A 379,829-nucleotide genomic window follows, 5' to 3' on the forward strand; every position below is an offset into this window, starting at 1 on the left:
AAGGAATAGTCAATTCCCCTTGTTCATCTAATTGAACAATTTTTTCTTTTGTTTTTTGTAAATCATTTTTACCTTTTTTCATTTTTTCAGTAATAGCAATTGCTACTTTAGTATTGCGTTCAATAAATTCTCTACTCATAATTCATACATTCCTTTCAACTAAACTCATATCTATTTAAAATAACGAATCAAGTGTATCCATATCCCCCTTAATCTTTAAAATGGATATGCTTCCTCTAAATCAAATTCTTGTTGCATGTACGAACGAACACTATTATTTTGATTAGTAGTAAACAATAAATCTTTAGCATCAACACACACCATTTCAATTATTTCTTCATGTTTATCTTTTAATTCTGCTAAATCAATACGCTCCATCAATTCATTTGTTCCTAACAGATTATCAATTTCTTTAATCATCTTTAATGAAGGAGCTAAATAATTTGATAACCATCGAAGTGTTTTCTCAATAGACGGTTTTTCACCTTGAACAGACAATTTTAAACCTTCCAATTTATCAACAACATCATACCAAGCTTTGCAATAAACTTTCGTACCATCTTCAATGTCAAAAACTGTCAAAGATTGATTAATAATTTCTTTCACTAGCCAATCCAACGATTCACCACTTGATAGAAAATATTCCACAAATAAAAACGCCTTTTCATCAGAAAGGCGGATTTCATATCTATTTTTAATTTCATGCTTTTCTCTTGCTTCCTCAACACTTATACTTTCTTTTCGTGCTAATTCATAATCTTTTTGGTAAAAATTAAAATACAATGGCGATTGACGACTGCCAAAATAAAGAGACAAACCTTTATTTACCATTTTTTTATTTTCATAAGCAAAGCCCCCACTAAAATCAAAATTCTTAAAAGTGGTATCCACAAGCCCTAGTTCCATTTTTTCTTTCAAAACATATAAATCAAAATTTTCTTGTCCTTTCACAATCAATTCATCAAGAGCAATATCAATTCGTGTAATTTTTGTATCTACTAAAATACCTTGACCGAAAATATCATCATCATAGAGGGAGCGAAAAAACTCTGTCCACGATCTATTGTTATCCTCTTCAAAAATTTCTTCTAGTTGCCGACAACCTTCACCAGACAAGTCCAACATAATTCCCATATTGACGTTTTCAGGATTCCGAAAAATCCGAATTGCACTATAAGAAAACGTTTCGGTATAATGATAAAACCCTCTCGATTCATGAGTAAACCAGTTCATATCCATGTGCAACAACTTTTCAATAACTGTCCGAACATCTAATGTCTTAAATCGTATTCTCAAAAAGTCAATTTTTGCTTCTACCGAAGCATGACCACCATCAATATGCAATACTTCCACTATTTTTTTCTCCATCTCTTGTGTAATCGGTCGTTTTCCAGATTCTAAATTAGAATAAAAACCTTTAGTGATAGACAACAATTCACACATTTCTATTTGTTTCAATTTTAATTCTTTTCTATATCTCTTTAAATCAACGCCCCTCACTATTTAACCCTACTTCCAAAAAAGTTTCCAAATATCTACTAAAAAGTTTCCAAAAACAAAATCGTTCAATCCCTTGCGAGACATAGTGTTTAAGCAACTTTTTTATATGATATGTTAATTTCTACCCCCATGTTATAAAACGGGGGTAGAAACTTTCGAGGTGGGACAAGCCCACCTCACGACTAGAAGTATTTGGGATATACGTTGCTACTTTTGTTAACGATAGAATAGGGGCGGGCGCCTTGGGGCGCCGCCCCTATTCTATCTACAAAGCACGCAACAATCCCTAGCAACTTCTAGTCTACTCTCCTACCATTCCTTGCTTCATTTCTAAAACTTTCAAGCGTTTTTTTATCTCTGCATTATCTGATAGTACATCCTTTACTAAATCGATTAGTTCTTTCACTGTTGCTTGATTTTCTCGAAACTCTGCTTTTGTCATTGAAATAGTTTCATTCTTCTTTTTCTCTTCTTCTGACATAAAAACATCTGAAATAGCTATATCTAAAGGAACATTTTTACTTCTTAGATCAATTAATTTAAAAAAAGATTCAACATCATTAGAACTGAAAACTTTAAACGAATAGGTATAACCTTTAGAATTTTTCGTATATTTCCTTTCAAATTTTTTATCTGTTAATCTCTCTATTTTATTCGCCCAGCTTTTTAATGTTTTTAGTGCAATCTTATTTTCAAGTTGTAAAATCACTTCCTCAAACGAAAACATACTTCACACCTACTTACCAAACATTTCTTTCCAAGCAGAATTCATATACTCCTTAAATCTTGTTTCTAAATACTTATCAACTTCTTGTGATGTTGGGAATTTCTTTTCCTCAACTGGTCTATCTTCATCATAAACCGCTTCTGCTTCTAAAATAGAAGTCACTAAAGACTTATAATCAAGTAATCTATTATCATCTGAAACTCCTTCTTTTTCTGCTCTTCGCTCAACTTCTTTAATTATTTTTTGTTCCTTCTCTTTTACATAACTTAGCATTTGTCCTTGCGATTTAAATTTCACTTTCTTTTTCCTCCTTTTTATTCAAAGCAAAGATTACTTCTTTAACAATTTTAGCCCCTCTATTTTCCATAAATTTTTCAAACTCAACAGGGTTAGCTAATTTTTTTATTCGCTTTCCATTAGAAAACCTCACTAATTTTACATAGCTTTCTGATTGTTCATAGAGAATGTCACGAATACGTGTATCTAAATCAGGCTTTTTATATCGTTTCTTGACTTCAACATATACTCGTTCTCTAACGTGTTTGATTATTTCATTAGAATCCAATAAAAAGCTCCTTTCTTATTATCCAAATTTTTCACTTAACTTAGCTAACTTTGCTTGCCCTGCTTCTAACTCTTCATCAATTTCAGCAAGGGCTTCTTTATCCACATGTTTTGATATTTTTTGAGATACTTCTTCTTGAACTTCTTTTGAAATATCTTCATATCCTAGTTCTTTAGAAATCTTGATAAATTCCTGAATGAAGTCAAAATCTTGTGGTACTTGCGGGCTATAAAATTCTCTTGCTACTGAACCTCCTTTTGCAACATAACCACGACCATAGACTTTTTGACCGTCAACTTTTTCAACATATTTAAAGTTTTTATTTTTATTTTCATCACCAAAAATCATCAAAATACCTGTTTCTGAAAGACGGCCAACTGACATTCGAAACATAAAATTATCACGTAAAGCCGTTTTGATAAATTCACCATCTGGACGTTGCATTGCAACGATAAAGAAAATCCCTGCTTGACGAGCTTTTAAAATAAGTTGGGTTAAATATTCATCTACATCGCCATCAAGCGCATAGTCATTCGCTAATTCTGCTTTAAATGCTGCAAATTCATCAATCACAATAAACTTAGGCTTTAAACCATAGTACGCATAATTTTTACCCATTTTGTAATCAGGGCTATTATTCATCATTTCAAAACGTGCATTCATTAATTCAACTGCATTTTTCAAGCAATTAACAATATCTATTTTTCCTGTATGCACTTTTCCTGCAAACATTGGTAACTTACCTAGTGCCATCAAGTCAGAATTTTTTGGATCACAAATTTCCATTTCACCCACACGGCAAAGTGCATAAATTAGAGATAAAATGGTAAAAGTTTTACCTCCGCCAGTTCCACCACCTAATAATAAATGTGGGTCTTTATCAAAGTACCAATACAACCCTTTCATTAATTGAACCTTTCCTTTATCAGCTTGCATATCCTTTATCCAAATACGCTTATTGTAAACATCAGAAGCTAGTTCATAGGTAATAAAGCCTTTTTCATCAATTTTATTTAAATTGTCCGCATGAAACGCTGTTTCCAAAAAACCACCAATGGTTTCAAATTTTTCCTGAAATTTATTACCTGCTGTTTCAAATGAAACGAAAATACTATTTTTTGCAGACTTATAATAAATTTTTGGGAACTTTATTTTTTCTTTTGTTTTACCATCACTACCTTTAACTTGCTTCTTCGTATAATAGCCATTGTCGATAATCATACGAGCTAACACTTGACGTTGTTCTACTTTAGAAAAATAGCCCGAATTGATAATTGAAGCCTTAACAAGCAATGTAATTAACACGATTGAGCCTATCGAGACACCTATAATGATTAACGCTGGTACAATATATATTTTCCAATCAGCTGGATTTGAAAGATATAAAGGATACATCCATTTATAGCCCACAAAATAGCCTAAACAAGCAAAAATTGGCATAAAAAATAACACTCTATAGAGTGCCAACAAATTTCTTGAAGAATAACGAATTCTTCTACCTCTATATCTAAATAATTTTTTTACCATTTACCTACCTTCTTTTTTTAACCGTGCTAATTCTTGTCTACAAAATTCTTTATACACTGGAATATATTCTGTAGCCATTCGAAAAATCTGACGTTCATTCATTGTGCTATACGAATGTGCAAACATATTCCTCATATTCCTAAGTCTTTTCCAATCAACTTTACCACTATTTTTCTCTTTAAATTCTTCTGAAAAGCCACTGTTCCCAACAGTATATTCACCAATTTGCATTAAACACATACTGATTGCATTAAAAAACACTCTATCATGATAGAAGGTTTCATAATCCCTTCCAAAACGATTGAGTGTCTGTTCTATATCTTCAATGTAGATCAGCGTTCCTCTTAACAAACGTAAATCCTTTGCTGTACTATCTCTCAAATACCTTTACACCTTCCTTTAAAATGGTAGCTAACAATTCTCTTCTTTCAGGTTTATCTTGTGTATCAACAAGAGTTTCTAGCTCCACTAAATCAATATCATGCGCTACAGCTTCTTTTAATTCTTCAAAGAAATCTCCATACAAATTCCAATAGGCTTCTTCCGATTGTCCTGTAATATCTACAGCAAAATCAATATCACTGGTTTCTTTCGCTTCATTACGTGCATAAGAACCAAAGACATAAACGACTGGTACATTGTGTTTTTCTGCTACAGGTTTCACACGCTCTTTAATTTCATTCATTGTCATCACCATTTTTCTCACCTCTTCTAACGTCTATTCTAAAGCCATTATAAAGCATTCAAATTTTACAATCAATTCACTTTACTTGTGTATTCCTCAAAGAAAACACCCTTATCAAAATCTTCATGCAGTTTATTATTATATGCTTTAACTAATTGTTCTAAAAAATTATCTAACAAGTTTAAAACAGCTTCATCACATTCAAAAAATAAATCATCTAACAATAAAAACTGGATAAGATACTCACTAGTTTCGTTATAAAGTTTTAAATACAATGTACTATAATAACTAAAACTTTGCCACATACGATAGACTCTAATTTTTCTCTCTAAAAACCTCCTATATTTTTCTTGTTTTACACCCATTCTTTCCGCCAAGTCTAACACTACTTCTCCGCCACCCCCTTTCAATAATAAATTTCCTTCAAATTACCACTTTCTTTATGAAGAAAAATCACACTACTCTTCAACCGTCTTTCTACTAACCAATTTGTTGGATTCAATCGGCAACTTTTCAACAACTCTTTTTCTTTCCTAACTAGGCGTTTCCCTTGTTTCATTTAACCTCTCCTTTTCTTTATTATTAATGTCTATTAACAAATCTTGTTAACACAAATTAATAGTAAAAAGGGCACTCGTTAGAATGCCCTTTTTAGCTGTTAAACGGTGCTACCGATTCCTCTGAATATGATATTTACTTTCGTTTCAATTCCCACATCCAATTAATTTTTTCAGAAATTTCTGGTTCAGTGGTAAAATATTAACAAAAGGAGGTGTCCTATAATAATGCTAAAAACAATTGAAAAAGCATGTGAAATAGACATGCAATCCGTAACAATTATTCTTGCCAACAACCAAAGACTCAAAATTGAAAAATTCCAATCAATTATTGATGATAAAATTTTAGAATTTATCAGCTCCAATATTCAATACTACATTCCTGAAAAAAGTATTCTCTATTTTACAACGTCTTAAGAGACACCATTGTTCGTTGCATTTCATGATCTAATTTAATCGAAAGATAATTTAGCGTTACTTTTGCTTGTTCAAAGGTAACGTTGTTTTGTGCCAAAACTTTATATAACTCATCACCTATTTTTTTTAATTCTTCCCTTTTACTCATTAAATCTACCTCAATCTAATATTTATTTTTGCTCATTTGCTTGATTCTTATTTTCTTTTTGTAGTGTAGGTTGCGCTGGTTTAACAGCTCCTACTTTTTTAATACCCACTGCACGGACTTTAAACGCTTGTTCTGTTTGTACATTGTCATTAAAACCTTTGTAAGCATTAAGCCATCCACGAGCTGTTACATTTCCAGTCAACTCGATTTCATCATCATAATTGATATCACTAACGTCATAGCCTGGATCAATCGCAATTTCTACTTGGTCATTTAATTTGCTAGAATAAACCGTTACTCGTTGTTCACGAACATCGTCAGTCACATTTCCTTCACCATCACGTTCATTAATTGCAACTACTTCTAAGAAATTCATCGTACCAAATGTTCCTACTACATCAAAATTTTCAATCGTGTTATTTTCAAATGATAATCCCATTATTTATTACCTCCAACTACTTCTAAACGTTTTGCATAAACTACCATGTCAATTGAGCGACTATTTCCAATGTTATTCCGTTTTACATTGATTCGTGCTACTGGATCAATTAATTTTACTTCTTCACGGCCATTCAACATTTGTGAATTTCGTAAATGAGGAACAAAAATCTCAAAATCACGTTGCTTTTCGCTTGAAGCGGTGAACACACGACCACGAACAGGTGCTCCATTTACATAAATATCACGTTCTGTTTTATAAACAGCTTTAATTTTACTTCCTAAATTTTTATCACTTAATGCAATTTCTTGAATTCTATTTGCCAAAATAATTTCCTTCTTTCACTAATTTTTATACAAAAATAAACAGTCAACCATTGACTGCCTTTCTCTCTTTATGCAATTCTTCTTATTAACTAAAAAACACAACTTGACATGGTTTATGATAACCTGTCATTTTATATGTTCGTTGTAAAATCTGATTTTTTAATAATCGACTTTCAATTGTTAAGCGTTCCATGTTTGTTAACTTAACCGCACTCTTACCTAACTTCTTACGTTCTAAGTTATAGCTCTTTTCTATATCCGAAATAGAAAAAGTTTTTTTCTGTCGTTTCATACGTTCAACAAACTTCTCAACAAAAAGTAATAGCTCTTCTTTCATTTTTATCCTCCTTATTCACTTAATAACAAATTCTGTTCTTTCATTTAAAATAAAAAAGTACAACTAAAATAATACAGTTGTGCTTACTAAAGTTAATATTGAATATTCTTTTAGAAAAAATCTTTTCCACGCTTAAAAATAACAACTTTAATTGTATTTCAATTTTAGATTCTTACGTTCATCACAATACATAGAATCATCTTCAATGGCTAGTGACTCTTACATTACATCACATCACGGCACATTAGATAGTACTGTAATATACGGTGTACAGCTCTCCTCCTTTTATTGAGCTTGCATAGATTTTTTTATTCAATCTAGTTCAGCAACTATTTCCAACGTGTCTCACGACATGGTTATTGAAAATAATCTGACAGCTCTGCATTAATCTGTCATCAATATGGCTCTAGTTAAAGATACTACTGCCACCTTGCGTCCCATTCAACGGCTGGTACGCACCACCTCAACAAGACTTACAACATTTAATGAAAACTTCACCCTTGTTTTATCTCGACAACTACCGTACAATAAAAGTGTCTAAGTTTTATTTCACGGCGTTTACGAAATGGAGATTCATTTTCTTCTCGTGAACGCTTTTTTGTTTATTCAACTGAAAAGTTAAACATTTTGTTTAACTTGTGTTAAGAATATACCTTTTAAAATAAATTGTCAACACTTTTTGTTTAACTTTCTCAATTTTGTACACAAAAAGTTTATAATGTACTTATAGAGGAGGTAAAACCAGTGCAACCATTAGCAAAAAGACTACAGCTTTTAAGAGAAGAAAAAGAATGGACAAAAACATATGTTGCAAAACAACTAGGTTTAAATAACTTAGGAACCTATGCAAACTGGGAATATGGAACACGTGAACCGGATTCGGAAATGCTATCAAAAATAGCTTCCCTATATGATGTATCTACCGATTTTTTACTAGGTAGAACAGAGGAAAGAATACATCTAAACGACAAGGAAAAAATTGGAAAAAATATCATTTCTCATTTTCGTTTAAATACTTCTGATATGAACATAGAAGATATAGAAGAATTAGAAGAAGAATTAATCGATTTTCAAGATTTTCTTATAAAAAAAGCAAAAGAAAAAAAGAAACGTAACAAAAAAGATTGATTGGACTGTTGTTGGTGGATTTTATTAGTAAAAAACTCTATTTTGAAGCATTTAATTTTTCAAACGAATTAATAAAAGAAGTATCTTACTATTCTTCCAAAAATATTGAACAAGTTAAATGCTTTGATATTGAAAAATATGTAAAAGAAGTTGAAGATGTTGAATTTGTTGAATACACGTTTCAAAAACAACTTAAAAGACGGATGCTTGGTTCAATCTCTAAAGTAGACGATGAAGTCATTATAACAACAAACAAAGAATTAATGTTAGAACGAAAAAATTTCACTAAAATGCATGAGGTTATGCATTACTACATAGATATACCTAAAATTAATAATGCAACTCATACTTTTTCTGATATTCTTTTGAAAAATGGTTACTTGATGGAAGATTTTCCAAAAGAATATCGTGCTAATGTCGGTGCTAGTATGTTAATGGCAAATGATCAAGCATTGTTTTACGCATTAAAAAAATTTTATTCATTCGAAGAAATTGCACAATACTTTTTTATGAGCAAATCTGCATTAAGAAATAGACTCATCGAGCATCTTATGTATGTAAATAATTGTACTTTTGCACACGCTAATACACTTTTTAACAATTATTACTTTCATAAAGAAACTGATATCTACAGATTTATTTTCAATTAGTTTTTATTTTTAATGAATCATAAAAGGAGTGTTATATAATGGATAAAAACGTGGAAAAAAAATGCCCTGTAGAGGCTTTATCTAATATACTTGGAAAAAAGTGGGTTCCCCAAATAATAGAATCCCTAAACGGAGGATCTATGCGCTTTGGAGAAGTTTGCCGATTGCTTCCGAATAGTTCTCCAAAAATGATCAAACAACAACTAAAACTTTTGGAAGACAATGAGATTGTTAAGAATGAAAAAGAAGTTTTCAATAATACTACTTCGTCTACTTATTATTTGTCTGAAAAGGGAAAAGATTTAGCAACTATTGTTTTACAAATGAAACTATGGGGTCAAAGAGAATTAGATTGTACAAATCTAAAAAATTGAAGTTCATTTCTATGGTTATGAAATGAACTTCAATTTTTTATTTTAGTAAATCATTTAAAGATTCCGACATAGTAGGATGGGTATACACTCTATCACGTAATACTTTATAGTCCATATTAAAATCCATTGCCAACGAAATAAGATTTATTAATTCATGAGATTCTGCACCATATAAAGAAGCTCCCAAAATCTTTTCAGTTTCTGCATCTATTATTACTTTAAAAATTCCTACTGTCTGATCAATAATATGGGCTTTAGGTATAGCTTTTACAGGTAAACTAAAAACTTTATAGTTTACTTTGCTTTTTTCTAGCTCTTTTTCTTTTATTCCAACACTTGAAAAAGGTGGTGTTATAAATACACTGTACGGTATATTACCTCTATTCATAGTATTTCTCTTTTTGTCACCATAAAGATAATCCACTATTATTCTATAATCATCTAAAGAAATATAGGTAAATTGTAGGCCCCCTTTTACATCGCCTATTGCCCAAATATTTTCCACAGATGTTTTTAAAAATTCATCTACAACAATAGCCCCATGACTATCCGTTTTTATATTTGTGTTTTCTAATCCTAAGGCATCTGTATTAGGTTTTCTACCTGTAGCTACAAGCAATTTAGACACTTCTACTTTCTTTATTTTACCAGCTTGAGTATATATTACTTCAGTATAATTATCCTTATCTATGATATGGTTTATAGATACGCCTAACTGAATATCAATTCCCTTATCTAAAAAATCTTTATATATTAATGTTGAGATATCTTCATCTTCTCTAGGTAAAAATTCAGAGCTAGCATCTAAAATACTAACTTTGCTTCCATAAGAATTAAACATTGATGCAAATTCTAACCCAATATAACCAGCACCTATAATAACTATTTTTTCTGGTGCTATTACTTGTTCCATAGCAGTTGTAGAATCTAAAACATTTTTACTTTTATTTAACCCATCTATAGGTAATTTGATAGCTTTTGAGCCCGTATTAATAAAAATACGTTCACCTTCAACTTGGATTTTCGTATTATCTGTCTTAGTGATTTGTATGATTTTATCTGATAAAAATTTAGCTTTTCCATTTAAAATAGTTATATTCTCTTCTTCAAAAAGGTTATTGTAATTTTTTTCTCTCAACTTACTTGTCAAACTATTTTTATTGAATGCGCCGTTGACATATCTACATGTTTTTCTCCATTAATTATTAAAGATTTTGATGGTATACATCCTACATTAATACATGTCCCTCCATACATTAGTTCAGATTCTTCAATCATCAATACCTCTTCACCACGCATAGCAATTTCTTTTGCTAGTGTTTTCCCTCCCTTTCCAAAACCAATAATTATATTTTTATATTTGTTCATAACAATCACTTCCTTTCTAAAATAATTTTATAAGGTTTTATTATAGCTAGCAATTAGTTACTTTAAAGTAACCATACAGACCTATCTTTTTTAACTCCTTTAATCCACATTAATTTCAGTGTCTAGCATTCTATTCATAAACCATTCCACTTGCTGTGGTGCGTCATGATCAAAGAAAGCAGATTCTTTCATGTCTAAATTCGCTATCTTTTCAATGTCTTCTTTTGAAAGCTCAAAATCAAAAATATCAATGTTTTCAGCCATTCGTTCGGGATGGACTGATTTTGCTAAAGCAACAATCCCTCTTTGAATTAACCAACGTAATACAACTTGTCCTACTGTCTTTCCGTATTGTTTACCGATTTCTGTTAATACAGGATTAGTAAATAGTTCGTGACGACCTTCTGCAAATGGTGCCCAAGCTTCAACTTGTACGCCATATTTTTCATGCCATTCCTGATCTTCAATTCGTTGATTCCAAGGATTCACTTCGATTTGATTGATTTGAGGTTTCACCTCATTCAACCCAATAAATTCAATCATTTTAGCTGATTTGAAATTTGAAATTCCTATTGCACGCAATTTCCCTGCTTTTTGAGCGGCAACCATTGACCGCCATGCACCATAAATATCTCCATATGGTTGATGAATAAGATAAAGATCAAGATAATCCAATCCCATTACTTTAAGAGAATGTTCAATCGTTTCCTTAGCTTTGTCCTCTGATGCTTGAAGAATAAACAATTTAGAGGTAATAAAAAGTTCATCTCTAGTGACCAGATCTTCATTGATGGCACGTTTGATTCCCTCACCTGTTTCTTTTTCATTTCCGTAAATAGAAGCTGTATCGATCAGACGGTATCCTGCTTTAATGGCTTGATAGACTGCTTCAGCTGTTTCTTCTAATGGAATTTGATACACACCGAATCCCAATTGAGGCATTTCTACATCATTATTCAAAGTAATTGTTTGCATATTGTTTTCCTCCTCTAATTTCTTTACATGTTCTATCCTAAACCTTAGAGTTAAATACATAAAAAGAAAAAAGTTTTATTTTTTTCGTTCCCATAGTTTTTCGACTTTATCAGGATCCAATTCACCAGCTTTAAATTTTGCAATATGATCCTCGTATGTTTCTATCTTGTACACAAGTAATTCTCTTGTTTGTTGCATTTCCCCTAGCTTTTTATCTAATTCTACTAACTGTTCTTTTAAAATATGCTTTTGCGCATCTTCTACATTTTGTTTATCTCTAAGTTGTGCTAAAGTTGAAAATTCAATCAAAGATTCTATAGATAATCCTGCATTACGAAGATTTTTTACTAAATAAACCCAATTTAAATCTTTAGTTTTATAGTCTCTATATCCGCTACTGTTTCTTGATACAGGAGGTATTATTCCCACTCGTTCATAATATCTTAACGTATCTACTGTTAAATTAAACATTTCTGCTGCCTGTTTTATATTCATTATTGTCTTTACCTCCTTACTCTAAATGTGAAAAATCATGATTAATAATCTCTTCTAAGTAAAACTGATCATTCTCAAAACAAAATTTCATAATACTACAGTTACCAATAGGAGCTTGCGGTGTAATATCACTTAAATGCGCCCACTCTCTTATAAATTGTCTACAAGCTGCTCCATGTGAGACTACTAAAATAGTTTTACCTTGTTCTTTCTGCATAATATTTACTAAGCATTTTGTTACTCTTTTTCTAAACTCTATTTCTTCTTCACCACCATATTGTACAAAAAAATCTCTATAAGGTAATGGTGGATTTAAATATTCATGCTCCGCTTCTAATCTGCCAAAATTCCATTCTTTTAATCCTTTATGCCTCTCATAGTTTATTTCTGTAATTAATTCTAATGTATCTGAAGCTCGTTCAAGAGTAGAAGTGTGTGCACCATCAAATACAATACCGTTTTTTTCAAAAAATTCTTTAGCTATCTTAGCTTGTTCAATTCCTTGTTTTGTTAAAGGAGAATCGCACCATCCTTGAATTTTTTTTTGTTGATTGAACAATGTTTGACCATGTCTCATTAAATAAAGTGTCTTTTTCATCTATCTAACTCCCTACTATCTATTTTTCATCATTATAAACCTTGAAGTTAACTTCAAGGCAACTGATTATGTTTTAAAATATATATCTATAATTTTTCACACAATATTGGCTAAAATAGAAAGTCTATTAATAAAATTTTATTAGATATTTTCGTTGAAATTATCTATAAATTTAATTTATACTATAGATAAATTAAAAATTCTATTCGGAGAACAAAATTATGAAAAAAAATCCACAATTACCTATTTGTGATGTAGAAACAACAGTTAAACTAGTTAATAGTAAATGGAAGGTCTTGATTATCCGGGATTTAATGACTGGTTCCAAAAGAAATAGTGAGTTAAAAAGATCATTGAGTGGAATTTCACAAAAAGTTTTAACAGCTAGTTTAAAGTCAATGATTAAAGATGGCCTTGTTGAACGTATTGATTTTAAAAAAAATCCACCCCATGTCGAATATAAATTAACTAAACTAGGAAATACATTATTACCTGTAATTGAATCTATGAGAGAGTGGGGAGAATTCTACAAAACACAAGTTAACATATAGTTACATTTTTGTACCTACTTCTCATTCTAAAAAAAATAAGCTATCCTTATATTATAGAAAATTAGGGAGCGTGAAAACATGGATATAGAAATGTTTGATTTTGAGCAAGTAAATGTAAATGCCAAACTTACTACTTTAAAAAAAGATATTGTTTTAAGAGTTGTAAAATCAAATAAAATAATGGAGTTTGATGAAAACACCTACGCCAAAGTAACTAATTTTTCTTTTCATAATGGTATAATTGAAGTAAAAATGTTAAGTAGGTTATTGTCGAATGCTCCAAACTTTGCTCGAGGTTTTATCGGTATTGCATTCAGGATAAATGATGGTGATTCTAAATTTGAATCTTTTTATATACGCCCTACCAATGGTCATAGCGAAGATCCTATAAGAAAGAATAGAGCAGTACAATATTTTTCATACCCTAACTATACCTTTGAATATTTTAGAAATCTTAATATAGCGGATTATGAAGGTCCAGCTGATATTCAGCTTAACGAATGGATTACTTTAAAAGCCATAATTCAAGAATCTAGAGGTGAATTTTATCTAAACAATAATGAAACTCCTTCTTTGGTTGTAGAGAACATGAAACTCGGGGAGGCTGCTTCTGGTAGTATAGGATTGTTCGTTGATATCGGTACAGAAGCGTTTTTTAAAGATTTAAAAATTATAAAATTCGATTAAATAATAACAATTGCATGCAATAAAAAAGTCTGAAAAGCATTAACAATAATGTTCTCAGACTTTTTTTATAAGCAGTTCAAAATATTCATTACATTGATTATTAACACTTAAATTACTTTAATGTTCTTACATTTTATGCTCTCTTTCAGGATTTTTTACTAAGTTAGCCCCTAATAATCCAAATAGGGAAGTAATAATTAAGCCAACGACCATTGCAATAAATCCCCAAATAGATGCTTTAGCTGTCGTGTTTGACGCATCCTCTGCCGCTTTTCTTGCTTCATCGATTGATTCTTTCAAATCATCTTTAGCTTTATCTAAATTAGTACGCGCAGTGTCAATTTGTTTTTGCGCTTCATCACTAGCTGTTTTTAATTCATTGTAAATATTATCTGTTGCTTGTTGTGCTTCTTCTTGAGATAAGTCGCTATTTTTCGCTACAGCATTCGCAATCGCGTTTTTATCTACGGAATCGCCAATTTTTTTCGCTTGGTCTTGTAAAGAATCCGCTGTAGAATCAAAAACCTTATCTGCATTTTCAGGATTTTTTATAATTTCTTTACCAGCATCTTTGATTTTATCAGTCGCTTCACTCATTTGATCTTTTAAATAATCTGGTTGAAGTTCTGGAACATCCGTATCTTTTAAATATTTATTTACATTGTTTTGTAGTTCTCGTGTATTGACCGTGCCAATTTCATCAGTTACTTTATCAAAACCTTTTGAAATCGCATCGCCAGCAGTAGAAGCAACTGCCCCAACACTATCCCCTACACCAGAAGCAACATTTCCTAAAAGGGAACCGATTGCTGAAAATGTACTAACTGCTGTATAACTCACTAAAAGCATTACTACAATCATACTTGTTGCCCATGTTAAGAAACCGTGCAATAAACCAATTCTTTTAGCCGCTACACCAGATACAAATCCTGCAGCCATCAGAGATAACACAATAGTAATAATCGTCCAAATAATGAGTCCAGTCCCAACTCCATCTAAAGGGTTACTTGATGTCGGTTTTAAAGTACCGAACCCAATCGCTGATCCAATAAGTCCAAGAGTCATAAAAATAGATAGAAATGTAATTACTCCAGCAAAAACTGATCCCCAATAAATGTTTGTCCCCGCTTCATCGTCTGTAAAATAAGTTCTGAATCTTGTATTGCTTTTTTTCATTTTATATATCCTCCTAATTTTTATTTACAATAAAATTTTATAGGATGTTATTTATTTATACAAATATTTTGATTTCCTATAATTGTAAACTATTATTTAAAAACATTTATTCAATTTGTTTTATGTGATAAATAACCTGTTATAATTTAATAATCTAATTACGCAAAAAAATTATCCAGTATAACTACTAGTTAATACTAGTTTGCATAAAGTTTTTTAGATTTTAATAATTCATTAATAGTAACTATTTATCATTCATGCTTAGATCCATATAATTTGTCATATCCAATCACAATTGTTTCATTTTTTTCTTTATGACCTTTGATGCTGTCCAATTCTATAATTGCTGAATTGGTCAATAAATCTTTTATCTTACCACTTCTTATTTCTTTTCTATACATAAAAGACACATGTTGATTTTCAGAAAATTGTTTACTACTTTCAGAAGGCACACTTGGTTTCCATCCATTAAATCCCATATAATTTCCTCTTTTCTGTAATTTCAAATTCTTTCATACAATAAATATTAAAAAATAACGGATCAAAAATTGATCCGTTATTACTCGTAATTAAGCTTTTGCGATATTAGTGGCTTGTGGCCCACGCGGACCTTCTTCAGTATCAAACGTTACGGTTTGTCCTTCATCTAAAGTTTTAAATCCATCTGTTTGGATAGCTGAAAAATGGGCAAATACATCATTGCCATCTTCACCTGTAATAAATCCAAAACCTTTGTCTGCGTTAAACCATTTTACTGTACCATTGTTCATGAATATTTCCTCCTAGTGCACTAAATCATGCAAATTATTGCAAAAAATGTTGAGTGGTAAAAGGAGAAGTATAGTTTTTAGATGTATAACTCAAATTACTTATCAAAATTGATTACTTGTTCACTATAACACATTAATAAGGAATAAACAAAACTAAGTCTTCTTGAAATAATTTAGATAGTACTTAATTCGAATTTATTAAGATTCAATTACATTTAGAAATAAAAGTAACTAATATGAAAATTAATGTTAGAATTTACTTGTATCAGAAAGTAGGTGTTCATATGAATACTAATTTTTTTCCAATAAAAGTTTACTCTTTAAACTACAATCTATATTCTTCACGTTCAAAAGCTTTTTTAACAAAAAAAATAAACAATAATCAAACAGTTGATCCTTTCTATGCCGTTTTAAATTTAAGGGAGATAAAAAATATTGAATTACGTTTATCCATATTAGATATTGATATTGATAAATATAAGAGCCTTGATCACGCAATTAATCGTTGCAAGGAACTCATGTATATGTATAAGTAGTAAAAAAAATTTTATTCACTAATCGAATAGATTTTGCTCTAAAAACACTATTATTTGCCAATAGTGCTTTTATTTTAGACTTCACTTATATTAATGGAATTAACTTTATTCAAATTATAAACAACTAAAATAAAAAGAAGACCAAAAATCGTAAAAAGATTTTCAGTCTTCTTTTTTATGATTTTTAACCCTTATGTCCTAATCTCTTTTATTCACTTAGTCGTAAAGCGTCCTAAGTAATCCACGTTGAAATCAAAGTTAATTCCAGGAACAAAATCAAAAGAGCCTTGACTACTCCATTGCCAAGCAGCTGTATCTGTGTGTAGTAAGTTATTAGCACTTGGGTTCGCCGGCCATTCTGCTACCCAACTATTTTCTTTACCTAAAACGTCATATTCCATCCAATTATTATTGAACCAACTAGCGCTAGAATAATGGACAACATTTTTGAAGCCACGTTTTGCTAATTGATCTCTAAAGTAGACAGAAACTTTTGTGGCATCTGCGTTAATCATTGGCGTGGTTTCTGCATCATTAACCATGACGCTATTTGGGGATAGCCCTAATTCTTCTGCGTAATCCGCATAGTAATTGGCTTGATCAATTGCTTCTTGTTGATTTTCAAACCAAGAAAAATGATACGTTGAAACAGTTAGACCTGCTTTTTTAGCATTGGTAATTTGACAAGGGGCTAACGGGTTTTTGTAGGTTGTTCCTTCAGTTAATTTGACTACTACGCCTTTAATTCCCATGTTTTTCATCTTTTGAAATTGTTCTACAGAAATCTCTCCATTGTGAGAGGAAATATCGATAAAATCCACTCTCGGAGGTGTTTCACTGAGACTACGTTTACTTCTTAGCAAGGGTTGATTGACAGGGTCATTTTGAGCAAAACTTCCTAATTCATAGTTACTCGTCACGATATTTTTTGCTTCTGCTGGAACACTCGTTATAAGACCTCCAAAAGTTAGTCCTATTCCTAAAATAAATAACTTAGCTGAACTTTTCATTTAACCATTCCCTTCCTTTTTGTTGCATGTTACATAATTTATAACACTTATAAATTATTTTGCACTTAATAGAACTCTTTCAGAGCCTGTGTTTGTCTTAACATTGATATCATAAACTAATGTTCCGTCTTTTTTTTCTAATCGCCAATCCAATACTCGTGGAGAAATCCCTCCTACCTTGTTTTTAGCTTCTTCTAGAACTTTTTTTGTAGATTTAGTCCCTTCAAGCTCTTTTGCATTAAATGGTTCTTTATTATTCTCTCCACCGCTAGTAATGCTTTCTTTTTTTACTTTTTCGTTTTGTGGATTTATATATATTTTTTCAGTCTTGTTAACAAACATATACTCATATTCTTTAGAGCTTTCACCAATGTCAAAGTTAATAGACAGAATTTCTGAATTATTCGTATTTTTTTGGTAAATATTTGCTGCGTCTTCAACAGTTACCTTATAGTTTGTGTTTGTTACCTCATCCTTACCCAATCCACAGCCAGTAAAAACAACGATCCCTCCTAACATTGCTACGACAAAAAAGATTCTTTTTAAATTCAATACAGTCAGCTCCTAACCTATATTTATCATGATATTATATCTAAAAATGGTAATTAGTTTTATTAAAGTTTGATACTTTATAATTTGTAGTAATTTCTCAAACTATAATTGTCAATCATCATTGTAACTTCTTCTTTTGTCTTAGGATTCACTTCTTTTAATTCTTTAGCTAATTCCTCGAAATTTTTTATAGTTCTATAAGACATATTAGTGAATATAAGGAATGGATCTATCTCTTGTTTTACACGATTCCGATATTTGGATGCTGTAGTAGTAGATATTCGTCCATTAGACATTTTTTCAATAGAATAAGACGAGATCATTGGATTCCTGAGTAATTCAATAATATCTTTTTTCATACACATACTTTTTTAGTCCTTTCTTTGATAATCTAATTGGAAGTTTATATAAAATAAATTTTATTTATCTATTTTAAATATTTTCCATTTACTGGTGCCTGATAGACAAGATCACATACATCCAGAAGAGAAAATAAATTTCATATTTTTATAATCACTTATTATTTAAGTTACTAATAATCAATACTCATTTTCAAAAATAGTCATCATGATTTTCGCAATGTGCCTTAATCCCGATGAAAATAATTGCTATCATCGAAACAAATTTTAATGATAGTATGAATAACAACCTAAGTTCTCCTTTATCTATTTATCTTTCAACATGTTTTATATCAACTTTCCTTAATTTCAAAGTACTTAATCTTATTAAAATATATTCAAGGTGCACTTGTCTATTGAACAATATGACATTCTGCTAACAAAAATGAAAGATTGACTCTAAGTCCATACTAATAGTTTTGCTACAATATTTTGAAATGAACTATTCCTTGATACTATAATTTCAGTAGAAAGCGGAAATACATGAAGTACATCTTTTATTGTTTTTCTCAAAAGTATTACCAATTTAGTTTAAGAATAATAACATATAAAATTCAGGAATTAACGACTACAGACACTAACTCATAGATTTCTTTATATGAGTTAACAAATTTTAATTCTGAACTGTTCCTATTGGCGAAGTAGAAAAGAAAGAATGGCAAATAAGATAATATGTGCAGGGTAAAAATAATAGAAGAAACTTTTTAACCCCTTTCCTTTTTCTCCGTTATATAAAATAATAGGAATTGCTGAGAAGAACATCATCCATTGATAGTTACTAGAAAATAAATCTGAAAAACCGTTTGCTGCTGCTGAAATAAAAGACACAATTCCTAATGATAAAACCTGAAAGTGTTTTTTTCCACGAAATATATAGAACAATACTCCTAATATTACCATCAAAAACCCACCTTCTGTAACAAATAAAGATGGTAAAAATAAGGTGTATAGTTGTAAACTAATCATCTTTATCGTACTCATTTCACCTATTGTAAATATAAATGAAATTAATCCTATTAAGATAGGAATGATGAACCAAAAGAAACTTGCAACAAATTTTCTTTCTTTAAGATATGCAATAGATTGCATATAAACTGTTCCTAAAAATAATGTACTAAAAACATTATTTGCTATAATTTCTCCATTAACCACAAAGTATTGATTCAATACTAGATTTATTAAATTCATTATCCAAAAGCCTACGAGTAATCGCAACATATATTTTTTTCGATTACTCGTATGAACAAAACCTTCAGAACTTTCAAATAAAAAAATAGGGGCGGTAATTCTTCCAACCCAATGGAACCATAATGGAATTCCTAAAAAATTGAAAAATTCTGCTAAGTGATCAATTACCATTGTAATCAATCCGATAATCTTTAATTGAAATCCTGTTAAATATTTCCTCATATTTACAAGCCTCACTATCAGTTTCTCAAGTCTATCAAGAAGTTGAAATTCTAACTTCTTGATAGCTTCTTTACTTACATTTATTTCAAAAATATATCTTTGTTCTTGATCATAAATATTATTCGTTTAAATGATCTTTGTTTCTAAGCCAAGTCGCCATTAACACTTTATCCTGGTACATCTAGTAGTGTCCAATGCAATGTTGATTCATAGCTGCCTTTTTTATTTTCTGGCGGAATGGACAAAGTTATTTCTTTTGTTGCCAATTTATTTTTCCAACGACCTTTACCTTTTGTTTTCGTTCCCTGCATTAAAATACTCGCTTTTCCATTTGCTTCTAATTGACAGTCATATTGAATAGGTTCCTCTGTTTCTAAATCAGATTCTAGTTTCCCCATTGGAATAAATAAGCTCACTCCTTTCAAAATACTTTTACTATTCTTTTTATCTAGAAACGGAGATAGTTCAACTTGTAATTGCCAATCTTTTGCTATAATTGAAGGGGTTTCTAATTCAATTATAGGATTTTCTTTGTTATTAGTTACTAATCTATTTATTGATGTCAACTCTTTTTCACCAAAATCAAAATCAGATACATGTTTTAGTGTGAAAGGTTCTTCTTTTACTGTTACTGCAACAGTCTTACTTAATACCCACTCGTTATTTGCCTTCAATATAGCGATCCTTACAGAATGGTTACCTGGTTTACTGGTATCTATTTCTCTTTTCTTATTTCCATCTATCCAAACATCGTTTACTTCTTCTGGTTTTATTGGGTTTCCATCTTTATCTACTACATTCTTAAAGACACTTCCTAAGTCCCATTTCTGGCCTACGTATAACTCTGTATCTTTTAATTCTACTTTTGTTTTGTCCTCTTTTACTGTTACTGCAACGGTCTTACTTAATACCCACTCGTTATTTGCCTTCAATATAGCGATCCTTACAGAATGGTTACCTGGTTTACTGGTATCTATTTCTCTTTTCTTATTTCCATCTATCCAAACATCGTTTACTTCTTCTGGTTTTATTGGGTTTCCATCTTTATCTACTACATTCTTAAAGACACTTCCTAAGTCCCATTTCTGGCCTACGTATAACTCTGTATCTTTTAATTCTGCTTTTGTTTTGTCTTCTTTTACTGTAACCGTAGATTCAGATTTTACTTGTTTGAATTTTCCATCAAAAATATATGTTACTTTATAAACAGCTGGTTTTATTGGTTCAACGTCTGTTGCACCTTCCATTCGAATACGTTTATCTTGAAATGGAACGTTTTGGCCCACTTCGTCTGTTGCACTGACAAAGTTATCGATTTTACTCCATCCTTGCCCAGCGTATATTGTACTATTTTTTGTTTTAATGCTTGTTTTATCTTCTACAGTTACCGTAACTTCATTACTATATACCAAATCCCCCTTCGCATTCTCTACAGCAATTTTTACAGTATGCTTACCCGGTTTACTGGTATCTATTTCTCTTGTCTTATTTCCATCTATCCAAACATCGTTTACTTCTTCTGGTTTTATTGGGTTTCCATCTTTATCTACTACATTCTTAAAGACACTTCTTAAGTCCCATTTCTGGCCTACGTATAACTCTGTATCTTTTAATTCTACTTTTGTTTGGTCTTCTTTCACCGTTACTGTAAATGAAGAGGACACTTCTTTATTTTGTCCTTTCAAAGTATATATTTTATAGTAGGTACCGGGACTGTTTGTATTAACGGATGCATCATTAGTCTTAATTCGATCATCAGACCAATAAACAGGATTTGAACCTTCATCATATGCTTTCACAAAGTTATCCTGTGGATTCCATATTTCTCCTTGGTATAATGTACTATTTTTTGTTTCAAGGACTAAATCATATGCAACTATAATATTTGAAATATAAAATGTTTCATGCTTGTCCTTTATCCAAAAAAATTTAGCATATGCACTATTGCCCTCTTGGCTTGTATCAAGGGCGTTATCCAGCCACTTATATCGAATTTCAGAAAGAGGAATGTCTTTATCATTTTCATCCGTTGCTTTAAAAACAACCTTTCTGGGGTCAAGAAAACCTCCTTTTTCGATATAATACGGATTTAGTAGTTCCATTGATTTAAGTCCTTTGTCATAAGGTTCTATTATTTCTGCTTTAGTAGATACGGTCTCCATTTCCGAAAAAACCACCTCTTCTTGTTTAATAGAAAAAATCAGTACAAATAGAAGTAATATAAATTTTTTTCTCATACGAGTAGTTCTGCCTCACTTTCTCTTGATTATTTTTAACAGTAAATAGATAATAATCCCTACAGTAAAAAAAAGCATGAGTGCTAAAACATACACTATATAATTATTTTTATTAGTTGAATCTTTTATATTGACTGCATCTTCGTTATATTTTTTTACATTATTTTTTATCTCAAACTCTTTATTAAATGACCACTTGTGGCCTGTTTTATCAATTACATTTAATTTCAATCTATATTTACCTGGTTGGAATGCTTGATTGTCCCATGAAATTGGAAAGTTATAGTTTGAGTTTGGAGCCATTGATTGATTGTTTTTGACCGTTTTATGAAGGACTTCTGTACCATTTTCTTTATAGACTTCAGCGGTAACAGTCATATCTGTAATCATTGTCGCAGCCGTATTTTGAAGATTAGCAAACAATGTCGTTCGATAATTATTTAAGCCAGGCTCAACTGTGTTTAGTTTTAATTCTGGTGTTACTTTTTTCTCTGTTTCTGTCACTTGCAACCCAATGACATAAGAATAGTCATTTTTAATTTGAAATTTTTGATTCGTAGCAGCTTCTTTGTCCTTCTTATGAATATGGAACCCCCCTAAAAGAATTCCTTCAAATTTTTGTTCAGGCATTGTGATAGTATAGGGTACTTCTTTTTTTTCGTTACCATTCAACTTTACGATTTGGTCACCTGTGATAAGCTCTTTTAAATCGTACGCTAAACTGCTATCTTTTCTTTCTTTTGTTCCTTTATAATCAATGACACCATTATCATTCGTTTGTGCTGCATGATAATTCACTTCTAATTCAATTGGGTCTTTTGAATGATTTTCAAAGGTAATGCTGATTGCTTGCTTTTGTTTAGGCTGCATGAATAAATCAAAATACGTATGTTCATTGTTTCGCTGATTTTCTGGCAAGTTTGCTTTGACACTATATGCCATATCCGCTGCAGAGACTCCGTTGGCCGGTAATATGGCGATAAAACAAATGATACAGAGCGAATAGATGATTTTTCTCATAAGTTATTCCTCCTATGTTTTCTTCTCATTGATAGAATAGTAACACTTAGAAAAAATGCTAACATACCCAATATGAATAATACCCCACTCATTTTTGACCCTGTACTAGGCAAAAATGTTTTTGAACTTCTATCGAAAGTCATCTTCTGAGAATCTTTGCTTTCCGCCCGTTCTTGCTTCTCTGAGCTTTCTACAAATGTAATTGTAACTTGACTCTCAGCATTTGATTTTTGTTGTGTATTAGAAGCGTATCCATCCTCTTTGATTAAAAATCCACTTAATATAACTAAGAGTACTACTAGCTTTTTCATATTTATTCACCTCTAACTAATCTATATGATGTATGTAATTTACTCTCTAAAGCTAATAACTAGTTATTAGCTTTAGAGAATCTATTTTATTAAGCTGGTGCATCGGTTAATTCCCAACGGATAACGCTTGAATAGTTTTGTTTAGCTTTCGCTGAACCAGCTGGTACTTTTAATTGTACATTCGCATTATCATCTTTTGTTCCAGAAAATACATCTAGCCAGGTCCCCATGCCTTGATCTGTTCCCGCTTGCATAATTACTTGCATGTCTTTGTTCAAGTTGACATCATATCCTAGAGGTTTTTCAGACACATTTCCACTTATTGATTTAATGCTACCGTTTTTTAAAGAGAGTTCTGCTCCTTTTAATATTTTTGTCTTATCTTCATTGCTAAATTCATCAATAGATGCTTTTAGTGTCCAACCAGCTCCAGTGCCTCGCCGGTCAGTTACCTGTACATAAGGATGTTCTGTCTTCGCATTATAAATAGCTTCTTTCTCTTTAATTTCCTGTTCTCCGAAATCAATGCTAGAAACATGATCAATTGTAAGAGGTCCAGTATTTCCTGTACCAGGTACTTCTGGGTCTGGATTTGGTTTTTCCGGATCAGTGGGATCTACTGGGGGTATCGGTTCAGTAGTTTCACCTGCAACTGTCTTTACTGTACTTTTTGATTCCGCATCACTTTTCATTTCCGCATGTGTAGTTTGAACGCCAACGAAAAGTGAAGTAATAAGTAAACTGGTTCCTAAAAATAGTTTTTTCATACGTATATTTCTCCTCCTGTTTTGTTTGTCTTTTAAAAGTGCTAAATGGTTTTCACTCTTTCTTTGTATGGACAAGAATTATCCTCAAAATAACTTGTCTGTCATAGCATAGTTGTTCGCTACACATAATGACTTTTTCGTGTGTAATTTATTTTATTCCTCCTTTACTTTAATAAGATAACCAAACACATATGTCAGTTTGTACTTGCTTCAAAAATAAAAATAGGGGGAATTTTCTTATACATCTACTATGGATAGAGTAATATTTTGTGCTTACACACTGGACATATATGTTTGGTATACACCTATTTATCCTTATGAGATACAGTATTTAATGATAGTAACTGCCTAAAATCATAGTGTTGACTTATTATTTACTTGGTATATGAATCTTTATCCTTTATCAAACAGTTGCCTAAATAAATAGATGATTATGTGTATACTGATACCTCACAAAAAAAATAGCATCTTTTTCCGCCAAAGTCTTATCTTGTTTTTTTTAGTTTTGTTACTTTTTGGATAAAAACCTGTCTGATAGTCTAAGTCGAAAGACTAGTCTTCTGTGATAACTAGTAAGGTGCAGCTGTATATTGATACACAAAAAAACCTCAAATTTATTAATTGAGGTTTCGCTTAAATTTATTTAGTATTTAAAATACTGTTAACATATTCAACGATGGAAGAACACCAAGTATGTGGATCTAAAGCATGACGAATTAAAAAATAAGTTTTTTCTTTAAAAGAGATCGAAGGGGTATCAGAAATAATAATATCTGCCAATTCATAACTTTCCACTATTTCTAAAATTTTTGTACTATATCTGTGTTTTAATGCATTTACAACAATCATTCTGTCTTCTGAATGATGTTGGAATTCAACGTATATTTTTAGAGGCTGTTCCACAGCTAACTTCACATAACTAGTGACTAAAGGAATTAGGCTATATTTTAATTTTGCGTATGACCTTTCATTTTGATAACCATAAAAATATTTATCAAATAATACTTCAACACGCCTATCAACAACACCTTTAAATTCTACAGTATGTCTCTCAAACATAAACTGGTGCAACCCTAAATGATGAACAACAACTAACCTTTTACATAACGTATATAGCAGTTCATAGTAACAATCTTGAGATATCGAAAAGTTTTGTTTTATATCCTCTAGAAAATACATACACGTTTGTATGATTTCATTTTTTTCAAGTGTCGTATAATTCTTTCCAACTAGAATTTTCTGATTTCTATCACGTAATTCTTGTATGAAATAATGAACCATGAATAAGAAATGAAGGTTTCGATTATCATTTAATACGTCGACAGTTTGATTTATATAAAATGGAAATTCACCATCGTTATCCATCAGTTCACCTATTTCAATAATATTTTTAGATAGGCAAAATAAGGGGTCCTTAACGTGAGAGGTTATTTTATAGATTGCTAAAAGATTCAAAATTTTATCTCTATTACAGTCGCTGAGTAACTCTAAGCTATCTAAAATTTTTGTGGGCTGGTAAGACAACACCACTTCTTTTTCACTGTCTTGAAATACCCAATCATTTTCATGGGAAACCAACATGACTAATAAATAGTGGAAAATTATTTTAGAAGATTCCCTCCCCTCAAGATAGAGATCAGATTTATTAACTTTCACTAATTTTAAATCTGTTTCTAAGTAATAGAAAAAATTTTTCAATCTTTTTATTATTTTATAAGTATAAGAATCACTATAGAACAAGTGATCAGCTAATTCTTGCAAACAAAAATAGCGTTGCTCTAATACGAATAGCAATGCTTTGTAAACACTTGAAGAAAGTAAATATTTTTTTCTTAACTGCATAAGCAACATTGTATAAGTTGCCTCATTTATTTCAGAATTAAATGAAACAAACTTATCTTTAACTACTATTATATTGTTAACCTTATCAAAGAAGTGAAGGCTTTTGACTTCTTCATCCAATACTTTTAGGACTCTCTTTAATTCATTTTTAGAAACTTGGCAGAGGTTTTCCAGCTCATTCATTTGTTTGCCTCTAGGATACAGATTATAAACTACAACCAAGCTCTTTAATTGCGTTTGGCTTAATACAAGATTTTTTAATTTATCTAGTTTCATATAAATTCTCCTTCTTATCAGCTATATTTTGAGTTGTATATACCAAAAATAAGATTCCAATAAAGATAGGATTCAAATACGAAGTACTAAATCAACAAAATTTTAGAACATCAACCACTATACTTGATGTGTAGTCCTAATACAATAGATAAAAAGATTTAAACATATATCAATTTTGTAAGTTATTTAAATGAGACCTAATATTATTCATACTAAAATACACGATTGAACAAACATTAAGAGTGTATGTTTGTTCAATCGTGTACGGATGATTTATAGTTAATCTTCTTTTGAAAAAAGGAAAATATTTACATCCAAAAATTATACATAAAAAAACATTTAAACTAAATTAGAGAAATCATGATTTATCGCTTGTAAAAATACAAAACTATTATTTTTATACCCAAACTCTAAAATACAACAATTTGAAAATTTTATCTTCGAAACTTTTTCATACGCTAGCCATTTTTGAATAAATAGATACATAGCTCCCCCATGGCTAACTGCCAAAACGTTCTGATTGTTTTCTTGTTCCATAATTTTAGTAAGTCCTTCGTTTATTCTTTCCTGCACCACTTTTGAAGACTCTCCGCCATAAGGCACAAAAGAATCACCATATGAAGTTTCCCCAATAGGTCTTTTAGGGTTTAAATATTCTCTTTCTCCTTCAAATATACCAAAATTCCATTCTTTTAGTTCCTTCATTCGCTTATATTTTTTATTTCCTATAATTATCTCTAGTGTATCTGATGCACGCTCTTGTGTAGAGGAATAATAAGCATCTAATTTAATATTACGATTTTGGAAGTACTCTTTTGCAATTCTTGCTTGTTTTATTCCTACTTCAGTCAAAGGTGAGTCACTTGCTCCTTGAATTTTCCCTAATTTATTAAATAGCGTTTCACCATGTCGCATAAGATAAAGTTTCTTCATATTATCAGTCTCATCTGCTTTTGACTTTGTTGTTTTATCAATCATTACCATCCTCTTCCTTATCTATTAATTTTAGCACACGAGCGGGAACGCCACCTACTACAGTGTAGGGTGGAACATCTTTTGTGACGACCGCACCTGCTGCAACTACTGACCACTCACCAATCGTTACACCTGAAGTAATCGTAGCATTTGAACCAATCCATACGTTATTTTTTAACACAATTGGCGCATAATGATTTTTACGTTTATTCTTTGGAAATAGGTCGTGATTAATTGTAGCAAGTACTACATTATGTCCTATAAATACACCATCACCAATCACAATCCCACCTTGGTCTTGGAAATGCGTCCCTGAGTTTATAAAGACATTTTTGCCAAGTGTAATGTTTTTACCAAAGTCCGTATAAAAAGGTGGAAATATACGAAAAGTTTCATCTACTTTTTTTCCAATCAAGTAACTCATAATTTCTCGTAATTCCTCTTCTGAATGATACTTGGTATTCATTTCTATTCCAATTTTTATCGCTTCTTGATAAAGCTCCTCAGCATACGCATCTCGCTCTAAATCAACAGGAGCATCACTTCTGTACCCATTAATAACATCTTCAATACTTACTTTCATTATTAACACTCCTTTAGATTATCATAAAATTCATTTTTAACAGGCTCTAGCCATTCGTTTGATGTTTCTACCCCAGGCACTTCAATCGCTAAGTGGCTAAACCACCGATCTTTCTTTGCACCGTGCCAATGCTTTACATTGGCAGGTATTGTAATGGTATCCCCTGGCTTCAGGCTTTGTGCTTCTTTTCCTTCTTCTTGATACCAACCTTCACCATCTACGCATATCAAGATTTGGCCTCCTCCTGATTTCGCATGATGAATATGCCAATTATTACGGCAAGCTGGTTCAAACGTGACATTGGCAATAAACACTGTTTCTTTTGGATCAGTCAATGGTTTCAAATAACTTTGACCAATAAAGTATTCTGAATAAGCTGTGTTTAATTCCCCTTGACCAAACAATCCCCCATGTTCTTCTTTGTTATGGTCCTCCACATACACTTCTTTCGCCAATCGAAACGCTGCCCAAGCATTCGGCCATCCTGCATAAAATGAAAGATGTGTTAATAATTCAGCCATTTCTGTCTTAGTTACACCATTTTTCCGAGCAGTTTCCAGATGATAGTTCAAAGATGAATCGATAACTCCCTTTGAAATGAGCGCCGTTATTGTCACAATAGAACGCATTTTCAAAGAAAGTTTATCTTCTCTTGCCCATACTTGACCAAACAACACATCATCATTCAGCTCAGCAAATTTGGGTGCAAATTCACCTAAAACATCTCTTCCAGCAGTTTGTTTCTCAATCATTTACAAATTCCTCCTATCTTACTTCCAAATTTTGATAAAAAAATTCGGTCATTTTATCAAATGGAATGATGTCTATTTTGTCGTAGAGATCAGTGTGTGTTGCTTTAGGAATAATTAGCAACTCCTTGTTATCTCCTTGCAACTTCTTAAAAGCGTCTTCTGCGAAATATCGAGAATGAGCTTTTTCACCATGAATAATTAACACCGCACTAAAAATCTCATCACTATAAGACAGAAATTTAGTATTTAACAATGAAAGAGCAGACGTCATATTCCAACCTTCATTTGAGTTCAACGATCGCTTATGATAGCCGCGGTCTGTTTTGTAATAATCGAAATAATCTTTAATATAATAAGGCGCACTTTCTGACAAACTATCTGGAACACCACCCGAACGAGCATAATCCCCATTTTTGAAATCTTCAATACGTTGTGCATTGAGTTGTTGACGCATTTCATATCGACCATCTACATCAATAGAATCAAAATAACCATTAGCTGTTACACGAGACATATCATACATAGTCGAAACAACGGTTGCTTTTACTCTTGTATCAATTGCAGCTGCATTTAGTGCCATGCCGCCCCAACCGCAAATACCAATAATTCCAATTTTATCCTGAGCAACATTTTTTTGGACCGACAAGAAATCAACAGCCGCTTGGAAATCCTCAGTGTTAATATCGCCAGAAGCAACATTACGTGGGATCCCTCCACTTTCTCCAGTAAATGACGGATCAAAAGCTATCGTCAAAAAGCCCCGTTCTGCCATTGTTTGAGCATAAAGTCCTGATGATTGTTCTTTAACTGCCCCGAACGGACCGCACACAGCAATTGCAGGAAACTCTTCCGCTTGTCTTTTTGGTTCATATAAATCAGCAACTAGAGCTATTCCAAATCGATTAGTAAAAGTCACTTTACGATGATTAACCTTATCGCTTTTTTGGAATACCTTATCCCATTTTTGAATCATTGTAGTATCTTCTAGCATCCTTGCTTTCCCTCCTATAGTTGACATTTAATTTTTTTAATAATACAATCTTACTACCTAAACTTAACTTTAGGTCAAGTCTGATTATAAAAATTTTTCAGGAGGAGCTATGACAGCATATTCAATCGGCGAAATATCAAAAATGTTTAACATTCCAGTTTCAACTCTCCGCTATTATGATAAAGAAGGATTATTTCCTGAAATAACGCGTGTTTCCGGTATTCGAAAATTTTCTAATAACGAAATTGAAGCTTTAAGAGTGATTGAGTGTTTGAAGAAATCTGGATTAGAAATTAAAGATATTAAACAATTTATGAAATGGACAAAATTAGGGTCAGAAACTTTCAAAATTCGAAAAGAACTATTTGAACGACAAAAAGTAAGCGTAGAAAAAGAATTGCGACAAATGGAAAAAGTTCTTGATATGATTAAATTTAAATGCTGGTACTACGATGAAGTCCTTAAGCAAGGGAACGAGGTGGCTGTTAAATCAAAAATTCCAAATAACTTACCAAAAGAGGTAAAACTTTATTACGAAAACTCTCATTAATTTGAAACGATTGTACATTTAATGAGTTAATCTAAACAAAAAACAAACGTTATTTAAATTAGTAGAGTAGATTTGTCACTAGCACTTTAATTTTCATAGACTACACTATTTAAATAAGTTCAAAAAGCAACAACTGCTAGCAGCAGAGCTAACAATCGTTGCTTTTTGAACTTATTTACTATACAAACAAAAACATTAAAAACCAGTATTATCTATACTTTCCAAAAAAACTACTATACAAAAACATAATTATTTTATATTTACTATAATTTAAACTACAGTCTGAGCTTATTATAATTCATTCTTTTATCGTACAACATTAAATATTCTAAAATGATGACACTACTTCTTACAGTTATATTTCAAAAACCTTGCTAACTGATTTTAATACTACTTCATCTTCTTCATGAGTAGTTAAAATAATACCCTTATCTTCTGATATCTTAATATCTATAATCTTATATAACATTTTTTTTTCTTTTCTTATCTACAAAAGCAAACGGTTCATCTAAAATATACCATTCTCTTTCTAAAGACATCAAAATAAGAGCATAAAGGAACTTTTTTTCCCCTCCTGAAAGCATTCCCCATTGTTTTTTAAGCAACTTATCAATATCTTCACGCTTAAGAATTTTATCGCTTAATTGATAAAAAGATTGAATACTTTTTTTTCCGTCCAAACCATAACTAAATTTCAGAAAGTCCATTCCTGATAAACGATCAGAAAAATATATGTTTTGATTAATATATATGATACTTTCATTCCCCTTAATTACAGTTCTTTTTGCCTTTTTTACTCCTGAAATGTAATCTAATAGTAAGGTTTTTCCGTTACCATTATCACCAGTAAATAAATTATACTCTTTTAAAATATTCATACTTATTTTTTTATCTACATAAGGAATATTTAAATCCTTTATTTCGATCATAGCTTTACCTTCTTTCATTTGAAATCGGTTCAAATTTAACTATAGAATACATACTAATAAAAACTAAAAATATTGAAAAAGTAACATATTTGAAGACATCCATATTTTTATGTTCAATTAAAACATTAGATAAAATTGACAGAGGGTTATATTTATTTAACTCTATATTCGTATTTAACAATATAAATAAACCAAAAATTAGCATTGTAAATATTGAATTTATAGTATTAGCATGCACTTTTTTTATTAGAGTTAAATTGTAACTAAAAAATGCAACTGGTAAACACGCTATAATAGTAATAAAGCTATATAAAAAAAGACGGAGAAACGATAATGGTAGTAAAATAACCACAATTAAATTAAGTAAGTTTACACTGATAAAGCTAAACATAATTTGCGTCAATAGATTGCCTAAAAAAAATGCCCAAGGTGAATTATTTATTGAAAAAATTGTTTTTAAGCTTCCATATTCCTTTAATTGTAATGCGTAAACTCCTACTCCATAAACATAGGAACAAACAACAATATATACCCACCAATATGCCAATTCCCATTCATTTGTTACACTTCTATAATTCATAAAAAAAGTAATTACAGGTAAGGCTATTGACCACAATAAAGGAATTTTATCTTTCAGTAACATTTTAATATTAAACAATGCATATGATTTAACTGAGATAAACATTTTCACTCCTCCTTACGGAAATGGTAACAGTTCTGAAAAATTTTTTTTTTTAATTTTAATATATTCTCTACATTTAATATTATTTCTTTCGAAAAATTTCTTGGTGCCATGTTGGGGAACCACTTTGGGTCAAATACCTTCACTACTTTCACATTCTTAGCATGATTATTTTCAAACATTGTAATATACGGATACATATTAAGAGAATTACTTATATTTTTGATAGTAAATGTATGACTAACTTTTTCTATTTTCTCTTCATTATTCAGAATAATAAATTCACTACCTTCAAGATATGCATATAAATCTTTAACTTCTTTCGAGCTCAATCTATCAAAATAGTCATGATAAATGTCCTTATTGTCAATTACTAATCCAGAGCCTTGACTAACTTTTCCTTCTTTATATTTTGAATGCGATGTAGCAAAATATTGTAATATTTCTTTTTGTGATTTTATTACTGCTTTTCTTGCTGATTGACTAGTTCCCAAACCCACTGCTTTGTATTTTTCACCATACCCAACGGCAAGTACCACGTAAAGGTTCTTACTTAAAGATATATTATAATATTTGACATTGTCTAAATAATTAGTCAAATATCTGTCTATTTTTTTTATTTCTTCTATCTTATCTATATTTAATTGCTGAGCCTTAGTATGAAACAAGAAGTTAGTAATATAGCTCTGTCTTTCAAAGAATTCTTTATACGCTGTCCATATTAATGGCTTTGATTTTTTATGCGAGGCCATACCAGAAGAATCAACAAAACTATTCTTAAACAAAATCATATCAAGATTAACTTGTTTAATGCTTCCATCAATTAAATTCGTAGCAATAACCGTATGCTCTTTTGGTGAATTTTCGTTGATGAGTGTTTCTCGCTCCAAATACTCTCCTAAAGTTGAAAGAATATGCTGCCTTTTATTCTTTAAATCAACCTCATAGGCTTTGATAGGTCTTTTAGAATATTTTTCTATATATACGTTATAGTGATGTGACATAAATAAATCCTCATTTAAAACAAAATTCACCTTATTTCTTAAAAAACCTTTCAAAAGTATTCTCCTTTCTATCATTGGATAGGACAATCAATAGAATAATCAATTAAATATCTCTTAATAATCTCTTTATCTTTTTGTCTTTCAATGTTTATCTTAATTGGTACAGAATTTAGTAACTGTTTGGATATACATTTTATTGTTTTAACTCCTCTATTTATGTCATCTCCAATTACGGATATCTCAACATGGTTAATCCAATCAGCAGTTTCAATGTATTTCGTAGCTTGTATAGAATCTTTTGTAATAACTTTGTATGTTTCATCCATAAACTTTACTTTTTTTAAAATTTTTTTATGCAATTTATCAGAAAATTTATTTGCTTTTGCTAAGGGATTATTAAAAGTTTGCCACTCTATTCCCTTAGCTTCTTTCAAGGCCAAAATTAGAGATTGTTCCATAGTAATACTACAACATACACCTGAGGTTAGTAATTTCCCTTCTAAAAACCCCATCACGATCACTGTTGAATAATTACTAAGTTCACGAACTACATAAATTTTAAACATATTTGAAATAAAATTATAATCATTAATTAAGTCATGAATTTCTTTATCTTGTTTTAACTTTTCCCCTTTCAAACCATACCAAAAACAAAATACTTCATTTTTCTCAATCAATTCTGTTAGTGCCTTTTGGATTATTACTTCTGAAAGTTTTCCAGATGAAGTTCCTGTCGTATCATTAAATCCAAACTCATGATTTCCATATCCAAATTCTGAATATTTTCTGCTACTTACAATATTTTTTTCTAAATTTACAGAAGAAATAGTTTTATTTGTACTTAATGGTATCCCTAAGAAAAGTCTTTCTAAATATTCATTATAACTTTTAATAAGTGATAACTGTTTATTTTCGTCAACTGAGAAAGCACTACCTGCTGTCGTTCCTTGCTTAATCTTGACACGTGAAAAATTCACATATCCAATATTTATATTTGATAAAAACATATCACTTTTCACACCGTAGGAACTTTTATTCGTGAATATCATTAGTTAACACCTCTAAAATTAAAGCTTCCATTAACAAACATTTTCTCAAGTTTATACCTAATCCATTTGTCAGTTGTTGCTCTGGTACTAGCATTTCGTTTATTATTATGTTTTTTTCTTTACTAATCGCTAATTGACTGCTTTTAGAAACATAACCAATTTCTTTTATACCATTTGTGTACGCCTTTTTTTTATATAAACAAATTGCATCCTCTATGTTTAAAAAAAAGCTAATACCAGTTTATCATTTACTATTTCTCTAATCTTAGTTACATCAGTTTCATATAGAATCAAAAAATTATTTTTAAAATCAAAAGAATAACAACCAGTATTTACATTCCCTATTTTTTTTGTTATGGCTAGTATTGGCATACTAACTTTATATATAAAGGAAGCATAATTTTTTTGTAAATCACTAACTAACGTTTTTATAAAGACAGGTAACTCATCAAAAGGATATACCGCTAACCTAATATCCGAGTATTTCACATTATAAAGACCTAAAACATCGCTCAATTCATCTAAATTATTCTCTTCTACTTGTTTATTCACTACCCTTTGTTGATATTTTAACGTATCAATTAAATATGCTTCATCTAATAGTACATTCTTATATTCATTCCAATAATAATCACTCATAGCAATCACAATACCCCCAATGATAAGCAATATCTTTTGTAACTAAATGATTATTTAAATCAATAGATAAAACTTCATCTAAGTCACATTTCATTAAATCGCTATCCAAATTCCTCATTATGGTATAAACTATCGTAAAATAATCATCCTTTTGCAACGGGTATTCTATAGCAAAATTTTGTGATTTTGTATAAAGTAAATCTATAATTGTCTGAAAATTAGCTGTATCAGAAGTTATTTCTCCTCTTAATTGGCTTTCTAGTTCAGAAAAAAAACATATTGGACATGGATTGTACCATTCCCTTTTATAGAAATTCGAAAAATAAATATGATGATTATAGCTAAAAATTATTTTAATGACTACATTCTTTTCCTTGGCTATATTTACAATATTTTCATATTCTTTAAAATTGAAAGCCTTTAAAAATACTATAAGCAATTTACCATCCATATTTTTAGATTCTAAGTGGGAAATACTGCTCTGATGACTAATTGTAAATTTTTCGGAAAACACGTAATCGAATAATTCAGAAAATTCAGAATCATCAGTATATACCAAAACCTCATTAACCTTATTATTTTCTATATCTAGCTTTTTAATTAATTTATTTTCTTCTAAAAAGACCAGTACATTATTAATCATGTTGCTCCTAAAATAATTGGATAATAGAGATTCCTCAAAATTTATTACTTCATTTTTTTCTAAATCTTTTAACATTCTAACTAAATTTTTATTAGTAATAATTATCGAAGATAGTTTTGTTTGAAAGAATGTTTCTTTTTCACTAAGATCATGCCATATAAAAGGGTTTACTTTATACATTTTTTCACTCCTTTTTACTTGAGTATGTAAAGAGGTAAGTGCGTCCACTTACCTTATGAAGTTTCTATTCTTCTAATCCTGTGGCACCCCCACAACAACAGCAGCAACAACAACAACAGCCACCGCCGCCGCCTCCACCACCGCCTCCACCTTTAGAGACAGTAATGTTCTCAACGACAGAACCATACCCAAACCCATATAATTCAGTCTCTTCATTAATTGCATTTGGGGTTTTTTGCGACACTAAAACTTCTTCAACATTCATTTTAATACACCTCCGTTATAATTTTATCAATATTGATGAAATTATTTTACCACTATCCAATCATTTTTCAAGCAAAAACTCATCTTATTCTAATTAAAAAACGTATTTTTATACTGAAAAATCTAAAAGTCTTTGATTAGACAACAAAAACAAAAAAATTAATAACAAAACAACTATCATTAATTTTTCTATTTTTATATCAATGAAAATTCTAACAAAAATTATTTTTTAAAATATTTATTTTATCACATTAAAATTATAATATACAATGCATATTCGCATATTTTCGGATTTTACCTCTTTAATAACAATTGTGAATACCTAGTTTTATGAATTGATACTTACTATAAGGAAAGCATATTGTTTAATAACAAAACATATTTAAGTATTTAAAAAGCAACAACCGCTAACACAAGAGCTAACAATCATTGCTTTTTGAACTTATTTACTGTACGAAAAAAGACATTAAAAACCAGTATTCTCAATACATTTCAACAGAAACTACTACCTGAAATCATAATTTCTGTATACTTCACTCAATTAATTCCTCTCTGTTCCTGTATCTTCACAGGTCAATGTCTTTGCAAATTATACATCAAATAAGGGGCGTTTTTCTAGTGCTTATGATTAAAAAACTTTTTATTCCTTTAAAACTAATCAAATTTACTCTGCGGATGAAAGTCTCTTTTACCGTCCACAATCCGATAAGTTTTCTAAATAGGCTACCTCTTATCTTATACCACTTTTACATACTAATTATTAAATAATCTCTTTTATCTCTTCCTATTTTTTTCTAATGTTAGCTAATCTGCTACTTAATCTTTTTAAACAAGCAACGAAACTAGGTACCCTTATTTTTTATTGATTGATGTAGGAGTCAAGAATCCTATCTCAGCTTGTCGCTTATACACTTTTTATACCTCTCTGAGGGCTTTCCTGAACCTCGGTACAACCTAAGATTTTCAAGCCAAACAAAAAACGAGTAATACTTTCTCAGCATTACCCGTAGATACTTATTTTAATACTTTCTGACTTTAAATAAGTTTAACTTTATGTCATCAAACATATTTCCCTTAGCACTATGTTTATTTTTGTTAACAGCAAAAATAATATTCCAGTTGTTAACACCTCTTAGTTGTGCCTAGTTTACAACAAGATACTAACCCTTCATTTTTTTAAATTAGCTAAATAACTACAGTAGCTTTTTTACTTTTTAACTAATCTAATTTGAATTGCTTCCATTTGTCTATTTTGTCCTGTAGTTCCCGAGGTAGCACCATTCGAAACCCAACTTGTCCAACCCTTATTTTGAAGATGTGTTCTATACTGAATATTATAAGCACTCGACAACTCACCTGTTAATTTAATCTGAATTGCCTCCATTTGTCTCTTCTGACCTGTAGTTCCTGAGACGGTGCCATTCGAAACCCAATTCAGCCATCCTTTGTCTTTAACATGCGTTCTGTATTGAATTGAACCTGCAAATTTAGAATCATTGATATTAATTTTTATTGCTTCCATACGTCTGTTTTGTCCTGTAGTTCCTGAAGTACCTCCATTAGCGACATTGACAAGCCACCCTAATTCAGCAACATGGCTATTATAATTTACACCAGTAGTGTTTGTTGGGGCTACTGGATTTAAAGTAATCCACGATTTTACCACATTAAGCTTATCTGTATTTATTCTTGTACCATAATTTCCATAATTTGATCCATAAGCATGGACTGCTAGAATTTGTTTGTTATTATTATATACCCCGCTACCGCTAGAACCACCTGTTGAATCTAATTGATAGTAAACATTGTTAGTTGTAAGTCTCGAAATATTTCCTGTTTCTGTCCCCATTTTTCGATTTAAATCTCCATGATACCCAGATAGTGTAATTGGAGATGTTGGATTCGTTGTCAATCCAAACCAACCAACCTTACTTCCAATAGGTCTGTCTAATTTTATAGCACCGATATCATGCTGTGGGCTAGATGAATCCACCCATGCTCTAACTGTCATTAATTTCTTTGAATAGGCGACACCAAAAGGAGCGTAATTGCCGTTATACCCTGGATATACCGCAATAGATTTTGCAAATCCCCCCATATCCTTATCATAAAGACAATGACCTGCCGTCAATACTGTATCTGAAGAGACTAGATTACCGCTACCAATAAATTTTTTTCCATTCGGATAAGTAATTAATAAAAACGCTATTTTTTTATATGGATCTATAGTTGTATTACTAACTATTTTTCTATTATCAGTTCCTAAAATTTTTTCTGCACTAGGTTCAGACGTTATAGCTTCTTCTCTATCTGAAATGTATGTAGCATTGGCAGGAATTTCAGGAATAAATCCTTGTTCTGATACTGAATTAACATCAACTGCTTCTGTATCAACTACTTCTGATAGTGTTTCTTGAATAGAAAATTCAGATAGTGTTCCATCATCATAAACTGTATCTAACGCGTCTTGTGCATGAACCTTAACACTGCTAAAACTAATAAAACACAATAATATCCCAAAAACTAAATTACTCTTTTTCATAAAAAAACTCCTTTATTTTTTTTATAACCTATTTGATTAAAAAACCTTAATCATATTGTAACTAATAAAAAGTTTTTATATAATATATTGTAAACTTATTTCACATATAAATTTCATAAAAAAAGGGGGCTGCTTCTTTGTTTGGAAAATATTTTCGACAAATAAGAAGTAACAAAAACTTTACTCAAGTATATGTTTGCCAAGAAATAATATCTCGAACTGCTCTATCTAAATTTGAAAATGAAAAAAACTCTGTTACACTTCATACAGCTATATGCTTATTAAACAAAATAGATATGAGTTTTGATGAATTTCTTTATGTTTGTAATAATTTTAAGTTTCAGGAAAAACAGCTAATATTAGCTAAATATTTTTCTATCGTTGATGATTTATCTACTAATCAAGTAATTAAAATCATCCATTTAGGAGAATTGTATTTAAAGAAACAATATGACCAATTAATTTTTGATATAACGGTTATTCTAAAAAATTCATTAAAATTTCAAACGATTGTTCCAGATAATGATTCAGATAATTCTGAAATTCTAATTATTTGGAAGCGCTTGGCAGAAATGGAGCAATGGTATTTAATTGAATTAAAATTGATTAACAGTATTCTTTTTGTACTCCCTAGAGAGATTGCTTACAACGCAGGTCTTAGAATACTAAAAGAAATAACTAAGTACAATGATTTTCATTACTGTACAGATTTAAATCTGTCAATTTTAAAAAATTTATCAACTTTATTTTTATATTATAATAACTATGAAAAGTGTTGCTATATTTCTAGTAAACTAGTAGATTTAGCTCTAGAAAAAAAACGATACGATTTTTTAGCAGTTGGATTAGTAAGAACAGGCTTCTGCGAAAATGATCAAACCAAAATTGATAAAGGTATGGAAATATTAAAAATTACAGAAGACAAAATAATGTTTTCCTATCTTTCCTCAGAATTAAAAAAGTTCAAAAATTAATTAATTTTCTAACATGCCAACCATCTAAGTATTCTCAAATATTTACATTAGCAATTAAATACTTAAAAAAAGTACTGTCTAATCATATATCAGCATTACTGTTTTTTTATTTGCAGACTACGTTAAAATGACCTTCAAATTTTTTATAATGAGAATTACTTTATCAAAGCTTGTATCATTACAGAGAAATCACACTAACAGACACGGAGTAAAAAATGGAAAAAGCGAATTAGACACTACCAAATCAGTAGAGTCTTCATTATCTCCTTGTACTAATTCACTCCAATCTATAATCTTCGCAATACAACAAGCCTAGTCAATCATAACAAGTCCTACCATTACTCTTTGTTAATAACAGAGACAATTCCAGCTTTTTTCGAGTACTTTCATATAATGAGAAAATGTTGGCTGTATAAATTCAAAATGTGTCAACACATTGCAAAAACACAAAGTACCATAAGAAAATAAAGCTACAATCTCCAAGCGATTTGGTTCCGACGATACTTGTAAAAAATTACTGGTTTCTTTGTAATTCATTTTTCTCCTTCTTTATATCGATATCCCTCTATGTAAAAATATAAATGAGTATCTATATGTACTAATTGACTACAAAAAAGCCCACTGAATCAAACGATTCAGCAGACCAATAGTTATTTAAACATTCAGGATCCACATGAATCCGACAAAAACAAAGAACAAGCCATACATAATTGGCGAAACTTCTTTCCCGCGTTTTGCCGCAATCATTGTAATTGGATAGAAGATAAAGCCTAAGGCAATCCCATCTGAAATGCTGTATGTCAATGGCATTCCTAACAAGATTAAGAAGGAAGGAATCGCAATTTCCATCTCGTTCCATTTAATTTTGCTTAAGGATTGTGCCATCAAAACACCAACAATAATCAACGCTGGTGCTGTAACTTGCGAAGTGACAACTGCTAACAAAGGAGAAAATAGCAAACTGAAAATAAATAAAATCCCGGTTGTAATAGCTGTGATTCCTGAACGACCACCCACAGCAATCCCCGCAGATGATTCGACATATGCACCAACTGGCGATGTCCCTAATAGAGAACCAGCTAACATCGCTGTTGAATCAGCGGCTAAAGCTTTCCCCACACGCGGCATTTTATTGTCCTTCATAAAACCTGCTTGATTGGCTAAGCCCACCAACGTACCAGCCGTATCAAAGAATGTTACTAATAGGAACGTTAAAACCACGACCCACATTTGAATCGTATTAATATCTTTCACATGTCCTAACGCCACTAAAAATGTTGGTTCTAAACTTGGCGCGCTTGAAATAATCTTATCAGGCATTTGAATAACGCCTGTCGCTAAACCAACAATCGTTGAAATCGCCATCCCAATAAAAATACCACCCGGTACTCGACGAACTAACAAAATTGCAGTTACGACTAAGCCGACAATGGTAACCCACGTTGAACCAACATTCAAAGGTCCTAAGCCAACGAGTGTCGCATCATTAGCCACAATTAAGCCACCTTGGCTTAAACCAAGAAAAGCAATAAACAACCCGATCCCACCTGAAATGGCAAATTTCAAGTCTGCAGGAATTGCATCAATAATTAGCTCGCGTAATTTAAAAATTGTAATTAAAATAAATATCAATGAAGCCACAAAAACGCCTGCTAATGTCGTTTGCCAAGGAATCCCCATACCAACAGAGACTGAATAAGCAAAGAATGCATTAATTCCTAAAGCTGGTGCTGTCGCAATCGGATATTTCGCCAACACACCCATTAAAATACAACCTAAGGCACTCGCTAAAGCGGTGGCAGTAAAAACAGCGCCTTCGTCCATGCCAGAAGCACCAAGTACGGTTGGATTAACGAACAAAATATACGCCATTGAGATAAATGTGGTGAAACCAGCTAACATTTCTCGTTTCATATTCGTATTCAATTGTTCAAGTTCAAAATATGAACTTATTTTTTCTTTCATGTTCCGTCCTCCTAAAATCTAAACATTTTACAATGTTCGTAAAATATTCAATTTATTAATGAAACAACGTGTTTAATCATATAATAAACCAACAAATAAGTAAATATCAAATTCTAAATTCTGTAAAAAACGAACAATCACGATTAAAAAAAGTATTCCTTTCTAGGAATACTTTTTAAATTAAATCGTTTGTGTGGTCGGGCGAACAACCATTTCACTGATTGACATACGATCTGGCGTGTCTATGGCAAAGACCACTGCTTGCGCAATGTCTTCCGCCTTTAAGCCCCAACTTAACTGTTCTAGATGTAACGTTTCAGCTACTACTCGATTAGAAATTGTTTGATAAAGTTCTGTTTGTACAGCACCTGGTGAAATAATTGTTGATTTAATGTTATTCTCTCTTTGTTCTTGTCGCAATCCTTCCATAATTGCTCGAACAGCAAACTTTGTTCCACAGTAGACAGCCGAATCTGGATAAACGACATGTCCTGCCACAGAATCAGTAGCAATAATCTGCCCTGATTTTTGTTCAACCATAATTGGAAGAACTGCCGCAATGCCATTTAAAACACCCATAATATTAATATCTAGCATTTGACGCCATTCTCCTTTTGGTGCTTCAATAAGAGGCGCCGTTGGCATAACTCCTGCATTGTTAAAAAGAACATCAATTCGTCCATATTTTTCCATTGTAAGCTTGATTACACGCTGAACTTCCTCTTCTTTCGTTACATCTGCTTGTTGCACGAGAATCGTTGCTTCAGGAAGTTCTTTTTTTATAGCAATTAAACGTTCTTGTCGACGTGCTGCAATGACTAACTTCGCTCCTTTTCTGGCAAGTAAACGGGTTGTTGCCTCACCGATGCCACTGGAAGCGCCCATGATAACAATAACTTTTTCTGATAATGATTTCATTATATTTCCTCCTTATCTTCCTGAATCCAACGAATAATTTTAGCTGGTGTTCCTGCAACAATAGCGTTAGCTGGCACATCTTTAGTTACAGTCGCATTAGCTGCTACGATAGCATTTTCACCAATCGTAATACCTGGTAAAACAGTGACACCCGCGCCTAACCACGCAAATTTTTTAATGGTAATTGGTGCTAGCAATACGCCTCGCCGTTTCATTGGCAGTTCCGGATGATTGACACTTAAGAGATTAACGCGCGGACCAATTAAAACATTGTCTTCAATTATAATGCCCCCTAAATCAACAAACATAGCTGCCCGATTAATAAAAATATTTTTACCAAAATGTATATTGCGTCCAAAATCTGTATAAAAAGGCAATAAAATCGTAACGGTTTCGTCAATTTTGTCTTGGATAATCGTGGCAAGAAGATTCCTTACTTCATTATGTGTATAGGCTTGTTGATTTAATTCTATTAAATAGCGACTATTTTCCTCTTGAATCTGATGAATAAGTTGAAATAGTGGTTCATCTTTATCAATGCTGCCTGTTGCAATTAGTTCTTGGAGATTTTTTGTAAGCATTCCTAATCGCCTCCTTTTGCTAAATTTATCGTAATACGTGACAACTCCTCTGTCTAATACTTATAATAAATAGATAAGTATGCGTTTTAGTTATAGGAGGGAAAGTAATGGAATTACGAGTGATTCACTATTTCTTAGCAGTGGTCCAAGAAAAAACGATTAGTGGCGCAGCCAAACAATTGCATGTATCACAACCAACATTATCTAAGCAATTAAAAGAATTAGAGGAAGAATTAGGCGTGACATTATTTATACGAGGAAATCGACAAATACAATTAACACCTGAAGGAGAATATTTAGCTAAACAAGGGCAAGATATTTTAAGCTTAGCGAATAAAACAGTCACCAACTTGTCGCAAAATGAATTCATTAATGGCGAAATCACGATTGGTGGCGGCGAAACAAAAGCTATGTCTTTTTTAGCGAATGCACTACAACAAATAACAAGCCAGCACTCAGCTGATATTCACCTTCATTTATACAGTGGGAATGCAGATGATGTAATAGAACGGCTAGACAAAGGATTATTAGATTTTGGTTTAATTATTGAGCCTGCACCTAAACAAAAATATAGCTATTTAACATTACCAATTGTAGATACATGGGGCTTAATTACTGTAAAGGACCATCCCTTAGCCACTAAAAATGTTATTACTGCAGCCGATTTAAAAGAAGAACCTTTATTTATTTCTCGACAAGCACAAGTTCCGAGCCAACTCTCTGATTGGCTCGAAGCAAGTCTAGATCAGTTCCGAATCGTTGGGACCTACAACTTACTTTACAACGCTTCACTGATGGTAGAAGCTGGGCTAGGTAGCGCCCTAAGCATTGATGGTATTCTAGAAACAAAGCAAACAAATTTACGTTTTATCCCGCTATATCCTGCTTTAACAGCCAAAATTAGTTTAATTTGGCGCAAAAATACGGTTCTTTCCACAGCTGCTGCATTATTTTTAGAACAAATAAAAAAAAGTATTCAACGCCCTGAATAATAGGTCGTTGAATACTTTTTTAAATCATCACTGTGATCGTAGCTGCTGCCAAAATCAAAACTAAGCCGATAATCGTTACGGTCATTTCCTTGGCTGTTTTCTTTTGACCTAAGAACCAAATACCTGTCAACGTTGCAAGCACAACTGATGTTTGGGATAGAATAAAGCCAGTTGCCAAGCCGTTCATATCTGGCTGCGCTGAAATTAAATAAGTTAACGCTGCAAAGGCGAAGAAAAAGCCTGAAAAAATTTGTTTGTAAGAAACAGCTTCTATAAATGGGGATGTTTCCCCACCCTTAATAGTGACAACTGCTGAGTAAATAACTGCCACAATTACCATGCCTATTGCTTGTGGTAAAAAGGCATGCATGCCATCAATTGCCGTCGCTTGTGGTGCTGCAGAGTACGCCCAATAGCCGATTTCACCAACGGCTAATAGAAGAACTGCTTTTTTCATAATCCCAGCACTCTCAGCGGACTCCGTTTCCGACCAGACCGTCATTTTGGCACCAATCATGATTAGCACTAAGGCAAATGCGCCTAACAATTTAGCTGTCGCACCTGGCCAGTTTCCTAAGAAAAAGACACCCCAGAGAGAAGCACCTAAAAGTTGGAACGCGGTCGTTACTGGCATGGCACGTGATGAACCAATCATCGTGAAGCATTTAAACGTAATGATTTGCGCACAGGCCCAACCGACACCAGATAAAATTGAAAAGAATAAATCCATGCCCGCTGGAAAAGCCAAACCATTAATCATTGAAAAAATAGCGGCAAAAATTAATGTTCCTAAACTGGTACCAAGAATTTGATTCACTGGACGACCACCAATTTTGGAAGCGATTGTTGGGAAAAGCCCCCAACCTAAAAGCGGTCCTAAACCGATTAATAATGCAGTCGCATTCATCTTTATTTCCCCTCTCTCGTTTAAAAGACAACGTTACTTTCTAATAAAATATTTGCGTAAGGAGTCATTTCCCCCGTCCGAATAAATGCATGGCAGTTGTTTAATTCTTGTTTCATTTCTGTATGAGGAATAAAACTGATGGGAGTTTCTGGTAAACGAGTTTTAATTGCTGTCAACATGTCAGGATTTTCTGTTTTAATTTCTTCTGCTAAATAAATTCGTTGAACTGCCAATTCCTCAAGGACATTGTTTAAAACTTCCATAAAACTAGGGACGCCATTGGTAACTGCTAAATCAATTTTTTCTGTAGTCCGAGGCACTGGCATGCCTGCATCACCAATACTTAATTTATCAAAATGACCCATTTGTGCGATGACGCGGGAAATATCTGAATTAATAACTTTTGTTTTTTTCATGTCGCTCGCTCCTTTTTATTTGTCTACCAATTCGTGTTGATAAGGAATCGAAGGTTGGGCTCCAAAACGTTGAACAGTCAACGAGGACGCCTTGTTTCCATAACGAATAGCTTCTTCCAAATTGCTAAAATCTTTTTCTAATATACTACTTAATGCGCCAATAAAAGTATCGCCAGCAGCCGTTGTATCAACCGCTTTCACTTTAAAAGCAGGCACAATACCACTTCGTCCATTGACGTCATAAAAGGCGCCTTTACTACCTACTGTAATAATTACTGCTTCAATCCCTAATTGATGAAGTGCTTCTGCGGCTTTACGCATACTCGCTTCATCTGTGATTTTAATGCCTGTTAAAATTTCAGTTTCTGTTTCATTTGGTACAATCATATCTGTCACGTTTAGTAATTCTTCAGGAACTTGCTCTAACGCAGGTGCGGGATTTAAAATCGTTTTGACACCTGCTTTTTTAGCAATTTTAAACGCTGCAATCGTACTATCAATCGCACTTTCAAATTGGGCAATCACAAAATCACTTTTTTCAATAATTTCTTGATGTTCCTGTACTTGTTTTGGCGTAAAGGCGTTATTGGCTCCCGCGTAAATCATAATGCTATTTTCACCAGCGTTATCTACCATAATAAAGGCTTGGCCAGTAGCTGTTTTCTCTAAAGTGGTGACCCCAGTTAAATTAATTTCATCTTGACTCATTAAATCAGTCATCATAGCTCCAGCGCCATCATTTCCCACAGCACCAATAAAATATGTTTCTGCGCCTGAACGTTTCGCTGCAACTGCTTGGTTTGCTCCTTTACCACCACCTGCTGTAAAATGTTCAATGGCGTGAATTGTTTCGCCTGGTTTTGGCATTTCTTTGACTCTTAATGTTGTGTCTAAATTGATACTTCCGATAATTGTAACCGCGTTCATTTTCATCCACCTCAATAAAATTTATTTTTTCATTCTAATTAAAACGTTTTAGTAAAACGTTTTAATTCCACAACAAAAATATAGCACACCTTGAAAGCTATTTCAAGGGTGCTGTCGAAAATCGTTCAATCAGTTGGACCGGCAAGGTTTGCTCCTCCCAATCTTTTGCAGGCTGATGGATTCTTTCCAATAATAAAGTCGCCGTAGTTTGCCCCAATTGAAAAACAGGTTGAGCAATTGTTGTTAGCGGCGGCGAAACATACTCGCACATATCAACATTGTCATAACCAATAATACTATAATCCTCAGGAATTTTTTTGCCCGCTTCTGCTAATCCTCGATATAAACCAAAAGCAATTTCATCATTGATAGCAAAAATTCCGGTGCTCTCTGTTTTTAAAATTTCGGGGACAGCTTGGTAGCCGCCAGTTTTTGATAATTCTGTTTCGATTAACTGGACCTTTTCCGTATAAACAGAACAAAAACCTTTTAAACGTTGCTGAATATTGACTGGCGCATGTGGCGGCATTACCACGATGACTTGTTCATGTCGTTGCTCTTGTAAATGCTTTGCTGCTAGTTGCCCACCTCTATAATCGTCTGTCAAAACAGCGTCGCTAAAGCCTTCTGCTTTTTTTTGGTCAAGTACAATAAACGGAATCTTTTTCGCACGTAGCGTTTCATTAATCGTTTGATTGGAAATTTCAGAACTTGCAATCACAAAACCATCGACACTGCGACGAATCAACTCTGTTAAATATTCATGTTCTCTTGTAACATCTTGGTCCGCATTGCATAACATCAGTATAAAATTTTCTTTGTATAAAACACTCTCAATTCCTCGAATCAATTGCGCGAAAAATGGATTGGTAATGTCAGGTACGATTACGCCAATCGTCTTACTTTTTTTCATCACCATACGTTGCGCAAAATAGTCGGGCTGATAGTTTAATCGCTCTTTTGCAGCCAATACTTTTTCGACCGTTTTCCCACTAAACCGTGCCCCATTCCCGTTTAAAATTTGTGAAACGGTAGTAATGGAGACACCTGAGTCATTGGCAACATCTTTAATTGTAACCTTTTTATTTGTCATCCTACTTCTCTCCTTGCCGTGAACGCGCCCATTCACCGGACCTCTTAATCTCATTTAATTTACTACAATCATTTACTTTACGCAACCACAAATAAATACGTACATTCGTTTAAACCGTCCTTTCATCCCTTCAACAAATTTCGTTGTTCTACTTTTAAAATGTTATACTGTAGAAAAAATGATTTACTTTTTGCTGAATGGAGGGCCTTAATTGAAAAAGAAATCGATTGGTTTGTTGTTAGCTAGCGCATATTTGTTTCACGCACGTTCTCGTCAAAAATCCTTAAAAGCCTGTCTTTTTGAAGATTCTTTACGTCTTTCCCAAATTGCTCGTCTTGAACGAAATCCGAAAGTCACCAAGGCTTTTTATCATTGGCAACGATCATTAAATGAACAAGTAACTTTGCCAAAACATTTACGTCATCTTTTTCCTCTTCAAGAAACGACTCAATTTCCTACGATGTATCGCATGTCAAACTCCGTTATTGCGCCTACCAAGAAAGCTGTACTGTACCTGCATGGTGGGGGCTTTACATTGAATCTCGCCTATAGCCAATTAGACTTTAGTTATAAACTAATTGAAGATCTCTCTTTTGCAACAGATTATTTTATCCCTGTATATCCATTAGCACCAAATAAGTCTTTTGCTGATATTTATAATCATTGCTATGCTGCTTATCAAGAAATTTTACAGCATTATGATCCCGAAGATGTTATTTTATTAGGTGATTCTGCTGGTGGCACATTGGTTTTAAACGTATTGCAGAATTTAGCCACCGATTTCCCTGAACGCTTACCCAAAGCTGCTGTTTTAATTTCTCCTTGGTTAGATGGACATTTAGACATTCCTGTTGCCAAAAGTTATCAAAAAAAGGACAAAATGATTGGCATGAACTATTTACAATTAATTGCCCAAGAGATTGACGACACGGCCAATCACGCCACACTTTCTTTAAATTGCTTGTCCTTTGATTATCAAAAATTTCCGCCACTTTTTTTCGTGGGCGGCACACATGAAGTTTTTTGCCCTTCCTATCACCAATTTTTAAAACAATTAGGGCCACGACCACAAGATACTTGCCGATTGGTGCCTGGCATGCAACACGTTTTCGCAATGAAACAATACTTGCCAGAAGGACGACAAGCGCGGAAACAAATTGCACAGTTTATCCAAGAACAATGGTAAAAGGCAAATGGGACAGAAGTCAAAACGACTTCTGTCCCACTTGCCTTTTTTTAGAACAAAACACTTAGTTTTCTTCGGCGACTTTTTTCTCCCGCATAGTCAAAACAGCGCTAGCCAAAAGAACAACCACTACAAAAGCAATGATTCCTCCTACTAAAAGACTCGGACCTGCCTCACCTAATTTGCCTAAAAATAGGCCTGGGATTAAATAATCTGTATCCGCAAACGTTGAGGATGCTAACTGTAAATCACCCAAGACTGGTAAAATAAATAACGGTAACCAACTAATTAATAAGCCATTAAACGCAGCCCCTAAAATCGCTCCCCGACGTCCCCCTGTGGAATTTCCAAAAACACCTGCCGCGGCACCACAGAAAAAGTGCCCGACAACGCCTGGTATAATCACGGTGGTATTCAGACCAACCATCGCTAACATTGAAATAGTTCCCACAATAAAGCTCACAAAGAACCCAATCAAGACAGCATTTGGCGCATAAGGAAAGATAATGGGAACATCAAGTGCTGGTTTAGAATTAGGCACTAATTTTTTAGCAATTCCTTGGAAAGCTGGCACAATTTCTCCTAAAACCATCCGCACACCCTGTAAAACCACTACGAAACCAGCCGTAAAGGTTCCTGCTTGAATTAATGAAAAGATAATCGCATTTTCGCCATTGCTTAACTCATGCTCGACATAGCCTGTCCCAGCCAGCAAAGCCAAAATCACATAGACAATCGACATCAAAATCATAATTGAGATGGTTGAGTCTCTTAAAAAACCAAAACTTTTAGGAATTTTAATATCTTCCGTTGACTTTTCTTTATTCCCAAAGACTTTTCCAATAAAGCCACTTGCCGCATAACCAATATTCCCTGTATGCCCCATTGCTACTTTATCATTTCCAGTAATTTGTTTCATAAAGGGCTGACAAAGAGCAGGTGTCACTGTTAATAAAGTTCCTTCAAATAAACCACCTAAAAGAATCATTGGCAAACTAACGCTAAAACCGGCCCCCACTAAAATAACGGCTGTCAAACACGAAACGTACATCATCGCTTGACCTGTCAAAAAGATATATTTAAAACGTGTAAAACGCGCCAACAGAATATTAACAACCATGCCCACCAACATAATCAGAGCAGTTGGTGTCCCATATTGTTGCAAGGCAATCGCTACAACCGCTTCATTACTAGGCACCACGCCTTGTGTATTTAACGCGGTTTGGAACATCTCCGCAAAGGGCGTTAACGAGTTCGCTAATAGCCCTGCGCCACCAATTAAAACTAAAAAGCCGACGAATGTTTTCAACGTTCCTTGAACAACATCAGAAAATTTCTTTTTCTGTAAAACTAATCCCAACAAAGCAATTAATGAAACCAGAATCGCTGGCTGGCTAACAATTGAAACAAATAAATTCAATAAAGTTTCCATGTTTTTCCTCCTTCTTATTGATGTGCAATGCCATTGTCATCTAAAACTTTCAAGACTTTCTCCTTCGTTTCATCGTAATCAATAATCGCATTTAAAGGAATGATTTTTTCAGCAGGAATTGACCCTAAAGCATCTTGCAATGTTTTTTCGACAAAGAAGTAATCAGCCATATCGCCACTGGCACTCCCGACATCTGTGTGATCAATTTGAAAATTATCTGTATCAACACCGACTTCCTCTAAAATTTGTTGGATATTCATTTGCACCATAAAACTTGTTCCTAAACCACTTTGACAAACTGTAAAAATCTTCATCTTATTTCTCTCCTTCTTGGATAATTGATAGTATTTCTGGGACGGTTTCAGCCGCCACTAAGCGATGTAATGATTCTTTTTTTGATAGAATTTTTGTCAGACTAGATAAGGCCCGTAAATGTGTTTCGTTATCTGAAGCAGCTAAACAAATAAAAAGGTGAATTTCATGCTTAGGATCTTCTAATAAATCGACACTTTTTTGGATTTTTAGTAATGACATGCCTAACTGATTAACGCCATCTTCTGGTCGCGCATGAGGCAATGCTACGTCTGGACAGATATGGATAAATGGCCCAAACGATTCGACTTTTTGAATCATCGCATCAATGTACTTTTCCGTAATACTGCCATTTTTTAATAACGGCTTGGCAGCTTCTGTAATTCCCGCTCGCCAGTCTGCAACTTCAGGCAGGACTTGGACTGTTTCTGTTGTTAATAATTCCGATAACATTGGACGCAGATCCTCCTCTTTTTCTAAAATTTTGTTCATTTTACGATGCAAGACACGATATAACTGCGCTTCGGTGACTCCTTTTTTTAAGGAAATGTAAGGTTTTAACGCATCTAAAATATCTTTAACATCTGGCATGGAAATACCTGGCAATAGCCAATCTGATTGAACTTGGTGCATCAATTGATTTTTCTCCAAAGAGCTCATAATGGGCTTGGTAAGATAAACCTTTTTGGCTGTTTCAATAGGGACCGTTGAGAAAATGATGTCATAGCTTTTTTCAGATACATTCTCTATTTCCCTCACCGCATTCGTTTCTTTAAATTCAATCATTGGAAATAGCCGACGCAATTCCGATTGCAAAATCAACGAAGAACTGATACCACTGGGACAAACAATTAGCGCTTTTAGCTTTTCTTGCCGCTGTTCATTTTTTTGCCCGAAAATTTCTCCACCAAATAATATGGTAAAAAAACCGATTTCCTCTGACGGGATTGACCGTTTCGTTAATTTTTCTAAAGGAGCTAACGCTTGTTCACAAAGATGATAAAGCGACCGATACGATTGTCGAATATCCTTGATTAAAACATTCGGCAAGTAAAAGCCATAGCTAATCCGAAAATAGGCAGGAACCAGATGATAATACACATTCATGAGCAATTCACGAGGCTGTTCAAATTGAACAACGGCCAACAATTCCATTTTCCGAATAATTTCACCAGAAATATCTAATAAAAACTCTAACTTCGTATCTCGCAATTCTCCTTGCAAGGCTGTCATTAAACAAATCGTGAAAAAAAGACTCTCAGTTTCTACATTCGCCACTGGCCCAACTAAATCACTTAAAATACGATGACTGACGGGATAAGCGCGTAAGGACTGAATTAACTGGTTCTCAGGCCAGACGACTGTTCCATATTTGCCTAATCTTTTTTGAGAAAAAGCAAGAAAGTAACTAATTTCATCCAATCTGCTGGGTACCAGTTGAAGCTGTGCTTCTTGGACGGCTAATTGAATGCCGTCACGTATTTTTGCGTATTGGCTCATTTGATGCTGACTGAGCCAGCAAAATAAAGCGAAGGTGCCCGACTTTTGTTGTAAGAGGCGGGCAAGCCAATTTTTTCCGAAACGACGAATCCGAAATTCATCTCCTTCTAGGTAAAACCCTCGTTTTCGTTCGTAGGATAAAGCAATGTTTTCAGTTGCTAGTTGGTGTCGTACTTTTTTGATATCCGCTAAAATAGTGCCTTTCGAAACGTCTAAAAAATTTTGGTAATGATACACCGATAGTTCTTCGATTTCTGAATAAGTGAGCAAAAAAATAAGTGCTTGTCTTTCTGTTTCGCTATAAATCACTTGATGTTGTTGAAAAAGTTGTTTTCCCCATTCATTTGCGGAAAGGTTTGGAATGCTGACGGTATTCTGTTGAACTTCTCCGCCTATTGTCGAAAGTTGTGTCACTAATTCTCGTTGCGAAAGATCGGTTATTTGTTGAGCCAAAGAGAGCGCAATTTTTTGCCCTGCATACTCGTCAAGGAGATAACTTATTTTATAATTCACAGCTGTGTCCTCCTCCTGTAATCATCATATAATGATAGCGCTTTATTTTCTATCTAAGTTGGGTACAAATGTCTACTGTACTTTTTTGATAAATTGTACCGTTCTTTATTTTAAAGTTAACAAAAACCCGTTGCAAGTTTCTTAAAAACTTACAACGGGTTTTCTTTATGTTAATTGTGTTTGTAATGCGATATTCAGCAAGATAGCCACCGCTACCCAGCCGCCACACATCACCAGAAGCAGCCAACTAAACATTGATTGTTTTACTAAAGACTGCTTAGGCTTTGCCAGATGTACAAAATTCATGCTATTTACTAAGAACAGTAAAAATAAAGCAAAACAAAGGACGGCCAAGCCAGCACAAATCCAAATCCACATCGTAATCTCCATCTATATTCCTCCTTCTACATTAACTCTATTTATAAAAACAGCACATTATTTTTCCTTTTTCCTTTTTTTATTCAAATAATAGAAACTTGTTAGTACTACGAGTAAACATGCAATACCAAGGCTGTAAAGCCACGTGCTATTTCGTTCACCTGTCCTTGGTAATGACGTCTGTGCATTAGTCGGATTCGTTTTAGCAGTGGTTTTTCTGCTCACTTTGTCTTGTTGTTGTGACGTTTTTTTATCTTTATCAGTGACTGGTTGCTCTATTGGCTTAATGACACCTTCCGTTTTTAGTGGCTCTTTCCCTCCATAGAACGTTACACCGATATTCGTTTGCCCTACTTCTTCTGCAAAACTCTCAGAAGAAACAATTAGACTCGCAATGCCAACGGTTAAAAGTATTCCCAACGTCACCAGAAGTGACCCTTTACTTTTCATTGTCATCATAGCGTACTCCTTGTCTATTTTTCAAGGCTGCCTGTTTTTCTTGTTGTAAATAGGCTTGTTGTTTCAGTGTTGCTTTCTGTTGCGTAAAACGCCAAATAGCTAGAATTAGACTCACAATTGTTGCAACTAACAAGCCATAAAAAGCTTGATTCCACCAAGTCGGTAGGACCAATTTCACTACTGCTTCTTTATTTAATTTTTTGGCTTCTTGACTACTGATGGTAAATTCTTGCTTAAACGGCCACACTTGTTGTTCATCTTCTTTCAAGACCGCTTTTCCTTCAAAAATATAGGTTCCTGGACGAACATCTTCTTTCCCGAAATCTAAATGGAAGTTCATCGTCGAATTTGGCGCAAAACGAACACTTGGTAAAATCCGTTTGGCATATTCTTTCGTTTCGCCTTTTTTCGTTACTTTTCCTTCTAAACGTACTTCAGGAAAAATAGCGGATGTCGGATTCTGAATAACCGCTTGGACCGATTTATTTCCTAAAGCAATGGTCGGAACTAATTTAACTAATTGAAGAGTCTCTGCTAGATACATCGGTGTATCTTCTGACATTCGTAAAGCAATTGCTACATTAAATCCATATCGACTGGTTAAACCCGTTGATTTTCCTTTTTCTTCCTTTTCATCTTCTGCAAGCGAAGCATAAACACCACCCAAAACTAATCCTTGGAAACCATTCGCTGGAATTTCGACAGTCATTTTGGCTGTTACGGTTTTCTTAGCGGGAACTTTTACATGTTCCTCAGGTAATTTAATTAATGTTGTCAAGGGTACTTTTAAACTTGAATCTGGTTTTTTCTCGAAATCATTGTACACAATTAAACCATTGTCATTCGTCACAGCATTCGCCAAATTTAAATCAATCGTCAATTCTTCATCTGTTTTATTAATTAAAGATAATTCGACTTCTTGTTTCTGTCCTGGTTTTACAATGAGATCGTAGTAGGATTGCGTATTTTTCGCTTGATTCTCAGGAATATTGGGTTTAACTGTAAATTTTGTATTCATGTTGTCATCCGCTTCTTCTGCTTGTACAGCAGAAGGGATGCTTAATGCCATCACACAAATAAAAACTGTGACGATTAGCCAGCGCATTGTCTTCATTATTTGTTCCTCCTATGTATCGAAAAGGAGCCGTGCACCACTGCGCAGCTCCTTTTCTAGTAATGCAGTATTCTCGTTAGTAACTTTTTATGGCGCAGCCACTAATGTCCAAGTTACGTTACCTGTATACGCACCATTTGTAATTTGTGAACTAGGTGTTGTAATGTTTAATTTTACATTTGATAATTCAGAATCCCATGTACCTTGACCTTTACCAACTGCTGCTGTAGCAATTGATACAGCTGCTCCACCTACTGGAATAGTTGTTCCAGCAAATTCAGGACTTCCTGGATCTGCTGCAAAGGCAGCTACATCACGTGAGTATGTTTTTGCTGTTTCATCGTATTTCGCTACTGCTCCTGTTTGTGCAAAGGTAATTGAGCCTTCTAAAGTAGCAGTGCCATTTTTCATTTCAGCAACGCCGGCAGTAACTGACCAACCCGCTTGTGTTCCACGAACATCCCCAACGGCATAACGTTTTGTTTGGGTACCTGTCGCATCTAACGAAATCGCTGATAAATCAGAACTAACTTCTGTCGAAGCAAATTTGAATTCTGTTGGAACATATAACAAATCAAAATTTGTATTCGAGCCTGGTTCTGGTTCTTGTGTGCTTCCGTCATCTCCATCACCCGTACCGCCTGGTAATGAACCACTTGTCATCTCTACGTTTGCTGGTGTTGTACCAGTCGTTGTTGCATGTGCTGCTGCAGGAGCGATGCTTGCCCCTAAAATTGCCGTTCCTGCAAATAAAGTTACCAATGTTTTTTTCTTCATTTTACTCTCTCCTTTATATCTTGGTTAATTAATGAATAAAAAAGTGAAAAACTTTTCTATCTCAGTAGAACGTAAACTAAGTATAGCGAAAAAAAGACTGCTTGTGATTTCAAATTTTAAACACCTCATGCAAAAAAAATGAATTTACTATAACAGCAAGGTTCCAACGACTTTTTGTGTCTTTGAAAACGTAATTTTCAAAAAAGATATTGTTTTTTTTCACATATAAAGTAGTAATTTTATAAAAAAACAGCGAGAAAACGTCAAAACATTAGTAACAAACACTAACATTTTGACGTTTTCTCGCATTTATTAAATCGAAATTTCCTCAATATTTTTAAAAAAAATAGTGAAAACTAAAATTATATCGTTTTCATAGACAAAACGTACATTTTTTCTTACGAAAATTGATAATCACTCGCTGACTATTCTCTAATCAAAGCTTGCGTTGTACAGCGGAAGGAACCACCTAACATTCTAGAAACATGGTAATCAATTGCCTCAACTTTGATACCTTTTGCTTCTATTTGAGGAATTAAAGTTGTAAACGATTGGTCCGTTATATACGTTTCTTCGTTAAGCGGTAGACCATTTGTCACTAAATACGCTGCTTCTTGCAAAGTAACGTGAATTTTTTCCCAGTTTGCTAATTGCGCAGGAAGTCCATCCAAAAAGGCCTCTTCACAAACAATCATCAAGCCTTCTCTCAACAAGCTCAACGCACAATCTAAGTGGAGAATATGCGGATGTAACCGAACCGGCACCACTTCATAACCAAAATGACCAATCATATTGGCTAACCACTGAATTCCTGCTAGGTTACTTGCCAAGCCAGAGTAGCCCACAAAAATTGTTTTTCCTAGAACTAAAACATCGCCGCCTTCAATAAAGGGACCTGCTTCACTTAAAGCCCCTTCAGAAATGTCAGGTTGTGGCGCAGCAAAATAATAGCCTTCTGCTTCTTGTGTCCACTGCTGAATAATCGGACGAATTGGTAAAATTTCTTGTCGACGGTGTTGAAATCTTAAGTTTCCTTCTATTAAGAGATTGCCAATTGTAAAAAAAGGGTCTCGTGAAAAGAAGTTACTATATCCTACGCCCAATTCCTTGCCATGTTCTTTTTCATAGGTTGTCAATAAACGTGGACGAAATACTTCTACGCCATAAGATTCTAATACTCCTTGCATGATTTCTTTTTCTTTTTCCCAACGCACTTGTTGTTCTGGTGCAAAGTCTGCTAAATCACGCCCTTCATTATTCTGTGTTAAACGGGCATTTTCCTCTGTTAAAAAAGTCGTATCCGCTTCATCAAATTTATCTGGTAAACAAAATTGCGATTGTGCTAAAACAACTGAACGCAACGGTGCAAATTCACTTTCAACATGCATTTTTTTCATTATTTGACCTCACTTTTATCTGGTTACCTTCATTATAACAGAGATAAAATTTTTATGCCTTCAATGAAGAAAAAGCAGAACTTCTATACGTTCTGCTTTTTCTTCATTTTGTTATTTACCAATACCTTTATCTTTAATCTCAGCTTTTTGCCCGGTGCCATCTACTAAGCCAAAAATAATCTTCGCTTGGTCTGTATTATCAATTTGTCCTGAAAAAGCTTCTGCTTGTGGGCCATAAGCATAGACATTTACATCTTCTCCTGTGTGTCCGCCAGTAGTCCAACCAGTATTCGAACGTTCATCAAAAATCTTTCTTAATGCCTGAGCGATTTTTTCAACATCTTTTGACTCCGCCGCTGTTTTCACTGCTTTCAATTCAGCCTCACTTAATTGAAAATCAATATACTCAGTCACTGTTTTTTCCACATTACCATTTTTAATAATTTCTTCTGCCATGAAATCAGGCGTGCGTTTTGCCGCATGTAAAGGCTCCGTCAACCAGTTGTATTGATCCCCTTTGCCTAAAGACAAGCCCCCTGTTGAATGATCTGCAGTTGTAACCACCAATGTTTCACCATCTTTTTTGGCAAAATCGATGGCCTTTTCAAACGCCGCTTCGAAGTCTTGCATTTCGCTCATCGCGCCAACAATATCATTGCTATGCCCGGCCCAATCAATTTGACTACCTTCAACCATTAAAAAGAAACCTTTTTCATTTTTATCTAACCGTTGAAGAGCCGCTTCTGTCATATCAGCTAATGAAGGGACTTCTTCCGTTCGGTCAATCATTTTAGGTAGCCCGCCTGGTGCAAACAAGCCTAAAATTTTGTCGTCTTGGTTCTCATTTAACGACTTTTTGTCTGTGACATGACCATAACCCGCTTGGGAAAATTCTTTGACTAAATCACGATCTTTCCGCGCAAATAATTCGGAGCCGCCGCCAAGTAACACATCGACTTTGTGTTGTCCGTCGATTTGATCATCAAAATAGTCATCGGCGATTTCTGCCATATTTTTGCGTGAAACATTATGTGCGCCATATGCAGCAGGGGTTGCATGTGTTATTTCAGATGTTGCTACAAGACCCGTTGATTTCCCCACTTTTTTCGCACGTTCCAGCACTGTTTCTGTTTTGGACTTGTCATTATCGAGTGCAATAGCATTATTATAGGTTTTTACTCCGGCAGCCATCGCTGTCGCTGCGGAAGCTGAATCGGTGACATTCTCTTCTTCATCTTCTGGATAAGTGGCTTGCTGTCCGACCAAATAGGTATCAAAAGCTGTTTGGGGAACACGCTTGTCTGAGTGATTGGCTTTGAAATAGCGATAGCCCGTTGTATACGGATTCCCCATGCCATCTCCAATCATAAAAATAACATTTTTTACTGGTGCTTTTTCAGATTCAGTTGCCTTCGCTTCAGCAACCTCTGTTTGTTTTTCGCCGCTTTTTTGTTCAGATAAATTTGTACAACCCGCTAATGTTGTGAATGTTAATAAGGTAACCCCTAGCAAAGCTCTTTTCTTCATTTCCTTGTTTCCTCCTTCATATCTACCCATACATTGACTATAACAAGTCTTAGTTGATTTCTGATAAATAACAAGTAAACAAAGTGTTAAGTTGTTGTATTGCTTCTGTTAAGTTCCTTATTTGTCGCGTCTTGCTGCTCTTTTTTCGGCCTCTTTGCGTAATTGTTTCTGCGCTTTTTTTGAGCCGCGTTCAATATCTTTGAGTTTCTTTCGTTCATGGAAATCTGTAAATAAACTTTCTAAATCATAGTCTTGCGGATATAGATCTTGTGCTTTCGCTTGTAATTTCAACCGTCTTCGTGGTACATTTTCAATTTTATCATTCACAAATACTTGGATTTCTTGTTCACCCTCATCTGTAAAAACCAACCCAATTTGTTGTGTTTCTGTCAATAGGACACGATCACCTTTTTGATAACGGTCTGTTTCTTCTACAAACGTGGCAAAGGTCGTTTCTTTTGCTTTCAGGGGTTTAAATAGACTTCGATTAGTAGGGTATTCTTTCCGCTGAATATAATGAGCCGCCTTTTCAATGAGCTGTGGCTCCATCTTCATTTTACGTGCAATCCAAAGCGCCTGACTATCGCCAACTTCACCAATTTTCAATTGATATTTGGGCGTTAATGTTTCACGATCGAAGGCCATTGCGGCGGGCACAAAATCATCATGTTCTTGGGCAAAACGTTTAATTTCACCATAATGGGTCGTCGCAACTACCAAGGCACCCTTTTGATACATCGTTTCCATGATCGCAATCGCTAAGCCAGCTCCTTCGTTCGGCTCGGTACCACTGCCAATTTCATCTAATAAAACAAGCGTGTGTCGCTTAACATTACGCAACATTTCCGCAATATTTTTCATGTGCCCAGAAAAAGTGCTTAACGCATTTTCCAGATTTTGCTGATCACCAATATCGACAAAAATTTCATCTAATACTGGAATCTCTGTGCCCGCTTGTGCTGGAATTTGCAACCCAAATTGTGCCATGACAGTCAATAAGCCAACTGTTTTCAAGACAACCGTTTTACCACCAGCATTGGCACCTGTAATGACAAGTCCTCGATACTCTGCTCCTAAAGAAAACGTCAATGGTACTGCGTGTTCTAATAAAAGAGGGTGTTTTCCTTGAACAATGCGCAAGCGTTCTTCTTTGTTTACTTTTGGCGTAATCCCACCAATTTCGCGACTATACTTTCCTCGTGCAAAAATAATATCTAAGGTGGTCATTGTATCGACGGCTTGATCGACAAGTCGTTCTTGCTCATTAATTAACCCAGTTAGTTCCGCCAAAATTTGATATTCTTCCGCTGTTTCTTCCGCTTTTAAGAGTGTCAATTGTTCATTTAATTTACTAATTGCTACAGGTTCAATAAAGACCGTTTGTCCTTTATTGGATTGCTCAATGATTGTGCCTGAAACCTTATTTTTATAGCTAGCTTTGATTGGTACCGTGTAATGTTCCCCTTTTTTCACCATCATATTTTCTTGAATATACAGTTGATTATTTTTATTACGTAAAAATTTGGTGACTTTTGTTTCAATTTCTTGTTGGCATTCATTGATTTGACGCCGGATTTTCCGAAGTTGTCGAGAAGCATCGGTGGCAACTTTTTGATTATGGATTTTCGTATAAATTTGTTCTTCAATTGCTCTGAAATCAGCTAAGTGCTGACTGTAACTAAATAGGCGTGGTGTTTGGTATTGATTTTTTTCAAAAAACTTCTGGATTCGCTGACTACTTCTTAAAAAGTCAGCGACCTCAATCAATTCGTTTGGTGTAAGGATTAAGCCTTTTTTCACTTGTTGAAGCAAGCGGGTAATTTGGCTCAAGCCCATGAAAGGGACGTGTTGTCCGCTATCAATAATTAAGCGGGCCTCGGTTGTTTCCGTTAAGCGGGACTGCACTGTTTCTAAACGTGTTGCAGGGACCATTTTCGCCAACCGTTCTTTACTATACTCGCCAATCGCACGTGTTTGAACTTCTTTAAGAATTGTTGTAAATTGTAATTTTTGAATGGTTTCATGATTCATTTGTTTTTTCTTCCTTTCTATCACGAAAAGAATACCTGGCGCCTTTAAATAAAAACCAGTTTCTACAGAAAAAAGAGGACAGCGTTCTACCGCTGTCCTCTTTATCATTGGATAAAGGTTACTAAAGAAACCTCTTTTAAAGGAGGTATTTAGTAATTGAGATGACTGACAGGTATCACTTTCTAAGCACACCAAATAAACCTTGCTTGGTTCACTGGTTATTCAACTTATCAATTAGATACCTACGACACTCACCAAAATACCCCACATTCATTTGTTGGTTTTTATTTATTCTCCACTTGAGAGTAGCAAATCTGGCGAAGAAAGTCAACTAAAGATTGGCCCTTTACTTATTCAATGTGTTTTTCATCATGGTTAGTAACGTTTTCACGTCTTCTGTTCTAGTGTCCCCTGTTTCTTGATCAATAATTGAGCTGTAGACATGAGGAATGATTTTTTTAACGCCGGCATCCACCGCAATTTGAACAATTTCTTCAAAGTTTTCTAAATTAATGCCCCCTGTTGGCTCTAAATAAAAGTCATACTTGGCACAAGCTGCTGCTACTGCTTGGTATTCTTCTTTGTGAGCCAAGCCTTTCATCGGGAAATATTTAATGGAACTGCCTCCCATGTCTTTCAACAATTTGATGGCGGTTTCGATAGGTACTTCCGCCGCTGGCGCACCCGAGCTTAACGGACCTGTCGCAATGTTAACATAGCCAACTTTGCCTGTGGGTGAAACCAAGCCATTAATCACTGTTTCGTCTTGACGAAGTAAGGCCCGCGAAGCGCCGACACCTGTGAAGACTTGGTTCACGTGTTGCGGTTGTAGAACTTCTGATAAGCGAGCCACCATTTGACTTTGATTAGGATCGCCAGCCCCTAAGCCGACAGATAAAGCGTTGTTGGTTGCTGCTTGGTATTTTTTCATATCGTCAATGGCTGCTTCATCGGTTTCATAGTTTTTTGAAAGGATGCCTAACACAACATGCCCTTCTGCTGCTTCATAACAGGCTTGGGCATTTTCTACTGAATTGGCTAAGACGTTTAAACAAATGCGTTCTTCTAAATAATTAGGTTTTAATGACATGGCTTATTTCTCCTTTGTGTCCATAATTTCTTGTAATCGTTGCACGATTTTGTTCATTTCTTCTTGATTGACAGAACGAATGTCAAATTCAATGATGCCATTGTTGGCTTGATATTCTCGCGTATAAATGGCTGGACTTTCTGCTTTTAATGCTTGGATGACTTCCTTAGCGGTTTTTCTGCCGTCCACTTTGACACTGGCGCGATAAATGTCTCGGCCAGCGCCATCTTGGACGATTTTGGCGGTTAAATCTGACAAGTTGTTGATAGCTTCAACAAACGGTTTTAAACGCTCTTGCATCGAAGCCCCTGATTCACTGCCATGCGCCAAATATTCTTCCACTGCTTGCGTAAAGCCCAAGATATTGTCTTTGCCAATTTTCATTGCTCGACCAATGCCTTTACCTTGTAGGCGCACCCAGTCAATGTATTCTTTTTTCCCGACCACTAAACCGGCACTTGGCCCTTCAATGGCTTTGGCGCCGCTGTAAATCACCAAATCAGCGCCTGCTTCGGTGTATTTAAAAAGATCTTCTTCTGCTGCCGCGTCAACAATTAGCGGCACCTTGTGGCGTTGCGCCACTTTGGCCGCTTCGGCCACCGTCAGCATACTTTTTTGCACGGTATGATGGCTTTTGATGTATAGAATGGCCGCTGTTTTTTCAGAAATCATCATTTCCACGTGTTCTGGACTGCACATGTTGGCGTAGCCAGCTTCCACCACTTGGCCGCCGCCTTGCGCTACCATAACTTCTACAGGCGTGCCGTAGTCCACGTTGTGCCCTTTAGGTAAAACAATCTCTCGCTGTTCAATTTTTTCTGTATAAGGATGATACGCGTGGTACAAGCTGCCTTTTCCAATCAAGGCAGCCACCGATTGGGCAATCCCCGCCGAAGCCGAGGAAACGATTTGGGCATCTTCTGCCTTCAACAAGTTGGCTAAAAAGGCCCCTGTTTGCACACTAAGTTCACTCATTTCAAAGAAATGTTCGCCGCCGAATCGTTGAGCCGCGAGGACTGCCTCCGAAACTTTGGAGACACCTAGAATGGTCATTTTGCCAGAAGCATTAATGACTTCTTTTAAGTGGAATTTTTCGTAACTATTCATTATTTTCTCCTTTATAACAAACCAAAGAATGAAGTGACCAAACTAACTAAGACAATCGTGCCGATAATGATACCGTAACGTGGGCCTTTTTTTACCATGAAGAAATAAATAGCCATGACTGCTGCTAAAGGAAGTAACCCTTTCATAATTTGATCTAGAATATCTTGTAAAACAATCGTGGCACCGCCAGTAACTTTAAACGTCATCGGGCTAGCAATTTTAACATAACTCGCACTTAAAGCGCCCATCATCATCATTCCTAAAACATTTGCTGAATAAATGACTTGCTTAATTTTGCCGTCTTTTAACAAACTTAAGATTGAATTACGCCCTAATGTATAGGACTTATTCACTAACGTCCAACTGATGTATAATGTAATGGCTGTGTACAGAACCAACGGACCGATACTTCCAATCACGTTACCTCCTTTAGCCATTGGAATAAAAATGGAAATGATTAACGGCATTAATGCTGCCCAAATAATCGAATCACCAATCCCAGCCAGCGGACCCATCAGCCCAGTTTTAATCGATGTGATCGCCGTATCAGAGATCGCTGCGCCATTGGATTTTTCTTCCTCCATAGCAATTGCAATCCCTTGAATGGAAGCCCCTACTGTTCCTTCAGTATTAAAAAAATTCAAATGACGTTTCAGAGCTTCTCTTTGTTGTTCTTCATCGTCTGCGTAAAGTTTTTTAATTGCAGGAATCATCGATGCACAAAAAACTAAACTTTGAAGACGTTCATAAGAATTTGATAATTCACAGCCTAGTTGATAAATCCAAAAGGCTTTGGATAATTCTTTTTTAGTAATTTTTTTCTGTTCCAATTGTTGTTCATTTGCTTGTGTCATTTGTTCCATTATGCTGCCTCCTCACTCAATGCCTTGTTTCTAACTAAAAAGGCAATACAGATTCCTAAAATAGCGACGGCCATAACTTCTGCGCCAAAATATACTACTGCAACAAAACCGATTAAAAAATAAGGAATCAAATTTTTCTTGCCAATTACCATAATTGTTAAGGCGAATCCTAACGCTGGTAAAATACCACCCATTACTTCAAAGCCGTGCATCAACCATGCTGGGATAACTTCTAAGACTTTATTCACCACAGATTGACCAAAAAAGTTCGCCGCAAAAACCAACGGAAAGCGAATTAAAAATCCCGCTAAAGCTGGATAAACAAACGCAGCTCGGTAAATCCCCCCATAATTTAACTCTTCCGCATATTTATCAGCCATATGCACCCAAGTCGCATTGATGGTCCGCCGTAATTGATCCATAAAGACGCCTAACACACCAAAAGGAACAGCTAGTGCAACAGCCGCCTCGGCATTCATTCCCACACCTAAAGCAATCGGAATCGCGATTGCTGAAGCTAAAGCCGGATCACTAGGCACATTGCCACCCGGTGTGGAGGTGACTCCGAGATAAACAAGTTGAATCCCCGCCCCCACAACCATTGCTTCACTAAGTTTTCCTGTTGCTAAACCAGCCACCAACGCTGCGCCTAATGGCTGAGACAGCATGCCTGAAAATGTGTACCCAAAACGCAAACGTGCAAACCAATAATAAAGTCCCATAATAATTGAAACACCTAAAACGCCCATATGATTCTCTCCTTTTTCTCTGATTATAGTGATTGATATTTTTCAATTAATTTTTGAATTGGTAGGGGATTTTCTTCGGGAATCGCTTGGAAGAAAACATGAATGCCCTTCGTTAAAAGTTCAGTCAAAATTGCAACATCTTCTTCAGATAAATTGATATTTTTTAAAACATTTTTCCGATTTGGTCCGCCACCTAAGCCACCAACTTGAATCTCCTCTTTAATAATTTCTTGGTCCACCATCGCTTTTAAGGTCGTTAAATCTGGCACTAAAAATAACACCTTTTTCTCTTCCTTTTCTTGCGATTCCCAATATTCTTTGGCATTTTCAATCCCTTTAATTACTACAGAAACCCCTGGAGGCGCCGCCATTAAATAAATACTTTGTAAAAATTCATCTTGCTCTAGTTCATCACTCACTACCAAAATTTCATTTGCACCTGATTGTTGTAACCATTTAGTCACTACTTGTCCATGGATTAAACGACTATCGACTCTTGTTAATACGATTTTTGACATTCTGTTCACCTGTACTTTCTTATTTTGGAATTTCTAAAATTTGACAACTGTCTACTGCTGCTTGTTGAATCATCTCTGCATCTTGTAAACGAAATCCATGACCACTTTGTTTCATGACGGATTCTAATAATAACGATGTGCATAATCCTGACACAATCAGGAGGTCATAATCTTTTGATAAACGCAATGCAACATTACTAGGTGTGCCACCTTTAACATCTGTTAAAATTAGCAACTGGTTGTGCCACGTTAATTGGTCAATTTTTTCTGTGACTCGTTCTAAATAATCCCCCAGTGAATCCTCTGCTTGTAATGCTACTTCATGTACATTTGTGACTTCTCCTACAATCATCTGGACGCTTTTGACTAATTCCAAGCCCCAACCATTGTGTGTTAAAAGTAAAATTGGTTCATTTTCCATAAACAAACTCCTTTGCTAATTAATCATTTTATTAAAAGCAATAAGTGTGCCAACTTTCATTTCCGTTTGAATTAAGCCTTTTCAAAGAGCAATTCATAAATATAGCGCACTTCCAAAGGTGGAATCAACAGATTATAGGACACTTCAAGCGGTCGAAACGCCATTTTTATGACAGATACAGCTTCTGGCAACTCTCGATATGACACTTCATAAGCTGTCGGGTCATATTCTGGATTCAACAATTGCCGTTCTAACATACAAGCACAATGAATGATAAAACGAAGTAAAATCTTTTCGTCACTTTTTATTTTAGTTTGCAAGCAAATGTCTGAATAAATCTTAGCTAATTCGATTGAAATGGTTGTAGGATTCAAAACCGTTAGTAAGTCTGTAATAGCTTCGATTGATAATCCTTGAATATATTTAGCTGAAACTTTTTTTAGTAACTCTTGGTTTTGTTTTTCTTCTAAATGATGGCCTAATAATTCGAAAACTAGCTGAATGCCCCGCTTCGATAGTAAATCTTGTAAAGAAATAAACGGAATATCTGGCACTTCTGTCTTTACGGTGCCAATGATACCAACGATTTTCTCTTCTTTCCGAACAAAAGAATGCAAGCGATCAATGTCTTCCACTTCTCTTTTCTCTAAAGTAATGATGCGTACATTCGTTAGTAATTCATTGGGAAAAGTTTTTAGTAACAACTGTTCAATTTTAATAGCAGTCCCCATGCCAGTTAGACAGGAAATAATGAGAACTTTTGCCTCGTTGAAGCGACCTTTACTGCAAATCAAGGCGCGATGATTTTTTTCTTTTAAGACTGGTAATAGATACTCAAACGCCGTCGATTCATAAATGACTTCTCGGGCCACTTCTAGCAATGTTAAGAGATTGATATTGCTAATTAGCAGCACTTCCATTTGAAACGTTTGACTGATAGCATTACCAAAGTAAACCAGGGAACCGATGTCCACCATTAAAATAATTTTTTTATACTGATTTTGCTTTACAATTGCACGGACTTTTTCTAATGTTTCTTCCACTGATTGATTAATCGGCATATCAACTGCACGCATGACCGTTGTTGAGAACAGAAGGTTGGTGTACTCAACCATGCTGCTGGCCGTCGCGGCACCATGTGCAACGACGATAACGCCACAGTTTTCTTCAACTGAGTGCGCTCTTTTTTTAGCTGTGACTTTACGAATAAATAGATCGAAAAAGAGAATTTCCGTATCAGCAAAAGAAATCCCAAACAATGTTTGTAGAAAGTCCACCATGGTCTTAGCAGCTTGATACTGGGTGACTTTGCCAGAATAGATATTTTTGGTATCTGAATAAAATGTTTCATTCATTTGTGCAGAATAAAAAACAGCAGAATAAAGGTGGACAATTAAAATATTCTGGAAATCCTCTGTCAATTTTTCTTGGATTAATTGTTCAAAAAAGACAATGGCTTCTTGAATTTTTGGCTGCAATGTTTCGTCAATGGCCTCTATGGCTAGCGGTTCTTGAGCAAAAATATCCATATCATAAAGTTGCTCGACTTTGTTTTGCATGATTGCTAGCGCATCCTCTGTCGAAAGAGTTAATTTTTTCAAATCCGCATATTCTTTCAATAGAAAATTATAAAAACGATCATTTTTCAGACTTTCCGATTTGAGTAACTCTTGACTGCTTAAATAAAAATGGTTGTATTGAATCGTGAGGCCATCGTTAGGTATCCACTCATTAAAAGCCAGCAGACTTTCTACATCAGGTTGCTCTTTGACTGTCCCCTCGTTTGCTTCAATGCAAATAGTTTCCGTTAATTGATCGAATACTTCTAAATAGGCTTGTGCGCTCATAAATTGAATCGCCGCTTTCAATTCGCCAACGTTGGCTTCAAAATGAGTAAACGTTAATTGTTTCAACGCCTCATAACGAATATGGATATTCTTTTGAATCCGTTGACTTTCTTCTAAGAAAAAGGACAAAATCAATTGAATTTTTTCTTTCAAAGAGCGCTCGGCTAAAGCTGGAATGGCTAATGTCACAGGGATCCTTCTTAAAAACGTTTTCAAAAAATGTTGATTGACGGCTTCGGTTGTTGCAAAAATAAATTTTATCGATACATTTCTTTGTTTTTCGGCTTCACCCATCCGTGTAAAATACCCTTTATCCAAAACTGTAAACAATTTTTCTTGGCCTTCGCTCGTTAATCGATGGACTTCATCTAAAAATAAAAAACCGCCATCTGCCAACTCCACTAAACCTTTTTGGTCATTGACGGCACCAGTGAAACTGCCTTTTTTATAGCCAAACAGATGCGAAGTTAATAATTCTGGATTGTTGAAATATTCTGCACAATTAAAATAAATAAACGGAACTTCTTGGTTCATTTTAACTTGATAAAATTGGTGTAATTGTTCTGCAATTAAGGTTTTCCCCACCCCAGATTCTCCAGTAAGTAAAATATTCAAGCCATTAGGCGGATATAAAATAGCGGCTTTCAACTTCTTGATGGCGTCTGCTAAGCTCCCATCAAAACCAATTACGTTCGCAAATGGATTCATTTTCAGTAGCTGCTTTTTCTTATGTATCTGTTCTGTCTGTTGATAAATGTCCTCTTGCAGCGAAGCGAGGGAATCGTAGCACGTGCTACTTTTAAAAAAAGGAAACTGTTCCTCTAAGTAGTCTTTATCAAAAAATAACACTGGTCTAGATTTAACTTTAACGACTTGGTCTTTTCTTACTAATTCTGAAAGCTCTTCACTAACAGCGGTTCGGGTATAGCCAGAGGTCTGACTTAATTGCGAAGCCGTTGCGGGCAACAAGATTTCTTTGCTACTTGGATTTTGTACGTGAAACTGTTTTAACGCTTGATGAATATTATCAATTCTCATAGTCTTTTCCCCATTTCTTTTTTGATCCAAAAGTTAATTTATTATACATTAAAACGGAAGCGGTTTCTTATTTACCATAAAAAAATCAAGTCTTTAACCAAAAGATTAAAGACTTGATTTTTATTCTCCGTATTGTACAAGTTGTGTATTTTCACAATGAAAGTCCAAGAAATCTTGGATTTTTTTGCCATTGAAGTAGTTATCAATGACTCGCATGACCGCATTGTGGCAAACAAATAGGTAAGTTTCCTCTGAAGCCAAGGCTTCCTCAATCAGGGGATAAATTCGACCCGCAACATCTAGGACCGATTCCCCTTCTGGAAATGGCAAGGAAATCTCAGAACGATTTTCTTGGAAAGCCGTTGTTTCAATTGGTTCACCATCATAAATGCCAAAATTCATCTCAATTAAACGAGGTTCTGTTTCAATCGTCAATTGATTTCGTTCCGCAATTTTACGTGCTGTTTCTTGCGCCCGTTTTAAAGGCGACGCCAGTAAACGGTCGATTTGAATTCCTTGTTTGGCAATTTTTTCAGCTACCAATTCCGCTTGTTGATAGCCTTTTTCGGTCAATTGCGCTTCCGCATGACCACAAATTCTACGGGCCACATTATAATCTGTTTCACCATGTCTCACTACGTACAGCATTTTTCCACCTCAGTTTTTTGTCTTGTGTCTATTTTATCTGAAATTTGGTCACAATAACACCCTATTTAGCGGTAACTTTCTGGTAATTTAAATTTTCCTTCTTGCTCAAACTGTTCGCCTACTTGGAATAAGAGATCTTCACGTCCACGTGCAGCCAGCAATTGAATGCCTAAGGGTAACCCCGTTGCCGTAACATGTGTGGGCAAGCTGATAGCTGGTTGTCCTGTCAAGTTCGCTAGTTGAGTATACGGTGTTAGCTGTAAACTTTTATCAAAATAATCATAGATTAATTCAGCTAGCTCTGCTTCTGTTAATTCTGCTGCTTGCTCCATTCGTTGACGAATGTGCTCACTTTGCAAATCTTCGTTAATTTTTGGTGCTGAAAAAGCCGTTGTTGGTGATAAAAACAGATCAAATTTTTGAAAAAGTTCTTCCATCGTTACTGCTGCTTGATCCCACAACTGTAATGAATGAACATAGGTGGCTGCTGGAATCTTTTGGCCGAATTGATGCATGGTCCATGAAAAAGGTTCGATTTCTTCTTTACGAATTGGGCGCCCGAGCCCCTGTTGAATGCTATTCATCATCGCTGTAGTTTCTGCGCCGTTCATTTGATAATAGGAGCGAATCAGCGCTGCACCATCGACTGGATAAGGAATCTCAATGATTTCATGGCCAGCGGCTGCCAGAAAATCAGCCGCTTGTTTCGCCGCTTGTGTTGCTTCTGGCGAAATCATTGAGCCGATAGGCGAAGCGGTACACAGAGCAATTTTTAGCCGTTGTTTTTTAGTGTGTGTTTGCCATTCTGCCAAGGGCGCTTGGTAGGGGGCGCCACTGTGGCTACCACGTAGGCCATAAAATAACGCTTTGGTGTCTCTCATAGAAATAGTCAACGCAAAGTCAATCGAGGCACCTTGCCAGCCTCGCCAGCCTTCTGGGCCGACAGGCATGGAGCCACGGCTAGGTTTTAAGCCAATTAAGCCACTAAAAGAGGCGGGAATTCGGATGGAGCCACCGCCATCGCTAGCGCCGGCTATAGGAACAATCCCGCTAGCGACAACTGCGGCAGCGCCGCCACTGGAACCGCCTGGCGAATGTTCCAGGTTCCAAGGATTGCGGGCTGGCCCGTAAAGCGCAGGGTCCGTAATATTTTTAAAGCCAAACTCTGGAGCGTTGGTTTGTCCTAAAGGCATCAAGCCAATCGTTTCTGCTTGTTTGACAAAGTTAGAGGTCGTTGTTGCAGTACTATTTTTAAAAAGTTGCGAGCCGGCCGTTGCTGACCACCCCGCTTTTTCTTGGCCTAACATTTTCAATGGAAATGGCAAACCAGCAAATAGTGTGTCCTGCTGTTTATTTTTTTGATAAGTTGCTTCTGCTTCTTGGCTATCAAAGGTTACAAAGCCATTGATCTTTGGATTTAACTTTTGGACTTTTTTCTCAATATCCTTTAAGAGTTCTATGCGACTTACTTTCTGTTCTTTTAATTGTTGTACCCAATATAGTCCGTCTTTCATACAGACCCACCTCCTATACTATTCCGTATTAGTATAGCATGGTTTTTAGAGGTCATCCTGTGATGGTGATTTTCATTCGTCAAGTGCTTCTCTAATTTAAGTAAATAATTCGCCAATGTAAGGAAGCAACTGCGGATGCAGTTTGTAGCCTTTATACCGTGTATTTTGGATACCTTGTTTTTTAAAGCCCCCTACTTGAATTTTTTTATTTAATTTTGTCAGCTGTTTGGTCATTTTTTTTCGATTATTGGCTGTTTCTTCTGTGTCATATATTAATTTACACAGGCGCTCCATTGGTAAGTGTTCTTTTGGCGTACTATACAAGACAGCCAGTAGTGCACGTTCTGCGGCTGTTAGCTTTATTCCCTCTACATCTAACTTTTCATCTTCTCGTTGGATGGGTTTATTTAATTCTGCCAAAAGGAGATTTTCTCTTAACGTATCCAAAGTCGCATCCAATCGTAACCAATTGAGAATGCCATATTGATAGCTAATGCTCAATTCTTCCGAGGTAGGAATGTCTTCCGAGCGAAGAAACAACGGCGTTTTAACTCTGGCTAATTCCTTTAGATATAAATATTGTTCTTTGCGAGGAATCGTTTCGCTGAGAATGATGGCATCAAATTTTCGATAAAACAAATGACTTTCCTTAATTTCACCAATCAGACACGTCGTACAAAAAACTTGGTGATCTAAATGCTGTAAGCGGTTTTGAAAAGCAGTTTCTGATAAAATATTTTTTGTGATGACCATTATTTTCATTCTTGATTCCTCCTTAATTCTTTTTTAGTTCAAAATTTTCTCAATTTTCGTGTTTTGTTTTGATATATTTAGTATACTGGAAATTTTTCGAATTAAAATTTAAAAATTTACAAGCAAATCAGTCATTAACAGTCATTCCTGTAATCCCCGATTTATAAAGGATTTCCAATAGTCTTATTTAAAAAATGTTTGTTATTTAATCCTCAACGTGCTATTTTTTTAATTTTTTTCTTTTTTATTTAACTGACAAACGTCAAAAGGTTGGTAGCTAATATCAACCTTTTGACGTTTGTTAGCTACTTTCTCTTGAAATCTTTGGATTTTTTTCTACTTTCACTAAAAAAAACAGCCAAAAATGGCTGTTTCTTTGCTATTTATATTTATTTCATAATATCGATTAAGTCTTTTTTTGAAGCGGCCGAGGCAGGGAAATAGCTAAATACAACCCCGATAAAGACAGAAATACCGATGGCTAATGAAACCGTCATTAAGTCTGGACGAACAGAAAACGGTAGTGCCATTGAGGCTAAGTAGGCAATAATCATTCCTAAAAGATAACCAGTAATTCCGCCGATTAAGGTCAAGGCAATCCCTTCTGTTAAGAATTGCTTTTTAATATCACTGGCTGTCCCGCCCAATGCACGTCGGATACCAATTTCCTTAATCCGTTCTGAGACCGAAATGTACATCATATTCATAACGCCGACCCCAGCAATTACCAGTGAAATGGCCGCAATTGCGGAAATAAACAAGGTTAAATTATTTAATAAAGAGCCCATTTCTTTGATGGTATCTTTAACATTATATTCTTGATACGTCCCGCTGTTTTTCATGGTTCCTTGTTGAGAGAGAGTTTTTATTGTTTCTTTCAATACTTGATCTGGTTGATAGCCAGGTGCTACTGTTAGCTTCAACGTAGATGTATCTTTTAGCTTGCCGAAATAATGTTCATAGGTCTTTTTGGGAAAATAAAGCAATGAGTCATCATTACCTGGACCAATGGCACCGCTGGTATTGGTTGTCACGCCAACAATGGTAAAAAGTTGCTCTTTATATGGAAAAGTTCGATTAACTGCTGCAGTTGGGTCTTGGTAGAGTTCTTTGGCAACCAGTTCATCCACCACCACTGTTTTATCCAGTTTTGCATTGTCTCCATCATTCAGTTGGCGTCCCGCCAACAATTCTTTGGTGGTTTTGTCGGCAAGTTCATAGGTTACAGAAAGATTTTTCGGTCCTGCTTGAAAATTCAGTGTACCTTTTTGGGCGCCATCAACTTCTCTTTGATCAAAATCAATTTTTTCTACGCCAGGAACCATGCGCACGACCCCTAAATCATTGTCGGTAAACATCGCTTGATCACTAAACATATCCGAAGTGTTGTAGGCCGAAAAAGAAATCTTTTTCACATTTTCTTTTTGTTTTTCAGCAGATAATTTATCGACCATGTCTTCTTTAAAGCCGTTACCGATAGCCACGATGGTAATCACCGAAGCGATCCCGATGACAATCCCTAGCATCGTTAACAAGCTGCGTCGCTTATTTTTCAAAATGGAACGGAAGGCGGTTTTCCAAATAATTGAACGTTTCATGTCAGCACCTCCTCTAAAATCTTTCCATCACGAACTTTAATCAAACGATTGCAGTATTCAATTGTTTCTTCATCATGTGTCACTAAAATAATGGTGACACCTTCATTGTTTAATTGCTGAAAGAGCGTTAAAATTTCTTCCGATGTTTTACTATCTAAAGCCCCAGTTGGTTCATCTGCAATAATAAAACTTGGCCGATTGACAATCGCACGCGCAATGGCCACACGTTGTTGTTGTCCGCCCGAAAGTTGTTTTGGATGCTTCTTGCCTTTATCTGGCAAGCCGACTTTTGTCAGAACTTCGTGGACACGATCTTTGGCTTCTTTTGGGGTTAACCCACTATATAAAAGAGGTAATTCAATGTTTTCTTCAACTGTTAGTGTTTCAATTAAACTAAAATTCTGAAAGACAAAGCCGACTGCTTCATTTCTAATTCGGGATAGTTCCTTATCAGAAAAGTCGCCAATTTCACGGTCTTCAAATAAATATGTTCCTTCAAACTTTTTATCAATAAAGCCTAGCAAATTAATCAAAGTCGATTTCCCAGAACCAGAAGGACCCATAATCGCTAAAAATTCTCCAGCGTCTACTTGGAGGTTAATATCATCTAACACATGCAGTGTTTCTTCTTCGGAATAATAATATTTATGAATATGGGCTAGCTTAATCATTGGCAGCTACCTGAACATCTTGATTATCTTTTAATTCTTTATTGGGATTGGCAATCACTTGGTCTTTCCAATTCAAGCCACTTTTGACAACTTTACGACCTAAATTTGTTTCTGTTTCAATCGGTGTTTTTTTCGCTTTGCCCGCTTTGTAAACATAGACAAATTCTTTTTCGCCTTCTTTTTGGATTGCTGCTGTCGGTATAATCATTTGCTTTTGCGGCACAGCGATGCTAGTAGACAAGCCTTCTGCCCAAGGAAAATCACCTTCTACTGTAAATTGATAACTCACTACTGGATTGCCTTCATTTTTAGCTATTGGGGTTTGCGCAATGGAAACAATTTTGCCTGGCGCTGATTTGCCTGAACCAACGGTCGTCACTGTTACTTCTTCCCCTGTCTGTAATTTATCGTAATCATATTCGGTTACTTTTCCTTGAATATTTTTCTTTTGTGTTGCAATTTTAATGACTGGTTTGTCGGTACTACTCATAGCACTAGCATCGACAGTGACTTGGCCATCAATTGGTGCTGTAACGACTGTGTTGACTTTGCCACGTGTTTGTTCAAGCGTGTTTGCTGCTCCGACGGCATCACTGTTGGCTAATTGAAGGGCTTGGTTAGCTTGGGCGACTTCACTATTCGCAGCACTAACAGCTTCATTCAATTGCTGAATTTCCGCATTTAGTGTTTCTTTCTCTTCAGCCTCTTTTGCGGTGTTTAATTTTTGCTTGGCTGCAGCAACTTTGTTTAAGGCTTCATTGTATTTTTGAGTTGCTAAGTTAACGTTCTCTTGTGCTTGTTGGACTTGAAGATTGTTTCGATTAACAGCATTCGCTTGTTCTGTTTCTGTGGCTTGGATGTCTGAGTTATTGTACGTTAACAATGGACTATCTTTCTTGACTTCTTTACCATTTTCAACATTTATTTCGGCAATTTTTCCTAAAGAAGGATCAAAGAAAATATCCCGAGTATCTAAAAAACTCACTTGACCATCTAATTTTAATGAGGCCATTTCTGTAATGGTATACGTTGTGTATTCAGGTTCAACTTCTTTTGAAGAAAAAACTGTTTTTGCTCCGATAAATCCGACGACGACCACTGCGGCACCAATACCGAACCACACTTTTTTATTTCGCTTCTTCTGGCCTGACTTTTTCATTTATTTGTTCCTCCTTGATTTCTGTTGACGAGTTTGTCATTTTATTTAGTATATAATGAATAAAAAAACTGGTCCCTTCATCTTCCTATCATTCCTCTTACAGTTTTGACACATCTTTATCTAACAAAAAAACGTTTATCCTGTGTAAAAGGATAAACGTTTTTTGTTATTTTATTGTTCTAATTGACCCAACCAGCCAGATGTACCACCTAGAACATTGGTTACTTGATACCCTTGTTGACTGAGAAACGCACACGCTTGTGCGGAGCGCGATCCCATTTGACAAATCAGATAATAGGGTTGGTTTTTATCTAATTGCTGATAATTTTCGGTTAAAGTACTTAAAGGTAAGTTGATGGCCTGAGGGACATGCCCCAGTTGGTATTCCATTTCTTCTCGTACATCAATAATCGGTAATTTTTTTCGTTTTGCTTCCTGATAAAATTCAGGCATGCCAATCGTGTTATACATTTTCTAGTTCCTCCGGTTTTACCATTCGATATAGCGCAAAAGCACCATCTAAATTTTTGGCTGAGATGCCTGCTTGTTTTAGCATCCGTTCTGCAATATAACTACGCAAACCGCTGTGACAACTAACAATGTACTTCGTTGACTTGTCTAATTCCTCCAAACGTTCTCTTAACTCATTTAAAGGAATAGACACAGCATTTTTAAATTGACCATTGGCTTGTTCAGCGGGATTACGGACATCTAATAAAACAGCCCCATTAGCTAATTCGTTGGATAACTCATACCATTGAACGTTTTCACTCAATCCTTCTGCAAGGTTCATCGCTGCATAGCCTAACATGTTCACAGGATCTTTCGCTGAACCAAACGGCGGCGCATAGGTAAACTCTAATTCAGGCAAATCAAAAATAGTTAACTGTCCTTTAATAGCGGTCGCAAGAATATCAATCCGCTTATCTACGCCCTTTGCCCCAATTCCTTGTGCGCCATAAATTTCCCCTGTCGTAGGATGAAAAACTAATTTTAACTGAAGATCTGTTGCGCCAGGATAATACCCCGCATGGTCTTTTCCACTGATATGCACAACAGCTGTTGTTAGTCCAGCAGCTTTAGCAGCCCGTTCGCTTAAACCAGTTGAAGCAGCGGTTAAATCAAAGACTCGCACAATGGCAGTCCCAATGCTTCCTTGATTTTTTCTCTCTAACCCAGCAATCACATCCGCTACTTGACGTCCTTGGCGATTGGCAGGAGAAGCTAAAGAAATCAGCGCATCTTCTTGAGTGATTTGTTGTTTCACTACAACAGCATCCCCAACCGCATAAATATCGGGTTGATTCGTTTGATAGTGTTCATCAACAACAATACCGCCACGTAAACCAGTTGCTACACCTGCTTCAACTGCTAAGGTATTTTCTGGTTGGACACCCACCGACAAAATGGTTAAATCAGAAGCTAATGTTTGACCGTCTTCTAAGCGAATCACTTGCCCTTCTTCTTCAAAAGCAACCGCAGATTGTCCCGTAATTACTTGAACATTGTTTTTGCTTAATTCAGCTTTGACAAAAGCGGCCATTTCTTCGTCTAATGGCGGTAAAACATGAGGCGCTTTTTCCACGAGAGTGACTTCTAATCCGCGTTTTTGCAAGTTTTCTGCCATTTCCAAGCCAATGAAGCCTGCGCCAATCACGACGGCTCGTTTTGTTTCTGGTGTCAAGGCTGTCATAATTTGATCTAAATCAGGAACATTTCTTAATGAAAAAACATTTTTGGCTTCTGCCAATCCTGTAATTGGTGGCACAAAAGGTTTCGCCCCTGGTGATAAAATTAATTTGTCATAGTGTTCTGTTAAAATTTCTGTTTCATGTTTCACTGTGATCACTTTTTCTATTGGATCAATCGCCACGACTTCATGGTGAGGACGAACATCTAAATTAAACCGTGCCTTTAACGCTTCGGGTGTTTGAACAAGCAGTTGCTCTCTTTCTGCGATTTCGCCAGAAACGTAGTAAGGCAAACCACAGTTTGCAAATGAAACAAAAGGGCCTTTTTCCATGACAACAATTTCAGCATCTTCCATTAAGCGACGTAAACGTGTCGCTGCTGACATACCACCAGCCACGCCTCCGATAATTACAATTTTCATTTATTTTCCTCCTTTAATTTGACCAGACCATTGGGACATCCCGCCACGAACGTTAATCACGTGATAGTTTTTTCTCGCTAAAATTTTGGCCGCATTTTTGCTGCGCATGCCGGACTGGCAAATCACATAGACTTCGTTAGCGGATTTGTTGTAGGCGGGAATTTTGTTAAGTGGGACATTAATCGCTTGTGGAATATGCCCTGCGCGGTATTCGCTAGGTGTCCGGACATCTAATAACGTTATCTCTTTAGATAAACGTGACTGCAATTCCTTTGTTGAAATACTTGGCGTTTTTTTAAACAATTGAAATAACATTTTGTTCTCCTTTTCTTATATACCTTATGGGGTATATTTAACATGAAAAAGTTAGACTTGTCAACTGAAGAGATTTCTGCCATTTTTAGATTCAAAGAAAAGATAGTTGACAAAAATACCTCGTGTAGGTATATTTTAAACCAATCACTACTCTTAAGGAGGGGCAAAATGACTGAAGAAAAAAAGAAAGTGCTGAATCGTTTACGCCGCACAGAAGGTCAAATTCGCGGGATTCAAAAAATGATTGATGAAGAAAAAGAATGTATCGATGTTATCACTCAGTTGAGTGCGGTCCGTTCTAGTATTGATCGCGTAATGGGAATGATAGTTGCGGAGAATTTAAAGCATTGCTTTGAAAATCCTGAAAAAGATCCTAAAGAACAAGAAGAGCGATTAGCACAAGCGATTAATATGATTGTCAAAAAGTAAAACAACGCAAACTTATTCAATGAAAGATAAGTTTGCGTTGTTTTTTTATTTATTAGACGAATCTGCCCTGCGTTTTTTTAAATTGACAAGCATAAAAAGAATCGTGCCAATTAGTAAAATCACGACGGCAATATAAAAGCCCATGACTTTCGAACCCGTTGTGTCTGAAATTTTCCCAGTTAAAGCTGGGGCAATCACAGATGACATCATACCGAAAAAGTTAAACACGCCCAAAGTAGTGCCAATTCCAATTTTTGGTGCATTTTCACCTAGCCAAGAAATAATAATCGGTTCTACAGCTAATTTTCCTAAGAACCCATACATAATTAAAGCAATTAATAACAACGTTGCATTACTTACTTGTACAGTTAACAAGAGCATAGCTGTTGCTAAAAATTCTAAAACAACGATGAATTGAACTTTTTTATGCATGTACTTATCCGCCAACCGACTAAAAAATAACGCTCCTGGAATAGAGGCAAATGCGACCAGCGAAGAGGACAATCCAATTGCCGCTCCTTGGAAACCGCGTTCGGTACTTAAAAAATTAGGTAACCAAGTCACAATCATATAATATGCATAACAAGTGCCAAAATATAAAATATACGCAAATAGCATATGTGGCGCAAACAGTTTTTTAAAGGGCACTTTTTCTTTTACCGCTCCGTTATCTTTTTCATCAACAACGGTTGGCTGAATCAAGGCCATGTCTTCTTTATGATTGCGAATAATCACTTGAAAAGCCACTAACATACAAATAATCATAAAGGCGGAAATGTACATCATCACTTGCCAAGGTAATCCTTTTTGGGCAACTAAATAACTAGATAAAATCATCCCTAAACCTGAACCAACTGCTGAACCACTGTTGACAATAGCTGTTGCAAAACTTTTTTTGGCTTGAGGAATGTTTTGCGACGTCAACGAGTAAGCCGAGCCATAGAAAGAACCACATCCTAAGCCTGCCAATAAGCTACCTAAGTAAATTGTTCCAATCGTTTGGGCTTGGGCAATCAGTAATGCTGCCAGCGCAAACAAGATAAAGCCTGGAATTAATACACGTTTTTTCCCAATTTTGTCTACCAAGAAGCCTGCAGGAATCTGCATGACTACGTAACCGAGAAAATAAAAGCTAGAAATGGACCCTAGGGCCGTATCGGAAGCGTTACCATTTAGAGACGCACGAATTTGTGGATAAACAGGAGAAAGCGCGGAACGATAAATCCAGATTGTTACCCAGCCCATACATAGTAAAATAACGATTTTTTTCCAATAAGCCAACGAACTTTTTGTCTTGTCTGTCATTTTCTTTTCCTCCACCAATCATTTTTTTGGTTAACGTTTCACAAGGAACAAAAGCACTACGCTTTTTTACGTAGTGACCTTTGTCCTACCTTCTTTTTTAGTTTAAATACTCAGCCAATGCATGAGTACTACCGCTACCGCCTTCAAATTGATAGCCTTGGTGTTTCAATACAGTCTCAAAAGCACTTAAAAAATGCAGCACATTGTCTTCCCGACTGCTGTAACCCATATTACCGACCCGCCAAATTTTTCCTTTTAAATCACCGAAGGAAGAGGCAATTTCAACTTTAAAATGATCCAGTAATAAGCTCCGCACTTTTTCACCATCAATTCCTTCTGGAATGACCACAGGAATGACTGTTGGTGTTTTTGTGTCTAACTTCCCGAAAATTTCTAAGCCCATTTTTTGCAGACTTTCAACTAAAATACGATCGTTTTTCCGATGGCGTGCGTAGACATTTTCCATGCCTTCTTGAAGTAACAAGCGCAGCCCTTCATGTAGCCCATAAATCATTGTAGTCGCTTCTGTATGGTGATTTAAGCGCTCTGGTCCCCAATATTTTTCTAATTGCGATAAATCCAAGTAGTTACTTTGAATGAACCGTTCATTCCGCGCATCCGCGCCAAGCCCTAACTCTTTTTGGTAACGGCCCGCCAGATAATCGGCTACACGTTGGTTGTAGGTAATTAAAGAAAGGCCTGAAGGTACGCTGACACATTTTTGAGTGCCTGCTACCGCAATATCAATCTTCCAATCATCGACCTTTGTTTCAACACCGCCGTAAGTCGCCACCATATCTACTACGAAGAAAATTTCATTTTCCCGACAAAAGGCGCCAATTTGATCCAGTGGTTGCATTTGTGCATTCGCCGTTTCGCCGTGGACCATCGCAACAATTTTTGGTTGATGTTCTTTAATCGCTTCAATCACCGTTGTTTGTTCAAACGGTGCGAGCCAGTCCTTTTCTAAATAAATGACTTCGGCCCGGGCGCGTTCGCAAATTTCACCTAATAAATAAGCAAACCGGCCATACGCAGGCACAAGCACTTTGTCGCCTGGCTCAATCAACGCAAATAACCCCGCTTCCAAGCCTGAACGTGACGTGCCATCAATGGCAAAGGCTTGTTGATTCTTTGTGGCAAAAGGTACTTTAATCATTTCCCGAACTTCGTCCATAATCTGTAGAAATTCTGGATCAAATTGCCCTAAAATTGGTTGACCCATTTGACGAAGTACCGATGGATGGGCTTCGACTGGTCCCGGCGTCATGATTGTTCGCCGTACAAAATTTGGTTGTTGATACATAGTAATCCCTCACTTCATTTTTAATTCTTCTCTTTTATTATCTTTGGAAAAACCCAGAAATTCATTGTTCAATTTGCACTATTTTGACTTTGTTTTTTAGACATATTCAATAACTATCTTTTGTACTCCTTTTTATTCTTCGCTATACTATAAAAAAAGGAGGTTGTTGTGATGAAAATATTAGCTGAGGTCTTGGCTTTACCAAGATTTTCTGACTTACAATTATTATCGTCTCACTCAAACTTAACACAGCCCTTGGAAAGTGTAGAAATCACGGAAACACCTGATGTGGCTGATTTTATCCCTAAAAATGTCATGATTTTAACAACGGCAATGATTTATAAAGATGATCAAGAAAAATTGAAACCTTTTATTGACTCGCTAAAACAAGCAGAGTGTACGGCTTTAGGAATCAAAGTTGGGCGGTTCCTTGACGAAATTTCACCAGAAATTGTTGCCTATGCCAGTGCCGTTGATTTGCCCCTGATTAAAATTCCTAGCACACAGCCACTAGGCGGGTTGTTGCATGAAATTGTAGGCTATCTTCGTGATAGCAAAACCGAACAGATGTCTGTAGCATTTGACATACAAAAGCGTTTTTCAACATTATTAATGCAAGATGTTGATGCTACGCGCTTCATCGCTGAATTTGCGAAAATTTTAAATGCGCCAATTATTTTATTAAGTCCTTGGCAACAGGTGATTGCCCACTCGAATTATTTTTATGGCAATCAAAAATCGGCGGAGTTTTTCATCGAACAATTATCAAAAGACCACTTTCAACAATTGGCACAAGAAAAGAAAATCTTTCGTTTACAGGATGAGCGACAAGAAAACATTCAAGTAGCTGGCTTTCCAATTCGTGTGAACGATTATTTTCCCTATTATCTATTGGTCTTATCTCCTGAACAGATTCCTTATCCTATTTCTGAATTTGCCATTGATCAGGCCATTTTAGTTTTGACTTTTATGTTATTTAAAAACCAGAAAATTGCTGAATCTTTTGAGCATCTCAAAACAGACTTTTTGGACCGCTTGCTTGATACACATCAAGAAGCGCTGAGTAAACATCAAAATTGGTTGGAACTTTGGAAAAATTATCGTTTAATCAACAGTGATTATTATCAATTAGCGATTGTCTACGGCGTGACTAAACCAGAAAATGAAACCCATATTCGTTATCAGCAAGCGGAAGGGCAACTAATTTTCCAATGGCTCAAAGAACAATTGCCGGAAATCCTGCCAGATGTCGCCTTGTTTAAATTAAAAAATCAAAATAAAAGTATCTTGATTTTTCAATCTAAAAAAAATGACCATTTGATGATTTTGCAAAACCTCGCTGAACGTTTGCAACAGGCTTTGCCTATTACCATTCGCTTTGCTTTAGGCAATGCTTATGAAAACCTAGAAGATTTGCCTAATTCTTATATTGAAGCTTCCTCGACATTAGAGGCTTCTTTACACGCTCAAAAACCAGCGACTGTGCAATTGTTCCATCCCAAAGGCCTAGCTGGACTTTTTGAAAAGATTGGCACTGAAGATGTTGAATACTTTTGCCAGCAACAATTGAAAGAGTTGGCCTATCCGACGGAACCGACGTTACAAGAATTACGAAAAACCTTGAAAGTTTTTTTAGATTTCAATTGCGAAATTACTAAAACGGCCAACGCTCTTTACCTTCACAGAAACACCATTAAATATCGCATGAATCAATGTGAAAAATTATTAGGAACCTCTATTCAAGAGCCTGAGACGAGTTTACTCTTACGGGTAGCGTTGGAACTTTCAGAAAAATAATTAACAGGAAAATAGCCGAATAAAAGTAACGTCTACCAAGAAAAAGGACTCTACCGTTCACCACTGCGTGTTCAAATCCTATTGTTCCGAGGTCATTACTTTACATTCGGCTTTTCTTTATAATTCTGGTTCACGATTGGCATCTTTGGAGTAAACATACATTAGCGGTTCTTCACGGCCAACCGCATAGGCTGCTTGTGGCACATAGGCACTCATGAAAATATAGTCCCCTTTTTCCACTGGATACCATTCATTGTCCAAATTGTACATCCCTTGGCCACTAATTAAATACGCACCATGCTCTTGGACATGCGTTTCAATGTAGGCATGACTAGCGCCTGGTTCAAAAGATAAGATATGCATATTCATATCAAAGTCAAACTCTTTCGGCAATAAACTCCAAAGTAAAACGTCTGTCATTCCTTCATATTCTTCTGGTTGTTGGTCATGAATTGACCCAACCACTTTATAAGGTTGATGGCCCGCCAACGGCTGATAGCGTTTTTTATATAAGAAAACTTCTGTGTCCGCTTCCTGTGCGTTCGCTAAATACATTTTCATTTCAGGCGTAAAGTAGGCATAGCCCCCGGCTTCAAGCTCATGGGTTTCTTGACCATCTGAAACGCGCAAACGACCGTCAATGACATAAACCAACGTTTGAATCCCGTCGCCACCAAAACCAGTTGTTTGTTGACCATTTTTATGAAACGTAGCAATGTAATCCACAAATGTCGCACCTAATTTAGGCGATCCCAAAATGGAAATATCGACATTTTCAAAACCAAGTACTGCATTTTGCACCAAACCATCATGGGGAATAATGGCGTAATTGTCTTTTTTTATCACAGCTCTTGATGTTAACAATTCTTTTTGGTAACCAACTCGATTATTTTTATAACCCATCACAATTCTTCCTTTTCTATCTTATTTATATGCTAATTCATATAAGGTATCTGCTAAAAGCTTGACGCCTTCAACCAAATCTGGAAATGCCGTTGCTTCTGCAGGATTATGACTAATCCCACCAATACTTGGCACAAATATCATCGCTGTCGGGTAATGAGGCGCAATAATTTGCGAATCATGCCCAGCACCACTATGCATCATACGATACTGATACTTGCCTTCTTTGGCTTTTTGTTCAATAACTTCTACAATTGCTTGATTCATCGGTACAGGGGCTTCATCCATCCAGCGGTCAATCGCAATCGTTAAGCCTAATTCTTGAGCAATTGTCTTCATCCGTTCTTCTAATTCACCGGTAAAATGTCGTAAAAAAGCAGCGTCGGTATGACGGCAGTCAATTGTAAATTCCACTTCTCCAGGCACCACGTTGACTGTATTGGGTTTCGGAATGACTTTGCCGAATGTTAAAACTAACGGATCCCCAATTTCGTTCGCACGATCAATGGCTTCTGCACAAATTTTAGCAAAGCCGTACACCGCATCATGACGGTAACTCATTGGCGTAGTGCCTGCATGATTGGCTTGCCCTTTTAAATTAACCGTGTAGCGACGTTGCCCTACAATACTATGAACAACACCGACTTGGAGCTTTTCGTTCTCTAAAATATTGCCTTGTTCAATATGAATTTCGACAAATGCTTCAATGTCCTCACGTCTAGTTTGCTCCTGCCGAAAATCAAAGCCTTGGCGATGCATCTCATCAACAAACTTTTTGCCTTCGTTGTCAGAGATATCGACTACTTCTTCACGTTTGGCTTCACCAACGACATTTTTGCTTCCCCAGAAAACCGTTGGAAAACGACTCCCTTCTTCTTCAGCCATGGAAAGCACTTCTAAAGAACGCCGTGGTTTCCCATATTTGTCTAATAAATATTGAACAGCTGTCATGGAAGCAATAACACCATATTGACCATCTAAGGTCCCACCATTAACTACTGTGTCGATATGTGACCCAGTTAAAATCGTTTCCTGAGGAAATTCCGTTCCTGCCACTCGACAAAACAGATTCCCGACTTCGTCAAATTGCGTTCCCAGTCCAAACGCCTCAGTTTGGCTTTGCACATACTTTTGTGCTGCCAACCACGAATCTGTATAAAGTAAGCGTGTCATCCCTCCAGCAGGATCACTCCCAATTGCTGACAACTCTTCGATTCTTTGTTTTAAAACTTTTTCCAAGTCCATCACAAAACCTCCTGACTGATTACACTCTGATTGTAAACGTTTCCCTAGTCATCTTCATTGTACTTATCAAACAAAATTAAGCCTTTTTTTGTGCAAAACAACCAATTTATAACCCGTAACTCGTGGACAGAGGCGCTAATTCAATTACGCTTCTGTCCCTTTTCATTTCTAAAATAGGTGTTTAATTTTTGATAAATACGCCGTTAAACGCCTCGGTTACCCCAGTTTCTTGTGCGTAAATTGTTTTGCCTCTTAAAATTGTTTGAATCACTTGGGCCCCAATTTCACGACCAATGTAAGGACTAATTTTATTTCGATATTCTAAATCTTCTGCTTTTAAGATATACGGCGCATTAGGTTTAATTAGTACAAAATCGGCATCCTTACCAATACTGATGCGGCCCTTTTGCGCTAAGTGATAACGGTCAGCTGGGTTTGCTGCAATCATATCCGCGAATTGTTTCAAGGATAAACCACGTTTTTGGACGGCTTCATCAAATAACACGTCGACGTTATTTTGAACACCAGAAATGCCGCCCCAAGCTTCAAAAGCATTGGTTGTATCTTTTAAGTCTGGCGTACAAGGAGAATGGTCAGAGGTTACAAACGCGATTCCGCCTGTTTGCACGTGGTTCCATAAGGCGGCTTGTTGGTCCGCGTCACGAATCGGCGGCGAACATTTGACAACTGGACCAATGGCATCAAGTTCATCCGTGGTAAAATATAAATAATGCGTACATGTTTCACAAGTCACATCTACCCCTTCTGCTTGGGCTTTTAAAACTTCTTCCACGCCTTCTTGGCAAGCCACATGACAAATATGAATCCGACAACCTGTTTCTTTGGCAAATAAAATGGCTTTTTGAATCGCTTCAACTTCGGTAAACACAGGACGTGTAGCTACATATGCCGCTAAAGTCGTTTCACCATTTTGATAAGCTAACGCGCCTAATTTATCCGTAATTGGCGCATTTTCTGCATGGATTGCTAGCACTTTGCCAGTCTTAGCAACTTGTTTCATTCCTTCATATAGTGAATAATCGTCGACATTTTGAAAATCTCCTTCAATTGAACGATCGCCGCACGTTCCTAAAAAGCATTTATAGCCGGAAACGCCTCCTTCATCAAGTTCCTGAATCCCGCCAGCCAAGTTGGTCGGGACCACGCCGCCAAATGACCCTACATCTACTTTTAGTTTATTTTCTCCTGCCTTGTATTTGATCTCAAGAGAGGTCTTATCCACGGTTGCTGGAATCTGATTTAAAGGCATTTCCATAAAGGTCGTCACGCCCCCTTTGGCACAAGCGGCCGTTCCTGTGACATACCCTTCCCATTCATCGCGGTAACCACCACCAGGATCGGTAATATGAACATGAGCATCCACCATCCCAGGACTAACGACCAAACCCGTCGCATCAATCACACGTTCTCCCGACAAGTCTTGCCCGATCGCTACGATTTTTCCTCCTTGAACGGCGACATCCGTAATGACTTCTCCAGTTTCTAAAATAACTAACCCGTTTTTAATCACTAACTCTGCTTGCATTTATTTTCCCTCCTGATAAGCTGTTTCTTTCACTTTTTTTGAATCCCAAGTCCATTTTTTTAACACTAAGTACAGCACAAAACCTGTGGCAAAGCCCACAAACCACGAAATATCAGCAATGATTTTAACCTGTGGAATAAATTGACCACTTAAGGAAAGAACCAACGCCAGAATAGTAGCGACATACGCCGGCTTGTTTAATCCGTAAAAAGGATTGGCTTCCTCTTTTTTGTGTTTATCTACGTATAAAGCATTTAAATTAATTTGTTGCTTTTGAACAAAATAATAATTCGCAATCATCACACCAGCGACTGGTCCTAAAACAGCCCCAATTGCGTTCAGAAAAATAAAAATACTATCGGCGTTTTCCATCAGTTTCCAAGGCATAATAAGAAAGCTGATAACACTGGCAATCATGACGCCTTTTTTATACGTCATTTTTTTAGGAAACAGCGCCGCCAATTGATAACCTGCCGGAATGATGTTCCCCGTTGCATTCGTTGAAATAGTCGTTAATAAGAAAACCGACATGGCTAAGATCACCACTGCCACATTATCTAAACGATCAATAATGTTTAAAATATTCCATTCTTGAATCCCAAAATACAGCGAACCACCTAACAGAATAACCACACTGGAAAAAGCGAAAATCCCATAACCAACAACTAAACCTGCTGTTTGCCCCACAATCTGAGCACGTGTCGAGCGCGCATTCTTAGTAAAATCCGCCACACTCGCACCAGGCGCTGACCAAACGGCCACAACCGAGTTAAAAATAATCAGATACGCCACCAGTGGATTGACTGAACGAATCGCACCAGAAACTTGATAGGACAAAATTGGTGTTAAACCGCCCCCAGCTCGAATGGCCCAAATCGTTAATCCAATAATAACGACATAAATCAACGGACTTAAAATGGCGGTAAAACGGTTCAAAATTTTGCTACCACCGAAACCTATTGCCACATTTAAGAGCCAGAAAAGAGTAAACGCCATTAATTCAGGTAGCCTGAGACCAAAAAACTGGAATGATCCACCAATTTCTAAAAAGTTCGGCCAAAATTTCCCGAGAATAATTAATAAAGCCAGCGATCCTGTAAATGTTTGCAGACCAAACCAAGCAATCGCGGCCACACAACCTCTTAAGAACCCTGGCAGTTTTGCCCCGAGACTGCCGTAAGTAGACTGTAAGTGCATCGCAAAAGGAATGCCATATTTAGAGCCAGCCACGCCATTCAAATTCATGAAAGTTGCTACAATGAATGAGCTTAACACAACTGCCAGCATAACTTGCAGCGGCGATAAACCTAAGAAAATAAAGCCGCCCACTGCTGCATAATTCGGGATATTATGAATCGAACCCATCCATAATGTAAAAAAATTGCGCGCGCCCATTGTCCGTTGTTTCGGGCTACTTGGCAACAAATCCTCATTGTAGCCACGTGCTTTCATCGCTGTTTCTTCTTGAGCTGTTACTTGAGACACATTTTTCTCCACGACAAACTCTCCTTTTTATTAAAAATTTTTTTCTATTAAAACACCCTGCCTTCTCTTTTTTGTCACTTTTGCACAAACATGCGTACTACTCTCATCACACAAATTGTAAGCGCTTTTTATAACAAGAATCATTAGTTACCCCAACTAAATAACAAACGATTCTTTGTTCACTTTGAACGAAAAAATAGCAACCTTTTTTATATCGTCCTCTCACTCTAGAAAGTAAGAAACAAATCTTTTTATTCACATATTATGTACAACTTCTCTTTTTCAATGCTAAAATACGCTTATTATTAAAAATGACATAAATAAATTATACAGTTAAATGAAATCCAGCACAACGTTTTTTAATCAAAAACACACAAAATAGATAAACTGAAGTGGATTTTCAGGAAGAGACCCATCCTGAAAAAAGACACTGACAAAAGAGTTTTCTCACAAGATCGACAACTTTTCACAGATTCAAAATCTTCTTTTTCAATTTTTACGTTTTTAAAAATAACATTTTGAAAATAAAAAATGCTTAATTTTAATCAAAAAAATAAACAAAGATTTCTGATTTTATCAGAAATCTTTGTTTCTAAATTTTCTTGCTATAATTCCTTTAACAAAATAAAATCCGTCTGTTCATCGTCTCCCATAAAAAATGAATGTTGACTGTAATAGCGGTAGCCAATCGTTTTATAAAATGCCCGCGCCGCATCATTGTGTTCCCAGACACCTAGCCACAGTGCGTTTTTACCAAATTCACGAGCTTTCTCTTCCGCCAGTTCTAACAATTGTGTCCCCAGCTTCTTTCCTTTAAACGCAGGCAAAATATACAATCGCTCAACCTCGAGCTTTTCTGGCCCCATCGGTTCCGTTTGTGCCCTCTCACGATTTAATTTCATGTAGCCAGCTAATTGATTATCGACAAAGATAAAATAAAAGTCAGAGTGGGGATTAGCCAATTCCTTTTGTAATTTTTCTAAATTGTAGGCTTCTACTAAATAGGCTTGCATATTTTCTGGGGTATTATATGGTCCGAAAGTATCTGTATAAGTTTCAATGCTGATTTCTTGTAACGCTGGTGCATCTTCTATTGTTAATTGTTTTATTTCTCCCATCAATCAGTCGTCCTTTCCTTAATAATTTCGAGTGTTCCCTTTTTTGACAAATTCCCAATCTTCGCTGACATTTTTACGCATCCGGACTAAGTAATCTGCCAATTGTGAAATTTCCACTTCTGACAAGCCTTGCAAAGCAACTTGATTCGAGTGTTGATTTTCGCGCACAATGATTGGATAAACGTTTTTCCCTTTTTCTGTGGCATAAATCCGCTTAATTTTTTTGTTGCTTGCATCTTCTTGACGATAAATAAAGCCTTGTTCTTCCAAACGCTTAATCGCCCGCGCTGCTGTGGTTCGATCAACTTTAATCAGTTCGGCGATCTTTTCTTGGATAATTCCAGGATTTTCACAGACCCTGACCAAATAAAGATATTGTCCTCGTGTTAAAGATAATTCCTTAAATTCAATATTACTGATTGAATCTAAGGCCCGCGCAATCATGCCAATTTCTCTTAAAATATCTGTCACTAGGACACTTCCTTTCGCTAATATTTTATGATTGTCATTACTTTAACTTATTTTTGTTGCAAATGCAACAAAAATAAGTATAAAAACTACAGATTTAAACAATTTGAGCATTTGTGAAAATAAAATAATTATTCCTTTTGTTATATTAACAAGTAAGATAAAATTAGTTATAGCGTCTATAGGAGGAATAGTATGAAAAAATTATTTTGTGTTATTTTAGTTATTTTTTTAACAGGTTGTAGTTCTCAAAAAGCGAATGAACCTAAAAAACAAGAAAATTCTACCAATCATACAACATCAATGAAAAGCAGTACTAATCATTACAGTTCTAGCACAGAAACAAGCTCTAATAATAAACTAAAAAAAACTTCAGAAAGTGCCAGTACCGCTCAGGCTTCGTCAAAGTCTAAAAATGAAGTATCCACAAATGTCGAAGAAACAAATTCTTTAGAAGCAACACCTTATGCTGTCGATCTTAGTAGTTTAAACAATCCACTCGTATTTAATTTTAAAGGAATGAATGTGCCAACTTCAATTACGTTAGAAAACTTAAATTCAACACCAACTGCTACCTTCCGAACTAAATTGTTTGGGGCTGAAAATGGTCAAGTGAAAGAAGCCATTAATAAATATGAGCTATCTATAAATACAATTCCTACAAAAGAGATTAGAATATTTTCAGCGGCCGATAACAGTATTCGCACCGTTAAAGTAAATACAGAATTAATTTTAGGAACTAATATTTCTTCAAACGATGAACAAAATAGATCGGGCACTTTATACTTATTCAACAATAAAAATGGTTCGAAATCTTTAATCACTCCTAACTACGCAGGCAATGTTACGGATGATCAAAAAGACGTTATGTTAGAAGTAATTCAATAAATAACCTAAAAAATAATAAAGAGAAAACTTCATACTTAGAAGTTTTCTCTTTATTATTTTTTAGGAACTCCTCTAGAAACTCGTTTTAGTCCCCACTTATTTTTCTTATTTCTTCACCCATTAAGCCCGCGATAGAAAATAGAACATTTCATTTAAAAATGAATTATTGTTCTGCAACATGCACCGTTTGTAAAAATTCTGCGACTGAGAAATGGTATTCTTTCTCTTGATTTCCTTGAATGGTTCGAATCATTTTCTCAACTTCTGGTTGCAGAGCGGCAAACTGAACTTGTTGTCCGCGACCTTCTGCTGCGAGACAAAATTCTTCTAAAATATCTAACGCCGTACTATCAATGCTAGGAACTCCTCGCATTGAAAATACTACACCACTTTTTGTTTCCAATTGCAGTAACGTTTGTTTCAATCGTTCAGAAGACATGAAAAATAACGGGCCACTCAAATAAACCACCACCCAATTTTCCGTACAATCGGTCGGTACTAGCCCCATTCTTGACCAATCAACTTCCTCGACATTAATCGTAATCACGGCACTTTTCGCAATGAAAAACAGGCAACCCGCTAAGACCCCTAAAACAATCGCTAAACTCAAGTCAAAAATAACGGTCGCTACCATCGTTAAAAAGAATAAACATAAGGCTGTGTGGAAACGTTTCTGGAAGAATTCTTTAATCACCGACCATTCATTCATTCGCCACGCTGTCACCACTAAAACACCAGCTAACGCAGGCATGGGAATTTTAGACATGACTGGCGATAAAAGCAACATCGATAACAATAAAAAGACCGCATGAAAAATACCCGCTAAACGTGTTTGCGCACCAGATTTAATCACTACGCTCGTCCGGGCAATCGCTGCCGTCGCAGGCACGCCACCGAAAAATGGCAAAATTAAGTTGCCAATTCCTTGTGCCACTAGTTCCTGATTACTGTCTAATGGTTTCCCTGTCATGCGACCAGCCGAAGCGCCACAAAGCAAACTTTCAATCATACCTAACATAGCAATGCTAATCGAAGGCACCAAAATATCCTGAAACGCACTTAATTGAAGCGAACCAAGTTCCAAACGTGTATCACTAAAAATACTTGTCGGAATTTTCCCTACAGTGGCCACTGGCAGTTGAAAAACCACTGTTGCTAACGTAGCTAAAATAATCATCACCAATGAAGCTGGTATCATCGCATTCCACTTTTTCGGAAAGAATACTAATCCAAGCACCACTAAAATCGACATAACCGTCGTTGGTATACTTAAATCAAAGCCCAATGAACGATAACTGCTGATTTTCTCAATTAAATTGTGTCCTTCTGAACGAACCCCAAAGAAATTATCAAGCTGCCCCAACGCAATAATAATAGCAATTCCTGAAGTAAACCCGGTAATGACCGGTGACGGAATAAAAGAAGTCAAGCTCCCTAAACGCAAAATCCCTGCCAAAAGCAAGAAAATTCCCGCCAAAAAGGTGGCCAACAAAATCCCTTGCATGCCATGCACTGCCGCAATTGACATTAAAATAGCTGCCATCGCACCTGTTGGTCCTGAAATTTGATAAAACCCACCCGAAAGGCTCCCAATCACAATTCCAGCGATAATCGCCGTGATCATGCCAGCTGCTGCAGTGGCGCCGCTAGAGACCCCAAACGCTAACGCTAACGGCAACGCGACGGCTGCGACAGTCAAACCTGCCAAGAAATCTTTTTTCAATTTTTTTTGATTATACCCTTTAAATTCATCCCTTATCATTTGTGTGTACTTTTTAAACATTCGCATCCTCTTTTCATGAAATTTCCATTCTAAAGATATCATATTTTCGGAAAGATAATAAGGTGTTTTGTGAAGGAAATCGCTAAAAAATTTTTTTCACCTCATTTAGACAAAATTGTCTAATATTTTAAGAATTTAGCCACCGCTGTTTCCTAGAGTATGATATGCTTAACTAGTAAACAGGCTTCACAAACTTACATTAATTGGGGGAAACTATTATGTGTACAGGCATCAAGATTATTTCCAAAACAAATGATATTTTTTATGGACGTACGATGGATTTTACGTTTGACTTTTTTGGCAACGAAGATCCAATTGCACCAAAAATCCCTACTCTAATTGCTCAATTTCCAAAAGGTACAGTTCTAAATAGCCAACTAAATCCTTGGACGGCAAAATATTCCTTTATGGGACTAGCAATGTCAGGCACAGATCAACCAGCGAACGATAGTAAAACCGTCAGCCTTGCTATCACAGATGGTATCAATGAAGCCGGCTTATCTGGTGATATTCAATATTTAATGGAATCTTCAACAGCACCTGCTGAAAGTTTAGCAGATCGTGGTTTAACACCTCATATTGCAGAAGAAGTTCTCGCTTATATTTTGAGTAATTTTGAAAGCGTTGACGAAGTAAAAGTAGCTTTTGAAAAAATCGGCCTGTTAGATCAAAAATTCCAACTTGATTCATTGGGGGAAGTTCATTTTACCTTACACTGGACCATTAATGATAAAAATAATAATAGTATTGTTTTGCAACCAACAGATAACGGAGCGTTCGTCATTTATGATTCGATTGGCGTAGTCACAAACAGCCCAGAATACAATTATCATTTAACCAATGCACGAAACTATATCGGAATGCGCAACTACGCTATTAAAGAACCTTACACTTTAAAATCAGGCGCAATACTTGACCCAATTGAAGGTGGGACTTCTTACGGACTATTAGGAATCCCAGGAGACTTCACTTCGCCGTCACGCTTCATTCGTGCGTTATACTATTCTGACAATCTCCAAGAATTTGATAGCTCTGAAGGGATTATGCAACTCTATCGCGCCTTCCAAACAGTGATGATTCCTCGGGGAATTGGCCATTTAGGTCAAAGTAATTCTCTGTCTGATTTCACACATTATTGGTCAGGATATGATGTGACTAATCTAACCATGTATGTCCAACCAGAAAGTACTACCTCATTTACAAAATACACTTTGGATCCAGCTTTAACAGAAGTTACTACTTTTGCTGTTTCTAACGAGCTACTACTAACAGATTTAAATCAATAAAAACACAAACAACGTCTCTGACCAGGTAATTGGTCAGAGACGTTGTTTGTTCATTTTTCAGATAATGCGTTATACAACGGCGCTAATTCTTGAAGCGCCTGACAACTTTTTTCTTCAATCGTTTCAAGCTTTTCCGTCGCAAACCACAACTTACCGATCTGAAATGAGCGATTGCCTATCCGCTCTTCTAGAATTTTCCGTTGTTTTTCATCTGCTAAATAATCTTTTAAAGGCAAATGGTCCACTAGTTCATGCTCCTCCTGCGGCCAAATATAATAGCCTTCGCAGTCGATGGTTTGACTCCAAGCTTCTAAACGATTAAGCAATTGATTGTAAGCGACGACTGAGCCTGCCCGCTCCTCACTTTTGTAATGTTGAAACATCAAATATACTTGAAATTGCTTTTTATTTAATAACAATGCCAGACAAGCATTTTCCGCTTGACGTTGCTCACTGCGATACGCAACCCAGAAATGACTGCGTAAATTCCAGCCGTTGGTCCAGCTTTCGATTTTCGGCTTAGTGATGCCGAGTTCAGCTGGTAAACCTTGAGCGATTGCGAGGTTTAAGGCTTTCCACTTTTCCCAATGTTGCTTGTAGTTTTGCTTTAAAGCATCGATTTCTGCTGGTGTTTGTTGCTCTTTGAGTTGTTTAAATGTGAAGATTTCTCGGTTGAACAGATTGAAGTCTTGATGGGTTAGGTTCATTTTATTCCCTCTTTTTAGTATCTTCTAGTTACTCTTAATAATTTTATTTTTCAATAGCCATTGTAAAAATAACACAAGGACTACAACTGGCCAAAGCGTGATTGGGAAAAAGAGCCCCACAAAAATGCCTGGTACAAGAATCGTTCCTAAGATTTGGGTTGTTAAACTCGTAGCAAAAATTGCGACAACAAAAAGCGAGTCAATTGTTGGGAAAAATTGTGCGACCGCAAACCCGATTAAAATAGCTGAAAAAACGACGGGAAAAATATCGCCACCTATCCAACCTGTCTGTAAACAAACTTGTAAAAATACTAGTTTCATTATCGCAGCGACCACCAAGATATACCAGGCTTGTTGACTACCAAAACTAGGAACTAAATGCATAAAAGATTGTCCTGAAAATAGTAATCTTGGCATTAAAATAACAAAAAGAAAAATACAGGCTGCACCAAAGCTTACCAGTATGCTTTGCTTTTCTTCAAAAGGTTGGCATAGTTTAGCCAGAGCAGCTTTCAACCATTGATAGGCGTTACCAATCACAAAAGCAGTTAATAAAGCGGGTAAAATCAGCCATAACGAAGCCATTTCAATTTTTCCAGTTCCTAACTTCGTAATAAACGATGGGTGTCCCACCAATTTCATTAAAAAGGTAAACACCACCAACCCGTTCACAATAAATAACCCGTTCATCACTTGTTTCAGTTTCTTTTTATCTACAGGAGCGAGCATCGTATCGTAGCGCTGAACAAACTGTTGCGGATGCAGCAAGCGCTGAATTTTTGTCCAAAATACTTGCTGTTCTTGCTCGTCATAATGAAAATAAAGGTATCGTAACTTATCAGATTGCCAGACTGACAACGAAATAATTGCTCCCAACAATGCAGCTTCAGGACCGACACCAGCCCCGAAAATTAAAATTACCAAGGCGGCCAATAAATTTCTAAACACACCTGAATAATCGACCGATTGTTTCGCCTTCAATTCTGTCAGAGCCTCATGCGCCGTTTGTGGTATTTGCCCGAAGCGTTTCTTCAGATAACTCAATACCAACGCTCCTAGCACACACAAGACAAAATAATAGAGAATTGGCCATTTCATTTGCGCTGGCAACACTTCCCAGAGCAGAGTCGTTAGCTCTCCTTCAATGATTAAAAATGCTCCTGAAATTCCCGCGATGATACTACTTAAAAATAACCCACTGACGATAATTGTCCACATTTTTCTGTTACGCATACTTCCTCCAAATGATAGTTGTTTCTTTTATAGTAGCAGATAGTTAGTGGTTTGTGTTTGAAGATTTTGGGAAGGATTATTTGAGATATTAATTTTCTAAATAATCAACAGGTCGCATATACTACTTTCAAACATATTTATGATTTAATTGGAATCCTATCCAATATTATATATATCAAAACGGAGAGAAGAACTTCTCTCCGCTAAAACTTAAACTTCTCTAATATTTCTTATTTCCTTTGATTTTTGATTATTATTTTACATATTAATTGTAGAAAGCACATCAATAAAAAATTTCTTTAACTACTATTAAGTAAATTATTCAACTCCAAGTGCTTTAAAGACAGCATCTTCTGGTGAATTATAGAAAACAATATTAAAAGTCGACATTAGCTCTGGAGGGACTGTAGCTAAGTCAGCTGCATTAGCCATCGGAACCAGCGCTTTCTTAGCACCCGCATCACGAGCCACTTGCATCATATCTGCTAAGTTGGTAACTCTAACTAAAGTGCCACCAATCGTTATATCACCAAATACGGCTATACTGGAGATTACTGGCTTGTTCAACGCCACTGAACAAAGTGCAATCATTGTTGGTAAAGTCAGAGACTCTGGATTTCCGACACCATTCAGATCTTGGGTATTGAATACAAAGTCATGACTGGCAATGGATATGGATGCACTAATCGAAGCAGCATTAGCACTAAGATATTTATAAGCTGAATAAGTTTTTTCTTTGGCTGCAGAATCACTACCTAATCCAGTCGCTTTAAATTTACCATTTCCAGAAATCATTTGAGTTTCAAATTTAAATACGCCCACTCGTCCACTAGCCCCACCTGAAACAGCATGTACATGTCCTGGTTTCCCAATACCTTCAGGAATTAGTGTGCCACTTCCTTGTTCTGGGACAGAAACATATTCTTCTCTATTTTCTTCTAAATCAATATAAGATAAGTTAACATCAAAGAATTCCATTCCACCAATTTTTTTAAGCTGTTCTTTCACTCTTCGTCTCATTTCAATAGAAAATTTAAGTACTTTTTCTACCTCTTCTTTTCCAAATTCCCCATGAGGATATACTAGTTTGATAAGTCCAGAAAACATCTTTTTAACAGCAATAGTATCACGTTGATTTAGTTGTGAACCTAGCTTAAAATAGTTATCGATTGCATCACTATAAGTTGTCTTACGTAATTCTCGCATCACTTCTGAATAGTAATCTGTTATAAAACCATAATCATTCGTAAAAAAATCTGGCCGGTATTTAGGAATTTCCCATCCTGGTAAGTAACAATGCATACGATCTAAAAATGCTGAATCAGATCGCATTTTTTCTGGGAAAGGTTCAAATAAATTTGAAGTTTTTAAGATAACATCTACACTTTGATTGATATTTCCTACAAATACCATCGATGCAGATGCATTTTTTTCTTCTTTACCACGAGCAAATGAGCCTGAAGCCATGTAATCCTTCATTATTTGAACTAAATCTCCATCTTTCACGTTAATACCTGCTACCTCGTCAAAAGCCACCGTATCCCACATACCAACTAATCCCATAGATCTTTGAGCCATATTATAAAATAAATTCGCAACAGTAGTTTGTCCACCAGAAACTAAAATAGAGTTAGGCGAGATTTCTTTATAAACATGCGATTTTCCTGTACCGCGTGGCCCTAATTCACATAAGTTAAAATTATTTTCTATCAACGGGACAAGGCGAGCCAAATGTAACCATTTTACACGTTCAGTAAATTGTGTAGGCTCCATTCCAACCGATCGAAGAACAACATCAATCCATTCCTTCTCTGTAAATGCAGCACGACCACGCCTAACTTCTTCAATATCCAAACCAGGCATTTGAATAGGATCAACTTTTTTTGCAATAAATGGTGAATTTCTTTGATCCGTTTCATCATACCAATATTCCATCTGAACGATGCACCAAATCCCACCACCAAGAAGTCGATCATATTTTTTGGGATATTCATCACCAATACGTACGCCAGAAAGTCCTAAATTAGAAAATTCAGCTTCATACTGATCTCGCCGTTCATTTAATGATACCGATACTTTATCAATGACTGTATAGCCACCATTCTCTCGAATTTTTGCTTTTACTTTTTCGGCTTCATCTGGACGAACATAATTTCGAACCAAAATATTTTTTACATTTTCAACACCTTTTATAACTAAATTTTCATCTAAAGAAGATGCATACATACCAAGCAAATATTCAAGCACATATACTGGAACATTTGCTCCTTCTTTTATTTTTTTAGTTAAATCTTTACGGACAATCTTTCCAGGAAAGTTTGCCACCAATTTATCTAATATAACTTGATCCACTAACTTTCCTCCTAAATATCAAAACCAAAACCGCCAGCAAATGGATTATCAATTACAAAGTCAATTCTTTCCACTTGAATCTTCGTCTCTGTATTTTTCACTACTAAATAAATTTTTTCATTTGTATCATAATTACGATTTATAAAGTCAAAAGTGAAATTTGTAAATCTTTCACTAGCTTGCTCTGAGGTAGAATCGGCATAATAGGTATGTTGATTCGTAATTAAGTTTCCCTTACTATCTTCAAAATATAACGTATATTTTGCTTTAGTGATTGAGTCACTTAACGCTTCCGTTTGATAAAACTCTAAAGATATAGAAAGTCCTATAACTTTTCTTTTTGCTGTCATTAACTGAACGCTCACTGGTTCTTTTTGAGACGATCCTCGAGAAACGTTTACTTCTAAAACAGGGACAAGCATTTCTTGTGGAGAAGAACCACCATGTACATAACTTTGACCCCCACCTACTTTTTTAAAAATAGCAGATGTTTCAGGATAATGTACATAGCGTTTGTCATCATTGCGCAATATTTCTCCTAATTTCATTGAAGTAATTCCAATTTCATCATAATGATTTTCACTAATTATAAACCGACGTTCTACTCTATCTTCAGAAAATTCAGATGGATTTTCAATCTTTTCATGTTCTTCAACTTTGGATCTTGTATAGATAAAGCCATGGTCACTGGTGATCAAAAATCGATAAACATTCGCTCCGTTTGAAATAAATGGTATTAAAGCTTTGATTTCATCAACTGTTTTTTGTGCAGCATCAAAAACTTGTGATTCCTGACCATGATCCCCTGTCCTATCAATTTGATCATGATAAAGATAAATCACTTCTTTGCCATTAAATATCTCACGAAGTTCTTTTGCATTCGTTTTAGTCATCACTTCTTCATACGTAATAGCCAAAGAGTTGGAATTTTTTGCTTTTAATATTTTATCTCGTGCAGGAGTCCCCTGTGTTTTCATTCCATTTACCCGAATATCGGTTCCTTCAACATATTCATACGTTTCGTGTCCACTTCTTAACAAAGCCGCTTTTCCAAATTCCGTTACTGATGGAAGAACAGAAAAAAGTGTATTCATCTTTGTTGTAAATTTCTTTTCATACTGCAGTACTTCTTGAATTTCTTTCCCAATTTCATAACGAAGTGCATCAGAAATAATCACAACTGTTTTTGTTTTATTATTTGCAAAGTCGTCATAAAAATCAAGGAGTGACGAACGTTCTTCTAAAGACAATAGATCATTCCACAAACGGGCACTCTCATTTAAAAATATTTTGTATTGTTTTTCTATGCGTAATTTAAGTTCTGTAAATAAATCTGGAGATAAAACTTTATCAAAATGCCAAATAAATTTACGATAAGATTGATCAATATTAAACGAGATATTTTCATAATTTTTAACAACTTCTGAAAATTGGTTAATATTAGAAGAAAAAGTATTATTCAACAATTTTTGTGCATTCAATATTACTTCATATTCATGAATATACTTTGCACCAAAGTGCGCTCGCTGCTTCAATGTAATAACTTCAGAAAGTGTCATCCCATTAATTATCGGTGTTAAATCCCCACTCAATAGCTGGCCAATATAATACTTGATTATGTTATTATGAACAGATTCAAAAATATCAGCTGCAATAAGTTCCTCAATGGGCACCAGTGAAATCAACTTCTCTCCGCTAATTAACCGATATGTATTTCCACTCAATTTATCGAAAGCTTGCGTATAGCGAGAGTCATTCATTACCCCATCCATAAAGGAAATAATTGCTGTAGTTTGTTCTAAAACTTCGTACTCTTTTAACTGTATAGGTAATTCTTGATGTCCTAATTGCCCATAAAAAGCATTAACAAAAAAAGAAACTGTCAACTTTTGGATAGTTGGTGTCTCTGAAATAAAGCCATAATAAAGAGATACATATTTCCAAAAAGCATTCTGTAAATCAAAAGTCACTAATTGTTCATACAGGCTACTTGATTCATACGCATATTCGACCAGTAAAGATTGAATGATACTATAAAATTGGGCAGTGTTAGCTTTGGTTAGGACGGCCATCATTGCTATTTCAAGTTCTTGCTTTGATTTAATTTCAGTAGTTATTAGTTTGTTAAAAGCAGTAATTCGTGATCTTGCACCAAAGAATTTAGCATAATGTACCATAGCATCATGTAACTCATTTGGAATATTTAATTGTGTCATCACCAATGAAATACGATCTGCACTAAACTCGCTAGAATATTTCAAAATACTTAGTAAATGATTATCCTGGTCGTCATCACTTATCTTTTCAAATGGTGCATAGATTAAATAGTTATTATCAGTATCTTCAATTTCAAAGAAACGTTTTGTCATAAATTGAGTATTTGGTTCAAGGATAAAAACTTTCGCATCTTTTAATTCAATTTTCCCATTAATAATATCCTCTTCAAATTCTTTTTTTGGATCGAACCAAAAAATAAGTTTACGCTCTCCATATGTTACAAAAAGTTCATTTAGTCTGTTCTGAATCTGATTTAAATTCAAATCTGACATAATCACATCTCCTTAAGGTTCTTTAACACCTTTGGTTAAAATCAAGAATTTTTCACCTGTATCTGGATCACGTTGTAACTTATCATAATTTACAATCACTCCATCATCTAAATCAAGAGAAACTTTCTTTAGCGCTAAATGCCCTAATTTTTCATCAAACTCTTGAAGTTCTTTTAACTGTTTCTTGATTTTTTGAATTTCTTTTTCATAACGAGTGACTTCTCCAGCATTCGTAGTCGACATCTTTTGACTTTCACGTAGTTCAATACGAGAATTATAAGCTTGACTTAATTTTGTAACATATTCTGTGCGAAGCTGTCCTAATAAATTTTCATCAAACCGATGTAAATACATTAGCGCTTTAAAACCATTCGCTTTTCCTGAATCAAATTGCCAATAAATCGGGCGCTTTTTATAAGTTGCCATATGATCTGTAAAAAATTTTGACATAAAGTATTTACGTATCTTATCTCGACTTTTTCCACTTCCTGGCAACACATCGGCAATATAATCAAGATTTTCTTCAAGTGTTTCTTTTCCATAAACAACCGTAATAAACTCTACAAATCTTGTCATAATGTCGCTTTCATCAGATTGAAAATATTCATTATCTGTAATCAGTAGAATATTATCTTCATCAGGTTTAAATTTTTTATAACGTGACATATCAAATTCTCCACCTGCAAATATCAATCCTTCTTCATCCAATGAATAGCGTCCGAACATACAGCCAACTGCATAGCTAATAAGTGACTTGATATCGCGTTCTCTATCTGCTAAGGATACTGAAACTTCTTTATCATCAACGTGGTAATCTAGTTCATCTTGTAATCCATAAAGTTCAATAAAAATTTTATTTAATTCTTCTTCATTTGCTTTCAACTGATCAAAACGATCCTGGGCTTCCTTTTGCCAAGCTTCAAATTTATCTTTAATTAATATAGCCAAGTTGCAACCCTCCAGTGTACTTTTAAGCTATATTATACCGTTTTTTCTCAATATTTGCATTACTAATCAAAATTCTTTCCTTTAATAAAGTAATATAAGTAGTAAGTACAAAAAATAGAAAATATGAAAGGAAAGAATTTATGACTACAACTTTAACACTGGCTGATTACTTTCAACAATGGATGGAAACCTTTAAAAAACCTGCTGTTACTTCAGTCACTTATGTGAAATATAGAAATTCACATAAACATATCTACACATATTTTGGAAATATTAAACTTAAAGAGATAACTCGCCATCGGTATCAAAAAGGGTTAAATGATTTTGCTAAAAATCATGCCAAAAGAACAACTTCAGGATTCCATAAACAAATTCGAGCAGCTATTTTAGATGCTGTGGAAGAAGGAATTATTGACACTGATTTCACAAGAAAAGCAATTATAACAGGACGTGAAAAAAAGAAAGCAAAAGTAATGTATCACTCCTACTCTGAATGGCAAAAATTAATTCACTACACCAGAAGTCAACCACTGAATCCAAATAACTTTATTATTTATTTATCAGCGATGACTGGATTGCGTTTTGCTAAAGTTTTGGGGATCACTGTTGCAGATATTGATTTCAAACATAAGTTGATCTCTGTTAACAAAACTTGGGACTACAAATATCGTACAGGATTTAAAGAAACAAAGAATGCTAGTTCCGTACGAACTGTGGATGTTGATACAAAAACTTTAAAGGTGATTAAAAAAGTTATCCGCTTTAGAAGGTTTAGAGGAGATGACAAAATTTGTGCAGATGATAATGAGAAGTTACCTGTCAGTGCTACTATCAATAGACACCTTGAAAAAGCATGTCAAAAACTTAAACTTTCTTCTATTTCTTTTCATGGATTAAGACATACCCATGCATCGATTCTCCTTTTTAAAGGTGTTAATATCCTAAGTGTAAGTCGACGACTTGGACACAAAGATGTGACAACCACACAAAGTGTATACTTACATGTCATTAAAGAAATGGAAGAAAGAGAAACAAGGTTAATCATGAAAATTATGAATCAGGCACTTAGTATCTAGTTTCGCTCTACAAGAGATAAAACTTTTAGACAACGCTATGGGTTCGGGCCACGTATTAGTTTATGCTTTTGATGTGTTTATGCAGTTATATGTTGCAGAAGGATTCCGTGAACGTGATGCAGCAGAGAGTATTTTAATTAATAACTTATTCGGACTTGAAATCGATAAGCGTTCATATCAGTTAGCTTACTTTGCCATTATGATGAAAGGGCGCGAATATAGTCGTCGTATTTTAACTAAGAATGTAAAATTACATTTACATCAATTTATTGATTCAGATGATATTCCTAACGAATACTTTGAGCGATTAGAAGAAATTTCAAGCCTTCCTAGTGATGAGTTTATTGAAAAAAGTAATCTCTTAAAATTAGTTTTAGATATGTTTTTACATGCAACTGAATTAGGTTCTGTCTTAAACATTCAGAATATAAGCCAATCTGAAATCGATGAACTTAGACAACTTACTGGTGCATTTGAAGACTTTTCAAATATGGATATTCTTTATCAGCTTCCAGAAGCACATGAAAAAGTAAATCATATTTTAAATATTGTAGAAGTTCTTTCTTTTAGATATACAGCGGTTGTAACTAACCCTCCATATTTGAATAAAATGAGCGCCGTTCTTAGTAAATATGTTAAAGATAATTATCCTGAAGTAAAAACAGACTTGTTCTCAGTCTTCATAAAGATGAATAGTCAAATGCTTACGGATGGTGGCTATGCTGGATTTATGACCCCATTTGTCTGGATGTTTATAAAGTCTTATGAAGAACTGCGTGACTTCTTAATTGCTAATAAAAATATTTCTAGTTTAGTGCAAATGGAATACTCTGCATTCGAAGAGGCAACCGTTCCAGTTTGTTGTTTTACTATCAAAAATGCAAAATCAGAACCTATAGGAAACTACTTCAAGCTATCTGATTTTCGAGGTGGTATGAATGTACAAAAAGAAAAAGTTCTTGAAGGTATCAGAAATCCAAATGTAAATTATTTATTTCAAACAAACCAAAATAATTTCACCAAAATCCCTGGTAGTCCTATATCGTTTTGGGTAAGCGAAAATATATTTTCTGTTTTTTTAAAGGACAGCCACTTGGTGAGTTACTGGATATTAAAAGAGGTATGACCACTTCGAATAACAACAGATTTCTTCGTTATTGGGCAGAAGTAAATCAAATTGATATTGTTTATAACGCAAAAAATCAAAAAGAAGCTTCGGAATCTAAAGCAAAGTGGTTTCCTTACAGTAAAGGTGGAGGTTATAGAAAGTGGTATGGGTTTAATGAGTATTTAATTGATTGGGAAAATGGAGGTGAAAACGTTATAAATTTTGCTAAAACTATTAATAAATCGTATACTCGTACTATTGTAAATATCCCTTACTATTTCAAACCGTCTATTGGATTCTCTTACATTACATCAGGACCATTCAGCATGAGGTGGATACCTAGAGGTTATATTTATGACTCTGGGGGACCAGGGATGTTTGGGGATGAAGAATTTAGAAAAGAAATTATCGGTTTGATGAATAGCAAGCCTGCACAAAAAATTCTTAAAATTCTTAGTCCAACAATTAACCTACAAATTGCCGATATTGTTAGAATGCCTTATCTAACAGATAATTTAAGAATGTCTAAAATTAAAAATTTAGTTGAATCAAACATATCTATGTGTGCCGAAGACTGGGATTCTTCAGAAACATCATGGGATTTTAAAAAACATTCATTAATTTAACTGAAAATGGTAGCTTAAGTGGTTTTTAAATCGACAAAATATAATTTTTTTATGAAATAATAGGATTTGATTAAAAATATATTAGGAATTGCAAAATTCTAATGAAATACTTTGGCTTTACTTTTCATTACTCAACATGGATACAAGTAATGATATAATTTTTAAAGTTAACCACTCGATTCATTCGGAGAATTTATAATCATATTCAGATAAATATTTTTATAATCTAAACTAAAAATGCAGGCCAATAATTAAAATCTTTATAGAGTATTTCCCCGCCCTAATTTTTCACTTTTGGTGAACATATATTTCGGAATTTTTGAAAAGAAGGATACTATCAAGGTTAGACATAGAAACGACTCCTGTATAACGATTTGTTGAAATTACACATGGATACCATTTTTATCGTTTCCACTCATTTTTGGCACACTTAATATCTTCTACCTCACTTCTCAGAGCATATATATATCTAGTCTTTTATAAAAAAATAAACTAGAAAATTTCAATCTATTTAAATTGAAACACCTATCAATTTTCTAGTTTATTTATTCTCTATATTAATGGATGTTCTTTAAAGTCCCAGTTTGTTTCATATTTTTCATATGAAGAGTGAGTTAAATCGATACAATTTTGTACACTAAGAGTGATTGTATCTTTTTTTTTGTTTGTATTCAGTTCTGGAATTAAAATAATATCTCCAACTTTAAAATCAAGCGTGGGTGAAAATAGCTTCAGATATGCAGCAGCCACTACAGAATTTAGCAGACCTAATGTAGTATGGATTTCGGAACCATCTTTTTTAAAGCCCATTGCGCCCTTCGAATCAAACATATATCCAATTGGTGAATAACGTGCTGAAAAGTTACCTGATGTTAAAGAACTCCATGTTAATCCTGACTTTAAGGCAAATTCTCCATTATAATTATGTGAACGAACTCGTCCTGTTTTTTTGTCTACATTATTTTTTATTTCTTCACCATCATTTTCCCAATTTACAACCAATTCTTGTCTAGCATCCCATTTCCTATAAGATCCTCCCTTGTTATATGGATACCATTTATATTCTTGAGTAAATTCTTTTTGAAGAATTCCAATTTTATCAAAGTTGATTTCAGACCAATATCTTAAGAAAGATAGATTATCAGCTGTGGCCATCCCTTCTCGTGTAATTAATGTATTGAACAATAAATTATAATTAAAAGTTTTAACAAGATTTTCGCTTGCCCAATACGAAATTGGTTGACCCGGGATTTTAGCAAAATTATCTTGAACGGTTTGGTAAAGATAATCAACGTTTCTCTTTTCGATTGCTTCGAGCGACTTTGTTTCTTTTAGTTCATGATTAACAAAATCGACAAGTCTTAAATAACTTCCAACATGTCCTTTATGTTCAAGAGGGGACATTATAAATGCAGTAGTCTGAACAACTTCACCACCAATTTCTTCAAATGCACGCGTTCCCAAATGAATCATGTTGATAATGGTTTGTTGATTAATTTTATGACGTAATTTTTCAAAACTTGATAAGAACATCCAAGCATGTTGCGTAATCATAGAATAGTACCCAGAGGATTTTATCATTTTTTTAAGTCGCTCAATAAATACACCAAAAAGGTCACTCTTGCTATCAGGGTAAGCTTTTTTTATAAAATTAGACAAATTTTTGTTCATTCCAGAACTACCCATATAAGGTGGGTTTGTAATTCCAACGTCATATTTCTGTTGCAATAATTCTCCGACATGTATCATTTCATTAATCATTTGGTCAAAGAACGTTATAGAACCGTTACCAAATCCCACTTTCAAGTTTTCGAAATCGATATCCTTAAATTCTATCAATGAACCTAAATCTGCACCGTTTTTGAAGCTATTAATTAACTGTAATAAATCTTCTTGGGCTTTTTGTTCGTTTGGAAAATCTATGTGTAAAAGTTGTAATTCTGCTTCGCTAATTTCTAAGTTGTTTGGGATTGCATAAACATTAGGCTTAATACCTTTAGACAAAATACGCCGAGAATATTGACGACCCTTCATAATTAAAGCAAAGTAGGTTAATTGAAAGGCTCTCTTATCTATATCTAACCCATACAGGTTATTCGTTAAAATTGACACAGCCGCATCTCGTTCTCGAAACCCTTCTGCTACATAAAGCTGAATCAGCACATCAAAGGCATAAACAAGTATATGTCCGCTTCCCATTGATGGATCAATAAGTTTTATCTCTTGTAGAGCGATAACATTTTTATCTTTACGTTCATCTTGAATTTGTAATTGTACATTCTCGGGTTGTTCTGCTGTTGGTAAATAGTATTTCCAACCAAATTCATCTGCAATTTCTTTTTCTGTACGTGTTTCAGTAGGAATTGCTAGTTTTTGATCAATATAATAACGTCCAAGTGAATTTTCAACCATATATCTCACAATCCAATCGGGCGTAAACAATTGAGTTAGCGCAGGAATTTCATCTGCACGGCTTTTCCGTTTCTTCTGCGCTTTCATTGCCTCAGCTTTCGGCTCAGTATTGTAGTATTGATACATCCAACCAATAATTTCGACTTGTCCTTCTTTACTGACGTCAAAGTCTTCTTCTGGGATTGATAGTAAGCTTGCAATGACACCATTTTCATCAATATAAGAAATTGTAAACAAAAGCTCAGTATAGTCGTCAATTTTTTCAAAAAGGTCTGGCAGTAACTGATTCAAACTATTGCATTGTTTAATAAATACTAATTGATAAAGTTCGTCTACAGCAGCTGCTGAGTTATCTGACATTAAATCCACTACTCGACTTTTTGTAGCAGGATCCATTTCTGCATATAAGTTTGAACTTAAAAGATTCGTAATGATATCTGGTTCACGAATGCCAGATTCGCTTGATAAGATACGTTGTCGTTCTGGCAAATAATTGTTGACTTCCATGAAACGAATTGCAATTAAACGGTTAAACCACGTATACGCTACCTCTTCAACCAAATTATCAAACGCAATCGCTTTACTTTTCTTTTCGCCTAAGTCAAGTTGTTTCTCTCTTGCCTTTAATGCTTCTACTAACTTTGTACGATTTATTACATCTTTTCCTGTGTAACGTTGTTTACTTGAAGAGATTGTAATTGTGTCATTCCCTAATTCTGTGACAGGTTCGATATTACTTTCAGTTATGCCTAGCTTAGTCAGCTTATTGATAACTCCCTCACGAAGTTTTACACGAGATTCCATGGCGAATTTTTTAATTGCTTTTTTGTCCATTTATAAGGCTCCTATCGCTTACAATAAAATGTCTAGTTCATTATCATCATTTAATTTTGCTAATAATTCTTGTTTTAGTTTATTCACGAAGAGATCAATGTCTTCTTCCGATTTAATCCGTTGACGAGAACTGATTAATTCTTTTACATAAACATTTTCAACTTTCTTAACCGGTGTTACAGCTATTACGTCAGGTATTTTATCTGCCATAGAGTTGGTATCCTCATCACAGTTATTGCTGATGGCTATACTGATTTTTTTGGCCTCTTCTTCACGACGATAATTTTCCTCAGTTGTAAATTTAGCTGTGAATTTTCGCTGTAAAGGTTCAGCTTGCGCTTGAATTAATATGATCTCATCAAACGTTTTTGCAGTTGACAATTCATCATTTAATTTATCAAATTCTTTGATTACGTCATTTCTAAAGTCATCTCCAAAATTACGACGGAGCAAATCTTCTAATACTGATTCTTTAATGACATTTATCTGACTAGTCGCCTTATCAGACTTAGCTTCCATAAATTTCATGTACTCTATTTCAAATTTACTATTCAGTTCACTTAATCTCGGAATATCTTTATAGGGTGCCGCTTGTTTTCTAATAGATTTCATCTCAGAAATAATTGTATTCATTTCTTCTGTAGATTCTTTGATTTTACTATCTTCTATGCGACCGATGTAATCTCTCGTTTTATCCCAGATGCTTTTCTGAGAACTTGTATGAAAACTATGGATGTCTTCGTAATCCTCAGCCCAGTCCAATAACTCCTCTTCTCTATTTTGTAATACTTCAAAAAATGATTTTGTATCTCTTGCATTTATTACCTGATCCAATACTTTAATGGCTTCCACAATTTCGTCAGATTGAGGATAATGATGCCCTGAAGTATCTTTAAAACGTTGTAACTCACGAACCATGTATTGTGCTTTTTCATTAAAGCGTATACGTGTTGTATCATCATTTGTTTCATCAACAATATTCCGACTATTAAACAGTTCTTCTCCCAAATTGCGCACCATTTTTTTCTGGAGATCATTTGATTTCGGACGTAGTTCAACACGAATTTTTTCTGGAGATTTACGATCAAATATTGCTTTTGAAATCTCATTTATATCAGAGTTAGTATCTAATGGAATGCCATTTTTAAATAAACTAATACTTCCTTCTTTAAACAATCTGGCAATAGCCCATTCTAAATCTTCATTTATGAAACCATATGGTTCACGATTAACATAATTATCTCGCAACGTTTTCATTGTAACTGTGAGATTTTGGTTGTGTTGTAATTGAATGAATCGTTTTACATCATCGACAACATTTTGATTTTCTGTATATGCTACAAGAGTCGTACCATTATCTTTCAACAAACTATTAATGTCTGATTCGGAAACAGCAGCATCCACCAAATCATTTTTATGATAGACTAGCTTTGCCATTTGCTGCAACGCATCATTCAGTCTCACTTTGAAATCGGATCCAGAAACCTCTAACTTACTGTTATTAAAATAGAAGGTCGCTTGTTTCAAAAAATCGTTTAATTGAGAATTAATTGATTCCACTAGTTCTTGATTTTCAGCTGTTTTTTCGGCTTTTACCGCCGCGAAATTCTTAATTGCACTTGAAACATTCGCCGTTGTAATATATTTTTCTACCTTAAGATAAGTTTGAACATGATTCATAAATTCTGTATCTACTGGAAGATTTATCAGCATTTGATTCTTCGTACTTGTTAAAATTAATTGTGGCTCATTATTCCACAATTCATTATAATATGGTGTGATAATTTTTACTTCTAAATTCGGATTATTATTTTTGCGATAAGCATAATCATCAACGTAAAAGTTATACATAAAATTATAGCGATTTTCAAATGCACGTCCTGAAGCATTTGCATTTTTATAAGAAAATGAATTACGACCAACTTTATCATCTAAAATATCTCGAGCTAACCTATCCTCAACGTCTGTAGCACTTAAATCAATATGATTGATTAACCGTGTTACCTCTTGCTCTTCATCTGTTTGAAATACATAATTTTGTAAATTTTGACGAATTAAATTTTCTTTTATCAATATTTTCAAGGCTAATTCTACTCTCTTGCGAAGAGCTAATTTATCTTCGTTTACACGTCGAACCATTAAGTTTGTAATGTTATTCAATGTTGGTTTAATATTTTGATCTACGTATTTAATCATAAATAACACTTTTAGTACTTCTACATTAAATAAGTCTTTTCCGTCTGAGACAATGTTTGTATTTTCTTCTGCTTGTTTAATAACTTTAGCATTTTCTGTTTCATTTAGCCATTTTTCTAAAGAAGGATAAAATTGATCTAAAGATACTAACACACCGCTGTCATTATCCGCATTTCGCTCCGCTGTTTCTTTAAAGAACGCAAGTAGTGATCTTTCCCCACGAGATAGATTAGCTCCTTGAATTGAATGTTTTGAAACCTGTGTCAGGATATTCGCTAACAAATTGAATTGATATGGAACAAATGGATAAACATCTGCATAATTTTTAGCAGAGTTGTATAATTTTAGTTCAGGACTATCTTCAAATATTAGCATCGATTTGATGTTACTTTCGTGATTAGGATAATCTGCTTCTAAGTATTGTTGTCCTGAAATATTTTTTGCGAGAATACGTTTTTGGATCACTTCATCGGCATTAGCAGAAGATAATGATAAGGTTGTTTCGAAACGACCTTTAATTTTTGAAAAATCTAAAGCTGCTGAGCCAGCAATGTCTGTAATTGCATCAATAGCTTGTTGACTTGTTACAATCACCCATGCCTTACCACGTGATTTATTGCCCAACTCTTCAACTATTGTTTGCAATTGCAATGTTAAATCACTGTTTCCACCTATATACTGCCCAATTTCATCAACTAAAAAAACAATATGCTCATTGTTCCCTTTTGATTGTAAGTACTCCTCAATCATCACTGCAAATTCTTCGATACTAATAATATATTCAGATTCTAGCTTATTAAACCATGTTTTTGCTGCATCTTCAGTCATATAACCGATACTTGACAGAGCATTCACCATAGAATCTTGGATAAAGTCCACTTCATGACGTTCATTAATCCAATCAAGTCCATGTTCAGCTTTAAAAGCTTCTTTAAATTCATTATATTTTCCATCTTTATCTAAACGACGTTCCAAATCAGCAACTTTTGGATTAGTGGAATAACCTAGACTATTATTAAAAACTTTCAAGAATACATTTACTAGACTATTTTTTCCCTCTATCCCTGTTTGATGCTTAGATTCAACGTTGAAAAGTATAACGTTTGTTGGCGTTTTAACCGCTAGTTCCATATCGGCAATTGTCATTGGATCTTTAATCTTGCGAGTTAATTCGTCCCCCTCTGTAAAAAAATCAAATGCTGTTTTCCCATTTATTTCTTTATTTTCAAGAATATAAGAAAGAATTTTTAAGAAGTGTGATTTACCTGAACCAAAAAAACCTTGTATCCAAACACCCATTTTACTAGTATGACCATTAATGCCTTGTTTATAGGCATCAAAAAACGTTCTAAACTGACCTTGTAACTCTTTAGTAACTACATACTCATCCAACTCTTGATAAACTTGCTCTTCACTAGCTTGTGAAGCTGTGATAACTCCTTCAATATTTCGATGGATATCTTTTTGGAACATATCATTAATTTTCATCTTCAACTCTCCTAATCAATTCTGAAAGCTCTATAATAATTAGCATCACGATTTGTATCTAGTATTGTTAAGCGTAATCGATCATACTCGCCAGGGTACATCATGATAACTGGACGTTTTGTATAAACAAGGTGCATTTTGTTTAAAACAGAATGGGCCCTTACTAGTGGATAAATTTCACCAATTCCAGTTAAAATAACTACTGAATTATCTTTCACTCGTTGTCTAATATAATCAGTAAAATACATTTCAGCATCATCAAATTCTTCCATTTTCAATAGACGGTTAATACGTGTTGCTACAAACATAATTCCATGTTTTTTCTCCCATTGAGCGATAATATCGATATATCTTTTCGATTCCAGTAATTCCATCATAATTTCATAGAGATTGAATACTTGAAGTGTGTAGCCATCATTCGCTGGATAATTTTTTGCTTCTAAATGATTAATATATTCTCGAACTAGTAACTCATTTTTGGGGCTATAATCGAAAATGTAGTAGCCAATCTCGTTACCTAGGCCTCTGTTAGCTAGGAAATCATCCGACTTTAGCAACCGCTCCAGGACATCAAAGCGCTCTTCTATTGTTTTCTTTTTCATTTGTCAAATTCCTCCCGTTATCGCTTTAGCAATATCTAATCGATTGATAGCTTTTAACCACGATAACACTCTTGAATCCACCATTTTTGGCGTAATAATTTCTATCCCTTTATCTTCACGAATTAATCCTGATTCAAGAAGATAGTTCCTATAAGCACTACCTAAACGACTATACGTATAAGGTTGCCAACTAGCAACTATTTCATTCGTTCTTTGCTTCTCCGAGAAAAACTGTTTATAATCCGTTGTTGTTAATTTTAAGATGCCTTTTTGTATTTGAGCTTGATAAACTTCTAACATAAATTCCAGAATCAAATCATTCAATAATAAAACTGAAATTAGTACAACAATCTTTTGGTTATCTATATTTAAATTAGGAAATAATTCTTGCATTTCTTTTCCTAATACATTTATACGTCGCTTAGCAGCATTGTATGTTTCGTTTGATCGACTGCTACTAGCAGCGCCAAAAATATTGATTTCTTCACTTAATTTTTTTATTTCTTGATGTGTTTTACCTTCATTGAGCATTTCTATATATTCTTTAGTCTCATAAAACCAGAATCGCTGTGAGACTAATCCTGCACTATATATTTTTTTCGACATCTTGTTCTACTCCTTTAGTAACGTTTACAGATATCTCTATTGTCTGAGATTATCTGTAGAGCTAAATATCTTTACTTCACTTCTGATTTCAAGATGTTGTCCTCTTTCAAAACTAACTATTACTTTTATGGAGTCTAACTCCCAAAGATAGAAATTTTGAACTTACACAGTACCTCAGTGTAAGTGTAATGAATTACCCCAACTTTTTCAATAAAAAATGGAATCTTTATTGAAAAGATTCCATTTTTTATTGATTAAATTATCCTTCTTGTATAATCGTTTCTTTTAGCTTTATATATTCGGCTTCTGTCAAAATCTTTTTCTCAAATAAGGCATGTGCTCTCTCTAGTTTACTAAAAATATCGTCCGCATGTTTGGCTGTTTCTGTTTCAGGTTGTTCTGAAATAACTTCAAAATCGGCTTCTAAAATTTCTAGATCTTTTTCTGCATCTTCTTGAGTATAGCCTATGTTTTTACTTAATTCATCTTTTAACCTCATAGCCATTGGTTTCATAGAGGCATAATTAATGCCACCAGAAACAACGCCGCCTAAAACGGGAATTGCTTTAGAAACACCTTTCGCAAAAGTTGATTTTGTTAATTTTGCCCCAAAAATAGCTAATATTTTTTTCAATATTGGATAATAGAAAGTTTTCATTAGCGCCTTCTGTGGGATTTTCTTTACAGCTTGGATAGATAAACGTTTAGACAAAATCCGAACGACCGAACCAGCTGACGTTACCCCTAACATGATTCCTAAGTATAAAATCAGTGTATTTTTGGCTTCTTCTGTCAATTCATCTTGATTGTTCCATAAATCATGGTAGCCATAAATATAAGAAATTTCTTGCGCTAATTTCAAAGAATAGCCATAGAATTGCGCAATATCTGCGGGAATGGTAGCTGCCATAGCCAGACCACCTGGAATTCCTGTCGCAAATGAAATTGCGCTCGACTGCATAACTGCTTGGTTAATACATTTTTGGGCAGCTCGGTCTAGTTCTTTTTTTGATAAGACTTTTTCTGGTCCGTCATCAAATAATTCTTGTACATTGTCCACTTTATCTTGAAACATTTTTGTCAAAAAAGCATTTCGATTCACTTTGACACCAGGTAATTTTAACGACTCATTCACTACTTTCAACGCTAATACTTCTTCTTCCAACTGTAGGCCTCCTATTTTTACGCATAAATTCTCTTACAGTGTACTCCTTTTATCTTTCAAAAACAACGCCACTTCCAGCGCCAACAAGTCCACTTCCTTATCAAAATCCAACAGCACTAGCTGTTCAATTTTCTCCAATCGCTGTAATAAAGTATTACGATGAATAAAGAGTTTTTTGGCTGTTTGAGACAAGTTTCGTTTTGATTGAAAATAGACATTCAGTGTATGGACAAAGTCGGTATGTTGCTGTTGATCACTTTTCTGCAATGGTTGAAGATATTTTTTTCTGAGAGTTGCTTGTCCTTCTTCTAAAAAATAACGCTGTAGTGTCTGTCTAAAATGAAAATTCGCGTAGGAAGCAATCCTCATTTCAGGTTTTTCTGCAACGAATTGGCGTTGAAAGGCTAAAACGTCAATCGCTTGTTGATACGATTCATGAATCTGGGTCAGACCTTGAATCTTAGGTCCTATTGTTAGGAAAAGTTCCACATCTTCTTGTACTTTCATTAACTGATTTATGCTACTTTGTGCTAGGCGTTGCATCATTTTCAGATAATCGCCTTCTTTTTCAGGTGGATTTTCAACTAATAAGACAAAGGAACTGTCAATTTCAATACAAACAATTTTTTGTTTGTCCCCTAAAATAACTTGGTTTAACTGGTTACCTAAAATAGACATTCTTTCTTGCCTTTGGCGTTCATTTAAGGTTAATGAAATTAGCAAAATCGCATAGGGCTTATCTATTGCCAAGCGATAATATTGTTGAAATTGTTGGAAAACAGCTTGGTCCCTCTTTTCATGCGCAATCAGCTTAAAAAATAATTCGTTTCGTTGTTGGTATTCTTCAAATTTCCGTGAGTATTCCAATTGCAATTGTAAAAGTAAGTAATGAGCTGTGATTTTAAAATGAGCCACGTCGACTGGTCGTAATGGGGCCAAGGTGTTCCAGACGAGTAAATAATATAAAATAACATTTTTCTTTTTAATTGGATAAATTTCAATTGGCACCACTTGGTTCTGGAGTTTCAACTGTAAATGAATCGGTTCTTGATAAAAGCGTAATAATGGATGACTTTGTTCCAGTAATTGTTTTTGGAACTCTGAGGTTTCTTGTCTATCTTCTAAAATGCTAGAAATACGAATTGGATTTTTAGGCAAGTCAAAAAAATTAACTCCTTCAAAGTGGTCATTCAATAACAAGACAGGATTTTGAATGGTTTCTGCTAGATCCTGCAGCAAATGAAAACTGCTACTTCCCGTTTCTAAGATTTGGTAAATTTTATTATGCAATGCGGTTTCTTGCGCATTCATGTCAAATTGTTCTAACGTGACACGACTTTTCAACACGTCAGCAATTTGCGAAAAGGTGTAATTGTAAGGAATTGCTAAAATAGGAACGTTCATTTCATCTGCTAATTTGATTAGGTCTGGTGGAACTTCTTCAAAATAACGTTGGGTTTTAAATCCTAAGGCAGCACAATGGTGTTTAGCTAGTTCTTTCAAAAAATTTTTCTGTAATTTCCGATCATCTTTAAATATGTACCCTGTCGTTAACAGCAGCTCACCTGCTGTTAGCCAATCTAAAATATCAGGATTTTCTAAAATATTGACTTTTAAAATCGGTTGGTCCTGATTTTTATGTCCTGCCACTAAGGTAATGCCAGGTAATTCTTCTAACGTTAATAAATCACTCACTTTTAACATCATTTATCCTCCCAATGTACAAATTGTCCATTCAAACTTGTAAATCAATGTCATTTTTAGCAATTGTTTAGCGTGCTGGATTCTTTTATTATGAAATCGTGAAAGCGCTATTAAAAAGGAGGTCGTTGGAATGACAAAAATTTTAGCTTATGACCAAACGATTTTATCGAAACTCCCTCATCAAACATTGACTAGTTTGCAATGTTTTACGCACGCTATTAATTATGGTCATGTAGACACCCAAGAAATTCTCTTGACCATTTCAACGCATCCCGAACATATAGCACCTAACACGATTATACTCGATGAAAAAAAACTTAGCCATTTCGCTGATTTACCTGTCCAAATTGAGCCCCTGTTTATCCGGTTAGGCCGACGACAATTAACCCTAGCCGATGCCCAAATTTGGCAACCAACGCCACTTTATTTAACACCCAGTAAAACAAAGATAGCTATTTTTTTAACGTATATTCAGCAAACTCGTTTCAATCCTTGGCAAGCGCTTTTTCCTGCTTCGCCGTCAACCTTTCTTTTTGATTCTTATAGTCGGACCCAGATTCAAAAAGAAATGATTCATTTTCAACAGGCTTGGGAGCAAAAATCTTTTAAAATAGCTCTTGCTTGTTTAACGAAGATTTTGGGATTGGGGATTGGTTTAACCCCCACTGGCGATGATTTTATCACAGGATTACTTGCTAGTTTTTCTGCTTTACAGCAGCTTCCCTCGAATTTCCAACAGCTGGCTGTGCTAGCCAAGGAACGAACGAATGCGGTCAGTTATGCGGAAATCCATGAAGCAGTGAACGAACGGTTTTCTCAGCTAGTTCAGCGTGTTTTTTTATCAATTGAAAGTGGAAATACAAACGAAATGGCTCAAGCGGTTTCAGCTTTAGAGGAGGTGGGCTCAACTTCAGGAAGCGACATACTTTGCGGCATTATTTTTGGTTTAAAACTATTTTGTGAGGAGAATAATCATGACAATTCAAACAGTAATTAAAGAGAACGCCTATTTTGATTCAGTTACTTTAATGACCATTTCAACACGAGCCAATGAACTGGCTGGAGTTAAAACCGCAATGATTGGGATGGGAACCGACATGAATCTTGAAGTGATTCGGAATGTTGGTTTATATACACCCGCCTTGGATCATGTTACAACGGGCGATTTATTAATTGTTTTAGATCTTGATGACCAAGCGAACTCAGAAGAAATTTTACAGCAAGTCGACGAGTTATTTACGAAGAAAAAGAAAACCGCTTCTTCTGAAGTAACCTATAAGACGTTAGATTCAGCCCTTCATGAAGAGCCTGATGCCAACTTAGTTGTAATTTCTGTCAATGGAAAATTTGCTGCACGAGAAGCGCATAAAGCTTTAGATCAGCAAAAACACGTCATGCTCTTTAGTGATAACGTGACGGTTGACGAGGAATTAGCGTTAAAACAAAAAGCACACGAAAAAGAACTGTTTGTGATGGGCCCTGATTGTGGAACAGCGATTATTAATGGCGTCGGGTTATGTTTTGCTAACGAGGTACGTTCAGGAGATATTGGAATTGTCGGCGCTTCTGGTACAGGCAGCCAAGAAGTTAGTGTTCAAATCCATAAATATGGTTATGGGATTTCACAATTAATTGGTACTGGTGGCCGTGATTTGTCTGCTGAAATTGGTGGGCTGATGATGCTTGACGGGCTGGATGCTTTAATGGCTGACGAACAAACTAAGGCAATTTTGCTTATTTCTAAACCGCCTGCTCCAGAAGTAACAGAAAAAATTTTAAAAAAATTAGCTGTTTCAACTAAACCAGTTGTTATTTATTTTATCGGCAGTGAACAAACGGAACGAAAAATAGACAACGTCACTTTTGCTACTTCTTCTCTGGATGCAGTTCAAAAAGTGATTCAATTTAGTCAAACACAGGAAGCGGAAACCAGCCTCTATCAAAATCCGACAGGCGCAACGTTAACAGCCATCCAACAGCAACAAGCCCCTTCTCAAAAATTTGTTCGTGGGTTGTTCTGTGGTGGCACTCTTTGTGATGAACTTTTATATGCTTTAACAGAAGTCTCTGATGATGTTTATAGTAATATTCATAAAATTCCTGAACGACAATTAGCAAATCCTGACCACAGCCAAGCACATACATTGATTGATTTTGGTGATGATCGTTTCACAGAAGGCCGCCCACATCCAATGATCGATCCGACTTCTCGGATTACTCGCATTCTTCAAGAAGCCAAAGATCCTGAAGTGGCAGTTTTAGCGTTAGATTTTGAATTAGGTTATGGTTCTCACGAAAATCCTGTTGGCGTGTTAGCAGAGGCGTTAAAAGAAGCCAAAGCAATAGCGAAAGCAGATGGTCGTGAGTTAGCCATTATTGGCTATGTTTTAGGGACCGAAGAAGATCCACAAGATATTCATGAACAGCGGAAAATTTTAGAAGATTTAGAGATTCTCGTTGTCGACAGCAGTCATCAACTTTGCGAAGCCACCAAAACTTTTGTAAAAGGAGCGAACGAACATGAGCAGAAATGATCTTTTTAAACAGCCTTTAGATACGATCAATGTAGGCATTGACTTTATTCATGAAGATATGAAAAAACAAGGGATTCCTTCACATCAAGTAAATTGGGCACCGCCAGCCAATGGTGACCCAGAGCTATTAAAATTATTGGATCAGTTAAAAAATCCAACACTTTATGAAAAAATCCAACAAGCCAACGAAGAAGCGGTTACCCGCATTATTCAATCAAAACCTATTTTAGTAGGATTTGATAAAGCAATTAATGTCATGCCCGATATGACTGAAACGACCATTTTACATGCTGGGCCACCCATTACTTATGAAAATATGTGCGGACCGATGAAAGGTGCCGTTCAAGGAGCGCTTGTTTTTGAAGGATTAGCAAAAGATCTAGCTGATGCCGATCGGGTTGCTCGTTCTGGCGCAATTACGTTTTCTCCTTGTCATGAACATGATGCCGTTGGTTCTATGGCTGGCGTGACTTCTCCGAATATGTACGTTCATATTATCAAAAATGAAACGTACGGCAACACGGCTTTTACTAATTTAAGTGAACAATTGGCGAAAGTTTTACGATTTGGTGCAAATGATCAATCCGTCGTGAATCGTCTGATTTGGATGCGCGATGTTTTAGGTCCATTACTTCATGATGCCATGACTTTTTGTCCAGAAGGCATTGATTTACGCTTAATGCTTTCGCAAGCCTTGCATATGGGCGATGAGTGTCATAATCGCAATGTAGCTGGAAGTACGTTGTTAGTCCAAGCATTAACACCTTACATGGTTCAAACTGATTTTTCTCGTGAACAATTAAAAGAAGTATTTGAATTTCTTGGCAGTTCTGACTATTTTTCTGGTCCGACTTGGATGGGCGCCGCTAAATGTGCGTTAGATGCTGGGCATAATGTGGAGAATAGTACAATTGTCACCACCATGTGTCGCAACGGGGTCGAATTTGGGATTCGTGTCAGTGGGATTGGTGGAAATCACTGGTTTAAGGGGCCTGCCCAACGGGTGATTGGTCCGATGTTTGCTGGTTACACACAAGAAGATGCTGGTTTGGATATGGGCGATAGTGCTATTACAGAAACGTATGGTGTTGGCGGATTTGCCATGGCAGCTGCACCAGCAATTGTCCCATTAGTTGGCGGAACAGTGGCAGAAGCATTGAATTATTCAAAAGAAATGCTGGAAATTACTACGAAAGAAAATCCCAATGTCACGATTCCTGTTTTAGATTTTATGGGGATTCCTTCAGGCATCGATGTCTTAAAAGTCTTAGAAACAGGGATGCTGCCTGTCATTAATACTGCTATTGCTCATAAAGAACCGGGGATTGGTATGATTGGCGCTGGATTGACTAATCCGCCAGCAAATGTCTTTAACGAGGCACTAAAAGCTTTAGTAGCTAAAATAAACTAATTTCAAAAACTTAGTAAAATGTCATTTTTTTGGAGCGATCATATGAAAAATAAATCGATCAATTACGAAGCCGTTTTAGCTCTTGTTGTAAAAATTTTTTTGGGAATGTTCCTGTATTGGATCATGAATGGCTTTCGACATGTGTCTAACTTTTTTCCTTACAATGACGTAGTTACCAAAGTGAATCAGCAGGGATTTTACAAATTTATCTATTTTGTTATGAACTTCACGGAAGGGGAATTTTACGGTGGACTTTTTACAACGCTTTTCTTACTAATCGGCGGTCTGATTGCTTGGCAACTTTATCGGAAAAATTCAAAATGGCAGGGATTTGCAATTGCTGGTGGTTCTGGTGCTTGGCCTTGGGTACTTGCTTCTCAGCTACTTTCCCTCTTTTTAACTATTTATGTTTTTGATTTTACACGCTTTTTTACAAAAGAAGTGTTGTGGTTACCAACGTTTATTGTGGTGGTCGGCACGCCGCCAGCTTTAACGCTCGTTTATGGTCCTGGCTGGAAAAAATTAGGAACGATTTCTCTGTTGAGTGCGCTTTTCACCTTTCCGTTTGCCAATTGGCTGAATGCGCAATTGATGCCCCTTTTAAATGTACCTGGGACAGTTTCCAACGTTACCACAATGGCTTTTGTTGGCTGGATTGTTTCAGCCATCTGTCATCAACTTCCTTGGATGGTTCCTTCTGTTGCACCAATCGCTCAGAAGCGGCAAAAACAACCTAAAATTGAAAATACGCAAACCTTTCAATGGTCAATACGACGCACTTTTGCTGACTTCTCCGAAGCTTGGTTTTATGGAAATGAGTTAGTTGGAGGTTTGGTAATTCTAGGCGTTTTAACAGATTGGTTTGTCAATATTAATCATATTACAAATGGTTCTGGCTTGGTTCCTGACATTTTAATGGGACAAATGATTGCTTCGGCTGTTGGTGTTTTTCTTTATCGAAAACATTTCGCTGAAGAAGGTTGGTATCCAACGTTTATGCCACTGGTCAGCATTGTTCCTGGTGTGATTTTAATGATGGGTGGTGGCTTTTGGCTTTCCCTGACCATCGCCGTTTTAGCAGGAATTAGTGCGGCCCCTGTCGGTAGCTATATTGCTAAACGATTACCTCCGTTTGTTCCTGGTGCTGTCGGCTTTGTATCAGGAATGGCTGTTGTAACCATTTTATTGTCAGCCGTTTTGCATACATTTGATATTTTTGTATAGTGAATAAAAAGAAGCGAATGACGATTCGCTTCTTTTTTTAATTGACCAATCCCCTTTTTATCCGTATTCTTAAGCAAAAGGAGGTTTTGCCATGTACTCCATGTTAAAACGTGTGATAACGGAAAAAGATTTGCTTCGGCAAATTCGTTTGTTGGAACAGTTGTTAAATGTTCCTCAGCTGACAGCCAAGCGTTTAGCCACGCAAATCCAGACGACAGAGCGAACCGTTTTTTCGGATTTACAGTATATTCGCAGTCAATTACCCGCCGACTGGTCCATTGAAACCGATAGCAGTGGTATTCGGTTACGTAATCAGGGGAATGCGCAAACCAATGAGCTTTGGTCATTATTTTTACCTCAATCCATTAGTATTCAGCTATTAAAAGAGCTACTATTTACGAAAGAGTTAGTGACAACTTCTTTTTTGAGCACTAGTGGTGTTTCTTATGAAACTTTGAAGCGACATATCAAAAAAATGAATCTGGCCTTACGTGATTTTCATTTAACGATTCAGCTAACCACGACGACCATTCAGCTAATCGGGGCAGAAAGCAATATTCGGATTTTTTATCACCGTTTGTTGGTGCCTTTTACTCATAATAATTATTTTTTTGACGATTATTCTATTCATGAGGAGCATTATTTTCAATTTTTGAAACAAGTTTACAATAGTGAGTTGACGGTGGAAACGGAAGAAATTTTTGGCGCTTGTTGGTTTTTTATTAACACGATTCGCAACAAAGCCAATTGCCGAGTGAGTCAATTTTCTTTTGACTCAAAAGATGTCTTGTTTCAACTTTATCAACCGTCCTTGGCAAAACTTTATGCTTCTGAAGGCATCTATTTGCAAGGAGAAGAAAGTTTTTTCGCCTTCTTTTGTTTCTTAGAAAGTTGGAATTACGATAATGTCTATGGCGAAACGTTGGCTTCTGCGCTCCACACTCATTACAGTCAGCTGCGAAAGTCGTTACAACAGTTTGTCACTAATTTGTCCACTGAAGAAGCCCGGCCTGATTTAATCCAAACAAATTTATTGGATAATCTGTTATTGTTATTCATTAAATATACCGAGTCCCCAACACTTTCTGAGCAATTTCAATTGGAATATCAAGAATTAATGACCGAACAAGCCGCAGAGGACCTTGCGTTATCAAAGAGCAACCAAGAACTTTTGGAGATTTTATCTCTCTACACCACGATTGAAGAACCGACTTATTTTCTTAGTTTGGCTTCTTTGTTAGAAAAACAAGCCAGTTATTCCATTCAGGCGCAAACGATGACTGCCTATTTCCTCTTTCAAGGGGAACCTGCTTGGAAAGCTTTTTTGCAACAAGAATTAGCTGCTTATTTAGGTACTCGTGTGAAATTACAAGCTATTGAATATGTGGAACTAAGCCAGTTGACGTTAAATGAAGCCGACATAATTATTTCCAATTTCCCCTTGGATCATCTTGATCTTCCTGTCTTTTATCTCTCTTTAATTCCAACAAAAAATGAACTCCGCCGACTAGCAGAGCTCACTCTTCATTCTTATTTTTAAAGAAACTAGCGAGGACATTCGCTAGTTTTTTGGCTTTCTTTCGTCATGAATCGTTTGGTTATATATTTTTCCCCTTCAACAAGGAAAAACAGACTCACAACATGGACGAAAATCATTGCTAATTGAAGGCCATTTAAAGAAGTTGTGCCAATTAATTGCTGCGCTACTGGCCAGTAAACTACTAGCGCTTGTAGTAAAAAGAGGATTCCTAATGAAGCAAACAACACTTTATTTTGGAAAAAGCCTGTGCTTAACGATGGATCAACCAACTTACGACAGTTGATCATATACGCTGCTTGCGCTAAGACGATACTTTGTAAGAGGAACGTTTGCTGTAATGCTTGTCCCTCAAATTGTAATGCCATAAGGTAACCTGGTATCATAATGAGTACCGACACATAGACGATTCTAAAAATACTGTACTTTGTTAAAATGCCTTCGTTGACATCTCTTGGTGGTCGTTTCATGGTATCAGCACTCGCTTTTTCAAAACCTAATGCATAAGACAAAGTAATCGTAGTTACCATGTTTACCCATAATATCTGGACAGGTGTCAACGGTAGAGGATGATTCATTAAAAGCGCCCAGACAATAATTAAACCTTGTGCTAAAGAAGTTGGCAAGAAGAAAGTAATCGTCTTTTTCAAGTTATCAAAAATGCGGCGTCCTTCTTTCACGGCTTTAGCAATCGTATGGAAATTATCATCTGCCAAAACCATATCTGCGGCTTGTTTGGTTACTTCACTTCCTTTAATTCCCATGGCAATTCCGACATCGGCTTTCTTTAGTGCTGGCGCATCGTTCACGCCATCGCCGGTCATTCCGACAATTTCGCCATTGTTTTGTAAAGCCGTGACAATTCGTAATTTATGTTCTGGCGTCGTTCGTGCAAATACATCGACTTTTTGAACGTGCTGAGCTAATTCTTCATCTGACATAGCATCAATTTCTAATCCTTCAAGGACTTTTTTCGTATGCTTTAAACCAACCTGCTCGCCAATGGCTTGCGCTGTATCTTTATGGTCTCCGGTAATCATTTTGACGGAAATACCTGCTTCTTGAGATTCTTTGACGGCTTGAATGGCACTTTCTTTTGGCGGATCGATGATGCCTGCCAGTCCAGCAAACGTCAATCCTGACAATGTTTCATGTGTCAGTTCCTGTTGTGACGTAACTGTCTTATAAGCGAAACCTAATACCCGTTGTCCTTTTTGCGCTAATTGCGCAGCTTGTGCTTGCCAAGCATCTTTTTGATTATCAGATAACGTAGAAAGTTGTAACAATACTTCTGGCGCACCTTTGACATAAATAATTGAACCTTCTGCTTGCGGATGGCGAGTGGCCATGTATTTGTAACTTGAACTAAACGGAATTTTCTTTTCTACAGGGCGTAAAGACAGTTGATCCTGATCAACATATTGTAGTAAAGCTAACTCGGTAGGATTCCCCTGCAAGTCGGCGATTTTTTGTTGGTCTTGTAATTTCAATTCTTGACAGTTGGCCATAATCTCTTTGACAATGGTCATTTCTTCAGTCACTACATCCATTACCGTCATTTCGTTTTTAGTTAGCGTTCCTGTTTTGTCTGAACAGATAACTGTCATTGAGCCTAATGTTTCAACGGAAGGCATGCCTTTAATAATCGCATTTTCTCTAGCCATCTCATGAACACCCATCGATAAAATCATCGTTAACACAGCAGGTAAGCCTTCTGGGATCATTGCTACAATTAATGCAATCATCGCAGAAAATAAGAGGCTCCATTCCATGCCATGACGAAAAGTGGTAAAGAAAATCAGAAACACGATCAAGACCATAATCCCTTGGAAAATTTGCTTGTTTAATTGGTGCATTTTCCGTACGAGCGGCGTTGTTTTTTGATCTACTGACTGCAACGCGTGATTAATTTTTCCAACTTCAGTGGAATCTCCTGTTTCTACTACAACGCCCAAGGCTGAGCCCGCTTGGACAAGAGTTCCTGAAAAAGCCAAATTCTTTTGATCGCCTGTTGGCAATTCTTCATTCAAGGAACCGGTAATTTTCTCCACGGCTTCTGATTCGCCTGTCAAAATTGATTCTTCAATCATCAGATTATGAACATCAAATAAGCGCAAATCTGCTGGGACTACATCGCCAGCTTGTAACGTGACTACATCTCCCAGAACCAATGTTTCAGAAGAAACGGTTGTTTTTTGTCCATCAATTAGAACGACTGCCTCTTGGCCCATCATCTGTTTCAGGCCGTCTAATGATTCTTCTGCTTTACGCTCTTGCCAATAACCGACAAAGCCATTGACAAGTACCACTAGAAAAATGATACTTCCTTCGACCACTTCGCCTGTGGCAAATTTTAGAATTGCGGCAGCGAGTAAGACCACCATTAGTAAATCTGTAAAATGTTTGGCTAGCTTTTGCCACGTTTTCAGTTGTTGTTTTTCTTCAATTTTATTTGGACCATTCGTTTGTAAACGTTGCTGACGTTCTTCGCTAGAAAGACCCGTTTGCTTCGTCTTAGTCTGCTCGATTACTTTTGTTGAGGAAAGTTGATACCATTTCATTTCGTGTACCTCCTATTTACTTGATACCTTTATTATAGAGAGGATTTTCTTCACAAAATGGTCGATAATTTCAGTGGCCCCTGAAAAAAATGGGGCCGAGATTATTAAAGAAAGGAACAACCCGCATTTTAGCGGGTTGTTCCTTTCTTTTAAATATTTTCTTGTTCGACCACCAATTGACTTTTGCCAATTAACGCTTTGACATCAATAATTTCACCATTTTTACGTCGGTCTGCTAACTCAACTGAGGTGGTAAACAACAAGTCACTAGAAGAGTTCAACGCTGTTTCAATGGAATCTTGGACTACGCCGACGATAAAGCCAACGCCGACGACTTGCATGGCAATATCATTGGAAATGCCAAACAAACTACATGCAAGCGGAATTAACAACAAGGAACCACCAGCAATTCCTGAAGCCCCACAAGCAGAAACAGCGGCGATGATACTCAACAATAATGCTAAATAGATTGGCACGGACATGCCTAATGTGTGGACTGCCGCCAATGTCATAATGGTAATCGTAATGGCTGCGCCGCCCATATTAATCGTTGCGCCCAGCGGAATAGAGACCGCATAAGATTCTTCATTTAAATCCATTGCTTTCGCCAATTCCATATTAATGGGAATATTGGCCGCAGAACTGCGTGTAAAGAATGCGGGAATCGCACTTTCCTTTAATACAAAAAAGACTAACGGATACGGATTTTGCCGAATATTCCAAAAAACAATCGCTGGATAAACGACTAAAGCAACCACGGCCATCGTACCAATTAACAATAATAGTAACTGACCATACTTGGCTAACCCTGCAATGCCTGTTGTTGCCACCGAATGAAACACCAAACCTAGAATTCCAATTGGCGCAATGCCGATAATCATTTGAACGACCGTGGTAATCCCTGTTGAAAGATTGGCAATCACATCCTTGGTAGCGACCGAACTTTGACGTAGCCCAATACCGATTAATGAGGACCAAAATAAAACAGATAAATAATTGCCTTCAATCATCGCTTGAATCGGATTTTGGACAACGCTTGTTAACACATTGCTTAAAACATCACTAAGTTGCGTTGGGGCTGCTTGCGCTTCCTGCGCCGCCTCCAAGACAATCTTAACGGGAAACAGATAGCTTGCCGTCACGGCAACAACAGCTGCCAAAAATGTCGCTAACAGATACACAACTAAAATTGATCCAACATATGTTTTCGCCCCAGCCTTTTGTTGGGCTAGCGACGCAATAATTAAGACAAAAACTAAAATCGGCGCAATTGCTTTTAAGGCGCCCACAAACAATTCACCAAGAACGCTGATGAAGGTCCATTCTGGCACCAAGAAACCCAAGGTGGTTCCAATCACAATCCCTATCATGATTTTTTGAATTAACGATAATTTCCGAATCGCTTTGACCATTCACTTCACGCTCCTTTAAAATAAAATACAGTTTGGGACATACTACCATAATTATTAAGATAAAAAAAGAGTGTTTCTCAAAAAACTTTCATTTTTCGAGAAACACTTGGTCAACTCATCAATTTCGTCTATTTTTCTGAAGACTTTTCCGCTGAATGTTCTTTGTTTTTATGGTGATGGTGGTGATGACTTTGTTTAGAATACAAGTAGGATTTTGCTACGACCGAAATAAACATAGCCATAATCCCCAAGCCTACTGTAGCATAAACCATGGTGAAAATTTTTCCCAAGTCAGTAACTGGATGCACATCTCCATAACCAATCGTGGTTAACGTCATGAAACTTAAATATAACGAATCTAATGGCGACAATTTTTCCACTGTTGAATAAAAAATAGTCCCACTCAACAACGTGGTTGCCAGTAAAAAGAACAAGGCACGAGTGTCTTCTTTTTTTAAGATACCTAAAAAAGATGAAAATAGTTTTTTGACAGAAATAAGTAAAGATAGCAAAAAAATGACCTCTTTCTATTGTTAATCTCTTCTTAACGTTAGCACTTTTTAGATGAAGTTCAACTTTTTAATTGGTGTGGTTAAAGAAAATTTATTTTTTTGTTATTTATAATACACTTCATCTAAAAATAACCCTTGTGCAGGAGCCGTTTCACCTGCGCCTTCTCGGACTTTTGTTGCGAACAATTCATCAATTATCGCTAATTCTTTGGTGCCTGCACCAATTTCTAAAAGTGTCCCAACGAGGATGCGGACCATTTTATGCAAGAACCCATTGCCCACAAAAGTGAACTGTAACATTTCGCCGTTTCTTTCAATCGTAATCTTTTCAATCGTTCGAGTAGTCGATTTTTTGTTTTTTTTCAATGCTGAAAAGCCAATAAAATCATGGGTCCCTATTAATTTTTGGCAAGCTTGTTCCATTTTTTCTTGATCCAACGCTTTGGGAAAGTGAAAACTATGATACCGTTCAAAGGCATTAGGAATTGGGCTATTCCAAACATAGTAGCTGTATTGTTTGCCTGTGGCATTATACCGTGCATGAAAACGTTCAGGCATTTCTGTAACTTCTTTAACAACAATATCGCCAGGTAAATATCGATTTAAAAAGGATAACATTTCGGTTGTTGTTAGTGAACTAGTCGTTTTAAAATTCGCTACTTGACCACGTGCATGTGTGCCGGCATCCGTTCTGCCTGAGCCAATAATTTCAATCGGTTCACCCGTCATTTGTGTTAAAATACTTTCAATTTTCCCTTGAATCGTTTTCTCTGAATTGCCTAGTCGTTGCCAACCTGAGTATCTTTTACCATCGTATTCAATGGTTAATTTTATGTTGCGCATGGGCGAAGCTCCTTCGTATTCTTTTTCTCTCTTATCATAGCAGAAATAAGTGGATTTTTCTTCTTTTCCAAGAATAAAACACCTCTTTTCTATAGAAAAGAGGTGTTTTATTTAGTTTAATCCTGCAATTTTCAATTCTTCAACATTCGCTGCTTTAGCATTTTCAGTCACTACGGCTTTAAATGTCACTTGGTCGCCCTCTTTTAAGAATAGCGCCAGCGGACTGTTATTAGTTGTTACGCTAAAAATGGTTTTTTCATCTTCTAGTAAAAATGAAACTACCGTTTGCGCTTCCCCAGCTACTACTGAGACACGAGCTACTTTACCTTGCATCGTTTTCAAGTTGGCTTTGTCTGTATTTTCATTGTTACTTCCTTTGGTTACTAACTCAATTCGATAAGCGTCTAATGCGCCTTGTGCCGTGTCTGCATCAATCACAATATCATTATCTACGGCGTTTATATAGACATATTTTTTGAAAATCCCTTTACTGTCCATTAACGAAACAATCCACGTTGGCACGCCATCAATGTTATAAAGGACTGGCATACTAGCTTTCCATTTCTTTTCTGGATAAATTTTTGAAGCGATAGAAATGGCGCCATCACTATCCATAATGCCGACTTTAGTATCACGATAATACGTAACTTGGCCTGTTCGGGCATTGATTAAGGAATAACCTAAAGCGGAATCTTGGTCTTTTTCACTACTTGTAAAGTCCGTAAAATAAAGCAACTGGTTCCCTTCCTTGTTCATCATCGGCGTAATTTGTCCTGATGCATAAATACCATTTTCAGTTGGAATTTTAACATCTTTTTTGGCACCAAACATTGTCTGGTTCCACCAGCCTTGACTGTAACGACCAAAGAATTCATTTAAGCTATTCGCCGCTGAACTAGTAATCGGCGCATCAACGAAACTTGGGGCTTTTTGACTGTCATAAACGTTAACTTCTCCTGTTGTAGCATTTAATACCGCCGTTTTAAATTCATTATAGTGCATGCGACCAGAAACCCCATACTCTTTGTAAAGCGTTTGAATATAGTAAGGATTTCCTTGGTCGTCCAACTCTAAATTGATTGTGCCAGTTGCTGCATAACCTGGATAAGCGGAATAAATTTTTCGTGCAGCATCTTTGCCAAAGTAAGCTGAAGGAGTATAAACAATTGGTTTTTCTACAAATTCTGGCTGTGCGTTGATATCTGTCGCACTAATGATGAAATAGCCAGGTACTTCCCCCAGTTTTAGCCATTTAAAGAAGCCATTAAATTCGACTGTTGCTACATAAACATACTCGCCATTGACAACTTGTGCCGTTATACCATCCAAAGTAAACATATTGGAATTGGGAATGACAGAAAATTTTTGTAACATTTTTCGTTTCGCCGTTTGTGGTGCAATCGCAATGGGTGTTTCTTTCGCCGAAGTTAAAACTTCAGCTTTTTCTTCCGTTTTTAAAGGAATCGTTTGATAAATTTCATCAATAGAAGAGATTCTGGTAATACTACTGACAACAGTCAACAAAATCATTGCCAAAACGGCAACACCCAAAATTTTGCCAGACCAGTCTTTGTTAGCCGTTTTGTTGGTATTCTTCCCTACTTCTTTGCGGCCCTTTTGGATACCAGGAACTTCGACTTTACTAGCTAAGCGTGTACTTAATAACACCCCACTAGCAATCACTGCGCCAATCAGATTAATCCATAACACGGTTGAAAGATTTTTACTTGGCAAAGTCACAAATAAAAAGATACCTAACAAGAGCAATTCCATCACCATTAATAGAATGGTCCCCTTACTCTTTTTCCCTTTATTCGCTACAATTTTGGCGCCATTCGCAACTAAGATCCCGATACCAAAAAATAACGTTAACCCAATAAAATTAAAAAACATTCACTTGCCCTCCTCATAGATAAGTAAAAAAGTGCTCCCACGCATTGTAGAAGCACTTCCTGTGATCCATTCTATTATAACGTTTTCTATTTTTACTGACAATATCGTTGAAGCAAAATCAGTCGGAAGGCTTAGAGTTTTGAAGAACGTTTATTTCTCTGGCTGAATATAAGGAACGATAGGTGCGGTCACGCCAATTGAAGCCCCACGAACAAAAGGTTCATTTTGTAAGGCTTTGAAATTTTTGGTTTGTCCGGTGAGCATGACTCCCCAAATAGGTAATTTTTCGACTTTTTTATTTTTATTTTGTTGGATAAACTTTTGGCCTTCTTGGTTGTCAGCAAACATGGGGGATTTTTCTAAGGTTTCAAAAAAGTGTTGCTTGTCGTTTTCAGGATCAAATATTTCGTTTTGATCGTCCATGCTTAATTGAAAACCATAAGGCAGCGTACCAGAAGGACCCTCTTTTTCATTAACCGTTTCGGAGTAAACATAGAGCCAAACTAAGTTGACATTGCTCGGTAACATTTTGCGGACTTCTTCATATGGATAAGGTTTATCAAAAGAAATCGCCACTTCCGCTACTTGGTTTTCCATTTTATCTAATTCACTTAATTCGTTTTTGATACCACCATAGTAATTGGTAATCGCTGGGTTATAAAAAGATGCTACTTTCTGCTTGGTTTGTCGGTTGTATTCATAAAAATTCTTAGAAGAATAATAGCTACCAGGATAGACTTCATTCCAGTCAATCGAATTTCTGAAAAAGCTATATCTGCTACGTAAATTACTCCACTCCACCGTGTAACCATCAATATTTTTTGAACGATTAGTTACAACTTCGCCCCCAAAAGGCGAACTATTAGCAATTACTTGGGAATCTAATTGAGTGTTTGGTGAAGCAATCATTTCTTGATCATTAATTACTTCTAGTAGGGTATGATAGTTTTTCGTCGAAAGTTTATCCATTCCCACAAAAAAACCGACAAACAATACGGCAAAACTAACAACGGTTATGGCACCAATCACGATAAATTGTTTTCTTTTCGCTTTACGAATACTTTTTTTTAAATCCACTTCTATTCCTCCAGTTCTTTTTTTAATTTTTGACGTGTGCGATACAATTTTTTGCGAACATTTTCAACAGATAATTCTAAAATCAACGCAATCTCGGCATACGATAATTGATAATAATATTTCAAAAGTACTAGTTCTTGTTCCTCATCTTTTAAGGAATCGATCAATAATAATAACTCTTGCCCTTCCATTTTTTCTATTGATTGCACAGGATGGCTGTTTGCCACAAAAGTGCGTTCTCGTTTCTTTTTTCGATACATCGTAATGTAGTAATTAAATGTTACTCGGAAAAACCACGGGCGTAGATTTTCTGATGTAATTTCAGGTAATATTGAAAAAATCGTTGTATACGTTTGCGACACTGCATCTTGTGCATCTTCAAGACTTGCTCCTCGGTGAATCAAGACTTGGATGACTTCTTGCCCCAAAGAAAATAGTACTTCGTCAAAATTTGCCTCCTTTTTCATCTGATTTCTCCTTTCACTTATACAACGTTTCAACTAGGGAAAAAGTGGACAGTCCTTCGTTCATTATTTTTATGTATTTTTCTCTCAATAAAAAATGCTCCTGCTTAAGCAGAAGCATTTTTGTTTTTGCTTATTTATCATTTTCCAATGACTAATCTTCGTGTATAAACGGCTTGCCCAGAATGCATCACTGCATCATCAATCGCTGAAACTAAACGGACTTGTCTAGTCACCGGCGGGGTCCAATTTTTATCAATCACGTCTGACAATTGTTCTTCTTTGATTTGGTCTAAATAGCTTTTGGTAAGTGCCACACTAGCAGCCAAATAGTCACTAAGCAATTGCTTTTCTGCCACCACGACTTTCGCCGCTTCTTCTGGTGTGTGATGCCAGTCTTCTGTCTCATCTGGCAAATCCAAGGCAAATTTTTCTGTCCAGTGTTGGCTAAGCCATAACGGTTCACTATGATTAAGTGCGGAAATTTGTAGGTCTAATTCTCTGGCTGTGTGCCACATTAGCCAAGTAACAGACTTAATTAATGGTGCGGGCATCGTGTTTGCTTCGGCAACGGTCATTTGCGCAAGGGTTTCTTCAAAACGTTCGTGCGCTCGGTCAAGGGTTTCACTAGAAAGTTGAGTGACTTTCATAAAAATACCTCCTTTGTGTTGGTGCCTGTTCTTTCGTTTCTATTTTCTATTATACTGCAAAAGAATCCGTTGTAGTTCTTTTTTGGCTGCGGTATCTGCGGAAAGGGTAAAGATCACTTTCTTTCTTCAAAAATAACACCCCCCTAAGTAAAAAAGAATTGACAATTCTCGTAGTTTCCCTTAGTATGTGGAAAAGTACCTTTAAGATAGTCCGAGAGGCTAACAAGGCAAAGTTCTGTAAAATTCTGTATTTTTGTATAGTGAATGATACGAGATGTCTTGCCCTTTTTTTGTGTGCAAGGCTTTTTTTGCGCGGTGCTTAATCAATTTATTTGGGAGGCAACAAAGTGGAAAAGAAAAAACGTGAAGTGAAAGGTATCTCATTTACCAAAAAAATGGTGATTTCATTGGTGGGAGGTTTAATCGTTGGGCTCGGCTTTTTATTTTTAAGAGAGCACCTTATTCGCAGCAATCAAGGCGCTGTGTGGCAGACAATCAATCAGATTCTTTTCCAAGATATTTCAGATCCTGAAAAAGGACAATCTGCGATTGGGCTTTTCTATATTATTGGTCAACTATTTATCAACGGCCTACAATTAGTGATTGTGCCGATGGTCTTTACTTCAATTACTTTAGCCATTTGTCATATTACCGATACGCAAAAATTAGGACGAATTTCTTATAAAACAATTTTTGGCTTTTTATCGATGTCACTGATTGCTCTATTAACGGCAGGAATTGTGGGCTATAGCGTATATTTAACTGGCGCTTTTAATGTGTCGTTATCTGAAACGCTAGCTCCTGTCGAAGTAAGTACAAGCGGCAACCCATTAATGGTGATAGTCAATGCTGTCACGAAAAATATCGGTTCTGCGTTTAGCGACAATGGTGCGATTTTAGCTGTTGTTGTGTTGGCAGTGATTACTGGTTTATGTATTAATGCATTAGGGGATAAAATTCGTGTTTTCAAAAAATTAATTGAAGAAGTCAATGCGATGGTCACGTTATTTTTAACCTTTGTAATTACTAAATTTGCTCCTATCGCCGTCTTTATGTTGTTAGTTCGGACGTTTGCTTCTTACGGGATTGATTATTTAAAACCAGCGTTAGTCTACGTCGTAACAACGACAGCGACGCTCTTAGCCTTTTTGATGATCGGTTACCCATTATTTATCTTATTTGCGACAAAATTAAATCCTATTCCTTTTATTAAAAAGATTATGAAAGTTGTGGTCTTTGGATTTTCTACTTCTTCTTCGGCAGCCACTTTACCGTTAAATACAAAAACAACGGTTGAAGAGTTAGGTGTCGACAGCGATGTTGCCGCCTTTGTCTTGCCGTTAGGAATGACTATTAATATGAACGGCACAGCGATTATGCAAGTAATTGCGGCTATTTTTGTGGCGGGCGTAGCTGGTTATGAAGTGACACCAGCTAATATTGCCTTGATTGCCATTTTAGCTTTAATGTCATCTATTGGTACACCGGCGGCACCTGGCGCTGGCGGAATTATCCTTTTCACTATTTTAACTGGTTTAAACTATAACAATGAGATTGCGATTGCGACGTATTCATTGATTTTAGCCATTAATCGTCCAATCGAAATGCTCGTTACTAGCCTAAACGTGGTTGGTGATAGCGCCACTGCGATTTATGTCGCACATTCGGAAGATTTGTTGGATGAAGTCACTTATCTGACTGATGTCGCTGACTTGCAAAATGCGGAAGCGGAGTGATTAATGAAAAAGCAGACTTCTTGTATGGAAGTCTGCTTTTTTATTATGTTTTTAGTGAATCCGTAATTTTTTACTTCTTCGATTTACTTTTACGAAAAACTAAAAGACACCCACTGGCGATAACTAGAAGACCAATAATCACAAGCGCGATCGATTTCTTTTCTCCTGTGCTCGGTAAAAATTGGCTAGCTTTTCTGAAACCACCTTGGCTTGATGGCTTAACTTGTTTCGTACCAGTTTGATCAACTCCTGTACTAGTATTTAAGTGTCCATTATTCCCCCCATTTTTTTGCTCCTTTTTATTTTCCCCACTATTTTTCAATGTTAATTGCTTCACTGCCAAGCGTAGCTCTGCTTCTGCTTGGTCTACTTCTGCTTGTGTCGCTGTTGTTTGATCTGCCACAGTTTGCGCTTGTTTCAGTGCTTCGCTGTAGGCTTTCCAGCTACTTGCGGTGTAGTCTTTTTCTTGGTTTTTCTCGTTTTCTTTGATGATTTTCAACAAGTTGGTTTTATCTACTTCTTTAGTTGGCACTTTTGCCAATTGCTTCACTGCCGAACGTAGTTCTGCTTCTGCTTGGTCTACTTCTGCTTGCGTTGCTGTTGTTTGATCTGCCACAGTTTGTGCTTGCTTCAATGCTTCGCTGTAGGCTTTCCAGCTACTTGCGGTGTAGTCTTTTTCTTGGTGTTTCTCGTTTTCTTTGATGATTTTCAACAAGTTGGTTTTATCTACTTCTTTAGTTGGCACTTTTACCAATTGCTTCACCGCCGAACGTAGTTTTGCTTCTGCTTGGTCTACTTCTGCTTGTGTCGCTGTTGTTTGATCTGCCACAGTTTGTGCTTGTTTCAATGCTTCGCTGTAGACTTTCCAGCTGCTTGCGGTGTAGTCTTTTTCTTGGTGTTTCTCGTTTTCTTTGATGATTTTCAACAAGTTGGTTTTATCTACTTCTTTAGTTGGCACTTTTACCAATTGCTTCACTGCCGAACGTAACTCTGTTTCTGCTTGGTCTACTTCTGCTTGTGTCGCTGTTGTTTGATCTGCCACAGTTTGCGCTTGTTTCAGTGCTTCGCTGTAGGCTTTCCAGCTACTTGCGGTGTAGTCTTTTTCTTGGTGTTTCTCGTTTTCTTTGATGATTTTCAACAAGTTGGTTTTATCTACTTCTTTGGTTGGTACTTTTACCAATTGCTTCACTGCCGAGCGTAGTTTTGCTTCTGCTTGGTCTACTTCTGCTTGCGTTGCTGTTGCTTGATCTACCACAGTTTGTGCTTGTTTCAATGCTTCGCTGTAGACTTTCCAGCTGCTTGCGGTGTAATCTTTTTCTTGGTGTTCTTTTTGTTCCTGAATTAATTTTTCTAACGCTTCTTTCGTTACTTCAGGAGTTGTTTTAACTGTGATTGAACGCGAGCTGCCATTTAACCCCGCACTATTTAAAGTGATAATATTTTGGTCAACAGAAATTTCTGGGTCCGCTGCGACTACTTCAAGAATGCCCTTATCAAATTCAATAGAAACGGATGCATTATTTTGTAAAGGATTCGCAAGAGTTAAGCGATAAACACCGTTATCAATTTTTTCTGAAATAACCGACATTGAATCATACGCATACAGTCCTGCAATTTCTTGGTCATTATTCCATGTATTCATCATGACATAATTACCTGCTTCAATGGCTTGTAAGTTTGCTGTATTTTCTAGAACAGTATAGCCTTTGTTTTTAGAAAGAGCTGCGATTTCTTCATTCGTTTTCCCAACCACTGTTAAATATTCGTAAGTACCATTTTCAACAGTCTTACCATAATTTTTACTAATTTTAGCAAATGTATTTGTATAGGTTTTATCATTAACAAAGTATTCGTTAATATCTCCGTAGCGACCAGAGCGTTCTTCTATTTGAACATCAAGCGTATTCATTGAATTAGGAAAAACATAGCCAATGTTATTCAATGGATTCGCTGCGCTTAAACTAATCCAAGAATTATCTTTGTCTGAACCTTGGTTAAGCTTCACTTCCTGTGGATGAATCATCCGATTATCGAGGATTGTTTCAATCGAAGCATCTGTCGTACCAGTAATGCCACTTCCCAAATTAATGATTTGACCATTTAATAAGAACCAAGATTTTTTAGCAACTAAGTTCATTCCTTCATTACTTTTATCTAAAAACATTCCTATAGAGGCAACCTGTCCATTATTTGAGCCACCTACCCATGACTGGGGACTGCGTTTCCCTGTATAAGCACCATTTACCAATTCTCTTGTGTCAACTGTCGTTCCTGGTAATCGATATGGATCGATCGTTGCCCAGTATCCTTCATCAAACTGAGCAAAGTCTTGATTGTATAAATAAAGCATGCCGTCTGCTGTATGCCAGCCTTTTTTATTTTCCGTATTCCCAAATTCATAGTTTCCGACACGTTGTGAATACATACTGATACCCACCGCATATTCGTTATTTTTCTGTAGGACTCGATCCATCGAACCATATACATTTAAAGATTGCATTGGTGTCGCTTGGGCAGGTGACGCACTATTCACCACATTTTTCAAGTCAATTAACGCTTCAAAATCTCTTGGTTTTTTAAAGAAATGATAGTATGACCCACTTTGTTGAAGCCACGTTTGGATAGATGTATAAATGTCATTTCTTAAATTTTCTGGTGCAAATTTTGCAATTAAGGTTAAATTAGCTATTGTTTCTTTACCCGATTCAAACTCTGTAGTAAAAGGATTCGTTTCTGGCGCTCTGGAAATACTTCTACCAGAAACCATCGATGGCATTTTTCCATTTACCATCAATTGTAAGTAACCTTTATCAACAACATTAAATAAATTACTAATGTTAGGGTCATTCATCTCCCAGTCGGAACCTTGTAAAATAGTCTGAATTCGTCCAAACCCTTTTAGCAACTCATTCCCGTAACTGCCGTTGTACGGAAAATAACCATGTTGAATCAAGGAACCATCAGGATATAAGCCATCACCAGAGGAAACACTTTTTAAAACGGACGGAACAGCTTCTTGTACTTGTACTAGGCGTTGATTATCTTCTAACAAAAGTCCAGTACCTAAAACGGTGATTGAAATATCTGTTAAGTTAGCCCCTGTTGCACGATAAATTGGCCATTGTATGTTGGGATCTTTTGCATACAGCATCAGCGGAGCAGTAAATTTATTTAATTTTTCTGAATCTGTATTCAATAGGTCATCATGTAATAAAATCAATGTATCTGTTAGCGGCTGCGCGGAACCAATTTGCCAATCCCACCAGTTACCTGTGTAATACGTTCCATTGTATTTTTTTGTATCAATCATAAATTCAATGCCTTTAACAATCGCATCATAAACTTCCGGTTTTTCAAAAAGCTCACTTGATGGTTCATAGTAGCCTAACGCTAATTTTTTAATATTGGTAAATTGAGTCGTGTAATCAGCAGACACTGTATCCGATGGTTTTCGTTCCCACAGATACCCACGATCTGCTGCTTGATTAAGCGTTTGCCACAATGCTAAACTCTCCGTAGCAATCTGGGCACGATACTGTTGCACATCTGCATCGTTATCATACTGCGTTGTACCTAACAATCGCATTTTCCATTTTGCTCGCATTTCCGCATATTGTTTATTTTCTGCTACAACAGTCACAGGAATTGTATCACTAATTTCTGTTCCTTTAATTTTGACTGTTACTTTCGCTTCACCACTCTTAACTGCTGTTAAATTACCCGTTTGGTCAACCGTCACAATAGTAGGATCACTACTTGACCACTCAATCTGATCCTCTGTGATATCTACTCCAGCTGGTGACACTTCAAAGGCTAGCTGTTGCTTTCTTTTTTCACTAATAGTCAGTTTCTCTGTTAAAAGTTTAATCGCTTCTGGCAGTCGTTTTTTTTCATATGCTTCAAACGAAATAATACTTGAACTGTAAAATTGCTTATTTGTGTGTTGCCACATTTTCATCTGCTGATATTTTACAAAACGTGCTTGTACATTATTGCCATCAATATATTTTTTAGTAGGTTGGCCACCTTTCCCATTCTCTTCTTTAAAGATAGATTGATAGCTTTCACCATCTGTTGAAACTAAGATTTCATACACAGGACTTTCTGCATGCAACTGTAAAACGAGTTCGCCAATGTTTTTTACTTCACCCAAATCAACAATTAACCATTGTTCATCTTGCTTATCAGCGGACCAGCGTGTTGTTTCATCGCCATCGACAGCTTTTTCGCCAACAAATTGAGGGTATTTCCAATTCTCTCCAATTTTTCCTCCTTCCACACCAGAATATGTCACTTCTTTTTGTAAAAATAAATCAGTTATTTCTTCTGCAGATGCACTCATCGCAGTTAGCGAGAAGCCTGTAAGCATGAAAGCAACAACGACTATTATTTTTTTTATCATATTTTTCCCCATATCTTTCTATTTTTAAGCAACCAATCCGACTTTTCCAAACACTTTTTTCTGATAATTTAATCAACTTCCTCCTCTACTAAGTATTCTATATAAAAATTAGGCATGAAAAGACAACCTAAAGTAATTACTTCAGACAGACTTTTCATGCCTAGTTTTCCCTAGTCACATGAAATATTATACATGTTTACGCTTTCACTTTAAGGTAATTTTTGGTTACTGTCAATAGCGTTTTCTTCATTAAAGAGCTTATTCAACTTTTCACGTTAAAAATATTGATTTTTATGATAATCCCTTAATTTTTTCTCATTTTAAAATAATAATTATGGGTGCTGAACCTGTTTCTGAGGCACAACAATTGGACAATTTTTTTGAAAAAACGAGAGGAATGAGCATTGTTTTTTGCCATTCCTCTCATTTTTATTTATTGTTTGAACGGTAACGTTGCTCTCAAACCAGTTTGATTGAATTTTTTTATTTTCTATCAGACAAACAGACTAAAGATATTTTACTTCATATATTTTTCAAGCAATGACTTGATTCATAGAAATTACTGAGCAACCAGCCTACTTCCTATTTATGATACGGTTCCCCTTTCATAATCCGAAAACCGCGATAAATTTGTTCCACTAATACCAAACGCATTAACTGATGTGGATAAGTCAAGCGGCCAAAAGAAATTTGTTGGTTACTTCGCTGAAGGACTGAATCACTGAGACCTAAAGAACCACCAATGACAAACGTTAGGTTACTTTTGCCACTAATCCCTAATTGTTCAATTTCTTTTGAAAATTCTTCACTAGATAATTGTTTGCCATTAATGGCTAAAACAAAGACGTATTCGTTGTCATTAATTTTCCCCAAAATACGTTGGCCTTCTTTTTCTTTGACTTGAAGCATTTCAGCGTCACTGAGTTTTTCCGGGGCTTTTTCATCTGGTACTTCAATGATTTCCATCTTGGCATAGCTATTTAAACGTTTCAGATATTCATTAATGCCTTGAATCAAGTATTTTTCTTTCAGTTTTCCGACTGTTACTAGTTTAATTTTCACCTATTCCACTACTTTCTCGTTTTCTCTTCTTTCTTATTTTAGCACGAAGTTTGGCTACTTTCCACAACGTTTCCACATACTTATACACATATACACAGAGTTATCCACAGAACAAACTAAAAAATTACTTTATTTAACAGCTTTTTCAATACAAACACATATTCGCCACTGATTTGTCCACATTATCCACATTCTGTGGATAACTTTCTTAAAAACTGTACACAGAGTTATTCCCGATTTGTTCACATTTTTCTGTGTATAACTTTTTCATTCGTATTTTTTCTGTAATTTTTCCCTAAGTTGTTCATAAAAAATTCAAAGCTATTCGATAGACTAAAGGAGTAGGAAACAGATATACTTAATATAGAAAATTCAGATGCACTTATTGGGAGGTTATTTTATGCAACGAAAAGATGTTACACCTAATTCAGATAAAAAAAGTTTATTGCAAAAATTTGGGATTGGTTTAGCTGGCGGCTTACTTGGTGGCGCCCTTATTCTAGGAGGCGCTTATTCTGGGATTATTCCCACACCCAACGGCGGAAATAATGCGGCGACGACGACGTCCACTAATCACGGCGACACAAAAGTCAGCAATGTGAGTTACAATGTGTCTAGCGATGTCACAAAAGCCGTGAAAAAAGTTCAAAATTCTGTGGTTTCTGTCATTAATATGCAAAGTGCTAGCAACAATTCTTCGGCAGATGATCCTTTTGGGGGATTGTTCGGTGGGAATGAAGGTACTCAAGACTCTTCCGGCAACAATGGTAACGATTTAGAAGCAGCCAGTGAAGGTAGTGGGGTTATTTATAAGAAAGATGGTAAAACGGCTTATGTCGTGACAAATAACCACGTCGTAGATAAAGCGCAAGGATTGGAAGTTGTTTTATCTGATGGTACCAAAGTGAAAGGCGAATTAGTCGGAACCGATGCTTACACGGATTTAGCCGTGATTAAAATTTCTTCCGACAAAGTTGATCAAGTCGCTGAGTTTGGGAATTCTAGTAAAATCACAGTCGGTGAGCCTGCTATTGCGATTGGTTCCCCTCTAGGCTCTGATTATGCTAACTCTGTCACACAAGGAATCATCTCTTCTGTGAATAGAAATATTACCAATAAAAACGAGTCTGGTGAAACCATCAATATTAATGCCATTCAAACCGATGCTGCCATCAATCCAGGAAACTCTGGTGGTCCACTAATCAATATTGAAGGACAAGTCATTGGAATTAACTCAGTAAAAATTGTGCAATCAACTAGTCAAGTGAGCGTTGAAGGGATGGGCTTTGCCATTCCAAGTAATGACGTAGTCAACATTATCAACCAATTAGAAAAAGATGGTAAAGTGACGCGGCCAGCTCTCGGGATTACGATGTCTGATTTAACAGGTATCTCTTCACAACAACAAGAACAAATTTTAAAAATTCCAGCTTCTGTAAAAACTGGCGTAGTGGTTCGTGGTGTTGAAGCAGCGACCCCTGCTGAAAAGGCTGGATTGGAAAAATACGATGTTATCACGAAAGTTGACGGCCAAGACGTAAGCTCTACTACAGATTTACAAAGCGCGCTTTACAAGAAAAAAGTTGGCGACAAAATGGAAGTGACTTATTATCGTGGTTCTAAAGAAATGAAAGCAACTATCGATTTAACCATTGATAAATCAGCTTTAACACAACAAAATAATCGCAGCAATCAATAAAAGAAAGAAACGACCTGTTGTTCAAACAACAGGTCGTTTCTTTCTTTTATTCTCCTACCGCAAATGCAGAACCAACTTCTGCATCAAAAGGCAATTCTAAGATTCCTTTTTTAGCTGGTGCATTTGGTAAACGTAATTCTTTTGCTGAACAAATCATTCCAAAACTTTCTTCACCACGTAAAACCCCTGGCCAAATCATTAAACCATCAGGCATCATTGCGCCTGGTTTGGCCACAACTACTTTTTGTCCTGCTTTGATGTTCGGTGCGCCACAAACAATTTGTAAGATTTCGCCGTTGTCTACTTCTGTTTGTGTGATAGATAAATGATCTGAATCTGGGTGTTTTTTACATGATTTGACAAAGCCAACCACAATTTTAGGGGTGTCGTCTTTTTCAAGGGTTTCTGAAAATCCCGCATCTTTAATCGCTGTATTGACTTTTTCGATTTGTTCGTCTGTTAAAGTCACTTGGCCGGTGCCATTAATGTCACCTAGAAGCGCTGAAGCATTGAAAATATTCCAAGCTACCACTGTTTCTGGCGCCTCAACTAAACTTACACGTGCCACATCGCCGACACGTTTTACTTGGTTTTCCGCACCTTGATCGTCCGCAACGATGACAAGTAAGACATCGCCAACGTGTTCTTTGTTATATGCAAAAATCATTTCTGTTCCTCCTCTGTCGTTTTCCTGTCTTATCTTATCAAAAATTGACCCCTTGTGCATACTTTTTTGTCGAAAAACTAAAAGACTTGGAAAATATGTCGCTACGACTTATTCTCCAAGTCCTCAATTTTGAGTGACAAGCCGCTGATCCTTTGAAAAAACAAAAGAAACGTAGGGTCAACTCTCTATTCAATCAATAACTTTTTTTGCTTATTTTTCTTCAGAGTGAACAATTAAGACATCGCAAGGGGCTTGACGAATAATGTAGCTACTGACGCTTCCCATGACCACACGTTCGACTGCGTTTAATCCTGATTGTCCCACCATAATTAAATCAACATTGTATTTTTCAGGTAATTCATGACTCATGACTTCTTTGGGTGAACCAAACATGGTAACTGTTTCAACATTATGAAAATCAACGCTTTCAGCATACTTTTTACAATCGGCCATTAATTCTTCCGCAGCGGCTGTTTCTTGATCAATTAATTGATCATTTAACGTCGAATACCCCATCATTGTATACACTTGATTTTCTAAAATATTTGCAACAATGACTCGGCTTCCGTTTCGACGAGCAACCTCAATTGCACGTTCATAAGCTAAATTGGCTTGATCACTACCGTCTACGCCGACAAGAATATTTTTATACATTTGTTCTTCCATTTTCGTCACCTTCCCGATGGAGGCTGATCTAAAAGGCTTCTTTGACTAAGAATCTAGAGTCAAAAATGAATTTAGGACCCTTGCGCAGAACGCCCTTTTGTCCAGCTGATTCTCTCTTAATTTAATGGTTCCTCTGGTTCATGAAAATTAGCCTAAGCTAGTTAAAAATGCACTGATTTCTTCTTTTGTTTTTCGGTCTTTGTTTACTAAGCGTCCTAACTCTTGACCGTTTTCAATTACGACAAAACTCGGAATACCAAAAATATTCCACTCGGCAGCCACGTCAATAAACTGATCACGGTCGACTTCGATAAATTGAAACGCTGGAAATGCTTCTTCAATTTCAGGCATGACTGGTTTAATGAAACGACAGTCTCCGCACCAATCAGCCGTAAAGAAGAAAACATTTTTACCTTTTTCAACATAAGTTGCTAGTTCTTCTAATGAATTGGGATAAATCATTTAAACATCCTCTACTTTCCGTAAACAATTGTATTAACTGTTGATTTATCCAAGCCACGTAATGCTTGTAACAACATTTCCCGCGCTGCTTCATAATCCGCAATACTAAACATTGTTTGATGCGTATGGATGTAACGACCACAAACGCCGATGACTGTACTTGGTACACCGTTATTAGTTGTGTGCGCTGCCCCAGCATCCGTTCCGCCTTTAGAAACAAAATATTGATACGGAATATTGTGTGTCGCAGCTGTATCTAATAAATATTCACGTAAGCGAGGCAATGTGATCAAACCTGGATCGAAAATCCGTAATAACGTTCCTTCACCTAAATGACCATACGTCCCTTTTTTCGTGTGAATATCATCTGCCGCTGAACAATCCACCGCAAAGAAGATATCTGGATTAAATTTATGAACAGATGGTTTAGAACCACGTAAACCGACTTCTTCTTGTACGTTTGCTCCAGCAATTAATGTGTGGCCTAATTCTTCATTTTGTAACGTTTCCAATGCATCTAATACCAACGTACAACCATAGCGGTTATCCCATGATTTACTGATAATATTTTTGCCATTGGCTGTTTTAATCGTTTCTGTTTGTGGAACAATGGAATCCCCTGGACGAACACCAAAGCTTTCAGCTTCTTCTTTTGAAGAGAATCCTGCATCAAATAACACATCAGAGACTTCCAATTGTTTTTGACCACTCGTACCACGCAACAAGTGTGGCGGAATAGATGAAGAAATACATGGATAGTTCCCTTTACTTGTTTTTAACGTAAAACGTTGTGCTGAAACAACATAGGGATTCCAGCCACCTAAAGGAACCACTTGGAATAAACCATTATCGTTAATTTGAGTTAACATGAAGCCAACTTCGTCCATGTGAGCTGCTACCATTACGCGTGGCGCTGCTTCCACTTTTGAACGTTTAATCCCAAAAATACCACCTAAACCATCATATTGGACATCGTCCACTAATGGGGTGATATGTTCTTTCATGTACGCGCGAATGTCGTCTTCAAATCCGCTGGTTCCTTGTAATTCAGTTAATTCCTTGATTCGTTGAAATGTTTTTTCTTCCATAGATGTATGTCCTATTGCTTTTGATTTGTTGGAAATTACGCCAACCAAGCGTCACTTTTTCTCTAAAAAGTCACTTTATCCTGTCGATAAAAATAGGTACTCCTTTCATATGATTTCACTCTTATTATAACGCAAATACTAGAAAATGCACATCGCTTTCTCTTTTTAAACGTGACAATGAGAATGCCCTAAAAGAATGATTGAAAAACTTTTTTTATTTCTCAGCGGCCCCTTCTCTATGGTAAAATAAGAGTGATACTGACAAAAGTAATAGTAAGCAGAAACCGACCAAGGGAGGTCATACAAATGAACGAAGAAAATGAGTTGACATACTTTAAAGGCGGCTTAGCGCTAGGTGTTGGTCTTGGTTTAGTAGGCGGCATTGCCTCAACCTTGTTCTACCATAAGAAAAAAACAATCTCCGCTGATCTCGTCTTAGAAAATGTAAAAGCTGCTTTTTTAAAAGAAGGACCGATTGAAGGTTCGTGGATTGAGTTTGAGAAAAAGCCCTTGCGGAAATTCGCCATCCACTCCAAAACGTATACTGGAGGAATTTGCCGCATTGAAGACGACGGCATTGTTCAATACGAATTCACTGCAGATGCCTACACAGGAACTGTCATTGACATCCAACGATTAAAAGATTAAAAAGATTGTTACAAAAGCACTTATTTGCTTTTGTAACAATCTTTTTTTCTTCTCATTTGTTTTTTGTAAAAGGGATGTTTATTTTATGTCAAAAAAATCAAATCAATGATGAATAAATACTCAAAAATTGAATGTTTTCTGCATGGAAATCAGCTTAAATCTTTACTTATCAACGTTTGTCCACTTTTTTCATAAAAAAGATTAGACATTTTTTAAAAATTGATAAAAGAATAATCATTTCTAACGATTTTTTAATTTCTCCTTTTCATTTTTACATTATACTGAGAGTATTGCTAAAAATGAAAAGGAGCGTGTCAAATGAAGAAATCTGTTTTATTTACTTCATTACTTGTATTATCAAGCTTAGCTTTAGCGGCCTGCGGCGGTGGCAGTGACGATAAAGGAGCAAGCAACGGCGGCAGCGACAACCAAGTATACACAATGGTTGAATCCCAAGAAATGCCTAGTGCCGATCCGTCCCTTGCGACAGATGAAGTGAGTTTTACCACTTTAAATAATGTCTACGAAGGAATCTATCGTTTAGATAAAGACAACAAACCCGCGCCTGCTGGTGCAGCCGAAAAAGCGACTGTTTCAGAAGACGGTTTAGTTTACAAAGTTAAATTACGTGAAGAATCAAAATGGTCTGATGGCAAACCAGTTACTGCTGCAGATTACGTTTACGGTTGGCAACGAACAGTGGACCCTGCCACTGCTTCAGAATATGCCTACATGTTTGAACCAGTAAAAAATGCTGAAAAAATTTCTAAAGGGGAACTACCTAAAGAAGAATTGGGCATTAAAGCAATCAATGATCATGAATTAGAAATCACTCTAGAAACAGCAACACCATATTTTGACGATTTATTGGCTTTCCCTTCTTTCTTGCCGCAACGTCAAGATATCGTTGAACGTTTTGGTAAAGATTATACAAAGAGTAGCGATAAAGCAGTCTACAATGGTCCGTTTACGCTAACTGAGTTTGATGGTCCCGGAACAGATACTAAATGGTCTCTAACTAAAAATGAAGAATATTGGGACAAAGAGACTGTCAAGTTAGATAAAGTCGCTATCAACGTGGTGAAAGAAGCCCCAACTGCCTTAAATCTTTATGAAACTGGTGAAGTGGATGATACGTATTTATCTGGCGAACTGGCCCAACAAATGCAAAACTCGCCTGACTTGGTCCAATTAAAAGCCGCTTCTTCTTTCTATTTAGAAATGAATCAAGCAGATGAAAAATCACCATTGACTAATGCAAACTTACGTCGTGCTATGTCTTATGCCATCGATCGCGATTCATTAGCTAAAAATATTTTAGCTAATGGCTCTCTTCCTTCACAAGGCTTCGTTCCTGTGGATGTCGCGAAATCACCAAAAACGGGTGAAGACTTTGTTAAAGAAGCCGGCAGCGACAAATTAGTCAAATACGACAAGAAAAAAGCTGTGGAATACTGGAACAAAGCGAAACAAGAACTTGGTGTTTCCAACTTAACGGTTGATTTAATGGTAGACGACTCTGAAGGCGCTAAAAAAATGGGCGAATATCTTCAAGGATCACTATCTGATACTTTGGAAGGCTTAAAAGTAACTGTGACGCCTGTCCCTATGGCTGTTCGCTTAGATCGTACCTTAAAAGGGGATTTCCAAATCGCTGTTCGTGGTTGGAGTGCCGACTATTCAGACCCAATTAACTTCTTAGATTTATTAGAAAGCTCAACTTCTAATAACCGTGGACGTTACAGCAATCCTGAATACGATAAATTCATTGCTGCGTCCAAAACCACAGATGTTAACGATCCTGAAAAACGCTGGGAAGATCTAATCAACGCTGAAAAAACAGTAATTGCTGATATGGGTGTTGTGCCAATTTACCAAAAAGCAGAATCACACTTACGTGCACCAAACGTGAAAGAAATTATTTATCATCCAACAGGTGCTAAATACGACTTCAAGTGGGCGTATAAAGAATAATCACTCGATTAAATTTAGAAAAAGATTTGGAACAATAGCGATTTTGGCTATTGTTCCAAATCTTTTTTATATAATCCCGATTAAAGAACCTAACAACCCAAAAATCACAGTAAAAATAATTAAAGCAATCGGCGTGCGTCCTTTTTTCAACATAATAAAACAAAACAGCGTAAACACTAAAGGTAATAAATTGGGCATGATTGTATCAAACAATTGTGTTTGAAGGTCTAACTTAGTGTCTTTCAAGCGAAAAACAAAAGTTGTCGTTAATTGTACACTCTTCGGAATCAACGCGCCCACCACGGAAATTCCTACAATTGTTGCTGAACGAGATAATTTTTTAGTACTTTCGCTTAAAACTGAAATTGCTTTGACACCCATTTTATAACCTAGATTAATTAACCCAATTTTGGCAGCCATATACGGAATATTAAATAACAACAAGAAAACAATTGGTCCTAAGATATTGCCTTCTAATGATAGTTGTGAACCAATCGCTGCTGCAATCGGCAAAACGGTTAAATAAAATAGCGCATCCCCAATTCCGCCTAACGGGCCCATCAACGCTGTTTTAATCGCTTGAATGGATTTTGGTGATTCTTTTGACTCTTCCATTGCAATAATCACACCATGCATGAACGTCACTAATTGTGGATTCGTGTTCATAAATTGTAAATGATTTTCCAAAGAAAGAGCTAAGTCTTCTTTATCACGATGAATCTTTTTCAATCCTGGAATTAATGAGTAGGTCCAGCCGCCTGCTTGCATTCTTTCATAATTAAATGAAGATTGTAGCAGATACGAACGGAACATTATTTTTTTTAACTCTTTTTTTGTTATTACTTTTTCGGATATCGTATCATTATATGTTTCTTCAGATGCCATCTTCTTCAAACCCTCCATTATTATTTGATGCAGTGACTGTATTATTTCTTTGTGCGTAAAATTCATATAAAGCAATTGCGACAGCTAAACCTGCAACCGCTAATGTATCTAATCCTAAATAGGCAGCCATAACAAACCCAAAAATAAAGAACGGCGCGTAGGATGTTTCCCACATCGTTTTTAATAACATGGCGAAACCTACTGCTGGCATCATACCACCTGCAACGCTCAAGCCATGAATACTCCATTCGGGTAGAATAGAAATGAAACTAGATGCTTTATCAGCACCAAAGAAAATACATAAAAATACTACAAAAAAATAACAAATGAATAAAACGATTGGTAAAAAACTAGACATTCTTTCGATGCCTCTTGTATCTGCTTTTTTTGCATAAGCATCAAATTTATGCATAATTGGTGACATCGCTGTATATAACAAGGTAATTAACGCTTGCGCTGCAACTGCGAAAGGAACAGCCAAACCTACGGTCACTTGTGGGTCAGATTTTGTGATAATTGCTAACGCTGTTCCAATAACTCCCCCAATTACTACGTTGGGTGGTTGCGCACCGCCGATTGCTACTGCACCAATCCAAACTAACTCTAGCGTTGCTCCAGTGATTAACCCTGTGTTAACATCTCCCAATATTAAACCAACAATCAGCCCTGTAACAATCGGACGATGAATATGTGTCTGTAAGACAAGCTTATCAACCCCTGCTATCCCAGCCCAAATTCCTACCAAAATTGCCTGTACTAACATTTTTTTCCTCCTATTAGACTTCGTCTACTTTTTATAAACTGTTTCACCATTTACTAAGGTTTCTAGCACTTCGTATTTCTCATCAATAATTGTAAAATTACCTAAAAGCCCTAGTTTGATTTCTCCCATAGATTCGTTCACATTCAACAAACGAGCTGGATTTTTCGTGACTGAATTAATAGCAATCACTTCTGGAAGTAATGCTTTTTCAACAAGGTTGCGAACCATATTATTTAAATGGTTCGTACTTCCAGCTAACTTGCCATTGGCTAAACGGACCACATTTTGTTCATCAATAACCATTTCGATCCCTTTTTCTGGTTTTGGATAAACGCCTGGTTGACACCCTTTGGCCCAGATAGAATCTGTCACAGCAATTAAATAGTCCTTGCCTTTTAGTTTGGATAACACACGTACTAATGAATAATCAACATGTACCCCATCAGCAATAATTTCAGCAAACGTTTCCTCACTATCCAAAGCAGCAACTACTGCGGTTGGTTTCCGGTGACTGATATCTTCCATTCCATTAAACGTATGGGTAAAACTTTTTGCACCTGCTTCGACAGCTGCCATTGCTTGTTCATAGGTTGCAGCCGTATGGCCAATTGAAATGACTACATCATGTTCATGACAATATGTAGTCAAGGCATTCTCTACATCATTTTCTGGTGCCAACGTCATTAATTTTATGTGCCCTTTTGCCAACTCTTGCCATTTTTTAAATGTCTCAACGGATGGTTTTACTAATAACTCTGGATTATGAGAGCCACGAAATTCTTCAGAAATCATTGGTCCTTCCGCATGAATCCCTAAGATTTGTGCTCCGTTGGTTCCTTGGTCTTCCTCAATAAATGAACCAATCACTTCAAATGAATGTTCCAAGTCTTTTGGAAATGTTGTTGACGTTGTTGGTAAAAAAGCTGTAATCCCTTCTTCTGGAAGGTAAGCTTGCCACTCTTTGATAAATTCATGATTGGCATGATTGGCATCCCCACCATGCCAACCATGATCATGAATATCAATAAATCCTGGAAGAATGCGCTTTTCTCCGTATTCTTTGTCGACAGCTTTTTCATTGTACGGTAGAATTGCAACAATTCGTTGTTCTGATACTTCAACTTGAGCTGGTTGAAATTGTTCGTTAATCCATACGTTTTTACTTTGAATAATCATTCTTCCCACTTCTTCTCTTCAAAATTATTGTCCAACATTACTTTTTTATGAAAATAATGCATCTAAACTTTCTTCTGGCGTTGACGGTACACGTTGAATCGAAAGTTTAACACCTAATTCTTGTAGCTTTTTAAAGGCGTCTACATCTGTTTTATTAACGGCAACAGCGGTAGCTACTTGTTTTTTGCCTTCTTCCATATGCATATTACCAATGTTTAATTTTTCAATTGGCACACCACCCTCTACCAAGCGCAATGCATCAACAGGATTATCAACTAACAGAAAAATCTTTTGTCTTTCTGAGGCTTTATGAATGACCTCAATCGTTTTCTTAATGGAGAAAAAACGGGTCTGTACTTCTGCAGGAGCCGCCATGTTTAACAATTGTTGGCGCATTGTATCCTCAGAAATTGCATCATTTGCGACTAAAATTAAGTTGGCGCCTAAAGAACCGTTCCATTGTGTTGCGACTTGACCATGAATCAAGCGATTATCAATTCTTGTTAATAAAATATTCGGCATAGTGCTTCCTCCTCTTTTCTAATTGGTTAGATTCCGTCTGCTTCTTCTTGAGTATTTGCTTGTGGTTGTTCTAGTTTTTTATGAACAATCCCATCTCTGGCTGAATCTGTGACCATTGAAACAAAATCTTCTACGTTCGTGCTGATTGTGCGTAATGCAAGCCCTTCAAGAACCATCGGTAAATTTGTTCCTGCTAACACTTCAACATTTTGATAATTACTTGCGACAGTCATTGAAATTCTAAACGGTGTACCCCCTAAAAGATCAGTTAAAATGACCACTGCTGGACACGTCTCCAGCATAGAGTCAACGGCTTTACGAATGTTTGACTCTAATACATCAAGCCCTGTATCATTGAAAAAAGGGACCGCCTGAACATTTGCTTGCTCTCCTGCAATCATACTAACTGATTGATGCATTCCAGTTGAAAATACCCCATGTCCCGTTAAAATAAGACCTATCATTTATTCTTTCTCCCCTAACTATTTACTGAGCTTACTATTTAATTGGATAAGCAGAACTTATTCCTCAAAGAGTGTAACAATTCTTGTAACAATTGAGTATGCTTTCCCATGATTTTGGACGATGATTTCTATTTAAGAACATGTCCCTATACAGATACAAGGCGTCCCAACTTAAAGATGCTTTTGAAAAAATGCTCGATTACAACCGTTAACCCAAATGAGCCAACAAATGTACCCATATACAACACAAGAATAACCAAGCTGACTGGTTGATTGGTTAAAAACGGGTGGACCAGTTTCAAGACCACTTGAAAAATAAAAACATTCGCTAAATAACTGCGATACGCATAAGTGGCTATCCATTTAACCATTGGTAAAAGACGAATCTTTTTGGCTATTCCTTGCGTTCCCAAATAAAAAACCAACCCGATAATCAGTAAACTATAGGCACTTTGAAGAAGATCCAAATAAGGTAGATCGTTCGGTGTCATCTGTGTTCCATCAAATAAATTCCCTTGGACTGCCTGAAAAAAAATAAAAAGAAATAACAAAAATAGCGCCGCTCTCGTCTTTTTCAAGAAAGTAAAAATTCCCCCCTGATACTTCGCTGCGATGACCCCGAAAATACCATAAATGAGATAACTAAGCCCTGAACGATCTATTAAGTACCAAAGAGAAGTTTCTGCATATGGAAAAATCATTTTCTGGTACCAGAAGCACCAAAGGATATGCGCACCGATTGTAAAAAAGACAATTGGTAAAATCACTTTTTTGTTTTTTGTAATTCTGGTTGCCAACCAAATAAAATACGGCATAAATAATTGGAATTGCAACATCATTACGGCATACCATAGATGTGCCGCGCCATCACCACTGAGAACTTTTCCTAGAAATCCTAGGGGCGTTTCATAGGGCATTCGTTGTTGTAAACTAGGAAAAGCGTATAGATAGAGACTGGACCAGACCACGTAAGGAAGCACCAATTCATAAAATTTTTCCTTTAAAAATTCAAGATACGATTCAGCTTGACTCTTTAACACCATGTTGTAAATAATTGCAAAAATAAACATGGGTGCCGAATATTTAGACATTCGGTAAAAACTACCGATTGAATTCATTGCTTCCGTTTGCGGAGAATGTGTCAACACATATGATAAAACCGTTTGTAAAATAACTGATGCTACAGCGAAAACTTTTAAAAAATCGCTGATATTCAGATTTATTGGTTGTTCTTTACTCATGTACGTCCTCTTTCTTTCAATAATTTAGCGTGTAAGTAAGCGCTCGGATTAAGAACTTACTCACACGCTATTCACGCTTCTTTGATTTACATTGCTAGCGATTCATAATTGGCTAACAAGATGCCGCGTTCTTCAATCGCTTCTTTGACTTCTTGGGACGTTAATATTTCCACTTCACGAATTCGAGGCATACAATACCCTGATTGCTTTTGTAAAATAGTATCGATAAACGCAGGATGACAATTGATTTCAAAGACCTCTCCTTCACTACAAACAACCATATCAAGCAATTGCAAGATGGTTTCAGTTGAAATCGCCTTGTCATAAAATTGGTACAACATTTCATCTGGCGTGCGAACATCCTGATATAACTCTAAATAGTCTTTTGTTTCAATACTTCTTGAAGCGTTACGTAAAGGTAATTGATATTTGCGAGCAAGTGCCAAAGCCACACCTAATAACTTTTCATTTTTTCCATGAACGTTATGATGAGAATCAATATGATCAGGGCATCTACCACTTTTCATAAATGAAATAATTTGAGCATCCCATTCGTTATAAACCTCTTCTAAATTGACTTTTTCTTCAAAAATCGATTGATGCCAAAAATAACCAGCTTCATCTACTAAGGAAGGAACCATTTCTCGAGGTAAAATAGGTTTTGCTTGGTTCAATGTCAATGTTAAATGGACACCGATAGCTAAAGTCGGTGCACTGATTCGAGCACTCTCCATGGCCTCTAAAAAATAAGGAGAAGTTGGTAATGCGGTTGTTGAAGTAACCACGCCACGTTTGTGTGCTTCAATGATTCCTTGCGTTACCGCTGGCGTGTAACCAAAATCATCAGCGTTGATAATTAATTTTTTATTGCTCATTTTTCCCCACTCTCTCTTCTGTTTCATGAATTTTTAGTTGTTTCTCTAATTGATTGTAGCTAAGTGACGCCTTTTTTTATAGCTAGTTTTCTGATTGAGTGCTATAATCTACAAATAAGACCATGTCCCTAAAAAAGGACATTACGTTCACAAACGACAGGAGGGATCAGCATGCTGTTTTTAACCTACGATCCACAATTAAATCCAACAGAATTAGAGATTTACAAGTATATTAGCCACAATATTGAAAAAGTTCCTTATATGACAATTCGAGAATTAGCAGATGAAATTCATTTCAGTAAAACGGCAATCTGGCGTTTTTGTCAAAAATTCGAGTGTGAAGGCTATACAGATTTTAAATTTAAATTGAAGAATTATCTAAGCGAACGAAAAAAAACAGCCCAACCAAAATCTTTAGATGAAACAATGCTGATTCATTTTTTGCAACGCTCATCAGAAGAATTATTAGAAGGACGGATTGTTCAAGCTGCGGAATTGCTGGCAAAAAAAGAATTTGTTCTTTTTATTGGCGAAGGAACGTCCAAAGTCCTAGCTGAATTTGGTGAAATTTATTTTTCCAGTATCTACAATTTATCTGCTTCTGTATCCCACCTTTTTTCCCATCCCGTTAGCAAATTATCCGAAGAAACGGCTAAAAAAGTGGGTGTTATCGCCTTATCAGTTTCGGGTGAAACACAAAAAGTTCGGCAAAATATTGATTATTTTATCGAAATGGGGATTGATGTAATTGCTATTACAAATAGTGAAAAAAGCACGATTGCTCAACTTTCAACAGTCACGATCCCCTACTATATAACAACCGAGAAAAGTTCCATTGCAGACGTAACGTCCCAACTACCTGCACTATTCTTAATAGAAAAGTTGGCGAAAACTGTTTCAACGATGTTAAATGAGTGTCCATAATCACTGCAAAAAAAGGAAGGAACTAGCCATTCGTTTTGCTAGTTCCTTCCTTTTTAATTCTTCTATACTTATTTATACTGACACGTTTCTAAATGATCATTCACCAATCCCGCCGCCTGTAAAAAGGAATAGACTGTCGTGGCACCTAAAAATTTAAATCCTCGTTTTTTTAACGCTCGACTAATCTGTTGCGATAATTCCGTGGAGGCTGGAACCTCTTCTGGGTGCTGCCAGTGATTAACGATTGGTTGCTGATCAACAAAGTTCCAGAGATAGCGATCAAAGGAGCCAAATTCTGCCTGAACTTCTTGAAAAACTTGCGCATTCGTAATGGTCGCTTGAATTTTTAAACGATGACGAATCACACCAGGATTTGCTAGTAAAGCTAAAATTTTTTTCTCATCATATTGCGCAATTTTCCGATAATCAAACGCATCATAAGCTGCTCTGAGCGTTTCTCGTTTATTCAAAATAATCGCCCAGCTTAAGCCCGCTTGCATACTTTCCAAGGTCAATAACTCAAATAACTGTTGCTCTTCATGAACTGGACGTCCCCATTCATCATCATGATAGGCTTGCATCTCTTCAGTTGTATTCGTTGCCCAAGTACATCGCTCCATTGTCCTGCCTCCTTTTATTTGCTAAAAAAGATGCGAACAAAGGGTACTGCCTGTTGTTCCACACCTTTTCTTATTCCTAATAAAATGCCCAGAAGTTTAACGCTTCATTCATCACTTCTTCGGCTGTAAATGTCCGTTTTGAATGGCCCTTTTCTTCTGAATCGTTTGGATCATTAATCCAGAAATCGCCTTTTTCATCCACACCACTCATCACCATAATGTGACCAGTTGTAGTGAAATAGCCCGGTTTTACAGAAATAATGACTGGATGACCTTCCTTCAAGAAAGCTGCCACTGTTTCAATATCCCCAATTTCTTGACAGTTATAGCCTTTCATTTCAGCATATGCACTAAAAATAGACCACGCCGTCCCTTGTCCTTCCATAAAGAAGTCATTTTTTGCCCAAGCTAACACATCCAGAGGGGTAACTTCTTGGTGATCCATGTATGAACCAACCATTGCAAGCGACACAATCGCACAGCCATTAATTTCGATTGTATTCGGCTTATCCACATTGCCAAATCCGTATGCGGTGTCTTTCCATTTAGCATCTGTCTGCAATTCTAACGGCAAATCCAGATGTCCATTATATTGCTTCTTTTCAATTTCTTGATTGACCTGTTGTCCATAGCTTAAAGGTTTGACTTTTTTCTCAATTTTAACTGGTGCTGGTTCTTTTGTTTTACTTGATTCAGCACTAGCTTTGACATATGAATCATCAAACCAACTTGAAAACCCACCTGATTTCATCGGCGAAAACTGCGCTAACAACCCGCCAAAGCCAAACGATACCAACAACACCGTGAGAACTTTTTTTTGGTAACCTGATGGTTTTTTTGACATACTATTCATCCTTTTCTATCTATTGACTACATCCGATAATCTTATGTATTTCTTATATGCTCACACATTATACTACTTTCTTTTTCGAAAAACAGAAACGTTGGTAAATTCTCATAATTATTGAAGGCGAACATATTTTCTTGAATTTTATCACAAAATTAGGTAAAATACAGGTAATTAGTCATTTGAGTTTTATTCTATTTTATTCGTAAAGGAGGCAGAAGAATGGATCAACATAAAGCTACCATCAAGAGCATTTCTAAACTGATTACGCTCTCTTCCCAACATTTCTTTTCGGCATTTTTAGAAGATTCTCAAGATCAAAAGAATAAAGAAAAGGAACGCAGTGCGCTTTTACAAGAGCTCCAAGTCGCTGCCGCCCAAAAATCCTTAGTGGTCTTACAATTGAAAGAAGTCCCTACAGCGCATAAATTCGAAACGGTGATCGGCTGGATTGTCTCAAAAAATATTTCGGACAATATCGTTGTTCGTTTACAAACGGATGAACAACAGTTGCGCATGATTCCTGTTGCTTCTGTCATGAAAGTCAGCACGTTAGCCAATCGTCACCAACGTCAAATTCACTAGAATATTGAAGTCTTTATAAAATAAATGGAAACCACCAACCCTGGCGATTGCAGGTTGGTGGTTTCTTTTATTTATGACTTTAGTCAAAATCCCATGAAACTTCTGACTTAGGACTCAACTTATTTCTTAGGAACAAATAATTGCGGTGCTACTTTTGCCAATAAGCCTAGAACTAGACTTACATACAAACAATTGACGACGGTACTTGTACCGTTTAGAACAAAGGAATAGAGATATGGGCTCATTCCTTCTGGTGCATACATGCCCCAAACCAATACACCCGCCCAAAAATGCCAAAACCAGCGGGCGAAGACTGCGACAACACTTCCTAAAATAATCGTACGAATGGCTGATTTTAAACGATTCGCTTGAAAATACAGTTGAATTTTTCTAGCGAATACGCCACCCATTCCTCCAAACGCAAAAGCAAAGGGATATTCAAAAATAATCTGTGGAACGGACAAGAAATTTTTCATGGCTGTACCGAGAATAATATTTAACATGCCCCAAACAAAGCCTGCTGCAACTCCAGGAAGCAACCCACGACGAAACGAATAAAGAACTAATGGGACCATTCCCAACGATAGGTCCAAGCCACTATTGGCAAATTCAATCGGTAAAAAAGAGAGGGCCATTGCCATTGCTGCGACGACTGTTCCTTCTACCCAAATACGTAAATCCATTTTTCTAGCCAAACAAATTTCCTCCTATGTTCTGACGCTCTCAACCACTAATACATCGTTATTTTACCATAGGGACTTTAGAAAAACACGTTTGTCGAACAAGCAAAAAAATAGCTGATCAGCATTTAAGGGAATCAACTCCTACTCAAACGCATGCCAGCTACTTTTTATCCATTAATCGTCCCGCTCAGTTGTCAAAATTTTACCAGAATGAGCATCGATTTTTACCTCTATTTTTTGTTGGCCCTCTTTCACTTTCACTTCCCAATAGGTGATTCCTAATTCTTTCTCTAACTTCCAATCTGTTGCCTGGCCGACTTTCGCTTCTTTTTCAGCCAAGGTTGTGGCTTGTTCTCTGGAAATGATATTTGTTAAATCAAGTGCCTCTTCTTGCATTTTAACGCCATTTTGTTCATCGGCATCCAAGGTTTCGACTTTTTCTTTTGTGAATTCGCCTGTTTCTGCGTTCACTTCAACTTGATATTCTTTTTGCTGATCCACGCCTTCTATTTCATAAAAATAACGGCCAAAATCTGTATCTAACTGCAGACTTGTTATTTTAGCTTCTGGATATTTTTTCTCAAATGCTGTCGTTACTTTTTCTAAAGAGACAGCTACCGCACTTGTCTTCTCTGATGTCGTCGTTGCTTCTTGTTGTACGGATGAACTTGTTTCAGTAGTTGATATTACTGTTTCTTTTTGTTCATTTGTTGATGAAACAGCTGTGGGTGTTTTGGATGTACAGCCAGCTACCAAAAAGAGTGCCAAGCCAGTCATAGAGCCATAGAGTATTTTTTTCATTAAACAACCTTCTTTCCTTTTTATCATTTTATTATACTTGATTTCTCATCCAAATCATAGCTACAAAAAAAGCCCTACTTTAGTTGATAAAGTTAGAGCTCTCTCAGCCTTCATGGGCCAACATAAAAATTTCACCGAAATCATTCTCTTGTTCAATGTGCCAAATGCGTTTTTCACTATTATAGACAAGCGTTGCCAAAATTTCTTCTTTTTGGTAAGAGGTATTTTTCATCTTGCTAAGTGAATCTTCCACCAAGTAAATAGGAATCCGATATTCTTCTTTATCCACTTCCGTTTGTTGGAAGCAAAAAATAACACCTTCTTGCAAGATACCTTTCATATTTTTAAGTAATTCAGGACTTAATTTTTCGACAGGCGTATTTCGTTTAAAGAAGGCCTTTTTCTGGTTCACTTTCTCTAAAACAACACGTGTAATTTTATCAGCAAAGATTCGATAAAATTCATCAATATAACGATAATAGACACGCGTCATCTGATCTGCAAATTCAAAAAAGACAAAATCATTTTGTAGCTTATAAAAGAAAGGCGAATGCAAACTATTCTTCATGTGTCCAAAATAAAGAAGTTCCGAAATTTCTAATGGCGTTAGCTCTTTTAGCATCGTCACATCGGAAAAGTCAATCCATTTAATCTCTTCAGTCATCCAACGACGTTGTAGCGATTGAAAATAGCGATTGACGCTTTCTTCTCCGCGAATAATTTTCAAGCCTGAATGCATATCGTATTCGCCAGCTTCGGCAGAAGGATCTAATAATAGTAAGTTCTGTGGATGATGCACAATTGAACGAACAAAATCGGAATGGGTAATTCCTTTAGATAAAACCGCGTTGCTGGTTACATCTATATGTACATAAATTAAATCAAGCAAATTCCCATCTCCCCTCTACTAGCCTCCTTACCATTTTACAATATTTTCAAAAGAAAAGCTTGTTTCTTTTACTTTAAAATTCCATTACAAAATGAGGATTTTTTTGAAAAATCAATCGATTCAGTTGTTTTTTATTAAATTAAGGTCCGGCCAGCTTACCTATTCCCCAAAGAAAATAAATAGGTTTTTCAAATAAATTGTGGTAAACTTGATACATTAAAAGGAGGGAGAATATGCGCCCAAAAGAGAAAAAAAGAGGAAAAAATTGGTTAATCAACAGTTTATTAGTTTTACTATTTATCATTGGCTTGGCCTTAATTTTTAACAATCAGATACGCAGTTGGGTGGTTCAACAAAATAGCCGCTCGTACGCCGTTAGCAAGTTGAAACCAGCCGATGTGAAGAAAAATATGGCTCGTGAAACAACGTTTGACTTTGATTCAGTTGAGTCCTTGAGCACAGAAGCGGTGATGAAAGCCCAATTTGAAAACAAAAACTTACCTGTGATTGGTGCCATTGCGATACCAAGTGTCGAAATTAATTTGCCCATTTTTAAAGGATTGTCAAATGTCGCTTTATTAACTGGTGCCGGGACCATGAAAGAAGATCAAGTCATGGGGAAAAACAATTATGCCTTGGCTAGTCATCGAACGGAAGATGGCGTTTCCTTATTTTCACCTTTAGAAAGAACAAAAAAAGACGAACTCATTTATATCACTGATTTATCTACTGTTTATACATACAAAATAACTTCTGTAGAAAAAATCGAACCAACCCGTGTTGAGTTAATTGATGACGTTCCTGGTCAAAATATGATTACCTTAATTACCTGTGGCGATTTACAAGCAACGACGCGAATTGCTGTTCAAGGAACATTAGCAGCAACGACGCCTATTAAAGACGCCAACGACGATATGTTGAAGGCTTTCCAATTGGAGCAAAAAACCTTAGCCGATTGGGTGGCTTAATAAAAAAATCCTTGAAAAGTGTCAAAACTTTTCAAGGATTTTTTGCTTTATTTCATCGCTTGGCGTTCTTGCTGTTTCAAACGAGCAAAACCATAACGAATACCTGCAAATAATAAAACTAACGGAGATAAGAAAACAGAGATCATTAACCATTCACTTGTATACATACTACTAAAAGATAAATGATACGTGACAGCATACACTAGCGGCAGACTCATTATCAACAATAAATAATACAAACTCAATTCAAAAACATAGGATAAATAACTACTGTTCATCTTACTTCCCTCCTGTCTCTTTTTCCCTGAACAATTTGTTAACACTATTGTACCAAGGGGAAACAGAAAGTACTATCGGACTATAGTCCTAATCTTTCAGCTGTGCTTTTATTTTTTTCAACCATTCTGAGGTACCTGCTTCCACTAAGCGGTAAGTTTCCTCAAAATCACCAGTATAATAAGGATCAGGTACGTCCATGGTTTCTTTACCAGCCACAACTTCCATAAATAAATGAATCCTCCGTTGCTCTTCTTGAGGAGCTAATGCTTTTAAATCTGCCACATTATTCGCATCCATCCCAATGATATAATCATATTTTTTAAAATCACTTGGCTGGATTTGTGTTGCCCGCATTCCTTGATAGGAAATTCCTTGTTGCTCCAAAATTTTTCTGGTTCCCTTATGTGGCTGGCTGCCAACTTCCCAGTGACTAGTAGCTGCTGAAAATACTTGAATAGTCGATTCTAAACCGGCTTGTTGGACTTTCTGACGAAAAATCGCTTCTGCCATTGGCGAGCGACAAATATTGCCTAAACAAACAAATAACACAGTTACCACAACGTTTCACTCCTTCATAAAACTTTTTATCCTTCACACATTACTCATTGGCTTCTTGTTCATACAAATGATAAGCCATAAATTCTGTATCTTTCGCTAAACGGAATAATTGCGTCGCCATTTCCAAAGGAGTCTGAGGATATTCCTCAAGAATCCATTTCGTTAAGACGCCGCTACATCCATAGGAAAAGAAATTCGCATAAAATTGTTTGTCTTTATCTGTTAAATGGTTCTCAACATCGACTTGTTCAAATAATGAAATAAATAAGCGATTGGTCGAAGCGGAAAAAACATTAAGAAGAACTTCTGAATCTGAGGTCACCGTTGTATAGTAGAAATGGCTCTTCTCTTTAATCGCTTTTAATAACTTCAGGGCTTGTTCCTCCCAGTTTTCCAAACAAATATCTGTTTCTAAGTAAATCAATGCATCGTGACGATAAATCCAACGTAATAAATCATATTTATCTGTAAAGTGATAATAAAATGTTTGACGATTCAAGCCCACTTTTTTGGTAATATCTTGGACACTTATTTTACGAAAATCCTTTTGTTCACATAATTCTATTAAAGCTGAAGCGATTGCTTGTTTTGTATCGTGCGTTCCGCTCATGCTGATTCCTCCGCTCCTAATATGTATATACCTCTATAATTGCAAAAAAACGGCCAGATTACAATATTTTCAGATACATTTTATGCATATATTTAAAATTAAATGAATAAAAAAAGCGGCAACTAACGATTTTTGTTAGTTACCACTCCTTGTTATCAATTATTAATAGATGACTATTTAGCCTGGAAAACGCCATACAACAGCGCGGAATCCAGCTGGTGGTGCTGGTGACCAGTTAGAGTTAGAAGAAACATAACCAGATCCTCCTGGGTTGTTTGCTTCAACGATTTGGACACTTCCACCACTTACACCTGTAACTAAGACAGTATGCACGCCACCAATCCAGCTATCTGGACTATAGGCACTTTCATATTGAACAACATCGCCTGGTTGCACGTTACTCCAGCTAACTTGTGTTGCGCCAGAAGCAACATAGCCACTGTTTGGACCACCATAACCGAAGTTAATACCGCCTGCCGCTAACCAGCGACGAACAGATACTAAACATTCACCTGGTTGATTCCAACCTGTTGCATAAGAATTACCAACATCTGCTAAAGCTGCATTAATTGCGGCTTGTTTTCCTGAAGTCACGCCACCATTCCCTGGTTTTGCTTCATTACCTTTTTCAGGAGTCGTTGGGTTAGTTACAGGAACTTCTTTTTCTTTTTCAGGTGCTGCTGCAGGTGTTGTTACAACACTTTCTGTTTCAGTACTTGAAGTTGTTGTTTCTTGCGTTGTGGTACTTTCAGTAGTTGTTGATGATTCTACTACTGGTGTTGCGGCTTTTTCTTCAGCGGCTGATGCTGCTGCCTCATTGGCTGCTTTTGTTGCTTGCGCTTGCTCTGCTGCCGCTTTTTGTGCTGCGGCTTGTGCTTGCGCTGCCGCTTGTTCTTCTGCTTTTTTAGCAGCTGCACGTTGGCGTGCTTGTTCTTCTGCTAAACGTTTTTCCGCTTCTTTTTTCTGTTTAATGAAGCCGTCTTTTTTCCCTTGTTCTTCAGAACGTTGCGCTTCTAAATCATTTTTAGCCACTTCTTGTTGAATCTTCAATGTTTTTAATGATTCTGTTTTGTCATTTAATTCTTTTGTTGCTGCTTCTAATTCAGCAATTTGTTTTTCAACATTCTTTGTTTTCTTTTCAACAGTCGCTTTGTCTTCTTTTTGTTGTTCTAGTAATTCATTGTTGGCGCTCATCATTGTTGAGACCGCTTGAACGCGACCAATTGCATCTGCTACTGAATCTGCATCTAAGACAGCATCAATAATTGAATCACTTTGACCATTCACTTGGACATCGCGTGCTTGTTTTGTCATTTGTACTTCACGTTTTTGAATACGGACATTCAAATCAGAAATTTCACTATATAATTTAGATACTTCTGATGATAGCTTGTTCTTTTTAGCTGTTAATGTATCGATTTGTTTGGCCGTTTCAACCATATCATTTTCAATCGCGGCAACTTTTGCTTCTGCATCTGACATTTGGCTAGTTAACGCATTAATTTTTTGATCTTGTTGTTGAATCTTTGTATCGTATTCATCTGCAAATGCTGCGGATGGTAACGCTACGCTTGTTAAGGTAATGGAACATACCATTAGAGCCGATAATACACTTTTCTTCAATCTGTTGTCCTCCGAAAATCCTTTTTTGTTAAGCTTTTTTATTATTTATTAAAATTTGAATAAATTTCTCTTTTTCAACGATAGAGCAATTGTAGCATAGCTGTATGTCACTGAGATAATATGGATGTTACAGTAATATTTCAATTTTCTTCTTGTAAATGACAAAAAAAAGCTTCCCTTTTTTCACAACTTTCTTCAAGGCTCCAGGGTAAGCTTCTCATCGTTTTGTTATTTAAATAAAATAAAAAAAGCGAAAAATGCTAACAAATGAGCATTTTTCGCAAACGAACAAAATTTTCAATTTTTATTTTACGGAAAACAGTTTTTTCAGTGGATAAGATAAAATAACATACCACACCATGTTCAATAGCAATGTAGGGCCCAACACACGTGTAATAAATAAAATTGGGCTGACATCCGCTAAATGAAAGGCCACTTGAATCAGTACCGCAATCAGTTCATACAACGTGGTAAAAATGACGATCCCAAAAAAACCAGTTAGTAAATTTGTTTGAATTACTTCTTTAAATGTATACATCAACATAACCGAAATCGTCAGTGCAACTGTATAAATCCCGATAATGCCAATGTAGTAGCTATCGCAAATAAAGCCTAAAATTAACGAAGTAATTAATAAATAACGTTTAGAAAAATTAGGAACGGCAAACATAAACGCAAGTAATAGCAGATGAGAACTGGCGAAGTAAACATTACTTGTCCACGTTTCAAAAGACTTTGTTAAATGAGCATCAATTAACATTAAGAAAAACAAGAGAATAGGTGTGACGTATTTTAAATACTCTTTCCGAATCATTCGCTTTCCCCTGCCGATCTTTTCACAACCGTCACAACGGAGATACCATAGACATCCGCATAAGGTTTCACATACACTTCACGATCTAAACCAAAACTATCTGGTTTCACTTTAATAACTGTCCCTACCGCTAAATCGGCTGGGGAATTACCACCTAAGCCAGAAGTCTGAACGACATCGCCTTCTTTCAGAGTAGCATCGCCAGTTAATTGTGACACAATTAATGCATTTGTCTTATTGTCGTAATTTTTAAGTAAACCAAACGATTCGCCATTTGCGGAAGTTACTCGCACAGGGAAATGGTTCGAGTTAACATTTTTAGACGTTAGTAGTTCCACTTTTGCAGTCGTTGCATTGACTTCAATAACACGCCCCACTAACCCTTTTTGCGCCATGACCGCCATGCCCGCTTCAATGCCGTCATTGGTTCCTTTATCGATAATTAATAAGTCTTGCCAAGTATCAGGCGAACGCGTAATGACATTCGCAGTTACTTTTTCATAGTTGGCCAACGTTTCGTTCAGATTCAATTCTTGTTTTAAACTATCAATTTCGCGTTTATAGTTATTGTTTTGGACAGCTAATTCATTATAGCTATCAATTTTTTCTTTTAGACGTTCGTTTTCTTTAAACGTGTTAATTAAATTGCCCATTGAAGACAAGCCATTTTCCACCACACGAGCTGGAAAAGAAATCACACGGTCCACCATACTAACGCTATTATTGACGCCACCTTGAACGACATTGGTTTTGCCTTTTTCAGAACGTTGCGCAGCAGTTAAACTAATAATGGTTACTAAAATAATGACTAAAATTAAGGTAATGATTATATTTTTATTTGGATTAAATTTTTTCACAAAGACACCCCAGATATTCTTCAGACTGATAGTATTAATTTTACCACTAATTGACTATAAACAAAAGAGTTGGCGATCGTCTTTAGCTTTTTTTATCATTTCTTTTTTAGGGCTTGTTTTCAACGAAAAAACCAACGAAAAGAAAGGAAGCTTCCTTGGTTTTCGTTGGTTTAAAAAGAAATTATTTTTCTTTGTTTTCTTCGTTTAATAATGCTTTTCTTGACACGTTGACACGGCCTTGTTTGTCAATTTCAGTTACTTTGACAAGGACTTCGTCGCCTAATTTCACGACATCTTCAACGTTGTTCACACGTTCGTTTGCTAATTGAGAAATATGGATCAAGCCATCTTTGCCTTTAATTAGGTTAACAAACGCACCAAATTTTTCAATGCGGACAACTTTTGCTAAGTAAACTTGGCCGACTTCGACTTCTTTGGTTAATTCTTCAATAATCTTGATGGCTTTTTTAATCATTTCAGCATCTGATGAAGCAATACTTACGTTACCGTCTTGATCGATATCAATCTTAACGCCGGTTTCATCAATAATGCTGTTGATTGTTTCGCCACCTTTACCAATGACATCTTTAATTTTCGCTGGTTTAATTTGAATCATTTCAATTTTCGGTGCATATTGACTTAATTCTTCACGAGGAGCAGCAATCGTTGTTGTTAATTCTTCTAGAATTTCCATCCGTGCTTTCTTCGCTTGGTCTAATGCTTCCGTTAAAATTTGTTCTGTAATTCCTTGGATTTTGATGTCCATTTGTAAAGCAGTGATTCCGTCTTTCGTTCCTGCTACTTTAAAGTCCATATCGCCAAGGTGGTCTTCTAAACCTTGAATATCTGTTAAGATTGTATAGTTTTCGCCATCACTAACAAGACCCATTGCAATACCTGCAACTGGCGCTTTAATTGGCACACCCGCATCCATTAATGCTAATGTTCCCGCGCAAATACTTGCTTGTGAAGAAGAACCATTTGATTCTAACACTTCTGCTACTAAGCGGATTGTGTAAGGGAAGTCTTCTTCTGATGGAATAATTTGTGCTAAGGCACGTTCACCTAACGCACCGTGACCGATTTCACGACGACCCGGTGAGCCCGCGCGTCCTGTTGAACCAACAGAGAATTGCGGGAAGTTATAATGATGGATGAAACGTTTGCTATCTTGGACACCCAACCCATCGATAATTTGATGTTCTCCTAAAGGCGCTAATGTACAAACGGATAAAGCTTGTGTTTGACCCCGAGTAAATAAGCCAGAACCATGCACACGTGGTAAAATACTTACTTCTGATGATAAATGACGAATTTCGTCTAATTTACGGCCATCCGGGCGAATCTTATCGATCGTGATTAACTCACGTACGACATCTTTTTCAAGATCTTCCGCAATTTGTTTCACTTCTTTTAGTAATTGCGCTTCTTCTTCGTGTTCCGCAAATTTTTCAGCGTAAACTTCTTTGACTGTATCTTTTACTTTGTCAATTTCAACTTCACGTGCTAATTTTTCTTCCGTCATTACGGCTGTTTTCATTGTATTGTAGTATGCATCAAAAATTTCTTTTTTAAGATCAGCGTCCACTTGTAATAAGTCCACGTCCATTTTTGGTTTACCTACAGCGGCAACAATTTCTTCTTGGAACGCCACTAGTTCTTTAATGGCATCAAAACCGAAAAGTAAGGCACCTAACATATCTTCTTCTGATACTTCTTTGGCACCACTTTCAACCATATTGATGGCTTCTTTTGTTCCAGCAACAGTTAATTCAATATCTGTTTGTTCTGCTTGTTCTACCGTTGGATTTAAAACATATTCGCCATTAATACGGCCAACGTCAACACCAGCAATTGGTCCATCAAACGGAATATCTGAAATTGCTAACGCTAAGGAAGACCCAAACATTGCAGCCATTTCTGGTGTACAGTCTTGCTCCACACTCATAACGATGTTCGTGATTTGGACTTCGTTACGGAAGCCTTCTGAGAACATTGGACGAATAGGACGGTCGATTAAACGAGCGGTTAATGTCGCACGTTCACTTGGACGACCTTCACGTTTAATGAAGCCGCCAGGAATTTTTCCTACCGCATACATTTTTTCTTCATAGTTTACAGTTAATGGGAAAAAGTCTACATCTTTTGCTTCTTTAGAGGCAACAGCAGCACTTAAAACGACCGTATCGCCGTAACGTACTAAGACAGCTCCATTGGCTTGTTTGGCTAATTGGCCGATTTCTACTTCTAGTGGGCGGCCGCCCCAAGTTGTTTTAAAGACTTGTTTTTCTGTCATAATTCTTCTCCTTTACTCTTGCTCTTTGGAAAAGTCAGACGGCTACTAAACAAATGAAAAAGTAACAAGTCGTTGCTGCTCTTTCATTTGGTTAGTAGTTCCTAAAAACTTTCCAAAGAGGACCTTCAATAGTGACAATAAGATAAAAAGCGAGATTCTGATTGAACCTCGCTTTATACGTAATGATTAACGACGTAATCCTAAACGTTGGATCAATTCGCGGTAACGTTGGATGTCAGTTTTACGTAAGTAAGCTAACAAGTTACGACGGTGACCGATTTTTTTCATTAAACCACGGTAAGAATGGTGATCTTTTTTGTGTGTACGCGCATGTTCGTTCAATTGGTTAATGTCTTCAGTTAAGACAGCAATTTGTACTTCTGGAGAACCAGTATCTCCTTCATGACGTGCGTATTCTTTAATGATTTCGTTTTTTCTTTCTTGTGAAATTGCCATTTGTTCCACCTCTTTCTCTATTATTCGTCTGATCACTGAGTGAAGCGTTGGTGACTCGCTAAACCAAGTGATAGATGGTGTGTTTCCACACAAGCTTACTTTACAGGAAACACCGCTAAAATGCAAGCTTAATCTCTATTATTCGATAGTTTTTTTAAACAATCTAGCCCCTTTTTTGGTGATTTTGTGATACACTAAATGGTGGTAAACAACTGATTATTTCAGCGCATGAATAAATAAAAGAAGAATTTTTTTATGTTTCAAAGGAGGAACCATTGAATGATTACAATGAAAGATATTATTCGTGAAGGGAATCCCACACTTCGTGCTGTGGCAGAAGAAGTGCCTGTCCCTATCACTGAGGAAGACCGACAATTAGGCGAAGACATGTTGACTTTCTTAAAAAATAGTCAAGATCCAGTCAAAGCCGAAGAATTACAATTACGTGGTGGCGTTGGTTTAGCTGCACCACAATTAGATATTTCTAAACGAATTATTGCTGTCCATGTTCCTAGTAACGACCCAGAAAACGAAACGCCTTCATTAAGTACGGTGATGTACAACCCTAAAATTTTGAGCCATTCTGTGCAAGATGTATGTTTAGGTGAAGGGGAAGGCTGTTTATCTGTCGATCGGGATGTGCCTGGGTATGTCGTTCGCCATAACAAAATTACCGTCAGTTATTTTGACATGGCTGGCGAAAAACACAAAGTTCGTTTAAAAAACTACGAAGCGATTGTGGTTCAACATGAAATTGATCATATTAATGGCATCATGTTCTACGATCATATTAACAAAGAAAATCCATTTGCTTTAAAAGAGGGCGTTTTAGTCATCGAATAAAGAAAAAAAAACTGGGCCGTTTGTTTTCAGACAAACGGCCCAGTTTTTTTAAATGGCCTTCATTTCTTTTAAGGCTTTCCAAATCCCATCATTATCATTTGTATCTGTGACCATTGTGGCCACTTTTTGAATGGAAGGACTCGCGTTGCCCATTGCGACGCCAATCCCTGCATGGCTTAACATTTCTCGGTCATTTTCGCCGTCCCCAAAGGCAATGATATTTTTTGCATCAATGCCCACACGTTTAGCTAAATACGTTAACGTAGCTGATTTTGAGCCATCTTTAGGCACAACATCTACGCTATGTTGATGCCAGCGAATAAAGCGAAATTCTGGGTATTCTTCTTCAAACGTACACTGATCTTCTGCGTCATAAAAAGCCAGCGCTTGGTAAATATCATTTTGACGATAAAAGTGTTCATCATAAGCAGGTGAATGAAAATGAAAAGAGTTCATCGCAATTTCCATTTTTTCAGCACGGTGCTGGTTGCTCTTCTTAATATCATCTAAGCCCACACAAGCAAATCCTAAGCCGCGTTGATCACTGTCTTGTGCCAAACGTTCCAACGCTTCAGCGTGCAATAAATTTTGATAATATTGCTCATGATCCACAAAAGCCGCGGCGCCATTACATAATACGTAATTAGTAAAATCTAAATCCCAAATCACCTCTTGCGCCATATAACGACTTCTGCCAGTTGCCAGCGTAACTAAGTGTCCTTGCTCCCGCAATTTTGCTAGCGCTTCTCTCGTGCTATCCAATGCTTTCTTCTCCGAATTTAACAACGTCCCATCAATATCAAATGCAAAAAGTTTTCTTTCCATCATTTCTCCTTATTCGCTCGCTTTCGCTAAATATTTACTGCCTTCTCGTTGTGCTAAAGGACTCAACACTAATTCTTTCATCAATTCCTCGACCCATTGCGGATTCGTTTTACTATATTGGCGTAATGACCAGCCAATCGCTTTTTGAATGAAGAACTCCTCTGTAGTTCTATCATAAATAATCGCCTTTTTCAACAGGTCCTGATTGGTCTTTTCTTTCAACATCAACTGTAAATTCAGCGCAACACGCCGATTCCAGAAATTTTCAGCGCCATAAAAAAGGGCAAAAATCGTTGGCAATTCAGTCAGATGCAACGCCACCCACGACCCAAAAAATTTTCGCCAAGCATCCACACTGTCCCACCACGCTTTTTGTGGAACATAGGCTTTAAACGCTACGACCTCTTCTAATGAAAATCTCCGAACATTTTGAAGGGCTAAATCAATAGCGACATACTGATATTCTCGTTCTGTTTTTTGATAATAAGCCTCAATCTCTTGGCATAATTTTTCCTTTGGCCACGTATGACTTTCTTTTAAAAGTTGTTTACTTAACGCTTGACGTTCTGGGGCGGGGATGCCTGCAAAAACAAATTGGTGTTTCATATAAGCAGACATTTTTGCTGCTTTTTCTGGGTTCTTCTGAAATTGAAGTGTGTCCATTCCTTCGCTCCTTATAATAAAAAAACTATACTAAAACAGTGTACCATGTTTTAGTATAGTTGGTTGGTCAATTAATCAAAATACGTTAAGTTTTTGTTGTCTTTATCTAACCAGGCATAGCCGAGACCCATAATTAAGCCACCACCGATAAAGTTACCGATAAAGGCCCAGAACAGATTATGAACAACATTACCAGCTGTGAAAGCTTCAATTGCGCCGTTCGAAGCAAAGTAAGCTAAACTGAAGGCTGGGAAGTTGGCAATCACGTGTTCAAAACCAAGGAACGCAAAGATAAAGATAATGAAAATAATGGCCGCGACTTTGCCGGCGTCATCTTTCATTCGCATACTCACTAATACGGCTGTATTAACTACAATATTGGCGAACATAGCTTCAACTAAAATCTGTAGGGTGGTTTTTTCTAATTTTCCAGCAATCGATGTAAAGAAGAAACTATCTTTTGGCAAATCTTGGAACGGCACCGTAAGTGATACCAAGAAACCAAACAAGACGCCACCAATTAAATTGAATAAGATACAGGTAAATAAAATTTTTGCAGCTAAGGAAAAGTTGACTTTTTTACGATAGACCCCAACAGTCATGTACAACATATTCGAGGTACCAAGTTCGGCATTCATATATAAAATCATCACAAGTGACCAACTGAACATGAAGGCGTAAAGCATTTTCCCTAAACCATGAGAAATTCCTTCTCCTTTAATTGCGATTGCAAAAGCAACGGCTGTTCCCAACGTTAAAAATAGACAAGCAAGCATTGCACGAACAGCGTAGCGGGAAAAGCTGTTTGAGAATAAATTCACTTTCTTGTCGATGGATTTATCAATTTGTTCAAACAATGGTGAACCAGACTTCATTGTAAACTCCCTTTCATTCCGTTTTCAACTTATATTTTCAAAACATCTCCCCTTATTCTAATGAGGAAAAGTGTTTTTGTCTACCTTTTTTTCATATTTCACTTTAAAACCTTGACGTTTCCTATCCTATTAAGTATACTAGATTTTGTGTAAAATAATTGCAGCAGAAGAATAATAACTCGTCAACAGTTCATTGCCAAACTTGGTTCAACTGCGTAACCGCGGCTGCAAAGGCGAAGGTTGAAGAATGAACTGAACGAATATGAATTTTTCATCTAATTATTTTACTCCAAAAAAACATTTATTTATTGGAGGAATTTTTAATGTCTCGTTATACTGGACCATCATGGAAAGTATCTCGTCGTCTAGGTATCTCTTTATCAGGTACTGGTAAAGAACTAGCTCGTCGCCCTTACAAACCAGGACAACACGGACCTAACAGCCGTGGTAAAGTTTCTGAATACGGAATGCAATTAACTGAAAAACAAAAATTACGTCATATGTATGGCATGAACGAACGTCAATTCCGTACGTTGTTCATTAAAGCAAGCAAAATCAAAGAAGGTAAACACGGTGTTAACTTCATGGTTTTACTAGAACAACGCTTAGATAACGTTGTTTACCGTTTAGGTCTTGCAACTACTCGTCGTCAAGCACGTCAATTAGTTAACCATGGTCACATCACTGTAGACGGCAAACGTGTTGATATTCCATCATACCACGTTGAAGTTGGTCAAGTGATCGGTGTTCGTGAAAAATCTCAAAACATCTCAACAATTAAAGAAGCGGTTGAAGCAACTGTTGGACGTCCAGCATTTGTAAGCTTTGACACTGAAAAATTAGAAGGTAGCTTCACTCGTTTACCAGAACGTGATGAACTTTACCCAGAAATCGACGAAGCACTTGTCGTTGAATACTACAACCAAAAACTTTAAGATTTCAAAAGGTCGAACTACGGTTCTTACCTTCTTTCAAAACCTTGCCTTTCTTGGCAAGGTTTTTTTCTTTGCCCTCTTTACAAAATTGTTTACTTCCGCTAAACTATTGTTAACCAAATAAAAATAATTGGTTAACAATAGAAAGTGAGGCTTCTTATGAATAAAGCATCGTTACGCTCTTTAATTTTAGCAGCAGAATTCGCTGTGATTATTGCTGTACTTTCACAATTTACAATTCCATTGGGGATTGTCCCCTTAACTGGACAAACATTTGCCATCGGCTTAACCGCTACCGTTTTGGGCAAGCGAACGGGGACCTACGCTATTTTAATTTACTTCTTATTAGGATTAATTGGTTTACCCGTTTACGCTGGGATGTCTAGTGGGTTCGGTGTACTCTTTGGACCAACTGGCGGCTATTTAATCGGCTTTATCTTTAACGGCTTATTAACTGGTTATATTTTAGAAAAAACAACCTTTAACTATACTTGGGCCATTATCGCAAATATTGCTGGCGCCTTAGTTACCTTAGTTTTCGGTATGATTTGGTTGAAATATTCCGCAAATCTGCCGTGGCCAAACGCTTTCGCTGGCGGGTTTGCTCCGTTTATTATTCCTGGTATCATCAAGGCTGTCGCAGCTGCTTATGTTGGTATTTTAATTCGCCAACGCTTTATGAAACGTTTTTTAGCACACCTTTCTTAAGGGGAAAACTTTTTTCTTTTCCTTGTCTGTAGTACACTAAAAGGACAAAGGAGTGAAGTCCATGTCCTCATTATTAAAACGATTGGTTCAGTTGGTTTTGTTAGTCGTCGCTGTCTTGCTGATTCGACACTATGTTTTCTCCCCTGCTGCAGTGAATGGCTCTTCAATGGAACCAACACTTCATAACAACGACCGTTTATGGGTGACCTCGATTAAAAAGCCTCAGCGCTTTGATATTATCGCTTTCCCTAGTCCTCGCAACGGCCAACGAGTAGCCAAACGTTTAATTGGTTTACCTGGCGAAACAGTCGAGTATCGCGATGATACCCTTTATATTAATGGTGTATCACTCAGTGAAGATTACTTAGCAAGTGCTAAACGAAATGTCTCTAAAAATGAAAATTATACCCAAGATTTTACGCTAGAGACCTTAGAAGCCACCCAATCCCTGACCGTTCCAGAAGGCATGTATTTTGTCTTGGGGGATAATCGCCCGCGCTCAGATGACAGTCGTTACTTTGGCTTTGTTAAACAAGCGAGTGTGGAAGGTGTTTTGACTTTTCGTTATTATCCATTAGATAAAATTGGATTTCCATAAAATAGTAAACCGCCCTCAAAAAGTCTAACTTTTTGGGGGCGGTTTACTATTTTTTTAAGGTCCAGTGACTAAGTTCCACGTCACCGTTCCTTGATATTTCTCATTTATTTTCCCTTGATTGGCAGGGACTTCTAATTTCACATTGGCAAAATCAAAATCTAATTGATAGACATCATTACCTGTAAATTGGTTATTAAGAATTACTGGTGTAGATGTACCGTCACTCGTCAAAGTTAAGGCTTTCGTAACCCCAACTTTATTTGTTAACTCTGTGACTTGATTATAGTTTTCGATTGCTATAACATCCGCACTTCCTAATAATAAACGCGTACTAGTTGGCAAACTATCAGCTGATGCTGTTAACTGTGACAATTGTGCTGTTAACTGCCAATTAGGTTGGCTTGTCTTTATTCGTAGATATGGATTACGTGTGCCGTTGCCATAGTAATCAGCTGCTTTTTTCAGTCCGTACTGCTTAGTGCTACTGTTAATCGTAATTTTCCCAAAATCAAACGTTGGTGTACTAATGAAACCTTCTTCTACTGGTGTTGGCGTAATCGTTTGATCTTCTCCTTGAATACGTACAAAGTTACTAGCTGTCACTGCAGAAAAGTTTCCACTAGCTGTCATTTCTGCGGTTAAAAGTTGTCTTGGTTCTCCCGTAATTTTCGCTGTGTTCACTGTCACTAAGGCTTCGCCGTTCACAGGAATCTCTATATCTAAGTTAACTCCTGCTTGCCATTGTTCTGCCGTCACTGGAATAATTTTATTTGGTGTATTACCAATGCGAACAGCTAATTGTGTTGGTGGTGAAATACCTGCCGCCCATTTGGCCGTTGGTGCTAGTTTAACGTTGGTCAATGGAACTTCACTGGTATTTTTTAGTTTAACTATCCACATCATAGAAGCTTCATTCGGGATCACTTCTAGTAACCGACTAACCGTCATTTCTGCTGTTGGTTGGACTTCCTCATAGACCGCTGTCATGTCATCTTTATCGTCGTAAGTCACGGCGTAACTTGGTGTTTTAGTCGTTGTCAAGGTGCCTGGTTTGGTTTTACCTTTGTACCAGCCTTTGAACTTATAGGATTTATCTCCTGTTGTATAAGTGTCTGGTAAGGCTTTCGTACTAGCGTAAGTGAAATTATCACTGTCAATCACCGTTTGTTTTCCTTGCGTGAAGCCTGTTGGCGGTGTAATTTTAGCGCCGCTTGGATCCACAAAGTTTTCAGTGACACGACGGTTTTCTAAATAATAGTAGATTGTTCCCTCTGGAGAAGCTAAGTTATAGTTTTTTCCGACTGTCCCTGAATAAATTCCCATAGCATACAACGTGTTATTCGGGTCCCATGTCCAAAAAGCTCGTCTGGTTCTAAAAAAAGTTCCAGCGTTAGTTAATTTGAAGGCTTCTACTCCGTCAGCTTGAGAAACAACCGTATATGGCGCTTCTATATTTTTCCGGATCTCTTTGGTCATAGGATACTTTGTTTTATCTCCCGTATAAGTAGCTAGCGGTGTAATCGACATTGTCTTATATTGTTTAGGAATTGTATGATTAACAGACCTTGCACCGTATGTCTTAAGCTTATCTATCGGGAAATCATATGACTTGCCAGGAATCGATAATTTTTTTAATTTACTCATCACTTCATCAGTTCCTTGAATTTTCCCTAATACTGTTGATTCAGTTTCGTCACTTTCACCTAATTCGGCTTCTACAGAAAAGCCTGCTGTATTCAATAGGTTACCTGCCTCATCAACATAACCAAAGTAAACATCTTTGGCTGGTAAATTATACGTTTTCATCACGACTTCTTCATAGACTACCGTCAAATCATCATCATCATTATAAGTGACTGGATAACTGGGAGCTTTGGTCGTCGTCAAGGTGTCTGGTTTGTTTTTACCTTTGTACCAGCCTTTGAACTGATAGGTTTTCGTGCCGACTTTATAGGTATCTGGCAAATCTCCGCTTTGCTTAAAGGTGTACGAATCACTAGTAATTACTGTTTTTTTCCCTTGGGCGAAACCTGACGGTGCGGTGATTTTAGTACCATTGGTATCTACGAAGTTTTCCGTAACACGACGATTTTCTAGGTAAAGATACATACGTGCATTTTCATCTAGTGTATAGACACTCGGTTCTACTCCTTTACCAGTAATAGTCGCACTTAATAGTGTTGCAAGTCTAACATTTGTAGGCATTGATGACCAGTATATACCGCTCATCGTAAACTTTTGTGGATCTGTTGTCGGGTCAAGACCAATTCGCCATCCAGTTGTATCGATGTCACTTTTGACACCACTTCTTAAACTAAGACGATACGTTTCTGGAATAGAGTAGGCTGTACCTGTATAATTTGGGCCAGGTTGATACGTTACGGTTTTATACATTTTGGGCAACGTAAAGGTTGCATTGCGAACTCCATATTGCAACGGCGTAGGTCTTTCTGTATCGAAAACTCGACCTGGTATAGTGATTTCTTTTACTGCGCTATTATTGTTAGTCGGGACTGGGCCAATTGGCGTCACTTTGCCATCCGCAACTTCAACTAATTCTCCAGTAAAGCCATAACGATCAGCAAATGTCAGCCCCCCTGTTTCATTGATAAATAGGACACGATACATGCGATCAGGCAAAGTCACTGGATTCTGAATCGCCTTATTCATCACCTGAACAGATGACATTCCTTTTCCTTCTTGAATCGCCTCATACACCACCGTCAAATCGTCATTCCCATCATAGGTCACCGCATAGCTTGGCGCTTTGGTCGTGGTCAAGGTATTTGGCTTGGTTTTGCCTTTGTACCAGCCTTTGAATTTGTAGGTTTTGCCGTCTGCTTGATAGGTGTCTGGCAAAGTACTGCTTTGTTTGAATGTGAAGTCATTGCTGGTCATTGGTGTTTTCTTGTTTTGGGTAAAACCTGTTGGCGGTGTAATGGCTACGCCGTTAGCATCTACGAACTTTTCGGTGACTTGTTTACGGGTGACTACGTAATTAAGTGTTTCTCGGTACGTTGCAGTGCCATCAAATCCGTATAATACTGGTTCTACTGGAGTGCCAATGGGGGCGACACTCAGGATTCTTAAAAATTCATTACCATCCGTGTTTAGAGAGAAAACATTTTCACTGCTTTTAGAAAATATGCTATCTCTTGTGCGTAATACAAAAGGAGTCATATGATTCCCAAACTGCGGTAACTCAGTTGTTTGTTGTGCACTATATCTGGTCATCCTCAGTGTAGAATTGGGCACAGCAACAATACTGTCGACATACTTTAGCGTGTTATCAATCTTTAATTGTTCAACCGCGTATATATTCATCCTATAATTTGCTGGTAAATCTGTAAAAAAATCGTATGGTAAAGGAACCGTTGCATTGACAGCTACTCGATATTGACCACCACCTGCATTAGAAGAAGTAATTGGATAATTAACCGCATATGGTCGCCATAAACTAGTTGCGTCTTCATATCCAAATTTAGTATACGTCCCTGATAACGTTAAGTTTTCATCAGCAAAAGCTTGCCCTGATTCATTAGTGAAAGCCAAGGTTATTCTCGGATAAATCACTTGATTATTCGGCACCCAACGTGGCGAAATACTCTTTTGTCGGTCATTTTCACTACTATTTTCTGCAGGTTGTTCTGTTGTGTTTGTTTTTATCTCTGGTGTTTCCAGTGGCGCTTTTGTCTCTGCTTGTTTCGCTGTTTCCTGTGTTACTTCTTCCTGACTCGTTTCAGTCGTTTTTTGACTGCTTTCCGTACTTTCTTGCCTTGCGCTACTTGCTGGTGTTGCTTCCTTAATACTATTTGCCACTGTCGGGCTACTTTCACTCGTGACTGTTTCCGCAATGGCTGTTACGCCAGAAAAGGCGTTAATCACTAAAGAACTACACAAGCCAATGGTTGCTAAGCGTTGCCAGTTAATTCTCTTCATGTCGTCCCTTCTTTCTATGTACCATTCCCGCCAAGCCGATTAAGGCTAAGCTGGGAATGCTAAAATTTGCTTGCCCCTTGTCCCTTCGTACAGGGCGCAAGGGTCAGTCGTGATAGCTTGTGCTGAACCACCTCTTAGGTGAGTTCCTTGTTGGAAGTAACTTTTGCCATTTTTGATTCATGCTATTCTCCTTTTTATGTATTGATTTATTGTTCATTGGTATATGTACAGCTTTTAATTTTCTCCATTCTATCAAAAAAAGGCGGACTTGAAATTTCAAATTTTGCTACAGCTAAGCTACTTTTCTGATGATTCCTATTATACCAAGGCGGAAGAGCACTTTTTCACTGGAAAAACACTCGAAAATTAAGAGAATCTGCCATTTTGCTACTGATTTTCAGCCAAATTCCTTAATTTCCATAAACAAAAGCTCAAAATGTTAGTATCAAACACTAACATTTTGAGCTTTCCTCATGATAACTTAACTATTTTAAGGACCTGTAACTAGGTTCCACGTAACTGCGGCTTGGTATTGTTGCCCCTTGACCCCTTGGTTGGCTGGCACTTCAAGTTTGACATTGTTGAAGGTGAAGTCCAACTGATAGATATTACTCCCAGTGAATTGTTGATTGGCAATAATCCTAGTGGCCGTGTTGTTGGCATTCAAACTAATGGTACTCGTAGTACCGACCGCATTTTTCAACTCGGTAGGTTGGTTGTAATTTGAGAAACTCGAAACAGGAGCCGCCCCTAATAATAAGCGGGTCGTTGTCGGCAAGCTGTCTGTCGCTGATTTTGGTTGCGACAGTTGCGCTGTTAAGCTCCAATTCGGTTGGGTTTTCTTGATCCGCAGATAGGGATTGCGTGTGCCGTTGCCATAGTAATCAGCGGCTTTTTTCAAGCTGTGCTGTTGCGTGCTTCCCGCTACCCCAACCTGACCAAAATTGAAGGTTGGAACACTGATGAAGCCTTCAGCCGTTGGTGTCACAATTGCTTGATCATTGTCTTTCACACGTACGGTGGCCGAAGCAGAGACACCACTGTAATTCCCACTGGTGGTAATCCCAGCGCGCAAGACTTGCCCCGCTGTCCCTGTCGCTTTCGTAGTGAACTGAACCGTGGCAGATTTTCCTACGGGAATGTCAGTGCCTAAGCTAACACCATTGGTCCACGTAGTCGCTGTGACGGGAACTGTTTTCGCGGTTCCGCCAGCTGGCGTGACAATCATGGCGGTTGGTGCTGCTAAGCCAGTTGTCCAAGCGGTTGATTTCTTGATGGTCGCCGTGGTTAGTGGCGCTTGGCTTGTATTGGTAATTGTGGCACGCCAGGTGACATTGCCGCCGCTAGTCACGGTTTCAGCGGTAGTACGAGTTAAAGCGACACTTGCTTTGGGCACTTCTTCCTTATACATCGCCGTCATGTCGTCATTGCCATCAAAAGTTGTATTGTATGTTGGCGTAGTGCTGGTTGTTAAAGTATTAGGCTTGGTTTTACCTTTGTACCAGCCTTGGAAAATGTAAGTTTTACCGCCTGTTGTATAACTAGCTGGTAAGACTTTTGCGCTCGTATACTTGAAGGTGTTGCTCGTCATGGGAATCTGGTTCCCTTGCGTAAAGCCTGTTGGTGGCGTGATTTTAGTGCCGTTGGTGTCTACGAAATTTTCGGTGACTTTACGATTGGTTAGATAGTAATAGACTGGTTTATCAATTGTAAGATAGGTTGCTACCCCCGATCCCAAATTAGGATTGTGGACAACCTTTCGCAAATAACTGGGTACCTGAATATCTATCGGAGCAGCCGTGGTTGTTCGATTAAAGATAAACGATTGACTCCCGTTATTCTTTAACTCAAAGTTTCTAGAAAGTAGCTTATTCTCACCTTCGACAAATGGCTCTGAATAATTATTACCTTGAATATTAGGAAACGGGTAAGCTATATCAAAAGTACCACTCTTGTTATAAACACTTATTTTTTCATAGTAATTGGGTAGTGTAAAGGTTAAATTAGCCGCACTATGTTGTGTACTTCGATCACTCAGTATTTCAAGTGATTGCGCAGGATAAGCAATTTCCTTCAAATTGTTTTTGGTTGGTGCAACTTGACCTTTTTCAAGACTGACTGTTTTCCAGTAATCAGGTTTATTTGAATCAGCTGAATTGGTTGCTAATCCTTCTCCATGCCAATTGTCATAGGTTAGTTTAATCGTTGAAGCATCTACTCGTTTGCCAGACTCGTCTACGAACCCGAATTGATAGGTCAGCGCTGGAAAATCAAAAACCTTAATCTCCTCATACACCACATTCAAATCATCATTATCATCATAAGTCACCGCATAGCTTGGCGCTTTGGTGGTGGTCAAGGTATTTGGCTTGGTTTTGCCTTTGTACCAGCCTTTGAACTTGTAGGTCTTACCACCTGTTGTGTAAGTGTCTGGCAAGGTGCCACTTTGTTTAAAGGTGTATGGGTCACTGTTAATTACTGTTTGTTTCCCTTGCGTGAAGCCTGTTGGTGGCGTGATTTTAGTGCCGTTGGCGTCCACGAAGTTTTCGGTGACACGGCGGTTGGTTAGATAGTAATAGATTGGACCTTGAATCGTATAGTACATTGCTTTCCCCGTAAGAAAACTCGATACATATCTTAAATAAAATGGAAGCTGAACATTTTCGGGAGCGGCGGCTGTTGTTCTATTGAACACAAACTCCTGTCCTCCATTATTCTTTAATTCAAAATATTGAGGAGTATTATTTATTTCCGCACCTGATGGGTTTAGTATACTTGGATAAGGATATGCGGCATCAAAACCACCTTGTTGATTTTGTATACTGATGGATTTATAAATTCTTGGAAGCTGATATCTTAAGTTTACTGCACTAAATTGAAATGAATCATTACTATTCGTTTCAAGATATTGAACTGGGTATATGATTTCTTTAAGATTATTTTTTGTATTTGCCTTAATCCCTGTTTCTATTTTAGTAGTTGCCCATGCTGATGGGATATTGTTGGGTGGCTCAGTACCAATACCGTACCAATTATCATATGTCAAATCAATCGTGGAGGCATCTACTCGCTTACCTGATTCATCAACAAACCCAAATTGATATGTACGACTAGGAAATTCCAAAACCTTAATCTCCTCATACACCACATTCAAATCATCATTATCATCATAAGTCACCGCATAGCTTGGTGCTTTAGTCGCGGTCAAGGTGTTTGGCTTGGTTTTACCTTTGTACCAGCCTTTGAACTTATAGGTTTTGCCGTCTGCTTGATAGGTATCTGGCAAGGTGCCACTTTGTTTAAAAGTGTACGCTTCACTATTAATAACCGTTCGCTTTCCTTGTGTGAATCCTGATGGTGGTGTAATTTTTTGTCCGTTACTATTAACAAAATTCTCATAAAGCTTTTTGTAATAAATATAATAATTAATAGTAGCACCAGAATTCCCTTTATTGAACTGTCCTGTTGTTCCTACAAGATTGTCACTAAACATAATATTGGTGCTTACTCCGCTATTAGAACTACGATTCGTTATACGCCATGTCTTACCAGTCGCTTTAGTAAAGTTATATGTTGAAATATCATAGTTACTTCTCGTATAAGTTGTTGATGTGTACGCTCTGGAAGTCATCACACCTGTTCGGCTGTCTGGAAGTGTTGCTTTAGGTGGTGCTAACACAATTTTATCAATTCTATTGGTGGTAGCTGTAGCAAAATTAATCACAATATCGTTACTAAAGAAAAACCACGAACCCCCGTTACTAGTACCTATATTTTTTAGTCCTGTATCAAACCTATAAAGCCCACTACCAGCATTTGTCATAGTTAAAGGATATCTTAACAGCGTCCCTTCTACTCTCGAATTGGTTGATTTAAATAATACTGGGTTTATGGAAAGACTCATTTGTTCCTTACTAGCCACTCCATCCTCATCGTAAAATTTTAAATTCCCTTTCAAACCTAAGTTACCAGAAAATCTATCCACATACGTCATTTCATTTCGTCTATTCACTGCGCCAAATCCATTAAATCGAATCGTGGAATCGATATATTTTTTTTCGTTGTGTGTACCCGAAGTAATTCTTGTCTGAAAATACAATGTTTTGATATACCCAGTATTTCCAGAAGTTCGCCCGTGTAGACGATTGATAAATGCAGTGACCGTCCTAGTCGACTCTGTCCAAACAAAATATTCGCCACCACTATTGGCATTATGAGAGCCTTCTCCTATAACTACATTTTGTTCCTCGGGGCCAACTTTGATAATAACTGACGTTGGTCTAGTCATTCCAGCTGCCAATTTTGATTCAATTCGAATCGGACCAACAATATCTGAATTTGTATCATCTGTTGTAATATTTTCCAGTTTCATTCGATAATCAACTACATCGTTAAGACGAACCGTGGTTCTATTCGTGGTTCCTGTAGCTGCCCAGACAAATGCTCTAGGCATAATTTTCGCTTGAATACCAGATGGTTCCAGCAGATTTTCTTCTTGAGCTATTTCCGTTGTATCTTCTTGTTCCACTGTTTCCTGTGTCACTTCTTCCCGACTCGTTTCAGTCGTTTCTTGACTGCTTTCCGTACTTTCTGGCGTTGCGCTACTTGCTGATGTTGCTTCCTTAGCGCTACTTGCTACTGTCGGACTACTTTCAATCGTGATTGTTTCCGCAACTGCGGTCACGCCAGAAAAAGCGTTAATCACTAAAGAACTACACAAGCCAATGGTTGCTAATCGTTGCCACTTAGTTTGCTTCATGTCGTCCCTTCTTTCTCTGGACCATTCCGACAAGACCAATCAAGACAAGACCAAGAATGCTAAGATTTGCCTGACTCTTGCTCCCTGTACGAGGGAGCTGCGAGCCAGTTGTGGTGGTCTGTGTCGAACCACCACTTCGTTGATCTCCTTGCGGAGGACCAGCTGGTTCCTTGGGATCAGCAGCTGGCGCATCTGTTTTCGGTGGGGGATCTTTTGGAGCGGGTGTTGTCGGATTTTGGTAAAATTCAATCCCCACCGAACTAGAACCACCCTCAGACGCTTCAACATTTATAAAAAAGCTAGGGGAAAATAGTAGACACGCAATCATTAAATAACGCTTTTTTTTCATTTAAAAACCTCCTTTTAACTCATTCACATTCTTCTATATAAAGAATGCGTAAACAACCTTTTTCATACCTTTATAATAGCAAAGAACTCTTTGTTCAAAACATCATTTTTTTTCATTTGACAACATCTATTCGCGAAAATCCCTTATTAAGCAAGGGTTGCTACTCTTGTTATTTAAGCAAAAAAGGCTATCAAAACGTACTTTTCCATAGAAATCAGCCAGTCATCCCTTAATTTTTTTCAAAAAAACTACAGAAAAGCTCACAATGTTAGTAATTAAAACTAACATTGTGAGCTTTTCTCATTTTTGACGATTGGATAATTCGATAAAATAACACTAAAACACAAAATAACTGTCTGTTTCTCTTATTGGGCAACAGCTAATTGATACAATGGCAGGAGTTGTTGATAGGTTGCCAACATATAAGCGCGTGCTTTTTCAGGGTTTTGCCACAAGTCACTATCTTTGGGAATGATGCGCCCAATTTCAAACTCACCTTTTTTTACATCTCTAAAACGAGTTAAGGCTTTTTCTAAATCCGTTTCTGGCAGCGGAGTAATTTGAGGAACCGTATGATCCAAGGAAACATACGTATCTTCTGGTAATGCTTGGAATAATTGCTGATTCTCTAAAAAGGCTTGCGCAATCTGCTTTTCATTTTTAGGATTATCAATGAATGACAACCACATAAACACATAGTCGCCCCAAATGCCTAATTGAAAATGCGGCTGCATTTTATACCCGCGCTTATTCGGACTAAGTGCTGACCAAGTATTTTCTGGCGGATACACGGTGCGACGGCGATGTTGCGCAATATGGACAAACAACTCCGTTCCTAGTTCAGGCGCTAGTTGTTCGGCAAAATACGTGTCTAATTCTTGAAAAATAGGTTGAATTTGCGCACGGATAACCGCCATTCGTTCATCTAATCCAGCAACTTCAAAGGCTGCGAATTCTTTTTCTGTAAACATCAACATTTCTCTAATTCCTCTCTTAACTTGTCTTCCGCTTCTATTTTTGTCGATTTTGCCATGTTTCCAGTGTCATCCCACGATAAACATCTGTGACAATTTTCCCTTTACTAATTCGAGCATTGGGTAGTGTTCCTTCGTAGGTAAAACCAATTTTCTCCATGACACGACCAGAAGCTGGATTGTCTTGATCATGTAAAGCAAAGATTCTCATGAGTTTCATTTTTGCAAAACCCAGTTCAACTAACGCCGTCGCGGCTTCAGGCATGTAGCCATTGCCCCAAAAGGCACGGTTCAAGACATAGCCTAATTCTCCAATATTATTGGTTTCATTGACCCGCAAATCAATCGTGCCAATCATTTTGCCCGTTTCTTTCACTTCAATCCCATATTTTCCTAAAGGTTCCCCCATAAAAAATTTAGCAATGTTTTGTCTTGTTTCAGCGATTGTTTGATTTTTCAAAAACACATAGCGGACCGTTTCCTCATCTGAAGCATATTCGTACATATCCTCTGCATCGGCTAATGTGACGGGCCTTAAAATCAAGCGTTCGGTTTCGATTCGTTGGTTTTCTGCAAAAATCAATGGATAATTCATGAGCAAAACTCCCTACTTTTCTACATACTTTACCGAAAAACAGCGAAACACGCAAGGAAAATCGGCATTTCCCTTGCGTGTTTCTTTAATTAGCGTTTAAGCGAATGATGGCAATGATCGTCTGAACAGCTTTGGCCATTGATTCAACGGTAATGAATTCATATTGCCCATGAAAATTCTCGCCACCTGTAAATAGATTAGGCGTGGGAATGCCCATGAAAGAAATCTTAGAACCATCTGTCCCGCCACGAAATGGTGTGATGATTGGTTCAATGTCACAACTTTCCATTGCTTGGACGGCCAATTCTACAGGAGTCCAATCTTTTTCGATGATTTCCTTCATATTATAGTATTGGTCTTGGAAAGTAATTGTTAGTCTGGGTTTATCCGCCAGCGCATTTAAACGTTGGACTTGTTTTTCCAAAAATTGCTTTCTCGCTTGAAAGTTTTCTTGATCATGATCCCGAATGATATAGACAAGTTCTGCTTTTTCAATACTTCCTGTAAATTTATTGAGTAAATAAAATCCTTCATTTCCACGTGTTTGTTCTGGCACTTCCTTTTGCGGTAGTGATTGATCAAGTTGTTCGCCTAATTTAATGGCATTTACTAACGAACCATAGGCCGTTCCCGGATGGACACTGGTTCCCTCAATTGTTATCACAGCTTGAGCAGCGTTAAACGTTTCATACTCGAAATGCCCCACGCGGCCACTGTCGATTGTATACGCAAAAGCGACTGGGAAGTTCGGCGCATCAAATTGATCGGCCCCGCGTCCAATTTCTTCATCTGGACCGAAGGCGAGCCAAACATCGCCCCGCGCTACTTCTGGATGTGCCAAAAAATACTCAACAGCAGCTAAAATCTCGACAATTCCCGCTTTGTCATCTGCTCCTAAAAGTGTGGTTCCGTCTGTAGTAATCAACGTTTCCCCTTGATACTCTTTTAAATTGGGAAATTCAGCAACTGATAAAACGATGCCTTGTTCTTGATTCAAGAGGACATCTTGACCATCATAATTAGTGATGACTTGGGGACGGATGTTTTCTGCTGAAAAATCCGCCGTATCCAGATGTGCAATCAACCCAATACTCTTCGCTGCAGGTTGGTTACCAGGCAACCGTGCCGTTAAAAAGCCGTTTTGTTCGTTATAATGCACATCGGCCAAACCTAATTCATGAAGTTCTGTTTCAATCATTTTGGCTAAAACCACTTGACCGACCGTCGTCGGTGTGGTTTGACTGTTGGCATCTGAACGGGTGTTAACTTTCACGTAAGTTAAAAATCGTTCGACTAATTTTTCCATTTTTTACTCCTTCTTCCTGAATCATTCTGTTAAATAGGCATTGCGCAAGTGGAAATAATCCCCATACAAGTGATAACTAATGCCTTTCACTTTAGGATTGATTAGATAATTTGAGGCACTTTGATACAGCGGTACTTGGGCAGCATCTTGGTTCAACAAGATGTCTTCCGCTTCTTTGTATTCTGCAAATTGTTTCTCTGGATTATTGGCATTAATCGTTCGCGCATCTTCTACCAGTTGGTCGTATTTGGCATTATGATAATTGCCATAATTGTAACTTGATTCTCCCGCATATAAGTTAAAGTAAGAGTCTAATTCACTACTGCCGGCAATCCATCCTGAAAGAGACAACTCATAATTTTTTTCACGTCGCGATTGGTTCACATTATTACTTGGTTGCGATGAAATGGTAATTTCTAAACCTGGCAGATTTTCTTGCAACTGACTTTGAACATATTCAGCAATTCGTTTTCCTTGATCTGTATCTGCCGCCAGCAAGGAAAGTTTCACTTTTTTACCGACATCCGCTTGGGCTTTCGTCCATTCAGCTTGGGCTTTTTTGACGTCATTTTTCAAATATTCGCCACTGTATGCTCGGAAATCTTCATCTGTTTCTGGATTCGCATAAAGTTTACTTGGAATCAATCCGTTGAGGGGTTTTGACCCATCGTTTAAGACACTTTGTGTTAAGGCTTCTTTATCAATTGCTTGGCCAATCGCTTTTCGTAAATGAACATTCGCTAATGGCGTTCCTTCTTTTTTGTTGAAATCTAAGAAGTAGTTGGCCACATCTGGATGACTGACATAGCCTGGATCATCTTGATATTGTTGAACATATTGTCCGTTAATGCGAACTAAGTCTAGTTCATTCGCTTGATATAAGTTAATCCCAGTATTATCTTCTTTGATTGTACTAACCGCAACTTCTTCCAGTTTCACTTGATCCGCATCATAGTATTCTGGATTTTTTTTCAATGTCCAAGTATCTGAAGTCGCATCCCAATTGGCTAGCGTAAATGGCCCGCTATAAAGTAAATGTTCACTATCCAAGGCGTAATCTTTGCCTTGCGCTTCGACAAATTTTTGATTTTGTGGCGCTAACCAAGCAATCGAAACGACTGCTAAGAAGGAAGGTTGGGCCTGTTTTAATTCAACAATGAATTCTTTGTCATTAGGGGCTGAAATCCCTAATTCATCGACTGACTTTTCACCGTTGCGTATTTCAAAACTATTTTTAACACTGTCTAGTAAATAGGCATTCGGTCCAATCGTCGCTGGTGTCACCAGTTTTTTCCAAGAATAAACAAAATCTTGGGCCGTAATTGGCTCGCCGTTGCTCCACTTAATCCCCTCCCGCAAGGTAAAGTGGTACTTGCGCCCATCGTCACTAATCTTGACATCTTTAGCTAGAGCTGGCACCGTGGCACTATCATCATCAAACCGATAAAGGCCTTCAAATAAATGTTGTGCCATTGTAAAGGTATTTTTATCTGTTGTTTGTGTTGTATCCAATGTTGAGATTGGTGCAGGTGAACTAATACTGATTTTTTGTTCAGCTGCTAAATTTCCCGAATCTACTTTCTCTGCCGCTTCTTTGGTTCCGCCACATGCGGCTAAAAGAAACCCTGTTGCAATCAAACCTACTACTTTTTTCCCCAATTTCATGTTGTTGCCCCCTCATATTTTTTAAACAAATAAAAAAAGCATTCGTCCTAAAAAGGACGAATGCTTATGCAATCGCGGTACCACCTTTGTTGATCTCTTCGCTAAAAAAGATCCGCTCGTTTCCAGTACAATCATACTGTAGCGCTATAACAGGCGCACCTGAATTGGTTTAAGCGAACGGCTTCAACCAACCTGTTCAAAGGCCATTTTCCCCTTTAACGTCACTACCTCTTCTCACCAAACGAGGCTCTCTGCAAGCTATTTTAAAAAGTACTTTCCTTCTCATCACATTTTGTTCTTTTATTTGTTTCATCAATCATACTGATTTACGGATAGTTTAGCAAACATTTTCGAGGTCGTCAACCACATTTTTAATTTAAAACTTTTTTGTTTTTCATCAAGAAGGTCGGGACAGAAGTGTTTAGCTCCGAGAAATAAGAAGAAATTTCCGAAAATTGTTCTTTAATTTTTGGAGAATTTCAGCTTATTTCCGAAGGAGTTGCTTTTGTTCCCGCCGTTTATCAGCTTTTAAGCCTAGGACAAAAATCCAAAGTGATTTTTGTCCTAGGCTTTTTTTTACTCTAATCCTTTTTTAACATCTTCTATCATCAAATGCATTGATTCTAATCCACCACCGCTTAGATACCAAACATCTGGTTGAAGCATAATGACTTTATCATTTTTACCAGCATCGGTTTTTTGAATCAATTCGTTTGCAGCGACGTTATCTTTTGAATCGTCGCCACCAATTGCTTTGGTGCGATCTACCACAAAGAGAATCCCAGGATTTTTTTCTAAAACATATTCGTAAGAAACACTTTGCCCATGAGTGGAAGCTTCAATCTTATCGTCTGCTGCTTTGAAGCCAAATGTATCATGAATTAAACCGAAACGAGAGCCTTTTCCGTAAGCGGAAAGTTGTCCTTCGTTAACTAACACAACAAGCGCATTATTCGCGCTAGCTTCTGCTTGTTTTTTCACGTCAGCAATTTCTTTTTCTAAGCCAGTTATTTTTTCTTTAGCTACCTCTTCTTTATCAAAAATAGTGCCTAACGTTTCGATATTTTGTTTCGTTGATGCCCAAGGATTTTTGGCATCTACAGCTAAGTAAATGGTTGGCGCAATGGCTTTTAATTGTTCTTGATAATCTTGTTGACGACCAGAAATAATAATTAAGTCTGGTTTTAGTTGATTGATTTTTTCTAAATCTGGTTCTTTAATGCCGCCTGCTGATTCAACTTTTTGGTATTTTTTCAAATACGCAGGGATATTTTTAGTTGGCGCACCTACCACGCGGTCACCGACACCTAGTGCATCCATTGTATCCAAGGAACCATTATCAAAAACAACGACTTTCTTAGGATTTTTGGGAACGGTTAATTGACCATTGGTGTCTTTGACTGTGACTTCCGTTTTAGCTGTTGTTTCTGTTGTTGCAGAATCTGCTGTTTTTTTATTTGTTTGACAAGCACTTAACATTAACAGTCCCATCATTGAAACTGTCATCATTGCTAAAAATTTCTTTTTCATTCTTTTCCTCCAAAAATGTTATTTTTAAATTGCCCGATTTAGTGATAAAGACAAAAGCGTTTTCCTTCAATTTCACAAATCCGGATATTCATTTCATAAAGATCATTTAAAATACTTGTTTGAATAACTTCTTCTGTTGCGCCATGCGCATAGAGCTTTCCGCCTTTCATGGCGACAATTTCATCTGCATAGCTTGCGGCAAAATTAATATCATGTAGAACAATCAGAATCGTTTTTCCTAGTTCATCCACTAAGCGTTTAAGAATCTGCATCATTTGAACCGCATAATTCATGTCGAGGTTATTTAAGGGCTCATCTAATAAAATATAATCGGTATCTTGGGCTAAAATCATGGCAATATACGCCCTTTGTAATTGGCCCCCAGAAAGGGTATCAATGTATTCTTCTGCCATTTCAGTTAAGCCCAATTGTTCCAGTGCTTCTGTTACTTTTTCGTGGTCAGCGCTTTTTAAGCGACCTTTGGAATAAGGAAAACGACCAAAATTGACCAGTTCTCGCACAGTTAATTTAAGTTGTACACCGTTGGCTTGTTTTAAAAGGGCAATTTTTTGTGAAAAAGCTGATTGCTTCCAGGTTTTTACTTCTTGCTTGTCCAGATAAATTTCCCCGGTATCTTTGGGAATTAAGCGACTCATCATGGCTAGCAGCGTGCTTTTCCCAGCACCATTTGGTCCAATAAAGGCCGTTAATTTGCCTTCAGAAATAGGTAAATCAATGTCTGAAACGACAAATTTATCGCCATATTTTTTTGATACATCACTCATCTGGATCATGTGCGTTGCTTCCTTTCTGCAATAATTTTCCATATAAAATAAACGCCCCCAACAAATTGAATCACCACACTTAGCGGGGTATTCAAATGAAAGACCTGTTCAACCATCAATTGACCGAACACCAGTAAAAAGACTGCTATTAAACTTCCTGCCACAAACAGTTCTCGGTGGCGATAGGTTTTCATAAATTGATAACTCATATTGGCCACGATAAAACCTAAAAATGTAATCGGTCCCACTAATGCTGTTGATAAGCCGACCAGACTACTGATCAAACACAACAACACTAATTGAAACTGATTCACAGCAATCCCCAAATTCTGGGCTTGATGGTTCCCTAAATGTAAAACGTCTAAACGGTAACTTTCCCGCCAAAGTATCCCACAAATTATGAGTACCGCCACACCAACGAAAACGAGATACTGACTATTGACGTTACCGAAACTGGCAAACAACTTTCCTTGGAGTAAGTCGTATTCGTTAGGATCCATAATCACTTGTAAAAACGTACTAATACTACTGAAAAAAGTACCTAAAATCATGCCAATCATCAATAATAAAAATAAATCGGATTGATTTTTGCGTAATAGAAAATACGATAAACTAGTACTTAAAAACACCATTAAAAAGACGTTCATCAAAAACGACCCAAGACTTACTTGGCCTAACGCTTGTGCGCCTCCTAAAAGAAAAAATAACACCGTCTGCACAAAGACATACAAGGAATCCATCCCTAAAATGTTTGGCGTTAGGAAATGATTTTGCGTGACTGTTTGAAAACTAATAGTTGAAAAAGCCGCAGCGATTCCAACAAAAATAAAAGCCAATAACTTTTTGCCTCGTAACGCCAAAGCAAAGGACCAATTGCCATACGTGTTATAAGTTAAATAACAAAGGCTCACAATTACTACGGCAGCTAAAAGCAAAAGTAATGAAAGCCATTTTTTTAAAGGCCGTTTCATTGTTTGCGCCCCCTTAGTAATAATAAAATGAACAAAATGCTCCCTAATGTTCCGACAACCACGCTGACAGGAATTTCATAGGGGGCAATCAATACTCGTGCTAAAATATCACAGATTAACAAGAACAAACTCCCGCAAATCCCAGTTAACCACAAGGTATTTTTCATATGATCGCCATAACGTAAAGACACGAGATTAGGAATCACAACCCCTAAAAACGGAATATTCCCCACCATCAATAAAACGATGGCACTTGCTAAAGCAACCAGCGTCAAACCTAAAAACTGAATTCGCTGGTAATGGACGCCAAGACTATTTGCAAATGCTTCACCCATACCAACGACAGTGAAATGATAAGCAAATAAATAAATAACAAACCACAAAGGAATCATTAAGAATAACCATTCATAATTCCCTTTCATAACTGTGGAAAAATTTCCTTGTAACCAAGCAGACATATTTTGAACCAATTGGTATTGATAGGCAAAAAATGTGGCAATTGAGCCTAGAATGTTACCAAACATCACGCCCACCAAAGGGACCATCACTTGATTCTTACTTGGTAATAATCGAATGAGCGCTAAGAATAATAAGGTCCCGCTTAGCGCAAAAATAAAAGCAATTGCCGTTCGATAGAGAAACGGAGCTGTTGGGAAAAATAACATTGCGACTAAAATACCCAACCTTGCACTATCGGTTGTTCCAGCGACACTAGGAGCGACAAATTTATTTTGTGTGAGTTGCTGCATAATCAATCCAGAAATACTCATCGTACTACCAGCAATGATTAAACTCAACGTGCGGGGAACACGGGTGGTAAATAAAACAAATTGTTGCTGCGCATCTAATTGAAACAATTGAGAAAGTGCAATGTCCTTCACCCCTATCACTAATGACAATAAACTGAAAAGTAATAGTAGAACAAACAAACCAATCTTTTTCATGAGAAAACTCCATTTTTATTTAATTGAGAATGATTCTCATTCTTAGTTACAGTGTATGAGAAAACCATCACAAATGCAACCACTTTTTTTCCTTTATTAAAAACTTCTTCTCAAGCCGACTGACCAACGACTTATCTAAGATATGCTATAATGGAGGGAAACGTTAGGAAAGGAGTGTTACTGAATGGCGAATGATGACTTACAACAACGTCTGGATAAAGGAATGTACGGTACGCCCCTCGTTAATCCTGAAGAACAACACAAATACATGGGCACATTTCGTGAACGCTGCCGTCTCTCCATGACCGTCGCTGAAATGAAAGATGCACAGAACCAAAAACATTTATTAGAAGAATTAGCGAAGCATCCTGAAGTTACAGTACTTTTAAATGGCGAAATCTCTTCTGACCTGCAAAGTACCTATATTAAATTATTAAATCAGCATGGCGCAACCTTTAAGATTGTTAACAATTTTGTGGAGAACAACCCTGACTCTCTCGGCTTACTGTTAGCTGAAAAACATGCAGTAGATGAACCTGTGATTGACGTTACAGAAAAATATCCTCAAGCAACCGAAACGCCAAAAGAAGAGCCAACAGCTAAAAAAGGCTTTTGGCAAAAACTATTTCACTCATAAAAAGCTCAAGGAAAGTTATGAGCGCTTCCATTTATAATAGAATTATGCTATTATAAAGATGAAAAAGAGAGGTATGCGGGTACATACCTCTCCTTTTATACCAACACCAGTTATAAGAACTGGTGGCTTACTGAGTTAAGTTTTGAATCTTAACCGTTCGGCCTACGAAGCTTGTGAACGGTTATTTTTTATTGTTTTTCGTTGCTTCAAGGATACCGAAAATCAGTAGTGCAACAAACGCTGCAAAACTAATCATCAATTCCAATGCCGCTTCGATTGACAAAAAAATGCTCCTTTCGTTAAAGTGCATCGGATACACATAGGCATCACCTGCCTCTCTAACTCAGAGCCACCGTCATACAACTTTCATTGGTAATAGCTTTAGTATAACCTATTGGGTGCACCAAGAAAACGTTTTTATAGGAATTTTCTATAAAATGATATAAGTTATGAGCGCTTCCATTTTAAATAGAATTATGCTATTATGAAAATGAAAAGAGAGATATGCTACTACATACCTCTCCTTTATACCAACACCAGTTATAAGAACTGGTGGCTTACTGAGTTAAGTTTTTGTTGTTCTTTAACCGTTCGGCCGTCTAAGCTTATGAACGGTTATTTTTTATCGTTTTTCGTTGCTTCAAGGATACCGAAAATCAGTAACGCAACAAGGGTTGCAAAACTAATCATCAATTCCAATGTCGCTTCGATTGACAAAAAAAATGCTCCTTTCGTTAAAGTGCATCGGATACACATAGGCATCACCTGCCTCTCTAACTCAGAGCCACCGTCATACAACTTTCATTGGTAATAGTTTTAGTATAACCTATTGGGTTCACCAAGAAAACGTTTTTATAAAGAATACCGCCAAAAAATCTATTATGAATTTTTTGGCGGTATTCTTTTTTATTGAACCACTTCTGGGTATAAAAGTTTTAAAACGTCCATTGTTAAACGGCGTCCTTTTCCAGCGTAAGGATACACATGCATGTGCATGGCTGGATTAAAGTTTGCTTCGATAATCCCGTACGTTAAGCTATCACGTGTGCCTTTTACGTCTTTGTCAGGAATGATTAAATCAATGCCACAAATTTTGGCTCCTAAAGCAGCTACGGCCTCAATGGCGATTTGTTTATAACTATCATCAATGACATCGGTCATATCAATCGAATCCCCGCCCGTGCTAACATTAGAATTTTCTCGCAAGTACACGATTTGCTCTTTTTCTGGCACAGAATAGATAGTTAAACCTTGTTCTTTCAACATTAGTTTTTCTAAATCATTTAACTGGATTAACTCTAGTGGTGCACGGTGATTGGTCCCCCGCAATGGATCACTATTTTTAGCGGCCACCAATTCTTCTACAGTGTGTTTGCCATCTCCGGTAACATTGGCTGGCACGCGCAACATGATGGCTTTTACATCATTATCTAACACAAAGAACCGATATTCTGTTCCAGGTAAAAACTCTTCAATTAAAACCGCTGTGTCCTCTTTAAAAGCAATCCGTAACGCTTCCGTAAAGTCTTCCAACGAAGCTCCTTCTTTAAAAATGGTAATTCCTAAACCGTAATTCGTTGATTTTGGTTTCACGACAAACGCTTTATTGGCATAGCGCAAATGTGCTTCTTGTGCCTCAATAAAAGATGAAAATTCTTCACCGCCAGGCACATGGAAACCTGCTGCAGACAAAATTTTCTTTGTCACGGTTTTGTTTTCCATAATCAATGGTACCACGTAGTTATCTTTGCTAGTCATGTTGGCATTTTTGACGTATTCAATGTGCTCGCCATGTTGCAGTTTCAAAAATTGCTCTTGTTCATCTAAAATTTCGATTTCCAAACCTTTTTGAATCGCATCAAATAAGAAAATTTGTGTGGATAATTCCATCTCACGGAAACCAGCTAATTGATAAGGGCGTTCAAAGGCCATACTTTGATATTGGTTTCCAAAAATATTTCCCAGTTCACTGTTGGAGTTTTCTTGAATAATCGTCCACATTTTGCCAGAAACGGTGTCTTGTGGATTCCGCAGTTGTTGATAATACTTACCGACAACTTCTTTGCCTTTGCGAATGCCTAGAGCATCTAACATATCAATCATTTCTGAAAAAATCCGATCGCCTTCTGCAATTAACTTAATCGTTTCATGAGGATGACCAAGAGCCACTTGTTCATTAAAAATATCCCCAGTTTTCACCCATTCATCCGCTTCTTCTTTTTCATCTGTCCACAATAAATACAACATGAAATAATGTAAGAAATCCACGGTATCTTCCACAATGCCTAAACGCGAAAAAGGATTTAAGTCTAAATTACGCAACTCGATATAGCGAATACCTGTTTTAGGCAGATCAGACATTTGTTTCCCACCACGTAAACGCACAGGCGCATAAAATTCTTTTTCTTCAGAAAGTAAACCATTTTCCACCATGCGATGAATATCTTCTAAATAGCGTTCCAATGAGGCATACGATACTTTCACATTGTCATGATTTCTGTAGCCATACGTACTATTCCGAATACTGCGAATAGGTTCTTGCGGTTGGTCGTCGTAGACCCTAAAGTAGCCGTCTTCACTAACTGGTGAAGCCCCAAAAAGATACGTAATTAACCAGCGATAACGTAAAAAGTTACGGGCAACTTTCATGTACACTTTCGTTTTAAATTGTTTACAATCTGTCACTTCGGATTGTTCATCATATAATTGCTGAATCAGGGCTTGGTCATATTCAAAATTAAAATGAATTCCGCTGACCATTTGTTTTCGTTTGCCATACTCTTTTGCCAAATAACGACGATATAACACCGCATCATATTGATCTAATTTAGCGATTTTAATCTCTTCATCTTTTGTTGGTAATTGTGGCGGCATACTTAATGGCCACAGCATTTCATCTTCTGGAATCGAACGACGAGCCACATCGTGAATGGCATCTAAAAAACGAAGCATTTCTGTGCCGCTATTTGCTACAGGCGTGATTAGTTCTAATTGTGTTTCACTAAAATCTGTTTGAATATATGGATGATAAGAACGGTTACCAAAAACCGTGGGATGATCAGTTGTCGCTAAAAGCCCTTCTCGTGTACTACGTTGGTTTTCTTTTTCTAAACCAAAACGAGCCATCAATACGTAAGGACGAACATTTTTCTTTTGCATTAATTCTCTATAATTCATCTTGTCGCCTTTCTTTCTACAAACTATCTGTTTCTCTTACTATTATATAGGAAAACGAGTAAATATGCTGTTTTTTTGAACGTTCACTTGGGAATTTTCGAGACACTTTTAGAGAGCGCCTTTTTCCGTTATACTGAAAACAACTAGTTTATAGAAAGTGGGGATTGCTCATGAAAAATCGTGCATTACTTTTAATTGACTTTCAAAAAGGCATCGAAAGTCCGTCGCAGCAATTGTACCGTCTGCCAGCAGTGTTGGAAAAGGTCAATCAGCGTATTGCTGTCTACCGCCAACACCATGCGCCCATTATTTTTGTTCAACATGAAGAAACCGAATTACCTTTTGACTCAGACTCTTGGCAACTTTTTGAAAAGCTGGATGCACAGCCCACAGATTTTTTCATCCGCAAAACGCATGCGAATGCCTTTTACCAAACAAATTTAAATGATTTATTGACGGAACAAGCCGTTCAAACGTTAGAAATTGCTGGTGTCCAAACCGAGTTTTGTGTGGACACTACAATTCGGATGGCTCATGGTTTAGGCTATACGTGTTTGATGACACCGAAAACCACTTCCACCTTGGATAATGGACATTTAACCGCAGCACAAATTATCCAACATCATGAAGCTATTTGGGCTGGCCGCTTTTTGACTTTTTTGAGCCTGTGACAAAAATCACTTTGGATTTTTGTTCCGGGCTCAAAACCTGATAAACGGCGGGAACAGAACCAACACTACGCGTTGCTTCGATCTCAACAACTTCTAAGATGTTTTCTCGACATGCGTCTCGTCACAGTACAGCCTTCAAAAGAGCTAAAGCTCTAAGAGTTGCGATGTTTCACTGTGAAGCATGAACAGATGAAATCATCGTACCTACTTGGTGAAGGTCCTTCGGAACTTACAAGGATAAAACTGTGACGTGCCTTTGGCGAGAAAACAATAAGCCGAAATTGACTTTCTCACACAAGTGTTCGGCGTATCTTAATCCTTCCAAGTGTTGAGAATCACGAAGAACGTAGTGATTCGATGATGAACAATACCTACTTGGTCTCCAAAAATTAAAGAACACCGGGTAGGTATCATGCAACATCAACTCGTACCTCGTTGTGTTTTATGACAATTTTCGGAAATTTCTTCTTATTGCTGAGAAACACTATTTGCAAAGCAAATAGATGTTAATCAGTACCTACTTGGTTCTCGGAGCTAAACGGTTCTGTCCCGACCTCTTTTCCAAAAAATTGTTTGTTCACTATGTTTTCTTGTCGTATTTCATGTTAGTATAAGGAAAAAGTGTTCAGTTGATTAGTTGAAGATTTAGAGTGTGGGACATAAGTCGATTAGGCTTGTCTCTCATGTTCTGTCTTTTTTTATGTCATCATTCACTAAACTAATAAATAATTGGAGGTATTTTATGAACAAATTTTTTACAGCCCAACGTTTAAAAGACACCGCCTATGTAACAGTCGGTGCATTCATTTTGGCCATTTCAATCAATGCGGTCTTATTGCCAAATAAACTTGTCGCAGGCGGAGCCAATGGCATTAGTATTGTTATTAATTATGTTTTCGGGATTAGTCCCGCCATTGTTCTTTACGCCATCAATATTCCTCTTTTAGTGCTTTGTTTCTTACTTCTTGGGAAAGAGGTCGGTGTCAAAACCATTTATGGCAGTCTTATTTATCCATTTTTTGTAGGAATTACTTCGGGGATGCCTGTTTTAACACATAATATTTTTCTAGCAGCATTATTTGGCGGTATTATTACAGGTGCTGGCCTAGGCTTGGTTTTCCGTGGCAATGCTTCAACTGGTGGGACAGCAATCATTTCACAAATTGTCAATAAATACTTCAAAGTTTCCTTAGGTATTGCTATTTTATTCGTCGATGGTTTAGTCATTTTATCAGCAATGTATGCTTTTAATGCAGATATTGTGTTATTCTCTTTAATTTGTTTATTTACAATTGGTCGTGTCGTTGACATGATTCAAGTTGGTCTGGTTCGCTCGAAGAATGTGATGATTATTTCACCAAAATATGTCGCTATTCAAGAACGCTTATTACGTGAACTAGATAAAGGTGTGACCTTGGTGCCAATCGAAGGCGGTTATCGAAGCGCGAAAGGCATGCTCTTAATGACCGTCATTCGTGAAAAAGATTTTCCCCGCTTAAAAGAAGCCATTCTTGAGATTGATGAAGAAGCTTTTTTGATTTCAATGAGTGCGAGTGAAGTCTACGGAAAAGGATTTAGCTTGAAAAAAGTAGCTGATTCTTATGGCGTTGAAGCTACTAATGCCAATAATTTACAATAGTTTTTTGTAGGAGAAGAGCCGCAAAATCTGTAGAGATTTTGCGGCTCTTTTTACATCTTCATCCAGACAGGTTCTAAGCTATTGCCATCCAAATCTTGCACCTCTAAGCCATACATTTGCTCTTCTGGTATTCCCATATCAACTCGGTAACAGTTGCCTCCGTTAGCTTTGGCGGTTTCGCCAAACTGTTTTACGGCTTCGGCACTCTCTAAACTAAAGGAAATTAATGCTCCACTGGTTGTTTGCGCATCAATAATTTGCTTTTCTTGGATAAATTTTCCATAAAAGTCATGGTTCAACAACATAATCCAAAATTGATCATCCCACATCATCGAACTAGCTTCCTCTGTTGAAAATTCCTCGTTCTTTTTGAATCCAAGTTTTTCATAAAAGGCTGTAGAACGTTGGACATCCGCTACTGGGAAGTTAACAAAAACCATTGTGCCCATGTGATTCATCCCTTTCTTTTAATCATCTACGACAGCTAACTGTGCGTTGCGACAAAATCAACAAGCTTGTTTGATTTATACTAGCATATTCATAAAAGAAATGTTACTAAAACGTTTTCTTAAGGTAATTCTCGATAAGCCAAGTGCTGAATGATTTCACTATGTTGTGGATAATCGTTTAACAATTCCGCTTGAGTAAATAACTCGAAGTCTTCAAACTCAAAGCCTGGTGTAACTACACAACTGACTAACGCAAATCCTGTCGCTACTGTAGAGCCAAAGATTGTGCCGGCAGGAACTGAGAACGAAAGCTGTTGTCCTTGAACTAAGTCTTTCCCTAACTGAACAGCTTGATACGTTCCATCAGGAAAAATACAGTGAACGGTTAATGGCTGACCATCGTGAAAAAACCATAATTCATCCGCTTTTAAACGATGAAAATGTGACGGACTTTCTGTATTTAATAGAAACAAAATCGCTGTATGCAACGCCCGTTCGCCTCGTTTGGTTGGAATCAATTGTTCACTTTTATTGGTTTGTTTAAAATAACCGCCCTCAGGATGCGCTTCTAATCCTAACTTCTCAATCCACATTTGTTCTGTCATCTTCTCCCTCACTCCTTCATTTTTTCAGAAACGATTTAGGAAGAACTTAGAACATCCGTCCCAATCCTAAAATAAACGGCGGGACAGGAGTAGCTTCTTCATTCTTGAAGCTAAATACTCCTGTCCCACGTTCTTCCCAAACCTGTTATTTTCTACAACTAAACATCTTTTAATAAGCCTTTAAATAAGCCCATTGCGAAATCGTTGGCATTGAATGGTTCTAAATCGTTAATGCCTTCACCTAGACCAACTAATTTCACTGGCAAGTGTAATTCATTCCGAATAGCAATGACAATACCACCTTTGGCTGTTCCGTCTAGTTTGGTTAAAACTAAGCCAGTGACATCGGTTGTTTCTTTGAACTGTTTGGCTTGTGTCATCGCATTTTGCCCAGTAGTTGCGTCCACGACTAAGAGAACTTCGTGAGGCGCATCTGGAATTTCTCGTTGGATGACTCGTTTGATTTTTTCTAATTCTTTCATTAAGTTGACTTTATTTTGTAACCGACCTGCTGTATCCACTAGCAAAACATCGGCCTGCTCTGCTTTGGCACGTTCCACTGCATCGAAAACGACCGCTGCTGGGTCGCCGCCAGCATTCCCACGTACAACTTCAACGCCAGCCCGTTCACCCCAAACAACTAATTGATCGATGGCGCCCGCTCGGAACGTATCGGCAGCGGCCATTAAAACTTTCTTTCCTTCCAACTTGTATTGATGGGCTAATTTACCAATGCTGGTTGTTTTCCCCACTCCATTAACACCGACAAATAAAATCACGGTTAAGCCATTTGGCTGTAAGTTAATCGCATTATTTTCATTAATTCCTGCTTCTTCATACAAATCAACCATTTTTTCAATGATGGTATTTTGAACTTGAGCTGGTTTTTTCACGTTTCGCAGTTTCACTTCTTGTCGCAAGGCTTCTGTAATTTTTAAGGATGTATCAAAGCCTACGTCTGCACCAATTAACGTTTCTTCTAATTCTTCAAAGAAATCTTCATCAACGCTCCGGAAATTAGCAAACAATTCGTTCAACCGTTGACCAAATGTTTTACGCGTTTTTTCCAAGCCTTTTTCATATTTTTCTTGGACCTGCTCTTCTTTTGACTCTTCAATTTCTTCTGAAACCTGCGTGTCTGTTGGTTCTGCCAACGGAGTTACGACACTACTTTCTTCCTCAGGCGCTTCCACAACAACTTCTTGTGTTTCCTCTGTCAGGATTTCTTCTGGCTCTTCTTCTAATGCTTCTTCTACGCCAGCTAATTTTTCCATTTCAGCGTTATCTGTTAAATCGGCTGTTTCTGTGACTTCTTCCGCTGTCGTTTCTGGCATTGTTTGCGCCTCTTCTGCTGCGGTTTCTTTTGATTCAGCAGGCGCTGATTCATCACTAGGTGTTTCGTCTACTGTTTCTTCAACGATCTCTTGTTTTTCTTCTTCCTTTTTTTCAGCGGAAAAAGCTTTTTTAATTTTATCAAAAAATCCCATTCTTATTGGCCTCCTTCCAACGGCGTTAAAATATATTTTTCGACCGCTTTGGCAACGCCATCTTGGTCATTCGTGTCTGTGACGACATCTGCGGCTTCTTTAACTAATGGAATCGCATTTGCCATGGCGACACCTAAGCCAGCGTATTCAATCATCGGTAAATCATTTTCTTCGTCCCCTAGGGTCATGATTTCTTCTGCACGGATTCCTAAATCTTTGGCTAACAAGGAAATACCATAGGCTTTCGTAATCCCTTTTGGCATAAATTCTAATAAGTTATTTCGCGTTTTAATAATTTCAAAGCGCTCATAAAAAGAGGCCGGAATTTCCTTGATGCGTTCATTTAAATACGCTTCATCAATCGCAACAACAACTTTGTTATAAATTCGATTCGGGGTTAACTCTTCTAATTTGTAGGACTCAAAGGTTAATAATTTGTTTAGAGAACTATAAATTGAAGGATAATTAGGTGCAGAAGGCAATTGCATCACGACCTCATCGGATAAGACATCAAACGGCATGTTGAGTGTGGTTGCTAATTGGTACAGCTCATGAATCGCTTCCAAGGGCATCAATGTTTTCTCAATAATGGCCCCTGTATCATTTTTTTGAACCAATCCGCCGTTAAAAGTAATGCTATAATCGCCTTCCTCTTGTAAACCTAATTCTTCTAAGTAAGGACCAATAGCTGCCAAAGGTCGACCTGTGCAGATAACAACTTTCACGCCTGCTTGTTTCGCAGCCATCAGTGCTTGTTTATTCCGTAAAGAAATCTCTTTTTGGCTATTTAATAATGTTCCATCTAAATCAATAGCAACTAATTTTATCAAACGTTCGCTCCTCCTTGCTTCTGGCTAATTGCTTTTTTCAATTGCGCCACCTTCTTTGACCTCTTCCAAGCGAACTGAAACGATTTTTGAAACCCCAGATTCTTGCATAGTCACGCCATATAAAACATCTGCGGCTTCCATTGTCCCTTTACGATGCGTCACCACGATAAACTGTGTACCATCTTCAAATTCGCTTAAATAATGGCCAAAACGAGCAACGTTGGCTTCATCTAAAGCTGCTTCTACTTCATCTAAAATACAGAAGGGAACTGGTCGAACACGAATAATTGAAAAGAGTAACGCAATCGCCGTTAATGCCCGTTCGCCTCCAGACAACAAGCTTAAATGTTGTAATTTTTTCCCTGGTGGTTGCGCCTCAATCTCAATCCCTGTATTCAAGAGATCCTCTGGGTTAGTTAGCACCAGTTCTGCCCGTCCGCCACCAAACATATTAGGGAATACCACTTTGAACTGGCCACGAATTGCTTCAAAGACTTCTTTAAACCGTTCTTTCACTTCTTGGTCCATTTCATCCATGGTTTCAAATAATTGTTCTTTCGCATTTAATAAATCATCACGTTGACTGACTAAAAATTGATGGCGTTCATCGACTTGTTCAAATTGCTCGATGGCACTTAAGTTAACAGGTCCTAACCGCTCAATTTCTTGTTTTAGGCGTTTCACTGTTTGCTGTGCTTGCGCTAAATCATCGATTGGGAAATACGCTTCATAGGCAGCTTCAAAGGTTAAGCTGTATTCTTCCTGTAAGTAACTTAATGAGCTATCTAATTGCATTTCTGCACGATTTTTTAGGACTTCAATTTGTGTTTTATCTGCTAAATACTGTTGTTGGCGTTTGTTTTCTTCCGCTAATTTTGTATCTAACTCGTCTACTTCTTCTTGCAACGCTTGTCGTTGACTACGTGCCGTTTGTAAAGAGGTTTGCAACGCTGTTTGTTTCTCCGCTAATTGAGCGACTTGTGCCGCTAAGCCTTCTTCGGTTAACTGGTGATCGCTAGAATGGCTACTTAATTGTTGTAGCTGTTGACGGATGGCCGTTTCTCGAATCAACAATTCGTCCAATTGTTCTTGTTTGTCTTGCTTTTGACGAGCAAAATGGGCACATTGTTCCGCCGCTACTGCTTGTTCTGCTTGAACTGTCGTCAAGCGTTCTTGCGCTTGGGCTTTAAAGGTTTCCATTTGGCTAGCTTCTTGTTCCACTTGTTTCATTTCAGCATCTAAACGTTCTTTCGTTGCCGTTAAGTTTGCTTGTTGCTCTGTCAATGTGGCTTTTTTCGTTTGATATTCGGTTAAGAATTGATGCAATTCCCGTGATTCATATTCAAACAGACGTTTTTCTTTTGTTAAACGAGTAATCGTTTCTGTTTGATTGGCTAATTTATTGTCAATTTCTTGTTGTTTTAAGCGATTTTGTTCACCAGCAGAGCGCAACATTTCTGCACGTTCCGTGGCTGTTTTCACTTCTTGCGAGAGCGCTTGGACTTCTTGTTCCACACTTCTTAGTTGTGTTTCTAATTGAGTCATTTGTTCAGTAATTGTTTGAAGTTCTTGCGCTTGTGAAAATAGGCTTCCTTGGTTGCCACGTTTATTGGCTCCCCCAGTCATCGAACCGCCAGGATTCATCACATCGCCTTCCAATGAGACAACGCGATATTGGTAATTGACTAATTTTGCTAACTGGTTGGCACTCGTTAAATCTGCCGCTAAAATCGTGACGCCTAAGAGATTTTGAATAACGGTTTGTACTTGTTCTGGATAACGAACTAATTCACTGGCAATCCCCACGAAACCCGGTGCACCAGCCAAACGATTCTGAACCATCGCCGATACAGAGCGCGGCTTAATGGTGGTCAATGGTAAAAAGGTTGCTCGGCCACTGTGTTGTTGTTTTAAGAAGGTGATGCCTGCTCGACCATCTTTCTCATTTTCCACAACAATATGTTGCGCCGCACCACCTAAGGCCGTTTCAATCGCCAACGTATATTCTTTAGGCACTTCAATTAACTCAGCCACTGCGCCAACAATCCCAGTTAGTTGGTTTTTGTGACGCAATACAGCTTTCACGCCTTGATAGAAGCCAGCGTAATTTTCTTGAATTTCTTGCAAACTTTTTTGGCGTGCCTTCGCTTGTTGCACTTGATTCATCGCTTGGTACATATCGTTTTGACGCTGTGCTAATCGTTCACGTTTGGCTTCAAGCGTTGCTTTCAACGCAGTGTATTCTTCCAGCTGTTCTTGTAAGCCTTGTTTTGCGACTTTTTGCTCTTTTTCTAGCGTTTCTTTCATTGCAAGAGCTTCAACCATCTGTTCTTCTAGCGCTTCGTGTTTTGCTAGCGATTGTTGATTTTTAGCTGTTTCTTGTTGATATTGTCGTTCTAAATATTTTAAGTCATTGGCTGTATTGGCTTGTTCTTGCATGACTTCCACATACTGACTGCGCAATTCTTCCATTAATTCTTTAGAAGACTTACTATATTTTTCCACATCTTTCGTTGCCAAAGCCAATGCTTCTTTTAACGTCTGACGTTGTGCCGTTTTTTCTGCGATTGCTGTTTCCAGCGTCTGCAATTCTTCTCGATAACGAACAATTTTTTCGGCCGTTTTTGCCAACGTCTCTTCGTATTCGCTTGCCGTTTGGGAGGTGTGTTTGGAACGTTCAATTAAAACATTTTTTTGTCCTTCTGCTTGTTTCAACGCTTCTGTCACTTGTAATAATTGTTGTTGTTCCGTTTCAATTTGTTCATCTAAACGATTGCGCTTGCTTCGTAAACGTACCAATTTGCCTTCTAGGTCATGGACTTGTTTACTTGCGCCAGCTAACTTTTCTTCAATGGCTGTTAATTCTTGCGTTTTCGTTTCCCAAATAGCTTTTGCTTCTTGAATTTCGGTCACAGTTAAATTGACATCAATTTCGGTAAGTTCTTCTTTCAAAGCTAAATACTTTTTGGCCGCATCTGCTTGGGCGGCTAGAGGAACTAATTGGTCTTCCAACTCGTAAATGATATCTTGGACACGGCTTAAGTTGTCCTCGGTTTCGAAAAGCTTTTGTTCAGCTTTTTTCTTTCGTTGTTTGTATTTTAAAACGCCCGCTGCTTCTTCAAAAATCCCTCGACGGTCTTCAGGTTTACTATTAAAAATCGCTTCAACTTTCCCTTGCGAAATAATTGAAAAAGATTCTTTGCCTAACCCTGAATCCATAAATAAATCTTGAATATCTTTTAAACGGCACGCTTGTTTATTAATAAAAAAGTCACTTTCGCCCGTTCGTTTTAAACGACGGGTGACACTAATCTCACTATAATCCAATGCTAAATAATGGTCGCTGTTGTCTAACGTCACGGTAACTTCCGCAATATTTAGCGGCTTACGACCTTCCGAACCGGCAAAGATAATGTCGTTCATTTTGCCACCGCGAAGGTTTTTCGCAGATTGTTCACCTAATACCCAGCGAACGGCTTCCGTGATATTACTTTTCCCACTTCCATTCGGACCAACCACTGCTGTCACATCATCTTCAAATTCAATAATGGTTTTATCTGCAAATGATTTAAATCCTGTAATTTCAATTCGTTTTAAATACACGAATATTGCTCCTTCCAGCCTTACTGAGGAATACTTTTCAGTGCCCGCTCAGCGGCATCCTGTTCAGCTAACTTCTTCGATTTTCCTTGGCCTAACCCAATGAGTTCACCATTCATGTAAACTTCAGTGAAAAAGGTGCGGTCATGAGCAGGGCCTTCTTCTTTAATTAAGCGATATTCAATTGAAACATCGCCTTTGCGTTGTAAAACTTCTTGTAATTGTGTTTTGTGATCCATCTCATGTGAAAAAGCACCGGCATCAATTTTCGGAAAAATAACGTCTTCAATAAATTTCTTGGCTGCGCCAACTTTTTGGTCTAAGTAGAGGGCACCTAAAAAGGCTTCAAATAAGTCACATAATAATGATGCACGTGTTCGTCCGCCCGATGCTTCTTCTCCTTTACCTAATAAAATGTAGTTGTCGAAGTGACATTCTTTCGCAAATTTGGCTAAACTATCTTCCCGAACGATGGCTGCGCGCATCTTCGTTAATTTTCCTTCTGGAAGTTCTGGGAATTTTAAATACAAATATTGTGAAACAATTAATTCTAAAACTGCATCTCCTAAAAATTCAAGACGTTCATTATCGGATAATTTTAAATAGCGATGCTCATTCACATAGGATGAATGAGTAAAAGCTTGCTCTAATAGATTGACATCATGGAAAACAATGCCGTAACGTTCTTTTAACTCTGTTGTTAACTGATTGTCCATTCTCCACATTCCTTTACATTTATTTACACCTTGTTTCATTATACTTTTTTTTTCACTTTTTTTAAATGGTTCTATTCAGAAAAAGCCTGTTATTCACTGTGTTCTCATTATTTTTTAGAAAAAAATAAATAAATAGAGCTATGGCTGAGATGAAAGCGTTTGTTTACGTAAGAGATAGAAAGAGCGTGGGACAAAAATCACTTTGGATTTTTGCGCCACGCTCAAAAACTGATAAACGGCGGGAACAGAAGCAACTCCTTCTTATTTCTCGGAGTTAAACACTTCTGTCCCGACCTCGTTCTATCTCTATTAAATCAGCGGAACGTTGTTTAACGTTTTTCCGCAGTGACACCCACTGTTGCCCATGGATTATCTTTCGTATCAACTGCCCAAGTAAAGTCAACTACACGGTCGTTGACAGGCAAGACTTCATTTCTGTAAAGCGTTGGGATTACAAACGCTTCATCAATGGCATACTCTTGCCAATCGTAGAAGGCTTTTTTACGTTTTTCTTCATCAAATGATGCTTTTGAATCAATCGCATCAAGTAATTTAGTATTTTCTTCTGACTCAAAACGTGTATAGTTAAAGGCTGAGTTTGGACCATATAAGCCGGTTGGTGAAGGATCTGAACCTGTGCCCCACGCGCCTTGATAGATATCTACTTCTGGGTCATCATTTTTCAATTTATCATAGAATGCTTGGAAATCAATTAAGCGTCCTGTTGTATACGTTACGTTTAAGCCAATTTCTTTCCATTGTTGGACATAGTAATCAGCAAGTGGTTGTGCAGTTTCGCCGCCTGACATTGAAGCAAACTTGATTTCTAGTGGTTTGCCTTCTTTGTCTTCGCGAATGCCATCGCCGTCTACGTCTTTATAACCAGCATCGTCTAATAATTTTTTCGCTTTGTCTAAATCAAGCGCATAGCCTTTCGCTTCGCTATCATGCAAGCTCTTGAAGACTGGTGGGATTAACGTTGTTGCCCCTGTTCGTAAGCCGTTGTAGAATTTTTGGCCGACTGCATCATTGTCAATTGCATAGCCCATGGCTTGACGTAAGCTTTTATCTGCCATTTTAGCTTTTGGATTGTATTTCACTGTATTGGTTTCTTTGTCAAACGTACCCATTTTAAAGCCAATATACGTGTAGGCTTGTTCGGGACGTCCTAAGATTTGATACCCTTCAGTATCTTTGTATGTTGGATACGTATCTGTTGGCATTGATAATGCAATATCGTATTGTTTCGCTTTCATCGCTTCTACAATGCTCGCAGAAGGAACAGATTTGAACACTAATTTATCTAATTTAGGTTTGCCACCGTAGTAATGCTCATTTGGTAGGTATTCAACAGATTCACCTGTCACAATATTACTCATGTAGTATGGTCCAATAGTCACAGGGTTTTTACGAACTGCATCGCTTGATTCCATGTCTTTAACAGCAATTCCTTCAAAGGCATGTTTTGGTAAAACTGAACCCCAAACACCGCCACCTAATTGTTGCATTCCTGGGTGAACTTCTTTATAAGTGATTTTAACTTCTTTATCATTGACTTTTTCTATGCCAGAAATGGTTGGCGATTTACCATCATGGTAGTCTTCCATGCCAACAATATTCGTAAAGTTATCATCATAACGAATCCCTGTATAGTCTTTATGACCAATGACTTCATAAGAGAAAATCACGTCATCTGCCGTCACATCTTTACCGTCAGACCATTTCAAATTGTCACGTAATTTAATGGTTGCTGTATTGGCATCTTCATCTAATTTCAGATCCGCAGGACCCCCATCGACAATCTTAAAGTCTGCATCATTGTTAAATAATGGCTGTACCGTTGGAAGCATGTATTGTGCATCATAGTTGTCTTGATAAAATTCTTGCTGGAAAAGTCCTTGGAATTGTGTATCCATAACTACAGCGACATCTAATGTCCCGCCATCAATTGCTTTTTTATCATTTTTAACAGCGATTGGCATTTTTGAAATGTCTTCTGTTTCCGTTGCTTTGTTGCCCCCGCCTTTATTGCCGCCACCACATGCAGCTAACCCGAATACTAACACAGAAGCTAACGTGATTGCACCTAAAATCCGTTTCTTGTTCATCTCTTTTCCTCCCTCATTTTTTGGCTAATTAGCCTAATCGTTGTCGTGCATCTGCTGAGCGCTTAAATGCTTGTCCAACATAGTTTATACTTAACATCAAGACTAAAATTAGAATTGATGCAGGTAACCAAACCCATTGTTTATTGACTAATACATCCCCACTGCTGGCGTAGCCAATTAAGGTTCCTAAACTTGGGACACTTTGTGGTAACCCGAAGCCTAAGAAAGTTAACGTTGTTTCGATCCCGATATTGGCCGCGAAATTAATCGTTAAGTTCGTAATAATTAATGAACTTAAATTCGGCATAATTTCTCGAAACATAATTTTAAAATCGCTTGTTCCCATTGTCTTAGAGGCACTAACGTAATCTCGGCGCCCTTCAGATAACGTTTTACTGCGGAACAACCGCGCTTTTCCAACCCAATAAAACGCACACATAATCCAAATAAAGGACCAGATACTATATTTAGGAATCACGGAAACGAACACAATAATAATTAACATAATTGGCAAAATCATAATAAAATCCACGATACGCATCAAAATATTATCAATCATACCTCCATAATAACCGGAAATAATCCCTAAACCGACCCCGATAATAGACGTAATAATCGTAATGGCAAAACCGATTAAAATCGAGTTCCTAGCCCCGATAATCAATTGTCCTAAAACATCACGACCACCTTCATCGGCACCTAAAATGAACTTGGTGCCATTCATTGTAACGGTACCTGGTTCCGCATATTTATCTAAAATACTTACATGCATAACGGCACTTTGGTCTAACACTAACGAACCGATAAAAACGGCTAATAAGATAATGACCAAAAGGATTAAAGAAAACATCGCCATTTTTTCTTTGACGAATTCTCGCGCAATCATCCGAAAGCCCATTGGTGGAATACTTTCTTGTAAGACTTCTTCTCTTTTTTCTTCTGTCAATTCCATTTTTATCACCCTTTCTTCGTGTTTTTTCTACTGAATTCGAATTCTTGGATCAACAATACTCATTACAATATCAGAAATTAAGGTTCCGATAAGGGTTGCCAATCCCAAAATCAACACGAGAGCGGTAATAACGGAATAGTCACGTTGAATGATACTATCAATAAATAATTTTCCAATTCCTGGGAAAGCAAAAATCTTTTCAATAACGACTGATCCGGCAATCAAAGCAGTAATTTCATAACCTAATTGAGAGGCAATTGGTAATGCTGCATTTCTAAAAATGTGTCGATTAAAAATTTTATTCGTTGGCACTCCTTTTGAACGAGCAGTACGAACAAAGTCCATGTTTTTAACATCAATCACTTCACTGCGCAAATATTGAATAGTGACCGCTGTCCCTAGCAACGCTTGAGTGACCCCTGGTAAAATTAAATGCTTCAGTTTATCTAAATAATACGGCCACGTTCCCTCAGCCAAACCAACAGTCACGGTTCCACTCGTTGGGAACCAGTCTAAGCGATACCCAAAAATAAAGAGCATAATCAAGGCAAAGATGAATAATGGCACGGCAAAACTGAAGAAGTTATAGATAACCACCATTTTGTCAAACCATGAATTTTGGTAACGGCCAGCAATTAAACCGAAAGGAATGGCGATTAAATACGTGATTATAACTGATACAGCGGCCAATGCAATCGTATTCCCCACCCGACCAGCAATGAGCGTGGACACAGGTAATTTAAAGATAAAACTATGACCAAAATCTCCATGTAAGGCATTGCCAATCCAACGGAAATATTGTTCGTACCAAGGATCATTTAACCCGGCAGCTTCGCGCATGGCTTCAATCACTTTCGGGTCTTGGTTCGGATTAATCAATCCTGTAAACGGATCACCTGGCATCATTTTAGCCAATAGGAAAATCAAGACACTTAAAATAATCACTTGCGGAATCATCAATAACAAACGGCGTAAAATTGTTTTCCACATTATTCAGCACCTCCATTTTTTAACGCTACTTGGTGGGTTGGACTAATCGCATGTAAGTTATAAACCCGCCCATTTTCATCATAATAGTCTTTATGATTTTCCCGATACTCTTGCTCAACTCTTCTTCGTTCTTCTTTGTGAGCTTCTCGGTTCGCTACGTCAATTTTAGGAATTGCTGAAAGTAAGCGTTTGGTATAAATGTGTTGTGGATTAGTGTAAATATCTTGGCGTGTACCGATTTCTACAAAACGGCCTTTGTACATAATGGCAATGTTGTCACACATATGTTTAACTACGCCCAAATCATGGGAAATAAATAAGTAACTTAACCCATATTCCTGTTGAATGTTCTTCATAAAATTCAATACCTGTGCTTGCACAGATAAGTCCAGTGCTGAAACAGGTTCATCTGCAATAATTAATTTGGGGCTGGTAGCCACCGCTCGGGCGACGCCTAAACGTTGGCGTTGCCCACCAGAAAATTCATGAGGATATTTGTACAACGCATCTTCTGGCATCCCCACAATGTCCAACAAACTTTTGACTTTTTTCTTTTCTTCTTGGTCACTTAACCGTTCAAAATTTCGAATTGGTTCGGCGATAATATCTAGTACTCGTTTTTTAGGGTTTAAACTTGACATCGAATCTTGGAAAATCATTTGGACATCTTTGTTGTATCCGATCGCTTTTCGACTTCGCGGCTTGGTTACATCTTGTCCTTGATAAATAATTTCACCATTTGTAATTTTTTCTAAACCAATAATTGCTTTTCCTGTCGTTGATTTTCCAGAACCCGACTCACCAACTAACCCATACGTTTTACCTTGTTCAATCATGAAATCCACACCATCAACCGCCAAAACATGATCAGTGATTCGATTGAAGAAGCCGCTGCGAATTGGATAATGAACTTTTAAATCTTTAATTTGAATAATTTCTGTCATTACGCTTCCCCTTCCCCGTCTCTAAAATGAAAATGTTTATAACATGTACAACGAACATAATGATTCGGTGCAACTTCATGTAATGTTGGATTTTCTTCATGTTCCGATGCATCAATCCAAGGAATTCGTGGGGCAAACCGACAACCTTTTCTAGGTAATTTGGTTAACGAAGGAACAATCCCTTCAATCACATGAAGTTCTTCTTCATCGGAATTCTCTTGGGGAATGGACTGAAGTAAGGAACGTGTATATGGATGTTTTGGATGACTAAACAATTCTTCAGCAGTGGCTACTTCTACAAACTGACCCGCATACATAACCGCTACACGATCAGCCATTTCCGCAACTACACCTAAGTCATGGGTAATTAAAATAATGCCGCTCCCTGTTTCTTCTTGTAAATCTTTTAACAAATCGAGAATTTGTGCCTGAATGGTAACGTCTAAGGCCGTTGTGGGTTCATCTGCAATTAAAATCGGTGGTTTACACGCGATTGCAATGGCAATAATCACCCGTTGGCGCATGCCGCCAGACAATTCATGAGGATACTGTTTCCCGACACGCTCTGGGTTGGGAATCCCCACTTGATCTAACAGTTCAATGGCCCGTGCTTGTTTTTGTTGTGCGGTCATTTTGGTATGATACGTGAGACTTTCTTTAATTTGGTCTTCAATTCGCATGAGCGGATTCAGTGCAGACAACGGATCTTGGAAAATCATCCCAATATCGTTTCCTCTGACTTTGTTGTACAATGTTTCATTAAACGTAGTTAAGTTTAAATTGTTGTATAAAATTTCCCCAGTAATTTTGGTATGATTGGGATCATGTAAGCCCATAATCGTTGTTGCTAAGGTACTTTTTCCACAACCAGATTCTCCGACGATTGCCAGAATCTCATTTTTCTTCAATTCAAATGAAACATCATCGACGGCATTATAATAATCATCTTTGATTCTAAATGCTGTTTCTAATCCTGAAACCTCTAGTAATTGTTCATTTCCTTGCATCCATACGCACCCCTTACGTCCTTTCAAAAACATTATATAAATTAACTAATATTTAATGATAGCACTTTCTAATTTTTATCAATGTTAATTTACAGCTCATTGTTTTTTCATAATTTTATAGAATTATTCCATAAAAAGCAAGATAAAATAACTTTTTTCGCAGTTATTTTTTTACATGTATGATTTTTTTTACAAAAATATGTGTAAAAATAGCCTTATTGCTTAATAAAATAACCATTATGTACGCAAAAAAAGTCGATTAACAGGAATGTTAATCGACTTTGTCTTATTATTTTTTATGAATTACTCACAATATAATCTACAGCGGCACCAACTGTTTCAATTTTTTCTGCATCTTCATCTGAAATCTCTGTTCCAAATTCATCTTCAAGTTCTAAAACAAACTCCATTACGCTAATTGAGTCAGCGTTCAAATCATCTTTAATGTTTAATTGATCTGTTACTTGATCCGCTTCAATATCAAAGTGGTTTGAGATAATCTTCGCTACTTTTTGAAGTACTTCTTCACGAGTCAACTGTATTCACCTCCACTGCTTTTGAAAAAAGGTTCTTTCTTTTACTAAAACGCTAAGATACATTGTACTCACAATTTGGGTATTTGTCCATCTTTTTTTCATTTGAGTAACAAACTGATGTCAAGACAATTGCAAATTACTCTGCTTTGCCTTCATAATATTCCACTAATTGTGGGACAACTTGGGTTTCTAACATTGTATGAATTTGACGAATGGTGTAGCGGACGGCATCAGGACCCGTGGCCCCATGCGTTTTAATGACTGGCGCTTTTAAGCCAAATAAAACCGCTCCCCCATGTTTTGAGTAGTCCATTTCGTCTTTCATGCCACGCAACGCATTCTTTAATAATAAGGCACCCATTTTTCCTTTGACACCTTCAGAAAGAATCGCTGTTTTCAGCAAGCTCATCATGTTCATAGCTGTGCCTTCGATGGATTTTAAAACGGCATTTCCTGTGAAGCCATCTGTCACCACCACGTCAGCTACGCCATTTAATAATTCTCGTGCTTCAACGTTTCCGACAAAATTAATCGTTTCATCTGCTGCTAACAATTCGAAGGCTTTTTTCGTTAATTCACTGCCCTTTGTTTCCTCAGTTCCGTTATTTAATAGACCGACACGAGGATTCTGAACGTTCCGAACTTTTTCAGCATAGAATGAACCTAAAACGGCATACTGAACCAAATGTTCTGGTTTATTGTCTGCATTGGCTCCTAAATCTAACATGTCAAACCCTTTGTCTGGTTCTCCCATGACAGGTAAAGTTGACATCAAACCGGGACGTTCCACATTTTTGATGCGGCCGACAATGAACAGACCCGCTGCTAATAGCGCTCCGGTGTTGCCTGCAGAAAAAATCGCATCGGCTTCCCCATTTTTAACTGCTTGCGCTGCTAAAACCATGGAAGCAGTTTTCTTACGACGGATTGCTTTAACTGGCTCATCGTCACTAGCGATTTTTTCATCGGTATGAATAATCGTAATATTTTTTTCATCGGTGATGTATTTTTTTATTTCGGCTTCTTTTCCATATAATTGAAATTCAATGTCTGGGAAGTCTTGTTTGGCTAGCATAACCCCTTCAACAATTGCTTGTGGGGCGTTATCTCCACCCATTGCATCTACAGCAATTTTCATGAGTGATTCCCTCCTACTTTTTTGTTTCCTAACAAGTATAACATATTTTTTTCAAAGAAATACGCATTGGCTTTTACTTTCTGGCTTCAAAAATTACCTCTTCTAATCGAAAAATTGGGCCGCCTCATCTTGGGGTTTCACTCGATTGGCTAAGCCTTGATAAGCAGGATATTGCCACCACTCTTTCACTTGCCATAGGGCACTTGCTTCTTGGCGCGCAACTTCTAAAATGTTAAAGTCCGTCACGATATCTCCTACCGCAAATTGAGGCACCCCTGATTGCCGTGCACCGAACACTTCCCCAGGTCCGCGAAGTTCCAAATCACGCTCACTCAAGACAAAACCATTGGTGGTTTCTGTCATGATTTTCATACGCTCAACGCCCATTTCATTTTTCGGATTGGCCACTAAAATACAATAAGATGCACTGGAGCCACGCCCCACACGTCCCCGTAACTGATGTAATTGTGCTAACCCAAACCGGTCCGCATCCATAATTAACATCACTGTGGCATTTGGTACATTCACGCCAACTTCAATAACGGTGGTAGAAACCAATAATTGCAGCTGATTGTCTTTGAACTCCTGCATAATGTCATCTTTTTCTTGGTTTTTCATTTTACCATGTAGTAATCCCACTTGATATCTTGGGGAATAAAAGCTTTGCATATGTTCAAAAATTTCTGTTGCGTTTTTCACATCTAAGGCTTCTGATTCTTCAATCAAGGGACAAATAATATAGGCTTGATGTCCTCGAGCCAGTTCTTTTTCCATCCATTCTAAAACAGTATCTAACTGCGGCGGCCGAATCCAACGTGTTTCGATTGGAATCCGTCCAGCTGGCATTTCATCGATGATTGATACATCCATTTCGCCATAGGCTGTAATGGCCAGCGTTCGAGGAATCGGCGTGGCCGTCATAAATAGAACATCTGGTTTTAAGCCTTTTTCTCTTAATATTTTTCTCTGATTCACACCAAAACGATGTTGCTCATCGGTGATTACCAAACCTAATTGATGGAAACTGACATCTTGTTGTATCAAAGCATGGGTCCCTACCACAATGTCAATCTCGCCATTGGCCAGTTCTTCGAGAATTAGACGACGTTCTTTCGTTTTGGTGGAACCTGTTAATAAGGCCGTCCGAACTTCTAATGGATCAAACAACTGCTGTAAGCTTTCCATGTGCTGTTGCGCTAAAATTTCAGTCGGAACCATCAACGCTCCTTGAAAGCCAGCGGTCATGGTGGCGTATAGCGCAATCGCAGCCACTACCGTTTTCCCACTCCCCACGTCACCTTGAAGCAATCGTTGCATATGCTTCGGACTTCGCAAGTCTCGACAAATTTCATTGGTCACTTTTTTTTGGGCGCCTGTCAATTCAAACGGCAGTCCTTGGGTGAACGTTTTTAAGCGATCCACATCATATTGAATGGCTAAGCCATTTTTTTCCGCTTTTTCTTGTTTCTTCAATCCTTGCATTTTAAGTTGGAAAAGGAAAAACTCTTCAAAGACTACTCGCCGTTTGGCTTGATGGCTTTCTTCTGGATTACTGGGAAAATGCATCGCCCACATTGCTTCTTTTCTAGGCATCAATCGGTACTTTTCTAATAAATCATTCGGTAAAATCTCTTCAACCAGTGAACCATACTCTTCAAAAGCAGTGCGGATTAACTGAACCAACGTGCTTTGGCGGACTTTTTTATTCACATGATAAATGGGGGCGAAATCTTCATTGTCTCCTTTAGAAGCTAAGATTTTCATGCCATTTAATGATTTTCTCTTGGCGTCCCATTTGCCATAAACAGCAATTTCTTCGGAAAGAACTACTTTGTCTTTTAAAAAAGGTTGATTGAAGAAGGAAACATTAATGACCGCATGTTCTTGCATCATTCGAAACGTTAACCGGCTCTTCTTATAACCGTACCGACTAACGACTGCTTCCGAAACCACTAGCCCTTTTAGCGTAACTTTTTCCTGATCCTGAATCTCGCTTAAATCCTTTTCTTGGATATCATCGTAGCGGAAGGGATAATACGTCAATAAGTCTTCAATTGTAGCAATCCCCAGTTCTTGTAAATTTTCAGCACGTTTTGGGCCAACACCGGGCAATACGCTGACTAAATCTGTGATGTCCATAAAATCCCCTCCTCATTAATATACGCAAAAAAATGGATCATTCATTAAATAGGCTGGTTCATTAGCCCTAACTAATGAACCAGCCTATTCGTTTTTATTTTTTCATCACGAAAACCTATTCTGCTGAGAATAAGTATGGATACACAGGTTGTCCACCTTCATGAAGTTCTGTTTCTAGTTCATCGTTTTCAGAAACTAAAATAGCGATTAGCTTTTCAGCTTCTTCAACCGAACCATCTTCGCCGACAATAATTGTCACGATTTCAGTGTCTTCATCAATCATGCGGTTCAACGTGTCTAATGATGCATTAAAACGATCTGCTTCAGAAACGACGATTTTACCATCAATCATTCCTAAGAAGTCATCTTTTTTAATTTCAACGTCATCAATGGTTGTGTCACGAACAGCTGTGGTTACTTGACCACTCACAACGCTGTCTAACATTTCCGTCATACTTGCTTTGTTTTCTTCTAATGATTGTTGATCATTGAAAGCTAACATTGCTGTCATTCCTTGAGAAATGGTTTTAGATGGAACAACCGCTACTGGTACATCGGCAACTTCTGCTGCTTGATCAGCTGCCATAAAGATGTTTTTGTTATTTGGTAAGATAATGACTTGCTCTGCATTCACTTCTTTGACTGCTTTTAAAATATCTTCCGTACTTGGGTTCATTGTTTGGCCACCACTAATAATGTAGCTTGCACCTAAACTTCGGAATAATTCTTGAACGCCTTCACCGGCTGCAATAGCAATCACAGCAAACGGTACGCGAACTTTTTCAGTCAACGCTTCTTGCTGAGCATCGCGTTCAACTAACGTTTCATGTTGTAAACGCATATTGTCTACTTTTATTTTTACTAACGAACCAAATTTTTGGCCGTAGTTCATCACTTCACCTGGATGCTCAGTGTGTACGTGAACTTTGATAATTTCGTCATCGTTAACGACTAATAGAGAATCGCCTAGTTCATTTAAGTAGTTTCTGAATGTTTCATAATCAAAAGCGCTGTCCACGGTTGGGCCTTCGCCGATACGAACCATAATTTCTGTACAATAGCCAAATTTAATGTCTTCTGTCGCAACGTGACCACTAACACCACGGTGATGTTCAGCATTAACCATTTCGTCCATTTCGGCAGGACTTGGTTCATACGTTTCAGTTGGTAAAAATTCACCACTAAGCGCTTCTAAAAATCCTTCATAGATAAATAGTAGTCCTTGACCCCCACTATCTACAACGCCGACTTCTTTTAGGACAGGTAATAAATCAGGTGTTTTCGCTAAGGCACGTTTAGCACCTGCTACAACAGCTGTCATAACTTCGATACAGTCATCTGTTTCTTTCGCTTTACGTTCACCAGAACGCGCCGCTTCACGAGAAACAGTTAAGATTGTTCCTTCAACGGGTTTCATCACTGCTTTATACGCTGTTTCTACACCATGTGTAAAGGCAGCGGCCAAGTCTTTGGCATTTAATGTTGTAACCTCAGGAATTTGTTTTGAGAAGCCACGGAATAATTGAGATAAAATAACCCCAGAGTTTCCACGAGCACCCATTAATAACCCTTTGGATAACGCACCTGCTAATTCTCCTACTTTTTCAGAGCGAGAATCGGCCACAGCCTTTGCACCACTGGTCATTGATAAGTTCATATTTGTTCCTGTATCACCATCGGGTACAGGGAAAACGTTTAATGAGTTGACATATTCTGCATTTGTGTGCAGACGAGTCGCACCTGCCTGGACCATTTCCTGGAACTGACCTGCGCTGATTTCTGTTACATTCACCTAAAAAATCCTCCTTCAGATTTACCGCTAACGGCAACACACGACTTCCTTGTGCAATTGCATCGTTGACAGTACACTACCTCTAATCCGGTAATACACGAACTCCTTGAACAAAAACGTTAACTGAATTCGCAGTGACACCTAATAATGTTTCAAGATTATATTTTACTTTTTCTTGGACGTTACGAGAAACTTCAGAAATTTTTGTACCATAACTAACAATCGTGTAGACATCCACTGCGATTCCGTTGTCTTCTTGACGAACAACGACACCACGTGAGTAATTCTCACGACGTAAAATATCGTTTAAGTTATCTTTAATTTGATTTTTGCTTGCCATTCCGACAATTCCGTAAATATCTGTCGCAGCTCCGCCAACTACTGTAGCGATCACATCATTGGTAATCTCAATGGTACCTGCGGGTGTTTGAATTTTTACAGCCATTGATGAAAGCCTCCTTATAAGAGCACATTCGCCCTATTTTCTTCCATAACATTTTATCATATCCAGCCTTTAATTAAAAGGAAGTTCGTCAGATATTTTCATTCTTCCACTTCTAAGTGAACATTCTAGCAAGATTTCAATTTACTCTTTTTGATTGCTAAAGTCAAATCATAGAAAAAAATCTTCTTGCAAATCAGTGCCTAATATGATAAATTAAGTTAGTATGAGCTGAATATTATCGCTCCAAGATCAAGGCAAAGGAGGAAACTTAAAATGGCAAAAGTATGTTACTTCACTGGTCGTAAGACTTCAAGTGGTAATAACCGTTCACATGCGATGAACTCAACAAAACGCACTGTGAAACCTAACTTACAAAAAGTTCGCGTATTAATCGATGGTAAACCTAAAAAAGTTTGGGTGTCAACTCGTGCTTTGAAATCTGGTAAAATCGAACGTGTTTAATAAACTTAAATAAGCAAAGCTGGACGTTCGTTGTTCGGCTTTTTTTATTGCATAAAAAAAGAAGTTGGACCTTCATCACTTTGATGAAGGCCCAACCTCTTTTTACTTATCTTTACTTTGAATAACCGCAATCATCCCTGCATCGAAGGAAAAAGCAGCGGCTTCTTCGATAAATTCATTACTTGCATACGATGTTGGGTAAGGAACATCTTGATTGGTTAATAAATATTTACTGCGTCGTAGCGTCAAGTTTTCTACAGGCGTCAAACAGCAGTAGGCCAGATATTCTTTATCTGGCTCTTTTGGTACGATATACGAACCAGGGGCGTAATACTGGATGCTATTTTGACGATCGCATAGACGGATTTGACGAAGTACGCCTTGAAATCGTGGTTCAAAGGGTAACCAAAGATTGGCTAACAGGTGGTCAATTCTGCCCCCTGTCGCACCGATAATCGTCATCTCTGCTTGTGGAAATCGTTGTAAAGCTTCTTGAAGCGCTAATTGTGTATCTGTATCATCTTTTTCAGCAGGTGCTTGAATGAGTGTTTCGGCAGTTTCTTGGACAAAATGGTATTCTTCTCGTGATAATGAATCAAAATCGCCTACCGCTAATTGTAACGGTAAATCGGCCTCTAATAAATGGAGACAGCCGCGATCAATACCTACGAAATAATCATACGTAGCTGGTTCAATGGTTGGCCAATCACTTGGATTGCCGCCAGCTACCAGTAAGACACGACTCATTTGTCTAGCACTGCTCTCAGTGCATCGATTCGTTCTTGAGGATTTTCAGCATTATAAATGTAGGAGCCTGCAACGAACACTTCCGCACCGGCTTCTTTACAACGTGCGGCAGTTTCAGGAACAATCCCGCCATCGACTTCAATTTCATAGGTGTATCCTTTTGTTTCTTTCCATTCTTTTAATTGAGCAATTTTTTCTAGTGAGTTTTCAATAAATGATTGTCCGCCAAAGCCTGGATTGACAGTCATTACCAAGACTTGATCTGCCAAGTCTAATACATTTTCGATCATCGAAAGTGGTGTCCCAGGATTGATGGTTACGCCAGCTTTCACACCCGCATTTTTAATCATTTGTAAGGCACGATGAATATGGGGTGTTGCTTCTTGATGGACGGTAATAATATCCGCACCGGCTTCCGCAAAGGCATTGATATAGTTTTCAGGTTGTACAATCATCAAATGAACATCCAATGGTAGTTTTGTCACTGGACGAATCGCTGAAACGATATTCGGTCCTAAGGTAATGTTGGGTACAAATTGACCGTCCATGACATCAACATGAATATAATCTGCTCCTAATTCTTCTACTAAACGGATATCTCTTTCTAAATTGGCAAAATCGGCACTTAAAATGGATGGTGCTAGTTTCATTTGGCTCTCTCCCTTTATATTTGCTATGATTTTTTCTTATAAACAGGTCGTCGATTCTCGATTTCCATTAAAAACTGTAAATAATTTTCGTAACGACTCGTCGCAATGGTTCCCGCTTCCACTTGACGTTTCACTTCACAACCAGGTTCTTTGTGGTGCATACATTCACGAAACTTACAGTGAGAGGCCGCGGCAACAAATTCAGGAAATTGCTTTGGTAATTCCACTGCTTCCATCTCCAAGAAATCGATGGCACTAAATCCTGGTGTATCAGCAACCAAACCGTCGTATAATGGAATCAATTCCACGTGACGGGTCGTATGTTTGCCCCGTCCTAAAGATTGGGAAATTTCCGCAGTTGCTAGTTGTAATTCTGGTGAAATTTGATTCAACAATGTTGATTTTCCAGCGCCTGATTGTCCCATAAAAACAGTCAACCGTTCTGGGAAAAAGCGTTCTAATTCTTTGGTGGCTTCTACGTCTTCCGAAGCGATTACCGCATAACCTAACGCTTCATAAATCTGTTTAATTTCAGTGACTTCTTGACGTTGCGGCTCATCTAATAGATCAACTTTCGTTAAATAAATAACTGGTTCTATATCCTTATACTCTAAGCTGACTAAGAAACGATCCAACAAATTAAACGAAAAATTTGGCGAAACCATACTCATGACAACCACACCTAGATCCACATTTGCAACAGGCGGGCGCACTAATTCATTTCGTCTTGGTAAAATTTCCAACACATAACCATCTGTTAAATTATCGCTTTCAAAAAGTACTTCATCTCCCACGAGTGGCGTAATTTTTCGATTACGAAAATTCCCTCGCGCTCTTGTTTGATATGTTTCTCCATCTGCGTATACATAATAAAAACCGCTTAACGCTTTTCTGATTTGACCTTTCAGATAAACCACTCCTAACTACTTTCGAATATACAGGATAGTGGCAGAGAAATCAAGGGAGCCTCTCGATTCTATTAATTAAAAAGAGCCTAGGACATAAGTCGAAATGACTTACCTTCCTAGACTTAAATCTTAAGATAAACGGCGGGACAGGAGCAGCTTCTTCTTATTGCTGAGAAACACTATTTGAAAAGCAAATAGATGTTAAACAGTACCTACTTGGTTCTTGAAGCTAAACCCTCCTGTCCCAACCTCTTGTCTTAATTACTCGTACTACTTTCACTAGTGGTGCTTTTTGAATCATTTGCTTTTGAATAATAAACTGTAACAGAGTCGCCTTTTTTGACTTTGCTGCCAGCGGATGGGCTAGTTCGTTCAACGACTTGGCCATCGCCAGAGCCAGATAATCCTTGTTCATTGATTTTAAGGCCAGCGTTATTGATGCTGTCTTCTGCAGCTTTTGGCGAATAACCTGAAATATCAGGAACTGTTACTGAGTCACTGCCTTTGCTGACATGTAAAGTAATCGTGTCATTTTTCGGATCAACAGCGGTACCAGAAGCTGGTTCTTGACTAATCACGGTATCTTTTTCAACTTTGTCGCTTTCTTCGTCCACTCGTTTAATTTGAGATTCTGGGATACCTAAAGCAATTAAGCGACTTACCGCATTATCGTAAGAAATTCCGCTATAATCAGAAAGTGTCACTTTGTCGCTACCTTTACTTACATATAACGTCACTTGGCCATTTTTAGGTGTCACGGTGCCACCTGGTGCGGGGTCTTGCGTAATGACTAAACCTGGTTCTACCGTATCGCTTGCTTGGTCGACACGCGTAATTTGAGATTCAGAAATACCTAATTGTGCCAGTGCATTTACTGCATTTGTGTAAGAATAACCGGCGTAACTAGGCAAAGTAACCGCTTCTGGTCCTTCACTGACCGTTAAAGTGACGTTGTCTTTTTTCGGATCAACTTTTTTACCTGCAGCTGGTTTTTGTTTAATAATGTTATCTGTAGACACAGAATCACTGTATTCTTTTTTCGTTGTAATTTGGTCTTCTGAAAACCCTAGTTTTTTCAAGGCTTCGACAGCAGATTCATACGATTCGTTTGTATAATCGGCCATCTCAATTTTTTCTGTTCCAGAGCTGATATATAAAGTAACAGATCGGCCTTTTTTCACAGATGATTTTGCTTCGGGGTCTGTTTTGACCACCTTGCCTTCTTCAATCTTATCGTCGGGAATTTTTTTGGTTTCACTATCGACTTTCAGCCCGGCACTTTGTAGCGCTTGTGAAGCGTCCGCTTTCGTTTCATTTGTAACATCAGGAACTTCAACGTCTTTACCACCCGACATTGCAAAGGCTAAGCCACCTATTGCTAAAGCAATTAATGCCGCAATTGCTAAGCCAATCCACAATTTTTTACGGTTTTTCTTCGGTGGTTGTTCAGCTAAAATGTCATCTGCGATATCTTCTGGGACTTCGACAGGCGTTGTCTCTTCCGGTTCAGCGATGTCTTCGGGAATCGGAGTTAATACTTTCGTTTCTCCTAATAAAGCCGTTGGTTCCCACGCAGGTTCGTTTAAACGACTGGCTGACAAGGACGTGTATAAGTCTTCTGCCATCTCATTCGCTGTTTTGTAGCGATCGCTTGGGTCTTTTGCGGTTGCATGACGAACCACATTTTCCAATGATTGAGGAATCCCTGGATCAAACATTTTGACAGAGGGAATTTCTTCTTGAAAATGTTTTAAGGCAATCGTTACGGCTGATTCACCATCAAAAGGTACATTCCCTGTTAGCATTTCATAGAGAATAATTCCCACAGCGTAAATATCTGATTGGTTGGTCGCCATGCTTCCGCGCGCTTGTTCTGGCGATAAGTAATGCACCGAACCTAACATTGTGTTCGTTTGCGTAATTGACGTTTCTGACAAGGCAATCGCAATCCCAAAGTCAGTAATTTTGACTGTGCCGTGTTCGTCAATCAGAATGTTTTGCGGTTTTAAATCCCGGTGAATAATTCTATGTTCATGTGCCATTGCGACAGCAGATAAAATTTGTTGCGTAATGTCCACAACTGTGGAATAAGGAATTGGGAAATGCGTTTGGATGTAACGTTTTAAGTCCATTCCTTTCACATATTCCATGACTAAATATTGTAGTCCATCTTCTTCGCCTACATCGTACACACTGACGATATTCGGGTGAACCAGCTCAGTTGCGGCTAGTGCTTCACGCTGAAAACGTCGGATGGCGGCTTGATCGTTTTGGAAGTCAAAGCGCAAGACTTTTACTGCAACGTCTCGGTCTAAAATTAAATCGTGTGCTAAATAGACGTTGGCCATGCCGCCGCTTCCGATGCTGCCAATAATGTGATATCGACCATTCAGCTTCTTGCCGATTTCTATCATTGGTTTTCCTCCTTCTGTTCGTCAAAGTGTATCACTAACACGGTAATGTTATCTAAACCACCCGCTTCATTTGCTTGGGCAACGAGTTGGCTTAATTTGGATTCTAAGGGATCTGACGTCTCTAAAATTTCTAAAATTTTTGTCTCAGGAACCATATTGGTTAAGCCGTCCGAACATAACAGTAAATAGTCATTAGGCAGCCATTCATGATTGGTTACATCGACTTCGACAGTGCCAGGCATTCCCAAAGAACGTGTTAGGACATTTTTTCGTGGATGATTTGCAGCCATCTCACGAGTAATCTCCCCTGATTTTACTAGTTCATTCACTAAAGAATGATCTTCTGTTAATTGTAACATGTGTTGGTCACGAACTAAATAAGCACGACTGTCCCCCACATTTGCTAAGACAAATGAATCCGGTAAAAGGATGGCACCAACCACGGTTGTCCCCATTCCTAAATACTCTGGTTTCGATTGTCCGCGTTCATAAATTTTTTCATTTTCCTTTTGAATTGCTTGAATTAACCACTGTGCAGATTTTTCAGCTGAGTCGACAGACGCATTGGACCAACTCTCACCTAAATTATTGACTGCCATTTGGCTAGCGACATCACCTGCTTGGTGACCACCCATGCCATCTGCTAAAACAGCAAAGGTTATGTGTTGTTGGTTCTCAAAAACGTTGGCATAATCTTGGTTCGTATTTCTTTTGCGACCGACATCTGATTGAACGTTGATTTCCAAATTATTTCACCTCATTTGAACTAACTTTCCGCATACAGCAAATAAAGAAGCCATCTGTCATGTATTGATGGGGATACAGAACCAGTTCTTGCTCTTTTACTACTGCTTGGACATTTTCATTTGCAACAATTTCAATTTTTTCAAATTCAGGGTGTTTGGCTAAAAAGGCTGCCACTACTTCCTGATTTTCTTCTGGCGTAATAGTACAAGTGCTATAGACCATTATACCCCATTGTTTTAGTGTTGGGGCAACACTTTCTAAGATTTCTAACTGAATTTTAGGTAAATTTTGAAAATCATTGGCCGTTTTATGGTATTTAATGTCTGGTTTACGGCGCATTAGCCCTAAGCCTGAACATGGTGCATCAACTAAAATCCGATCAAAGGTTTCTGCGGGAAATTCTTCGGCCACTTGTCGCGCATCAAGCTTTTCTGCTTGGACGACATCCGCCACATGGAGGCGTTGCGCATTTTCATTAATTAGCTTAATTTTGTGCGCATGAATATCTAAAGAAGTCACACGACCACCTGCTTCAGCCTCTAAAAAAGTTGCGATATGAGTCGTTTTGCCACCAGGAGCCGCACAAGCATCCAAGACACGATGATGCGGTTCAATTTGCATCGCTGGAGCCACGAGCATAGAGCTTTCATCTTGAATGGTTAAACAACCGTTAATAAACAGTTCACTGCCAGCTAAGTAGCCTTTTTCAGCGACAACACCATAAGGGGAAAGTTGACTTTCCTTCGCGGCAATCCCTGTTTCTTGTAATTCTTCCAGCGCTTCTTCTCGTGAAATAAACCGTGTGTTTACTCGACCACTCGCATGGCTTTTTTCAAATAATGACAAACCTAACTGCCGTGTTTCTTCTTCGCCTAATTGGGCAAGTAATTTTTCTGTTAACCAACGTGGCATGCTAATTTCCGTGGCTAAACGATCAACTGGATCGCTAATTGCGGCCAAACTAGGTGCTCCATTTCGTTGGAACGCCCGCAGCACGCCATTCACGAATTTACCAATCCCAGGATTGCCACGACGTTTGCCAATTTCAACCGCTTCATTAATGACTGCATGATCAGGCACTTTATCTAAATAAAGTAATTGATATAACGATAAAATCAATAAATTTTTCACCCAATTATCGACTTTTTGCGGTTTCTTAACAAATGGTGTTAAGTAGTATTCCAACAATAATTTGCGACTAATTGTGCCGTAGACAAGTTCTGTAAACAAGCGGCCATCTTTCTCGCTTAGTTCTGATTTTGTCATCATTTCATTAAGTAAAAGATTGGAGTACGCCCCACCTTTATCCACACGTTCGATGGTTTCTAAAGCAACGTATCGAACAGAACGTTTTAATTTCTTGGGGATTTTTTCAGCCATTTTTGTTAGTCCACCTTATCTTTTTCTGCGACATTTTGACCGACGCCATTTAAAAATTCTTGAATCGTTAATTGACCTTTACCTGCTGGTTGCAGGCGATCAATTTGAAGGACTGTCCCTTCACCACAAGCAATCCATAGCGCTTTTTTACTACGTTGGATAATCGTTCCTGGGGCGCTGGTTGTTGTTTCAGTCAGTGGTGTCACTGCCCAAATTTTCCAGTTGGTCCCTTGATAGGTTGTGAACGCTGTTGGCCAAGGACGCATACCACGCACTTGGTTATCAATTGCCTCAGCAGTTTTTTGCCAGTCAATTCGTTCTTGTTCCCGGGTAATATTTGGTGAAAAAGTAGCCTCTTCTTCCACTTGTGGAATAGGCGTGATTTCGCCAGCAATTAGCTTAGGTAACGTCTCTAATAAAAGTTCTTTTCCTAGAATGCTTAATTTTTCAAACATGGTGCCTACATCGTCTTGTTTCGTAATCGGAATTGCACGTTGCGATAAAATCGCGCCAGCATCCATTTTTTTCACCATTTCCATAATCGTGACGCCTGTTTCTTTTTCTCCTTCAATAATCGAGTAATGTACAGGTGCGCCGCCACGATATTTTGGTAAAAGTGAGGCATGGACATTAATCGCACCTAGTTTAGGCGCTTTTAAAATTTTCTCTGGTAAAAATTGTCCAAAGGCTGCTGTCACAATTAAATCTGGTGCTAAGTCAATCACTTTTTCCATTTCAGGAGAACCTGAAATTTTCTCTGGTTGTAAGACTAATAAGTTATGTTTTAAAGCTGCTTCTTTGACAGGCGTTGGGGTAATCACTTTTTTTCGGCCAACTGGTCGATCTGGTTGCGTGACAACCGCTTGAACGTCATAGCCTGCCTCGATTAAACTTTCTAAAATCGGAACAGAAAAGGCTGGTGTGCCCATAAATACAATTTTAGTCATCAAAATGTTCCTCCATATACGCTTCTAAATCTTCTGGTGCAATTTTCTCAATCATTTTGTCGATAAATAACTCGCCATTCAAATGATCAATTTCGTGTTGAAAAGCTCGAGCTAAATAGCCGTAAGCCGTAACTTCCATTTCTTCACCTTCACGGTCAAAATAACGGACAGTCACTTCATCTGCTCGTTCAACGGTTCCATATGTTTCTGGAATACTTAAACAGCCTTCCACATCAATACTGGTTCCCTTTTTTTCAATAATCACTGGATTAATTAGTTCAAAACGACCAGATTCTTCATCAATTTCAATTACTGCCATTTGCAAATTTTTGCCAATTTGCGGGGCTGCTAAGCCAATCCCATCATGGGCCAGCATTGTTTCATACATATCCTCTAGTAACTGCACAATTTCATCGGTAATAATCGTCACAGGTTGAGCCTTCATTTTTAAGTGTTCGTTCGGGTGAATCACAACTGGATAGCGCATAAATGCTCCTTTCAAAGCTGTATTTTTTAAATAAAATTCATGGGTTCTGCATCAATGGAAAGCTTTAAACCACGAGCCGTTGCTCGTTGTGTATCGGTTAAAATTTCTTTCAATAATGGTTGAAGCATTGGTTCTTGTTTATACTTGATAATCACTTGATAAAAGTATCGATTATTGACACGCATAATTGCGTTAGGCGTTGGTCCCAACAAAATAGCTTGCGGCGATAAGCCTTGTTTTAATTTCGTCGCAATTTGAAACATTTGTTTCGCTGCTTCATTTTCTTCAGGATGGCTAGCCGTAATTTGGACCGTAAAATAGTACGGCGGATAATCCCCACGATGACGAATATACATTTCTTTTGTATAAAAATCTTCATAATCTTGGGCTTTTGCCAATTGTATCGCATAATGCTCGGGGTTAAAAGATTGAATGATGACTTCCCCCGGTTTTTCAGCGCGACCAGCTCGGCCACTGACCTGTGTCAATAACTGGAAGGTCCGTTCACTGGAACGAAAATCGGGTAAATTCAAGGCGGTATCAGCATTTAAGACACCGACTAACGTCACATTTGGAAAGTCCAGTCCTTTGGCAATCATTTGTGTGCCTAATAAGATATCCGCTTGTCCTTCACCAAATGTTCGCAAAATTTTTTCATGCGCACCTTTGCGACGGGTCGTATCAACATCCATTCGGAGAATACGACTGTCTGGTAATAACGTTTGTAATTCTTCTTCTACTTTTTGTGTGCCTGTTCCGTAGTAGCGAATTTTATCTTGGCCACAGTTAGGACAGCGATAAGGAATCCGTTCTTCATGTCCACAATAATGACATTTCATTGTTTTACTATCCATATGCAAAGTCAAGGAAATATCACAATTCGGACACGGCAACACATAGCCACAATCGCGACACATCACAAATGACGAATAGCCACGGCGATTAAGTAGGAGAACACTTTGTTCGTTTTTCTCTAAGCGTTCTTGGAGTTTTTCTTGCAACGACATGGAAAAAGAAGAGACATTGCCATTTTCTACTTCTTGCCGCATATCCACTACATCAATCGTAGGCAAGGTTGCCGCTTGATTGGCACGCTGTGTTAATCGTAACCGCTGATAAACATTTTTTTGTGCGCGAGCGCGTGATTCCAAGGACGGCGTGGCACTACCTAAAACAACAGGGCAATGATGGTACTCCGAACGCCAAATCGCTAAATCTCTCGCGTGGTAGCGCGGGGTTTCTTCTTGTTTATAACTTGCCTCGTGTTCTTCATCAATAATGATCACACCGATGTTTTCGATTGGCGCAAAAATGGCAGAACGCGCGCCAACCACAACTTCCGCTTCTCCTCGTTCAATCTTCCGCCACTCATCGTATTTTTCACCTTGCGATAAGCCACTGTGCATTACAGCAACATGTTCGCCAAAGCGACTTTTAAAGCGTTGCACCATTTGCGGAGTTAAAGAAATTTCAGGGACAAGCATAATGGCTGTTTTGCCTTGGTTAAGAACTTCTGCAATGACCTGTAGATAAACTTCTGTTTTCCCACTTCCTGTAATACCTTCCAATAAGTAGGTTTGGCTTTGCTGTTCTTGGACCGATTGTAAAATTGTTTCCACAGCCACCTGTTGTTCTGCGTTCAAAGATAACGCAGTCGTTTTTTCAAACGTCTGATTAGCAAACGGATCACGATACGCTTCTTTTTCAATGAACGTTAACCAGCCGTTTTTGGCCGCTTCATTTAAAAGTGCGGTACTGAAACCTAATTCTTTCATTTCCTTCACAGCGGTGACTTTTTCAGTGCCCAAGCGTTGTAAATAGTAAAGAAGTTGCTCTTTCTTCTTAGCTCCCTTGCGTAAACCCAAACGAATTTCCTCTAGTTGTTCAAATTCCTTAGCGGCTTGAATGAAGCGGACCATTTTGACTTTATTTCTCGTCGTAACTTCGTAGCGAATATCGACTTTTTGCTGTTTACGCAACGCCATTAGTTGAGGCAAAATCCCACGTTCTTGCGCTTGGTCCCACGAAATTTCCTCTAAACCATAAAATAACTGATCTTGTAATTCTTCAGAAAGCTCATCCGTTAAATAAATATATTTTTGGTAATCGGCACGCATTACGCTAGGCAACATGGTTTGCAAACAAGTGATTTTAAAAGCAAACGTTTTTTCCTTCATATAATCAGCTAAAGCCAACATTTCTGTATTTAAGACAGGTTTTAAATCCAACACCGCCACTAGTTCTTTCAACTGAACATTGGTTTCGTCAAGAACCGTTGCAGCCATTGATTCAATGGCTAAAACAAACCCTTGAACATGCCGATTACCGTTACCAAAAGGCACTTCTACACGCATGCCGACAGCCAATTGCTCATTTAAATTTTCAGGAACTAAATAAGTGAATGGTTGATCGGTTTGCATCGTTGGTACATCCACAATAACTTTGGCTACTTTTTGCATGGTGCGTCCTCCTTTTTATGTAAATTCTCTTTGCCTATTGTACTAAAGATTGACTGATTTGTCTTGTGTGTCTCGTTGGCACCTTTCAGAATAAACGAAGAGAAAGCCTCTGAAATAGACAGACGGCTTTCTCCATTCGTTGACAATCATTCAATTAATTTTTTTCGTCACGTAAACGGTTTTCTAATTCTTTTTGTTCTTGTTCACGTTGGCGTTTGCGTTCTTCACGTTCAATGCGTAGACGTTCGCGTTTTTCTTCAGGATTTGGATCACTGATCACTGTTCCTGCTTCGATTTCTTCTAACGCACGACCCACACTTTTTACAGAATCAAAGGATTCAACGGTTGGTTGAACGCCTTCATCTAATTCATGCGCACGTTTGCTTGCTAAAATAACCAAAGAATATTTTGAAGGGACTTCTTTTAATAATGAGTCAATTGACGGTTTTAACATCATAAGGCTACATCTCCTCTAACATTTTAATATATTTTCCAATTACACGGTCAACACGGAAGTGCTCACTCGCGATAATGTCTTTAATTCGTTGCACGGCTAAAGGAACTTCATCATTCACTACCGCATAATCATACAGCGCCATCATTTCGATTTCTTCTCTGGCCACAGCCATTCGTTCTTCAATCACAGACATTTCGTCTGTTCCGCGGCCAATAATTCTTGATTTTAATTCCGCTAAATCGGGGGGTGTCAAAAAGATAAATACGCCATCAGGCACTTTGTCTTTGACTTGTTTAGCCCCTTGGACTTCGATTTCTAAAAAGACGTCTTTGCCTTCATCTAGCGTCTGGTTAACATACGTTAATGGTGTCCCATAATAGTTACCAACATATTCCGCATATTCCAACATTTCTCCAGCTTCAATCATCGCTTCAAATTCTTCTCTTGAACGGAAATAGTAATCTACTCCATCCACTTCGCCTTCTCGCTGTTTCCGAGTGGTCATTGAGATTGAATATTGAAAATCATTTTCTTCACTGTCGAAAATAGCCTTTCTTACAGTCCCTTTCCCCACTCCTGAAGGACCTGACAATACGATTAATAACCCGCGCTCTGACATAACGACTTCCTTTCAAAACATAATTTCACAGTATTAGTTCTATTTTGCACTTTTTTTCTGCAATTTTCAAGACTTTCTTGGAGATTCACTGAAAAAATAACATTTCTTCTTTAATTTGGCTTTCATAACTTGTTCTTTTTTTAAACAAATTACCTAGAATTCCTATACAGGCGGCCATTTTTTAAGTAAAATGAAGTGATGACTCCTTTAGGATGAAAAAACGTGAATAAGAAAGGACTGAGAAACATCGCACGAATTAAACCATTTACATTGTTTCTGCTAGGCTTAGTTGTCAGTTGTGGGGCCTTTTTTGCCCAACCTACTGTGACTCACGCAGAAGAAGATATTACCGCAATTGCGAAAAAAATGGGGACAACCCTGAAAGCGGATGGCATTCCCAAAGCAGCCATCGTTGTTGATGCTGATTCTGGAGAAATTCTCTGGTCGCAGCAACCAGATTTAGCGTGGAATCCTGCCAGTATTGCCAAAGTGATGACCATGTACTTGGCCTTTGAAGCAATGGAGCAAGGAAAATTTACAATGGATACGACTGTGACTGCTACGCAAAAAGATGTCGATATTTCTAAAATATATGCCATTAGTAATAACAAAATTACGTTAGGTGTTGCTTATCCAGTCCGTGAACTGTTAAAAATGATTGCTGTCCCCTCTTCTAATGTGGCGACTCTCATGTTGGCAAACTTAATTTCAGGGAACCAGCCTACTGACTTTGTTCATTTAATGAACCAAAAAGCGGCTGAATTAGGGATGACAAATACTACCTATTACAACTGCAGTGGGGCGCAAGCAAGTGCCTTTAACGGCCTGTATCAAATGCAAGGAATTGACCCAAATGGCGATAACGTCTCTACAGCTAGAGATTTAGCTTCACTAACCTATCATTTTCTGAAAAATTATCCAGAAATTTTAGAAATCACCAATAAACCAGTGGTGAAAACAATGGTCGGCACGCCTTACGAGGAAACGTTTGAAGCGTACAATTATTCTTTACCAGGCGCTAAGTATGGTTATCAAGGCGTGGATGGTTTAAAAACAGGCTCTAGTCCAACAGGCGGTTTTAACTATATTGCGACTGTCAAACAAGGAGATTTCCGTTTAATTGAAGTCATTTTAGGCGTTGGTAATTGGCAAAACCAAGATGGTGAATACGAACGGCATGTGGCTGGGAATGCTTTGCTGGACTATGCCTATACGACATACGAACGCAAAAAACTTTTAGACAAAGGACCACAAACCATTGATCACAAAAAAGTCACTTTGGCTAACGATTTATACGGTGTCATTCCCAAAGGCAGTCAGCCTACTTTTAAATTAGTAGCAGGGCAGGTGCAAGTCGACACGCCTTTGACATTGTTAAATAGTACTGTTCAAGCGCCTAAAGTGGCTTACCAAGAAGTTAAGCCAAAACAAACAACAGCTGAAGCTGCGGAAGAATCAAACGAACATTCTGGGGATACCACCGTTGCAGAACCGAATCATTTTATTCCCAAATCGATTGCCACAAGTGTTTTAGTCCTTTTCGGGCTAATCTTCTCAGTAATTACCCGTCAGCTTCAAAAACGTTTAGAACGTCAGAAAAAACACGGCAAAGAAAGCAGTAAAACTGCATCCATGCGGACAATCTTTTTAAGTGCCGCAGTTCTTTCTTTCCTATGCGCCGTTGGCTTGTTTCTTTTATTCTAATTAAAAAAAATACCACCAAGCGTGAAATGCTTGGTGGCATTTTTTATAAGCCCATATTAGAAAGCGTATTGACCACGTTCATCAATTCATCGCGACGACGAACTTGTTTGTCGACAGGGCCGTCAACTTCTTTCACGTCAATGCGAACAACAAAGTGACGATTCAAAGTAACAAACGTGTCTTCGTTAATTTGGATATTTAATTCTGTTTCAGAATAGCTTGCACAAGCATCTTGCCAGACGTCAAATGGTTCTCTGTCTGAAGCGACTTCTGTTTTTACCACAGAACGACCACTTAATTCTTGAAAGGTTACATCATAAAATTTAGTCATTGCTTTCACCTCTGTCATTTATTCGTTACTTCTATATTATAGCGTTTTCTGGAAAAACACGAAACCATTTTCTCTATTCGACATTTTGAATTTGTTCACGAATCTTTTCTAAGGTTGTTTTCATTTGAACGACACTATTTTTTATTTCAATTGGACTTGATTTCGAACCAATCGTATTGACTTCACGGTTCATTTCTTGAATTAAGAAATCTAGTTCTCGGCCCACTGGTTCTGTTTCGTCAAGCAACTGATGCAACTTATCAATATGGATATCCAAACGATCCAATTCTTCATGAATATCGCCTTTTTCCAATAAAATGGCCATTTCTGTTAATAAGCGTGTTTCATCCACTTGGCTACCTAACCATTCGTTTAATTTCGCTTCAAAACGTTGACGGTATTCTTGTTCAAAAACGCCCACAAACGCTTGCAGCTCTTGAATTGATTGGGTCAACACTGCTACATAGTCAAGCAGGACTTGTTTAATTTGCGTTCCTTCTTGCACACGGCTTTGGTCAAGACTAGCGATGGCTGCTTCAAATGCTTGAACAAGAAATGGTTCAAATGTCTGATCAACGATTTCTGCTTCCACTATTTCGACAAAATCATTTTGCTTTAATAAATGGTTGACCGTGTCCCCTGCATCAAACGTTGCTTCCGGATAGTTTTCCTTTAAATGTTGATCTACCGAAGTTAATAATTGATCAATTAAGTCCCACTGCACGCGCACTTCTTTTTGATTGTTGCCGATTTTTTGGAGATTTACATAGACTTCCACACGTCCACGTTTTAACGTGCGTTTGATTACTTGCCGAATCACCAGTTCATAGGCACTCAGTTCCTTTGGCATACGCAACTGAATATCTAAAAACCGCTGGTTGACACTTTTGACTTCGATATCCAATTGATAATTTTCATTTTGAATGGTCTTTTTTCCAAATCCAGTCATACTTTTCATTGACAGGGTGCTCCTTTTACATGGATTTAATTGTTTTGCTTAATTCAGCAAATTCTTCGTTAGTTAAGGTGATGCCTTTACCCATTTTTTCGTGATCAGGGGCCCACTCACGCAAATCAAATTTTGGTGGACGACCATTCCAACTAATTAAATTCAATTCTTTACGCCAGCCACGAGCATTCTCAGATAACACAGCGACTTCTTCTAAAATTTCATATGAAAATTCTTCTTTCATAACATTCACTCCTTGTTAGTATTCCTTAGGTTATTGTACCATCTTTTCCTCGACACTTAAAATACACATCTCTTTTCTATCACCCTGTCTATATAAACATACGCAACTTTTTCAAAAAATCAGTAAAAAAAAAGCGGCGACTGCTCGTTTCAATCGTGTCAGTCACCACTTCTCTGTCTATTCTTTTTCTGTATAAAGATCCACCACTTCAAAACTTTGGCAAACTAACAACATGTCGGGATAAAATTGTAGCTGATAGGGGGCCAGTTCTTCTTTAAAGAACCGCGCATGCTCTTCATACCAATAATCCAACGTCAAATCTCCTTCACCTTCCGCTTGCGCAAAAGATTCTGAGACCTTGTTCATGGGCATAATTTCAACTTTGGTTGTTCGAATAATAGCCAGCGGTTGAGACTGACCATCTAAAATTATGTCGTATTGACCAGCTTTAGGGAGTTGTTCTTCTTCCATCTTATAAATATCTAAAGAAGAACATGTCGCTGTCTTACGACCAGAAACAACCAATTGACCCAAACGATTACCCATCTCAGAAGAGCCATCACCAAACATCCACACATCGGGCATCAACATATCTAATTCATGTTTATCTAAAAAGTTTTGCCAGAACACTTCTACATTTTTTAACATCCTTTGCTCTCCTTTTTATTTTTACTTCACGCAACCTTCTTTCACTAATTATACATAACTGATTGCTTTTCTCCTATACTATTTTTACAAAATGAAAACTAAAATAATGACAGTAGTATTTGGACAGAAAAAAAAGAGAGCGTGGGACAAAAATCACTTTGGATTTTTGCTCCACGCTCAAAAACTTATAAACGGCGGGAACAGAAGCAACTCCTTCGGAAATAAGCCGAAATTCTCCAAAAATTACAGAACAATTTTCGGAAATTCCTTCTTATTTCTCGGAGTTAAACGCTTCTGTCCCGACCTCATCTTTTTATTTTGCTTGTCGTTCTTTGATTTTCGTGAGTAAAGATTGAACATGCTGGCGTGCCGAAGCTTCATCTTCTTGAAGCATCTTTTCCGATAAAATAAAGGATCCGCCCACTGCTAATACTTCTTTTGCTTCCACATACTCTATAAAGTTTGTTTCATCAATCCCACCAGTTGGTAAAAATTGAACATCATAAAACGGACCGCTTAAACTTTTAATGGCTTTTAACCCGCCATAAATATCGGCTGGGAAAAATTTAACCACTCGTAAGCCATACGCCAGCGCTCGCTGAATCTCCCCAGGCGTAGCTGTTCCTGGAAAAATAGGCACCTCATTTGCCAGACAAAAATCAATGACTTCTGGAACAATCGCTGGGGAAACAATGAACTGTGCACCGTTCGCTACTGCCTCTTTGGCTTCTTTCAAGGTTCGAACAGTTCCTGCGCCTACTATTAAATTCCCTGAAGCAGCAAGTTGTTTGATGGCAGGCAAGGCCAGCTGACTCCGAAAAGTAACTTCAATAAACGGTAATTCGTTTTCTACTAAGACTGATTCTACTTGTGGCAAATAGCGTAAATCTGTTGCAGTGTATAGTGGTAAAAGTTTACATGTCGCTAATTGTTGATACAGTTGATTTTTTTCAACTTTTGTTTCCATTCTGTCACTTCCTATTTTGTTTGGCTTTGGTTGCTTCGTACAGTCCTTGAATATAGGTCAACCCCATTGCTCGATCATATAAACCATAACCAGGCATCGCTTTTTCATCCCAAATTGCCCGCCCATGGTCAGGACGAATAACGCCTTCATACCCTACGTCTACCAGTGCTTGCATTAATTCCGCCATATCTAACGAACCAGCGACACTCGGATGCGCCGTTTCTTCAAAACGATGCTCACCTAAATACTTCACATTGCGGAAATGAACAAAATTAATTCTGTGACCTATTTCACGAATCATAGTAGGCAAATCATTCGTCGGGTCCGCACCGAGGGAACCTGTACAAAATGTAATCCCATTTGCTGGTGAGTCCACCAAGGAAAGGATCCGTTTTAAATCCGCTAAATTTTTAGTGATTCTTGGCAAACCAAAAATTTCCCAAGGTGGATCATCGGGGTGAATCCCCATTTTGATATTTTCTTCTTCACAGACAGGAATCACACGTTCTAAAAAGTAGCGCAAATTTTCGACCAAATCTTCTTCCGTTACGCCGGCATACATGGCTTTCAATTCTTGAAATTGTTGCAAACGCTCCTCTTCCCAACCTGGTAACCGGAATCCTTTTGACTGACTGTGAATTAATTGATACATGTCTTCTGGCTGCATGTTCTCTACCACAGCTTGATCAAATAACAATGATAAACTGCCATCTTCATTCTCATACGCCAAGTCCGTTTTAGCCCAACCAAAAATAGGCTTGAAACTGTAGCACACTAAGGAAATTCCGCATTTCCCCAAGTTACGCAACGTCTGGCGATAATTATCAATATAGTGGTCTCGTTGATCCGTCCCCGCTTTAATGGCATCATGAATAGCGACACTTTCAATTCCTAAAAGTGCTAATCCTTCTTGTTCCACCGATTGTTTAAGTGCCTGAATTTCGGCTACTGTCCAAACATCACCTGGTAGTTTATTTAACAAGGTACCGACAACGCCAGTAATTCCTGGAATCTGTCGAATATGTTTTAACGGAATGGCATCGCCTGCCGCTCCGTACCATCTAAATCCCCATTTCATTGCTTTCACCCTTTACTACATTCTTAAAAATCATCGTCCTCATCCTCTTCATCCTCAAATGAAGTCATAGAAATATCCCATGCTTGCACACTTTCTTTGCCTTGCGCAACAATCGCTTGCGCCGCTTCAGCAATCGGTGTGCCCAATAATTGATGGTTTATCGCTTCTAAGACCATTGGTAGGTTGGTACCACTCACCACAAAGATTTTCTTTTGTAGAGCTGGTTCGAGTTCGTTAATCACCAAAACTGCCTGGTTGTAAGGACTCGCACTTAATAAGTCAACCATGACCAACACGCCATCCCCTTGTTGGACGTTCTCAATCGCTGTTTTAATTTGTCCGCCAAGTGCTTGGACATCGTCTCCACTATTTAGATTAACGGTTTCGATATTTTCGGTTGCGCCCATAATTACGGTAGCTGCGTCTTTCGCACCGTCACTTAGTGCACCGTGTGTAGCAATCACAATCCCTAACATAAAAGTTCCTCCTTCAGTTCAGTGGCTTGAGTCATTACTTCAAACAGTCATGCAATGACTCAAGCGACTGGCCTTTTTTATAAATTAAATTTGCCTAAAACCTCTTTTAAACTAGTTTTTGGTGCAGAAGGCGTTGCTTGGAAATAAATATCTTCTACGCCATACACCTCATGTAGTTCTTTTAATTTTTCAGCATCTTCTTTGTTTAAATAAACTGATTTGGTTACTAATAAATCTTTTTCTGGATTCTTCTGTGCAATACCGCCGATATTTAACTCCTTCATAGGGACTCCGTGTTTTACTAAGTCATAAATTACAGAGACGGTTTTAGCGATTAAAATACAGTTGTACTCTTTGAATTGGTATTCATCCCAATAAAATTTAGCTTTTTCCGGCGTAATGACAATGGTTTTTTGTCCTGTCCGACTGCCTGCACTTTTGTATAAATCACGCATAAATTTATCCTTTGCCACCACTTCATCGACAACGAAAATGGAATTAACGCCACTTTTTTGGGACAAGGTCACCATCACTTGTCCATGAATTAATCGTTCATCTACTCTTGCTAAATTTACTACGCCCATCTGATTCACGTCCTTTTCTTTTTATAAAATACCGACTGTTGCTAAGACAATTAAGATACCTGTTAACCACAATAATGCTTGCGTAACTTTCAAGCCTTTTTTCGTATAGAACCAATACACGCCCATTACAACAGCTAGCGGTAAGAGTCCTGGGACAATCTGATCAAGGATATCTTGAACCACAAACTCACGGCCAGAAAGTTTAAATTGAAGGGTTGAAGAAACTTTGACATAATTACCAGCTAAAATCCCCATCATGAACAACCCTAAAACAGATAACATTTCAATGGCTTTTTGAATCCCCGCACTTTGCATTAAGCCTGTGGCATTCCGCCCCATTTTGAAGGATTGTCTCGCAAAGAACACACCTAACAGTACTTGATAAAGGGCAAACGCCACAAATGGGAAAATCGCACCTAATGCGCTACCTTGTTGCGCCCACGGCACCGCAATCGCAATAAAAATATATTGAACCGTGCCTGAGTCAATCGCATCACCAATCCCAGCTAACGCGCCCATCAAGCCAGCTTTGGTGTTATACATTAAATCATCTTGCATCATGATTTCGCGGCCTTCATGTTCTTCTTTGGCCCGCTCTTGTTCCATAGAAGCCATCAACCCAGTAATGACCCCGCCGCCCCAACTTAATTGCGTATTGAAAAACAGCAGTTGACGCATATAAGCGGCTTTTAATTGTTCATCGTCTTTATACAATTTCTTTAAAAGTGGCATCATTGCGTACAATAACGAAGGCGCCAAGTAACGTTCAAAGGAATGGGGAATTTCATTGGCAAAATGCCAACGGAGATAGGCTTTTGTAACATCTTTATTGGTAATTTCTTCTGGTGCTAAATTCGTTGTTTTCGGCACGACTTTTTCTGTTGTTTCCGTCATTTCAGTTCCTCCTTTTTCTTTTAAAACCCGTCATCGTAATCGTCATCATCATCAAAATCAGTGGTGGCACTGGCGGAACCAGCACTTTCTGCTACAGGTTTGCCTTTTTGGACTTGCACAAAAATTAACGCAATAATTACGCCAAAGATGGCATACGTTACCATGGTAATTTCCAATGACTTAAAGACGATACTCATGAAGTATGCAAGGAAAAAGAAAACCAAGAAATCTTTTCGACCAATGACATAGACCGTTGTCGCAATCCCAATTGCGGCTAAACCACCACCGACTACTTCTAACACGTGAATCACAACGGTTCCTTCTAATGCTTTAATAATATCGGCAATGACTGGTGCCCCTAAATAAAGAGCAAAAAAGACTAATGGAACGAATAAAATAAATGAGGCAATCGTTGGATACCAGATAATTGAGCGGGCAATTTTTTTAGAATTTAGTTCAGCCACCGCACGATCGGTATACTTCCCTAAAAACGTGTTAATAAAGAAACGGAATTGATATAAATAACTTCCTAAAAGACCGACAGGAACCGCTACGGCGATAGCCGCTTCCGGCTTCAAATTCCCTAGCAACGCAACTGGCACAGCAATCGCTGCCGCAATTGATGGTTCTGCTGGCATAGAGCCACCTGGTGAAAAAACACCCATGTAAATCATTTGTAATGCTGCGGTGACAATCATCGCTTTCGGGACATCGCCCATCACTAAACCTGCTACTAACCCTGTCATTAAGGGCGAGAAACGCAACGTTAACGTTGCTCCTCCTCCAAGCCATCTGGACATAATTGCTGCCACCCAAAGCGCCATTATCAAACTTTGTAAAACACTTAACGTTTCCATAGTTCCTCCTTCTTATCCTTGGTTTTGGATATACTTTTCTAGCTCTTCAATCCCTTGACGTAAACGTTCTTCCGAAATCTCAATAGGAATTAAATGAACCTTTTCTTTTGAATCAATAAATCGAACCATTGCATCGAGTACTGCTTCTTCTTCTGGGTAAAGGCCCATTTGTCGTAACGACATGGGCAAGTTTAGCTCTTGATAAAAGGGGATTAATGCGTCTATGATGGCCCACCTTTTTTCCAATGCTAATTGATAGAAGATGCCGTAAGCTACTTTTTCGCCATGTAAATAGTCATGACTTTTGGGTAAAAATTTACTCATAGCATCATGCATGGCGTGTGCTGCTGCATTGCGGGCGTATTTGTCGCCGAAGCCGCCGACTAATCCGGAAACGGCGAAAACAATTTCTGAAAGATGGACAAATTCAGGCGTGAGTTTGCCCTCATCCATCGCTGCTAAGGCTGCTTTTGAGTCCCGCATAATCGCTTCTTGCGAAAGCTTGGCGGTCGCTCCCGCTAATTGTAAAAAGGGTTCCCCTTGCAAATGGGCTTGGCGTAAAATGGTCTCTGATTCATACCATTTCGCTAACGTATCAGCTAAACCAGCGACAAAATAATCACGGGGCGCATCAAGAAGCAACTTAGGATCAGTGATTAAAAACGCAGCTTGGCGAAAGAAATGTTCCGTTTTGCCTTCGGCCGCGCCATTTTCTTGATACATCACAGCTAACGGTGTCCACGGCGCACAGTTACTAGCCAAAGTAGGGACCAAGCCAAAATTCAGATTGTTTAAATGGGCGCTGTAGCCCACTAAATCGGCTAACTTACCGCCGCCGACTCCCAGAAGAAAGTCAATCTGGTGTTCCTTTATTTGCTGTGAAATTTGTTCGGCGCCAAAATAACTACATTCTCCTGTGTAAGTGTGATAGAAGAATTGATACTCTGAATCTGCCAAGAATGGTAAAAATGGCTGAGCTTTTTCAAAGGATACGGTGCCATGCACCACCAAAATTCGTTGGGCGTGATATTCCTTGAAAAGTGACGGCACCGAAGCTAAGGCACCTTCGTGGTAACGATAAAATTGCGGTCCAACTTTCACTTTTAAATCAGTTAACATGCTCCTCCTCCTTCTTAACTAACGTAACGACTGACTTCTTGCACTGCCCGTTGAGGTAAAATACCTTGCACCACGTCTTCCACATCTTGCACGCATTTTTCTCCCATCGCTTGCAGGCATTCCCTGGTATAAGCGGAGGTGTGCGGCGTCATTACTACATTTTCAAACGCAAGATAAGGATGATTTTTCCGACCTGGTTCCTCTTCTAAAACATCTGTCCCAAGCCCAGCAATTTTGCCCGATTCTAAGCCGGCAATCATGGCTTCTTCATCAATCAAGGCGCCTCGTGCGCTATTGGAAAGATAGACGCCGTCTTTCATCTTGGCAATTTCCGCCGAGCCAATCATGTGATAACTTTCTTCAGTTAAATTGGCACATAAACAAATGATGTCAGCTGAAGCTAGCAACGTATCTAAGTCTACTTTTTTGGCTCCATAACTTTGCAGATAAGTAGCGGATTTATAGGGATCATACGCTAACACGTCACAGCGAAATCCGTTTCGTAACGTCTCAACGACACAACTTCCTGTGTTCCCAACACCAATGACACCCACAGTTTTGTTAAATAACGTCCGACCGACAAAATTCGCTCGTTTTTCCCATTGATCTGCTTTAACGCTGGCATCTGCAGCCACGGTTTGCCGTAAAACAGCTAGTAAATTTGTGACATTGTTTTCCGCCACGGCATCTCGTTCTACTAAAGCTGGGATGATGGAAACAATTGTGTCGTGCTGTTTTGCAGCGTCTAAATCGATGTTGTTATACCCAATACCATGGCGAGAAATCAGCAATAATTCATCTTTATGTTCAAAAAATTCTTTCGTGAAAAATGGCGTCACGCTAGCAATAATAATCGTATATCCTTGTAAACGTTCCGCTAACTCTTTGCCACCAATTTCACTGTCGACTGTAAAATGCTTCACGGTGCCTATTTTTTCTAAGCGCGTCAAGTGTTCAGGAAAAATTTGACCAAAACTACTGGAATTCACTATGGCAATTTTTTGTTTTTTTAACATGACTAAACTCCTTTACTGACTTTTTACGACTTCATGCCCGCCAAATCCTTGTCGCAAAGAAGCGACCACTTTGTTTGAAAAATGATTTGCTAGCATACTTTCATTTCGAGTAAATAAGGACAACGCCGTAGTTGGGACGGGCATCTCCAAACGCAATGCTTCTTCAATCATCCATTTGGCTTCGCCATTTGCTGCCACTTTCCCTTCTAGATTGGCTAACGTAGGATTTTCCGCAAAAACCTCTTTCGCTAAGCCCATCAAGCGAGCTTCAATAATCGAGCCGTGATTCCACACATCGGCTACTTTCTCCAACGCAAAATCATATTCGGCAGCTTCTAATAAATTGAATCCTTCGCCCATGGCTTGCATCATGACGTACTCAATCCCGTTATGCACCATTTTCAAATAGTGACCAGCTCCTGATTTCCCAGCATAAAGATACCCTTGTTCACAAGCTAAATCTTCAAAAAATGGGGTTAACACCTTGACGGCTTCAGGCGCACCGCCAACCATTAAACACGCTCCTTCCCGCGCTCCTTTGATGCCACCAGAAGTACCACAATCAATAAAATAAATTCCTTTTTCCTTAGCAAATTGAGCATTCGCAACACTATCATGAAAATTTGAATTGCCACTATCCACAATGATATCCTCTGGTGCTAATTGCTCTACCAATTCTGCCACTAATTGATTGGTAATCTGACCAGCGGGGGTACTTAAAAAAATCACCCTCCTTTTGTTAAGCGCTTTCAATAGTTCCGGCAACGAATCTACAACGGAAAGCCCCTGCTCTCTAGCAGTCGCTCTTGCTTCCTTTGTCACATCAAAGCCAATAATGGGCCAGCCTTGTTCGTGAACATTTAATGCCATGTTCAAACCCATTTTCCCAAGTCCAATAAAGCCAATGTCCATTTTTCTTTCACCTGCCTCTTTTGATACTTCAATCATAAAGGATAAAAAAAATAATGTAAACGATTACACTAATTAAAAAATATTTTTTATTTTTTAGCAAAAATCTTGCCTGCTCAAAAGGTAAAACGTTTTTATTTTTAAGGAGCTTTCATACAAAAAACACAAGTAAATCTCTTGGTATCACGTTCTTTTTACTGGCTACTTTCTTTAGTTGAGAGAAGTCTTTTCAAGACCCCTTCATTTTTCAGAAAAAAGATTATTTATTTTTTTTGGGCTTTTTTTAAAGAATTTCTTTTTTGTGGAGAAAAAGAGAAATTGTATTTGTCCTCTTTTTCCACTATAATCAGTCTATACCAACAATGAAAAGGCATTCATTTTATTTTTAAAAAAATAAGATTGGAGGAACGTGTTAATGAAAAACCACTATTTGGATCAACGGATTCGGATCAAAAAACCGAATTTGAGCCTCACAGAAAAGAAAATTTCCGATTACTTTGTTCATTCTGAATCATTATTGACACAAATGACGTTAGAAAGTCTGGCCAACGAAATTGGCGTCTCCCAATCTTCCGTGTATCAATTTGTAAAAAAGATTGGCTATTCTGGGTTCCAAGAATTTAAAATTGATATCGCCAGGAATTCTAATTATCAGCCGACTTTTCAAAACGTCAATAGCGTGAATGGCGCCGATGATATTTCACCAGATGATGATAGTATTACGATTGCTAAAAAAGTCTTACAAGCCAATATTTATTCCCTCAGTAACGCCACACAGTTCTTAACAAAGGAGCTGTTAGATAACGTGTTGGCTTTGATGTACTCTGCCAAAACGCTTCACTTTTTTGGGCAAGGTGGCTCCTCGATTGTGGCTTTTGATAGTTTCCATAAATTCATTCGGACCAACTATCGGTGCAACTACATTTTTGATTACCACATGCAGTTAAGTTTTGTCACAAAATTAACCAGTGAAGATTGTGTGTTTATTTTTTCCCATTCAGGCAAAACCAAAGAATCAATCAACCTAGCACGACAAGTTAAAAAAACCAACGCAAAAATGATTACGTTAACCGGTAACAGCGGTTCAGAGTTGGCAGGCTTGTCCGACGAAGCAATTATTGTCGTCACCGAAGAAGGCTTGTTTCGTGCGGAATCCTTGGCTTCACGGATCAGTTACTTAACGGTAATGGATATTTTATATACAAATACGATGTATCACAATTTTGATCAAAATGCCGATTCCTTGAAAAAAATCCGTGATAACATTAGCACGACTAAGACAGATCCGCATTATTTGTCGTAAAGATCTGAATGGTGCTTATTTTTGTAATATCGGTCCTCGCGAATTGGCTTTATACCGTGACTCTACATTTTATGAAGTAAGTGAACTACCATGGAGGTATTTAAAGAGGTCGGGACAGAAGTGTTTAACTCCGAGAAATAAGAAGGAATTTCCGAAAATTGTTCTTTAATTTTTGGAGAATTTCGGCTTATTTCCGAAGGAGTTGCTTCTGTTCCCGCCGTTTATTAGTTTTTGAGCGTAGAGCAAAAATCCAAAGTGATTTTTGTCCCACGCTTTTTATCTTGTGGGTAAAAATAAGTTAGAAAAAAGAACTTGGGGGTTATGTCCAAGTTCTTTCTAAATCTTAAGACAATTAGTTAAATGCATGTGTTGTCTTAGCTTCATTTTAAGTTTGCTTATTTCGTTCATTCCGTTACTTTAAATTGTTCGGATACATATTTAGCGTAAGTTTTATGTTTACTTACTAGCTCATCATGTTTTCCTGAACCAGTTACTTTCCCTTTTTCAACAAAGTAAATGCTATCCGCATCAACAATTGTCGACAATCTATGGGCAATAACCAATGTCGTTCGGCCCTTCATTAAATTAGACAATGCCTCTTGGACCTTCATCTCAGATTCTGAATCTAGGCTAGCAGTAGCTTCATCTAACATTAAAATCTTGGGATTCCGCAAGAATGCACGAGCAATTGCAATACGCTGTCTTTGTCCTCCAGAAATTTTAACGCCACGTTCACCGACTTCCGTATTCAATTTATCTGGCATTTCTTCTACAAATTTTCGCGCATATGCTAGTTCCAAGACATCCCATAGTTGTTCATCTGAGAAGTTTTCTGCTAAGCCATACGTTAGATTATCTCTGATTGTCCCTGCCATAATCGCAGAATCCTGTGATACAAAGCCGATTTGACGACGATAATCTGATAATTTGATATCTTTTATGTCAATATCTCCAAATTTAATTTGTCCTTCTGTAGGTTCATAAAACCTTTCAATTAAACTAAAAATCGTCGATTTCCCGCCACCTGATGGGCCAGCAAAAGCAATTACTTGGTTTGGCTGAGCAGTAAAAGAAATGTCTGTTAAGATAGGTTCCTCTGGTGCATCTTCATAAGAAAATTTTACATTTTTAACTGATAAAGTCTTTTCCGATAAATCAATATCTTGTCCACTTTCAAAGTCTTCAGGTTCTCTAGATAACAATTCTTGCACTCGTCGCGTTGATCCTGCTGCTTTAGCTACTTCAGAAAATAACGTCGCAATGATTGGCATGGCACCAATAAGATTAAATAGATACATTAAGAAACTCATCAATGTTCCGATTGTCATCACACCAATGGCAATTCGATGCATCCCATATGCTAATAGCCCAAATACCATGCTCATAAAGACCATCATCATAATTGGTTGCATAGATGCATCAAATATTGCTTCTTTTTTCCCTACATTAAATAACCGATCCACTTCATTTGCAGCACGAACCTGCGCCTGAGATTCAGCATTAGAAGTTTTGACTAAACGAATTTCACTCAACGTTTCAGTAGCAAGTCCGTTAAATTGACTCATAGCATCTTGGCGAATGTGACTAACTTTTGAACCAAATGCCATTACTGGAATCATACAAAGGATTACAACAGGAACAGCAATTACCATAGCAAGCGACATATGCCAATCCATTTTAATCATCATATATACCGTACCAATAACTGTAATCACACTGGCAACTGTTTGAGGAAAAGTAACGGCTAACAATTGCTTAACTTGATTAGTATCATTTACGACCCGGCTGGATATTTCACCCGCTTTAACAGAGTCAAAATAAGAAACTTTTAGAATAGTTAATTTATTCCATAAGCGTTTACGCATATTTTGGATGACATTTTCACCAAAAATACCTAAAATTGTCCCTCCTAATGCAGAAACGAGTGCTGAAAATATAAATAATCCAACAACTTTACCTAATAAACTATAATCTACTCCCTTTTGAAAATTATTGACTAAACTTGAAGCAAGTTTTGGAACGTACACTTGGATACTAGAAGAAATCACAAGAAATATCATCCCAATGCCAAGCAGTAAATAGTTAGGCTCTGTCATCTTGATTAAGCCTAAAAATTCTTTAAACGAAAATTTTGTTTTATCTGCTCGGATAGAATCATGACTATTTTTGCCGCCTCCACCTACTGCCATTATCTTCTCCGACCTCTCTTCCATCCTTCAAAGCCACCGTATTCACCATTGAATTCACCAAATCTACCAAAGCCATCATGTCCCATCATCTGTTCTCTAGCTCTACCATATCTAGCTGATATTTTTCTGAAATGTTCCCAATTTTTATCGTCGCCAAAAATTGTTTCAATTTTATCTAAAAATTCTTCACTAGAAATATTCTTTTCTATACGTTCTAAATAATTATTTAAAGACTCTAGTTCCTCCTCTGAAAAGCCCTTAAACATTTCTTCATTAAATCCATTGGAAATATTTCCTTGAGTACTTAAACTTTCTCGTCCCTTATCGGTCAATACAACGAATGTGACCCGAGCATCTGATTCATTTTTGACTCGTTTAACTGCTTTAACAGACTCTAATTTTTTTATGATTTGTGTCACACTAGAAGGTTTTATATCTAAATATTCAGCGATTCTTCCAGCTGTTACATTTTCTTCAGAAGCAAGCAATTTTAACGTTTCAAAAGTGTTATCTGGTTTCTCCTCTATGCTAGAAGCAAAGATTAAGTAAGGTTGTTGAGCAATTTTTAATAGTTTATTTAAAATATCTGTTTTTTTCATAATTTCCTCCAAAAAATTTATTTAGTTTATATATAAGCTAACGAACTAAATAGTAATCTATTTAGTTTACTTTGTCAACAACAAACTAATTATTTGTATGTAGATATAACCAAAATGAAAAATAGCATACAGAAACTGCCGATTTGTTTTATCGATTCATCTGTTCCTCTACTTAAAAATCTATTTGCCTATTCATCATGAATACTAAAAAACGCTTGGCACAAGCCAAGCGTTTTGATTCTCTCTTTACATCGAACCTTTAAAAACATCTTTATTCTTAGCAAAATAATCAACACCAGAGTAAATGGTGAAAATCAAGCAGGCATATAGCATGATTTGATCTAGTGGTAGATGAAGTGCTGAAAATGGAATGTTGTTAATGAACAGTAAAATAATTGCAACCATTTGGGTAGCTGTTTTTACTTTTCCTGGCCAAGCTGCTGCCATTACTTCGCCATGTTCGACTAATAACAACCGTAAACCAGTTACTGCCAATTCACGACAAACAATAATTGCTACAATCCAAGCAGGTACTTTGCCTTGACCAACTAAGACGATAAAAGCGGTCATCACTAGCATTTTGTCCGCTAATGGGTCCGCAAATTTTCCGAAGTTCGTCACCAAGCCTTGTGCACGGGCAATTTTGCCATCCAACCAGTCTGTAAAACTAGCAACTGCAAAAATAATCGCGCCCACTAATTGGGTAACGGCTAACGTTGTGTCGCCAAAACTAATCGTTCCCCAGTCCATCGGCACCGACACAATAATAATAAAAATCGGAATCATAAATATTCTTAAAACTGTTAATTTATTTGGTAAATTCACTTCAATTGCCCCTTCCTTCTCCTGTTCTATTTTACGTTATCTTGCTGGCAGTGTCACGAAAAAAAGAAAAGAATCTGGAATAATTGCCGTTTGACAGTTTATCCAGATTCTTCTTACACCATTTCTAACGATACGTAATCCCTAATGTAACATCCTTACGAATTAAAACTGGCGTTTTTTCCAGTGTTAAATCGGCGCCATCGACTTGGATGGCGACGTTATTTGAGGCGCCTAGAATCAGTGTCGCATTGGCGGCATTCGCAGGTAAAGCTGTTGTTTGGGTCTCTCCTGCTTGCAGGGTGTGTTGGTACGTATAGTTGCCATCGACCATCACGCCAATCCAGCAAGAGCCTTCAGTGCCTTTAAAGGTAATGTTGATTGGACTATTCGCATCTTTAACCGTTGCAGTCACTTGATTGTTGGCATCGCTCACCACAGCCACAGCTGTTTTCTTCTCTGGTTCGCTTGAAGAAGACGGCGGTGTACTACTTTGTGTGCTACTTTCTGGGGTTTGACTTGATTCTTTGGGTTTTTCCACACTGGCACTAGTTGCCGGTGTTTGAATAATCGGTTCGGCTTTTTGATCTTGCCACATAATGTACAGCACCACGACCGCAATGGCTAAACCAATTAACGAAAAGGCAATGGCTGGTAAGTTCCGCAGTAACCAGCTGGATTGCTTTTCTTCGTCATGCAATTGCTTACGTGATCCTTCAAGCTCTTCATACACTGGCTTGGGTTCTTCGACAATTTCAGGCTCTTTGCCATCATAGATATCTACCAATTGATTGCCATCTAAGCCGACCGCACTTGCATATTGGCGGATAAACGCCCGCACATAAAAGGTGCCTGGTAAGGACTCAAAATCGTTTTGTTCAATAATTTCTAAATATCTTTTTTGAATTTTTGTCATTTGTTGCAGTTCATCAATTGAGATGTTCTTCTGCAATCTTGCTTCTTTTAGTGTTTCTCCAATATTTACGCTGGCCACTCGTCCATCTTCTCCAGTCTATTTTGTTAATTTATCGATTGTCTCATCAGTCTTTTTCAATTGCCAAGGAAAACATTCCCGTCCTTTAAGAATACCACAAAAGAAGCCAACTGAGGATAACAAAATTGAAAGATTTCAAAGATTTTTCTTTTTCTTAAACAGTTGGTTTATTGCTCGGTTTCTCCTTTAGGATACATGTAGAAACGGCTCAATCCTTCTTCACGAATAAAGGTCTCTGCTACTTGGCGGACGTCGGCTAATTGAATGCTTTCAATGACTTCAATCTTATCAAACAGCGTGGTTTCCCCAAACAATGATTGTGAAAATTGGTTGGCGATATACTCTAAAGAGTTTAAGGATTGGAAATATTTACCAATCATTTTTTTCTTCAATAAGGACAAATTTTCTTCCGTTAATTCTGGACTTGTTGTGGCAGATAATAAAATAGCTTCAATTCGTTCTGCTAAGACTTCTGGTTGCTCACTATCGCCGCCAATATCCGCAAAATGGAAACTGCGATCTAAATTAAAGTCATAACTAAAACTATCATCTAACAAGCCTTCATCATAAAGAGCCAAATAGTTTTGAGAGGTATTACCAAACAATAATTGTAACAACAAGTTCACGGTGACTTGATATTTCATTAAATCACGACCCGTTGTTGGCACTTCATCTAAGCCTTTCAAGCCAACAAGCACTTTTGCCCGTGTGACCGCCATTTCAATGGCGCTCTCTTTGACAATGTCGGCAGCTGTTTCTTCAGGAAAATGCCGACGAATAGGTTGGGCGGCAGGAAACTCTTTCGCCGCTTGGTTTTCACGAATGAACGCCATTAACGCTTCGGGGTCCATTTTCCCTACCACGAACAAGGTCATATTACTTGGATGATAAAACGTATTGTAACATGTATACAAATCCTCTGCGGTAATCTCCGCAATACTTGCCACTGTGCCGGCTATATCAATATGCAATGGATGTTTCGGATAAAGGTTACCTAAAATACCAAAGAACAAGCGCCAGTTAGGATCATCTAAATACATTTGAATTTCTTGTCCGATGATGCCTTTTTCTTTTTCGACCGTTTCCTTCGTGAAATACGGCGATTGCACAAAATCAAGCAACGTTTCTAGATTTTGTGTCACTTGATCCGTCGTTGAAAACAAATAACTCGTTTTCGTAAAACTGGTAAAGGCATTCGCTGAAGCCCCTTGTTGCCCAAATTTTTGGAAGACATCGCCATCTTCTTTTTCAAACATTTTATGTTCTAAAAAGTGGGCGATTCCGTCAGGTACTTCAATCATTTCCTCTTGACCAATTGGCACGAACGTATTGTCAATGGAACCATAATCGGTCGTAAACAAGCCATACGTTTTTTGGAAATCATTTTTCGGTAATAGGTAAACCTTTAAACCATTTTCCAGTGTTTCTGTATACAATGTTTCTTTAATTTGTGCATAGTCTTTTTTAATCATTTTCCGTTTCTCCTTCCAAAAAGAAGATCGCTTGAAGTTCCAAGCGTTTGGCTACTTCTTGGATTTCTGGAATAGTCACGGCATTAATCCGCGCAATCCATTCCTCCGCCGTCAGTATTGTCTGCGGCATTAATTCGTTCAAGTATTCTTTTTCCAGCCACGCGCCTGCATTATCTAACGCTAAGATATACTGATTTTTTAACATTGCTTTCGTTTGTTCAATTTCTAATTCGCTAATCTTACCTAAGCGAATATTTTCCAATTCTGTCGAAATCAAACGCAAGACCTGATTTCGATTTTTGCCATCGATTCCTGTTTGAACCGTCATGAAGCCACGGAAGGTGTCGATACTACTAGAAGCATAATACGCTAAATGCTCTTTCTCACGGACATTCATAAATAATTTAGAATGCGGGAAACCGCCAAAAATCCCATTAAACACTTGCAACGCAAAATAATAGCTATCGCCATAATAAATATCTGTGTTGTAAGCCAAGTTTAATTTCGATTGGGCTAACACCTCACGCTCGGTCCGCTCTTCAATCACATTGCGAATTGGTTGATTGTAGAAAATCGCGGCTTTGCCTTCTTCACGAGGCGTAAACGGTAATTGCTTGAATAGTGGCACTAAATCCGCCTCATTGACATCGCCTAAGACAAAAATATCCACTTGATCTTCCGCCAGCATTTTTTGATAATACGCTGCTAATGACGCCGCTGTTTCCTCAGCTAACGCCGCAACAGTCCCGAAACTAGGGATTTTTTGATCCTCCGATTGATTAAAATAGACACTTTGAAGCGCCAAAGAGGCATAGGTTTGCTTATCCTCCACAATACTTTCCAAGTACGCTTTCAAGTTCTCTTTTTCCCGTTGGAAGGTTTCCGCCTCGAATTGGCCCGCTTGAATATTGGGGGCAAAAATAATTTCCTTCAAAAAGTCCACCGCTTCGGCGAGAACCTGACTATCCTGTAAATAATGATCATTGACAATGTTCATAGAAATATTAAACCAATGTTGATTGCCTTTTTTGGAAACGCCGATCCCAAAGCTGGCGCCGTAAAGCTCCGCCAAACGCTCACTTAACTTGACTTGATTCGGGTAATTCAAGCTGTTGGTTTCCATCAAACTGGACAACAGCGTTCTTTTTGTAATGGTTTCATGATTTAATCGTGTATTAAAGCGGACTAAAAGACGCACCGTTTTATATTTTTCTGTAGGAATGACGTGTAAATTCACGCCTTTAACTAATTGAACAGACATTGCCGCATCGCTCCTTCATTTGCTTCATCTTACCTAAAGAATGCTGTGAAATATATGTATCGCGTAAATTCTAAAGCATTTTTTAATGTTTTTTCCAATAGCTCCATTATAACACAGCTTCAGGTGCTTTCTGAATGATAAGAGTTTTTCAGTTCAAATTTTCAAGAAGATTCGGTATACTGTTTTTAAAGTGAGGAGGGAAAAAAGAATGATTAAAGAATTTAAAGAGTTTATCATGCGCGGGAGTGTCTTAGACCTAGCCGTTGGTGTTGTCATTGGTAGTGCGTTTACAGCGATTGTGACACAAGTGGTGGAAGGCTTGATTACCCCGTTGATTAGTCTGATTTTTGTCTTGACGACTGGGAAAAAGAGTGCCGACGATGCATTGGGTGCCCTTGTTTATAAAGTCGAAGGCGTTGAATTCAATATTGGTAGCGTGATTAGTGCACTTATTACATTTTTAATTACGGCCTTCGTCCTCTTCTTGATTGTCAAAGCGGCCAACAAAATGAAAAACCGCGGCAAAAAAGAAGAAGCGGCAGAAGAAGAAGTGGTACCAACGAGCGAAGATTACTTAAAAGAAATTCGCGACTTGCTAGCGGCGCAAACACCGCCTGCTGAAACTGTCAAAACAGACAGCACTTTCACAGAGAAATAAGCAAAAAGTCATCCTGAAGGGATGACTTTTTTGTTTTGTCCTAGATAGATGGTCCTGCGACGAGGTTCCAGGTGATGTTGCCTGTGTAGGCGCCTTTTTTCAGTTGTTGATAAGGGGTTGTTATATTTAAAGTTGGGACTCTAAAGTCACCTGACCACATTCCTTGACCTTTACCTACTCCTGCTGTAATTAATGTGGTTGCTCCTCCACCCATCTTCATGCTGGTTCCGATAAAATCAGGAGCAGTAGGATCATCTGCAATATTAACACCATTTAAAATCGATGTTGATATAAATGCTCCTGGAGTTGGACCAGTAGTCTTATATTCAGTATAATATCCGTTAAATTCAAAGTTAAGAGAGCCATCCAAAATATCTGTTCCATTTTTCATTTGCCCCAGTTCGCCAGTTAGATGCCAACCTTCTTTGGTTCCACGTAAATCACCAACAGAGACTTCTTTTATTGGTGATGTAGCTATCTTAATGCTTGATAAATCTTCACCAATCTTAGTTTTAGAAAAATCAAATCTTTTAGGAATAGTTAAAATATCAAAATCGCCATTTGATGTTGTTAGGTCTGGATCTGTATTAGGACCATCATTATTATCTTGGTCTGGCAACACACCCCCACCAAACTCCACCTGCACCGGCGTATTCCCTGTCGTCACAGCCTGTGCTGAAAGTGGTGCCAAACTTGCGCCAACTACGGCACTACCAACCAATAAACTTGCCATTATTTTCTTTTTCATATGTACATCTCCTTTAACATTCTGAATTTCCAGTGCGCCCTAGTTGTTTCTTTGGCGCTGCTGAAGCTATGGCTTTATTATACAAGATTCCCCCTTATCTGTGATTTTAAATATTGAACAGTTCTTGCAAAAAAACAACATTTCCTTTAAAAGCAACGTTTCCCCTTGGTTTAAAGGCTTTTTTTCAACACTTATTGATATTTTTGGCTGTTATTTAATGTTTTTTTCGAGAAAATACTTTAATAAACAACGAGAAAACGTCACAAAGTAGAGGTCAAACTCTAACTTTGTGACGTTTTCTTCTAAAATCTTATACATTTATTCGCAGATGCAGCGAAAAAACCGTAATTTTTTATTTAATGACAGCCGTTTTTATATTTGTTCGTCACTAAGACTTACAATTTACGGCGACGGGCGAATTCCACAAACTTAAATTTGTTTAAGCGGTGACGAGATTCCGTATAGCCAAAACAGCGGGTATCTTCCAAGTTCATGATACTACGGACCACGACAACATGATTGCCTTCCACTTCACCAATCAGCTGCTTGTCCATCTCTGTGAGCGGTTCCACGGTAATTTCTTTCTGGGCGTAACTAATCGCCAAGCCAAGATCGTTTTCCAGATAATCGAAAATCGAATCTTCGGCACGGTGCTTCGGCAGTTCTGGGACAATCTCTTTAATCAAGTAATCAATATCTAAAATATCGACTTCCCCTTCAATCTCCCGTTGCCGAACTAAGCGCCACACAGGGGCCCCTTCCGTCCAACCAGTCAACTGAGCCAAGTTGCGCTCCACAGGAATTTCTTCTAAGGAAACCACATGCGTATGACTTTCAATATGTTGCGTTTGTTGTAACTCCTTGTAACTGGTCACCCCTGATATAGGAAAATTAAACTTTTTAAAGTTGAGCACAATCGAGCCTTTGCCTTGTTTTTTCTGAATGTAGCCAGCGTTAATTAGTAAATTCAAGGCTTTCCGAATTGTTTCACGGGAAACATTGTAGGTTTCCACTAATTGATTTTCACTAGGTAATAAATCGCCTGGCTGATAGTCGCCTTGGACAATTTGTTGTTCTAATTCTAAAAATATGTCATGAAACTTGTTCATGCCGATCCTCCTCTACCAACAATTTCTTTTCTAAAAGCATAGCATATTCCCTCCGAAAAACCTAGAGCTGGTCAGAAAAATCCACCGCACTTTCTGCCTTACTTACGCCACAAACTCCCCCAGCCAAACCACTACTTGACCGCCTTTTTTTCGGACCCAGCGCAGTCGGTTGCTGCCCCCTTCTGGAAAAGTTTTCCCAAGAATCTAGGGAAAATCCTTGTAATTCTGATTCGTTCATACTATACTGTAGTCAAACGAAACATGTCTATACAAGTTCACAAGGAGGCGCCAAACATGACTATTTTAGAATTAACATTCGCAACGAACCAACTAACGACGACTTTTTTTAACCATAAATTGGAACCGCTTCACCAAAAAACGTTCCCTTTTGAAGCTTTGACTATCGAAGAAACAGTTCCTGAACTGTGCCAATTGATTGTGGCAGAGGCTGCGCCGATTCTGGGGGGGATTGTGGCTGATTTCCCAGAGGACTTCTTTTCGCCAGAGGAAACGTTGGCGCTGGTTCCGCAAGCGGTGATTCAAGCATTCGCGGAACAGTTGAACACGCCACTTTTAACGGCAGCCGAACAAGCGGCGGCACCGAATCTGCTGGCAGCATTTGAAGAAAAACGGCAGTATCTGGCTTGGCATTTAGATTATTATGGCTACGTACCTGGGAAAAATGAATATGCGGTGGAGTCCCTATTAACTGTCGGCAATGGCTTTTTAGGCTTGCGCGGCACGACACCTGAGATGACGATTTCTGATGATCATTATCCAGCGACCTACATTGCGGGGCTTTATAATACAGCGGCTTCGGAAGTTGCGGGTCAAGTAGTGGAAAATGAAGATTTCGTCAATGCTCCTGACAACCAACACATCGCTTTAAAAATTGGCGATGCCACTGACTGGTTAACGATTTCCCCAGACACGCTACAACAATTACACCGTCAATTGAACTTGAAAACGGGATTGTTTGTCGCAGAAATGATTTTGAAAGATGCGGACAATCAGCAAATTAAATTAACGACGAAAAAAATCGCCAATATGGCACAGCCGAATGACTATCATCTGCAATATACGTTTGAGCCGTTAAACTTTTCGGCCCCGATTACTTTGAAAACCGTCACGGATGGCAGTGTCTACAACTATAACGTGGCGCGGTATCGCAACTTAACAGCCAAACATTTTCAGGTGACAGCATTAAGCGCGCAGGAAAACAAAACCGTGATTGAGGTTTGTACCAATCAATCCAACTTGAGCGTCCGAGAAACGGCCTTGATAACTGGTGATTTTTTTGAAAAAGAAGCGATTACGATTCAAGAAGAAGCGGAAAAAATCGCCCAAGTGGTGACCGTGATGGCGCACCAAGGAACACGCTATACGCTAGAAAAACAAGTCTTTGTGCAAGCCAGCCACGCCGAACAAAGTTGGCAGGTACCGTTTACGCCGAGGGACTCTTTTGCGGCCGCCGCTCAGGAAAGCGCCCGCGCTTGGCAAACCCTTTGGCAACAAGCCAACATTACCGTGACAGGCGATTTGATGTCTCAAAAACTTTTACGGATTCACAGTTATCACTTGCTGGCTTCGGCTTCGCCTTTTAGTAACCAAGCGCAAGCATTGGACGTCTCGATTACCGCCCGAGGCTTGCATGGTGAAGCGTATCGTGGACATATTTTCTGGGATGAAATTTTTATTTTACCTTTTTATATTCAACATTATCCTGACACAGCGAAACAATTGTTGCTGTATCGCTACCACCGATTAGAGAAAGCGAAGGAAAATGCGGCGGCCAGCCAGTATCGTGGCGCAATGTATCCGTGGCAATCAGGACGTGATGGGCGTGAAACCACGCAAAAACTTCACTTAAATCCGTTGAATGGACATTGGGGCGAGGATCATAGTATTCTGCAACGACATGTGTCCTTGGCGATTGCTTACAATGCTTGGTTGTATTGGCATAGTACACAGGATCATGAATTTATGAAACAATATGGCGGCGAAATGTTGTTAGAAATCGCTCAATTTTGGAACAGCGCTGCGACGTTAGATGACGCAACAGGACGGTTCTTTATTGATAAAGTGATGGGACCTGATGAGTTTCACGAGGGCTATCCAGACCAAACGGAAAGCGGCTTGAAAAACAACGCCTATACGAATTTGATGGTGGTTTGGCTATTCGAAGAATTAACCAACATTTTGGCACTTTTCTCTGAGGAAGAACAGGCACAACTTTTTGCCAAAACGCAGACCACTTCTGCTGATCTAGCCCGCATGCAGCAAATTCAAAATTCACTGGAAATTGAAGTTAATTCTGACGGTATTATTGCGCAATATGAAGGGTATTTCGACTTAAAAGAGATTGACTGGGCGGCGATGAAAGAGAAATACGGCAATATTTACCGCATGGATCGAATTTTAAAAGCCGAAGGGAAATCTCCCGATGATTACAAAGTGGCGAAACAAGCCGACACGTTAATGTTGTTCTACAACTTAGACAAAACTCGGGTGGATCAAATTTTAGAAGATTTAGGGTATCAATTGCCTGCGGATTATTTAGAAAAAAATCTTTTGTATTATCTAAAACGGACGTCTCATGGTTCGACTTTGTCACGAATTGTTCATGCCCAATTGGCAGAAATGGCGCAATTCCATGAGCTATCTTGGCAACTTTATCAAGAAGCGTTGTATTCCGATTATCGTGACATTCAAGGTGGTACGACCGCTGAAGGGATTCATACAGGGGTCATGGCTGCGACGATCCACGTTACTTTAGCGACGTATGCAGGCGTTGACACGCGCCAGAACGAGTTATCAATTTGTCCAAACTTACCTGAACATTGGCAAGCGCTGGCCTTCCAGTTTATTCATCAAGGCGTGACGTATCAATTTTCATTAACACAAACCAGTGTCACGATTACAGCAGATAAAGACACACAATTATTGGTTCAGGGCGCGTTGATTCCGTTAACCGCCGAACGACCAAAAGAAGTACATTATCAATAAAGGAGCGAACCACAATGACGATTGGATTTATTTTTGATTTGGATGGTGTCATTACTGACACCGCCAAATTTCATTATCAAGCTTGGAAAGCGTTGGCCGATTCGCTAGGCATTTCCATTGACGAAACCTTCAACGAAACATTAAAAGGCATTAGTCGGATGGATTCCTTGGACCGCATTTTAGCCCATGGCCACCGTGAAAATGCGTTTACTCCAGCAGAAAAAGAAGCCTTAGCTCAGCAAAAAAATGACCACTACGTTCAATTATTAGAACATTTAACGACAGAAGATGTTTTACCTGGTGTCGTGCCATTGCTACAGCAAGCCCAAGCACGTCACATTCCCTGTGCCGTGGCTTCGGCTTCAAAAAACGCGCCCCTGATTTTGGAAAAATTAGGCGTGCGCGCGTACTTCGCCACAATTGTCGATCCCGACTCATTAAGCAAAGGCAAACCTGATCCTGAAATCTTTTTAGCCGCCGCTGACAGTATTGGCGTGCTACCGCAAAACGCCATTGGCTTTGAAGATGCACAATCAGGCATTGACGGCTTGAAAGCCGCGGGCATCTATGCCGTCGGCTTGTCGGCCAGCCAACCCTTAATCGGAGCCGACATGCAAGTCTCTGAAATGACTGAACTAAGCGTTGATGCACTGCTCAATCGCTAAAGAAGGACAAGAACCTTTAGCAACAGGCACCTCTTTTCATCTACATTGTATCTATGCTAGAATGTAGATGAAAAGAGAGAGATGCGTCAACATACCTCTCTAGTGTAGAGCCGTTTGAGACGGTGACCATGTTAATTATTTAAAAATAACCGTGCTTGGTCAAAGTAAACGGTTATTTTTTATTGTCATTTTTAACAGCTTTTATAATTTCACGGATTAACGCTAAATTTATTCGTACTTTTCGGGAAAATGTGCTATAATGAAAACGAAAAGAGAGATATGCGTCAACATACCTCTCTGATGTAGAGCCGTTTAAGACGGTGACCGATTTTGTTACAAAAAATAACCGTACTCGATCAAAGTAAACGGTTATTTTTTATTGTCATTTTTAAGCAATTTCACAATCAGCGCAATCAAAGCAATGGTAAACATACCAAACCCTAGGATCGTCTGAATTGTTTCATATGCTGACAACAGGCCTCTCCTTTCTGTAAATTTTGGAAGTACGCTCATACGCACCACCTCACTTTCAGATTAGATAGCCACCGTGTTAACTTCTCTACACTTAGATTATACCATGCAAAACTAAAAAATAATTAGTTTCAAATATATTTTTTTAGGGAAATGTGCTATAATGAAAACGAAAAGAGAGATATGCTTCAACATACCTCTCTGATGTAGAGCCGTTTAAGACGGTGACCGATTGTATTATTTAAAAATAACCGTACTGGTCAAAGTAGACGGTTATTTTTTATTGTCATTTTTAAGCAATTTCACAATCAGTGCAATCAAAACAATGGTAAACATACCAAACCCTAGGATCGTCTGAATTGTTTCATATGCTGACAAAAGGCCTCTCCTTTCCGTAAATTTTGGAAGTACGCTCATACGCACCACCTCACCGAAAGAGGAAAGTCTCTGCTCATACGCTTCTCACTTTGTTGCGATGCTCGTCGCAAAGCGCATGTTCCTTTGCGCTTGCCTCCGCCTTAACTACTCTACACTTATCGTATATCATGAATGCCTAATAAATATTCAGGTTACAATATATTTTTAGATAAAATGATTTAGAGAAAAACCCGCCCACATCAGAAAAATGATGTGGGCGGGTTTTATAATTATTTATTTTTTGTTTCAAATAACGGACTAACTGGTTTGTTTTCGTGGATACGTTTAATCGCATCTCCGATTAATTCACCAACGCTGACTTCGTCAATTTTAGCAATTTTACGATCATCAGATAGGTAAATAGAGTCTGTTACAACTAAGCGTTCAATTGCTGAATCTTCAATACGTTGTAAGGCTGGTCCTGATAAAACGGGATGTGTACAAGAAGCGTAAACGTCTTTTGCTCCGGCTTCTTTCAATGCGTTTGCAGCAAGAGAAATTGTCCCCGCTGTGTCAATCATGTCATCAATTAAGACACATGTTTTGCCTTCCACATGACCAATGATATTCATTACTTCTGCTACGTTCGCTTTTGGACGACGTTTGTCAATGATCGCAATTGGTGCTTTTAAGAATTCTGCCAATTTACGCGCACGCGTTACACCACCATGGTCAGGGGAAACAACAACGACGTCATCGCCTTGAATGCCGTGTTCGATGAAGTAATCGGCAATTAATGGTGCACCCATCAAATGATCCACTGGAATATCAAAGAATCCTTGAATTTGGACCGCATGTAAGTCCAATGTCAACATTCTTGTTGCACCAGCTTTTTCAATCATGTTTGCAACAAGTTTAGCAGTGATTGGTTCCCGGGCACGTGCTTTACGGTCTTGACGTGCATACCCATAATAAGGCATAACCACGTTAATTGTTTTAGCACTCGCACGTTTTAACGCATCAATCATGATTAATAGTTCCATTAAGTTATCGTTAACAGGGCTACTTGTTGATTGAATGACGTAAACATGTGCACCACGAATACTTTCTTCAATATTCACTTGAATTTCGCCATCACTAAATTGTGTTACAGAGCACTTTCCTAGCTCCACACCCACAGCATCCGCAATTTTTTCTGCTAAGGGACGATTAGAGTTCAAAGAAAAGATTTTCAATCTTGGATCAAAATAATGTTTCGACATTAGAACCTCCACTTTCTATTTCAGCCAATTCGTTAAAACTGAACAATACTTTCCTTCTAAAATAATAGTAGTCCTAGCCAAATAAATCAAGAGATTTTCTGTATTTCATACAAGATATTCATCAAAAGTCGCTTTCTTCTAACTATTTTATCGTATTTGTCTAAAAAATGAGGATTATTTGAATAAAGAAAGGTACTCGCCATAGCCTTCTTTTTCTAAATCTGCCACTGGCACAAATCTCAAAGCTGCCGCATTAATGCAATAACGTAAGCCGCCTTCTTGGAGTGGGCCATCAGTGAAAACATGCCCTAAATGTGAATCCGCTTCTTGACTACGAACTTCTACTCGGTGCATGCCGTGACTAAAATCAGCTTTTTCTTTGACGCCACGTTTTTCAATTGGTTTGGTAAAGGATGGCCAGCCGCAACCAGCATCGTATTTGTCCAGGGAGCTAAACAACGGTTCGCCACTAACAATATCTACATAGATTCCGTCTTGGTAAAAGTCATCATATTCTCCTGAAAAAGGGCGTTCTGTTGCGTTTTCTTGTGTGACGGCATATTGAAGATCCGTCAAGGTTTGTTTTAATTCTTCTTCTGTTGGTTTTGTCATTCTGTCCACTCCTTTTCTTCTGTTCAATTTATTGGGTTCAATGATACCACGTTTGCCAAACAGGCACCTAATAGTTTGCATAGTAAAAGACAGTCCTTTCTCTTTTTGACGAATGAAAAGGACTGTCTTTTATTAGTTGAATTCTTTTAGTAGTCGGGCTACTTTGGCAATTGGTAAACCCATAATGGCGTAATAATCGCCAGCGATTGCTTCAATTAGTAATGCTCCTTGTCCTTGGATACCATAAGCGCCTGCTTTGTCGGCATATTCTGCGGTATCTAAGTAAGCATGGATTTCCGTGTCTGTCAGTGGATAAAACGTCACGGTTGAATGAACTGTCGCGGAGCGTTCTTTTTCCCCTTGTTTCAACGTCACACTTGTATACACGTCATGTGTTTTGCCACTTAGGAGGCGCAACATGCGATAACCGTCTTCCCGAGAAGTGGGTTTGCCGAGGATCTCTCCCGCCAATGCCACAATTGTATCGCAGCCAATGACTAGTGCTTCGGGGGATTGCTCTGCTATAGCCGCTGCTTTTTGGGCAGCCATTTGCGCCACATATTCTGCTGGTAAGCCGTCTTTGCCAACAGTTTCATCGATATCGGCTGGTGCAATCGTAAAAGTTGGGACCACACGCTTTAATAACTCCTGACGGCGAGGAGATTGGGATGCTAAAATAATTTGCATAAATTGATGACGCCTCGTTTCTTTTTAATGGGGGTCTTGAATGCGTTTAAACATTCGTTCCATATCTGAATTCGTAAAATGAATCAGCACCGGACGTCCATGCGGACAATTAAACGGATTTTCGCACAAGGCTAAATCTTTTAATAGCACGCGTGCTTGTTGCTCATTGAGGTAATGATTGGCTTTGATGGATCGCTTACAGCTCATCATAATGGCAGTTGCTTCACGGAATTTTTTCACGCTGACCGAGCCAGTTGTTAGCAACATGTCAATCATCTCGCGAACAATGCTTTCCTCTTCGCCTGCAGGATACCAAGTTGGGTGCGCCCGCACAATGAAACTATTTTGTCCAAAGTCTTCCAAATGGATGCCGACTTCCGCAAGGGTTTCTTTCTGCTCTTTAATTTTCAAGGCATCGCTATTTGGATAATCAATAACGATTGGTACCAATAGTTCTTGTAAATCATCACTGACTTCGCCAATTTTTTCACGGAAGTACTCGTATTTAATTCGTTCTTGGGCAGCGTGTTGGTCGATAATAAACAGGCCATCTTTGCTTTGTGCGAATAAATAAGTTCCGTGCATTTGACCGAAGTATTCTAGCTCAGGAAAACGCTCTGTCGGTCGTTCTTCTTCCAACTTGTTCAGGGCTTGTTTCAGTTCTCTTTGACTCGCAGCGCTATTGGCATCGAATTCTGGGTGAAGTTTCATTTCTTCTTGGAAAACCTCGTCAGCAGCCTCTGATGAACGCAGAGAAGGTTCTGAATCAGGCACTTCAGTTATTTTCGTTTCTTCGGCTATTACCTGTTGCTCATTACTAGCTGTTTCCCAATGATTTGCGGAATCAGCAGCTGCCGAAGAGGTTTCGTAAGCTGACGTTTCTTCCGCTACACTCGTTGATTCTGGCACTGGCGGCGCAAATGGATCGTCCATTGGGTCCACTGCTCTTTCTGTCTGGTTGACAGATTCAGGGGCGCTTGAGGCTGGTGTTTTGTCTGTCGCATGTTCCGCATAGAAGCGGCCTGTTGCGGGATTATAGCTTAAGCTGCCCGGTCGTTGTTTTACCGCAGGTTGTTCAGTCGATAAAGGAATTTCCATTTGTTCGGCTTTAGGTTCTGGCGGTAGTTTCTTTTTAAAACGCAAATTGTCTGCCGCATTGGGAATCAACTGTTCTTGGCTCAACACTTCTTGAATCGCCTGTTCAATTAATGCCATTAAATCTTTTTCTTTACTTAAACGAACTTCTTGCTTAGTAGGATGGACATTGACATCGACTAACAGCGGATCCATTTCAATTTCTAACACAGCAATTGGAAAACGCCCCACCATTAGTTTCGAACCATAGCCGGCTACAATTGCTTTATTTAACGCGAAATTTTTAATATAACGACCATTGATAATCGTTGATAAATAGTTGCGGCTGGCCCGTGTGACTTCTGGCAATGAAACATACCCTGTCAAAGTAAAATCAAGGTCTTTTCCTTCAATTTTCAACATTTTCTTTGCGGTACTAATGCCATAAATCCCGGCAATCGTTTGTTTTAAATCACCATTGCCTGTTGTACTCATCATTTTGTGGCCGTCATGAACTAAGCGAAAAGCGACTTTAGGGTGGCTTAACGCCAGACGATTGACAATGTCACCGATATTGGCCAATTCCGTTTGGATCGTTTTGACGTATTTCAAACGAGCAGGCGTATTATAAAATAAATTAGAAACGGTCATTTTTGTGCCTTTACGGAGGGCTGCTGGTCGGTTTTCTTCGACCTTGCCCCCTTTTAGAATCACATAGCTGCCTTCTTCTTCCTCAGCTGTGGCAGTTTCGACAATCATTTCAGAAACTGAGGCAATACTTGGTAAGGCTTCGCCTCGGAACCCCAAGCTGCGAATTCGGAACAAATCATCTCTTGTATGAATTTTGCTTGTGGCATGGCGTTTGAAGGCATTCAGTACATCTTCTTTGGCAATTCCTTCACCATTATCAATAATTTGAATGGTTTTCAAGCCAGCTTCTTCAATAAAAATATCAATTTGGGTGCTTCCTGCATCCAGTGCATTTTCCACCAATTCTTTGACGACAGAAGCGGGACGTTCAACAACTTCACCAGCAGCAATCTGGTTGGCTAGTTGTTCGGATAGTTCTTGAATTTTCCCCATTTCACGACCTCCTAACCGGTTCGGTTCCTAATTAGATACGTTTTTGCAATTGATGAAGCATGTTTAACGCATCTAGTGGTGTCATTTCTAATAGATTCATTTTCTTCAATGTGTCAATGACACTTAATTCTTCTGTTGAAACTTCTTTAAATAATGAAAGTTGCTCGGTTTCTTCATGGACTTCTGAAACTTCTTCATGATGAACTGAACTTGGAATCGTTGTTTCTTCCGCTTCTAAAGCGGATAAAATGGTGGCTGCTCGTTCTAAAAGCGGGCTTGGTAAACCAGCGATTTTAGCAACATGTATCCCATAGCTCTTATCAGCAGGTCCTTCCATCATTTTATGAAGAAAGACCACTTCGCCATCTTTTTCGACAGCGCCCACGTGAATATTCTTCAAGCCTTTTAAGGTTTCATCTAGAACAGTTAGTTCATGATAATGTGTAGAAAATAGCGTTTTGGCTTGTACTTCACGATGGATATATTCAATGATGGCTTGCGCTAGCGCCATTCCATCATAGGTTGCCGTGCCGCGTCCTAATTCATCAAATAAAATTAGGCTGTTAGGCGTGGCGTGCCGCAGTGCTTGGTTGGCTTCCATCATTTCTACCATAAAGGTACTTTGCCCTGCAATTAGATCATCAGAGGCCCCAATCCGTGTAAAAATTTGATCGAAAATTGGCATTTCAGCACTTTCCGCTGGTACAAAACAGCCAATTTGCGCCATGACCACCGTCAAAGCCAATTGACGCATGTAGGTACTTTTCCCTGACATGTTTGGTCCAGTAATCAAGAGAATATCTGTTTCTGGGTTCATGCGGATACTGTTTGGAATGTATTCTTGATGCCCTAAAACTTTTTCCACGACTGGGTGTCGTCCTTCGACAATCGCCAAATTTTTCGTGTTACTTCTTAACGTTGGTCGAACGTATTGATACCGTTCACTAATTGTTGCAAAAGATTGTAAAACATCAACCGCACTAATGGTTTTAGCCAGTGTTTGCAACCGATCAATGTTCGTTTTCACTTGTTCTCTCACGGCCAAGAACAATTGATATTCTAGTTCAACTGATTTTTCTTCGGCTTCTAAGATTAAACGTTCTAGTTCTTTTAGTTCTGGCGTAATAAAGCGCTCCGCATTAGCTAATGTTTGCTTCCGCTCGTATTTTCCTTCTTCTAAATTCGCTAAATTTGACTTAGTGATTTCAATGAAATAACCAAAGACACGATTGTAGCCAATCTTCAAGTTTTTAATCCCTGTTTCTTGGCGTTCTTTCGCTTCTAACTCCGCTAACCATTGCTTACCATTGCGCATGGCATCACGGTATTCATCTAATTGGTCGTTATAGCCGTCCTTAATAACGTTTCCTTCAGTAATTTGTAAAGGGGCTTCTTCATTAATCGCCGTCGCAATCAATGCCACTAAATCTTCAACAGGGTTTAAGTCGACTAACAAATCATCCCATTCCCCTTGATTGATCCCGACAATTAACTGTCGAATAGTTGGTACTTGTTCTAAAGAGGTCCGTAATTGAATTAAATCACGCCCATTCACACTGCCGAATGCCACGCGTCCTGCTAACCGCTCTAAATCATAAACGTTCGTCAATGCTGCTTGCAAATCTAAGCGTTCAAAATAGGCATTTAATAAGGATTGCACCATTTCTTGACGCGCCTTAATTTGACGTTCCTGAATCAGTGGACGATCCAACCATTGTTTCAACAAACGGCCACCCATAGCTGTTTTCGTTTCATCTAATAGCCACAATAGAGTCCCTTTTTTCTGTCCTGTTCGAATCGACTGACTCAATTCTAAATTGAATTTAGAATAATGATCCATTTTCAAGAAATGATCTGGCTGATATTCCACAGCTTTCTGAATATGGGACAAGCTCCGCTTTTGGGTAACGGATAAATAAGATAATAATTTGCCTGTAATTTCAATTTCTAATGGATTAATCAGTTCATTGGTTAAAAAACTAAACTCGGCATTTTCTTCCACCGTTTCTTGTGTCGAAAAGATGATATTTAAACGTAAACTTAAGTTCTCTTTTAACGATTCAGGGATCCCTGAACCTAGGACCATTTCTTTTGTTTGCAACGCAGAAGCTTCGTTTAAAACGCCCTCTTCATCAGCCAAAACTGCTGTTTTTAATTCGCCTGTACTCAAGTCTACATAGGCAAAACCGAACTGATTACCATCTGTTAGCACAGCGGTTAAGTAATTATTGTCTTTGGCTTCCAAGCCTTTACTATTCATCACCGTCCCTGGCGTTACCAACTGCACCACTTCTCGTTTGACCATGCCCTTGGTAGTCTTTGGATCTTCCACTTGCTCACAAATCGCTACTTTATAGCCTTGCTCAATCAACGTATCAATATAGCCTTGCGCGGCATGATAAGGAACGCCACACATAGGAATCGGATCATCCGCATTGCGGTTACGACTGGTTAACGTCAATTCTAAGATTTGCGCTGCATTGATAGCATCTTCATAAAATAACTCATAAAAATCACCTAAGCGATAAAATAAAAACGCATCCTTGTATTGGGCCTTAATGGATAAATATTGTTCCATCATGGGTGTATTTTTTGTCTTTTGTGGCATTTAATTCCCTTCCTTCTCTAGCTCTTCGTTCACGCGGTATTGAATGAGCGCCGTGACATGTTGGACTAAGTCATTGGCTTCGATCAGTTGTTCGCGGTAGGCTACAACGAGTGGGTGCTCATCAAACTCTTTTGTTTTCGCATCAGCTCGTTGAATGGCTTCTTTTTCAGCAGTTGGTTTGCCATAGTGAGCAAATTGAACCGCATCTTTTTGCGCAGCTTTAATTTCTTCCACTAATTCTGTCAGCTTTTTGTTTTTCTTTACCTTTTCTTCAATCGCTTGGTAGCGCTGAATGACTTCATCTTGTCCAATTAAATGTAACAATTTTTCTAATTCTTTATTACTTTGTGCATCTAAATTCAACGGCTCCATTTTTTTCACCTTCATCTTTCACCGGCACTTTTTCTATAAGAGCAGAAAAAGTTAACCTCTTAATGATCCGAGATTAACTTTTCTTCTATTATTCTTGAAACGGGCGATCTTCGCTAATCTGAATCGGCTCAATCATCTTCGCTTGGCCCGTTTGGTCATCAATCTCTAAAATACAGGCAGATAAAATCGTCCGCCCTGTTTCGACTACCTCAAAGCGCTTCGGCAATGCTGTCATAAACTTCTCAATAATCGGTTCACGCTTCATTCCTAGAATCCCATCATAAGGACCGGTCATACCGACATCACTTAAGAAGGCTGTCCCTTTCGGTAAAATCCGAGCGTCATTTGTTTGAACATGCGTATGTGTTCCAACAACGGCTGAAACTTGGCCATCTAAAAACCAGCTCATGGCTTGTTTTTCACTCGTCGTTTCGCCATGAAAATCCACAAAAATGAGCGGTGTCCGTTTGCGAGCGATAGCCACTAGCTCGGCGGCTTTCTTGAAAGGATCTTCCAATGGCACCATAAATGTGCGGGCCTGTAAATTAATCACCGCTAGTTCCAATTGATTGACTTTCACAAAAACCATTCCTTGACCAGGCACATCTTCTGGAAAGTTCGCTGGACGAACCATTTTCTTCGCATCATCAATGAATTCAAAGATATCCTTGTTGTCCCACGTGTGGTTACCCATCGTAACAACATCGACACCATCTTGCAAAAATTTCTTATAAATCTTGCCAGTAATCCCCCGACCAGATGCCGCATTTTCACCATTGGCAATGGTCACTTGTGGACGATATTTCTTCTTTAATTTAGGGACATACGTTGCTAGGGCTTCTCTTCCTAAAGAACCGACAACATCTCCTATAAATAATATACGCAAAAAGGTTCCTCTTCTCTTTTTAACATCTCTTGTTTATTATAGTTGTTTTCGCTTTGAAAAGAAAGTTTTGGTTTTAAAAGATTAAAAAAAGTGTCTCAACGAACAATCCTTGCAATTGTTCGTTGAGACACTACACGCGATACTTATTCGCTTTTTATTTTATTTCGCATAGTCTACGGCACGTGTTTCACGGATAACCGTTACTTTGATATGTCCTGGATAATCCAAGTCATCTTCAATTTTCTTCCGAATGTCTCGAACTAAACGAACAGATTCTAAATCAGAAATTTCTTCTGGTTTCACCATGACACGAACTTCACGTCCTGCTTGAACAGCAAAACTTGAATCAACGCCTTCAAAACTATTAGAAATATTTTCTAAGTTTTCTAAGCGGCGAATGTAGTTTTCTAACGATTCACTACGTGCACCTGGACGGGCTGCAGATAACGCATCTGCGGCTGCCACTAAAACAGAAATAACTGAGGTTGCTTCCACATCACCATGATGCGAGGCAATGGCATTAATAACTACTGAATTTTCTTTATATTTCGCAGCTAATTCTGCGCCAATCTCAACGTGAGAACCTTCAATTTCATGATCCAATGCTTTCCCAATATCATGTAGTAAACCTGCACGTTTGGCTAATTGAACATCTTCGCCTAATTCGGCGGCTAAAACGCCAGCTAGTTTTGCTACTTCGATTGAATGGTTCAAGACATTTTGACCATAACTTGTTCTGAAACGTAAACGGCCTAAAATTTTAATTAAATCAGGATGTAACGTATGAGCACCTACTTCAAAGGCTGCTTGTTCTCCGTATTCACGAATCCGTTCATCCATTTCTTTACGTGATTTTTCTACCATTTCTTCGATACGAGCGGGATGAATCCGACCATCTTGGATTAATTTTTCCAAGGTCATTCGAGCAATTTCTCGTCTGATTGGATCAAATCCGGATAACACAACCGCTTCTGGCGTATCATCAATGATTAAGTCAATCCCTGTTAATGTTTCCAATGTACGAATATTACGTCCTTCACGACCAATAATGCGACCTTTCATCTCATCATTTGGTAAAGTGACCACGGAAACAGTTGTTTCAGAAACAGAATCGGCGGCGCAACGTTGAATTGCTAGGGAAAGCAAGTTCTTCGCTTTGCGATCAGATTCTTCTTTGGCACGTTGTTCTGACTCCTTGACCATCAAGGTTAGTTCATGATTCAACTCTTCTTCTGTTGACTTCATAATAATCGATTTTGCTTCTTCTTTTGAAAGGGAAGCAATTCGTTCTAATTCTTGATGTTGCTGATTAATTAAGTTTTCTACTTCTTTTTCTCGCTCATCAATTAATTGCTGTCTAGCACCAAGTTTCTCTTCTTTTTCTTCCAGTGAGCCTTCACGTTTTTCAAGAGAGTCATCTTTACGATCCAACGTTTGTTCCCGTTGAATTAAACGATTTTCTTGAGATTTAAGTTCTAATCTGCTTTCTTTCAACTCACTTTCAATTTCTGAACGATACTTCTGGTTCTCTTCCTTAGCTTCTAGCAATGCTTCTTTTTTCAGTGTTTCTGATTCTTTCCGAGCGTTCTCGAGAATACTCGACGCTGAAATTTTTGCACCATTTATTGCTTTATCATGACGTGACTTTGCAATAACAAATCCTAAACCAAGACCGACAATCAAACCGACGATAGCGAGGAGAATATTTAAAACCATATTTCCACCTCCATACTATCTTTTTGTTAATTCATATCTTGTAGTTTTTTGATAAACTAAAATCAATTATCAATATGCCTACTTGCATATTTGTGCATACACACAATTTTATTCTAATGTTTGTCGCGAAAGGTGTCAACTTAAAAAAGCCCTTTCTTTTGGAAAGGGCAGCAAATATTAGACAACGTCACATTTTTAGGTTTCCGCCGTCACAAATTGTTTAAATTTTAGAACAAACGCCGCATAGTCTGCTGTTTGACTAAGCTGCTTGATGTGGATGGGTTCGGACATGGACAACAGTCTATTTAACAATTTAGTTCTAAACAAAGAAAGACAACACCTGTCCTGTTCAGTAAGTGTTGTCTTTCTTCTTAACGAGTCGTATTCACTCGTTATTTATTCATCTAAGGGTAATTCTTCTTGACCTTCTGCTTCTTCTGTAATGGTTGAACCGTCACCGATGCCATATGCATCACGGACCAATTTAGACACTTCTGCCATCATTTCAGGATGATCCGCCATGTATTGTTTGGCATTTTCACGGCCTTGGCCAATTCGTTCTTCTTTGTAGCCATACCAAGCACCACTTTTGCTGATAAGGTCTTTTTCCACAGCCATATCTAGTAATTCGCCTTCTTGGGAAATCCCTTGGCCATACATGATATCAACTTCTGCCACTTTAAATGGTGGCGCCACTTTGTTTTTAACGACTTTAATTTTTGTGCGGTTACCGACGATGTCTGTTCCTTGTTTTAACTGTTCTGCACGACGGACTTCTAGACGAACCGTTGCGTAGAATTTCAATGCACGTCCACCAGGAGTTGTTTCAGGATTTCCGAACATCACGCCAACTTTTTCACGAATTTGGTTAATGAAAATAGCAATTGTTTTTGTCTTATTAATTGAGCCTGATAATTTACGTAGTGCTTGAGACATTAGTCGAGCTTGTAAGCCGACATGGCTCGCTCCCATCTCACCATCAATCTCTGCACGAGGAACTAACGCAGCAACCGAGTCGATGACAACGATGTCAATCGCACCACTTGAAACTAAGGCATCGGCAATCTCTAAGCCTTGCTCGCCCGTATCTGGTTGAGATAAAAGTAATTCATCAATGTTAACGCCTAGTTTCTCCGCATATTGAGGATCCAATGCATGCTCAGCATCGATAAAAGCGGCTGTTCCACCATTTCGTTGCACTTCTGCAATTGCGTGTAAAGAAACAGTTGTTTTACCTGAACTCTCAGGACCATATACTTCAATAATTCGGCCACGTGGATACCCACCTACGCCCAATGCAACATCTAACGCTAAAGAACCACTAGGGATAGTTGAAATTTTTTGATCAGCTTTTTCGCCTAATTTCATAATAGAACCTTTCCCAAAGTTCTTTTCAATTTTTTTCAGTGCGGCATCTAAAGCCACTTTACGATCATCTGCCAATGGATAATCCTCCTTTAATTTATATAAACTTATTTTTCATTTCCTGTTAGTAGGTCTATCATATCTCTTTTGTACCAAAAAAGCAAGAAAAAACCGAACAAACATTCGCATATTTATTTTTTATTAATGATTCGGCGCCGCAAAAGATCTAACCCTCGCATAACCGCACTCTGTCTAATATAATTTCGGTCACGGTTAAAATGGAAACATTCTGCAATGGTTGGTTGGCCTTCTTCCGCCAGCCCAATCCAAACAGTGCCTGTCGGTTGACCTTCGATTGGGTCACCAGCGACCCCAGTAAATGATAAACCATAGTTAGATTTAGCTAACTGACGCGCTTTCTCTGCCATTTCTTTGGCACACGCTTCACTTACCGTGCCATGTTCTTCTAAAAGTTCATGAGAAATTCCTAAAAAGTTCTCTTTTGTTTCTTGCGAATACGTCACGAAGCCTCCCTTAAAAATCTTCGAAGCACCCGCAATTTCCCCCAGTGTACTTTGGAATAGGCCAGCGGTGAGGCTCTCAGCAGCCGTGACGGTTTGTCCGTTTTGTAATAACAAATCCACTGTTACCTTGGCTAAACTATTGTCATCCCCATACCCATAAAAATAGTCTCCCACTTTAGCTAAAACCTTTTCTTCCGTCGCTGTTAATAATTCTTCGCCAGCTACTAAGTCTTTTGTTTTAACTGTTAAACGAAGTGTCACTTCATTAGGCTTAGCATAAGGCGCAATGGTTGGATTCGTTTGGTGCGCAATCAACGATTGAATCTCGGTCACCAGCTGTGATTCACCAATGCCATAAAAACGCAAGACTCTTGAAATCAATTGTTCTTCTTGTGGAAACGCATTAATCAATAAAGGTCGTGCCGCTTGTTGGAACATCGGAATTAATTCATTGGGCGGCCCTGGTAAGAGCAAATAGCTTGTTGTGCCTTCTGTTACGAAAGAACCAACCGCTAATCCTGTCGGGTTTTGAAGAACTTGTCCACCTTCAATGGCTAACACTTGTCGTAGATTATTTTCCGTCATTGGCCGCTTAGACTGTTGGAAAAACTGGTGTAAGCGGTTCAATCCTTCTTGATCTTCTACTAATGATTTATGGAGATGTTGTGCGACAACTTGCTTGGTTAAATCGTCTTCTGTAGGTCCTAGCCCTCCACAAAGGACAATTAAATCACTTCTTTGTTCTGCTTCTGTTAGTAGCGTTTCTAAGCGGCCGCCGTTATCGCCAACAACGGTCTGATAGTAAACATCGATGCCTAGCGCAGCTAACTCTTCTGATAAAAAGGTGGCGTTGGTATTCACTACTTGTCCCAGTAATAACTCTGTTCCGACTGCAATGATTTCTGCTTTCATTGATTTCCCCTTCTCTAATAACATACGTAGTTAAACTCACTTTCCATTTTAGCACAACAAAATTTTTACAAAAGAATTTGAGCTTCAGGAAATAATTTTTTTATCAGGAAATTTATTAATTATTACGAAAAAAATGTTCATTTCCTCACAATACATTGTATAATAACGTTATATCGAAAGGAGAGAAATGAATGAGTGTAGTATTAGTACTTTTGGGTCTATTAGGGTTACTTGTCAGCGGGGGACTGACTATCAAAGCATTAATTAAGAAACAACCGAAAAAACAATATGGCTATGCCGCATTAGCAAGTGCCGCTCTATTTATTGGTGGGGTTGCCACGACAGATTCTTCCCCGACACTTTCACTTGATGCAGAGAGTGTTGAAACCGATGCCAATGGCTCAGCCACCATCAAAGGCGAATACGACGGCAACAGCAAACTAACGGCCAATGGCAAGGAAGTAAAAACGAAAGACAAAACGTTTGCTTACAAAGTAAAACTGTCCGATGAAAAAACGCAAAAAATCACTTTTGTTGCTGAGAAGAAAGATACCAAAGTTGAAAAATCAGTCGAAGTCACACCGTCAAAAGAATTTATTGCGAGCATCACAGATTCCGAGCAAGAATTGGCCAAAACAGAAAAAGCCTTAGCTCACGCTGAAAAACAACCTTCTCAGAAAAACTATGATGAAGCCGCAACCTTAGTATCTTCATTAAGTCAAGAATACGAGGAATACAATGATCGCCTTGAAAAAATCAAAGAAGCAGTACCTGTTGATGAAGCAGTTACAACTGCTGAAAAATCTAAAAGTAAAAGCGATTATCAAGCAGCTGAAAAATTAGTAGCTGCTGCCCCAGTTGGCAAAGAAGGATTTCAACAACGATTAACGACTGTTCAAACCGCTATCGCTGAAAAAGAAAAAAATGAACAATTAGTCGCCAGTGCAACTGCCGCTGTTGAAAAAGCTGAACAAGAACCAACTAATGAAGCTTACTATAATGAAGCGATCAAACAAATTGACGCTTTAAACTCCCCAAATCAAGCTTTAACAAAACGGGTAGCCGTTGTTAAAACTCAATTAGATGCCCACAAAGAAAAACAACGAAAAGAAGCAGAAGCTCAGAAACTAGCCGCTGAAAAAGCGCAAAAAGAACAAGCCGAAGCGGCAGCAAAAGCGCAAGCTGAAGCAGAGGCGCAACAAGCCGCACAGGCGCCGGCGGAAGTCGAGACTGCTGCTGCAAATGCTGGTCCAGAAACAAGCGCAACTGTTCTTGTGACACCAACTGGCAGTAAATACCATGCACGCAAATGTGGAAATGGAACCTATACGGCAACTACGTTGGCAGATGCCCAAGCAAGAGGCTTAACACCTTGTTCTAAATGTTATTAATTTTTGTGTAAATAAAGAAAGAAGCGAGAGATAAAACATTTTATCTCTCACTTCTTTCTTTATTTATGATTTTTTTCTTTTATTGATACACACTAATTCGTTGATTTGGGTGTGCATTACTTTCCACTTCATCTAACATGGCAACGGCGTAGTCTGCGTAACTAATGTAGCTGTCACCTTGACTATTGGTTGTTAATTCTTCGCCAGCGACTTCATAATGGCCTGTCGCAGGACCTTCAGCATCAAACATGGCTGCAGGACTAATATAGGTCCAGTGGATGTTTTGAGCTTCTTTCAATAAGTTTAGAGCTTCGCCCATCGCCGAAGCTAATGGCTGAATTTCTGCTGGGAATGATGGTGTATCTTTTAATTGAGTTGTGTGTTCTGGGTCCACATACAAGGTTCCAGCGCCCCCAACGACAAACAAGCGCGTTTTTTGATTGGTTAAAATCTCAATCAAATGCTGGGTAGATTTGGGGAAATCTTGCACATCAGGGAATCCTAAGGCACTAATTAATACATCAAACGCTTGAATATCTTCTGTTGTTAATTGATAAACATCTTTTTCAATGGTCGGTGTGCCATCTGTTATTTTTGAGGCATTACGAACGATGGCTGTCACGTCCATCCCGCGACGTTTAGCTTCTGCTAAAAGTAATTGTCCTTCTTTTCCTGTTGCTCCTAATACTGCTACTTTCATGTAAATCATCCTTTCATTTTTAAATAGAACTAAAATAGTTACATTTAATACTTTAAAAGTAGAGAGATTACTTATCTCTCTTAACTTCTATTTCATGAATCACATCTGCTAAGGTGATGCTTTTCAATTCTTCTTCCATTTTTTGTTGCACTTTAGTAAATTCAGTTTCTAGTACCGATTGGATATTTGCCCCAACGGAACAGTTTGGATTAGGATTTTGATGAATATTGAAAATCTCTCGTTCCAATTCAACCGCTGTATAAATTTCATACAGTGAGATCTCTTCTGGTTTCTTTAATAAGGTATTTTTATTGGCTCCACGCATGGAATGAATCAAGCCGGCTTTTTTTAACTGGCTCATTAGTCGTCGAACAACGACTGGATTCGTATTCACGCTCGAAGCAATGTATTCAGAAGTCACTTGTTCTTGAGGACCTGTTTCAATCAAACTTAAAATATGAATCGCAACACTTAATTTCGTTGACATGGCCATGTCTAATCACTCCAAACTAAATGTAACGTTATTTGTTACATTTACAGAATACGCTGTTTCGTTTTATTTGTCAATGAGAAACCTCTGACTATTCAAAATAAAAATCAGTTGTTGAAACAACACGGGCCCCAAACGGCATTAACGCTAATTTCGCCAATTTAAAGGACTGTTGCCCAAACGGAATACCGATGATTGTCAGACAAAGCAACAAGCCACTAATACAATGCCCAATTGCTAATGGTAGTCCACTGATAATCAGCCAAATAATATTTACCACCAAAGATACGCCGCTATCACTATACACGACTCGCTTTTTAAACGGCCAAAAGCTCAACCCCGCTAATTTAAAACATTGTAAACCAATCGGAATACCGATAATTGTAATACACCAAATCACGCCTGCGAATAGCCAAGATAAGCCACCAAAAAAGCCGCCAAAGATGAACCATAAAATATTGCCAAGTGTTTTCATTCTTGTTCCTCTACTTTCCTCATTAAAAATTATGTATGTGAGTAAGTATACCACGAAAGCTTCTTTTTGTTTCAAACAATATTGTAAGGTTGCTGACTCGTTAAAAGACGAAGACGCTGTTTCATGATACAATGAAGAAACTAACGATAAAGGAGCAGACTTCATGGACTTACATTTAACCGTTGATCTAAAAAAAACAAAGACACTCATTGACTTAGCCGATCAGGCCCACTTAATCATTGAACAAACAACTAAATTACCGAAAAAAGAGGCAGCGATTCTTTTCTTGCTAAGAGATAACCAACTAGTTGCTTTAGGACTTGCTGAAGAAAAAGCTACATATAAAGAAGTTTCTTTTGATCACTCGATTTTATTGAAACCGACTTGGGACACAGAACTTGCCTATTTAGCGCAAGCTTTCCTAGATGATGCGAAAGAAAGTGGTTTAACATTGGAAGCAACCCCAGCGACAGTCAAAATTCCGAAAAGTGCGGTAGCGACAGTGACTAACTATAAAGAAACAGTCACCTTTATCTTGGAACGTTTTGGCTACTCTCTGTTTAAAAAACCGGCGCCGAAGAAAGCCAGACCAGCCAAAGCACGCCACAAATGGACAAAAGAAGTCAGCCAAATTCCTTTTTATATTGATACTCGACAAAGCAAAGCAACTGTTTTTTGGCAAAAGCGCAATGAAATGCTTATTAAAGCTGGCGCGACAATGATGCCAGAAGCCCCTTTAAATAAAGACGGGTCTGTCGGTTTCTCCGCTAGATTTGGTGAAAAACTTCGTGATGAACGCAAGGGCCAATTTAAAGACTTTGTCACAACGGAAGATATCGTCTTAAAAAGCGTTAATGAAGTCGGCTTGTTTCTCTATTTTGCTGGAACAAACAGCTGGTTAGAGCTAGTTGATGAGAACGGCAAAACCTTAAATGAATGGACTGTGGTGGAATAAACCTTATAAAAAATGTCACGCCTGAACTTTACGATTCAGGCGCGACATTTTTTTAATTTAAATAACTTTTTGCTATCGCTTGATACTTATCAATCATATCTAAATAATTATCAATTTCGACATATTCGTCGACTTGGTGTGCAGTAGTGGTCACACCTGGTCCAAAGACAACGCAATCAAATGTATTGTCTGATTTAGTAAATTCAGCTAAGTCTGTGGTCCCAGCGCTTGTCACTAATGGTAATGGTTGATCAAATTGGGCTTGAATGGCTTGAATTAACGCAGAATCTTTCTCAGCTTTTACAGGAATTTTATTGTAATCAATCGTTAATTCTAACTGATGTTTTTCTTTTTTGTTCAATTCATCGACAATTTTTTGTAATAATGCAATGACTTGATCGTTGCTGAATTCTGGAATTGAACGGATATTCCCTTGCAAGGCTGCTTGACCTGGAATACTGTTCACTTGTGTGCCACCTTTAATGACGGTTACATTGTGAATCGTTCGACCTAATTCAGGATTTTCATAGTTTGCTGTGACTTCCGCCATTTGTTGGTTTGCTTCTGTAATAAATTCGTTCAAATTATTAATCGCGTTAATGCCTTCTTCTGGCATCGAACTGTGGGCTTCTTTTCCGTGTGACACAACAGAATAGTTAATTGAGCCCATGTGCGCATACATCAAGTTATAATTGGTTGGTTCTCCAATGACTAAGGCACTTAAATCATCCGCATAGCCTTTTTCAGTTAATTGGCCAGCACCTAGCTCACCGACTTCTTCACCAACTGTACCTAAAAATTTAACCGCTCCATTTAATGGAACTTCCTTTTCTTTTAATTCAATCATTGCTAAAACCATTGCGACTAAGCCGCTTTTCATGTCCGTTGCGCCACGGCCATACAATTTATTTCCTTCAATATGGGCCGCAAATGGTGGGAAAGTCCATTGACTTTCGTCCCCTTCAGAAACCACGTCCATGTGGCCACTAAACCCTAAGACTTTTTCTCGGTTTTCACCTAAATAAGCAACCAAACTACTACGATTTGGTGCATAAGAAACAAGTTCAGAAGGGATCTCATATTTCTTCAAAAGATTTTGTAAATAGATTGCCACTTCTTCTTCGTTTCCATTTACAGATTTAATTTTAACCACATCTTGTAAAATACTAATTTTTTCTGATTTTTCCATTGCCATTCGCCCTTTCTTGTTATGCTTAATTCTAGTGTACGCTTCTCTCAGTAAAACCGCAACTGACTTGGTTAGGTCAGTAAAAAACACGCGACATTTCTTAAAACTGTCGCGTGTTTTTTACTGAGTTTATTTTAAATAATTAGGCGCTGCCAATTCATTCTCAATGACTTGATTAGGAATCACAAATTCAGGGGTGCCCATATAGTAAGGCGCAATCTCTCCTTGAGGAAACACAATCACTAATTGGTGTTTTTCATTGATATAGAAAGGTTGGTCCTTTTTAATTTTTTTGAAGGGTTGAACATCACTGGGGGCATCCTCTTTTTCGGACCAGTATATTTTATTGCTATCGTTCTTCATTTGGTCTGATATTTGTTGTTTAATTTCACTACTAATAACATCAATGTAAAAATCATTTTTAAAAATTAAGGGGAGTGAAACGACAACATTGGCTCGTTTGTCGATGGTGTCATATTTCGTTGTCGTCGCAGAGCTGCCTTTAATTTCTGTGAAGGTTCGTTTGACCACTAGGAAGCGACGGTCGTCCACAACTTTTTCATAATCTCCAGTGACTGAAACACGAGAACCATCAAACAATTGCCCTTTGACTTGTTGAAATTCTGTTTGGGCTTCTTTCAAGTATTTTTTATTGAGCGTGTCGGCTACTGAAGATTCTTGGGATGTTTGGATTTTAGGGACATCGATGTTTACTTCACTTTCCTGTTTTTTCGCTGTCAACGTTTTGATGGTGACTAATTGAACAATTTTATCTAACACAGGAATGTTGCGGGCTGCTTCACTAAAACCTGGAAACAAATTGACTGATAAGACAAAGCCACAAGCCACCACTAAACTACTTTGCAGTGAGCGGTTTCTAAAACGAAGCCAGGTGTACCGCTTTTTCTCTTTATGAAAACGCGCTTTGACTTCCGCTTGTAGATCCGTTGGCAACGGTTGTTGGCGGTATTCTTTTGAAAAGTTTTTAACAACACTTTTTACAAAATCTTCCATTATTTTTTCGCTTCCTTTCTTTTACTAATTCAATAGACTTCGGAGTTCATTCAAACTGCGGTACATCTTCGTTTTAATCGTGTTTTCGTTAATATCCAGGATCAAGGCGATTTCTTTTAGCGTAAATCCTTCAAAAAATTTTAATAGAATAATTTCACGATTGGGACTATCTAATTGATTAATAATTTCTTCAATTTCTAAAAAACTGCGTTGGGGATTATTTAAAAGGGCTAACACATGTTCATCTTTTTCAATATGAACAGCTTCTCGTTTCTTTTTACGCCAATAATCTGTCGCTACAGAAAGCAGAATTCGAAAGAACCACGCTTCAAAATCCTTAATATCGGGTCCTTTTTGGATGGCCTTCAGTGCCTTTTCAAAGCTTTCTTGAATCACATCCAAGGCATCTTCTTTCGAATGTGTATAGTTAAAGGCAATGCGATACATTTTTTCATATTTGGTATCCACAAGCGTTTCTAACGCGCGAATTTGTTTTTTTCTTTTCCAACCATCGAAAACCATCGATTTCTGGAACCTCCTTTCCTGTACACTTATATAGACGAATCACAAGCATAAAAAGTTTCAACTTTTTTATTATTTTTAATTTTTATATTCTAAAAGAAAAAGCGTGGTACAAAAATCACTTTGGATTTTTGCTTCACGCTCAAAATCTGATAAACGGCGGGAACAGAACCAGCTCCTTCGGAAATAAGCCGAAATTGTTGAGAATCACGAAGAACGTAGTGATTCGATGATGAACAATACCTACTTGGTCTCCAAAAATTAAAGAACAATTTCCGGAAATTTCTTCTTATTTCTCGGAGCTAAGCGGTGCTGTCCCGACCTTGTTTTCTTCTCCCGAGTGCGGTCTTAGTGCACTCAGCGTTTTAATAAAATGCGACCAATCAACAGGACGTGGTGGCGCTAGCCAAATAATTTGAGTAATCTCAGGCCAATCGACAAAATGAATATCCGATAAAATTAATTGTACACTTTCATCTACATGTGCTTTGAAAATGATATTCCATTCCGTAATTTTTTCAATATTTTTTTGTATCATACGATTATAGGCTTCACCAAAGGAAAAGTCGACACACAATGTAATCGGAGCCAAAACTTTTTTCAATGGTAACGCATCCACCATTAACAACAGATACCGATAAAATAAAAACTGTCTGGCATCCCAAACAGCGGGATTCGTTTTTTGTTCTTGAATAAATTGTCGACTAGCAGAAAAATACTCTGTATACGTTTCTGCAAAGTAGGTTATATCCATTTTGCGATAACTATAGTTTGCTTCTATTGGAAAATGGAACAATTTAAAATGTACGATTGTTACTTTTTGTTCAAAACCTTGCAGGACTTCCTCGGAAAGCTGAAATTGTATTTTTAAATAGCTTAACAAGTCACGATTCAATTGTTGAATTTCTGCAAATCTTTGGCAAAGTGCTGCTGAAGCTACTTGAAGCCACTCTTCAGCAATTAAAAATAAGAGTAAATAATTGCCTTCGTTTGTTCGTTGTGGTTCTGGGATTTGAAGACTCTCTAACCAATTGAAAACATTCTGCTGATTGTCACCGGCTAATTGTTTTAACACTTGCGAATCTACTTTTTTCTCTACATAAAACTGTTGCTGCGTTCGTACTAAAGAAACCGCCAAAAAATGAAAACATTTAGCTTGTGCATAGCCCGCACGCTGATTAAGATGTACCTTCTCAGAAAAAAATAGCTCAAAGTTCCGAATCTGCTCTAAAACTTTTTTACCGTACAATGAAAAATCACGTTGGTATAATTGTAAAAAAACCAGTGTTGTTACTTCGCGTAAATTGGTTTCATTTCCTACCAAGTGAAATTCTTTATTAATTGTAATTTGATAATTTTCCAGCATTTTCTTTAATTCCTTGAACTCCTTATAAGCCAATGTGTGACTAACAAAGTGTTCTAACGCAAACTCATTCACAGAATCAAAACGCTGAAAAAAGAAATCTTGAAACATAGCAAAACGTAACGACTCTTTAATATAGCAATCAATCAAGGTAGCGGAAGTTTCCGTTCCTGATTCATTAAGCGTTAAGAAAATACCATCGCTCACAATTTGAAAATCCTCTGATAAACCAAATTCAATAAAATCGGCATTTAATTCAGCGACCGTTTTGTTCACGATAAATTCAGATAATTCTAACTCCTGCATTACAGTTTCTTTTGACTCTGTTAACATCGGTGCATTTTCCAGTAACTGAAATAAGGCGATTTTTCTTTTATCAACTTTATTTAAAAACATCATCAATATCATAGACTTCTCTCACATCCATTTTTTTCCCATACAATCCATTTCCTGAAAGAAAGTACCCAACCGCTGCTAAATAGCTTTCAGATTCTTCATCGCCGCCTGCACCAAGTCCGTTAGGAAAGACAAAATCTTTATTTACTTGTAAGGGATGAGCCGTTGTTTCTTTTGTTTGTTTCTTTTTTTCTTTTGACATTGCCGGTTTCTCCACAGGTTTGTCTTTTTTCTTGGGTGAAGGCTTTTTTTCTTCAGAAGGAACCGTAGTTTTTTGATCTTCCGGAGGGGTCGGCGCAGGTTGTTCCGGTTCTGACTTTTCCTGAGGGGTGATTGATTCTGGTTTTGGTTGAATTTCTTCCGTTGGTTCTAAGGGATTATAAATAGGTGTCGCCAATGTTTGAATTGGTTCTATTTCGACAGCCGTAAAAATTAGCAAAGAACTAAATAAAAAAAGATACTTTTTTCTCATGGCTTCTCACTCTCTCTACCTCTACTTTATGGGAAGCAATTCCTTGTAAAAGTACCTTTACTTTTACAAGGAAAACCCTTTTTGTCAATAGATAGCCCTTTTTATTGCTCAGATTGTTGTTCTTCCTCTTTTTTCTTTTTACGATACAAGAAAAAAATCAATAAGAGTAGCGCTAGAATGATTAATGCAATCAGTAGATACAACCACCAATTGGTTCCTTTAATGGTTACGTCTTTTTCATTTAATTCTTTAGCGACGTCCCCAGAAATAGTAAATTCTTTTGTAAATTCCCATTTGTACAGGTACCGTTCTTCACCATTGGCACCTTTGACTTGATAGGTGCCCTTTTCATCTTTTACACCATAGGCCGTTGATTTCAAGACATATTTCCCTGGCGTTAATCGTTCCCCTTTTAAAGAAATTGGGTAACTAAAGTTAGAGTTTGGCGCCACTTGCATATCCTCAGTATCGGATTGGTAAAGCGTTTCGCCTCCTTTTGAAACAGTGTTGATTAAATGTAATTGGTTTAAATAGGCCGCTTGTGGGTTTTGTAAAGAAACATTGATGACGTTTCGCGCGTTGACTTGGCCTGGTTTAACCCCCAGTAATTTTAAATCTGGTTGAACCTTTGTCTCATTTTGCTGAAGAATAATGGCCACAACATAGGAGTATTCATTATTAATAGCTAACCCTTTTGATTGATCCGCAGAAGTCGTGGTTTCTTTCTTTTTCTCTTTGAGTGTTATACCGCCAGCCATCACGCCATCAAAAGAATCTTTAGGCATCGTGATGGTTAAAGGTAATGTCTTTTGGGAATGCTTCGGCAAGATGATTTCTTTCGGTGCTTCCACATAATCTTTTAAGTTAAAGCGTAAAGTTTTGTCAGGTTTGATCCCGTTTTGGCCATATTCTACTACGCCATTTAAATTTGTTGTCGCTGAGTTCACCGTATTTTCAATGGTAATGTCTTCATCTGTATCATTGCGTAACTGAATTTCTACGGTTTGTTTGGCACCAGGCGCCATTTTTAAGTCAAAGTAAGTTTTTGATTTATCCACTTGATTTTCGGGAATTGTTGGTGTGACCGCAAAATTAAATTCAGAAGCGTGCGCCTCCACGCCAATCCAGCCAAATAACATACAAGCGATTACCGTTGCATATACTTTCCATCTGTTCATATTCATTCTCCTATGTCTGTCATTCTTTGTTGTATTATAAGCACCAAAAGACCGAAAGATAAGCCAAAAATTTTTGACTTATATCCCGATCTTGCGTGTATGCTGTCGTTCTTAGTTTCCTGTGTTAGCAGGTGTATCTGTCAAAGTCCAAGTAAAAGTTGTCGTGTATTTTTTCGCATATTTTGTGGTTGAACCAGGTACTTCTAATGAAATACTTGTTTTAGCGGCATCTACACTATCGCCCCAGCTCATTAAGTACGTACCCGCACCTTCTTTATCGCCAGCAGCCATGACCACTGATTCAGCCCCAGTTGGGTTTAATTCAATCGTAGCTGGCGCTGTCGTTGGTTTTGCAGATTGTGAAGCTGAAACCACGCGTCCGTTGCTTAAAGTTACTTTGGCCGCTGTTAGTTCTTGGTTGGCTTCAGTTTTGAATTGACCATTTTGTTTTACTTTTAGCGTCCAACCTGTTTCAGTCCCACGATTATCTGAGACTTGAACAAAGTTCGGGCCTTCTTGGTCGGCACCAGCATTATCTTTGTATTTTTGTGTTTCTGCATAGTAGGTCATATTTTTTGAGGTAATCGTTTGTTCCCCAAAAGATAAGCTAGATGCATAGTCAATGGATAACGGACCTGCTGTCCCTGGCTTAGGCCCTGTTGGATCAGTTGGATCAACTGGCGTAATTGGTTTATCCGGATCTGGATTCGTCGGATCAACTGGATTCGTTGGGTTCGTATTTGGTGCAAATTGAATCGCTCCGTTTGTTTGGTATTCACCACCGTCGACTGCTAATGCACTCATTGGTACAAGTGCCAATGCGCCTAAAGTTGTGGTTGCCATCAATGTCATTACTTTTGTCTTTTTCATTTATTTCCCTCCATTATTTACTGGTACATCTGAAAGTAGCCAAGTCAATGTTGTTTTATATTGTACTGCATCCTTAGGGGTTTTCCCGGGAACAGTTAGTGAGATTGCCCGTGTGATTGTGGCATTTACTTGCTGTCCTTGTTGATTTTTTTCGGTCACTTTTTCTGCTTGCCCCCACAGCGTGATCCACGTTCCGGCACCGGTCTTTTCTGGGGCTTGCATGACAACAGTTTCTGCGCCCGCAGCATCTAATTGAATGTTTGCGGTAGCTGTTGGCGGCAATACGTCCGTCGCATTTGAGCGAACACTGGGCTCAGTAAAGGCGACGGTGGCGCCTGTTAATTCTTTGTGTAATGTTTCTGCATTACGAAATTGACCATTTTGTTTCACTTTTAAAACCCAGCCAGCATTGGTTCCCCGTAAATCACTTACTTGTACATAATTAGCAGTTGCCAATTCACTTGCTGAACCATCTGGGTTTTTATAGGTTTGCGCTCTGGCAAAATACGTTTGATCCTTATTCGATATCTCATTACTCCCAAAATCCAAACTTGAGGCATAATCGATGGAAAGTGGCCCAGGTGTGCCTGGATTAGGTCCATCAGGATTCGTTGGATCGACTGGTCGAACTGGTTTTTCTGGATCGGGATTTTCTGGATTCACTGGATCTGTTCCATCTGTGCTTGGGGTAAAAACAATCGACTGTTCGCTATCAAATACGACCGTCGCCGCTTCAGCAGGAACAGTGGCGCCAAGCAACATTGTTCCGAATAACAAGGAGTAGACGACTGTTTTTTTCATTTACTTAGCCTCCAACATTCGTTGGTACAGATTTCAATGTCCATGTTAAGGTCGTACGATATTCTTTTGCTAATTTAATCGCTTTACCTGGGACATTTAATTTCACGGCAGTAGCACCTTCTGTCGCATCTTTCCCAAAACGATAGACCCAAGTCCCCATTCCTTTGCCATCTTCTGCTTTGACTAATTCTACTTCTGTTCCAGGAACAAAGGTATGTGCTGCTGTTGGTGTTGGCGCGTATGCGGCATCAACAATCGATGTCACACCTGCATTGGCAATCGATAAAGCGGCCCCAACTAATTCTTCATTTTGGGCTGTTTTGAATTGCGCATTTTGTACAGCGCTTAACGTCCAGCCTTCTTGTGTCCCACGTTTATCCGTTACCTGAACATAGTTGGGACCTGTTGTTCCATCTTTAAATGTTTGAATTTGTGCGTAATAATCTTTCGTATCGGAAGTGATTTTTTGGGCGCCAAATTGAAAGCTTGAAGCATAGTCAATTGATAAGGGGCCTGCAGTCCCTGGTTTTGGTCCAGTTGGGTCAGTTGGATCTTCTGGTTCAACTTTTTCATCTGGATTGGTTGGGTTAACTGGCTTCGTTGGATCTGTATCTGGTTCAAATGTAATGGCGCCATTACTTGTATAGTTCACGTTAATATCTTCCGCAAATGCTTGTTGTGTCGCTAGGACACCGCTAAATCCTACAATCCCTACTACTGCTAATACTGTTTTTTTCATCTTCTCTTCTCCTTTTAATAAATAATATGCCTATAGTGATAAGGCTGATTCCCAAATAAATAAATGGTGCTTGATTGGTGGTACCTGTCGCTGGTAATCTTCCTTGTCGCGACCCATATACGCCAGAAGAAAGGACGGATGAAGCGCCTCCGTCAGCTGGCTTGGTGGGTTCGGTCGTTGTGGAAGAATTACTAGTCGCTGTTGTCGACTCTTCTGTGGGATATTCATACGTTCCATAAAAGGAGACAACACCACTATTTTCATAAGCTGCTTCCCCAAACGCAGTGTCTGAATGACAGAAGCTGAAAAGACCTAAAAAACAACTAAGCAAAAGGTATTTTTTCATCTCACTTCTCTCCTCCTTGTTATGGTGCCATGACTAATGACCATGACAATGTCCCTTTGAATTCGCCAACTTTTTGTTTCTCGACTGGCACAGATAGTTTAAGTCCCCGTTGGTTTGCCGCACCCCAACCTTGGTTAATTGTATAACTACCTGAACCGGAGCCTTCATTTTCTGTAACAACCGTATCTCCTTTATTGAGTAAAAATTCTCCTTTGTCTGTAACCAATGACAAATCTTCCAATTGATCTGTGCCGTTCGTTAAGGGATTCGTTACCTGAACATTCAGTTTCCAAGGCGTACTTTCTGTCCCGCGTGTGTCTTGAACGACTAAATCATCTGAAAGAGTTGGCCAGTAAACTTCTGGCTTGGCAGAAATTTTTTGTTTGCCAAAATCAATTGTTTTAGGTACTTTTTCTAACGTTAATTCACCTGAAATAGACACATTGACTTTTTTATTTAACGTTTCACCAGCTTCTGTAAATTGATAATTGGCTGGCACCGTTTTGGCTAATTCTTCTGGTTTCGCTTGTTGAATGGCTTGGAAGGTTGCGGCATCAAGACTTGGTGTTTGATTGGCCCGACCATCTGCGAAAATCACCGTTGCTTGTGTCCATTGTGCCAACTCGTCTGAATTCGTTAAGCCATTTGCTTCTTTTAACTTCAAATGCGCACTTGTCGCATACAAGGCAAACGAACGATCTTTGGCAAGGACACTTTCATTTTTCACAACAACTAAATGAACCGTTTTGTTTTGCAAATTATCTCCTGACGTCCCTGCTTCTAATTGAATATCATGTGTCCGCGATACATTTTTTTCTGCTAACGGCGCTTGAATTTGTGGTAAATCCGTCTCTTTTAATGAGGTCTTGAAAAACGGCCGACCTTTTGCGCCAAGCATTTCTATTACTTTATCGACAGTCGTTAGTTGCGCTGCCTCATCTTCTGTGACAATCACCGATTGCCCCGAAAGTTCCACTTTATTTGAAAATTGAACTTTCACCTGATAACTGTAGTTCATATTCGTCGCTTTCCATGAAAGCGGGGTGGTATCTTTTTGCTCTGGAATTTGCTCTATCGTGCTCCCAACTTCACTAGATTTAACCGTTCCTTGGTGCAACCAAGAACCTGTTACTTCGTCAGGAAGGAAGCTTAGGGTTGGTGTTAAAGCACTTGAGGTCGGAATCATCAAACGTCCTTTTTGAACTTTTTGTCCAGCTACTTCGGTGCCCCACGCTTGTAAGGTTAACGGCGCATTGCCGGCTTTGACCTCTTTTACATCATGAGAAATAGTACCTGCACCTGCCACAATTCCAGGCGTTTCCACTTCGTAATCGATGATGGAGCCAGGAATTGCTATCCCATAGCCATTGGCACCCTTGGTCACATCGTTATCGCCAATAAATGTTTTTCCAGTCGCTTTTTCAATCCCATGAAACGTTGTTGGCGTAAGTTTTGTAGCATTATTGACCGTTGGATTAATCGTCAAGACCTGATAGGCTTTGACATTTCCAAACCAAGTCCCTGTGCTATCCACCAAAGCAGTTGTATCTGTCGTTGGTTTAATCCATAAAAGTTCATCTTTTGTTGGATCGACAGCTTCAAAATCCGCAATGTTTACCTTACCCGTACCAGGAATTGTTTCTAATGTTGCATGATCCTGAACCGTTAGTTTGCTAGCTGAAATTAAATTGGCTGTGTTAGTGATCCCAATTCCAGCGTTTTTAGATAGATGAATTGATCCGAATTCATTGTAAGTCGTACTATGGTTCGCGGCAGTAGCAGAAACGCCATTTTTGATGTTCCCACCATTAGCCATTAATTTAATGCCATTGGTGACATTTAATTCCGTAAAGTTGACAACGCCTAAGCCTGTCGCATTTAGTGGTTCTGTTTGATAGTTATTGGTGCCGTCAACGTTAGTCCCAAAGTTAAAGGCCACTTTATTTGAACTAGCATTCACAATTGCATTAGTGAAATTATCTGTTGATGAACCACCGGATAAACCGTTAATACTAACTGCACCTTGAACATTTGCGGTAACATCACGTAAGATTTTTCCGCCACTGATATTGGAATACTGTGTCGCATATAAATTTCCAATACTAGAACCCGCTGCTTGAATATTCATTGTAATCTTGCCGTTCTTGGTATACGCAGCATTGGTTCCACCATCACCGTAAATGCTGGCCCCATTTAGAGATTCCACACCTGTTTTAGTGAAAATATTTAAAGTAATTGTGTTTGATTCATCCGTTCCTAGTGTCGTATTTTGACCATAGGGCCGACCACCAGTAATGTAGGTATTACCAGGCAACTTAAACTCTCCGTTGTAATTTCTTAAATCAATTAAGAGTTTGGCATTTCCAAGAAGTGAGCCCGCATTGGTAATCCCACCTGAAAAACCGTTCGCGCCTGTCCGAGGAGTTCCTGAGAAATTTCCTCCGTAGATGCGGTTGTCTGAATTACCAGTAATTGTATGGCCACCGCTTGCTCCATAAGAAGCGCCCATCGAAGCATTAATTACTCCTTCATAAACCGTTACACCGACATTCCCAACATTTTTGGCATCATTCCAGCCACCGCCTGAAAGAAACCAATCGACTTGACCATTATTAACGATTGTTTGACCGTTTCCATAAACTCGAGCTGCTTGATAGCCTGTTCCTTCTAATGTGTCAGCAATCCCGCCATTCAATGTGTTAGAAGTATTGCCTTCAACGACACCTGAAAAAGAGCCACCATATGTCCAGCGAGCAATGGTATTATTTAAAACAGTCTTAGTATCTCCTTTTATATAGATATCCCAAGTATCATTACTAGCAGGATAGCCGCCGCCACCAACAATATCCCAACCTGAACTATACCCACGACTTTTATCGGTCGTTGAATAATCTAAACTCGTCGGTTTTGCGCCTGAATAAGCCATACCATCGCCACCTAAGGACCCATCACCATTCGCTGTTCCCACTTCAATTGTTGTATTTCCTTCGATATAACCGCCGCGGCCAGCTGCAGTTGAGTAAATTGCACCATTATTAAACGAACCGCTGACTAATTTAGAAGAAATATTTCCAAAAACTTTAAAAGCTGCTGCTGATTTGGCTAATTCTGCTCTTTGTTGTGGTGTATAAGCATCATACGTTGCTTCATTTGAGGCCCCAATTTGACTCTTGTTAAATTTCGAAACATTGTTACCAGCACCGCCGTTAAAATCATTAATACCACCAGCGGAATTCGTTCCTGCTGTAACCACATTCGTAATATCTCCGATGATCGTTCCAGAATATTGGTTGCCTCCTTCAAAATCTGCACGACCCGCACTATACAACTGTGTATTTAAATTTGTAGTAATTCCATCAGTCGCACGATTCGTTCCTATATCGCCGCGGGAAGAGCCACCAATAAAACGTTGACCCGCTGTATACCAACGGCCATATCCAGAAATATCGTTTGTTACTTTTCCACCAATATTTCCGTATTGAACACCGCCATAATACGTACTTAATTGGAAACCTGTAGCAGCATTCGTAATCGCAACCTTTGTTGAGACGTTACCAGTAACATTCGCTGTGTTGGTTGCGTTGGTCCCATAACCACCCCCATAAATTGAAGCAATTCTGCCACCAGAATCATTGACAACCAATGAAGTATTCCCAGTCACTGTCCCAATATTGGCGCCCCCACTTAATGTATTTAGTCCGCTCCGTGTATTGTTAATAACAATCGTAGGATTTCCAGCTAAATTACCACCATTTTGGTTTCCGCCATAGAAATTCCATGTCCCTGTACCTGTACTATTTACTGTTAAAGTTGGGTTTCCTGAAACATCTCCTGTATCCGTTCCACCGTATACGGTCAGACCGTTTCCACTAGAACCGCCATTCAAGTTCAAACTGTAACCATTTAAATACATATTCGTACCTGTATAGTTTAGATTTCTCAAAGTGATGTTTGAGCCAAAAAAGATATTTTGATTAAATCCTAACGTCTTAGAACCCGTTGGCGCCGTTTGATCCATACTAATCGGATCCGCGCTGTTTCCAGTAATCACTAAATGATTGACCTTGCCTTGCAAGGCGTAAAAGGTCATATTACTTGCCGTAACGGTGTCAGGAATCACTTTAGCGGTGGTCGCCGCACTCGTCGTAATATTGTTTCCTATATAAAGAGTGAAATCGCCATTGTTCCCCTGTTGATACAAATCAAACAAGGCTTCTTTCAAGCCAGCCTCTGTCGATGCATATTCTTTGTACGCTGCTCCATCTCCTGCAGGACTTGGCACAACAATCACTTTTGTTTTATCTGCAGGAGCAATTGTGTCCGCAATGGACTGATCAATTGAAACAGCTCTGGCCATGCGTGTCAGTTTCTGTTTAAAGACAGCCGTAAGTTGTGTATCTTCTGAAAACTCTAATTGAAGAAGTTCTTCATTTGTATATGTTTTTCCTTGGTAAGACCAGCCAACGAAAGTCGCATTTTCCTCACTATTCGCCCATTTTGGTAATTCTTCTGTCCGAAGTAGCTGATTTTTTTCTTTTACCACTTGATAACTTTTGGCATCATTTAGAAACAAAGCTTGATCCGTTGTTTCAAAGGTCAACGTGATTTGCTTCTGCTCTTCGCTTGGTTTTGTTTCTGTGGAAGAGGTGGTTACTTTTTCTGTGATAGCACTAGATTCCGTCATTGATGACTGTTCTATAGAATGTGCGCTGCTTTCTTTTGTTGCTTCACTTGTACTGGTTTCTGCTGTTTTTGGCTGTGTCTGCGTACGTTCTGTTTGTTGCTCCCCTTCAATCGCCCACGCTGAAACAGATAAAAATGGTTGTACAAGTAAACAAGTTGCCAATAAAACAGCGATTTTCTTTTTCATTAACTTCATCACTCCTCCCTCGAAGTAAACTTTCCACAACCAACCTATGGCTCAAGTATACGAAGTTTTCTTCTGATTTTTTTAAAGATATTTTCTTAATTTCAAAAAAAAAATTTATTTTTTAATTTTCTTTTTGTTAACTAAACGAATTTTTTGCTGTTTTTGTAAGATAAAAATGTTAATTTGTTCACAAAAATAACAAAAACGTTGTTTTTAACATTAAAATTAACAAACGAGTTCGTAGTATAGCACGGATTTTTTCTCATGTAAACATCATTAAATAAACATTTTTGTTTAATTTATACATATTTCCCAGCTAAAAAAATGACAAAAACAAATAAACAGAGGCCTTAGAAATATTTCTAAGGCCTCTGTTTATTTATACGTATTCACAAACTGGACTGTTTCTTGGTAACATTGTTTAGCTTCTTTTGTTTGATAGTCGAATTGATATTCATGTGTGATCGTTGCTTTCTTATCTTTGAAAAAGAGAGCTGAAACTGGAACATTTAAAGTTTTTAACCGCTGAACCAAGGCTAGTCCTTGCTCTTGGAATGAAAAGCTATTGCCGTCTGTTAGATACGTCGGGGGAAATTCTTTGGTGACTTTATCCACTAAACTCACTTCTTGCAGTTCTGCACTCGTCTGCCAGTCTTTAGTGCCGAGCAAGGACCAAGCCACTGTTTTAACGAAAAATTTCATAAAACGATTATCACTTTGTTGGTTGGCCATTTGTTTCAAATCCACCGGACCACAATACGAGAGTGTGCCTTTTAAATGGCTAGCCGGCAATGCTGCAGTCATCCCTAGTTCTTTGGCATAGTTGGCATTGGTTTGAACTGTTGCATATTGTAGAGCAATCTGTGCACCCGCACTGTCCCCGCCAATAAAAAGCTTAGATAAATCTAACATGGGATACGCTTGTTTCTTTTCTAATAAAAATTGAACAAGTTCATTGACCTGCTGGAGCTGGCTTGGATAAGGTGCGTCTGGTGCTAATTCATAATTCATTGAAATAAAGGCAACTGAGGAATCAGCCACTAAACGTGTCGCAAACTCTTTCATCCCAGACTTATCTCCTCCCACATAGCCACCACCATGGACCCATAAAACGACTGGTACCGCTTGTTTTGACGTTTGGGGATAATACAAATCAAAGGTATTCTTTTTTCTTGAAGAAGGGTATGTTTGATTTTCTTGAAATTGGACATTGGGTAATGCTTTATCATAGGAAGCTGAATCTTTTATTTCAACTTCGCCTGCGAATAACTGGTTGATGACCCAAGCGCCTGGCTTAGGGGATAATTGAAAGGCGAGAAACACGCCTAAGCAAATAACCACAATGATTCCTAACAACCAAAGGATAAAACGTACGATTTTTCTTTTCACTCTATTCACCTGCTTTAATTTGTAGCAAAATTATAGCATGTTTTTTAGCCAAAGCGTTTATTTTGAAACAGCTTTTTTAGAATTTGATGTACTTTTATCATTTGAAATGCTTTCTTAAAAGCTGTAAAATGAACAAAATGACTTTAACCTTTAGGAGGTTGCCAAATGAAAGCTCTGATTTCCATTGATTATACGAATGATTTTGTCGCCACAGACGGAAAACTAACCACTGGTGCCGCTGGACAAGCTATTGAAACGGCCCTTGTTCAACAAACAAAGCACTATTTTGACAATGGCGATTTTGTGGTTTTTGCCATTGATGGGCATGACCCCCTAGATCGCTATCATCCTGAAAATAAACTTTTCCCGCCCCACAATGTCTTAGGAACTGACGGGCGTAATCTGTTTGGCTCGCTAGCTGATTTTTATCAAGCTCACAAAAATGAGGCAAGCGTTTATTGGATGGACAAACGGCACTATTCTGCTTTTAGTGGCACGGATTTGGACATTCGGTTACGAGAACGAGGAATTACAGAGCTTTGTTTAACTGGTGTTTGTACAGATATTTGCGTGTTGCATACGGCTGTTGATGCCTATAATTTAGGCTATCAATTAATGATTCCTGAACGCGCCGTTGCTAGTTTTGATGAACAAGGACACGAATGGGCGTTACGCCACTTTAAACAAACTTTAGGAGCAACCATTCTATAAAAAGACTGGTCAATCCTTCCACGCGCCCTATCTATACTCAAAAAATCGTGTAAACAACACAAAAGAGCCTGGGACAAAAATCACTTTGGATTTTTGTCCCAGGCTTAAAAATTGATAAACGGCGGGAACAGAATAAGCAGAGACTGCTAGCTGATAGAAATTAGCTACTCATAAAAGAGTGGGGAAGCCCACTTTTTTATAGACCAATGACCGTTGCAAAGAAAGGAACTACTAAAACAGTAACTACACCAACCACTACGACAGAAATACTAGCCATAGCAGCCTCTGTTTCGCCCATTTCTATGCCAACTGCCACACCTAGGGCATGTCCGGCCGCACCTAAAGCTAAACCTTTGGCGATTGGATTGTTAATTTTAAACCATTTCAATGCAATTCGGCCCAAGGCATAGGTTAGTACACCATTGAAGATTACAGTAAACGCCGTAATGGAAGCAATGCCGCCAACAGTTTGAGAAATAGGTACGGCAATCGCTGTTGTAGCTGCTTGTGGTAAGATTGAGGCCACTAAATGATTATCCATGCCAATCACTTTTCCTGCAAAATAAACAGCCACTAGCGAACCAAAAGAACCAATTGTTAACGCCGTTAAAATTTCTAACCAATATTTTTTCAACACGTCTCTCTTTTTATATAAAGGAATCGCAAACGCTACTGTCGCAGGCTCTAGAAAGAAGCTGATATATTTGCCACCTTCATTGTATTGCTCGTAACTAATTCCTGTTACTTTTAAAACGACAACGCCTAAAATCATCGCAACGAATAATGGCGTAAATAAGAAGAAACCTTTACTTTTTTTAAACAACCAAGTACCTATGCCAAATACAGCTAATGAAATAATAATGCCAACATACGGATTCATGCGCGAACCTCTCCTTTCGCTTTCTTCGTTGCTGCGGGTTCTTTTTCTTTTCGAGCATCTTTCATATGCAATAAAAAGGCGCCCGTCCAACCAGTCGTTGCTAGTAACGCTAGTGTCGCTACTAAAATAACAAAAACAATTTGAACGCCAAATTGTTGCATAATCCCTAAAGAATTAACTAAGGAAATCCCTGAAGGAACAAATAAAAATGTAATAACCGTTGATAAGCTATTACCTAGCCCTTCCACTTGCTCCAATTTAACAACTTTTGTACATAAACCAATGAACAATAACACCATGCCAATTACTGAAGCAGGCATTGGTATTGGAGAAATGAACGCCAAGCCGTTGGCGATTAACATAATAATGGCAAAAACTGCTGCTTGTTGTAAAAATGAATATACTTTCTTTTCCATTCTTCTTCGCTCCCTTTTGTCTGTTTTCTATGGGTTAAGTATATAAAGAAAACGTTTTTTTAAGGGCTTTTTTTCATGAAATGCCAGAATTTCTTCACCAAATGCAAAAATCACCACTTGAAATGCATTCGACATTTCAAGTGGTGATTTTTTAACTTAAGCCAAGTTTTTCTTTAAATTCTTTGACGTATGAACGGCTAACAGGTACTTTTGAGCCGTTGGTTAAAATTACTTGCAACGTGTTATTAAACCACGGCTGGATTTCTTGAATTTTTGTTCGATTCAAGATGAAACTTCGGTGCGTTTTAATAAAGAGCGTGGCAGGTAATTTTTGTTCGATACTGTTGAGGGTCCCTGTCATCTTGTAGACCTGTTGATCCACAAAAATGCTCAGTTGCCGTTCTTCGACAGAAACGAGGTAAATATCTTCTGGCGCCACAAGATAAATGCGGTCTTCCCCTTGAATAGGTATTGCTTCAGATTTTGGTCCTTTTTCGGCAGTGTTTTCTGGGACAGCTTGAGCCATTTCTTTCGATGCTTTTTCAATGACTTGTGTTATTTTTTCTTCTTCAAAAGGTTTCAAAATATAATCTTTTGCATTCACTTGAAAGGCCTTTAACGCATATTGATCATAGGCGGTTGCAAAGACCAAGTAGGGCGCTTTTTTAAGATGGGTTAATTTTTCCGCTAAATCAAACCCGCTTTCATCGGTCAAATGAATATCTAAAAATAACAAATCTGGCTTTTGATCCATCATCTCTTCCATTGCCTCCGCCACAGAATCCGCTTCTGCAACGCTCATCACTTGCGGATGTTGGGAAACAAGATAGCTCAATTCTTCTCGTGCTAAGGGCTCATCATCAACGATTAATACGTGCATCTAATTCCTCCTGTTCCATCGGGATTTCTAAATGAACATGGCTCCCGCCTGTCTCTAAATTTTCAATTAAAAAACAACCTTCTGATCCATAAAGGTTCGCCATTCTGCGGGACAAGTTTTCCAGTGCCGTGCCGGTGCCTTTTTCCGAAGTCACTGTCGTCTTTCCTAATAGCAAGCGGCGTTCTTCAGGAATCCCTTGCCCATTGTCATACACATCCACATGTAATTTGTGTTGTTTTGCTTTGACCACTACCCGGACTTGATTGTTCTCTTTACGGCTGCCAAATGCATGCTTGATGGTATTTTCCACTAACACCTGAATCGCATACGGCGGTACTTTTTCTGAAGCAACCGCTTCTTCCACGTCAAATGTTACTTGATAACGATTCGGAAACCGTGCTTGTTCTAATGACAAATAGGCTTTTACTTGTTCTAGTTCTTGTGAAACTGGGATTGTAGTTTGCACGGCTCCCTGCAAGTTGCCTCGAAAGTATTTACTTAATTGAAGCAATAGTTTCCGCGCTTTTTCACTGTCTTTCCGCATTAATGCGGAAATAGTATTGATGGCATTAAAGAAGAAATGCGGGTTCACTTGCGCTTGCAAGGATTTAATTTCAGCTTCTTTAAGTAATTTTGATTGTACTTCCGCTTCACCTAATTCAATTTGTGAAGAAAAAATTGTCCCAAGACCTTCTGCTAACTGCTCCTCGACATGCGTTAACTGCGCTGGATCCGTAAAATACATTTTTAAGGTGCCAACAATTTGCTGATGGGAAAATAACGGAATCACAATCGCCGCTTGCAACGGACAATTAGGGTCTGAACAACCGACTTCTTCTTTGGCATGTGCGATGGTCATTCGGCCCGTCCGTAACACTTCCCGAGAAAGCTCTGTAATGACTTCTAGCTCTGGAATATGATGATCGCTTCCTGCGCCAACATGAGCTAAAATTTGATGACTGTTTGTCATGCTAATCGCACTGACTTTTGTATAATGCTTAATAATCTCCGCAACTTTTTTGCTGGAATTTTTATTGAGGCCTTCTCGAAAATATGGCAGTGTTTCCGCTGCTAATTCCAAAACATCGTGCGTCTGAACCGCTTTGGCCTGCTCTTCTTGTTTCAATGTCGTCGTTAGAATCGACATAAAAATGAACGTTCCTACGCTATTTAACAAAATCATCGGCAGCGCAATAAAACGAACCAACGTGGCCCCATCCGCTAGATCACCGCTGAAAAAGAAAATAAAAATCATCTGAATCATTTCCATGCACGCTCCGACAATGGCAGAAAAGCCGGCAGACGGAAAAACGGTTTGCTTTGCCATGCGGCTCCCTAAAAAACCGGCAATTAAGCCAACAATTAAAGAAGCAGGCACATAAAAGAAACTATGCCCCCCGCCTTGAATAACCCGATGAAAGCCAGCAATTAAACCAACCGTACTGCCGACAATCGGACCACCCACTAATCCAGAAACGCCAATTACTAACGTACGCGTATTCGCAATGGAAGCATTGCTGCTTAAATAGGTTAGTAAATTATTGGGAACAATCTGATTCTTAGCGATTTCGATACCTGTAAAATTAGAAATAATAGCAAATAAACCAAAAATCAAAATCAATTGAACTTTTGAAGACATTTTTTCACGACTTAATAAAACACGCTTAAAATAAGGCACATTCACTAAAAGAAAGGCCAGTAAAATAATTAAGCCTACCCGTTCCATCATTAAAATAAATAATTCGACCACACCGGCACCTCCTTCCTATTAACTATACTATAAATCAAGGAAAAGAAAAAAATGAAGCTTCTCAAAAAAGAAGCTTCATTTTTTCTATTCATTAAAACGCAGGAATATTGGCACCTTTAGAATTTTTCTTGATGTATTCAGCAACTTCTTTTGTTGTCATCGCTTCTTTTAAAACCTTGATTTTTTCGCTATCTTTTTCGCCTTTACGTGTCACAACTTGCAATGCGTAATGTTTACTTGCTTCTTCATCTTCTAACAAAATCGCATCTTTCGTTGTTAAACCAGCAGGTTCTAAGTAGGCTGGGTAGCAGAACACCATAGCGATGTCTTTTTCATCATAGGCTTTAGCTAAATTCAGTAAATCAATGCTTTCAAAAGTGATGTTTTTAGGATTTTCTACGACATCTGCCACCGTGCCGTTAAAGCCGACACCTTCTTTTAATTTAATCACGCCGTTTGCATTTAAAATTGCTAAAGCACGACCTTCATTGGTTGGATCGCTAGGAATCCCCACTTTGGCATTTTCAGGTAAATCTTTCGCATCTTGGTATTCTTTTGAATAGAAACCACCAGCAAAATAATAAATCGGTTGCACAGCCACTAAATCAGCTTTTTTCTCTTTGTTAAACATTTCCATGAAGGGTTGATGTTGCGCAAAATTAGCATCCGCTTCGTCATGTTGCACGGCATCGTTGTAGGCAACATTGTCGCTCACTTCCATAATGTTAATTTTGTACCCTTTTTTCTCAGCTTCTTTCTTGGCAATCTCCAAGATATCTTTTGAAGATTCCAATTGCACGGCAACGGTAATCTCCTTGTCTTCTTTCTGGTCTGCTTGTTTATTTCCCCCACAGGCAGCTAAAATAACTGTTGCAATAACAGCGAATGTTGCTAAATAAAACTTCTTCATTCTTTTGTCCTCCTACTTTCTTTTGTCTAGTTTTTGGGCAATGAAGTTCCCAAGCATTTGTAAAATGAAGACCAGTGCAATCATAATCACAATGGCAACATACATAATACCGTATTCATACCGTTGATACCCGACACGAACTGCAAAATCGCCAATCCCGCCGCCACCAACAACACCCATCACCGTGGAATATGAAACCATACTCACTGTCGTGGTTGTGTAAGCAAGAACCAATCCGCTACGTGCTTCCACCAATAAAAAGTGCCAAATGTATTGGACTTTCGAGGTACCTAACGAATTAGCTAAAAAATAAATTTCTTCTGGAACATCCAACAGCACTTGTTCAACCAAGCGAGCAAAAATCGCGATCGCAACAATACTCAATGGCACAGATGAAGGAATTGGGCCAAACGCCTTTCCTAAAACAGAACGAGTGACTGGAATCAACGCAATCACAAATAATAAATAAGGAAACGAGCGAATAACAGTTACAATGAAATTTAAAACCCAATACAGCCAAGGTTGATGCCCTTTGACTTTCGGATTAGCCAAAAATAGTCCTAAGCCTAAAGGCAAGCCGACAAGCAAACAGATAGCCATCGAAATCGACATCATAATCCCTGTTTCTTTTAAACCAATCAGCATAGATGGCCAATATTCGGCAAAGGTTTCTGAAAAAGTCATGGGCGCAAACTCCTTTCCACTTTTTCTAAATAGGAAAGCGGTTCTTCCTCATATTGCTGAGGATTATTCAGAAATTCGCCAATTAACTGACCTTTTTCCATCACTAAGATACGATTACATAAGCGCTTCACGGTTTCTAATTCGTGACTAACAAAGAAAATAGTCGGTCGGAATTCCTGATGCGTCTTATGTAATAGTCGAACGACACTTTCTGTATTTTCTTCATCTAATGAACTCGTTGCCTCGTCACATAATAACCATTTTGGATTACGGCTCAACGCTCGAGCAATAGAGACACGCTGTTTTTCCCCACCAGAAAGCTGAGCAGGATACGCTTCTGCCTTATGGGCCATATCAACAAACGTTAATAAACGCTCAATTTTTTCAGGCTGTTTCTCTTTTAAAAGTTTCAAAGGCAACGCAACATTATCATAAATTTTCAAATTTTCTAACAAATTGTAATGCTGAAACACCATCCCCATTTGTTGTTGCTGCTGGCGAACTTCTTTTTTAGAGAAGGTTTGAACATTTCTGCCATCAATACGAATCTCCCCTTCACTCGGTTGTTCCATTAAATTCAACAAACGTAACAACGTGGACTTGCCAGAGCCACTTTTCCCAACAATCCCAACGATTTCTCCTGGTTGGACAGAAAAGTGAATATTTTTTAACGCGTGTGTCTCTTGATAGACTTTCGACACATTCACTAACTCAATCATGATTACCTCCTAAAGGCCGACAAACAAACTATAACAACTAAAAAAACTGTATAACAATTAAAGTAATTCTGTGAAACGATTTAAAAAAACTATTACGAATTAAAAAATAACACACGTTTCGAAAAACAGCGTTATATCAGAGATGTAACTACTTACATCATCTACTAAAACAGAAAAAAAAGCAACCTTTTTATTTGTGAAAAAAACACTATCTGTTTTTTGTCTGTATTATTTTGTACAAATGAATTAAAAATTTCCTGTTTCTACAGCTATTTCCCTACGCTCCTCTAAAAAAAGACATTCTCAGAAACGAGGCATCCAAAAAGGGAAAAGCGCTCGTAACGATAATGTCTCTAATGGTTTACTTTTTAAATACAACTGTTTCTTCGACAGTAATTCTTTCAGCCAATGATTGAATCACTGGACAGTTTGGGGAGACAAGCTTCAAACACCGTGTCGCCCGTTCTTGAAAGGCTTCTGGAACAGTCACATAAAAGAGAATTGTCACCTGTTTTAATGGTTGTGCTCGTCTCTCTACTTCTCTTGAATACGTGACTTCTATTTTTTCAAACTCAAAGGGAATGTGCGAATTTTCCAAAACGGATTGATACACGTATCCCCCACAAGCGCCAATTGCCGAAACGAGCATTTGAACTGGCGAATATCCCTCTTCTTTTGCTAACACCCAGCGCGCTGTTTTCGTTTGTAATTCAAATTTTTCCACACCACGAATAATCGTCAAACGTTCTACCATTGCCATCTTCACTCCTTTTTACTCTTTCTTAAAAGATACTACAAAACAGCGCTAAAACAAACATTTCTAACTTCTCAACTTAGCAAGTCCTAAAAAAACAAAATTCTCACTTGACAAACAACGCAACACCTGATAATATACTTCCGTTCAAATCGTAACCATTACGATTTAGATTTTATAAATCCAAAAAGAAAGGAAGTGCCTTATGGCTAAAAAATCAAAAATTGCTAAAGCAAAAAAACAACAAGCAATGATTGCAAAATATGCGCCTATTCGCCAAGCCTTAAAAGAAGCTGGCGATTATGAAGGTCTTAGCAAATTGCCAAAAGATGCTCATCCAAGTCGCTTAAAACTCCGCGATCAAACAGATGGGCGCCCACGTGGCTACATGCGTAAATTTGGCATGTCTCGGATTCGTTTCCGTGAATTGGCTCACCAAGGCTTGATTCCTGGCGTCAAAAAAGCAAGCTGGTAACTCATTATTTCGATAAAGACAACTAGCGAGGACAGTCGCATTTGGGCTGACCTCGCAGCCCCCTTTATCTTTTATACGCAATTAAAAAAATCAAATTGGAGGACGGCACTATGCGCCAAACCATTACGTTAGCTTGCGCTGAAACTGGCGAGCGCCTTTACTTAACAAGTAAAAACAAACGAAATACACCAGAAAAATTACAGCTGAAAAAATATTCACCAAAATTACGGCGCCGCGCACTTTTCACTGAAGTCAAATAACAGGAGGAAAACTTGATGGGCATTCCAATCACCATTGTTTCTGGCTTTTTAGGCGCAGGAAAAACAACCTTAATTAACCATGCGCTTGCGCAGTCACCGTTCCCTAAAGAAGAAATTATTATTATTGAAAATGAATTTGGTCAAACAGGCGTTGACCACGCATTACTTTTACAAACCACGGAACGAATTATTCAATTAAATAACGGTTGCATGTGCTGCAGCTTACGAGGAGATCTTCTTGCCTCTTTATCAGCAATCTTAGAAGTGTACCAAGAAGAACAACAACCCATTGCCCAAGTCATTTTAGAAACAACGGGCATTGCTGATCCGCAACCAATCATTCAAACAATTTTAACGACCCCGCACATCAAAAATCATTTCTATATAGACAGTCTCTTAACGGTCGTTGATGGGCATCATTGGCAACAGCAACTTCAAGAAGCCGAAGCCATCAAACAACTGGCCTTAGCAGATCGCCTCTTTTTTTCTGTCAAGGAACCAGCAGACAGCACTCAGCTACCAACGTTCCAAGAAACCCTTCGTACCATTAATCCTTTTGCTGATATTTTATCCTTTCAAGCCAACGAGCCTCTTTTGGCTAGTGACTTTTTTCAATTAAATAAGTTTACAGCAACACTTACAGAACACGAAATGACTCATTCCCCGCATGAGCACGCCCACGAGCATCATCACCATACCTTTCACTCCCTTACGTTAACGGCGTCCTCAGCCCTCAACGAACCTCTTTTCACTCGTTGGCTTGATTGGTTAATGTATACACATCAGGAAAAGTTATACCGTTTCAAAGGGATTCTCGCCTTACAGGAGCATGACTTGGCCATTGCCATGCAAGGCGTCAACCAGCAAGTGGCCTTTCAAATGACGAATCAACCCCCTCAAGAAACGACAATTGTTCTGATTGGCAAAGAATTAGAGACAAAAAAAATTCAAGAAACCTTTCAAACCCTCAACAAAATAGCTACTCCGTAAATTATTTTTTACGAAATGGAGGTCCTATATATAATGGAAAAAACTGACTTATCTAGCGCTTATCGTCGACTGAAAAGTCCCAACATCAAAACACGAAAACGCGCACTTAAAATCATTAAAGAACATAAGCGCAATAAACAAAAGAAAATTGCGTAATTCACTAAAGGAGCACACCTATGAAAAAATTTACTCTTCCCCTGTTAGCCGCCTTATCGCTAATCCTTTTCGGCGCTTGCGGCAAAACAAACACCTCTGATAAAACCGCTGACGGTAAAGAAAAACTATCCATTGTCACGACTTTTTATCCTATGTACGATTTCACTAAAAATATTGTAGGCGATGAAGGAGACGTCAAATTGTTAATCCCTGCTGGTTCTGAACCTCACGATTATGAACCATCCGCCAAAGATATGGCTACCATCCATGATGCGGATGTTTTCGTTTACCACAATGAAAATATGGAATCTTGGGTACCAAAAGCTGCTAAAGGCTGGAAAAAAGGAGCCCCGAACGTCATTAAAGGTACCGAAAACATGGTCTTACTTCCTGGCAGTGACGAAGACGGACACGACCATGACCACGAACATGGCGAAGAAGGACACCACCATGAATTAGACCCGCATACTTGGGTTTCGCCCCATCGTGCCATCCAAGAAGTCACAAACATCAAAGAACAATTAGTCAAACTTTACCCTAAAAAAGCCAAAACATTTGAAACAAACGCAGAAAAATACTTAACAAAATTAACAGCCTTAGACAAAGAGTTCCAAACAGCTTTGAAAGACGCTAAGCAAAAAAGTTTTGTTACCCAACATGCTGCATTTGGTTATCTTGCCTTAGATTACGGCTTAAAACAAGTGCCAATAGCTGGTTTAACACCTGAACAAGAGCCAACTGCAGGGCGCTTGGCAGAGTTGAAAAAATATGTTACAGACAATCAAATTCGCTATATTTATTTTGAAAAAAATGCCAACGATAAAATTGCTAAAACGTTAGCTGACGAAGCAAATGTTCAATTGGAGGTCCTAAACCCGCTAGAAAGTTTGACACAAAAACAAATGGACAATGGCGAAGATTATCTTTCTGTAATGAAAGAAAACTTAACTGCTTTGAAAAAAACAACAGATACAGCTGGGAAAGAGGTTCAGCCAGAAACCTCTGAAAAAACAGAAAAAACCGTGGCTAACGGCTATTTCAAAGACAGTGAGGTGGCTGAGAGAACACTGACAGATTACGCTGGAAATTGGCAATCCGTCTATCCTTTATTAAAAGATGGCACATTAGACCAAGTCTTCGATTACAAAGCGAAACTGAAAAAAGATAAAACACCAGCCGAATACAAAACCTACTATGATGCCGGCTATCAAACCGATGTCGACCACATCAACATCACTGATTCCACCATTGAATTTCTGGTCAATGGCAAACCACAAAAATTCACCTATAAAGCAGCCGGTTATAAAATTTTAAACTATGCAAAAGGCAACCGTGGCGTCCGTTTCCTTTTTGAAACAGACGATGCCAATGCTGGGCGGTTTAAATACGTCCAATTTAGCGACCACAACATCGCACCAACGAAAGCCGCTCATTTCCACATCTTCTTCGGCGGCGATAGCCAAGAAAGTCTGTTCAATGAAATGGACAACTGGCCAACGTATTATCCAAACGACTTAAGCAAACAAGAAATTGCCCAAGAAATGATTGCGCATTAAGCATTCAAAAGAGAGGAGGTCGGGACAGAAGTGTTTAACTCCGAGAAATAAGAAGAAATTTCCGAAAATTGTTCTTTAATTTTTGGAGAATTTCGGCTTATTTCCGAAGGAGTTGCTTCTGTTCCCGCCGTTTATCAGTTTTTGAGCGTGGAGCAAAAATCCAAAGTGATTTTTGTCCCACGCTCCTCTCTTTTTTTATTTAGTCAAGCACACCATGTTCTGCTTCAAACGTCGCTAACAACTGGCGCACTTCATCCGTTGATTTTGTATTCATTAATTGTGCTCTTAAATCACTGGCACCTGGAAAGCCTTTGACATAAATTTTAAAGAAGCGATGCAACCCAACGATGGAACGAGGCACCAATTCTGCATATTTGTCTTGCAAATCCAATTGTAAACGTAGCAAGCCCAGCAATTCTTGTGGCGTATGTGTTTTGGGTTCTTTTTCAAAGGCATAAGGATTTTTAAAAATCCCCCGGCCAATCATGATGCCATCTACACCATATTGTTCTGCTAATTCTAGGCCCTTTTGACGATCGGGAATATCCCCATTAATCGTAATTGTCGTTTGCGGTGCGACACGGTCCCGAATAGCCATAATTTGCGGAATGACCTCCCAATGGGCATCCACTTTACTCATCTCTTTTCGTGTTCGCAAATGAATGGATAGATTCGCAATGTCTTGCTCTAATAAATGCGTGATCCACGCCTCCATTTCCGCCATTTCAGTAAACCCAATGCGTGTTTTGACACTAACAGGTAAGCCACCTGCTTTGGCGGCGTCAATCAATTCAGCCGCGACTTCTGGGCGCAAAATCAGCCCGCTGCCTTTTCCACGCTCAGCCACGTTGGGCACAGGACAGCCCATATTTATATCTAATCCTTGAAAGCCCATCTCCGCTACGCCGATACTCATTTCACGGAAAAATTCCGGTTTATCCCCCCATATATGTGCCACCATCGGCTGTTCATCTTCTGTAAAAACGAGGCGCCCGCGCACACTGTCTTTCCCTTCAGGATGACAATAACTATCTGAATTAGTAAACTCTGTAAAAAACACATCTGGTGCCCCAGCTTCTTTCACGACATGACGAAAGACCACATCAGTGACATCTTCCATCGGTGCTAAAACAAAAAAGGGCTTTGGCAATGTTGCCCAAAAATTCTTGCTCATCTTCATATACTCCGTTTCTGATTTTTTCTTTATTTTCAACGACAATTGTCGACATATTCTGGTGCGAAACATTGCTATTATACAGGGAAATGCACGAAGAATCAAAAAAGCATACTTAGAAACAAGAAAACTGTCTGAATCTGCTCGCTAGAATGAGTGATTCAGACAGTTTAATCTTTTTACGGCTTAACTACGTAAACCACGCCCTGTTTCTACAAGGTACCAACAAATGCCATATAAAACGACAATAAATAAGATTAAAATGGTCATAGAAATACCAATTGGCACATCTTGAACCCCTAGGAAACCGTAGCGGAACCCAGAAATCATGTAAACAATCGGATTAACTTTTGAGACAGCTTGCCAAAATGGCGGCAACATGGAAATGGCATAGAAAACCCCACCCAAATAGGTTAAAGGCTGTAACACAAAGGTCGGCACAATCGATACATCATCATAGGATTGCGCAAAAATACCATTTAACAAACCAGCTAAAGAAAAAAGAATCGCTGTCATCAATAAAGTCATGATGACCATCAGCCAAGAAACAACGTGCAATGGCACAAAAAATAGAGAAATGATGGTGACTAACGCACCGACCAAAATACTACGACCAACGCCACCAATCACAAATCCCCAAATAATCACATGAGTTGGAACTGGCGCCACGAGAATTTCTTCGATATTTTTCTGGAATTTTTGTGAGAAAAAGGAAGATGAAACATTGGCGTACGAGCTTGTAATGGCTGACATCATAATTAAACCTGGCACGATAAATTCCATATAAGAAAAACCGCCCATATCGCCAATTCGCCCGCCAATCATTTTCCCAAAAATCACAAAATATAAGGACGTCGTAATTACTGGCGGTACCAGTGTTTGGACCCAAATTCGTAAATAACGGTTGGTTTCCTTCACAGCTAAACTTTTTAAAGCAGTAAAATACAGACTAAACATGTTGATCCTCCCTTTGGTACGTATCCTCGGTAATCTTCAAGAAGAGCTCTTCCAAACGGTTGGACTTATTCCGCATTGACAATACTTTGATTCCTTGTTGACTTAGCTGTTCAAACAAGTGATTGACTCCTTGGTTTCGTTCCACTTCCACCGCTAACGTTAACTCGTCCTCAAATACGCTTTGATAGCCTTCAATAACTGGCGCCTGCGTATAAGGTGCTAAATCAAAAATAAACGTTTCAAATTGTAATTTTGCTAACAAGTGCTTCATGCTGGTGTTTTCAATCAATTCACCAGACTGAATAATCCCAATGTTGCGACACAACATCTCAGCTTCTTCTAAGTAATGGGTCGTCAAAATAATCGTGGTTCCCTGCGCATTTAACTCTTGTAAAAAGGCCCACATTTCACGGCGCAATTCAATATCGACACCTGCAGTTGGTTCATCTAAAATCAATAACTTCGGCTCATGCATCAGCGCGCGAGCAATCATCAAGCGACGTTTCATTCCGCCAGAAAGCATTCGCGCCCGTTCGTTCCGTTTTTCCCATAAATTGGATTGTTTTAAATACTTTTCACTCCGTTTCATGGCTTCTTTACGAGACACCCCATAATAGCCCGCTTGATTGACCACAATCTGCTGGACCGTTTCAAACGGATTGAAGTTAAACTCCTGCGGCACTAACCCAATCTGTTGCTTCGCCCGCACCATTTCCGTATCTAAATCATACCCAAAAATTTTGACTTTCCCCGAAGTCTTATTAACTAACGAGGTCACAATCCCAATCGTCGTTGATTTTCCTGCGCCATTCGGTCCCAAAAGAGCATAAAAATCGCCTTCTTCGACTGTTAAATCAATCCCCCGCAACGCTTCAACACCTGAAGCGTACACTTTGCGTAAATCTTGTATCACAAGAGCATCAGTCATTCGTAACTCTCCTTAATGTATAAATATTCATGAATATTATTGTAACACTTCTCGATAAAAACGGGGGTTATTTTGATTAAATTTCACAGTTTTGCTTAGCTATTTTTCAACAACAAACTAGCCAACGATTAACGTGTTTATTTTGACTTGAAACTGTTTAAACAGTTTCAAGAGCGTTAAAACCCTTTCAAATCAAGGATTTAGAGTTCTCTTTTTTTGGCACAGAACTTGCTTTATATAAAAGTGAGGTGAAAAGAATGAAAAGAAAATTTTTAATTGCTAGTCACGGAAACTTAGCGAAAGGCTTCCAAAGTTCCTTGGATATTCTCGCAGACAAAGGAAAAGAGCTGGCGGTCATCAATGCCTATGTGACTCCTGAGGACTACACGCCAATTATTCAAACGTTTCTTCAGTCCCTTGGCGCAGAAGAACAAGCTATTATTTTAACAGATTTATATGGTGGTAGTGTCAATCAAAAAATTGTTCAAGAAGTCATGACGACAAAACCAGACAATGTTTTTATCATTTCCAATGCCAACTTAGCCATTGCCTTGTCGCTGATTTTCTTAAAAGAAGGCGAAAAGCTAACCAAAGAAGATATTCAAGCAGCAATTGCTGAAGCACAAATTCAATTCGTTGAATTAAACCCATCAAATGAAGAAGAAAACTTTTTTTAGGAGGAAATTAAAATGATTACACAAGTACGAGTAGACGACAGATTAATTCACGGCCAAGTAGCCGTAGTTTGGACCAAAGAATTGAATGCCCCCTTATTAGTTGTAGCGAATGATGAAGCAGCCAAAAACGAAGTAATGCAAATGACGTTAAAAATGGCTGTCCCTAATGGCATGAAACTATTAATTCGCTCAGTCGATGATGCGATTGATGTCTTCAATGATCCTCGTGGCAAAGACAAACGAATTTTTGTAATTGTGAACAGTGTAGCGGATGCTACTAAAATTGCGAAAAACGTGACAGATATTGAAAGTGTGAATGTTGCCAATGCTGGCCGCTTTGATAAATCAGATCCAGCCACCAAAACAATGGTTTTCCCAAGTGTCCAATTAAACCCTGAAGAGTTAGAAGCTGCCAAAGAATTAGCCAGTTTGACTCACGTGGAAAGCTATAACCAAGTACTGCCAACCAACTCAAAATTAAGTCTAAAACAAGCCGTCAATTAAAAGGAGGAAATGAACAATGCTTATGCATGCAACAATGGCAGCCTTAGCTGTATTTATCTGTTTTGCTGGGAATTATTTAACTGGTCAAAGTATGATGGAACGTCCCTTAGTCGTTGGATTAGTCACAGGAATTTTAATGGGCGACATGAAAACAGGGGTCTTAATGGGGGCCTCTTTAGAAGCAATTTTCTTAGGAAATGTTAATATCGGTGGTGTTATCGCAGCGGAACCTGTAACTGCGACTACTTTAGCTACAACGTTTGCAATTATTTCAAATGTCGAACAAAAAGCCGCCATGACGTTAGCCGTACCAATTGGGATGTTAGCCGCTTTCGTGGTGATGTTTTTAAAAAATGTCTTTATGAATATCTTTGCTCCTTCTCTTGACAAAGCAGCACGTGAAGGCAACCAAAAAATGGTTGTGACACTGCATTACGGAACGTGGATTATTTATTATTTAATCATCGCTTCGATTTCATTTATCGGAATTTTAGCAGGAAGCGGGCCAGTAAATCTGTTTGTTGAAAGTATTCCACAAAATTTGATGAACGGCTTAAGCGCAGCTGGCGGACTTTTACCTGCCGTTGGGTTTGCTATGTTAATGAAACTGTTATGGGATAATAAATTAGCCGTCTTTTACATTTTAGGCTTTGTTTTAACCGCGTACCTACAATTACCAGCCGTTGCGGTAGCAGTCATCGGGACAGTAATTTGTGTCGTGAGTGCCCAACGGGATGTAGAATTTCGCGACATTCTAAAAAGAAAACCTGCGGCGTCTTCTGCGGTTGAAGGCAGCGCGAAAGAAATCGAAGAGGAGGACTTTTTCGCATGAAGTTAAAAGAGAATTTATCTAAAGAAGAGAAAAAAATGATGCGCTCTGTTTTCTGGCGTTCTTGGACGATGAACGCTAGCCGGACAGGAGCTACACAATACCACGCAGTGGGTGTCATGTACACTTTACTCCCAGTTATCAATCGTTTTTATAAAACCAAGGAAGAACGGGCCGAGGCATTGGTGCGTCACACCACTTGGTTCAATGCAACCATGCATATCAATAACTTCATCATGGGGCTCGTTGCTTCGATGGAAAAACAAAACAGTGAAGACGAAAATTTTGATGCTAGCTCTATTACAGCAGTTAAAGCCTCACTAATGGGGCCACTTTCAGGCATCGGTGATTCCTTCTTCTGGGGCATCTTGCGTGTCATTGCTGCCGGTATTGGGATTTCATTAGCCAGCACCGGTTCGCCATTAGGGGCGATTGTCTTCTTACTTTTATACAACGTTCCTGCGTTCCTGATTCACTATTATGCGTTGTATAGCGGCTATTCAATCGGTGAAAGTTTTATCCAAAAAATGTACGAATCAGGCGGAATGAAGATACTCACAAAAGTATCAAGTATGCTAGGCTTAATGATGATGGGCAGTATGACTGCTTCAAATGTAAAATTCAAAACGATTCTTGAAGTTTCCGTTAAAGGAAGCGAAGACGTAGTTAAAATCCAAGACTATTTGGATCAACTATTCGTCGGTATCGTACCATTAGCCGTGACATTACTTGCTTTCTGGCTATTACGCAAAAAAGTCAATGTTAACGTGGTGATGTTTGGCATCATGTTCTTAGGCATCTTGCTAGGATTACTAGGCATCTGTTAAAATTGAAACAATAAACATTTAATTATTAAACACTTAGAGCCTGAGACAAAAATCCAAAGTGATTTTTATCTCAGGCTTAAAAGCTGATAAACGGCGGGAACAGAAGCAACCCCTTTCCCGACCTCTCTTTTGGAAGGACGATGAATCATGCGCTTGGAGACCTACCAACACTTAGTTGATATTTTAGAAACCAGCAACACCCCGATGAGCACACAAGAAATTGCCACAAAAATTCAATTAAGCCGCTCGGTAACCAGCTTATACTTAAATAAATTATTGGAAAAAGGTGAAGTCCAACAAACGGGAAAAAAACCCGTTTATTGGCAATTAACCCGTGCAACAACCCCCACGACCGATGTGTTTCGACAATACATCGGTAGCCAAGGCAGCGCCAAAAAAGCCATCGAACAATGCAAAGCCGCTATGTTGTATCCCCCATTGGGTATGCCTTTATTAATCCATGGAGCCAGTGGTGTCGGCAAAAGCTTTTTGGCAAAGCTGATTTATGAGTATCTGAAAAATGAACAAATCATTGGCCTGGAAAAATTCTACACCTTTAACTGTGCCGATTATGCCAACAATCCCGAATTGCTATCATCCATTCTCTTCGGCCATACCAAAGGCGCATTTACTGGAGCTGAATCAGAAAAGCAAGGACTCTTGGCCCAAGCTAATAATTCCGTACTCTTTTTAGATGAAGTACATCGATTATCCAACGAAAACCAAGAAAAACTCTTTCAGTTTATGGATACAGGGACCTTCCGCCCTATTGGTGAAGAAGGAAAAATGGTCCATTCCAAGGTCCGGCTACTATTTGCAACCACCGAAAACCCGAAAAAAGTCTTATTACCAACCTTTTATCGCCGAATTTCCGTAATCGTCTCACTTCCGAACTTCAAAGAGCGCCCCATTCGAGAACGGATTGCGATTTTGAAAAACTTATTTCACCGAGAAGCGAAACGAATGACCAAAGACATCAACGTGGACGAAGAAATCTTTACGGCATTATTAGAAAATGACGAACCTGGCAACGTGGGAAGTTTATCCAACAAAGTGCAGCTCCTTTGCGCGTCGCAATTACGAAAAACTTTGCCCAATCAACCCGTCGTCATTGGCGATGCGACTCAACCAATGATTACGATTCCTTTAGACAAAGAAGTGTTAGAAGAAGACACACTTTCTTCCGATATTTTCGCAACATTTGAAGCCTTATTTACAAAAGAAAAAACACTGGCCCACTTAAAAACTGAACTGACACAATTCATTAAATATTGTTTAGACGATGAAATAACCTTAGAAAATGATTATTTTTTACAAAACCTAGTCACGGAAGTCCAAACCAAAAACAAACTAATTATTAACCAACCTGAACAAACTGAAAAACCGATGAAAGATGTTGCCAAATTGCTGAAAATTTTACCGCCAACATTTAACGAAACAGTGCTCCTTCCAGTCCAAGCACAGTTAAAAGAACACTATCCGCGAACGGTTTCCCTCGTGAAAAACTTAGTCAGTCCGCTGCCAGAAGAATACCGTTTCTTGACAGAGGTACTCTTATCTGTATTACTTAGCGGAGAAATTTCTGAAACGATTCCTTACCAAGCGCTCCTCGTGGCGCATGGTGAATCGACTGCCACAAGTATTCAAGCCGTTGCCAACAAATTATGTGGTACCTATATTTTCGATGCGATTAACATGCCCTTAACCTCTTCCGTCCGAGATATCGTCGCCGAAGTTAAAGACTGGCTTTCTCAGCGGGACACATCACAAGGCGTCATTATGCTCGTCGATATGGGTTCCCTGACACAACTTTATAAAAGTTTGAAACCGCAAATTCTTGGAGAACTCTTGGTGATCAACAACCTGACCACTGCCTATGCGTTGGAAATTGGTCATCAATTAATGAACGAACAACTTTTCTATGGTATTGCTAAAACCGCTGAAAAAAAATTTAAAACTGATGTACAGTACTTTGAAGGCTTTTCAGTGGAAAAAAATATCATTGTCTCTAGTATTTCAGGTCTGGATATTGCCAAGCAAATCAAACAAATCTGTCAAAAATACCTGTATACTGACATTAAAGTCATTACCCTAAAATACAAAGATTTGGTGAACACGTTAGACATTGCCAACGCCGAAGAAAATTATTTAAAAGAAACCTCGCTCATTTTGACGACGTCCTACTTAGACAATCATACGAATGTTGCTAGCGTGAACCTCTTAGACATGTTAGACGAAGATGCAGGAACCCAGTTGATGGAACCTTTCCAAAACTTGATGCATCCCAATAACATCGATAGCATGATTAACGAATTTGTTCACTTCTTCTCGAAAGAAGGCTTGTCAGAAAAACTAGAATTTCTAAATCCTGACGTCATTATTAAACAAGTCGAAAACGTTACAAAAAACATTGAAAAACGCTTCGACCTCACACTCAGCGGCAAAATGAAATTTAACTTAATGATGCACAACGCGCTCATGGTAGAGCGGACAATGCTCGGCGTTGAAGACTATGAAATCCCTGCTAACCTAGAGGAACTAACCATTAACCAAAAACCATTTTTCCAAAATGCTAAAAACATTTTCTATACTCTAGAACAGTTTTATCGAATAGAGATTTCCAACTGGGAACTCTATGTGATTTATGAAATTTTGTCTTCTCGGTGAGGAGGGATGGGAAAAGCCACTTTCCAGAGGAAAGTGGCTTTTTTTAGTTTGTGTTCTGCGTTAAAAATTCATACATATTAGGTTCTACAGGTGTTTCTAAGGTAAAGTCTAGTTTAACGACGCTTTTTTTCTTACCCTCTTTGTCTTGTTTTTCAACTTGTTGGATAGTTTCTTGAAGAGGGACTACTTCGCCTAGATAATAGAAATCTGTTTCATTCTCTTTTTGATTATATTTCCGTTTCACAAATAAATGAAATTTATATTCCCCAGGATTTCGCAAAAGTTGAACTTCTGGTGAGCGTAGATTTCTAGGCGCTTTTGTATACCAATGGAATGTTCGTTCATCAATAAATTCATCCTCATAAGCAATACGTGCAGCTTTAAAATCTTTGCCTTTATCCAAAGTTACAAAAATAGCAAAATGATTGTTACTGTTTGTATATCCACCAATACTTTGTTCATTTTGATTAAAGTTCATATTTAATAATCGTAAAACATCTTTACGACGATATTTTTTGTATAAATTTAACGGTTGTGATAAATCATACTCCATAGATTTGTTAATCCCTGTATGGATTACATCTAACATCAAATTGATGAAATAAGAATTCTTTTTAAACTCTCTGAATTTTTCTGTTATTTGTAAACAATTTTCTTTCATCTTAAACATTTGTGATAACAAATAACGTTTTCTAATTGTTGATTCGTAAAAAGATAAATCTAAGACTTTAACAACAGATGCTAGAGTATCTGTCGTATACGTCAGGTTAAACGTATCAAACAGCGCTGTGATTTCCTCTAAAGATAACTGTTCTTTATCTGTCATTAAAAATTCTTCAATAACATAAAGTTCATGCGGGCGAATTCCTGATAGCAATTCTACAGAAACAAATTTTAGTGCACCGTTTTCTTCTTCACTTAATTTAGCTTCTGTTTCCCCAATTCTCTCCAAGAAATTATAGTATGTTTTTTCTTTACCTATAATCAACAATGGATCCACGCCATCTAACACTTGAAAATCATTCAGGTAAGGAACCCTATTCAACCGATTTTTCAACTTAAAATAACTAGCTTTTAGTTCTGACATCGCATCTAATTTAGCTTGATCAATTGATTTAAAGATACGTTCACGAGCAACTTTTTCAAAATTAATTGAAGATAAACCACTGATATACGTCACATCAATTGTATCGCGACGTAAACTATTCTTAGTTTGAGAACTATCTCCAGATAAAGCCATAGGAATCATATAGTTATTTTTATAATTACCAATAAAATCAATTACCGTAACAAATTCTTTTGATGGGTCTTTTCTTAGCCCCCGACCTAATTGCTGAATAAAAATAATACTAGATTGCGTATTTCGCAGCATAATTACTTGATTTACTTTAGGGATATCAATACCTTCATTAAAAATATCAACTGTGAAGATATAATGAATCTCTCCAGTATCTAAACGCTTAATTTCCTTTTCTCTTTTATCAAAATTATGGTCACCTGATAAATAAGCACTCGGAATTCCACGATCGTTAAACATCTCTGCTAACTGCCTTGCTTCGTCTTTACGACTACAAAACACCAAGCCTCGAGGACTATCTCCCGAATAACCATAATAGTTAATTTTTTTTATTAAAAAATCAACTCGTTCTTCCTGTAGCAAACGTTTTAAATCGGTTGTTTCATCAATGATTTCACCATCTTTTTCATAATCAGTTACGCCAAAATAATAAAATGGACAAAGCAGTTCTGCTTCTAAAGCGGCTTGCAAACGTATTTCATACGCTACATTATAATCAAATAGCTCAAAGATATTAAAATTATCTGTTCTTTCAGGTGTAGCCGTCATTCCCAATAAAAACTTGGGATTGAAAAATTCAATGGCTTTAATATAAGATTTCGCTCCAGCTTTATGGACTTCATCAATCAAAATATAGTCAAACGCTTCTTTTCCTAAACGCTCTTGATATTCACTTTTAGATACTGTTTGAATTGTTCCAAATAGATATTTTGCATCAAAATTCTTAGAATTCCCTGATAAAACACCATAATCATCATCTTTTCCACCTAAAATCAATTTGAATGATTCTAATGCTTTCATTAAAATTAGCTCACTATGAACAATAAATAATACACGTTTAGGATTGAATTGCTGCACATCAAATGCTGCTAGATACGTTTTCCCTGTACCAGTCGCCGAAACAATCATTCCCTTAGTTGCGCCCGTTTCTCTAAGCGCTTTTAAACTTCTAAGCGCTTCTTTCTGCATAGAGTTCGGCAAAATATATTGCGTATCTAAACACTCGTTTTCAGAAACATCTTGTACTAACATCTTTCTATTAACAATAGGATGATAATTTTTTTCAAATGCTTCTACCCATTCTAGGGTTAACGACTGTGCCTCATGCCATTCTTGAATGAGATGCTTTTGAATAGAAGAAACCATCTCGCCATTCTCTCTTGAAGTTAATCTAACATTCCACTCATAGTTAAGTTTCAAAGCAGACATTGTTAGGTTCGAACTACCAATAACAAAGCTTTGATAATCCTCCATCTCAAACAAATATCCTTTTGAATGAAAACCTTCTTTTTTAGAAACTCGTACTTCTACATTTGGAATATTCAACAATGCTCGAAATACGTGTGGATCATTAAAATTTAAGTATGTTGATGTTAAGATTTTTCCAGAGATTCCACGCAAAGCCAGATCAGCCAGTTGTGTTTTTATTGCATTTAAGCCACTAGGTGTTATAAATGCAACGGCTATAAAAAAAGTCTTACAGCTTTTCAAATCTTTACTCAATGTATTCAATAAATAATCATGTTTTTTGGGATTGTTAACAATAAATTTAGGTGTAAGTTCGTCACCTAGAGTTTCCTTATTAATAAATGCCTTTTGTAACGCCAATTCTAAATTATCCATTTTGTTCAGTTCCCACACCTTTTTCTACTAATTTTTCCACAGTAGGAATATCAGCAGGCGCCCACTCAAGTTGGTTTAATTCATTTGGCGTTAGCCATTTAATTTGTAGATGTTCTGTCAACTGAGGTTCACCTGATTCTAAATAACAGATAAATGTAGTTAAATTAACGAAACCAAAATCATACTCATATCGACAAAAAGCATACTCTTCCTTGACGATCGTTACTTCTATTTTTAATTCTTCTTGCAATTCACGTTCAAGCGCTTGAACTTCCGTCTCACCATTCTCGATTTTTCCACCAGGAAATTCCCAAAGATTTGCTAATGCACGTTCAGGTCCTCTTTGACAACACAAAACTTTCCCGTTCTCCACTATGATTGCTCCTACTACGCGAATTTCTTTTTTCATATATTTTAACCCTCTAATCTAATTGATTTTGTTAGTTTTATTATATTTAGGATCGCATAAATAAGCTAGGGTTGCAATATTAGTGGCGTAAATTTCATTTATTATATTTGTTTTTTTGATTTACTATACTTTAATTACTTAATAACTCTTCAGTTTAAACATACTAATCTCTCCAAAAACCGCAACTTACTCTCTCCAAAACGCAAGAGAGAAAAAGTTAATAAAGAAATATCTCCCAAAAACGTATGATGAATTCAAAGAAAAAAGAAATAGCGGCAATCAAAATGAGGAAATCAACTAAAAAGAAATGTATCATTTGCGTAAGTGCGTTATTCGGAATGAGGATACTTGCTGAAATCGGAATCAATTATTCTCTTGGTAAGCGAACATGTTCGCAACGACTCCAAATAATTAACGTTTTGAGAACTGTGAAGCTTTACGGGCTTTTTTAAGATCTGATTTTGTGACAGAGATTTTGAAATAGTTAAAGAATCCTTTAACAGCAATAGATTAAACAATTTTTCAAAATGAATTTCAGCACATTTTAAGACCATCATACCTCAAGACGAACCCAAAAATATGCGTGAATCAGAACAATAATAAAATAAAAATCAGAAGATATATTTCACGTTTTTATCGTTCATTTTTAGTAACTAAAACAGAGATTTAAAGAGTATCATATCTATATATTTATCTCAAATAGTCCGACAGAAGTTCTTTTTCTTTTTGTTTTCTAAGTGAATCTATCCTTGTTGTAATAACTAAAGCATGTGAAATATATTTTATACCTTCAAAAATATCAAGCAAGCTATTCAAGAAATTAATTTCTTTATCCAATAAAGGAACTAAACTACCTGTCCAACTATGTGTACGCATGGTTAAATATAATTTTTCAAAAAAAGGAGCGTCAATATCTTTATCTTTGAGCAATTCGAATAACTGTAGTAATACCTCATCATCAAATATTTCAAGAGACAGATTGTACAAATTAACCAATCTATTCTCATCCTCAGTATCAAGCACTTCTGCTTTTACAAACTCTAAAGCACGTTCAGTATTTGCTTTGAATATTCCTTCCAAATATGGGTCTACTCCAACATAAATCACACGATTTTCTCGGATTAAAAAGTCTAAATACTTTCTAATCCCATCCTCTGCAACTTCGGATGTCCATATGCGCTCTAATTGAGCATCATATTTGGCAAAACTTAAACTTCCTCTTAAAGCATTTAGTTTCACAAGAAATAAATAAATAAAATTAATATCTTGCTCTTCTAATAAACTCTTGAAAATTTCTCCTGATTTATCAACTTCTTCACTACCTAAAATATCTAAATATATTTCTTTTAAATCTTTGTAGCCCACTATATTTATAATTCTTTTTGCAATATCTTCAAAAACATAATCAGGTATGAAAAATCGTCCCAATATTTTTCCTTCTCCAAGCTTATTCCTTAAAACATCTAAAATAGCTCTATCTTTTTCAATATAATTTTCAAAAGATAAAATATTAAAAGTATTTATTTTCTCATAATTTTTAAGTTCCTTTAAAAATAAGATAAGCTCTTGTATCCTATCTTTATTAATACTTTTACATGTTAACAGATTGGAAAGATACCATCTTTCATCAAGTTCTTTTTCAATGCTACTTAAAATATTTTTACCTTCTTCAAATGATAACTTTTCCATGTAAAAGTTAAAGTTGTAATACGAGAGAACGAAATCACTATTCAATAGAACTGTTAACATTTTCACTTTATCTTCTACGTTCAATTTTAAGTACAATAAAAGTAGTGATTCTTCCAACTCATATTTATTTAGTAATTCATCTGACTGGTATTCCGCAAGTACATTAAACAACCATAACCAGTCATTAGAATGTTCGCCAAAAACTTCACTAAGATTTTTTATTCTTAATTTTTGAATCTTTTCATAGTCAAATTCCTCTGCCATATAATCTAGCCCATTAGATGAAAATATCTCATAAATTTTTTGCCTAATTGATGGTTCATATTCAAAGAATGGCTGAGATTTCAGTTTTAGCTTCTTTGCTTCTGAATTCAATTTGAATACTATCGCTTCTTGTCTAACACCTGGCTTACTCAAATCTTTAAAAAAAAGATTTTCTATACATTTTAAATCCGAACTAACTGTTTCTAAAAAACAGTTCTCCACTTCATAGACTGGATAATTAAATAATAGTTTATCTATATGGTTATTAACTTCTACATATTCCAAATTAAAAATTTCAAAGAGCATATAAAATATTTTTGTATGAAGTTCAATTAGGTAATCTCCATCAACTAATCTGTAGTGCCTAAAGCCCCCTGCTTGACCATAAGAAATTAACTTTTCCCCAGAAAACTCTAAAAATTTTTCAGCAATATTAACAATTAGCAATGCTGTCAACTCATTAATAGTTTCTTGTTTTGAGAAAATTTCAAAAATACAAAATCTTTTTTCTAGATAAGAATTCCGATCCTCTTCAATATCAAAATTCGATTTGATCGCTGAAAAAACTTCATAAACTTTATCCTGTCTCCTTTTTAAGTATTCCATAAGAAGTATACCAGCATCATTAAATCTTTCACCGCTTGACAATGAACAAAGAATCTCAATAATCGGATCATCGACTCGATTATTTCTTTTTTTCTCTTCAAATTCTTTTTGAGATATTTGATACTCACTAGGGTTAGCAGATTGTATCTTCTCGTTAACGTAGGCAAGTGCTTCAATAGGTATTAATACCCCGTATTGTGTTAGAAAACGTTCTTTATCCACATCTATAATACCTTCATTATAGACATACTTTATCTCAGCTGTTAAGTAATCTATCCAGTCATTTGAGGATTTAAAATTATTAACAAGTACAAGCATCTCAACAATCTCTTTTGCATTTTCAGGGAACAAACTGATGAAAAAGTCTCTTACTTTAAAAACTTTGTTATCTGCAATAAAATCTATTATCACAAAATCAGACAAACTTTGGTCACTGATCTTAGCCGCTTTATCTTGAAATATGTCACATAACTCTTTATCGTGTAATTGCCTTATTGCAAGTAAAAAGCTATCAAAATCTATTTTAAAAAATTTCAGCAATTCTCCCAAAGATTCTTTATCAGTCAAATTCAACTTATGTTTAAAACTCAAAATAAACAAACTGATTTTCTCATTTGGAGAAAGAGAATTTTCTTTGATAATTTGATTATAATAACTACCTAATACCTCTTTTTCATTATCAATAAATTCATACTTTTTTTCTTTCGTCATAATAGCTGCAATTACTGCTATTCTAGGATTATTATGAGATAATTTCATTATTTTTCTCAAGTTACTAGTAGAAACTTTATTTATACTGTTGATTAGTAACTCAATCTGTTTATCACTCATTAAAGTCACTTTTTGTATTTTTGTTTTAAAAGACTTTAACTGATTAATAATTCCTGAAAGTGCATAGTCTCTTACAGTAATAATAATTTTCAACTTCTGTTCATACTCTTCTAATCTCAACAAATTAACAATTGCATCGAAATTAGTGATCGTATTGGCATCATCTAAAAATAAGTAATTTACTTTATTGCTATCTAATGCATCCTTAACATCTTGATAAACAGGCATACTATTGCTTTTAACACAAATCACATTACTATTTAAAGGCAATCTTTTGCATATCTCAATAGCTAGCTTCGTTTTTCCCGTTCCAGATACTCCGGATAGTAAAAGAATCTGATAATCATTTAGGCCTTCTACCAATTCTTCAATTGTTTGTGTTTCATCAATATAAGAGGTATTTAGAGGAGCATTAGTTTTACTTTTATCATGAACGGAAATAAATTGTTCTATATTCCAAACTTGCTCCGTTGATTCTATTATTCCAAGAAATTCCTTTGTAATATCTTGATATTTAAACTGAAGAAGGTCGTGGGATAATGTGTCTATACCAATGAGAGTTAGCTCTATTGAACCAGCCAACTCTCTGAGCTCTTTATCTTTTGCTACAGTTAAATTAGAAGAGGTGTGACAACAAATTATTTCTTGAATATCTTTTTTGCTAATTTTTGTTTTTTCAATTGCTTCTTTAATATCTATCTCTAACTTAGCTGTAGAGTCTGCTCTCGTACCATACATAACTAAAACGTATCTATTAATTTGATTATCAAAGAAGTATGTATCAGGTATTCCTTTTGTTGTCTTATCAGTCCCCTCCATAGAACCTAGAGATACGATATTTCCCCAACTTCTTTTACGATAAAGATAACTATCACATAATTTTTGAAATTTCCCTCCCTCTAGTTGTTTGATTTCATTTTGAATTCTATTCAACCTTGACATTTTCCCCCTCCTAATCTATCCACATCAAAACTGCTACTGGAATAGCTCATAGTACTTCGTTTGTAACAACTTTCTATACCATTATATATTTTATTGTGTACTTTCCCTATAAAATATAGTTTATCATATTTTCATTGAACAGAAACCTTATAACATCAACTAAAAATTTGATTCATTTTACAGTTTGCCTACTTAAGTTACAGTTTTAATTTTTTTCTTCTTTTGCTAAACTCATTTTGAGGTGATGAATATGTATAAAAATAGACTGAAAGATTTAATGCTAGAAAGAAATATTAGTAACCACAAACTAGCAAAAGAAACTGCAATATCTCGGCAAGCTATTAGTAAGATTAAAAACAATGAAATTCATGATATTTCCGTTAATGTATTAACTGAGTTGTTAGAATATTTTGACGTATCTTTTGATGAATTTGGAACAATATATACCCGTGAAGAGTGCTTACAAGCATTCCTACCTAATAAAGGTTTTAATCATGAAAATTTGGATCTATTAGAATCTTTACTTTCTAAAAACCTTCATATTTCATGCAAGTATCATCCTTATTCGTCAAAACAATGCTTGAATATTTATTCCAAAGGATATTTCAAAAAGTTTTCTTTTTCAGGAAATATGCGAATCAATACTACTTTATATGGATTAACATTTGAGATAACAGATTTTGATTTATATAAAAAAAGTGAAAATTTTCACTTTGATGATTTCTATAATTTCTATAAAAAATTTATTATTCAACTAGAGAACTATGCTTTAATATTAGGATTTACTCAAATAGTTATAAATATCAACTCTTATACGGACAAAGATTTACAAACATACTTAGAGCCTAGAGCAGTAAATTTAAAAGATTTACAGTTTTTAGTAAATAATTACAAATATTCTAATAGAGAAAATGAATTAATTAAAACATCAATCATTAAGAATCGAGGTTACATAGAACATAGCAGCAATAATTTCTATCAAAAAATAAAATCTGAAAAAGAGAGGATAAACAATTATGTAGACTGCCTAAACCAGTTGACATTTTTTGAAAAAGAACAAAAACGTATTTCTATGTTTTCAGAAGGAAATATATATTCCAACCACGATACAAAAAAATTTATCAAACAACTAAATACAGAAATTATCCCCAAAGAAAAGCTCGAAAAGGATGTCAAAAGACGATGGGGGTGGTGATGTTCTCATTTTCTTTCATCTTTCTCTATGCTATACTAATCTCGGCAACTTGCCCCCAAGGGGGGTGTGTAATATTGGATGAGCTTCTATCGTTAGTCATTGCGCCTATATTTGTAGGTATTGTTATTAAACTTTTTTCTCACTGGTTAGATGAGAACGACAATGACTAAAAGCAGGTTGCCTTCTAACTCACACATTCGTCGTCGCAACGAATGTAAAGAAAAACCACTCTATTCGCCGTAGAGTGGTTTTTGTGTAATATTGATAAAGCGACTATCGTTTCGCACCATCATAGTACCAAAAATAGAGTGAAAAAGCAACAATCCTATTTCATTAAACGTTTCAATAATATTTTACCATATTCTTTAATATACCTTGGAGGTAAGAAAAACAGCTTGCTACTCTTCTCATTTAATACAAAGCTATAAGTAAATATATTAATATAATCTATATTTTTTAGTCAAGTCTTCGTAATTTTATAACCTTGGATATATCATCAATCTCCAAAGCATCTGCAATACGTTCAATGTGTTCCAAATAGATTCTTTTTCGCTTGCCATTCGCAAGATTACTGAGATTAGATGGTTCAATACCTGACAATCTCGCTAGTTCTCTCAGAGACATATTTCTTTCAGCTAGTAAGTCATTAATCAATACTTCTACTTTAACCGATGTTTTTTCTTGACTCATAGTCATTTTCTCCTTTCTAAATGTTGTCTATATAAACATCGTATAGTAAACTATTTTTATAGTGTTGTTCGTATAGACATGCATTTTATATAAAAGAAGTGTATTTATGAGTAAAGTAAAAAAAGCAAATTTCGTCAGTTCTATCCATGCATATAGAGCAATTCATCGCATGACTCAACAAGAACTTGCAGAAAAGGTCGGTGTTTCAAGACAAACCATTCTTCAATTAGAAAAAAATTGCTATAATCCTTCTTTATTATTAGCTTTTAGGATTGCTAAATTTTTCCATGTGAGGATTGAGGATATATTCGTTGTTAATGAAAGTTAAACAGAAAAATATGTAAGTGAACAAAATTACAAAATTAACTAAAAAGAAATTTATCCTCTGCATAAGTGTATTTTTAGGAGGCGTATAATTTTGAAATCAGGATCCGTCATTCTATTGGTAATAAAGATAAGCGTGTAATCAGTCTATAAGACTTGTATAGCAGAAATAATACTGTAACTGCTACAACAAAAAAAGACACTTTCCAAATTGGAAAGTGTCTTTCAAAATGATAATTGAGTGGCACTCGATTTCCAAGGAAATCTTCGTCCCAGATTGTTTTCGTAAGCGAACACGTTCGCAACGACTCCAAGTAATTAACGTTTTGAGAATTGTGAAGCTTTACGAGCTTTTTTAAGACCTGGTTTTTTACGTTCAACCATACGTGCGTCACGAGTAAGTAACCCAGCGCGTTTTAAAGCAGAACGGAAGTCAGGATCTACTTGTAACAATGCACGAGCGATTCCGTGACGGATAGCTCCTGATTGTCCAGCATAGCCACCACCGTTTACGTTTACGATTACATCGTAAGCGCCTTTTGTTTCAGTTACGCCAAATGGTTGGTTGATAACTTCACGCAAGTCAGCATGTGGAATATATTCTTCTACGTCTTTTTTGTTTACAGTAATTTTACCAGTACCTGGTACTAAGCGTACGCGGGCAACTGCATTTTTACGACGGCCTGTGCCGCTATATTGTACTTGTGCCAATGAATTTCCCTCCTTAAATTAAGTTCGTGATATCTAATACTTCTGGTTGTTGTGCAGCATGTGGATGCTCAGCTCCACCGTATACGTTCAATTTAGTAAATTGTTTACGTCCTAAAGTGTTTTTAGGTAGCATACCTTTTACAGAAGTTTCGATAAGACGGCGAGAGTTTTTGTCGCGTAATTCACCAGCAGTCACTGATTTTAATCCTCCAGGATACATTGAGTGACGGTAGTAAATTTTGTCTGTAGCTTTTTTACCTGTTAATTTTACTTTATCAGCGTTAATTACGATTACGAAATCTCCAGTATCCACATGTGGTGTGAATGTTGGTTTATTTTTACCACGTAGTACAGAAGCAACAACTGCTGATAGACGTCCTAAAGGAACATCTGTTGCATCTACTACGTACCATTTACGTTCTACTTCGCCAGCTTTGGCCATATATGTTGTACGCACGTTTCTTTCCTCCAATTTTGTTTTCGATGTTTGACATACACTTGAGTTTCCGGGGCTCATTGTGGGGCAAACAATACCATTTAATATTTTACCTTCAATCACTGATAAAGTCAATGTTTTTCTGCGCTTTCAGAAAATAGATTTTCACTTATTTTTTTGTGCCTTTTAAACAGAAAAAAACCGCCAACGTCAACGTCAGCGGCTTTGGGAGTTGTTTTAAATTATGCGTCAATACCAGGCGCTTTGCCAAGTTTGGCTTGTAACATCCAAATATTTTTTTCGATGTCTGTTTTGTTTGCGATGAAAATGTCTTGTGTGCAGTCGTCGCCTTCTTCACCAGAAACTTCGATTCCTTTTGCGTAAAGGTCTGCTAAGTAACGGTAGCCTGCTACTAATTTTTCCATACGTTCTGGAATGGTGCGGTCCCAGTTACCAATTTCATCTTCAATTTTTGTATTTTCTGCGAATTCACGCAATGTTGAGAATGGAGAGCCGTCCAATGTGATTAAACGTTCTGAAACAACATCTAATTGCTCATTGATTTGATCCATGTATTCATCCATTTGTGGGTGAAGTGTTAAAAATTCAGGTCCACGCATATACCAATGTGTTTGATGAATTACCACGGAAAATTGGCTTAAATCTGCAACGAGTTGGTTCAAAATTTCTTTTGTTTTTTCAAATTTCATTCTTTGTCATCCTCCTAAATATTATTTCTACACTCTTAGTGTAATATGAATTGTGAAAAAAGTACACTGAAAACCTTTCTTTTTTAAAATTATTATCAAATTATAATAATTACAATTAATAATCTAATTAATTTCCTGAAATCGCTGTTTTTTCATCCGCAGTGACGACTTTTTGTTCCGCTTGAGTGAGGATCGTGTCGAGTGCCTCTGTCAACTCGTCAGTATCTTCTTTTCCTGTGACGAAAGCTAAAAAAAACTGATTCAGTCTCAGTTGCTCCACTGCTGGCAAGTACCATTGTCCTTCTACTTGCTTAACCGTTAATGGCAGTTCAACTGGCTCATGACTGACATTGATTTGTTGGATTTCTTTTTTTAAAACGGCTAGCGTGTGCTGCATGTCTAGCGCTTGTGTTGCCTGTTGCGTTTGCTGAAGAAGAGCAGTGGTTGTATCTTCAATCGCCGTCACAAAATCTAAGCCCTTAATCTGAAAAGTGATTGTCGCTTGCCCATTCAATTCTTTCGTGGCTACTAGGTGATATGACGCTTTTTTCTTCACTTGAGCCAGTAATTCTGCGCTAAGCTTCTGGGCTTCAGTCTCGGTGACTTCAGCGTTCATTTCTTTTAAGCTATTGAAAAATTGCTTCTGGAACTGTTGACGGCTCGTCTGCAAATGCTCCGCTAAGACTTTCGGTTCACGAAAAGTTTGAGAGAATGTCGCTGGCTTTTCTTGATAAATAAAGTAATCTACCAACTGTTGCGCTGCTTTTTCGCCGGAACGAGACGGTGCACTGCAGCTTGCTAACGCCCCAATGAATAACAGAAATAGTGGTAGTAGCTGTTTCTTCATTCCTCATCCTCATTTCCTCAAGTCTTCGTCTCTCTTCTAGTTAAGCAACTTCTCAGCCATTTGTCAAAGCTATTTACTATCAATTATTTGCGGAATTCTGCTAATTTTTGATAACTTTGTGCTAAAACTTGTTGAGTTTCTTGAAAAACAGGATACAGTTCTTGATAAACTAGCAATTGATCCGCTCGTGGCGTGACCGTTTCATGAATCAGCACCTGTTGCGCCGCTGCTTGCAAATTTGGTAACTGCCCTAAGCCTTGCCAACCTAGCAAAACAGCGCCTAATGCCGAAGCTTCGGTGCTATCAGTGAACGATAACGTTTCTCCCAGCACATCAGCCATGATTTGACGGAACACAGGGGAATCAGCAAAGCCGCCTGTCGCCCGAATCTCCTGAACGGGTCCACCGAGTTGTTTCAAATCCTCTAAAATAGTTTTTAAATTGAAACAGATGCCTTCCACCACCGCTCGAGCTAAATGTCCAGCATGGTGATTTTTGCGCAAGCCAATAAAACTTGCGCTCGCCTCTGCATTCCACAGCGGTGCTCGTTCACCAAGCAAATAAGGATGAAACAGTAAGCCATTTGCCCCAGCTGGCACGGTTGCAATTTGGGCCATAATTGGGTCATAGAGATTGGTCCCGTTTTGGATAGCTTGCTGACGTTCTTCTGCAAAAATCGTTTGGCTCGCCCAATCTAACGCAACTGCACCATTACTACTTGCACCACCAATCACCCAGTGCTGTTCATCTAGAGCAAAACAAAACGTTTCACCTTGCGGATGCAAAAAAGGTTCTTCGACAATATACCGAAGTGCGCCGCTCGTACCAACGGTCAAAGTCGCTACACCCATTCCTAGCGCTCCCAAACCTAAATTAGACAATGGACCATCCGCGCCACCAAGAACTAAAACCGTTTCCTCCTCAACACCAAGCATCTCTTGCCAAGAAGGCGCTAATGCTGGAAAAATGAACGTTGACGGGGCAACTTTTGGCAACTGTTCCTCCTCAATAGATAAATACGCTAAAATCGACGATTCCCATTGCCGCGTGTGAATATTAAATAAACCCATCCCCGAAGCACTACTATAATCTGTCCAGTATTCGCCAAAGAAACGGTAAAAAATGTAGTCCTTAATCCCAATAAACTTGGCCGCGCTCTGCGCAACGGCTGGCTGATTTTCCTGCAGCCAGCGAATCTTGTACAAAGGCGCCATTGGATGAACTGGCATGCCTGTCAATTGATAAAACAATTGGGCCGCTGGCGTTTCTTTTAACGCTTCCGCATAATCAGATGCTCGTGTGTCAGCCCAAGTAATCACTTGGGTCAATGGGCGTCCTTGCGCATCCATGGCAATTAAGCCATGCATCGCTGAAGCAAAAGAAATGAGCCCAATTGGTTGATTCTTCACTTGTTGTGTGACGGTTCGAATACAGTTCACCACAGCTTGGAACAGCGTTTCTGGGTCTTGCTCCGCCATTCCTTCAGTCTCTTGAATTAATGGATAACGCACATAGCTAGAAGCTACGACTGTGCCATTGGGTTGAAAAGCCACTGCTTTGGCTTGCGTAGTGCCAACGTCGACACCAATCGCTAATTTTTCCATTTGATTCCCTCATTTCTTGTTTCTTTTATTATTCCTAACAAAAAAAGATTTGTCTAGTCAAACGAAAAAGTTTAAAAAAAGCGTAGTTTATTTTTAAGGAGGTAACCTATGTTTTTCTTGAGTCTCTTTTTGATTGGTGCCTGTTTCGGTTCTTTTTTATGCTTAGTGGCGGAGCGCTTACCAGTAGGGCGTTCTTTGTGGTGGCCCCCTTCCCACTGTCAAGGTTGCCACCAGCCTCTACAACTCTATGAATTAATTCCAGTTGTTTCGATTTTGCTGCAGCGCTTTCGTTGTCGAAAGTGTCAACAGCCAGTAGCTAAGAGTTATCTTTTAGCAGAACTTGTCATGGGCGGCTTAACCGCAAGCTGTTTTTCAGCTGGCCTGACGATTGATGCTTTGATTCTCTGGTGGTGGCTGACGAGCGCTTTCACATTATCCTTGATTGATTACTGGTATTTAGTGGTTGAACCGAAGATTCTTTATCCTAGTTTTTTTGTGCTTTGCTTGCTGAAAGTGGCGGGTCAGCATTCGTTTTACTTACTGACTGGTCTTTTTTGTTTTTGTTTTTTCCAAGCCGTCTTACATTATTTTCCGGAAGCCATGGGGCGAGGGGATCTTTTGTTACTGGGTTTGTGGGGCTGTTTTTTACAGGTACCTCAGTTGCTGATGCTACTATTTTTTGCCAGTAGTTATGGCCTAATCTATGGCTACAGCTGTAAATTTTTGGGGTATCCAGTTGAACAGACACTTCCCTTTGTCCCCTTTTTAAGTTTGGGCTTACTCACAATCAGTTGCTTATAGCAAATAAAAAAAAGCCGTAAGGAGCATGCTCCTTACGGCTTTTTAGGGTTTATTTATTGATGTTTTTCATCGCATCTTCAGCAGCCATTTGTGCTTCAATGTCTGAAATACTATAAACGTTTTCGCTAGCTACGCCAACTTCTTTTGGTTCCATGTTACGGTAACGAGCCATACCAGTACCAGCTGGGATGATTTTACCAATGATAACATTTTCTTTCAATCCAAGTAATGGATCTTTTTTGCCACGGATAGCAGCATCTGTTAACACGCGTGTTGTTTCTTGGAAGGATGCAGCAGATAAGAAGCTGTTTGTTTCCAATGACGCTTTGGTAATACCAAGTAAAACTGGACGACTAGTAGCAGGGACGCCACCAGCAACTAATGTGTCGTAGTTACGGTCTTTAAATTCTGCGATGTCCATTAATGTTCCTGGAAGGATTTCAGTGTCACCTGGATCCATTACGCGGATTTTACGTAACATTTGACGAACCATTACTTCGATATGTTTGTCGCCGATTTCTACCCCTTGCATACGGTAAACACGTTGTACTTCACGTAATAGGTAGTTTTCAACAGATAAAACATCACGAACTTGTAATAATTGTTTTGGATCAATTGAACCTTCTGTCAACGGTGCACCACGGTGGATGATGTCGCCTTCAGCAACTTTCATACGTGCAGTGTAAGGGACAGTATAGGTACGTGTATCTGTTTTTCCTTTGATGGTTACTTCTTTTTGACGTGTGGCAGGATCTTCAGAAATATCGATAACTTCACCGGTTACTTCTGTAATCACTGCTTGTCCTTTCGGATTACGTGCTTCAAAGATTTCTTGGATACGAGGTAAACCTTGAGTGATATCGTCACCGGCAACCCCACCAGTATGGAACGTACGCATGGTTAACTGTGTACCAGGTTCCCCGATAGATTGAGCGGCGATTGTACCAACTGCTTCTCCGACTTCAACGTCAGAACCAGTTGCCAAGTTACGTCCGTAACAGTGCTTACATACACCATGTTTTGTGTTACATGTAAAGACAGAACGGATGGTTACTTTTTCAATACCAGCGTCCACGATTTCTCTGGCAAGATCTTCAGTGATTAATTGATCCGCACCAATGATGATTGCACCAGTTTCTGGATGAACAACTGATTTACGTGTATAACGACCTAATAGACGTTCGTCTAATGGTTCGATAATTTCGTTACCTTCACGAATGGCTTCGATTTCAAGACCACGGTCAGTGCCACAGTCGTCTTCACGAATGATTACGTCTTGGGCAACGTCAACTAAACGACGTGTTAAGTAACCTGAATCGGCTGTCTTCAAGGCCGTATCGGTCATCCCTTTACGAGCCCCGTGAGTTGAGATAAACATTTCTAAGACAGAAAGTCCTTCACGGAAGTTTGAGATGATTGGTAATTCCATGATTCGTCCATTCGGAGCGGCCATCAAACCACGCATACCAGCTAACTGTGTAAAGTTGGAGATGTTACCACGGGCTCCAGAGTCAGACATCATGAAGATTGGGTTACGAGCTTCCATACTTTCGATCAGTTTTTGTTGGATTTCGTCTTTGGCACCGTTCCAAACGCCGATTACACGTTCATAACGTTCGTCATCAGTAATTAAACCACGACGGAATTGTTTAGTAATTGTTTCAACTTGTTTGTGGGCAGCATCAATGATTGCTTGTTTTTCATGAAGAACCATGATATCGGCAATCCCTACCGTCATCCCAGCATAAGTTGAGTGTTTGTAACCTAAGTCTTTCATGCGGTCAAGCATTTTAGAGGTTTCCGTAATGTGGAATCTCTTGAAGACTTCAGCAATGATATTTCCAAGATTTTTCTTCTTGAATGGTAAAACTAATTCTTGCTCTTTAATGTGTGCAGGAATGTCTGTACCAGCTTCTACGAAGTATTTATCTGGTGTTTGAACAGTTAAGTTATAGTCTGTTGGTTCGTTCAAGTAAGGGAACTCAACAGGCATGATTTCGTTAAAGATGATCTTACCAACTGTGGTGATTAAGATTCGTTCTTTTTGCCAATCAGTAAATGGTTTGTCACCTAAAAGTGTTGTTTGAACCCCAATACGTGAGTGTAAATGCACGTAGCCATTTTGCCATGCTAAAACAGCTTCGTTCATGTCGCGGAAGATCATGCCTTCCCCTTCACGGCCTTCTTCTTCCATTGTTAGGTAGTAGTTACCTAAGACCATATCTTGAGATGGTGTAACAACTGGTTTACCATCTTTCGGGTTCAAGATATTTTGGGCAGCAAGCATTAACATACGAGCTTCTGCTTGTGCTTCTTCGTTTAGAGGCACGTGAACCGCCATTTGGTCTCCATCGAAATCGGCATTGTAGGCTTCACACACTAATGGGTGAAGACGAATCGCACGACCTTCAACAAGAACAGGTTCGAAAGCTTGGATCCCTAATCTATGCAACGTAGGTGCCCGGTTAAGTAAAACTGGGTGTTCTTGGATAACTTCTTCTAAAATATCCCAAACTTCATCTTCGCCACGTTCGATTTTACGTTTCGCATTTTTAATGTTTGTCGCAATTTCACGTTGTACTAATTCACGCATTACAAATGGTTTGAATAATTCAATCGCCATTTCTTTTGGTAAACCACATTGGTACATTTTTAAGAACGGACCAACGACGATTACGGAACGACCAGAATAGTCAACACGTTTACCTAGTAAGTTTTGACGGAAACGACCTTGTTTCCCTTTCAACATGTGAGAAAGAGATTTCAATGGACGGTTACCTGGTCCAGTAACTGGACGGCCACGACGACCATTATCGATTAAAGCATCGACCGCTTCTTGTAACATCCGTTTTTCGTTTTGAACAATGATGCTTGGCGCATTTAAGTCTAATAAACGTTTTAGACGGTTGTTACGGTTGATAACACGGCGGTATAAGTCGTTTAAGTCACTTGTTGCAAAACGACCACCTTCCAATTGAACCATCGGACGTAAATCTGGTGGAATAACTGGGATAACATCCATTACCATCCAGCTTGGTTGGTTACCAGAAGCACGGAAGGCTTCTAAGATGTCTAAACGACGGATGGCACGTGTCCGTTTTTGACCAGAAGCTGTTTTCAATTCTTCTTTTAATTGCGCAACTTCGCCATCTAAATCGACGTTATCTAATAATTGTTTCACGGCTTCGGCACCCATAGCAGCTTTGAAGGCTTGGCCATATTGTTCACGTTTTTCACGATATTCGCGTTCCGTTAACAATTGTTTTTTCTCTAATGTTGTGTCACCTGGTTCGATGACAACGTATGAAGCAAAATAAATGACTTCTTCCAATGCACGAGGGCTCATGTCTAAAACAAGACCCATCCGAGATGGAATTCCTTTAAAGTACCAGATATGTGAAACTGGTGCGGCTAATTCAATATGTCCCATACGTTCACGACGTACTTTTGAACGAGTGACTTCAACGCCACAACGGTCACAGACAATACCTTTATAACGGATACGTTTATATTTACCACAAGCACATTCCCAGTCTTTGGTTGGACCAAAAATGCGTTCACAGAATAACCCTTCACGTTCGGGTTTTAATGTACGGTAGTTAATTGTTTCGGGTTTTTTAACTTCCCCATAAGACCAGCTTCTGATCTTTTCTGGTGAAGCAAGCCCTATTTGCATACTTTCGAATTTATTTACATCGATCAAAAGGAATTCCCTCCATTTCCTTATTTAGAGAAGCTGAGTCAGCAACTTGTTAGCAAATGGCAAGCATCACTTGAAAGAAGGTCTGACGACACTTGGAACAAGTAATGACTTGCGCAGTTGCAACAAAGTCGCAGTTGAATCAACTCATCAGAGTGGTAGCGACAAATTAGTCTCTGTCTTCGGCTGTTTCAATTTCTTGAACAACGTCTTGCGCTTCTTCTTTCACGACTGATTCTGCTTCTTTTTCCAGCTGTTTCGCTGATTGTTGTTCCGCAAATTTGGTTAGTGCGTCAACGGTGATTAAATCATCATCGTCATCGTCCATATCGCGTAACTCAATCTCAGCTTCCTCAATGTCCAAGACACGCATGTCTAAACCAAGTGATTGTAATTCTTTCACTAATACTCGGAATGATTCAGGCACACCTGGTTTTGGAATTGGTTCACCTTTAACGATGGCTTCGTATGTTTTCACACGTCCGACAACGTCATCAGATTTGTAAGTTAAGATTTCTTGTAATGTGTAAGCAGCACCGTAAGCTTCCAGTGCCCAAACTTCCATTTCCCCGAAACGTTGTCCACCGAATTGAGCTTTACCACCCAACGGTTGTTGCGTAACAAGAGAGTAAGGTCCGATTGAACGAGCATGCAATTTGTCATCAACCATGTGGGCTAATTTAATCATATACATGACACCAACGGAAATACGGTTATCAAATGGTTCACCTGTACGTCCATCGTAAAGAACTGTTTTAGCATCGCTAGCCATACCAGCTTCACGAACAGTTTCCCAAACGTCTTCATCGGTTGCCCCATCGAAAACAGGTGTTGCAACGTGAATACCTAATTGGCGAGCAGCCATACCTAAGTGTAATTCAAGTACTTGTCCGATATTCATACGAGAAGGTACCCCTAATGGGTTCAACATGATATCAACAGGTGTTCCGTCAGGTAAGAATGGCATATCTTCTTCCGGCATAATACGGGAAACAACCCCTTTATTTCCGTGACGTCCCGCCATTTTATCTCCTTCGTGAATTTTACGTTTTTGAACGATATAGACACGAACTAACATGTTGACACCTGGTGATAATTCATCGCCAGCTTCACGAGTAAAGATTTTCACATCATGAACGATACCGCCGCCACCGTGAGGTACACGGAGAGACGTATCACGAACTTCGCGGGCTTTTTCCCCGAAGATTGCGTGTAATAAACGTTCTTCTGCAGATAATTCTGTAACCCCTTTAGGTGTGACTTTCCCAACTAGTAAGTCGCCATCTTGAACTTCAGCACCAATGCGGATAATCCCCATTTCGTCTAAGTCTTTCAATGCGTCTTCCCCAACGTTTGGAATTTCACGGGTAATTTCTTCAGGTCCTAATTTCGTATCACGTGCTTCTGATTCATATTCTTCAATATGCACAGAAGTGTAGACATCGTCTTTAACTAAACGACGGCTCATGATAATGGCATCCTCGTAGTTGTAACCTTCCCATGTCATGAAGGCAACTAAGACGTTTTGCCCTAAAGCCATTTCGCCTTCTTCCATAGAAGGTCCATCCGCTAAAGTATCGCCTTTTTCAACTTTTTCACCTAAGTGAACAATTGGGCGTTGGTTGTAGCTTGTTCCTGAGTTAGAACGACGGAATTTTGTAACCATATATTTGTCTAATGCGCCATTGTCGCGACGAACGCGAATTTCTTTTGCATCGACGAATTCTACGACACCGTCATGTTTACATAGTAAAGCAGCACCTGAGTCATGGGCTGATTTATATTCCATACCTGTACCTACCCACGGAGAGCGTGGTTGAATTAACGGCACCGCTTGACGCTGCATGTTGGCACCCATCAAGGCACGGTTGGAGTCATCGTTTTCTAAGAAAGGAATACATGCTGTTGCGACTGCGACTACTTGTTTTGGTGAAACGTCCATGTAGTCAACTTTGTCTACGGCAACTTCTAAGTTTTCACTTTGTAGACGCGCCATAACAACATCATTGGCAAATGTGCCATCTTCATTTAAAAGTGAGTTCGCTTGCGCTACGATATAATGGTCTTCGATGTCTGCTGTTAAGTAATCTACTTGATCAGTAACACGGCCTGTCGCACGATCAACACGGCGATAAGGCGTTTCGATGAAACCAAATTTATTCACTTTCGCATAACTAGATAAGCTATTGATCAACCCGATATTTGGTCCCTCAGGCGTTTCAATTGGACACATACGACCATAGTGAGAGTAGTGAACGTCACGAACTTCATAACCGGCACGGTCACGAGTCAAACCACCAGGCCCTAAGGCTGATAGACGACGTTTATGGGTTAACTCACCTAATGGGTTTGTTTGGTCCATGAACTGTGATAACTGTGAAGAACCAAAGAATTCTTTGATACTTGCTACCACTGGACGGATGTTAATTAATTGTTGTGGTGTCAATGTTTCTGTGTCTTGAATAGACATTCTTTCACGAACCACACGTTCCATACGGGCTAAACCAATACGGAATTGGTTTTGTAATAATTCGCCTACTGAACGGATACGACGATTACCTAAGTGGTCGATGTCATCGACATTACCGATATCTTCCATTAAGTTGAAGAAGTAGCTCATTGAAGCAACGATATCTGCTGGACGAACTGTTTTTACGCTGTCGTCTGGATAGCCGTTACCAATCACATTTACGATACGTTCAGGATCTTTTGGTGAAAGAACTTGAATCACTTGGATCGTCATTGGTTCAGTTACTACCGCATCTTCACTTGGATAGTAAGTTACGCTGTTTAAGCCGTTGTCAATGTATTCGCCTAATGTTTCCATGATTTGGTGTGTTAAAACTGTGCCTTTTTCGACAATGATTTCACCAGTTTCTGGATCAACTAGCGTTTCAGCTAAGGTTAAGTTTAATAGACGTGTTTTTAAGTCTAATTTTTTGTTAACTTTGTAGCGACCAACGTTTGCCAAATCATAACGTTTTGGATCAAAGAAACGTGCAGTTAACAAGCTACGTGAGCTATCTGCTGTTTTTGGTTCGCCTGGGCGAAGACGTTCATAAATGTCTTTCAAGCCTTCTTCTGTACGAGAATCACTTGCGTTTTTGTGTAAATCTTTTTCAATTGTGTTGCGTAAGCTTTCGCTGTCGCCGAAAATTTCAAAGATGGTATCATCTGAACCGAAACCTAAAGCACGAACTAACACAGTTAAAGGAATTTTACGTGTGCGGTCAATCCGAACATAAGAAATGTCTTTCGCATCTGTTTCCATTTCTAACCATGCACCACGGTTAGGAATGACTGTTGAGCCAAAACCTTCTTTGCCGTTTTTGTCCACTTTTCCATGGAAGTAAACACCTGGAGAACGAACTAATTGGGAAACGATAACACGTTCTGCCCCGTTGATGATGAAGGTACCCATTTCTGTCATTAATGGGAAATCGCCGAAGAATACTTCTTGGGATTTAATTTCACCTGTTTCACGGTTAGTTAAACGTAATGTTACATGTAATGGCGCAGAATAGTTGGCATCATGTGCGCGGGCTTCTTCTACTGTGTACTTTGGTTCTTTTAATTCATAGTCAACAAATTCTAAGGATAAGTTTCCTTGGAAATCATCAATTGGTAAAATGTCTTCAAACATTTCACGAAGTCCCTCATCTAAAAACCATTGATAAGAGTCTGTTTGGATTTCAATTAAATTTGGTAATTCCAATACTTCACTGATACGTGCGAAACTTCTACGTTCGCGATGCTTTCCGTATTTTACTACGTGTCCAGCCAAGCTCTTCACCCCTCTAGTTATAAGTCTATCAAAACACCGATCCGAAAAATTACATTTACGTTACATATATTAAATATATGTAACAAAAAGCATTTTTTGCAGTTTTTAAGCAAAAAAAAACCAAAAATAGAACATGCTTCCGAAAAATTTTCTGGCGTTTCTACTTTTGTTTTCCTATAAAAAACCGGAACGGACAATATTTCGCTCCTGCTTCGTCACTTTCAGATAGTTTTTGCTCTATAGATTCTACTACCTTTGTCTAGAAAAGTCAAGGGTTTCTTTAAGGTTTTCTTTTTCATAAAAAGGAGTTTTTTTGTAAAGGGTTTTAATGAAAAAATGCGTAATAAATAATTACGCATTTTTTCAACAACTAGAAAATATATTCAATTATTTGGTCAATTTTCGCCATATCTTTTAATGGCAAATGCTCAATTTGACTTAATTTTCTTTCAGTGAAGTCCAAAGATTTCAGTTGTGAGATCACTACTTGTCCTTGGGTTTCTATGTCATCGGGCAACGTATATCGAGTGGGAATATTTTTAATGGTGGAAGTAATCGGGCAAATCACAGCAAACATGGTTTTCCGATTAAATTCATATCTTGACACGACTAAACCAGGGCGTCTCTTCTGAATTTCTTTACCTGCAGCAGGATCAAAATCAATCCATACAATATCTCCTTTTTTGGGAATGTACTTCTTTTCAACGTTCATTAAAAAAGTTCTCTCCCCTCAGGTGCAAGATCATGCCACTCATCTTTTTCATAATACTCACCTTCTGGACCTTCACTAAATGGATCCTGAATTTTAGGGACTAATGTAATTGTACCGTCGTCAGAATACATCACAATATATTCTTGGTCGACTTTTGGTTTTTTACCATTATCAGTGGGTAAAGTTAAAACGACCGAGCTTCCTTGTCTTCTTGATTTAGTTGTTAGCATGAAATCACTCCCTTCGCTTCATTATACTATGCCTTTGCAATGATGGAAAGAATTTTAAATCACACTTAATGTGACTGAGTTTACTATATAATGCGTAATAAATAATTACGCATTTTCCCTTATCTTCCTATTCGCACACAAAAAAACGAATGCAAAGATGCATTCGTTTTTGACTAACCGCCACCTAATAAAAAGTCTAGGACATTCATGCCGCCGCTTGTTTGGCTGCGGTAAAGTTCGGTGTAGCCGCATTGGGTACAGCTAATTGTAATAAATTTTTTATTTTGAACATCAAAAATTTTCGCAAAGTTCCCACCTGTTGCTTGAAATTGGTCCGACACATAGTGCATGTTGCCACATTTCTCACAAACATATTGTTGCTTTTCCATTCCCCTCACTCCTTCTCAATAAAATAAGTATAGCAAACGCCTGCTTCATTTTCCTCCATCCTAAGATGGATTTTTTCACTAGTTGACCAAGCCTTTTCCTTTCCGCTACAATAAGCATAACGAATCGGAGGAAAAAATATGTCGACAAAAAGCCAAGTCCTAACTTTATTGATGAAACAAACGCCCGCATTCCTTTCGGGCGAAGAGATGGCACAACGTCTGTCCTTATCTCGCACAGCTATTTGGAAAGCAATTAATGAATTGAAAAAAGATGGCTATCAAATTACTAGCGTGCAAAATAAGGGGTATCGCCTTGAGAAATCAGATGTCCTTTCTGCAGAAGGCATTCAGTTGGCATTATGGCCACAAACACCGCCTTTAACAATTACCGTCCTAGAAACATCTGAATCTACCATGACCGATGCTAAGCGGGCGATTTTAGACCAGACGCCCGACAATACATTGATTGTTGCTGACATGCAAGAAATGCCGCGGGGCAGGTTCGGCCGACCATTTTTCGCTACGCCAGGTAAAGGGATTTACATGAGCATGGTGCTTCAACCGAACCAAAATTTTGAAGAAATCGCCCAATATACTGTGATTATGGCCGTAGCGGTCGCTCGAGCAATGGATGCTCTGGCAGGCGTTCACACAGAAATTAAATGGGTCAACGACCTTTATTTAAATGGCAAAAAAGTTTGCGGGATTTTGTCGGAAGCCATGAGCAATGTGGAAACAGGGCAGATTTCCAATGTCATCATCGGCATGGGGATTAATTTTTCAATTACAGAAACCGAATTTCCTGAGGACATTCGGCAGAAAGTGACTTCTCTTTTCCCAGATGGTGAACCGACGGCGACGCGAAATGAATTAGTCGCCAACATTTGGAATCATTTTTATCAAATTTTAGACGAACGTTCAACGAAAGACTTTTTAGAAGAATACCGACAACGCTCCTTTGTGATTGGCAAAGACGTCGCTTTTACCCAAAACGGGCAAGACTTCCGCGGCGTTGCGACAACCATTAATGGAAATGGAGAATTGATTGTCCAGTTGCCTGATGGCACGGCCAAAACGTTGTCTTCTGGGGAAATTAGTTTGGACCAGATTGGTGAATGGCGTCGAGGATAAGTGGGGAAGTTTAGAAAAAGAGCAAGAAAGCATCTGTCTAAATTTAAACAGATGCTTTCTTGCTCTTTAAAAATCAACTTCTTTTTGTGCTAACATTTCGCACAATTCTTTTGGGAAATTCGTATAGGGATTTTCATTGATTTTCATTTCTTCTAAAGGAGACAACCAGTTTTTATTCGTATTCTGAAAAGCAATAGCTACTTTTTCTTCAAGATACTTACATACTTCTGCGCCTTTAAAATTTCGATAACTGTCTTTTAAATGCAGAACTTTCTCTAATCTCCCATATAAATTTTCTCTAGTCATGTATCGATTGACTTCCTCAAAGTGAAGTAATAACCAGAGTTCAAAGCATTCATTTGAAAAAATTGTCTTGATTTCAGGACGATGTCGTTGTGCACATCTTACCGCGTTTTCAATCGATTCTGTGGTTTGTTCGTCCTTGTCATACATAACATAAAACAAATCATAATTGTCTCGCTCCGCTTTTCCCATACTCCGAATACAGGAAACGGCGTATTCGACCAACGCCTCTCCTTGACGTCTACATGTTTTTACTTTGAGTTTACTTTTAATATTGACTGCAGAATATTTTCGTTTAATCAATCTAAGGTAAGCTTCTTCTGTTTCTCCTTCGCAAAAAATCATGACATTTGGTTTTAATTTCTTTCCTTTTTTTACCCTTTTTATTTTTGGCATACCAACTTCTACTCCTTTACCTTCACTGCCTGAACGATTTCACTTCGATCAATATGAGGAACACCACCGAACAGACCATTTAAATAACGGCGATAATATGTGATATCTCCGCGACCTTTTTTTGGGTCTGCTTCAAAGTCATACAAAGCGTATAATTCGCTGGCGCCACGATAATTCTTATCTGTGAAGTAAATTTGATCCTTTCTCAATTGATTATCCATCAAATGAAGTTCATGGGAGGTCAAGATAAATTGTGTATTCGTCTCCATGGCATTGAACGCTTCTAACAATGTTCCTGACAACTCTTGATGAAACGCATCATCAAATTCATCAAAAACAAAAACTTTTTCTTCTGGATTAAATAAAATATTTAGCGCTAAGCCAATTAATTTTTTTGTCCCAGAAGATTCCAAATCATAATGAATACGTTCTTGTCCGACCACTTGATTCATTTCGTCATATTGGTTATAAACAGAGTACAGCGAATACAGACTTTTCTTGACTCGACCAATTTCAATGGTCGGGGCTTTTTCTTGGATAATTCGTTCTAAAACAGCGGCTAATTTTTCTTGTTTCGAGTAATCTTCCTCTTTGTCTTTCACAGGAACCAAGTCAACCATGTTCATATCCGCAAGTTTCAAAAAGTTCAAGACTTTCTCTTTGTCTTTTTCATTGCTCAGCCGTTCAATATTCCGTAAAGATCCATCAAAAATAACTAACTGATTGGCAAACCAACGAACGACATTCGTAGCGTGCTGATCATTTTTTGATTCCAACGTATGGATAACTAACGAATTAGACTTAATTTGTGTTTGGTATTCTTGATATTTTTCTGGAAAAACGGAAGATTCCGCACCGTCTCTCTTAAAATAATAAACAAAATCATCCTGCGTTTTGTCATAAATCTCTAAAGATTCCTTAACTACTTCGCGCGCTGTGTTAGCTAACGAATAGCGATACAAGACACTGTCATTAATAAATTCAATGGTCATAACAGATGGGCTTTGTTTAGCAAGAGGGTCTAACGCAAAAGGTTCATATAATAAAGCATCATTAATCGAAGCTTGTTCTCTTAAAACTAATGTTTTTAATGCATTTAACCCACTCACTAAATTTGATTTTCCTGAACCATTTCCCCCAAAAATAATGGCACTCTTCAGTAACCTTAGTTTTTCTGGGTAATTTTTAGGTTTCACTTCGAAACGATTATTGACATACTTTCGTAAATACGCACCTGTTTGTAGGGAAAGTGTTTGTTCCTCTTTAAAAGATAGAAGATTTTTGACTGTAAAATTAACTAGCATGCTGTTCACCTCCTCGTTTTTTCATCTATTCTTTTATTATATCGTTAAAATCAGATACTGTAAAACGTTTTTCCGTTTTTAAAATAACTTTCCCAAAATAACACTTTTCTCCCACACCTTTAAATTTATTTAAAAAACAATAAATTTTCTTAAACTTCATTGTGAGAACCGCTGCATAAATTCTATACTTCTAGCGTTAGATAAAATAACCTTGTTAGGTGAGGCTCCTATCCAAACATAGGCTATTGCGCAGAAATGTCGAAAGACACCAATGTGTAAAACAGGAATGGTCGAATTAAGGCTCTTCTAAAAATAGCTAAGAGAAATCTTTACGTTGGATAGTGCTAAAGCTCAGACGATGAGAACCGATTGGCTTGCTGTGTCCTGTTTAGTCGCAAGCGCTTATTTACGATCGATGCTGGCTTAGTCTACTCTTTCAAGGGAAAAAGAAAGGGATTCTCATGCAAACATCGAATAAAAAATTTCCACTTTATGCCCTAACAACGCTTGGTTTTACTTTCCTCACTTTGTTAGTGGCGGCTAGTCCAAATTGGTTTCAACAAATGGACGAAGCTATCTATCACATCAAATGGCAATTAAATGCCCCACTTTTAACAGCGGTCAATCTGTTAGCAAAAACAGCCACAATTGGACCAATGCTGCTATTCTTCTTATTATTGATGGTATACCTTTTACGCAAAAAAGAAAAAATCCTAGCCTTTTGGGCTGTCAGTAACCTATTAGCTGTCGGCTTCTTAGGGAGCGTTTTTAAACATGTGGTGGGTCGGGCTCGACCAAACCTAGGCGCTTTAGCCGACCGGAGCTCTGCTAGCTTTCCCAGCGGACATTCATTATTAGCAATGGCGCTAGTCTGTACGATTTTGATCATTTTGGCCTATCTTCATGTCGAAAAAACCAAAGGCATCAAAATTTTCTTACTCACTTATTTAGTTTTGATTGTGTTAGGTCGTTTAATCTTACGCGTTCATTATCCTAGTGATGTCATCGCTGGGATGCTTCTAAGTTATAGCTGGATCAACTTTTCATTTCAAATTGTTCAACGTTATTTGCCGGCACCTGAACCAGAGGAAGCAGAAGTACCGACGCAACGCCGGCGCCGCCATTCTCGTAAAAGAAAAAGTTTATTCGTGGTCTTCAGTTTAACCCTTTTATTTTTAGGCACACTTTCTGTTTCGGCTTACGGCGTCAGCATGTATCGTAATTTGCAAAAAACGGCGAACACCATGTATAAACCAAGAAAATCTTCCACGAAGAGTCCCGATTTAGCCAAAGGAGAACCGGTTAGTTTCTTAATTATGGGAATTGCGAATGACTCAAAACGCAAAACCGATTACCGCTCCAACGCCTTAATGGTGGTTACAGTGAATAATCAATTACAAAAAACTACCATCACCAGCATCCCGCGTGACTACTATGTGGAAATGGCTGGCACCAATGGCGAATACAATAAAATCAATGCGGCCCACGTTTTCGGTGGTGCCGATATGCAAATTAAAACGGTTGAAAATGTCTTGCACATCCCAATCAATCATTACTTTTCAATTGATATGGATGCTATGAAGGACCTTGGCGATGCGGTGGGCGGCGTCACTGTTGACAATGCCTTTGCTTTTGACGCTGAAGGGATTCATTATCCGAAAGGCAAACAGCATTTAGGGGGCTGGGAAGCTTTACAATATGCGCGCATGCGTTACGAAGACCCCGAAGGCGACTATGGTCGTCAACGCCGCCAACGAGAAGTTTTAATCGAATTAACCAACAAGCTACTTTCTTTTAACAGCTTGCTAAAATATCAAGAAATTCTGGACGTAATCGGCGAGCATGGCGAAACCGACTTGTCCTTTGACCAAATGATGGCGATGCTAAAAAAATACACCCCCGCACTAAAAACGATTGAAACCGATCAATTAAAAGGCTACGATTACACTGGCGATGGTGTGACAGGGATTGAAGGTATTTCTTATCAACTTGTGGAAGAGAGTGAACGCCAACGTGTCGAAAATGCTATTAAAGAACAAATGAACCTCTCTACAAAAGACACTGAACAATCGCAATAACGACTAAAAAGCAGCGCCCTTTAATGAAAGGGACGCTGCTTACTTTGCCTAGTTAGACGGTCATTTCAAAAATATTAATTTTTGTCACCGTTAGTAACGGCTCTACATCAGAGAGGTATGTTAGCGCATAGCTCTCTTTTCATTACCATTATAGCACAATTACCTAAAAAAACATATTGGAAACTAATTATTTTTTAGCCCTACATGGTATAATCTAAGTGTAGAGAAGTTATGGTGGAGGCAAGCGCACAAGAACATGCGCTTTGCGACGAGAATCGCAATGAAGTGAGAAGCGTAGGAGCAGAGACTTTCCCTTTCGGTGGTGGTGCTTATGAATGTAAGTACTAAAACCTATGAAAGGAGAGGCCTTTTGTCTATCGCAGAAGCTTTAGCTCTGATGATTAGTTTCGGTTCTTTTATCGCAACGTTAATCTTCGGAATCCTAGAGGCTGTTAAAGAAGACAATAAAAAATAACCGTCAACTTTAGCGAGCACGGTTATTTTTTATAAATCACTAAAAATCGCTACCGTCTGAAACGGCTCTACACTAGAGAGGTATGTTGGCGCATACCTCTCTTTTCATTACTATTATAGCACAACGACCCTCAAAAGACCATCAATAAAAATGCACGAGCCTTAGAAAAATAAGAGGCTCGGGCATTTTTATTTTTATGGGCCAGTCACTAAATTCCAAGTGACGGCGGCTTGGTATTGTTGGCCAGACATGCCTTGATTGGCGGGCACTTCTAGTTTGATGTTAGCAAACGTGAAGTCCAACTGATAGACGTCACTACCTGTGAACTGTTGGTTCGCGACCACCGCTGTTGCGGTATTGTCGGCGGTTAAATTCACGGTGCCAGTCTTGCCAAGCGGTGTCTTGGTTTCTGTTGATTGGTTGTAATCGGTAAAGCTGGCAGCAGCGGCCGTTCCTAGCAACAAGCGGGTCGTTGTCGGCAGGCTGTCTGTGGCTGATTTTGGTTGCGACAGTTGCGCCGTTAAGCTCCAGTTGTCTTGGCTAGTATTCAGGCGTAAATAGGGATTGCGTGTGCCGTTGTCGTAGTAATCAGCGGCTTTTTTCAAACCATATTGTTGCTTACTTCCTGAAATCGCTAATTTGCCAAAATCAAATGTTGGCGTACTAATGAAGCCGTCACCGTCAGGATTAGTTATTTCTTGGTCTAGGTCTTTAATACGGACCGTATCTTTGGCGATTAAGCTGCCAAAGTTGCCCGTTACTTCAACTTCAGCGGTTAAAACTTGACCATGATTTCCTGTAACGGCGGTTCCTAATAAGTTCATTTGTAACTGTCCGCCTGCTGGTAAGGGCGTATTTAATGGCAGAGAAAAACCTGCTGCCCACTGTTCTTTCGTAACTGGGTAGGCCTTAGCATTCTGCCCTGTACCTAACACAAAAATAGTATTGGGCGGGCTGATGCCAGCGGCCCATGTCGCCGTTGGTTTGATTTTAATGGTCGTCAACGGGGCTTCTCCCGTATTTTTTAATAGCACTTCCCAGTGATCCATTGTCGTGCCATTTTCGACTATGTCAGCGGAACCTTTTACCGTTAATTCTGCTGTAGGGACCGCTTCTTGATACACAGCGGTCATGTCGTCATTCTCATCAAATGTTGGAGTAAAGCTTGGTGTTGTTGTTTTTAAAGGTGTTGTTGTTTCTTTCCCCTTGTACCAGCCTTTGAATACATAGGTTTTTTCTCCGACTTGGTAGGTTTTCGGCAACGCTTTTGCAGCGGTATATTTATACGTTTCACTGTTCATTACCAGCTGATTTCCTTGCGTAAATCCTGTCGGTGCTGTAATCTTCGTACCATTCTCATCTACAAAATTTTCAGTGATGCGCCGATTTTCTAAATAGTAATTTACTGTCCCTGTTGCGTATATTTCTGTGTGAGCAGTCACCCCGCTCACTGTACTATTATAATCCATTTTATAAAGAGAAGAGAAGGTTGTTCGAGTGGTTTCCCCTTGCCACCCTACTTCAGGAAACCGGTAATCCGTTTGAGACCCCGCAATTGGTGTCACTTGTAAACGATTTTCAGTAAATTCTGCACTATTTTTCGTATTATGATACGCAATTATTCCCGTAACCCCAGAATAATTCGGACCATTATATTTACTCGATGGGGTTATAGTCGGCGTTTTATAATACTTAGGAATTGTCACGATGCTATTACGTGTTCCATAAAGCTCTTCATCCGACGTAAAACTTCCCACAATATTGACAGCTGGAAGCTTTAACTGTAGAAAATCACCAGTTGGTAACGCGGTAATAGTTTGCAACTTGCTTTGTAAACCACCCACTACCTGAGACATATCTGTGCGGATATTGAAATTACTTGGTGCTACATAGTCACCCGTCTCATTGATAAAACCAAAATTAATCGTTTTGTCTTCCGTCTTAAATTCATCATATACTATAGTGATATCATCTTGGTCATCATAAGTCACTGGATAACTAATATTTCGATTTGTTCTGGTGATTTCATTTAGTTTGCCTGGTTTTTCTTTGCCTTTATACCAGCCTTTTAAGACATAAGGCCGATTATTGACTTTGTACATAAAAGGCAACGTACCTGCCTGAGTAAATGTAAAATTATCCTTATCAATGATTGTTTGTTTCCCTTGTGTGAACCCAGTTGGCGGCGTAATTTTCGTTCCAGATGCATCCACAAAATTTTCAGTTACACGGCGATTAACAAGATAGTAATATAACGTGCTTTCAGGAAACATTTCCACGCCAGCTAACGAATTATCATTTCTTATAAGTGTTGTTTTATATAAACTTGAGAAAAGGTTTTCAGGATTATCATTCCAGTATATTTCACGGAGTTTATAACGTTGGTTCTGACTCTTCGTTACTGTGAAATATACAGGATTTGCGCCTTCTGTATAAGGATTACCAGCAAAAGTCCTTTCTACTCGTCCTGCTAACGGATACTCTTGTCCTTGATACCCAGAAGGTTTTTGAAACGAAAGGTTCTTATAGTATTTAGGAATCTCAATAAACGAGTTCCTTGTACCATAAAAGTTCGAGCTATTCGTTAACGTGTACTGTTTTTGTGGAATTGTCATGGCTTTTAAGTTTCCTGTTTGATCCGTTGCCGAAATATTATCTAAAACCGTGCTAACGCCATCGATAATCTGAACTACCTCTGTGGTGACTTTAAAGTCAGCAGGATTGAGTAATTGCCCACTTTCTCCAACAAACCCAAACTGCACGGTATTGCCGCCATATTTAATTTCTTCATATATAATTGTTAAATCATCATTATCATCATAGGAGGCATCATATTCCGGCACTCGTGTGGTTTGTAAATTTTGAGGTTGCGTTTTCCCTTTATACCAGCCTTTAAAACGATAGGCTTTGTCATTCGCGTAGTAACTATAAGGTAATTCTTGCGCCAATTTAAAATGGTAGGTGTCGCTGTCAATGACTGTTTGCTTTCCCTGGGTAAATCCTGTCGGTGCTGTAATCTTCGTACCATTCTCATCTACAAAATTTTCAGTGATGCGCCGATTTTCTAAGAAATAATACATCGTATCATCGGTTGTATAGTAATTTGGCACACTTACTTCTGTATTTGTACTAGTCAAAATAGAATCAAATCTCGTTTTGGTCGTATCCTCTGTCCAATAAGTGTAGTACAGTCGATACTGATTGGCTGTCGTTGTAGGATATAAACTATAATATTTGCCATCTGTCTCCACCCGTATGTCAGCTATCGTACTGTCCACAAAACGCATTCTTTTTGTTGCAACAGGATAAGCCGTACTGGAGCCTGTATAATGAGGCCCAGATGTTACTGTTGGTGGCTTGTATTGTTTAGGGATTGTTAAGCGAAAATTAGTACTACCATAAAAGGCAGGATTTATCGTTTTCGTGTAGGTTAATTGTTGACTAGGAATAGTTAATTTTTTCAGATTCCCACTATTAACACCTGTTGCTGTTCCTACTTGTTTCGCTATTCCGTTCATGATCGATGTTAAATTAGTCTGCATCCCGAAATTCGCTGGCGCTATTAATGCGCCTTTTTCATCTACAAACCCAAAACTATAAGTGATTTCCGGGATTGTCGTTGTCTTTTCTTCTAATTCCTCATAAAAAACATACACATTGTCTTTACCATCGTAAGTAACATCAAATTCTGGTGTCAATGTGGTTTCCAACTTAACGGCTTTAGGATCTGGTCGAGCGGATCCTTTATACCACCCTTTAAACTGGAAGTGGCGATTCCCAGAAGAATAGGTTTTTGGAAATGCTTTTGGGGCTTTATAGTGAAAATTGTCTGACTCAACCACCGTTTTCGAAAGGGCTGCGTTATAGCCTGTCGGATAGGTTGGCAAAACTGTCGATGTCATGTCATTATAATAAATACTGACTCGTCTATTGGGTACATAATAATAAACCGTATCATCGGTTATTAAATAATTATTTTCACCTGCAGTCGTGGCCATACTGTAAGCAGCAGAAAATTGGACTTTTTGAGGATCAGGGACCCAAGAATATGTTCGCAAACTAAATTGCTTAGGCGTTGCCGTAGTAAACATATTAAAACGTTCCCCTGTTGTGTATGTACTAAAATCCTTGCCAGTAGCTATAGTTACTTGACGGGAAACAGCCAAAGGAAAGGTTGTCGTGTCTGGTCCTTTATAAAAATTATTAGGCGTTGTCTTTGGGGTAGAATATTGCCCTGGCAACGTAATTTTGTGATTGGTTAGTCCCGAAAAACCGTAGTCCTCTGTGGCGTCATCATCAGGAAGTGTAACTTTCGGCACCGTCAACATCTTGAAATTCCCTAGATTACTAGTTGTAATGGTTCCCACCTTTGTCTGAGTACCTGATTTTCTTTCTACTTTCGTGACATCGGCTGTGAACGTCACTTTAGCAGGATCAATAAACAACCCATTTTCATCAATAAAGGCCATTTTATAGGTTTTCTCAGGAATATCAGCCGTTTTAACTGCACGATTTTCTCGCTTTGTCGGCTCCTCCTGAGTCGCTTCAACAGCCGCTGTCGTTGTATCGGCTGTTGCTTCAGTCTGGTCCTCTGCCGATGGTAGTTGCGGCTCTTCTATCATTTTTTGAGGTAATTCTGATGTCTCTGGTTCTGTGGTTGTTTCTGATGAAGCAACTGTGTTGGCTGTTTCATTTTCTTGACTAGCGTTTAACGATGAGTCGCTTGTAGCGGTATCCTCACTTGCCGTTGTTTCTCCCGTTTCAGTGGTTGTTTCATTTTCAACAACCATTGTTTCGGCGAGTACTGAGATGCCATTGAGTGAACTTATCAATAAGGAACAACACAAAGCGGTTGTAAGTAACTTTTGCCATTTTTGATTCATGCTATTCTCCTTTTTATGTATTGGTTTTATTGTTAATTGTTATATGTAAACCTTTTAATTTTCTCCATTATTCTATCAAAAAAAGGCGGCCTTGAAATTTTAAATTTTGCTACAGCTAAATGACTTTTCCAATGATTCCTATTATACCAAGGCGGAAGAGCACTTTTTCACCGAAAAAGTGCTTGATAATCAAGAGAATCTGCCATTTTGCTACTGATTCTCAGCCAAATTCTTTAATTTTTATAAACAAAAGCTCAAAATATTAGTATCAAACACTAACATTTTGAGCTTTTCTCATGATATTTTTACTATTTATAAAAGGAGTCCGCCACATAATCCCGAAGGTTGTTAGGGACCAGTCACCAAATTCCACGTAACGGCGGCTTGGTATTGTTGGCCAACCATGCCTTGATTGGCGGGCACTTCTAGTTTGATGTTAGCAAACGTGAAGTCCAACTGATAAACGTCACTACCTGTGAACTGTTGGTTCGCGACCACCGCTGTTGCGGTATTGTCGGCGGTTAAATTCACGGTGCCAGTCTTGCCAAGCGGCGTCTTGGTTTCTGTTGGTTGGTTGTAATCGGTAAAGCTGGCAGCAGCGGCCGTTCCTAGCAACAAGCGGGTCGCTGTTGGCAAGCTGTCTGTCGCTGATTTTGGTTGTGACAGCTGTGCCGTTAAGCTCCAATTCGGTTGGGTTTTCTTGATCCGCAGATAGGGATTGCGTGTGCCGTTACCATAGTAATCAGCGGCTTTTTTCAAGCTGTGCTGTTGCGTGCTTCCCGCTACCCCAACCTGACCAAAATTGAAGGTTGGAACACTGATGAAGCCTTCTCCAGTCGGTTCCTTTGTTTCTTGATCTAAATCTTTAATCCGGACCGTATCTGAGGCAGTCAGTTTGTTGAAATTCCCTGTGACTTCCACAGCGGCTTTTAGCACTTGGTTTGGTTGTCCAGTAACTTTTGTTCCTAGGAGATTAATCGTTAGTTGGCCGCCAACAGGAAGACTACTGTCTAAAGGAATCTCAAAACCTGCTTCCCACTGCTCTTTCGTGATTGGTCGAACTTTCGTATTTTGACCAGTACCTAAAATAAACAGTTCCGTGGGCGTACTAATTCCAGCCGCCCAGTCAGTGGTTGGTTTAATCTTAACTGAAGTTAAAGGTGCTTCTCCAGTATTTTTTAAGAGCACTTCCCAATATTCCATGGCTGCGCCATTGTCAATGACATCGACTGCACCACGCATCGTTAAGTTAGCGCTGATGTTTGCTTCTTTGTAGACTGCCGTCATGTCGTCATTGCCATCAAAAGTTGTATTGTATGTTGGCGTAGTGCTGGTTGTTAAAGTATTGGGCTTGGTTTTACCTTTGTACCAGCCTTGGAAAATATAAGTTTTACCACCTGTTGTATAACTAGCTGGTAAGGCTCTTGCGCTCGTATACTTGAAAGTGTTGCTCGTCATGGGAATCTGGTTCCCCTGCGTGAAGCCTGTTGGTGGCGTGATTTTAGTGCCGTTGGTGTCCACGAAGTTTTCGGTGACTTGTTTACGGGTGACTGTGTAGACTAATTTGGATGCATTTACTGGATTTCCACTAAAAAGATTCATAGTAATTAGAGGCTTACCTCCGGTACTCGCATAACCCATCAATGTATTGAATACTCCACTACTTTCCTTGGAAAAATATACTCCATCTGTATCAAAGCCTAATAAGGCGAGAGTTGCAGCACTCATGGTATATTCTGCTGGCACTTGATTAGGATCTATAATTGTGGCGCTATCACTGGTATAGTTATAGCCATACATTTTCATAACACTTTTCACTGTATCTAATTCAATACTATTGACATATTTTAATTGTTGATTGATCGCTAGTTTATCTAAAGAAAAATTAAGTCTGTTCGCACCAGTAATTGGTTTGTCATTCCCATAAACTAGCAATAGCTCTGGTGATAATGGCATCGTACCATTGTTAAGACTCAGTGTGTATTGTCCGCTACCTTTGCTTTTGGATGTTAAATCGTACAAGTCTGTATAAAGCCTATCACTCGTTCTTTGCACACGATATTTGCCGCTAAAAGTTAACGCTGGCGTGAAGCCAACCCCTTTTTCGTCTACAAAATTTACATCTAATGATGGATAGAACGTTGTGACTGTCTCTTCTTCATACACAACATTCAAATCGTCATTCCCATCATAGGTCACCGCATAGCTTGGCGCTTTGGTGGTGGTCAAAGTATTTGGCTTGGTTTTGCCTTTGTACCAGCCTTTGAAATTGTAGGTTTTGCCGTTGCTTGCTTTGTAAGTCTCTGGCAAGGTGCCAGCTTGTTTGAAGGTGAAAGCATTGCTGGTCATTGGTGTTTTCTTGTTTTGGGTAAAACCTGTTGGCGGTGTAATGGCTACGCCGTTAGCATCTACGAACTTTTCGGTGACTTGTTTCCGAGTGACTACGTAATTAAGTGTTTCTCGGTACGTGGTAGTGCCATCAAAGCCATATAGTATTGGTCCACGTTCTATAGAACCTGTGCGCAGCATCGTTAATACGTCAACCGTTGATGAAGCCAAAGCTAATGAATTTAGAGAAAAGATATTTGCACTATTTTTAGAAAATGTTCTATCCCTCTGAGTCAAACTACTTGTAATATAATTACCAAATTGAGCTGCTTCAGATGTTTGTTGCTCACTGTATCTGGTCCTGTTTATACTACCAGGCGGGGCAACAATACTGTCGACATACTTTAACGTGTTATCAATCTTTAATTGTTCAATTGCATACGTATTATGAAGGTAACCTGCTGGTAAATTTGTGATAAAATCGTACGGCATAGGAACCGCTGCATTGACAGATACTCGATATTGACCACCACCTGCATTAGAAGAAACAATTGGATATCTATCCGCATCTGGACGCCACTGACTAGTTGCCGTTTGATATGATAATTTATAATACGTCCCTGATAACGTTAAGTTTTCATCAGCAAAAGCTTTTCCTGTTTCATCAGTAAAGCCAAAGATCATTCTCGGATAAATCACTTGATTATTCGGTACCCAACGTGGTGAAATGCTCGTTTGTCGGTCATTTTCATTACTACTTTCTGGTACCGATTCTGTTGTTTCAGTTTTCACCTCTGGTATTTCTGCTTGTTTTGCTGTTTCCTGTGTTACTTCTTCCTGACTCATTTCAGTCGTTTCTTGACTGCTTTCCGTACTTTCTTGCGTTGTGCTACTTGCTACTGTCGGACTACTTTCACTCGTGACTGTTTCCGCAACTGCGGTCACGCCAGAAAAGGCGTTAATCACTAAAGAACTACACAAGCCAATGGTTGCTAAGCGTTGCCAGTTAATTCTCTTCATGTCGTCCCTTCTTTCTATGTACCATTTTGATTCATGCTATTCTCTTTCTTTATGTATTGGTTTATGTACAGCTTTTAATTTTCTCCATTCTATCAAAAAAAAGGTGACCTTGAAATTTCAAATTTTGCTACAGCTAAGTGACTTTTCCGACGATTCCTATTATACCAAGGCGGAAGAGTCCTTTTTCACTAGAAAAATGCGCGAAAAATCAAGAATTTCTGCCATTTTGCTACTGATTCTCAACTAAATTCCTTAATCTTTATAAGCAAAAGCTCAAAATGTTAGTATTCGATACTAACATTTTGAGCTTTCCTCATGATAACTTAACTATTTTAAGGACCTGTCACTAAGTTCCACGTAACTGCGGCTTGGTATTGTTGCCCTTTGACCCCTTGGTTGGCTGGCACTTCAAGTTTGACATTGTTGAAGGTGAAGTCCAACTGATAGATATTACTCCCAGTGAATTGTTGATTGGCAATAATCCTAGTGGCCGTGTTGTTGGCATTCAAGCTAATGGCACTCGTAGTACCGACCGCATTTTTCAACTCGGTAGGTTGGTTGTAATTTGAGAAACTCGAAACAGGAGCTGCCCCTAATAATAAGCGGGTCGCTGTTGGCAAGCTATCTGTGGCTGATTTCGGTTGCGACAGTTGCGCCGTTAAGCTCCAATTCGGTTGGGTTTTCTTGATCCGCAGATAGGGATTGCGTGTGCCGTTGCCATAATAATCAGCGGCTTTTTTCAGGCCATGCTGTTGCGTGCTTCCCGCTACCCCAACCTGACCAAAATTGAACGTTGGAACACTGATGAAACCTTCAGCCGTTGGTGTCACAATTGCTTGATCATTGTCTTTCACACGTACGGTGGCCGAAGCAGAAACACCACTGTAATTCCCACTGGTGGTAATCCCAGCGCGCAAGACTTGCCTCGCTGTCCCCGTTGCTTTCGTAGTGAACTGAACCGTGGCAGATTTTCCTGCGGGAATGTCAGTCCCTAAGCTAACACCATTGGTCCACGTAGTCGCTGTGACGGGGACTGTTTTCGCGGTTCCGCCAGCTGGCGTGACAATCATGGCGGTTGGTGCTGCTAAGCCAGTTGTCCAAGCGGTTGATTTCTTGATGGTCGCCGTGGTTAGTGGTGCTTGGCTTGTATTGGTAATTGTGGCCCGCCAGGTGACATTGCCGCCGCTAGTCACGGTTTCAGCGGTAGTGCGCGTTAAAGCAACACTTGCTTTCGGTACTTCTTCCTTATACATCGCCGTCATGTCGTCATTGCCATCAAAAGTTGTATTGTATGTTGGCGTAGTGCTGGTTGTTAAAGTATTAGGCTTGGTTTTACCTTTGTACCAGCCTTGGAAAGTATAGGTCTTGCCACCTGCGGTATAAGTTGCTGGCAAGGCTTTTGCGGCTGTGTACTTGAAAGTGTTGCTAGTCATGGGAATTTGATTCCCTTGCGTGAAACCTGTTGGCGGCGTGATTTTAGTGCCGTTGGTGTCCACGAAGTTTTCGGTGACTTGTTTACGGGTGACTGTGTAGTTCATTGTATGTTTGTAGTCTGGAGTACCATCAAACCCGAATAATCTTGGTCTTCTGCTAATTTCTCCCAACAATAACATCCTAGGAACTATTTGTGAAAATGTTCCGTCTCCCCACTTTGTGTTCATCGAAAAGGTACTATTCGCCTGTTTAACAAATGTTTTATCAATAGCGTTTAATTCTGTCTGAGAAGTATTATTCAGATTGACTCCAATGTCTGCAATTCCAGCATAGTCATACATTGTAGTGCGCGTGTCAGTAGCTTCTATCTTATCAACATACTTCATTTGATTGGTAATATCTAAGTTATTTAATGCGTACCCTCTATTACCAATGTCAGCGGGCATGGGTGTCCAAAAATTATTTGGCACTGCAACACTACTCGTTGTTTCAATCTTATACTTATTTGTCACTGTTGCATCGCGCTTACCTATCATTGGATAAAAGGCGCCTGCTGTTTCAAAAACAGTGGTGCCTGTTTTTCTGAGATACTCAGTATAATTTCCAGAAAAAGTTAGCGGATTAGTAAAAGCTTTGCCTTGTTCATCAACAAATTGCGCATAGAATCCTGGATAAACAGCTGTTTCTGTTACTTCTTCGTACACAACGTTCAAATCGTCATCATCGTTATAGGTCACCGCATAGCTTGGTGCTTTGGTGGTGGTTAAGGTGTTTGGCTTGATTTTGCCTTTGTACCAACCTTTGAACTTATAGGTTTTGCCACCTGTTGTGTAGGTGTCAGGTAGGGTACCAGCTTGTTTGAAGGCGAAAGCATTGCTGGTCATTGGTGTTTTCTTATTTTGAGTAAACCCTGTTGGCGGTGTAATAGCTACGCCACTAGTATTTACGAACTTTTCGGTGACTTGTTTCCGTGTGACTTTATAGTTCATTGTTTGTTTATACGTAGAAGTCCCATCAAAGCCAATTAATACCATTTGCTTTTCTGGAGGATTATCAGAGACCGCCACTCTTAATAGTCGAGGGTAGGTTGTATTGGAACTACCTGCACCAAAAGTTGTTTTCATAGTAAATTTATTATCTGTTCCTTTTTTAAAACCTTTATCTACGGCATTTAAAAAAGTAGGCTCCCCATTATTGAAAACAGGATTGACTCCCACATAACCAATAGGATACCTTGCTACAGGAATTTCTGTAGTTGTTGCTTCAATCTTATCGACATAATTCAACGTATTCGTGATGCTTATATTATCAATTGTATAGCCACGAAGATTATAAATATCACTGACTTGTGTATAAAAATTTGCAGGCATGGTAACTCGTGACTGTGTCCCAATTTTATACCTGTTGTTTTTTGAAGTATCTTTGGTCCCAACAATTGGTGTACGTGTTCCCGTTGGATCTATCGTGTTATCCACTTTTCTTAAAAATTGAGTATAGTTACCAGAAAACGTTAATGGTTCATTGAATGCTTGACCATTTTCATCGACAAATTCTGCATAGAAACCTGGGTAAATCCACGTATCTTGTGGAACCATTTCCTCATACACCACATTCAAATCATCATTGTCATCATACGTCACCCCATAGCTTGGTGCTTTGGTGGTGGTCAAGGTGTTTGGCTTGGTTTTGCCTTTGTACCAACCTTTGAACTTATAGGTTTTGCCGTTGCTTGCTTTGTAAGTCTCTGGCAAGGTGCCAGCTTGTTTGAAGGTATAGTTATTGCTGGTAATACTGGTCTGTTTGCCTTGGGTGAATCCTGTTGGAGCAGGAATGGTTGCGCCTGCTGTGTCTTTGAAGGATTCGGTGACTTTTTTGAAAACTACAGATAGCTCTAAATCTTTTTCAGCTAAAACAGTTCCAAATCCACTTCTATTCAATGAATGGTCAACTGTAGTAGAGAATACATAAGCAGCAGTACCAGTATTAGTATTAGTCTCAAGCTTATAAGTTTCTTGATTTATTTTCTTAAGATCTAATGTTGCCGTTGTAGGTATAGCGAATGCGCCAACACGTATTCCTTTTATTGCCAATGGCTCACCCACAAGGACATTCGATATATATTTAGGTACGGAGAGAGAAACATCCTCTAAGGAAAAAGAATAGTTGACTCTTGTGTAAGTAGCATTTGCTTGTGCCCTTACAATTTTAGAGGGGATATTCATTTGGATACTATTCGTTAACTTAGTACTCGATATATTTTCTGGAGTATGATAAGTGTTTCTATAACCTCCATAACTTTGATCCCATAAACCTGAACGTGTTCTTACTGTAGACCTTAATTCAAAATCATCAATATTAACGGTAGCTCCTTCAGAAGATGTTAAATTTACTCCTATTGCTATATTAGGTGTAACTACCTGTGCTTGGGAGCCGTTTATTTGAAAATTTTTCTGAATTTCTAAAAAATATTGATACGTTTCCGCCAAATTCCCCGCCCGAATCCCAATCCCACTCACTGGCGTAGGTGTCAACACTGGATTCGGCTGAACCACTTCCGAAGTTACTGTTTCCTCTTCTTGTTTCTTCGCTTCTGTTTGCGTTTCTTCTTTCACTACTTCTGGTTTCTCTGTTTCCTGTGTTACTTCTTCCCGAATCGTTTCAGTCGTTTCTTGACTGCTTTCCGTACTTGCTGGCGTTGCACTACTTGCTGATGTTGCTTCCTTAGCGCTACTTGCCACTGTTGGACTACTTTCAATCGTGATTGTTTCCGCAACTGCGGTCGCGCCAGAAAAGGCGTTAATCACTAAAGAACTACACAAGCCAATGGTTGCTAATCGTTGCCACTTAGTTTGCTTCATGTCGTCCCTTCTTTCTATGTACCATTCCCGCCAAGCCGATTAAGGCTAAGCCGAGAATGCTAAGATTTGCCTGACTCTTGCTCCCTGTACGAGGGAGCTGCGAGCCAGTTGTGGTGGTCTGTGTCGAACCACCACTTCGTTGATCTCCTTGCGGAGGACCAGCTGGTTCCTTGGGATCAGCAGCTGGCGCATCTGTTTTCGGTGGGGCATCTTTAGGAGCGGGTGTTCTCGGATTTTGGTAAAATTCAATCCCCACCGAACTAGAACCACCATCAGATGCTTCAACATTTATAAAAAAACTAGGAGAAGATAGTAGACACACAATCATTAAATAACGCTTTTTTTTCATTTAAAAACCTCCTTTAGATTCACTTGTATTCGTTGATCTTTTATACAAGGAATGTGTAACAACCTTTTTTCATACCTCTATAATAACAAAGAACCCCCCCTTAGGAATTGACGTTTTTTTCGCACCTCTTGCGAAAATTTTGAAAGTTCTTGTTATACTAGGGTTTACAACGTCCGTTATTTAATAATCGTTACTAAAAAAAGGCGATTTTAGTCAATTTTTATCAAAAATCCCCGACAAAAGTTTAAGGTTTCTAGCAATTTAACGAGAAAAGCTCAAAAAGTTAGTAATTGATACTAACTTTTTGAGCTTTGTGTAACACTTTTGAAGAAGTCGCTTGAAAAAAAACAGTATTTTTTTCGTATTTTCTCTACTTTTTTAAGAATCTAGCCAAGCAACGCACTAATTAATAGCCCTAAGGCATAGGTGCCATTGAAAACCATTAAGTTCTTAATGGAATGACGGAAACTTTTCGGCTGCGGCAATTCTTGTTTAAACGTTTGAATATTTTTCCAAATGACAGGCAAAGTGGCAAATGTAATTAACACTGGCCATTGATAAATACCACTAATGAAGCCGAATAAAATCACCAGATAACCAGCTAGTGCTAACACTTGAAACAGCACAATCCCTGCTGGGCGCCCGATATAATAGACTAATGTATAACGGTGGTTCTCAATATCAGTGTCTAAGTCCCGTAAATTGTTGGCGAGCATGATGTTAGCAATCGAACAGACCAAGGGCAAGGACGCCACGACAATCGCAAGCACCGCCCAGAGATTGCCGTCTAAGCGAAAGGCGCCACTGGCGAAATCAACCGTTAAGTAAAACGGCGGCTTAGTAACGACGTTCAAGTAAACCGTTAAGACGAAGATGCCTAAGCCCATCGTGAAGCCACTGAAAATTTCCCCCAAGGGCATGCGGGATAACGGAATCGGTCCATACGTGTAGAAAATACCGATGAAGCAGCAAATCCCGCCTAATACGAGGAAGAGCCAGCCTGTTTGAACCGTTAAGTAAGCACCCACAACGGCAGTGAAGGCAATCATGGCGAAAATCATGTTGCGGACCAGTTGTGGTGAAACGCCTGATTGTCCGATAATATTTTCTTCATATTTATAGACGTCAGATTTGGCTTTTTTGAAGTCCATGTAATTGTTAATGGCGGTGGTGGCCATATCAAAGACCACCATGCCAATGAAGAAAACCAGCGTGTTGCCCCACTGAACTTCCCCGAAATAGGTCATTGAAAACAAGACCCCGATAATGAAGGGAAAGAGACTGGCAAGCTTCGTCTGAATTTCCACTACTTTTAAAAACACATTTAAAGACATTTTTAGTCGCTCCTTATTTCAAATCGGCCCGATTCCCCATCGTATAGCCAGAGTCTTTGCCGATTTCAAAGTTGCCTTCGATATCTTTGCTGATGTAGACTTTGTCGTCTTTTGTGACGAAAATGGCATCGGTTCCTTTCAGACTTTCGACATATTCTAGTCCTTTTTTGACGCCCATTGAGAAGACGGCTGTTGAGAGACCATCACCATCGATGGATTTGTCGGTGATAATGGTGACACCTGCGATGTCGTTATCAAACGGATAGCCAGTTTCACGATCAAAGAGATGGTGGTATGTTTTGCCATCGACTTTTAAGTAGCGTTCATAAATTCCTGATGTGACTAAGGTTTTGTTGCTTTCTTTGACTTGACCTAAGACTGTGTTGCGGGCTTTATTCGGATCTTGAATGCCGACTGTCCAATCCATGTCTTTGCCACGTGGGCTGTGTCCTAAGACGTAAACATTTCCGCCTAAATCGACGATAGCGGTGGTAACGCCGTTGTCTTTGAGGACTTTCACGACTTCGTCGGTGATGAAGCCTTTGGCAATTGCGCCTAAATCCAATTGCATGCCTTTTTCTTCAAGGTAAACGGTTTGCTCTTTGTCGTTGAATTTGACTTTCGTGTAATCAACGAGTTTCAAGGCTTGATCAATTTCGGCTTGGCTTGGTTTGCGGGCATCATCGAAGCCAATGTGCCACATAGAAGTGATTGGGCCAATTGCCATGTCGAAGCCGCCGCGGGAGTCTTTGCTGTATTCATAGGCTTTTTTCAACAAAGGATACAGGTCATCTGAGACTTTGACTGGTTTTACGCCTGCTTCTTGGTTGATTTCATCAATTTCTGAACCTGGTTGGTTGACCGTGATTTTATCGCCTAGTTCTTTGACGCGGGCAAAGGCTTTCGGTAAGACGTCTTCTTTGCCATCATCGTAGATGCGAATTTGAACGTAGGTACCAAGCATTGTTTGACGGTCAGAGTATGGTTCTGTATTAATTTTCGCTTCTGGTTTTGAGGAACAAGCAGCTGCCACAAACAGCACTGCTAGAACACTCACCATGAGCAGAAGTTTCTTTTTCATAGGATTCCCTCTTCTTTCCTTCTTTAATTAAAAAATAAGTTCTCTTGCATAGTAGCCTTTTTTGGAAAAAATGAAAAGTCTTTCTCTTGGAAATTCACAAATTTCTGTGAAAAAATTTGTGAAATGATGGACAGAACTAGCGAAGAAAAAGGGGCGGGAAAGTCAGCCAACCGACTTTTTCCCAACCCCTCAATGGTGTCAAGTAATTGCTGAAAAGCATTTCAGGAACTACTTCACGATTCATTTATTATTACTTATTTTGTTACGATGTTGTCAACAACGATTTCAGTTGTGTCGCCTTTTTCAGCAGCGTTCACTAATTGTTGTGCGTAGTTGATGAATGAATGTGTGCTGTGTGTTGCACCAGTTACCACTTCAACACCTGCAGGTGAGCCGTCTTCTTCGCCCATTGCTTTAACAAATTCTTTGTTTAATGTTTCGATATATTCTTTTGGTCCAACGCCAGCAACGTCTTTCATTTTGCTTTCGTATTCAGTGTCATCTTTTTTAGATTTGCCGTCAGCGTTCACGTTATCGTAGTTAGATTCAGTCACTTTACCATCTTTCACAGTCATTGAGAATGTTGTGTGGTAGCCGTTTGAGTCATTTTTTTCTTTCAATGAGTACGTACCATCTTTCAATGCTGCGCCATTGTCGATTTCGATTGTGTCTGTGTTACCAGCTTGTGCTGCTTGGATTAATTGTTGTGCGTAGTTTTGGAATGATTCAGATGAATGAGTCGCACCAGTTACTACTTCCACACCGCTTGCGCTTTGTGCTTTAACAAAAGAATCGTTTAATTGTTTGATGTATTCTTTTGGTCCAACACCAGATTTTGCTTTCATGCTTTCTTCATACTTAGTGTCTTCTGTTTTAGATTTGCCGTCAGCATTGATGTTGTCATATTTAGATTCAGTGATTTTGCCGTCTTTTACAGTCATTTCAAAGACTGCACGGTAACCATTTTTTTCATTTTTTTCTTCTAATTTATACGTACCATCTTTTAAATCGCCACCGGCAACTTTTTTCGCTGGTGCTGATGATTCAGTTGATTTTTTCGTTTCTGAAGATGCTGCGCTAGAAGAGTTCGTTGTGTTGTCTTTCTTGTCTGCACCACATGCTGCTAAGACTAAACTTGATAATGCAATTGCCGCAAAACCTTTAACAAATTTATTCACTTTCATTGATAGTCACCTTTTCTTTCATGATTTTCACAAACATCAAAAGTTTGTGATACATTACACATTATAATGGTTTTAAAAACGTTGTCAAGACCATCCCCTAAAAATATTTACATTTCGGTCTTTTTTTCATCAAAAACTCATCGTTGGAGTAAATTTGTTGACAATTAAAATTTATATTAGACAAATTCGTGAAATACTTATATAATGTTAGTCGATTGTGTACTTATTAATCATTATCACTATTTTACTACTTACAATATTAAGGAGCGGATTGTCAATGACAAAGCAAAATATTGTCGTTGTAGGTGCTGGGTATGCTGGCGTTTCAGCTACTAAATTTCTAGCAAAGAAATTTAAAAAAGATACGGACGTAACAATCACATTGATTGATCGCCATTCTTACCACACTATGATGACCGAATTGCATGAAGTAGCAGGCGGACGTGTTGAACCAGAAGCAATTCAATACGACTTACAACGTTTGTTCTCACGCAAGAAAAACGTAAAATTGGTAACAGATACTGTTACTGGGATCGACAAAGAAAACAAAGTTGTGAAAACTTTAGCAGGTTCTTATCCATTTGACCAGTTAATTCTGGGTATGGGTGGCGAACCAAACGACTTTGGAACACCAGGCGTGAAAGAAAATGGTTTCACCTTATGGTCATTTGATGATGCAGTGAAAATTCGTCATCACATTGAAGCAACCGTTGCTAAAGCAGCCATCGAACCAGATGCTGAAGTACGCAAAGCAATGTTAACATTCGTTGTCTGTGGTTCTGGTTTTACTGGGATCGAAATGGTCGGCGAATTAATCGACTGGAAAGATCGTTTAGCGAAAGATGCCAAAATTGATCCAGACGAAATTACATTAATGGTTGTTGAAGCAATGCCAACCATCTTAAACATGTTATCTCGTAACGATGCTGCCAAAGCAGAACGTTATCTAGAAAAGAAAAATGTTCAATTATTATTGAACTCACCAATCGTTGAAGTTGCAGCAGATCACATTAAATTAAAAGATGGTTCTGAAGTACCAACGCATACGTTAATCTGGACAGCTGGTGTGAAAGCAACTTCTGATGCCGCTGACTTTGGTTTAGAAGCAGCCCGTGGTAGTCGTTTAGTTGCGAATGAATACATGCAAGCAAAAGGTTACGAAGACAAAAACATTTATATCATTGGTGACTTGGTTTATTACGAAGAAACACCAAATACACCAACTCCTCAAATCGTTCAAGCAGCTGAACAAACAGGTCATACTGCGGCTGCCAACATCGTTGCAGATATTAAAGGTGGCGAAAAACACGCCTTTAAAGGAAACTACCAAGGATTCATGGTTTCCATCGGCGCGAAATGGGGCGTTGCCAACTTATTCGATAAAATTCATTTGAGTGGTTTCTTAGCCATCATTATGAAACATATCGTTAACTTGAAATACTTCTTTGATATTCGTTCTGGTTACTACATGTTCCAATACATTATGCACGAAATCTTCCATATTAAAGATGATCGTTCTGTTGCTCGCGGACATACGTCTCGTTACGGCAATGTCTTGTGGAGTGTTCCGCTACGTGTCTTCTATGGTATGGTTTGGTTAGTCGAATCAATGAAGAAAATTGTCGGCAACGGCGATTACTTGAAACCAAGCACTTGGTTTGGTGATGGTTCTTGGTTCACAGATAAAGTCGTTTTCCCATTCCCTTGGTTACAAGAACAAGTAACAACAGGTGCTTCTCAAGCAACTGAAACAGCAACAACTGCTGCAAGTGGTGCGGCGGATGCGGCGGCAAGCGGTGGTGCCGATGCGGCAACACAAGCAGCGCACTTTGGTTTAAGCTACGCTTACGGCGAAACACCAATGCAAGTGTTTGATCACATGCCTAAATGGTTCGAAAGCGTAATGAAATTTATGATGCCAAACCAAGAAGTTGCTTTGTTCATGCAAAAATTCATGACAATCGTTGAAGTATGTATTGCTTTAGCATTGATTGCTGGTTTATTCACTTGGTTATCAAGTGCTGCTACAATTGGTTTAACAATTGCCTTCTGTTTATCTGGCATGTTCTATTGGGTAAATATCTGGTTTATCTTTGTCGCTTTTGCTTTGATGAACGGTTCAGGCCGTGCTGTCGGTTTAGACCGCTGGGTAATTCCATGGATTCAACGCAAACTTGGTAAAGCGTGGTATGGTACCCCGAAAGCTAGATACGGCGGTAAGTAAGCAATCGATAATCGATTGACAACTACGAGCAAAAGCTGAGACACATGTCTCCAGCTGACTATCATAGGATTTAGTATGTGGGACAGCAGTCAAGCATGACTTTTGTCCCACATATTTTCTTTTATATAATATGGTGGCTCAACTGAGGTCGGGACAGAATCGTTTATTTCCGAAGGAGTTGGTTCTGTTCCCGCCGTTTATCAGTTTTTGAGCTTGGAACAAAAATTCAAAATAATTTTTGTTCCAAGCTCGTTCACTGTGTTATGATAGACAAGAAAAAAACACCAAAGGAGAGAGAAGAAAATGACGATCAAAGAATTCATTAAGAAAAGTCGCTTGAAAACATGGGACGTTATTATTATTGCTGTTTTAGTTCTTGGTTCTTTTCTGCCCCTTGTTGTTTTTGCCATGCAAAACCGTGGTCAAGAAGCGGCTACGTATCAAGCAGTCTTGAAAGTAGACAACAAAGTAATCAAAGTCTTTGACTTAAAAAAGGACGGCCCGCATTATACATATAAATACGAAGCAAAAGACGGTGATTACAACCTGATTGAAGTAGATGGTGATCGTATCCGCGTGAAGGAAGCCAACTGTGCTGACTTAGTGGATGTTCGACGAGGCTGGATTTCAAAACCTGGTGAAACCCCGATTGCCTGTCTACCCCACAATTTGTTTATCACCGTGGAAGCTTCTGATGGGAGTGAAGACGGTAGCTTAATTTATTAAGCACGACAACTATGAGCAAATTACACAAGAATATTTATATTGCTATGCTCGTTGCCCAAGGGGTCATTATTGGTTTAATCGAAAATATGATTCCTTACCCTTTCGCATTTGCTCCTGGGGCAAAGCTCGGTCTAGCAAATTTAATTACCATTATTGCGATTTTCACCATGCGTAAGCGTGATAGTTTTTTCCTGGTCTGTTTACGTTTGATTTTAACGACATTACTGGGCGGCACACTTTCGACCTTTTTCTATAGTGCCAGTGGTGCCTTATTAAGTTATTTCGGCATGTTGCTTGTCAAGCAGCTGGGGCCAAAACGGGTCAGCATTATCGGGATTAGTGCCGTTGGTGGTTTCTTACACAACGTTGGTCAGTTGCTAACGACCTCTTTCTTTGCTCATTCGTGGGCGCCGATGCTGTACTTACCATTTTTATCTCTGTTTGGGTTACTTTCGGGGATTGCCATTGGGATTGCCGCTAATTATTTACTACAACATGTCCAGACGTTACGAAAATTCCAACTGAATTATGAACAAACAACGAAACATAAGTGGAGTCAATTTTTCTAATTGAAAACCTGTCCGCCACAATTAAAGGAGTCATCTTATGAATATACATCCTATGTGGAATACCTATCCTACGTTATCAAAAGAATTAACAACTACTCTTCGCTTGATGGAACAAGCGGTTCAAATCGATAATCAAGAGATTCAAGCTGCTGTCCATGACATGATTCATTCTGGCGGCAAATTGCTACGTCCAGCCTACCAACTGTTGTTCTCTTATTTTGGTGAACAGCGGGACCCTAAAAAGGCGACAGCGTTAGCGGCTTCCATTGAATTACTGCATACCGCCACGTTAGTTCACGACGATATTGTCGACGAAGCCGATACGCGTCGTGGCTTGCCAACCCTGCGTTCGCACTTTGGCAATAGCACAGCCGTGTATACAGGCGATTATCTTTTTGTTTGCTGTTTCAAGCTCTTATCTGATTATTCTTCTTCATTAAAAAGCATTCAATTAAATTCGCGTAGTATGGAAAAAGTCCTGACTGGTGAGCTTGGTCAAATGGACAATCGCTATAATTTCGAGGTAACGATTGACCAATATTTAAAAAATATTTCCGGGAAAACTGCGGAACTATTTGCGCTAAGTTGTTTTGTCGGTGCCTATGAAAGTGGCACCTCCCAACGTTTTGCCAAACGTTGTGGTGAAATCGGCGAAAATATCGGACTGGCTTTTCAAATTATTGATGATATTTTGGACTATACGCAAACTGCCGATGCTATCGGCAAACCCGTCTTAGAAGACGTACGTCAAGGCGTGTATTCTTTGCCCTTGATTTATGCACTTGAAGCCAATCGTGAAGTCTTGTTGCCACTTTTAATGAAAAAAGAAGCCTTGACCGATGAAGAAACACAGGAAATTTATCGTCTTGTCCATGAACTAGGTGGCGTAGAAAAGGCCCAACAATTAGCCACTCATTACACAGAAAAAGCGCTGAAAGAAATCAGCAAACTTCCTGAAACAAAGGCCCAAGCGAAAGAACAATTGTATGAAATTACACAAACGATTTTGACAAGAGAAAATTAAAAAAGCCGCTGGATCCTATTGAGGATTTAGCGGCTAGCTTTTTAGGTGATACCTTGGTATAATAAACACGAAGAGAGCGTACTAGACATACGCTCTCGGGTAGACCGTTTAAGACGGTAGCTTGATTTTAATACGGAAATAAACCCGTCAATCTTCGCTAAAGGTTATGACGGGTTTATTTTTTGTTGTTTTTATTACTGATTTTGACAATTAATGTTGCGAAAGCAATCGCAAGCATCAATGCTTCAAAGACAGTCACTACTATTCCTTTCTAGGGAAAGAGCAAACAAGCAAAAACATTGGCAGTCCCCCTTTTTTTGAGAAATTGCCACCGTCATAAACTTCCTACTTGTGTAGTATAACACATTTGCACCTTCCTAGAATACGCTTTCTTTCCTGATTATTCAACAGCCGCTTTCTTTTGTAATAAAAATCGCGCACCGTTTACTGGGATAAAACGATTTAGCCAACTAAAATTTTTTAGACTAACCAGACCGACCATCTTTTTTGATGGTCGGTCTGTTTAGTCTATTGCTCCGCCCTTACTCCTTCTCCGACAATGCTCGCCAGACATCAAATGTTTGTTTTAAGCCTTGGACATTATGAACACGTAAAATTTCTACGCCTTGTTGTGCTGCATACAAGGAAGCAGCGGCTGAGCCAAAATCACGGTTGGCTGGTTCTGGTTCGTTCGTTAAAGCGCCAATAGTTCGTTTGCGAGAAACGCCGTACAGTAACGGATAATCTTGGTAGCGAAAGGCGTTAGGATCTTTTAACAGTTGAAGGTTTTCTGCGACAGTTTTATGAAAGCCAATCCCTGGATCGAAACAAATTTTTTCTAAGGAAAGCCCATATTTTTGGCATTGTTCAATTTTTTCTGTATAAAATTGGTGTAACTCTTCTTTTAAAGAAAGGGATTGGTGTTTTCTGGAATGCATAATCACAACTTGGACTTCAGGATATTGTGCGAGGACTTCTACCATCCCCGGAGTGTCTAATCCTTTGATGTCATTAATCATTGTGGCGCCAGCTTGGATCGCGGCTTCTGCTACTTCGGGATAGTAGGTATCCACAGAAATCGGCGCTAGAGAAGTCTCACGTATTTTTTTAATTAACGGTAATACTCGGTCTGCCTCAACTTGTGGAGAAACTTCTTCGTAGCCAGGACGTGTGGATTGGCCGCCAATGTCTAAAATATCGGCCCCCGCTTCTAGTAGATGAAGCGCATGTTGATAGGCCACGTCGACCGTTGTGTAGCTACCGCCATCAGAAAAAGAGTCGGGGGTCGTGTTGACAATCCCCATAATTTGGTAATTCTTTTTTAAATCAATCATTGTCACATTGCTCCTTTATCTGCTGAATCATCTTTCGTAAAGCCCGCATTCTAGGACTTATCTTCATTCGTTCACTCGTGGACAACTCCGCTAAGGTTTTGCCTCGATCTGGTAAATAAATAATCGGATCAAAGCCATAACCACCTGTACCGCGCGGTTCAACTAATTCACCAGTCAAAGTGGCTTCCGTTTGCAACAGTTTGTCGTCGTCGAGTACATAGACCAACGTGGCTGATAAGGTTAACTCTCGGGTCGACTGTTGCCCTTCAAATAAGTGCAACAGTTCGCGGTTCTGTTCTTCCGGATTGGCTGAATGGAAAAAGCGGCTTGTATGAATACCTAATAAATCAGGAAAAGAAGTTAACGTTAAGCCGCCATCATCACCTAACACTGGGCGGCCAATTAATTGTTGGAAAAAGCGAGCTTTTAGATAAGCATTTTCAGCACACGTAGTGCCAGTTTCTGCAGGTTGTTCTTGACTGGTTGTATACTTTCGATAAGAGACAAGTTGAATAGCGGGGTCCTTAAGTCCTGATTGCATTTCTTTTAACTTACCTTGGTTATTCGTGCCAACAATGATTTCCATTTTCTAACGTATCTCCATTAAAAATTGATTTTTCCACTCTTGTTCTTTAAATAGTCCGGTAAATTGAAATGTTTTGGTGCTACTTTGTGGTGTTTTCACGCCGCGCATCGTCATACACATATGTTCCGCTTCAATGGCTACTGCAATGCCTTTGACGGGAATATTTTCTTGGAGTTTGCGGGCAATTGTCACTGTTAAATCTTCTTGAACTGTGGGACGTTTGGCACAATGTTCTACTAATCTTGGTAACTTGCTTAGTCCCAATACTTTGCCACCTTCTGGCAGATAAGCGACATGTACTTTTCCATAAAATGGCAATAAATGGTGTTCACACATTGAATAAAAGGCAATATCTTTTACTAAAACCATTTCGCCTTCATTTAAGCTATCAAATAATTTATAATCATCAAATTCAGGTTCGGTTAATCCACTAAAAACTTCTGCATACATTTTAGCTACGCGTTTGGGTGTATCAATGAGTCCTGCCCGTTGAGTATCTTCCCCCACTGCTTCTAAGATTGTGATAACTGCCTGCTCAATTTGCGCTTGTTTTTCCTGCTCCATCTCTACCATTCCTTTTCGCTTACTCGCACTTCTTCTTGATTGCCACTGCGCTGAATCCACGTAGCTATTGGCGCGCCCAATAGTTGTTCCTCTGCGTAAACATCACTTAAGGGAATCAAAACAAATGACCGTTTTGTTAATTCTTGATGAGGAACTTGTAAGTGGGGCAACGTGACTGACTGCTCCCCTAATAATAAAATATCAATATCAATAATCCGCGGACCCCAGTGAATTAATTTTTTACGTTTCATTGCTTGCTCAATCCCTTGGGTAACAGCCAATAACTCTTCAGCGGTATAGCTAGTATCAATTTTCAATACGGCGTTCAAAAAATCATCTTGGTCTGTATAGCCGTAAGGATCCGTTTCATAAAGTTTTGAAGAAGCCACGACCTGAATCTTCGGGTCTTCGTTTAAATAATTGCGGGCTTTCACTAAATTTGCGTATGGATCGCCGACGTTACTACCTAATGCTACATAGCCAATCATCTATACTTCTCGCTCCATTTCAATTTCAATATTGTCAAAAAGGCCGGGCATCGGCACACTATATTTTCTAATTTTAATGATAATTTTGTTCAATTGTTCTTGATAATCTGCGGAAATATCATCTAAAATAGCACTCGCTAACCCTTCGATTAAATCGTACGAGTGATTGTTTACTCGTTGGGCAATCAATTCATTCACTTCGGCATAATTGACAGTTTGAGTGACATCATCTGTTCGCCCTGCTTCGGCTAGCGACAACTGCATTTCAAGGTCGATTTCTACTTGCTGTCCTAGACGTTTTTCTTCTGCCAAAACACCATTTTTTGTGAAAAATTTCAAGTTGTTAATTCTAATTTTATCCATCCTCTAACTCCCTACCCTCTGTTTTGCTGATTTTTTTAATCATAGCATATTTCTTGGAAAAGTCAGTAGTTAAAAGATGGAAAAGTGGTTATTGGTATGATATAAAAAATTACTTTTTACGAATCAAATAATATAACTCGTGTATTCAAAAAAGAGCGTTGCTGATGCAACGCTCTTTTTTGGGGTTTATTCGCCTTTTATCGCATTGTTACAAATTCTTCTGATCCTGTTGGATGAATCGCAACAGTATTATCAAAATCAGCTTTGGTCGCGCCCATTTTAATAGCGACTGCAAAGCCTTGTAGCATTTCGTCAACACCGATGCCGATGCCATGCAAACCGACAATTTTTTCTTCTTTGCCGACACAGATTAATTTCATGTCGCATTTTTGACGGTATTCTCCTAAAGCGAAATACATTGGCGTAAAGCTAGAGCGATAGATTTTCACTTGGTCTTCACCATATTCTTCAAGCGCTGCTTTTTCCGTCAAACCAATTGTCGCAACTGGTGGATGGGTAAAGACCACCGTTGGTACCAAGTTATAATCCAAATATAAATCGGTTTGTCCGTTAAATAAGCGTTCAGACAGGCGCCGACCAGCGGCAATCGCGACTGGCGTTAAGTCGATTTTACCAATGACATCGCCGACTGCGTAGATGCCATTTTGCGTGGTATTTTGGAATTTATCTACTTTGACGTAGCCTTTTTCATCAAGTGCTACTTTCGTATTTTCTAAGCCTAATTGATCCGTGTTCGGCTGACGGCCTGTCCCGAAAATCACGGCATCTGTCGTGATTGATTCACCATTTTCAAATGTAATAACGTACTCATTCTGCGCCGTTTTTTCAATTTTAGCTGGTGTTGCATTCGGATGAATTTGCATGCCCATTTCTTGATAGCGTTCTACGACTTTTTCAGAAAGCATGTCATCAAAGCTTCGTAATGGTCGTTCATGACGGAAGGCCCAATGTGTTTCTGCGCCTAAGCCATGTAAGGTTCCTGCTAATTCGGCTGCGATGTAACCCGCACCGACAAAGACCACACGTTTTGGCATTTCTTCTAATGCAAAGAAGCCGTTTGAATCTAAGGCATATTCTTCTCCTGGAATACCTAGTTTTTTCGGACGACCACCTGTCGCAATTAGAATGTGCGGCGCCGTATATTCTGTCCCATTGACTTCAATTGTTTGCTCCCCAGTAAACGTAGCGTAACCATGGATACGTTCAATGTTGTTACTGTCTAAACCACGATTATACGCACCATGTAAGAAGTCAATATATTTTTCACGATTTTCAACTAATTGTTTAAAGCTAAAATTTTTGATTTCAACATCAAACCCGTAGCCTGCTGTGTCTCTTTCCATCATTTCCATCATGCTGCTGGCTTGCCACATGACTTTTTTAGGCACACAACCAACGTTGACACAGGTCCCACCAATTTCGTTGCCCTCAATTAAAAGGACGTTGGCTCCGTGCATTCCTGCGCGGTTAGCAGAAGCAATCCCGCCACTACCGCCACCAATAACAATATAATCATAGGTTTTCATTTATTCTGCTCCCTTTCAATTTGAACTTTCTCCCTTATTATCGCAAAAAATAGCAAAAAAAGACAGTCGTATTACTTACTTTTGTTTAGTTTTCTGCTGCTTCTGTTTTATGGATTCGTTCCGTAAAAGCACTGGGGGAAAGGAATTCAATCGTAGCATTGTCGAAGGGAATTCCTAAATCTTCTTTCGTTACGTTTGGGTTCATTGTAATGACGTAAAGTGTTTTGCCTAAGGAAAGTGCAATCCCAATTTCTAAATAACTTAGTCGGTCAAAGTCACCATTAATAAAAACGTAGGTTGCTTCGTGAAGATACCGTTTTATCACTTCAATATCTGTAAACATTCCGGTTTGAACACAATCTGCTAACCCGAAGCCCACTGCACCCATACAGCCATGCTCATCTTCAAACAGCTGAGGATCTACCAAAAGGTCCGTTTGAATACGAGGGTTTTGACCAATTTGGTAGGCGAATAATTTAGCCATAGTTATTCCTCCTTCTTTTTGATTACTCGTTAGAACGTAATAATTCAAGAACAATTTCTGTTTTGTCCTGCTCCGTTTGAATAGCTGTTCCTAATATCTTTTCTATTTCTTCTTTAGGTAATTTAAAAGCTTGATTTAGTTGACTTGCAGGAATGACTTGGTGCTCTAAAATCATGTGATAAACTTTTTGGAAAACTTCTGGCTGTTCGATAGTCAGTTGTTCATCGTAAGGCTCTTTCGTTTTCCATTTATTTTTAGCAATTCTTTTATTTAAATAGAGACGTTGATCATCATTAATTAACGCTAATGTGTATGTTTTTTGAATCATTGATTGAAGAGAAACTTTCCAATACTTTTTCAAATCAATATAGTATTCTAACGAAATAGACAAGAGCGAATCAGAAAAAGCCGCTGAAGGAAGGAGAAAATGCGCAGCAAATAGATTTGCTTGATACTCAATAATGTTCTTTAATTCTGTTTGCGAATACTCATGAATACTTTCAACACCGTTGTGTAATAAAATATGTCCTAGTTCATGCGCCACGTTAAAACGACGACGGACAGCAGATTCATGATTATCTGTGAGCATAATAAACGGCCGACCAATCATCCAACGCGAAACCGCATCTAGTGTTGGATTGGACATGTTGGCTTCTGAAATAATCACACCATTTTGTTCAGCCAACTGAATGAGATTAGGGACTGGCGAAATCAAGTCTAAGCCCCAAATTTTCCGTAATTCCTCAGCCTTTTTCACAATTTCTTCTTCTGTGATTTCATAAATACTCTTTTCAATTAATTCTGGTAAACAAACTTTGGGAAAGTTCACATATGTTGCTAATACTTTATACACTTCTTGCACATATTTTAACCGCTCTTTTTGCATATCTCTTACTTTCTTCGTTGCCGCACTTCGGCTTCTAAAAAAAGTTGCGCCTGAATACAATTCAAATGTATCTGCTGAAAAGAAACTACGGGGAAATTGTAAAACAGAAATTAGTTTTAATATGCTATCTGCTTTAGGAATTGTTTTTCCCGATTCGTAATTCGAAATCATTTGCCTAGATAGCTCTGCTTTCTCGGCTAATTCTTTCATTGTTAATCCTCGTGCAATGCGAGCCGAAGTTAATTGCTTTGGATTAAAAATCAACCTCTCGTTCATTTTCTAGTCCTCTCCTTATCAGTTCGTCAGCGGTTGACGTAAAAGTCAAATGTAGGTCCTTACGAACTTCCTCTGGATTTTTTAAAAGAACTGGTGCCTGCGTAATATCAATTTGGTCAATCCAACGACCAACTCCAATATCTGGTAACCCTAATCGAACAAAACGTAATTGATGATTCGATCCGCCATAAGTTAGTAATAAGAATGGCGGTTGATTGGCATCATAATACTCATTTAAATCTTCTGGTTTGTCAAATAAATTATACTGCTTATTTAATAAGCTCCCACGATTTCTAAATAATGCCTTTTTAGGAACTGAAGCTTCTGATAAAACTTTCGCTGGCGTTAAAATTGCGCCTTTGGTTTCAATCATTAAGTACGTATGACCATTGACATATCGACTACTAGCTTTGTCAGCTATTTCATGTGGGATTGCTGATGAAGTTAACACTTGTTTTAAACCAACATCAACCAATCCATGCCGAACGTGTCCCCAAACTTTTTTCATTTCTGCTCGTTGAAAAATAGATTCTCTTTCTGTTAGCTCCATTAAGTAGCGATATGCTTCTCTTATGCTTAACGATAAAACACCAACCATTCGTGCATCACAATTTCTTTTTAAATGTTCTTTTAAAATACTCATTATTTTCTCTCCTTTTTTCATAACACCCCAACAACATACCATGTTAACATTTTGCCTTTTCTAAAAAAATATGTCAACACAAAAAAATGAACTTAGGAAGGTAAGTCATTTCGACTTACCTTCCTAACTCTGAATTTTAAAATAAACGGCGAGACAGATATAGCTTCTTCTGTACTCTTCAGGATAAAACTTCAATCGACAGCCCTAGCCCGACCTCATATTTCAAATAACTCTTCTTATAACTTTTGCTTTGCACTGGTCCTCAATACATATTCCCAACCACTTTTACTCGTAAGCGGGTTGCATTTTCTGGATGATAGGCGAGTGGTGTTTCTTCCACCTCGACTAACTCGATTGTGCCAGGGACTGCACCCGCAAGTTCAGCTTGTTGGACGGCTTTTTCTTGGGCATCAGTCAACGCCGCGTCTCGTTGGATTTTTGAATAAACATAAATTTGTTCGTATTGTCCGCTAATCTGAGCGATAGAGGCACCGATGGCATTCGCCACTGCTCCGTTTTCGTTGCGAATTAGCGCTTTAACGCCTGTCAATTCTTCGGGGATGATAATACTCCCACCACCAACTAAAACGACCGTCACGTCTGCGGAACTGGTCTTCATGCGATCAATCGCTTCACTGACCAATTCGCCAATTTTTTGGTACACTTTTTCCGCAAACGTTTGGTCTAAATGAGCCACTTTGCTAGGATCACCGACTTGGGCATGGCCTAAGCGAACCGCGATATCAGTGGTCGTTAATTGTGTGCCGCCAAAAACAAGGGCCTCTTGTGTAATACGGTAGCCGACACTATCGGGGCCAACTGTCACAGAACCATCTGGTTGTTCACGCACTAGACTGCCGCCGCCGACACCGATTGACACGATATCTGGCATTCTAAAATTGGTCCGTACCCCGCCAACATCAACGGCCAGTGAAGATTCTCTTGGAAAGCCATCCACTAACACGCCAATGTCTGACGTTGTGCCACCAACATCTAAAACAACCGCATCTTTCAAACCAGCTAAGTAAGAAGCGCCACGAATACTATTGGTTGGTCCACAAGCAATGGTTAAAATAGGAAACTGTTTGGCATACGTTAACGACATTAACGTACCATCATTTTGACATAAGTACACTTGGGCGTGATGAATTTTTTCTTGTTCTAAGGCTTGTTCAAAGCCTTCGCTGGTCACTTTAATTACTTTGTGCAACGCAGCATTCAAAATTGTCGCATTTTCCCGTTCAATTAAACCGACAGACCCAATCATTGAGGAGCAAGATACAGGAACATCTGCCCCTAACACTTCCTTCGCAAGTGCTTGGACAAACAATTCTTGGTCATTTTTTAAAGAAGAAAAAACGCCAATTACTGCGATTGCCTCTACTTCTCCTCGCCAAGAGGCCAAAATCCCACGTAATTCTTCTTCGTCCAGTGCAGTCAATGGTTGTCCATCATATTCGTAGCCGCCATGTGCTAAAGCATACGTTTCTGAAAGAGTGGCCACTAAATCCTTGGGCCAAGCTGTGTAAGGCAAGACCGAAGCGGTTGCTGGATAGCCCAAACGAAGGACCCCAACTTTTGCTAATTTTTTTCGCTCAACAATGGCATTCGTACATTGGGTCGTGCCCAACATTGCATGTGTGACTTTGGTTGGGTCCACTGCTGATTCTGCCAAGACTTTATTTAAGGCGCCGGCAATCCCTGTTTGAATATCATCGGTTGTTGGAACTTTCACTGAATGAATCAAGTTTAATTGATGATCTAAAATAACAGCATCTGTATTTGTGCCGCCGACATCGATACCGATTTTATACATTTATTTGTCCTCCTTCGCTACTAAGTTTTCTAGTGGTTGATAATCCATTTCGTAGCCGAAATACCGAGGACCCACTGTTTCGATACCTTTTTTCGTTCGCCAAGCGGCATTCGCTTTCAAGCCCATTACTTGGACACGTTTGCCGTATTTCAAGCTTTCTGTTGTCACAGGCGTTAAAGTTTCTAAATCTACCATACAAATCAAATCAGGCGTCATCGCAATCACCTGACCATCTTTCTCGGCAATTAAATTTTCATTTTGAAAATGGACGACTGCTTCTGAACCAGCATCACTGTTTAAGCCACTCAATTTGACACGTCCCAAATTGAAGCCACCTTTTACTTCTCGTTCTACATCTAGAATTTTTCCTTGGAACAATTCAAAGCCATCCGTAACTTCTACTAATGCTTGGCGTTTTTCTTGTTCATCTGCATAGGTACCTCGAATCACTTTGCCAATTTCTTCTGATAATGTCACGATGTTGTGAATACCATAGTCTTGTAATTGTTTGCCTGTCGCGGGATAAATGCTCACTAAAGCACTGGCGCCCATTTCAACCGTTTGAACACGAGCAAGACGTTCTGTCCAAGTATTATCAATCGTTTCCATAATGCCAATATTTCCTTTTTCATCGGTAATTGCCATAGGGGTCGCTGACATCCCATTCAAATGGAACGTTACCATAGGCAATTCTGGAAAGGCCCGACCCATACCATCACAATCCACCAAGGGAATGCCTAGCTTCGCTGCAACAACAATTGGAATCATTGAATTGACGCCCCCAGCTTCCATTGGAAAGGTTCCCGCAATCGTTTCTTGGTCTAAATATTTTCCTAACTTCTCAAAGACACGGACGAATTCGTCGCCTTTGGGAAATTTTTCAATTGCGACAGATGGGGCACCCATCATTGCGGCGGGTAGGAAAAAATCCTCCGCGGCAATTTCTTCTGGAGAAACCAGTTTGACAGGTCCGTTTTCTTCGATGGCGGACAAAGCCATCATTTTACCAATGTAGGGATCACCGCCACCTCCTGTCCCTAAAAAAGCTGCTCCTGTAGCTATATTCTCAATTGCTTCTGCATCTAAATAACGCATTCTCCGACACTCCTCTTCTTCATTCCATTTCTAATGATTCGGTGTTCGTCTGTTGACGTTTTGCACCGAAATAATAAATAACAAACGATAAAACAATGCCAATTAGCGGTTGGTTAGGCAATTGAGGGGCATTGGGAAAGAAACTCATAATCACCGGAATGCCCCCCACTGCAGCACCAATTAGCCATGAAAAAACACCTAATTTATTCACGCCAGGCGTTGGCTGCCATTTGGTTCGATCGCCTTTGTTAATCAACCAATAGGCAGCAATCATTACACCAGCCACTGGTGGCACCATCGCAGAAAGGACGGACATAATCGGCGTAAAGTAATTTAAAATCCCCACAACTGCTAATAAGGTTCCAATGGCGCCGGCCGCACCGACAGCGACTTTTTCTTTTTCTTTTGGAATATCAAAGACATTAATCAAGGCCAGTCCGCCAGAAAAAGCATTCACGGCATTCGTGGTCCAAGTTGCTAAAATTAGCGCAATAATTCCTAAAACTGGAAAACCGAGATTCATAAAAACTTCCGTGATATCTGCGGTGTTCGATGCAATGGTCAAGACCGCACCAACGCCAATCATCAACAAGCCTGTCGGTAAAATCCCTAAGGTGGCCGCTTTGACCACATCTTTACGAGAAGAAACATATTGAGAGTAATCTCCAGCAATTACTGCGCCTAATGCAAAAGAACCGACAGTCATTGAAAGACCTGACATAAAGCTTCCTGCTGTTTGAGGGGTATATTGACTAACAGCCGCCCAACCGTTGTTTCTTAACGAAGCCACCAAGCCATAAAGACAAACCAGAACTAACACAGGAACCGCAAAATAATTCAGAATTTTCAATATTTTTATGCCATAAAGAGCCGAAATAAGCATGATAACTCCCCAGATTAAGGAAGAAAGCGACACAGGTAAATCAATGCCGTAAATTTTTAAAAAGTTCGTGAAGGCGCCGCCGCTGACATTGGCTTGCAAACCAAACCAACCTAAGCAAGCAATCGCTAGAATAATGGAAATAATCTTTTGCGAACCTTGAATGCCAAACACTTGAGAAGCGACTTTGACAGAAGGTTCTTGTAAGTCGGAACTTTGAATTCCTTGTAAAATCATTAAAATAACAATAATACCGTAACCAATAAATCCTGTTAACAAAGCTTCCCATAAAGGCATGCCTGCAACTAACGTTCCTCCAATAATTAATCCTGGCACGCTAATCATTGCGCCCGCCCAAACAAATGCTAAGCTAAGCCACGATTGTTGTTGCTCGTTTTTTAATTTCATTCTCATTCCTCCTTAATTATTTTTTCAATTATAACGAAAAATCAGTCATAGGTCTTTTTCAAATTGAAAAAAATATCAAGGAAGTTTTGGCTTAAAATAAAAAGCAGGCAAGAGCCTGGGACAAAAATTGATAAACGGCGGAAACAGAAGCAACACTATGCGTTGCTCCGATCTCAACAACTTCTAAGGTATTTTCTCGACATGCGTCTCGTCACAGTACAGCCTTCAAAAGAGCTACAACTCTAAGAGTTGCGATGTTTCACTGTGAAGCATGAACAGATGAAATCATCGTACCTACTTGGTGAAGGTCCTTCGGAACTTACAAGGATAAAACTGTGACGAGCCTTTGGCGAGAAAACAATAAGCCGAAATTGTTGAGAATCACGAAGAACGTAGTGATTCGATGATGAACAATACCTACTTGGTCTCCAAAAATTAAAGAACACCGGGTAGGTATCATGCAACATCAACTCGTACCTCGTTGTGTTTTATGACAATTTTCGGAAATTCCTTCTTATTGCTGAGAAACACCATTTGCAAAGCAAATAGATGACATCTGCGATTACTCGATGTATTTGAGCCTTTGAGAGTGTTGAACAGTACCTACGTGGTTCTCGGAGTTAAACACTTCTGTCCCGACCGCTGTCTGCTTTTTTCATTCATTCGTGACCAAGCGATATAAGATCATCGCCAAATAGACTTCATAGGCTTCGGCGGCGTTAGTCATATCATAGCCGAGCGCTTCATTAATTTTACTGATACGATATTTGACCGTATTTTTATGAACAAATAGGCGTTCGCCGCATTCTTTAAAATCACTACTTGCATCTAGTAAAAACGTTCCTAATGTCATTAACTGCTCTGATTCTTTTAAGAGAGGTTGGATAACTGCTAAGCGTTGTTGGATTGCTTCTTCTCCTGCTTGGAGACACGTCATCATTTGTTGAACTGTACGAATTTCCGCGATTGATAACACTTTTCTTTGTGGATAGACGCGCTTTAAAAACGGCGCGACTTGATTAGCGGTTTGGTAGCTGACACGCACTTCAGTCGTGTTACGAACTTTCGGACAAAGGATGATTTCACCTAAATAGTCCTGATAGTCTGTGGCTTGCAAGTATTCTTTACTAATCGTGGCTTCAGGCTGTTTGTGTAAATAATTACCTAAGAGAACAATCAGGTAATTTTCTGTTTGCTGGACAATCGTTGTTTGGTAATAGTAACGTAGGAAATCTTTCAAATCTTGCTGAATAGCGTGGATTTCTTGTCCTTGTTGCCAAATAGGCAAAAGCCACATCGTTTCGACAGAAGAAATATCAATCATTAATTTTTTGGCTAATTGGTACATCTTATCACTTTCATCGTTAATGATTGCTTGGACTAAGGCATACTCACTGACTTCGTCATAGTTTTTCCCCCATAAATTCAGAGCCATCTGAACGACTTCCACCGCTTGATTCATCTCAAAAGAGGTTAACTGCTCTTCTTCTCGAATGAAGTAAAGCTTCAATGTTTGTCCATCTTTCTGAGGAAGTTTTTGCGAGGTAATGAAGTAGGTCGTTTCTCCCAGCGCTACTTTCTCTTGTGATTGATAAAGTAACTTGGTTAAGGGCAATTTCGTGCTTCGCGGCCAATTGATGGTGCTGATGATTTCATTGGTATATGTGGTTAACGCAATGTTGACTTTTAAAAAATCGGATAGGATTTTCAAGGTCATTTCCACACTGCGGTTTTGTTCAGGCAAAAGGGAAACTTTTTCCAAGAGGTCCGTTGCAAAAGAAGCCATTTTATTTTTATTGACTAACAATTTCATGACTTCATAAATGACTTCGTTGTAGCGTAATGTGGGATCATTTTTAGGCATTTGGATTAAAATAAAACCTAAAGAATCCGCTAATTGAATCACTTCCTCTGCAACTTTCGGTACGATAATCCCAACGTAGTACAAGATTAGGCCTACTTCGCCTAATTCATGGAGATGCCGAATCGTTTCGCATTGCTTCACCACATCATGACGAATGGCACAAAATGAACCAATCAAAATTTCGCCAGCATGGTATTCATTTGTTTTGTGAAGTTTTTCCGAAAACAAAGACATATCAGAGACTTCTAAAAAAGAAAGAGAAGCAACAGATGTGTCCAATTGGTTTTTACCAGAAAGTACCGTTGCTTCTCGCAAAGACGGTAATTTTAATAAATCATTCACGCGGACACTCATATTTACTCCTCCTTTTGGCTGGTTTATTTTTTCTTACGAATCATATCGCCGACTGCAACAGGTTGCGTCACTTCCATTGTTAATAACATCATGGGATTAGGTGCCCGATCGATCGCTTCACCGTCTTCATTATACATCTCTTTAACGGTTTGGTGGAAATGGGTAAACCCGGGACCATAAAATTCAATTTCATCGCCGACACTGAAAAGGTTCCGTTGACGAATCGTTGCGACTTGCGTCTTTTCGTTGTACGCAATCACTTCACCAACAAATTTATATTGTGGAATTTTACGACGTTCGCCGAATAATTGTTCATCTTCACTTGGTGTATTGTAATAAAAACCAGTTGCTAATTCACGTTGTGCTACTTTCCATAATTCATCAATCCACTCTTGTTGGCAGACATAGTTTTCAGGGTCTTCCATGTAAGAATCGACGGCTTTTTTATACACATTAGCGACTGTCGAAACATAGTGAATGGATTTCATGCGGCCTTCAATTTTAAAACTATCGACACCATTTTCAATTAATTCTGGAATATGTTCAATCATAGACATATCTACGGCGCTCATTGAAAACTCTTCTTCAACTTCCCCTTCGCTGGTTTTGCTCCGACGTTCTGTCCCAAAAGGCATATCAAATAACTCATATTTCCAACGACAAGATTGAGAGCAACCGCCACGATTGGCATCCCGCATCGACATATGGTTGGATAAAGTACAACGACCTGAATAAGAAATACACATTGCTCCATGAATAAAGGCTTCAATTTCAATGTCCGTATTTTCACGAATCGCTGCAACTTCCTCCATTGAAACTTCGCGCGCTAAAACCACACGTTCTAAGCCTTCATTTTTCCAAAATTCTAATGTTTCATAGTTAGTTGCTGAAGCTTGTGTCGATAAATGGATGGGTAAACCTGGTGCTTCTGTCGCACAAATTTCGATTAAAGCTGGATCGGAAACAATCACAGCTGAAATTCCGATGTCTCGCAATTCTCTGAAAAACGCTCCTGCCCCTTCCTGGTTTCCTTCATGAGTGACCATATTGGCAGCGACATAAACTTTCGCATTATGTTCGCGGGCAAAGGCTACGCCTTCCGCCATTTCTTCTGGCGTGAAATTTCCTGCGCGGCTACGCAGACCGTAGGCATTCCCTCCGATATAAACGGCATCGGCACCGTAACGAATTGCGACTTTTAGTTTTTCTAGCGTCCCGGCTGGAGCCAACACCTCGGGACGCTTCAATGTTCGTTCTGTCATTACTTTCATGTTCTTCTTCCCCTTAAATGAATCAATTTATTTTATTGCATCGGCACTTAAATCAAAGAAACCATTGTCTAAGCCACGACCTGTTGGATGTAATTTTTCAATTTCAGCTGTTGCATGAGCTGCTTGATCTTCTGACCAAGTTCCCGCTTCAAGTGCTGCTTTCGCTTCAGCAAATAAGCGAGCAATCGCGACAAAATTTTCACCTGGTGTGTAAAGGCCATCGAGCTTCCATGTGCGATAGTGATGGTCATACAAGTTTGTTAACTCATTCATCAAGTTCACATCGTTATTGGCAAAAATATGCGTACCATGACTATCTTCATAAATGGAATAGTGGGTTTCTGGTTTTTTGGGTTCAGAAATAAACAGCCCTTCGTCTTTCGTAACCCCTTTGTCGTTCTTTGTGTAATTGTAGTAATTTTGAATTAATGGGCGTTTCGATTGATGAATACAGGTCGCCCCATAGACAAGAATTTCAGCTGGAACTGCTAAGTTTTCTTCCATTGCGACCATTTCTTCAAAAGGTACTTCCCGAGCTAGGACAGCTCCGATGGCTCCTCGTTTACTCCAAAAATTGATTTGACGTGAGCTCGTTACTAAGGTTTCACCATCATAAACGTAAGAAATTTCTAATCCATCTCGTTGCATAATAAACACAATACCTGGATCACCCAAAGTAATTTTATCGACGTTGATTTCTTTTAAAAATGTCAGATACTCTGGGACTAATTTCATTTTTTCAGGGTGCATAATGCCATTTACTGCAACTAGCACTTGTTTGCCCATTTCATGTGCACGTTTCACAATCTCGCGTTGTTCATCTCGTGTAAAAGATACGGGCAAACGCAACCCGAATGTTTCTTCTCCAATATATAATGTATCCACACCTGTTGCGAGTAATTCTACAGCCTGCTCAACAGATTCTGCAGTTGCAATCAGTTCAATCATAAATATAGCCTCCTTCTTTATGACCGTTTAATAGTATCATACGTTCACAAACTTTAAAAGAGCCTATCTGTATTAAACGTACATTTTTCACAATGTTTCCGAAAAAAATCTTGGTAGAGAAGCGCCATCCGCTTACCTACCAAATGCTCTTTTTTTAATTACTGGTCATCTGTTCTTTGGTCACTCGTTCAAGTGATATTTTCGTTCATAAAACGTTACTACAACGGTGAATAGCCACGCTGCCGCTAAGCCTAACAAGCTGCCTAAAACAATCCCCAAAAAGCGGAATTGAATCAACGTTATCACGTACTGCTGACGAACGAGCAATGAAAGCATCAGAGCCATAGGCGTTGTGAAAAATTGCGCCAATCCATAATTACGACGAATAAAATACTCAACGGTCACAAATAAGATTGTAATCACGACAATCGATTCAAAAGTTGTCAAAGCTAAATTAAGCAGAAAAGCGGAAATAACCAATCCAATCGTTGTGCCAAAAATTCGCTGAATATTTCGCTGCTTAATCGCACGTAAATTGTCTCCTTGTAAAATGGATGCACAGGAAACGACTAACCAATACGGATTTTGTAAATGTAAACTTTCGCTGATATATACAGCAAAAAATAAGACAAAGCTATAATATATGCTATCTAATGGCGCTTCTGGATGCCGATAAATTCGTTCCCGTAATGATCGCTTAGCTAGCGGGGCACTGATTTCCTTCTCTGTAAAATGCAACACTAGTGCAAACAAAATGGAAAAGCCAATGCCTAATAACATACAGCCACTCATGAACGGAATTTTTGCTAACGGAATGCTCGTACTGGCACCCATCGCTGTCACCATCACACCAAAGAAGGCCCCTGGTTTTGAAATATCGTAGACTTCAAAGAAAAAGCGGCCACCAAAACCGACCAGGGCAACAACAATGGGAATAAGCCATGCAATATGGGTCGATAACATGCCTAACAAATTTCCTAAAAAAAGGTAACTACCGACCACAGATAAACGAGTCATTAACTGTTTTAATGGTAACGGCTGATAATATAAAAAAGTAAAAATACCTAACGAGCCAAAGCTTGAAATCAATAATTGATGATTGATATAGCCCAAAAAAAGAATGCTGAACATAACCAAGCCAGCAAACACTAGTCGAAAAGGATTATCCTTTGGACGCTGATAATGTAGTAATTCTCGAAAAAAAGATTGTTCCATTCCATCACCCCTCCTTATTAACGTAGCACAGAAAAATCAATCTGGCAATTCTCAAAAAGAAATCGCCACTGGAAAATAGAAAAAGGAGCGTGGGACAAAAATCACTTTGGATTTTTGCTCCACGCTCAAAAACTGATACACGGCGAGAACAGAAGCAACCCCTTCGGCTTATTTCTCGGAGTTAAACACTTCTGTCCCGACCTCCTTTGCATCTCATCTATACAGTTTGTAATTCTTTCGCTTCTGTCTTTGGTGCTTTTGGTGCCCGCACATTTAACGTAATTTTGCCTTTGCTAGCGCCTAAAGTTACTTTATCCCCTAACTGAATTTGACCAGAAAGAAGGGCTTCACTTAAACGATCTTCCACTTCTTTTTGCAAGGCCCGACGAATTGGACGTGCGCCATATTCTGGATCAAACCCGACTTTACCAATAACTTCAATTGCAGCTGGTGTGATTTTCACTTTAACCTCTTGTTCGGCCATCCGTTTCACGACAGATTGACTCATAATTTTTACGATTTCATGAATTTCCTCTTGTTTCAAGGAATGGAAGACAACCGTTTCATCAATTCGGTTTAAGAATTCTGGACGGAAGGCTTTTTTCAATTCTTCCATGATTCGTTTTTGCATTAATTCATGATTTTTAGAAATGTCTTTCACATTGAAGCCGACATGTTTTTCTTCACGAATCGCTGTTGCTCCTAAGTTGGAGGTCATGATTAAAATCGTGTTACGGAAATCGACTTTTCGTCCTTTGGCATCCGTTAAATGGCCATCATCTAAGACTTGTAATAAAATATTAAAGACATCTGGATGGGCTTTTTCTACTTCATCTAGCAAAATAACGGAATAAGGACGTTGACGAATTTTTTCAGTTAGTTGGCCGCCTTCTTCGTAGCCGACATAACCTGGAGGAGAACCGATTAAACGGCTAGTACTGTATTTTTCCATAAACTCAGACATGTCCACGCGAATCAAGGCTTCTTCGCTGCCAAACATTGCTTCGGCTAAGGCTTTGGCAAGTTCTGTTTTCCCAACCCCAGTTGGTCCTAAGAACATGAAGGAACCAATCGGTCTTGCTGGGTCTTTCAAGCCACTACGCGCACGACGGATAGCGCGTGAAACAGCTTCAACTGCTTCGTTTTGGCCAACGACCCGTTGATGTAAAATGGTTTCTAATTCCATCAATCGTTCGCTTTCTTTCTTCTCTAGCTGCTGCAAAGGAACGCCTGTCCATTGTGAAACGACTCCAGCCACGTCTTCTTCTGTTACTTGCGTACTGTAACCAGACAGACTTTTTTCTTTCACTGCAATCAATTCTTCTAGTTTTTCCATCACTTGTTTTTCTTTTTGACGAATCCGAGCAGCACTTTCAAATGATTGGTTTTGAATGGCCTCTTCTTTTTCCGTAATTAATTGAGAAATTTCGGTACGCAATTCATTAATTTCTGAAGGCTGATCTGCCTTATCTAAACGAACTTTTGCTGCAGATTCGTCCATTAAATCAATTGCTTTATCTGGTAATTGGCGGTCATTTAAATAGCGAATCGATAATTGAACCGCTGCATGTAGAGCTTCATCTGTAATTTCTACGCCATGATGTTTTTCATAGCGGGAACGCAAGCCTTTTAGAATTTCTTCTGCTTCTTCTGGGGTTGGTTCTGCTACTTGAATACGGGCAAAACGACGTTCCAAAGCGGCATCTTTTTCAATATATTTTTGGTATTCATCCAGAGTTGTCGCACCAATTGTTTGCAACTCGCCACGTGCTAAAGCAGGTTTTAAAATATTTGAAGCATCAATCGCCCCTTCTGCACCGCCAGCACCGATCAAGGTATGCAATTCGTCGATAAATAAAATGACTTGTCCATCTTGATAGATTTCATCGACAACTTTTTTCAAGCGATCTTCGAACTCACCTCGATATTTGGTTCCAGCAACCAAGGCACCCATGTCTAGCATCATTAAACGTTTGCCTTGCATATCTTCAGGGACTTCTCGGTTGACAATTTTCTGGGCTAAGCCTTCTGCTATCGCTGTTTTCCCAACACCTGGTTCACCGACTAAGACAGGATTGTTTTTGGTACGGCGACTCAAAATTTGGATCAAACGACGGACTTCGGTACCGCGACCAACTACTGGATCCAAGCTTTGTTCTCGTGCTAACTTGGTTAAATCTCTTGCTAAAGAATCCAATGTTGGCGTCCCTTGTGGCGTATTTTTATTTTGACCATTCCGACGACGTTGTGCGCCATTGGGTTCGGAAACGCCCATTTTTTTCAATAATAATTGACGCATTTTGGATAAGCTTAATCCCAAATTCACTAAAATTCTAGACGCTAAAATTTCTTCGTCTCTTAACAAGCCTAATAATAAATGCTCGGTACCAATCTTTTGAGCCCCTAAGCGTTTCGCTTCATCTCCAGCATAGGCAAAGATTTGTTTGGCTCTTGGTGAATAAGGCAAGTATAAGTTGTTATTCCCCATTGGACTTTGCATGGTGCCATAGCCACTTAAATGCTCAATTTCTTCACGGATGTCTTCTGTGTCAGTATTCAATTGTCGTAATGTTTTTCCGGCAATCCCATTCGGTTCTAAAACGAGTGCTAATAATAAATGCTCAGAACCGACGGATTGGTGACGAAAATACTTCGCTTCTTCTTGGGCAATCGCCAGTACGGCTTTCGCACTTTCTGTAAATAGTTCATCCATAGTTATTCCTCCTCATAGCTCAAGCGCTCTAAAAATGAACGCATTATTTGAGCTCTTAGAAAATCTTCGTGATTTCCCAGACCATTCAATGTGCTTTTACTTAAAGCAGCTAGCATTAAATTGCCTTCCTTTTTCGTAATCACTTCTTCTTCATACAATGTTTGAATAAATGTTAGCGCATCTTTTTCTGTTAAGGTTGCGCCAATCAATTGATCCATTTGTTTTAGTAATTGATCGTTATCTGAAATTTGTACTTTGACAATGCGAATATAGCCGCCTCCACCACGTTTACTTTCAACTGCGTAGCCTCGTTGGATGGTAAAACGTGTATTAATTACATAGTTAATTTGTGAAGGAACGCAATTAAATAAATTAGCCATTTCCGCCCGACGGATTTCAATTTTATTACTTTCTTCTAAAATCTTTTTTAAATAAGCCTCGATTAAATCTGACGTATTTTGATTACTCATAGTCTTCCATCCTTCTTCTCTCTTGACTAATATTGACCATTATTATATCGAACTTTGCCTATTAAATAAAGAGGAACGCTTTGACTTTAATAAAAAAATGCAAAACAGGAGGAGCAACCTCAGTCAAACTGACTTAAGTTCCCCTCCTAAAATTGAAAATATGTTATTGAATCACAGAGGCTGAGACAAAAGTGTTTAGCTCCAAGAAATAAGAAGAAATTTCCGAAAATTGTTCTTTAATTTTTGGAGAATTTCGGCTTATTTCCGAAGGAGTTGCTTTTGTTCAGCTGATTATCTTAATGTCTCACAAAAGCGATTCTTCGCCATAGGCTTGATCCAAGGCTTGTTGAATATCTTCGATAATAGATGTTGGCTCTTCCAAACCAACGTACATGCGAATGTGCGCTGGCGACAAGCCTCTTTTCTGAACAGCCGCCAAGTTATTGCCTTTGAATACAGGCAAGGCCAAACTTTCAAAGCCACCCCAACTGACCCCAATTGTGACCAGCGTCAATGCGTTCACAAATGTTTTCAAACGTTCAAAATCGGTATCTTTTAAATCAATCGCAAACAATGAGCCATAACCTGTCAAATATTTTTCTGCTAACGCTTGTTGTTGTTGATTTCCTACAAAAGGATGATATAATCGACTGATTCGCGGATCCTTTTGCAAAGCCGACAGCACCGTTTGGATGGCTTGAGACTGATGCGCCAACCGAACAGGCATGGTACGAATACCTCGTAACGCTAACCAAGAATTGAAGGGACTATTGACTGCTCCTAAAGCTTGATGACCATGTTCAAAAATTTGATCTACAAGCGCTGCTTTGCCAATGACAGCCCCCGCTACAATATCCGAATGACCACCAATATATTTGGAACAAGAATGAATCACCAGGTCCACATTATGGCATAAAGGATGCTGAAATAACGGTGACGCCCACGTGTTATCAATGACAGTGTATGCGCCAATTTTTTGTGCTAACACAGTTATTTTTTCTAAATCTAGCAGTTCAAACTTTTGTGAGGACGGACTTTCAAAGTAAATGACTTTGGTGTTTTCCTGAACAAATTGAAAAAGTTCTTCTGTTTCTGCAACGTCTACTTTGGTCAAGGATACGCCAAATTTCTCTAAATATTGCACAAACGAAACAGATTCTCCATAAATTGTATTGACCATTAAAACATGATCACCTTGTTGGAGCAACGTAAACAGCGTTGCCGAAATAGCGCCCATTCCTGAGGCAAAAACTTTACATTTTTCTCCACGTTCCAAACGAGCAATTTTTTTCTCTAAAATTTCTGTTGTGGGGTTGGTGCCACGTGTGTAAACATAATTATTTTTTTCATCTATACTCGCTGCCATAAATTCTTCGTAAGTTGGAAAATAAAAGGAAGAGGTTTGAACCAACTCGGGCACCATCGGATGATACATTTTTTCCATTCCTTTTTCCACTTCACAGCAAATATTTTTATCATTCTCAACATGCATTTCCTTCACTCCTCTTTCTCTACAATGTTTCTGGTACTTCATGGGCTTCTTCTTTTTGATATTGTCGATCTAAGGCTTTTACAAATGGATAATAAATAACGACACTAGCGGCAACAGCTAAAACTTGCGTCACTGCACCTTGCCATTTTCCCACTAAAAAGCCCGAAAACAGAAAGGGCGTAGCCCATGGTGCTTGAATGTTTGTAAACATTGGCATGAACCCAATTTTCATTGACAGAAAGGCAATCAAGACCGATACAATCGGCGCGACCGCAATCGGAATCAATAATAAAGGGTTAAAAATAACTGGGAGTCCAAAAATCAAGGGTTCATTAATGTTGAAAAATGCTGGAACAAACGAAATTTTCGACATGGCTTTCATTCTAGATGAATGTCCGACGATGGCCATTGCAATAGCCAAGCCAATCGTACAACCAGCGCCTCCAATTGTGGCAAATTGATCGAGCATTTGGACCGTGCCAAAGTTGCCACTTTGAGCAGTTAATTGTCCTAATTCCGCTAAGCTTTGGTTTTTGTCTGCATTCGCATATAAAATAGGATATAGCATGGAATTGATGACAGTTGGATGAATCCCGAACCACCAGAACAGTCCATTTAAGCCAGCCACAATAATAATTGCAAAAGGGGTTCCGATTAAACCTTGCAGTGGCGCTTGAATCACCGCATAAATTAATTGCGGGAAGGAATCCGCAAACGAAAGCCCAATCCCATTAATCAATAAAGCCACCGCTACCACAAAAATCCCAGGAATCAATGCACTAAAAGCTTGGCTCACCATAGAAGGCACGCTGTCAGGCATTTTGATGACTAATTTTTTCTTAATACAGAAACGAGTCAACTCAACCGAAAGAATTGACATAATAATGGCCGTAATCACCCCTTGCGTTCCTAACCAATCAAACGATAAAACTTTCGTCACAACTTCGCCTGATTCAGTGGTCACCGTTTTCGGTAAAACGACTACGTAAGCAACAATTCCTAAAATTAATGAAGTTAAACGATCCATTTCGTAACTTTCCGCCAATTTATAGGACATCGTCCCAGCAAAAATAATTCCCATCATGTTGAAAGTTGCTCGATAAGCGGGTGAAATCATATCCGCCCAATCTGCACCGAAAATTCCAGCCATAAAATCGCCATACCCTGCTACTGGAAAATCTGTAATCAACATAAAAATCGATCCAATAATTGTTAACGGCATAATTGCAAAAAAACCATTTCTTAAGGCTTGAAAATAACGTAAACTTGTAATCCTTGAAACTTTAGGCACTACGGCTTGCTCCACCCAGTTTGTTAACTTATCCATTTCACTTCTCTCCTTAATCCTTTGTGATATCCTCATCATAAAGAAACCGCTTTCTGATGTAAATACGACTAACTGATTCTGTAACTATGTTTCATAATTCATACGCTTAAGGTATACTGAAAGCGAAACAAAGTACCACAGAGAGGTGAACCCATTGAATCTAATCGAATGTTTAGAACAAAAAGAACGCTATACATATAACGAAGGGCTAATTATTGATTTTATTTTATCTCATACTGAACGAGTCCTGCATATGTCGATTTATGAACTAGCAGAAGCCACCAACTCTTCAACCTCCACGATTGTTCGTTTGTGTAAAAAAACAGAAACTAGCGGTTTCAAAGAATTTAAAATCCGCTTGTCCCGCGACTTAGAAATTCACTACCAAGCAATCCGGAATGTTGATGCGAATATGCCTTTTTTAGCGCAAGATTCTGATTTACTAATTGCCAAGAAAATTGCGCAGTTAACGACTGAAACTGTTCAATCCACCCAACAGTTATTAACCGAGGCCATGTTAAATAAAAGCATTGATTTACTTTTAACCGCTGAAAATATTTTAGCAGTGGGTGTCAGTAACTCCTACATTCGCTTAACGGATTTTCAAACAAAGTTATTACGCATTCAGCTATTTATCCATTTAATCCCTTATCAAGCTGAACAATTTTATTTAGCCATCAATGCCACCAAAAATGACGTAGCCATCCTCGTCTCTTACAGTGGTAACACTGCAGAAATCGTAAATGAAGCACGGATTTTTGCAGAAGGAGGCACCCCGATTATTGCCATTACTTCAGACTTGAACAGCCAATTAGCTAAATACGCTACAGTGATTTTGCCCATTCCTAACGTTGAACATGCAGATTTCAAAGTCTCAACCTTTTCCTCTCAACTAGCCATCGAATATATTCTCAATGTCCTTTATTCCTGTATTTTTAGTCGCAATTTCGATAAGAATTACACATCACAAAAAAATACACCTACTTCGATACTTAAATTTTAAACAAAACAAAAAAACAGTACTGATGATCAGTACTGTTTTTCACAATCGGGAAGACAGGATTCGAACCTGCGACCCCTTGGTCCCAAACCAAGTGCTCTACCAAGCTGAGCTACTTCCCGGGCTATGAAGTTAAAGTAATAAAAAAAGACTATCGAATTAAAAAGAAACTCACGTGCACCTTTTTAAAACTTAGTCAATCACTCAACTATGCACCCAAAGGGAGTCGAACCCCTAACCTTTTGATTCGTAGTCAAACACTCTATCCAGTTGAGCTATGGGTGCTAAATATAAAACAATGCCGAGGACCGGAATCGAACCGGTACGGTGATCACTCACCGCAGGATTTTAAGTCCTGTGCGTCTGCCAGTTCCGCCACCCCGGCGTAATGAATTGGCTAAGCGGAAAACGGGGTTCGAACCCGCGACCCCCACCTTGGCAAGGTGGTGCTCTACCACTGAGCTATTTCCGCAAAATGGTGCCGGCTAAAGGACTTGAACCCTCGACCCTCTGATTACAAATCAGATGCTCTACCAACTGAGCTAAGCCGGCTAAATATGCGGGTGAAGGGACTTGAACCCCCACGCCTTGCGGCGCTAGATCCTAAATCTAGTGCGTCTGCCAATTCCGCCACACCCGCAAATGAAATATGAATATGAGCCGTACAGGGCTCGAACCTGTGACCCTCTGATTAAAAGTCAGATGCTCTACCAACTGAGCTAACGGCTCAAAAAATGGAGGTTAACGGGATCGAACCGCTGACCCCCTGCTTGTAAGGCAGGTGCTCTCCCAGCTGAGCTAAACCTCCAAAAACAACAATTCGCGTGGCGACGTCCTACTCTCACAAAGGGAAACCCTTCACTACAATCGGCGCTAAGAAGCTTAACTTCTGTGTTCGGCATGGGAACAGGTGTATCCTTCTCGCTATCGCCACCACACTGGGTGTTGTTTCTTATTGAGTTGAATCTTCATTCACTCAAAACTGGATTGAAGTTTGAATCAAAATAACCAAGTTGCTTTTACTTATCCATTCTTTGGTTAAGTCCTCGACCGATTAGTATTGGTCCGCTCCAACTATCACTAGCCTTCCACTTCCAACCTATCTACCTGATCATCTCTCAGGGGTCTTACTTTCTTAAAGAAA

General features: G+C 38.1%; 341 protein-coding genes, 8 tRNA genes, 2 rRNA genes, 1 pseudogene, 1 riboswitch and 1 other annotated feature (2 of these 354 cut by a window edge). Of the genes and pseudogenes, 67 read left to right on the forward strand and 285 right to left on the reverse strand.

The window, feature by feature from the left end; all coding sequences use genetic code 11:
• The 10 genes from IGK27_RS11310 to IGK27_RS11355 form a co-directional block, all read right to left on the reverse strand.
• On the reverse strand, positions 1–139 hold the 5' portion of the coding sequence (locus IGK27_RS11310) for a hypothetical protein (protein ID WP_002402322.1). The gene continues 473 nt to the left of window position 1, outside the view; the window shows 139 of its 612 coding nt (coding positions 1–139); the start codon lies at positions 137–139; the stop codon falls past the left edge of the window.
• Between the two features lie 77 nt (positions 140–216).
• Complete coding sequence (locus tag IGK27_RS11315; RefSeq protein WP_002402321.1) at positions 217–1,500, reverse strand: XRE family transcriptional regulator; 1,284 nt, start codon at positions 1,498–1,500, stop codon at positions 217–219.
• Between the two features lie 301 nt (positions 1,501–1,801).
• A complete protein-coding gene (locus IGK27_RS11320) occupies positions 1,802–2,227 on the reverse strand; it encodes a hypothetical protein (RefSeq protein ID WP_002402320.1) in 426 nt (141 codons plus the stop codon).
• A gap of 9 nt (positions 2,228–2,236) precedes the next feature.
• Positions 2,237–2,524, reverse strand: a complete 288-nt coding sequence (locus IGK27_RS11325; protein ID WP_002402319.1) for a hypothetical protein — start codon at positions 2,522–2,524, stop codon at positions 2,237–2,239.
• Positions 2,514–2,792 (reverse strand): hypothetical protein, encoded by a 279-nt coding sequence (locus IGK27_RS11330; RefSeq protein WP_002402318.1) that lies wholly within the window; start codon positions 2,790–2,792, stop codon positions 2,514–2,516. The genes IGK27_RS11325 and IGK27_RS11330 overlap by 11 nt, the downstream gene beginning before the upstream one ends.
• An 18-nt stretch (positions 2,793–2,810) precedes the next feature.
• Positions 2,811–4,319 carry a cell division protein FtsK gene (locus tag IGK27_RS11335; protein ID WP_010785429.1) on the reverse strand — a complete coding sequence of 503 codons (1,509 nt, stop codon included), beginning with the start codon at positions 4,317–4,319 and terminating at the stop codon, positions 2,811–2,813.
• Positions 4,320–4,700: a HepT-like ribonuclease domain-containing protein gene (locus IGK27_RS11340; protein ID WP_002402315.1), complete on the reverse strand. Its 381-nt coding sequence runs from the start codon at positions 4,698–4,700 to the stop codon at positions 4,320–4,322.
• Positions 4,690–5,016, reverse strand: a complete 327-nt coding sequence (locus tag IGK27_RS11345; RefSeq protein ID WP_002394268.1) for a nucleotidyltransferase family protein — start codon at positions 5,014–5,016, stop codon at positions 4,690–4,692. Before IGK27_RS11345 ends, IGK27_RS11340 begins: the two co-directional genes overlap by 11 nt.
• A 59-nt stretch (positions 5,017–5,075) precedes the next feature.
• Positions 5,076–5,369, reverse strand: a complete 294-nt coding sequence (locus tag IGK27_RS11350; protein ID WP_029655860.1) for a hypothetical protein — start codon at positions 5,367–5,369, stop codon at positions 5,076–5,078.
• A 41-nt stretch (positions 5,370–5,410) separates the two neighbouring features.
• Positions 5,411–5,563: a DUF6906 family protein gene (locus IGK27_RS11355; RefSeq protein WP_002371433.1), complete on the reverse strand. Its 153-nt coding sequence runs from the start codon at positions 5,561–5,563 to the stop codon at positions 5,411–5,413.
• Between the two features lie 226 nt (positions 5,564–5,789).
• On the opposite strand from IGK27_RS11355, the gene IGK27_RS11360 reads away from it, so the two are divergent.
• On the forward strand, positions 5,790–5,978 hold the full coding sequence (locus tag IGK27_RS11360; protein ID WP_002371434.1) for a hypothetical protein: 189 nt from the start codon (positions 5,790–5,792) through the stop codon (positions 5,976–5,978).
• On the opposite strand, the gene IGK27_RS11365 is transcribed toward IGK27_RS11360, so the two are convergent.
• The 4 genes from IGK27_RS11365 to IGK27_RS11380 all read right to left on the reverse strand — a co-directional run bounded on the left by IGK27_RS11365 (position 5,965) and on the right by IGK27_RS11380 (position 7,228).
• Entirely contained in the window at positions 5,965–6,126 is a 162-nt protein-coding gene (locus IGK27_RS11365) for a hypothetical protein (RefSeq protein ID WP_002380875.1), read from the reverse strand. The genes IGK27_RS11360 and IGK27_RS11365 overlap by 14 nt on opposite strands.
• Before the next feature lie 22 nt (positions 6,127–6,148).
• Positions 6,149–6,565, reverse strand: a complete 417-nt coding sequence (locus tag IGK27_RS11370) for a DUF961 family protein (RefSeq protein WP_002380876.1) — start codon at positions 6,563–6,565, stop codon at positions 6,149–6,151.
• The gene (locus IGK27_RS11375) at positions 6,565–6,891 is read right to left on the reverse strand and encodes a hypothetical protein (RefSeq protein ID WP_002365226.1); all 327 of its coding nucleotides are present in this window, start codon (positions 6,889–6,891) and stop codon (positions 6,565–6,567) included. The genes IGK27_RS11370 and IGK27_RS11375 overlap by 1 nt, the downstream gene beginning before the upstream one ends.
• Before the next feature lie 85 nt (positions 6,892–6,976).
• Positions 6,977–7,228, reverse strand: coding sequence for a hypothetical protein (locus IGK27_RS11380; protein WP_002365227.1), 252 nt, complete (start codon positions 7,226–7,228; stop codon positions 6,977–6,979).
• A 744-nt stretch (positions 7,229–7,972) separates the two neighbouring features.
• On the opposite strand from IGK27_RS11380, the gene IGK27_RS11385 reads away from it, so the two are divergent.
• From IGK27_RS11385 to IGK27_RS11395, 3 genes are read left to right on the forward strand one after another with little or no spacing between them, the layout of a single operon-like run.
• Entirely contained in the window at positions 7,973–8,356 is a 384-nt protein-coding gene (locus tag IGK27_RS11385) for a helix-turn-helix domain-containing protein (RefSeq protein WP_002380877.1), read from the forward strand.
• A complete protein-coding gene (locus IGK27_RS11390; protein WP_002380879.1) occupies positions 8,353–9,006 on the forward strand; it encodes an ImmA/IrrE family metallo-endopeptidase in 654 nt (217 codons plus the stop codon). The genes IGK27_RS11385 and IGK27_RS11390 overlap by 4 nt, the downstream gene beginning before the upstream one ends.
• 38 nt (positions 9,007–9,044) lie before the next feature.
• A complete protein-coding gene (locus IGK27_RS11395) occupies positions 9,045–9,380 on the forward strand; it encodes a winged helix-turn-helix transcriptional regulator (RefSeq protein WP_002365231.1) in 336 nt (111 codons plus the stop codon).
• Between the two features lie 37 nt (positions 9,381–9,417).
• On the opposite strand, the pseudogene IGK27_RS11400 reads toward IGK27_RS11395, so the two are convergent.
• The 4 genes and pseudogenes from IGK27_RS11400 to IGK27_RS11415 form a co-directional block, all read right to left on the reverse strand.
• Positions 9,418–10,748, reverse strand: a pseudogene (locus IGK27_RS11400) (FAD-dependent oxidoreductase).
• Between the two features lie 99 nt (positions 10,749–10,847).
• Positions 10,848–11,723, reverse strand: coding sequence for an aldo/keto reductase (locus IGK27_RS11405; RefSeq protein ID WP_002380881.1), 876 nt, complete (start codon positions 11,721–11,723; stop codon positions 10,848–10,850).
• Between the two features lie 75 nt (positions 11,724–11,798).
• Positions 11,799–12,218, reverse strand: coding sequence for a MerR family transcriptional regulator (locus IGK27_RS11410; protein ID WP_002380882.1), 420 nt, complete (start codon positions 12,216–12,218; stop codon positions 11,799–11,801).
• A 16-nt stretch (positions 12,219–12,234) separates the two neighbouring features.
• Positions 12,235–12,816: a histidine phosphatase family protein gene (locus IGK27_RS11415; RefSeq protein WP_002380883.1), complete on the reverse strand. Its 582-nt coding sequence runs from the start codon at positions 12,814–12,816 to the stop codon at positions 12,235–12,237.
• A gap of 221 nt (positions 12,817–13,037) precedes the next feature.
• Here IGK27_RS11415 and IGK27_RS11420 point away from each other — a divergent pair, with 221 nt between their 5' ends.
• Both IGK27_RS11420 and IGK27_RS11425 read left to right on the forward strand, forming a co-directional pair.
• Complete coding sequence (locus IGK27_RS11420; RefSeq protein WP_002365236.1) at positions 13,038–13,367, forward strand: winged helix-turn-helix transcriptional regulator; 330 nt, start codon at positions 13,038–13,040, stop codon at positions 13,365–13,367.
• Between the two features lie 78 nt (positions 13,368–13,445).
• On the forward strand, positions 13,446–14,054 hold the full coding sequence (locus IGK27_RS11425) for a hypothetical protein (RefSeq protein ID WP_002380884.1): 609 nt from the start codon (positions 13,446–13,448) through the stop codon (positions 14,052–14,054).
• Between the two features lie 126 nt (positions 14,055–14,180).
• On the opposite strand, the gene IGK27_RS11430 is transcribed toward IGK27_RS11425, so the two are convergent.
• From IGK27_RS11430 to IGK27_RS11500, 15 genes are all read right to left on the reverse strand, one after another.
• Positions 14,181–15,230 (reverse strand): hypothetical protein, encoded by a 1,050-nt coding sequence (locus IGK27_RS11430; RefSeq protein ID WP_010815608.1) that lies wholly within the window; start codon positions 15,228–15,230, stop codon positions 14,181–14,183.
• Between the two features lie 251 nt (positions 15,231–15,481).
• A complete protein-coding gene (locus IGK27_RS11435; protein ID WP_002380886.1) occupies positions 15,482–15,709 on the reverse strand; it encodes a hypothetical protein in 228 nt (75 codons plus the stop codon).
• A gap of 90 nt (positions 15,710–15,799) precedes the next feature.
• Complete coding sequence (locus tag IGK27_RS11440) at positions 15,800–16,000, reverse strand: cold-shock protein (protein ID WP_002371724.1); 201 nt, start codon at positions 15,998–16,000, stop codon at positions 15,800–15,802.
• Positions 16,001–16,748: 748 nt separating this feature from the next.
• Complete coding sequence (locus IGK27_RS11445; protein WP_010711495.1) at positions 16,749–17,546, reverse strand: GH25 family lysozyme; 798 nt, start codon at positions 17,544–17,546, stop codon at positions 16,749–16,751.
• Between the two features lie 54 nt (positions 17,547–17,600).
• The gene (locus IGK27_RS11450; RefSeq protein ID WP_010711496.1) at positions 17,601–18,098 is read right to left on the reverse strand and encodes a PepSY domain-containing protein; all 498 of its coding nucleotides are present in this window, start codon (positions 18,096–18,098) and stop codon (positions 17,601–17,603) included.
• A gap of 1,028 nt (positions 18,099–19,126) precedes the next feature.
• Complete coding sequence (locus tag IGK27_RS11455; RefSeq protein ID WP_010815607.1) at positions 19,127–19,906, reverse strand: TraX family protein; 780 nt, start codon at positions 19,904–19,906, stop codon at positions 19,127–19,129.
• A 167-nt stretch (positions 19,907–20,073) separates the two neighbouring features.
• Positions 20,074–22,143 (reverse strand): bacterial Ig-like domain-containing protein, encoded by a 2,070-nt coding sequence (locus IGK27_RS11460; RefSeq protein ID WP_025189066.1) that lies wholly within the window; start codon positions 22,141–22,143, stop codon positions 20,074–20,076.
• A 15-nt stretch (positions 22,144–22,158) separates the two neighbouring features.
• A complete protein-coding gene (locus IGK27_RS11465; RefSeq protein WP_010777942.1) occupies positions 22,159–23,163 on the reverse strand; it encodes a DUF916 and DUF3324 domain-containing protein in 1,005 nt (334 codons plus the stop codon).
• Positions 23,160–23,474 (reverse strand): LPXTG cell wall anchor domain-containing protein, encoded by a 315-nt coding sequence (locus IGK27_RS11470; RefSeq protein WP_010712822.1) that lies wholly within the window; start codon positions 23,472–23,474, stop codon positions 23,160–23,162. The genes IGK27_RS11465 and IGK27_RS11470 overlap by 4 nt, the downstream gene beginning before the upstream one ends.
• 89 nt (positions 23,475–23,563) lie before the next feature.
• The gene (locus IGK27_RS11475; protein WP_010815605.1) at positions 23,564–24,241 is read right to left on the reverse strand and encodes a WxL domain-containing protein; all 678 of its coding nucleotides are present in this window, start codon (positions 24,239–24,241) and stop codon (positions 23,564–23,566) included.
• Between the two features lie 639 nt (positions 24,242–24,880).
• A complete protein-coding gene (locus tag IGK27_RS11480) occupies positions 24,881–26,359 on the reverse strand; it encodes a helix-turn-helix domain-containing protein (RefSeq protein WP_010815604.1) in 1,479 nt (492 codons plus the stop codon).
• 339 nt (positions 26,360–26,698) lie between these two features.
• On the reverse strand, positions 26,699–27,337 hold the full coding sequence (locus IGK27_RS11485; protein WP_010712825.1) for a histidine phosphatase family protein: 639 nt from the start codon (positions 27,335–27,337) through the stop codon (positions 26,699–26,701).
• Positions 27,330–27,917, reverse strand: a complete 588-nt coding sequence (locus tag IGK27_RS11490) for an acyltransferase (RefSeq protein WP_002401939.1) — start codon at positions 27,915–27,917, stop codon at positions 27,330–27,332. Before IGK27_RS11490 ends, IGK27_RS11485 begins: the two co-directional genes overlap by 8 nt.
• A gap of 2 nt (positions 27,918–27,919) precedes the next feature.
• Positions 27,920–28,669 (reverse strand): carboxymuconolactone decarboxylase family protein, encoded by a 750-nt coding sequence (locus IGK27_RS11495; RefSeq protein ID WP_002401938.1) that lies wholly within the window; start codon positions 28,667–28,669, stop codon positions 27,920–27,922.
• A gap of 13 nt (positions 28,670–28,682) precedes the next feature.
• On the reverse strand, positions 28,683–29,687 hold the full coding sequence (locus IGK27_RS11500) for an alpha/beta hydrolase (protein WP_373465613.1): 1,005 nt from the start codon (positions 29,685–29,687) through the stop codon (positions 28,683–28,685).
• Between the two features lie 82 nt (positions 29,688–29,769).
• Here IGK27_RS11500 and IGK27_RS11505 point away from each other — a divergent pair, with 82 nt between their 5' ends.
• A complete protein-coding gene (locus tag IGK27_RS11505) occupies positions 29,770–30,210 on the forward strand; it encodes a MerR family transcriptional regulator (RefSeq protein ID WP_002401936.1) in 441 nt (146 codons plus the stop codon).
• Positions 30,211–30,668: 458 nt separating this feature from the next.
• On the opposite strand, the gene IGK27_RS11510 is transcribed toward IGK27_RS11505, so the two are convergent.
• From IGK27_RS11510 to IGK27_RS11545, 8 genes are all read right to left on the reverse strand, one after another.
• Positions 30,669–31,157, reverse strand: a complete 489-nt coding sequence (locus tag IGK27_RS11510; RefSeq protein ID WP_430596416.1) for an ATP-binding cassette domain-containing protein — start codon at positions 31,155–31,157, stop codon at positions 30,669–30,671.
• Positions 31,144–31,824, reverse strand: coding sequence for a hypothetical protein (locus tag IGK27_RS11515; RefSeq protein WP_002365261.1), 681 nt, complete (start codon positions 31,822–31,824; stop codon positions 31,144–31,146). Before IGK27_RS11515 ends, IGK27_RS11510 begins: the two co-directional genes overlap by 14 nt.
• A 2-nt stretch (positions 31,825–31,826) precedes the next feature.
• Positions 31,827–32,879, reverse strand: a complete 1,053-nt coding sequence (locus tag IGK27_RS11520) for a YcaO-like family protein (protein ID WP_430596417.1) — start codon at positions 32,877–32,879, stop codon at positions 31,827–31,829.
• A gap of 17 nt (positions 32,880–32,896) precedes the next feature.
• Positions 32,897–33,874 (reverse strand): hypothetical protein, encoded by a 978-nt coding sequence (locus IGK27_RS11525; protein ID WP_010712829.1) that lies wholly within the window; start codon positions 33,872–33,874, stop codon positions 32,897–32,899.
• Positions 33,875–34,093: 219 nt separating this feature from the next.
• On the reverse strand, positions 34,094–34,513 hold the full coding sequence (locus IGK27_RS11530) for a hypothetical protein (protein ID WP_430596418.1): 420 nt from the start codon (positions 34,511–34,513) through the stop codon (positions 34,094–34,096).
• Positions 34,506–35,336: an McbB family protein gene (locus IGK27_RS11535; protein ID WP_002365265.1), complete on the reverse strand. Its 831-nt coding sequence runs from the start codon at positions 35,334–35,336 to the stop codon at positions 34,506–34,508. The genes IGK27_RS11530 and IGK27_RS11535 overlap by 8 nt, the downstream gene beginning before the upstream one ends.
• Before the next feature lie 64 nt (positions 35,337–35,400).
• The gene (locus tag IGK27_RS11540) at positions 35,401–35,601 is read right to left on the reverse strand and encodes a hypothetical protein (protein WP_002365266.1); all 201 of its coding nucleotides are present in this window, start codon (positions 35,599–35,601) and stop codon (positions 35,401–35,403) included.
• Positions 35,602–36,807: 1,206 nt separating this feature from the next.
• Positions 36,808–38,142: a trypsin-like serine protease gene (locus IGK27_RS11545; protein WP_002361105.1), complete on the reverse strand. Its 1,335-nt coding sequence runs from the start codon at positions 38,140–38,142 to the stop codon at positions 36,808–36,810.
• A gap of 137 nt (positions 38,143–38,279) precedes the next feature.
• On the opposite strand from IGK27_RS11545, the gene IGK27_RS11550 reads away from it, so the two are divergent.
• Positions 38,280–39,116 (forward strand): helix-turn-helix domain-containing protein, encoded by an 837-nt coding sequence (locus IGK27_RS11550; protein WP_002361104.1) that lies wholly within the window; start codon positions 38,280–38,282, stop codon positions 39,114–39,116.
• 348 nt (positions 39,117–39,464) lie between these two features.
• On the opposite strand, the gene IGK27_RS11555 is transcribed toward IGK27_RS11550, so the two are convergent.
• From IGK27_RS11555 to IGK27_RS11570, 4 genes are all read right to left on the reverse strand, one after another.
• Positions 39,465–39,653 (reverse strand): ArsR family transcriptional regulator, encoded by a 189-nt coding sequence (locus tag IGK27_RS11555; RefSeq protein ID WP_010777944.1) that lies wholly within the window; start codon positions 39,651–39,653, stop codon positions 39,465–39,467.
• A 117-nt stretch (positions 39,654–39,770) separates the two neighbouring features.
• A complete protein-coding gene (locus tag IGK27_RS11560) occupies positions 39,771–41,081 on the reverse strand; it encodes an NCS2 family permease (protein WP_033626364.1) in 1,311 nt (436 codons plus the stop codon).
• 180 nt (positions 41,082–41,261) lie between these two features.
• The gene (locus IGK27_RS11565; protein WP_010818538.1) at positions 41,262–41,999 is read right to left on the reverse strand and encodes an SDR family oxidoreductase; all 738 of its coding nucleotides are present in this window, start codon (positions 41,997–41,999) and stop codon (positions 41,262–41,264) included.
• Positions 41,999–42,580: a DapH/DapD/GlmU-related protein gene (locus IGK27_RS11570; RefSeq protein WP_002355105.1), complete on the reverse strand. Its 582-nt coding sequence runs from the start codon at positions 42,578–42,580 to the stop codon at positions 41,999–42,001. The genes IGK27_RS11565 and IGK27_RS11570 overlap by 1 nt, the downstream gene beginning before the upstream one ends.
• A 107-nt stretch (positions 42,581–42,687) precedes the next feature.
• Between IGK27_RS11570 and IGK27_RS11575 the strand changes: the two genes are divergently transcribed.
• On the forward strand, positions 42,688–43,572 hold the full coding sequence (locus IGK27_RS11575; RefSeq protein ID WP_002365269.1) for a LysR family transcriptional regulator: 885 nt from the start codon (positions 42,688–42,690) through the stop codon (positions 43,570–43,572).
• A 19-nt stretch (positions 43,573–43,591) separates the two neighbouring features.
• Here IGK27_RS11575 and rbsU read toward each other — a convergent pair whose 3' ends face one another.
• The 4 genes from rbsU to rbsR form a co-directional block, all read right to left on the reverse strand.
• Positions 43,592–44,479: a ribose/proton symporter RbsU gene (gene rbsU / locus IGK27_RS11580; protein ID WP_002355103.1), complete on the reverse strand. Its 888-nt coding sequence runs from the start codon at positions 44,477–44,479 to the stop codon at positions 43,592–43,594.
• Between the two features lie 20 nt (positions 44,480–44,499).
• A complete protein-coding gene (gene rbsD / locus IGK27_RS11585; RefSeq protein WP_002355102.1) occupies positions 44,500–44,895 on the reverse strand; it encodes a D-ribose pyranase in 396 nt (131 codons plus the stop codon).
• A gap of 15 nt (positions 44,896–44,910) precedes the next feature.
• Entirely contained in the window at positions 44,911–45,828 is a 918-nt protein-coding gene (gene rbsK, locus IGK27_RS11590; protein WP_002397614.1) for a ribokinase, read from the reverse strand.
• A gap of 91 nt (positions 45,829–45,919) precedes the next feature.
• Complete coding sequence (gene rbsR, locus IGK27_RS11595) at positions 45,920–46,915, reverse strand: ribose utilization transcriptional repressor RbsR (RefSeq protein WP_002414145.1); 996 nt, start codon at positions 46,913–46,915, stop codon at positions 45,920–45,922.
• Between the two features lie 211 nt (positions 46,916–47,126).
• Between rbsR and IGK27_RS11600 the strand changes: the two genes are divergently transcribed.
• A complete protein-coding gene (locus IGK27_RS11600; protein WP_010830663.1) occupies positions 47,127–48,101 on the forward strand; it encodes an alpha/beta hydrolase in 975 nt (324 codons plus the stop codon).
• Positions 48,102–48,165: 64 nt separating this feature from the next.
• Here IGK27_RS11600 and IGK27_RS11605 read toward each other — a convergent pair whose 3' ends face one another.
• The 26 genes from IGK27_RS11605 to IGK27_RS11730 form a co-directional block, all read right to left on the reverse strand.
• Complete coding sequence (locus tag IGK27_RS11605) at positions 48,166–49,533, reverse strand: PTS ascorbate transporter subunit IIC (protein WP_002355097.1); 1,368 nt, start codon at positions 49,531–49,533, stop codon at positions 48,166–48,168.
• Between the two features lie 14 nt (positions 49,534–49,547).
• A complete protein-coding gene (locus IGK27_RS11610; RefSeq protein ID WP_002367331.1) occupies positions 49,548–49,847 on the reverse strand; it encodes a PTS sugar transporter subunit IIB in 300 nt (99 codons plus the stop codon).
• Position 49,848: 1 nt separating this feature from the next.
• Positions 49,849–51,858 carry a BglG family transcription antiterminator gene (locus tag IGK27_RS11615; protein ID WP_010830664.1) on the reverse strand — a complete coding sequence of 670 codons (2,010 nt, stop codon included), beginning with the start codon at positions 51,856–51,858 and terminating at the stop codon, positions 49,849–49,851.
• A 165-nt stretch (positions 51,859–52,023) separates the two neighbouring features.
• The gene (locus tag IGK27_RS11620; RefSeq protein WP_002355093.1) at positions 52,024–52,248 is read right to left on the reverse strand and encodes a hypothetical protein; all 225 of its coding nucleotides are present in this window, start codon (positions 52,246–52,248) and stop codon (positions 52,024–52,026) included.
• A gap of 45 nt (positions 52,249–52,293) precedes the next feature.
• Positions 52,294–52,695, reverse strand: coding sequence for an LPXTG cell wall anchor domain-containing protein (locus IGK27_RS11625; RefSeq protein ID WP_002355092.1), 402 nt, complete (start codon positions 52,693–52,695; stop codon positions 52,294–52,296).
• On the reverse strand, positions 52,676–53,809 hold the full coding sequence (locus IGK27_RS11630) for a DUF916 and DUF3324 domain-containing protein (RefSeq protein ID WP_002394060.1): 1,134 nt from the start codon (positions 53,807–53,809) through the stop codon (positions 52,676–52,678). The genes IGK27_RS11625 and IGK27_RS11630 overlap by 20 nt, the downstream gene beginning before the upstream one ends.
• Positions 53,810–53,896: 87 nt before the next feature.
• Complete coding sequence (locus tag IGK27_RS11635) at positions 53,897–54,586, reverse strand: WxL domain-containing protein (RefSeq protein WP_002365278.1); 690 nt, start codon at positions 54,584–54,586, stop codon at positions 53,897–53,899.
• Between the two features lie 425 nt (positions 54,587–55,011).
• Entirely contained in the window at positions 55,012–55,983 is a 972-nt protein-coding gene (locus tag IGK27_RS11640; protein WP_002378752.1) for a dimethylarginine dimethylaminohydrolase family protein, read from the reverse strand.
• A gap of 111 nt (positions 55,984–56,094) precedes the next feature.
• Positions 56,095–57,540, reverse strand: a complete 1,446-nt coding sequence (locus IGK27_RS11645) for an alkaline phosphatase (protein ID WP_002381148.1) — start codon at positions 57,538–57,540, stop codon at positions 56,095–56,097.
• An 87-nt stretch (positions 57,541–57,627) separates the two neighbouring features.
• Positions 57,628–59,541 carry an endonuclease MutS2 gene (locus tag IGK27_RS11650; RefSeq protein WP_002378753.1) on the reverse strand — a complete coding sequence of 638 codons (1,914 nt, stop codon included), beginning with the start codon at positions 59,539–59,541 and terminating at the stop codon, positions 57,628–57,630.
• A 346-nt stretch (positions 59,542–59,887) separates the two neighbouring features.
• Complete coding sequence (dagF, locus tag IGK27_RS11655) at positions 59,888–60,631, reverse strand: 2-dehydro-3-deoxy-phosphogluconate aldolase (protein ID WP_131501881.1); 744 nt, start codon at positions 60,629–60,631, stop codon at positions 59,888–59,890.
• 3 nt (positions 60,632–60,634) lie between these two features.
• Entirely contained in the window at positions 60,635–61,738 is a 1,104-nt protein-coding gene (locus IGK27_RS11660) for a DgaE family pyridoxal phosphate-dependent ammonia lyase (protein WP_002378755.1), read from the reverse strand.
• An 11-nt stretch (positions 61,739–61,749) separates the two neighbouring features.
• Positions 61,750–62,601 carry a PTS system mannose/fructose/sorbose family transporter subunit IID gene (locus IGK27_RS11665; protein WP_002359140.1) on the reverse strand — a complete coding sequence of 284 codons (852 nt, stop codon included), beginning with the start codon at positions 62,599–62,601 and terminating at the stop codon, positions 61,750–61,752.
• On the reverse strand, positions 62,601–63,350 hold the full coding sequence (locus IGK27_RS11670) for a PTS mannose/fructose/sorbose/N-acetylgalactosamine transporter subunit IIC (protein ID WP_002355079.1): 750 nt from the start codon (positions 63,348–63,350) through the stop codon (positions 62,601–62,603). Before IGK27_RS11670 ends, IGK27_RS11665 begins: the two co-directional genes overlap by 1 nt.
• A gap of 23 nt (positions 63,351–63,373) precedes the next feature.
• On the reverse strand, positions 63,374–63,868 hold the full coding sequence (locus tag IGK27_RS11675) for a PTS system mannose/fructose/N-acetylgalactosamine-transporter subunit IIB (protein ID WP_002368351.1): 495 nt from the start codon (positions 63,866–63,868) through the stop codon (positions 63,374–63,376).
• A 19-nt stretch (positions 63,869–63,887) separates the two neighbouring features.
• Positions 63,888–64,289 (reverse strand): PTS sugar transporter subunit IIA, encoded by a 402-nt coding sequence (locus tag IGK27_RS11680; protein WP_010830666.1) that lies wholly within the window; start codon positions 64,287–64,289, stop codon positions 63,888–63,890.
• A 71-nt stretch (positions 64,290–64,360) separates the two neighbouring features.
• Positions 64,361–67,174 carry a sigma 54-interacting transcriptional regulator gene (locus IGK27_RS11685; RefSeq protein WP_010830667.1) on the reverse strand — a complete coding sequence of 938 codons (2,814 nt, stop codon included), beginning with the start codon at positions 67,172–67,174 and terminating at the stop codon, positions 64,361–64,363.
• A gap of 120 nt (positions 67,175–67,294) precedes the next feature.
• Positions 67,295–67,822, reverse strand: a complete 528-nt coding sequence (locus IGK27_RS11690; RefSeq protein ID WP_002359138.1) for a histidine phosphatase family protein — start codon at positions 67,820–67,822, stop codon at positions 67,295–67,297.
• Positions 67,823–67,887: 65 nt separating this feature from the next.
• Positions 67,888–69,336 (reverse strand): amidase, encoded by a 1,449-nt coding sequence (locus IGK27_RS11695; protein WP_010830668.1) that lies wholly within the window; start codon positions 69,334–69,336, stop codon positions 67,888–67,890.
• Positions 69,337–69,432: 96 nt separating this feature from the next.
• On the reverse strand, positions 69,433–70,098 hold the full coding sequence (locus IGK27_RS11700; RefSeq protein ID WP_002359135.1) for a helix-turn-helix domain-containing protein: 666 nt from the start codon (positions 70,096–70,098) through the stop codon (positions 69,433–69,435).
• Between the two features lie 380 nt (positions 70,099–70,478).
• Positions 70,479–71,687, reverse strand: a complete 1,209-nt coding sequence (locus IGK27_RS11705) for an ABC transporter permease (RefSeq protein WP_002359134.1) — start codon at positions 71,685–71,687, stop codon at positions 70,479–70,481.
• Entirely contained in the window at positions 71,684–72,358 is a 675-nt protein-coding gene (locus IGK27_RS11710; RefSeq protein WP_002365285.1) for an ABC transporter ATP-binding protein, read from the reverse strand. Before IGK27_RS11710 ends, IGK27_RS11705 begins: the two co-directional genes overlap by 4 nt.
• The gene (locus IGK27_RS11715; protein ID WP_002361088.1) at positions 72,351–73,517 is read right to left on the reverse strand and encodes an efflux RND transporter periplasmic adaptor subunit; all 1,167 of its coding nucleotides are present in this window, start codon (positions 73,515–73,517) and stop codon (positions 72,351–72,353) included. Before IGK27_RS11715 ends, IGK27_RS11710 begins: the two co-directional genes overlap by 8 nt.
• A gap of 171 nt (positions 73,518–73,688) precedes the next feature.
• Positions 73,689–73,988 (reverse strand): rhodanese-like domain-containing protein, encoded by a 300-nt coding sequence (locus tag IGK27_RS11720; RefSeq protein WP_002355066.1) that lies wholly within the window; start codon positions 73,986–73,988, stop codon positions 73,689–73,691.
• On the reverse strand, positions 73,981–75,630 hold the full coding sequence (locus tag IGK27_RS11725) for an FAD-dependent oxidoreductase (RefSeq protein WP_002378761.1): 1,650 nt from the start codon (positions 75,628–75,630) through the stop codon (positions 73,981–73,983). The genes IGK27_RS11720 and IGK27_RS11725 overlap by 8 nt, the downstream gene beginning before the upstream one ends.
• On the reverse strand, positions 75,631–75,945 hold the full coding sequence (locus IGK27_RS11730; RefSeq protein ID WP_002365287.1) for a rhodanese-like domain-containing protein: 315 nt from the start codon (positions 75,943–75,945) through the stop codon (positions 75,631–75,633). It abuts the gene before it with no gap.
• Positions 75,946–76,113: 168 nt separating this feature from the next.
• Here IGK27_RS11730 and IGK27_RS11735 point away from each other — a divergent pair, with 168 nt between their 5' ends.
• Positions 76,114–76,374, forward strand: a complete 261-nt coding sequence (locus tag IGK27_RS11735; protein ID WP_002355063.1) for a metal-sensitive transcriptional regulator — start codon at positions 76,114–76,116, stop codon at positions 76,372–76,374.
• 45 nt (positions 76,375–76,419) lie between these two features.
• Here IGK27_RS11735 and IGK27_RS11740 read toward each other — a convergent pair whose 3' ends face one another.
• Both IGK27_RS11740 and IGK27_RS11745 read right to left on the reverse strand, forming a co-directional pair.
• Positions 76,420–77,679: an MFS transporter gene (locus tag IGK27_RS11740; RefSeq protein ID WP_002378762.1), complete on the reverse strand. Its 1,260-nt coding sequence runs from the start codon at positions 77,677–77,679 to the stop codon at positions 76,420–76,422.
• 97 nt (positions 77,680–77,776) lie between these two features.
• On the reverse strand, positions 77,777–78,985 hold the full coding sequence (locus tag IGK27_RS11745) for a pyridoxal-phosphate-dependent aminotransferase family protein (protein ID WP_002355061.1): 1,209 nt from the start codon (positions 78,983–78,985) through the stop codon (positions 77,777–77,779).
• A gap of 171 nt (positions 78,986–79,156) precedes the next feature.
• Here IGK27_RS11745 and IGK27_RS11750 point away from each other — a divergent pair, with 171 nt between their 5' ends.
• Positions 79,157–80,782, forward strand: a complete 1,626-nt coding sequence (locus IGK27_RS11750; RefSeq protein ID WP_002365289.1) for a PucR family transcriptional regulator — start codon at positions 79,157–79,159, stop codon at positions 80,780–80,782.
• A gap of 117 nt (positions 80,783–80,899) precedes the next feature.
• Here IGK27_RS11750 and allE read toward each other — a convergent pair whose 3' ends face one another.
• From allE to sylA, 6 genes are all read right to left on the reverse strand, one after another.
• Positions 80,900–81,685, reverse strand: coding sequence for a (S)-ureidoglycine aminohydrolase (gene allE, locus IGK27_RS11755; RefSeq protein WP_002401602.1), 786 nt, complete (start codon positions 81,683–81,685; stop codon positions 80,900–80,902).
• A 21-nt stretch (positions 81,686–81,706) separates the two neighbouring features.
• The gene (gene allC, locus IGK27_RS11760) at positions 81,707–82,930 is read right to left on the reverse strand and encodes an allantoate deiminase (protein ID WP_002401603.1); all 1,224 of its coding nucleotides are present in this window, start codon (positions 82,928–82,930) and stop codon (positions 81,707–81,709) included.
• 181 nt (positions 82,931–83,111) lie between these two features.
• Entirely contained in the window at positions 83,112–84,476 is a 1,365-nt protein-coding gene (gene allB, locus IGK27_RS11765; protein WP_002378765.1) for an allantoinase AllB, read from the reverse strand.
• Positions 84,477–85,973: an allantoin permease gene (allW, locus tag IGK27_RS11770; RefSeq protein WP_002378767.1), complete on the reverse strand. Its 1,497-nt coding sequence runs from the start codon at positions 85,971–85,973 to the stop codon at positions 84,477–84,479. It abuts the gene before it with no gap.
• Between the two features lie 593 nt (positions 85,974–86,566).
• The gene (locus IGK27_RS11775; RefSeq protein WP_002401605.1) at positions 86,567–87,079 is read right to left on the reverse strand and encodes a GNAT family N-acetyltransferase; all 513 of its coding nucleotides are present in this window, start codon (positions 87,077–87,079) and stop codon (positions 86,567–86,569) included.
• 18 nt (positions 87,080–87,097) lie between these two features.
• Entirely contained in the window at positions 87,098–87,550 is a 453-nt protein-coding gene (gene sylA, locus IGK27_RS11780; RefSeq protein WP_002359121.1) for a transcriptional regulator SylA, read from the reverse strand.
• 192 nt (positions 87,551–87,742) lie between these two features.
• On the opposite strand from sylA, the gene IGK27_RS11785 reads away from it, so the two are divergent.
• Positions 87,743–88,435, forward strand: coding sequence for a hypothetical protein (locus tag IGK27_RS11785; RefSeq protein ID WP_002378769.1), 693 nt, complete (start codon positions 87,743–87,745; stop codon positions 88,433–88,435).
• Between the two features lie 163 nt (positions 88,436–88,598).
• Here the strand turns inward: IGK27_RS11785 and IGK27_RS11790 are convergent, their stop codons facing one another.
• Entirely contained in the window at positions 88,599–90,260 is a 1,662-nt protein-coding gene (locus IGK27_RS11790) for a SulP family inorganic anion transporter (protein WP_002396652.1), read from the reverse strand.
• Positions 90,261–90,436: 176 nt separating this feature from the next.
• Here IGK27_RS11790 and IGK27_RS11795 point away from each other — a divergent pair, with 176 nt between their 5' ends.
• Positions 90,437–91,504: a choloylglycine hydrolase family protein gene (locus IGK27_RS11795; RefSeq protein WP_430596419.1), complete on the forward strand. Its 1,068-nt coding sequence runs from the start codon at positions 90,437–90,439 to the stop codon at positions 91,502–91,504.
• 50 nt (positions 91,505–91,554) lie between these two features.
• Here the strand turns inward: IGK27_RS11795 and IGK27_RS11800 are convergent, their stop codons facing one another.
• The 5 genes from IGK27_RS11800 to IGK27_RS11820 all read right to left on the reverse strand — a co-directional run bounded on the left by IGK27_RS11800 (position 91,555) and on the right by IGK27_RS11820 (position 99,293).
• Complete coding sequence (locus IGK27_RS11800; RefSeq protein WP_010830673.1) at positions 91,555–92,211, reverse strand: glucose-6-phosphate 1-dehydrogenase family protein; 657 nt, start codon at positions 92,209–92,211, stop codon at positions 91,555–91,557.
• Positions 92,212–92,235: 24 nt separating this feature from the next.
• Complete coding sequence (locus IGK27_RS11805; protein WP_002407876.1) at positions 92,236–93,444, reverse strand: chloride ion channel protein; 1,209 nt, start codon at positions 93,442–93,444, stop codon at positions 92,236–92,238.
• A gap of 318 nt (positions 93,445–93,762) precedes the next feature.
• Complete coding sequence (gene brxL, locus IGK27_RS11810; RefSeq protein WP_010830674.1) at positions 93,763–95,796, reverse strand: protease Lon-related BREX system protein BrxL; 2,034 nt, start codon at positions 95,794–95,796, stop codon at positions 93,763–93,765.
• Positions 95,797–95,807: 11 nt separating this feature from the next.
• The gene (pglZ, locus tag IGK27_RS11815) at positions 95,808–98,345 is read right to left on the reverse strand and encodes a BREX-1 system phosphatase PglZ type A (protein WP_002397591.1); all 2,538 of its coding nucleotides are present in this window, start codon (positions 98,343–98,345) and stop codon (positions 95,808–95,810) included.
• Positions 98,346–98,357: 12 nt separating this feature from the next.
• Positions 98,358–99,293 (reverse strand): hypothetical protein, encoded by a 936-nt coding sequence (locus IGK27_RS11820; RefSeq protein WP_002397590.1) that lies wholly within the window; start codon positions 99,291–99,293, stop codon positions 98,358–98,360.
• 140 nt (positions 99,294–99,433) lie between these two features.
• On the opposite strand from IGK27_RS11820, the gene IGK27_RS11825 reads away from it, so the two are divergent.
• From IGK27_RS11825 to IGK27_RS11835, 3 genes are all read left to right on the forward strand, one after another.
• Positions 99,434–100,369, forward strand: a complete 936-nt coding sequence (locus tag IGK27_RS11825) for a tyrosine-type recombinase/integrase (RefSeq protein WP_010830675.1) — start codon at positions 99,434–99,436, stop codon at positions 100,367–100,369.
• 79 nt (positions 100,370–100,448) lie between these two features.
• Complete coding sequence (locus IGK27_RS11830; RefSeq protein ID WP_161634189.1) at positions 100,449–101,495, forward strand: Eco57I restriction-modification methylase domain-containing protein; 1,047 nt, start codon at positions 100,449–100,451, stop codon at positions 101,493–101,495.
• On the forward strand, positions 101,492–102,103 hold the full coding sequence (locus tag IGK27_RS11835) for a hypothetical protein (protein WP_051587273.1): 612 nt from the start codon (positions 101,492–101,494) through the stop codon (positions 102,101–102,103). Before IGK27_RS11830 ends, IGK27_RS11835 begins: the two co-directional genes overlap by 4 nt.
• A gap of 552 nt (positions 102,104–102,655) precedes the next feature.
• Here the strand turns inward: IGK27_RS11835 and pglX are convergent.
• The 6 genes from pglX to IGK27_RS11865 all read right to left on the reverse strand — a co-directional run bounded on the left by pglX (position 102,656) and on the right by IGK27_RS11865 (position 113,113).
• On the reverse strand, positions 102,656–105,349 hold the full coding sequence (gene pglX, locus IGK27_RS11840) for a BREX-1 system adenine-specific DNA-methyltransferase PglX (RefSeq protein ID WP_010830677.1): 2,694 nt from the start codon (positions 105,347–105,349) through the stop codon (positions 102,656–102,658).
• A gap of 18 nt (positions 105,350–105,367) precedes the next feature.
• Complete coding sequence (brxC, locus tag IGK27_RS11845; RefSeq protein WP_010830678.1) at positions 105,368–109,033, reverse strand: BREX system P-loop protein BrxC; 3,666 nt, start codon at positions 109,031–109,033, stop codon at positions 105,368–105,370.
• Between the two features lie 11 nt (positions 109,034–109,044).
• Entirely contained in the window at positions 109,045–109,635 is a 591-nt protein-coding gene (locus IGK27_RS11850; protein WP_002397584.1) for a DUF1788 domain-containing protein, read from the reverse strand.
• A gap of 3 nt (positions 109,636–109,638) precedes the next feature.
• Complete coding sequence (locus tag IGK27_RS11855; RefSeq protein ID WP_002397583.1) at positions 109,639–110,241, reverse strand: DUF1819 family protein; 603 nt, start codon at positions 110,239–110,241, stop codon at positions 109,639–109,641.
• A 259-nt stretch (positions 110,242–110,500) separates the two neighbouring features.
• Positions 110,501–111,406, reverse strand: a complete 906-nt coding sequence (locus tag IGK27_RS11860) for an EcsC family protein (RefSeq protein WP_002397582.1) — start codon at positions 111,404–111,406, stop codon at positions 110,501–110,503.
• A 33-nt stretch (positions 111,407–111,439) separates the two neighbouring features.
• Positions 111,440–113,113 (reverse strand): PucR family transcriptional regulator, encoded by a 1,674-nt coding sequence (locus IGK27_RS11865; RefSeq protein WP_025191610.1) that lies wholly within the window; start codon positions 113,111–113,113, stop codon positions 111,440–111,442.
• Positions 113,114–113,240: 127 nt separating this feature from the next.
• Between IGK27_RS11865 and IGK27_RS11870 the strand changes: the two genes are divergently transcribed.
• The 5 genes from IGK27_RS11870 to IGK27_RS11890 all read left to right on the forward strand — a co-directional run bounded on the left by IGK27_RS11870 (position 113,241) and on the right by IGK27_RS11890 (position 119,819).
• Positions 113,241–114,107: a DUF2877 domain-containing protein gene (locus tag IGK27_RS11870; RefSeq protein WP_010830680.1), complete on the forward strand. Its 867-nt coding sequence runs from the start codon at positions 113,241–113,243 to the stop codon at positions 114,105–114,107.
• The gene (gene fdrA / locus IGK27_RS11875; protein ID WP_010830681.1) at positions 114,085–115,644 is read left to right on the forward strand and encodes an acyl-CoA synthetase FdrA; all 1,560 of its coding nucleotides are present in this window, start codon (positions 114,085–114,087) and stop codon (positions 115,642–115,644) included. The genes IGK27_RS11870 and fdrA overlap by 23 nt, the downstream gene beginning before the upstream one ends.
• Positions 115,631–117,055, forward strand: coding sequence for a DUF1116 domain-containing protein (locus IGK27_RS11880; protein ID WP_002406037.1), 1,425 nt, complete (start codon positions 115,631–115,633; stop codon positions 117,053–117,055). The genes fdrA and IGK27_RS11880 overlap by 14 nt, the downstream gene beginning before the upstream one ends.
• Before the next feature lie 42 nt (positions 117,056–117,097).
• A complete protein-coding gene (locus IGK27_RS11885; RefSeq protein ID WP_002359110.1) occupies positions 117,098–118,279 on the forward strand; it encodes a hypothetical protein in 1,182 nt (393 codons plus the stop codon).
• Between the two features lie 100 nt (positions 118,280–118,379).
• Entirely contained in the window at positions 118,380–119,819 is a 1,440-nt protein-coding gene (locus tag IGK27_RS11890; RefSeq protein ID WP_161634190.1) for a helix-turn-helix domain-containing protein, read from the forward strand.
• A 5-nt stretch (positions 119,820–119,824) separates the two neighbouring features.
• Here the strand turns inward: IGK27_RS11890 and IGK27_RS11895 are convergent, their stop codons facing one another.
• From IGK27_RS11895 to gst, 8 genes are all read right to left on the reverse strand, one after another.
• Positions 119,825–122,377 (reverse strand): cation-transporting P-type ATPase, encoded by a 2,553-nt coding sequence (locus IGK27_RS11895; RefSeq protein ID WP_010830682.1) that lies wholly within the window; start codon positions 122,375–122,377, stop codon positions 119,825–119,827.
• Positions 122,378–122,526: 149 nt separating this feature from the next.
• The gene (sstT, locus tag IGK27_RS11900; protein WP_002355037.1) at positions 122,527–123,789 is read right to left on the reverse strand and encodes a serine/threonine transporter SstT; all 1,263 of its coding nucleotides are present in this window, start codon (positions 123,787–123,789) and stop codon (positions 122,527–122,529) included.
• Positions 123,790–123,917: 128 nt separating this feature from the next.
• The gene (locus tag IGK27_RS11905; RefSeq protein ID WP_002355036.1) at positions 123,918–124,301 is read right to left on the reverse strand and encodes a potassium channel family protein; all 384 of its coding nucleotides are present in this window, start codon (positions 124,299–124,301) and stop codon (positions 123,918–123,920) included.
• Between the two features lie 102 nt (positions 124,302–124,403).
• Entirely contained in the window at positions 124,404–125,144 is a 741-nt protein-coding gene (truA, locus tag IGK27_RS11910) for a tRNA pseudouridine(38-40) synthase TruA (protein WP_002359105.1), read from the reverse strand.
• A gap of 111 nt (positions 125,145–125,255) precedes the next feature.
• Positions 125,256–127,037, reverse strand: a complete 1,782-nt coding sequence (locus tag IGK27_RS11915) for a hypothetical protein (protein ID WP_010830683.1) — start codon at positions 127,035–127,037, stop codon at positions 125,256–125,258.
• A gap of 150 nt (positions 127,038–127,187) precedes the next feature.
• Positions 127,188–128,114, reverse strand: coding sequence for an anti-sigma factor (locus IGK27_RS11920; protein WP_002365315.1), 927 nt, complete (start codon positions 128,112–128,114; stop codon positions 127,188–127,190).
• A 2-nt stretch (positions 128,115–128,116) separates the two neighbouring features.
• Complete coding sequence (locus tag IGK27_RS11925) at positions 128,117–128,581, reverse strand: RNA polymerase sigma factor (protein ID WP_002401614.1); 465 nt, start codon at positions 128,579–128,581, stop codon at positions 128,117–128,119.
• Between the two features lie 137 nt (positions 128,582–128,718).
• A complete protein-coding gene (gene gst, locus IGK27_RS11930; protein WP_002361063.1) occupies positions 128,719–129,228 on the reverse strand; it encodes a DinB family glutathione transferase in 510 nt (169 codons plus the stop codon).
• 332 nt (positions 129,229–129,560) lie between these two features.
• Between gst and IGK27_RS11935 the strand changes: the two genes are divergently transcribed.
• Positions 129,561–130,964, forward strand: coding sequence for a dicarboxylate/amino acid:cation symporter (locus IGK27_RS11935; protein ID WP_002401615.1), 1,404 nt, complete (start codon positions 129,561–129,563; stop codon positions 130,962–130,964).
• Positions 130,965–131,034: 70 nt separating this feature from the next.
• Here IGK27_RS11935 and IGK27_RS11940 read toward each other — a convergent pair whose 3' ends face one another.
• Together IGK27_RS11940 and rlmH are read right to left on the reverse strand one after the other, a co-directional pair.
• Entirely contained in the window at positions 131,035–135,366 is a 4,332-nt protein-coding gene (locus tag IGK27_RS11940) for a polysaccharide lyase family 8 super-sandwich domain-containing protein (protein ID WP_430596420.1), read from the reverse strand.
• Positions 135,367–135,948: 582 nt separating this feature from the next.
• The gene (gene rlmH / locus IGK27_RS11945) at positions 135,949–136,428 is read right to left on the reverse strand and encodes a 23S rRNA (pseudouridine(1915)-N(3))-methyltransferase RlmH (RefSeq protein WP_002355021.1); all 480 of its coding nucleotides are present in this window, start codon (positions 136,426–136,428) and stop codon (positions 135,949–135,951) included.
• A gap of 400 nt (positions 136,429–136,828) precedes the next feature.
• Between rlmH and IGK27_RS11950 the strand changes: the two genes are divergently transcribed.
• A complete protein-coding gene (locus IGK27_RS11950) occupies positions 136,829–138,127 on the forward strand; it encodes a S1C family serine protease (RefSeq protein ID WP_002368406.1) in 1,299 nt (432 codons plus the stop codon).
• Between the two features lie 46 nt (positions 138,128–138,173).
• Here IGK27_RS11950 and ytpR read toward each other — a convergent pair whose 3' ends face one another.
• The 4 genes from ytpR to pepA form a co-directional block, all read right to left on the reverse strand.
• The gene (ytpR, locus tag IGK27_RS11955) at positions 138,174–138,794 is read right to left on the reverse strand and encodes a YtpR family tRNA-binding protein (RefSeq protein ID WP_002361057.1); all 621 of its coding nucleotides are present in this window, start codon (positions 138,792–138,794) and stop codon (positions 138,174–138,176) included.
• A 210-nt stretch (positions 138,795–139,004) separates the two neighbouring features.
• Positions 139,005–139,460, reverse strand: a complete 456-nt coding sequence (locus IGK27_RS11960; RefSeq protein WP_002385249.1) for a universal stress protein — start codon at positions 139,458–139,460, stop codon at positions 139,005–139,007.
• A 147-nt stretch (positions 139,461–139,607) separates the two neighbouring features.
• A complete protein-coding gene (locus tag IGK27_RS11965) occupies positions 139,608–139,922 on the reverse strand; it encodes a thioredoxin family protein (RefSeq protein WP_002355015.1) in 315 nt (104 codons plus the stop codon).
• Between the two features lie 11 nt (positions 139,923–139,933).
• Positions 139,934–141,010, reverse strand: coding sequence for a glutamyl aminopeptidase (pepA, locus tag IGK27_RS11970; protein ID WP_002355013.1), 1,077 nt, complete (start codon positions 141,008–141,010; stop codon positions 139,934–139,936).
• Between the two features lie 306 nt (positions 141,011–141,316).
• Here pepA and IGK27_RS11975 point away from each other — a divergent pair, with 306 nt between their 5' ends.
• Complete coding sequence (locus tag IGK27_RS11975; protein ID WP_002355012.1) at positions 141,317–141,658, forward strand: PepSY domain-containing protein; 342 nt, start codon at positions 141,317–141,319, stop codon at positions 141,656–141,658.
• Between the two features lie 318 nt (positions 141,659–141,976).
• Entirely contained in the window at positions 141,977–143,632 is a 1,656-nt protein-coding gene (locus IGK27_RS11980) for a peptide ABC transporter substrate-binding protein (RefSeq protein ID WP_002355011.1), read from the forward strand.
• Between the two features lie 66 nt (positions 143,633–143,698).
• On the opposite strand, the gene IGK27_RS11985 is transcribed toward IGK27_RS11980, so the two are convergent.
• The 7 genes from IGK27_RS11985 to IGK27_RS12015 form a co-directional block, all read right to left on the reverse strand.
• Positions 143,699–144,535: a PTS system mannose/fructose/sorbose family transporter subunit IID gene (locus IGK27_RS11985; RefSeq protein WP_002396861.1), complete on the reverse strand. Its 837-nt coding sequence runs from the start codon at positions 144,533–144,535 to the stop codon at positions 143,699–143,701.
• The gene (gene agaW, locus IGK27_RS11990; protein ID WP_002378793.1) at positions 144,507–145,280 is read right to left on the reverse strand and encodes a PTS N-acetylgalactosamine transporter subunit IIC; all 774 of its coding nucleotides are present in this window, start codon (positions 145,278–145,280) and stop codon (positions 144,507–144,509) included. The genes IGK27_RS11985 and agaW overlap by 29 nt, the downstream gene beginning before the upstream one ends.
• Positions 145,281–145,304: 24 nt before the next feature.
• On the reverse strand, positions 145,305–146,456 hold the full coding sequence (nagA, locus tag IGK27_RS11995; protein ID WP_002401435.1) for an N-acetylglucosamine-6-phosphate deacetylase: 1,152 nt from the start codon (positions 146,454–146,456) through the stop codon (positions 145,305–145,307).
• A gap of 45 nt (positions 146,457–146,501) precedes the next feature.
• Positions 146,502–146,978: a PTS N-acetylgalactosamine transporter subunit IIB gene (agaV, locus tag IGK27_RS12000; RefSeq protein ID WP_002355007.1), complete on the reverse strand. Its 477-nt coding sequence runs from the start codon at positions 146,976–146,978 to the stop codon at positions 146,502–146,504.
• Between the two features lie 26 nt (positions 146,979–147,004).
• Entirely contained in the window at positions 147,005–147,442 is a 438-nt protein-coding gene (locus IGK27_RS12005; RefSeq protein ID WP_002365328.1) for a PTS sugar transporter subunit IIA, read from the reverse strand.
• A gap of 146 nt (positions 147,443–147,588) precedes the next feature.
• A complete protein-coding gene (locus IGK27_RS12010) occupies positions 147,589–148,683 on the reverse strand; it encodes an acyltransferase family protein (protein ID WP_002378795.1) in 1,095 nt (364 codons plus the stop codon).
• Positions 148,684–148,769: 86 nt separating this feature from the next.
• A complete protein-coding gene (locus IGK27_RS12015; RefSeq protein ID WP_002401436.1) occupies positions 148,770–149,585 on the reverse strand; it encodes a carbohydrate deacetylase in 816 nt (271 codons plus the stop codon).
• Between the two features lie 144 nt (positions 149,586–149,729).
• On the opposite strand from IGK27_RS12015, the gene IGK27_RS12020 reads away from it, so the two are divergent.
• On the forward strand, positions 149,730–150,482 hold the full coding sequence (locus IGK27_RS12020; protein WP_002365331.1) for a MurR/RpiR family transcriptional regulator: 753 nt from the start codon (positions 149,730–149,732) through the stop codon (positions 150,480–150,482).
• A gap of 68 nt (positions 150,483–150,550) precedes the next feature.
• Here the strand turns inward: IGK27_RS12020 and IGK27_RS12025 are convergent, their stop codons facing one another.
• Both IGK27_RS12025 and IGK27_RS12030 read right to left on the reverse strand, forming a co-directional pair.
• Complete coding sequence (locus IGK27_RS12025; protein ID WP_002370077.1) at positions 150,551–151,102, reverse strand: DNA-3-methyladenine glycosylase I; 552 nt, start codon at positions 151,100–151,102, stop codon at positions 150,551–150,553.
• Between the two features lie 76 nt (positions 151,103–151,178).
• Positions 151,179–151,955, reverse strand: coding sequence for a peptidase C39 family protein (locus tag IGK27_RS12030; protein ID WP_002355000.1), 777 nt, complete (start codon positions 151,953–151,955; stop codon positions 151,179–151,181).
• Between the two features lie 216 nt (positions 151,956–152,171).
• Between IGK27_RS12030 and IGK27_RS12035 the strand changes: the two genes are divergently transcribed.
• Positions 152,172–152,534, forward strand: coding sequence for a hypothetical protein (locus IGK27_RS12035; RefSeq protein ID WP_002354999.1), 363 nt, complete (start codon positions 152,172–152,174; stop codon positions 152,532–152,534).
• A gap of 119 nt (positions 152,535–152,653) precedes the next feature.
• Here IGK27_RS12035 and thiT read toward each other — a convergent pair whose 3' ends face one another.
• The 3 genes from thiT to IGK27_RS12050 form a co-directional block, all read right to left on the reverse strand.
• On the reverse strand, positions 152,654–153,229 hold the full coding sequence (thiT, locus tag IGK27_RS12040; protein ID WP_002354998.1) for an energy-coupled thiamine transporter ThiT: 576 nt from the start codon (positions 153,227–153,229) through the stop codon (positions 152,654–152,656).
• Positions 153,230–153,391: 162 nt separating this feature from the next.
• On the reverse strand, positions 153,392–154,045 hold the full coding sequence (locus IGK27_RS12045) for a PepSY domain-containing protein (RefSeq protein ID WP_002385242.1): 654 nt from the start codon (positions 154,043–154,045) through the stop codon (positions 153,392–153,394).
• Positions 154,046–154,121: 76 nt separating this feature from the next.
• Entirely contained in the window at positions 154,122–154,907 is a 786-nt protein-coding gene (locus IGK27_RS12050) for a hypothetical protein (RefSeq protein ID WP_002354996.1), read from the reverse strand.
• Between the two features lie 233 nt (positions 154,908–155,140).
• Between IGK27_RS12050 and IGK27_RS12055 the strand changes: the two genes are divergently transcribed.
• Positions 155,141–155,875, forward strand: a complete 735-nt coding sequence (locus IGK27_RS12055) for a class A sortase (RefSeq protein ID WP_002354994.1) — start codon at positions 155,141–155,143, stop codon at positions 155,873–155,875.
• 47 nt (positions 155,876–155,922) lie between these two features.
• Here the strand turns inward: IGK27_RS12055 and IGK27_RS12060 are convergent, their stop codons facing one another.
• The 8 genes from IGK27_RS12060 to rpsO all read right to left on the reverse strand — a co-directional run bounded on the left by IGK27_RS12060 (position 155,923) and on the right by rpsO (position 163,368).
• Positions 155,923–156,153, reverse strand: coding sequence for a hypothetical protein (locus tag IGK27_RS12060; RefSeq protein WP_002383277.1), 231 nt, complete (start codon positions 156,151–156,153; stop codon positions 155,923–155,925).
• An 88-nt stretch (positions 156,154–156,241) separates the two neighbouring features.
• Positions 156,242–156,712, reverse strand: coding sequence for a low molecular weight protein-tyrosine-phosphatase (locus tag IGK27_RS12065; protein WP_002378799.1), 471 nt, complete (start codon positions 156,710–156,712; stop codon positions 156,242–156,244).
• A gap of 40 nt (positions 156,713–156,752) precedes the next feature.
• Positions 156,753–157,322, reverse strand: a complete 570-nt coding sequence (locus IGK27_RS12070) for a TetR/AcrR family transcriptional regulator (protein ID WP_002354991.1) — start codon at positions 157,320–157,322, stop codon at positions 156,753–156,755.
• 177 nt (positions 157,323–157,499) lie between these two features.
• Positions 157,500–158,918 carry a CHAP domain-containing protein gene (locus IGK27_RS12075; protein WP_002386276.1) on the reverse strand — a complete coding sequence of 473 codons (1,419 nt, stop codon included), beginning with the start codon at positions 158,916–158,918 and terminating at the stop codon, positions 157,500–157,502.
• A 331-nt stretch (positions 158,919–159,249) separates the two neighbouring features.
• On the reverse strand, positions 159,250–159,759 hold the full coding sequence (gene mreD, locus IGK27_RS12080; RefSeq protein WP_002359075.1) for a rod shape-determining protein MreD: 510 nt from the start codon (positions 159,757–159,759) through the stop codon (positions 159,250–159,252).
• The gene (mreC, locus tag IGK27_RS12085; RefSeq protein ID WP_002383273.1) at positions 159,756–160,616 is read right to left on the reverse strand and encodes a rod shape-determining protein MreC; all 861 of its coding nucleotides are present in this window, start codon (positions 160,614–160,616) and stop codon (positions 159,756–159,758) included. The genes mreD and mreC overlap by 4 nt, the downstream gene beginning before the upstream one ends.
• A gap of 181 nt (positions 160,617–160,797) precedes the next feature.
• A complete protein-coding gene (gene pnp / locus IGK27_RS12090; protein WP_002354984.1) occupies positions 160,798–162,912 on the reverse strand; it encodes a polyribonucleotide nucleotidyltransferase in 2,115 nt (704 codons plus the stop codon).
• 186 nt (positions 162,913–163,098) lie between these two features.
• Positions 163,099–163,368 carry a 30S ribosomal protein S15 gene (rpsO, locus tag IGK27_RS12095; protein ID WP_002354983.1) on the reverse strand — a complete coding sequence of 90 codons (270 nt, stop codon included), beginning with the start codon at positions 163,366–163,368 and terminating at the stop codon, positions 163,099–163,101.
• Between the two features lie 279 nt (positions 163,369–163,647).
• On the opposite strand from rpsO, the gene def (IGK27_RS12100) reads away from it, so the two are divergent.
• Complete coding sequence (gene def, locus IGK27_RS12100) at positions 163,648–164,211, forward strand: peptide deformylase (protein ID WP_002354981.1); 564 nt, start codon at positions 163,648–163,650, stop codon at positions 164,209–164,211.
• A 48-nt stretch (positions 164,212–164,259) separates the two neighbouring features.
• Here the strand turns inward: def (IGK27_RS12100) and IGK27_RS12105 are convergent, their stop codons facing one another.
• The 3 genes from IGK27_RS12105 to IGK27_RS12115 all read right to left on the reverse strand — a co-directional run bounded on the left by IGK27_RS12105 (position 164,260) and on the right by IGK27_RS12115 (position 166,574).
• Positions 164,260–165,036 carry an HAD family hydrolase gene (locus tag IGK27_RS12105; RefSeq protein ID WP_002361040.1) on the reverse strand — a complete coding sequence of 259 codons (777 nt, stop codon included), beginning with the start codon at positions 165,034–165,036 and terminating at the stop codon, positions 164,260–164,262.
• 9 nt (positions 165,037–165,045) lie between these two features.
• Positions 165,046–165,699, reverse strand: coding sequence for a DNA alkylation repair protein (locus IGK27_RS12110; protein WP_010710891.1), 654 nt, complete (start codon positions 165,697–165,699; stop codon positions 165,046–165,048).
• A 71-nt stretch (positions 165,700–165,770) separates the two neighbouring features.
• Entirely contained in the window at positions 165,771–166,574 is an 804-nt protein-coding gene (locus IGK27_RS12115) for a formate/nitrite transporter family protein (protein ID WP_002365340.1), read from the reverse strand.
• 323 nt (positions 166,575–166,897) lie between these two features.
• On the opposite strand from IGK27_RS12115, the gene rpsD reads away from it, so the two are divergent.
• From rpsD to lepB, 3 genes are all read left to right on the forward strand, one after another.
• Positions 166,898–167,509: a 30S ribosomal protein S4 gene (gene rpsD, locus IGK27_RS12120; RefSeq protein ID WP_002365342.1), complete on the forward strand. Its 612-nt coding sequence runs from the start codon at positions 166,898–166,900 to the stop codon at positions 167,507–167,509.
• A gap of 159 nt (positions 167,510–167,668) precedes the next feature.
• Complete coding sequence (locus IGK27_RS12125) at positions 167,669–168,217, forward strand: biotin transporter BioY (RefSeq protein ID WP_002354975.1); 549 nt, start codon at positions 167,669–167,671, stop codon at positions 168,215–168,217.
• A 61-nt stretch (positions 168,218–168,278) separates the two neighbouring features.
• Positions 168,279–168,815 (forward strand): signal peptidase I, encoded by a 537-nt coding sequence (gene lepB / locus IGK27_RS12130; RefSeq protein ID WP_002385230.1) that lies wholly within the window; start codon positions 168,279–168,281, stop codon positions 168,813–168,815.
• A 54-nt stretch (positions 168,816–168,869) separates the two neighbouring features.
• Here lepB and IGK27_RS12135 read toward each other — a convergent pair whose 3' ends face one another.
• The 11 genes from IGK27_RS12135 to IGK27_RS12185 all read right to left on the reverse strand — a co-directional run bounded on the left by IGK27_RS12135 (position 168,870) and on the right by IGK27_RS12185 (position 186,632).
• Positions 168,870–172,754, reverse strand: a complete 3,885-nt coding sequence (locus tag IGK27_RS12135) for a WxL domain-containing protein (protein ID WP_075320512.1) — start codon at positions 172,752–172,754, stop codon at positions 168,870–168,872.
• 490 nt (positions 172,755–173,244) lie between these two features.
• Positions 173,245–177,513 (reverse strand): WxL domain-containing protein, encoded by a 4,269-nt coding sequence (locus tag IGK27_RS12140; protein WP_010710236.1) that lies wholly within the window; start codon positions 177,511–177,513, stop codon positions 173,245–173,247.
• The gene (locus IGK27_RS12145) at positions 177,500–177,862 is read right to left on the reverse strand and encodes an LPXTG cell wall anchor domain-containing protein (RefSeq protein ID WP_002370083.1); all 363 of its coding nucleotides are present in this window, start codon (positions 177,860–177,862) and stop codon (positions 177,500–177,502) included. Before IGK27_RS12145 ends, IGK27_RS12140 begins: the two co-directional genes overlap by 14 nt.
• 365 nt (positions 177,863–178,227) lie before the next feature.
• Positions 178,228–178,839 (reverse strand): YktB family protein, encoded by a 612-nt coding sequence (locus tag IGK27_RS12150; RefSeq protein ID WP_002359064.1) that lies wholly within the window; start codon positions 178,837–178,839, stop codon positions 178,228–178,230.
• Between the two features lie 34 nt (positions 178,840–178,873).
• Complete coding sequence (locus IGK27_RS12155) at positions 178,874–179,431, reverse strand: GNAT family N-acetyltransferase (RefSeq protein ID WP_002386268.1); 558 nt, start codon at positions 179,429–179,431, stop codon at positions 178,874–178,876.
• Positions 179,432–179,516: 85 nt separating this feature from the next.
• Positions 179,517–180,737: a peptidase T gene (gene pepT / locus IGK27_RS12160; RefSeq protein WP_002354968.1), complete on the reverse strand. Its 1,221-nt coding sequence runs from the start codon at positions 180,735–180,737 to the stop codon at positions 179,517–179,519.
• Positions 180,738–180,758: 21 nt separating this feature from the next.
• On the reverse strand, positions 180,759–182,402 hold the full coding sequence (locus IGK27_RS12165) for a peptide ABC transporter substrate-binding protein (protein ID WP_075320543.1): 1,644 nt from the start codon (positions 182,400–182,402) through the stop codon (positions 180,759–180,761).
• 49 nt (positions 182,403–182,451) lie between these two features.
• Positions 182,452–182,697 (reverse strand) — a binding site (T-box leader).
• 281 nt (positions 182,698–182,978) lie between these two features.
• Positions 182,979–183,932 carry a siderophore ABC transporter substrate-binding protein gene (locus IGK27_RS12170; protein WP_033626635.1) on the reverse strand — a complete coding sequence of 318 codons (954 nt, stop codon included), beginning with the start codon at positions 183,930–183,932 and terminating at the stop codon, positions 182,979–182,981.
• Between the two features lie 38 nt (positions 183,933–183,970).
• Positions 183,971–184,726, reverse strand: a complete 756-nt coding sequence (locus IGK27_RS12175; RefSeq protein WP_002354962.1) for an ABC transporter ATP-binding protein — start codon at positions 184,724–184,726, stop codon at positions 183,971–183,973.
• Positions 184,723–185,688: an iron chelate uptake ABC transporter family permease subunit gene (locus tag IGK27_RS12180; RefSeq protein WP_002367415.1), complete on the reverse strand. Its 966-nt coding sequence runs from the start codon at positions 185,686–185,688 to the stop codon at positions 184,723–184,725. Before IGK27_RS12180 ends, IGK27_RS12175 begins: the two co-directional genes overlap by 4 nt.
• Positions 185,685–186,632, reverse strand: a complete 948-nt coding sequence (locus IGK27_RS12185; RefSeq protein WP_002354960.1) for an ABC transporter permease — start codon at positions 186,630–186,632, stop codon at positions 185,685–185,687. The genes IGK27_RS12180 and IGK27_RS12185 overlap by 4 nt, the downstream gene beginning before the upstream one ends.
• 184 nt (positions 186,633–186,816) lie before the next feature.
• Here IGK27_RS12185 and IGK27_RS12190 point away from each other — a divergent pair, with 184 nt between their 5' ends.
• On the forward strand, positions 186,817–187,269 hold the full coding sequence (locus IGK27_RS12190) for a YueI family protein (protein ID WP_002359057.1): 453 nt from the start codon (positions 186,817–186,819) through the stop codon (positions 187,267–187,269).
• Positions 187,270–187,450: 181 nt separating this feature from the next.
• Here the strand turns inward: IGK27_RS12190 and IGK27_RS12195 are convergent, their stop codons facing one another.
• The 3 genes from IGK27_RS12195 to gshAB all read right to left on the reverse strand — a co-directional run bounded on the left by IGK27_RS12195 (position 187,451) and on the right by gshAB (position 190,446).
• Positions 187,451–187,552, reverse strand: a complete 102-nt coding sequence (locus IGK27_RS12195) for a putative holin-like toxin (RefSeq protein ID WP_021164441.1) — start codon at positions 187,550–187,552, stop codon at positions 187,451–187,453.
• 332 nt (positions 187,553–187,884) lie between these two features.
• Positions 187,885–187,986, reverse strand: a complete 102-nt coding sequence (locus tag IGK27_RS12200; protein ID WP_021164442.1) for a putative holin-like toxin — start codon at positions 187,984–187,986, stop codon at positions 187,885–187,887.
• Positions 187,987–188,175: 189 nt separating this feature from the next.
• A complete protein-coding gene (gene gshAB, locus IGK27_RS12205; protein ID WP_002368430.1) occupies positions 188,176–190,446 on the reverse strand; it encodes a bifunctional glutamate--cysteine ligase/glutathione synthetase in 2,271 nt (756 codons plus the stop codon).
• Between the two features lie 170 nt (positions 190,447–190,616).
• On the opposite strand from gshAB, the gene IGK27_RS12210 reads away from it, so the two are divergent.
• Complete coding sequence (locus tag IGK27_RS12210) at positions 190,617–191,117, forward strand: cysteine hydrolase family protein (protein WP_002365352.1); 501 nt, start codon at positions 190,617–190,619, stop codon at positions 191,115–191,117.
• Positions 191,118–191,859: 742 nt separating this feature from the next.
• On the forward strand, positions 191,860–192,756 hold the full coding sequence (locus IGK27_RS12215) for a YitT family protein (protein ID WP_002365354.1): 897 nt from the start codon (positions 191,860–191,862) through the stop codon (positions 192,754–192,756).
• Positions 192,757–192,806: 50 nt separating this feature from the next.
• Here IGK27_RS12215 and IGK27_RS12220 read toward each other — a convergent pair whose 3' ends face one another.
• The 16 genes from IGK27_RS12220 to IGK27_RS12295 all read right to left on the reverse strand — a co-directional run bounded on the left by IGK27_RS12220 (position 192,807) and on the right by IGK27_RS12295 (position 212,494).
• On the reverse strand, positions 192,807–193,205 hold the full coding sequence (locus IGK27_RS12220) for a VOC family protein (RefSeq protein ID WP_002354951.1): 399 nt from the start codon (positions 193,203–193,205) through the stop codon (positions 192,807–192,809).
• Between the two features lie 119 nt (positions 193,206–193,324).
• Positions 193,325–193,810, reverse strand: coding sequence for a cupin domain-containing protein (locus IGK27_RS12225; RefSeq protein WP_002381091.1), 486 nt, complete (start codon positions 193,808–193,810; stop codon positions 193,325–193,327).
• Between the two features lie 158 nt (positions 193,811–193,968).
• The gene (ftsY, locus tag IGK27_RS12230; RefSeq protein ID WP_002404795.1) at positions 193,969–195,297 is read right to left on the reverse strand and encodes a signal recognition particle-docking protein FtsY; all 1,329 of its coding nucleotides are present in this window, start codon (positions 195,295–195,297) and stop codon (positions 193,969–193,971) included.
• Positions 195,298–195,299: 2 nt separating this feature from the next.
• A complete protein-coding gene (locus IGK27_RS12235) occupies positions 195,300–196,127 on the reverse strand; it encodes a Cof-type HAD-IIB family hydrolase (RefSeq protein ID WP_002354948.1) in 828 nt (275 codons plus the stop codon).
• Positions 196,128–196,151: 24 nt separating this feature from the next.
• Positions 196,152–199,730 carry a chromosome segregation protein SMC gene (gene smc / locus IGK27_RS12240; RefSeq protein ID WP_430596421.1) on the reverse strand — a complete coding sequence of 1,193 codons (3,579 nt, stop codon included), beginning with the start codon at positions 199,728–199,730 and terminating at the stop codon, positions 196,152–196,154.
• Between the two features lie 20 nt (positions 199,731–199,750).
• Positions 199,751–200,443 carry a ribonuclease III gene (rnc, locus tag IGK27_RS12245; protein ID WP_002354946.1) on the reverse strand — a complete coding sequence of 231 codons (693 nt, stop codon included), beginning with the start codon at positions 200,441–200,443 and terminating at the stop codon, positions 199,751–199,753.
• A 329-nt stretch (positions 200,444–200,772) separates the two neighbouring features.
• Positions 200,773–202,551 carry an oligopeptide ABC transporter substrate-binding protein Opp2A gene (opp2A, locus tag IGK27_RS12250; RefSeq protein ID WP_033626461.1) on the reverse strand — a complete coding sequence of 593 codons (1,779 nt, stop codon included), beginning with the start codon at positions 202,549–202,551 and terminating at the stop codon, positions 200,773–200,775.
• Between the two features lie 28 nt (positions 202,552–202,579).
• Entirely contained in the window at positions 202,580–203,503 is a 924-nt protein-coding gene (gene opp2C / locus IGK27_RS12255) for an oligopeptide ABC transporter permease Opp2C (RefSeq protein ID WP_002365358.1), read from the reverse strand.
• 27 nt (positions 203,504–203,530) lie between these two features.
• Positions 203,531–204,493 (reverse strand): oligopeptide ABC transporter permease Opp2B, encoded by a 963-nt coding sequence (gene opp2B, locus IGK27_RS12260; protein WP_002354943.1) that lies wholly within the window; start codon positions 204,491–204,493, stop codon positions 203,531–203,533.
• A complete protein-coding gene (gene opp2F / locus IGK27_RS12265; RefSeq protein WP_002354942.1) occupies positions 204,493–205,437 on the reverse strand; it encodes an oligopeptide ABC transporter ATP-binding protein Opp2F in 945 nt (314 codons plus the stop codon). Before opp2F ends, opp2B begins: the two co-directional genes overlap by 1 nt.
• Entirely contained in the window at positions 205,437–206,477 is a 1,041-nt protein-coding gene (gene opp2D, locus IGK27_RS12270) for an oligopeptide ABC transporter ATP-binding protein Opp2D (RefSeq protein ID WP_002367425.1), read from the reverse strand. The genes opp2F and opp2D overlap by 1 nt, the downstream gene beginning before the upstream one ends.
• Before the next feature lie 263 nt (positions 206,478–206,740).
• Entirely contained in the window at positions 206,741–206,980 is a 240-nt protein-coding gene (gene acpP, locus IGK27_RS12275; protein WP_002354939.1) for an acyl carrier protein, read from the reverse strand.
• A 136-nt stretch (positions 206,981–207,116) separates the two neighbouring features.
• Positions 207,117–208,118 (reverse strand): phosphate acyltransferase PlsX, encoded by a 1,002-nt coding sequence (gene plsX / locus IGK27_RS12280; protein WP_002354938.1) that lies wholly within the window; start codon positions 208,116–208,118, stop codon positions 207,117–207,119.
• A 102-nt stretch (positions 208,119–208,220) separates the two neighbouring features.
• Positions 208,221–210,257 carry an ATP-dependent DNA helicase RecG gene (recG, locus tag IGK27_RS12285; RefSeq protein ID WP_002359051.1) on the reverse strand — a complete coding sequence of 679 codons (2,037 nt, stop codon included), beginning with the start codon at positions 210,255–210,257 and terminating at the stop codon, positions 208,221–208,223.
• 115 nt (positions 210,258–210,372) lie between these two features.
• Complete coding sequence (locus IGK27_RS12290) at positions 210,373–212,049, reverse strand: DAK2 domain-containing protein (protein ID WP_002354936.1); 1,677 nt, start codon at positions 212,047–212,049, stop codon at positions 210,373–210,375.
• An 82-nt stretch (positions 212,050–212,131) separates the two neighbouring features.
• Positions 212,132–212,494, reverse strand: a complete 363-nt coding sequence (locus tag IGK27_RS12295; RefSeq protein ID WP_002354933.1) for an Asp23/Gls24 family envelope stress response protein — start codon at positions 212,492–212,494, stop codon at positions 212,132–212,134.
• Between the two features lie 273 nt (positions 212,495–212,767).
• Here IGK27_RS12295 and rpmB point away from each other — a divergent pair, with 273 nt between their 5' ends.
• Positions 212,768–212,956, forward strand: a complete 189-nt coding sequence (gene rpmB / locus IGK27_RS12300; protein ID WP_002354928.1) for a 50S ribosomal protein L28 — start codon at positions 212,768–212,770, stop codon at positions 212,954–212,956.
• A gap of 102 nt (positions 212,957–213,058) precedes the next feature.
• On the opposite strand, the gene IGK27_RS12305 is transcribed toward rpmB, so the two are convergent.
• The 11 genes from IGK27_RS12305 to gmk all read right to left on the reverse strand — a co-directional run bounded on the left by IGK27_RS12305 (position 213,059) and on the right by gmk (position 224,771).
• Complete coding sequence (locus IGK27_RS12305; protein WP_002361010.1) at positions 213,059–213,703, reverse strand: thiamine diphosphokinase; 645 nt, start codon at positions 213,701–213,703, stop codon at positions 213,059–213,061.
• Positions 213,700–214,353: a ribulose-phosphate 3-epimerase gene (gene rpe, locus IGK27_RS12310; RefSeq protein WP_002354925.1), complete on the reverse strand. Its 654-nt coding sequence runs from the start codon at positions 214,351–214,353 to the stop codon at positions 213,700–213,702. The genes IGK27_RS12305 and rpe overlap by 4 nt, the downstream gene beginning before the upstream one ends.
• A gap of 23 nt (positions 214,354–214,376) precedes the next feature.
• Positions 214,377–215,270 (reverse strand): ribosome small subunit-dependent GTPase A, encoded by an 894-nt coding sequence (rsgA, locus tag IGK27_RS12315; RefSeq protein ID WP_002359046.1) that lies wholly within the window; start codon positions 215,268–215,270, stop codon positions 214,377–214,379.
• A gap of 248 nt (positions 215,271–215,518) precedes the next feature.
• The gene (gene ireK / locus IGK27_RS12320) at positions 215,519–217,675 is read right to left on the reverse strand and encodes a serine/threonine protein kinase IreK (protein ID WP_002370103.1); all 2,157 of its coding nucleotides are present in this window, start codon (positions 217,673–217,675) and stop codon (positions 215,519–215,521) included.
• Positions 217,672–218,421: a Stp1/IreP family PP2C-type Ser/Thr phosphatase gene (locus IGK27_RS12325; RefSeq protein WP_002354922.1), complete on the reverse strand. Its 750-nt coding sequence runs from the start codon at positions 218,419–218,421 to the stop codon at positions 217,672–217,674. The genes ireK and IGK27_RS12325 overlap by 4 nt, the downstream gene beginning before the upstream one ends.
• A 1-nt stretch (position 218,422) precedes the next feature.
• Positions 218,423–219,802, reverse strand: coding sequence for a 16S rRNA (cytosine(967)-C(5))-methyltransferase RsmB (rsmB, locus tag IGK27_RS12330; protein WP_002354921.1), 1,380 nt, complete (start codon positions 219,800–219,802; stop codon positions 218,423–218,425).
• A gap of 5 nt (positions 219,803–219,807) precedes the next feature.
• Positions 219,808–220,749, reverse strand: a complete 942-nt coding sequence (gene fmt, locus IGK27_RS12335; RefSeq protein WP_002365369.1) for a methionyl-tRNA formyltransferase — start codon at positions 220,747–220,749, stop codon at positions 219,808–219,810.
• A complete protein-coding gene (gene def / locus IGK27_RS12340; protein WP_002371656.1) occupies positions 220,742–221,236 on the reverse strand; it encodes a peptide deformylase in 495 nt (164 codons plus the stop codon). Before def (IGK27_RS12340) ends, fmt begins: the two co-directional genes overlap by 8 nt.
• 26 nt (positions 221,237–221,262) lie before the next feature.
• On the reverse strand, positions 221,263–223,695 hold the full coding sequence (gene priA, locus IGK27_RS12345) for a primosomal protein N' (protein ID WP_010830694.1): 2,433 nt from the start codon (positions 223,693–223,695) through the stop codon (positions 221,263–221,265).
• Between the two features lie 154 nt (positions 223,696–223,849).
• Positions 223,850–224,152: a DNA-directed RNA polymerase subunit omega gene (gene rpoZ / locus IGK27_RS12350; protein ID WP_002354916.1), complete on the reverse strand. Its 303-nt coding sequence runs from the start codon at positions 224,150–224,152 to the stop codon at positions 223,850–223,852.
• A 4-nt stretch (positions 224,153–224,156) separates the two neighbouring features.
• Positions 224,157–224,771 carry a guanylate kinase gene (gmk, locus tag IGK27_RS12355; RefSeq protein ID WP_002354915.1) on the reverse strand — a complete coding sequence of 205 codons (615 nt, stop codon included), beginning with the start codon at positions 224,769–224,771 and terminating at the stop codon, positions 224,157–224,159.
• 222 nt (positions 224,772–224,993) lie between these two features.
• On the opposite strand from gmk, the gene IGK27_RS12360 reads away from it, so the two are divergent.
• On the forward strand, positions 224,994–226,475 hold the full coding sequence (locus IGK27_RS12360) for a DUF1958 domain-containing protein (RefSeq protein ID WP_002403258.1): 1,482 nt from the start codon (positions 224,994–224,996) through the stop codon (positions 226,473–226,475).
• A 43-nt stretch (positions 226,476–226,518) separates the two neighbouring features.
• Here the strand turns inward: IGK27_RS12360 and IGK27_RS12365 are convergent, their stop codons facing one another.
• The 13 genes from IGK27_RS12365 to gnd all read right to left on the reverse strand — a co-directional run bounded on the left by IGK27_RS12365 (position 226,519) and on the right by gnd (position 236,586).
• Positions 226,519–226,824: a hypothetical protein gene (locus IGK27_RS12365; RefSeq protein ID WP_002383233.1), complete on the reverse strand. Its 306-nt coding sequence runs from the start codon at positions 226,822–226,824 to the stop codon at positions 226,519–226,521.
• A gap of 55 nt (positions 226,825–226,879) precedes the next feature.
• The gene (locus IGK27_RS12370; protein ID WP_002380963.1) at positions 226,880–227,764 is read right to left on the reverse strand and encodes a YicC/YloC family endoribonuclease; all 885 of its coding nucleotides are present in this window, start codon (positions 227,762–227,764) and stop codon (positions 226,880–226,882) included.
• Between the two features lie 16 nt (positions 227,765–227,780).
• Positions 227,781–227,999, reverse strand: a complete 219-nt coding sequence (locus IGK27_RS12375) for a YdbC family protein (RefSeq protein ID WP_002381076.1) — start codon at positions 227,997–227,999, stop codon at positions 227,781–227,783.
• A 177-nt stretch (positions 228,000–228,176) separates the two neighbouring features.
• Complete coding sequence (locus IGK27_RS12380; RefSeq protein ID WP_002354908.1) at positions 228,177–228,647, reverse strand: ASCH domain-containing protein; 471 nt, start codon at positions 228,645–228,647, stop codon at positions 228,177–228,179.
• Between the two features lie 313 nt (positions 228,648–228,960).
• Positions 228,961–229,614, reverse strand: a complete 654-nt coding sequence (locus tag IGK27_RS12385) for a bifunctional 4-hydroxy-2-oxoglutarate aldolase/2-dehydro-3-deoxy-phosphogluconate aldolase (protein WP_010830695.1) — start codon at positions 229,612–229,614, stop codon at positions 228,961–228,963.
• 4 nt (positions 229,615–229,618) lie between these two features.
• Complete coding sequence (uxuA, locus tag IGK27_RS12390) at positions 229,619–230,692, reverse strand: mannonate dehydratase (RefSeq protein WP_002388613.1); 1,074 nt, start codon at positions 230,690–230,692, stop codon at positions 229,619–229,621.
• 23 nt (positions 230,693–230,715) lie between these two features.
• Positions 230,716–231,168, reverse strand: coding sequence for a PTS sugar transporter subunit IIA (locus IGK27_RS12395; protein ID WP_002354905.1), 453 nt, complete (start codon positions 231,166–231,168; stop codon positions 230,716–230,718).
• Between the two features lie 77 nt (positions 231,169–231,245).
• Positions 231,246–231,752, reverse strand: coding sequence for a PTS system mannose/fructose/N-acetylgalactosamine-transporter subunit IIB (locus IGK27_RS12400; RefSeq protein ID WP_002354904.1), 507 nt, complete (start codon positions 231,750–231,752; stop codon positions 231,246–231,248).
• A gap of 21 nt (positions 231,753–231,773) precedes the next feature.
• Positions 231,774–232,646, reverse strand: coding sequence for a PTS system mannose/fructose/sorbose family transporter subunit IID (locus IGK27_RS12405; RefSeq protein ID WP_002354903.1), 873 nt, complete (start codon positions 232,644–232,646; stop codon positions 231,774–231,776).
• Positions 232,647–232,666: 20 nt separating this feature from the next.
• Positions 232,667–233,503 carry a PTS mannose/fructose/sorbose/N-acetylgalactosamine transporter subunit IIC gene (locus IGK27_RS12410; protein WP_002354902.1) on the reverse strand — a complete coding sequence of 279 codons (837 nt, stop codon included), beginning with the start codon at positions 233,501–233,503 and terminating at the stop codon, positions 232,667–232,669.
• Between the two features lie 12 nt (positions 233,504–233,515).
• Complete coding sequence (locus IGK27_RS12415; RefSeq protein WP_010830696.1) at positions 233,516–234,622, reverse strand: iron-containing alcohol dehydrogenase family protein; 1,107 nt, start codon at positions 234,620–234,622, stop codon at positions 233,516–233,518.
• Between the two features lie 14 nt (positions 234,623–234,636).
• Positions 234,637–235,638: a D-isomer specific 2-hydroxyacid dehydrogenase family protein gene (locus IGK27_RS12420; protein ID WP_002370111.1), complete on the reverse strand. Its 1,002-nt coding sequence runs from the start codon at positions 235,636–235,638 to the stop codon at positions 234,637–234,639.
• A 12-nt stretch (positions 235,639–235,650) separates the two neighbouring features.
• Positions 235,651–236,586 carry a phosphogluconate dehydrogenase (NAD(+)-dependent, decarboxylating) gene (gene gnd / locus IGK27_RS12425; RefSeq protein ID WP_016627517.1) on the reverse strand — a complete coding sequence of 312 codons (936 nt, stop codon included), beginning with the start codon at positions 236,584–236,586 and terminating at the stop codon, positions 235,651–235,653.
• Between the two features lie 376 nt (positions 236,587–236,962).
• Between gnd and IGK27_RS12430 the strand changes: the two genes are divergently transcribed.
• Positions 236,963–237,850: a MurR/RpiR family transcriptional regulator gene (locus IGK27_RS12430; RefSeq protein ID WP_002383224.1), complete on the forward strand. Its 888-nt coding sequence runs from the start codon at positions 236,963–236,965 to the stop codon at positions 237,848–237,850.
• 404 nt (positions 237,851–238,254) lie between these two features.
• On the opposite strand, the gene IGK27_RS12435 is transcribed toward IGK27_RS12430, so the two are convergent.
• The 6 genes from IGK27_RS12435 to yfmF all read right to left on the reverse strand — a co-directional run bounded on the left by IGK27_RS12435 (position 238,255) and on the right by yfmF (position 245,187).
• Positions 238,255–240,039: an ABC transporter ATP-binding protein gene (locus tag IGK27_RS12435; protein WP_002370114.1), complete on the reverse strand. Its 1,785-nt coding sequence runs from the start codon at positions 240,037–240,039 to the stop codon at positions 238,255–238,257.
• Complete coding sequence (locus IGK27_RS12440; RefSeq protein WP_002359022.1) at positions 240,039–240,638, reverse strand: MarR family winged helix-turn-helix transcriptional regulator; 600 nt, start codon at positions 240,636–240,638, stop codon at positions 240,039–240,041. Before IGK27_RS12440 ends, IGK27_RS12435 begins: the two co-directional genes overlap by 1 nt.
• Positions 240,639–240,884: 246 nt before the next feature.
• The gene (gene pgsA, locus IGK27_RS12445; RefSeq protein ID WP_002365382.1) at positions 240,885–241,463 is read right to left on the reverse strand and encodes a CDP-diacylglycerol--glycerol-3-phosphate 3-phosphatidyltransferase; all 579 of its coding nucleotides are present in this window, start codon (positions 241,461–241,463) and stop codon (positions 240,885–240,887) included.
• Between the two features lie 124 nt (positions 241,464–241,587).
• Positions 241,588–242,454 (reverse strand): helix-turn-helix domain-containing protein, encoded by an 867-nt coding sequence (locus IGK27_RS12450; protein WP_033626602.1) that lies wholly within the window; start codon positions 242,452–242,454, stop codon positions 241,588–241,590.
• A gap of 167 nt (positions 242,455–242,621) precedes the next feature.
• A complete protein-coding gene (gene yfmH, locus IGK27_RS12455) occupies positions 242,622–243,926 on the reverse strand; it encodes an EF-P 5-aminopentanol modification-associated protein YfmH (protein ID WP_002383221.1) in 1,305 nt (434 codons plus the stop codon).
• Complete coding sequence (gene yfmF / locus IGK27_RS12460; RefSeq protein ID WP_033626604.1) at positions 243,919–245,187, reverse strand: EF-P 5-aminopentanol modification-associated protein YfmF; 1,269 nt, start codon at positions 245,185–245,187, stop codon at positions 243,919–243,921. Before yfmF ends, yfmH begins: the two co-directional genes overlap by 8 nt.
• A gap of 208 nt (positions 245,188–245,395) precedes the next feature.
• Between yfmF and mscL the strand changes: the two genes are divergently transcribed.
• Entirely contained in the window at positions 245,396–245,845 is a 450-nt protein-coding gene (gene mscL / locus IGK27_RS12465) for a large conductance mechanosensitive channel protein MscL (RefSeq protein WP_002354883.1), read from the forward strand.
• Between the two features lie 40 nt (positions 245,846–245,885).
• Here mscL and IGK27_RS12470 read toward each other — a convergent pair whose 3' ends face one another.
• Positions 245,886–246,593: a WxL domain-containing protein gene (locus IGK27_RS12470; protein ID WP_033626606.1), complete on the reverse strand. Its 708-nt coding sequence runs from the start codon at positions 246,591–246,593 to the stop codon at positions 245,886–245,888.
• 395 nt (positions 246,594–246,988) lie between these two features.
• A complete protein-coding gene (treR, locus tag IGK27_RS12475; RefSeq protein ID WP_002354877.1) occupies positions 246,989–247,702 on the reverse strand; it encodes a trehalose operon repressor in 714 nt (237 codons plus the stop codon).
• A gap of 261 nt (positions 247,703–247,963) precedes the next feature.
• On the opposite strand from treR, the gene IGK27_RS12480 reads away from it, so the two are divergent.
• Together IGK27_RS12480 and pgmB are read left to right on the forward strand one after the other, a co-directional pair.
• Positions 247,964–250,708, forward strand: coding sequence for a glycoside hydrolase family 65 protein (locus tag IGK27_RS12480; RefSeq protein ID WP_430596422.1), 2,745 nt, complete (start codon positions 247,964–247,966; stop codon positions 250,706–250,708).
• 14 nt (positions 250,709–250,722) lie between these two features.
• Positions 250,723–251,373, forward strand: coding sequence for a beta-phosphoglucomutase (pgmB, locus tag IGK27_RS12485; RefSeq protein ID WP_002354875.1), 651 nt, complete (start codon positions 250,723–250,725; stop codon positions 251,371–251,373).
• Positions 251,374–251,742: 369 nt separating this feature from the next.
• Here pgmB and pepG1 (IGK27_RS12490) read toward each other — a convergent pair whose 3' ends face one another.
• From pepG1 (IGK27_RS12490) to IGK27_RS12545, 12 genes are all read right to left on the reverse strand, one after another.
• Positions 251,743–251,886 carry a type I toxin-antitoxin system toxin PepG1 gene (gene pepG1 / locus IGK27_RS12490; RefSeq protein ID WP_002392696.1) on the reverse strand — a complete coding sequence of 48 codons (144 nt, stop codon included), beginning with the start codon at positions 251,884–251,886 and terminating at the stop codon, positions 251,743–251,745.
• A gap of 231 nt (positions 251,887–252,117) precedes the next feature.
• A complete protein-coding gene (gene pepG1, locus IGK27_RS12495; protein WP_016619098.1) occupies positions 252,118–252,261 on the reverse strand; it encodes a type I toxin-antitoxin system toxin PepG1 in 144 nt (47 codons plus the stop codon).
• A 230-nt stretch (positions 252,262–252,491) separates the two neighbouring features.
• Positions 252,492–253,463 (reverse strand): ribose-phosphate diphosphokinase, encoded by a 972-nt coding sequence (locus IGK27_RS12500; protein ID WP_002381060.1) that lies wholly within the window; start codon positions 253,461–253,463, stop codon positions 252,492–252,494.
• A 174-nt stretch (positions 253,464–253,637) separates the two neighbouring features.
• Positions 253,638–254,075, reverse strand: coding sequence for a peptide-methionine (R)-S-oxide reductase MsrB (gene msrB / locus IGK27_RS12505; protein WP_002354871.1), 438 nt, complete (start codon positions 254,073–254,075; stop codon positions 253,638–253,640).
• Between the two features lie 132 nt (positions 254,076–254,207).
• Entirely contained in the window at positions 254,208–254,762 is a 555-nt protein-coding gene (locus IGK27_RS12510; RefSeq protein WP_002354869.1) for a Maf family protein, read from the reverse strand.
• Positions 254,763–254,786: 24 nt separating this feature from the next.
• On the reverse strand, positions 254,787–256,919 hold the full coding sequence (gene mutL / locus IGK27_RS12515; protein ID WP_010830697.1) for a DNA mismatch repair endonuclease MutL: 2,133 nt from the start codon (positions 256,917–256,919) through the stop codon (positions 254,787–254,789).
• Positions 256,920–256,950: 31 nt separating this feature from the next.
• Positions 256,951–259,527, reverse strand: coding sequence for a DNA mismatch repair protein MutS (gene mutS, locus IGK27_RS12520; protein ID WP_002354867.1), 2,577 nt, complete (start codon positions 259,525–259,527; stop codon positions 256,951–256,953).
• The gene (locus IGK27_RS12525) at positions 259,528–259,914 is read right to left on the reverse strand and encodes a RicAFT regulatory complex protein RicA family protein (protein WP_002359008.1); all 387 of its coding nucleotides are present in this window, start codon (positions 259,912–259,914) and stop codon (positions 259,528–259,530) included.
• Between the two features lie 73 nt (positions 259,915–259,987).
• The gene (locus IGK27_RS12530; protein ID WP_002354864.1) at positions 259,988–260,785 is read right to left on the reverse strand and encodes a TIGR00282 family metallophosphoesterase; all 798 of its coding nucleotides are present in this window, start codon (positions 260,783–260,785) and stop codon (positions 259,988–259,990) included.
• A gap of 159 nt (positions 260,786–260,944) precedes the next feature.
• The gene (gene rny, locus IGK27_RS12535; protein WP_002354863.1) at positions 260,945–262,501 is read right to left on the reverse strand and encodes a ribonuclease Y; all 1,557 of its coding nucleotides are present in this window, start codon (positions 262,499–262,501) and stop codon (positions 260,945–260,947) included.
• 396 nt (positions 262,502–262,897) lie between these two features.
• Positions 262,898–263,944, reverse strand: coding sequence for a recombinase RecA (gene recA / locus IGK27_RS12540; RefSeq protein ID WP_002354860.1), 1,047 nt, complete (start codon positions 263,942–263,944; stop codon positions 262,898–262,900).
• Positions 263,945–264,057: 113 nt separating this feature from the next.
• Positions 264,058–265,302: a competence/damage-inducible protein A gene (locus tag IGK27_RS12545; protein ID WP_002378831.1), complete on the reverse strand. Its 1,245-nt coding sequence runs from the start codon at positions 265,300–265,302 to the stop codon at positions 264,058–264,060.
• Positions 265,303–265,493: 191 nt separating this feature from the next.
• On the opposite strand from IGK27_RS12545, the gene IGK27_RS12550 reads away from it, so the two are divergent.
• Positions 265,494–266,693, forward strand: coding sequence for a hypothetical protein (locus IGK27_RS12550; protein ID WP_010830698.1), 1,200 nt, complete (start codon positions 265,494–265,496; stop codon positions 266,691–266,693).
• A gap of 79 nt (positions 266,694–266,772) precedes the next feature.
• Here the strand turns inward: IGK27_RS12550 and IGK27_RS12555 are convergent, their stop codons facing one another.
• The 3 genes from IGK27_RS12555 to IGK27_RS12565 all read right to left on the reverse strand — a co-directional run bounded on the left by IGK27_RS12555 (position 266,773) and on the right by IGK27_RS12565 (position 268,358).
• Entirely contained in the window at positions 266,773–267,402 is a 630-nt protein-coding gene (locus IGK27_RS12555; protein WP_002354854.1) for an NAD(P)-dependent oxidoreductase, read from the reverse strand.
• A 58-nt stretch (positions 267,403–267,460) separates the two neighbouring features.
• Complete coding sequence (locus IGK27_RS12560; RefSeq protein WP_002383201.1) at positions 267,461–267,886, reverse strand: Rrf2 family transcriptional regulator; 426 nt, start codon at positions 267,884–267,886, stop codon at positions 267,461–267,463.
• 88 nt (positions 267,887–267,974) lie between these two features.
• Positions 267,975–268,358 carry a YccF domain-containing protein gene (locus tag IGK27_RS12565; protein WP_002354850.1) on the reverse strand — a complete coding sequence of 128 codons (384 nt, stop codon included), beginning with the start codon at positions 268,356–268,358 and terminating at the stop codon, positions 267,975–267,977.
• 163 nt (positions 268,359–268,521) lie between these two features.
• On the opposite strand from IGK27_RS12565, the gene IGK27_RS12570 reads away from it, so the two are divergent.
• Positions 268,522–269,313 carry a hypothetical protein gene (locus tag IGK27_RS12570; RefSeq protein WP_002354848.1) on the forward strand — a complete coding sequence of 264 codons (792 nt, stop codon included), beginning with the start codon at positions 268,522–268,524 and terminating at the stop codon, positions 269,311–269,313.
• A gap of 52 nt (positions 269,314–269,365) precedes the next feature.
• On the opposite strand, the gene IGK27_RS12575 is transcribed toward IGK27_RS12570, so the two are convergent.
• The 12 genes from IGK27_RS12575 to IGK27_RS12630 all read right to left on the reverse strand — a co-directional run bounded on the left by IGK27_RS12575 (position 269,366) and on the right by IGK27_RS12630 (position 284,462).
• The gene (locus IGK27_RS12575; protein ID WP_002367472.1) at positions 269,366–270,502 is read right to left on the reverse strand and encodes an ArgE/DapE family deacylase; all 1,137 of its coding nucleotides are present in this window, start codon (positions 270,500–270,502) and stop codon (positions 269,366–269,368) included.
• Between the two features lie 129 nt (positions 270,503–270,631).
• Positions 270,632–271,516, reverse strand: a complete 885-nt coding sequence (locus IGK27_RS12580) for an RsiV family protein (RefSeq protein ID WP_002354846.1) — start codon at positions 271,514–271,516, stop codon at positions 270,632–270,634.
• Between the two features lie 24 nt (positions 271,517–271,540).
• Positions 271,541–272,038, reverse strand: coding sequence for an RNA polymerase sigma factor (locus IGK27_RS12585; RefSeq protein WP_002354845.1), 498 nt, complete (start codon positions 272,036–272,038; stop codon positions 271,541–271,543).
• A gap of 289 nt (positions 272,039–272,327) precedes the next feature.
• Positions 272,328–273,809, reverse strand: a complete 1,482-nt coding sequence (locus tag IGK27_RS12590; RefSeq protein WP_002378832.1) for a helix-turn-helix domain-containing protein — start codon at positions 273,807–273,809, stop codon at positions 272,328–272,330.
• On the reverse strand, positions 273,784–274,269 hold the full coding sequence (locus IGK27_RS12595) for a hypothetical protein (protein ID WP_002354843.1): 486 nt from the start codon (positions 274,267–274,269) through the stop codon (positions 273,784–273,786). Before IGK27_RS12595 ends, IGK27_RS12590 begins: the two co-directional genes overlap by 26 nt.
• Before the next feature lie 101 nt (positions 274,270–274,370).
• Positions 274,371–275,453 carry a DUF916 and DUF3324 domain-containing protein gene (locus IGK27_RS12600; protein ID WP_002358992.1) on the reverse strand — a complete coding sequence of 361 codons (1,083 nt, stop codon included), beginning with the start codon at positions 275,451–275,453 and terminating at the stop codon, positions 274,371–274,373.
• A 105-nt stretch (positions 275,454–275,558) separates the two neighbouring features.
• Positions 275,559–276,317 (reverse strand): WxL domain-containing protein, encoded by a 759-nt coding sequence (locus IGK27_RS12605; RefSeq protein WP_002383195.1) that lies wholly within the window; start codon positions 276,315–276,317, stop codon positions 275,559–275,561.
• The gene (locus IGK27_RS12610) at positions 276,318–277,118 is read right to left on the reverse strand and encodes a WxL domain-containing protein (RefSeq protein WP_002385162.1); all 801 of its coding nucleotides are present in this window, start codon (positions 277,116–277,118) and stop codon (positions 276,318–276,320) included.
• Between the two features lie 4 nt (positions 277,119–277,122).
• Positions 277,123–277,857 (reverse strand): WxL domain-containing protein, encoded by a 735-nt coding sequence (locus IGK27_RS12615; protein WP_002354838.1) that lies wholly within the window; start codon positions 277,855–277,857, stop codon positions 277,123–277,125.
• A complete protein-coding gene (locus IGK27_RS12620) occupies positions 277,814–278,203 on the reverse strand; it encodes an LPXTG cell wall anchor domain-containing protein (protein WP_002354835.1) in 390 nt (129 codons plus the stop codon). Before IGK27_RS12620 ends, IGK27_RS12615 begins: the two co-directional genes overlap by 44 nt.
• Positions 278,204–278,222: 19 nt before the next feature.
• Complete coding sequence (locus IGK27_RS12625) at positions 278,223–283,082, reverse strand: hypothetical protein (RefSeq protein ID WP_010830699.1); 4,860 nt, start codon at positions 283,080–283,082, stop codon at positions 278,223–278,225.
• Positions 283,083–283,448: 366 nt separating this feature from the next.
• On the reverse strand, positions 283,449–284,462 hold the full coding sequence (locus tag IGK27_RS12630; RefSeq protein WP_002365410.1) for an alpha/beta hydrolase: 1,014 nt from the start codon (positions 284,460–284,462) through the stop codon (positions 283,449–283,451).
• Between the two features lie 165 nt (positions 284,463–284,627).
• Between IGK27_RS12630 and IGK27_RS12635 the strand changes: the two genes are divergently transcribed.
• Entirely contained in the window at positions 284,628–285,173 is a 546-nt protein-coding gene (locus IGK27_RS12635) for a cysteine hydrolase family protein (RefSeq protein ID WP_002354831.1), read from the forward strand.
• Between the two features lie 196 nt (positions 285,174–285,369).
• Here the strand turns inward: IGK27_RS12635 and lrgB are convergent, their stop codons facing one another.
• The 8 genes from lrgB to IGK27_RS12675 all read right to left on the reverse strand — a co-directional run bounded on the left by lrgB (position 285,370) and on the right by IGK27_RS12675 (position 292,172).
• Positions 285,370–286,053, reverse strand: coding sequence for an antiholin-like protein LrgB (gene lrgB / locus IGK27_RS12640; protein ID WP_002365411.1), 684 nt, complete (start codon positions 286,051–286,053; stop codon positions 285,370–285,372).
• Positions 286,050–286,469 carry an antiholin-like murein hydrolase modulator LrgA gene (gene lrgA / locus IGK27_RS12645; protein ID WP_002354829.1) on the reverse strand — a complete coding sequence of 140 codons (420 nt, stop codon included), beginning with the start codon at positions 286,467–286,469 and terminating at the stop codon, positions 286,050–286,052. Before lrgA ends, lrgB begins: the two co-directional genes overlap by 4 nt.
• A 151-nt stretch (positions 286,470–286,620) precedes the next feature.
• Positions 286,621–287,349 carry a LytR/AlgR family response regulator transcription factor gene (locus IGK27_RS12650; RefSeq protein ID WP_049095874.1) on the reverse strand — a complete coding sequence of 243 codons (729 nt, stop codon included), beginning with the start codon at positions 287,347–287,349 and terminating at the stop codon, positions 286,621–286,623.
• Complete coding sequence (locus IGK27_RS12655; protein WP_002360969.1) at positions 287,330–289,099, reverse strand: sensor histidine kinase; 1,770 nt, start codon at positions 289,097–289,099, stop codon at positions 287,330–287,332. Before IGK27_RS12655 ends, IGK27_RS12650 begins: the two co-directional genes overlap by 20 nt.
• A gap of 91 nt (positions 289,100–289,190) precedes the next feature.
• The gene (locus tag IGK27_RS12660) at positions 289,191–290,009 is read right to left on the reverse strand and encodes a MetQ/NlpA family ABC transporter substrate-binding protein (RefSeq protein ID WP_002354826.1); all 819 of its coding nucleotides are present in this window, start codon (positions 290,007–290,009) and stop codon (positions 289,191–289,193) included.
• Between the two features lie 12 nt (positions 290,010–290,021).
• Positions 290,022–290,693, reverse strand: a complete 672-nt coding sequence (locus IGK27_RS12665) for a methionine ABC transporter permease (RefSeq protein ID WP_002354825.1) — start codon at positions 290,691–290,693, stop codon at positions 290,022–290,024.
• A complete protein-coding gene (locus IGK27_RS12670) occupies positions 290,690–291,412 on the reverse strand; it encodes a methionine ABC transporter ATP-binding protein (protein ID WP_002354824.1) in 723 nt (240 codons plus the stop codon). Before IGK27_RS12670 ends, IGK27_RS12665 begins: the two co-directional genes overlap by 4 nt.
• Positions 291,413–291,773: 361 nt before the next feature.
• Positions 291,774–292,172 (reverse strand): OsmC family protein, encoded by a 399-nt coding sequence (locus IGK27_RS12675; RefSeq protein WP_002386234.1) that lies wholly within the window; start codon positions 292,170–292,172, stop codon positions 291,774–291,776.
• A 199-nt stretch (positions 292,173–292,371) separates the two neighbouring features.
• On the opposite strand from IGK27_RS12675, the gene rpsN reads away from it, so the two are divergent.
• From rpsN to IGK27_RS12700, 5 genes are all read left to right on the forward strand, one after another.
• Positions 292,372–292,641, forward strand: a complete 270-nt coding sequence (gene rpsN, locus IGK27_RS12680; RefSeq protein ID WP_002354822.1) for a 30S ribosomal protein S14 — start codon at positions 292,372–292,374, stop codon at positions 292,639–292,641.
• A 110-nt stretch (positions 292,642–292,751) separates the two neighbouring features.
• Positions 292,752–292,901, forward strand: a complete 150-nt coding sequence (gene rpmG / locus IGK27_RS12685; RefSeq protein ID WP_002354818.1) for a 50S ribosomal protein L33 — start codon at positions 292,752–292,754, stop codon at positions 292,899–292,901.
• 15 nt (positions 292,902–292,916) lie between these two features.
• Positions 292,917–293,891: a CobW family GTP-binding protein gene (locus IGK27_RS12690; RefSeq protein WP_002367488.1), complete on the forward strand. Its 975-nt coding sequence runs from the start codon at positions 292,917–292,919 to the stop codon at positions 293,889–293,891.
• Between the two features lie 33 nt (positions 293,892–293,924).
• Positions 293,925–294,047 (forward strand): putative metal homeostasis protein, encoded by a 123-nt coding sequence (locus IGK27_RS12695; protein ID WP_002383181.1) that lies wholly within the window; start codon positions 293,925–293,927, stop codon positions 294,045–294,047.
• A gap of 20 nt (positions 294,048–294,067) precedes the next feature.
• Positions 294,068–295,603, forward strand: coding sequence for a zinc ABC transporter substrate-binding protein AdcA (locus tag IGK27_RS12700; protein WP_002398929.1), 1,536 nt, complete (start codon positions 294,068–294,070; stop codon positions 295,601–295,603).
• A gap of 199 nt (positions 295,604–295,802) precedes the next feature.
• Here the strand turns inward: IGK27_RS12700 and IGK27_RS12705 are convergent, their stop codons facing one another.
• The 3 genes from IGK27_RS12705 to IGK27_RS12715 form a co-directional block, all read right to left on the reverse strand.
• Positions 295,803–296,777, reverse strand: coding sequence for a tRNA dihydrouridine synthase (locus IGK27_RS12705; protein WP_002413934.1), 975 nt, complete (start codon positions 296,775–296,777; stop codon positions 295,803–295,805).
• Between the two features lie 186 nt (positions 296,778–296,963).
• Positions 296,964–297,734, reverse strand: coding sequence for an ABC transporter permease (locus tag IGK27_RS12710; RefSeq protein WP_002354811.1), 771 nt, complete (start codon positions 297,732–297,734; stop codon positions 296,964–296,966).
• A complete protein-coding gene (locus tag IGK27_RS12715) occupies positions 297,727–298,662 on the reverse strand; it encodes an ABC transporter ATP-binding protein (RefSeq protein ID WP_002354809.1) in 936 nt (311 codons plus the stop codon). The genes IGK27_RS12710 and IGK27_RS12715 overlap by 8 nt, the downstream gene beginning before the upstream one ends.
• Positions 298,663–298,919: 257 nt before the next feature.
• Here IGK27_RS12715 and IGK27_RS12720 point away from each other — a divergent pair, with 257 nt between their 5' ends.
• The 5 genes from IGK27_RS12720 (at position 298,920) to IGK27_RS12740 (ending at position 304,166) form a co-directional block, all read left to right on the forward strand.
• Positions 298,920–299,339 (forward strand): PTS sugar transporter subunit IIA, encoded by a 420-nt coding sequence (locus IGK27_RS12720; RefSeq protein ID WP_002354802.1) that lies wholly within the window; start codon positions 298,920–298,922, stop codon positions 299,337–299,339.
• Between the two features lie 12 nt (positions 299,340–299,351).
• Positions 299,352–299,843, forward strand: a complete 492-nt coding sequence (locus tag IGK27_RS12725; protein WP_002354800.1) for a PTS system mannose/fructose/N-acetylgalactosamine-transporter subunit IIB — start codon at positions 299,352–299,354, stop codon at positions 299,841–299,843.
• 16 nt (positions 299,844–299,859) lie between these two features.
• Complete coding sequence (locus tag IGK27_RS12730; protein WP_002365419.1) at positions 299,860–300,675, forward strand: PTS mannose/fructose/sorbose/N-acetylgalactosamine transporter subunit IIC; 816 nt, start codon at positions 299,860–299,862, stop codon at positions 300,673–300,675.
• A complete protein-coding gene (locus IGK27_RS12735) occupies positions 300,672–301,499 on the forward strand; it encodes a PTS system mannose/fructose/sorbose family transporter subunit IID (RefSeq protein ID WP_002360964.1) in 828 nt (275 codons plus the stop codon). Before IGK27_RS12730 ends, IGK27_RS12735 begins: the two co-directional genes overlap by 4 nt.
• A gap of 147 nt (positions 301,500–301,646) precedes the next feature.
• Positions 301,647–304,166 (forward strand): sigma 54-interacting transcriptional regulator, encoded by a 2,520-nt coding sequence (locus IGK27_RS12740; RefSeq protein ID WP_010830700.1) that lies wholly within the window; start codon positions 301,647–301,649, stop codon positions 304,164–304,166.
• 43 nt (positions 304,167–304,209) lie between these two features.
• On the opposite strand, the gene IGK27_RS12745 is transcribed toward IGK27_RS12740, so the two are convergent.
• From IGK27_RS12745 to IGK27_RS12755, 3 genes are all read right to left on the reverse strand, one after another.
• Complete coding sequence (locus IGK27_RS12745; protein WP_010830701.1) at positions 304,210–307,086, reverse strand: DUF3427 domain-containing protein; 2,877 nt, start codon at positions 307,084–307,086, stop codon at positions 304,210–304,212.
• A complete protein-coding gene (locus IGK27_RS12750; protein ID WP_010830702.1) occupies positions 307,079–307,495 on the reverse strand; it encodes a (deoxy)nucleoside triphosphate pyrophosphohydrolase in 417 nt (138 codons plus the stop codon). The genes IGK27_RS12745 and IGK27_RS12750 overlap by 8 nt, the downstream gene beginning before the upstream one ends.
• 690 nt (positions 307,496–308,185) lie before the next feature.
• Positions 308,186–311,827: a hypothetical protein gene (locus tag IGK27_RS12755; protein WP_010830703.1), complete on the reverse strand. Its 3,642-nt coding sequence runs from the start codon at positions 311,825–311,827 to the stop codon at positions 308,186–308,188.
• 250 nt (positions 311,828–312,077) lie between these two features.
• Between IGK27_RS12755 and IGK27_RS12760 the strand changes: the two genes are divergently transcribed.
• Positions 312,078–313,022, forward strand: coding sequence for a helix-turn-helix domain-containing protein (locus tag IGK27_RS12760; RefSeq protein ID WP_033626636.1), 945 nt, complete (start codon positions 312,078–312,080; stop codon positions 313,020–313,022).
• A complete protein-coding gene (locus IGK27_RS12765; RefSeq protein ID WP_174089884.1) occupies positions 313,022–313,192 on the forward strand; it encodes a type I toxin-antitoxin system Fst family toxin in 171 nt (56 codons plus the stop codon). Before IGK27_RS12760 ends, IGK27_RS12765 begins: the two co-directional genes overlap by 1 nt.
• A gap of 286 nt (positions 313,193–313,478) precedes the next feature.
• Here the strand turns inward: IGK27_RS12765 and IGK27_RS12770 are convergent, their stop codons facing one another.
• The gene (locus IGK27_RS12770; protein WP_373419330.1) at positions 313,479–313,718 is read right to left on the reverse strand and encodes a helix-turn-helix domain-containing protein; all 240 of its coding nucleotides are present in this window, start codon (positions 313,716–313,718) and stop codon (positions 313,479–313,481) included.
• 100 nt (positions 313,719–313,818) lie between these two features.
• On the opposite strand from IGK27_RS12770, the gene IGK27_RS12775 reads away from it, so the two are divergent.
• On the forward strand, positions 313,819–314,040 hold the full coding sequence (locus IGK27_RS12775; RefSeq protein WP_010830706.1) for a helix-turn-helix transcriptional regulator: 222 nt from the start codon (positions 313,819–313,821) through the stop codon (positions 314,038–314,040).
• 314 nt (positions 314,041–314,354) lie between these two features.
• On the opposite strand, the gene rpsI is transcribed toward IGK27_RS12775, so the two are convergent.
• The 5 genes from rpsI to IGK27_RS12800 form a co-directional block, all read right to left on the reverse strand.
• Positions 314,355–314,747: a 30S ribosomal protein S9 gene (rpsI, locus tag IGK27_RS12780; RefSeq protein ID WP_002354786.1), complete on the reverse strand. Its 393-nt coding sequence runs from the start codon at positions 314,745–314,747 to the stop codon at positions 314,355–314,357.
• Between the two features lie 13 nt (positions 314,748–314,760).
• Positions 314,761–315,189, reverse strand: a complete 429-nt coding sequence (rplM, locus tag IGK27_RS12785; RefSeq protein ID WP_048670019.1) for a 50S ribosomal protein L13 — start codon at positions 315,187–315,189, stop codon at positions 314,761–314,763.
• 236 nt (positions 315,190–315,425) lie between these two features.
• Entirely contained in the window at positions 315,426–315,893 is a 468-nt protein-coding gene (locus tag IGK27_RS12790; RefSeq protein WP_002354782.1) for a Dps family protein, read from the reverse strand.
• Positions 315,894–316,020: 127 nt separating this feature from the next.
• The gene (locus IGK27_RS12795) at positions 316,021–316,740 is read right to left on the reverse strand and encodes a DUF5105 domain-containing protein (protein ID WP_010830707.1); all 720 of its coding nucleotides are present in this window, start codon (positions 316,738–316,740) and stop codon (positions 316,021–316,023) included.
• Between the two features lie 83 nt (positions 316,741–316,823).
• Positions 316,824–318,344: a gluconokinase gene (locus IGK27_RS12800; RefSeq protein ID WP_010830708.1), complete on the reverse strand. Its 1,521-nt coding sequence runs from the start codon at positions 318,342–318,344 to the stop codon at positions 316,824–316,826.
• 108 nt (positions 318,345–318,452) lie between these two features.
• Here IGK27_RS12800 and IGK27_RS12805 point away from each other — a divergent pair, with 108 nt between their 5' ends.
• Entirely contained in the window at positions 318,453–319,145 is a 693-nt protein-coding gene (locus IGK27_RS12805; RefSeq protein WP_002424913.1) for a prepilin peptidase, read from the forward strand.
• A 49-nt stretch (positions 319,146–319,194) separates the two neighbouring features.
• Here the strand turns inward: IGK27_RS12805 and rpoC are convergent, their stop codons facing one another.
• The 5 genes from rpoC to IGK27_RS12830 form a co-directional block, all read right to left on the reverse strand.
• A complete protein-coding gene (gene rpoC / locus IGK27_RS12810) occupies positions 319,195–322,848 on the reverse strand; it encodes a DNA-directed RNA polymerase subunit beta' (RefSeq protein ID WP_002354777.1) in 3,654 nt (1,217 codons plus the stop codon).
• Positions 322,849–323,014: 166 nt separating this feature from the next.
• Positions 323,015–326,629 (reverse strand): DNA-directed RNA polymerase subunit beta, encoded by a 3,615-nt coding sequence (gene rpoB, locus IGK27_RS12815; RefSeq protein WP_002389470.1) that lies wholly within the window; start codon positions 326,627–326,629, stop codon positions 323,015–323,017.
• A gap of 370 nt (positions 326,630–326,999) precedes the next feature.
• Positions 327,000–327,341 (reverse strand): type II toxin-antitoxin system PemK/MazF family toxin, encoded by a 342-nt coding sequence (locus IGK27_RS12820; protein WP_002354774.1) that lies wholly within the window; start codon positions 327,339–327,341, stop codon positions 327,000–327,002.
• Positions 327,341–327,571: a type II toxin-antitoxin system PemI/MazE family antitoxin gene (gene mazE, locus IGK27_RS12825; protein WP_002354773.1), complete on the reverse strand. Its 231-nt coding sequence runs from the start codon at positions 327,569–327,571 to the stop codon at positions 327,341–327,343. Before mazE ends, IGK27_RS12820 begins: the two co-directional genes overlap by 1 nt.
• Positions 327,572–327,744: 173 nt before the next feature.
• Positions 327,745–327,960, reverse strand: coding sequence for a zinc ribbon domain-containing protein (locus IGK27_RS12830; protein ID WP_002354768.1), 216 nt, complete (start codon positions 327,958–327,960; stop codon positions 327,745–327,747).
• Positions 327,961–328,098: 138 nt separating this feature from the next.
• Between IGK27_RS12830 and IGK27_RS12835 the strand changes: the two genes are divergently transcribed.
• The gene (locus tag IGK27_RS12835) at positions 328,099–329,091 is read left to right on the forward strand and encodes a biotin--[acetyl-CoA-carboxylase] ligase (RefSeq protein ID WP_002358973.1); all 993 of its coding nucleotides are present in this window, start codon (positions 328,099–328,101) and stop codon (positions 329,089–329,091) included.
• A 66-nt stretch (positions 329,092–329,157) separates the two neighbouring features.
• Here the strand turns inward: IGK27_RS12835 and IGK27_RS12840 are convergent, their stop codons facing one another.
• On the reverse strand, positions 329,158–329,790 hold the full coding sequence (locus IGK27_RS12840; protein WP_002358972.1) for an RloB family protein: 633 nt from the start codon (positions 329,788–329,790) through the stop codon (positions 329,158–329,160).
• Positions 329,791–329,798: 8 nt separating this feature from the next.
• Positions 329,799–331,094, reverse strand: a complete 1,296-nt coding sequence (locus IGK27_RS12845) for an AAA family ATPase (RefSeq protein WP_033626639.1) — start codon at positions 331,092–331,094, stop codon at positions 329,799–329,801.
• A gap of 203 nt (positions 331,095–331,297) precedes the next feature.
• Positions 331,298–331,464: riboswitch (M-box (ykoK) riboswitch) on the forward strand.
• Positions 331,465–331,555: 91 nt separating this feature from the next.
• On the opposite strand from IGK27_RS12845, the gene IGK27_RS12850 reads away from it, so the two are divergent.
• Together IGK27_RS12850 and IGK27_RS12855 are read left to right on the forward strand one after the other, a co-directional pair.
• Positions 331,556–333,172: a phosphatase PAP2/LCP family protein gene (locus IGK27_RS12850; RefSeq protein WP_002372620.1), complete on the forward strand. Its 1,617-nt coding sequence runs from the start codon at positions 331,556–331,558 to the stop codon at positions 333,170–333,172.
• Positions 333,173–333,503: 331 nt separating this feature from the next.
• Positions 333,504–333,647 carry a putative holin-like toxin gene (locus IGK27_RS12855; protein WP_016619108.1) on the forward strand — a complete coding sequence of 48 codons (144 nt, stop codon included), beginning with the start codon at positions 333,504–333,506 and terminating at the stop codon, positions 333,645–333,647.
• A gap of 194 nt (positions 333,648–333,841) precedes the next feature.
• Here the strand turns inward: IGK27_RS12855 and IGK27_RS12860 are convergent, their stop codons facing one another.
• The 7 genes from IGK27_RS12860 to pplA form a co-directional block, all read right to left on the reverse strand.
• On the reverse strand, positions 333,842–338,530 hold the full coding sequence (locus IGK27_RS12860; protein ID WP_267589426.1) for a WxL domain-containing protein: 4,689 nt from the start codon (positions 338,528–338,530) through the stop codon (positions 333,842–333,844).
• Between the two features lie 348 nt (positions 338,531–338,878).
• The gene (locus tag IGK27_RS12865; RefSeq protein WP_075320407.1) at positions 338,879–341,878 is read right to left on the reverse strand and encodes a WxL domain-containing protein; all 3,000 of its coding nucleotides are present in this window, start codon (positions 341,876–341,878) and stop codon (positions 338,879–338,881) included.
• 332 nt (positions 341,879–342,210) lie between these two features.
• Positions 342,211–346,170, reverse strand: a complete 3,960-nt coding sequence (locus tag IGK27_RS12870; protein ID WP_104857206.1) for a WxL domain-containing protein — start codon at positions 346,168–346,170, stop codon at positions 342,211–342,213.
• Positions 346,157–346,519 (reverse strand): LPXTG cell wall anchor domain-containing protein, encoded by a 363-nt coding sequence (locus tag IGK27_RS12875; RefSeq protein WP_002370158.1) that lies wholly within the window; start codon positions 346,517–346,519, stop codon positions 346,157–346,159. The genes IGK27_RS12870 and IGK27_RS12875 overlap by 14 nt, the downstream gene beginning before the upstream one ends.
• A gap of 386 nt (positions 346,520–346,905) precedes the next feature.
• A complete protein-coding gene (gene menA / locus IGK27_RS12880) occupies positions 346,906–347,853 on the reverse strand; it encodes a 1,4-dihydroxy-2-naphthoate polyprenyltransferase (RefSeq protein WP_010830747.1) in 948 nt (315 codons plus the stop codon).
• A gap of 13 nt (positions 347,854–347,866) precedes the next feature.
• A complete protein-coding gene (locus tag IGK27_RS12885; RefSeq protein ID WP_002354751.1) occupies positions 347,867–348,934 on the reverse strand; it encodes an FAD:protein FMN transferase in 1,068 nt (355 codons plus the stop codon).
• Between the two features lie 254 nt (positions 348,935–349,188).
• On the reverse strand, positions 349,189–350,118 hold the full coding sequence (gene pplA, locus IGK27_RS12890; protein ID WP_002394620.1) for an extracellular electron transfer flavoprotein PplA: 930 nt from the start codon (positions 350,116–350,118) through the stop codon (positions 349,189–349,191).
• A gap of 277 nt (positions 350,119–350,395) precedes the next feature.
• Between pplA and IGK27_RS12895 the strand changes: the two genes are divergently transcribed.
• The 4 genes from IGK27_RS12895 to IGK27_RS12910 all read left to right on the forward strand — a co-directional run bounded on the left by IGK27_RS12895 (position 350,396) and on the right by IGK27_RS12910 (position 354,661).
• Entirely contained in the window at positions 350,396–352,342 is a 1,947-nt protein-coding gene (locus IGK27_RS12895; RefSeq protein WP_002354747.1) for an NAD(P)/FAD-dependent oxidoreductase, read from the forward strand.
• A 303-nt stretch (positions 352,343–352,645) separates the two neighbouring features.
• Positions 352,646–353,068 (forward strand): NusG domain II-containing protein, encoded by a 423-nt coding sequence (locus IGK27_RS12900; RefSeq protein WP_002358956.1) that lies wholly within the window; start codon positions 352,646–352,648, stop codon positions 353,066–353,068.
• Between the two features lie 11 nt (positions 353,069–353,079).
• Entirely contained in the window at positions 353,080–353,637 is a 558-nt protein-coding gene (locus tag IGK27_RS12905; protein WP_002354743.1) for a Gx transporter family protein, read from the forward strand.
• Between the two features lie 37 nt (positions 353,638–353,674).
• A complete protein-coding gene (locus tag IGK27_RS12910; protein ID WP_002360926.1) occupies positions 353,675–354,661 on the forward strand; it encodes a polyprenyl synthetase family protein in 987 nt (328 codons plus the stop codon).
• A gap of 542 nt (positions 354,662–355,203) precedes the next feature.
• Here IGK27_RS12910 and folP read toward each other — a convergent pair.
• The 20 genes from folP to IGK27_RS13010 form a co-directional block, all read right to left on the reverse strand.
• Positions 355,204–355,995 (reverse strand): dihydropteroate synthase, encoded by a 792-nt coding sequence (gene folP, locus IGK27_RS12915; RefSeq protein ID WP_002401758.1) that lies wholly within the window; start codon positions 355,993–355,995, stop codon positions 355,204–355,206.
• Positions 355,988–356,581 (reverse strand): non-canonical purine NTP pyrophosphatase, encoded by a 594-nt coding sequence (locus IGK27_RS12920; RefSeq protein WP_033626510.1) that lies wholly within the window; start codon positions 356,579–356,581, stop codon positions 355,988–355,990. Before IGK27_RS12920 ends, folP begins: the two co-directional genes overlap by 8 nt.
• Positions 356,582–356,584: 3 nt before the next feature.
• Positions 356,585–357,154: a GTP cyclohydrolase I FolE gene (gene folE, locus IGK27_RS12925; protein ID WP_002399300.1), complete on the reverse strand. Its 570-nt coding sequence runs from the start codon at positions 357,152–357,154 to the stop codon at positions 356,585–356,587.
• The gene (folK, locus tag IGK27_RS12930; protein ID WP_002360921.1) at positions 357,148–357,633 is read right to left on the reverse strand and encodes a 2-amino-4-hydroxy-6-hydroxymethyldihydropteridine diphosphokinase; all 486 of its coding nucleotides are present in this window, start codon (positions 357,631–357,633) and stop codon (positions 357,148–357,150) included. Before folK ends, folE begins: the two co-directional genes overlap by 7 nt.
• On the reverse strand, positions 357,634–357,996 hold the full coding sequence (gene folB / locus IGK27_RS12935; RefSeq protein WP_002354733.1) for a dihydroneopterin aldolase: 363 nt from the start codon (positions 357,994–357,996) through the stop codon (positions 357,634–357,636).
• Positions 357,997–358,193: 197 nt separating this feature from the next.
• Complete coding sequence (gene gor, locus IGK27_RS12940; RefSeq protein WP_002354732.1) at positions 358,194–359,543, reverse strand: glutathione-disulfide reductase; 1,350 nt, start codon at positions 359,541–359,543, stop codon at positions 358,194–358,196.
• A gap of 85 nt (positions 359,544–359,628) precedes the next feature.
• Complete coding sequence (locus IGK27_RS12945) at positions 359,629–360,027, reverse strand: hypothetical protein (RefSeq protein ID WP_002354731.1); 399 nt, start codon at positions 360,025–360,027, stop codon at positions 359,629–359,631.
• A gap of 22 nt (positions 360,028–360,049) precedes the next feature.
• On the reverse strand, positions 360,050–361,189 hold the full coding sequence (locus IGK27_RS12950; RefSeq protein ID WP_002370166.1) for a helix-turn-helix domain-containing protein: 1,140 nt from the start codon (positions 361,187–361,189) through the stop codon (positions 360,050–360,052).
• On the reverse strand, positions 361,167–361,832 hold the full coding sequence (locus IGK27_RS12955) for a hypothetical protein (protein WP_002354729.1): 666 nt from the start codon (positions 361,830–361,832) through the stop codon (positions 361,167–361,169). The genes IGK27_RS12950 and IGK27_RS12955 overlap by 23 nt, the downstream gene beginning before the upstream one ends.
• Positions 361,833–362,094: 262 nt before the next feature.
• Positions 362,095–363,648 (reverse strand): hydantoinase/oxoprolinase N-terminal domain-containing protein, encoded by a 1,554-nt coding sequence (locus IGK27_RS12960; RefSeq protein WP_002378874.1) that lies wholly within the window; start codon positions 363,646–363,648, stop codon positions 362,095–362,097.
• On the reverse strand, positions 363,649–364,743 hold the full coding sequence (locus tag IGK27_RS12965; protein WP_002354727.1) for a DUF917 domain-containing protein: 1,095 nt from the start codon (positions 364,741–364,743) through the stop codon (positions 363,649–363,651).
• Positions 364,744–364,762: 19 nt separating this feature from the next.
• Complete coding sequence (locus tag IGK27_RS12970) at positions 364,763–366,037, reverse strand: cytosine permease (RefSeq protein WP_002360918.1); 1,275 nt, start codon at positions 366,035–366,037, stop codon at positions 364,763–364,765.
• A gap of 649 nt (positions 366,038–366,686) precedes the next feature.
• Complete coding sequence (locus IGK27_RS12975) at positions 366,687–368,249, reverse strand: PucR family transcriptional regulator (RefSeq protein WP_002354724.1); 1,563 nt, start codon at positions 368,247–368,249, stop codon at positions 366,687–366,689.
• Between the two features lie 23 nt (positions 368,250–368,272).
• The gene (locus IGK27_RS12980) at positions 368,273–369,520 is read right to left on the reverse strand and encodes a peptidase U32 family protein (RefSeq protein WP_002354723.1); all 1,248 of its coding nucleotides are present in this window, start codon (positions 369,518–369,520) and stop codon (positions 368,273–368,275) included.
• Between the two features lie 27 nt (positions 369,521–369,547).
• Complete coding sequence (locus IGK27_RS12985; RefSeq protein ID WP_430596423.1) at positions 369,548–370,468, reverse strand: peptidase U32 family protein; 921 nt, start codon at positions 370,466–370,468, stop codon at positions 369,548–369,550.
• 180 nt (positions 370,469–370,648) lie between these two features.
• A complete protein-coding gene (locus IGK27_RS12990; RefSeq protein ID WP_002354721.1) occupies positions 370,649–371,683 on the reverse strand; it encodes an FUSC family protein in 1,035 nt (344 codons plus the stop codon).
• Positions 371,684–371,900: 217 nt separating this feature from the next.
• Positions 371,901–374,396 carry an ATP-dependent Clp protease ATP-binding subunit gene (locus tag IGK27_RS12995; RefSeq protein ID WP_002360915.1) on the reverse strand — a complete coding sequence of 832 codons (2,496 nt, stop codon included), beginning with the start codon at positions 374,394–374,396 and terminating at the stop codon, positions 371,901–371,903.
• 2 nt (positions 374,397–374,398) lie between these two features.
• Complete coding sequence (locus IGK27_RS13000; protein WP_002354715.1) at positions 374,399–374,866, reverse strand: CtsR family transcriptional regulator; 468 nt, start codon at positions 374,864–374,866, stop codon at positions 374,399–374,401.
• A 304-nt stretch (positions 374,867–375,170) separates the two neighbouring features.
• Entirely contained in the window at positions 375,171–376,400 is a 1,230-nt protein-coding gene (locus tag IGK27_RS13005) for an aminotransferase class I/II-fold pyridoxal phosphate-dependent enzyme (RefSeq protein ID WP_002398526.1), read from the reverse strand.
• Positions 376,378–377,685, reverse strand: coding sequence for a PTS sugar transporter subunit IIC (locus IGK27_RS13010; protein ID WP_010830717.1), 1,308 nt, complete (start codon positions 377,683–377,685; stop codon positions 376,378–376,380). The genes IGK27_RS13005 and IGK27_RS13010 overlap by 23 nt, the downstream gene beginning before the upstream one ends.
• 145 nt (positions 377,686–377,830) lie before the next feature.
• Here IGK27_RS13010 and IGK27_RS13015 point away from each other — a divergent pair, with 145 nt between their 5' ends.
• The gene (locus IGK27_RS13015) at positions 377,831–378,688 is read left to right on the forward strand and encodes a MurR/RpiR family transcriptional regulator (protein WP_002354705.1); all 858 of its coding nucleotides are present in this window, start codon (positions 377,831–377,833) and stop codon (positions 378,686–378,688) included.
• Positions 378,689–378,733: 45 nt separating this feature from the next.
• On the opposite strand, the gene IGK27_RS13020 is transcribed toward IGK27_RS13015, so the two are convergent.
• The 10 genes from IGK27_RS13020 to IGK27_RS13065 form a co-directional block, all read right to left on the reverse strand.
• Positions 378,734–378,807: transfer RNA gene (locus IGK27_RS13020), tRNA-Pro, on the reverse strand.
• An 89-nt stretch (positions 378,808–378,896) separates the two neighbouring features.
• Positions 378,897–378,970: transfer RNA gene (locus tag IGK27_RS13025), tRNA-Arg, on the reverse strand.
• A 14-nt stretch (positions 378,971–378,984) separates the two neighbouring features.
• A tRNA-Leu gene (locus tag IGK27_RS13030) sits at positions 378,985–379,070 on the reverse strand.
• A gap of 15 nt (positions 379,071–379,085) precedes the next feature.
• Positions 379,086–379,157 (reverse strand) — tRNA-Gly (locus tag IGK27_RS13035).
• 4 nt (positions 379,158–379,161) lie between these two features.
• Positions 379,162–379,237 (reverse strand) — tRNA-Thr (locus IGK27_RS13040).
• A 6-nt stretch (positions 379,238–379,243) separates the two neighbouring features.
• Positions 379,244–379,325 (reverse strand) — tRNA-Leu (locus IGK27_RS13045).
• Positions 379,326–379,341: 16 nt separating this feature from the next.
• A tRNA-Lys gene (locus tag IGK27_RS13050) sits at positions 379,342–379,414 on the reverse strand.
• A gap of 6 nt (positions 379,415–379,420) precedes the next feature.
• Positions 379,421–379,493, reverse strand: a tRNA-Val gene (locus tag IGK27_RS13055).
• Between the two features lie 14 nt (positions 379,494–379,507).
• Positions 379,508–379,623, reverse strand: a 5S ribosomal RNA gene (gene rrf / locus IGK27_RS13060).
• Between the two features lie 96 nt (positions 379,624–379,719).
• A 23S ribosomal RNA gene (locus tag IGK27_RS13065) occupies positions 379,720–379,829 on the reverse strand; it runs 2,803 nt beyond the window's last position.

This window comes from Enterococcus sp. DIV0236, assembly GCF_050558525.1.
In the GTDB taxonomy this organism is placed as follows: domain Bacteria; phylum Bacillota; class Bacilli; order Lactobacillales; family Enterococcaceae; genus Enterococcus; species Enterococcus faecalis.

Bases quoted from the DNA above. Each gene is read 5' to 3' on its own strand.
- IGK27_RS11320 (WP_002402320.1), bottom strand. From the start codon at position 2,227: ATGTTTTCGTTTGAGGAAGTGATTTTACAACTTGAAAATAAGATTGCA.
- IGK27_RS11335 (WP_010785429.1), bottom strand. From the start codon at position 4,319: ATGGTAAAAAAATTATTTAGATATAGAGGTAGAAGAATTCGTTATTCT.
- IGK27_RS11345 (WP_002394268.1), bottom strand. From the start codon at position 5,016: ATGGTGATGACAATGAATGAAATTAAAGAGCGTGTGAAACCTGTAGCA.
- IGK27_RS11350 (WP_029655860.1), bottom strand. From the start codon at position 5,369: ATGGGTGTAAAACAAGAAAAATATAGGAGGTTTTTAGAGAGAAAAATT.
- IGK27_RS11355 (WP_002371433.1), bottom strand. From the start codon at position 5,563: ATGAAACAAGGGAAACGCCTAGTTAGGAAAGAAAAAGAGTTGTTGAAA.
- IGK27_RS11360 (WP_002371434.1), top strand. From the start codon at position 5,790: ATGCTAAAAACAATTGAAAAAGCATGTGAAATAGACATGCAATCCGTA.
- IGK27_RS11365 (WP_002380875.1), bottom strand. From the start codon at position 6,126: ATGAGTAAAAGGGAAGAATTAAAAAAAATAGGTGATGAGTTATATAAA.
- IGK27_RS11370 (WP_002380876.1), bottom strand. From the start codon at position 6,565: ATGGGATTATCATTTGAAAATAACACGATTGAAAATTTTGATGTAGTA.
- IGK27_RS11380 (WP_002365227.1), bottom strand. From the start codon at position 7,228: ATGAAAGAAGAGCTATTACTTTTTGTTGAGAAGTTTGTTGAACGTATG.
- IGK27_RS11395 (WP_002365231.1), top strand. From the start codon at position 9,045: ATGGATAAAAACGTGGAAAAAAAATGCCCTGTAGAGGCTTTATCTAAT.
- IGK27_RS11405 (WP_002380881.1), bottom strand. From the start codon at position 11,723: ATGCAAACAATTACTTTGAATAATGATGTAGAAATGCCTCAATTGGGA.
- IGK27_RS11410 (WP_002380882.1), bottom strand. From the start codon at position 12,218: ATGAATATAAAACAGGCAGCAGAAATGTTTAATTTAACAGTAGATACG.
- IGK27_RS11415 (WP_002380883.1), bottom strand. From the start codon at position 12,816: ATGAAAAAGACACTTTATTTAATGAGACATGGTCAAACATTGTTCAAT.
- IGK27_RS11420 (WP_002365236.1), top strand. From the start codon at position 13,038: ATGAAAAAAAATCCACAATTACCTATTTGTGATGTAGAAACAACAGTT.
- IGK27_RS11425 (WP_002380884.1), top strand. From the start codon at position 13,446: ATGGATATAGAAATGTTTGATTTTGAGCAAGTAAATGTAAATGCCAAA.
- IGK27_RS11430 (WP_010815608.1), bottom strand. From the start codon at position 15,230: ATGAAAAAAAGCAATACAAGATTCAGAACTTATTTTACAGACGATGAA.
- IGK27_RS11435 (WP_002380886.1), bottom strand. From the start codon at position 15,709: ATGGGATTTAATGGATGGAAACCAAGTGTGCCTTCTGAAAGTAGTAAA.
- IGK27_RS11440 (WP_002371724.1), bottom strand. From the start codon at position 16,000: ATGAACAATGGTACAGTAAAATGGTTTAACGCAGACAAAGGTTTTGGA.
- IGK27_RS11445 (WP_010711495.1), bottom strand. From the start codon at position 17,546: ATGAAAAGTTCAGCTAAGTTATTTATTTTAGGAATAGGACTAACTTTT.
- IGK27_RS11455 (WP_010815607.1), bottom strand. From the start codon at position 19,906: ATGAGGAAATATTTAACAGGATTTCAATTAAAGATTATCGGATTGATT.
- IGK27_RS11460 (WP_025189066.1), bottom strand. From the start codon at position 22,143: ATGAGAAAAAAATTTATATTACTTCTATTTGTACTGATTTTTTCTATT.
- IGK27_RS11465 (WP_010777942.1), bottom strand. From the start codon at position 23,163: ATGAGAAAAATCATCTATTCGCTCTGTATCATTTGTTTTATCGCCATA.
- IGK27_RS11470 (WP_010712822.1), bottom strand. From the start codon at position 23,474: ATGAAAAAGCTAGTAGTACTCTTAGTTATATTAAGTGGATTTTTAATC.
- IGK27_RS11475 (WP_010815605.1), bottom strand. From the start codon at position 24,241: ATGAAAAAACTATTTTTAGGAACCAGTTTACTTATTACTTCACTTTTC.
- IGK27_RS11480 (WP_010815604.1), bottom strand. From the start codon at position 26,359: ATGAAACTAGATAAATTAAAAAATCTTGTATTAAGCCAAACGCAATTA.
- IGK27_RS11485 (WP_010712825.1), bottom strand. From the start codon at position 27,337: ATGATTGATAAAACAACAAAGTCAAAAGCAGATGAGACTGATAATATG.
- IGK27_RS11490 (WP_002401939.1), bottom strand. From the start codon at position 27,917: ATGAAAGTAAGTATTGAAGATGTTATTAATGGGTACAGAAGTGATGCT.
- IGK27_RS11495 (WP_002401938.1), bottom strand. From the start codon at position 28,669: ATGATTGAGAAACAAACTGCTGGAAGAGATGTTTTAGGTGAATTTGCA.
- IGK27_RS11500 (WP_373465613.1), bottom strand. From the start codon at position 29,687: ATGTCAACTATAGGAGGGAAAGCAAGGATGCTAGAAGATACTACAATG.
- IGK27_RS11505 (WP_002401936.1), top strand. From the start codon at position 29,770: ATGACAGCATATTCAATCGGCGAAATATCAAAAATGTTTAACATTCCA.
- IGK27_RS11510 (WP_430596416.1), bottom strand. From the start codon at position 31,157: ATGAAAGAAGGTAAAGCTATGATCGAAATAAAGGATTTAAATATTCCT.
- IGK27_RS11515 (WP_002365261.1), bottom strand. From the start codon at position 31,824: ATGTTTATCTCAGTTAAATCATATGCATTGTTTAATATTAAAATGTTA.
- IGK27_RS11525 (WP_010712829.1), bottom strand. From the start codon at position 33,874: ATGATATTCACGAATAAAAGTTCCTACGGTGTGAAAAGTGATATGTTT.
- IGK27_RS11530 (WP_430596418.1), bottom strand. From the start codon at position 34,513: ATGAGTGATTATTATTGGAATGAATATAAGAATGTACTATTAGATGAA.
- IGK27_RS11535 (WP_002365265.1), bottom strand. From the start codon at position 35,336: ATGTATAAAGTAAACCCTTTTATATGGCATGATCTTAGTGAAAAAGAA.
- IGK27_RS11540 (WP_002365266.1), bottom strand. From the start codon at position 35,601: ATGAATGTTGAAGAAGTTTTAGTGTCGCAAAAAACCCCAAATGCAATT.
- IGK27_RS11545 (WP_002361105.1), bottom strand. From the start codon at position 38,142: ATGAAAAAGAGTAATTTAGTTTTTGGGATATTATTGTGTTTTATTAGT.
- IGK27_RS11555 (WP_010777944.1), bottom strand. From the start codon at position 39,653: ATGAATTACAAAGAAACCAGTAATTTTTTACAAGTATCGTCGGAACCA.
- IGK27_RS11560 (WP_033626364.1), bottom strand. From the start codon at position 41,081: ATGAAAGAAAAAATAAGTTCATATTTTGAACTTGAACAATTGAATACG.
- IGK27_RS11565 (WP_010818538.1), bottom strand. From the start codon at position 41,999: ATGAAATCATTATCAGAAAAAGTTATTGTTATCATGGGCGCTTCCAGT.
- IGK27_RS11570 (WP_002355105.1), bottom strand. From the start codon at position 42,580: ATGCTTACAAAAAATCTCCAAGAACTAATTGCAACAGGCAGCATTGAT.
- IGK27_RS11575 (WP_002365269.1), top strand. From the start codon at position 42,688: ATGGAATTACGAGTGATTCACTATTTCTTAGCAGTGGTCCAAGAAAAA.
- rbsU (WP_002355103.1), bottom strand. From the start codon at position 44,479: ATGAATGCGACTGCATTATTAATCGGTTTAGGACCGCTTTTAGGTTGG.
- rbsD (WP_002355102.1), bottom strand. From the start codon at position 44,895: ATGAAAAAAACAAAAGTTATTAATTCAGATATTTCCCGCGTCATCGCA.
- rbsK (WP_002397614.1), bottom strand. From the start codon at position 45,828: ATGAAAATGAACGCGGTTACAATTATCGGAAGTATCAATTTAGACACA.
- rbsR (WP_002414145.1), bottom strand. From the start codon at position 46,915: ATGACAAATAAAAAGGTTACAATTAAAGATGTTGCCAATGACTCAGGT.
- IGK27_RS11605 (WP_002355097.1), bottom strand. From the start codon at position 49,533: ATGGAAACTTTATTGAATTTATTTGTTTCAATTGTTAGCCAGCCAGCG.
- IGK27_RS11610 (WP_002367331.1), bottom strand. From the start codon at position 49,847: ATGAAGATTTTTACAGTTTGTCAAAGTGGTTTAGGAACAAGTTTTATG.
- IGK27_RS11620 (WP_002355093.1), bottom strand. From the start codon at position 52,248: ATGGAGATTACGATGTGGATTTGGATTTGTGCTGGCTTGGCCGTCCTT.
- IGK27_RS11625 (WP_002355092.1), bottom strand. From the start codon at position 52,695: ATGATGACAATGAAAAGTAAAGGGTCACTTCTGGTGACGTTGGGAATA.
- IGK27_RS11630 (WP_002394060.1), bottom strand. From the start codon at position 53,809: ATGAAGACAATGCGCTGGCTAATCGTCACAGTTTTTATTTGTGTGATG.
- IGK27_RS11635 (WP_002365278.1), bottom strand. From the start codon at position 54,586: ATGAAGAAAAAAACATTGGTAACTTTATTTGCAGGAACGGCAATTTTA.
- IGK27_RS11640 (WP_002378752.1), bottom strand. From the start codon at position 55,983: ATGAAAAAAATGCATGTTGAAAGTGAATTTGCACCGTTGCGTTCAGTT.
- IGK27_RS11645 (WP_002381148.1), bottom strand. From the start codon at position 57,540: ATGGGTAGATATGAAGGAGGAAACAAGGAAATGAAGAAAAGAGCTTTG.
- IGK27_RS11650 (WP_002378753.1), bottom strand. From the start codon at position 59,541: ATGAATCATGAAACCATTCAAAAATTACAATTTACAACAATTCTTAAA.
- dagF (WP_131501881.1), bottom strand. From the start codon at position 60,631: ATGTCATTAAAACCTAATTATTTAGAAGAACGCATTTGTTTAAACGTC.
- IGK27_RS11660 (WP_002378755.1), bottom strand. From the start codon at position 61,738: ATGAATAGTTACGAAAAATTCCACTTAAAAGAAGTCATTAATGCTTCT.
- IGK27_RS11665 (WP_002359140.1), bottom strand. From the start codon at position 62,601: ATGGAACAAATGACACAAGCAAATGAACAACAATTGGAACAGAAAAAA.
- IGK27_RS11670 (WP_002355079.1), bottom strand. From the start codon at position 63,350: ATGGGCGTTTTAGGTGTTTCAATTATTATGGGACTTTATTATTGGTTT.
- IGK27_RS11675 (WP_002368351.1), bottom strand. From the start codon at position 63,868: ATGTCAAAAATCGTATTAACAAGAGTCGATAGTCGTTTAATCCATGGA.
- IGK27_RS11680 (WP_010830666.1), bottom strand. From the start codon at position 64,289: ATGGAAAATGAACCAATTTTACTTTTAACACACAATGGTTGGGGCTTG.
- IGK27_RS11685 (WP_010830667.1), bottom strand. From the start codon at position 67,174: ATGAGAATTGATAATATTCATCAAGCGTTAAAACAGTTTCACGTACAA.
- IGK27_RS11690 (WP_002359138.1), bottom strand. From the start codon at position 67,822: ATGCTGTACGTAGTGAGACATGGTGAAACAGATTATAATGTGGCCCGT.
- IGK27_RS11695 (WP_010830668.1), bottom strand. From the start codon at position 69,336: ATGAAAGACGGACTATATTGGGTACAACAATTAAAAGAACAGAAAGTA.
- IGK27_RS11700 (WP_002359135.1), bottom strand. From the start codon at position 70,098: ATGAAAATAATGGTCATCACAAAAAATATTTTATCAGAAACTGCTTTT.
- IGK27_RS11705 (WP_002359134.1), bottom strand. From the start codon at position 71,687: ATGAAACGTTCAATTATTTGGAAAACCGCCTTCCGTTCCATTTTGAAA.
- IGK27_RS11710 (WP_002365285.1), bottom strand. From the start codon at position 72,358: ATGATTAAGCTAGCCCATATTCATAAATATTATTATTCCGAAGAAGAA.
- IGK27_RS11715 (WP_002361088.1), bottom strand. From the start codon at position 73,517: ATGAAAAAGTCAGGCCAGAAGAAGCGAAATAAAAAAGTGTGGTTCGGT.
- IGK27_RS11720 (WP_002355066.1), bottom strand. From the start codon at position 73,988: ATGTATAACACGATTGGCATGCCTGAATTTTATCAGGAAGCAAAACGA.
- IGK27_RS11725 (WP_002378761.1), bottom strand. From the start codon at position 75,630: ATGAAAATTGTAATTATCGGAGGCGTGGCTGGTGGTATGTCAGCAGCG.
- IGK27_RS11730 (WP_002365287.1), bottom strand. From the start codon at position 75,945: ATGTTATTTCAATTGTTTAAAAAAACGCCAAGTATTTCAACAAAGGAA.
- IGK27_RS11735 (WP_002355063.1), top strand. From the start codon at position 76,114: ATGACTGAAGAAAAAAAGAAAGTGCTGAATCGTTTACGCCGCACAGAA.
- IGK27_RS11740 (WP_002378762.1), bottom strand. From the start codon at position 77,679: ATGACAGACAAGACAAAAAGTTCGTTGGCTTATTGGAAAAAAATCGTT.
- IGK27_RS11745 (WP_002355061.1), bottom strand. From the start codon at position 78,985: ATGTATCAACAACCAAATTTTGTACGGCGAACAATCATGACGCCGGGA.
- IGK27_RS11750 (WP_002365289.1), top strand. From the start codon at position 79,157: ATGAAAATATTAGCTGAGGTCTTGGCTTTACCAAGATTTTCTGACTTA.
- allE (WP_002401602.1), bottom strand. From the start codon at position 81,685: ATGGGTTATAAAAATAATCGAGTTGGTTACCAAAAAGAATTGTTAACA.
- allC (WP_002401603.1), bottom strand. From the start codon at position 82,930: ATGGACTTGGAAAAAGTTTTAAAACAAAGAATCGAAGAGTTGTCAGCA.
- allB (WP_002378765.1), bottom strand. From the start codon at position 84,476: ATGCAAGCAGAGTTAGTGATTAAAAACGGGTTAGTTATTTTAGAAACT.
- IGK27_RS11775 (WP_002401605.1), bottom strand. From the start codon at position 87,079: ATGGGAGAAATAAAACAATTAACAATAGAAGATGCACCAGCGTTACAA.
- IGK27_RS11785 (WP_002378769.1), top strand. From the start codon at position 87,743: ATGAAAAAATTATTTTGTGTTATTTTAGTTATTTTTTTAACAGGTTGT.
- IGK27_RS11790 (WP_002396652.1), bottom strand. From the start codon at position 90,260: ATGATATCTTTAGAATGGAAATTTCATGAAAAGAGGATGCGAATGTTT.
- IGK27_RS11795 (WP_430596419.1), top strand. From the start codon at position 90,437: ATGTGTACAGGCATCAAGATTATTTCCAAAACAAATGATATTTTTTAT.
- IGK27_RS11800 (WP_010830673.1), bottom strand. From the start codon at position 92,211: ATGAACCTAACCCATCAAGACTTCAATCTGTTCAACCGAGAAATCTTC.
- IGK27_RS11805 (WP_002407876.1), bottom strand. From the start codon at position 93,444: ATGCGTAACAGAAAAATGTGGACAATTATCGTCAGTGGGTTATTTTTA.
- pglZ (WP_002397591.1), bottom strand. From the start codon at position 98,345: ATGTCAGATTTGAATTTAAATCAGATTCAGAACAGACTAAATGAACTT.
- IGK27_RS11825 (WP_010830675.1), top strand. From the start codon at position 99,434: ATGACTACAACTTTAACACTGGCTGATTACTTTCAACAATGGATGGAA.
- IGK27_RS11830 (WP_161634189.1), top strand. From the start codon at position 100,449: ATGCAGTTATATGTTGCAGAAGGATTCCGTGAACGTGATGCAGCAGAG.
- IGK27_RS11835 (WP_051587273.1), top strand. From the start codon at position 101,492: ATGACCACTTCGAATAACAACAGATTTCTTCGTTATTGGGCAGAAGTA.
- pglX (WP_010830677.1), bottom strand. From the start codon at position 105,349: ATGGACAAAAAAGCAATTAAAAAATTCGCCATGGAATCTCGTGTAAAA.
- brxC (WP_010830678.1), bottom strand. From the start codon at position 109,033: ATGAAAATTAATGATATGTTCCAAAAAGATATCCATCGAAATATTGAA.
- IGK27_RS11850 (WP_002397584.1), bottom strand. From the start codon at position 109,635: ATGAAAAAGAAAACAATAGAAGAGCGCTTTGATGTCCTGGAGCGGTTG.
- IGK27_RS11855 (WP_002397583.1), bottom strand. From the start codon at position 110,241: ATGTCGAAAAAAATATATAGTGCAGGATTAGTCTCACAGCGATTCTGG.
- IGK27_RS11865 (WP_025191610.1), bottom strand. From the start codon at position 113,113: ATGATGTTAAAAGTGAGTGATTTATTAACGTTAGAAGAATTACCTGGC.
- IGK27_RS11870 (WP_010830680.1), top strand. From the start codon at position 113,241: ATGACAAAAATTTTAGCTTATGACCAAACGATTTTATCGAAACTCCCT.
- fdrA (WP_010830681.1), top strand. From the start codon at position 114,085: ATGACAATTCAAACAGTAATTAAAGAGAACGCCTATTTTGATTCAGTT.
- IGK27_RS11880 (WP_002406037.1), top strand. From the start codon at position 115,631: ATGAGCAGAAATGATCTTTTTAAACAGCCTTTAGATACGATCAATGTA.
- IGK27_RS11885 (WP_002359110.1), top strand. From the start codon at position 117,098: ATGAAAAATAAATCGATCAATTACGAAGCCGTTTTAGCTCTTGTTGTA.
- IGK27_RS11890 (WP_161634190.1), top strand. From the start codon at position 118,380: ATGTTAAAACGTGTGATAACGGAAAAAGATTTGCTTCGGCAAATTCGT.
- IGK27_RS11895 (WP_010830682.1), bottom strand. From the start codon at position 122,377: ATGAAATGGTATCAACTTTCCTCAACAAAAGTAATCGAGCAGACTAAG.
- sstT (WP_002355037.1), bottom strand. From the start codon at position 123,789: ATGGTCAAAGCGATTCGGAAATTATCGTTAATTCAAAAAATCATGATA.
- truA (WP_002359105.1), bottom strand. From the start codon at position 125,144: ATGCGCAACATAAAATTAACCATTGAATACGATGGTAAAAGATACTCA.
- IGK27_RS11915 (WP_010830683.1), bottom strand. From the start codon at position 127,037: ATGTTTTTTAATTTTATTGGGTTAACGTTATTTTTTGGTATCGGGATC.
- IGK27_RS11925 (WP_002401614.1), bottom strand. From the start codon at position 128,581: ATGAAAAAGGAGGCAAATTTTGACGAAGTACTATTTTCTTTGGGGCAA.
- gst (WP_002361063.1), bottom strand. From the start codon at position 129,228: ATGAAAGTCACTCAACTTTCTAGTGAAACCCTTGACCGAGCGCACGAA.
- IGK27_RS11940 (WP_430596420.1), bottom strand. From the start codon at position 135,366: ATGATAAAAAAAATAATAGTCGTTGTTGCTTTCATGCTTACAGGCTTC.
- IGK27_RS11950 (WP_002368406.1), top strand. From the start codon at position 136,829: ATGCAACGAAAAGATGTTACACCTAATTCAGATAAAAAAAGTTTATTG.
- ytpR (WP_002361057.1), bottom strand. From the start codon at position 138,794: ATGATTTTTGCATATAACAAAGAACACGTTGGCGATGTCTTACTTGTC.
- IGK27_RS11960 (WP_002385249.1), bottom strand. From the start codon at position 139,460: ATGGAAGAACAAATGTATAAAAATATTCTTGTCGGCGTAGACGGTAGT.
- IGK27_RS11965 (WP_002355015.1), bottom strand. From the start codon at position 139,922: ATGATTTATCCCAATTCATTAGAAGAACTAGCAACTTATGTTGAAAAA.
- pepA (WP_002355013.1), bottom strand. From the start codon at position 141,010: ATGGAAGAAAAAACATTTCAACGAATCAAGGAATTAACTGAATTACAA.
- IGK27_RS11975 (WP_002355012.1), top strand. From the start codon at position 141,317: ATGAACGAAGAAAATGAGTTGACATACTTTAAAGGCGGCTTAGCGCTA.
- IGK27_RS11980 (WP_002355011.1), top strand. From the start codon at position 141,977: ATGAAGAAATCTGTTTTATTTACTTCATTACTTGTATTATCAAGCTTA.
- IGK27_RS11985 (WP_002396861.1), bottom strand. From the start codon at position 144,535: ATGGAGGGTTTGAAGAAGATGGCATCTGAAGAAACATATAATGATACG.
- agaW (WP_002378793.1), bottom strand. From the start codon at position 145,280: ATGTTAGTACAGGCAATTTTGGTAGGAATTTGGGCTGGGATAGCAGGG.
- nagA (WP_002401435.1), bottom strand. From the start codon at position 146,456: ATGATTATTCAAAGTAAAAACGTATGGATTAACGAACAATTTCAACCA.
- agaV (WP_002355007.1), bottom strand. From the start codon at position 146,978: ATGCCGAATATTTTATTAACAAGAATTGATAATCGCTTGATTCATGGT.
- IGK27_RS12005 (WP_002365328.1), bottom strand. From the start codon at position 147,442: ATGATAGGTCTTATTTTAACGGGACATGGGGTATTTTCAACTGGAATG.
- IGK27_RS12010 (WP_002378795.1), bottom strand. From the start codon at position 148,683: ATGAGTAAAGAACAACCAATAAATCTGAATATCAGCGATTTTTTAAAA.
- IGK27_RS12015 (WP_002401436.1), bottom strand. From the start codon at position 149,585: ATGAAACAGAAGAGAGAGTGGGGAAAAATGAGCAATAAAAAATTAATT.
- IGK27_RS12020 (WP_002365331.1), top strand. From the start codon at position 149,730: ATGCTGTTTTTAACCTACGATCCACAATTAAATCCAACAGAATTAGAG.
- IGK27_RS12025 (WP_002370077.1), bottom strand. From the start codon at position 151,102: ATGGAGCGATGTACTTGGGCAACGAATACAACTGAAGAGATGCAAGCC.
- IGK27_RS12030 (WP_002355000.1), bottom strand. From the start codon at position 151,955: ATGAATAGTATGTCAAAAAAACCATCAGGTTACCAAAAAAAAGTTCTC.
- IGK27_RS12035 (WP_002354999.1), top strand. From the start codon at position 152,172: ATGGATCAACATAAAGCTACCATCAAGAGCATTTCTAAACTGATTACG.
- IGK27_RS12045 (WP_002385242.1), bottom strand. From the start codon at position 154,045: ATGATAAAAAGGAAAGAAGGTTGTTTAATGAAAAAAATACTCTATGGC.
- IGK27_RS12055 (WP_002354994.1), top strand. From the start codon at position 155,141: ATGCGCCCAAAAGAGAAAAAAAGAGGAAAAAATTGGTTAATCAACAGT.
- IGK27_RS12060 (WP_002383277.1), bottom strand. From the start codon at position 156,153: ATGAACAGTAGTTATTTATCCTATGTTTTTGAATTGAGTTTGTATTAT.
- IGK27_RS12070 (WP_002354991.1), bottom strand. From the start codon at position 157,322: ATGAGCGGAACGCACGATACAAAACAAGCAATCGCTTCAGCTTTAATA.
- IGK27_RS12075 (WP_002386276.1), bottom strand. From the start codon at position 158,918: ATGGTATGTTCCATTACCTTAACAAGCGTAGCGTTACCATCCGCAGCA.
- mreD (WP_002359075.1), bottom strand. From the start codon at position 159,759: ATGATTCGGAAAGAGTATTTAAAATACGTCACACCTATTCTCTTGTTT.
- pnp (WP_002354984.1), bottom strand. From the start codon at position 162,912: ATGACAGAAAAACAAGTCTTTAAAACAACTTGGGGCGGCCGCCCACTA.
- rpsO (WP_002354983.1), bottom strand. From the start codon at position 163,368: ATGGCAATTTCACAAGAAAGAAAAAACGAAATCATTAAAGAATACGCA.
- def (WP_002354981.1), top strand. From the start codon at position 163,648: ATGATTACAATGAAAGATATTATTCGTGAAGGGAATCCCACACTTCGT.
- IGK27_RS12105 (WP_002361040.1), bottom strand. From the start codon at position 165,036: ATGGAAAGAAAACTTTTTGCATTTGATATTGATGGGACGTTGTTAAAT.
- IGK27_RS12110 (WP_010710891.1), bottom strand. From the start codon at position 165,699: ATGGACACACTTCAATTTCAGAAGAACCCAGAAAAAGCAGCAAAAATG.
- IGK27_RS12115 (WP_002365340.1), bottom strand. From the start codon at position 166,574: ATGAAGTCTGGTTCACCATTGTTTGAACAAATTGATAAATCCATCGAC.
- rpsD (WP_002365342.1), top strand. From the start codon at position 166,898: ATGTCTCGTTATACTGGACCATCATGGAAAGTATCTCGTCGTCTAGGT.
- IGK27_RS12125 (WP_002354975.1), top strand. From the start codon at position 167,669: ATGAATAAAGCATCGTTACGCTCTTTAATTTTAGCAGCAGAATTCGCT.
- lepB (WP_002385230.1), top strand. From the start codon at position 168,279: ATGTCCTCATTATTAAAACGATTGGTTCAGTTGGTTTTGTTAGTCGTC.
- IGK27_RS12135 (WP_075320512.1), bottom strand. From the start codon at position 172,754: ATGAAGAGAATTAACTGGCAACGCTTAGCAACCATTGGCTTGTGTAGT.
- IGK27_RS12140 (WP_010710236.1), bottom strand. From the start codon at position 177,513: ATGAAGCAAACTAAGTGGCAACGATTAGCAACCATTGGCTTGTGTAGT.
- IGK27_RS12145 (WP_002370083.1), bottom strand. From the start codon at position 177,862: ATGAAAAAAAAGCGTTATTTAATGATTGCGTGTCTACTATTTTCCCCT.
- IGK27_RS12150 (WP_002359064.1), bottom strand. From the start codon at position 178,839: ATGTTGATGTTTACAGAAAAAGAATTCGCAGCCTTTGAAGTTGCTGGA.
- IGK27_RS12155 (WP_002386268.1), bottom strand. From the start codon at position 179,431: ATGAATTATCCATTGATTTTTGCAGAAAACCAACGAATCGAAACCGAA.
- pepT (WP_002354968.1), bottom strand. From the start codon at position 180,737: ATGGAAAAATTAGTCGAACGATTTTTAACTTACGTGAAAGTTAACACC.
- IGK27_RS12165 (WP_075320543.1), bottom strand. From the start codon at position 182,402: ATGAAATTGGGGAAAAAAGTAGTAGGTTTGATTGCAACAGGGTTTCTT.
- IGK27_RS12170 (WP_033626635.1), bottom strand. From the start codon at position 183,932: ATGAAAAAGAAATTTTTAGCAATGATGACAGTTTCAATGATGGGACTG.
- IGK27_RS12175 (WP_002354962.1), bottom strand. From the start codon at position 184,726: ATGATCCAGATGAGTGATGTATCAAAAAAATATGGCGATAAATTTGTC.
- IGK27_RS12180 (WP_002367415.1), bottom strand. From the start codon at position 185,688: ATGAAACGGCCTTTAAAAAAATGGCTTTCATTACTTTTGCTTTTAGCT.
- IGK27_RS12185 (WP_002354960.1), bottom strand. From the start codon at position 186,632: ATGAAAAAGATTGGTTTGTTTGTTCTACTATTACTTTTCAGTTTATTG.
- IGK27_RS12190 (WP_002359057.1), top strand. From the start codon at position 186,817: ATGGCGAATGATGACTTACAACAACGTCTGGATAAAGGAATGTACGGT.
- gshAB (WP_002368430.1), bottom strand. From the start codon at position 190,446: ATGAATTATAGAGAATTAATGCAAAAGAAAAATGTTCGTCCTTACGTA.
- IGK27_RS12210 (WP_002365352.1), top strand. From the start codon at position 190,617: ATGAAAAATCGTGCATTACTTTTAATTGACTTTCAAAAAGGCATCGAA.
- IGK27_RS12215 (WP_002365354.1), top strand. From the start codon at position 191,860: ATGAACAAATTTTTTACAGCCCAACGTTTAAAAGACACCGCCTATGTA.
- IGK27_RS12220 (WP_002354951.1), bottom strand. From the start codon at position 193,205: ATGGGCACAATGGTTTTTGTTAACTTCCCAGTAGCGGATGTCCAACGT.
- IGK27_RS12225 (WP_002381091.1), bottom strand. From the start codon at position 193,810: ATGACAGAACAAATGTGGATTGAGAAGTTAGGATTAGAAGCGCATCCT.
- ftsY (WP_002404795.1), bottom strand. From the start codon at position 195,297: ATGGGATTTTTTGATAAAATTAAAAAAGCTTTTTCCGCTGAAAAAAAG.
- rnc (WP_002354946.1), bottom strand. From the start codon at position 200,443: ATGGACAATCAGTTAACAACAGAGTTAAAAGAACGTTACGGCATTGTT.
- opp2A (WP_033626461.1), bottom strand. From the start codon at position 202,551: ATGAACAAGAAACGGATTTTAGGTGCAATCACGTTAGCTTCTGTGTTA.
- opp2C (WP_002365358.1), bottom strand. From the start codon at position 203,503: ATGGAATTGACAGAAGAAAAAAGAGAAGAAGTCTTACAAGAAAGTATT.
- opp2B (WP_002354943.1), bottom strand. From the start codon at position 204,493: ATGTGGAAAACAATTTTACGCCGTTTGTTATTGATGATTCCGCAAGTG.
- opp2F (WP_002354942.1), bottom strand. From the start codon at position 205,437: ATGACAGAAATTATTCAAATTAAAGATTTAAAAGTTCATTATCCAATT.
- opp2D (WP_002367425.1), bottom strand. From the start codon at position 206,477: ATGTTTTTGAAAGGACGTAAGGGGTGCGTATGGATGCAAGGAAATGAA.
- plsX (WP_002354938.1), bottom strand. From the start codon at position 208,118: ATGAAAATTGCTGTAGATGCAATGGGTGGAGATAACGCCCCACAAGCA.
- recG (WP_002359051.1), bottom strand. From the start codon at position 210,257: ATGGACATCACAGATTTAGTCAGCGTATTGCCCGGTGTTGGCCCAAAA.
- IGK27_RS12295 (WP_002354933.1), bottom strand. From the start codon at position 212,494: ATGGCTGTAAAAATTCAAACACCCGCAGGTACCATTGAGATTACCAAT.
- rpmB (WP_002354928.1), top strand. From the start codon at position 212,768: ATGGCAAAAGTATGTTACTTCACTGGTCGTAAGACTTCAAGTGGTAAT.
- IGK27_RS12305 (WP_002361010.1), bottom strand. From the start codon at position 213,703: ATGAGTCGTGTCTTACTGGTAGCTGGCGGCAATCCAAGTGATTGGCCA.
- rpe (WP_002354925.1), bottom strand. From the start codon at position 214,353: ATGAAACTAGCACCATCCATTTTAAGTGCCGATTTTGCCAATTTAGAA.
- ireK (WP_002370103.1), bottom strand. From the start codon at position 217,675: ATGATAGAAATCGGCAAGAAGCTGAATGGTCGATATCACATTATTGGC.
- rsmB (WP_002354921.1), bottom strand. From the start codon at position 219,802: ATGGCTGAAAAAATCCCCAAGAAATTAAAACGTTCTGTTCGATACGTT.
- fmt (WP_002365369.1), bottom strand. From the start codon at position 220,749: ATGACTAAAATTGTATTTATGGGCACACCAGCCTTTTCTGTTCCGATT.
- def (WP_002371656.1), bottom strand. From the start codon at position 221,236: ATGCGCTATCCAGTTGTGATTCACCCGAACGAACACTTAAAAATGAAG.
- priA (WP_010830694.1), bottom strand. From the start codon at position 223,695: ATGCAAAAAGTAGCCAAAGTTATTGTGGATGTACCAACGATGCAAACC.
- rpoZ (WP_002354916.1), bottom strand. From the start codon at position 224,152: ATGATGTTAAAACCGTCAATTGACTCATTATTAAAAGAAGTCCCTTCA.
- gmk (WP_002354915.1), bottom strand. From the start codon at position 224,771: ATGTCAGAGCGCGGGTTATTAATCGTATTGTCAGGTCCTTCAGGAGTG.
- IGK27_RS12365 (WP_002383233.1), bottom strand. From the start codon at position 226,824: ATGACAGAGGTGAAAGCAATGACTAAATTTTATGATGTAACCTTTCAA.
- IGK27_RS12370 (WP_002380963.1), bottom strand. From the start codon at position 227,764: ATGAAAAGTATGACTGGATTTGGAAAAAAGACCATTCAAAATGAAAAT.
- IGK27_RS12375 (WP_002381076.1), bottom strand. From the start codon at position 227,999: ATGAAAGAAGAATTTTCATATGAAATTTTAGAAGAAGTCGCTGTGTTA.
- IGK27_RS12380 (WP_002354908.1), bottom strand. From the start codon at position 228,647: ATGTTAAAAAATGTAGAAGTGTTCTGGCAAAACTTTTTAGATAAACAT.
- IGK27_RS12385 (WP_010830695.1), bottom strand. From the start codon at position 229,614: ATGGAAACAAAAGTTGAAAAAAATCAACTGTATCAACAATTAGCGACA.
- uxuA (WP_002388613.1), bottom strand. From the start codon at position 230,692: ATGAAATGGGGATTTAGATGGTACGGAGCGGCAGGCGATGCCATTCCG.
- IGK27_RS12395 (WP_002354905.1), bottom strand. From the start codon at position 231,168: ATGTTAGGGATTGTGATTGCTACACACGGTGCACTAAGTGACGGTGCG.
- IGK27_RS12400 (WP_002354904.1), bottom strand. From the start codon at position 231,752: ATGGGCGTAGTAAATTTAGCAAGAGTAGATGAACGATTAATTCATGGA.
- IGK27_RS12405 (WP_002354903.1), bottom strand. From the start codon at position 232,646: ATGACGGAAACAACAGAAAAAGTCGTGCCGAAAACAACGAATTTAGCA.
- IGK27_RS12410 (WP_002354902.1), bottom strand. From the start codon at position 233,503: ATGGAAACGTTAAGTGTTTTACAAAGTTTGATAATGGCGCTTTGGGTG.
- IGK27_RS12415 (WP_010830696.1), bottom strand. From the start codon at position 234,622: ATGTTAACTGATTTAAAAGTGAAAGTTGGACCGCAATTTTATCGTTAC.
- IGK27_RS12420 (WP_002370111.1), bottom strand. From the start codon at position 235,638: ATGTTAAAAAAACAAAAAATTGCCATAGTGAATTCCAGTAGTTTTGGT.
- gnd (WP_016627517.1), bottom strand. From the start codon at position 236,586: ATGATTGAAGTATCAAAAGAGGCAGGTGAAAGAAAAATGGACATTGGC.
- IGK27_RS12430 (WP_002383224.1), top strand. From the start codon at position 236,963: ATGAAAAACCACTATTTGGATCAACGGATTCGGATCAAAAAACCGAAT.
- IGK27_RS12435 (WP_002370114.1), bottom strand. From the start codon at position 240,039: ATGGCAGTAGGTGGAGGCGGCAAAAATAGTCATGATTCTATCCGAGCA.
- IGK27_RS12440 (WP_002359022.1), bottom strand. From the start codon at position 240,638: ATGAAAAAAACAGATATTTTAAATAAACTATTAAAAATTGCTCAACAA.
- yfmH (WP_002383221.1), bottom strand. From the start codon at position 243,926: ATGATTAAAAAAGACTATGCACAAATTAAAGAAACATTGTATACAGAA.
- yfmF (WP_033626604.1), bottom strand. From the start codon at position 245,187: ATGTCTGTTCAATTAGTTAAAGGCGTGAATTTACACGTCATTCCTACA.
- mscL (WP_002354883.1), top strand. From the start codon at position 245,396: ATGATTAAAGAATTTAAAGAGTTTATCATGCGCGGGAGTGTCTTAGAC.
- IGK27_RS12470 (WP_033626606.1), bottom strand. From the start codon at position 246,593: ATGAAAAAGAAAATAATGGCAAGTTTATTGGTTGGTAGTGCCGTAGTT.
- treR (WP_002354877.1), bottom strand. From the start codon at position 247,702: ATGAACAAGTTTCATGACATATTTTTAGAATTAGAACAACAAATTGTC.
- IGK27_RS12480 (WP_430596422.1), top strand. From the start codon at position 247,964: ATGTCTATACAAGTTCACAAGGAGGCGCCAAACATGACTATTTTAGAA.
- pgmB (WP_002354875.1), top strand. From the start codon at position 250,723: ATGACGATTGGATTTATTTTTGATTTGGATGGTGTCATTACTGACACC.
- pepG1 (WP_002392696.1), bottom strand. From the start codon at position 251,886: ATGAGCGTACTTCCAAAATTTACAGAAAGGAGAGGCCTGTTGTCAGCA.
- pepG1 (WP_016619098.1), bottom strand. From the start codon at position 252,261: ATGAGCGTACTTCCAAAATTTACGGAAAGGAGAGGCCTTTTGTCAGCA.
- IGK27_RS12500 (WP_002381060.1), bottom strand. From the start codon at position 253,463: ATGTCGAAACATTATTTTGATCCAAGATTGAAAATCTTTTCTTTGAAC.
- msrB (WP_002354871.1), bottom strand. From the start codon at position 254,075: ATGACAAAACCAACAGAAGAAGAATTAAAACAAACCTTGACGGATCTT.
- IGK27_RS12510 (WP_002354869.1), bottom strand. From the start codon at position 254,762: ATGCAAATTATTTTAGCATCCCAATCTCCTCGCCGTCAGGAGTTATTA.
- mutL (WP_010830697.1), bottom strand. From the start codon at position 256,919: ATGGGGAAAATTCAAGAACTATCCGAACAACTAGCCAACCAGATTGCT.
- mutS (WP_002354867.1), bottom strand. From the start codon at position 259,527: ATGCCACAAAAGACAAAAAATACACCCATGATGGAACAATATTTATCC.
- IGK27_RS12525 (WP_002359008.1), bottom strand. From the start codon at position 259,914: ATGAAGGTGAAAAAAATGGAGCCGTTGAATTTAGATGCACAAAGTAAT.
- rny (WP_002354863.1), bottom strand. From the start codon at position 262,501: ATGGTTTTAAATATTCTCCTCGCTATCGTCGGTTTGATTGTCGGTCTT.
- IGK27_RS12545 (WP_002378831.1), bottom strand. From the start codon at position 265,302: ATGAAAGCAGAAATCATTGCAGTCGGAACAGAGTTATTACTGGGACAA.
- IGK27_RS12550 (WP_010830698.1), top strand. From the start codon at position 265,494: ATGAGTGTAGTATTAGTACTTTTGGGTCTATTAGGGTTACTTGTCAGC.
- IGK27_RS12555 (WP_002354854.1), bottom strand. From the start codon at position 267,402: ATGATTTACATGAAAGTAGCAGTATTAGGAGCAACAGGAAAAGAAGGA.
- IGK27_RS12560 (WP_002383201.1), bottom strand. From the start codon at position 267,886: ATGGCCATGTCAACGAAATTAAGTGTTGCGATTCATATTTTAAGTTTG.
- IGK27_RS12565 (WP_002354850.1), bottom strand. From the start codon at position 268,358: ATGAAAACACTTGGCAATATTTTATGGTTCATCTTTGGCGGCTTTTTT.
- IGK27_RS12570 (WP_002354848.1), top strand. From the start codon at position 268,522: ATGGACTTACATTTAACCGTTGATCTAAAAAAAACAAAGACACTCATT.
- IGK27_RS12575 (WP_002367472.1), bottom strand. From the start codon at position 270,502: ATGGAAAAATCAGAAAAAATTAGTATTTTACAAGATGTGGTTAAAATT.
- IGK27_RS12580 (WP_002354846.1), bottom strand. From the start codon at position 271,516: ATGGAAGATTTTGTAAAAAGTGTTGTTAAAAACTTTTCAAAAGAATAC.
- IGK27_RS12585 (WP_002354845.1), bottom strand. From the start codon at position 272,038: ATGGTTTTCGATGGTTGGAAAAGAAAAAAACAAATTCGCGCGTTAGAA.
- IGK27_RS12590 (WP_002378832.1), bottom strand. From the start codon at position 273,809: ATGATATTGATGATGTTTTTAAATAAAGTTGATAAAAGAAAAATCGCC.
- IGK27_RS12595 (WP_002354843.1), bottom strand. From the start codon at position 274,269: ATGAGAAAAAAGTATCTTTTTTTATTTAGTTCTTTGCTAATTTTTACG.
- IGK27_RS12600 (WP_002358992.1), bottom strand. From the start codon at position 275,453: ATGAATATGAACAGATGGAAAGTATATGCAACGGTAATCGCTTGTATG.
- IGK27_RS12605 (WP_002383195.1), bottom strand. From the start codon at position 276,317: ATGAAAAAGACAAAAGTAATGACATTGATGGCAACCACAACTTTAGGC.
- IGK27_RS12610 (WP_002385162.1), bottom strand. From the start codon at position 277,118: ATGAAAAAAACAGTCGTCTACTCCTTGTTATTCGGAACAATGTTGCTT.
- IGK27_RS12615 (WP_002354838.1), bottom strand. From the start codon at position 277,857: ATGAAAAAAACAGTATTAGCAGTAGTAGGGATTGTAGGATTTAGCGGT.
- IGK27_RS12620 (WP_002354835.1), bottom strand. From the start codon at position 278,203: ATGAAAAAATACCTTTTGCTTAGTTGTTTTTTAGGTCTTTTCAGCTTC.
- IGK27_RS12625 (WP_010830699.1), bottom strand. From the start codon at position 283,082: ATGAAGTTAATGAAAAAGAAAATCGCTGTTTTATTGGCAACTTGTTTA.
- IGK27_RS12635 (WP_002354831.1), top strand. From the start codon at position 284,628: ATGAAAGCTCTGATTTCCATTGATTATACGAATGATTTTGTCGCCACA.
- lrgB (WP_002365411.1), bottom strand. From the start codon at position 286,053: ATGAATCCGTATGTTGGCATTATTATTTCATTAGCTGTATTTGGCATA.
- lrgA (WP_002354829.1), bottom strand. From the start codon at position 286,469: ATGGAAAAGAAAGTATATTCATTTTTACAACAAGCAGCAGTTTTTGCC.
- IGK27_RS12650 (WP_049095874.1), bottom strand. From the start codon at position 287,349: ATGCACGTATTAATCGTTGATGATGAGCCCTTAGCACGAGAAGAATTG.
- IGK27_RS12660 (WP_002354826.1), bottom strand. From the start codon at position 290,009: ATGAAGAAGTTTTATTTAGCAACATTCGCTGTTATTGCAACAGTTATT.
- IGK27_RS12665 (WP_002354825.1), bottom strand. From the start codon at position 290,693: ATGACTTTTTCAGAAACCTTTGCCGAATATTGGCCATCTATGCTGATT.
- IGK27_RS12670 (WP_002354824.1), bottom strand. From the start codon at position 291,412: ATGATTGAGTTAGTGAATGTGTCGAAAGTCTATCAAGAGACACACGCG.
- IGK27_RS12675 (WP_002386234.1), bottom strand. From the start codon at position 292,172: ATGGCAATGGTAGAACGTTTGACGATTATTCGTGGTGTGGAAAAATTT.
- rpsN (WP_002354822.1), top strand. From the start codon at position 292,372: ATGGCTAAAAAATCAAAAATTGCTAAAGCAAAAAAACAACAAGCAATG.
- rpmG (WP_002354818.1), top strand. From the start codon at position 292,752: ATGCGCCAAACCATTACGTTAGCTTGCGCTGAAACTGGCGAGCGCCTT.
- IGK27_RS12690 (WP_002367488.1), top strand. From the start codon at position 292,917: ATGGGCATTCCAATCACCATTGTTTCTGGCTTTTTAGGCGCAGGAAAA.
- IGK27_RS12695 (WP_002383181.1), top strand. From the start codon at position 293,925: ATGGAAAAAACTGACTTATCTAGCGCTTATCGTCGACTGAAAAGTCCC.
- IGK27_RS12700 (WP_002398929.1), top strand. From the start codon at position 294,068: ATGAAAAAATTTACTCTTCCCCTGTTAGCCGCCTTATCGCTAATCCTT.
- IGK27_RS12705 (WP_002413934.1), bottom strand. From the start codon at position 296,777: ATGAGCAAGAATTTTTGGGCAACATTGCCAAAGCCCTTTTTTGTTTTA.
- IGK27_RS12710 (WP_002354811.1), bottom strand. From the start codon at position 297,734: ATGTTTAGTCTGTATTTTACTGCTTTAAAAAGTTTAGCTGTGAAGGAA.
- IGK27_RS12715 (WP_002354809.1), bottom strand. From the start codon at position 298,662: ATGACTGATGCTCTTGTGATACAAGATTTACGCAAAGTGTACGCTTCA.
- IGK27_RS12720 (WP_002354802.1), top strand. From the start codon at position 298,920: ATGAAAAGAAAATTTTTAATTGCTAGTCACGGAAACTTAGCGAAAGGC.
- IGK27_RS12725 (WP_002354800.1), top strand. From the start codon at position 299,352: ATGATTACACAAGTACGAGTAGACGACAGATTAATTCACGGCCAAGTA.
- IGK27_RS12730 (WP_002365419.1), top strand. From the start codon at position 299,860: ATGCTTATGCATGCAACAATGGCAGCCTTAGCTGTATTTATCTGTTTT.
- IGK27_RS12735 (WP_002360964.1), top strand. From the start codon at position 300,672: ATGAAGTTAAAAGAGAATTTATCTAAAGAAGAGAAAAAAATGATGCGC.
- IGK27_RS12740 (WP_010830700.1), top strand. From the start codon at position 301,647: ATGCGCTTGGAGACCTACCAACACTTAGTTGATATTTTAGAAACCAGC.
- IGK27_RS12745 (WP_010830701.1), bottom strand. From the start codon at position 307,086: ATGGATAATTTAGAATTGGCGTTACAAAAGGCATTTATTAATAAGGAA.
- IGK27_RS12750 (WP_010830702.1), bottom strand. From the start codon at position 307,495: ATGAAAAAAGAAATTCGCGTAGTAGGAGCAATCATAGTGGAGAACGGG.
- IGK27_RS12755 (WP_010830703.1), bottom strand. From the start codon at position 311,827: ATGTCAAGGTTGAATAGAATTCAAAATGAAATCAAACAACTAGAGGGA.
- IGK27_RS12760 (WP_033626636.1), top strand. From the start codon at position 312,078: ATGTATAAAAATAGACTGAAAGATTTAATGCTAGAAAGAAATATTAGT.
- IGK27_RS12765 (WP_174089884.1), top strand. From the start codon at position 313,022: ATGTTCTCATTTTCTTTCATCTTTCTCTATGCTATACTAATCTCGGCA.
- IGK27_RS12770 (WP_373419330.1), bottom strand. From the start codon at position 313,718: ATGACTATGAGTCAAGAAAAAACATCGGTTAAAGTAGAAGTATTGATT.
- IGK27_RS12775 (WP_010830706.1), top strand. From the start codon at position 313,819: ATGAGTAAAGTAAAAAAAGCAAATTTCGTCAGTTCTATCCATGCATAT.
- rplM (WP_048670019.1), bottom strand. From the start codon at position 315,189: ATGGCCAAAGCTGGCGAAGTAGAACGTAAATGGTACGTAGTAGATGCA.
- IGK27_RS12790 (WP_002354782.1), bottom strand. From the start codon at position 315,893: ATGAAATTTGAAAAAACAAAAGAAATTTTGAACCAACTCGTTGCAGAT.
- IGK27_RS12795 (WP_010830707.1), bottom strand. From the start codon at position 316,740: ATGAAGAAACAGCTACTACCACTATTTCTGTTATTCATTGGGGCGTTA.
- IGK27_RS12800 (WP_010830708.1), bottom strand. From the start codon at position 318,344: ATGGAAAAATTAGCGATTGGTGTCGACGTTGGCACTACGCAAGCCAAA.
- IGK27_RS12805 (WP_002424913.1), top strand. From the start codon at position 318,453: ATGTTTTTCTTGAGTCTCTTTTTGATTGGTGCCTGTTTCGGTTCTTTT.
- IGK27_RS12820 (WP_002354774.1), bottom strand. From the start codon at position 327,341: ATGAACGTTGAAAAGAAGTACATTCCCAAAAAAGGAGATATTGTATGG.
- mazE (WP_002354773.1), bottom strand. From the start codon at position 327,571: ATGCTAACAACTAAATCAAGAAGACAAGGAAGCTCGGTCGTTTTAACT.
- IGK27_RS12830 (WP_002354768.1), bottom strand. From the start codon at position 327,960: ATGGAAAAGCAACAATATGTTTGTGAGAAATGTGGCAACATGCACTAT.
- IGK27_RS12835 (WP_002358973.1), top strand. From the start codon at position 328,099: ATGTCGACAAAAAGCCAAGTCCTAACTTTATTGATGAAACAAACGCCC.
- IGK27_RS12840 (WP_002358972.1), bottom strand. From the start codon at position 329,790: ATGCCAAAAATAAAAAGGGTAAAAAAAGGAAAGAAATTAAAACCAAAT.
- IGK27_RS12845 (WP_033626639.1), bottom strand. From the start codon at position 331,094: ATGCTAGTTAATTTTACAGTCAAAAATCTTCTATCTTTTAAAGAGGAA.
- IGK27_RS12850 (WP_002372620.1), top strand. From the start codon at position 331,556: ATGCAAACATCGAATAAAAAATTTCCACTTTATGCCCTAACAACGCTT.
- IGK27_RS12855 (WP_016619108.1), top strand. From the start codon at position 333,504: ATGAATGTAAGTACTAAAACCTATGAAAGGAGAGGCCTTTTGTCTATC.
- IGK27_RS12860 (WP_267589426.1), bottom strand. From the start codon at position 338,530: ATGAATCAAAAATGGCAAAAGTTACTTACAACCGCTTTGTGTTGTTCC.
- IGK27_RS12865 (WP_075320407.1), bottom strand. From the start codon at position 341,878: ATGAAGAGAATTAACTGGCAACGCTTAGCAACCATTGGCTTGTGTAGT.
- IGK27_RS12870 (WP_104857206.1), bottom strand. From the start codon at position 346,170: ATGAAGCAAACTAAGTGGCAACGATTAGCAACCATTGGCTTGTGTAGT.
- IGK27_RS12875 (WP_002370158.1), bottom strand. From the start codon at position 346,519: ATGAAAAAAAAGCGTTATTTAATGATTGTGTGTCTACTATCTTCTCCT.
- menA (WP_010830747.1), bottom strand. From the start codon at position 347,853: ATGTCTTTAAATGTGTTTTTAAAAGTAGTGGAAATTCAGACGAAGCTT.
- IGK27_RS12885 (WP_002354751.1), bottom strand. From the start codon at position 348,934: ATGAAAAAGAAACTTCTGCTCATGGTGAGTGTTCTAGCAGTGCTGTTT.
- pplA (WP_002394620.1), bottom strand. From the start codon at position 350,118: ATGAAAGTGAATAAATTTGTTAAAGGTTTTGCGGCAATTGCATTATCA.
- IGK27_RS12895 (WP_002354747.1), top strand. From the start codon at position 350,396: ATGACAAAGCAAAATATTGTCGTTGTAGGTGCTGGGTATGCTGGCGTT.
- IGK27_RS12900 (WP_002358956.1), top strand. From the start codon at position 352,646: ATGACGATCAAAGAATTCATTAAGAAAAGTCGCTTGAAAACATGGGAC.
- IGK27_RS12905 (WP_002354743.1), top strand. From the start codon at position 353,080: ATGAGCAAATTACACAAGAATATTTATATTGCTATGCTCGTTGCCCAA.
- IGK27_RS12910 (WP_002360926.1), top strand. From the start codon at position 353,675: ATGAATATACATCCTATGTGGAATACCTATCCTACGTTATCAAAAGAA.
- folP (WP_002401758.1), bottom strand. From the start codon at position 355,995: ATGATTGATTTAAAAAAGAATTACCAAATTATGGGGATTGTCAACACG.
- IGK27_RS12920 (WP_033626510.1), bottom strand. From the start codon at position 356,581: ATGGAAATCATTGTTGGCACGAATAACCAAGGTAAGTTAAAAGAAATG.
- folE (WP_002399300.1), bottom strand. From the start codon at position 357,154: ATGGTAGAGATGGAGCAGGAAAAACAAGCGCAAATTGAGCAGGCAGTT.
- folK (WP_002360921.1), bottom strand. From the start codon at position 357,633: ATGATTGGCTATGTAGCATTAGGTAGTAACGTCGGCGATCCATACGCA.
- folB (WP_002354733.1), bottom strand. From the start codon at position 357,996: ATGGATAAAATTAGAATTAACAACTTGAAATTTTTCACAAAAAATGGT.
- gor (WP_002354732.1), bottom strand. From the start codon at position 359,543: ATGAAAACCTATGATTATATTGTTATTGGTGGCGGTAGTGGCGGGATT.
- IGK27_RS12945 (WP_002354731.1), bottom strand. From the start codon at position 360,027: ATGGCTAAATTATTCGCCTACCAAATTGGTCAAAACCCTCGTATTCAA.
- IGK27_RS12950 (WP_002370166.1), bottom strand. From the start codon at position 361,189: ATGAACGAGAGGTTGATTTTTAATCCAAAGCAATTAACTTCGGCTCGC.
- IGK27_RS12955 (WP_002354729.1), bottom strand. From the start codon at position 361,832: ATGAGTATTTTAAAAGAACATTTAAAAAGAAATTGTGATGCACGAATG.
- IGK27_RS12960 (WP_002378874.1), bottom strand. From the start codon at position 363,648: ATGTATAAAATCGGTATCGATGTCGGCGGCACAAATACAGATGCTGTT.
- IGK27_RS12965 (WP_002354727.1), bottom strand. From the start codon at position 364,743: ATGCGTTATTTAGATGCAGAAGCAATTGAGAATATAGCTACAGGAGCA.
- IGK27_RS12970 (WP_002360918.1), bottom strand. From the start codon at position 366,037: ATGAGAATGAAATTAAAAAACGAGCAACAACAATCGTGGCTTAGCTTA.
- IGK27_RS12975 (WP_002354724.1), bottom strand. From the start codon at position 368,249: ATGAGTGTCCGCGTGAATGATTTATTAAAATTACCGTCTTTGCGAGAA.
- IGK27_RS12980 (WP_002354723.1), bottom strand. From the start codon at position 369,520: ATGAAAGTAATGACAGAACGAACATTGAAGCGTCCCGAGGTGTTGGCT.
- IGK27_RS12985 (WP_430596423.1), bottom strand. From the start codon at position 370,468: ATGATTGAACTGATTGCAACTGCAGAATCTGTTGAGCAGGCTGTAGAA.
- IGK27_RS12990 (WP_002354721.1), bottom strand. From the start codon at position 371,683: ATGGAACAATCTTTTTTTCGAGAATTACTACATTATCAGCGTCCAAAG.
- IGK27_RS12995 (WP_002360915.1), bottom strand. From the start codon at position 374,396: ATGGATGAACTATTTACAGAAAGTGCGAAAGCCGTACTGGCGATTGCC.
- IGK27_RS13000 (WP_002354715.1), bottom strand. From the start codon at position 374,866: ATGAGTAATCAAAATACGTCAGATTTAATCGAGGCTTATTTAAAAAAG.
- IGK27_RS13005 (WP_002398526.1), bottom strand. From the start codon at position 376,400: ATGAAGTACCAGAAACATTGTAGAGAAAGAGGAGTGAAGGAAATGCAT.
- IGK27_RS13010 (WP_010830717.1), bottom strand. From the start codon at position 377,685: ATGGATAAGTTAACAAACTGGGTGGAGCAAGCCGTAGTGCCTAAAGTT.